The organism is Enterobacter sp. JS8-1 (genome assembly GCF_049187015.1).
In the GTDB taxonomy this organism is placed as follows: domain Bacteria; phylum Pseudomonadota; class Gammaproteobacteria; order Enterobacterales; family Enterobacteriaceae; genus Enterobacter; species Enterobacter mori.
Window position 1 is genome coordinate 513,805 of record NZ_CP185805.1, and the last position, 461,373, is coordinate 975,177.

393 protein-coding genes, 8 tRNA genes, 3 rRNA genes, 7 pseudogenes, 1 riboswitch and 1 other annotated feature (1 of these 413 only partly in view) are annotated in these 461,373 nt (G+C 55.3%); of the genes and pseudogenes, 228 read left to right on the forward strand and 183 right to left on the reverse strand.

Annotated elements, in window-relative coordinates; genetic code table 11:
* A protein-coding gene (locus ACOQH0_RS02485; protein ID WP_421511442.1) for a MurR/RpiR family transcriptional regulator crosses the window boundary here: on the forward strand, positions 1-201 show its end. 459 nt of this gene lie to the left of the window's left edge; the window shows 201 of its 660 coding nt (coding positions 460-660); its start codon lies beyond the left edge, outside the window; the stop codon is at positions 199-201.
* 8 nt (positions 202-209) lie between these two features.
* Here ACOQH0_RS02485 and ACOQH0_RS02490 read toward each other — a convergent pair whose 3' ends face one another.
* The 4 genes from ACOQH0_RS02490 to treR all read right to left on the reverse strand — a co-directional run bounded on the left by ACOQH0_RS02490 (position 210) and on the right by treR (position 5,455).
* Complete coding sequence (locus ACOQH0_RS02490; protein ID WP_421511443.1) at positions 210-956, reverse strand: oligogalacturonate-specific porin KdgM family protein; 747 nt, start codon at positions 954-956, stop codon at positions 210-212.
* A 297-nt stretch (positions 957-1,253) separates the two neighbouring features.
* Positions 1,254-2,909, reverse strand: coding sequence for an alpha,alpha-phosphotrehalase (treC, locus tag ACOQH0_RS02495; protein ID WP_421511444.1), 1,656 nt, complete (start codon positions 2,907-2,909; stop codon positions 1,254-1,256).
* Positions 2,910-2,960: 51 nt separating this feature from the next.
* Positions 2,961-4,379, reverse strand: coding sequence for a PTS trehalose transporter subunit IIBC (gene treB, locus ACOQH0_RS02500; RefSeq protein ID WP_010427357.1), 1,419 nt, complete (start codon positions 4,377-4,379; stop codon positions 2,961-2,963).
* Positions 4,380-4,507: 128 nt separating this feature from the next.
* On the reverse strand, positions 4,508-5,455 hold the full coding sequence (treR, locus tag ACOQH0_RS02505; RefSeq protein ID WP_421511445.1) for a trehalose operon repressor TreR: 948 nt from the start codon (positions 5,453-5,455) through the stop codon (positions 4,508-4,510).
* Positions 5,456-5,844: 389 nt separating this feature from the next.
* On the opposite strand from treR, the gene mgtA reads away from it, so the two are divergent.
* Both mgtA and ACOQH0_RS02515 read left to right on the forward strand, forming a co-directional pair.
* Positions 5,845-8,553: a magnesium-translocating P-type ATPase gene (mgtA, locus tag ACOQH0_RS02510; RefSeq protein ID WP_421511446.1), complete on the forward strand. Its 2,709-nt coding sequence runs from the start codon at positions 5,845-5,847 to the stop codon at positions 8,551-8,553.
* 327 nt (positions 8,554-8,880) lie between these two features.
* Entirely contained in the window at positions 8,881-11,265 is a 2,385-nt protein-coding gene (locus ACOQH0_RS02515) for a beta-N-acetylhexosaminidase (RefSeq protein ID WP_421511447.1), read from the forward strand.
* 90 nt (positions 11,266-11,355) lie between these two features.
* Here the strand turns inward: ACOQH0_RS02515 and gbpA are convergent, their stop codons facing one another.
* The 5 genes from gbpA to ACOQH0_RS02540 all read right to left on the reverse strand — a co-directional run bounded on the left by gbpA (position 11,356) and on the right by ACOQH0_RS02540 (position 14,945).
* Positions 11,356-12,807, reverse strand: coding sequence for an N-acetylglucosamine-binding protein GbpA (gbpA, locus tag ACOQH0_RS02520; protein ID WP_421511448.1), 1,452 nt, complete (start codon positions 12,805-12,807; stop codon positions 11,356-11,358).
* A gap of 131 nt (positions 12,808-12,938) precedes the next feature.
* A complete protein-coding gene (gene ridA / locus ACOQH0_RS02525; protein WP_014882305.1) occupies positions 12,939-13,325 on the reverse strand; it encodes a 2-iminobutanoate/2-iminopropanoate deaminase in 387 nt (128 codons plus the stop codon).
* A gap of 74 nt (positions 13,326-13,399) precedes the next feature.
* Positions 13,400-13,861, reverse strand: a complete 462-nt coding sequence (gene pyrI, locus ACOQH0_RS02530; RefSeq protein WP_276170234.1) for an aspartate carbamoyltransferase regulatory subunit — start codon at positions 13,859-13,861, stop codon at positions 13,400-13,402.
* Positions 13,862-13,873: 12 nt separating this feature from the next.
* Entirely contained in the window at positions 13,874-14,806 is a 933-nt protein-coding gene (gene pyrB, locus ACOQH0_RS02535; RefSeq protein ID WP_089599762.1) for an aspartate carbamoyltransferase, read from the reverse strand.
* Positions 14,807-14,840: 34 nt separating this feature from the next.
* Positions 14,841-14,945, reverse strand: coding sequence for a pyrBI operon leader peptide (locus tag ACOQH0_RS02540; protein WP_071524139.1), 105 nt, complete (start codon positions 14,943-14,945; stop codon positions 14,841-14,843).
* Here ACOQH0_RS02540 and ACOQH0_RS02545 point away from each other — a divergent pair.
* A pseudogene (locus ACOQH0_RS02545) lies at positions 14,925-15,042 on the forward strand (hypothetical protein). The gene ACOQH0_RS02540 and the pseudogene ACOQH0_RS02545 sit on opposite strands and share 21 nt — an antisense overlap.
* A gap of 3 nt (positions 15,043-15,045) precedes the next feature.
* On the opposite strand, the gene ACOQH0_RS02550 reads toward ACOQH0_RS02545, so the two are convergent.
* The 5 genes from ACOQH0_RS02550 to arcA (ACOQH0_RS02570) all read right to left on the reverse strand — a co-directional run bounded on the left by ACOQH0_RS02550 (position 15,046) and on the right by arcA (ACOQH0_RS02570) (position 20,326).
* The gene (locus ACOQH0_RS02550; RefSeq protein WP_003863366.1) at positions 15,046-15,525 is read right to left on the reverse strand and encodes an arginine repressor; all 480 of its coding nucleotides are present in this window, start codon (positions 15,523-15,525) and stop codon (positions 15,046-15,048) included.
* A gap of 80 nt (positions 15,526-15,605) precedes the next feature.
* Positions 15,606-17,009: a YfcC family protein gene (locus tag ACOQH0_RS02555; RefSeq protein WP_010427348.1), complete on the reverse strand. Its 1,404-nt coding sequence runs from the start codon at positions 17,007-17,009 to the stop codon at positions 15,606-15,608.
* Positions 17,010-17,055: 46 nt separating this feature from the next.
* The gene (gene argF, locus ACOQH0_RS02560; protein WP_126816361.1) at positions 17,056-18,060 is read right to left on the reverse strand and encodes an ornithine carbamoyltransferase; all 1,005 of its coding nucleotides are present in this window, start codon (positions 18,058-18,060) and stop codon (positions 17,056-17,058) included.
* Positions 18,061-18,183: 123 nt separating this feature from the next.
* Positions 18,184-19,095 carry a carbamate kinase gene (gene arcC, locus ACOQH0_RS02565; RefSeq protein ID WP_421511450.1) on the reverse strand — a complete coding sequence of 304 codons (912 nt, stop codon included), beginning with the start codon at positions 19,093-19,095 and terminating at the stop codon, positions 18,184-18,186.
* A 10-nt stretch (positions 19,096-19,105) separates the two neighbouring features.
* Entirely contained in the window at positions 19,106-20,326 is a 1,221-nt protein-coding gene (gene arcA / locus ACOQH0_RS02570; protein ID WP_029739276.1) for an arginine deiminase, read from the reverse strand.
* A gap of 675 nt (positions 20,327-21,001) precedes the next feature.
* Here arcA (ACOQH0_RS02570) and ACOQH0_RS02575 point away from each other — a divergent pair.
* The 5 genes from ACOQH0_RS02575 (at position 21,002) to ACOQH0_RS02595 (ending at position 27,818) form a co-directional block, all read left to right on the forward strand.
* The gene (locus ACOQH0_RS02575) at positions 21,002-21,454 is read left to right on the forward strand and encodes a YhcH/YjgK/YiaL family protein (RefSeq protein WP_421511451.1); all 453 of its coding nucleotides are present in this window, start codon (positions 21,002-21,004) and stop codon (positions 21,452-21,454) included.
* 242 nt (positions 21,455-21,696) lie between these two features.
* A complete protein-coding gene (yagE, locus tag ACOQH0_RS02580) occupies positions 21,697-22,605 on the forward strand; it encodes a 2-keto-3-deoxygluconate aldolase (protein WP_421511452.1) in 909 nt (302 codons plus the stop codon).
* A 14-nt stretch (positions 22,606-22,619) separates the two neighbouring features.
* Complete coding sequence (gene yagF, locus ACOQH0_RS02585; RefSeq protein ID WP_421511454.1) at positions 22,620-24,587, forward strand: xylonate dehydratase YagF; 1,968 nt, start codon at positions 22,620-22,622, stop codon at positions 24,585-24,587.
* Between the two features lie 226 nt (positions 24,588-24,813).
* Positions 24,814-26,196 carry an MFS transporter gene (locus ACOQH0_RS02590; protein ID WP_218308799.1) on the forward strand — a complete coding sequence of 461 codons (1,383 nt, stop codon included), beginning with the start codon at positions 24,814-24,816 and terminating at the stop codon, positions 26,194-26,196.
* Positions 26,197-26,207: 11 nt separating this feature from the next.
* The gene (locus ACOQH0_RS02595; RefSeq protein WP_421511455.1) at positions 26,208-27,818 is read left to right on the forward strand and encodes a glycoside hydrolase family 43 protein; all 1,611 of its coding nucleotides are present in this window, start codon (positions 26,208-26,210) and stop codon (positions 27,816-27,818) included.
* A 4-nt stretch (positions 27,819-27,822) separates the two neighbouring features.
* Here ACOQH0_RS02595 and xynR read toward each other — a convergent pair whose 3' ends face one another.
* The 4 genes from xynR to argL form a co-directional block, all read right to left on the reverse strand.
* Positions 27,823-28,581 (reverse strand): DNA-binding transcriptional repressor XynR, encoded by a 759-nt coding sequence (xynR, locus tag ACOQH0_RS02600; RefSeq protein ID WP_420986597.1) that lies wholly within the window; start codon positions 28,579-28,581, stop codon positions 27,823-27,825.
* 187 nt (positions 28,582-28,768) lie between these two features.
* Positions 28,769-29,203: a DUF3828 domain-containing protein gene (locus ACOQH0_RS02605; RefSeq protein ID WP_421511456.1), complete on the reverse strand. Its 435-nt coding sequence runs from the start codon at positions 29,201-29,203 to the stop codon at positions 28,769-28,771.
* Positions 29,204-29,760: 557 nt separating this feature from the next.
* Positions 29,761-30,765 carry an ornithine carbamoyltransferase gene (argF, locus tag ACOQH0_RS02610; protein WP_421511457.1) on the reverse strand — a complete coding sequence of 335 codons (1,005 nt, stop codon included), beginning with the start codon at positions 30,763-30,765 and terminating at the stop codon, positions 29,761-29,763.
* On the reverse strand, positions 30,735-30,830 hold the full coding sequence (argL, locus tag ACOQH0_RS02615) for a putative translational regulatory protein ArgL (RefSeq protein ID WP_213014347.1): 96 nt from the start codon (positions 30,828-30,830) through the stop codon (positions 30,735-30,737). Before argL ends, argF (ACOQH0_RS02610) begins: the two co-directional genes overlap by 31 nt.
* Positions 30,831-30,929: 99 nt before the next feature.
* Between argL and rraB the strand changes: the two genes are divergently transcribed.
* The 4 genes from rraB to ACOQH0_RS02635 all read left to right on the forward strand — a co-directional run bounded on the left by rraB (position 30,930) and on the right by ACOQH0_RS02635 (position 33,104).
* Positions 30,930-31,355 carry a ribonuclease E inhibitor RraB gene (gene rraB / locus ACOQH0_RS02620; RefSeq protein WP_029739283.1) on the forward strand — a complete coding sequence of 142 codons (426 nt, stop codon included), beginning with the start codon at positions 30,930-30,932 and terminating at the stop codon, positions 31,353-31,355.
* A 46-nt stretch (positions 31,356-31,401) separates the two neighbouring features.
* Complete coding sequence (gene miaE / locus ACOQH0_RS02625) at positions 31,402-32,160, forward strand: tRNA isopentenyl-2-thiomethyl-A-37 hydroxylase MiaE (protein ID WP_023324078.1); 759 nt, start codon at positions 31,402-31,404, stop codon at positions 32,158-32,160.
* A 30-nt stretch (positions 32,161-32,190) separates the two neighbouring features.
* Entirely contained in the window at positions 32,191-32,913 is a 723-nt protein-coding gene (locus ACOQH0_RS02630) for a topoisomerase II (RefSeq protein WP_421511458.1), read from the forward strand.
* A gap of 106 nt (positions 32,914-33,019) precedes the next feature.
* Positions 33,020-33,104: transfer RNA gene (locus ACOQH0_RS02635), tRNA-Leu, on the forward strand.
* A 147-nt stretch (positions 33,105-33,251) separates the two neighbouring features.
* On the opposite strand, the pseudogene ACOQH0_RS02640 reads toward ACOQH0_RS02635, so the two are convergent.
* From ACOQH0_RS02640 to ACOQH0_RS02650, 3 genes and pseudogenes are all read right to left on the reverse strand, one after another.
* Positions 33,252-33,751 (reverse strand): annotated as a pseudogene (locus tag ACOQH0_RS02640) (site-specific integrase); the annotation flags it as partial.
* A pseudogene (locus ACOQH0_RS02645) lies at positions 33,751-33,828 on the reverse strand (antirestriction protein); the annotation flags it as partial. The pseudogenes ACOQH0_RS02640 and ACOQH0_RS02645, both read right to left, overlap by 1 nt.
* Before the next feature lie 119 nt (positions 33,829-33,947).
* The gene (locus ACOQH0_RS02650) at positions 33,948-34,241 is read right to left on the reverse strand and encodes a hypothetical protein (protein WP_421511459.1); all 294 of its coding nucleotides are present in this window, start codon (positions 34,239-34,241) and stop codon (positions 33,948-33,950) included.
* 680 nt (positions 34,242-34,921) lie between these two features.
* On the opposite strand from ACOQH0_RS02650, the gene ACOQH0_RS02655 reads away from it, so the two are divergent.
* Genes ACOQH0_RS02655 through ACOQH0_RS02665 form a run of 3 tightly spaced genes read left to right on the forward strand, consistent with a single transcriptional unit; the run spans position 34,922 to position 36,271 of the window.
* Positions 34,922-35,620 (forward strand): HNH endonuclease, encoded by a 699-nt coding sequence (locus ACOQH0_RS02655; protein WP_421511460.1) that lies wholly within the window; start codon positions 34,922-34,924, stop codon positions 35,618-35,620.
* A 55-nt stretch (positions 35,621-35,675) separates the two neighbouring features.
* Positions 35,676-35,978, forward strand: a complete 303-nt coding sequence (locus tag ACOQH0_RS02660) for a hypothetical protein (protein WP_421511461.1) — start codon at positions 35,676-35,678, stop codon at positions 35,976-35,978.
* A gap of 14 nt (positions 35,979-35,992) precedes the next feature.
* On the forward strand, positions 35,993-36,271 hold the full coding sequence (locus ACOQH0_RS02665; protein WP_421511462.1) for a hypothetical protein: 279 nt from the start codon (positions 35,993-35,995) through the stop codon (positions 36,269-36,271).
* A gap of 146 nt (positions 36,272-36,417) precedes the next feature.
* On the opposite strand, the gene ACOQH0_RS02670 is transcribed toward ACOQH0_RS02665, so the two are convergent.
* Positions 36,418-39,126 carry a DEAD/DEAH box helicase gene (locus ACOQH0_RS02670; protein WP_421511464.1) on the reverse strand — a complete coding sequence of 903 codons (2,709 nt, stop codon included), beginning with the start codon at positions 39,124-39,126 and terminating at the stop codon, positions 36,418-36,420.
* Between the two features lie 11 nt (positions 39,127-39,137).
* Complete coding sequence (locus ACOQH0_RS02675) at positions 39,138-40,664, reverse strand: site-specific DNA-methyltransferase (protein ID WP_421511465.1); 1,527 nt, start codon at positions 40,662-40,664, stop codon at positions 39,138-39,140.
* A 180-nt stretch (positions 40,665-40,844) separates the two neighbouring features.
* Between ACOQH0_RS02675 and ACOQH0_RS02680 the strand changes: the two genes are divergently transcribed.
* Positions 40,845-41,852, forward strand: a complete 1,008-nt coding sequence (locus ACOQH0_RS02680) for a restriction endonuclease (protein WP_421511466.1) — start codon at positions 40,845-40,847, stop codon at positions 41,850-41,852.
* Positions 41,853-41,908: 56 nt separating this feature from the next.
* A complete protein-coding gene (locus ACOQH0_RS02685; RefSeq protein ID WP_421511467.1) occupies positions 41,909-42,817 on the forward strand; it encodes a hypothetical protein in 909 nt (302 codons plus the stop codon).
* A gap of 44 nt (positions 42,818-42,861) precedes the next feature.
* Here the strand turns inward: ACOQH0_RS02685 and ACOQH0_RS02690 are convergent.
* Both ACOQH0_RS02690 and ACOQH0_RS02695 read right to left on the reverse strand, forming a co-directional pair.
* Positions 42,862-44,341 (reverse strand): annotated as a pseudogene (locus ACOQH0_RS02690) (conjugal transfer protein TraG N-terminal domain-containing protein).
* Positions 44,338-44,582, reverse strand: a pseudogene (locus ACOQH0_RS02695) (hypothetical protein). Before ACOQH0_RS02695 ends, ACOQH0_RS02690 begins: the two co-directional pseudogenes overlap by 4 nt.
* An 800-nt stretch (positions 44,583-45,382) precedes the next feature.
* Here ACOQH0_RS02695 and ACOQH0_RS02700 point away from each other — a divergent pair.
* On the forward strand, positions 45,383-45,817 hold the full coding sequence (locus tag ACOQH0_RS02700) for a hypothetical protein (RefSeq protein ID WP_421511469.1): 435 nt from the start codon (positions 45,383-45,385) through the stop codon (positions 45,815-45,817).
* A gap of 133 nt (positions 45,818-45,950) precedes the next feature.
* Here the strand turns inward: ACOQH0_RS02700 and ACOQH0_RS02705 are convergent.
* Positions 45,951-46,613, reverse strand: a pseudogene (locus ACOQH0_RS02705) (phosphorothioated DNA-binding restriction endonuclease); the annotation flags it as partial.
* A gap of 300 nt (positions 46,614-46,913) precedes the next feature.
* Here ACOQH0_RS02705 and ACOQH0_RS02710 point away from each other — a divergent pair.
* Positions 46,914-47,369, forward strand: coding sequence for a SymE family type I addiction module toxin (locus ACOQH0_RS02710; RefSeq protein WP_421512320.1), 456 nt, complete (start codon positions 46,914-46,916; stop codon positions 47,367-47,369).
* Positions 47,370-47,411: 42 nt separating this feature from the next.
* On the opposite strand, the gene ACOQH0_RS02715 is transcribed toward ACOQH0_RS02710, so the two are convergent.
* The 7 genes from ACOQH0_RS02715 to trpS form a co-directional block, all read right to left on the reverse strand.
* On the reverse strand, positions 47,412-48,176 hold the full coding sequence (locus ACOQH0_RS02715; RefSeq protein ID WP_421511470.1) for a LecA/PA-IL family lectin: 765 nt from the start codon (positions 48,174-48,176) through the stop codon (positions 47,412-47,414).
* A 341-nt stretch (positions 48,177-48,517) separates the two neighbouring features.
* Positions 48,518-49,897 carry a guanine deaminase gene (gene guaD, locus ACOQH0_RS02720; protein ID WP_421511471.1) on the reverse strand — a complete coding sequence of 460 codons (1,380 nt, stop codon included), beginning with the start codon at positions 49,895-49,897 and terminating at the stop codon, positions 48,518-48,520.
* A 426-nt stretch (positions 49,898-50,323) separates the two neighbouring features.
* On the reverse strand, positions 50,324-50,695 hold the full coding sequence (locus tag ACOQH0_RS02725; protein ID WP_421511472.1) for a hypothetical protein: 372 nt from the start codon (positions 50,693-50,695) through the stop codon (positions 50,324-50,326).
* Between the two features lie 114 nt (positions 50,696-50,809).
* Positions 50,810-51,058, reverse strand: a complete 249-nt coding sequence (locus ACOQH0_RS02730; RefSeq protein ID WP_421511473.1) for a bacteriocin immunity protein — start codon at positions 51,056-51,058, stop codon at positions 50,810-50,812.
* The gene (locus tag ACOQH0_RS02735; RefSeq protein WP_421511474.1) at positions 51,055-52,719 is read right to left on the reverse strand and encodes an S-type pyocin domain-containing protein; all 1,665 of its coding nucleotides are present in this window, start codon (positions 52,717-52,719) and stop codon (positions 51,055-51,057) included. The genes ACOQH0_RS02730 and ACOQH0_RS02735 overlap by 4 nt, the downstream gene beginning before the upstream one ends.
* 3 nt (positions 52,720-52,722) lie before the next feature.
* Positions 52,723-53,205, reverse strand: coding sequence for a hypothetical protein (locus ACOQH0_RS02740; protein ID WP_421511475.1), 483 nt, complete (start codon positions 53,203-53,205; stop codon positions 52,723-52,725).
* A gap of 251 nt (positions 53,206-53,456) precedes the next feature.
* Entirely contained in the window at positions 53,457-54,458 is a 1,002-nt protein-coding gene (gene trpS / locus ACOQH0_RS02745) for a tryptophan--tRNA ligase (RefSeq protein ID WP_421511477.1), read from the reverse strand.
* Between the two features lie 199 nt (positions 54,459-54,657).
* Between trpS and fosA the strand changes: the two genes are divergently transcribed.
* Positions 54,658-55,083: a FosA/FosA2 family fosfomycin resistance glutathione transferase gene (gene fosA / locus ACOQH0_RS02750; RefSeq protein ID WP_421511478.1), complete on the forward strand. Its 426-nt coding sequence runs from the start codon at positions 54,658-54,660 to the stop codon at positions 55,081-55,083.
* Here the strand turns inward: fosA and ACOQH0_RS02755 are convergent.
* On the reverse strand, positions 55,069-56,076 hold the full coding sequence (locus ACOQH0_RS02755; RefSeq protein WP_421511479.1) for a LacI family DNA-binding transcriptional regulator: 1,008 nt from the start codon (positions 56,074-56,076) through the stop codon (positions 55,069-55,071). The two genes, fosA and ACOQH0_RS02755, sit on opposite strands and share 15 nt — an antisense overlap.
* 185 nt (positions 56,077-56,261) lie before the next feature.
* Here ACOQH0_RS02755 and ACOQH0_RS02760 point away from each other — a divergent pair, with 185 nt between their 5' ends.
* Positions 56,262-57,350 (forward strand): cellulase family glycosylhydrolase, encoded by a 1,089-nt coding sequence (locus ACOQH0_RS02760; RefSeq protein ID WP_421511480.1) that lies wholly within the window; start codon positions 56,262-56,264, stop codon positions 57,348-57,350.
* Between the two features lie 50 nt (positions 57,351-57,400).
* Positions 57,401-58,795, forward strand: a complete 1,395-nt coding sequence (locus tag ACOQH0_RS02765) for an MFS transporter (protein ID WP_421511481.1) — start codon at positions 57,401-57,403, stop codon at positions 58,793-58,795.
* A 41-nt stretch (positions 58,796-58,836) separates the two neighbouring features.
* Here the strand turns inward: ACOQH0_RS02765 and ACOQH0_RS02770 are convergent, their stop codons facing one another.
* Genes ACOQH0_RS02770 through ACOQH0_RS02785 form a run of 4 tightly spaced genes read right to left on the reverse strand, consistent with a single transcriptional unit; the run spans position 58,837 to position 63,583 of the window.
* Positions 58,837-59,658: an alpha/beta fold hydrolase gene (locus ACOQH0_RS02770; protein WP_023293378.1), complete on the reverse strand. Its 822-nt coding sequence runs from the start codon at positions 59,656-59,658 to the stop codon at positions 58,837-58,839.
* Between the two features lie 30 nt (positions 59,659-59,688).
* Complete coding sequence (locus tag ACOQH0_RS02775; RefSeq protein WP_421511482.1) at positions 59,689-61,308, reverse strand: MFS transporter; 1,620 nt, start codon at positions 61,306-61,308, stop codon at positions 59,689-59,691.
* Entirely contained in the window at positions 61,305-61,712 is a 408-nt protein-coding gene (locus tag ACOQH0_RS02780) for a DoxX family protein (RefSeq protein WP_296236169.1), read from the reverse strand. The genes ACOQH0_RS02775 and ACOQH0_RS02780 overlap by 4 nt, the downstream gene beginning before the upstream one ends.
* Positions 61,712-63,583 (reverse strand): amidohydrolase, encoded by a 1,872-nt coding sequence (locus ACOQH0_RS02785; RefSeq protein ID WP_421511483.1) that lies wholly within the window; start codon positions 63,581-63,583, stop codon positions 61,712-61,714. Before ACOQH0_RS02785 ends, ACOQH0_RS02780 begins: the two co-directional genes overlap by 1 nt.
* 217 nt (positions 63,584-63,800) lie before the next feature.
* Here ACOQH0_RS02785 and ACOQH0_RS02790 point away from each other — a divergent pair, with 217 nt between their 5' ends.
* The 5 genes from ACOQH0_RS02790 (at position 63,801) to ACOQH0_RS02810 (ending at position 71,023) form a co-directional block, all read left to right on the forward strand.
* Positions 63,801-64,487: a hydrolase gene (locus tag ACOQH0_RS02790; protein WP_008501349.1), complete on the forward strand. Its 687-nt coding sequence runs from the start codon at positions 63,801-63,803 to the stop codon at positions 64,485-64,487.
* A gap of 61 nt (positions 64,488-64,548) precedes the next feature.
* Entirely contained in the window at positions 64,549-64,770 is a 222-nt protein-coding gene (locus ACOQH0_RS02795) for a DUF1427 family protein (RefSeq protein ID WP_063428699.1), read from the forward strand.
* Complete coding sequence (locus ACOQH0_RS02800) at positions 64,767-65,027, forward strand: XapX domain-containing protein (RefSeq protein WP_010427264.1); 261 nt, start codon at positions 64,767-64,769, stop codon at positions 65,025-65,027. The genes ACOQH0_RS02795 and ACOQH0_RS02800 overlap by 4 nt, the downstream gene beginning before the upstream one ends.
* A gap of 23 nt (positions 65,028-65,050) precedes the next feature.
* Positions 65,051-65,431 (forward strand): response regulator transcription factor, encoded by a 381-nt coding sequence (locus ACOQH0_RS02805; protein ID WP_010427261.1) that lies wholly within the window; start codon positions 65,051-65,053, stop codon positions 65,429-65,431.
* 9 nt (positions 65,432-65,440) lie between these two features.
* Complete coding sequence (locus ACOQH0_RS02810) at positions 65,441-71,023, forward strand: trifunctional serine/threonine-protein kinase/ATP-binding protein/sensor histidine kinase (RefSeq protein ID WP_421511485.1); 5,583 nt, start codon at positions 65,441-65,443, stop codon at positions 71,021-71,023.
* Positions 71,024-71,026: 3 nt separating this feature from the next.
* Here the strand turns inward: ACOQH0_RS02810 and ACOQH0_RS02815 are convergent, their stop codons facing one another.
* On the reverse strand, positions 71,027-71,644 hold the full coding sequence (locus ACOQH0_RS02815) for a response regulator transcription factor (RefSeq protein ID WP_134349524.1): 618 nt from the start codon (positions 71,642-71,644) through the stop codon (positions 71,027-71,029).
* A gap of 185 nt (positions 71,645-71,829) precedes the next feature.
* The gene (locus ACOQH0_RS02820; protein WP_109081912.1) at positions 71,830-72,216 is read right to left on the reverse strand and encodes a VOC family protein; all 387 of its coding nucleotides are present in this window, start codon (positions 72,214-72,216) and stop codon (positions 71,830-71,832) included.
* Between the two features lie 88 nt (positions 72,217-72,304).
* Between ACOQH0_RS02820 and ACOQH0_RS02825 the strand changes: the two genes are divergently transcribed.
* Positions 72,305-72,907, forward strand: coding sequence for an ATP-dependent Clp protease proteolytic subunit (locus tag ACOQH0_RS02825; protein WP_008501342.1), 603 nt, complete (start codon positions 72,305-72,307; stop codon positions 72,905-72,907).
* 74 nt (positions 72,908-72,981) lie between these two features.
* On the opposite strand, the gene ACOQH0_RS02830 is transcribed toward ACOQH0_RS02825, so the two are convergent.
* From ACOQH0_RS02830 to ACOQH0_RS02845, 4 genes are read right to left on the reverse strand one after another with little or no spacing between them, the layout of a single operon-like run.
* On the reverse strand, positions 72,982-73,695 hold the full coding sequence (locus ACOQH0_RS02830; RefSeq protein WP_421511486.1) for an HAD family hydrolase: 714 nt from the start codon (positions 73,693-73,695) through the stop codon (positions 72,982-72,984).
* Complete coding sequence (gene hypF / locus ACOQH0_RS02835; protein WP_421511487.1) at positions 73,688-76,066, reverse strand: carbamoyltransferase HypF; 2,379 nt, start codon at positions 76,064-76,066, stop codon at positions 73,688-73,690. Before hypF ends, ACOQH0_RS02830 begins: the two co-directional genes overlap by 8 nt.
* The gene (gene hypE / locus ACOQH0_RS02840; RefSeq protein ID WP_421511488.1) at positions 76,038-77,075 is read right to left on the reverse strand and encodes a hydrogenase expression/formation protein HypE; all 1,038 of its coding nucleotides are present in this window, start codon (positions 77,073-77,075) and stop codon (positions 76,038-76,040) included. The genes hypF and hypE overlap by 29 nt, the downstream gene beginning before the upstream one ends.
* On the reverse strand, positions 77,072-77,728 hold the full coding sequence (locus ACOQH0_RS02845; protein ID WP_421511489.1) for a cysteine hydrolase: 657 nt from the start codon (positions 77,726-77,728) through the stop codon (positions 77,072-77,074). The genes hypE and ACOQH0_RS02845 overlap by 4 nt, the downstream gene beginning before the upstream one ends.
* Positions 77,729-77,808: 80 nt before the next feature.
* Here ACOQH0_RS02845 and ACOQH0_RS02850 point away from each other — a divergent pair, with 80 nt between their 5' ends.
* Complete coding sequence (locus tag ACOQH0_RS02850) at positions 77,809-78,699, forward strand: LysR family transcriptional regulator (protein ID WP_421511490.1); 891 nt, start codon at positions 77,809-77,811, stop codon at positions 78,697-78,699.
* A gap of 108 nt (positions 78,700-78,807) precedes the next feature.
* The gene (locus tag ACOQH0_RS02855; RefSeq protein ID WP_421511491.1) at positions 78,808-79,929 is read left to right on the forward strand and encodes a JmjC domain-containing protein; all 1,122 of its coding nucleotides are present in this window, start codon (positions 78,808-78,810) and stop codon (positions 79,927-79,929) included.
* Positions 79,930-80,029: 100 nt separating this feature from the next.
* Here ACOQH0_RS02855 and ACOQH0_RS02860 read toward each other — a convergent pair whose 3' ends face one another.
* Entirely contained in the window at positions 80,030-81,445 is a 1,416-nt protein-coding gene (locus tag ACOQH0_RS02860; RefSeq protein ID WP_348557121.1) for a PLP-dependent aminotransferase family protein, read from the reverse strand.
* A 176-nt stretch (positions 81,446-81,621) separates the two neighbouring features.
* Between ACOQH0_RS02860 and ACOQH0_RS02865 the strand changes: the two genes are divergently transcribed.
* Positions 81,622-81,783 carry a DUF1127 domain-containing protein gene (locus ACOQH0_RS02865; RefSeq protein ID WP_059312683.1) on the forward strand — a complete coding sequence of 54 codons (162 nt, stop codon included), beginning with the start codon at positions 81,622-81,624 and terminating at the stop codon, positions 81,781-81,783.
* A gap of 86 nt (positions 81,784-81,869) precedes the next feature.
* Here ACOQH0_RS02865 and ACOQH0_RS02870 read toward each other — a convergent pair whose 3' ends face one another.
* Positions 81,870-83,258 carry a PLP-dependent aminotransferase family protein gene (locus ACOQH0_RS02870; RefSeq protein WP_421511493.1) on the reverse strand — a complete coding sequence of 463 codons (1,389 nt, stop codon included), beginning with the start codon at positions 83,256-83,258 and terminating at the stop codon, positions 81,870-81,872.
* Between the two features lie 103 nt (positions 83,259-83,361).
* Between ACOQH0_RS02870 and ACOQH0_RS02875 the strand changes: the two genes are divergently transcribed.
* Positions 83,362-83,841: a carboxymuconolactone decarboxylase family protein gene (locus tag ACOQH0_RS02875; protein ID WP_421511494.1), complete on the forward strand. Its 480-nt coding sequence runs from the start codon at positions 83,362-83,364 to the stop codon at positions 83,839-83,841.
* Here the strand turns inward: ACOQH0_RS02875 and ACOQH0_RS02880 are convergent.
* Complete coding sequence (locus ACOQH0_RS02880; RefSeq protein ID WP_421511495.1) at positions 83,828-84,730, reverse strand: LysR family transcriptional regulator; 903 nt, start codon at positions 84,728-84,730, stop codon at positions 83,828-83,830. The genes ACOQH0_RS02875 and ACOQH0_RS02880 overlap by 14 nt on opposite strands.
* A 100-nt stretch (positions 84,731-84,830) precedes the next feature.
* Between ACOQH0_RS02880 and ACOQH0_RS02885 the strand changes: the two genes are divergently transcribed.
* On the forward strand, positions 84,831-86,246 hold the full coding sequence (locus tag ACOQH0_RS02885) for an aldehyde dehydrogenase family protein (RefSeq protein ID WP_421511496.1): 1,416 nt from the start codon (positions 84,831-84,833) through the stop codon (positions 86,244-86,246).
* 74 nt (positions 86,247-86,320) lie between these two features.
* On the opposite strand, the gene ACOQH0_RS02890 is transcribed toward ACOQH0_RS02885, so the two are convergent.
* Positions 86,321-87,478 (reverse strand): DDE-type integrase/transposase/recombinase, encoded by a 1,158-nt coding sequence (locus tag ACOQH0_RS02890; protein WP_421511020.1) that lies wholly within the window; start codon positions 87,476-87,478, stop codon positions 86,321-86,323.
* Between the two features lie 218 nt (positions 87,479-87,696).
* Between ACOQH0_RS02890 and ACOQH0_RS02895 the strand changes: the two genes are divergently transcribed.
* From ACOQH0_RS02895 to ACOQH0_RS02920, 6 genes are all read left to right on the forward strand, one after another.
* A complete protein-coding gene (locus tag ACOQH0_RS02895) occupies positions 87,697-88,020 on the forward strand; it encodes an antibiotic biosynthesis monooxygenase family protein (RefSeq protein ID WP_100165540.1) in 324 nt (107 codons plus the stop codon).
* Positions 88,013-88,408, forward strand: coding sequence for an amino acid-binding protein (locus tag ACOQH0_RS02900; protein ID WP_421511497.1), 396 nt, complete (start codon positions 88,013-88,015; stop codon positions 88,406-88,408). Before ACOQH0_RS02895 ends, ACOQH0_RS02900 begins: the two co-directional genes overlap by 8 nt.
* Positions 88,383-89,078 (forward strand): ArsR/SmtB family transcription factor, encoded by a 696-nt coding sequence (locus tag ACOQH0_RS02905; RefSeq protein WP_421511498.1) that lies wholly within the window; start codon positions 88,383-88,385, stop codon positions 89,076-89,078. Before ACOQH0_RS02900 ends, ACOQH0_RS02905 begins: the two co-directional genes overlap by 26 nt.
* Before the next feature lie 148 nt (positions 89,079-89,226).
* Positions 89,227-89,697, forward strand: a complete 471-nt coding sequence (locus ACOQH0_RS02910; protein ID WP_421511499.1) for a MarR family winged helix-turn-helix transcriptional regulator — start codon at positions 89,227-89,229, stop codon at positions 89,695-89,697.
* Complete coding sequence (locus ACOQH0_RS02915) at positions 89,694-90,761, forward strand: HlyD family secretion protein (RefSeq protein ID WP_421512321.1); 1,068 nt, start codon at positions 89,694-89,696, stop codon at positions 90,759-90,761. The genes ACOQH0_RS02910 and ACOQH0_RS02915 overlap by 4 nt, the downstream gene beginning before the upstream one ends.
* Entirely contained in the window at positions 90,751-91,827 is a 1,077-nt protein-coding gene (locus tag ACOQH0_RS02920) for a DUF2955 domain-containing protein (protein ID WP_042717330.1), read from the forward strand. The genes ACOQH0_RS02915 and ACOQH0_RS02920 overlap by 11 nt, the downstream gene beginning before the upstream one ends.
* On the opposite strand, the gene ACOQH0_RS02925 is transcribed toward ACOQH0_RS02920, so the two are convergent.
* The 3 genes from ACOQH0_RS02925 to ACOQH0_RS02935 are packed head-to-tail and all read right to left on the reverse strand — an operon-like array spanning position 91,824 to position 94,543.
* Positions 91,824-93,095: a DUF445 domain-containing protein gene (locus ACOQH0_RS02925; RefSeq protein ID WP_421511500.1), complete on the reverse strand. Its 1,272-nt coding sequence runs from the start codon at positions 93,093-93,095 to the stop codon at positions 91,824-91,826. The two genes, ACOQH0_RS02920 and ACOQH0_RS02925, sit on opposite strands and share 4 nt — an antisense overlap.
* Before the next feature lie 3 nt (positions 93,096-93,098).
* The gene (locus ACOQH0_RS02930; protein ID WP_421511501.1) at positions 93,099-93,752 is read right to left on the reverse strand and encodes a LysE family translocator; all 654 of its coding nucleotides are present in this window, start codon (positions 93,750-93,752) and stop codon (positions 93,099-93,101) included.
* Positions 93,753-93,799: 47 nt separating this feature from the next.
* Positions 93,800-94,543 (reverse strand): helix-turn-helix domain-containing protein, encoded by a 744-nt coding sequence (locus ACOQH0_RS02935; protein WP_421511503.1) that lies wholly within the window; start codon positions 94,541-94,543, stop codon positions 93,800-93,802.
* Positions 94,544-94,694: 151 nt separating this feature from the next.
* Between ACOQH0_RS02935 and ACOQH0_RS02940 the strand changes: the two genes are divergently transcribed.
* Positions 94,695-96,065, forward strand: coding sequence for an NAD-dependent succinate-semialdehyde dehydrogenase (locus ACOQH0_RS02940; RefSeq protein WP_420985783.1), 1,371 nt, complete (start codon positions 94,695-94,697; stop codon positions 96,063-96,065).
* Between the two features lie 168 nt (positions 96,066-96,233).
* Here ACOQH0_RS02940 and ACOQH0_RS02945 read toward each other — a convergent pair whose 3' ends face one another.
* A complete protein-coding gene (locus ACOQH0_RS02945) occupies positions 96,234-96,779 on the reverse strand; it encodes a YfaZ family outer membrane protein (protein WP_089598031.1) in 546 nt (181 codons plus the stop codon).
* 410 nt (positions 96,780-97,189) lie between these two features.
* Between ACOQH0_RS02945 and ACOQH0_RS02950 the strand changes: the two genes are divergently transcribed.
* Positions 97,190-98,548, forward strand: coding sequence for an esterase-like activity of phytase family protein (locus ACOQH0_RS02950; protein ID WP_421511504.1), 1,359 nt, complete (start codon positions 97,190-97,192; stop codon positions 98,546-98,548).
* Positions 98,549-98,635: 87 nt separating this feature from the next.
* Here the strand turns inward: ACOQH0_RS02950 and yjiA are convergent, their stop codons facing one another.
* From yjiA to hpaG, 14 genes are all read right to left on the reverse strand, one after another.
* A complete protein-coding gene (gene yjiA, locus ACOQH0_RS02955) occupies positions 98,636-99,589 on the reverse strand; it encodes a GTPase (protein WP_421511505.1) in 954 nt (317 codons plus the stop codon).
* Between the two features lie 10 nt (positions 99,590-99,599).
* Positions 99,600-99,803 carry a YbdD/YjiX family protein gene (locus ACOQH0_RS02960; protein WP_003856610.1) on the reverse strand — a complete coding sequence of 68 codons (204 nt, stop codon included), beginning with the start codon at positions 99,801-99,803 and terminating at the stop codon, positions 99,600-99,602.
* A 96-nt stretch (positions 99,804-99,899) separates the two neighbouring features.
* A complete protein-coding gene (locus ACOQH0_RS02965) occupies positions 99,900-102,053 on the reverse strand; it encodes a carbon starvation CstA family protein (protein ID WP_100165532.1) in 2,154 nt (717 codons plus the stop codon).
* 217 nt (positions 102,054-102,270) lie between these two features.
* Positions 102,271-103,161 carry a helix-turn-helix transcriptional regulator gene (locus tag ACOQH0_RS02970; RefSeq protein ID WP_421511507.1) on the reverse strand — a complete coding sequence of 297 codons (891 nt, stop codon included), beginning with the start codon at positions 103,159-103,161 and terminating at the stop codon, positions 102,271-102,273.
* Positions 103,162-103,340: 179 nt separating this feature from the next.
* Positions 103,341-103,853, reverse strand: coding sequence for a 4-hydroxyphenylacetate 3-monooxygenase reductase subunit (locus tag ACOQH0_RS02975; protein WP_108417169.1), 513 nt, complete (start codon positions 103,851-103,853; stop codon positions 103,341-103,343).
* 17 nt (positions 103,854-103,870) lie between these two features.
* Positions 103,871-105,433 carry a 4-hydroxyphenylacetate 3-monooxygenase, oxygenase component gene (gene hpaB / locus ACOQH0_RS02980; RefSeq protein WP_010427196.1) on the reverse strand — a complete coding sequence of 521 codons (1,563 nt, stop codon included), beginning with the start codon at positions 105,431-105,433 and terminating at the stop codon, positions 103,871-103,873.
* Between the two features lie 177 nt (positions 105,434-105,610).
* Positions 105,611-106,543: a 4-hydroxyphenylacetate catabolism regulatory protein HpaA gene (gene hpaA, locus ACOQH0_RS02985; RefSeq protein ID WP_421511508.1), complete on the reverse strand. Its 933-nt coding sequence runs from the start codon at positions 106,541-106,543 to the stop codon at positions 105,611-105,613.
* Positions 106,515-107,867: a 4-hydroxyphenylacetate permease gene (gene hpaX, locus ACOQH0_RS02990; RefSeq protein ID WP_421511509.1), complete on the reverse strand. Its 1,353-nt coding sequence runs from the start codon at positions 107,865-107,867 to the stop codon at positions 106,515-106,517. Before hpaX ends, hpaA begins: the two co-directional genes overlap by 29 nt.
* A gap of 21 nt (positions 107,868-107,888) precedes the next feature.
* The gene (gene hpaI, locus ACOQH0_RS02995; protein ID WP_421511510.1) at positions 107,889-108,686 is read right to left on the reverse strand and encodes a 4-hydroxy-2-oxoheptanedioate aldolase; all 798 of its coding nucleotides are present in this window, start codon (positions 108,684-108,686) and stop codon (positions 107,889-107,891) included.
* A gap of 9 nt (positions 108,687-108,695) precedes the next feature.
* Positions 108,696-109,499 (reverse strand): 2-oxo-hept-4-ene-1,7-dioate hydratase, encoded by an 804-nt coding sequence (gene hpaH / locus ACOQH0_RS03000; RefSeq protein ID WP_421511511.1) that lies wholly within the window; start codon positions 109,497-109,499, stop codon positions 108,696-108,698.
* A 120-nt stretch (positions 109,500-109,619) separates the two neighbouring features.
* The gene (locus ACOQH0_RS03005) at positions 109,620-110,000 is read right to left on the reverse strand and encodes a 5-carboxymethyl-2-hydroxymuconate Delta-isomerase (protein ID WP_421511512.1); all 381 of its coding nucleotides are present in this window, start codon (positions 109,998-110,000) and stop codon (positions 109,620-109,622) included.
* 9 nt (positions 110,001-110,009) lie between these two features.
* Positions 110,010-110,861 carry a 3,4-dihydroxyphenylacetate 2,3-dioxygenase gene (hpaD, locus tag ACOQH0_RS03010; RefSeq protein ID WP_042717302.1) on the reverse strand — a complete coding sequence of 284 codons (852 nt, stop codon included), beginning with the start codon at positions 110,859-110,861 and terminating at the stop codon, positions 110,010-110,012.
* A 2-nt stretch (positions 110,862-110,863) separates the two neighbouring features.
* Complete coding sequence (gene hpaE / locus ACOQH0_RS03015) at positions 110,864-112,330, reverse strand: 5-carboxymethyl-2-hydroxymuconate semialdehyde dehydrogenase (RefSeq protein WP_421511513.1); 1,467 nt, start codon at positions 112,328-112,330, stop codon at positions 110,864-110,866.
* The gene (gene hpaG, locus ACOQH0_RS03020) at positions 112,327-113,604 is read right to left on the reverse strand and encodes a 4-hydroxyphenylacetate degradation bifunctional isomerase/decarboxylase (protein ID WP_421511514.1); all 1,278 of its coding nucleotides are present in this window, start codon (positions 113,602-113,604) and stop codon (positions 112,327-112,329) included. The genes hpaE and hpaG overlap by 4 nt, the downstream gene beginning before the upstream one ends.
* Before the next feature lie 270 nt (positions 113,605-113,874).
* On the opposite strand from hpaG, the gene hpaR reads away from it, so the two are divergent.
* Together hpaR and tsr are read left to right on the forward strand one after the other, a co-directional pair.
* Positions 113,875-114,315, forward strand: coding sequence for a homoprotocatechuate degradation operon regulator HpaR (gene hpaR, locus ACOQH0_RS03025; RefSeq protein ID WP_089598019.1), 441 nt, complete (start codon positions 113,875-113,877; stop codon positions 114,313-114,315).
* 82 nt (positions 114,316-114,397) lie between these two features.
* Positions 114,398-116,062 (forward strand): methyl-accepting chemotaxis protein, encoded by a 1,665-nt coding sequence (gene tsr, locus ACOQH0_RS03030; protein ID WP_010427186.1) that lies wholly within the window; start codon positions 114,398-114,400, stop codon positions 116,060-116,062.
* Between the two features lie 92 nt (positions 116,063-116,154).
* On the opposite strand, the gene ACOQH0_RS03035 is transcribed toward tsr, so the two are convergent.
* The 13 genes from ACOQH0_RS03035 to ACOQH0_RS03095 all read right to left on the reverse strand — a co-directional run bounded on the left by ACOQH0_RS03035 (position 116,155) and on the right by ACOQH0_RS03095 (position 126,316).
* Positions 116,155-116,661 (reverse strand): GNAT family N-acetyltransferase, encoded by a 507-nt coding sequence (locus ACOQH0_RS03035; RefSeq protein WP_421511515.1) that lies wholly within the window; start codon positions 116,659-116,661, stop codon positions 116,155-116,157.
* Positions 116,662-116,685: 24 nt separating this feature from the next.
* Positions 116,686-117,159 (reverse strand): hypothetical protein, encoded by a 474-nt coding sequence (locus ACOQH0_RS03040; protein WP_421511516.1) that lies wholly within the window; start codon positions 117,157-117,159, stop codon positions 116,686-116,688.
* A 3-nt stretch (positions 117,160-117,162) separates the two neighbouring features.
* Positions 117,163-117,906, reverse strand: a complete 744-nt coding sequence (locus ACOQH0_RS03045) for a winged helix-turn-helix domain-containing protein (protein ID WP_421511517.1) — start codon at positions 117,904-117,906, stop codon at positions 117,163-117,165.
* Positions 117,907-118,051: 145 nt separating this feature from the next.
* Positions 118,052-118,603, reverse strand: a complete 552-nt coding sequence (locus tag ACOQH0_RS03050) for a helix-turn-helix transcriptional regulator (RefSeq protein ID WP_421511518.1) — start codon at positions 118,601-118,603, stop codon at positions 118,052-118,054.
* Positions 118,604-118,804: 201 nt separating this feature from the next.
* Entirely contained in the window at positions 118,805-121,096 is a 2,292-nt protein-coding gene (gene opgB / locus ACOQH0_RS03055; protein WP_421511519.1) for a phosphatidylglycerol--membrane-oligosaccharide glycerophosphotransferase, read from the reverse strand.
* A gap of 270 nt (positions 121,097-121,366) precedes the next feature.
* Complete coding sequence (locus ACOQH0_RS03060) at positions 121,367-121,849, reverse strand: DUF2501 domain-containing protein (protein ID WP_010427179.1); 483 nt, start codon at positions 121,847-121,849, stop codon at positions 121,367-121,369.
* An 84-nt stretch (positions 121,850-121,933) separates the two neighbouring features.
* Positions 121,934-122,671, reverse strand: coding sequence for a DNA replication protein DnaC (gene dnaC, locus ACOQH0_RS03065; RefSeq protein ID WP_010427177.1), 738 nt, complete (start codon positions 122,669-122,671; stop codon positions 121,934-121,936).
* Positions 122,668-123,213, reverse strand: a complete 546-nt coding sequence (dnaT, locus tag ACOQH0_RS03070; RefSeq protein ID WP_042713996.1) for a primosomal protein DnaT — start codon at positions 123,211-123,213, stop codon at positions 122,668-122,670. The genes dnaC and dnaT overlap by 4 nt, the downstream gene beginning before the upstream one ends.
* Positions 123,214-123,362: 149 nt before the next feature.
* Entirely contained in the window at positions 123,363-123,791 is a 429-nt protein-coding gene (locus ACOQH0_RS03075) for an organic hydroperoxide resistance protein (protein WP_010427173.1), read from the reverse strand.
* Positions 123,792-123,875: 84 nt separating this feature from the next.
* Positions 123,876-124,328, reverse strand: coding sequence for a MarR family winged helix-turn-helix transcriptional regulator (locus ACOQH0_RS03080; RefSeq protein ID WP_010427171.1), 453 nt, complete (start codon positions 124,326-124,328; stop codon positions 123,876-123,878).
* 41 nt (positions 124,329-124,369) lie between these two features.
* The gene (locus ACOQH0_RS03085) at positions 124,370-125,011 is read right to left on the reverse strand and encodes a TetR family transcriptional regulator (protein ID WP_042713992.1); all 642 of its coding nucleotides are present in this window, start codon (positions 125,009-125,011) and stop codon (positions 124,370-124,372) included.
* Positions 125,012-125,078: 67 nt separating this feature from the next.
* Entirely contained in the window at positions 125,079-125,552 is a 474-nt protein-coding gene (locus ACOQH0_RS03090; protein WP_421511521.1) for a threonine/serine exporter, read from the reverse strand.
* Positions 125,543-126,316 (reverse strand): threonine/serine ThrE exporter family protein, encoded by a 774-nt coding sequence (locus ACOQH0_RS03095; RefSeq protein ID WP_211448100.1) that lies wholly within the window; start codon positions 126,314-126,316, stop codon positions 125,543-125,545. Before ACOQH0_RS03095 ends, ACOQH0_RS03090 begins: the two co-directional genes overlap by 10 nt.
* 413 nt (positions 126,317-126,729) lie before the next feature.
* Between ACOQH0_RS03095 and ACOQH0_RS03100 the strand changes: the two genes are divergently transcribed.
* The gene (locus ACOQH0_RS03100; RefSeq protein WP_089601004.1) at positions 126,730-127,464 is read left to right on the forward strand and encodes a helix-turn-helix transcriptional regulator; all 735 of its coding nucleotides are present in this window, start codon (positions 126,730-126,732) and stop codon (positions 127,462-127,464) included.
* Positions 127,464-128,099, forward strand: coding sequence for a DNA-binding transcriptional activator BglJ (bglJ, locus tag ACOQH0_RS03105; RefSeq protein ID WP_218308586.1), 636 nt, complete (start codon positions 127,464-127,466; stop codon positions 128,097-128,099). The genes ACOQH0_RS03100 and bglJ overlap by 1 nt, the downstream gene beginning before the upstream one ends.
* 37 nt (positions 128,100-128,136) lie before the next feature.
* On the opposite strand, the gene ACOQH0_RS03110 is transcribed toward bglJ, so the two are convergent.
* Positions 128,137-128,595 carry a YbaK/EbsC family protein gene (locus tag ACOQH0_RS03110; RefSeq protein WP_042714997.1) on the reverse strand — a complete coding sequence of 153 codons (459 nt, stop codon included), beginning with the start codon at positions 128,593-128,595 and terminating at the stop codon, positions 128,137-128,139.
* A 328-nt stretch (positions 128,596-128,923) separates the two neighbouring features.
* Here ACOQH0_RS03110 and ACOQH0_RS03115 point away from each other — a divergent pair, with 328 nt between their 5' ends.
* Positions 128,924-130,270 (forward strand): PTS sugar transporter subunit IIC, encoded by a 1,347-nt coding sequence (locus tag ACOQH0_RS03115; RefSeq protein WP_126816022.1) that lies wholly within the window; start codon positions 128,924-128,926, stop codon positions 130,268-130,270.
* Between the two features lie 95 nt (positions 130,271-130,365).
* On the opposite strand, the gene fhuF is transcribed toward ACOQH0_RS03115, so the two are convergent.
* Positions 130,366-131,154 carry a siderophore-iron reductase FhuF gene (gene fhuF, locus ACOQH0_RS03120; protein ID WP_420984814.1) on the reverse strand — a complete coding sequence of 263 codons (789 nt, stop codon included), beginning with the start codon at positions 131,152-131,154 and terminating at the stop codon, positions 130,366-130,368.
* Between the two features lie 91 nt (positions 131,155-131,245).
* Positions 131,246-132,310: a GGDEF domain-containing protein gene (locus tag ACOQH0_RS03125; RefSeq protein WP_421511522.1), complete on the reverse strand. Its 1,065-nt coding sequence runs from the start codon at positions 132,308-132,310 to the stop codon at positions 131,246-131,248.
* A gap of 215 nt (positions 132,311-132,525) precedes the next feature.
* Here ACOQH0_RS03125 and ACOQH0_RS03130 point away from each other — a divergent pair, with 215 nt between their 5' ends.
* Complete coding sequence (locus tag ACOQH0_RS03130) at positions 132,526-132,795, forward strand: DUF1435 domain-containing protein (protein ID WP_421511523.1); 270 nt, start codon at positions 132,526-132,528, stop codon at positions 132,793-132,795.
* A gap of 40 nt (positions 132,796-132,835) precedes the next feature.
* On the opposite strand, the gene ACOQH0_RS03135 is transcribed toward ACOQH0_RS03130, so the two are convergent.
* The 4 genes from ACOQH0_RS03135 to rsmC form a co-directional block, all read right to left on the reverse strand.
* Positions 132,836-132,922 (reverse strand) — tRNA-Leu (locus ACOQH0_RS03135).
* Between the two features lie 33 nt (positions 132,923-132,955).
* Positions 132,956-133,042 (reverse strand) — tRNA-Leu (locus ACOQH0_RS03140).
* A 28-nt stretch (positions 133,043-133,070) separates the two neighbouring features.
* A tRNA-Leu gene (locus ACOQH0_RS03145) sits at positions 133,071-133,157 on the reverse strand.
* A gap of 174 nt (positions 133,158-133,331) precedes the next feature.
* Positions 133,332-134,360, reverse strand: a complete 1,029-nt coding sequence (gene rsmC / locus ACOQH0_RS03150) for a 16S rRNA (guanine(1207)-N(2))-methyltransferase RsmC (RefSeq protein WP_421511524.1) — start codon at positions 134,358-134,360, stop codon at positions 133,332-133,334.
* Positions 134,361-134,462: 102 nt separating this feature from the next.
* On the opposite strand from rsmC, the gene ACOQH0_RS03155 reads away from it, so the two are divergent.
* The 8 genes from ACOQH0_RS03155 (at position 134,463) to ACOQH0_RS03190 (ending at position 140,832) form a co-directional block, all read left to right on the forward strand.
* Positions 134,463-134,876, forward strand: a complete 414-nt coding sequence (locus ACOQH0_RS03155) for a DNA polymerase III subunit psi (protein WP_010427146.1) — start codon at positions 134,463-134,465, stop codon at positions 134,874-134,876.
* Complete coding sequence (rimI, locus tag ACOQH0_RS03160; protein WP_010427144.1) at positions 134,845-135,288, forward strand: ribosomal protein S18-alanine N-acetyltransferase; 444 nt, start codon at positions 134,845-134,847, stop codon at positions 135,286-135,288. The genes ACOQH0_RS03155 and rimI overlap by 32 nt, the downstream gene beginning before the upstream one ends.
* 20 nt (positions 135,289-135,308) lie before the next feature.
* Positions 135,309-135,986 (forward strand): pyrimidine 5'-nucleotidase, encoded by a 678-nt coding sequence (yjjG, locus tag ACOQH0_RS03165; RefSeq protein ID WP_421511525.1) that lies wholly within the window; start codon positions 135,309-135,311, stop codon positions 135,984-135,986.
* A gap of 91 nt (positions 135,987-136,077) precedes the next feature.
* Positions 136,078-137,667 carry a peptide chain release factor 3 gene (gene prfC, locus ACOQH0_RS03170; protein WP_421511526.1) on the forward strand — a complete coding sequence of 530 codons (1,590 nt, stop codon included), beginning with the start codon at positions 136,078-136,080 and terminating at the stop codon, positions 137,665-137,667.
* A gap of 304 nt (positions 137,668-137,971) precedes the next feature.
* Entirely contained in the window at positions 137,972-138,589 is a 618-nt protein-coding gene (osmY, locus tag ACOQH0_RS03175) for a molecular chaperone OsmY (RefSeq protein ID WP_108417146.1), read from the forward strand.
* Positions 138,590-138,716: 127 nt separating this feature from the next.
* Positions 138,717-138,878 (forward strand): DUF1328 domain-containing protein, encoded by a 162-nt coding sequence (locus tag ACOQH0_RS03180; protein ID WP_003856556.1) that lies wholly within the window; start codon positions 138,717-138,719, stop codon positions 138,876-138,878.
* A 122-nt stretch (positions 138,879-139,000) separates the two neighbouring features.
* On the forward strand, positions 139,001-140,053 hold the full coding sequence (locus tag ACOQH0_RS03185) for a patatin-like phospholipase family protein (RefSeq protein ID WP_089599239.1): 1,053 nt from the start codon (positions 139,001-139,003) through the stop codon (positions 140,051-140,053).
* The gene (locus tag ACOQH0_RS03190; RefSeq protein WP_421511527.1) at positions 140,050-140,832 is read left to right on the forward strand and encodes a TatD family hydrolase; all 783 of its coding nucleotides are present in this window, start codon (positions 140,050-140,052) and stop codon (positions 140,830-140,832) included. Before ACOQH0_RS03185 ends, ACOQH0_RS03190 begins: the two co-directional genes overlap by 4 nt.
* Here ACOQH0_RS03190 and ACOQH0_RS03195 read toward each other — a convergent pair.
* The gene (locus ACOQH0_RS03195; protein ID WP_421511528.1) at positions 140,827-141,687 is read right to left on the reverse strand and encodes a YjjW family glycine radical enzyme activase; all 861 of its coding nucleotides are present in this window, start codon (positions 141,685-141,687) and stop codon (positions 140,827-140,829) included. The genes ACOQH0_RS03190 and ACOQH0_RS03195 overlap by 6 nt on opposite strands.
* Positions 141,662-143,209 (reverse strand): YjjI family glycine radical enzyme, encoded by a 1,548-nt coding sequence (locus tag ACOQH0_RS03200; protein WP_421511530.1) that lies wholly within the window; start codon positions 143,207-143,209, stop codon positions 141,662-141,664. The genes ACOQH0_RS03195 and ACOQH0_RS03200 overlap by 26 nt, the downstream gene beginning before the upstream one ends.
* A 262-nt stretch (positions 143,210-143,471) precedes the next feature.
* On the opposite strand from ACOQH0_RS03200, the gene deoC reads away from it, so the two are divergent.
* From deoC to deoD, 4 genes are all read left to right on the forward strand, one after another.
* A complete protein-coding gene (gene deoC / locus ACOQH0_RS03205) occupies positions 143,472-144,251 on the forward strand; it encodes a deoxyribose-phosphate aldolase (protein ID WP_023310320.1) in 780 nt (259 codons plus the stop codon).
* A 109-nt stretch (positions 144,252-144,360) separates the two neighbouring features.
* A complete protein-coding gene (gene deoA, locus ACOQH0_RS03210) occupies positions 144,361-145,683 on the forward strand; it encodes a thymidine phosphorylase (protein WP_042716514.1) in 1,323 nt (440 codons plus the stop codon).
* Between the two features lie 53 nt (positions 145,684-145,736).
* On the forward strand, positions 145,737-146,960 hold the full coding sequence (gene deoB / locus ACOQH0_RS03215) for a phosphopentomutase (RefSeq protein WP_120159178.1): 1,224 nt from the start codon (positions 145,737-145,739) through the stop codon (positions 146,958-146,960).
* A gap of 89 nt (positions 146,961-147,049) precedes the next feature.
* The gene (gene deoD, locus ACOQH0_RS03220; RefSeq protein ID WP_010427122.1) at positions 147,050-147,772 is read left to right on the forward strand and encodes a purine-nucleoside phosphorylase; all 723 of its coding nucleotides are present in this window, start codon (positions 147,050-147,052) and stop codon (positions 147,770-147,772) included.
* 61 nt (positions 147,773-147,833) lie between these two features.
* Here the strand turns inward: deoD and lplA are convergent, their stop codons facing one another.
* Together lplA and ACOQH0_RS03230 are read right to left on the reverse strand one after the other, a co-directional pair.
* Entirely contained in the window at positions 147,834-148,850 is a 1,017-nt protein-coding gene (gene lplA / locus ACOQH0_RS03225) for a lipoate--protein ligase LplA (protein ID WP_010427120.1), read from the reverse strand.
* A 39-nt stretch (positions 148,851-148,889) separates the two neighbouring features.
* On the reverse strand, positions 148,890-149,534 hold the full coding sequence (locus tag ACOQH0_RS03230) for a YtjB family periplasmic protein (RefSeq protein ID WP_089599233.1): 645 nt from the start codon (positions 149,532-149,534) through the stop codon (positions 148,890-148,892).
* A gap of 117 nt (positions 149,535-149,651) precedes the next feature.
* Between ACOQH0_RS03230 and serB the strand changes: the two genes are divergently transcribed.
* Genes serB through nadR form a run of 3 tightly spaced genes read left to right on the forward strand, consistent with a single transcriptional unit; the run spans position 149,652 to position 153,285 of the window.
* The gene (gene serB, locus ACOQH0_RS03235) at positions 149,652-150,620 is read left to right on the forward strand and encodes a phosphoserine phosphatase (protein ID WP_025757501.1); all 969 of its coding nucleotides are present in this window, start codon (positions 149,652-149,654) and stop codon (positions 150,618-150,620) included.
* Positions 150,621-150,631: 11 nt separating this feature from the next.
* Positions 150,632-152,017 (forward strand): DNA repair protein RadA, encoded by a 1,386-nt coding sequence (gene radA / locus ACOQH0_RS03240; protein ID WP_014068810.1) that lies wholly within the window; start codon positions 150,632-150,634, stop codon positions 152,015-152,017.
* A 35-nt stretch (positions 152,018-152,052) separates the two neighbouring features.
* Positions 152,053-153,285: a multifunctional transcriptional regulator/nicotinamide-nucleotide adenylyltransferase/ribosylnicotinamide kinase NadR gene (gene nadR / locus ACOQH0_RS03245; protein ID WP_010427112.1), complete on the forward strand. Its 1,233-nt coding sequence runs from the start codon at positions 152,053-152,055 to the stop codon at positions 153,283-153,285.
* A gap of 54 nt (positions 153,286-153,339) precedes the next feature.
* On the opposite strand, the gene ACOQH0_RS03250 is transcribed toward nadR, so the two are convergent.
* On the reverse strand, positions 153,340-154,341 hold the full coding sequence (locus ACOQH0_RS03250) for a zinc-binding alcohol dehydrogenase family protein (protein WP_421511531.1): 1,002 nt from the start codon (positions 154,339-154,341) through the stop codon (positions 153,340-153,342).
* 108 nt (positions 154,342-154,449) lie between these two features.
* On the opposite strand from ACOQH0_RS03250, the gene ACOQH0_RS03255 reads away from it, so the two are divergent.
* Complete coding sequence (locus ACOQH0_RS03255) at positions 154,450-155,349, forward strand: LysR family transcriptional regulator (RefSeq protein WP_260662851.1); 900 nt, start codon at positions 154,450-154,452, stop codon at positions 155,347-155,349.
* A 94-nt stretch (positions 155,350-155,443) separates the two neighbouring features.
* Here ACOQH0_RS03255 and ettA read toward each other — a convergent pair whose 3' ends face one another.
* Complete coding sequence (ettA, locus tag ACOQH0_RS03260; RefSeq protein WP_063143296.1) at positions 155,444-157,111, reverse strand: energy-dependent translational throttle protein EttA; 1,668 nt, start codon at positions 157,109-157,111, stop codon at positions 155,444-155,446.
* A gap of 226 nt (positions 157,112-157,337) precedes the next feature.
* On the opposite strand from ettA, the gene sltY reads away from it, so the two are divergent.
* Positions 157,338-159,275, forward strand: a complete 1,938-nt coding sequence (gene sltY, locus ACOQH0_RS03265; RefSeq protein ID WP_421511532.1) for a murein transglycosylase — start codon at positions 157,338-157,340, stop codon at positions 159,273-159,275.
* Positions 159,276-159,330: 55 nt separating this feature from the next.
* Positions 159,331-159,660, forward strand: coding sequence for a trp operon repressor (gene trpR, locus ACOQH0_RS03270; RefSeq protein ID WP_010427104.1), 330 nt, complete (start codon positions 159,331-159,333; stop codon positions 159,658-159,660).
* Between the two features lie 27 nt (positions 159,661-159,687).
* On the opposite strand, the gene yjjX is transcribed toward trpR, so the two are convergent.
* Entirely contained in the window at positions 159,688-160,203 is a 516-nt protein-coding gene (yjjX, locus tag ACOQH0_RS03275; RefSeq protein WP_010427103.1) for an inosine/xanthosine triphosphatase, read from the reverse strand.
* A 49-nt stretch (positions 160,204-160,252) separates the two neighbouring features.
* On the opposite strand from yjjX, the gene gpmB reads away from it, so the two are divergent.
* Positions 160,253-160,900 (forward strand): 2,3-diphosphoglycerate-dependent phosphoglycerate mutase GpmB, encoded by a 648-nt coding sequence (gpmB, locus tag ACOQH0_RS03280; RefSeq protein ID WP_008502057.1) that lies wholly within the window; start codon positions 160,253-160,255, stop codon positions 160,898-160,900.
* Here the strand turns inward: gpmB and robA are convergent.
* Positions 160,897-161,766 (reverse strand): MDR efflux pump AcrAB transcriptional activator RobA, encoded by an 870-nt coding sequence (gene robA / locus ACOQH0_RS03285; protein ID WP_010427100.1) that lies wholly within the window; start codon positions 161,764-161,766, stop codon positions 160,897-160,899. The genes gpmB and robA overlap by 4 nt on opposite strands.
* Positions 161,767-161,977: 211 nt before the next feature.
* Between robA and creA the strand changes: the two genes are divergently transcribed.
* Genes creA through creD form a run of 4 tightly spaced genes read left to right on the forward strand, consistent with a single transcriptional unit; the run spans position 161,978 to position 165,985 of the window.
* Positions 161,978-162,448 (forward strand): protein CreA, encoded by a 471-nt coding sequence (creA, locus tag ACOQH0_RS03290; RefSeq protein ID WP_010427098.1) that lies wholly within the window; start codon positions 161,978-161,980, stop codon positions 162,446-162,448.
* A 14-nt stretch (positions 162,449-162,462) separates the two neighbouring features.
* A complete protein-coding gene (gene creB, locus ACOQH0_RS03295) occupies positions 162,463-163,152 on the forward strand; it encodes a two-component system response regulator CreB (protein WP_421511534.1) in 690 nt (229 codons plus the stop codon).
* Positions 163,152-164,576 carry a two-component system sensor histidine kinase CreC gene (gene creC, locus ACOQH0_RS03300; RefSeq protein ID WP_421511535.1) on the forward strand — a complete coding sequence of 475 codons (1,425 nt, stop codon included), beginning with the start codon at positions 163,152-163,154 and terminating at the stop codon, positions 164,574-164,576. The genes creB and creC overlap by 1 nt, the downstream gene beginning before the upstream one ends.
* A gap of 59 nt (positions 164,577-164,635) precedes the next feature.
* Positions 164,636-165,985, forward strand: coding sequence for a cell envelope integrity protein CreD (gene creD, locus ACOQH0_RS03305; RefSeq protein ID WP_010427093.1), 1,350 nt, complete (start codon positions 164,636-164,638; stop codon positions 165,983-165,985).
* A gap of 44 nt (positions 165,986-166,029) precedes the next feature.
* On the opposite strand, the gene arcA (ACOQH0_RS03310) is transcribed toward creD, so the two are convergent.
* Complete coding sequence (arcA, locus tag ACOQH0_RS03310) at positions 166,030-166,746, reverse strand: two-component system response regulator ArcA (protein WP_003856501.1); 717 nt, start codon at positions 166,744-166,746, stop codon at positions 166,030-166,032.
* A gap of 95 nt (positions 166,747-166,841) precedes the next feature.
* Between arcA (ACOQH0_RS03310) and yjjY the strand changes: the two genes are divergently transcribed.
* From yjjY to ACOQH0_RS03345, 7 genes are all read left to right on the forward strand, one after another.
* Positions 166,842-166,982, forward strand: coding sequence for a protein YjjY (gene yjjY, locus ACOQH0_RS03315; protein ID WP_085928893.1), 141 nt, complete (start codon positions 166,842-166,844; stop codon positions 166,980-166,982).
* Between the two features lie 399 nt (positions 166,983-167,381).
* Complete coding sequence (locus ACOQH0_RS03320) at positions 167,382-168,068, forward strand: tRNA/rRNA methyltransferase (RefSeq protein WP_421511536.1); 687 nt, start codon at positions 167,382-167,384, stop codon at positions 168,066-168,068.
* Between the two features lie 211 nt (positions 168,069-168,279).
* Positions 168,280-168,348 carry a thr operon leader peptide gene (gene thrL, locus ACOQH0_RS03325; RefSeq protein WP_015572623.1) on the forward strand — a complete coding sequence of 23 codons (69 nt, stop codon included), beginning with the start codon at positions 168,280-168,282 and terminating at the stop codon, positions 168,346-168,348.
* Positions 168,287-168,404, forward strand: a sequence feature (Thr leader region). (Overlaps the previous gene by 62 nt.)
* A gap of 24 nt (positions 168,405-168,428) precedes the next feature.
* The gene (gene thrA, locus ACOQH0_RS03330) at positions 168,429-170,891 is read left to right on the forward strand and encodes a bifunctional aspartate kinase/homoserine dehydrogenase I (protein ID WP_421511537.1); all 2,463 of its coding nucleotides are present in this window, start codon (positions 168,429-168,431) and stop codon (positions 170,889-170,891) included.
* Position 170,892: 1 nt separating this feature from the next.
* Positions 170,893-171,822, forward strand: coding sequence for a homoserine kinase (gene thrB, locus ACOQH0_RS03335; RefSeq protein WP_010427087.1), 930 nt, complete (start codon positions 170,893-170,895; stop codon positions 171,820-171,822).
* 3 nt (positions 171,823-171,825) lie between these two features.
* Positions 171,826-173,112: a threonine synthase gene (gene thrC, locus ACOQH0_RS03340; protein WP_420984822.1), complete on the forward strand. Its 1,287-nt coding sequence runs from the start codon at positions 171,826-171,828 to the stop codon at positions 173,110-173,112.
* 246 nt (positions 173,113-173,358) lie between these two features.
* The gene (locus tag ACOQH0_RS03345; RefSeq protein WP_089599221.1) at positions 173,359-173,661 is read left to right on the forward strand and encodes a DUF2502 domain-containing protein; all 303 of its coding nucleotides are present in this window, start codon (positions 173,359-173,361) and stop codon (positions 173,659-173,661) included.
* A gap of 32 nt (positions 173,662-173,693) precedes the next feature.
* Here ACOQH0_RS03345 and yaaA read toward each other — a convergent pair whose 3' ends face one another.
* Together yaaA and ACOQH0_RS03355 are read right to left on the reverse strand one after the other, a co-directional pair.
* The gene (yaaA, locus tag ACOQH0_RS03350; protein WP_420984823.1) at positions 173,694-174,467 is read right to left on the reverse strand and encodes a peroxide stress protein YaaA; all 774 of its coding nucleotides are present in this window, start codon (positions 174,465-174,467) and stop codon (positions 173,694-173,696) included.
* Between the two features lie 66 nt (positions 174,468-174,533).
* Positions 174,534-175,964 carry an alanine/glycine:cation symporter family protein gene (locus ACOQH0_RS03355; RefSeq protein ID WP_420984824.1) on the reverse strand — a complete coding sequence of 477 codons (1,431 nt, stop codon included), beginning with the start codon at positions 175,962-175,964 and terminating at the stop codon, positions 174,534-174,536.
* 262 nt (positions 175,965-176,226) lie between these two features.
* Between ACOQH0_RS03355 and tal the strand changes: the two genes are divergently transcribed.
* The 3 genes from tal (at position 176,227) to ACOQH0_RS03370 (ending at position 179,322) form a co-directional block, all read left to right on the forward strand.
* A complete protein-coding gene (tal, locus tag ACOQH0_RS03360; RefSeq protein WP_010427077.1) occupies positions 176,227-177,180 on the forward strand; it encodes a transaldolase in 954 nt (317 codons plus the stop codon).
* 109 nt (positions 177,181-177,289) lie between these two features.
* The gene (mog, locus tag ACOQH0_RS03365) at positions 177,290-177,877 is read left to right on the forward strand and encodes a molybdopterin adenylyltransferase (RefSeq protein WP_010427076.1); all 588 of its coding nucleotides are present in this window, start codon (positions 177,290-177,292) and stop codon (positions 177,875-177,877) included.
* Positions 177,878-177,999: 122 nt separating this feature from the next.
* Complete coding sequence (locus tag ACOQH0_RS03370) at positions 178,000-179,322, forward strand: MFS transporter (RefSeq protein ID WP_420984825.1); 1,323 nt, start codon at positions 178,000-178,002, stop codon at positions 179,320-179,322.
* Here ACOQH0_RS03370 and satP read toward each other — a convergent pair.
* Positions 179,299-179,865: an acetate uptake transporter gene (gene satP / locus ACOQH0_RS03375; protein ID WP_420984826.1), complete on the reverse strand. Its 567-nt coding sequence runs from the start codon at positions 179,863-179,865 to the stop codon at positions 179,299-179,301. The two genes, ACOQH0_RS03370 and satP, sit on opposite strands and share 24 nt — an antisense overlap.
* 296 nt (positions 179,866-180,161) lie before the next feature.
* On the opposite strand from satP, the gene dnaK reads away from it, so the two are divergent.
* The 4 genes from dnaK to nhaR all read left to right on the forward strand — a co-directional run bounded on the left by dnaK (position 180,162) and on the right by nhaR (position 185,612).
* Positions 180,162-182,075 (forward strand): molecular chaperone DnaK, encoded by a 1,914-nt coding sequence (gene dnaK, locus ACOQH0_RS03380; protein WP_010427070.1) that lies wholly within the window; start codon positions 180,162-180,164, stop codon positions 182,073-182,075.
* Positions 182,076-182,159: 84 nt separating this feature from the next.
* Complete coding sequence (dnaJ, locus tag ACOQH0_RS03385) at positions 182,160-183,305, forward strand: molecular chaperone DnaJ (RefSeq protein ID WP_010427068.1); 1,146 nt, start codon at positions 182,160-182,162, stop codon at positions 183,303-183,305.
* 173 nt (positions 183,306-183,478) lie between these two features.
* The gene (gene nhaA, locus ACOQH0_RS03390) at positions 183,479-184,654 is read left to right on the forward strand and encodes a Na+/H+ antiporter NhaA (protein WP_420984827.1); all 1,176 of its coding nucleotides are present in this window, start codon (positions 183,479-183,481) and stop codon (positions 184,652-184,654) included.
* Positions 184,655-184,712: 58 nt separating this feature from the next.
* On the forward strand, positions 184,713-185,612 hold the full coding sequence (gene nhaR, locus ACOQH0_RS03395) for a transcriptional activator NhaR (RefSeq protein WP_421511538.1): 900 nt from the start codon (positions 184,713-184,715) through the stop codon (positions 185,610-185,612).
* A gap of 57 nt (positions 185,613-185,669) precedes the next feature.
* Here nhaR and rpsT read toward each other — a convergent pair whose 3' ends face one another.
* Positions 185,670-185,933 carry a 30S ribosomal protein S20 gene (gene rpsT, locus ACOQH0_RS03400; protein ID WP_003856458.1) on the reverse strand — a complete coding sequence of 88 codons (264 nt, stop codon included), beginning with the start codon at positions 185,931-185,933 and terminating at the stop codon, positions 185,670-185,672.
* 118 nt (positions 185,934-186,051) lie between these two features.
* Here rpsT and ACOQH0_RS03405 point away from each other — a divergent pair.
* The 13 genes and pseudogenes from ACOQH0_RS03405 to folA all read left to right on the forward strand — a co-directional run.
* Positions 186,052-186,258, forward strand: a pseudogene (locus ACOQH0_RS03405) (DUF2575 domain-containing protein); the annotation flags it as partial.
* A gap of 7 nt (positions 186,259-186,265) precedes the next feature.
* Positions 186,266-187,192, forward strand: coding sequence for a bifunctional riboflavin kinase/FAD synthetase (gene ribF / locus ACOQH0_RS03410; RefSeq protein WP_010427064.1), 927 nt, complete (start codon positions 186,266-186,268; stop codon positions 187,190-187,192).
* Positions 187,193-187,237: 45 nt separating this feature from the next.
* The gene (gene ileS / locus ACOQH0_RS03415; RefSeq protein WP_421511540.1) at positions 187,238-190,054 is read left to right on the forward strand and encodes an isoleucine--tRNA ligase; all 2,817 of its coding nucleotides are present in this window, start codon (positions 187,238-187,240) and stop codon (positions 190,052-190,054) included.
* Positions 190,054-190,554 (forward strand): signal peptidase II, encoded by a 501-nt coding sequence (gene lspA, locus ACOQH0_RS03420; protein WP_010427058.1) that lies wholly within the window; start codon positions 190,054-190,056, stop codon positions 190,552-190,554. Before ileS ends, lspA begins: the two co-directional genes overlap by 1 nt.
* Before the next feature lie 118 nt (positions 190,555-190,672).
* A complete protein-coding gene (gene fkpB, locus ACOQH0_RS03425) occupies positions 190,673-191,122 on the forward strand; it encodes an FKBP-type peptidyl-prolyl cis-trans isomerase (RefSeq protein WP_015572634.1) in 450 nt (149 codons plus the stop codon).
* Between the two features lies 1 nt (position 191,123).
* Entirely contained in the window at positions 191,124-192,074 is a 951-nt protein-coding gene (gene ispH / locus ACOQH0_RS03430) for a 4-hydroxy-3-methylbut-2-enyl diphosphate reductase (protein ID WP_010427054.1), read from the forward strand.
* Between the two features lie 205 nt (positions 192,075-192,279).
* Complete coding sequence (dapB, locus tag ACOQH0_RS03435; RefSeq protein ID WP_421511541.1) at positions 192,280-193,101, forward strand: 4-hydroxy-tetrahydrodipicolinate reductase; 822 nt, start codon at positions 192,280-192,282, stop codon at positions 193,099-193,101.
* Positions 193,102-193,555: 454 nt separating this feature from the next.
* A complete protein-coding gene (carA, locus tag ACOQH0_RS03440; RefSeq protein WP_421511542.1) occupies positions 193,556-194,704 on the forward strand; it encodes a glutamine-hydrolyzing carbamoyl-phosphate synthase small subunit in 1,149 nt (382 codons plus the stop codon).
* Between the two features lie 18 nt (positions 194,705-194,722).
* Positions 194,723-197,947: a carbamoyl-phosphate synthase large subunit gene (gene carB, locus ACOQH0_RS03445; RefSeq protein ID WP_421511543.1), complete on the forward strand. Its 3,225-nt coding sequence runs from the start codon at positions 194,723-194,725 to the stop codon at positions 197,945-197,947.
* A 139-nt stretch (positions 197,948-198,086) separates the two neighbouring features.
* On the forward strand, positions 198,087-198,320 hold the full coding sequence (locus ACOQH0_RS03450; protein WP_010427047.1) for a YgdI/YgdR family lipoprotein: 234 nt from the start codon (positions 198,087-198,089) through the stop codon (positions 198,318-198,320).
* 103 nt (positions 198,321-198,423) lie between these two features.
* Positions 198,424-198,954: a glutathione-regulated potassium-efflux system oxidoreductase KefF gene (gene kefF, locus ACOQH0_RS03455; RefSeq protein ID WP_010427046.1), complete on the forward strand. Its 531-nt coding sequence runs from the start codon at positions 198,424-198,426 to the stop codon at positions 198,952-198,954.
* The gene (kefC, locus tag ACOQH0_RS03460; protein WP_421511545.1) at positions 198,947-200,812 is read left to right on the forward strand and encodes a glutathione-regulated potassium-efflux system protein KefC; all 1,866 of its coding nucleotides are present in this window, start codon (positions 198,947-198,949) and stop codon (positions 200,810-200,812) included. The genes kefF and kefC overlap by 8 nt, the downstream gene beginning before the upstream one ends.
* A 114-nt stretch (positions 200,813-200,926) precedes the next feature.
* Entirely contained in the window at positions 200,927-201,406 is a 480-nt protein-coding gene (gene folA / locus ACOQH0_RS03465; RefSeq protein WP_421511546.1) for a type 3 dihydrofolate reductase, read from the forward strand.
* Positions 201,407-201,490: 84 nt separating this feature from the next.
* Here the strand turns inward: folA and ACOQH0_RS03470 are convergent, their stop codons facing one another.
* The 7 genes from ACOQH0_RS03470 to lptD form a co-directional block, all read right to left on the reverse strand.
* Complete coding sequence (locus tag ACOQH0_RS03470) at positions 201,491-202,633, reverse strand: IS481 family transposase (protein ID WP_421511161.1); 1,143 nt, start codon at positions 202,631-202,633, stop codon at positions 201,491-201,493.
* A 159-nt stretch (positions 202,634-202,792) separates the two neighbouring features.
* Positions 202,793-203,641, reverse strand: a complete 849-nt coding sequence (apaH, locus tag ACOQH0_RS03475; protein ID WP_421511547.1) for a bis(5'-nucleosyl)-tetraphosphatase (symmetrical) ApaH — start codon at positions 203,639-203,641, stop codon at positions 202,793-202,795.
* 4 nt (positions 203,642-203,645) lie between these two features.
* On the reverse strand, positions 203,646-204,023 hold the full coding sequence (apaG, locus tag ACOQH0_RS03480; RefSeq protein ID WP_089599206.1) for a Co2+/Mg2+ efflux protein ApaG: 378 nt from the start codon (positions 204,021-204,023) through the stop codon (positions 203,646-203,648).
* Positions 204,024-204,026: 3 nt separating this feature from the next.
* Positions 204,027-204,848, reverse strand: a complete 822-nt coding sequence (gene rsmA / locus ACOQH0_RS03485; RefSeq protein WP_010427042.1) for a 16S rRNA (adenine(1518)-N(6)/adenine(1519)-N(6))-dimethyltransferase RsmA — start codon at positions 204,846-204,848, stop codon at positions 204,027-204,029.
* Positions 204,845-205,831: a 4-hydroxythreonine-4-phosphate dehydrogenase PdxA gene (gene pdxA, locus ACOQH0_RS03490; protein WP_421511549.1), complete on the reverse strand. Its 987-nt coding sequence runs from the start codon at positions 205,829-205,831 to the stop codon at positions 204,845-204,847. Before pdxA ends, rsmA begins: the two co-directional genes overlap by 4 nt.
* Complete coding sequence (gene surA / locus ACOQH0_RS03495) at positions 205,831-207,117, reverse strand: peptidylprolyl isomerase SurA (RefSeq protein WP_218308537.1); 1,287 nt, start codon at positions 207,115-207,117, stop codon at positions 205,831-205,833. The genes pdxA and surA overlap by 1 nt, the downstream gene beginning before the upstream one ends.
* 53 nt (positions 207,118-207,170) lie before the next feature.
* Positions 207,171-209,522, reverse strand: a complete 2,352-nt coding sequence (gene lptD, locus ACOQH0_RS03500) for an LPS assembly protein LptD (RefSeq protein WP_421511550.1) — start codon at positions 209,520-209,522, stop codon at positions 207,171-207,173.
* A gap of 240 nt (positions 209,523-209,762) precedes the next feature.
* Between lptD and djlA the strand changes: the two genes are divergently transcribed.
* Positions 209,763-210,578 carry a co-chaperone DjlA gene (gene djlA, locus ACOQH0_RS03505; protein ID WP_100165493.1) on the forward strand — a complete coding sequence of 272 codons (816 nt, stop codon included), beginning with the start codon at positions 209,763-209,765 and terminating at the stop codon, positions 210,576-210,578.
* Between the two features lie 33 nt (positions 210,579-210,611).
* Here djlA and rluA read toward each other — a convergent pair whose 3' ends face one another.
* From rluA to araB, 6 genes are all read right to left on the reverse strand, one after another.
* Positions 210,612-211,271 (reverse strand): bifunctional tRNA pseudouridine(32) synthase/23S rRNA pseudouridine(746) synthase RluA, encoded by a 660-nt coding sequence (rluA, locus tag ACOQH0_RS03510; RefSeq protein ID WP_220120389.1) that lies wholly within the window; start codon positions 211,269-211,271, stop codon positions 210,612-210,614.
* A gap of 12 nt (positions 211,272-211,283) precedes the next feature.
* Positions 211,284-214,190 carry an RNA polymerase-associated protein RapA gene (rapA, locus tag ACOQH0_RS03515; RefSeq protein WP_421511551.1) on the reverse strand — a complete coding sequence of 969 codons (2,907 nt, stop codon included), beginning with the start codon at positions 214,188-214,190 and terminating at the stop codon, positions 211,284-211,286.
* Between the two features lie 127 nt (positions 214,191-214,317).
* Positions 214,318-216,675, reverse strand: coding sequence for a DNA polymerase II (gene polB, locus ACOQH0_RS03520; RefSeq protein ID WP_421511553.1), 2,358 nt, complete (start codon positions 216,673-216,675; stop codon positions 214,318-214,320).
* Between the two features lie 116 nt (positions 216,676-216,791).
* A complete protein-coding gene (araD, locus tag ACOQH0_RS03525) occupies positions 216,792-217,487 on the reverse strand; it encodes an L-ribulose-5-phosphate 4-epimerase (RefSeq protein ID WP_100165490.1) in 696 nt (231 codons plus the stop codon).
* A gap of 86 nt (positions 217,488-217,573) precedes the next feature.
* The gene (gene araA, locus ACOQH0_RS03530; protein WP_421512322.1) at positions 217,574-219,076 is read right to left on the reverse strand and encodes an L-arabinose isomerase; all 1,503 of its coding nucleotides are present in this window, start codon (positions 219,074-219,076) and stop codon (positions 217,574-217,576) included.
* A 10-nt stretch (positions 219,077-219,086) separates the two neighbouring features.
* Positions 219,087-220,796 carry a ribulokinase gene (gene araB / locus ACOQH0_RS03535; protein WP_421511554.1) on the reverse strand — a complete coding sequence of 570 codons (1,710 nt, stop codon included), beginning with the start codon at positions 220,794-220,796 and terminating at the stop codon, positions 219,087-219,089.
* Between the two features lie 336 nt (positions 220,797-221,132).
* Between araB and araC the strand changes: the two genes are divergently transcribed.
* Complete coding sequence (gene araC, locus ACOQH0_RS03540) at positions 221,133-221,978, forward strand: arabinose operon transcriptional regulator AraC (RefSeq protein ID WP_089599198.1); 846 nt, start codon at positions 221,133-221,135, stop codon at positions 221,976-221,978.
* Between the two features lie 118 nt (positions 221,979-222,096).
* A complete protein-coding gene (locus tag ACOQH0_RS03545; protein ID WP_421511555.1) occupies positions 222,097-222,864 on the forward strand; it encodes a DedA family protein in 768 nt (255 codons plus the stop codon).
* Positions 222,865-222,986: 122 nt separating this feature from the next.
* Here the strand turns inward: ACOQH0_RS03545 and thiQ are convergent, their stop codons facing one another.
* From thiQ to sgrR, 4 genes are all read right to left on the reverse strand, one after another.
* On the reverse strand, positions 222,987-223,688 hold the full coding sequence (gene thiQ / locus ACOQH0_RS03550) for a thiamine ABC transporter ATP-binding protein ThiQ (RefSeq protein ID WP_421511556.1): 702 nt from the start codon (positions 223,686-223,688) through the stop codon (positions 222,987-222,989).
* Entirely contained in the window at positions 223,672-225,282 is a 1,611-nt protein-coding gene (thiP, locus tag ACOQH0_RS03555; protein ID WP_421511557.1) for a thiamine/thiamine pyrophosphate ABC transporter permease ThiP, read from the reverse strand. The genes thiQ and thiP overlap by 17 nt, the downstream gene beginning before the upstream one ends.
* Positions 225,258-226,241 (reverse strand): thiamine ABC transporter substrate binding subunit, encoded by a 984-nt coding sequence (thiB, locus tag ACOQH0_RS03560; protein ID WP_420984836.1) that lies wholly within the window; start codon positions 226,239-226,241, stop codon positions 225,258-225,260. Before thiB ends, thiP begins: the two co-directional genes overlap by 25 nt.
* Before the next feature lie 31 nt (positions 226,242-226,272).
* Positions 226,273-226,373, reverse strand: a riboswitch (TPP riboswitch).
* Positions 226,374-226,409: 36 nt separating this feature from the next.
* The gene (sgrR, locus tag ACOQH0_RS03565) at positions 226,410-228,065 is read right to left on the reverse strand and encodes an HTH-type transcriptional regulator SgrR (RefSeq protein WP_010427012.1); all 1,656 of its coding nucleotides are present in this window, start codon (positions 228,063-228,065) and stop codon (positions 226,410-226,412) included.
* Between the two features lie 88 nt (positions 228,066-228,153).
* Here sgrR and sgrT point away from each other — a divergent pair, with 88 nt between their 5' ends.
* Together sgrT and ACOQH0_RS03575 are read left to right on the forward strand one after the other, a co-directional pair.
* The gene (sgrT, locus tag ACOQH0_RS03570; protein WP_010427011.1) at positions 228,154-228,306 is read left to right on the forward strand and encodes a glucose uptake inhibitor SgrT; all 153 of its coding nucleotides are present in this window, start codon (positions 228,154-228,156) and stop codon (positions 228,304-228,306) included.
* A 120-nt stretch (positions 228,307-228,426) separates the two neighbouring features.
* Positions 228,427-229,605, forward strand: a complete 1,179-nt coding sequence (locus ACOQH0_RS03575) for a sugar efflux transporter (protein WP_421511558.1) — start codon at positions 228,427-228,429, stop codon at positions 229,603-229,605.
* A 266-nt stretch (positions 229,606-229,871) separates the two neighbouring features.
* On the opposite strand, the gene leuD is transcribed toward ACOQH0_RS03575, so the two are convergent.
* From leuD to leuL, 5 genes are all read right to left on the reverse strand, one after another.
* Positions 229,872-230,477, reverse strand: coding sequence for a 3-isopropylmalate dehydratase small subunit (gene leuD / locus ACOQH0_RS03580; RefSeq protein WP_003856384.1), 606 nt, complete (start codon positions 230,475-230,477; stop codon positions 229,872-229,874).
* Positions 230,478-230,487: 10 nt separating this feature from the next.
* The gene (gene leuC, locus ACOQH0_RS03585) at positions 230,488-231,888 is read right to left on the reverse strand and encodes a 3-isopropylmalate dehydratase large subunit (RefSeq protein WP_089599191.1); all 1,401 of its coding nucleotides are present in this window, start codon (positions 231,886-231,888) and stop codon (positions 230,488-230,490) included.
* 2 nt (positions 231,889-231,890) lie between these two features.
* Positions 231,891-232,982 (reverse strand): 3-isopropylmalate dehydrogenase, encoded by a 1,092-nt coding sequence (gene leuB / locus ACOQH0_RS03590; RefSeq protein ID WP_421511560.1) that lies wholly within the window; start codon positions 232,980-232,982, stop codon positions 231,891-231,893.
* Positions 232,982-234,553, reverse strand: coding sequence for a 2-isopropylmalate synthase (gene leuA / locus ACOQH0_RS03595; protein ID WP_089599189.1), 1,572 nt, complete (start codon positions 234,551-234,553; stop codon positions 232,982-232,984). Before leuA ends, leuB begins: the two co-directional genes overlap by 1 nt.
* A gap of 91 nt (positions 234,554-234,644) precedes the next feature.
* Positions 234,645-234,731: a leu operon leader peptide gene (gene leuL, locus ACOQH0_RS03600; RefSeq protein WP_071985395.1), complete on the reverse strand. Its 87-nt coding sequence runs from the start codon at positions 234,729-234,731 to the stop codon at positions 234,645-234,647.
* 636 nt (positions 234,732-235,367) lie between these two features.
* Here leuL and leuO point away from each other — a divergent pair.
* From leuO to mutT, 23 genes are all read left to right on the forward strand, one after another.
* The gene (gene leuO / locus ACOQH0_RS03605) at positions 235,368-236,312 is read left to right on the forward strand and encodes a transcriptional regulator LeuO (RefSeq protein ID WP_421511561.1); all 945 of its coding nucleotides are present in this window, start codon (positions 235,368-235,370) and stop codon (positions 236,310-236,312) included.
* 379 nt (positions 236,313-236,691) lie between these two features.
* Complete coding sequence (gene ilvI / locus ACOQH0_RS03610) at positions 236,692-238,416, forward strand: acetolactate synthase 3 large subunit (RefSeq protein ID WP_421511562.1); 1,725 nt, start codon at positions 236,692-236,694, stop codon at positions 238,414-238,416.
* 1 nt (position 238,417) lies between these two features.
* On the forward strand, positions 238,418-238,909 hold the full coding sequence (ilvN, locus tag ACOQH0_RS03615; RefSeq protein WP_003856371.1) for an acetolactate synthase small subunit: 492 nt from the start codon (positions 238,418-238,420) through the stop codon (positions 238,907-238,909).
* A gap of 179 nt (positions 238,910-239,088) precedes the next feature.
* Positions 239,089-240,093 carry a catabolite repressor/activator gene (gene cra / locus ACOQH0_RS03620; RefSeq protein WP_010426996.1) on the forward strand — a complete coding sequence of 335 codons (1,005 nt, stop codon included), beginning with the start codon at positions 239,089-239,091 and terminating at the stop codon, positions 240,091-240,093.
* A gap of 601 nt (positions 240,094-240,694) precedes the next feature.
* Entirely contained in the window at positions 240,695-241,153 is a 459-nt protein-coding gene (gene mraZ, locus ACOQH0_RS03625) for a division/cell wall cluster transcriptional repressor MraZ (RefSeq protein ID WP_010426995.1), read from the forward strand.
* A gap of 2 nt (positions 241,154-241,155) precedes the next feature.
* Positions 241,156-242,097, forward strand: a complete 942-nt coding sequence (rsmH, locus tag ACOQH0_RS03630) for a 16S rRNA (cytosine(1402)-N(4))-methyltransferase RsmH (protein WP_010426994.1) — start codon at positions 241,156-241,158, stop codon at positions 242,095-242,097.
* A complete protein-coding gene (gene ftsL / locus ACOQH0_RS03635; RefSeq protein ID WP_006173860.1) occupies positions 242,094-242,459 on the forward strand; it encodes a cell division protein FtsL in 366 nt (121 codons plus the stop codon). Before rsmH ends, ftsL begins: the two co-directional genes overlap by 4 nt.
* 15 nt (positions 242,460-242,474) lie before the next feature.
* Positions 242,475-244,241 (forward strand): peptidoglycan glycosyltransferase FtsI, encoded by a 1,767-nt coding sequence (locus ACOQH0_RS03640; protein ID WP_010426990.1) that lies wholly within the window; start codon positions 242,475-242,477, stop codon positions 244,239-244,241.
* The gene (murE, locus tag ACOQH0_RS03645) at positions 244,228-245,715 is read left to right on the forward strand and encodes a UDP-N-acetylmuramoyl-L-alanyl-D-glutamate--2,6-diaminopimelate ligase (RefSeq protein ID WP_100165479.1); all 1,488 of its coding nucleotides are present in this window, start codon (positions 244,228-244,230) and stop codon (positions 245,713-245,715) included. The genes ACOQH0_RS03640 and murE overlap by 14 nt, the downstream gene beginning before the upstream one ends.
* A complete protein-coding gene (gene murF, locus ACOQH0_RS03650; protein ID WP_100165478.1) occupies positions 245,712-247,070 on the forward strand; it encodes a UDP-N-acetylmuramoyl-tripeptide--D-alanyl-D-alanine ligase in 1,359 nt (452 codons plus the stop codon). The genes murE and murF overlap by 4 nt, the downstream gene beginning before the upstream one ends.
* Positions 247,064-248,146, forward strand: a complete 1,083-nt coding sequence (gene mraY, locus ACOQH0_RS03655; protein WP_003856353.1) for a phospho-N-acetylmuramoyl-pentapeptide-transferase — start codon at positions 247,064-247,066, stop codon at positions 248,144-248,146. Before murF ends, mraY begins: the two co-directional genes overlap by 7 nt.
* Before the next feature lie 2 nt (positions 248,147-248,148).
* Positions 248,149-249,465: a UDP-N-acetylmuramoyl-L-alanine--D-glutamate ligase gene (gene murD / locus ACOQH0_RS03660; RefSeq protein ID WP_042718665.1), complete on the forward strand. Its 1,317-nt coding sequence runs from the start codon at positions 248,149-248,151 to the stop codon at positions 249,463-249,465.
* Entirely contained in the window at positions 249,465-250,709 is a 1,245-nt protein-coding gene (ftsW, locus tag ACOQH0_RS03665; protein ID WP_042718662.1) for a cell division protein FtsW, read from the forward strand. Before murD ends, ftsW begins: the two co-directional genes overlap by 1 nt.
* On the forward strand, positions 250,706-251,770 hold the full coding sequence (gene murG / locus ACOQH0_RS03670) for an undecaprenyldiphospho-muramoylpentapeptide beta-N-acetylglucosaminyltransferase (protein WP_042718660.1): 1,065 nt from the start codon (positions 250,706-250,708) through the stop codon (positions 251,768-251,770). The genes ftsW and murG overlap by 4 nt, the downstream gene beginning before the upstream one ends.
* 57 nt (positions 251,771-251,827) lie before the next feature.
* Positions 251,828-253,303 (forward strand): UDP-N-acetylmuramate--L-alanine ligase, encoded by a 1,476-nt coding sequence (gene murC, locus ACOQH0_RS03675; protein ID WP_089599182.1) that lies wholly within the window; start codon positions 251,828-251,830, stop codon positions 253,301-253,303.
* Positions 253,296-254,216 (forward strand): D-alanine--D-alanine ligase, encoded by a 921-nt coding sequence (locus ACOQH0_RS03680; RefSeq protein WP_420984841.1) that lies wholly within the window; start codon positions 253,296-253,298, stop codon positions 254,214-254,216. The genes murC and ACOQH0_RS03680 overlap by 8 nt, the downstream gene beginning before the upstream one ends.
* 1 nt (position 254,217) lies before the next feature.
* Positions 254,218-255,060: a cell division protein FtsQ gene (gene ftsQ / locus ACOQH0_RS03685; RefSeq protein ID WP_421511563.1), complete on the forward strand. Its 843-nt coding sequence runs from the start codon at positions 254,218-254,220 to the stop codon at positions 255,058-255,060.
* Positions 255,057-256,313, forward strand: coding sequence for a cell division protein FtsA (ftsA, locus tag ACOQH0_RS03690; protein WP_010426970.1), 1,257 nt, complete (start codon positions 255,057-255,059; stop codon positions 256,311-256,313). Before ftsQ ends, ftsA begins: the two co-directional genes overlap by 4 nt.
* 63 nt (positions 256,314-256,376) lie before the next feature.
* Positions 256,377-257,528, forward strand: coding sequence for a cell division protein FtsZ (gene ftsZ, locus ACOQH0_RS03695; RefSeq protein ID WP_008501978.1), 1,152 nt, complete (start codon positions 256,377-256,379; stop codon positions 257,526-257,528).
* A 101-nt stretch (positions 257,529-257,629) separates the two neighbouring features.
* Complete coding sequence (lpxC, locus tag ACOQH0_RS03700) at positions 257,630-258,547, forward strand: UDP-3-O-acyl-N-acetylglucosamine deacetylase (RefSeq protein WP_010426966.1); 918 nt, start codon at positions 257,630-257,632, stop codon at positions 258,545-258,547.
* Between the two features lie 277 nt (positions 258,548-258,824).
* Positions 258,825-259,328, forward strand: a complete 504-nt coding sequence (gene secM / locus ACOQH0_RS03705) for a secA translation cis-regulator SecM (RefSeq protein ID WP_029484933.1) — start codon at positions 258,825-258,827, stop codon at positions 259,326-259,328.
* A gap of 59 nt (positions 259,329-259,387) precedes the next feature.
* Positions 259,388-262,093, forward strand: coding sequence for a preprotein translocase subunit SecA (gene secA / locus ACOQH0_RS03710; protein ID WP_421511565.1), 2,706 nt, complete (start codon positions 259,388-259,390; stop codon positions 262,091-262,093).
* A gap of 57 nt (positions 262,094-262,150) precedes the next feature.
* Entirely contained in the window at positions 262,151-262,543 is a 393-nt protein-coding gene (gene mutT, locus ACOQH0_RS03715) for an 8-oxo-dGTP diphosphatase MutT (RefSeq protein ID WP_421511566.1), read from the forward strand.
* Between the two features lie 34 nt (positions 262,544-262,577).
* Here the strand turns inward: mutT and yacG are convergent, their stop codons facing one another.
* The 3 genes from yacG to coaE are packed head-to-tail and all read right to left on the reverse strand — an operon-like array spanning position 262,578 to position 264,145.
* Positions 262,578-262,772 carry a DNA gyrase inhibitor YacG gene (yacG, locus tag ACOQH0_RS03720; RefSeq protein WP_421511568.1) on the reverse strand — a complete coding sequence of 65 codons (195 nt, stop codon included), beginning with the start codon at positions 262,770-262,772 and terminating at the stop codon, positions 262,578-262,580.
* A gap of 9 nt (positions 262,773-262,781) precedes the next feature.
* Positions 262,782-263,525, reverse strand: a complete 744-nt coding sequence (gene zapD, locus ACOQH0_RS03725) for a cell division protein ZapD (RefSeq protein ID WP_010426958.1) — start codon at positions 263,523-263,525, stop codon at positions 262,782-262,784.
* Positions 263,525-264,145 (reverse strand): dephospho-CoA kinase, encoded by a 621-nt coding sequence (gene coaE, locus ACOQH0_RS03730; protein WP_089599178.1) that lies wholly within the window; start codon positions 264,143-264,145, stop codon positions 263,525-263,527. The genes zapD and coaE overlap by 1 nt, the downstream gene beginning before the upstream one ends.
* 228 nt (positions 264,146-264,373) lie before the next feature.
* On the opposite strand from coaE, the gene ACOQH0_RS03735 reads away from it, so the two are divergent.
* The gene (locus tag ACOQH0_RS03735; protein ID WP_089599177.1) at positions 264,374-265,417 is read left to right on the forward strand and encodes a GMP reductase; all 1,044 of its coding nucleotides are present in this window, start codon (positions 264,374-264,376) and stop codon (positions 265,415-265,417) included.
* 43 nt (positions 265,418-265,460) lie between these two features.
* Here ACOQH0_RS03735 and hofC read toward each other — a convergent pair whose 3' ends face one another.
* The 4 genes from hofC to nadC all read right to left on the reverse strand — a co-directional run bounded on the left by hofC (position 265,461) and on the right by nadC (position 269,534).
* Entirely contained in the window at positions 265,461-266,645 is a 1,185-nt protein-coding gene (gene hofC / locus ACOQH0_RS03740; RefSeq protein ID WP_421511569.1) for a protein transport protein HofC, read from the reverse strand.
* The gene (gspE, locus tag ACOQH0_RS03745) at positions 266,635-268,017 is read right to left on the reverse strand and encodes a type II secretion system protein GspE (RefSeq protein WP_421512323.1); all 1,383 of its coding nucleotides are present in this window, start codon (positions 268,015-268,017) and stop codon (positions 266,635-266,637) included. Before gspE ends, hofC begins: the two co-directional genes overlap by 11 nt.
* 12 nt (positions 268,018-268,029) lie before the next feature.
* Positions 268,030-268,467: a prepilin peptidase-dependent pilin gene (gene ppdD / locus ACOQH0_RS03750; protein ID WP_010426947.1), complete on the reverse strand. Its 438-nt coding sequence runs from the start codon at positions 268,465-268,467 to the stop codon at positions 268,030-268,032.
* A gap of 173 nt (positions 268,468-268,640) precedes the next feature.
* Complete coding sequence (nadC, locus tag ACOQH0_RS03755) at positions 268,641-269,534, reverse strand: carboxylating nicotinate-nucleotide diphosphorylase (protein ID WP_010426944.1); 894 nt, start codon at positions 269,532-269,534, stop codon at positions 268,641-268,643.
* 87 nt (positions 269,535-269,621) lie between these two features.
* Here nadC and ampD point away from each other — a divergent pair, with 87 nt between their 5' ends.
* Together ampD and ampE are read left to right on the forward strand one after the other, a co-directional pair.
* A complete protein-coding gene (gene ampD, locus ACOQH0_RS03760; protein WP_010426943.1) occupies positions 269,622-270,173 on the forward strand; it encodes a 1,6-anhydro-N-acetylmuramyl-L-alanine amidase AmpD in 552 nt (183 codons plus the stop codon).
* A gap of 9 nt (positions 270,174-270,182) precedes the next feature.
* Positions 270,183-271,037 carry a beta-lactamase regulator AmpE gene (gene ampE, locus ACOQH0_RS03765; protein ID WP_042718216.1) on the forward strand — a complete coding sequence of 285 codons (855 nt, stop codon included), beginning with the start codon at positions 270,183-270,185 and terminating at the stop codon, positions 271,035-271,037.
* Positions 271,038-271,055: 18 nt separating this feature from the next.
* Here ampE and ACOQH0_RS03770 read toward each other — a convergent pair whose 3' ends face one another.
* The 3 genes from ACOQH0_RS03770 to aroP form a co-directional block, all read right to left on the reverse strand.
* The gene (locus ACOQH0_RS03770; protein ID WP_421511571.1) at positions 271,056-272,006 is read right to left on the reverse strand and encodes a family 43 glycosylhydrolase; all 951 of its coding nucleotides are present in this window, start codon (positions 272,004-272,006) and stop codon (positions 271,056-271,058) included.
* Positions 272,007-272,016: 10 nt separating this feature from the next.
* Positions 272,017-273,414, reverse strand: coding sequence for a glycoside-pentoside-hexuronide (GPH):cation symporter (locus ACOQH0_RS03775; protein ID WP_010426938.1), 1,398 nt, complete (start codon positions 273,412-273,414; stop codon positions 272,017-272,019).
* Between the two features lie 165 nt (positions 273,415-273,579).
* Complete coding sequence (gene aroP / locus ACOQH0_RS03780) at positions 273,580-274,950, reverse strand: aromatic amino acid transporter AroP (RefSeq protein ID WP_421511572.1); 1,371 nt, start codon at positions 274,948-274,950, stop codon at positions 273,580-273,582.
* Positions 274,951-275,487: 537 nt separating this feature from the next.
* Between aroP and pdhR the strand changes: the two genes are divergently transcribed.
* From pdhR to traT, 5 genes are all read left to right on the forward strand, one after another.
* Positions 275,488-276,252 (forward strand): pyruvate dehydrogenase complex transcriptional repressor PdhR, encoded by a 765-nt coding sequence (pdhR, locus tag ACOQH0_RS03785; protein WP_006173806.1) that lies wholly within the window; start codon positions 275,488-275,490, stop codon positions 276,250-276,252.
* A gap of 123 nt (positions 276,253-276,375) precedes the next feature.
* Entirely contained in the window at positions 276,376-279,039 is a 2,664-nt protein-coding gene (aceE, locus tag ACOQH0_RS03790) for a pyruvate dehydrogenase (acetyl-transferring), homodimeric type (protein ID WP_059310644.1), read from the forward strand.
* A 14-nt stretch (positions 279,040-279,053) separates the two neighbouring features.
* Positions 279,054-280,955, forward strand: a complete 1,902-nt coding sequence (gene aceF, locus ACOQH0_RS03795; protein WP_421511573.1) for a pyruvate dehydrogenase complex dihydrolipoyllysine-residue acetyltransferase — start codon at positions 279,054-279,056, stop codon at positions 280,953-280,955.
* 175 nt (positions 280,956-281,130) lie between these two features.
* Complete coding sequence (lpdA, locus tag ACOQH0_RS03800; protein WP_042718239.1) at positions 281,131-282,555, forward strand: dihydrolipoyl dehydrogenase; 1,425 nt, start codon at positions 281,131-281,133, stop codon at positions 282,553-282,555.
* A 196-nt stretch (positions 282,556-282,751) separates the two neighbouring features.
* Positions 282,752-283,483 carry a conjugal transfer complement resistance protein TraT gene (traT, locus tag ACOQH0_RS03805; RefSeq protein WP_089599168.1) on the forward strand — a complete coding sequence of 244 codons (732 nt, stop codon included), beginning with the start codon at positions 282,752-282,754 and terminating at the stop codon, positions 283,481-283,483.
* Between the two features lie 44 nt (positions 283,484-283,527).
* Here the strand turns inward: traT and ACOQH0_RS03810 are convergent, their stop codons facing one another.
* Together ACOQH0_RS03810 and ACOQH0_RS03815 are read right to left on the reverse strand one after the other, a co-directional pair.
* Entirely contained in the window at positions 283,528-284,319 is a 792-nt protein-coding gene (locus ACOQH0_RS03810; RefSeq protein WP_421511574.1) for a DUF2950 family protein, read from the reverse strand.
* Positions 284,320-284,329: 10 nt separating this feature from the next.
* Complete coding sequence (locus ACOQH0_RS03815) at positions 284,330-285,877, reverse strand: DUF3300 domain-containing protein (RefSeq protein ID WP_421511575.1); 1,548 nt, start codon at positions 285,875-285,877, stop codon at positions 284,330-284,332.
* A gap of 891 nt (positions 285,878-286,768) precedes the next feature.
* Here ACOQH0_RS03815 and acnB point away from each other — a divergent pair.
* Both acnB and yacL read left to right on the forward strand, forming a co-directional pair.
* Entirely contained in the window at positions 286,769-289,366 is a 2,598-nt protein-coding gene (acnB, locus tag ACOQH0_RS03820) for a bifunctional aconitate hydratase 2/2-methylisocitrate dehydratase (protein ID WP_218308565.1), read from the forward strand.
* A gap of 207 nt (positions 289,367-289,573) precedes the next feature.
* Entirely contained in the window at positions 289,574-289,936 is a 363-nt protein-coding gene (gene yacL / locus ACOQH0_RS03825; RefSeq protein WP_010426919.1) for a protein YacL, read from the forward strand.
* A gap of 31 nt (positions 289,937-289,967) precedes the next feature.
* Here yacL and speD read toward each other — a convergent pair whose 3' ends face one another.
* The 3 genes from speD to ACOQH0_RS03840 all read right to left on the reverse strand — a co-directional run bounded on the left by speD (position 289,968) and on the right by ACOQH0_RS03840 (position 292,082).
* Complete coding sequence (gene speD, locus ACOQH0_RS03830) at positions 289,968-290,762, reverse strand: adenosylmethionine decarboxylase (protein ID WP_042718234.1); 795 nt, start codon at positions 290,760-290,762, stop codon at positions 289,968-289,970.
* On the reverse strand, positions 290,763-291,632 hold the full coding sequence (gene speE / locus ACOQH0_RS03835; protein WP_010426914.1) for a polyamine aminopropyltransferase: 870 nt from the start codon (positions 291,630-291,632) through the stop codon (positions 290,763-290,765).
* Positions 291,633-291,734: 102 nt separating this feature from the next.
* Positions 291,735-292,082: a YacC family pilotin-like protein gene (locus ACOQH0_RS03840; RefSeq protein ID WP_010426912.1), complete on the reverse strand. Its 348-nt coding sequence runs from the start codon at positions 292,080-292,082 to the stop codon at positions 291,735-291,737.
* A gap of 145 nt (positions 292,083-292,227) precedes the next feature.
* Here ACOQH0_RS03840 and cueO point away from each other — a divergent pair, with 145 nt between their 5' ends.
* Positions 292,228-293,796 (forward strand): multicopper oxidase CueO, encoded by a 1,569-nt coding sequence (gene cueO, locus ACOQH0_RS03845; RefSeq protein WP_421511576.1) that lies wholly within the window; start codon positions 292,228-292,230, stop codon positions 293,794-293,796.
* 135 nt (positions 293,797-293,931) lie between these two features.
* On the opposite strand, the gene ACOQH0_RS03850 is transcribed toward cueO, so the two are convergent.
* Positions 293,932-296,322 (reverse strand): glucose/quinate/shikimate family membrane-bound PQQ-dependent dehydrogenase, encoded by a 2,391-nt coding sequence (locus tag ACOQH0_RS03850; RefSeq protein ID WP_421511577.1) that lies wholly within the window; start codon positions 296,320-296,322, stop codon positions 293,932-293,934.
* A 208-nt stretch (positions 296,323-296,530) separates the two neighbouring features.
* On the opposite strand from ACOQH0_RS03850, the gene hpt reads away from it, so the two are divergent.
* Positions 296,531-297,067 (forward strand): hypoxanthine phosphoribosyltransferase, encoded by a 537-nt coding sequence (hpt, locus tag ACOQH0_RS03855; protein WP_421511578.1) that lies wholly within the window; start codon positions 296,531-296,533, stop codon positions 297,065-297,067.
* Positions 297,068-297,167: 100 nt separating this feature from the next.
* Here hpt and can read toward each other — a convergent pair whose 3' ends face one another.
* Positions 297,168-297,830 carry a carbonate dehydratase gene (gene can, locus ACOQH0_RS03860; RefSeq protein WP_010426907.1) on the reverse strand — a complete coding sequence of 221 codons (663 nt, stop codon included), beginning with the start codon at positions 297,828-297,830 and terminating at the stop codon, positions 297,168-297,170.
* Between the two features lie 107 nt (positions 297,831-297,937).
* Here can and ACOQH0_RS03865 point away from each other — a divergent pair, with 107 nt between their 5' ends.
* From ACOQH0_RS03865 to ACOQH0_RS03880, 4 genes are all read left to right on the forward strand, one after another.
* Complete coding sequence (locus ACOQH0_RS03865) at positions 297,938-298,864, forward strand: ABC transporter ATP-binding protein (protein WP_042717872.1); 927 nt, start codon at positions 297,938-297,940, stop codon at positions 298,862-298,864.
* Positions 298,861-299,631, forward strand: a complete 771-nt coding sequence (locus ACOQH0_RS03870; RefSeq protein ID WP_023324161.1) for an ABC transporter permease — start codon at positions 298,861-298,863, stop codon at positions 299,629-299,631. Before ACOQH0_RS03865 ends, ACOQH0_RS03870 begins: the two co-directional genes overlap by 4 nt.
* A gap of 105 nt (positions 299,632-299,736) precedes the next feature.
* Positions 299,737-300,177, forward strand: a complete 441-nt coding sequence (locus ACOQH0_RS03875) for a PTS sugar transporter subunit IIA (protein ID WP_421511579.1) — start codon at positions 299,737-299,739, stop codon at positions 300,175-300,177.
* Between the two features lie 63 nt (positions 300,178-300,240).
* Positions 300,241-301,488: a polysaccharide deacetylase family protein gene (locus tag ACOQH0_RS03880; RefSeq protein ID WP_421512324.1), complete on the forward strand. Its 1,248-nt coding sequence runs from the start codon at positions 300,241-300,243 to the stop codon at positions 301,486-301,488.
* A gap of 1 nt (position 301,489) precedes the next feature.
* On the opposite strand, the gene ACOQH0_RS03885 is transcribed toward ACOQH0_RS03880, so the two are convergent.
* The 16 genes from ACOQH0_RS03885 to thpR all read right to left on the reverse strand — a co-directional run bounded on the left by ACOQH0_RS03885 (position 301,490) and on the right by thpR (position 315,752).
* Entirely contained in the window at positions 301,490-302,569 is a 1,080-nt protein-coding gene (locus ACOQH0_RS03885) for a fimbrial protein StkG (RefSeq protein WP_421511580.1), read from the reverse strand.
* 9 nt (positions 302,570-302,578) lie between these two features.
* A complete protein-coding gene (locus ACOQH0_RS03890) occupies positions 302,579-303,196 on the reverse strand; it encodes a fimbrial-like protein (RefSeq protein ID WP_421511581.1) in 618 nt (205 codons plus the stop codon).
* 29 nt (positions 303,197-303,225) lie between these two features.
* Entirely contained in the window at positions 303,226-303,783 is a 558-nt protein-coding gene (locus ACOQH0_RS03895) for a fimbrial protein (RefSeq protein ID WP_421511582.1), read from the reverse strand.
* A gap of 24 nt (positions 303,784-303,807) precedes the next feature.
* The gene (locus ACOQH0_RS03900) at positions 303,808-304,383 is read right to left on the reverse strand and encodes a fimbrial protein (protein ID WP_421511583.1); all 576 of its coding nucleotides are present in this window, start codon (positions 304,381-304,383) and stop codon (positions 303,808-303,810) included.
* A 14-nt stretch (positions 304,384-304,397) separates the two neighbouring features.
* The gene (locus ACOQH0_RS03905; RefSeq protein WP_421511584.1) at positions 304,398-306,968 is read right to left on the reverse strand and encodes an outer membrane usher protein; all 2,571 of its coding nucleotides are present in this window, start codon (positions 306,966-306,968) and stop codon (positions 304,398-304,400) included.
* 65 nt (positions 306,969-307,033) lie between these two features.
* Positions 307,034-307,771: a fimbrial chaperone gene (locus tag ACOQH0_RS03910; RefSeq protein WP_420985753.1), complete on the reverse strand. Its 738-nt coding sequence runs from the start codon at positions 307,769-307,771 to the stop codon at positions 307,034-307,036.
* Between the two features lie 61 nt (positions 307,772-307,832).
* Positions 307,833-308,420 (reverse strand): fimbrial protein, encoded by a 588-nt coding sequence (locus ACOQH0_RS03915; protein ID WP_420985754.1) that lies wholly within the window; start codon positions 308,418-308,420, stop codon positions 307,833-307,835.
* Positions 308,421-308,817: 397 nt separating this feature from the next.
* Positions 308,818-309,198, reverse strand: coding sequence for an aspartate 1-decarboxylase (panD, locus tag ACOQH0_RS03920; RefSeq protein WP_003856284.1), 381 nt, complete (start codon positions 309,196-309,198; stop codon positions 308,818-308,820).
* Between the two features lie 31 nt (positions 309,199-309,229).
* Complete coding sequence (panC, locus tag ACOQH0_RS03925) at positions 309,230-310,081, reverse strand: pantoate--beta-alanine ligase (protein ID WP_420985755.1); 852 nt, start codon at positions 310,079-310,081, stop codon at positions 309,230-309,232.
* Positions 310,082-310,092: 11 nt separating this feature from the next.
* Positions 310,093-310,884: a 3-methyl-2-oxobutanoate hydroxymethyltransferase gene (gene panB / locus ACOQH0_RS03930; RefSeq protein ID WP_089599155.1), complete on the reverse strand. Its 792-nt coding sequence runs from the start codon at positions 310,882-310,884 to the stop codon at positions 310,093-310,095.
* Between the two features lie 123 nt (positions 310,885-311,007).
* On the reverse strand, positions 311,008-311,487 hold the full coding sequence (gene folK, locus ACOQH0_RS03935) for a 2-amino-4-hydroxy-6-hydroxymethyldihydropteridine diphosphokinase (protein WP_421511586.1): 480 nt from the start codon (positions 311,485-311,487) through the stop codon (positions 311,008-311,010).
* Complete coding sequence (gene pcnB, locus ACOQH0_RS03940) at positions 311,484-312,881, reverse strand: polynucleotide adenylyltransferase PcnB (RefSeq protein ID WP_071985394.1); 1,398 nt, start codon at positions 312,879-312,881, stop codon at positions 311,484-311,486. The genes folK and pcnB overlap by 4 nt, the downstream gene beginning before the upstream one ends.
* 42 nt (positions 312,882-312,923) lie before the next feature.
* Positions 312,924-313,814, reverse strand: a complete 891-nt coding sequence (gene gluQRS / locus ACOQH0_RS03945; RefSeq protein WP_421511587.1) for a tRNA glutamyl-Q(34) synthetase GluQRS — start codon at positions 313,812-313,814, stop codon at positions 312,924-312,926.
* 57 nt (positions 313,815-313,871) lie between these two features.
* Positions 313,872-314,327: an RNA polymerase-binding protein DksA gene (gene dksA / locus ACOQH0_RS03950; protein WP_003829221.1), complete on the reverse strand. Its 456-nt coding sequence runs from the start codon at positions 314,325-314,327 to the stop codon at positions 313,872-313,874.
* A gap of 176 nt (positions 314,328-314,503) precedes the next feature.
* Positions 314,504-315,208: a DNA/RNA nuclease SfsA gene (gene sfsA / locus ACOQH0_RS03955; RefSeq protein WP_100165452.1), complete on the reverse strand. Its 705-nt coding sequence runs from the start codon at positions 315,206-315,208 to the stop codon at positions 314,504-314,506.
* Entirely contained in the window at positions 315,198-315,752 is a 555-nt protein-coding gene (gene thpR / locus ACOQH0_RS03960) for an RNA 2',3'-cyclic phosphodiesterase (protein ID WP_421511588.1), read from the reverse strand. Before thpR ends, sfsA begins: the two co-directional genes overlap by 11 nt.
* 73 nt (positions 315,753-315,825) lie before the next feature.
* Between thpR and hrpB the strand changes: the two genes are divergently transcribed.
* From hrpB to fhuB, 6 genes are all read left to right on the forward strand, one after another.
* The gene (gene hrpB, locus ACOQH0_RS03965; RefSeq protein ID WP_421511589.1) at positions 315,826-318,255 is read left to right on the forward strand and encodes an ATP-dependent helicase HrpB; all 2,430 of its coding nucleotides are present in this window, start codon (positions 315,826-315,828) and stop codon (positions 318,253-318,255) included.
* A gap of 178 nt (positions 318,256-318,433) precedes the next feature.
* Positions 318,434-320,959 carry a bifunctional glycosyl transferase/transpeptidase gene (mrcB, locus tag ACOQH0_RS03970; RefSeq protein ID WP_089599149.1) on the forward strand — a complete coding sequence of 842 codons (2,526 nt, stop codon included), beginning with the start codon at positions 318,434-318,436 and terminating at the stop codon, positions 320,957-320,959.
* Between the two features lie 231 nt (positions 320,960-321,190).
* Positions 321,191-323,401, forward strand: coding sequence for a ferrichrome porin FhuA (gene fhuA, locus ACOQH0_RS03975; protein ID WP_421511590.1), 2,211 nt, complete (start codon positions 321,191-321,193; stop codon positions 323,399-323,401).
* Positions 323,402-323,451: 50 nt separating this feature from the next.
* Complete coding sequence (gene fhuC, locus ACOQH0_RS03980) at positions 323,452-324,249, forward strand: Fe3+-hydroxamate ABC transporter ATP-binding protein FhuC (protein ID WP_421511591.1); 798 nt, start codon at positions 323,452-323,454, stop codon at positions 324,247-324,249.
* Positions 324,249-325,139 carry a Fe(3+)-hydroxamate ABC transporter substrate-binding protein FhuD gene (gene fhuD / locus ACOQH0_RS03985; protein ID WP_421511592.1) on the forward strand — a complete coding sequence of 297 codons (891 nt, stop codon included), beginning with the start codon at positions 324,249-324,251 and terminating at the stop codon, positions 325,137-325,139. Before fhuC ends, fhuD begins: the two co-directional genes overlap by 1 nt.
* Positions 325,136-327,118, forward strand: coding sequence for a Fe(3+)-hydroxamate ABC transporter permease FhuB (gene fhuB / locus ACOQH0_RS03990; RefSeq protein WP_421511593.1), 1,983 nt, complete (start codon positions 325,136-325,138; stop codon positions 327,116-327,118). The genes fhuD and fhuB overlap by 4 nt, the downstream gene beginning before the upstream one ends.
* 96 nt (positions 327,119-327,214) lie before the next feature.
* Here the strand turns inward: fhuB and hemL are convergent, their stop codons facing one another.
* Complete coding sequence (gene hemL / locus ACOQH0_RS03995; protein WP_421511594.1) at positions 327,215-328,495, reverse strand: glutamate-1-semialdehyde 2,1-aminomutase; 1,281 nt, start codon at positions 328,493-328,495, stop codon at positions 327,215-327,217.
* A 176-nt stretch (positions 328,496-328,671) separates the two neighbouring features.
* Here hemL and clcA point away from each other — a divergent pair, with 176 nt between their 5' ends.
* On the forward strand, positions 328,672-330,072 hold the full coding sequence (gene clcA / locus ACOQH0_RS04000; RefSeq protein ID WP_421511595.1) for a H(+)/Cl(-) exchange transporter ClcA: 1,401 nt from the start codon (positions 328,672-328,674) through the stop codon (positions 330,070-330,072).
* An 86-nt stretch (positions 330,073-330,158) separates the two neighbouring features.
* Positions 330,159-330,506 carry an iron-sulfur cluster insertion protein ErpA gene (gene erpA, locus ACOQH0_RS04005; protein WP_010426752.1) on the forward strand — a complete coding sequence of 116 codons (348 nt, stop codon included), beginning with the start codon at positions 330,159-330,161 and terminating at the stop codon, positions 330,504-330,506.
* A gap of 92 nt (positions 330,507-330,598) precedes the next feature.
* Here erpA and ACOQH0_RS04010 read toward each other — a convergent pair whose 3' ends face one another.
* From ACOQH0_RS04010 to mtnN, 3 genes are read right to left on the reverse strand one after another with little or no spacing between them, the layout of a single operon-like run.
* Positions 330,599-331,216: a TRIC cation channel family protein gene (locus ACOQH0_RS04010; protein ID WP_089599142.1), complete on the reverse strand. Its 618-nt coding sequence runs from the start codon at positions 331,214-331,216 to the stop codon at positions 330,599-330,601.
* Positions 331,217-331,246: 30 nt separating this feature from the next.
* Entirely contained in the window at positions 331,247-332,047 is an 801-nt protein-coding gene (gene btuF, locus ACOQH0_RS04015) for a vitamin B12 ABC transporter substrate-binding protein BtuF (RefSeq protein WP_421511596.1), read from the reverse strand.
* On the reverse strand, positions 332,040-332,738 hold the full coding sequence (gene mtnN, locus ACOQH0_RS04020) for a 5'-methylthioadenosine/S-adenosylhomocysteine nucleosidase (RefSeq protein ID WP_010426746.1): 699 nt from the start codon (positions 332,736-332,738) through the stop codon (positions 332,040-332,042). The genes btuF and mtnN overlap by 8 nt, the downstream gene beginning before the upstream one ends.
* Positions 332,739-332,820: 82 nt before the next feature.
* Here mtnN and dgt point away from each other — a divergent pair, with 82 nt between their 5' ends.
* The 3 genes from dgt to ACOQH0_RS04035 all read left to right on the forward strand — a co-directional run bounded on the left by dgt (position 332,821) and on the right by ACOQH0_RS04035 (position 337,208).
* Positions 332,821-334,335, forward strand: a complete 1,515-nt coding sequence (dgt, locus tag ACOQH0_RS04025; RefSeq protein ID WP_421511597.1) for a dGTPase — start codon at positions 332,821-332,823, stop codon at positions 334,333-334,335.
* 132 nt (positions 334,336-334,467) lie between these two features.
* A complete protein-coding gene (gene degP, locus ACOQH0_RS04030; RefSeq protein ID WP_010426743.1) occupies positions 334,468-335,904 on the forward strand; it encodes a serine endoprotease DegP in 1,437 nt (478 codons plus the stop codon).
* A 146-nt stretch (positions 335,905-336,050) separates the two neighbouring features.
* Positions 336,051-337,208 (forward strand): CdaR family transcriptional regulator, encoded by a 1,158-nt coding sequence (locus tag ACOQH0_RS04035; protein WP_010426741.1) that lies wholly within the window; start codon positions 336,051-336,053, stop codon positions 337,206-337,208.
* Between the two features lie 104 nt (positions 337,209-337,312).
* On the opposite strand, the gene ACOQH0_RS04040 is transcribed toward ACOQH0_RS04035, so the two are convergent.
* The 4 genes from ACOQH0_RS04040 to map form a co-directional block, all read right to left on the reverse strand.
* Positions 337,313-337,702 (reverse strand): DUF3461 family protein, encoded by a 390-nt coding sequence (locus ACOQH0_RS04040; protein ID WP_010426739.1) that lies wholly within the window; start codon positions 337,700-337,702, stop codon positions 337,313-337,315.
* Positions 337,703-337,813: 111 nt separating this feature from the next.
* Positions 337,814-338,638 carry a 2,3,4,5-tetrahydropyridine-2,6-dicarboxylate N-succinyltransferase gene (dapD, locus tag ACOQH0_RS04045; RefSeq protein ID WP_010426737.1) on the reverse strand — a complete coding sequence of 275 codons (825 nt, stop codon included), beginning with the start codon at positions 338,636-338,638 and terminating at the stop codon, positions 337,814-337,816.
* Positions 338,639-338,670: 32 nt separating this feature from the next.
* Complete coding sequence (gene glnD, locus ACOQH0_RS04050; protein WP_010426735.1) at positions 338,671-341,346, reverse strand: bifunctional uridylyltransferase/uridylyl-removing protein GlnD; 2,676 nt, start codon at positions 341,344-341,346, stop codon at positions 338,671-338,673.
* Between the two features lie 63 nt (positions 341,347-341,409).
* A complete protein-coding gene (gene map / locus ACOQH0_RS04055) occupies positions 341,410-342,204 on the reverse strand; it encodes a type I methionyl aminopeptidase (RefSeq protein ID WP_010426734.1) in 795 nt (264 codons plus the stop codon).
* Between the two features lie 321 nt (positions 342,205-342,525).
* Here map and rpsB point away from each other — a divergent pair, with 321 nt between their 5' ends.
* The 20 genes from rpsB to tilS all read left to right on the forward strand — a co-directional run bounded on the left by rpsB (position 342,526) and on the right by tilS (position 366,007).
* Positions 342,526-343,251 (forward strand): 30S ribosomal protein S2, encoded by a 726-nt coding sequence (gene rpsB / locus ACOQH0_RS04060; RefSeq protein WP_003856207.1) that lies wholly within the window; start codon positions 342,526-342,528, stop codon positions 343,249-343,251.
* A gap of 117 nt (positions 343,252-343,368) precedes the next feature.
* Positions 343,369-344,220 carry a translation elongation factor Ts gene (gene tsf / locus ACOQH0_RS04065; RefSeq protein WP_006173611.1) on the forward strand — a complete coding sequence of 284 codons (852 nt, stop codon included), beginning with the start codon at positions 343,369-343,371 and terminating at the stop codon, positions 344,218-344,220.
* Between the two features lie 149 nt (positions 344,221-344,369).
* On the forward strand, positions 344,370-345,095 hold the full coding sequence (gene pyrH, locus ACOQH0_RS04070) for a UMP kinase (protein ID WP_006173609.1): 726 nt from the start codon (positions 344,370-344,372) through the stop codon (positions 345,093-345,095).
* Between the two features lie 167 nt (positions 345,096-345,262).
* Positions 345,263-345,820, forward strand: a complete 558-nt coding sequence (gene frr, locus ACOQH0_RS04075) for a ribosome recycling factor (protein WP_006173607.1) — start codon at positions 345,263-345,265, stop codon at positions 345,818-345,820.
* Between the two features lie 95 nt (positions 345,821-345,915).
* Positions 345,916-347,115 (forward strand): 1-deoxy-D-xylulose-5-phosphate reductoisomerase, encoded by a 1,200-nt coding sequence (gene ispC, locus ACOQH0_RS04080; RefSeq protein WP_421511599.1) that lies wholly within the window; start codon positions 345,916-345,918, stop codon positions 347,113-347,115.
* A gap of 186 nt (positions 347,116-347,301) precedes the next feature.
* Entirely contained in the window at positions 347,302-348,060 is a 759-nt protein-coding gene (ispU, locus tag ACOQH0_RS04085) for a (2E,6E)-farnesyl-diphosphate-specific ditrans,polycis-undecaprenyl-diphosphate synthase (protein ID WP_089599138.1), read from the forward strand.
* A 12-nt stretch (positions 348,061-348,072) separates the two neighbouring features.
* On the forward strand, positions 348,073-348,930 hold the full coding sequence (cdsA, locus tag ACOQH0_RS04090) for a phosphatidate cytidylyltransferase (RefSeq protein ID WP_109081837.1): 858 nt from the start codon (positions 348,073-348,075) through the stop codon (positions 348,928-348,930).
* Positions 348,931-348,941: 11 nt separating this feature from the next.
* Positions 348,942-350,294, forward strand: a complete 1,353-nt coding sequence (gene rseP / locus ACOQH0_RS04095) for a sigma E protease regulator RseP (protein ID WP_042719072.1) — start codon at positions 348,942-348,944, stop codon at positions 350,292-350,294.
* Between the two features lie 31 nt (positions 350,295-350,325).
* Entirely contained in the window at positions 350,326-352,743 is a 2,418-nt protein-coding gene (gene bamA / locus ACOQH0_RS04100; RefSeq protein ID WP_421511600.1) for an outer membrane protein assembly factor BamA, read from the forward strand.
* Between the two features lie 122 nt (positions 352,744-352,865).
* The gene (gene skp, locus ACOQH0_RS04105) at positions 352,866-353,360 is read left to right on the forward strand and encodes a molecular chaperone Skp (protein ID WP_010426710.1); all 495 of its coding nucleotides are present in this window, start codon (positions 352,866-352,868) and stop codon (positions 353,358-353,360) included.
* Positions 353,361-353,363: 3 nt separating this feature from the next.
* A complete protein-coding gene (gene lpxD, locus ACOQH0_RS04110; protein ID WP_421511601.1) occupies positions 353,364-354,389 on the forward strand; it encodes a UDP-3-O-(3-hydroxymyristoyl)glucosamine N-acyltransferase in 1,026 nt (341 codons plus the stop codon).
* Between the two features lie 103 nt (positions 354,390-354,492).
* A complete protein-coding gene (gene fabZ / locus ACOQH0_RS04115) occupies positions 354,493-354,948 on the forward strand; it encodes a 3-hydroxyacyl-ACP dehydratase FabZ (RefSeq protein ID WP_010426706.1) in 456 nt (151 codons plus the stop codon).
* 3 nt (positions 354,949-354,951) lie between these two features.
* Entirely contained in the window at positions 354,952-355,740 is a 789-nt protein-coding gene (gene lpxA, locus ACOQH0_RS04120; protein ID WP_010426704.1) for an acyl-ACP--UDP-N-acetylglucosamine O-acyltransferase, read from the forward strand.
* Entirely contained in the window at positions 355,740-356,888 is a 1,149-nt protein-coding gene (gene lpxB, locus ACOQH0_RS04125) for a lipid-A-disaccharide synthase (RefSeq protein ID WP_421511603.1), read from the forward strand. The genes lpxA and lpxB overlap by 1 nt, the downstream gene beginning before the upstream one ends.
* Positions 356,885-357,481 carry a ribonuclease HII gene (gene rnhB / locus ACOQH0_RS04130; RefSeq protein ID WP_010426699.1) on the forward strand — a complete coding sequence of 199 codons (597 nt, stop codon included), beginning with the start codon at positions 356,885-356,887 and terminating at the stop codon, positions 357,479-357,481. The genes lpxB and rnhB overlap by 4 nt, the downstream gene beginning before the upstream one ends.
* A 38-nt stretch (positions 357,482-357,519) precedes the next feature.
* On the forward strand, positions 357,520-361,002 hold the full coding sequence (gene dnaE, locus ACOQH0_RS04135; RefSeq protein WP_421511604.1) for a DNA polymerase III subunit alpha: 3,483 nt from the start codon (positions 357,520-357,522) through the stop codon (positions 361,000-361,002).
* 12 nt (positions 361,003-361,014) lie between these two features.
* Positions 361,015-361,974, forward strand: coding sequence for an acetyl-CoA carboxylase carboxyl transferase subunit alpha (gene accA / locus ACOQH0_RS04140; protein WP_023310466.1), 960 nt, complete (start codon positions 361,015-361,017; stop codon positions 361,972-361,974).
* 100 nt (positions 361,975-362,074) lie between these two features.
* A complete protein-coding gene (locus tag ACOQH0_RS04145; RefSeq protein ID WP_421511605.1) occupies positions 362,075-364,207 on the forward strand; it encodes a lysine decarboxylase LdcC in 2,133 nt (710 codons plus the stop codon).
* A gap of 65 nt (positions 364,208-364,272) precedes the next feature.
* Positions 364,273-364,662: a VOC family protein gene (locus ACOQH0_RS04150; RefSeq protein WP_010426691.1), complete on the forward strand. Its 390-nt coding sequence runs from the start codon at positions 364,273-364,275 to the stop codon at positions 364,660-364,662.
* A gap of 58 nt (positions 364,663-364,720) precedes the next feature.
* Positions 364,721-366,007, forward strand: coding sequence for a tRNA lysidine(34) synthetase TilS (tilS, locus tag ACOQH0_RS04155; protein WP_421511606.1), 1,287 nt, complete (start codon positions 364,721-364,723; stop codon positions 366,005-366,007).
* Between the two features lie 28 nt (positions 366,008-366,035).
* On the opposite strand, the gene rof is transcribed toward tilS, so the two are convergent.
* Together rof and ACOQH0_RS04165 are read right to left on the reverse strand one after the other, a co-directional pair.
* Positions 366,036-366,296 carry a Rho-binding antiterminator gene (gene rof, locus ACOQH0_RS04160; protein WP_010426685.1) on the reverse strand — a complete coding sequence of 87 codons (261 nt, stop codon included), beginning with the start codon at positions 366,294-366,296 and terminating at the stop codon, positions 366,036-366,038.
* Positions 366,283-366,483 carry a YaeP family protein gene (locus tag ACOQH0_RS04165; RefSeq protein WP_008501889.1) on the reverse strand — a complete coding sequence of 67 codons (201 nt, stop codon included), beginning with the start codon at positions 366,481-366,483 and terminating at the stop codon, positions 366,283-366,285. The genes rof and ACOQH0_RS04165 overlap by 14 nt, the downstream gene beginning before the upstream one ends.
* A gap of 196 nt (positions 366,484-366,679) precedes the next feature.
* Between ACOQH0_RS04165 and ACOQH0_RS04170 the strand changes: the two genes are divergently transcribed.
* From ACOQH0_RS04170 to nlpE, 3 genes are read left to right on the forward strand one after another with little or no spacing between them, the layout of a single operon-like run.
* Positions 366,680-367,225 (forward strand): YaeQ family protein, encoded by a 546-nt coding sequence (locus ACOQH0_RS04170; RefSeq protein ID WP_010426674.1) that lies wholly within the window; start codon positions 366,680-366,682, stop codon positions 367,223-367,225.
* A complete protein-coding gene (gene arfB / locus ACOQH0_RS04175; RefSeq protein WP_421511607.1) occupies positions 367,222-367,644 on the forward strand; it encodes an alternative ribosome rescue aminoacyl-tRNA hydrolase ArfB in 423 nt (140 codons plus the stop codon). The genes ACOQH0_RS04170 and arfB overlap by 4 nt, the downstream gene beginning before the upstream one ends.
* 34 nt (positions 367,645-367,678) lie before the next feature.
* Positions 367,679-368,377, forward strand: coding sequence for an envelope stress response activation lipoprotein NlpE (gene nlpE / locus ACOQH0_RS04180; protein WP_421511608.1), 699 nt, complete (start codon positions 367,679-367,681; stop codon positions 368,375-368,377).
* 50 nt (positions 368,378-368,427) lie between these two features.
* Here the strand turns inward: nlpE and proS are convergent, their stop codons facing one another.
* The 6 genes from proS to metN form a co-directional block, all read right to left on the reverse strand.
* Complete coding sequence (proS, locus tag ACOQH0_RS04185; RefSeq protein WP_010426668.1) at positions 368,428-370,146, reverse strand: proline--tRNA ligase; 1,719 nt, start codon at positions 370,144-370,146, stop codon at positions 368,428-368,430.
* Positions 370,147-370,258: 112 nt separating this feature from the next.
* Positions 370,259-370,966: a tRNA (N6-threonylcarbamoyladenosine(37)-N6)-methyltransferase TrmO gene (gene tsaA, locus ACOQH0_RS04190; protein ID WP_421511609.1), complete on the reverse strand. Its 708-nt coding sequence runs from the start codon at positions 370,964-370,966 to the stop codon at positions 370,259-370,261.
* Positions 370,963-371,367: an Rcs stress response system protein RcsF gene (gene rcsF / locus ACOQH0_RS04195; RefSeq protein ID WP_010426664.1), complete on the reverse strand. Its 405-nt coding sequence runs from the start codon at positions 371,365-371,367 to the stop codon at positions 370,963-370,965. Before rcsF ends, tsaA begins: the two co-directional genes overlap by 4 nt.
* 106 nt (positions 371,368-371,473) lie before the next feature.
* On the reverse strand, positions 371,474-372,289 hold the full coding sequence (gene metQ, locus ACOQH0_RS04200; protein WP_010426661.1) for a methionine ABC transporter substrate-binding lipoprotein MetQ: 816 nt from the start codon (positions 372,287-372,289) through the stop codon (positions 371,474-371,476).
* 40 nt (positions 372,290-372,329) lie between these two features.
* The gene (locus ACOQH0_RS04205) at positions 372,330-372,983 is read right to left on the reverse strand and encodes a methionine ABC transporter permease MetI (RefSeq protein WP_003856130.1); all 654 of its coding nucleotides are present in this window, start codon (positions 372,981-372,983) and stop codon (positions 372,330-372,332) included.
* Positions 372,976-374,007: a methionine ABC transporter ATP-binding protein MetN gene (gene metN, locus ACOQH0_RS04210; RefSeq protein ID WP_028015600.1), complete on the reverse strand. Its 1,032-nt coding sequence runs from the start codon at positions 374,005-374,007 to the stop codon at positions 372,976-372,978. The genes ACOQH0_RS04205 and metN overlap by 8 nt, the downstream gene beginning before the upstream one ends.
* Before the next feature lie 188 nt (positions 374,008-374,195).
* On the opposite strand from metN, the gene gmhB reads away from it, so the two are divergent.
* The 8 genes from gmhB (at position 374,196) to dkgB (ending at position 381,377) form a co-directional block, all read left to right on the forward strand.
* Positions 374,196-374,762, forward strand: a complete 567-nt coding sequence (gene gmhB / locus ACOQH0_RS04215) for a D-glycero-beta-D-manno-heptose 1,7-bisphosphate 7-phosphatase (RefSeq protein ID WP_218308585.1) — start codon at positions 374,196-374,198, stop codon at positions 374,760-374,762.
* A 367-nt stretch (positions 374,763-375,129) separates the two neighbouring features.
* Positions 375,130-376,671: ribosomal RNA gene (locus ACOQH0_RS04220) — 16S ribosomal RNA — on the forward strand.
* 68 nt (positions 376,672-376,739) lie between these two features.
* Positions 376,740-376,816 (forward strand) — tRNA-Ile (locus ACOQH0_RS04225).
* 109 nt (positions 376,817-376,925) lie between these two features.
* Positions 376,926-377,001: transfer RNA gene (locus tag ACOQH0_RS04230), tRNA-Ala, on the forward strand.
* A gap of 181 nt (positions 377,002-377,182) precedes the next feature.
* Positions 377,183-380,089 (forward strand): 23S ribosomal RNA (locus tag ACOQH0_RS04235).
* Positions 380,090-380,161: 72 nt separating this feature from the next.
* A 5S ribosomal RNA gene (gene rrf, locus ACOQH0_RS04240) occupies positions 380,162-380,277 on the forward strand.
* The 16S, 23S and 5S rRNA genes sit together here with 3 tRNA genes alongside, the layout of an rRNA operon.
* Positions 380,278-380,333: 56 nt before the next feature.
* Positions 380,334-380,410 (forward strand) — tRNA-Asp (locus ACOQH0_RS04245).
* A 163-nt stretch (positions 380,411-380,573) separates the two neighbouring features.
* Positions 380,574-381,377: a 2,5-didehydrogluconate reductase DkgB gene (gene dkgB, locus ACOQH0_RS04250; protein WP_421511611.1), complete on the forward strand. Its 804-nt coding sequence runs from the start codon at positions 380,574-380,576 to the stop codon at positions 381,375-381,377.
* A 22-nt stretch (positions 381,378-381,399) separates the two neighbouring features.
* Here dkgB and yafC read toward each other — a convergent pair whose 3' ends face one another.
* Positions 381,400-382,314 (reverse strand): DNA-binding transcriptional regulator YafC, encoded by a 915-nt coding sequence (yafC, locus tag ACOQH0_RS04255; protein ID WP_089600674.1) that lies wholly within the window; start codon positions 382,312-382,314, stop codon positions 381,400-381,402.
* Positions 382,315-382,418: 104 nt separating this feature from the next.
* Here yafC and ACOQH0_RS04260 point away from each other — a divergent pair, with 104 nt between their 5' ends.
* The 3 genes from ACOQH0_RS04260 to ACOQH0_RS04270 all read left to right on the forward strand — a co-directional run bounded on the left by ACOQH0_RS04260 (position 382,419) and on the right by ACOQH0_RS04270 (position 385,387).
* Positions 382,419-383,594 carry an MFS transporter gene (locus tag ACOQH0_RS04260; protein ID WP_089600675.1) on the forward strand — a complete coding sequence of 392 codons (1,176 nt, stop codon included), beginning with the start codon at positions 382,419-382,421 and terminating at the stop codon, positions 383,592-383,594.
* Positions 383,595-383,732: 138 nt separating this feature from the next.
* Complete coding sequence (locus ACOQH0_RS04265) at positions 383,733-384,533, forward strand: endonuclease/exonuclease/phosphatase family protein (protein ID WP_042717509.1); 801 nt, start codon at positions 383,733-383,735, stop codon at positions 384,531-384,533.
* A 77-nt stretch (positions 384,534-384,610) separates the two neighbouring features.
* Complete coding sequence (locus ACOQH0_RS04270; protein ID WP_421511612.1) at positions 384,611-385,387, forward strand: class I SAM-dependent methyltransferase; 777 nt, start codon at positions 384,611-384,613, stop codon at positions 385,385-385,387.
* 53 nt (positions 385,388-385,440) lie between these two features.
* On the opposite strand, the gene mltD is transcribed toward ACOQH0_RS04270, so the two are convergent.
* Together mltD and gloB are read right to left on the reverse strand one after the other, a co-directional pair.
* Positions 385,441-386,805 carry a murein transglycosylase D gene (gene mltD, locus ACOQH0_RS04275; protein WP_089600679.1) on the reverse strand — a complete coding sequence of 455 codons (1,365 nt, stop codon included), beginning with the start codon at positions 386,803-386,805 and terminating at the stop codon, positions 385,441-385,443.
* Between the two features lie 68 nt (positions 386,806-386,873).
* Positions 386,874-387,632: a hydroxyacylglutathione hydrolase gene (gene gloB / locus ACOQH0_RS04280; protein ID WP_421511613.1), complete on the reverse strand. Its 759-nt coding sequence runs from the start codon at positions 387,630-387,632 to the stop codon at positions 386,874-386,876.
* A 32-nt stretch (positions 387,633-387,664) separates the two neighbouring features.
* On the opposite strand from gloB, the gene ACOQH0_RS04285 reads away from it, so the two are divergent.
* Entirely contained in the window at positions 387,665-388,381 is a 717-nt protein-coding gene (locus tag ACOQH0_RS04285) for a class I SAM-dependent methyltransferase (RefSeq protein ID WP_421511614.1), read from the forward strand.
* Here the strand turns inward: ACOQH0_RS04285 and rnhA are convergent, their stop codons facing one another.
* Positions 388,382-388,849 (reverse strand): ribonuclease HI, encoded by a 468-nt coding sequence (gene rnhA / locus ACOQH0_RS04290; protein WP_010426635.1) that lies wholly within the window; start codon positions 388,847-388,849, stop codon positions 388,382-388,384.
* A 64-nt stretch (positions 388,850-388,913) separates the two neighbouring features.
* Between rnhA and dnaQ the strand changes: the two genes are divergently transcribed.
* The 4 genes from dnaQ (at position 388,914) to ACOQH0_RS04310 (ending at position 407,566) form a co-directional block, all read left to right on the forward strand.
* Positions 388,914-389,645 (forward strand): DNA polymerase III subunit epsilon, encoded by a 732-nt coding sequence (gene dnaQ, locus ACOQH0_RS04295; protein ID WP_172411142.1) that lies wholly within the window; start codon positions 388,914-388,916, stop codon positions 389,643-389,645.
* Positions 389,646-389,777: 132 nt separating this feature from the next.
* Positions 389,778-389,854: transfer RNA gene (locus ACOQH0_RS04300), tRNA-Asp, on the forward strand.
* 468 nt (positions 389,855-390,322) lie between these two features.
* Positions 390,323-406,534, forward strand: a complete 16,212-nt coding sequence (locus ACOQH0_RS04305) for an Ig-like domain-containing protein (RefSeq protein WP_421511615.1) — start codon at positions 390,323-390,325, stop codon at positions 406,532-406,534.
* A gap of 192 nt (positions 406,535-406,726) precedes the next feature.
* Entirely contained in the window at positions 406,727-407,566 is an 840-nt protein-coding gene (locus tag ACOQH0_RS04310; protein ID WP_421511616.1) for an OmpA family protein, read from the forward strand.
* 91 nt (positions 407,567-407,657) lie between these two features.
* Here ACOQH0_RS04310 and ACOQH0_RS04315 read toward each other — a convergent pair whose 3' ends face one another.
* The gene (locus ACOQH0_RS04315; protein ID WP_256460066.1) at positions 407,658-408,353 is read right to left on the reverse strand and encodes a helix-turn-helix transcriptional regulator; all 696 of its coding nucleotides are present in this window, start codon (positions 408,351-408,353) and stop codon (positions 407,658-407,660) included.
* 488 nt (positions 408,354-408,841) lie between these two features.
* On the opposite strand from ACOQH0_RS04315, the gene ACOQH0_RS04320 reads away from it, so the two are divergent.
* The 20 genes from ACOQH0_RS04320 to ACOQH0_RS04415 all read left to right on the forward strand — a co-directional run bounded on the left by ACOQH0_RS04320 (position 408,842) and on the right by ACOQH0_RS04415 (position 433,318).
* Positions 408,842-409,981, forward strand: a complete 1,140-nt coding sequence (locus ACOQH0_RS04320; RefSeq protein ID WP_100167202.1) for a polysaccharide export protein — start codon at positions 408,842-408,844, stop codon at positions 409,979-409,981.
* A gap of 2 nt (positions 409,982-409,983) precedes the next feature.
* On the forward strand, positions 409,984-410,433 hold the full coding sequence (locus ACOQH0_RS04325; RefSeq protein ID WP_089598152.1) for a protein tyrosine phosphatase: 450 nt from the start codon (positions 409,984-409,986) through the stop codon (positions 410,431-410,433).
* Positions 410,434-410,450: 17 nt separating this feature from the next.
* A complete protein-coding gene (locus ACOQH0_RS04330; RefSeq protein WP_421511617.1) occupies positions 410,451-412,598 on the forward strand; it encodes a polysaccharide biosynthesis tyrosine autokinase in 2,148 nt (715 codons plus the stop codon).
* A gap of 283 nt (positions 412,599-412,881) precedes the next feature.
* The gene (locus tag ACOQH0_RS04335) at positions 412,882-416,754 is read left to right on the forward strand and encodes a filamentous hemagglutinin N-terminal domain-containing protein (RefSeq protein WP_421511618.1); all 3,873 of its coding nucleotides are present in this window, start codon (positions 412,882-412,884) and stop codon (positions 416,752-416,754) included.
* An 89-nt stretch (positions 416,755-416,843) separates the two neighbouring features.
* Positions 416,844-418,463: a ShlB/FhaC/HecB family hemolysin secretion/activation protein gene (locus ACOQH0_RS04340; protein WP_325826471.1), complete on the forward strand. Its 1,620-nt coding sequence runs from the start codon at positions 416,844-416,846 to the stop codon at positions 418,461-418,463.
* Between the two features lie 17 nt (positions 418,464-418,480).
* Positions 418,481-418,849 (forward strand): holo-ACP synthase, encoded by a 369-nt coding sequence (gene acpS / locus ACOQH0_RS04345; RefSeq protein ID WP_010427837.1) that lies wholly within the window; start codon positions 418,481-418,483, stop codon positions 418,847-418,849.
* Between the two features lie 20 nt (positions 418,850-418,869).
* Positions 418,870-419,625: an SDR family oxidoreductase gene (locus tag ACOQH0_RS04350; RefSeq protein WP_411814245.1), complete on the forward strand. Its 756-nt coding sequence runs from the start codon at positions 418,870-418,872 to the stop codon at positions 419,623-419,625.
* 3 nt (positions 419,626-419,628) lie between these two features.
* Positions 419,629-420,177: a 3-hydroxyacyl-ACP dehydratase FabZ family protein gene (locus tag ACOQH0_RS04355; RefSeq protein WP_010427841.1), complete on the forward strand. Its 549-nt coding sequence runs from the start codon at positions 419,629-419,631 to the stop codon at positions 420,175-420,177.
* 21 nt (positions 420,178-420,198) lie between these two features.
* Positions 420,199-420,480 (forward strand): acyl carrier protein, encoded by a 282-nt coding sequence (locus ACOQH0_RS04360; RefSeq protein ID WP_029484982.1) that lies wholly within the window; start codon positions 420,199-420,201, stop codon positions 420,478-420,480.
* A gap of 29 nt (positions 420,481-420,509) precedes the next feature.
* Positions 420,510-421,670, forward strand: coding sequence for an aminomethyltransferase family protein (locus tag ACOQH0_RS04365; RefSeq protein ID WP_100167186.1), 1,161 nt, complete (start codon positions 420,510-420,512; stop codon positions 421,668-421,670).
* Positions 421,671-421,770: 100 nt separating this feature from the next.
* On the forward strand, positions 421,771-424,329 hold the full coding sequence (locus tag ACOQH0_RS04370) for a beta-ketoacyl-[acyl-carrier-protein] synthase family protein (protein ID WP_089598148.1): 2,559 nt from the start codon (positions 421,771-421,773) through the stop codon (positions 424,327-424,329).
* Between the two features lie 4 nt (positions 424,330-424,333).
* Entirely contained in the window at positions 424,334-425,551 is a 1,218-nt protein-coding gene (locus ACOQH0_RS04375; protein WP_108415639.1) for a beta-ketoacyl synthase, read from the forward strand.
* An 18-nt stretch (positions 425,552-425,569) separates the two neighbouring features.
* Positions 425,570-426,520: an ATP-binding protein gene (locus tag ACOQH0_RS04380; protein ID WP_421511619.1), complete on the forward strand. Its 951-nt coding sequence runs from the start codon at positions 425,570-425,572 to the stop codon at positions 426,518-426,520.
* A gap of 10 nt (positions 426,521-426,530) precedes the next feature.
* Entirely contained in the window at positions 426,531-427,238 is a 708-nt protein-coding gene (locus ACOQH0_RS04385) for an ABC transporter ATP-binding protein (RefSeq protein ID WP_089598145.1), read from the forward strand.
* The gene (locus ACOQH0_RS04390) at positions 427,222-427,869 is read left to right on the forward strand and encodes a hypothetical protein (protein WP_010427855.1); all 648 of its coding nucleotides are present in this window, start codon (positions 427,222-427,224) and stop codon (positions 427,867-427,869) included. The genes ACOQH0_RS04385 and ACOQH0_RS04390 overlap by 17 nt, the downstream gene beginning before the upstream one ends.
* Complete coding sequence (locus tag ACOQH0_RS04395; protein WP_010427857.1) at positions 427,870-429,180, forward strand: ABC transporter permease; 1,311 nt, start codon at positions 427,870-427,872, stop codon at positions 429,178-429,180.
* A gap of 9 nt (positions 429,181-429,189) precedes the next feature.
* A complete protein-coding gene (locus ACOQH0_RS04400; protein ID WP_421511620.1) occupies positions 429,190-429,978 on the forward strand; it encodes an outer membrane lipoprotein-sorting protein in 789 nt (262 codons plus the stop codon).
* A complete protein-coding gene (locus ACOQH0_RS04405) occupies positions 429,975-431,363 on the forward strand; it encodes a hypothetical protein (protein ID WP_421511622.1) in 1,389 nt (462 codons plus the stop codon). The genes ACOQH0_RS04400 and ACOQH0_RS04405 overlap by 4 nt, the downstream gene beginning before the upstream one ends.
* A 10-nt stretch (positions 431,364-431,373) precedes the next feature.
* A complete protein-coding gene (locus ACOQH0_RS04410; RefSeq protein WP_010427862.1) occupies positions 431,374-432,306 on the forward strand; it encodes an ACP S-malonyltransferase in 933 nt (310 codons plus the stop codon).
* Positions 432,307-432,316: 10 nt separating this feature from the next.
* Positions 432,317-433,318, forward strand: a complete 1,002-nt coding sequence (locus ACOQH0_RS04415; protein WP_420985737.1) for a hypothetical protein — start codon at positions 432,317-432,319, stop codon at positions 433,316-433,318.
* A gap of 72 nt (positions 433,319-433,390) precedes the next feature.
* On the opposite strand, the gene ACOQH0_RS04420 is transcribed toward ACOQH0_RS04415, so the two are convergent.
* The 5 genes from ACOQH0_RS04420 to ACOQH0_RS04440 all read right to left on the reverse strand — a co-directional run bounded on the left by ACOQH0_RS04420 (position 433,391) and on the right by ACOQH0_RS04440 (position 440,473).
* Entirely contained in the window at positions 433,391-435,139 is a 1,749-nt protein-coding gene (locus ACOQH0_RS04420; protein ID WP_421511623.1) for a TolC family protein, read from the reverse strand.
* Between the two features lie 4 nt (positions 435,140-435,143).
* Complete coding sequence (locus tag ACOQH0_RS04425) at positions 435,144-436,493, reverse strand: HlyD family type I secretion periplasmic adaptor subunit (RefSeq protein ID WP_421511624.1); 1,350 nt, start codon at positions 436,491-436,493, stop codon at positions 435,144-435,146.
* The gene (locus ACOQH0_RS04430; protein WP_089598139.1) at positions 436,490-438,739 is read right to left on the reverse strand and encodes a type I secretion system permease/ATPase; all 2,250 of its coding nucleotides are present in this window, start codon (positions 438,737-438,739) and stop codon (positions 436,490-436,492) included. The genes ACOQH0_RS04425 and ACOQH0_RS04430 overlap by 4 nt, the downstream gene beginning before the upstream one ends.
* Before the next feature lie 251 nt (positions 438,740-438,990).
* Positions 438,991-439,617: a hypothetical protein gene (locus tag ACOQH0_RS04435; RefSeq protein ID WP_172701319.1), complete on the reverse strand. Its 627-nt coding sequence runs from the start codon at positions 439,615-439,617 to the stop codon at positions 438,991-438,993.
* A 193-nt stretch (positions 439,618-439,810) separates the two neighbouring features.
* Complete coding sequence (locus ACOQH0_RS04440; protein ID WP_108415648.1) at positions 439,811-440,473, reverse strand: helix-turn-helix transcriptional regulator; 663 nt, start codon at positions 440,471-440,473, stop codon at positions 439,811-439,813.
* A 966-nt stretch (positions 440,474-441,439) separates the two neighbouring features.
* Here ACOQH0_RS04440 and ACOQH0_RS04445 point away from each other — a divergent pair.
* Genes ACOQH0_RS04445 through ACOQH0_RS04475 form a run of 7 tightly spaced genes read left to right on the forward strand, consistent with a single transcriptional unit; the run spans position 441,440 to position 449,214 of the window.
* Entirely contained in the window at positions 441,440-442,159 is a 720-nt protein-coding gene (locus ACOQH0_RS04445) for a FadR/GntR family transcriptional regulator (protein WP_010427872.1), read from the forward strand.
* On the forward strand, positions 442,156-443,169 hold the full coding sequence (locus ACOQH0_RS04450; protein WP_010427874.1) for an ABC transporter ATP-binding protein: 1,014 nt from the start codon (positions 442,156-442,158) through the stop codon (positions 443,167-443,169). The genes ACOQH0_RS04445 and ACOQH0_RS04450 overlap by 4 nt, the downstream gene beginning before the upstream one ends.
* On the forward strand, positions 443,166-444,248 hold the full coding sequence (locus tag ACOQH0_RS04455; RefSeq protein WP_421511626.1) for an ABC transporter ATP-binding protein: 1,083 nt from the start codon (positions 443,166-443,168) through the stop codon (positions 444,246-444,248). The genes ACOQH0_RS04450 and ACOQH0_RS04455 overlap by 4 nt, the downstream gene beginning before the upstream one ends.
* Positions 444,249-444,250: 2 nt before the next feature.
* Positions 444,251-445,765: an ABC transporter substrate-binding protein gene (locus tag ACOQH0_RS04460; RefSeq protein ID WP_212474067.1), complete on the forward strand. Its 1,515-nt coding sequence runs from the start codon at positions 444,251-444,253 to the stop codon at positions 445,763-445,765.
* A gap of 18 nt (positions 445,766-445,783) precedes the next feature.
* Positions 445,784-446,725, forward strand: coding sequence for an ABC transporter permease (locus ACOQH0_RS04465; protein ID WP_008500268.1), 942 nt, complete (start codon positions 445,784-445,786; stop codon positions 446,723-446,725).
* Between the two features lie 2 nt (positions 446,726-446,727).
* The gene (locus ACOQH0_RS04470; RefSeq protein ID WP_421511627.1) at positions 446,728-447,603 is read left to right on the forward strand and encodes an ABC transporter permease; all 876 of its coding nucleotides are present in this window, start codon (positions 446,728-446,730) and stop codon (positions 447,601-447,603) included.
* Positions 447,604-447,612: 9 nt separating this feature from the next.
* Positions 447,613-449,214: a gamma-glutamyltransferase family protein gene (locus ACOQH0_RS04475; protein ID WP_421512325.1), complete on the forward strand. Its 1,602-nt coding sequence runs from the start codon at positions 447,613-447,615 to the stop codon at positions 449,212-449,214.
* Between the two features lie 84 nt (positions 449,215-449,298).
* Here ACOQH0_RS04475 and ACOQH0_RS04480 read toward each other — a convergent pair whose 3' ends face one another.
* On the reverse strand, positions 449,299-450,069 hold the full coding sequence (locus ACOQH0_RS04480) for an amidohydrolase (RefSeq protein ID WP_010427882.1): 771 nt from the start codon (positions 450,067-450,069) through the stop codon (positions 449,299-449,301).
* Between the two features lie 108 nt (positions 450,070-450,177).
* The gene (fadE, locus tag ACOQH0_RS04485) at positions 450,178-452,622 is read right to left on the reverse strand and encodes an acyl-CoA dehydrogenase FadE (RefSeq protein ID WP_100167170.1); all 2,445 of its coding nucleotides are present in this window, start codon (positions 452,620-452,622) and stop codon (positions 450,178-450,180) included.
* A gap of 239 nt (positions 452,623-452,861) precedes the next feature.
* On the opposite strand from fadE, the gene lpcA reads away from it, so the two are divergent.
* Positions 452,862-453,440 carry a D-sedoheptulose 7-phosphate isomerase gene (lpcA, locus tag ACOQH0_RS04490; RefSeq protein WP_010427884.1) on the forward strand — a complete coding sequence of 193 codons (579 nt, stop codon included), beginning with the start codon at positions 452,862-452,864 and terminating at the stop codon, positions 453,438-453,440.
* 46 nt (positions 453,441-453,486) lie between these two features.
* Complete coding sequence (locus ACOQH0_RS04495) at positions 453,487-454,254, forward strand: class II glutamine amidotransferase (protein ID WP_421511628.1); 768 nt, start codon at positions 453,487-453,489, stop codon at positions 454,252-454,254.
* Here ACOQH0_RS04495 and dpaA read toward each other — a convergent pair.
* Positions 454,225-454,965 carry a peptidoglycan meso-diaminopimelic acid protein amidase gene (gene dpaA, locus ACOQH0_RS04500; protein ID WP_010427887.1) on the reverse strand — a complete coding sequence of 247 codons (741 nt, stop codon included), beginning with the start codon at positions 454,963-454,965 and terminating at the stop codon, positions 454,225-454,227. The genes ACOQH0_RS04495 and dpaA overlap by 30 nt on opposite strands.
* Positions 454,966-455,264: 299 nt before the next feature.
* On the opposite strand from dpaA, the gene ACOQH0_RS04505 reads away from it, so the two are divergent.
* Genes ACOQH0_RS04505 through nqrM form a run of 7 tightly spaced genes read left to right on the forward strand, consistent with a single transcriptional unit; the run spans position 455,265 to position 461,304 of the window.
* Positions 455,265-456,608, forward strand: coding sequence for a Na(+)-translocating NADH-quinone reductase subunit A (locus tag ACOQH0_RS04505; RefSeq protein WP_421511629.1), 1,344 nt, complete (start codon positions 455,265-455,267; stop codon positions 456,606-456,608).
* A 2-nt stretch (positions 456,609-456,610) separates the two neighbouring features.
* Complete coding sequence (locus tag ACOQH0_RS04510; RefSeq protein ID WP_212474071.1) at positions 456,611-457,846, forward strand: NADH:ubiquinone reductase (Na(+)-transporting) subunit B; 1,236 nt, start codon at positions 456,611-456,613, stop codon at positions 457,844-457,846.
* Entirely contained in the window at positions 457,839-458,633 is a 795-nt protein-coding gene (locus ACOQH0_RS04515) for a Na(+)-translocating NADH-quinone reductase subunit C (protein WP_010427893.1), read from the forward strand. Before ACOQH0_RS04510 ends, ACOQH0_RS04515 begins: the two co-directional genes overlap by 8 nt.
* Complete coding sequence (locus ACOQH0_RS04520; RefSeq protein ID WP_014882676.1) at positions 458,626-459,264, forward strand: NADH:ubiquinone reductase (Na(+)-transporting) subunit D; 639 nt, start codon at positions 458,626-458,628, stop codon at positions 459,262-459,264. Before ACOQH0_RS04515 ends, ACOQH0_RS04520 begins: the two co-directional genes overlap by 8 nt.
* Before the next feature lie 6 nt (positions 459,265-459,270).
* Complete coding sequence (gene nqrE / locus ACOQH0_RS04525) at positions 459,271-459,867, forward strand: NADH:ubiquinone reductase (Na(+)-transporting) subunit E (protein ID WP_003863217.1); 597 nt, start codon at positions 459,271-459,273, stop codon at positions 459,865-459,867.
* Between the two features lie 10 nt (positions 459,868-459,877).
* Positions 459,878-461,101 (forward strand): NADH:ubiquinone reductase (Na(+)-transporting) subunit F, encoded by a 1,224-nt coding sequence (gene nqrF, locus ACOQH0_RS04530; RefSeq protein WP_172701323.1) that lies wholly within the window; start codon positions 459,878-459,880, stop codon positions 461,099-461,101.
* A gap of 2 nt (positions 461,102-461,103) precedes the next feature.
* A complete protein-coding gene (gene nqrM / locus ACOQH0_RS04535; protein WP_172701397.1) occupies positions 461,104-461,304 on the forward strand; it encodes a (Na+)-NQR maturation NqrM in 201 nt (66 codons plus the stop codon).
* Positions 461,305-461,373 lie beyond the last annotated feature (69 nt).

The following is a 461,373-nucleotide window of genomic DNA, read 5'->3' on the forward strand; positions in this document are numbered from 1 at the left end:
GCGCGTAACGCGCTGCGTAAAGGATTGAAGATTATTGCGATTACCCGTGAGGGGTCGACGCTGGCTTCGATCTCAACGCTATGCTGGCCGTTACCAATCGACATCAACGCGGTGTCGCTGTATCAGCGGGAAGGGCAGCTTGAACTGTTAAGTGCCGTGGACCGTATCGGCTGCAGGCTGCTGCAGCACGATACGGTGTAATTAGGCCGTCAGAGCTGCTTCACTATCCCCAGACGTACGGCATAATCATTTTCATGGTTGCCGTCATCGTTGATATAGGTTTTATCCAGCGAAACCAGTTCGACGTAAGGCGTCCAGCCATCGTCGAGCTTGTAGTTGAACGCGACGGTATGTTCCCAGTAAGTGTCATCCCCGGTTCCCTGATCGACATCATCCTGCCAGCGGAAGCGTGGGTTATAGGACATACCGAATTTGCCAATGTTATACGCGAACCAGATGTCGAACTGGTGTGATTGACGGCGGGTGTAGCCGCTGCCGTCTAGTTCTTTGTCGCTGTGTGCGTCATTAACGGTGTTATAGCGATAGCGGGCTGAGAGGTTCAGACCGTTATCGAACGCTTTCCAGCCCTGAATGAAGGGGCGGTAATGGGTATTGCTGGCGGTGAAAACCGTCACCATGCCAGGCGCAACGGCGAAGCCATTACCCAGATCGAAGCGCCAGCGCGTTTCGATCTCCTGTGCGGCCTCCGTTAATCCTTTTTCGTCTGGATTATATCGATCGGTATCACCAAAAAAGGTATCGTTGTGGTTTTGTGCGGCTTCAACGGAGAAGTAAAAACCATTATTCGCCTGATGCATGACTTTAATACGTGAATCATTTACGTCTGAGCGCGTATTATGACCAAAACGAAGGTCGACGGACGTATTTCCGCACCATCCCTGCGTACTCAATAATAATGCGCTAATACACGTTGCTTTAATAATTGTCTTTTTCATAATATCCTGCCGAGGTTATTTAATTGGCAGGCTATTTTTATTTTGCGTACGGCACGATGTAAAAGTTATCGTCGTACATTTAGCGTATCGCTAAACGTAAAAAAGCGATACAGCATGCTGTATCTCACAGACTGCTTACAACGTGCATTTTGTGAGTTTCGCCCGGCGGCGCTACGCTTGCACGGGCCTACAATAGAGTGTGCAATTTATTGATATCGATGCGCAATGTAGGCCGGGTAAGCGCAGCGCCACCCGGCAAAAAAGCTCAAAGATATAGCATGCTGTATCTCCGGAAGTTTACTCCTGCACCCACCAGATGGCTTCAAACGGGCGCAACAGCAGCGTATCGGGGCGGGAGGGAACGTCCTCATAGTTGCTGAGTGCGACCCGCCATGCGCCCTGCACCGGGTCCGGCTGCCACTGCTGGCGTTCGCGGCTCAGGTTCGCCACCACCATCAGGGTCTGGCCCTGCCACTGACGGCGGTAACCCCAAAGAGAAGGATGTTCAGGCAGGAGATCTTCATAATCCCCCCACGTCAGCACTGGCAGAGTTTTGCGCAGGCTAATCAGCGACTGGTAGGTGTAAAACACCGAATCCGGGTCATCGAGCACCGCGCGGGCGTTCACGGTTTCGTAGTTGTCGCAGACGCCAATCCACGGCTCGCCCTCGCTAAAACCCGCATTGTGCGACGCGTCCCACTGCATCGGCGTGCGTCCATTATCGCGGGACTTACTCGCCAGAATCGCCAGCAGTTCATCCGGTTCGCGGCCGTTGGCCCGCAGTTCTGCGAACATGTTCAGGCTTTCCACGTCGCGGTAATCGGTGATGCGGCTGAAGTGCGGGTTGGTCATCCCCAGCTCTTCGCCCTGATAGATATACGGCGTACCCTGCATGCCGTGCAGCACCATGCCGAGCATCTTCGCGGCAGCCACGCGGTGTTCCCCTTCATCACCAAAGCGCGACACGATGCGCGGCTGGTCGTGGTTACACCAGAACAGCGCGTTCCAGGCTTTGTTGTGCATCCCCTGCTGCCAGTGGCGGAAGAGGGTTTTCAGCGCGACGAAGTCCGGCTTCGCCTTCGTCCACTTTTCGCCGCCGGGGTAGTCCACCTTCAGATGATGAAAGTTGAAGGTCATCGACAGCTCGCTGCCGTCGAGCGACGCGTACTGCTGGCAGTTCTCCAGCGAGGTCGAGGACATTTCGCCTACCGTCATCAGGTTGCGCGGGGTGAAGACGTCGCGGCTCATCTCCTGCAGATATTCGTGGATGCGCGGCCCGTCGGTATAGAAGCGGCGGCCGTCTCCGATGTTGTCGTCCGGGAAATCCTGGTCTTTTGAAATCAGGTTAATCACGTCCAGACGCAAGCCGTCCACGCCGCGATCGGCCCAGAACTCGCACACTTTTTTCAGCTCGGCGCGCACCTCCGGGTTCTCCCAGTTGAGGTCCGCCTGCTCCGGCGCAAACAGGTGCAAATAGTACTGCTCGCTCTCGGCGTGCCAGCGCCAGGCGTTGCCGCCAAACTTGGAGCGCCAGTTGTTGGGAAGCTGCTCCGGCGTGCCGTCGCGCCAGATGTAGAACTGGCGGTACGGGCTCGCTTTGTTCAGCGACTCGCGGAACCAGGCGTGCTGTGTTGAGGTGTGGTTAAACACCATATCCAGCACGATGCGAATGCCGCGCGCGTGCGCCCCGGCAACCAGCTCGTCGAAGTCATCCAGGGTGCCGTAGGCCGGGTCAATGGCGATGTAATTCGCCACGTCGTAGCCGTTATCCACCTGCGGAGAGATATAAAACGGCGTCAGCCAGATGGCGTCGATGCCGAGGGTTGTCAGGTAGTCCAGACGCTGCGTCACGCCGCGCAGATCGCCGGTGCCACTGCCGGTAGTGTCCTGGAAACTTTTTGGGTAAATCTGATAGATGACGCCGTTCTGCCACCAGTGAGGAAGAGTATTCATAGTGCGTTCCTGCAAATGCGAAGGGGCGCAACTGCGCCCCGAAAGAAGACGTTAAACAATCTGCAGCGTACCCTGACGGAACTTACGCTGATAAACCACAGTGGTGAGCGCCATTGGAACGATAATCGCTACCGCCATCGCCAGCGCAAACACCTGCCAGAACGCGGGCTGGATGGAGAGGATGCCCGGCAGGCCGCCGACGCCAATCCCGTTTGCCATCACGCCGTTCAGGCCGCACAGCAGGCCCGCCAGACCGGAACCGATCATCGCGCAGAGCATCGGGAAGCGGTATTTCAGGTTGATGCCGTACATCGCCGGTTCGGTGACGCCGAGGTAGGCGGAGATAGCTGCCGGAACGGAGATTTCACGTTCGTTATGCTTGCGGCTGACGATGATGATGCCGGTCACCGCAGAGGCCTGCGCAATGTTAGACAGCGCGATAATCGGCCAGACCGGCGTGCCGCCGAGGCTCTGGATCATCTGCATATCTATCGCCAGCGTGGTCTGATGTACGCCGGTGATCACCAGCGGGGCGTACAGGAAGCCAAACAGCGCGGCACCAATCGGCGCGAAGCTGCCGGTCATCAGGTGACGGACCGCGAAGGCCACGCCGTCGCCAATCATGCGGCCAAACGGACCGATAAAGGCGTGCGCCAGGAACACAGCAATAATCAGCGAGCAGACCGGCACCACCACCAGATAGAGGTAATCCGGCACGATGCGCTTCAGGCGCGTTTCAATAAAGCCCAGCGCCAGACCGGCCAGCAGTGCCGGGATCACCTGCGCCTGGTAGCCCACCTTAGCGATGGTAAACAGCCCGAAGTTCCACACCTCCGGCACCTGCTGCCCAAGTAAGTAAGCGTTCATTAACTGTGGAGAGACCAGCGTGACGCCCAGCACGATACCGAGAATCGGTGTGCCGCCCATTTTGCGTACCGCCGACCAGCAGATCCCCACCGGCAGGTAGAAGAAGATCGCTTCGCCAATCAGCCACAGGAAGTCATAGATGCTCTGCAGCGCGGGGTACATCTGCGCCAGGGTTTTGCCGTCGCTCATCGGCACATCGCCGATGACGTTACGGAAGCCTAAGATTAAGCCCCCGCTGATCAGCGCCGGCAGCAGCGGGAAGAAGATCTCCGCGAAGTGGGAGATCAGCTGCTCGTGCCACTTCATATTCTGGCGCGCGGCCTTCTTCGCCTGCTCTTTATCAGCAGAAGAATGCCCGGTTGTCGCCAGCAGAGCCTGATAGTAATCGCCCACTTCGGTACCAATAACGACCTGGAACTGACCGGCGTTGGTGAAGCAGCCTTTGACCATGGAAAGTTCTTCAATGGCCTTCGGGTTGGCTTTGGCCGGATCGTTCAGCACGAAGCGCAGGCGGGTAATGCAATGACTGACGGTGGCGATGTTTTCGCGTCCGCCGACCAGGACGATCAGCCGATCGATATCTGCTTGTTTGACTTTACTCATCATGAAACCTCATGACAGATGGTGAGGGGGGTAATGACCTGAGCGCAAGCCTACTCCTTCAGCGTGACGGCGAAAATGGGAACGTTCCCGAAATCGGGTGAAGATCACAATAATCCGTTGAGCGGGGGTTAAGAGAGGTGGGCGGGAATAACGATCTGACGCGGCTCAGCGCGCCCGTTGATCTGCTCTATCAGCTGTGCGGCGGCCTGCCTGCCGGACTCGGCGTAGCCCGGATCGACGGTGATAATTTCCGGGTGCAGGAACTTCATCAGCGGCGTGCTGCCGACGCTCGCCACCTGCAGGTTATCGATGCGCTGCTCCTGCAGATATTTGCTGGCACCCAGCGCCAGGGTATCCGTGGCGCACACCAGCGCGGTGGTCTGCGGCGTCAGAACGCTGGCGACCTGCTCGTAGCCCTGCTTCATGCCCAGCCCCGGCAGGGAGGCCACGGCGGAGAGATTGTGCTGTTTGCAAAAGGCCAGATACGCCTCGTGGCGGCGCTTGCCGGTGGTGACGTCCGCGTGCGGCACGCCCAGAAAGCTGATGTGGCGATGGCCTTGCTCGTACAGACGCTGCATCAGGGTCACGATTGCCCCTTCATCGTCATAGCAGACAGACGCGAAACCGTGGGCATCGCGCGCCAGCAGCACCAGCGAGGGCTGCCAGGGTTTGAGCATCTCTTCTTTGATGCCGGTAAAGCCAAACAGCACCACGCCATCAATATTGCGCCGCTGAAGCATACCCAGATGCTCTTCAACCAGTTGCACAGAGAACTGGCTCTCCATCATGATCGGGTCATAGCCCTGCTCGTAGAAGGCGGGCAGCATGGTCTGCACGGCGAGGTTTTCTGACAGGGAATCCAGACGCGAAACAATAATGGCGACCACCTTGTCACTCTGCCCGCGCATGGCGCGCGCGGAGCGGGAAGGGGAAAAACCGTGCTGATTCATGACCGCCTCTACACGTTCGCGGGTGCGTTCGCTGACGCCGCTTTCGTTGTTCAGCACGCGCGACACGGTGGATTTCCCCACGCCGCTTAAACGCGCGATGTCTTTAATCGTAAGGCGGTTCTGCATGCTGTATTCCCTGTAACAACGACAAAATGGTCAATTGAGCCTAATGCTATAGCGCGATTTCGCTATGGGCAAAGTCTGGTTTACGTTCGGTTTATTTGCGTGGGGTTATAATACCGTCCGATGCGCCACGAACGGTATGGATAAATCCTTATACTGCGTGGCGAAACCTGACTTTTTACTTACCGGAGGCCACATGGATCCCGATCCCACACCTCTCCTGAACGGGAGAATGCGTTCTTTCCGGTAAGCCAGCCTTGTTGCTGTCTCACCGGCGTGAGGCAGTAGCGTCTTAAACGTTCCTGCTTGAAAAATTAAGTGCCTCTCAGGTACGGCTTTGCCACGCCTGAAGGAAATGCTGCGTCCGCGCTTGCGGATGCGGAGGAATGCCTATGTTTAAAAATATCACCCGGCAGCTGCAGGCCTTGCTGAGCCGCCACCTGCCACACCGTCTTGTTCAGCGCGACCCGCTGCCAGACGCCAAAAATATGGCGGGGGCGGCGATCCCCGCGTCCCTGACCGAACGCTGCCTGAACGTGGCGGCGATGGATGAAAACGAAGTCTGGCGCGCCTTTGGCGGTCACCCGGAAGGGCTGAATGCCGCAGAAGTAGAAAAAATCCGCGCCGTACATGGCGATAACCAGATCCCGGCGCAAAAGCCCTCCCCATGGTGGATACACCTGTGGCTCTGCTACCGCAACCCGTTCAACCTGCTGCTGACCGTGCTGGGCATTATCTCTTACGCCACGGAAGATCTGTTTGCCGCAGGCGTCATTGCCCTGATGGTGGGCATCTCTACGCTGCTGAACTTTATCCAGGAAGCCCGCTCCACCAAAGCGGCGGACGCCCTGAAGGCGATGGTCAGCAACACCGCGACCGTCTCGCGCGTGATTAACGATCTCGGCGAAAACGCCTGGGTGGAACTGCCTATCGACCAACTGGTGCCGGGCGATCTGGTGAAGCTGGCGGCGGGGGACATGATCCCGGCGGATTTACGCATCATCCAGGCGCGCGATCTGTTTGTGGCGCAGGCCTCGCTGACCGGGGAATCCCTGCCCGTTGAAAAGGTGGCGCGCAGCCGCGATCCGCAGCAGATGAACCCGCTCGAGTGCGACACCCTGTGCTTTATGGGCACCACGGTGGTCAGCGGCACGGCGCAGGCGATTGTCACCGCCACCGGGGGCAACACCTGGTTTGGACAGCTTGCCGGACGCGTCAGCGAGCAGGAGAGCGAGCCGAACGCCTTCCAGAAAGGGATTGGCCGCGTCAGCATGCTGCTGATCCGCTTTATGATGGTAATGACGCCGATCGTCCTGCTGATCAACGGCTACACCAAAGGCGACTGGTGGGAAGCGGCCCTGTTTGCGCTCTCCGTGGCCGTCGGCCTGACGCCGGAAATGCTGCCGATGATCGTCACCTCCACGCTGGCGCGCGGGGCGGTGAAGCTCTCTAAACAGAAAGTGATCGTCAAACACCTCGACGCCATCCAGAACTTTGGCGCGATGGATATCCTCTGCACCGATAAAACCGGCACGCTGACGCAGGACAAAATCGTGCTGGAGAACCACACGGATATCGCCGGTAAAACCAGCGAGCGCGTGCTGCACAGCGCGTGGCTCAACAGCCACTACCAGACCGGGCTGAAAAACCTGCTCGACGTCGCGGTGCTGGAAGGGGTAGACGAAGAGTCTGCCCGCACGCTCTCCGGCCGCTGGCAGAAGGTGGATGAGATCCCGTTCGACTTCGAGCGCCGCCGCATGTCGGTGGTGGTGAGCGAGCAGCAGGACGTCCACCAGTTGATCTGCAAAGGCGCGCTGCAGGAGATCCTCAACGTGTCGACGCAGGTTCGCCATAACGGCGAGATCGTGCCGCTGGACGACACCATGCTGCGCCGCATCAAACGCGTCACCGATAACCTGAACCGTCAGGGGCTGCGCGTGGTAGCCGTCGCCAGCAAGTTCCTGCCCGCGCGTGAAGGGGACTATCAGCGTATCGACGAATCCGATTTGATCCTCGAGGGGTACATCGCCTTCCTCGATCCGCCGAAAGAGACCACCGCGCCGGCGCTGAAGGCGCTGAAGGCGAGCGGTATTACCGTCAAAATTCTTACCGGCGACAGCGAGCTGGTGGCGGCTAAAGTGTGCCATGAGGTGGGGCTGGACGCGGGTGACGTGGTGGTGGGAAGCGATATTGAACATCTCTACGACGACGAGCTGGCGCAGCTTGCCCAGCGCACCACGCTGTTTGCCCGCCTGACCCCGATGCACAAAGAGCGCATCGTCACGCTGCTGCGTCGCGAAGGGCACGTGGTGGGCTTTATGGGCGACGGCATCAACGACGCGCCCGCGCTGCGTGCGGCGGACATTGGTATCTCCGTCGACGGCGCGGTGGACATCGCCCGCGAGGCGGCGGATATCATCCTGCTGGAAAAGAGCCTGATGGTGCTTGAGGAGGGCGTGATCGAAGGCCGCCGCACCTTCGCCAACATGCTCAAGTACATCAAAATGACCGCCAGCTCCAACTTCGGTAACGTCTTCAGCGTGCTGGTGGCGAGCGCGTTTCTGCCGTTCCTGCCGATGCTGCCGCTGCACCTGCTGATCCAGAACCTGATGTACGATGTCTCTCAGGTGGCGATCCCGTTTGATAACGTGGACGACGAGCAAATCCAGAAGCCGCAGCGCTGGAATCCGTCAGATCTTGGTCGTTTCATGCTGTTCTTCGGGCCGATCAGCTCCATCTTCGACATCCTGACCTTCTGCCTGATGTGGTTTGTGTTCCACGCTAACACCCCGGAACATCAGACGCTGTTCCAGTCCGGCTGGTTCGTGGTAGGTCTGCTTTCGCAGACGCTGATTGTGCATATGATCCGCACGCGTCGTATCCCGTTCATTCAGAGCCGCGCGGCGTGGCCGCTGATTGTGATGACGGGCATTGTGATGGCGCTGGGTATTGCGTTGCCGTTCTCACCGCTGGCGAGCTACCTGCAGCTGCAGGCGCTGCCGCTGAGCTACTTCCCGTGGCTGGTGGCGATCCTCGCCGGCTATATGGTGCTGACCCAGATGGTGAAAGGGTTCTATGCGCGCCGGTATGGGTGGCAGTGAGTTATGTTTGCCGGGTGGCGGCTTCGCCTTACCCGGCCTACTCCCGAAACGTAGGCCCGGTAAGCGCAGCGCCACCGGGCAATAGCTTTTCTCTCAAATTCAACAACCTGTGATCTCCGTCGGCGCAATCGCTTGACGACAAATTGAGCGCATGTTAACAGAATGTTTTGCCTTTATACCCTAAATAATTCGAGTTGCATGAAGGCGGCAAGGGAGTGAATCCCCGGGAGCTTACATAAGTAAGTGACCGGGGTGAACGAGTGCAGCCAACGCACAGGCAACTTGAAGTATGACGGGTATATTTGGCCCGTCAGATAAGGAACATTCATGTTACGGTACAGTCTCTTAACCGCCGGGCTGATGCTCGGCGCCTCAGCCTTTGCCGCTCCGGCAGGCGATCTCCCTTTAATGCCCTGGCCTGCTAAGGTCGAACGCCCGACGACGCAGGGCGCGCTGGTGCTTAACGATAAAATTTCCGTTAGCGTCAGCGGCGACGATCTGGGCGACGCGGTCAACCGCCTGCGCCAGCGCATCGCCCTGCAAACGGGCTGGACGCTCCAGCCGCAGACTGAAAAGCCAGAGAAACCGACCATCCGCATTGCCATCGCCAAAAAGGTCAAGCCGCAGCCGCTGCCTGACAGCGACGAAAGCTATAAGCTGACGGTGGACGCCAACGGGGTGAATATCTCCGCCAACACCCGTTTCGGTGCATTGCGCGCTATGGAAACCCTGCTCCAGCTGGTGCAGAACGGTGCGGAAAACACCTCGCTTCCGTGGGTATCTATTGAGGATTCCCCACGCTTCCCGTGGCGCGGGCTGCTGCTGGATTCGGCGCGCCACTTCATCCCGCTGCCGGACATCAAGCGCCAGATCGACGGCATGGCCGCGGCGAAGCTCAACGTCCTGCACTGGCATCTGACCGACGATCAGGGCTGGCGCTTCAGCTCGACGCGCTATCCAAAGCTGACCCAGCTTGCCAGCGACGGGCTGTTCTACACGCCGGAACAGATGCGCGAGGTCGTGCGTTACGCCACCGAGCGCGGCATCCGCGTGGTGCCGGAGATCGACATGCCGGGCCACGCCTCGGCAATTGCCGTGGCCTACCCGGAACTGATGAGCGCGCCGGGGCCGTACGCAATGGAGCGACACTGGGGCGTGCTGAAGCCGGTGCTGGATCCAACGAAAGAGGCAACCTACGCCTTCGCCGACGCTATGGTTAGCGAACTGGCGGCGATCTTCCCCGATCCATATCTGCATATCGGCGGCGATGAGGTTGACGACAGCCAGTGGAAAGATAATGCGGCGATCCAAAAATTCATGCGCGATAACAAGCTCTCGGACAGCCACGCGCTGCAGGCGTATTTCAACCGCAAGCTCGAGACGATCCTCGAGAAACACCACCGGCAGATGGTCGGCTGGGACGAGATCTACCATCCCGACCTGCCGAAAAGCATTCTGATCCAGTCCTGGCAGGGGCAGGATGCGCTGGGGCAGGTGGCGCAGAACGGCTACAAGGGCATTCTGTCGACGGGCTTCTATCTCGACCAACCGCAATCTACCGCTTACCACTACCGGAATGAAATCGTGCCGCAGGGCTTAAACGGCGTGGATGTGATTGCAGACACCGACAGCGTCCAGAGCTGGGCCTTCACCATGCCGCGCCTGAAGGGCAAGCCGGTTGAGGGGAGCCTCACGCTGGTGAAAGGGGAGTCCGGCTGGCGTGGATTTATTGATTTTGCCGGGAAATCCCGCCGCGCGGTGGAAAACATTGCGTGGCGCGACGACAACCAGGTGACCTTCACCGTCGATACCTGGATGGGCGAAACGCGCCCGGTGCTCTCCGTCGATAACGACACGCTCACCGGCTATTTCCTGGTGGGCAACACCCGCTACCCGATTAGCGGCACGCGTCTGGACGACGTGCCGAAAGGCATTCCGCCGGTCGTGCCGGACGTGGCGAATCAGGCCAACCTGCTCGGCGGAGAAGCCGCGCTGTGGGCGGAAAACGTGGTGGCACCGGTGCTGGATATCCGCCTGTGGCCGCGCGCCTTTGCGGTGGCAGAGCGGCTGTGGTCAGCGAAGGACGTCAACGACGTCGACAACATGTACACCCGCCTGCAGGCGATGGACAGCTGGTCGACGGTGTCGGTCGGGCTGCAGCAGCATACCCAGCAGCAGGTGCAGTTCACGCGGTTGGCGAACAATGCCGATACCCTGCCGCTGCAGATCCTCGCGCAGGCGGTAGAGCCCGCGCAGTATTACACCCGTCAGCACCTGAAGTTCCAGGCGGGAAATTATCATCAGTTTGAACCGCTCAACCGCTTCGCGGATGCGCTGAACGCCGAAAGCGCCACGGTGCGGCAGATGAACAAATGGGCCGATCGTCTGGTGAGCGATGCGGAAGACACGGAAAGCGCCGACGCGCTGCGCCACGTCTTTAACCGCTGGCAGAGCAACACCAGCGACGCGCTGGCGCTAAGCGAAAACAGCTATCAGCTGAAGGCGATGAAGCCGGTGATCCAGGAAGTGGATAAGCTGGCCTCGATTGGCCTACGGCTCACTGACCTGGTGGCGCGTCAGGGCACGCTGGATGATAAAGAGATCGCGTCGATTCAGAGCGAGCTGGATAACGCGGCGAAGGTGCAGGACGAAGTGGTCATTGCGGCGGTGTATCCGCTGGAGACGCTGCTTAGGGCGACGCGGAATCAGTAGACCCCCTCACCCTAACCCTCTCCCAAAGGGAGAGGGAATTTATACACCCTCTCCCTTTGGGAGAGGGCCGGGGTGAGGGAATCAGACCACTCAGTTCTTCAACACCCACGCCTCTTTCCAGGCTGAACCCACGCCTGGCTCAAACTGGGTCGCGTATTGGCTCCACTGCACGCAGTAGCCGCTGTACGGGAAAGGCTTACACTGGTAGGTCTTACCGTCTTTCGGCTGCAGCACCACGGTGCCGGCTTTGTACGACGCGATATTGTCCGGGAAGATATAGTCATGCTGACCGGAGTTATCCGCCGCCGCGTCGCCTTCCAGCATCAGGTTCAGGACATCCTGCGCAAACAGCGTGCCGTCTTTGTTGGTGGCATAGTACTTGAGCATATGATGACCCGCTTCAACGCCGGTCAGCGCCATAGTGACGTCCTGATTCGCGTTGTTCATCTCCTGCTTGAGATACCCTTTTTCCGCGCCGTGATGGTTCATGACGTGGGCTTCGAAATCGACGTTACCGTGGGTATTCACGTGGAAGGTCACGGTGGCGTTGCCCTGTTCGATTTTGCTGTACTGCAGGCCGGAGACGGCAATCGTCTCGTTAACCTCCGCTTTCTGCTCCTCATAGGAGATCGCAACGGATTTCAGCGTACTGCCGTCTTTCACGTAGACGCTGTTCGCGCCGTGAACCGGGCTAATCTCACCGCCTTCATCCTTCACGCCGACGCGGACGTCCTGGTGCGCGGCGTTAATTTTCTGCGCCAGATCGTAAGCCCACTGGTTGGCATCACCTTGGGCAGCGGTGGCGATCGTCATGTCGGTGCGCATGGCCGTGACTTCACCGTGAGCGTCGAAGAAGCGGGCAATGACCTTATCGCCCGCGTTCAGGTTATTACCGGCAATCTGCCCGCTCAGGGTTTTGCTCCATTCGGAAACAACGCCCGGGGTTTCATCCGGCGTAACGTTGTCGCCGCTCCCAAAATCAACGTCAATGGCCTGGTAGAAACTGTTCGAGGTATCTGCAATTTCCCAGACGCCATAAATCACCTGGTAGCCCGTACGTGTCGGCACATTACAGGTCATGGCTTTACGCATCTCAGGCGCCTGGCCATTTCCATTCACGGTACAGAACGGGGTTAATTCAAACTGGTCGCGGGTCAGGGGCTTATTCGGATCCCAGTTTTGTTTTGTGATGTAGTAACGCCAGTTGGTGGTTTTGTGTGGGGCGGTGTGGTACCAGACGAATTCATGCGCGCCTGCGGTCATCGGCGTTTTCGTCCAGGCATTCATACTCTGTTTATCCAGCTGAGAGTAGTTAGCGATCCCCGCGCTGGCGAGCTGGCCGTCCGGCGGTAGCGCCCCCGTCGGGAAGCCGGAGGTTTTCTCCACGCTTTGCGGTTCATACTGTACGGAACCGCAATCAATATTTTGACCGAGCTTACACATATAAGCGCGGCTGGCAGGTGATTCAATATAACCGTGTGCCAAAGCGGAAGACGCAACGGCCATCGTCGCCACCGCCAGCGCTATTTTTGAAAGTTTCATTGTTAGTCCATTAATAATAAATATGCAGCGCAATGTTATTAATGGCGGGTAGGGGACGTCATGCTGTGGTGAGAGGAAAAATAGCCAAAAAAAATGGACGGCCGAAGCCGCCCATCATTTATTGAAATAAATTAGCGACGTACGGCAATCGCTTCGATTTCAATTTTCACGTCTTTTGGCAGACGGGCCACTTCCACGCAGGAGCGCGCCGGGAAGGTGGCGTTGTGCTCGGTGAAGAAAGCTTCATACGTGGCGTTAACGGTGGCGAAGTCGTTCAGATCTTTCACGAAAACGGTGGTTTTCACGATATCGCCTACTTTCAGACCGGCAGATTCAACGATCGCCTGCACGTTTTCCAGCGACTGACGCGCCTGAGCCGCCACGTCTGCCGGTACTTCACCGGTTTTTGGGTTCACCGGGATCTGACCCGAAGTGATGATCATGCTGCCCAGATCAACGCCCTGAACGTATGGGCCGATAGCCGCTGGTGCATTTTCCGTCGCGAGTACTTTGGTCATGATTTCTCCAGAATAACAGCTGATTTAAGAGTCCCGGCCATTATAGGGAGGCCGGGATCCTTTACCAACCTCAATTAGTTGGCCAGCACCACATAATGAGAAAACTCTTTTTCGCAGTATTTGCATTTGAGCGCGATGTCATTGGCGCGCTTTTTCACTGCAAAACTGGAGGAAACCGGCTCAGCGTGGCTGATGCAGTTGCTGTTCGGGCAGACCAGCACGCTCTCAATACGATCCGGCAGGCTCGGGCGGGATTTGCCCACCACGTTGTAATCGTCGATGCGGTTAACGGTGGCGTCCGGCGCGTACAGCGACAGCTGGTTGACCTGCTCGTCGGTCAGGAAGGTGTTCTCGATTTTGATCAGGTCCTTGCGGCCCATCTCGCCGGACGGCAGGTTCAGGCCGATGGTGATGCGCTGGTCGGTTTCGGTCAGTTTGAACAGCGTCAGCAGCTTAAAGCCCACCTGCGCAGGGATGTGGTCAATCACGGTGCCACGCTTGATGGCTTCAACCTGGAGTTTATTATCGTGTGTCATGGTCATTTCCCCTTACAGAGCCAATTCGCGATTCAGAACCAGTGCCAGTAACGCCTGGCGGGCGAAGATGCCGTTCCCGGCCTGCTGGAAGTACCAGGCGTGCGGCGTTTTATCCACGTCTGTGGTGATCTCATCGATGCGCGGCAGCGGGTGCAGGACCTTCATGTTGTCGCGCGCGCCCTCAAGGTCGCTGGCGCGCAGCACGAACTGCGCCTTCACGTTGGCGTATTCGGACGGATCCAGACGCTCTTTCTGCACGCGGGTCATGTAGAGAATATCCACGTTGCCCATCACTTCTTCTATGCTGGCGTGCAGGCTCCACTGAATGCCTTTCTCGTCCAGCATGTCGAGAATGTACTGCGGCATCGCCAGCGCGTCAGGCGCGATGAAGAAGAAGCGGTTGCCGTTAAATTTCGCCAGCGCCTGGGTCAGGGAGTGGACGGTGCGGCCATATTTCAGGTCGCCGACCATGGCGATGTTCAGGTTCTCGAGCGTGCCCTGCGTCTCCTGAATGGTGAACAGATCCAGCAGGGTCTGCGTCGGGTGCTGGTTGGCACCGTCACCGGCGTTCAGTACCGGAATGCCGCCGGAAAATTCGGTCGCCAGACGCGCCGCGCCCTCCTGCGGGTGGCGCATCACAATCGCGTCGACGTAGGTGCTGATGACTGAAATGGTATCCGCCAGGGTCTCGCCTTTTTTACCCAGCGACGTGTTGCTGCTGTCTGAGAAGCCCACCACGCTCGCGCCCAGGCGGTGCATGGAGGTTTCAAAGGAGAGGCGCGTGCGGGTCGAGGCTTCGAAGAAGCAGCTCGCAATCACCTTGTGCTTCAGCAGCTCCGGTTGCGGATTGGCCTTCAGTTTTGCCGCGGTTTCCAGAACCAGTTCCAGCTCTTCGCGGCTGAGGTCGTTTATGGAAATGATGTGTTTTTGATAAAGCGGATTCATGTTTATCTCCTGACGCCGGGCAAAAAAAAGCCCCTCAAATGAGGGGCTCTGGGAATAGGTTTAGCAACGGGAAGAAAAACGGCAGGCCAGCGTCTGATTTCAGACGCGGTAAGACGATATGTCGTACACGCTTGACCATGCTTCCTCCCGGCAAATTGTCGGGCATTATACGCAGCTCGTTTTGCGGATCAAGCGATTTAATGCACGCTTTACTCAATGCAAACGGTTCTTTATGAATATTAATGCGTTCTGAGTAAATAATTAATTTGCTTATGCACCAGCGCGGTGCGCTTCACGACGCGAGGGGCGACCCAGACGATACTGCTTCCGGCCACCACGCCTAAAATTTCCGGTAACTGGTGATAATCCAGAATACGCGCCACCGCGCGGCCATATCCGGCAACGGTATGGATAAGGATAAATTCGCTATTGTGCTCCACGCTCACCACCATTTCGGAGACGGTGCGCGCGGCGTCGGGGGCAGGGCGCAGCTGGGGATTCAGCGAATAAATTTTTAGACCTTTGGCATTTCGAATTTTTATGACACCAAGCAACTTTAGCAGACGTGAAACGGTGGACTGGCTGATGGTCTCAAAACCACGCTCCTGCAAATCTCGGCGGATCTCCTCCTGGGAGAGGTAGCTCTTTTCCGCGATCAGACGCTGGCAGACCGTTAGCTGTAGTTGCTCTTTGGGAGAGTACTCTTCGTAATCCATCATAGTTCCCATATCAGTTCCCGAAATAACCGGTGGCACCGCACCGATCCGTAGGCCGGATAAGCGCAGCGCCATCCGGCAAATCACAACATGGCACCCAGGCTTAACGCCACCATAATCACCACCGTTAATATCCCCAGCAGCGGCGCCACCCATTTCAGATAACGCACGTAAGGCACGCGGGCGATAGCCAGACCGCCCATCACGACGGCTGAGGTGGGAGTGACCAGGTTAACGATGCCGGACGCCGACTGGTAAGCCGTGACCACCAGGTCGCGGTTGACGTTAGCGAAATCGGCAAGGGGTGCCATGATCGGCATCGTCAGAACGGCAAGGCCGGACGAAGAAGGCACAAGAAACGACAGCACCACTTCCAGCCAGTACATCACGTTGATGAACGCCACCGTCGACAACCCGGTAACCATCCCCTCGGCGCTGTGCAAAATGGTGTGGGTAATCATGCCCTTATCCATGATGACTACGATACCGCGCGCGATGCCGATAATCAGCGCGACGCCCAGCAAATCTCGCGCGCCGTTGATAAACGTCGACGTCAGCTCTTCTTCGCTCATGCGGGCAATCAGGCCGACGATAATCGCGCTGGCGAGAAACACCGCCGAGATCTCCGCCATCCACCAGCCCAGCACCGCCACGCCGTAGATCATCACCGCGAAGGCGAGGGCAAAAATCACCAGAATGATTTTGCGCACCGGGGTAAATTCCAGCGTCTGCTCGCCCCTGTCGCCGAGGAAATGGGCGCGGTTCTCTTCCTGCTTATCCGCCACGATCGACAGCGACGGATCCTGGCGAACTTTGCGGGCATAACGCATCACCCACGCCACGCAGATGATCCAGCCGATGACCAGCAGCGCCACGCGCAGGGCGATACCGTTGGTGAAGGGGATCCCGGCTGCGTTGGCGGCGATCACCGTGGCAAACGGGTTGATGGTGGAGCCGAGGGTGCCGATCCCCGCGCCAAGCAGCACGGTGGAGGCGGCGACAACCGGATCGAAACGCGCGGCCAGCATTACCGGCACCAGCAGGGTGTAGAACGGCAGAGACTCTTCGGCCATACCGTAAATCGTGCCGCCTGCGGCAAACAGCGCCATCAGGATCGGGATCATCCACTCTTCGCGGCCGCGAAGCCGGGTGGTGACGCGCTCGATCCCGGCGTCAATCGCCCCGGTTTTGGTGACGATCCCGAGAAATCCCCCGATGATTAGAATAAACAGCGCTACGTCGATCGCCCCGGCCTGGCCGGATTCCGGATCGTACAGCCCGGCAATCGGCGCCATCAGGACGGAAACCAGCCCCTGCGGGTGCGCCGCCACGTGCGCGTAGGTTCCGGCAACCGGCACTTCTTTGCCGAGCGCCTCGTTCATTGCCATATGGTACTGCCCGGCCGGTACAACCCACGTCAGCACGGCTACAACGGCAATCAGAAAAAAGAGGATGGTGTAAGCGGAGGGAAACTTGAACTTGCCCATGATGTTCTCCTGAACCCGGCGCACCCCGCGGCGCGCCGGGCGGTGATTAGTCGCCGAGTGTCGCCACCATGACCGCTTTAATGGTGTGCATGCGGTTTTCTGCTTCGTCGAAGACGATAGAGTTCGGTGATTCGAAGACCTCTTCCGTTACCTCCAGCCCCTTCAGGCCGTAGGCCATCTCGATCTCGCGGCCCACTTTGGTGTGCTCGTTGTGGAACGCCGGCAGGCAGTGCATAAACTTGACGTTCGGGTTGCCGGTGGCTTTCATCACGTCCGCGTTGATTTGATATGGCTTCATCAGGCTGACGCGCTCGGCCCAGGCGTCTTTCGGCTCGCCCATGGAGACCCACACGTCGGTGTAGAGGAAATCGGTGCCCTGCACGCCTTCTTCCACGTCGTCGGTCAGCGTGATGCGCGCGCCCGTCTCTTTGGCGATGGCGCGGCACTGCTCAACCAGACCCGCTTCCGGCCAGAAGGATTTCGGCGCGACGAGGCGGATGTCCATTCCCATCTTCGCCGCGCCGACCATCAGCGAGTTGCCCATGTTGTTACGCGCATCCCCGAGGTAGGCAAAGCTCAGCTCCGGCAGGGTTTTGCCCGGTGCGTGCTCCAGCATGGTCATCAGGTCGGCGAGGATTTGGGTTGGGTGGAACTCGTCGGTCAGGCCGTTCCACACCGGCACGCCCGCGTATTCACCCAGCTCTTCGACGATGGCCTGCCCGTAGCCGCGGTATTCGATGCCGTCATACATGCGGCCCAGCACGCGGGCGGTGTCTTTCATCGACTCTTTATGGCCAATCTGCGAGCCGCTTGGGCCGAGGTAGGTGACCTGCGCGCCCTGGTCAAACGCACCCACTTCGAAGGCGCAGCGGGTGCGGGTGGAGGTTTTTTCAAAGATCAGGGCGATGTTTTTCCCGACCAGGGTTTGCTTCTCACGTCCGGCTTTTTTGGCGGCCTTCAGCTCGATGGCGAGGTCGATCAGGTACTGGATCTCTGCCGGGGTGTAGTCCAGCAGTTTGAGGAAGTTGCGGTTTTTCAGGTTGATGGTCATGGGTAAATCCTTTTTAAATTGTTAGCTGTCTGATGCCCTCACCCCGGCCCTCTCCCACGGGGAGAGGGGGGCTTACATTCCCTCTCCCTCCGGGAGAGGGTTAGGGTGAGGGGAAACGGGTGCTCAATTACGAATCAACGTGCCTTTCTCGCCCGCCAGGATCTCCGCGCCGTCGGCCAGCGCGCCGATCCCGGCTATCCCATTGCAGGCTTCAACGAACTCGCGGCAGGCGGCCACTTTCGGCCCCATCGATCCGGCGTCGAACTGCATGCCTCTGAGCAGCTCCGGCGTGACCTGCGCCAGCGGGCGCTGGGTCGGTTTGCCCCAGTCGAGGTACACCGCGTCGGCATCGGTGAGGATCAGCAGGGCATCGGCTTCGATCTGGCGCGCCAGCAGGGCGGCGGAGAGGTCTTTGTCGATCACCGCCTCAATGCCGCGATAGCCGTTGGCGTTTTCCACCACCGGCACGCCGCCGCCGCCGTTGCAGATAACCAGATGGTCGCGCTGGATCAGCGCCGTGATGGCGTCGCTCTCAACGATGCGTTTCGGCTGCGGAGAGGGCACCACGCGGCGGAAGTAGCTCCCGTCGGCCTTGAACACCCAGCCTTTCTCCGCGGCCAGCGTTTTCGCCTGGGCTTCGCTGTACACCGGGCCGATGTACTTGGTCGGGTTGCGGAAGGCCGGGTCGGCGGCGTCCACTTCCACCTGCGTGAGCAGGACGCTCACCTCGCGCTGGGGCAGATTGTTTTTCAGCGCCTGCTGGAGCATGTAGCCGATCATCCCCTGGCTTTCGGCGCCGAGAACGTCCAGCGGGTAGGGCGTCACTTTGTCGTAGGCGCTGTTCTGCAGCGCCAGCAGCCCGACCTGCGGCCCGTTGCCGTGCACCAGCACCACGCGCCACTGTTCCGTCAGCCCGGCGATGGTGCGGGCGGCCTGCTCGATGTTCTGGCGCTGGATCTCTGCTTCCAGCGGCTCGCCGCGCTTGAGCAGCGCGTTGCCGCCAAGTGCCACAACCAGAGTGGGTTTTCGTTCCATGATGGCTCCTTTAAATTCCGTCGCGTTCCAGCGGGCAGCTCATGCAGCGTGCGCCGCCGCGCCCGCGTCCCAGCTCGTCACCCGGGATGGGCAGCACGGTGATACCCGCCTTGTCGTACTTCTCGTTGGTCCAGACGTTGCGCTCGTAGCCGATCACTACGCCCGGTCGGATGGTCAGCACGTTGTTGGCGTCGTTCCACTGCTCGCGCTCGGCCTCAAAGGCGTCGCCGCCGGTGGTGATCAGGCGCACCTGGTTAATGCCGAGCGCTTTCTCGATGGCGTGCAGCAGGTCGGTTTCCTGGGTGCGCAGCAGGCCGCCGCGTCCGTCCGGGGTGAGCGTCCAGCACTGGGCGTCTTTGCGCACCACTTCCGGGTAAACGGAGAAGGTGTCCACGTCGATGTGGGTCATGACGGTGTCGAGGTGCATGCAGGAGCGGTGTTTTGGCAGCTCAACGGCGATCACGCGCTCGGCCTGGCGGTGTTTGAACAGGCTGTTGGCGAGAAACTCCACGCCCTGCGGCGTCGTGCGTTCGGACATGCCGATCAGCACCGCGCCGCGGCCAATCACTAATACGTCGCCGCCTTCTAAGGTGGCGTGGTCGTAATTAATATTCTCGTCGCCGAAATACTTAATAAAATCGCCGTCGGCAAACGCCGGGTGCCAGCGATATATTGCCCGCAGGTTATTCGTTTCGCGCTGACGGGCCGGTTTGGCCATCGGGTTAATAGATACGCCGTTATAAATCCAGCAGGAGGTATCGCGGGTAAATAAATGGTTCGGCAGCGGCTTCATAATAAAATCATTTGCCGTGTGGGTATCAACCACCATATTTTTAATGGCTGCCGGAATTTCACCGTAGGTTAATCCGCCGCTTAATCTGCGCGCCAGTTCGCGGTGCGGCATATCCGCCAGCCAGCCGCGGACATCGCCGGCAAAGGTGGGGCCGAGGCGGTAGTCGGAGATTTGCGTATCCAGCAGCCAGGCCTTCGCCTCTGCAATATCAAGGGTTTGTGTCAGAAGGTCGGTCAACAGCAGGACTTCCACACCCTGCTCGCGCAGCGTGTTTGCGAAAATATCATGCTCCTCACCCGCCCGTTCAACCGAGAGCACGTCATCGAAAAGCAGCTCCTGACAGTTTGACGGCGTTAAACGTTTCAGACTTAAATTCGGACGGTGCAGCATAACGCTACGCAATTGACCAATTTCAGAACCGACGTAATGCTTTTCCATAATTATTCCTTTAACTGTTTTTCAGAATAAAAAGGGCATGCGCCATGCGATGTATTTAATTTCATGGCGGCTAAGCTCAATTGATTTCGTGATTCATACTAGGCACTTAAATAATCCGTATTGTGATGCTGCTCACGCGAAAACGGATATTAAGGGGTTTGTTTTCATTTGCATGATTCGCATCAGATAATGATTAATTTCATATTATTGAGGGGTGAATAGCTAAGCAGGATCCGGTGGCATTATTTGAGGTTGTTATTATTTTGTAGATTTTAATCTTTTGAAATATGTTGTTATGTAGCTGATTTTAAATGATAAATATTATGCATAAGAATGGCTATGCAATTAACGTAATTAACTATTTTTGACTTAAGAAAAATCAATAAATAATTATGGTTTTTTAAAGCAAATTATCAAAACAGTAAAGTGTGAGGCGGCAACGGGTTTTGTTAATTAGAGAGCATGATCAAGAGGTTAGAACAGCCGTGCGATAAGCACGGATCGAGGTTATGCATAACCCCTGCATAAATGCCTGGGCAGGGTTAACAGCAATTTAACACCATTCCCGATAAACATGCGCTCGCGCAAACCTCTTCCAAAAAGGGCTGGTATGGCAGCCGGGATTCTCGTATAAAAGATAAAAATGAAACAATGTTTTATATTGAGGGTTAAAACATGATTGTTGGCAACATCCACCATCTGCAGTCCTGGCTGCCTGACGATCTGCGTCAGGCCATTGAGCACGTTAAGGCCCACGTCACCGACGCCACGCCGCTCGGGAAACACGACATCAACGGCAACAGCCTGTTTTATCTGGTCTCGGAAGACATGACCCAGCCGTTCGCCGAGCGCCGCGCCGAGTACCACGCGCGCTATCTGGATATCCAGATAATTATGAAAGGCCAGGAAGGAATGACCTTCAGCACCCTGCCGCACGGTACGCCCGACACCGACTGGCTGGCGGACAAAGACATCGCGTTCCTGCCGGAAGGCGAGCAGGAGAAAACCGTGGTGCTGAGCGAAGGGGATTTCGTGGTGTTCTGGCCGGGCGAAGTGCATAAGCCGCTGTGCGCGGTGGGAGCGCCAGCTAAGGTCAGGAAAGTTGTGGTGAAGATGCTGGTAGAGTAACCCTTACCCCTCACCCTAACCCTCTCCCCACAGGGGAGAGGGGACTGCACCGAGCCATCTTTTCCCCCTCGCCCCTGTGGGGAGAGGGTCGGGGTGAGGGGCAATATGTGATCCAGCTTAAATTTCCCGCACTCCCTCATCCCTTCCCATTTACCTGTGCTTTTTCTGCGTCATAGTATGATCGTTAAATTAATGAACGCTGTTCTATAATGTAGAACAAAATGATTCAGCAAGGAGATCTTATGCCGCAGTCCGCGTTGTTCACGGGAATCATTCCCCCTGTCTCCACCATTTTTACCGCCGACGGCCAGCTCGATAAGTCGGGCACCGCCGCGCTGATCGACGATCTCATCAAGGCAGGCGTTGACGGCCTGTTCTTCCTGGGCAGCGGCGGCGAGTTCTCCCAGCTCAGCGGCGAAGAGCGTAAAACCATTGCCCGCTTTGCTATCGATCACGTCGATCGTCGCGTGCCCGTGCTGATCGGCACCGGCGGCACCAACGCCCGGGAAACCATTGAGCTGAGTCAGCACGCGCAGCAGGCGGGCGCGGACGGCATCGTGGTGATCAACCCCTACTACTGGAAAGTGTCGGAAGCGAACCTGATCCGCTATTTCGAGCAGGTGGCCGACAGCGTCACGCTGCCGGTGATGCTCTATAACTTCCCGGCGCTGACCGGGCAGGATCTTACCCCGGCGCTGGTGAAAACCCTGGCCGACTCGCGCAGCAACATTATCGGCATCAAAGACACCATCGACTCCGTCGCCCACCTGCGCAGCATGATCCACACCGTGAAAGCCGCCCATCCGCACTTCACCGTGCTGTGCGGCTACGACGATCATCTGTTTAATACCCTGCTGCTCGGCGGCGACGGGGCGATTTCGGCGAGCGGCAACTTTGCCCCACAGGTGTCGGTGAATCTTCTGAAAGCCTGGCGGGATAAAGACGTGGCGAAAGCGGCTGAGTATCATCAGACCTTATTGCAAATACCGCAGATGTATCAGCTGGATACGCCGTTTGTGAACGTCATTAAAGAGGCGATAGTGCTCTGCGGCCGCCCAATTTCCACGCACGTGCTGCCGCCCGCCTCTGCGCTGGACGAGCCGCGCAAGGCGCAGCTGAAAACCCTGCTGCAACAGCTTAAGCTCTGCTGAGCCGGACGATAACCATGACCATCGAGACAATTTTCACCCCACAGGACGATGCGTTTTATGCGGTGATCACCCACGCAGCGGGGCCGCAGGGCGCGCTGCCGCTGACCCCGCAGATGCTGATGGAATCTCCCAGCGGCAACCTGTTCGGCATGACGCAGAACGCCGGGATGGGCTGGGATGCCAACAAGCTCACCGGCAAAGAGGTGCTGATTATCGGCACCCAGGGCGGGATCCGCGCCGGAGACGGACGCCCGGTTGCGCTGGGCTACCACACCGGGCACTGGGAGATCGGCATGCAGATGCAGGCGGCGGCGAAGGAGATCACGCGCAACGGCGGGATCCCGTTTGCGGCCTTCGTCAGCGATCCGTGCGACGGACGTTCGCAGGGCACTCACGGCATGTTTGATTCCCTGCCGTACCGCAACGACGCGGCGATCGTGTTTCGCCGCCTGATCCGCTCCCTGCCGACGCGCCGGGCGGTGATCGGCGTGGCAACCTGCGATAAAGGGCTGCCCGCCACCATGATTGCCCTGGCCGCAATGCACGACCTGCCGACCATTCTGGTGCCGGGCGGGGCGACGCTGCCGCCGACCGTGGGCGAAGACGCGGGCAAGGTCCAGACCATCGGCGCGCGCTTCGCCAACCACGAACTCTCCTTGCAGGAGGCCGCCGAGCTTGGCTGTCGCGCCTGCGCGTCACCGGGCGGCGGATGTCAGTTCCTCGGCACGGCAGGTACCTCGCAGGTGGTCGCGGAGGCGCTGGGTCTCGCGCTGCCGCACTCCGCGCTGGCGCCGTCCGGGCAGGCGGTGTGGCTGGAGATCGCCCGCCAGTCGGCGCGTGCGGTGAGCGAGCTGGACAACCGCGGCATCACCACACGCGATATCCTCACCGACAAAGCCATCGAAAACGCGATGGTGATCCACGCGGCGTTCGGCGGCTCCACCAATTTACTGCTGCACATTCCGGCCATCGCCCACGCGGCGGGCTGCACGATCCCAGACGTTGAGCACTGGACGCGCGTCAACCGCAGGGTGCCTCGCCTGGTAAGCGTGCTGCCCAACGGCCCGGACTATCATCCGACCGTGCGCGCGTTCCTCGCGGGCGGCGTGCCGGAGGTGATGCTCCACCTGCGCGATCTCGGCCTGCTGCATCTTGATGCGATGACCGTGACCGGCCAGACGGTGGGCGAGAACCTCGACTGGTGGCAGGCCTCCGAGCGCCGGGCGCGCTTCCGCCAGTGCCTGCGCGAGCAGGACGGCGTGGATCCGGATGACGTGATCCTCCCGCCGGAGAAGGCAAAAGCGAAAGGGCTGACCTCGACGGTCTGCTTCCCGACGGGCAACATCGCGCCGGAAGGGGCGGTGATCAAGGCCACGGCGATCGACCCGTCGGTGGTGGGCGAAGATGGCGTGTACCGCCACACCGGCCGGGTGCGGGTATTTGTCTCGGAAGCGCAGGCAATCAAGGCCATCAAGCGTGAAGAGATAAAGCAGGGCGATATCATGGTGGTGATCGGCGGCGGGCCGTCCGGCACCGGTATGGAAGAGACCTACCAGCTCACCTCCGCGCTGAAGCATATCTCATGGGGCAAGACGGTATCGCTCATCACCGATGCGCGCTTCTCGGGCGTGTCGACGGGCGCCTGCTTCGGCCACGTGTCGCCGGAGGCGCTGGCGGGCGGGCCGATTGGCAAGCTGCGCGATAACGACATCATCGAGATTGCCGTGGATCGTCTGACGTTAACTGGCAGCGTCAACTTTATCGGTACCGCAGAAAACCCGCTGACGCCGGAAGAGGGGGCACGCGAGCTGGCAGTCAGGCAGACGCACCCGGACCTGCACGCCCACGACTTTTTGCCGGACGATACCCGGCTGTGGGCGGCATTGCAGTCGGTGAGCGGCGGCACCTGGAAAGGCTGTATTTATGACACCGATAAAATTATCGAGGTAATTAACGCCGGTAAAAAAGCGCTCGGCATTTAATTATTTTCAGAGATAAAACCGTCTGCGGGAAATATTCCGCGGACGGCTTTCTTGTTTTTGTTATTTAATAATATAAACAATAAGTTGCAATATATCGTTGACGTCACAAAAGCAAAATAACGTAATTCAGAAATAAGATATGACCATTGCTGGTTAATTGAACAGCTCATTACACTCCATTAACACGATGTTGTAATTCAGCACACTACATAAGGGTGTAATTCTGATGACGCAATTAACCATGAAAGACAAAATTGGCTACGGGTTGGGTGACACCGCCTGCGGCTTCGTCTGGCAGGCCACGATGTTCCTGCTGGCCTACTTCTACACCGACGTCTTCGGCCTGTCGGCGGGGATTATGGGCACGCTGTTTTTGGTCTCCCGCGTGCTCGACGCCGTGACCGACCCGCTGATGGGGCTGCTGGTGGACCGCACGCGCACGCGGCACGGCCAGTTCCGCCCATTCCTGCTGTGGGGCGCCATCCCGTTCGGCATCGTCTGCGTGCTGACCTTCTACACGCCGGACTTCTCCGCGCAGGGCAAAATCATCTACGCCTGCGTGACCTACATTCTCCTTACCCTGGTCTACACCTTCGTTAACGTGCCGTACTGCGCCATGCCGGGCGTCATTACCGCCGACCCGAAAGAGCGTCACGCCCTGCAGTCCTGGCGCTTCTTCCTGGCGGCGGCGGGCTCGCTCGCCATCAGCGGCATCGCGCTGCCGCTGGTGAGCATCATCGGCAAAGGGAACGAGCAGGTGGGCTATTTCGGCGCCATGTGCGTGCTTGGGTTGAGCGGCGTGGTGCTGCTCTACGTCTGCTTCTTCACCACCAAAGAGCGCTACACCTTTGAGGTGCAGCCGGGCTCGTCGGTGGCGAAAGACCTTAAGCTGCTGCTGGGCAACAGCCAGTGGCGCATCATGTGCGCGTTCAAGATGATGGCGACCTGCTCCAACGTGGTGCGCGGCGGGGCGACGCTCTACTTCGTGAAATACGTGATGGATCATCCGGAGATGGCGACCCAGTTCTTACTCTACGGCAGCCTCGCCACCATGTTCGGCTCGCTCTGCTCCTCCCGCCTGCTGGGCCGCTTCGACCGCGTTACCGCCTTCAAGTGGATCATCGTCGCTTACTCGCTGATCAGCCTGCTGATTTTCGTCACCCCGGCGGAGCACATTGCCCTGATTTTTGCCCTCAACATCCTGTTCCTGTTCGTCTTTAACACCACCACGCCGCTGCAGTGGCTGATGGCCTCTGACGTGGTGGATTACGAGGAGAGCCGCAGCGGACGCCGCCTCGACGGGCTGGTGTTCTCCACCTACCTGTTCAGCCTGAAGATTGGCCTGGCAATTGGCGGGGCGGTGGTAGGCTGGATCCTTGCGTACGTGAACTACTCCGCCAGCAGCAGCGTGCAGCCGGTCGAGGTGCTTACCACCATCAAAATTCTGTTCTGCGTGGTGCCCGTGGTGCTCTACGCGGGCATGTTCATCATGCTGTCGTTTTATAAGCTCACCGACGCCCGCGTGGAGGCCATCAGCCAGCAGCTGATCAAGCACCGCGCGTCGCAGGGCGAGGCCGTTCCCGACGCTGCGACAGCCGCATCCCATTAACCGGAGGCAACATGGAAATCACTAACCCGATACTCACCGGCTTCAACCCGGACCCGTCCCTGTGCTGTCAGGGCGAGGACTACTACATCGCCACTTCGACCTTCGAGTGGTTCCCGGGCGTGCGCATCTACCACTCCCGTGACCTGAAAAACTGGTCGCTGGTCAGCACGCCGCTGGACCGCGTGTCGATGCTGGACATGAAGGGCAACCCGGACTCCGGCGGCATCTGGGCGCCGTGCCTGAGCTACGCCGACGGTAAATTCTGGCTGCTCTATACCGACGTGAAGATTGTCGACTCGCCGTGGAAAAACGGCCGCAACTTCCTGGTCACCGCGCCCTCCATCGAGGGCCCGTGGAGCGAGCCGATCCCGATGGGCAACGGCGGGTTTGACCCGTCCCTGTTCCACGACGACGACGGCCGCAAGTACTACCTCTACCGCCCGTGGGGGCCACGCCACCACAGCAACCCGCACAACACCATCGTGATGCAGGAGTTTGACCCGCAGACCGGCACCCTCTCGCCCGAGCGCAAAACCCTGTTTACCGGCACGCCGCTCTGCTACACCGAGGGCGCGCACCTGTATCGCCACGCGGGATGGTACTACCTGATGGTCGCCGAGGGCGGCACCAGCTACGAGCACGCCGTCGTGGTGCTGCGTTCAAAAAACATCGACGGGCCGTACGAGCTGCACCCGGAGGTGACGATGATGACCAGCTGGCACCTGCCGGAGAACCCGCTGCAGAAGAGCGGCCACGGCTCGCTGCTGCAGACCCACACCGGGGAATGGTACATGGCCTACCTCACCAGCCGCCCGCTGCGCCTGCCCGGCGTACCGCTGCTGGCCTCCGGCGGACGCGGCTACTGCCCGCTGGGGCGCGAGACCGGCATCGCCCGCATTGAGTGGCGCGACGGCTGGCCGTACGTTGAAGGCGGCAAGCACGCACAGCTGACCGTGAAAGGCCCGCAGGTGGCGGAGCAGCCCGCTGCCGTTCAGGGTAACTGGCGGGACGATTTCGACGCCAGTTCGCTCGCCCCGGAGCTACAGACCCTGCGCGTTCCGTTCGACGATACCCTCGGCTCGCTCACCGCGCGGCCGGGCTATTTACGGCTCTACGGCAACGACTCGCTCAACTCAACCTTCACCCAGTCGACCGTGGCGCGCCGCTGGCAGCACTTCGCTTTCCGCTCAGAAACGCGGATGCAGTTCTCGCCGGTCCACTTCCAGCAGAGCGCGGGGCTGACCTGCTACTACAACAGCAAAAACTGGAGCTACTGCTTTGTGGACTACGAGGAGGGGCAGGGGAGAACGATTAAGGTTATCCAGCTCGACCACAACGTGCCGTCGTGGCCGCTGCACGAGCAGCCGATTCCGGTGCCGGAGAGTGTAGAGAGCGTCTGGCTGCGCGTGGACGTGGATACACTGGTCTACCGCTACAGCTACTCGTTCGACGGCGAGACGTGGCACACCGTGCCGGTAACGTATGAGGCGTGGAAACTGTCGGACGACTACATCGGCGGGCGCGGCTTCTTCACCGGCGCGTTTGTGGGTTTGCACTGCGAGGACATCAGCGGCGACGGCTGCCACGCGGACTTCGACTACTTCACCTACGAGCCGGCCTAACGGCTCAGGCCGGGTAGCCCAGCGCGCGTGAGAGCTGGAGCCCGGCCTGCTGAAGCTGCTCGCGGAAATTAGCCAGCTCTGCGTCGTCCACGCGGGAGGTCAGCGTCGACAGGCTCAGGGCGGCAATGACGCGGGACTCGTGGTTCCACACCGGCACCGCCACGCAGCGCACGCCCTGCTCGTTCTCTTCGCTGTCCAGGGCATAGCCCTGCTCGCGGGTCTGCGTCAGGGCGGCCATTAGCTCTTCACGAGAGGCGAGGGTGGAAGGCGTAAAGGTAGTGTACTGATAGCCCTCAAGCAGGGCGTTCAGCTCGGGCTCGCCCAGCCAGGCAATCAACACCTTGCCGATGGCGGTGGCGTGAACCGGCAGGCGGCGGCCGATGCGCGAATAGGCGATGGCGGCCAGCTTGCCTTCAATCTTCTCGATATAGACCCCTTCACGCCCGTCCAGGATCCCCAGATGGGTAGTCTGCCCGGTCCGCTGGGACAGCTCCGTCAGCCAGCCTTTAGCCTTCTGGCGAATATCGATGGAGCCCACGACGAAATGACCGCGCTCGACCAGCTTCATGCCGAGGCGATACTTACCGTTCTCCGGGTTCTGATCGATATAGCCGTGAAGCTGCAGGGTTTTCAGCAGCGAGTGGAGGGTACTCTTGCTCAGCCCCATCAGTTTGCTGATGTCGGTGATCTTAAGCTCGGTGGCCTGCTCGTTGAACAGGTCGAGGATCTGCAACGCACGTTCAACAGACTGAATAATCGGCATAATGCTGGCATGTCCACGCTGGAATTAAGGCGAAAACGTACCTTTTTCGGGGTGAAAAATCAATGAAATGGAGCTGGCCTGATCCGCCCGGCGGCGCTTCGCTTGCACGGGCCTACGGGTTTTGTAGGCCGGGTAAGCGCAGCGCCACCCGGCAACAAAGGCGGCTACATTATTGTTAGCGGGGGCATCAATTATTATCCCGAGCGGCGACAGACTGGATTTTCCAGATCCCATCTTCTTTCACCATGCAATCAATAACTGTGTGCTGGGTCTTTTTGCCAAACGTGATATTCACGTTTAGACAGACCGGGTCTGAATCATACGAATCAATAGCCATATTCTCAGCCCAGTCCTCGCCGATATACTGCGATTTCATAAAAAAATCAGCCTCGTAAAATTCAGCGTCGGCATAACGGGGATCGTCTGCATGACGTAATTTTTTCATGGTGCTGGCCGTAACGAACTTATCGATTTCATTTCCATGTTGGATGGGATAACGATCGTTGTTCACTTGTTTGACGTACCAGCGATTGAATTCAAGGGCGCGCTGCATCGGTATCTGAAAATCTTCGGCCCCCAATGCGGCTGTGCTGAATAACACAATTAAGATGAGCTTATTCATATTAATAATGCCTGTATAAGGTTATTGCTGGCTGGAGTTGGCGATAGGTTGGCCCCTTCGATTTTAAGCCCTCCGGCTCGAATGGCGGCGGCGATTGCGCGAGCGCAATAGTGTCCAGTATGGGTTAGTGCGTGGCTACGGGCGTATGACACAGCTTCATGCTTATTCCATGACATAAATAATCCTTATTAACGACATGCAGCAATAAGGAAATATTACGCCGATAATATACGGTGTTTTGTAATTGATAATGACCTGATATTAACCATTATCTACTCAATAAATAATGGTTAATAAAAACATAAATTCTTATTATGGTTAATGTCTATCTGAGAAAGCGTCAGTAAAATGAATTTTTCTGCCCGACGATAGCGCTATTGTCGTTTTTAGGGTTTTCTCCCTCTCCCCATGGGAGAGAGCCGGGGTGAGGGCACCAGGCCGCATCACCGCCTCAATCGCCCGGCGGCGCTTCGCTTGCACGGGCCTACAGGCTGGGTTTTCTCCCTCTCCCTGTGGGAGAGGGCCGGGGTGAGGGCACCAGCGCGCAGAGGAGTCAATCACTCCCCAAGCGTCGCCACCATCACCGCCTTAATCGTATGCATCCGGTTTTCCGCCTGGTCGAACACGATGCTCGCCGCCGACTCAAACACCTCGTCCGTCACTTCCATCCCGCCGTGCAGATCGAACTCCTTCGCCATTTGCTTGCCGAGTGTGGTCTGGTCGTCATGGAAGGCCGGCAGACAGTGCAGAAACTTCACGTTCGGGTTGCCGGTGAGCGCCATCATCTGCGCGTTCACCTGATACCCGCGCAGCAGCGCAATCCGCTCCGCCCACTTCTCTTTGGCTTCACCCATCGACACCCACACGTCGGTATAGATAAAGTCCGCGCCCTTCACGCCCGCAGCCACGTCTTCCGTCAAGGTGATCTTCCCGCCGTGCTTCTCCGCCAGCGCAGCGCACTCCGCCACCAGGCTCTCTTCCGGCCAGCAGGCTTTCGGGGCCACCAGGCGCAGATCCAGTCCGGTCAGCGCCGCCGCTTCCAGCATTGAGTTGCCCATGTTGTTGCGCGCGTCGCCCGCGTAGACCAGCGTCATCTCGTTAAACGCCTTGCCCGGCAGGTGCTCCTGCATGGTCAGCAGGTCCGCCAGCAGTTGCGTTGGGTGGAACTCGTTGGTCAGCCCGTTCCACACCGGCACGCCCGCGTACTGCGCCAGCGTCTCGACCACTTCCTGACCGTGGCCGCGATATTGAATGCCGTCGTACATCCGCCCGAGCACCCGTGCGGTATCCTTAATTGACTCTTTATGCCCAATCTGGCTGCCGCTCGGCCCTAAATAGGTAACGCGCGCGCCCTGGTCAAATGCGGCAACTTCGAAAGAGCATCGTGTACGGGTTGAGTCTTTTTCGAAGATGAGCGCGATGTTTTTACCGGTAAGCTTTTGTACTTCCTTGCCATTTTTTTTATCGGCTTTGAGCTGTGCGGCAAGGGTCAGCAGAGAAGTGAACTGTGCAGGGGTAAAGTCGAGCAATTTCAGAAAGTGTTTCTTGTACAGATCAGACATTTTATCCTCACATGGCGAACGCCACTTATTGAATTAAAATTCACTTTATATGTGTAATTATTCATTTGCAACCCCGTTTCACAAATCTTTCCAACAAAGGTGGAGGCAAACCCGTCCGTGTGTGAAAATAGAAGTATCTGCCGCACTTTAAAGAGGATTGAGCCATGGCAAACCCGGAACACCTGGAAGAGCAACGCGAAGAGACGCGTCTGATTATTGAAGAACTGCTGGAAGACGGTAGCGATCCGGACGCGCTGTACACCATCGAGCACCATTTCTCTGCGGATGATTTCGACGCGCTGGAAAAACTGGCGGTAGAAGCCTTCAAGCTGGGTTACGAAGTGACCGAGCCGGAAGAGCTGGAAGTGGAAGAGGGCGACACCGTCATCTGCTGCGACATCCTGAGCGAAGGCGCGCTGAAGGCGGAGCTGATCGACGCGCAGGTAGAACAGCTGATGAACCTGGCCGAGAAGTTTGAAGTGGAATACGACGGCTGGGGAACCTACTTCGAAGATCCGAACGGTGAAGACGGCGAAGAAGGCGACGACGAAGATTACGTCGACGAAGACGACGACGGCGTGCGTCACTAAGCGTTTCAGGCGGTGGCGCGCGCCACCGCTTTTTCAAGGCAGAACCATGGATTACCCGCAGATACTCGCCCCCGTACTCAACTTCCTCCAGTGCCCGACCCCGCAAGCATGGATTGATAAAGCCCGCGACCCGGCGAACCTGCCGCTGCTGCTCACCGACCACATGGTGTGCGAGCTCAAGGCCGCCCAGACCGCGCTGCTGCTGGTGCGTAAATACGTCGCCGACGAAAGCGGTGCCGACGCGCTGCTCGACTGGCTCAAGCCCTACGAACAGTTCACCTTTCGCGACGGCCCGGAGCCGGACTTCATCGCCCTGCACAGGCAGATTGGTAAAAGCGTGATGCCCAAAACCGACGACCCGTGGGGCCAGGCGCTCATCGACAGCATGGTGCTGCTGATTAAAGAGGAGCTGCACCACTTCTGGCAGGTGCGCGAGGCGATGCTGGCCCGCGACATTCCGTACGTCAAAATCACCGCCAGTCGCTACGCCAAAGGGATGCTAAAGGAAGTGCGCACCCACGAACCGCTGACGCTGATCGACAAGCTCATCTGCGGTGCCTACATCGAAGCCCGCTCCTGCGAACGCTTCGCCGCGCTGGCCCCGTTCCTCGACGACGACCTGCAGAAGTTCTATCTCTCGCTGCTGCGCTCGGAAGCGCGCCATTATCAGGACTACCTGACGCTCGCCCAGCAGGTGAGCGACGACGATATCTCACCGCGCATACAGCTTTTTGGCGAAATTGAAGCCACACTTATCTCGACACCGGACAACGAGTTTCGCTTCCACAGCGGCGTGCCGGTGTAAACCGGCACAACTCAAGGATAAGGATGCGAGATGAATAAAACGTGGACCCGTATTGTGATTGTCGTCTTTGCGGCTGCCGCCGTGGCGTTCTGGGTGTTTTTCGACAGGCAGCGCGCCCCGGAACGGCAGATGGATAACGCCCTCAACGCGATGCCCGCCTGGCAGGTGATTAAGGAGCAGGAGCCCGCGCTGCATCAGCGTATCCTCGACCAGATGGCCGCCCTGCAAAAAGCGGGCGAGCCGGAGCAGCAGATTATCGACACCATCCAGCCGCAGATCCTGCATCTGCAGATGACGCGCCTGCAAAACGCCCCGGACGCCAACGTGGTGAACTACATGACCATCAACATGGAGCAGACCGCCGCCATCCAGAAGGTGAGCGACGACGCCTGCTTCCGCTTCCTCTACCCGATGGTGAAGGGCGGCATCAACCCGATGCGCATGCTGGATAAAGACCTGATGGCGCGGCGCATGCAGGCCGATGCCGACATGATGCGCGCGGCCTACGGCAAAAACCGCCACACCGTGACCCCCGCCGAGCGCGAGGCGGCTGTCGAAGATGTGCGACCGGTGATGAAGCAACTTGCCGATAAGTACGGTGAGGACATCCAGCTGCTGCAGATACCCGAGAAGGCGGCGGGCAAAGAGAAGCTCTCCTGCGATATGGTGCAGGAGATGTGGGCGAAGGTGCTGGCGCTGCCGGAACAGAAGGCGGCGAGGGTGATTCGCCTGGCGGTGTCTGAGCTGGAGTGACGAAGGGCGCTGGTTTTTTGGGCACTTAGCGCGGGTTTCGCGCGTCGTCGCTTGCATGGCGGCGCGCGACAGGTATAATCCACAACGTTTCCGCATCCCCTTCAGTGCCGAAGTGGCGAAATCGGTAGACGCAGTTGATTCAAAATCAACCGTAGAAATACGTGCCGGTTCGAGTCCGGCCTTCGGCACCAAAAACGATTGTGATAATCGGAACACCTACAACAATCAGTACGTTGTACAATGAAGCTGGACGTTAACGGCAACTACAAATGGCCGCATCTGCGGTTTTTTTGTTTATAAAGCCTCGGGCCGGATCTTTTCACTCACTCCCTGCTTTGTCAATCTCTCTCCACGCAACTTCTGAGCATCTCGACAATGTGTTCAATATAGCTGAGCGTCACCTTAATATCGCGGTGGCCGAGCAGTTTCTGCGTGACATACAGATTTTGCTCCGGTTTTTGCATTAATTCTGTGGCCACGGTATGACGGTAGCGATGTGATGAAAACGGCTGTGGCAGGCATCGCTCAATTTGGCAAAGAAATAACTCACCTGATTTTCTGTCATCGGTTTACCCTGGCGCAGCGTCCGCCGACTGAAACGATTGATGTTGAACAACTGATCGTCAGACCGTATTCCTTTTGTTTTAGCTTCTTCAAGCAGATGCTCCAGATAGGGCCGCAGCCGGGAGGCGATGGGAACAATATGTTCATCATGACTTTTGCTGCCTTCGCTCTGGATAAACAGCGTGTCATGGACCAGATCGATATCCCTGACCCGCAGGTGAATAAGCTGATTCAGCCGGATAGCGGTGTAGTTGAAGGTTTCAACCACGGTTATCCCTGTCGCTCAGCGCTGTTCCAAAGCAGAGGAATATTGATACCGTGATACAACCGCCCGGATAAGGCATTCATCGGTGACTTTCTGGTAAAGATCGTTGCTTCTGTTCATAAGCGTAACCTCATGATAAAGAAGCCGGGTACAGCGCTCCCGGTCGGGAGTCGCCCGGCACGGGGAGTGAAGGATGCAGAGGCAATCAGCAGGTATGAAGGGCAGTAACCAACAGGTGATTATCTTCAAGCGTTAAGCGCAGCGGCGTCATCAGAGATACATTGCTGCTGCCGTCGGCGGGCAAACAGTACAGACCGAAATTAATGCTCTTACGGTCCGGGCCTGCGCTTTTGAATGTCAGCATGGTCGCGACAATCAGGTTTTCGAGACGGTCGTCTTCCTGAGAGGGATCGGGTGGAAAACTGACTACCTTTTCCCTGGCCTCAGTTGAGACAGACAGCGATAAGGATTTTGCTTCAGGGCAAGATGAAGTAAGCATAGTATTTCTCCAGTGATGAAAGCAGAGAAACACCGCCCGGCAGGGAGGGATTCCCTGCATGATGGGGTAGAGGATGTATCAGGCGCTAAGAGCTGTCCGCGAGGATGATACGGAGCGGACGAAAAGGCGAGCCTCACCGGGAAGGTGGCAACCTGAAGGCTCTGGTTGCGGGTCGTACTTCGTACAGATTAAAACGGTATCAATAATAATCAAGAGTCAGGCTCTTCAGTGAGAGAGTTCGGGGCTCGTTATCCTGGAAGTCAGTCTGGTGCGCAGGATTTATCCTCTATAGGGGGTAAAGGCAATTTATCCCCCGGAGGGGATAAAGCATATTGGGTGATCAATGATACCTGCGAAGCTCATGGTCTCAGGCTTTGAAGAGCTGCTTACGATGCCAGATGCCAGCCGACGTATTGTTCAGTGGGCCACAGCGATTTGTCGTGAAGATACTGTTCGAATCTGAGAGGTTTAGGGTGGGATGAGATTCTCGATTTTTGCTTTGACTAACAATTTCATATTGTCCATGACTATTAAGGGGGGGCTTTCTGAACATATTCGGGGCTGAATCAATAAACCGACAATTACTAACTGGTAGCTGTATCTAATGTTGTGTACAGAACAATGGGATAAGTGCATTTTGTGAGATACAATATTAGTACGATGTACAAAGGGTTATTAAAATGGCAAGTGAAGAAACAAACATTCAAGTTTCAAGATTTGTTGAAGCGAATGGTGTTTGTACGAAAAAACAAATTGTTGATTATGTATCAAAAATTGTTACCAATGTTAAAAATGAGACTATCAGCAAAACTATTGATAAACTGACAGTAAACCATGACAGAAGGGTTAATTACTCTTTAAACTGGAATGAACGATTAACTAATGAAAATAATAAAGCCGATAAACTCTATAAAATAAATAATGAGTATTATGTGTCGTATAATCAAAAGGAACATGGAATATGGCAAATATATTCAGAAATAATAAATGGGAAAATAAAGTGGCTTACACGGGAAATAATACAAGATGAAGCGCAACGACTTCAGGGCGAATTTGATGAAGCTATTAGAGAGTCGTTTAATCTAGCTCCAGAAGAACGCAAAAAACGTCTAAAAGAAATTAACAGTACTATACCAGTAACTAGACGAGTCTTGGCTATTGTATTTGTTAGAAGCCCTGATGTGGTGGCTGAAGTACTTCATCGGGCAATGGGAAATTGCGAGAAGTGCCACAAACCGGCACCATTTCATAGATCTAAAGATAATACACCTTACCTTGAAGTTCATCACATAATTCCTTTGTCTAAAGGTGGAGAAGATACAATTGAAAATGCTATTGCTGTTTGCCCTAATTGCCATAGGCAAGCGCACTTTGGTTAAAAATAATAAAGGCATTTGTAAACTATAATGTTAGTGTTAAATATGGATAATGAATATGAAAGATACGTCAAATAAATTATTAATAATGCAGAATAAAAATTCTGATATCGAAGAGTTAGTTATCAGAGAAATGGGAAATCCGAAATGGCTATATAGAAGTGCTAAAGGTATAGCGAAACAAACAAAACTATCTGAATCTGATGTAAATGAAGTCTTAGTGCATTCGCCTAAAGTAAGAAAGTCAGTTATTCCAGCACCTGATGGCTCTGATCTTTATGTGCTAAAGAAAAGGAAATCATTTCTTGGCGACATATGGGTTGCTTTCAAAGCACTAAATCACGATAAAAATAATGCTTAATTAGGAATTATAATATGTCGCTACTTATATATGGCCTTATTGGTGGTCTTATCCCTGAGATGGTAGGAATATATAATTTAAGATGTGTCGAAAAAAACAGCAGACCTGCTTGGCTAACATCTCGATTCTATTGGATAAGTACACTGGTTATGATACTTATTGGTGTTGCATTAGTATATTTTTATGAAAGTATATTAAATCTTAAACTGAACGAAATTATCGCAATCCATATTGGTGCTTCAGCACCAATAATTTTACGAAATTTTTCTAATGGTAAAACTGATCTCAATTAAATAATCCACATCAAACAGTGTGGTCTTTTTAACATGTAGTTGTGGGACATATTGAAAGGTAATTTACTGTTGTTATAATAATTTACAAAAATACATAATACAGAGCATGCCCCGTCAAGTAAATATATTGACGGGGCGGTAAGTCATTATTGTTTTATTTTTCGATCTATCTGAGCTGAAACATCAGCACCTTTGTCATCAAGTGTTGCCATCAGGAACAGGCACCTGCCTTGGCTTGTTAATTCCCATTGTGCCCCGACGGCAGCTTTCTCTCTGGTATCTGTACTATCCTGCAAATGTTGTCCTTTATATTCCACAACGAGTAACCGGTTATCTTCTAGTTCGCAAACAAAGTCAGGGTAGAAATAGCCCCCTGCGATGGGTAATTTAAACGACAAACGAGGTTCTTTCTCGACGTTGCGCACCCAATGTTTAATTTTTGGATGAATATCAATGGCCTGAGCACAAAGAAATTCTTCGGTTGGTTTACCAGCAGCTGTTTTCTCGCGGAGGTCATGGATTTGAGCACTACCATAATAGTGCTTTTGAAAGCGATAAGTACCCTGATAGAACGGCGGTCGACCAGCATAATAGTTTGGTTTGAAAGTGAAAAAATAATCCATCCCATCCTGATGTTCTGCTGTAACCATATCAGGTAAAAGTTGTTGAAAACCCTTTTCTCCAGCACGTTTTTTACGTGCGACAATATCATTATACAAAGCATCAACAAGCTGATATTTACCACGGATTAAAGCTGTAAGTGATATTTTTGACGTATTAATTAAATAGTCCAACATTTTAGATAAATATGCTTGCATATCTCTCTGAAAAATATTGGGTTGGCGTAACTGAGAATCTAACCACCCAGTCAGATCGGCTTCTGTTATTTTTGAATTAACACCATCAAGAGCCATTTGTGAAACAGATACAAACGCCGATGCCAGCTTTCCTTTTTCCATATCAAGTAGCCATGATCTTGCTTGTTCATTAATCGAGAAGTAAGGAAGCTCGATTGCATCAGTTAGCAAGCTGAATTGGCTGATCTCTTCAAGCAAAGCAGCATCGACAATACAAGTATCGTCATGATCTCGCCAGCATAACAGGGGTAATTGGCCAAAAGGGATACCTCTTGCACTTGGGCTGGTTTCAGCATCAAAGCGTGCTTTTTCTTGTTCAATTTTTTGTTTGACCAATGCTTGGTGCTTTTTGGGCACACCTGTCAATATGAAATCTTCAATTTCTTGGGTTATCTCGCCATCTACTAATATTGTTGCCCCAGCCTGAGTCGGACGAATTTCAATTTTTTGCTGGAGCGAAACGGGTACTGGCGTGTCTGGCAGAACAGGAACCGGAACGCTGCTTGTTGGTTTAAGTGCTGGAACCCTACCACTTCCTGTTTGATCCTGATTAAAGAGCTCTGGTACAGCAGGTGTTCTTGATTGCAGTACCATTGCTGCTTCTAGGGGATCAAAGCCCATATTGTTGACCAGATTGTCCTGGATACGGTGTAATGCTTCACCAAAGCTATGAGCCGTAATATGAGCGTATGCTTGATTGAGTTCTGGATTCTGGCGGGATTTAGCGTAAGGCATTCGTAAAACCCGCCCCAGTAGTTGCTCCACATCTTTGGCGCTGCGGGACTCCTGCATACTGCACAATACATATGCAAACGAACAATCCCATCCTTCCTTAAGTGCTTCAACGGTGACAACATAGCGCACTGGGCATGCAGGATCGAACAAATTGACTCCATCCAGTTCTTTCTGCGAGCCAGTGGCAATTGCAATCTGCTCTTTAGGTATTTTTTCTACTTCTTCCAGGTGTGCAGCTAACACTTCAACAGTGATTGGCTTACCTTTAGGTTCAGCTTGGAACAACACAATGGGTCGCAGGTAATCTGGTTCTTTCTGAGCGAGTAATTCCAATTTTCTCTGTGTGAGAATGGCATCACGTACCGCGTCTTGCCACCCGGTAACATGCTCCATGAGCATGATAGGTAGCTTGATCATCTCTTCATTTTTCAGCTCTTGCGCACTGACGTGGTAGAGCACATTGGAACCTTTAACTGGGGTTGCCGTTAGTTCAACAATAGCTGAAGGATTGAAACGCTTGAGAGTTTCGAAACTGTTTTGTGTCCGACTATTATGTGCTTCATCAACGATGATTATTGGATTATGCAGATGTAGCCAGTTTGCCAGAGATGCTTTAATTTTCCCGAGATCTGCCTGGGTCAAAAAAGGTTGTGCTGACAGATCTGATTCTTTCACTATGTCTAATGCAGGGAGCTTAGCCGTGGTGACGTCATCAAAATGATGGACGAGTGATTCATCGAAAGAATAAACATTACGTTGAGTGGTATCTGCAACACGAAATGCCTGTATTGTTGCAACGATGATAATTGCATGAGTTCCAACTTCATGTGGACCAACTGTAACCAGACTTTCCAGATCACAGACTCTGACTTTATCGTTAAAACGTTGATCTAATGATTGACGATAAGGATGCTGTTTATTCATTAACGCTTTTAGCGTTTGTTCCCGGATGGCGTCAGAAGGGACTAACCATAAAGCGACAGGGGCATCGGTAAAGGTATAATGTTGAGCAATTTCACCAATCACATGAGCGGCAAGTAGCGTTTTCCCGCCACCAGTAGGAAGCCGTAAACATACACAGGGTACTTCACCGAATGCAGTATCTTGATAGGGGAGTAGGGGTTCACCACGAACCTGGTACTGCTCCTGAAGGGGTTGTTCACGCCATACTTTATGCAAATCTGCGTGTGTGCTTAACTGGCTGAAAAATTGAGCCAAAGCTTCGAGCGCACGAGCCTGATAATGTTTGAGATTAAAACTCATTGTTCACTCCGTTAGCGCAAGATAATGTCATAAGGAATTTGTTTAAAAGTAACGTTGGCTTGTGCCAGACGTTCAGGACCTATCCGGCTAGTTTCGCCGTAGATTATCTTAGGACCATCATGAGGGAATGTTTCGAGTAACCATGTCAGCAATGCACGTGTTAATACATTTCCACCGTTCGGGCGACGATCGCCAAGTATGCCGTTATAAAGTAAGTAATAGGCTGTATCATTATGAGATCCAAGGTATGGTTTATCCATGGCCTGGAGAGCGCCAACACCCGTTTCGTGATGCCAAATATATGCAGCCAAAGGTGCAAATTTGATATCGGGCCGAATTTGGCCATTTGGTTGGAATACAGGTTCTGGGTTTAATGTATAAAAACTAAAACCGCCCCCACCTTGCCATTCCACGCTTTGGGATATTCCCCCCTGATCTCCTTCAACTACTTTTTGCAAACGTGGGAGACAGTGTGTTTTGGCATGATCTCCCATTTCAATACCGATGTAGTGGCGGTTCATTTTGTGAGCGACAGCTGCGGTGGTTCCAGAGCCTAAGAAAGAATCTAAAACTAAATCTCCAGTGTTGGAAGCAATATGCAAAATCCGTTGAATTAGGCGTTCTGGTTTTGGTGTTCCAAAACTAATATCGCCACCAAAAAGAATATTTGCTTCTTTCTTAGATTCATCAGTATGACCCACTTCGTCAGATGGCCACCATGTCCAAGGTGCAACACCAGGGACTTCAGATAAATAGCGAATTATATTTGGTTGAGAATCGCCATTTTTACCAAAATAAATACGCCCTTCAGCAAGATATTTTTTATAGGTAGCCTCTGCAATCCCCCAACACCTACCTGGAGGGGGAGTATGAATTTTACCTGATGGTGTAATTACATCATAAAATTGTTCCGCTGTTGCATGACCTGCTTGAGCCGTCATTGGAATAGGGCGCCAACGTCCACGAGGATCATTATTGGGGTTTCGATACACTTTAGCTTGGGCCTCTGTCATCGGAACAAGATTTCTTTGAGCCTTAAATATGGACGGATTTTTTGCATATACAAGAATGTAATCATGAACATCGCCGATAGCTTCTCTGTTTTCCCGAGAATAACGTTTTTGCCATACACAACTTGCAACAAAGCAATTTCTGCCAAAAATTTCATCCATCAGTACTTTTATGTAATGAGCTTCACGATCGTCTATCGTGATCCAAATACTCCCTTCTTTTGCCAGTAGATCACGAAGCAACACCAATCGAGGATACATCATCGATAGCCACTGACTATGTTCCAGCTTATCGTCATAGTGCTCAAAAGCGGATTGGGTATTGTATGGAGGGTCAATAAAAATGCACTTCACCTGACCCGCATAAAGAGGCATTAAGGCGCGTAGTGCCAGTAGATTATCCCCTTGTATGATCATATTGTCTTTCGACGGCGTACCGAATTCTGCTTCTTTTTGCAGCAAATGGTAAGGCACAGAAGTACTTACGGCTTTGGCTTGATTTTTATTGACCCAGTCCAGAAATGGCATAATGGTACCTTGTCCTTCGATTAAACTTGGGTGTTATGATACCTTAAAACCTGATTTTGTTCAGGTTGTTGTCTGCGGATATGTTTATAATTAGCTCACTATGTGGACTTAGGTTTGCTTGAGTGGGTTGTTAAGTAACGCAATGATTTATAACTATTAATTAAAGTTGGTAGATTCATCATGCAAGATAAAATGTGGATGATCCGTGGTGATGGCGGCAAACTTTACGACGATTTTCGTGATAAACAAGTTGTCGCGATCGGATGGTCACAGTTTGCACCGCACGTAAAACCAGGGCTATCCCGCTCTCAGTTGCTGGCCATGTATCAGGAGCTGGAACCCCAGATTAAATTAGGTTCAGCGCGCTCCGGTACCTCTCAGATCTGGCGATTTGTGAACGAAATCCAAAAAGGTGATTGGGTCATTACCTATTCGCCAGCCAATCGTACTTATCTTTTAGGCAAAGTGGTCTCAGATTTTGAGTACCACCAAGAGTGGCTTGACGATGGCATGGGTATTGCCCGACAAGTAAAATGGAATGAACAGGAGATTGAACGCGACAATTTGGGCACAGCCACGAAAAATACATTGGGTTCTACACTGACCGTTTTTCAGCTTCCTGATTATGCTGTCACTGAGCTGTTACAGGGGAAAAAAACAACAGTTGCTGTTGTGACACAACCTACAGAATCTCTTGATGAAGAAGAGGTCGTTTCCAATCCCCTGCGTGATATGGAAATGATTGCTTTCGAAGGTATCAAAGACCGGATTAACCGCCTTGACTGGGATGAGATGCAGAATCTGGTCGCAGGCGTATTGCGTAGCATGGGTTATAAAACTCAGGTTTCGACAGCTGGTGCAGATCGGGGTAAAGATATTATTGCTTCCCCGGATGGGTTTGGTTTTGAAAATCCCCGTATTATTGTTGAAGTGAAGCATCGCCGCGAGCAGATGGGAAGCCAGCAGATTCGAAGCTTTATTGGGGGCCGACATAAAGACGATCGCGGGCTGTATGTCAGCACTGGCGGTTTTAGCAAAGATGCACGCTATGAGGCTGATCGATCAACGATCCCATTAACTCTCTGGACACTTGACGATTTGGTTCGCGCTCTTGTAGAAAACTACGAGCAGATAGATATTGAGACCAAGCTGTTGGTTCCATTAAGAAGAACCTATTTGCCCGTCTGATGTTGTTGTTAAAAATTAATGGTTAGTTTTCGAAAAGTGAGATTAAAGTGGGATTGATGTTTACTTACCGAAAAAACGATAGTCACACTCATCAGGTGCGCTTATTATCTCCTCTGGGTGTCTACCCAAACAAAATCTTTGCTACGGAAAATTCTGCACTTTTTGTTAGCGAGGAGCTGTGTTTTTCGATCTCTCCTTTAGCTTCCGAAATTTCTTTTGAAGATGATGGTTATTATTCTGAGATGGAGTGGGCTTCTGCTAATGAGATAAAGCTATATTCCTCTGTTATGTTATGTGTGAATAGATTAGATAGTCATTCAGTCATTTATCCTTTTTCAACTTGCCATTATGTGAGTATTAATGGATGTGTGTCTAACCATTTGTTTGATATCGCAAAGGAGTTAATTAAAGCCATAAATGCATCTACAGGAATAAATGGTTGGCATCCATTCAATCATCAAAGTGATAGAGGTGTCCCGCTTCCGCCAGTGGCAAATAATGGTAAGAAATATGATCTCAGAGAGAAAGGGTTCGATGTTGAAATTCAGAAAAAAGTGATGGAGTCTCTTGATGAGAATAACTTTGTTTTGATAAGGGGCTTATCAACTTTACTGCGAAGTAGAATGCTAGCAGCTCATGCTTATTTTATGGAGGAGGCTATTTACTCTTTGTTTATATCGTTAGATGCTTCTTTTAATCTGATATTAGAAAAACTGAAAGAGGAGGGGGTATCTAACCCATCATCAAAAGATGCGGCTATATTCATCTCGGAAAAATTCAATTCCCCAGAAACTGAAAGGTTTTTCGGTGAATATTATGATGATAGGATAAAAACATTTCATCCTAAATCAAGGTTCGGAGCATATCCTCATGCCCCTTTGATGATAGATGATTATTATTTTCTTTCTGACGATCTTATCTCAATATATTTATATCTTTCATGTGGATGCTTATTATTAGAATGAGGATTATAGTTGCCCAATAAAATTGTTCAGTGATTGTTTTACTATCATTTCCCAATCATCCCCCCAGCCTTCCCCCCGCTATCCTGCGCCCTCTTAACTCCACCCGCCAGCGCCCCATTCACCGCCACGCCAACCCTCACTCCCGCCCACGTCATCGCACCCAGCCAGAATGTTGGAAGCACCAGAAACATTGACCCCATCACCAAGTTAATAATTACATCATCCTGCGTATTCTGGATCCCGGCCAGATTCCAGCTACTGTGGGTATCGCTGCTGTAGAGCACATCCAGCAGCCAGCTATCGAGCCACCGTGCCAGTTCACACCAGAAGGTGAGGAAGAACAGCGCGAACTGTACAAACGTCAGCGTCATTACCACCTTTACATCCCACGCCGAGCAGAGCGTGACCAGAGGAATACAGATCACCAGCGCCATTTGCAACAGCGCCTGCATCATGGGCAGCGCCTGGCGCACGCTGTCGAATGCCGGGAACGCCGCTATGCTACCGAGGATATTCCCAGCGCTGGATACCAGCCGGGTGGCGGCATTGGCGACGGTGCCATCGCATTGCCACCATAACCGGGATAAACACGTCCGTTTTGTGATACCTGCATATTGCGTTCACTGACCAGCGAGCGCAGTACGGCCTCTTCATATAGTGCCTGTGACGGCCGATCTTTTTAAACGCCGTCCAGATATCCGGGACCGGGAGTAGTAGTAGACGGGCTTTCAGCCCAACGGTGTCGTCGGCCCACCACTGTTTGCAGGTAGGGTAGCCGCCCGCGCCCGTATCGGCCAGCCCGGCATCGCGTGATGTGCTATACGGCCAGTTACTGTGTGGTGAAAGTGCATGGTCGGTATCGTAGTAACCAGCCGTGTTGAGAAAGTACGATGATCCCAGCCAGGCCGTATCGTCACTGGTTTCATCGTCCAGTTCTCCGGCTCGAAATTTCAGACGGGCGCGGGAAGGGGCATAACACTCCTCAACGAAATCCCGCAGTTCCTGTGCCAGCGCTGGATCCTTAATCCGGGTGTGCTGCACCTCAAAGCGGATCTGACGTAGATCGGGCTGGCAGGGCAGGGTGGCAACTGTTGCGCTGGTGATGCTTTTGCTGATCACATGAATAAAATACCACCAGACCGGGACGGCGGCGGTTTTACCGCCCAGCGAGTTAATAATTGGCTGATAGCCGGTATCGGCGGGCTGTGGCACCGACATGCCACACTGTTTTGAGCGAGTGGTGTCATATTTGATGGTATCGAGGTCGATGTTCAACATAGGCATGCAGGTGAACATAATGACCAGCAACGAGGTGTACATCAGGTGCTCGGTCCATATCAGGGACAGCGCGGCTTTGTCGCCTTCATCCGCCCCCTGACTTCTGGCCTGTAACCACAGCGCCAGCAGCTTAATCAGCAGCGGCAGGGCGAATAATCCGGTCGCGCTGATCGCATTCCACAGCCCGTTATTGACCACCCAGCCGAGCAGCGTCAGAAAGTATTCCAGATAGCTGTTGGTCGTCACCGGAACACCTCCGGCATGATTTCGTTGAGTACAATCAGTACGATAAATATCAGCGCGATACGGCGGATTGCCGGACGATGTGGCGGCAAGCGGTCATACAGATGCCAGCCCACACCACAAATCACACCGTACAGCATTATGCGCCTGGGCAGCAGGTCGCTGCGGTATTGTCAGCAGCCAGATAAAACATCATTGCCATGCAGACCAGCAGCAGGGAGCCGGACAGTATCAGCCGTTTCATTGCGTATCCCCGCCCGTGGATTTGCTGAGATCGTCCACCCGTTTATCGGTGTCGTCCTCTACGCCGACAGCCTGGCCTTTGGTCTTCGCTCGCGCAAAGCCAGTATTACTGAACTGAAGCGATTATGGCCCAGTGGGCTGAAAACAAACGTATGGAATAGTTTTCCGTGAAGCTGAGCTGGATGTGGCAATGTTGGATGGGCAAAAGAAGGCACTGGTAATGGAGCGTTTGCAACTGGCCCGCCATCACTTATCAGTGGATACGGCAGTTGAGCGGTTGCTGAAATGGGAAACGCCGCAGGAACGGAATAGTCAGGGATAGACTCAATGCTTCCAGAAACATATTTTATTCTTTTCTTCGAAGTAATATATAATCTGTTGTGAATGTCTCTCTGAGTAAATATCACTCCACATGAACCTCTCAACTGTTACAGGATAGGATGAAAAGAGAGTTTTAATATGTACTGAACTGGAGTAATGTTTTTGTGAAATGGACTGAGTCAGGATTCATTATAGGGTGTTTTGGCTTTGTCTAGTTGAATTGTCTTTCAATATTTAAAGTGAAATTAAATGAAATATAAACTGCAAGATTTTTTGTTTTAAATGTTGTTACTGGGACTCATGTATATACAGCATGAGTACATTGCTATAGGATTATTCTACGTCTATTCTTTGTGTCATGTTTATCCTGATAGAGAGAAATTCATTATCATTATTAAAAATTCATGAGTTATTAATTTTTACAGGGTTATTATTCTTTTTATATCTTACATTCTATCGCTTAAATATTTAAGCGTACATATGGGGATCGAAGAGGAGTACTTAAAATTTTCACCAACAATACTTGCGATCCCAATCTCATTGTTTATTGTTGTTGTATTGATTTTCCTTTTTTCAATGGCTTATAGTACACTGAAGATATTTGCAGGACAATTTTTGATGCTTGTACCGGGTGGTGTGGAAAAACTAAATAATACGTGCTTTATAAAGTGGGGGGATTTTTCTATTCATATTGTGACTGTGTTAATATTTCCCTATTTTTTAATGGCATATTCCATTGATTATGTTGAGCGAATGTCTTTGCTGGCTGATGCAGCATTTATTTCTGATTGTGGTGAAATATTAAATGGCAAAATGTATTTAAGGAAGAATAATGAAGAGTGCTATGTGTTTACTCTAAGTAAAGACTTTTTAACTGAGTCTCCTAATATCATTAAAAGCCACTCGGGCGAATAATCAGCCCGGCTCATAACAAGATGATTTTAAAAAATATGATATGAGCCGTGGTTTTTTTAGTTTATTCTTTCTTACTGTTCGTAACAACCTTAGCATTGATTATTGTTTTCTCCACTTTACAGGTAATGATGTAAGCACACAGCGCCAGCCCGCTCGAGATCTCACACGGTCCGCCAAACTGCTTCCACTTGATATGCGCGGCTTCAAGTCCAACAGAGGCGTTATCATGTCGCATGTTAAACCCGCAGATTGCACACTCATAGTTATAAGCTCGCAGCACCTGCTGGCGGAACAGCGGATCGCGAACCTTACGGATCTGTTGAATATCAAAACCCATCTCATCCGCGATCTCTTCCTGAATGCTTTCAGGAAAGTGCGCTTCAAGAATCTGCTGCGCCAGCGAGCCGATCAGATTTTTGTTCTTATTCAGCAGCGCAAAGTGTTCTTCATCAAACCCGCCTGCGACGTTATGTTCCACAAGTTCTTTAACAGGCGGTTGCTTACTGCCAGTGGTCGAACAGAACTCAGTATTCTTCAGATCCCAAAAACCGTCCCCTTTGAGCCGCCAGAAGGGCATATTTGGGTAATGCGCCTTCCTCTGTGGGCCAAAGCGTTCTAACAGGCTAAGCAGCTGCTCGTGGACCTCGGTTCCATAATCAAAAAGCCTCGCATGCCCCTGCTGATAGTTCGCCAGCACGTACAGAAGCAATAAAGGCTTATGCGGCGCACGCTGTTCGCCTTTGCGCCAGATAGTGATGTCGGCAATTGCCTGTTCGAGAGTTTTGCTGAAAGCCATCGCGTTACGGAAGAAGGTAAATAATTGCGATGATGCTCGCAAAATCCAGACCAATCAACCCGCAATCAACAAAAACATGACCTTACCGCACAGAACTCTATTTTCTGAATCCCCCTCGCAAATTCCAAATTTACCCCACGCCAAACCGCTGTATTTATATTCAGCTCTGTATAATGAGCACCAGAAATTACGCCGAACGGCAAAGGAAGTATCGAAGAATATTTAATGAGGAATTCGCGATATGAAGGTGCTGCAACACCCCCATACCGCTAACCACAACCAACTATAGAGGAGTTGAAAATGGCTGCGACGAATTTTAAGCCAGAGTTTACTGTTTGCAAAACAGAATCAGACGCTTTCACCGGCATGATTGAAAACCGCGAGCTGGTACGCAAAAACAGCGCCCGCCGCCTGCACGGCAACCAGACCAACACGGCACCCGTCCATCCCCGTGCGGAGACGCCGCAAGACAGTGCCGCCTGTTGCGAACTGTATGCGCGCATTGATATGAAATATCTTCTTTTGGGCGGCGAATGGTTAACCCGTGCGGGCTTTATCAACGGCATGCCCGTAAAAATCCGCGCCATGAAAGACTGCATCGTGATTACGCCACAGCATACAAGAGAATTATGGGGATGTCTGGAAGGTATGAGTGTGGTGAATATAAATAAACAGAAAATAGCACAGTGGTTAAAAACGTTTCCTGGGGCGTTGAATGATACCGGTGATATACCGGTCATTAAGCGTAACGCCTGAACATAGACCGCAGGGTGAAAATGAATTTCACCCTGCATCTCTTTAGCGCGTGACGATCAGATTCACGTCATAACCGCCCGTGTTATTGGCATATTCCGATGCCTTGTTGGTATCGTTAAAAATGAAGGCGATTTCACCTTCTGCTGGGGCTTTCCACGGCTTGCCGCCGGAACCGATTGAATGGATTTGATCGCCAATTTTAATCAACAGCGCGCCTGCAATGGCACCCGGCAGAACAAAGGTCGGGTCAGGTGCCTTAGCGGAAGGATGCTGGCTGTCGCCATCCGGTCCAAAGGTGCGCCCGCGGCTGTCATACTGGGCCTGACCCGCAGCAACCAGCAGAATACTATCGCCCTGGCGGACGGTGATCCCGGTCTTCACCCATTCACTGCTGGTTGCAGGAATGTGGCCTTTCCACTGAACGGGGTCTTGTGTTGCGAGCTCTTCATCACTCCCAAGATAAACATCCGCCTGGAATGAACCGGTATTATCACTGTGGGATGAATCGCTAATGAATAATCTCAGCTCGCCGCTTTCCGGTGCAGCCAGTTGATATACGCCGGTACCGATATCATAGTTTTTGCCAGATTCGCTAAAACGCGCCTTGAGGATGGCAATATCCTTTTTTTGTCCGCCTTTACCGATATTGCCGCCCGGATAAGCCCATGCGTGCTCTTCCTTACCATATTTGATCAGACCCGTAGCGATAATGGTGATCTTATCGCCTTTGTTGACCTTCAGACCGGTATTGATACCTTGTTCTTTTGTTGAATCAATGGCGCCAGACCATGCGCTTTTTGTAGACATGTTCTATCTCCCTTCGGATGTCAGTGTTTCGTATTTCAGCGGGGCTTAATTATTCCCGGCGTGATAATAGTTATCTGAAATCAACGGTACGAGACCGTGTGACGTAGACAGCGTAGAATTGGTTGTCATTGACGGCAAATATAAAAATCACGAATTGATGGGTGTTATTTTGCTAAAAACAGGTCATGCCTGGGTTTGAGTATTTGCCTTTTAAGATAAATCTGAGTTAATTTGCTTTGGCAAAAAACGGTTCTGAATGAAAAGAGAGGGTTATATAAAGTAATTTAATTCCCCTGAGAAAATACAGGTGTTTTCTCAGGGGGAATTATTGTGCAGGTGCGCTACTGAATATTGACGGATTTGCCATCCACCCAGACGCGGCTGATATTATTGCGTCTGGCGTTATAGATAATTTTCTGCAACCTGTCTTCCGGCGCGTCTTCAGCCGTATCGATATAAATATCGCTTCCGGCGGCCCGGGTATCGATCACAATGGCATCGAACTGGTAGCCGACCGCCAGCTTGCCCACACGCAGGTCAAGCACCTCTCCTGCGCCGCCGGTCGCCAGCCAGAACGCTTCCCGGAAGCTGATTGCCGAGCCGGGTCTGCCGCGCTGTTCCGCGGCGATACGGGCATCGACGCCATCATTCAGGGCTTTACTGGCGGTCATGGCGTGGCGGCAGGCATCAAATACCGAAGGGCTATGCCCGCCCGCAATATCGGTCCCTAAGCCGACGTTAAGCCCGCGGTCCAGCATAGCGCGCAGGGGGAAGACCGCATTGGCAAAGTAGAAGTTGGACAGAGGACAGTGCGCGACGCCAGCCTGAGTTTGCTTGATCAGGTTGGCATCGTCATCTTCGATGTGGTTTGAATGCGCGAGTACGGTCTTTCTGGTCAGCAGGCCAAAATCCCGCAGCGCCGTGGTATCCGTTTTACCCAAACGCTGCTTAACGTAAGCATGTTCCCAGTCGCTTTCCGAGCAGTGGGTCTGCACGTGGCAGCCTGTTTCAGTGGCAAGCTTGCCCAGGCCTTCCAGAAGCGCATCCGTACAGGACGGAATAAACCGTGGGGTGATAACCGGCAGCACGCGTTTTGCCGTATTGCCGGGGAGCTGTGCAACCGCGTGAATAAATGCGCGGGTCCCGGCGATGGCTGTCTCCGCGCTTTCATCCCGGTAGTAGTCAGGGCACTGGGAGGGGTCATCCATCGCCACCCGGCCAACCAGCGCCCGCTGACCCTGCGCCAGACAAATACGGGCCAGCTCCATGCTGCTTTCGGTGTGTAGAGTGGCGAAGTAGACGGCGGTGGTGGTGCCGTTCGCCAACAGCGCATTGACCAGTTCCGTGTAGTTGCGGCGGGCAAAGGCGATGTCGGCGTATTTTGCCTCCAGCGGAAACGTATAGTCATTCAGCCACTCTGCAAGCGGCTTATCCAGAGCCTTGCCCATCTGCGGCCACTGAGGGGCATGAACATGGAGATCGATCAGGCCCGGCAGCAGGTACTGGTCTGAAGAGAGTTCGGTCAGCTTGCCTGCCTTGCGGGCCGCGTCTCGCACGGGCCTGAACGCGCCATCGTCACCCTGTATAATATCGACAATGGTGCCGCTGCCGTCGATACAGAACAGCGTGTCGCTAAAGTGGGTTACACGGTCTTTTGATTCCGCCGTGTAGCCCTGAGCGCTGACAACCTGCTGCCAGGGGAATGCGTGTAGGGTGTTCATATCATCGTCCTTATTCATCATCACGCTGAAAGGGAAATTGCCCCAGAGTCAGGCATTATTATTCGCTCAAAAAGCCTGGCATAAAACCAAAATACATCAACTTATTGATGGGTTAATAAGGTGGCATTTATTGCGATATTTGCGGGGATAATAAAGGGGGGCTGTAATGATAAGCGGAAGTTGCTGGAGCTTATTTGGCAAAGTAGTTAAATAACCGACGTGTTATCCACTCTTTGAACCTCTTTTTTCTTGCGCTCTTTTTCTTATACTTTTTATTGTGGTGAATCTCCCTGTGCGGTGGGGCATAATTTATGGGTTAACGTCATTATGCGGGCTTTGCTCACCGGGAGGCACCCGGCACCACACTCGTTAATTCTGAGGCGCCAGGATAAAATTATTCTACATCGCTTCGATTTATATCATTCCTTAATCGTGTTGCACTCGTTCTTTCACCGCGTTAACCAGCACAGCGTGAAGTTCGCCAACGGTTAAATCGCGTATCACAGGTTCGGGTATGCCACGTACCCAGCGTATAAACCGACAGATACCAAAGAAATCTATGCCTTCACCCGTAAACAGATACTCGTTCTCAGCAAGAGAGAACGTTTTCATATAGCCATCTTCTTCCGTGGCTAGCTGAACGCCAAAAGCTTCTTCGCAGTCTTCCAGTAGGTCTTCGCCATCCATACCGCAAATATGCAAATCGGCCTCAATCCAGGTGTTACTATCAATAGGTTTACGATGTATCCCAGAGGATTCACGTACGACCTCAATAACTTGTGCGAGAGTAGGTTCCATTTACAAAATATTCCGTATTCGTTAGTTTCAATTGGCTTTCCGGAACTTAACAGTCACCCGCTATTCGATAAGGTGTGAAGTAGAGTACTGGTCCAGAAAGCGTGATTATCTTTGCTATGGTTTGAAACCGGGTTTACCATTTTCCCGACGCCACTCCTTTACTTCCTGGACAACGCCTTCGGGACTGTCTTCTCTATCTTCTCGTGGATAGTAAATAAGATCGGAACCATCAGGGTGCTCAGTCAATCGTTTGAACTCGAGGATATTCTTTATATCTTCAGCTTCGTTGGTGGCAGTGACATCAAACAATTTTCTTACAAAATTTAGGAACTCGTATTCTGTATAATCACTTATCGTTTTCAATTTATGCCCCCTCGATGAATTTCAATATGACGTTTAGGGGTCACTATCCCCATATTATCAATGTCATATACTTCACCACCCTCAACTATAGGTTTTATGTGGTGAATCTCATATTTCACTTTACCGCCTACCTGCTCATTTTCTCGTGGTGACGGTGCTTTCCCTACCTTGATGTTACCAATATTCCCTCGGTTGAATTGTTCAAGCAATCCCGGATCCCTCGATACCTCCAGCCAGAATGCCTTACGAAACTGGTCAAAGTCCGTAAATGTCTGCCCACGTAATCGATCCGCTATCTGGCTTGGAATAGGAGACCCATTCCCCGTATTCGCATCAGATAACCAAATGCCGCTAATCTTCTGTCCCTTGCCTGTGACCTGTCCGGGATTGTGGCGGATAAAGACATAAATCGGCGGCACCCCGCCCACCGGCAAAATCAGAATATAATCCGCAAACGTCTTCTCTTCCGGTGTCGGGCTGGTCGTCACACCAATCCCTGTATCCTCCGGCAGCGGATCAACCACAACCGGGTTCGGTATCCGTACCGGGTTCTGATTGCCCGTATCCCACGGCTTACTGTCTCCGGTGCGGTCCGGTGTCCAGATGAGGGTGATACCGGGGTCTTCTTCGGTAGTAAAGGTGTACGCCTGGCGTCGGCTATCCCGCTCCATCCTGCGAACGCGCACGCTGTCCTTGCCCGGCGGCGTATGCCAGCCTCGCGGTGTCGGGTTACCGCTGGCATCGTTCTCCCAGGTGAAGCGAACGCGGGTAGGGGCTTCCCGCATCTGTTCGGCGCGCATCCTGTCGATAAAATCCTGCTCTCCGTCGTTCAGCTTGCCGGGATACATCCCTATCAGCAGCCCTGCGACAGGTGCACCAAGGCCTCCCGTGACTATCTCGCCAAGTGCAGCGCCGCGCACGGCCCATGTGCCGGAAATGACAGTACGCCCGCTAACCAGTGCGAGTTCGCTGGCATCGGCTATCGCGTTCCGCGCGGTCCAGGCTCTTTCTTCGGCTGCAACGGCAGCCTGATAGTCCATCTCCTCGTGATGCCCATTCCACCAGAGATAAAGCGCGCTGCGTTGCTTTTGTTTTGGGAGCGCCTTACGCTTTGCCGCCTGGGCGTGTTGCGGGGCATTGTTGGGCATGGCCTGGTAAAATGCCATCTCGGCGAAGTTGGTGTGCGGCTCACTTCCAGTGCCTGCATCGTTACAGCCTTCACCGCGCAGGCAGGATTTCGCAAAGACCCGGTTGCGATCGCGTTCTTCTGCTTGTCGCTGCGCTTCGGCCTCTTGCTCTTTTCGGCGTGCTGCGAGCATGGCCTGATGCTTTTCCTGTGCGATCTGTTCAGGAGAGGGACCGGATCCGAGCCACTCTCCCGATGGGGCGATCACGCGGTTGGTTCCGTGCGGGCAGCCACAAATGACGACAGAACCATCGACGGCTGAGGTTTGTCCCATCCAGTTAACGCGAGGTTCGCCGTCTGCAACAACGCCCTGCTTGCCACATTTAGGGCATGCCGTGGTTTTATCGCCAACGCGGATAACGCCGCGACCGTGCTCGGTGCAGTTGGGCAGGGTGGTGCAGCATATTGCGCCGGTGGTCGTTCTGTCGCCGTGCAGCGCCTGACCGCGGCCATAGTTCGTGGAACGGTAGCCCATGGCCTATTCTCCGGGCCAGGTTAAGAAGTCCTCATGAGGTGAAATACCTTCGCGGGTGACCAGATAAGTACTGCCGAGCGGTGTGCTGATAATCTCGTCATCGTTATCAAGCAGGCTACCTACCAGGGCAACGCCGTGTCCTTTCCAGGTAAACGCGGTTCCTGATGAGGTCATAATCGTGGCGAGCGTTCCATCCGGATAGGCCACACAGTCTCCTTCGACAATCACGCTGGTGTAACTCCCATCGTCCATGAGCATTGTGGCTTCACGTTCGACGGGAAGAACAACGCCGCCCAGTCGGGTCTGGCTGCCAGCCGTGGCAATCCGCCAGATGGCGGTGACGGGATGTTGTCGATGAAAGGCTTCCTGTTCGGCAATGATGGCGCGCGCGTCCTCAGGCATGGAGGCCAGTTCTTCATCGGAAAAAGGCGAACGATCTATTTCCGCTTTTAACTCAGCGGTGAATTCATTGGTATAAAGCTGCATGACAATTCCTTGTAGGGGCAGAAGAGTAAATGCAGCAATGCTAGGTTTTAGACTGTATGGCGAATATACATAAAGTGGTTAATAAACCGGGCTAAAATCCGAAATAAATATCCAGATTGATATTGGTCATCTTTTAAAGAAGGGATAGTAATGGTTCCTGTTAATTATAACTGTAATATTCGCTGAATTGCCGATAAATAATATTATGCAGCGCATGTATTATTTGAATACATACGCTGCATGACGTTATTTTAAAACACCGGCACCCCCAGCCCAACCTTCACCTCCCTCAACGACTCCTGCGTCACCCCCTGCGCCCGTTCCGTCCCGCGCTTCAGCATCGCCATCAGCTCCCCCTTGTCCCGCATATACATCGCCCTCAGCTCCCGCATCGGCGCAATCAGCTCCTGCAGGCACGCCTCCAGTTCGTTCTTGCAAACCCGGTCACCCAGCCCGCCCGCCTGGTAATGCGCCTTCATCGCCGCCACCTTGTCCTTGTCCGGATGAAACGCGTCGAGGTACGTAAACACCACGTTCCCCTCAATCTGCCCCGGGTCGCTCACCTTCAGGTGGTTCGGGTCGGTGTACATGGCGCTCACCGCGCGATGAATGGTCTCTTCGCTGGCCGAAAGGTGCAGCGTGTTGCCCAGTGATTTCGACATCTTGGCGCTGCCGTCGATGCCGGGCAGGCGGCTGGTGTCGCTCAGCATCGCCTTGCAGTGGCGCAGCACCGGAGCAGGCAGCAGGCTGTTCATCTTGTGCACAATCTCGTTGGTCTGCTCAATCATCGGCAGTTGGTCGTCGCCGACGGGCACGCACTCGGCCTTAAACGCGGTGATGTCCGCCGCCTGGCTGATGGGGTAGGCCATAAACCCGACCGGCAGCGAGCGAGCAAAGCCCTTCTGCGCAATCTCGTTTTTCACCGTCGGGTTACGCTCCACGCGGGCGACGGTGACGATGTTCATATACAGCATCGTCAGCTCGGCGAGGGCGGGCAGGGCGGACTGCAGGCAGATGGTGGTCAGGTTCGGGTCGATGCCGGCGGCGAAGTAGTCGGCCAGCACTTCGGGGATGTTGTCGCGAATTTTCTGCGGGTTGCTGCCGTTGTCGGTCAGCCCCTGCAGGTCGGCAATCAGCACAAACTGGTTGTGGGTGTGCTGGAGCGCCACGCGCTGGCGCAGCGATCCGACGAAGTGGCCGAGGTGCAGCGGGCCGGTTGGGCGATCGCCGGTGAGGATGGTTTGCGTGTTCATAAAGACTCCTTAACGTTGTAATGCCGAAAGGGGTCTTAGAAAAGTGAAAGCCGCCTTTCGGCGGCTATCTGAAAATGGGGAAAACAACTCCGTGCCGCCTTTAAGAAGGCAGCCACCAGCGGTTTACGGTGAGCACGGCGTGGTTTATGTTCATGCTTTTACCGTATCACGTCCGGCGCGAAAAACAAAAGGGCACGTCATGCTGCAATCTCTCAACCATCTGACCCTCGCGGTCAGCGACCTTCAAAAAAGCGTCACCTTCTGGCACGAACTGCTGGGGCTGACGCTGCACGCCCGCTGGAATACCGGGGCCTATCTCTCCTGTGGCGATCTGTGGGTCTGCCTGTCGTACGACGAGGCGCGCCAGTACGTGCCGCCGCAGGAGAGCGACTACACCCACTACGCGTTTACCGTGGCGGAAGAGGATTTTGAACCGTTCTCGCAAAGGCTTAAGCAGGCGGGTGTCACCATCTGGAAGCAGAATAAAAGCGAGGGGGCGTCGTTTTACTTTCTCGACCCGGACGGGCACAAGCTGGAGCTGCACGTGGGCAGCCTCGCCGCGCGGCTGGCGGCGTGTCGCGAGAAGCCCTATGCGGGCATGGTGTTTACCTCAGACGAGGCTTGAGGCGCGCACCTTCAGCCTGCCCGCCAGCGTCACGTGCGTGGCGGCATCTTCCTGATTGCACAGGTACTCCACCGCCAGCCGTCCCAGCTCGCTGTAGGGCAGCTGGATACTGGTCAGCGGCGGGGTGAGCTGTTCGGAAATTTTCTGGTCGTCGTAGCCCGCCAGCAGCATGTCCTGCGGAACGCGCACGCCGTTCACCGCCAGCGCCTGATAGCAGCCAATCGCCAGCCAGTCGCTGGCGCAGAAGATGGCGTCCGGGCGCTCGGCCAGTTCCAGCAGAGAGGTCGTCGCGGTAAAGGACTCGCTGAACTGCCAGTTGGTCTGGCGCACCAGGCCGTCGTTGCACGCTAATCCGGCCTGCTGTAATGCCGCCTGGTAGCCCGCCAGGCGCTGGCGGGAGGCTTCCATCCAGCTCTCGCCGGTAATGTGGGCGATGCGCGTGGCTCCGCAGGCGATGAGGTGTTTAGTCACCTGGAAGGCGTTGGCGTAGTCGTCCGGGATAAACGACGGCAGCAGCGGCGAGCCGGGGTCGCGCTGGTTGAGCAGCACCAGCGGGATGCGGGTGCAGTCCTGGAAGGCCGTCATGTCGACCAGCGTGGTGACCGGAGACGCGAGAATAATCCCGATGCAGTTGCGCTTCTCCAGCTGGCGGATGATGTTCAGCGCCAGCTCGATGTCGTCGCCGTAATCGTAGACGGTGAGCAAGGTTTCGTTGCGCCACGCCGCTTCCCGCGCCTGGCTGATGGCGTCGATAAACGGGTCGAAGCTCTGCATGGAGCTCACCAGCAGGGCGATCTCTTCCTGGTTGCGCGGGGCGTGAACGGCGGGGAGGCGGTCGTAGCCGAGCTCGGTGGCGACGCCAATCACCCGCTGTCGGGTGTCGTCGCTGAGCTTGATGTTGCGGGACTGGTTAAGCACCAGCGATACCGTCGCCTGCGACACGCCCGCCGCCCGCGCAATATCGTTCATCGTCACTTTCGTTTTTCGCTTCATCCGTCCTCTCCCTTTCGCGACTTCGCATCATACCCTAACCGCATGCTTTAGAGCCGTCGATCACGTTTCTCATTCATCGAAGCGTGAACTTTGTGAGGGGCATCGCTTTTCTAAACGCCGTGATTTGCGCATTTATCCCGCAACTAATATTTATTAGCTAAATATTATCAGTAAGAGGACGCGTAATGAAAGAGCAGTGGAGCAGGGAGCAGGCACAGGCGTGGTATGAGCAAAAAGGCTGGCTGTGCGGGTTTAACTATCTGCCGTCGACGGCGGTGAACTGGACCGATATCTGGCAGGAAGAGACCTTCGATGCCGAGACGATTGACCGCGAGCTGGGCTGGGCGGCGGAGGCAGGCTACAACACCCTGCGCATCAACCTGCCGTTTATCGTCTGGGAGCATGACCGCGACGGGCTGATGGCGCGCATCGACCGCTTTTTGACGATTGCCGACGGTCGCGGCTTCAGCACCATGCTGACCCTGATGGACGACTGCGGCTTCTCCGGCGACGAGCCGTACCTCGGCCCGCAAAAGCCGCCGGTGCCGGGCAAGCACAACAGCCAGGCGGCGGCGAGCCCGGGGCGCGACAAGGTGTGCGATCCCGACTGCTGGCCGCAGATTGAGCGCTATATCCGCGACGTTGTCCGCCAGTTCCGCGACGATAGGCGCGTGCTGCTGTGGGATCTCTACAACGAGCCGGGCAACCGCGGCATTTTCGCGACCGGCACGCAGGAGGTGCAGTACGACGCGAAGCTGGAGACCTGCGCCCATAAGCTTATGAAGCTCGCGTTCCAGTGGGTGCGTGAAGAAGATCCGACCCAGCCGCTCACCGTCTGCGCGTGGCGTCTGCCGCTGGAAGAGGAGGGCGAGACGTTCTTCCAGCATCCGCTGGACCAGACCGCGCTGGCGCTCTCGGACGTGGTGAGCTTCCACGCCTACACCCACACCGGGCGCATGACGGCGATTATCCAGCAGCTGCAACAGCTCGGTCGCCCGCTGTTCTGCACCGAATGGCTGGCGCGCCACGTGGGCAGCACCATCGAAGAGCAGCTTCCGCTGATGTACATGGCGAAGGTCGCGCCGTACCAGTGGGGGCTGGTGCGCGGCAAAACCCAGACGTGGCTGCCGTGGCCGGTGGTGATGAAGGAGTCCACGGACTACTGCCGCCTCTGGTTCCACGACGTGTTCGAGGAGAACGGCATTCCGTTCTCGCGCCGTGAAATCGCCCTGATGCAGCAGCTGCGCAAGATCGCCCCGAAGGCACAAGGCTAATAATATCGACCCGGCGGCCGACCGCCGGGCAACCAGGCAGGCATATATCAATGGCAACGACAATGAAAATACCGTCTCGCGAGCTGTGGTCCTATTTTGGTTATGGATTAGGTCAGTGTTTTAGCTTTGGTTTAGTGGGTTCGTTTATTAACTATTTTTACACCGACGTGCTGGGGATCTCTGCGCTGGCGGCGAGCACCATCTTCCTGATTGCCCGCGCGTGGGACGCGGTTCACGATCCGCTGTTTGCCAGCATTATGGATACCATTAACAGCCGGTTCGGCAAGTTTCGCCACTTTTTGCTGATCGCGCCGCTGCTGATCACCGGCGTCACGCTGCTGTCGTTCTATAAAATCGAAGCGGACATGACCACCAAAATCCTCTACGCCGGGGTGACGTATATCCTCTGGGGGACGCTGTACGCCATCTCCGATATCCCGTTCTGGTCGATGTCGTCGGTGATGACCAACGACTCCGCCCAGCGCACCCGCGCGGTGACGGCGGCGATGCTCGGGGTGAACGCCGGGATTGCCTGCGCCAACATCTTCTTCCCGAAGCTGGCGGCCTACTTCGCCCAGTACAGCAATGACAAAGGCTACTTTATGGCGGCGCTGGTGATGATGCTGGTGGGCCTGCCGCTGATGCTCAACGGCTTTATGCAGATCAAAGAGCGCGTGCCGCCGAGCCCGGAGAAGGTGACCATCCGCGACACCTTCCACAACCTGCGCCAGAACAAGCCGCTGTTTATCGTCCTGCTGTCGTTCTTCTTCTGCGTGTTCCACAACGTGGCGGGCGGGCTGTATATCTACTTCTTTATCAACAACCTGGGCGACGGTAGCCTGCAAATGGCGATTGGTGTGATGGGAATTGTGGCGGCGGTGCTGTGCCTGGTCGCGCCGATGCTGACGCGCCGAATGCAGAAGCGGAAGCTGTTTATGATCCTCTGCGGGCTGGACGTGGCGGTGCGCGTGGTGATGTGGTTTGTCGGGTATCAGCAGGTGACGATGCTGTTTATTCTGCTCGGCCTGAGCACGCTGTTCGTGATGATGACTAACATCCTCACCTCGTCGATGATTGCCGACACCATCGAGTACGCGGAGTACCACACGAACAAGCGCTGCGCGGCGATCACCTTCTCCGGGCAGACCTTTACCGGCAAGATGTCGGTGGCTGTGGGCGGCGGGTTAATCGGCGTGTTCCTGACGATGATCGGCTACGTGCCGCAGGCGCAAATCCAGAGTGAAGGCGTGCTGTCGGGGCTGTTCTTCGGGATTTGCCTGCTGCCGGCGATTGGGTCGCTGATCCGCATCGTGTTTATGTCGCGCTTTACCTTCACCGAGGAGAAGCACGCGGAGATTTGTCGGCTGCTGGCGGAGCGCAACGCGTCTGCGAAAGTGCCGGATGGCGGCTGTGCCTTACCCGGCCTACAGGACCAGCCCTTGTAGGCCTGATAAGCGAAGCGCCATCAGGCTTCGCATTTAAAGAGTTACAGCGACTTCACAAACGCCAGCAGATCTTCGTTGAGCTGGTCCTGGTGGGTCAGCGCGAAGCCGTGCGGCGCGTTGTCGTACACCTTCAGCGTGGCGTTTTTGATCATCTCCGCCGCCAGCTTGCCGGTGCTTTCAAACGGCACGATCTGGTCGTTGCTGCCGTGGATCACCAGCGTCGGCACGTCGATTTTCGCCATATCCGGGCGGAAGTCGGTTTCGCCGAACGCGGTCACGCAGTCGATGGTGCCCTTCAAAGACGCCAGCAGGGCGATGTTCAGCGTCTGGGTCAGGGCACCGGCAGAGACGGTCTGCCCGGCGTTGATGCCGTAGAACGGAGTGGCGAAGTCGCTGATGAACTGGGCGCGATCTTTACGCAGCCCGTCGCGAATGCCGTCGAACACGCTCTGATCCACACCCTGCGGGAAGGAGTCGGATTTGCCGAAGATCGGCGTGACCGCGCCCAGCAGCGCCAGACCGGCGACGCGCGCGCTGCCATAGTTGTTGATATAGCGGGTCACGTCGCCGCCGCCCATGGAGAAGCCCACCAGCGTCACGTCCTGCAGGTCCAGGGTGGTAATCAGGTCGTTAATGTCGGACGCAAAGGTGTCGTAGTCGTAACCATTCCACGGCTGATCCGAGCGGCCAAAGCCGCGACGGTCGAAGGCGATGGCGCGGAAGCCGCGCTCGGCCAGATAGTTCAGCTGGCTGTCCCACATGTCGCCGTCCAGCGGCCAGCCGTGGCTGAAGAGAACCGGTTTGCCCGCGCCGCAATCTTTGTAGTAAATCTGCGTGCCGTCTTTTGCCTTAAACGTTGCCATAGTGTGTTCCTGTGCAGGTGATGATTATGGTTATACCGGCGCGACCAGGTAGCGAATTGCCGGTGATGTTGTGCCCTGATGAAAAGCCAGAACGCGGCTCTGCAGCAGGAGGTCATTCATGGTGTGGCGCTCCTGCTGGCGCAGATGCTCAATCCACGAGCCCATCAGGAAGGTCTCGATAAACAGACCGGGGCGCTCAATATCTTCGTATACCGCCCAGCTCATCGCCCCGGCGCGGCGGCGCACCCGGCGCAGCTCGTGGACCGCCTCCAGGAAGGCCTTCGCGTTCTGCGGGTCGATGATGTACTCGTGCGACACCAGCACCGGGCCGCGCTCGTTCGGCAGGTCAATCTCCACGCCGTCCAGCGGCTGACCGCTCAGGTCGAGGTTCAGGTCCGGATCTTTCCCCAGCTTCCAGCGGAACACGGTGGCGCTTGCCAGCACCATCCCCAGCGTGGCGACCACCAGCGAGGTCGGGGTGCCGAACTGCGACGCGATCTGCCCCCAGATGGCGCTGCCCGTGGTCATCGAGCCAAAGAATACCGTCAGGTAGACCGCCAGCGCGCGGGCCTTCACCCAGCGGGCGGCGCTGCGCTGCGCGCCGAGGTTGAGGGTGGAGAGCACCGCAATCCACGCGAAGCCGGTGAAGAACTCAAACAGATTCAGTAGCCAGACGTGACGCACAAACGCCAGAGCCAGCATGGTGAGGGCAAAGGTCAGGCTGGCGGCCACCATCAGGCGGTCGGCGTTCAGCCGTTGGCGCAGGCGCGGCAGCAGGATGGCCCCGGCAATTGCCCCCAGGCCAATGCAGGCCAGCATCACGCCGTAGCCCGCCGGGCCTAAGCCCAGCTCGCGGCGCGCTACCAGCGGCAGCAGGGCCCAGCCCGCGCTGCCGAAAACGAAGAAGGCCACGGTGCGCACCAGCACGTTGCGCAGCACCGGCGCGGCGTGCACGTAGCGAATCCCGGAGCGCACCGCCGAGAAGAAGTGCTCCGGCGGTAGACGCTGTATGGACGGGGCCGGACGCCAGCGCCACAGCACCCACGCCACGCCGACCACGGACAGCGCGTTCAGGGCAAACACCATCCACGGCCCGGCGAGCGAGAGCAGAAAACCGCCCAGCGCGGGGCCAATCGCCCGGCTGATGTTCACCCCGAGCGAGTTGAGCGCCACGGCGGCGCCCAGCTCGGGCTTGCTCACCAGATCGGGCACCACGGCCTGGAACGGCGGCGAGCTCATCGCCGCGCCCACGCTCAGCAGAAACGTCGCCACCAGCAGAACGGTGGGGGTTACGTGTCCGGTGAAGGAGAGCACCGTCAGCCCGGCGGCGGCGATGAACACCCACAGCTGGGAGAAGAGCAGGTATTTACGTCGGTCGACGATGTCCGCCATCACCCCGGACGGCAGGGCGAAGAGGAACATCGGCAGGCTGCTGGCCGCCTGCACCAGCGCGATATCCAGCGGATCGGCGCTCAGGGTCAGCATGCTCCAGTTGATGCCGACGTCGCTCATCCATGAGCCGACGTTAGAGACCACCGTGGCGATCCACAGCATGCGGAACACCGGCTGGCTCAGCGGCTGCCAGGGCGAAACCGTTGGTGCGGGCGTCGTCTCGACGTGGGCGTCGCGAACGTCGTTAACCTGGGTCATGCGAACCTCTCCGTTGCCTTACGCTGCAGCCGCCACTGGCCCGGCCCGGTGAGGGCAAGGGTGGTGAAGATAATCAGCAGCAGCCAGCCAAACTGCCCTTCGGCAATCGACCAGTTCGGGTGGACCGCCAGCATCGCCACCAGCAGCACGGCGATAATCGGCAGGCACGCCAGGCGGGTGTAAACCCCCGCAATGATAAACAGCGGGCAGATCACCTCGGCGACAATTGCCGGTATCAGGCTGGCGTAAGGCCCGAGGCCGAACGGATCTTCAATGCGCGTCAGCTCTTCGCTGAAGTGCAGCACCTTCGGCAAGCCGTGCACGTAGAGCAGCAACAGGCTGCCGGTCAGGCGCAGGAAAAACAGCCCCAGGTCGACCCGGGGCGGAGCAAAGGTGTTTTTCATCAGAATGCAAAGCAGCTGCAGCCCAGCGCCCCCCAGAAAGCGTTATCGTCGGACACCGGCATCTCCGACGTGCGGGCGAAATCATGCTGGTGGCTGTGAACCCCGCACGGGCCGCTGCAGTGGTGGATAGGGCTCATGCCGACGCGTGCGGCCTGCGGCGGTGCGCTGCGGTAGTGGCCCGGCACCTTGACCACCGGTGACCACTCGGGCAGGACCGGAATGGCCGGCGGGGAAAGCGGGCCAAAGCTGCCTGCGGCGTAGACGATATCGCCGTTCACCACCGTCAGGACGGACTCGATGCCCTTGATCTCCTCTTCCGGCACGCGGAAGTAGTCTTTGCTCAGCACCGCCAGGTCGGCAAGCTGGCCGACCTTGATCTGCCCCTTCTGGTTCTGCTCGCTGGAGAACCACGCGCTGCCCTGGGTCCAGAGCATCAGGGCGGTATCGCGATCCAGACGGGCGCTGTGATCGTACATCTGCATCCCGCCGACGGTACGGCCGGAGACCAGCCAGTAGAGCGCGGTCCACGGGTTGTAGCTCGCCACGCGGGTGGCGTCCGTCCCTAAGCCCACCGGCACGCCGGTCTCGAGCATTTTCGCCACCGGCGGCGTATGGCGGGTGGCTTCGATGCCGTAACGCTCGGCGAAGTATTCGCCCTGGAAGGCCATGCGGTGCTGGACGGCAATGCCGCCGCCCAGTTCTTTGATGCGGTCGATGTTGGCCTGGGTAACGGTTTCCGCATGGTCGAAGAACCAGTGCAGGCCGTTGAACGGAATGTCGCGGTTCACCTTCTCGAAGACATCCAGCATGCGGCTGATGGATTCGTTATAGGTGGCGTGCAGGCGGAACGGCCAGCGGTGCTCCACCAGATGGCGCACCACGCGCTCCAGCTCGTCCTCCATGCCCGGCGCGAGGTCCGGGCGCGGCTCGAGGAAGTCTTCAAAATCGGCGGCGGAGAAGACCAGCATCTCGCCCGCGCCGTTGTGGCGGAAGAAGTCGCTGCCCTGGCCCGGCGTGAGCATGTCGGTCCATTTTTCAAAGTCTTCCAGCTCGTGGCCCGGGCGCTGGGTAAACAGGTTATAGGCGATGCGGATGGTCATCTGCTTTTTCTCATGCAGCTCGGCAATCACCTCGTAATCTTCCGGGTAGTTCTGGAAGCCGCCGCCCGCGTCGATGGCGCTGGTCAGCCCCAGGCGGTTCAGCTCGCGCATGAACTGGCGGGTAGAGTTGACCTGCTGCTCCAGCGGCAGCTTCGGCCCTTTGGCCAGCGTGGAGTACAAAATCATGGCGTTAGGGCGGGCAATCAGCATCCCGGTCGGGTTGCCGTTGGCGTCGCGCTGGATCTCCCCGCCCGGCGGGTTTGGCGTGTCCTTGGTGTAGCCGACCACCTTCAGCGCGGCGCGGTTGAGCAGGGCGCGGTCGTACAGGTGCAGGATAAAGACCGGGGTGTCCGGCGCGGCGTCGTTGATTTCGTCGAGGGTCGGCATGCGGCGCTCGGCAAACTGGAACTCGGTCCAGCCGCCCACCACGCGCACCCACTGAGGCGACGGCGTGCGCAGTGCCTGCTCTTTCAGCATCCGCAGGGCGTCGGCCAGGGACGGCACGCCTTCCCAGCGCAGCTCGAGGTTGTAGTTCAGCCCGCCGCGGATCAGGTGCAGGTGCGAGTCGTTCAGGCCGGGGATGGCGGTGTGGCCTTTTAAGTCGACCACTTTAGTGCCGTCGCAGTGGTGTTGCATCACCTCGGCGACGGTACCCACTTCCAGAAATTTTCCGTCGCGCACGGCAACGGCTTCCGCGACGGGGTTTTCGCGATCGACGGTGTGAAACTGGCCGTTAACCAGAATGAGATCGGCTTTACCGAGGGTAACCATAACTGCTCCTGACTGAGAGGGGAATGGTCAGGATTATGGGAACCGGTTTCGGCAAAGATCCAGTTATACAATAGGATAGGTATACCAAAGTATAACTATACCTAAGGTTAACTATACGAAGAGATAATTACGCGCAGGGACGGAAAACCGCAGGATGAAGGTGATTTTATCGTCGCGGCGCTCGCGGCGATTTCACCCTTAACCACTGGAAAATGCTATGACCTCTTCAAAGCTCGAAGTGTTAACCCCTGCGAACTGTCAGATTATTTTCATCGACCACCAGCCACAGATGGCGTTTGGCGTGCAGTCGATTGACCGCCAGGTGCTGAAAAACAACACCGTGGCACTGGCGAAAGCGGCCAAAGTGTTCAACATCCCGACCATCATCACCACCGTAGAGACCGAAAGCTTCTCCGGTAACACCTACCCGGAGCTGCTGGACGTGTTCCCGGGCCAGGACATTCTGGAGCGTACCTCCATGAACTCCTGGGACGACCAGAAAGTGCGCGACGCGCTGAAGGCCAACGGCAAGAAGAAGGTGGTGGTTGCCGGCCTGTGGACCGAAGTGTGCAACAACAGCTTCGCCCTGTGCGCGATGCTGGAAGGCGACTACGAAATTTATATGGTGGCGGACGCGTCCGGCGGCACCTCCAAAGAAGCCCACGACTACGCGATGCAGCGCATGATCCAGGCGGGCGTGATCCCGGTGACCTGGCAGCAGGTGATGCTGGAGTGGCAGCGCGACTGGGCGCGTAAAGAGACCTACACCGCGGTAATGGATATCGTGCGCGAGCACTCCGGCGCGTACGGCATGGGCGTGGATTACGCCTACACCATGGTGCACAAAGCGCCGTCTCGCCAGAAGAGCGAGCACCGCACCTTAGCGCCGGTCCCGGCTCGCTAAGCCCCGCTGGCGGGCTGGTCCCTCATCCGGCTCGCCGCTGCCTCTTTCTCTGGAGTTCACAATGAGTACTGGGCTGATATCCCTTGCCGCAGGCGTGTTGATTGGCCTGATGTATGCCGTGCTGAAGGTGCGCTCCCCCGCGCCGCCCGCGCTGGCGCTGATTGGCCTGCTGGGGATGCTGGCGGGTGAACAGGCGACGCGCCATCTGTTATCCCGCGACGGCGTGCCCCCTCCTCAGGTAACCGTTCCGCAGGCCAACTCGCAGACGGGAGCGTCCTCATGAAAGCATGGATAATTTCGCTGGTGTGCGGCGTGGTTGCTGGGGTAATTTACGCTCTGCTCGACGTCCATTCCCCGGCGCCGCCGGTTGTCGCCCTGCTTGGCCTGTTTGGCATGCTGGTGGGCGAACAGCTCATCCCGGTGGGACGGCGTTTACTGAGTCGCGAACCGCTTACCCTCGCCTGGTTTCGTCACGAATGCGTACCGAAAATCAGCGGCACGGCGCCTCCTGCGCCCGCGAAGGACGATCGCGACGTTTAATGATTTACCAGAGGAAAGACAGCATGACGCTGCCGTGGCGCATTGCCATCATTGATGACGAACGTTCCGTCCGCAGCGGGCTGAGTAATCTCCTGGAGTCGGAAGGCTATTCGACCGATACGTTTGATTCGGCAGAGGTGTTTCTCAGCCATCCTCTCGCCCTGTCCGGCGCGGCGCTGGTGATCGCCGATATCAAGCTGCGGGGCATGAGTGGCCTGGAGCTGTTTGACAAGCTGCGGCTGCTGGCCGTACCGCCTCCGCCCGTGATCTTTATCTCCGGTCATGCTGATGAAAATATGCAGCGGTACGCTCTTAATCTGGGCGCCGCTGCATTTTTGCGTAAGCCCATTAACATCGATATTCTGCTGGATCATCTTCAGCGGGAGCTGGCCCGCCGACAATAAGGATCGCGGATGAACGAACACGAGCAGCCTGCATTCTGGCCCGCCCAGGGGAATCTTCACCAGGGGCGGGTTTTTGTCCTTAAAGAGGATGTGATTTTTACCGTGCTGGCGCAGGAGGGCGGTATCGCCTGGATGCACGCGCGACATCCCCATTCCGGCGGCTCGTTCATTATCGCCACCGCGGTGAGCGACGAAGAGGAAGAGCGGGCCACCCGGCTGCTCAAAAACGAGTTTGCGCTGCGCGATATGCTGCAGGACAGTTGGGCCATCCGCGCCGTTGCCTCCACCCAGTACCGCGGGCGCTTCGCGCTGGTGTATGCCCCGTTTGCGCTTGAGCTGCTGGCGCGGCGCGCGGGCAGGGCGATCTCGGGCATCACGCGCTTTATCGAGATGGCGATCCAGATCTGCGTTCCCCTGCGCCAGATGCATCTGCAAAACCTTATCCACGGCGATATCAAACCCGGCAGTATTTTTGTTCAGCACGATGCCACCTGCCGTCTGGGCAGCTTTGGCCTTTCCAGCAGCCTCTCCGATGCCATCACCCAAACCCGGCTTGCCGTTTCAGGCGGTACGCCCGCGTATATGTCGCCGGAGCACACCACCCGCACCCAGCGCCCCGTCGACGGCCGCAGCGATCTCTACAGCCTCGGTATGGTGCTGTATGAACTCCTGACCGGACGCCTGCCGTTTGAACTGGGAGAGGACGATCGGGCCAACTGGGCGCACTACCATATTGCCTCGGCGCCGCTGGCCCCGGACGCGATCCGCCCGGACGTGCCGGAAATGCTGTCGACCATCATCCTGAAGCTGCTGGAAAAGCACCCCGATAACCGCTACCAGACGGTCGACGGGCTGATTGCCGACCTTCGCCGCTGCCAGGCGACGCTGACCTGCGAGGGCGAGATCGTCGCCTTTACCCCCGGCCAGCAGGATCGCACCCCGGCGATCCATCTGGCGGACTCCCTGTTCGCGACCCATCCGCAGGCGAACGACGTCATTGCCGCGTTTGAGCGGGTGGGGCAGAACCTGGTGCCGGAGCTGGTAACGATCGGCGGGCCGTCGGGGATCGGCAAATCGTCGATCATCGCGACGGCGCTCAAAACGCTGCAGCAGCGCACGGTGCTGCTGGCGGTGGGCAAAGTCGACCAGTTTTCACCGTCGCTGCCCTACGGCGTATTAAGCTCCGCGTTCCGTACCCTGACGCTGCACCTGCTGGGGCTGCCCGCAGAGGACGTGGCGAAGTGGAAAATCCGCCTGTCTCGCGCCCTGGAGGGGCACGAGGCGCTGGCCGTTAGCCTGGTGCCCGAGCTGGGCCTGCTGCTGGAGAGCAAGCCGCGCTTCTCGGCGGATACGTTTTCCATTGATGCCCGGGCGCGTTTTAGCCATATGGTGCTGGCGCTGGTAAAAACCTTTGCCTCGCAGGGCTGTCCGCTGGTGCTGGTGCTCGACGATCTCCAGTGGAGCGACGCCGCCAGCCTGCATACGCTCAAATATCTGCTGATGAACTGCGGCGCTGTTCCGCTGCTGGTGGTTGCGGCCCACCGGGATATCAGTTCCGTGTCCGACGCCGCCCTGCAGGCGCTGCTGGCAGGCCTGCCGGAGGCGGCGCAAAACGCGAGCGAGATTGTCCCGCAGGCGCTTTCCGTGAAAGCGGTGGCGCGCTGGCTGGCGACGGTATTTCGCACCCGCAGCGCGGCGACGACCGACCTCGCCACGCTGATCCACGAGAAGACGGGCGGCAACCCGCTCTTTGTGCACGAGTTTTTCCGCCGCATCGTCGATGACGGCCTGGTGGTGCACAACAAATATCAGGACAAGTGGCACTACGATCTGCAGGCGATCCGCGCCAGGCATTACACCGAAAACGTCGTCACTCTGGTGCTGGAGCAGCTCGAAGAGCTGCCCGACGAGACGCGCCGCCTGCTGGGCAGCATCGCCTGCCTCGGTGGCACGGGCGAGATGGAGATGATCTGCCGTGTGGTCGGCCTGTCGATGGCAGAAATGCGCTACGCGCTGCACCCGGCGGTGATGGCCCAGCTCATCGTGCTGACGGAAAAAAAGTATGCCTTCACCCACGACCGGGTGCAGGAGGCCGCCTTTGCGCTGCTGGATCGGCATGAGAAAAGCCATATTCACCTGACGACCGCCAGCCTGCTGGCCGACGCCGCGCGTCAGGCGGCGGGGAACGAGCTGCTGTTCCGCGCCGTTCACCACGTCACGGCCGCGCTGGACAGCATCCAGCCCGCGCCGCAGCGCCAGATGTTCCGCGAGCTGAGCCTGCTGGCCGCGCGACGCGCGAAGCGTTCGGGAGATTACCTTTCGGCGCTCGGCTATATCCAGACCGCCAGAGCGCTGGGCAACGCCGGGACGGTGTCAGACTTTATGCTCGATATCGAAGAGGCGGGCTGCGAGTTTGCGCTGGGGCATCTGGAGCGCACCCGCGAGCTGTGTGATGCCATTCTCGGCTGCCCCGGCGGGCTGACCGAAAAGGCGCTGGCGGCCAACCTGCTGGTGGAAGTCTACATTCGCCAGTCGGATAGCCGTCTGGCGCTGGAGGCGGCGCTCTGCTGGCTGGGGATTTTCGGGATCCAGATTAGCCGCCATCCGGAAGATGCCGACTGCGACGAGGCATGGGCGCTGTTTTGCAACCGCACGGCCGACGCGCCGCAAAACCTGTTTGCCCAGCTGTCGCGGATGGATAACCCGGAAACCGAAGCGGTGATGAACCTGCTCTACAGCGCCAGCATCTGCGCCAGCTTCATCTGCCCGCGCCTGCACTTTTTGCTGCTCTGCCGCATGATGCACCTGACCCTCGATCACGGCATTACAGGCGCATCCACCACGGCGATGGCCTGGTTTGGCGTGCTGATGGGCCACCGCTACGCCGAGTACCGCCTCGGGTTCCAGTACGGCACCCTGGCCCGCGAGCTGGTCAATCGCCACGGCTACGATGCCTTCGAAGCCAAAACCCTGCTGCCGCTCGACCAGCTCAGCGTCTGGACCCAGCCTTTATCGTTTACCATCGAGTGCGCGAAGGCCTGCTTCACCTCGGCGGTGACCCACGGGGATATGACGATGGCCTGCTTTGCGGCCTGCCACCAGGTGATTAACTTCCTCTCGCGGGGCGACCACCTGGACGGGGTGCTGACCAGCATCGATCGCGGCCTGGCGTTCGTGCGTAAAACCCACTTCCAGGACGTGGAAACCATTTTGATGGTTCAGCGCGGATACGTTGAGTTCCTGCGCACGCCGGTCATCGGCACCTGGACCGCGTCGCAGGTGCTGCCCGAGGCGCTGCTTCCCGCGTCGCCGGAGCAGGCGCCGGAGAAGAACGCCACCATGCTGTTCTGGTACTGGCTCTACCGGGGCATGGCGCACTTTACCTGCGGGGAGTATGCCGACGCGCAGGCGGATCTCGAGATGGCGGGCTGGTACGCGTGGTCTGCGCCGGGGCACATCCATCTGCTGGACTACCATCTTTACAGCGCTCTGGCGCTCTCCCGTCAGCTGACGCCGGAGACCTTCTCGGCGAATCACCGCCGCAGCATTCACGCCCACTACGACAAAATTGCCCTCTGGGCGCGCATTAATCCCGGCACGTTCGCGGATAAAGAGGCGCTGATCTACGCCGAAATCGTGCGTCTGGACGGGATGAACAGCATTGCGCTCGAGCAGTATGAGAAGGCGGTCCGGCTCTCACGCGAGGGCGGGTTTAACCCGATTAACGCCCTGGCCCACGAGCTGGCGGGGCGCTTTGCGCTGGCCTGCGGCTACCCGACCGCCTCGGACGCGCACTTCCGCGGCTCGATTGCCGCCTGGGGACGCGCGGGCGCGCAGGCCAAGGTACGCCAGCTGGAGCAGGATTTCCCGCACCTGCTGGCCTCCGGGCAGGCCAGCGCCTACGACACGGTGGCCTTCGCCCAGAACGAGACCATCCGCGATCTGCAAAGCGTCATCAAAGCCTCCCGCGCGCTGTCGGAAGAGATTAACCTTGAGCGCTTAATCGAAAACCTGATGACCATCCTGCTCGAACGCGCCGGGGCGCAGCGCGGCCTGCTGCTGCGCGTGAGCGAGAGCCTCATCCCGGAGATCGAGGCCAGCGCCTGGACCAGCACCGAGGGCGTGCGGGTGCGGATCCTGAAAGATGTGCCGACGGCGACCGACCTGCCGCTGTCGGTGCTGGCGGCGGTGATCCGCACCGGGCAGGAGATCCGCACCGGCAGGCCGGAGGAGTTCCATCCCTTCAGTCAGGACCCCTATCTGGTGACCTCGGGGGCGGCGGTCATGTGCGTCCCGATGTTCAAACAGGCACGGCTGGTGGGTGTGCTGTACCTGGAAAACCGCCTGATGCCGGAGGTCTTCACCGCCGAGCACTCGCGCGTGGTGAGCCTGCTGGGCGCGCAGGCCGCGGTATCCCTGGAGACGGCGCGGCTGTACGCCGAGCTGCTGGCGGAGAACATCCAGCGCCGACGGGTGGAGAAAGAGCTGCGATCCAGCCAGACCTCGCTGATGCTCGGCGAGCAGATCAGCCACACCGGCAGCTGGCGCTGGGAGCTGGAGCAGGATCTGATGTTTGTCTCGGAAGAGTACGCCCGCATTCTCGGCCTGCCCGAGCAGCAAAAGATGATCTCCATGGCGGAGTTTTTGACTTTCGTTCATGAGGACGATTACGCCCGCATCAGCGCCATCGTCACCCGGAGCGTGCGCGACGGACTCTCCATGCGCGCGGAGTTTCGCGTTAAGCGTACCGACGGCTCAACCCGCTACATCCTCGGGATTGGCGATCCGGTGGGCGTGGGCAGCGAGGTGAATGAGTATTACGGCATCATCACCGACATCACCAGCCAGCGCGCCGCGGAAGATGCCATGCGGGTGGCGCAGGCGGATCTGGCGCGGGTGTCCCGCGCTACCACCGTCGGACAGCTGACCTCCTCCATCGCCCACGAGATCAACCAGCCGCTGATGTCGATCGTCTCTAACGCCGGGGCAAGCCTGCGCTGGCTTAACCGTGAGCCGGCCCGTCTGGATAAAGTGCGGGAAGGGCTTGAGGAGATTGCCGAGGAAGGCGCGCGGGCGGGGGAGATCATTCGCAGCATCCAGTCCCTGACGCGCAAGCAGGATCCCACCTTCTCGCGCATCGATCTGCACTACCTGATCCACCATATCATCACGCTTTCGCGCAGCGAGCTGGAGCTGCGACATATTAGCGTTGATTATCTGTTGAAAGCGCAGGAGAGCTTTGTCACCGGCGATAGCGTGCAGATCCAGCAGGTGCTGCTTAACCTGGTGATGAACGCGGTAGAGGCGATGGCCGAGGTGACGGATCGCCCCTGCACCATCACCCTCAGCACCGACAACGCGGACGGGAAAGTTATCGTCGAGATCGCCGATACCGGCAGCGGCATTGAGCCCGAGCGGCTGGAGCAGATTTTTGACTCGTTCTATTCCACCAAAGCGCAGGGAATGGGGATGGGGCTGACCATCAGCGCCAGCATCATTGAGCGCCACTGCGGGAAGCTGAGCGCGCGCCGCCGCGAGCCGCACGGCACCGTGTTTGCCTTTGCGCTGCCGCTGGCCGAACAGGGCGCGTAAACGTTACTCCGCAGGCTGGCTTTTGGTCAGGCGCTCAACGGCCCTGACCAGCTCTGCCACGGAGCGCACCTGCATTTTCTCCATCACGCGGCGGCGATGCACTTTCACCGTGATCTCGCTGACGCCCAGCTCGGCGGCAATCTGCTTGTTCAGCATGCCGCTAATCGCCAGCGTCAGCACTTCGTGTTCGCGCGGCGTGAGGGACATATGCCGCTGCTTCAGGGCGTAGTGCTCTTTATTGCGCACGGCGTTGTGTTCCGCCAGCCGAAGCGCGGATTCAATGGCGTCGATAAGCGCGGCGGATTCAACGGGCTTGGTGAGGAATTCGTAAGCGCCGCCCTTAATGGCGCGCACCGACATCGGGATGGTGCCGTGGCCGGTGAGGAAAATAATCGGGATCTCGCGCCCGCTGTCTTTGAGCGCGTCAGCCACCTCAAAGCCCGAGATGGCGGGCATTTGCATGTCGAGGATCACGCACGACGGCAGCTCCTCAAACCGGTGTTGAAGAAATGCTTCTGCCGATGAAAAGCCGATGGCGTTTAAGTCTGCCGATTCCAGCAGCCCGATTACGGACTGCCTGACTGCGTCATCGTCATCAACCACATACACAATGTGTTCCATTCACCGCCCCGGTGCTGATTTACATGTCGAGGATGCAAACAGTCCCGACGCTTACGTAAGAGACTGTTTATGCTGACTTTCATCTTAACACATTAACTATCATTATCATTTAACAATATGATAACCGTATGAAGATGAAGTATAGCGAGCCGTAGCAGGGGCGGTTAAGGAACGAAACGCTGATTTTATGCACCGACAAGCTCAATGCGGTTGCCGTCCGGATCCGCGATCACTGCTTCATAGAAGCCGTCCCCGGTCATGCGCGGGGCGCTGAGCAGCGTGCCGTTTGCCTGTGCCCGCTCGGCCATGCCGTCGACCTGCGCTTTGCTGCCGACGTTGATGGCGATATGCGCCCAGCCGATAAACTCCGGGTGGGCAGGGGCGTCGGGCAGATCCGGCAGCGTCATCAGCTCGATGGTCGGCCCGTTATCCAGCGTAATAAAGTGAGATTCGAAACCGGGACGATTTTTACTGACGTAGCGTTCGTTACTGCGGCCATTAAAAACCGTTTCCCAGAACTGAACCTGTGCGTTCAGGCTGCGGGTCCAGAGTGCGACATGTGCAATATTCATATGCTCCCTCGTTATTTGTCTGTGAGGACTTTGATCGGTAAAACAGGCTACACTCTGGTTTTGAGCGCTACAAGCTGAGGAAATAACAATGCACTACACACTGAAAGAAAGCGACAAGGATAAAGCGGAAGGGTCAAACGGCGCGGGCGCTCTGCAGCAAAAACTGCTGGAGTCCCGTTCGATTGTGATCTCCGGTGAGATCAACCAGGAGCTGGCGCAGAAAGTCATCACCCAGATGATCCTGCTGCAAAGCGTTAGCAACGATCCGATCAAGCTGTACATCAACAGCCAGGGCGGCCACGTGGAAGCGGGCGATACCATCCACGACTTCATCAAATTCATCCGCCCGGAAGTGCACGTCATCGGCACCGGCTGGGTGGCGAGCGCCGGGATCACCATCTTCCTGGCGGCGAAGAAAGAGCACCGCTACTCGCTGCCAAATACCCGCTTTATGATCCACCAGCCGCTGGGCGGCGTGCGCGGTCAGGCGACGGATATTGAGATCGAAGCGCGCGAGATCATCCGCATGCTGGATCGCGTGAACAAGCTGATCGCTGATGCCACCGGCCAGCCGCTGGAAAAAGTGAAAAAAGACACCGACCGCAACTTCTGGATGTCTCCGGCAGAAGCGTTGGACTACGGCATCGTGGGTAAACTGATTACCCATTATGACGAGCTGAAGCTGGATTAAGGTTTTATCCATCTGTAAGCCTAAAAGTTCTTGCTCCCTGTTCAAGGGGAGCAAGAATAATCCAAAGCATGTCGCTACTCGCCAGACTCAATAAATCTTTCTGCAACTAATACGTGCCCCGGGCACAATGAAATTGCGGCGTTACTATCCATACGAGTTAATACCTCGACTCCTGTGAAATCAGGGATAACGCACCTGGCTCCATTAGCAACCAGTTCAATCCCACCTATTCCAACGCAACAGGTGCCAGCACTCACTGCAGAAGTCACTCCACTCCTTGAATCTTCAAAAACAATGATTTTCTCAGGTGGCGTTGAGAGCCGTTCTGCTGCAAGTAGGTAGGGATCAGGTGAGGGTTTACCTTTTTTAACATCATCACGCTCAACAATAACCGAAATACAGCGTTGTACCCCTAGCATGGCAGTTACACGATCAATTTTCTCTCTCCACCCGCTAGTCACTATACCAATGCGGATTCCAACTGAATCAAGTGAAGTAATTAGCTCTGCAACGCCCGGAATAGGATTATATTCGGCTGTATTCTCAACATGAATAATGTGTGCCTGAATTTGTCTCTGCGATTCAAGAGGCAGGTCACGAAAAAGCGCCTGGATAGTATGAGGTCCCGGCTGTCCGTGTATGTGCTTGATAATATCGTCTTGAGAAATTGTCTTGCCAAATATTTCCGCAGCCTCTCGCCAGCCTCTTTCAATGACTGAGTTGGAATCAATAAGCACGCCATCCATGTCAAATAATACGGCCGAAAAAGTATTTACGTATTCACACATGCTCGATCTCCCTGACATCAATATCTTTTGTCTGTAATTGCCGCATCGCCACAACAATTTGTCCTAGTGATATACCCCCATCGTTGGTGGGAACAGACTGGTGGAAATAAGGTATCAGGCCAGCGGCATGTAAACCTTCCACAGTATTAAGCAAGATGAATTCATTTAAAAATACACCTCCGCTTAATACGACCTGTCTTGTTGCGGCTACTTTTGATAAGTGCATACATACGGAGATGATCATGTCCACAATCGTGGAATGAAAACGCCTGCTCAGTAGGGGGAGATTAGGCACCGTTGTAGTAAGCTCAGAAACTAATTCCCTTATCATTGGACGATAATCTACTTCCATATGACCATTTCTTTCATGAATGCAATATGAAAACGGTTGTGACATGTAGAGATCGCGATTCAGTAAGGCTTCAAGCTCAATAGCAGCTTGTGCTTCATATTCGACATACGAGCAAATACCTATTAACGCTGATATGCCGTCAAATAACCTGCCCATACTACTGGTTTTGGGGGAGTTGAAATGTCTGGCAGCCATTTTTGCGTACACGCTAAGCTGCTGAACCGACAATGCGTCAAGCGCAGGAAGGTTAACGCCCTCGATATGTTCTCCGTACAATGTTGTTAACAAAGATACAGCAACCCTTATAGGCTCCTTAACAGCCTTGTCTCCGCCCGGAAGAGCGAATGTACGAAGGTGTGCTGCCCTTAAGAAGCTTTTTTCATCACCGGTAAGAAATTCTCCACCCCAGATGGTGCCGTCTGTTCCATATCCCGTACCGTCGAAAATTACGCCGATAGTTTTACCAGAAAGCCCATTTTCTGCCATGCATGACACCATGTGTGCGTGGTGATGCTGTACCTGAATAACTTGTAGCTTTGATTGCTTTAGTGCATTACGTGTAGATCGAAAAGAAGGATGCAGATCGCAGGCTATTGCATCAGCGCTTGTGCCAAGCAATTTTTGCAGATGGTTTACACATTCGATATGAGAATTGAAAGTTTGGTCATTTTTTAAGTCGCCAATGTGTTGACTGATGAAAACCTCTTTACCCTTCGCGATACTCACCGTGGTCTTTAATTCAGCACCTAGTGCAATAGTCTTACCTACGTCAAACGGCAAATGAACAGGATAAGGAGCATACCCGCGCGAGCGTCGAATGAAAGAAAGGTGGCTATGTCTTCCCTCTGCTAACGACATAACACGAACGACAGAGTCATCAACACGTGTATGTATGTCGCGATCGTTGAGAATAAAATAATCAGCAATGTCACCTAATTGTTCTATTGCACTAGCATTATCACAAACAATAGGATGGCCAGAGCGATTCCCGCTCGTCATCACCAGTGCTGGCATTCTCGGGTCGCTAAGTAAAAGATATTGAAGCGGGGTTGAGGGTAGCATTACTCCAATACTGGGATTATGAGGCGCAACAGAGTTTGCGAGCATATTGTGTCGCTTTCGTAGCAGTACGATTGGTCGCTGTGAGCTTTCAAGAACTTCTTGCTCCTGCACATTTACATAAGCAATACGTGATGCACTCTCACTGTTTAAGAGCATCACCGCGAAAGGTTTAGAGTCTCTGCGTTTACGTTTTCTTAATTCCTGAACAGCAGTATCGTTACTTGCATCGGTGACGAGATGGAATCCACCTAAGCTTTTCACGGCAATAATAGCGCCTTCTTGTAACCGTGCGAGGGAGTAATCGATAATATTATCGGTAACAATTGTTGAGCCGTCACGTTGAGTTAATTGCAATTGTGGTCCACATTCGGGACAAGCATTTGGTTGAGCATGATAGCGACGATCTTCAATATCATTATATTCATGCTGACATGCGCTACACATAGAAAAGGCACGCATTGTGGTTTTTTCCCGATCGTAAGGCATCCCTTTAATGATGCTATACCGTGGTCCACAGTTCGTACAATTTGTGAACGCGTATTTATATCGCCTATTATTTAGTGTGTTCATTTCTTCCAGACAGTCACTGCAAACATTTGAATCTGGAGGAATAATAGTATTCATGTTGCTGAGGAGATGACTTTCACGAATGTTGAACTCGTTATACCGCTGCTCGCTATTTTCTCGTTGTACCTCCTGAACACTGATAATTTTGGCCATAGGAGGAGGACTTAATATCAGTTCGTCAAGGAAACGGGTTATATTATCTTGTGTTGCTTGTATTTCAATCAATACGCCTTCCGAATCATTAAGGACCCAGCCTGTAGCATCAAATAACTGTGCCAGGCGATGAACAAAGGGCCTGAATCCGACCCCCTGGACGATGCCACATACGCGATAACGCCGTATTAAAAGGTCATCGAATTTATTAACAGAGTCGTGGGAGTTCAGCACCATAAAGTTCCTCAATTGTTGACAGTGTTCCATCTGGCTCAAGCATGGTGACTTTTTGCTCAATGGTTGGAAGAACTTCGCCGACAATAGCCGCATTTTGGCCGAGCGGGTGGGCCCATAAAAGCGCAAGCGCCTCATCTGCGCTATCTGGCTCAACGAACAAGCAAAGACAACCTTCGTTAGCAAGGTTTATTACATCCACTCCTAGCATATTGGCAGCCATTGCTGCTTCAGGCTGTATCGGCAAGGATTGCTTCTCACAACGTATCTCACTTCCGGAAGCTCGGGCATGCTCATGGAGAACGGCAGATAATCCGCCACGCGTAACATCCCTCATGGACGCTATTTTTCCAGCGGGAAGATTATTGAGCAGGGATCGAATCATATGGTTGAGAGGTGCGCAATCGCTCAGAATATTTCTTTCAAATCCCAGACCTTCTCTGATAGATAAAAGGTGAATAGAGTGGTTTCCAATGTACCCGCTAAGAATGATTTTCTGTCCTGGACGTACATTTTTGATTGAGACCGACGGATTTTCGAATACACCAATGCCTGCGGTATTGATAAACAACTGATCGGCTTCACCTTTACCTACGACTTTAGTATCCCCTGCTACAATTTTAATATCGGCCGCTTTAGCTGTTTCACGCACTGATTCAATAATCTTGATCAGGTCTGACATGAACATGCCAGCTTCAATGATCAGACTGAGCGTCAGATAAAGCGGTTTTGCTCCGCTTACAGCGAGATCGTTGACGGTACCACATACCGCAATTTTTCCTATGTCGCCATTGCCGTAGATGATCGGCGTTACGACAAAAGAGTCTGTAGTGAATGCGAGCTTTCGGGAAGGTAATTCCAGCAGTGCACTGTCTTCCATTGTTCCAAGGTAGGTGTCTCCCAGAATATGCGCTATCAACTCAACCAATTCACGACTTAATCGAGCACCAGTACCATGATCCAGCACGACAGTCTCTGTTGTGTTACCTTCAATTTCTAATAAGTTGCTCATGATCCTCTCCTTTCACTACGTTCCGGAAGATCGTCATGTTTTTCCAACAAAGAAAGGATCTCAGAGGAGGATGCGACAGTAGCGCAATAACTTGAAAGCCATTCCAGAGCACGGGCTGTATCTTCTGAGGAAGGTGCGAATACACAGTCTTCCGGGACCCAAACGTTGTATCCGCGAAAAAATGCATCTGCTGCAGTTGTTTGTACGCAAACATGGGTTTGCAAACCCGTCACGATGACCGTTTTGATTCCGAGTTCCTGTAGCGTCTCATCAAGGCTATTGTTGAAGAAACCACTATCTCGACCTTTTACAACGATAAGATCTGATGAATGGCATATGCTACTAATAATTTGATTTTCAGGTCTTCCGGCTAAAGCGGGAATGCCCGCAGCGCGGTTTTTATAGCGACGTTGAACCGCTGGATCGCTGGGGTCATTTATGAGTTGCAGATGAATTACTGTTTGATTTTGTTTTCTCACACCTTCTAAAAAGTCATTGAAAGCTGTCAACTTTTGCACGAGTTCTTCTTCAGAATGTGTAATCTTATAAGTGAACTCATACTGCAGATCGTCAGTCAGTACAGCAACATTAGGCATTTTTATATATTCCTTTATATTCATATTATGAATTGAAAAACTCTTACTGCCAGACACTGTTTCCTCTTTGGCAGGTATTTTTTATAATGTGTTTATGACGTGTTCTTGTAAAATTCCATTTTTTCAGGGTTTGATAAATGAAAGGAATCGATATCAAGTTGTTACGGGCGTTTGTAACACTTGCAGAGCAGGGGAGTTATCATCGCGCTTCGCGGTTGTTGTTTTTGACGCAACCTGCGTTATCAAAGCAGATAAAAATGTTAGAGATGCTTATTGGCGGTCCTCTTTTCACCCGCGGTCGCCATGGCGCAATGTTAACTGAGCCCGGCCATCAGCTTTTTTTAAAGGCAAATGAGTTACTGAAGATTCACGCTGATTTTTTGAATTATGCCAAAAAGTTATTTAAAGATAGCCATGGAAAACTTATGCTTGGTTTTGGGATTTCAACTTTTCATACAGTACCATTATGGATAAATACCTTCCGGAATAAATTTTCGGAGTGTGAGGTAAATATAAGCAATCTCCCGTCAGGTGTGCAGCGTAAGATGCTACTTGAAGGAACGCTTGATATCGGCTTCTTCCGGATGCCAGCTGGCAATGAGTTAACCTCAAGAGTGCTGTACAAAGAAAAGTTGATTCTGGCTATACCAACATCTTATAAAAACGACATTAAACATATCCGTGATGTGCTATCTCAGTATCCTTTATTACAATTGACGCCAGCTGTTGGCCCATGTCTTGCAGAACAAACTACTCAGTTTCTCCTTACCAACCAATTAATTGCTGACCCTGTCTCGGTAACAGATGATATGCCAACTCTGCTGGCATTGATCGCGGGGGGAAATGGAGTCGCTTTTTTACCTGAAAGCGTGAGGCATTTTTCACCAGAAGGAGTAAGACTTATTGTACCTGACCTGGAATCACTGTACTGGGAAATTTGTGTGGCGTGGGATCCTAAAATAATCAGTCCATACCGGGATGAGTTTTTACGCATCGTTGAAGCGCATACGGGAAAAGATTTGATGTGATCTCCAAATTCCGTCCGTTGAAGAGTCTTCGACATTGACCCATGACAAGGCAGTTTTATGCGCTCTCTTCCATAATCGCGCCTGTTTCCCCTCTCACTGGTGCTACCCATGGCGTATCAACTGAACCTGAACTGGCCGGAATTTCTCCAAAAATACTGGCAAAAACAACCCGTAGTGCTGAAAAATGCCTTCCCGAATTTTGTCGATCCGATTACCCCGGACGAGCTGGCAGGGCTGGCGATGGAGCCGGAAGTCGATAGCCGTCTGGTGAGCCATTTCAACGGCAAATGGCAGGCCAGCAATGGTCCGTTTGAGCACTTTGACGATTTGGGCGAAACCGGCTGGTCGCTGCTGGCGCAGGCGGTAAACCACTGGCATATGCCCGCGGCGGAGCTAGTGCGTCCGTTCCGCGTCCTGCCGGACTGGCGTCTGGATGACCTGATGATCTCCTTCTCCGTGCCGGGCGGCGGCGTGGGCCCGCATATCGATCAGTACGACGTGTTTATCATTCAGGGGATGGGCAGCCGCCGCTGGCGCGTGGGCGACAAGCTGCCAATGCGTCAGTTCTGCCCGCATCCGGCGCTGCTGCATGTCGATCCGTTTGAGCCGATCATCGACGAAGATCTGGCCCCGGGGGATATCCTCTACATCCCGCCAGGATTCCCGCACGACGGCTTTACCCATGAGACTGCGCTTAACTACTCCGTTGGCTTCCGCGGGCCGAACGGTCGCGATCTGATCAGCAGCTTCGCCGATTACGCGCTGGAAAACGATCTGGGCGGCGAGCACTACAGCGATCCGGATCTGACCTGTCGCGAGCACCCCGGCCGCGTGGAGCAGTACGAGCTCGATCGCATTCGTCAGATGATGATCGACATGATCAGCAAACCAGATGATTTCACGAAGTGGTTCGGGAGCTTTGTTTCGACGCCACGCCACGAGCTGGATATCGCCGCCGCCGAGCCGCCGTACGCGCCGGAAGAGGTGCTGGACGCGCTGCAGGGCGGCGAAACGCTGTCTCGCCTGAGCGGCCTGCGCGTGCTGAACATCAACGGCAGCTTCTTCATTAACAGCGAACAGCTGGAGACGGTAGACGCGAAGGCGGCGGATGCGCTGTGCCGCTACACCGAACTCGGCCAGGCTGAGCTGGGCGATGCGCTGAATAACCCGGCGTTTGTTGAAGAGCTCACCGGGCTGATTAACCAGGGGTACTGGTACTTCGACGAGTAGTGGAGCCTGTTGCCCGGTGGCGCTGCGCTTACCGGGCCTACAACGGCGGTTTTCTCCCTCTCCCTGTGGGAGAGGGTCGGGGTGAGGGCATCGGGCCGCACTACTCCTCCATCGCAATCACAATCGCTTCCCCCATCTTCTTCAACGCCTCGCGATTTTTGTCCGTCGGCGGCAGTGCCACGTTGATCCGCAGACAGTTGCGGTACTTCCCGGAGGCGGAAAACAGCGACCCGGCCGCGGCCTGAATCTTTAGCCGACACAGCTGCTTGCTGACGCACACCATGTCGACCTTCTCCGGCAGCTCAATCCACAGCAGGAAGCTTCCCTGCGGGCGCGTGACGCAAATCTCTGCCGGAAAATACTGCCGCACCCAGCAGGTGTAGGTTTCCATATTCTGCTGATAAATCTGGCGCATGCGGCGCACGTGGCGATGGTAATGGCCGTCGCGGATAAACGCCGCCACCGCCATCTGCGTGCCCGGCACGTTAAACCCGCCCGCAGCGTATTTCATGTGCATCACCCGGTCGTAATAGCGCCCCGGCACAATCCAGCCGACGCGCAGGCCCGGCGCCACTGTTTTGGTAAACGAGCTGCAGAGGATCACGCGGCCGTCGATATCCATCGAATGAATGGTGCGCGGGCGCGGGTACTCCGCCGCCAGCTCGCCGTAAATATCATCCTCAACAATTACGATATCGTGCCGCTGGGCGAGGGATAAGACCTGCTTTTTCCGCGCTTCCGGCATGATAAACCCGAGCGGGTTATTGCAGTTGGGCACCAGGATCACCGCCTTGATAGGCCACTGCTCCAGCGCCAGCTCGAGCGCCTCGATGCTGATCCCGGTCTCGGGATCGGTGGGAATTTCAATCGCCTTGATATCGAAGCCGCGCAGCATCTGCATGGTGCCGTGAAACGACGGCGATTCTACCGCCACGATATCTCCCGGTTTGCACACCGACAGCAGGGCAATCGACAGCGCGCCGTGGCAGCCGTTGGTGATCACAATCTCGTTTGCCGCGACGGTGGAGCCGCCGTCCAGCATCAGGCGGGCGATCTGCTCGCGCAGCTCCAGCCGCCCGTCAAGCACGTCATAGCTTAGCATCTCGCCCGGGTTATGCTGCGCAATGCGGCTCATCTCGCGCCACAGCGGCTTCAGGCTCGGCTGGTTAATGTCCGGCGAGCCGCCGCCGAAGGAGATCATCTCTTTGTCGGCGCGGGCGTCCAGCAGCATCATCACCTCATCCCACTGGGTCACGTCCACGGGGCGCTGCACCGGGCGCGTCATGGCCGGAACAGGCGGCTGGGCTTTACGCTGCGAAACAAAATAGCCGGAGCGCGGCTGAGGGGTGATCAGCTGGAGATTTTCGAGGATCTGGTAGGCCTGCTGTATGGTGCTGATACTCACGCCGTGCTCCTGGCTCAGCGTGCGTACCGACGGCAGACGTTCGCCGCTGCGATACAGCCCTTGTTCGATACGTTCCGCCAGAAGGTTGGCCAGATGTTGGTAGCGCGTCATGCTGTATCCTTTGTTTTCACCATACAGATTATTAAACCAGTACAGATTGATGGGTAAACCGCCATGCAGATACCGTTTTAGCGGATCTGTATGGTAAACAAAAGCAGTTTTTGAATCTGTATTGTACGGGCCGTTTTCCGTGATGATAACCCCACTGGTACAGCGAGGAGAGCATCATGGAATTCTACGAGAATCGTTCAAAACGTCCGTTTATCGTGTTTATCTGGATCGGCAAAACGATCTGCAACTGGTATCGCATCAACCGTACCCGCCGCATTCTGAGCCAGATGAGCGACGAGCAGCTCAAGGACGTTGGGTTGTCGCGGCATGATGTATGAGCCGCGTCATCGCCCGGTGGCGCTACGCTTACCGGGCCTACGGGATCGAGTAGGCCCGGTAAGGCGAAGCCGCCACCCGGCGATGTTCAGCTCAACAGCTCAAACGTCTGCCGCTTCGGCCTTTCCAGCAAATCCAGCGCCTCCTGATACGACCGCACGTTGTTATAGCCCATCACCAGCCCGTAGCGCTTCCCGGACCCGCGATACCACTCCGAAAGCGCATTGACCTGCAGCTGCTGTTCCTGCCAGCAGCGCGCCACGTCCCGGTCGCCGCTTCCTCTGGTGAGAAACGCCACGATATGCATCCCGCCGTCGTTTTGCTCGGTGAAAAACAGATCGCCATACACCTCCTGCAGGGCGGCAATCATCCAGTCGCGGCGGGTCTGATACAGGGCGCGCATCTTCTTCAGGTGACGAAAGAAATGCCCTTCGTTGAGAAACGCGGTGAGGATCTTTTGCGTCAGCACCGGCTGGCCGCTGGTGGTTATATCCGCGCAGTCGGTAAAGGCCCCGACGGTGCTGGCGGGCATCACCACGTAGCCCATGCGCAGCGACGGCATAATGGTTTTACTGAAGGTGCCCATAAAAATCACCCGGTCGTGCAGGTCGAGGCTTTTTAGCGACGGCAGTACCTTGCGGGTGTAGTGAAACTCGCCGTCGTAATCGTCTTCGATAATCCACGCCGCGTTCTGGCTTGCCCAGTCGAGCAACTGCTGCTTGCGCGGCAGGGAGAGCGTGACCGCCAGCGGGCTCTGGTGTGACGGGGTGACGATGGCAAAACGGGCGTCGCGATGGTGACGGAGCAGGTATTCCGTGTCGATGCCGCTGCGATCGACCGGCACGGTGTGCAGGCGTGGCACGATCCGCTTGAGCAGCTGCTGGCCCATAAAATAGCCCGGATCTTCAAACACCACCTTGTCGCTGCGGCTGGCTAGCGTGTCGAGGATCAGCCGCAGGCTGCCGCTGTACCCGCTGGTGATCAGTACCTGCTCGGCGGTGCAGGAGAGCCCGCGGGAGATGTTGAGATAGCTGGCGATGGCCTGGCGCAGCGGATACCAGCCCAGCACCGGCGGGTTGAGCATCTCCTCCTGACGCATGGCGCGCGTCGCCTGGCCTGCCAGCAGCAGCCATTTTTTATACGGAAAACTGTCGAGGGCAGGGATGCCGGGACGCAGAAATCCAGCCCGTTCCCGCTGGCTGATGAGCGATGCCGGGAGCGTGCCGGTGGGCTGTTCCGCAGGGGCGTTCTGCGCGGGCAGCAGAAGATCCGGATTCACCCGCGTGCCGCGCGCGCCCTGGCTCACCAGATACCCTTCGCCCGTCAGAATGGCATACGCCATTTCGACGGTTTTACGCGCCACCTTCAGCTCTTCCGCCAGCACGCGGATGGCGGGCACCTTATCGCCCGGCTTCAGCACGCCGCGCGTGATGTTGTCGCGATAGCGGGAATAAATCTCGTGATAGCCCGGCTTCATGTCCTACCTCGTTTCACGCTTTTTGTATCTTTTTACTATGTCATGAACGGCGTAGATTTGCCTCATCGCATGACACATGCCGCACATAAAAAGAGGAAAGACAATGAGCACTCGCGTCAACCACCATAAAGCTACACCTGCCCTCGCCAACGCCCTGTCCGCCCTGAGCATGGAGGTGGCAAAAACCTCCATCGACCCGGCGCTGAAGCACCTGATCGACATTCGCGTATCGCAGCTCAACGGCTGCACCTTCTGCCTGGATATGCACTCGAAAGAGGCCAAAATCGCCGGCGAGCGCGAGCTGCGTCTGTACCATCTGGCGGCCTGGCGCGAGTCTCCGCTGTTCAGCGCCCGCGAGAAAGCCGCGCTGGCGTTCACCGAAGCGCTGACCCAAATCGGCGTTCACGGCGTGAGCGATGCGCTCTACCGCAGCGTGGCGGAACATTTCTCCGACGTGGAAATTTCAGAGCTGAACTTCGCCATCGTGGCGATCAACGCCTGGAACCGTCTGGGGGTCACCTCCCGCATGGAACCCGGCTCGCTGGATGCGGCTTACGGGCTGAATAAGGCTAACCTGGAATAATCCCGCGCTCGCGGATCGTCGCCACCAGCGCCCGTAGCCCCGGCGGGACGTGGCGATGGCCTGGGTAGTACAGGCGCAGCCCGGCAAACGGCTGCGCCCAGTCGTTTAACACGCTCACCAACTCTCCCTTTTCAAGCTCTTCACGAATATAGAGTTCCGGCAAAAATCCCACCCCTAATCCCGCTTTCACGGCGCGGATCGAGGCGAAAAGATCCGATGTCGCAAAGCGCGGCGGCACGGCAAGGGCATACGTTTCACCCCGACGCGCCAGCTCCCAGCGGTAGATCCCGCCGTGGGCCATGCGCATGCCGATCCCCTGATGTGAAAGCAGATCGTCCGGCGTCTGCGGAATGCCGTGACGTGCAAAATAGTCCGGCGTGGCGGTGACCAACTGGCGGATTTCTCCGGTCAGCGGCACGGCGATCATGTCCTGCGGCACGGACTCCTCCAGGCGGATCCCCGCGTCATAGCCTTCCGCGACGATGTCGATCATTCGCGCTTCGCTGGCGGTCTCTACGCGCATCTTCGGGTAGCGGATCATAAAGTCGATCAGCAGCTGGTCCAGAAACAGGGTGCCGATATGGTTCGGCACGTTCAGACGCAGCGTGCCAGTAAGTTCCCCGGCGTCACTGTGGATCTCCTCCCCGGCGAGACGGATCTCCTGCAGAGCCGGGCCGATACGCGCCACGTATCGCTGTCCGGCGTCGGTGAGTGCCACGCTGCGGGTGGTACGATTAAAGAGGCGGGTATCAAGGCGACTCTCCAGCCCGGCGATGGCGTTGCTTACCGCCGTGGCGGACATGCCCAGCTCCTGCGCCGCGGCGCGAAAGCTGCCGCGTCGCACGACGGCCATCACGACTTCCAGCTCTGTCAGACCTGAACGATGCATAGATTATCCTGAAAATCGAAACAACCCTTGCAGCATAGCGTGGATTATCGCAACGGAGAAGCCGTGCCAGACTGTGCTCACACAGCCTGAGGAGGTTTATATGCACACCATCGAACAGATCTTTATTAACGGCAAATTTGTTACCCCGCACGGCACCGAGTGGTTTGATTTGTACAACCCGGCGACGGCGCGGGTCATCGGCCAGGTTCGTCTGGCGGATGAGGTCGACGCAGAGCGCGCCATTGCGGCGGCAAAAGCGGCGTTTCCGGCGTGGTCGCAGACCACAAAGCAGGAACGCATCGCCGCGCTGAAGCGCATGCACGCCGCCGTAGTCGCCCGACACGACGATCTGCTGGAAGCGGTCATTGAAGAGTACGGTGCCCCCGCCTCGCGCTCGGCGTGGATGGCCAGCTATCCGGCGGAGGTGATTGCTCAGGCCATTGAGGCGCTGGAGGCGTTTGCATTCGTCACCCCCGCAGGCGCAGCCACGGTGCAGATGACGCCGCTTGGCGTGGCCGGGCTGATTACGCCGTGGAACAGCGACGCGGGGTTTATCTGCGGCAAGCTGGCGGCCGCGCTGGCGGCGGGCTGCACGGCGGTGATCAAGCCGAGCGAAATGAGCGCTCTGCAAACGCAGATCGTCACCGAAGCGCTGCGCGATGCCGCGCTGCCGCCGGGCGTGTTTAACATCGTCACCGGACGCGGCGAGACGGTAGGTGAGACCATCAGCCGCCATCCGGACGTGGCAAAAATCTCGTTTACCGGCTCCACGAATACCGGTAAGGCGATCCTGCGCAACGCGGCGGAGAGCTTTAAGCGCGTGACGCTGGAGTTAGGCGGTAAATCGCCGACGATCCTGCTGGATGATGTGGATCTGACTCAGGCGATCCAGCTGGCGATCCAGGCCGGGTTTATGAACAGCGGGCAGGCGTGCGTAGCCGGGACGCGTATTCTGGTGCCCCGGTCGCGTCAGACTGAAATTGAAGCCGCGCTGGCGCAGGCCGTGGCGGCGGTGAAATCCGGCGACCCGCGCGATAGCGCGACAGAGGTTGGCCCGATGGTCAGCGAGAAGCAGTGGCAGCGGGTGCAGGGGTATATCCGCAAAGGGATCGAAGAAGGGGCGCGCCTGCTGGCGGGCGGCGAAGGGCGACCGGACGGGACGCGAGACGGCTGGTTTGTGCGTCCGACGCTGTTTACCGACGTGAACAACCAGATGACCATTGCCCGTGACGAGATCTTCGGCCCGGTGCTGTGCGTGATTCCGTATCAGGACGAGGCGGAGGCTGTCGCCATTGCCAATGACACAGAATACGGACTGAGCGCGATGGTGCTGGGCGGCGATGCGGACCGCGCGCGACGTGTGGCGCAGCAGATTGTTTCCGGTCGCGTGCTGGTGAACACGCTTGCCCATGAACCGAAAGCACCGTTCGGCGGGTTCAAGCACTCCGGCGTGGGGCGCGAGATGGGTGAGTGGGGAATTCGGGCATTTATGGAGCCGAGGTCGGTTCTGGGTTAAACCCTGCCCGGTGGCGCTACTGTATGACCGGATACATAGGTGACAGATCAGACCGGGAACATAGGTAACACTTTTCAGTCTATCCGGAGCACACTCTCGGTTTTTCGGTCGTAGTACGCAAGCGTTATTCCGTTAAAGATGATGGCCTCAAGGCCATCATCCTGTTCTTCCAGCATGATGTACTCATCAGTCAGCGCTTCACTCAGGAACACCGTCCCCTTTTTCCCCATATAGAGTGTCCCCCGCGATTTCACCCTGTAGACCGTACCGCCTTCCGGATACGCGTATTCAGGAACACGGCCATCCCAGTGTCGGTTCGAGGGGTGCCATACCGTTCCGGGCGTTGCACCCGCCAGAGCTTCGTGCGGCCTTTCGTAGTTAAATTCTTCCCGGTAGTCACTGAACCACCGCTGTTGTTCTTCCATCGTCATGAAGGTGTTGCCCTGTTTCACCGCACTTTTCAGGGAGCGGTGCATTCGCTCATGACGGCCATTTTCTTCCGGATGCCCCTTCCTGATACGCTCAGGCCTGATGCCCAGTTTGATTAGCCAGACGGCAAGACGACTTAGTCCGGCTATCCCTGTTCCCGCGAAGGGCTGACCGTTATCGGTTCTGAGCACTTCCGGCAGACCGTATTCCAGGAACGCATCCGTCAGGCACTGTCTGACGAAGGGCTCACTCTCCCGGTCCGTTCCCCGGCAGCTCAGAAGATACCGGCTGTGATTGTCGGTCAGGGTGAAAGGATGACAGTATTCCCGGCTCAGCAGCCTGAACTTGCCTTTAAAATCAGCACTCCAGACCTGATTGTTCTCACTGATGGTGGTCAGGGGCTGGCGATTGCCCGGGGTCCTGCGTTTTCGCTTTTTATCCGGAACCAGGCCTTCACGCTTGAGGATATCGCCGATAGTGCTGGCAGCAGGTACGGTAAAATCGACATGATGATTGAGCAGCCACATCCGCAGTTTTTTGGGGCCCCAGTCAGGGTGTTTTTGCCTCAGGGCCGTAAGCTGTCCGGCGATATCATCAGGAACCGTCCGGGAGTGGGAGTGTGGTGCGCGCGACCGGTCAGAGAGAGATGACAGGTCAGAGGGGTCAAAACGCCGAAGCCATTTATAGCCGGTTTTACGGCTGATGCCAAAAAGACGGCAAAGCGCGGAGAAGGAGTCCGTACCTGCATGGCAGGCACGGATAAAATCAAGGCGTTGCATAGGTCGGGTCTCAGTCCAGGGCATAGCGAGTCTCCTCTTCTATGCCAGTTATAACTGTTACCCATGTATCCGGTCTAAAGTGTTACCCATGTTTCCGGTTCATACCCTACGCTTACCGGGCCTACATGAGCCCGTAGGCCGGATAAGCGCAGCGCCATCTGTCTTAACACTTCGCTCCTTACCGAAGTATTGTGCTTTTTCCTCCTGCATTCTCTCCTCTCCCTCACAACGGAGACACACACATGATTGCAGTCCTTTTTGAAGCCAAAGCGGAGCCTCATCATCAGGCGCGCTACTTGCAGCTTGCCGCAGAACTCAAGCCTTTGCTGGCGGACATCGACGGCTTTATTGATATCGAACGGTTTCAGAGCCTGACCACCGACGGCAAAATTCTCTCGCTCTCCTGGTGGCGTGACGAAGAGGCTATCCTTCGCTGGAAGCAGAACGCGTTTCACCAGGCGGCGCAGGCCGAAGGGCGCGAGTCGATTTTCGCGTACTACCGCATTCGCGTGGCGCAGGTGGTGCGGGAATATACTTCTGAAACCGGGGGGCATAGCGATGTATGACGTTCATGTGATTTTTAGCGATATCCCCGGTGAACTGGCGCGCTTTGGACAGCTGCTGGGCCGCAGCGGTGTGGGGCTGGAAGGCGGTGGTGTATTTGGAACGCATGCCCATTTCCTGGTGGAAGAGGGGGAAAAAGCCCGTCGTGTGCTGACCGATGGCGGGTTCAACGTGCAGGCCGTACGCAAGCCGGTCATCAGAAAACTCAAGCAGGAGCGTCCCGGCGAGCTCGGTGAAATTGCAATGGCGCTGGCGGCGGGCGGCGTGTCTATCCTTACCCAATACAGCGACCATGCGAATCACCTTATTCTGCTGACGGATGATGATAAGCTGGCCGCAGAGATCACCGAACCCTGGGCGACGAATGTTAAAGACGAGCTTACCCCCTGATAACAGCGCGGCGCTGGAGCAGGCCGTTGCGGCGGTGGCGGCGGCAATGGCCGATCCGTCGCGCGTGAAGATGCTCTGTGCTCTGATGGACGGGCGGGCGTGGACGGCTACAGAGCTGAGCGCGGCGGCAGACGTTGCGCCGTCGACAGCCAGCGGGCATCTCGCGCGGCTGGTGGAGGGAAAGCTGATTACCTGCCTGTCTCAGGGGCGGCATCGCTACTATCGCCTGGCGGGGCACGACGTGGCGGCGCTGGTCGAGCAGATGATGGGGCTCTCCTGGAGCCGCATCACGCCGCCGGAAACCTCCGCGCCGAAAGCCCTGCGCGAAGCGCGAACCTGCTACGACCATCTTGCGGGCGCGGTGGCCGTGCAGATCTATGAATTCATGCAGGCGGAAGGCTGGCTTGAGGCTGATGGTTCCGCGTTGACCCTGTATGGCCGGGAGCAGTTCTTGGCGCTCGGTATTCAGTTAAGCGCTCATCCGCGTCGCAAGGCCTGCTGCGCCTGCCTGGACTGGAGCGAGCGGCGGTTTCATCTTGGCGGTGAGGCGGGCGCGGCGCTGTTGATTTATCTGGAAAGCAAAGGTTGGATCCAGCGGGTGGCGGGGTACCGGGAGGTGGTGGTGACGGCGTCGGGGAAAAGTGCCGTCAGGAAGCATTTTAGCCGCTAAACTTTGCTGCGGGCTGGTGCCCTCACCCAGGCCCTCTCCCTGTGGGAGAGGGAGACATCCTTTCGCAATTCCTGCGCTTTAACTTCTCGTTTCTTGATACTTATCATGATAACTATTATCGTGACCGCGTGTGACGAGAGGTTTCCCCATGAGTGAAGAAGAACTGTTCTGCCGCAGGCCGATGGGTATGCGGATGGCGATGATCGTGCGCCAGTGGCGTGCCGTCATCGACGATGCCATTCTCAATACCGGGTTAACCCAGTCGAGCTGGACGGTGATGATGCAGCTTCATCAGCTCGGGGATAACGTCTCCATGACTGAGCTGGCGGAGGTGCAGGGCATTGAACTGCCGCCGCTGATGCGCACCCTGACACAGCTGGAAAAGCAGGGTTACCTGCTGCGCGCCGTATCGCCTTATGACAAGCGCATCCGGCTTCTGACGTTGACGCCTGAAGGAAAAGCCATATTAAAAAGGCTCACTCAGGTGATTGAGACATATCAGGCGCGCGTATCGCAAAACATCGCGCCGGAACATATCGAGATTTTCAGCGCCACGTTAAATCAAATCGCCTGCAATTTGCGGACAATCCGCGAAGAAGATAACAAGACCGAAAAATAATGACTCCTGAACAAAAGTTTGCCCGCTGGGTAAGGGTGAGTATTGCCTCTTTCCTGCTGATGTTTGTCTACTTTATCGTCGCGGATATCTGGATCCCGCTGACGCCGGACTCCACCGTGATGCGCGTGGTAACGCCGGTTTCTCCGCGCGTCTCCGGCTATGTGGCGGCGGTACATGTCCACAACAACAGCCAGGTGAGGAAAGGCGATCTGCTGTTTGAACTCGACAACACGCCGTTTCGCAACAAAGTGGAAGCTGCGCAAATCGCGCTTGAGCAGGCACGTCTGTCTAACGAACAGCTGGATGCGCAGATCGCCTCCGCGCAGGCCAGCCTGAAAACCGCCGTGCTGACCGCACGTAACGACAAAGTGACTTTCGACCGCTACCAGAAGCTGAGCACCCTGCAGAGCGTCTCGCAGGCGGATCTGGATAAGGTCCGTACCACCTGGCAGAGCAGCGAGCAGTCCGTCAGTTCCATTCAGGCCAACATCCATAACCTGCGTATTCAGCGCGGCGAGCGAGACGAGCACCGCAACGTGACGCTGCAAAAATACCGCAACGCGCTGGATGACGCGGAGCTGAATCTCGGCTGGACGAAAGTTTACGCAGAAGCGGACGGCACGGTGAGTAACTTACAGTTAAGCCCTGGCTTTTACGCTTCGTCCGGCTCAGCCGCGCTGGCGCTGGTGAACAACCAGACCGATATCGTCGCCGATTTCCGCGAGAAGAGCCTGCGCCACACCCATCAGGGCACCGACGCCGCTGTGGTGTTTGACGCCTTCCCGGGACAGGTGTTCCGCGCCCACGTGACCAGCAGCGACGCGGGGATCCTCGCCGGACAAGAAGCGGTTAACGGTGAACTCTCCGAACCGGAGACCTCCAACCGCTGGGTGCGCGATGCCCAACGCATGCGCATTCACGTCGCGCTGGACGAGGCGCTGCCGAAGCATCTGCCGACCGGCGCACGCGCCACCGTGCAGCTCTATAACAGCGAGGGGCCGTTTGCGCGCTTCTTCTCCGGGATGCAGATCCACCTGGTGAGCCTGCTTCATTATGTCTATTAGCACCCTGGCGCGGGTGTTTACCCCGCACGGCAATATCGTCTACACGGCAAACGACTTTCGCCAGACCCTGCGCATCGTCTTTGCCGGGATGATTGCGCTCAGCATCTCCAGCTTCTACAACACCAGCTACGGCGTGTTTTTTGTGGTCTACCCGATCATGCTGCTGTCGCTGGTGCCGGTGTTTAACCGCCACGTGGCGAAGCAGTTTATCTTCAGCGCCGCGCTTAACTGCGTCGAAATGATCTTCATCATCGGCTATCTGTCGCAATGGCCGGTCATCATGACGCTGGTGGTGTTTGCCCTGTACGTGATGCGTTTTCGCTTTATGAGCAAGGGGCCGCTGTTTCTGTTTGGCTCAATGGGCGTGGTATGCCAGAGCGTGATGCTCAATTTTATGAGCTACCCCACTACCAACTGGCACACGCTGCTGTTTTCCAACATCGAAGCGAGCATCATGGCGGTGTGCCTGAGCGCGCTGATGAACTATCTGCTGCCGGACGTGGAGCCCCGCAAGCCGCCGCCGCTGATTGAGAAAGACGATGCTCGCGTGCGCCACGAATCGCTGCTCTCCGGCACCGTCGCGACGCTGATATTCGTGGTGTTCCAGATTAGCGACTTAAGCGATTCGCTCTCCGCGCTGATGGCGGGGATTTTGATTCTGTTCCCCATGCACTACCGCGGTTCGGTGATGAGCTCTATCTGGCGCGTGGTCGGCGTGGTGCTGGGCTGCCTCTATATTCTGGTGGTGCAGCTGATCCTCTACGATCACAGCAGCCATATGCTATTGATGATGCCCCTGATTGGCCTCGGGCTGGCGTTTGGCGCGCGCCTGCACGTGATGGAGAAGGTGGGCGCGGGCGTGGGGTTTTCCAGTATTACCACCATCGGCATTATGTTCGGGCAGAACATGCATCCGGACACTGACCTGGTGTTCAGCGATCTCTATCGCATCACGTCCGTCACCTTTTCGCTGGTAGCAACGCTGACGATGGTATTTCTGGTGCACCTGATCCTTAACCGCTTTGAGGCGACGCGTTACCTCATCGCGCCGCCTAAAGCAGACTAATGCCCCAGCACGGCAGGCAGCTGCGAGAGTAAAAACAGGATCAGGCCAATCGTCCCGCCCACCAGCGTGCCGTTGACGCGGATGAACTGCAGATCTTTACCGATATTCAGCTCTATCTGGTGGGACATATCTTTGGCGTCCCAGCTTTTGACCGTGTCGCTGATGTGGCGGGTCAGGAACGCGGCAAAATCCGGTGCGACGCGATGGGCGGCCTGCTCCAGATGTTCATTCAGCGAAGCCTGCAGGTTAACGTCGTTTGTCAGCGTTTCACCGAACCACTGACCGGCATTAGCAACGCGCTGCTTCATGCGGGAATCCTCGCTCTGCATATCCGTTTTCAGCCACTGGCGCAGGTCAGCCCACATCTCGCCCAGATAGCGGTTAAACGCCTCATCGTTTTTCAGGTAGTGCTTGATGTTGTCGGCTTTCGCCGCCATCTCCGGATCGGTTTTCAGGTTGTCGATAAGCTTCAGCGTAGCGCGGTCAAATGCCTGGCGGATCTGGTGCGTGCGGTCGTGGCTGATATCGTCCAGCAGCGTATTCACCGCGTTCGACACCATCTCCGCGCTTTGATCGCCCAGCCACTCGGTAGGCAGTACCATCGCTTTGCGCGGATGCTCGGTCTTCAGCCAGTGAACAATTTGGTCAGAGATAAATTCCCGCGTGCTCTCCCGTTGAATCAAGGTAATCAGGCGGTTGATGATCGCATCCAGCAGCACCTGGTGGCGGTTGTTTTTGGTCATGCTCTCCAGCATGACGGCGCTGGTTTCGGTGAGATCGACCTTATCGATGGCCTTATGCACCGCCCGTTTGAGCAATCGCTGAATACGCCCGTCGTCGGTGAGTTCCAGAAAACCGCTCATCACCTGAATCAAATGCTGCCCGACGCGCTGCGCGTTATCCGGCTGGCTGAACCAGGTGCCGATCATTTTTGCCGGTTCATAGCGGCGGATCAACGCCACCAGCGATTGCGTATCGAGAAATTTCTCCTGCACGAACTGGCCAAGATTGTCGCCGATTCGGTCCTTATTACGCGGAATAATCGCCGTATGACGCGAAATAAACGGAATGGGCACCCGGCGAAACAGCGCAACCACGGCAAACCAGTCTGCCAGCGCGCCGACCATCGCCGCCTCGGCAATGGCCTTCACGCCGCGCACCCAGAAGGTCTGCGGCAGGAACAGGGTAGTGATAAACGCTGCGGCAGCAATCAGCAGCAGCGACAGCGCGAGAAGCTTGGCGCGTTTGAGTTCAGCTATTTTTTCCATGGGTTAAGAATAGAGGGAGACGGGGGGAATGTGCAAAAACCGCCACAACACCCACCCACCAAACCCCATCAGCACCACCCCTGCCGTGCGCTCAATCCACCACAGCGAACGGCTGAGCCTCTGCTGGACCGCGGGCAGCCCCATCAGCGACACCAGCGCCAGATCCCACACCAGCACCACCAGCACCATCCATAGACCGCAGGTCGACTGCTGAAGCAGCGTGACGTCCGGCCCCAGCAGCGCCGTCATCAGCGCCAGATAGAACAGCGCATTCTTCGGATTAAGGAGCGCCGAGCCGAGCCCCAGCAGGATCTGCTTGCGCAGTGAGGGAAAGCGCTGCTGGGTCTCATTCAGCGCCAGCGCTTGCGGGCGGCTGCGCACCAGATGCGAGCCGATCCACAGCAGGTACAGCGCCCCGCAAAGCTCGATAAGCGTAAACAGCCAGGTAAACTGGCGCAGCGCGCTCCAGCCGATAATCACCAGAAGAATATAAAGCGCGTTACCCGCGGCGATGCCGAAGCACAATCCCGCGCTGCCGCGCACCCGATAGCGCGCGGCGTAGCCTACCAGCAGGAAGAAATCCGGGCCCGGGCTTAGCAGGGCAACAAAGTGCGCCAGCGCCAGGGCGAGAAAAGCGGAAGGGAATAACAGTTCCATAGCGACCTCAGTTAACAATCTGAGGTCAGAGTACGGCGCGGCAGAACCTATTTATTGTCTGATATTGATCGGCCCGTGGCGTACTGGCGCGGCGTGGCGGCGGTATAGCTCACGAAGGTCTTATGAAAATGGCTCTGGTCGGCAAAACCGCTCTGGTAGCCAACGTCGACAATATCATCCCCGGCGCGCAGCCGCGCTTTGGCGTATTCCACGCGGGAGATGTTGAGGAAGCTGCCCGGCGTCAGGCCGGTGTCCTGCTTGAAGGTGCGAATCAGCGTCTCCTTGCGCAGCGAAAAGCGTTGAGCAAGCTCGTCAAGCGAAGGTGGTGCAGCAAGGTCGGAAAGAAATGCCTCCTGAACCTGCTGGCTGGTTGAACGAAGCGCATCTGCGTTATCTGTGCCGCGGGGAAGGGCAGAAAGCAGCATGTCCAGGGCTGCTGAAGACAGCGTCTCGACAACGTCCAGGTACTGGGCAAACAGGTCAGGGCTACGAATCACCTGTAGCGCCAAAGGAAGCTCAGTGTCGATATAGAGCATATGGTAGCTGCGCGGTTGCCCGGCGACGGGGTTGCAGCTGTGCGGCGCACAGGACGGGATCACAATGAGATCCCCGGGATGAAGGATGTACTCTCTGTCGTGACAAACGCAGCAGGTCTGGCCCTCCACAATCGCGCCGATGGAAAGCTGAGGGTGACTATGGCGTTTGTACGCCTGGGTGCTCTGCCAGGTGCTGCGCAGCTCAAGGCCTGAGGCGCGGTGAAAAGTCTGACGGACGTGTCGGGTATCGGTCATGGGCGCTCCTTCTGAAGGTTTTTTATACCACGTCAGCGAACCCTCTGGCAGCGCTTCATTAAGAACCTTCCGGATATACCCAACTTTACGCCCACAGCCAGTCATGTTGACTACCCTTAATACCCTAAGCGGTAAAACAAGGAGATTCGACATGGCTTATCAGACAGTAAATCCTGCCACTAACCAACTCATCAAAGAATACCCCTCACATACCGATGCGGATATCGAAGCGGCGCTCAAGGCGGCCGATGCGCTGTACCATTCGGACTGGGCGAAAGGCGACATCAGCCAGCGCCTGCCGGTGCTGCATAAGCTTGCCGACCTGATCGACGCGCGCGTGGAGGATCTGGCGAAAATCGCCAGCCAGGAGATGGGTAAGCTCATCGAACAGAGTCGCGGCGAGGTGAAGCTGTGCGCGCAGATCGCTCGCTACTACGCCGACAACGCGAAGCAGTTCCTGGCGCCGGTGAAATATGATTCAGAACTCGGTGAAGCCTGGGTGGAGCACCACCCCATCGGCGTGCTGATGGCCGTTGAGCCGTGGAACTTCCCGTACTACCAGCTGATGCGAGTGCTGGCTCCAAACCTGGCGGCGGGCAACCCGGTGATCGCCAAGCATGCCAGCATCGTGCCGCACTGCGCCGAAACCTTTGCCCACCTGGTGCGCGAGGCGGGAGCGCCGGAAGGGGCATGGACCAACCTGTTTATCTCTTCGGATCAGGTGGCAAATATTATTGCCGACGATCGCGTGCAGGGGGCAGCGCTGACCGGTTCCGAAAAAGCGGGCAGCGTTGTAGCGGCGCAGGCGGCGAAGCACATCAAGAAATCTACGCTTGAACTGGGCGGTAACGATGTGTTCGTGGTGCTGGACGATGCCGACCTTGATAAAGCCGTGAAGATCGGCGTTAACGCGCGGCTCAACAATGCCGGACAGGTTTGTACGGCGGCGAAGCGCTTTATCCTGCACGAGAAGATTGCTGATACGTTCCTGAGCAAATTTACCGAGGCGTTTAAGCAGGTGAAGATAGGCGATCCGCTGGACGAAAGCACCACGCTGGGGCCCCTGTCGTCTAAAGACGCGCTCGAAACGCTGACCAAACAGGTTAACGAGGCGGTGAAAAACGGCGCGACGCTGCACCATGGTGGCAAGCCCGTACAGCGTGACGGGAGCTTCTTCGAACCGACGATCCTGACGAATATCTCCCGCGACAACCCGGCGTACTTCGAGGAGTTCTTCGGCCCGGTAGCGCAGATGTACGTCGTGAAAAGCGACGACGAGGCGGTTGCGCTGGCGAACGACTCTCACTACGGTCTGGGCGGCGCGGTGTTCAGCCAGGATATTGAGCGTGCGAAGAAAATGGCGTCGCGGATTGAGACCGGGATGGTGTACATCAACTGGCTCACCGATACCGCGGCAGAACTGCCGTTTGGCGGCGTGAAGCGGTCCGGTTACGGGCGCGAGCTGTCGGATCTGGGGATCAAAGAGTTTGTGAACCAGAAGCTGGTGGTGGTGCGTAAGTAAGAGGTAATAAAAAACCTGCCAACCGGCAGGTTTTCCATGAAGAGTACTATACCCTTTCTTGCCGGGTGGCGCTGCGCTTACCCGGCCTACAATGTGCAACAGTATCAATAGATTGCACAGTTCATTGTAGGCCCGTGCAAGCGTAGCGCCGCCGGGCGTAATACAGCCTTAGAAGCTCACGCCGCCGCCCACGTACGCACCGTCAATCAGGGTGTGGTTTGGACGACCATCTTTGCCGTCAACGCTCACGTGGCGGTAACCCACTTTCAGCGTAACCGGTTTGATTGGGGTCCAGCTTACGCCGCCGTTAGCTTCAACATAGTTTTTCACGCTGTTGTTCAGCCCGTCTGGCGCAACGTAACCTTCGCCGAAGACCTTGATGCTGTCGGTCAGAGCAACGTTCACGCCGCCGCCGATTGGGAACGCCACGCCGTTATCGCCTTTTTTCGGGCCAACGTAGAGAGCCTTAGCGCCTGCGTTCAACATCACCGGGCCGACTTCAACGTTGTAGCCTGCACCTACGCCACCGGTCGTGGTGCCGTCATCGGTATTTTTCAGCCAGTTGCCTTCGGTATACAGGCCGGAGGTAGATTTACCCATTTCCACATTCAGGTTGGTAAAGTTTTTACCCTGCTCAATGCTGCCGCCCATTGCCAGTGCGGAGCCAGATACCGCGGTCAGAGCGGAAAGGATAAGTACGTTAAGCTTTTTCATGAGTGTTCCTCGTTATCAAATTAATCTGAGGGCACCTTAACAACGGATGTTTATGACTGCAAATGTGATATCTATCGCAGTTTTATGCTGTTTTTGTTGGGGGTTTAATCTTTATCTGTTGCCAAATTGTTTGTTTAGAAGGTCGTCAATGACAAATAAATTCGCGTTTAGGAACAGTTTAGATTTTTGGCTAAACGACAACTGAACGAGGCAAAGAAAGCCATTTGAGATGAATTAATTGAGTTTCTAATAATTTCCAAAAGTGTTTCAGTTGTCACAGATAAAGACAGAGGTTTACATTTCTGGTGGTTGCTATACGTAATTTTGTGCAGATCCGTCGTCCTTTCATGTCATTTTTCTGACACGTTTCTTCATTACGGTGTTGGCTTCACTAACTGGATGCTAACAACATGAAAAGAAAAATCATTCCTGTACTCGTGGGCTGTGCGCTCTCATTCTCTGCCGTGGCGGCACAACCTACCGCAGAGCGCTATATCGTCAGCTTCCCTGAAGGCTCGCATGTGAAATACAGCGGCGCGTTTGCCAGCGCGTTTCCGAACGGACTCCCGGTAGGGATTGGCTCTGGCCTGCTGTTTACCGGCAAACAGGGGGACGCCCTGACCTTTGCGACCGTGACCGATCGCGGTCCCAACGCCGATGCGCCAAAAAGAGGTAAAAACGAAGCCAAAATATTTGTCACGCCAGATTTCGCGCCGCTGCTGATGACCATTCGCGTCCAGAACGGCAAGGCAGAGGCAACCGATGCCCGTCCGCTGCATGACGATAAAGGCGAGATTAACGGTCTGCCGCTGCAAAGCGGCGTGATTGGCTCCACCAATGAAGTGGCATTCAGCGACACGCTAAACATTCTGAAGGGCGATAACCGCGGCCTGGACACGGAAGGCATCACGCCGGACGGTAAAGGCGGCTACTGGCTGTGCGACGAGTATGGCCCGTTCCTGATTAACGTCGACAGCAAAGGGAAGATCCTGGCGATCCACGGGCCGCAGGCGGCGGAAGGGGAGAAATCCATCGCGGGCGGTCTGCCAAACATTATCAAATGGCGTCAGGCGAATCGGGGCTTTGAAGGCCTGACCCGCATGCCGGACGGGCGGATTATCGCCGCCGTGCAAAGTACGCTGGATATCGACGGTAAGAGCAAAAAGCAGGCGCTGTTTACGCGTCTGGTGAGCTTCGACCCGGCGACCGGGAAAACCGCGATGTACGGTTACCCTATCGACAGCGCGGCCTACAGCAAAAACAGCGACGCCAAAATCGGCGACATCGTGGCGCTCGATGACCAGCACATTCTGCTGATTGAGCAGGGAAGCGATAAAAACGACGGGATGCGTAACCTGATTTATAAGGTGGATCTCAGTAAGGCGAGCGATCTGAGCGCCTTTGACAAGCCGGGCGAGTACCCGGAGTTTGATGATGAGAAAACCCTGGCGCAGCGCGGCATAACGCTTGCTGCAAAAACGCAGGTCGTCGATCTCCGCGCGCTCGGCTGGCAGCAGGAGAAGGCCGAAGGGCTGGCGCTGATCGACAGCAAACGGCTTGCGGTGGCGAACGATAACGACTTTGGCGTGAAGGTGGCGATGCAACATCCGGTCGAGGGCAAAAAGCTCAAGGATTATCGGGTGAATGCGGAAGGCAAGCTGACGCTGGATGATAAACCGGTGGAAACCACGCTCAGCGTGAAGCCGCTGAAGAAGCCGGAGTCTGACAGCGAGCTGTGGATTGTGACGCTGCCGGAGGCGGTGAAATAAGTATCCCCCTCACCCCAGCCCTCTCCCTCAAGGGAGAGGGGGCGTCTGTGCAGGCAATATTTTATGGGCAGAGGGGATACATAGCGGTTATTTCTTCAGCCCTGCAAACGCCGCCCGAATTTCCTCTTCCGGCAGCTGGATGCCAATAAACACCATCACGCTGTGCGGCGGTTCATCGCCCCACGGCCTGTCCCAGTCGGCGCTGTACAGGCGCTGTACGCCCTGAAACAGCAGGCGGTTCGGCTCGCCGTCAATCCACAGCATCCCTTTGTAGCGCAGTAGCTTGTCGGCAAACGACAGCAGCAGGTTCTCCATCACGCGCGAAACCTCACCGATGTCCACCGGATAGTCCAGCTCCACCACAATCGACGCCACGTCGTTTTGCTTGTCTCCCATAAAGTGGAAGCGCGGTTTTGCGGTGACGTTCTCTTCCAGCATAAAGCCGTTGGTGTTGAACAGCTGAGACAGATCGATGTCGCCACGCGTCACCGTGTAAATCGGCGCGCGGGAGTTAATGCGGGTCAGACGCTCGCGCAGCTTAACGCTTTCGCCCGCCACGTCGGTTTTGGTCAGCAGGATGCGGTCGGCGTAGCCCACCTGAGACTGGGCGATGGTGAACTGGTTCATCTGCTCGTCGGCGTGGACCGCATCGACCAGGGCAATGACACCGTCCAGCAGATAGCGCTGGCAGAGGATCTCGTGCGAGAAAAAGGTCTGAATAATCGGGCCGGGGTCGGCCATGCCGGTGCACTCGATCACCAGACGGTCAAAGTCGATTTCACCGCGATCGCGGCTGTCGAGCAGGTCAAGCAGGGCGTCTTCCAGCTCGTTAGAGCGGGTACAGCAGATGCAGCCGTTGGTGAGGGTTTTGATCTGGGTGGCGCGATCGCCAATCAGCTGGTCGTCAACGGAGACTTCGCCGAACTCGTTTTCGATAACGGCGATTTTGAAGCCATGCTGTTCATTCAGGATGTGGCGCAGCAGGGTGGTTTTACCGGCGCCGAGGAAACCGGTCAGCAGGGTAACGGCAATCGGGGTCATGGTCTCTCCTTTAGCAGCAGCGGACGCCGCCTTCTCCACTTCCGCCGTAGCGCGCTTCCTGCCGCTCGCGGAAGAATTCGGTGTAGGTCATGTACGGCTTATCCGGATGGTTGGTCTTCATATGCTCAACGTAGTTGTCATAGTCCGGAATGCCAATCAGCATTTTTGCCGCCTGACCGAGGTATTTTTTTGCTTCGCCTAAATTACCAAACATTGTGGGTTCCAGACAGAAAAAGCCCGGTGGCGCTACGCTTACCGGGCCTACAGTTTCTGTGTAGGGCGGGTCAGCGTAGCGCCACCCGCCATTTTTTTAATGGTGTGAAGAGGTCTTCACGCCGCCTTCCGGCACCGGCACGTACGGGGTTTCTTTATCCGTACGACCGTCGGCGTTGCGCACGTTCATCCAGGTTTTGATGCCGTAGAAGATGATGCTGTACACCACCACCAGGAACAGAATGCTCAGACCCGCGTTGGTGTAGTTGTTCACCACGATATGGTTCATGTTGGCAATCTGCTGCGCGGTCAGATCCGCGCCGCCTGCGGCAATCTTCTCTTTGTACTGGTTAGCCATGAAGAAGAAGCCTTCCAGCTGCGGGTTGGCGCTGAACAGCTTCAGGCCAAGCGCCCAGGTGGTGCAGAGCAGCAGCCACAGCGCAGGTACCACGGTGACCCAGATGTATTTGGTGCGTTTCATCTTCACGAGGACCACGGTACCGAGCACCAGAGCAACGGCTGCGAGCATCTGGTTAGAGATACCGAACAGCGGCCACAGGCTCTTCACGCCGCCGAGCGGGTCGACAACGCCCTGATACAGCAGGTAGCCCCACAGGCCTACGCAGCCCGCGGTACCCAGAATGCCCGCCACCAGAGAGTCGGTTTTCTTCAGGAACGGCACGAAGTTACCGAGCAGGTCCTGCAGCATGAAGCGGCCCGCACGGGTACCCGCATCCAGCGCGGTCAGGATGAACAGCGCTTCGAACAGAATACCGAAGTGGTACCAGAAGCCCATGTCCGCCCACGGCAGCACTTTGTGGAACACGTGCGCGATACCGACGGCCAGCGTCGGTGCGCCACCGGCGCGGTTCAGCACGGACGGTTCGCCGATGTCTTTCGCGGTCTGCATGATCTGCTCAGGCGAAATCACGAAGCCCCAGGAGCTGACGGTCGCCGCCGCGTGTGCGCTTGCGTCTTTCAGCTGCGCCATAATCAGCGCCGCGTTGTCACCGCCCATCTCGTGCAGGTTTGGCATGGTAATGCCGAGGCCAGCAGGCGGGGTGTTCATCGCGAAGTACAGACCCGGTTCGATAATGGAGGCTGCAACCAGCGCCATGATCGCCACGAAGGACTCCATCAGCATTGCGCCGTAGCCGATCAGACGCGCATCTTTCTCGTTCGCCAGCAGCTTAGGCGTGGTGCCGGAGGCAATCAGGGCGTGGAAGCCAGAGACCGCACCGCAGGCGATGGTGATGAACAGGAACGGGAACAGGGCGCCTTTCCACAGCGGGCCGGTGCCGTCGATGTACTGCGTTACCGCAGGCATTTTCAGATCCGGGTTAATCACCAGGATGCCGATCGCCAGACCGACGATAACGCCGATTTTCAGGAAAGTCGCCAGGTAGTCACGCGGGGCCAGAATCAGCCAGACCGGCAGCAGCGCGGAGATAAACGCATAGCCAATCAGCGCGAAGGTAATGGTGGTGTCCTTGAAGGTCAGCGCTGGGCCCCAGTACGGGTCGTGCGCAATCACGCCGCCGAAGTAGATGGAGGCCACCAGCAGCACGATACCAATCACCGACACTTCACCCACGCGTCCCGGTCTCAGGAAGCGCATGTAAATACCCATGAACAGCGCAATCGGCACGGTTGAGCAGACGGTGAAGACGCCCCACGGGCTTTCGGCCAGCGCTTTCACTACGATCAGGGCCAGCACCGCGAGGATGATGATCATAATCAGGAAGCAGCCGAACAGGGCGATAGTCCCCGGCACACGGCCCATCTCTTCTTTGACCATCTCACCCAGAGAAGCACCGTTACGGCGAGAAGAGATAAACAGCACCATAAAGTCCTGCACCGCACCTGCCAGCACTACGCCAGCGAGCAGCCACAGGGTACCCGGCAGGTAGCCCATCTGCGCGGCCAGCACCGGGCCGACCAGCGGGCCTGCACCAGCGATAGCGGCAAAGTGGTGACCAAACAGCACGTAGCGGTTGGTTGGCACGTAGTTCAGGCCGTCATTGTTAATGACCGCCGGCGTGGCGCGCGTCGGGTCGAGCTTCATGACCTTCTGCGCGATGTACAAGCTGTAGTAGCGATAAGCCACAAGATAGACGGAAACGGACGCGACCACGATCCACAGGGCGCTTACGTGTTCGCCCCGGCGTAATGCGACAACCGCCAGACAAAAAGCGCCGAGGATCCCGAGTAAGGCCCAGGGCACGTGCTTCAGTAGTTTTTTAGTATCCATAGTAAGACCTGGTTTTTTATGTAAAGAAAAAAGGGTCAGGGTTCGTTGTGAGGAGGTATTGATTAATGCTGGAGCGATCGTGCCAGATCCTCGCGCGTGTAAAGGACGGTAAATGAGTGAGTGGTTGAAAGTGATGGGTGAGCGGTCAAAGGTGAGGGCGAGTGGTTCAGGCTCGCCGCCGGTGGGAGAAAATTTGTGATTGCGATCACGCAGTTAGCTATACCGTGCACTCAGCCAGATAGGTTGTCAGGGTCGTCACCAGCTTTTCCCTCAGCCAGGCAGGTTCTAAAATGTGAATATTTGGCAGCCAGTACAAAAGCAGCGGCAAAATTTGGTTCTCATGTGCTGCCTGACAGCGGAGCGTGACGCCATCGTGATGGTCTTCCAGCAGCTCTTGTTCCGGCAGGAGATCGCGTCGCATAAAGTAATGGGAAATATTATCGTTGATAAATATTTTCACTTCGAAAGTATCTTCAGAGACCCAGGGATCGAGACTTTTTTCCAGTAGTTCAATCACGCTCTCTTCAGGAATAAATGTCGTGCCCTGAATATCCATCCAGCGAATCTGGCTCAGCGAAAAGGATTTTAACCTGCTATTTTCGGTGGCTTGTAAATACCATATATTTTTTTTGTTAATGAGTTTGTAAGGATTAATCAGACGGGTTTTACCTTTATAAACGATCTGACAAACATTATGGTTTTTAATCGATTTCTCAATTTTCGGTAAATAACGACCAATATCACGGTGTACGGTGTGCTCAGCGTCGTTGCCAAGAATAAGAATATTATTTTCATCAACGCGGTTTTCGAGTTTCTGCCAAAATTCGGTATTACGATCGGGGAAAAAGTTATCAGCATTCAGGAAGTTAGCAAGGGTGTGGTGCAGTCCTTGCGAGCCGGGAGATTGCGCTGAATGAATGAGCCGATATAGCCCATTTCCGGTATGTTCAACAATCGGGGAGAGCGCATTTAAATCGCGGTAGACAGTGCGCTCGGTAATTTTAAATTTATCCATGAGCGCACTGCGGTTTACCACACCGTGTAAATGTAGCTCAACCAGAATATCGACCAGACGTTCAGCCGAGCGGCTCCGCGTCGATTTAGCCATAAGGTCTTCCTGTATATTGGGGGCGGCGCTGAATGATGCGGGTAGCACTGACACGGGGTGTCAGTATTCAGGCACAGAAAATTTCTCTTATGGTTATATAACGGCGTGCTTTAGCGGAAACCTTAGGGGTTTTTTGTAGAAAGCCGCGCTGACCGAAGAAAGGTCAGCGCGGGAAGGGATTAAACGGCTGCTTCAAGCTCCATCATCACGGGGTGGAAGCGGCGTTTGAAATAGATCAGGCCGTGGCCCTCTTCACTGAGGATGATGTTTTTAATTTCAACGAGATAAACAAGATGCGTGCCGATGGTTTGCACCTGGCTTATCTCCCCTTCCAGGCTGGCGAGCGCGCCTTTTAGCACCGGCTGCGCCAGCGGGCCTTTCTGCCAGCAGGAGAGGGCAAAGCGCTCCTCCATGGCCATGCCGGTCATTCCGGCGAAATGGCGAGCCATGATCTCCTGCTCGTGGTTCAGCACGTTGACGCACAGCCTGCCGTTACCCTGAAAGACCGGGTTCATGGCGCTGTTGGCGTTGATGCACACCATGATCGAGGGCGGCGTGTCCGTCACCGAACAGACGGCGGTGGCGGTGATACCGCAGCGGCCCGCCTCGCCCTCGGTGGTGACCACATTAACCGCAGCCGACAGGCTGCTCATCGCGTCGCGAAAACGCAGGCGTTGTTCATCTGAATGCATTGCAACCTCCCGCTGCGCTATTTCAGCAGCTTGTCGAGCATGTTGATATCGGTGTTGTTGTGCAGGTGCGGCACCGTCCAGCCGTGCTGATCGTATTCGGACATGCAGCGGTCGACCATTGCCATCATTTTGTCCATGTTGCCGGAGCTCTGCGCCTGGCGCAGACACTGCAGGCGGATCTCATCCTGACTGCCGGAGTAGTTGATTTCGTACAGCTCGTGACGACCGCCAAACTCGCTGCCGATGGCATCCCACATCAGTTTCAAAATCTTGATGCGTTCAACGTGATCCATACCGTTGGAGCCGCGTACGTATTTCGCCAGATACTGGTCGATCTGCGGGTTGTTCAGGTCGCGGGCGCTGGAGGGCAGGTAGATCAGCCCGGAGGTGACGTTACGTTCGATGATGTTCTTGATCTTGGCGTAGGCCATCGGCGCCATGACGCGGTAGGTTTGCAGCGCGGCGTGATCCGGCAGATACGCGCCGTTGACCCACGGGGTGGCTTCGGAACACATGGAGTCGCTCAGCGCCCAGAACATGTTGCGCCAGGCCACCACTTCGCCGAGATCCGCCTGCACGCCGCGGAACTCCAGGGTACCGGTGCACTCGAGCGATTTCTTCAGCAGGGCGGTGATGAAGTCGAGCTTCACCGCCAGACGCACGCAGGCCTGCAGCGGGTACATGCGGGCGAAGCCGCCCTCCATCGTCCAGCGACGGCAGCGGTCGAAATCGCGGTAGATGAGCACGTTTTCCCACGGGATCAGCACGTGATCCATCACCAGGATCGCATCGTTCTCGTCAAAGCGGCTGGAGAGCGGGTAGTCGTACGGGGATCCGGTTGCGCCTGCCACCATCTCGTAAGAGGCGCGGGAGATTAGCTTCACGCCTTCGGCATCCATCGGCGCGACGAACATCAGCGCGAAGTCCGGGTTTTCGCCCATCACCTGCGCGGAGCCGAAGCCGATCATGTTGTAGTGGGTCAGCGCCGAGTTGGTTGCCACCACTTTCGCGCCGCTGACGATGATCCCGGCGTCGGTCTCTTTCTCCAGCTTGATGTAGACGTCTTTTACTTCGTCCGCCGGTTTGTGACGGTCGATTGGCGGGTTAACGATAGCGTGGTTGAAGTACAGGCCGGTTTCCTGAATGCGGGTGTACCAGTTACGGGCGTTCTGCTCGAACTGGCCGTAGAAGGCCGGGTTGGCACCGAGTGCGCAGCCGAACGCGGCTTTGTAGTCCGGCGTGCGGCCCATCCAGCCGTAGCTCAGGCGTGACCACTCGGCGATGGCGTCGCGCTGCTGGCGCAGGTCGTCGGCGCTTTTCGCCACGCGGAAGAACTTGTGGGTATAGCCGCCGCTGCCGGTATCGGTGCCCCAGCAGAGGGTATCCTGCATGTCCGGCTTGTGCAGCGCGTCGTACATCTGTGCGATAGAGGCCGCCGCGTTGCGAAACGCCGGATGGGTGGTGACGTCTTTGACGCGCTCGCCGTAGATGTAAATCTCACGACCGTCCTGCAGGCTTTTTAAATACTCTTCGCCGGTTAACGGACGTTTGGCATCAGCGCGGAAATCTTCAGGCTTCATAGGGACCTCGTATCGGAATAGGATTGTTAAATTTATGTTTTGTTTTTGTTGTTTAATTGAAGCCTGAGAGGGGCGTAACGTGAAGGGACGATTGGGACAACGGCGGGTACTTTTCGCGAGAGATCGCAGAGTGTGATTTCCCTCACCCTAACCCTCTCCCAAAGGGAGAGGGGACGGTTACTCCCTCTCCCTTTGGGAGAGGGCCGGGGTGAGGGGAACAGGCGACACCGGTACTTTCTGCGCCCGATACGCGCTCGGCGAGCACCCCACTAAACGGTTAAAAAACCGCGCAAAATAGGCCGGATCCTTAAACCCCAGCTGCCAGGCAATCTCGCTCACCGCGCTGTCGGAAAAGAGCAGCAGACGTCTGGCTTCACGCAGCTGCCGGTCGAAGATCAGCCGCTTTGGCGGACGGTTGGCGAAGCGGCGGCAGATATCGGTCAGGCGTGATTCGGTCAGGTGCAGCTCGCTGGCGTATTCCGGCACCGTCCAGTGCTGGTGGTAGTGCGCGTCAATCAGCTGGGTAAAGCGCTGGAACAGCTTCAGCTCGCCGCGCATTCCGCCTGAAGCGTGGTCGTCGAGCTTTGCGTTGCGCAGCAGCAGAGTAAAGACCGCCTGCGCCAGCAGAACCAGGGTATGCTCGCGCCCCGGCAGTTGTTCCGTGGATTCCCGGGCAATCAGCTGCCAGTAGTGCTTCAGGGCCGCCAGCTCGTTCGGCTTATCCGCCAGCGAGAGGCAGATCCCCGGCAGGCCAAACGCTTCCCGCGTGCCGGGGTAGAGCACCTCCAGTAGCGGCCAGATCAGATCCTCGCGCACCGTCAGCACGTGCCCGTCGCTGTCGGATTCGGTGATAAACGCGTGCGGCACCGACGGCGGCGTCAGGACGAACAGCGGGGCCTGCACCGAGTAGCGGTGATCGTCGAGCTGGAGTTCAATCTGCCCGGTATCGAGAAAGTGCATCTGAAAATACTGGTCGTGACGATGCGCCTGCATGTCGCGGCCAAAAAAGGCCGCCATGCGGGCGAACGACTGGTAGTGCACATCGTCGGTGCCCAGACTTTCGTCGTACTCCTTGCTGATATCAATGTTGGCGATGGGGCTCTGGCACATGATCGTTCCTCTGTTGATCCCGCTGCGTCATCGGAATGCGCGTCAGCACCAGCGCGCCGACCACCAGCAGCCCGGCCACGAACCACAGCCCGGAGCTGAAGCTGCCGGTCGCGTCGCGCAGGATCCCAATCAGCAATGGGCTGACGGCAGAACCCACGTTGCCAATGGCGTTGATCACCGCCAGCGCCACGGCGCGGGACTGCAGGCTAATCACCCGATCCGGCGTGGTCCAGAATATGGCCATGGCGGTAAAGGATCCGGTTGAGGCCATAATGATGCCAAGCAGCTGGATCAGGCTGTGATCCGTCGCGGAGGCCAGCATCCATCCCGCCGCGGCGAACAGGTACGGCAGGATGGTGTGCTTTTTTCGCTCTTTCAGCCTGTCGGAGCGGCGGCTCCACCAGATCATCCCGAGAATGGTACAAAACTGCGGGATCGCCGCCAGCAGGCCGATGACGATATTGCTGCTTCCCGTGTTAAAGCTTTGCAGGATCTGCGGCGTCCAGATGTTGATTGCGCTGAGCGTGTTGGTCAGGCAGAAGTAGGCCAGCGTGTAGAGCAGCACCGCCGGGGTCAGCACTTCGCGCAGCGTCGAGCGCGGCGTGACGGATTGGGCAATCGCGACCTCCTGCTCACGGGCGATCATGGTTTTCAGCGCCTGCTTTTCGTCGTCGTCCAGCCAGGTGGCCTGATCCGGCGTGTCGTTGAGGTAGAACCAGGTCACCACGCCGAGCACCACCGACGGTAGCCCCTCCAGCAGGAACAGCCACTGCCAGCCCTTCAGGTTCCACAGCCCGTCCATCGCCAGAATGTAGCCGGAGAGGATCGAGCCGAGCATCATGGTCACCGGCATGGCGATCATAAACAGCGCGTTGGCACGGGCGCGGTGATAGGCCGGGAACCACCAGGTGAGATAGACCAGGATCCCCGGCAGGAAGCCCGCTTCGGCAATGCCTACCAGCATGCGCAGGACGTAGAGCGTTTCAGGGCTGGTGGCGAACATGGTGCAGGTGGAGGCGATGCCCCACACCACCATGATCCCGGCGATCCAGCGCCGCGCGCCGATTTTCGCCAGCATGATGTTGCTCGGGATGCCGCACAGCACGTAGGTGACGTAAAACAGCGTCGCGGCCAGGCCAAACATGGTCGACGTAAGGCCCAGATCTTTACCCATCGTCAGCCCGGCAAAGCCGATATTGATGCGATCGAGAAACGAAAAGACAAACAGGATAAAGAGAAAGACGATCAGGCGACGGAACAGCTTGCTAATGGCGCGATGTTCAACAGCTTTATTATCATGGGCTTGCAGGGTAGAGGTCGTCATGGTGCGCTCCAGATCTTACGTTTAGTAGACGGATTTATTGTTATTAACTGACGTAACCGGTTGTTCGATAAAGCGTGCCGCCAGCGCTTCCGCGCCGCGGGCGAGCAGGGTGGTGTCGACGCCGACGGCGACAAACAGCGCGCCGAGGCCGAGATAGCGTTTTGCCAGCTGCTCGTTCGCCATCAGGATGCCGGGCGCTTTACCGGCGGCGCGTATCTGCGCGATCGCCTGCTCGATGGCGGCCTGGATTTCCGGGTGCTGCGGATTGCCGGCAAAGCCCATGTCGGCGCTCAGATCCGCCGGGCCGATAAACACGCCGTCGACGCCGTCCACGTCCAGGATCTGCGGCAGATTTTTCAGCGCCTCGCGGGTTTCGATCTGCACCAGCACGCACATGGCATCGTTAGCCTGCTGTAGATAATCCGGAATGCGGTTCCAGCGCGAGGCGCGCGCCAGGGCGCTGCCGACGCCGCGGATGCCCGCGGGCGGGTAGCGGGTGGAACGTACCGCCAGACGGGCTTCTTCGGCGTTTTGCACCATCGGCACCAGCAGGGTTTGTGCCCCCACGTCCAGCAGCTGTTTGATCTGCACCGGGTCGTTCCACGACGGGCGCACCACCGGCTGGCTGGGATAGGGCGCGATGGCCTGCAACTGGGTTAAGACGGTTTGCACGCTGTTGGGCGCGTGTTCGCCGTCGATCAGCAGCCAGTCGAAGCCTGCTCCGGCCAGTAGCTCCGCGCTGTAGCTGCTGGTCAGCCCCAGCCATAAACCGATTTGCGGACGGCCTGACTGCAGCGCCGCTTTAAATGCGTTTTGCATGGTCCTCTCCTAAACAAAGCGGCAGCTGATGGAGCCCATATTGCCGTAGTCCACGTGGAAGGTGTCGCCTCTGCTGGCGGGCACCGGGCGGGTAAAGGAGCCGCCGAGGATGATTTGCCCCGGCTCAAGCTGCACGTCGTAAGGGGCCAGCTTGTTCGCCAGCCACGCCACGCCGTTCGCCGGGTGGTTGAGCACCCCTGCGGCTACGCCGGTCTCTTCGATCACGCCGTTGCGGTAGAGCAGGGCGGAGATCCAGCGCAGATCCAGCGCGTCGGGCTTAATCGGACGGCCGCCGAGGATCACCCCCGCGTTAGCGGCGTTATCGGAGATGGTGTCGAAGACCTTGCGCGGGCGCTGGGTCTCCGGGTCGACGTTGTGGCAGCGGGCGTCGATCAGCTCCAGCGCGGGTATCACGTAATCCGTGGCGTTGTAGACGTCGAAGATCGTGCAGTTCGGGCCGCGTAGCGGCTTCGCCAGCACGAAGGCCAGCTCCACTTCGATGCGCGGGACGATAAAGCGATCCACGGGGATGTCGCTGCCGTCGTGGAAGAACATGTCGTCCAGCAGCACGCCGTAGTCCGGCTCGCTGATCTGCGAGCTGGCCTGCATCGCCTTAGAAGTGAGGCCGATCTTGTGGCCCTTCAGCACGCGGCCTTCGGCGATCTTCAGGCTGACCCATTCGCGCTGGACGGCGTAGGCGTCTTCAATCGTGATCTCCGGGTATTCCAGCGAGATCGCGCGGATCTGCTCCCGGGATTGTTCCGCCTGATGCAGGCGGTGGGCGATCAGGGTATGGGTATGTTTGTCGAGCATGGCGATATCCTGTTTTATGTTTTTTCTCCCTCTCCCCGTGGGAGAGGGACGGGGTGAGGGCATCGGGCCGCAGAGGTATCCCCTCACCCTAACCCTCTCCCAAAGGGAGAGGGGACGGTATTACTTAAACAACGCGTGCACGTTGTTTTGTTTGTAATTGAGCGTCGGGTGCAGCTCGTCGAGTTCGAACGACAGCGCCAGATAGCGGGCGGCCATCAGCTCCGCGAAGTGCATTTTGATCAGCGCAAACAGCATTTCACCGACCTCTTCCCGGCTCTTCAGGCTGCGCCCGGCACCAATCTTCAGCGTCATATGCACAAAGGCGTAATCGTGCCTGCCGTCGGCCATCTGCCAGGTGTCCAGCCAGTGGGCGCGGCTGCGGATACCGCCGAGCGGGAAGATGCCCGTGGCGGCGAGCGCCTCGTTCACTTTGGCGAACAGCCCCGGCAGGTCGGCCTCTTCGCGGATGTTGTCGGTACATTCAGCAATGAAGTGAGGCATGGTGACTCCTTACGCGGGCAGCGGGAAAACGGCGTTAACCTGGCCGGTACCGGAGCTGGCGAACAGCTCGGTGAGGAACTCCACCTTGCCGTCGTAGTTGTCCCAGCCGAGCATCCCCAGCAGCATCACCGTGTCGTGCATGTTGCCCTCGCCGTAGCAGTAGTCGGCGTACTCCGGCAGCATGCTGCAAAACTCCTTAAACTGGCCTTCGCGCCACAGCTTCACCACGCGCTCGTCCATCTGACGGTCAAACTCACGGGTGTAGCTGTTCATCCCTTCCTCGGCGCGCTGGTCGTCTATAAAGCGGTGCGACAACGAGCCGCTGGCGAGCACCGCCACGGTGCCGTCGTATTTTTCAATGGCGCTGACGATAGCCTCGCCCAGCCGGCGGCTGTCGGCGAAGTCGTGAACCGTGCAGAACGCCGAGATGGAGATCACTTTGAAGTGCTTATCCGCATTCATGTAGCGCATCGGCACCAGCGTGCCGTACTCCAGCTTCAGGCTCGGGATGTTGTGCGCTTTGGCGCGCACGCCGAGCTTCACCGCTTCGTCGGCGATCAGCTGGCCGAGCGCCGGGTTGCCGTCGTAGTCGTAGGTCATGTCGCGGATAAAGTGCGGTAGCTCGTTGCTGGTGTAGACGCCCGCAAAATGGTCCGCACAGTTGATGTGGTAGGCGCTGTTCACCAGCCAGTGGGTGTCGAACACGATGATGGTGTCCACGCCCAGCTCGCGGCAGCGCTTGCTGATTTCTTTATGTCCGTCGATGGCCGACTGGCGGCAGCCGTGGTTTTTCCCCGGCAGTTCGGAGAGGTACATCGACGGTACGTGGGTGATTTTTGCCGCTAATGCTAATTTACCCATGGTCAGATCCCCCATTTTGGAATCGGATGGTCGCCCATGGAGATGCAGACGTTCTTCATCTCCGCGAACACCTCGAAGCTGTACTCGCCGCCCTCGCGCCCGGTGCCGGAGGCCTTCACGCCGCCAAACGGCTGGCGCAGGTCGCGCACGTTCTGGGTGTTGACGAACACCATGCCGGCTTCGATGCTGCGCGCCAGGCGCAGCACCTTGCTGACGTCCTGGGTCCAGATGTATGACGCCAGGCCGTACTCCACGTCGTTGGCCAGGCGCAGGCCTTCCGCTTCGTCCTTAAACGGCAGCAGGCAGGCCACCGGCCCGAAGATCTCCTCCTGCGCCACGCGCATGCGGTTATTGACGTCCGCCAGCACGGTTGGGCGCAGGAAGTTGCCGCCCTTCAGGTGCGCAGGCAGATCGGTCGGTTTGTCCGGGCCGCCCGCCAGCAGGGTCGCGCCTTCCTCAATGCCGAGGCGGATGTAGCCGGAGACCTTCTCCCAGTGTGGCTTGCTGATGAGCGCGCCAATCTGGGTATTCGGATCGTTTGGATCCCCGACGCGCAGGCGGTTGGCGCGCTCGGCAAAGCGCTTGACGAATTCCGGGTAGATGCTCTGCTGGATAAAGATGCGCGAGCCCGCGGTGCAGCGCTCACCGTTGATCGAGAAGATGGTGAACAGGGCGGCGTCCAGCGCGCGCTCGATGTCGGCATCTTCAAAAATCAGCACCGGGGATTTGCCGCCCAGCTCCATGGAGTATTTCTTCAGCCCGGCATTTTTCATGATGTTGCGCCCGGTGGCGGTGCCGCCGGTGAAGGAGACGGCGCGCACGTCGTGATGGCGCACCAGCGCGTCGCCTGCCGTCGCACCGTAGCCCTGCACCACGTTGAGCACGCCCGCCGGAATGCCCGCCTCCAGCGCCAGCTCGCCCAGACGGTCGGCGGTCAGCGGAGAGAGTTCAGACATCTTCAGCACCGCGGTGTTGCCGAGTGCCAGGCAGGGCGCGACCTTCCAGGTGGCGGTCATAAACGGCACGTTCCATGGCGACACCAGCGCGCAGACGCCCACCGGCTGCACCAGGGTGTAGTTGAGCATCTTGTCGTCGACCGGGTAGGTTTTGCCGTTCATCTGCTGGCACACCTCGGCGAAGAATTCGAAGTTGTGCGAGGCGCGCGGAATGAGCACGTTTTTGGTCTGGTGGATCGGCAGGCCGGTGTCGGCGGTTTCCATGGCGGCGATCTCGGGCACGTTCTGGTCGATCAGGTCGCCCAGACGGCGCATCAGGCGCGCGCGCTCCTTCATCGGCAGGTTGGCCCACTTCGGGAATGCCTCTTTGGCGGCGGCGACGGCCTGGTGAATTTCAGCTTCACCGCCGGAGGCGACTTCTGCCAGCACCTCGCCGGAGGCCGGGTTGGTGGTATGGAAGTACTCGCTTCCCGCGACGTTTTTACCGTTTATCCAGTGGTTAATCTTTTTCATTTTGCAGTCTCCTCGCTGACAATTCGGTTCACCAGGCGCCCCACGCCCTCCACTTCCACCACCACTTCATCGCCCGGCACCACGTCGGACAGCCCCTTCGGCGTGCCGGTGGCGATCATGTCGCCCGGCTGCAGGGTCATAAAATCGCTCAGGTACGCAATCAGGAACGGAATGCTGAAAATGAGATCGGCGGTGGTCCCTTCCTGGCGCAGCTCGCCATTGACGAAGGTGCGCAGGGCTAAGCTGTGCGGGTCTGGAATGGTCGCTTTCGGCACGATGTTCGGGGAAATGGGCGTCAGCCCGTCGCGGCTTTTTACCCGCAGGTTCGGACGGTAGTAGTTTTCCAGGTAGTCGCGGATGGCGTAGTCGTTGCAGACCGTATAGCCCGCAACATAGTCCATCGCGTCGGCTTCACTAACCTTGCGCGCGGTTTTACCGATGACCACCACCAGCTCCGCTTCGTAATGCATGTATTCGATATTGTTCGGGCGCACCGACGTCTGGTTGTCGCCGTTGAAGGTGTTTGGCGCTTTGATAAATACCAGCGGCTCGGTGGGCGGTTTGAAGTCCAGCTCGCTGGCGTGATCGGCATAGTTCAGACCGAGGGCAAACAGCGTGGCGTGCGGCGGCGTGCTGTGCGCAATAGTGACGTCGCGCTCGTCCACCACCGGGTTTTCCAGCGGCGGAAAGCCTTCAGCCAGAATGCGCACGCGATCGCCCGGGCGGATCTCAACGCGGTTTTGCGGGGTACCGAGCAATATCGCATCGCCGGGATTGAGGGTGGCGAACTCGCTCAGGGCGCTCAGCAGTTCGGCAGCGTTACGCTGAAGCTCGACCGTGTTCCAGTGGTCCGCTTCGCGGCCGTTGATCTCGGTGATGATGGTCAGGTTAGCCACGTTATCAACGGCGACAAGTTCGCCGAGCGGACAAAATCCGTCCCGGCATTTGGCCTTGATGGCCGGGCGGTAGAAGCTCTCTTCCGGCAGGCTCACCTCGTTGGCCAGCGCGTATCCCGCGATGTACGCCGCGGCGTCCTCCACGCGCACCTTGCTGGCGGTTTTGCCTACGACCAGCGCCACCGTCGCGCCGCTTAGCACCGTTTCCCCCTGCGGGAAGGGGATCGGCTCGCCCGCGCGGATCACCGTGTTATGCGGTTTGATAAACCACACGGCTGTTTTCGGCGGCGTGCTGTAAGGGGCTTTTTCAAACGCTTCACGCCAGGCATCACGTTGGCTTTGATGGTTGAGGGCGACGGCAAAAACGGTACCTTTCATTCACATACTCCTCACCCCGGAGGTCCGGGTTATGATTTCATTAATATGTTAATGATCTGGTTTTATGCTTTTGCTGTTTATTTCGCAATCAGAAGTGAAAAATTTGTGATATGAATAACAATAAATTTACATATGAATTTTTATTTATATATAAATCAGGTTGTTAATAAAACTGAATGGTTTCTGTTAGACTTTTTGACGGAAAACGTGTTGTTTATAAAAGCATCTTTTAGTGATTGTTTACTTGTTAATGATGTGAAGGGAGAGGCTATGCATGACTCATTAACCATCGCGCTGCTGCAGGCGCGGGAAGCGGCGATGTCCTACTTCCGCCCGATCGTAAAGCGCCATAACCTGACCGAGCAGCAGTGGCGCATAGTGCGCGTTTTGGCTGAACATCCGTCGATGGATTTTCACGATCTGGCGTTTCGCACCTGCATTTTGCGCCCGAGTCTGACCGGCATTCTGACGCGCATGGAGCGCGACGGCCTGGTGCTGCGCTTAAAGCCGGTGAACGACCAGCGCAAGCTGTACGTGTCGCTGACCAAAGAGGGGAATGCGCTGTATGAACACGCCCAGGCGCAGGTCGAAGAGGCGTATCGGCAGATTGAGGCGGAATACACGCCGGAGAAGATGAAGCAGCTGACGGCGCTGCTGGAAGAGTTTATTGAACTCGGAAACCGGGATAACGCAGCGCGGGAAGAAGAGTAAAAACCACAAATTCCAGGATGATTTTCGTAAAGTTTTCCCTTTCCAGGCCGAAAATTCTGTATCTGTCTGAGGAAGAGAAAACATGTTAAACCGTATCAAGATTGTCACCAGCTTACTGCTGGTTTTAGCGATATTTGGCCTTTTACAACTCACATCCGGTGGTCTTTTCTTTAATGCCCTGAAGAATGACAAAGAGAATTTCACCGTCCTGCAAACCATTCGTCAGCAACAATCTACGCTCAACGGGAGCTGGGTTGCCCTGCTGCAAACCCGTAACACCCTGAACCGCGCGGGTATCCGCTACATGATGGATCAGAGCAACATCGGCAGCGGCGCGACCGTTTCCGATCTGATGCAGATTGCGTCTGCCTCGCTGAAGCAGGCGGAAAAAAACTGGGCGGATTACGAAGCCCTGCCGCGCGATCCGCGTCAGAGCGACGCCGCTGCGCTGGAAATCAAACGTAATTACGAGATCTACCACGGCGCGCTGGCTGAGCTGATTCAGCTGCTGGGTGCGGGGAAAATCAACGCCTTCTTCGACCAGCCGACCCAGAGCTATCAGGACGGTTTTGAGAAGCAGTACGTGAGCTACCTGCAGCAGAACGACAAGCTGTATGAGACGGCGGTGAAAGACAGCAACAGCTCTTACAGCCAGGCTATCTGGGTGCTGATTAGCGTGCTGATTGCCGTGGTGGTGGTGATTGTCGCCGTCTGGCTGGGCATCAAGCAGGCGCTGATTTCCCCGCTGAATCGCCTGATCGACAGCATTCGCCATATCGCCAGCGGCGACCTGGTGAAGCGCATCGATGTTGAAGGCTCCAATGAGATGGGTGAACTGGCCGACTCGCTGCGCCACATGCAGGGCGAGCTGGTGCGTACCGTTGGCGACGTGCGTAACGGTGCCAATGCCATCTACAGCGGCGCGAGCGAAATCTCGATGGGTAACAATGATCTCTCTTCCCGTACCGAGCAGCAGGCCGCCTCCCTGGAAGAGACCGCGGCCAGCATGGAAGAGCTGACCGCCACCGTGAAGCAGAACGCCGAAAACGCCCGCCAGGCGAGTAACCTGGCGCTGAGCGCGTCTGAGACCGCGCAGAAAGGCGGTAAAGTGGTGGATAACGTGGTGCAAACCATGCGCGACATCGCGGGCAGTTCGCAGAAAATTGCCGATATTATCAGCGTGATCGACGGCATTGCCTTCCAGACCAACATTCTGGCGCTGAACGCGGCGGTAGAGGCGGCGCGTGCTGGTGAACAGGGACGTGGCTTTGCCGTTGTTGCAGGCGAAGTCCGTAACCTGGCGCAGCGCAGCGCCCAGGCTGCCCGTGAAATCAAGAGCCTGATTGAAGACTCCGTCAGCCGCGTGGAAGTGGGCTCTACTCTGGTAGAGAGCGCGGGGGAAACCATGGGTGAGATCGTGAATGCGGTAACCCGCGTGACGGACATCATGGGTGAAATTGCGTCTGCGTCTGACGAGCAGAGCCGCGGTATCGACCAGGTCGGCCTGGCGGTCGCGGAGATGGATCGCGTGACCCAGCAGAACGCCTCGCTGGTTGAGGAATCTGCCGCAGCGGCTGCCGCACTGGAAGAACAGGCGAGCCGTCTGACCCAGGCCGTGGCGGTGTTCCGCATTCAGCAGGAGCAGATGAAAGCGCGCGAGTTCGCGTCAGCGAAAAACGTTGTCACCCCGGTGATGTCGCGTAAAGCCGCGACGGCCGACGCGGGTGATAACTGGGAAACGTTCTAATCCAGCGCGTTGTGCCGGGTGGCGGCTACGCCTTACCCGGCCTACGGTTCAGGGATTTGTTGGCCCGGTAAGCGAAGCGCCACCGGGCGATATCAAAGCGGCAGACGCATAGCGCAGCGGGAGTTATACGCTAAGCCTTGCGCTGCTTCTTCTTCACGTTTTTCACCCAGTTCAGGCGTGAGTTCAGTGACATATTCAAACCCCAGCTTTTCATAGAATGGCGCATTCCACGGCACGTCCCGGAACGTCGTTAACGTCAGTGACGTCAGCCCCTTTTTACGGGCATGCTCAGCCGCACAGGCGATGAGCTGCCGACCTATACCTTTTCCCTGCCAGTCCAGATCAACCGAAAGCTCCACGATAAACAACGACAAAGGATGGGCTTCTGCGAGGAGAAAACCCACAGGACGATCCGCTGCCAGCGCCAGCCAGCTCAGGCCCTGTTCGACATAGTCGCGATGGTGTTCAATGGAAATGACGTCGCCATCAGCGAGCCAGGCCAGTTCAGGCCAGGCTCGAAAACGCTGGCCTGCCGCGCGCTCAATGGCGGGCAGACTGGCAACGTCATGCGCAGTGGTGGGGCGGAAGATGATTTTCATGGCGGCAAGTATAGCCTGATCTGTTTATTCCGAGCAGATCAGCAGTGGCGAGTAGAAATTGCCGATCACCATCGCCTCTTCCGGCGTGCGTTCGATGGTCAGTAGCCTTTTCTGTCCTTGCGTTAAGCCAGCAACGTATTTCTCAAAGACCCCATCGGGTAATTCATCGTGGCTAAATCGCTCGACCTTGATAATGGCGATTTCAAAAAGCGTGTCGTGCATGTGTCGCCAGTTAAACGTTTCCTGACGGGAGACTTCCCAGCCCTGCCGGATATTCTGCACATTCCCGTTGAGCGTGAAGTAACCCGTGCCGTCGGGGTGAAATCGCATCAGGATCTCGCCGTCGAATGTGAAGTTGTTGTCGTCACGCTGCTGCGTGAAGGTCAGGTTACCTTCGCAAATGACGGGCAGGGGCGGTGTATGTCGGTACCATGCCACGGCCATGATGATCAGCAGCAGGTTGAAGGCGATAACCAGCCCTATGTTTTTACGCGTCATGATTCACCATTCGTAGGCATAAAGCGTGCGGCAGGCGCTGGCGGTGTTCTCTTTCGACAGGGAGCATTGCGAAAGCACCATCCTTCCTTCATGGCCGTAGAAGAGCGTGTTCTGAATGTGCAGATAAAAGAGGGAGTTTTTCAGGCACGGCAGGTTGCCGTCGCGCTGTATCGCTTGTGCCAGCGCGATTGCCTTGTTACGAAACACATCTGCCAGCGGTGAGAAGGTGTAGACCGGACATTCACCAAAATGTGTCAGAAGATGCATCTCTGCATGCTGCTGGTTTTGCTTGATCGCGACTATCCAGATGCACAGCGCCAGCACCACAAGCGTCAGCCCGCTACTGAACAGCCATTGAGGCTGAAAATGATACGGCCTACTGGCTGAGGCTGGGCAATCAGATTTTTCAGCCAGGGAATGGACCGTGATGTCCGCGCTCAGCATAAAGCCCATTTTGGGCACGGTGACAATAAACAACATCTCGGGCACGAGGCTTGCCAGCAGTTTCCGCAGGATACTGATGTACTGATTAAGTGAATTGTTGGAGCCCTGCAGGCCGCGCTCATCCCACACGTCATGCAGGAACGCCTCGCGTTCGATGACGTTACCGTGATGGAGCACCAGCATTTTCATAATGCTGTTGGCGGTTGCCGTCATCACCTGAGGTTCGACATCTGGCGTATCAACAAGTGAAACGGAACCGTCTTCGTCGTTATAGACGAGGGTATCAGCGAGCAGGTATTTCATAGAGTATTGTCAAAGGAGCAGTTGGAAAAATACAAACGGTGAATAGTACGCGTGCTATTCATCTAAGAAGCTCGGTATTCTAACTGCTTTGTTACCGATAACATTGATCCAGTCGGGCATTCTCGCTGTTTAATAAATGAGCGCATCAGAGGTAAAGCGAGTGCTGTTCCAGCAGGCAGATTTTTCGGTGAAACTCCGCCAGGTTCTGGCAGCGGAATTTGGTCATCGCGTTACGCTTGTGGGTATAGATGGTTTTGGGGGATTTATTCAGCAGTTGCGCAATGCGAACCAGGCTGATCCCTTTACTGAGCAGGGTACATACCCGCAGTTCAGAGCGGGTGAGGTTAGCATCAGGACGGTAGCGCTGGGTGAAATCGGCGTTTCTCAAATGCTGGCTGAGCTGGATAATCGAGATGTTTCCAGCCAGCACCCTGACGCGCCCGGCAGGCAGATAGACGTTGATGTCGTTCACGCGGCATTCGTCCGTAAATATAAGCCAGCCGTTATCGGTGGTCTCTTTCATGATTTGCTCGCGCATGCGCAAGATAGTTTCCGGGCTGACGCTGTTGATCCAGAAAATATCAGGACGCGGCGTCATCATCATCGAAATAAGCGTTTTCAGGCCAAGCCACAGGAAATAGTTATCGCTCAGAACGATGACGTGAAAGTCGACGTGGGTGCAGCGTGAGAGAGTCATGTCAGGTGTCGCCCGTTAACGTGAGGGAGCCAGAGGGTCCTCATGGAAATCAAAGTAGGGCAATACTCTACATCCTGAGTCTAAACTAATATATATATAGATTAGATTGCGTTAAATATAGTGATTTTCTCTGTTTTTTAATAAGCATAAAGCTTTTTATAATTTTGAAATTGCCCGGCGGAACGCCGGGCAGAGAGGATATTAACTGTCGCGACTGATAATTTTAATTTCCACCATCCCGATCCCAAGCTGTCTCGGGGAATGGCCGAGGATATTGCCTTCGTTAGTGGACTGCGGGTCTGGCGGAACGATGACGAGCGTGCTGCTGCGCGACGGATTGTCGAAATGCAGCGTGGTGGTGCTTACGTCATTGCCAAGCGTCAGGATCTGTTCTTTATCCCCCACGCGCACCGGAATAGGGCGGTTAGCATTGGGCCCGAACGCTCTGGCCGTGATCACCAGATCGAATTTTTCCGGCAGCGGATGGGCATACTCAATTTTCACTTCGTCACCCAGCTGGGCGTTGGACCAGCGTCCCCAGGCTTCCGGACGGGAGATGCCGCTGAACTGTTTGACCTCTTCCGGCGCGCCGGCCACGTTAAAGATAAAACTGTCCGCTTTATAGCGAATGTCGTTATCGACAATCTTCAGCATGTCGACGTTACGCTGATAGCGCGCGGTATCGATAACCGTATCGTTAAACGCCGTTTTGCCTGTCCACTGTTTTTTATCAACATGCTGGACGGACTGCTCTCCGCCGAGCTGTCCCTGAGCGACACACCAGTCGGTCGACAGGGCCAGCGGCTGCGACCAGAGCTGGCCCATCTTGTAGCACGCGTCGATCCAGACAAAATTGTCGCGGGGGGCGAAGTCAGCCAGCTGATAACGCAGCGGTGCGGAGTATTCACTTTCCGGCAGCGGTTCGACGCGGTTGTCCGATACGCGCAGCAGCAGCGGCAGGCGGAAGTGACTGCCGGAGAAGGCAATCATTTTTTTATCCTGGTCGATGGTGAAGTCTTTCATCTCTTTCGGGAAGTTCCACAGGCGGATGATATCCGGCTTCCACGCCAGGATTTTCTCCTTCATGTTGAGGAACACTTCTGACAGCGATTGCCCGGACAGCGTACTGCGGCCAAGGCCAATGAAGTTATCGCCGCCCAGAATGTCCAGCACCGTGGCGCCGTTATCCATCGAGTTACGCTTGGTGGCGATCACCTCCTGCTGAGGCTGGTCGCCGCGAAGGATGAAGAACAGGTTGCTGCGGTCCTGCTTGTTAAGCTCATCCCAGGCGCTGTTTTTCATCGCCAGATGGTCAGACGACACCACAATCACCGTGTTTTTGAAATACGGCGAGGCTTTAATTTTGTCGATCAGCGCGGCGATATGTTCCTGGCTGCAGGTAACGGCGCTAAATGACGTATTACTCTTGCCATTGATGTCATAATTTTTGCGTTTACAGGTACGCGAGACAAATCCATCCGGATGATGGGTATCCACGGTCAGGGCAAAGAGCGAGAAGCGTTTGCCCGCGCGGGAGAGTTCCTCGAATTTTTGCCAGGTCTCGTCCAGCACCGTATCGTCGTAGAAGCCCCAGTCGTTACGGTAGCTCGGGTCCGCGACGAGGGTTTTTAACTCTTCAGAGCCGTAGAGGTGGTCAAAGCCGTGTGATTTCAGGAACACATCTTTGCCAGCGAAACGCAGGTTTGCGCCCTGCATAAAGTAGTTTTCGTAGCCGGAATTTTTCAGGATATCGCCAAGACAGACATTTTGCGGGAAGAAGCTCGACATGGACGCCGAGGCGTTGCCCTCAAAAGGCGCGAACAGCGGGATACCGCACTGCGACGCGACCATACCGGCGATGGTGTAATCGGTGCCGGGTAACTGCATGGTGTGGCTGAAATCGAGACCTTCGTTTTTCAGGGGCCCCAGATCAGGGGTCAGGTTCGGGAAGGCATCGTTATCAAAATAGGTGCGCTCCAGGCTCTCGCCGTAGATATAGACGAGGTTGAGCTTCGGATTGTCGATCTTCTTCGCGGGTTCTTTGTAATACGCCACAAAATCGGGGTCACCCTCGCGCGACTGGGATTTCACCAGTTCGGTGATTTGGTGGAATGCCGGGCTGGCGTCAACAGAGGCCAACGCCAGGCACAGCGCCAGCAGACTGTAGCCATGATGGTGCGGGTGATGGCGACGACGACGCAGCACCCAGGCAAGGGAACCAAAAATAGCAACCAGAGCAAATACCACGCCCAGACCGGGAAGTATGTACTTACCAACCCCTGCGCCCGTCAGGCTATTCGTCAGGGTGTAGAGTACCGCATCATTAATACCGTCACCGGTAAAGTAATCGCTGGCGTATAACGTAATGTTCAAAACAATAAAAATGCCGAGCACCACCAGCGTGGCAATAAACCACCAGGTATTTCGGCCCGCTTTCCAGGCGTAAACGCCAACGGAAGCCAGGAAAAGGATAAGGGACATTAACTCTGACAACAGCATATCCTCATGACGCCAGACGCTTTGCTGGCTAACTGATTATTTTTTGGGTAATACAATGTAATGGCGATGTCGTTTAGCTGCAATTTTAGTGTCACGAAAGTGTGCTGTTGTTAGGATTTGGTTTAGAAAATCGTTTTTTTGAAGGCGGTCGCATCCTGGCATGCGGACGCTGAGACGGTGGTAAGGCAGGAAAACAGTCGTTTAACGCCGCGCCGTAAGACTAACGTAACAAACGCGGCATGTTTTGGCAGAAAAAGGGGGCAATCAGGAGATGAAATTAACACCTTGTTTCAGCACCAGATCGCAGGCTTTGGTTTTCACCTGTTTTGCCAGAGAGGAGTTACCGATGGTGCTCAGGTTCAGCTGCTGACCGTTTTGCGCATTCAACAGGCCCTGAATACCGTCCATATAGTTGGTGTCCGCTTTCTGCTCCTGCGTGTCCAGACCCAGCTTACCCAGCACCTGGTTTTTCACGTTTTGCGCATCGGTGACGGAAGCCAGCTTCTGCTTCGCACAATATTCCAGGATCCCCGCCGCGTTGTTCATCGTACCCGCGCTCAGGCTCTGGGAGCTGTTACCCAGCAGGCTGGTGAGGGAAGAGGCAGACAGCCCACCCTGCGTGCTGCCGCTCTCTTTGGTCAGTTCGTTGGCTGCGCTGGAAAGAGACTCCTGCCATGACGCTGCCTGCACCGCGCTGGTTGCCAGCAGTGCACCGAAAAGTGTGCTGATAAGTAACTGTTTTTTCATAATGGCTTTCTCAAAAAGGTCCGTTTAGGGCCGGAAGTGGTTCCAGTATATACCTCCGCGCCGCGCGCGATTCCTGGAACTGTCTTAATACTCTTTGCCGGTGACACGGCTGCGATAACTTTCCCAGTCAAAGATGACGTACAGACTGTTGCCGAGTTTCATGCGATCCATTACGCGTTCTCCCAGCAGACGGGTCATTTCGTCGATATTGTGGTTTGTCAGCATTCCGGTTGGTCGCTTGGAGGAAGAGCGGCGGTCAACAATCTGGTTGATGATGACTTTTTCATAGCGGGATTCCGTCTGAACGCCAATCTCGTCGATGACCAGCAGGTCAACGTTGCTCAGGTCATTAAGCAGCTGTTCTTCGCTGGTTTCGCGGTTGCTGAACGTCTCTTTCATGGCAGACATGATATCGGCCACGGTGATGATCAATACGGATTTACCCCGCAGCAGCAGCTCGTTGCAGATGGCCGCTGCAAGGTGGTTTTTTCCGGTGCCGGGTTTGCCGCTGAAAATGAAGCTGGCGATGTTGCCATCAAACTCGTCCACGTACTGACGTGCCTGACTCAGCGCATTCATTTGTCCCTGAGACTCGACGTTGTAGTTATCAAACGAGCAGTTCTGATGAAGCGGGCGGATACCCGAGCGGTTAAAGGTGCGCTGCATTTTCATCGCACGGTTCTCACGGGCGAGCGCCGCCGCACGTATTTCACCTTGCTCTTTTTGCCACGCCAGCAGCTCTTCACCCGTTGTGAAGGCTGGCTTCACGTTGGCTGGCATCATTTTTTGCAGACGTTTCATCAGGTCGCCGACGTTCTTCATTTCGCACCTCGGAATCCATTAGGGATCTGTTTGTCCGGTTCAGAAAACGCGTTGATATCGCGCTTGGGCTGGCCATTATTGCTGGCGCGGTTGATTTGAATACTGCGCGCGAGCTTTTGCTGCCACTGCACATGGTGAAACACTTTTCCTTCCGCCTGCCAGTAAGCGGTAAACGCGGCCAGCTCTTCGGGCGTGACCGGCTGCGAGAGCGCAATCCCCCACAGTGCCGCCTGGCGCTGAAAATCGGCATCCGGTTGCCAGCCCGCGTACATGGGGAATTTCCCCATCGGTATGGCAACGGGCGCATTTCCCGGTTCGTCGAAGAACTGGTTATCCAGGGTGACATCACTGGCCGGGCGCGACAGCCGCGCTTCGATATCCAACAGCTGCGCCAGACGTTCCGGCGTGATTGCGTAAAACGCCGGGGCGTTGTCGGCAAACACGGCGAGGGTACCGCCTTCGGCATTGGTCAGCACGCCGCGGGGATCGCGCATAAAGGCATCAATGCCAGCAATGCTGGTGGTCAGGATTCTGGAGGACATAACGCTATCTCTACTGGGTTACTACGGGCGTGATATGGGCTTATGGTAGCACAGAGAGGGGAAAGGAAAGGAGGGGATTTCCCCGGTGGCGCTGCGCTTACCGGGGCTACAGCCGTAGGCCTGATAAGCGCAGCGCCATCAGGCAGTTATCACGCGATGATGTTCAGCGTGACGTCGATATTGCCGCGCGTGGCGTTAGAGTATGGGCAAACGATGTGCGCCGCATCCACCAGTTTTTTCGCTTCCGCAGGATCCATACCTTCAACGTGAATGTTCAGCTTCGCTTCGATACCAAAACCGGTTGGCAGTGGGCCAATGCCGACTTCACCTTCGATAAACGCCTCTTTCGGCAGCGCGAATTTGTCACGAGCGGCCACAAACTTCATCGCGCCCAGGAAGCAGGCGGAGTAGCCCGCAGCGAACAGCTGTTCCGGGTTGGTCACTTCGCCGCCCATGCCGCCCATCTCTTTTGGCACACCCAGTTTAACGTCCAGGACGCCGTCGGAAGAGGTAGCGCGGCCGTCACGGCCTCCGGTGGCTTTGGCTTTGGCAGTGTAGACAACTTTTTCTAAAGACATGGCAGGTTCCTCATCTTACGTTTGTGTGTGCTATTAAATAGCGTGCGATATACATGGGTAAAGAAAGACGCGTAAAGTATAGCCTTACGCGTGGTGTAACTGTTGTCGCAAAAGCTCAAGCTGCTGCTTAAGCGCCAGCATCGTGTCGGTATCGCATTGCGCTGCGCATCCAACCGCGTGAGGGATCCCCACGGCCTGTTGCTGGAGTGCACGCCCGGCATCGCTCAGGGTGACTGCAACCTGGCGTTCGTCTTTACGGGAACGGTGGCGGTTGATCAGCCCGGCGCTTTCCAGACGCTTTAGCAGCGGCGTCAGAGTGGCTGAGTCAAGAAACAGCCGTTCGCCAATGTCCGACACCGTCACGTCATCCTGCTCCCACAGAACCAGCATGACCAGGTACTGCGGATAGGTCAGGTTCAGCGGTGCCAGCAGTTGCCGGTACAGCTTATTAAGCGCCAGGTTTGCTGAGTAGAGGGCAAAACAGAGCTGGTTATCCAGCAGCAGCGCCGCATTGGTGTCGTTCGTTTTTGCGTTCATGAGATGAATATAGATAGTGTGCGATATAATTGCAAGCTATTTTATGGGCACGTATAGCGAAGTGCCACCTGGACCGCCATTTTCCGGTAGTGCTGACGCTGCGCGGCTTCGTCTGCTCCCTCTTCGAACAACAGCGTAAAGGTATAGCTGTTGGCGACATAGTGGAAGCTGAAGCTGCTGATCAGGCGGTGAAGGTCGCGCGCGTCTACCGTCTGATTGAACAGCTGCTTCTCTTTTCCACGCTGCAGAATGGCTTCCAGCAGTTCCAGCGCGCTGCGGTTAACCTGGCGCAGGTAGCTGGACTGCTGCATGAAGCGGCCGCGCTGCATGTTCTCCATACAGATGATGCGAATGTAGTCCGGGTGGTCGGCGTGGTAGTCAAAGGTCGCTTCAACAAGATGAACCAGCGCTTCTACCGGCGGCATACCGGCAAGGCTGAGCCGTTTCTCACTGGCGCGGATCTGGGTGTAAACGTACTCCAGAGCCAGAAGATACAGGTTTTCTTTATTCTTAAAATGATACACCACCATCCGTTTGGTCGTGCCGGCTTTCTCGGCGATTTGCTCCATGCGGGCACCGTTTAGCCCATATTCGGCAAACAGCGCAATGGCGCTCTGGAAAATGTTTTCCTTCAGGCTGGATCCTTCATTGTGTTCCGGGTTTTCGCTGCCAGGGTTAGCCACATCCTTTCCTTATCGTCACCAAACAGAATGCAGGGATTATTACCATGGCAGCGTGATAACACAAATCTCAAACGCGCGGGCGCTTGCGGTAAAGCCACAAGCCGGGAATCGACAGGCCGATGGAGAGCGCCCCGACAATGGAAGACGCCTTCAGGAAGTTGCTCAGCAGGAGGATCATTTGCGGCTCGGTGTAACCAAAATGGCTGATCTTTACCGCTGAAATCATCGCGGTATAGGCGGAGATGCCCGGAAACATCGGAATAACGGCCGCCACGGTAAAGACCTTTGGATGCGCCAGATACCAGCGCGACCACTGAATGCCAATGCTGCCGACCAGCATCGAGGCCATAAACGTTGACCATTCAATGTTGAAACCAGCCGTCATCATGACCATGCGTGAACCGTGACCAATGGCACCCAGCAGTGCACACCAGGGCAATGCCCGCTGCGGCACGTTGAACACCATTGCAAAGCCGACGGCGGGAATGGCGGCCAGAAGCATGTCCTGCGCCAGCGCAAAGAGAAATTCCATTATGCCCATCCGCGTAACCCCCACAGCGTCATCGCCATGACCACGCCGATGCAGGTGGCGAGCGTCAGAAGACTGGCAATCGCCCAGCGCGCGAGGCCGGTATTGATGTGCCCTTTAAACATGTCGGCCACGGCGTTAATCAGCGGAAAGCCCGGGACCAACAGAAGCACGCTGGCGGCCATGGCAATCGTCGGGGTGTTCGCAAATTGCGGCAAGCGCAACAGCAGGCCAGAAACCGTGGTGGCAACAAAAGCGGTAATGCAGAAGTTAATTTGCGGGTGCAGTTGCCGGTGGGTCAACAGCTGGCGGACATACATGGCGATGCTGCTGGCGAAAAAGGTGATGATGGCACCGTCCCATCCGCCCTGGTTGAGTTTGCAAAAACAGGCGCACGACAGCCCAACCATGACCACTACCAGCCAGCGCGGATAGCGTAACGGTTTAATTTGCGCGAACCGTTTCTCAATTTCTCTCAGATCCAGCAGCTTATGCTCAGCAAGAATGACGATGTGCTGCACTTCCGTCACAACGTGCATATTGATGCCGCGATCGTGATTTTTACGGGTGGACGTCAGGCACTGCCCGTCTTTTATGGTGGTCAGTACAATGGCATTCGACGAGATGGAACTTTCGACGCTGTCCATGCCGAGCGCCACGCCAAGACGCGTTGAGAGTTCCTCGACGAGAGCGCTTTCTGCCCCGTGCTGTAAGAGAAAAAGCCCGCATTGAATACATATCCGCGTCGTTGCGCGTTGCGTTGACTGATCTTGCATGTATTGCCCTGAAGAGAGGATGGATAGCTTGCCTGTTGGCCCGGAATGCTTATTTTTAGCACAAAGTGCGGTGTCACTTGTTCTGGGTCAGATCAAGAATTGTGCAAACAGCCACATGAGCGAAAGTGAAGGAAATCGATTAATAATATTTATTTTATGAATATTTAGGGGTTAAAAATATATCTCGCATATATTAAGTATTTCTAATTTTATATTTTCGTTCTTTTCAGGTGACTGTAATTAAATTCGGTTGTTATTTGTGAGATATTAACCCTGTTTTGGGCATTTCTTAATTTTGTAAAGATTATCTTAAAATTAGTATTATTTATGCTGTGTGCACTCAGGGATGAAATGTTTTTATCTCAATGCGTTTTATCGCTATTTAGAAAATGAAGAATGGACTCGGAGGTGCTATGTTGCCATTGAAAGGTAAACACGGAGTTGTGATTAGTAAGATACCGGTTATGCAATCCGGGCTTGGTGGGGTGATGGCACGCCATTTCCCCGAGTATGAACTGACTTTTTGCCGCTCGATTCAGGAGCTAACACTGCTGCAACTCCGCCGCGCCAGTGTGGTTGTTGCTGATATTTCTGGTGATTATCGAAATCCTCGCGGTACGCTCGAGCAATATTACGGGTTGCTGAATCAGTATCGGGATATCCATTGGATCTTTTTAGTTTCCCGCCCCCTTTACCCTCTGGCGGTAGAATTACTCATGCGTCCTGAAAGCACCTTGCTGTCAGATATGGAACCGATCGACGGGGTCATTAATGCTATTCGTGCCGGAAGTGAACGCGCAGAACGCATTAGCCAGACGTTGTTAATGCCAGACACGCCAGAGCCTGAAGACGAGTCCGAGAGCTTTATCGCGCTCACTCACTCTGAGCGCAAAGTATTGCGACTGCTGGGGAAAGGCTGGTGTATTAACCAAATCGCGACGTTATTGAAGAAGAGTAACAAAACGATCAGTGCACAGAAGAACAGTGCGATGCGCAGGTTGTCCCTGCGAAGCAATGCCGATATGTATGCCTGGATCAGCAGTACACAGGGGATGCGAGAACTGAGTTTAATGTCGGCCTATGGAGAGTTTGAGGAATGGAAGAGACCGCAGCAACAAGACATATCGCCGTCATCGAAAATTGCGTAATGAGTGCCGTTGGGCTGCAGCATATTTTTGCTTTGCCGGCATTCAGCAGCTATCAGGTCCACCTGTTTAGTCGATTCGACAGTTTTAAAGAGGCACTTTCCCAGACCGCGTTTTATTCGGTTATTTACTCATTATCCGATGCGCGCGAGGAGCGTCGTAACTGCCTTGCAAGTTTGCGTGACCTGATGTTCTCACACGGCAATATCCAGCGTATTGTCCTGGCGTCAGATGATGTAGAAGCGAGGCTGATTTGCCATCTTTCTCCGGCACGCCTGCACGGGATTATCAGTAAATCGGTGTCGCTTGAGCAGTTGATCCAAGGAATGGTGACCTTTCTTAACGAAACGCATCGTGTAAACGACAACATGTACAATCACTGGTATGTGAATCAGAACCGCATGTTGAGCCCCACCGAACGGGCAATTTTGCGTTATATGTCGTCGGGCTATTCCATCCCTGAAATCGCGACACAGCTTGAGCGCAATATTAAGACTATCAGGGCGCACAAGTTCAATGCGATGGTAAAGCTCGGGGTCAATTCTGATGTGGGATTACTGGATGCAGCAGATATCCTCGCTCATCTTCCCGCCCGGGAGCCTCGTCTCTCGGCATTAAGTGTCCCTTCATTCTCTTAGCCGTTTGTCATGCGCCAGAACGCTTCTGGCGCAACAATCAAATGCAGACATCCACCCATTTTGCTGCAGTCAGTTCTGCCATTCTATCGGGAGAAATACGTACGGCGCTGTGAATTGCACCGGCAGCAGGCAGCACTTCAGCGTACTGTTTCAGTGAAACGTCGCAGAAAACGGAAAGGGGATTCTCCAGCCCGAAAGGGCAGACGCCACCCACGGGATGACCCGTAACGGTGACCACTTCGTCACTGCTCAGCATGCGCGCTTTTGCGCCGAATGCATCTTTCAGTTTTTTGTTATCCAGCCGCGCGTCACCTTTGGCCACCACGAGAATAACTTCGTTTTTAACCTTTAACGATAGCGTCTTGGCGATTTGACCCGGTTCAACGTTATGCGCTGCAGCAGCCAGGGCCACGGTCGCGGTGCTTTGGCTAAGCTCGATGATTTCGACATCGGGTGCGTTGTCGGCAAAAAACTGCTGTACAGACTGCAAACTCATTGTTTCCTCCTGACAAATATCCTGCGTAATCTGTCATAAGCCTTTAGGTTCTGTAAATATCTCTTCAGTAACAATTATCCTGTTGGGCCGATTTATGGATCGCCTTCACATTCACAGAAACCGGTTACAGTAACCGGTTGCAGAGCGTGAATCAGAGATTAATACTGAGAATGTAACGTCCCCTGTATCCAATAATAAGAGCTAATTATGAAACCATTTCTTCTGAGCAGTACCGCTGGTACGCAAGCCGGCAAGGTTGTGAAGCTGATTTATGGAACAACGTGTGGCGCGAATTCGCCCGTAACGAACGTCTGACAGGAGAGCTGCTATGTCTGCCAACCATGCTGCGTTTAATCTGATATTCCGTTTCGTTGAAAATTACGTCAGCCCGATTGCCGGGCGAATCTCTTCCCAGCGTCATGTTATGGCTATTCGTGATGGATTTATCTCTGCGATGCCGTTCATGATTGTGGGGTCATTCTTGCTGGTGTTTGCTTACCCACCGTTCTCACCTGATACGACCTGGGGTTTTGCTCGCGCCTGGCTGGATATGGCGAAGCAATTTGAAGGGCAAATTCTCACCCCGTTTGATATGACGATGGGCATTATGTCCATTTATATCTGTGCGGCCATCGCCTACAACCTGGGCAAGCATTATGTGAAATCTCATCAGCTTGACCCGTTCATGTGCGCCATGCTGTCGCTGATGGCGTTTCTGCTGGTTGCTGCGCCGAAAACCAAAGGCACTCTGCCTGTCGACAGCCTCGGCGGAACGGGGATCTTTACCGCCATTCTGGTGGCGGTTTACTGCGTTGAAATGATGCGTTTCCTGAAATCGCACAACATCGGTATTCGCCTGCCAGACCAGGTGCCACCGATGATCAAAAACTCTTTTGATCTGCTGATCCCGGTGCTGGTGGTTGTGCTGACGCTGTACCCGCTGAGTCTGCTGATTCAGTCTCAGTTTGGTATGCTGATCCCACAGGCTATTATGTCGATCTTCAAACCGCTGGTTTCCGCTGCTGACTCGCTGCCTGCTATCCTGCTGGCGGTATTGATCGGTCACTTGCTGTGGTTTGCCGGTATCCACGGGGCTGCCATTGTCTCCGGGATGCTGCAGATGTTCTGGCTGACCAACCTGGGCGCTAACCAGACCGCGCTGGCGGCAAGCCAACCTCTGCCACACATTTTTATGGAAGCATTCTGGACGTTCTTTATCGTGATTGGTGGCTCTGGCGCAACGATGGGGCTGGTGATCTGCTATCTGCGTAGCCGCTCTGCACACCTGCGTTCAATTGGACGTTTGAGCGTGGTGCCCAGCTTCTTTAACATCAACGAACCCGTCATTTTTGGTACGCCGATTGTAATGAACCCGGTGTTCTTTATTCCGTTCCTGCTGGCACCGATGGTAAACGCCGTGCTGGCCTGGGCGGCGATGACGTTTGATCTGATTGGCCGCGTTATCTCAGTGGTTCCCTGGACAGCACCAGCTCCGATAGGCGCGGCATGGGCGCTGGGCTGGGACTTCCGCGCGGCTATTCTCGTCGTTGTGCTGGCCTGCGTATCGGCCATTATCTACTACCCGTTCTTTAAAGTGTACGAGAAGCAGTTGCTGGAACAGGAAGCGGAAGAAGCGCAGCGTAACGCGGAAGAGGAAAATCAGCAGGTAGCCTGAGTGGTTTGTGCCGGGTGGCCGCTGCGCCTTACCCGGCCTACGTTTTGAGGATCTGTAGGCCCGGTAAGCGAAGCGCCACCGGGCAATAAACGGCACTACTTCAGCGTACAATCCCCGCACTGCTGAACGTCAGGCAGGCGATTGCGTTGACAGCAGGTCCGACGCACCAGAAGGCCGTCACGCGGGACGACAGTACGGAATAAAGGGTTATCCCGCCCATCAGAAAGTTGTTTTGCAAAGAAGCAGGACTGGCGCAGGGCATCCACTTTCTCATCGCCCAGCAAGGGTTTCATCTCTGTCAAATACCAGTGGATCAGATAACCGGTATTACTCCAGATAAGCTTTCCATTAATTTCTCCCGTCTGCTCAAGCACGTCAATTACCGGCATCAATGCCTGAGTGATGAGCTGTTCCATGCGCTCCTGAGCTGAGCGTTGCCCGGCATGCATATCTTCGTGAACGTCAATCCAAAAGCAGGCCGCACGCCCGGTTTCGTGGAACTCAACGTGGAAATGTTCCGGGGAGAGATCCATCATCGTGTCCTGGGTCAACAAGGCCACCATGATCGGCGGGACCATCAACCCGATGTACCATTGCGCCCAAAGAGAGAGCAGGGGTTTATTTTCCCGCGCAAGGGTCGGTTGATTGCGATAGATATGGTCGGAATACGCCGCCAGCAATGACTGGCGTTCTGCCGGACGCTGCCATTCGGCAAGCGTCATGGTGTTATGCGGGTGAGGCTCATCCAGCTTGATAAAATCCAGCAGATGGGCGCGGGTATCGGCAATCCTGTCACGAATAGCATCCGCAAGCGTAGCGCTCCCTGTGGAGAGAGGGGCTCGCCAGAGAAGTGAGTCAACGGCTTGTGCGGTACGTGTCGCCATAAGGATAGGAATCTAAATGATAATGATTGCCAATCCTAACTATAGATAAAAACGATCGCAAGCCTTTTGTCCTGAATGTGGGATGTCGGGCTTAAGCTGTCTGCAACTCGTCGCTGAGCAGGATGTTATTACGCCCCATGTGCTTCGCTTCGTAGAGGGCTTTATCCGCTTTCTCCAGCGCGCCTTCCGGGTCATCGTCATCATAGATGGCAATACCGATACTGATGGTGACGTTTGTTGCCACGCTTTCGTTGAACATATGCGGGATTTTTAAATCGTAGACCTTCTGGCGGATGCGCTCAGCCGTCTGGCGGGCATGATCGAGCGAGATGCTCGTCAGCAATACCATAAACTCCTCACCGCCAAAGCGCGCGACGATATCACGCGAGCGTACGGCATCACGGATCGCCGCTGAGACGCGGATCAGCGCCTGGTCGCCCATCATGTGGCCGTAATGGTCGTTGTATGCTTTAAAATGGTCGATATCCAGCAGCAGAACGAAGTGTTCACCGTTATCGACTCTCGGCAGGTTTTCCAGTCGGCTTTGCAGGCCGCGACGGTTATACAGGCCGGTGAGCGGATCCATCATGCTGAGATCGGAAAGCGTCTCGCGTTCTTCCAGGAGTTGGGAAAGAAGCGTCTGAGCAAAGCGATCGTTACGTTTTTGCAGGATGTTATGTATGCCAATCGCCGCCACCGGGAGAGCAAAGGAGTAGATCATTCTCAGCCAGCTTTCATGACTGCCTAACCACAGGCAGGCAATAAAGGCGGGTAATGAATGAAGGGTAAATGCCTTGATATTACTGGCAAATGCCAGGGAGCCAATAAAAAGCACCGTTAACAGTGCCATGACTAAATAGGTCGCCCGATCGTGCGTAATTAACGAAAATTTCGAGACAATTTGCCAGGCCCACAAAATACCGAAGATCGCTGAAACGACGGGAATATTGATTTTCCGGGCTCTCTCTTTCCAGTGCCAGGCGAACAATCCCGTGCTGAGAATAAAAATAGCCACCAGGGGGAATGAGAACAGGCGTACAGAATAGAGCGGGTTTGTTACCGAGAACACCGCTGAGGCTGCATTCAGAAAGAGAAATAAACGTAAAGATAATTGATATTTGCTGTTGACCAAAGACCGCCAGGATTGTGATGTCATAGTAATGCTTTTTTATTAATATTTAATTAAAACAAATGAATAGGTGTTGTTAGAAAATAGTAAAAGCAAAAAAAGATGAATAGTAATTATCAGAAAATCTTTATAGGGAGTTAACAGGTGAGCAATTTATCACCTTAGACATTTCCTGTCATTATGGGAAAGGTAAAGTCGATGGATTTTGATGATGAAAGCTGACAAATGATAATTGTTATCATATGATATTGGTTATCATTATTGGTGCGAAAGGGCAAACCATGTTGAGCAAAGCGCTGGGAAGTGGTTGGGGGGTGTTGCTGCCTGGGGCAATTATTGGCGGTCTGCTGTTTGCCGACCTCTCCATCGATATCTGGAAAGCCATTATTGCTTCAGGGCTGTTAGTCACGTCAGGGATGATCTGGCATAAGCAATTACGGCACTTTGTGCTGCTGCCTTCATGCGTTGCGCTGGTCAGTGGAATACTGGTAATTCTGATGAGTTTGAAATAACAGGAAAAACAAGAGGTACTTCAGAGGAACGTAAGATAATTGGTGCGAGGGGGGGGACTCGAACCCCCACATCCGTAAGGACACTAACACCTGAAGCTAGCGCGTCTACCAATTCCGCCACCTTCGCACAGTCATCTTACTCTTTTTGATATCGCCTCGTTGGTGCGAGGGGGGGGACTCGAACCCCCACATCCGTAAGGACACTAACACCTGAAGCTAGCGCGTCTACCAATTCCGCCACCTTCGCCCAGTGCGAGCAATATCAACGTGATTTATGGTGCGAGGGGGGGGACTCGAACCCCCACATCCGTAAGGACACTAACACCTGAAGCTAGCGCGTCTACCAATTCCGCCACCTTCGCATACCATCGATACTGTAAAAGTATCGTAACCACGGAGGCGCATTCTAGATGTTTTCAGCTTTACGTCAACTGAAAAGTGCGCACCTTTTATTGATTGCTGCAAAAATGGCCGGAACTGAGACGCCTGCTTGCCGGATGGCGCTTGCGCTCATCCGGCCTGCATTGCATGGCGAATTATTTCTTCGCCTGACGCGTCATGACGGTGCGGTAGACTTTGAAGCGACCAGTCTGGGCGATCACTTCATGGAAGCCAAAGGTTTCGTCCAGCACTTTCGGGTACGCCAGGAAGGCGTTCGCAACGATACGCAGCTCGCCGCCGCTGTTAAGGTGACGGGTTGCACCACGGATCAGCGTTTGTGCCGCTTCAAGGCTGGTTTCCATACCGTCGTGGAACGGCGGGTTGGAGATAATCATGTCGAAACGACCGGTAATGTCAGAGAAGACGTTGCTGGCAACCACTTCCCCTTCAATGCCGTTTGCGGCAAGCGTTGCGCGGCTGGCTTCTACCGCCGGGGCGCTGACATCACACAGAGTTAAACGCACTTTTGGCGAATGGCTGGCAAGCACTGTTGACAGTACGCCCGCGCCGCAGCCCACGTCCAGCACTTTGCCTTTGGTGTGCGGCGTCAGGGTAGACAGCAGCAGTTTGCTACCCACATCCAGATAGTCGCGGCTGAACACGCCCGGCAGGGTTTTGATGGTTAAGTCGTCTAACTGATACTCGTCCCAGAATGCATCGGCATCAAATGTTGCCTGTTTTTCCAGACGGCCATGGTACAGACCACAGCGACGCGCGCTATCGACTTTATTCAGTGGTGCGAACGCTTCCAGCATCTGTTCAGCGCTACGCACGCCGCTGCGGTTTTCACCGACCACGAAAATATCGCAGCCAACGGGCAGCAGGGAGAGCAGGTTCATCAGCTGGAACTGGGCTTCCGGTTTGTTCTTCGGCCAGTAGTAGATCAGCGCGTCGCAGTCGGCAACGTCGCTCTGTTCTGCCACCAGGCTAAAGCGCGCGCGCTCGCCCATCTGGCGGCTCAGCACCTGCCAGTGGTGGTAGTATTGCGTATGGGCACGGCTTTCAGCACAGTCGAAACGCGCAGGCAGGTCATCCTGCATATCTCCGGCAAACAGAATACGGCTTTGTTCGAAATCATCACTGTGGCGCAGCAAGACTTCACTTGCCGGGGTAAATGCAGACATGAATTGTTCCTCAATAAACTCAGGCGGGGATTATAGTAGGTAGATGGCGCACTTTCGACACATTTGCTATATTTGCGCGCCTGAGAGACAGGAGTTTTCCCTATGACATCCCGACGAGACTGGCAGTTGCAGCAACTGGGCATCACCCAGTGGGCCTTGCGTCGCCCGACGGCGTTGCAGGGCGAAATCGCCATTTCCATCCCTGCGCACGTTCGCCTGGTGATGGTGGCGGAAGAACTGCCTGCCCTGAATGAACCCCTTATCGGTGATGTCCTTCGCAGCCTGAAGCTGACGGCCGACGAGGTTTTACAGCTGACGCCAGAGCGTGTCACGATGCTTCCTCCCGAAAGCCGCTGTAACAGCTGGCGCATCGGGGAGATAAACGACATGCCTCTCCAGGGGAGCCAGATCTGCTCGCCAGCGCTGGACGAACTGAAAGCCAACCCAAAAGCGCGAAGCGCGCTATGGCAACAAATCTGCGAATATGAACACGATTTCTTCCCTCACGACGTCTGACCTGACCACCGCGTTTGCGATTGAAACACGCGCCCACGCCTTTCCGTGGAGCGAAAAGACCTTCGCCAGCAACCAGGGCGAACGGTACCTCAACTTCCGCCTGGACGTTGACGGCACCCTGGCCGCCTTCGCGATTACGCAGGTTGTTCTTGATGAAGCGACGCTGTTTAACATCGCCGTTGATCCCGCGTTTCAGCGCCGTGGGCTGGGAAGAGAACTGCTCGAGCACCTCATCCGTGAGCTCGAAACCCGTGACGTTTTCACCCTGTGGCTGGAGGTGCGCGCGTCGAATGTCGCCGCCATCGCGCTCTATGAAAGCTTAGGCTTTAACGAGGCGACAATCCGCCGTAACTACTACCCCACCGCAGAGGGACGTGAAGACGCCATCATAATGGCCCTGCCGATTGGATAACGAAAAATAAGGTTGTAACGATGAAATGGGACTGGATTTTCTTTGATGCCGACGAAACGCTGTTTACGTTCGATTCGTTCGGTGGCCTACAGCGGATGTTTCTCGACTATAGCGTGACCTTCACCGCTGAAGATTTTCAGGACTATCAGGCGGTGAACAAGCCGCTGTGGGTGGATTACCAGAACGGTGCCATCACTGCGTTACAACTTCAGCACCAGCGCTTTGACGTCTGGGCGGAACGTTTAAAGGTCAGTCCGGGGACGCTGAACGAGGCGTTTCTGAACGCGATGGCGGATATCTGTGCGCCACTGCCGGGCGCGGTTTCTCTGCTTAATGCGTTAAAAGGCAAGGTAAAACTGGGGATCATCACCAACGGTTTTACCGCCCTGCAGCAGATCCGCCTCGAGCGCACCGGCCTGCGCGATTATTTCGACGCGCTGGTGATCTCCGAAGAGGTGGGCGTACCGAAGCCGGACCCGCGTATTTTTGACTACGCGCTGACGCAGGCTGGCAATCCTGACCGCGATCGCGTCCTGATGGTGGGGGATACCGCAGAGTCTGATATTCTTGGCGGCATCAACTCCGGCCTGTCGACGGTCTGGTTGAATGCGCATGGTCGCATGCAGCCGGAAGGCATCGAGCCGACCTGGACCGTCACGTCATTGAACGAACTGGAGCAGCTCCTGTGTAAACAATGATTGCCTGCCCCCTATTGATGGGTAAAATAGCCGCAATTTTGTATTCCATGATGCGTGGCGTGATGCCGCGCTTATAAAAGAAGATTTAATTATGACGTTGTCTCCTTATCTGCAAGAGGTGGCCAAGCGCCGCACTTTTGCCATTATCTCGCACCCGGATGCCGGTAAAACGACCATCACCGAGAAGGTGTTGCTGTTCGGACAGGCGATCCAGACTGCGGGTACCGTTAAAGGTCGTGGCTCCAGCCAGCACGCAAAATCTGACTGGATGGAGATGGAAAAGCAGCGTGGTATTTCGATTACCACCTCCGTGATGCAGTTCCCGTATCACGATTGCCTGGTGAACCTGCTGGACACCCCGGGCCACGAAGACTTCTCTGAAGATACTTACCGTACCCTGACGGCGGTTGACTGCTGTTTAATGGTGATCGACGCCGCGAAAGGGGTAGAAGATCGTACCCGTAAGCTGATGGAAGTCACCCGTCTGCGCGATACGCCGATCCTCACCTTCATGAACAAACTCGACCGTGACATCCGTGACCCGATGGAAGTGATGGACGAAGTCGAAAGCGAACTGAAGATCGCCTGTGCGCCAATCACCTGGCCCATCGGCTGCGGTAAGCTGTTTAAAGGGGTTTACCACCTCTATAAAGACGAAACCTACCTGTATCAGACCGGTAAAGGTCACACCATTCAGGACGTCCGCATCGTCAAAGGCCTGGATAACCCTGAACTGGATACTGCCGTCGGCGAAGAGCTGGCCGCTCAGCTGCGCGACGAGCTGGAACTGGTGAAAGGCGCATCTCACGAGTTCGATAAAGAGCTGTTCCTGGCGGGTGAAATCACCCCGGTCTTCTTCGGTACCGCGCTGGGTAACTTCGGCGTTGACCATATGCTCGACGGTCTGGTGGAGTGGGCTCCACGCCCGATGCCGCGTAAAACCGACACGCGTGAAGTGGAAGCGCAGGAAGAGAAGTTCACCGGTTTCGTCTTTAAAATTCAGGCCAACATGGATCCGAAACACCGCGACCGCGTGGCCTTTATGCGCGTGGTGTCCGGCAAGTATGAGAAGGGCATGAAGCTGCGCCAGGTGCGTACCGGGAAAGATGTGGTGATCTCCGACGCGCTGACCTTTATGGCGGGCGACCGTTCGCACGTTGAAGAAGCCTATCCGGGCGATATCATTGGTCTGCATAACCATGGCACCATCCAGATCGGTGATACCTTCACCCAGGGCGAAATGATGAAGTTCACCGGTATTCCGAACTTCGCACCGGAACTGTTCCGTCGTATTCGCCTGCGCGACCCGCTAAAGCAAAAACAGTTGCTGAAAGGCCTGGTTCAGCTCTCCGAAGAGGGCGCCGTGCAGGTGTTCCGCCCAATTTCGAACAACGACCTGATCGTTGGCGCGGTCGGTGTGCTGCAGTTCGACGTGGTGGTTGCGCGTCTGAAGAGCGAGTACAACGTGGAAGCGATCTACGAATCCGTAAACGTGGCGACGGCGCGCTGGGTTGAGTGTTCTGACGTGAAGAAATTCGAAGAATTTAAGCGTAAGAATGAGATTCAGCTGGCGCTGGATGGCGGCGATAACCTGACCTATATCGCCCCAACCATGGTAAACCTGAACCTGACGCAGGAACGTTATCCTGACGTTCAGTTCCGCAAAACCCGCGAGCACTAATTCCCTCTCAGAGCACGGCTACCGCCGTGCTCTTCTTTAATTCCTGTCTTATTAATCCCTTGCGGAATGTTCTTAATTCACGGCAATTTCATGCCTTTTGCTCATTTTCTATCCGATTCTGAAAGCGACACTGTGAGAGTGATCTATATTTAACTCAGTGTTTAGCACCGGGCGTGGATGAATAAACTGTTCAATGCATGACTTTAGGTTCTCCATTTCACCCGTGTGCTTATTCGCGAAATATAAAACTAGTAATAAAGGACGTTTGTCGCTCGAATGACGAGCAAAACACAGGAATACATCGATGAATATGACAAGACTTAAGATTTCTAAAACTCTGCTGGCTGTGACTCTGGGTAGCGTTCTGGTTAGCGGTTCTGCCCTGGCGGAAAGCAGCACCATGGATAAAGCACAGTCCACTGCCAACACCGCAGGGGAAAAAATCGATAGCTCTATGAATAAAGTCGGTAATTTCATGGATGACAGCTCCATCACAGCAAAAGTGAAAGCCGCACTGGTGGATGATGAAGCCATCAAGAGCACCGATATTTCCGTTAAGACCGACAAGAAAGTCGTTACCCTGAGCGGCTTCGTGGAAAGCCAGGCCCAGGCCGAAAAGGCTGTTAACGTGGCCAAGGGTGTCGAAGGTGTCGCATCGGTTAGCGATAAGCTGCACGTTCGCGACGCTAAAGACACCTCCGTGAAGGGTTATGCCGGGGATGCGGCAACCACCAGCGAAATCAAAGCTAAACTGTTAGCAGATGACATCGTGCCTTCCCGCAAGGTGAAAGTGGAAACCACAGATGGTGTGGTGCAGCTTTCCGGCACGGTTGATTCCCAGGCACAAATTGAACGTGCCGAGTCTATTGCGAAAGCGATTGATGGTGTGAAAAGCGTTAAAAACGATCTGAAAGCGAAGTAAATCTTCACCATTCGCCCGTCTGGCTGAGGCCTGCGGGCGAAATAAGAACGACTCTGGAAAAACGCCGGTGAGTGACCTGAGCGCTCACGTTTAGCGGCCGACATTAACTATGGTAAAGGAGAGGCTTATGTTTCGTTGGGGCATTATATTTCTGGTTATCGCGTTAATTGCCGCCGCTTTGGGCTTTGGTGGATTGGCGGGTACAGCGGCATGGGCAGCAAAAATTGTCTTCGTCGTTGGTATTATTCTGTTCCTGGTCAGCCTGTTTACAGGTCGACGCCGTCCTTAGCAAAACGCAATATTTCATAAACAAAGTAAAGCCAGTCCTCGTGACTGGCTTTTTCTCGTTTGAGAACCTGATGGGATGGCGTTACTGTGTCTGAACACAATAATGAAAACAGGAAGGCAGAGGTGGGGCAACGAATTCCCGTTACGCTCGGCAATATTGCGCCGCTGACGTTAAAACCGTTCCGCGCGGGTCAACTTGCACTGGTTTGTGAAGGTGGCGGTCAGCGCGGCATTTTCACCGCGGGCGTGCTGGATGAATTTATGCGCGCGCAGTTCAACCCGTTTGACCTCTACTTCGGTACCTCTGCCGGGGCACAGAACCTCTCCGCTTATGTCTGCAACCAGCCCGGCTATGCGCGCAAAGTGATTATGCGCTACACCACGGCAAAAGAATTTTTTAACCCGGTGCGCTTCGTACGCGGCGGGAACCTGATCGATCTCGACTGGCTACTGGATTCCACGTCCAGTCAAATGCCGCTGGCGATGGACACCGCCGCCCGTCTGTTTGATGCCGGAAAAGAGTTCTGGATGTGCGCCAGCCGGGGTGATGATTATTCGCCGGGTTACTTTTCGCCGCAGAAAGAGAACTGGCTGGATATTATCCGCGCCTCCAGCGCGATTCCCGGTTTTTATCGAACCGGTGCGTTGCTGGATGGCATCAGCTATCTGGACGGTGGGATCAGTGACGCGGTGCCGGTACAGGAAGCCGCCCGACGCGGGGCGAAAACCATCGTGGTGATCCGAACCGTACCGTCGCAAATGTATTACACGCCGCAGTGGTTCAAACGCATGGAGCGCTGGCTGGGCGACAGCAGCCTGCAGCCGCTGGTGAACATCGCGAAGCAGCATGAAACCACCTACGGCGCGATGCAGCGTTTCATTGAAAAACCGCCTGGAAAACTGCGTATCTTCGAAATTTATCCCCCGAAACCGCTGCTGAGCATGGCGCTTGGCAGCCGTATTCCTGCGCTGCGCATGGATTACAAGACGGGGCGGCTGTGCGGACGTTACTTCCTGGCGACGGTGGGAAAAATGCTGGCGGAGCAACCGCCGCTTCATCGGCATAAACGCATTATCACCCCGCCAGCGATTGTCGCCAACGACCCGCTGACCATGCCGCTGGTGGATATTCCCCAGGCGAACGATGTTCCACTGGATAACGAGGATCTGGCGTGACGCACCGCTTTGTCGATACCCATTGTCACTTTGATTTTCCCCCCTTCACCGGCGACGAGGTGCCGAGCATTGATCGCGCCGTACGGGCGGGCGTCGACGCGATCATTGTGCCCGCAATTGAAGCGGCGTATTTCGAACGCGTGCTCGATCTCGCCCGCCATCACGACGCGTTGTATGCCGCACTTGGGTTGCATCCTATTGTCATCGAACATCATCTGGACGAACATCTCGACAGGCTGGACGCTGTTTTGCAGACGGCGGAGAAGAAACTGGTTGCCATCGGTGAGATCGGCCTCGATCTTTATCGTGAGAATCCGCATTTTCAACGTCAACAGACGATCCTCGACGCGCAGCTCAGGTTGGCGAAGCGTCACGATCTGCCGGTGATCCTCCACTCGAGACGCACGCACGATAAGCTCGCGATGCACCTGAAACGCATCGATCTGCCGCGCAGGGGCGTCGTACACGGTTTCTCCGGCAGCCTGCAGCAGGCGCAGCGTTTTATTGAACTGGGCTATAAAATCGGCGTTGGTGGAACTATCACTTACCCGCGAGCCAGTAAAACCCGGGACGTAATGGCACAGCTACCGCTGTCGGCGCTGCTACTGGAAACCGACGCGCCGGATATGCCGCTGAATGGTTTTCAGGGGCAGCCTAATCGTCCTGAACAGGCTGCACGTGTGTTTACTACGCTGTGTGAACTGCGTCCGGAGCCGGCGGCGGTGATTGCCGATGCGCTGCTTGAGAACACGCGTACGCTATTTGGCATCACGCTATAGATAGAGCGACGGGCGGATCACGGCGATCCGCTGTTCTTCCAGCGCCACAGCCAGCGGTTCCACGTCGTCCGGCGTCGCGCTACGCCATGACGCCGCCTCACCATAAACGCCGTGCGCATGAAATGCGTTGATTCGCAAGGGAATATTTCCAAGCCCGTGAATAAATGTCGTCAGCGGTTTGAGATGTTCCAGATAATCACATTGCTCTGGGATGACCAATAAGCGGAGTTCCGTCAAACGGTGGCGATCTGCCAGCCAGCGGATGCTCTGCTTAATCTGCGGGTTTTCGCGCCCGGTCAGGAAGCGGTGATGCTCGTTCCCCCACGCCTTGAGATCCAGCATCGCGCCATCCAGTACCGGCAGCAGCTTTTGCCAGCCGGTTTCGCTTAACAGACCGTTGCTGTCGACCAGGCAGGTCAGGTGGCACAAGGCGGGATCGGCTTTGATCGCGGTGAACAGGGCAATCAAAAACGGCAGTTGCGTTGTGGCTTCACCGCCGCTCACGGTGATCCCTTCGATAAAGGGGGCGGATTTGCGGATCCGGGTGAGGATCTCTTCTACGCTGAAGCGGTGCGCCATGGGCGTTGCCTGCTGCTGGCACAGGTGAAGGCAGGTATCACACTGGTGGCAGTCACTCTCCTGCCACCAGACGCGCCCGGCCTGGATGGTCAGCGCATCGTGCGGACAGTGGAGTACGCAGTCGCCGCAGTCGTTGCAGCGACCGATCGTCCACGGGTTATGGCAGGTTTTGCAGCGCAGGTTACAGCCCTGCAGGAACAGCGCCAGGCGGCTGCCCGGCCCGTCCACGCAGGAAAAAGGAATGACCTGACTAACTAAAGCGCATCTGCTGTTCATGGCTTATCACGCGCGGCTGACGTTCCAGAATACGGGTATTGCGTGCGGCTTCTTCCCCCAGCCACGTGGTGTTGGTTCTCGAACCCGCTTCCCGGTATTTCTCCAGATCCGATAATCGCACCATATAGCCAGTGACGCGCACCAGATCGTTACCCGCCACGTTAGCGGTGAATTCACGCATACCGGCCCTGAACGCGCCCAAACAAAGTTGAACCACCGCTTGAGGATTGCGTTTGACCGTCTCCTCCAGAGTGAGAATATCGCTGATCCCGGCGTGATAGTGTTTGTGATGCGGCGCAACAGCCAGCAGATGGCTGATAGGATCCGGCTCGTCGCCGTAAGGCAGACGCGCGCCCGGCGTGGTGCCCGAGTCCGAACTGATCCCCGACTGCGCATGCAGCATCGCGCGATGCTTCCAGCCGTGCTTCACCGGCGTGTTTTCAACGAATGCCGCGAGCTGCTCGCTGATGCGATACCCCAGCGCGTTAGCCTGTTCGTCTTTACCGTAACGCCCCTCGATGCCTTCCTTCTCGCAGAGCACGTTCACCGCTTCCGCCAGACCGTACATGCCAAACATCGGCACAAACCGATCGGTGTTAATCAGCCCCTCTTTCACCAGGAAGCTATTCTCAAAGAAGCCAGATTGCGTATACAGGAAATCGCAGCGCGCATCGATGATGGCGATTTGCTGCTGGCAGTAGTGCGGGAGCGTGCGGGTAAAGAAGTCTTCGGCAGAAGCGCTGTGTTCGGCAATGGCCTTAAGGTTAAGGCGTACAAGGGTGCTGCCACCGCCTGTAAGCGGCAGAGAGTTGTAACAACTCACCACGCCATAGCGACCTTTTGTGAAAATTTTATCATTCACCGGACCATTGGAAACATGCGGTTTACTGCATTCACATATGTTTTTCGCCACCTCAAGCAGCAAATCGTCCGGGGTGATATCTGGATCGTAGATAAAGGTCAGATTCGGCGAAACCTGCTTCAGCTCTGCATCGGCGCGTAGAATGGCGCGTGTGACGGGCGTATCCGCCGGGCCGATATTGGCGTGCATAAAGGCATCCGGCAGGGTTCTGTCTAGATAGCGCCAGAAACGTTTTATTCGGCTATCGATCTCTTCTTGTGTTAGAATTCTAACATAAGGGTTCAGTATTGCATCCAGCTGGCCCAGATAGACGGGCATCGATGTTACGGACGGAACATGGTGATAAAGGATGGTTAACAGCGAGAGGGCGTCATCAAAGTCTTTCGCCCCTTCCAGCTCCAGCCATTCTGAACCGTTAGCCAGGAATTTTTCATAATCCGGCAGAACGTAGCGCGGTTTATAAGGCGCATGGCCTTCGAACATGTCGCAGATAAAACCCTCGTCCAGCGCGGCGCGTGCTGCCTGCGGCAGGGCGGGATAGGGCAGATCGTTTTCCGCTTCCAGCGCCAGAAAATGACGTTTTTGCTCAGGCGTTAACACCGGGCTTGTCACAATGTGCTGGCAACGTTGTTGCAGGGCGTCGAGGCTGGAGTGGGGCATGTGCGCTTCCTTTAGTATTCTGCGGATGATGAACAGATTGTAGAAAGCCAGCCTGTTGGGGCTTTTGATCCGACAGGGGGTATCGCTGCTTTAGTCAGCAGTTAGCGCGATAAAATTTGAAGAAGATCTCATTACAGTAATGCAAATTTGTATGTAGTTTTCATTAACTGTGATGAATGTCGAAGTGTGGATGCGGGTGAATGTTAGAATACTCACAGACCCGCAAGGTAAAATTTATACGGCACTGCCGTTGGAGAATGTTATGACCGATTTAACTGCAAGCAGCCTGCGCGCGTTGAAACTGATGGACCTGACCACCCTGAACGATGACGACACCAATGAAAAAGTCATCGCCCTGTGCCATCAGGCGAAAACGCCGGTGGGTAACACCGCAGCCATCTGTATCTACCCGCGCTTTATCCCGATTGCCCGTAAGACGCTGAAAGAGCAGGGCACGCCGGATGTGCGCATTGCAACCGTAACTAACTTCCCGCATGGCAACGATGATATCGAGATTGCGCTGGCAGAAACCCGCGCGGCGATTGCTTACGGTGCAGACGAAGTGGACGTGGTGTTCCCGTACCGCGCGCTGATCGCGGGCAACGAGCAGGTCGGTTTTGACCTGGTGAAAGCCTGTAAAGACGCGTGTGCGGCGGCAAACGTGCTGCTCAAAGTGATCATCGAAACCGGCGAGCTGAAAGAAGAGGCGCTTATTCGTAAGGCGTCTGAAATCTCCATCAAAGCTGGTGCGGATTTCATTAAAACCTCTACCGGTAAAGTGCCGGTGAATGCGACCCCGGAAAGCGCGCGCATCATGATGGAAGTCATTCGTGATATGGGCGTGTCCAAAACGGTTGGTTTCAAACCTGCGGGTGGTGTGCGTACCGCTGAAGACGCGCAGCAGTTCCTGGCGATTGCCGACGAACTGTTTGGTGCCGACTGGGCGGATTCCCGTCACTACCGCTTCGGCGCGTCCAGCCTGCTGGCAAGCCTGCTGAAAGCGCTGGGTCACGGCGACGGTAAGAGTGCAAGCAGCTACTGATTGCCAGACAATGCCGGATGACGCTTCGCTTATCCGGCCTACAGGATCGTAGGGCGGGTAAGCGTAGCGCCACCCGCCACAACTCCCCCGATTCCGCATGGAGGTTACCGTGTTTCTCGCACAAGAAATTATTCGTAAAAAACGTGATGGTCATGCATTAAGCGACGAAGAGATCCGCTTCTTTATCAACGGCATTCGTGATAACACCGTCTCTGAAGGGCAGATTGCGGCTCTGGCGATGACCATTTTCTTCCACGATATGTCGATGCCTGAGCGCGTGTCGCTGACCATGGCGATGCGAGATTCAGGAACCGTTCTGGACTGGAAAAGCCTCAACCTCAACGGCCCTATTGTGGATAAACACTCCACTGGCGGCGTGGGCGACGTAACCTCCCTGATGCTCGGCCCAATGGTGGCAGCCTGCGGCGGTTACATCCCGATGATCTCCGGGCGTGGCCTGGGTCATACCGGCGGTACGCTCGACAAACTGGAAGCCATTCCGGGCTTCGATATCTTCCCGGATGACGGCCGCTTCCGCGACATTATTAAAGACGTTGGTGTGGCGATTATCGGCCAGACCAGCTCTCTTGCTCCGGCAGACAAGCGTTTCTACGCGACGCGTGATATTACCGCGACCGTTGACTCCATCCCGCTGATCACTGCCTCTATCCTGGCGAAGAAACTGGCTGAAGGGCTTGACGCGCTGGTGATGGACGTAAAAGTGGGCAGCGGCGCGTTTATGCCAACCTATGAGCTTTCTGCTGCGCTTGCCGAAGCGATCGTTGGCGTCTCCAACGGCGCAGGCGTGCGCACCACCGCGCTGCTGACCGACATGAACCAGGTGCTGGCCTCCAGCGCCGGTAACGCGGTCGAAGTGCGTGAAGCCGTGCAGTTCCTGACGGGTGAATACCGTAACCCGCGCCTGTTCGACGTCACCATGGCGCTGTGCGTGGAGATGCTGATTTCCGGCAAGCTCGCCAAAGACGATGCGGAAGCGCGCGCGAAGCTGCAGGCGGTGCTGGACAACGGCAAAGCGGCGGAGATCTTTGGCCGCATGGTTGCGGCGCAGAAAGGCCCGACCGATTTCGTCGAAAACTACGCGAAATACCTGCCAACCGCGATGCTCAGCAAGGCCGTTTACGCAGATACCGAAGGTTTCGTTTCCGCAATGGACACCCGCGCGCTCGGCATGGCGGTGGTCTCGATGGGCGGCGGACGCCGTCAGGCATCGGACACCATTGATTACAGCGTCGGCTTTACCGATATGGCGCGTCTGGGCGACAGCGTTGACGGTCAACGTCCGCTGGCGGTGATCCACGCGAAAGACGAAGCCAGCTGGCAGGATGCGGCAAAAGCGGTGAAAGCGGCAATTACGCTTGACGATAAAGCACCGGAAACCACACCGACTGTCTATCGCCGCATCACTGAATAACTGTATACTGATCTGATCGCTATTTTTTGAAGCACTACGTACGGAGAACAATTATGAAACGTGCATTTATTATGGTGCTGGACTCATTCGGCATCGGCGCAACCGAAGATGCAGATCGTTTTGGTGACGTGGGTTCCGATACCATGGGTCACATCGCGGAAGCCTGTGCCAAAGGCGAAGCGGACAACGGTCGTAAAGGTCCTCTGACCCTGCCAAACCTGACCCGTCTCGGGCTGGTGAAAGCGCACGAAGGCTCTACCGGTAAAATCGCAGCCGGTATGGACGGCAACGCGGAAGTCGTGGGTGCCTACGCCTGGGCGCACGAACTCTCCTCCGGTAAAGATACTCCGTCTGGTCACTGGGAAATCGCCGGTGTGCCGGTTCTGTTTGACTGGGGCTACTTCTCCGATCACGAGAACAGCTTCCCGCAGGAGCTGCTGGATAAGCTGGTTAAGCGTGCCAATCTGCCTGGCTACCTCGGCAACTGCCACTCTTCCGGTACCGTGATTCTGGACGAGCTGGGCGAAGAGCACATGAAAACCGGCAAGCCGATTTTCTACACCTCTGCCGACTCCGTGTTCCAGATTGCCTGCCACGAAGAGACCTATGGTCTGGATAAACTCTACGAACTGTGCGAAATCGCCCGTGAAGAGCTGACCGAAGGTGGCTACAACATCGGCCGCGTGATCGCGCGTCCGTTTATCGGCGACAAAGCGGGTAACTTCCAGCGTACCGGTAACCGTCACGACTTGGCCGTTGAGCCACCGGCACCGACCGTGCTGCAGAAGCTGGTTGAAGAGAAAGACGGCCACGTGGTTTCCGTGGGTAAAATTGCGGATATCTACGCCAACTGCGGTATCACCAAAAAAGTGAAAGCCACCGGTCTGGATGCGCTGTTCGATGCCACTATCAAAGAGATGAAAGAAGCGGGTGATAAGACCATTGTTTTCACCAACTTCGTGGACTTCGACTCCTCCTGGGGTCACCGTCGTGATATCGCGGGCTATGCCGCGGGTCTGGAACTGTTTGACCGCCGTTTGCCGGAGCTGATGGAGCTGGTGGGGGAAGATGACATTCTGATCCTGACCGCGGACCACGGCTGCGATCCAAGCTGGACCGGTACCGACCACACCCGTGAGCACATTCCGGTGCTGGTGTACGGCCCGAAAGTGAAGCCGGGCTCGCTGGGGCACCGTGAAACCTTCGCGGACATCGGCCAGACTATCGCGAAATACTTTGGTACGTCTGACATGGAATATGGCAAGGCCATGTTCTGAATCATGTTGGGTGCGGTCTGATGCCCTCACCCCGGCCCTCTCCCACAGGGAGAGGGTGAAAAGAATAAACAATGTAAAAGGAACTGAAGATGGCAACTCCTCACATTAATGCAGAAATGGGTGATTTCGCTGACGTCGTATTGATGCCGGGCGACCCGCTGCGCGCGAAGCACATTGCAGAAACCTTCCTGGAAGACGTGCGTGAAGTGAACAACGTTCGCGGCATGCTGGGCTTCACCGGTACCTATAAAGGCCGCAAAATCTCCGTCATGGGCCACGGTATGGGTATCCCATCCTGCTCTATCTACACCAAAGAGCTGATCACCGATTTCGGCGTGAAGAAAATCATCCGCGTGGGCTCCTGCGGCGCGGTGCGCATGGACGTTAAGCTGCGCGACATCGTTATCGGTATGGGTGCCTGCACCGATTCCAAAGTTAACCGTATGCGTTTCAAAGATCATGACTTCGCGGCAATTGCTGACTTCGGCATGGTGCGTGACGCGGTTGACGCGGCGAAAGCGCTGGGCGTTGAAGCACGCGTGGGTAACATCTTCTCTGCCGATCTGTTCTATGCACCGGACGGCGGCGAGATGTTCGACGTGATGGAAAAATACGGCATCCTGGGCGTGGAAATGGAAGCGGCCGGTATCTACGGTGTGGCGGCTGAGTTTGGCGCGAAAGCGCTGACCATCTGCACCGTGTCTGACCACATCCGTACCCACGAGCAGACCACCGCTGCCGAGCGTCAGACTACCTTCAACGACATGATCAAAATCGCGCTGGAATCTGTTCTGCTGGGCGATAAAGAGTAATTCTGTCTCTTCCCTCCCTCTCCCACAGGGAGAGGGCCGGGGTGAGGGCACCAAACCGCACTTAGCGTACCGCCTGTGCAATCCACGCCGACAGCTCCCGCAGCTCATTTTCCTGCTCCGGAAAATCCCCAATCAACGCGTCGCATTCCTGCTGCAGCATATCCGCCCGGTACAAACAGCCCTGTAAACGAGCCGCGAGTGCTTCCAGCGGTGCCGGGTTCAGGCTATCCGTAAACACCTGCGTGCGGGTGATATGGCCTTTCTCGACGTCAAAATGCAGCTCCACGCCGCCCCAGGTAAAACGCTCGTCCAGCAGATGGGAAAACGCAGGCGCCTGGCCGAAGTTCCACTCCCAGCTGCTCTGGCGTGCGAAGGTTTCAGCAAAGTTGGGCAGGTCCGGGGTTTTATCTGGAGAGATTACCTCCGCTTCCACGCGCTCGCCGTAGTGCGCAAAGAACGCCTCGCGGATCGCATCGCATATCTGCTCGTGCGTAATCCCCGGCAACAGTTCTACCAGATTCGCTACGCGCCCACGCACGGAGGTAATCCCTTTAGCCTGGAGCTTTTTCTTATCAGGATTCAGGTAGTTCGCCAGACGGCTCAGGTCAGCGTTCAGCAACAGAGTGCCGTGGTGGAAGCCGCGATCCATCGTTTCGCGGTAGGCGGAGCCGGAGACCTTCCGGTCGCCCTCGGGGGTTTTCACCACCAGATCGTTACGCCCGGACGCTTCCGCCGTCACGCCGAGTGAATTCAGCGCGTTGAGCACAATCGAGGTAGAGATGGTTTTGTCGTACTCCGGTTTACCCGCCATAAAGGTAAAGCAGGTATTGCCAAGATCGTGAAACACCGCGCCGCCGCCGCTGCTGCGGCGCGCCAGGCGGACGTTGTCCTCTTCCATACGCCGCGTATTGCACTCTTTCCACGGGTTTTGCGCGCGGCCAATAACTACCGTATCGGCATTGCGCCAGAGAAACAGCACGCGCTGGGTGGCGGGCATCTGGCGGAAGATGCACTCTTCCACCGCGAGATTAAACCAGGGATCGTAAGAGTCAGAGATAAGCAGGCGTAACGTCGTCATGGCAAAGTTCCTTTTCTGAGTCATTCGCCTACTTTATCATTATTCTTTCTTCTCGCTCTCTTCGTCTTCGGGAACCGACTTGCTGGCGGTCAGCAGGAACGGTGACTGCTGCCAGCGGGTACGCTTGCCCTGAAGCAGGGTACGCGCCAGCACAACGCCAATAGCCAGCGAGAGCAGCAGCATCAGACGCAAAATGTTGGTGGTGTTATCGACCTGTTTGGCTTCGGTCGGCAGGGTATGCGTATCGAGCGTCAGGCGCAGGTAGCCCAGCGGGCCATTCTTGCCCTGAATGGGTTCGACGATCTGCTGGTTAAAATAGCCCCCGGCTTTTTTGCCGTCCAGCGCCAGCCTGTCGCGCACATTAACGTGCTCGCCCGCGCGGGCAATCAGGTTGCCTTGCTCATCATAGACGCCGGCATCCAGAATACGACTGTTTTCAGTGAGCTGACGTAAAACCTGGCCTATCCGCTTATCGTCCGGCGTTTCAGTACGCATTGAGGGGGCAACGTTGAGCGTGACCTGACGCGCCAGCGTGCGGGCCAGCTCTTCAAACTGCGGGTTACGTTGCCGTTGATGGTTCTGGCTAAACCACGATGCCCCTTGCATCAGCGCCACCAGAAGTGCGAGACAGATCAGGACAATCACGGCGCGATGAAGCCGGAATTTCAGTTTTGCGCGAGCCATATTCCACCTGCTGAAAATTTACGGCTTAATGTTGCCAGAAGTGATGGTTACAGGGTAGCCTCATGCGTTATTTTCCCTCTGGAACCTTCCGGCGCGAACGAAATTACAGGAGCTTTAATGCCGAACATTACCTGGTGCGACCTGCCAACGGATGTCTCTTTATGGCCAGGATTGCCGCTCTCTTTAAGTGGCGATGAGGTGATGCCTCTGGATTACCACGCCGGTCGTAGCGGCTGGCTGCTGTACGGACGCGGTCTGGACAAGCAACGCCTGACCCAGTACCAAAGCAAACTGGGGGCTGCGATGGTGATTGTCGCCGCCTGGTGTGTGGAAGATTACCAGGTCATCCGCCTGGCGGGCTCCCTGACGCAGCGCGCAACGCGTCTGGCGCATGACGCCGGGCTGGACGTCGCGCCGCTCGGTAAAATTCCGCACCTGAAAACCCCAGGTCTGCTGGTCATGGACATGGACTCTACGGCGATCCAGATCGAATGTATCGATGAGATTGCGAAGCTGGCGGGCAGCGGCGAGCTGGTGGCGGAAGTCACCGAACGTGCGATGCGCGGCGAGCTGGATTTCACCGCCAGCCTGCGCCAGCGCGTGGCGACCCTGAAAGGGGCCGACGCCAACATCCTGCGCCAGGTGCGCGACGTGCTGCCGCTGATGCCCGGATTAACGCAGTTGGTGCTGAAGCTGCAGTCTCTCGGCTGGAAAGTGGCGATCGCCTCTGGTGGCTTCACCTTCTTCGCGGATTATCTGCGGGAAAAACTGCACCTGACCACCGTGGTGGCCAATGAGCTGGAGATCATGGACGGCAAGCTGACCGGCCAGGTGATCGGCGATATCGTGGATGCCCAGTACAAAGCCAATACGCTGACGCGTCTGGCGGAAAAATATGAAATTCCGGTCGTCCAGACCGTCGCCATCGGGGACGGCGCGAACGACCTGCCGATGATCAAAGCGGCCGGGCTTGGCATTGCCTACCACGCCAAGCCAAAAGTGAATGAAAAGACGGAAGTGACTATCCGTCACGCTGACCTGATGGGGGTGTTCTGCATTCTCTCCGGCAGCCTTAATCAGAAATAACGAGGTAAACCGTGGCGAAAGCTCCAAAACGCGCATTTGTCTGTAATGAATGTGGTGCGGATTATCCGCGCTGGCAGGGGCAATGCAGCGCCTGTCATGCCTGGAACACCATCACCGAAGTGCGTGGTGTGGCGGCTTCGCCGAGCGTGGCCCGTAACGAGCGCCTGAGCGGCTATGCCGGTAACGCGGGCGTGGCGAAGGTGCAAAAACTCTCGGACATCAGCCTCGAAGAGCTGCCGCGCTTCTCCACCGGGTTCAAAGAGTTTGACCGCGTGCTCGGCGGCGGCGTGGTGCCGGGCAGCGCCATCCTGATTGGCGGTAATCCGGGCGCGGGTAAATCGACCTTGCTGCTGCAAACGCTCTGCAAGCTCGCCGAACAGATGAAAACCCTGTACGTCACGGGCGAAGAGTCACTTCAGCAGGTGGCGATGCGCGCGCACCGCCTGGGTCTGCCGACCGGCAACCTGAACATGCTCTCCGAAACCAGCATCGAGCAGATCTGCATGATCGCCGAAGAAGAGCAGCCGAAGCTGATGGTGATCGACTCCATCCAGGTGATGCACATGGCGGACATTCAGTCCTCGCCGGGCAGCGTCGCGCAGGTGCGTGAAACCGCGGCATACCTGACGCGCTTTGCCAAAACGCGCGGCGTGGCGATTGTGATGGTTGGCCACGTGACCAAAGACGGCTCGCTGGCCGGGCCGAAGGTGCTTGAGCACTGTATCGACTGCTCTGTGATGCTCGACGGCGACGCGGATTCCCGCTTCCGTACCCTGCGCAGCCATAAAAACCGCTTTGGGGCGGTGAACGAACTGGGCGTGTTTGCCATGACCGAACAGGGGCTGCGCGAAGTCAGCAACCCGTCGGCCATCTTCCTGAGCCGTGGCGATGAGATCACCTCCGGCAGCTCGGTGATGGTGCTGTGGGAAGGCACGCGTCCTCTGCTTGTCGAAATTCAGGCGCTGGTGGACGTGTCGATGATGGGCAACCCGCGGCGCGTGGCGGTCGGTCTGGAACAAAACCGTCTGGCGATCCTGCTGGCGGTACTGCACCGTCACGGCGGGCTGCAGATGGCGGATCAGGACGTTTTCGTGAACGTGGTCGGCGGTGTCAAAGTTACTGAGACCAGCGCAGACCTGGCGCTGCTGCTGGCAATGGTCTCCAGCCTGCGCGACAGACCGCTGCCGCAGGATCTGGTCGTCTTCGGCGAAGTGGGCCTCGCCGGGGAAATCCGTCCGGTGCCCAGCGGTCAGGAGCGTATCTCCGAGGCGGCAAAACACGGCTTCCGCCGGGCGATCGTTCCCGCCGCCAACGTGCCGAAAAAAATCCCGGAAGGGATGCAGGTATTTGGCGTGAAAAAACTCGCAGATGCGTTAAATGTCTTTGACGACTTATAATTACGTATTCGATTTTGCAGGAGGCACCGTAATTTATGTCATCATTTGACTACATCAAGACCGCGATCCGCCAGAAGGGCTGCACTCTGCAGCAGGTGGCGGACGCCAGCGGCATGACCAAAGGCTACCTGAGCCAGCTGCTGAACGCCAAAATCAAAAGCCCCAGCGCGCAGAAGCTCGAAGCGCTGCACCGCTTTCTGGGGCTGGAATTCCCGCGTATGCAAAAGAACATCGGCGTGGTGTTCGGCAAGTTTTACCCGCTGCATACCGGGCATATCTATCTGATCCAGCGCGCCTGTAGCCAGGTGGACGAGCTGCACATCATCATGGGCTACGATGAAACCCGTGACCGTCAGCTGTTCGAAGACAGCGCCATGTCGCAGCAGCCCACTGTGTCAGACCGCCTGCGCTGGCTGCTTCAGACCTTTAAGTATCAGAAAAACATTCGTATTCATGCCTTTAACGAAGAGGGCATGGAGCCGTATCCGCACGGCTGGGACGTGTGGAGCAACGGTGTAAAAACCTTTATGGAAGACAAGGGGATTGCGCCGAACTGGATCTACACCTCTGAAGAGTCCGATGCGCCGCAGTTCCGCGAGCATCTGGGCATCGAGACGGTGCTGATCGATCCGAAACGCACCTTTATGAACATCAGCGGGGCGCAGATCCGCGAAAATCCGTTCCGCTACTGGGATTACATTCCAACCGAAGTTAAGCCGTTCTTTGTGCGTACGGTGGCGATTCTGGGCGGCGAGTCGAGCGGCAAATCAACGCTGGTCAATAAGCTGGCGAACATCTTCAACACCACCAGCGCGTGGGAGTACGGCCGCGATTATGTCTTCTCGCACCTCGGTGGTGACGAGATGGCACTGCAGTATTCCGACTACGACAAAATTGCGCTCGGACATGCCCAGTACATTGATTTTGCCGTGAAATATGCCAACAAAGTGGCGTTTATCGATACCGATTTCGTGACCACGCAGGCGTTCTGTAAAAAGTACGAAGGGCGTGAGCACCCGTTCGTGCAGGCGCTGATTGACGAATACCGCTTTGACCTGGTGATCCTGCTGGAAAACAACACCCCGTGGGTGGCCGACGGCATGCGCAGCCTCGGCAGCTCCGTGGACAGGCGGGAATTCCAGTCCATGCTGGTGGAGATGCTCAACGAAAACAACGTTGAGTTTGTGCATGTGGAAGAGTCGGACTACGACTCCCGTTTCCTGCGCTGCGTCGAGCTGGTGAAGGAGATGATGGGGGAGCAGGGGTAAGCGTTAACCTCCCTCTCCCCGTGGGGAGAGGGCAGGGTGAGGGCATCAAACCACTCAGAACTCAACCACCACTTTCCCACGCATATGCCCCTCCAGCACTTTGCGGTGCGCCTCGGTAATGCTTTCCACGCTCAGCCCGTGCAGCGTTTCACTCAGCGAGCTTTCCACCACGCCGTTATCCACCAGCTTCGCGACCTCGTCTAAGATCTCTCCCTGACGCGCCATATCCGCCGTCTGATACATGCTGCGGGTATACATAAATTCCCAGTGCAGGGCGGCGGATTTGGACTTTAGCTTGTCCTGGTTCAGCGGATGCGCGTTCTCGACGATGGAACAAATATGCCCCTGCGGCGCAATCAGGTCGCTGACCGCATCCCAGTGCCCGTCGGTGTCGTTGAGGATGAAAATGTAATCCACAAAGGTCAGCCCCTGTTTCGCCAGCTCTCCTTTCAGGTCGCGGTAGTTGACGACAACGTCAGCCCCGCGATCGCGACACCACTTGGCGGAATCTTCTCGCGAAGCGGTTGCGATGATTTTCACCTTGCTGTTGTGTTTCGCAAAGGGGATCGCCAGCGATCCCACCCCGCCCGCGCCGCCAATGATCAGCAGTGTTTTGTCCGCTCCTGCATCCTGAATGTTCAGCCGTTCAAACAGGCCTTCCCACGCGGTGAGCGCGGTTAAGGGCAGTGCAGCGGCAGCCGCCCAGCCGAGGCTGGTAGGCTTGTGCCCGACAATCCGCGCATCGATCAGCTGATGCGTGGTGTTGCTGCCCGGGCGGGTGATATCCCCCGCGTACCACACCTCGTCACCCGGTTTGAATCCGGTCACGCCAGCCCCCACGGCTTTGACGATCCCGCTGGCATCCCAGCCGAGCACGCGCGGCTCGTTCAGCCCATTTTTGGCAATGCCTGCATGCACCTTGGTGTCTACAGGGTTTATGGAGACGGCTTTCACCTCCACCAGCAGATCGTGCTCGCTGGGTTGCGGCATCGGCGGGGTGATTTCAATAAAAACAGCAGGGTTCGCTGGATTAACGGCAATGGCTTTAACAGACATGGTGTGCTCCTCAATGGAATGCGTTTTGTTGAGGCTAGTCTATAAAGTGCACAGCTGCGTGATAAGATGGACAATCAAGAACTCAGCGTTCGTACAGGGTGAACAATCATGTTTAAACAGCTGCAGGATATGGCGCTGTTCGCGCTGGTGGCGGAGATGGGCAGCTTTACGGCAGCCGCTCAGAAAGCGGAACTGCCAAAATCCAGCGTGAGCCAGCGCATCAGCCAGCTTGAACAGCAGGTGGGCATTCGACTGCTCAACCGCACTACGCGCAGGATCAGCCTCACGTTTGCGGGCGAGCACTATCTGGTGCACTGCCGTGAGATGCTGGCGGCCAGCGAGCGGGCGGAGTACGCCATTCAGCGGCTGCGCGAAAACCCGAGCGGGCGGCTGCGGATCACCTGTCCGGCGGGGATTGGCGCGACGCTGCTGGCGCATATGAATGCCGAGTTCCAGCTTCGCTATCCTGACGTGTCGCTGGACGTGTCGATCTCTGACGACGTTGTGGATCTGGTCGAATCCGGTTTTGACGTGGCGCTGCGTACCGGCAAACCGCAGGACTCCTCCCTGATTGGCCGAATGATCGGGCACTGCCCGCGTTATATGCTGGCTTCGCCGGACTATCTGGCGCGTCGGGAGCCGTTAATTCATCCCCGTCAGCTGGTGGAGCACCGCTGCATTACGCACCGGGCGTGGTCAGAGTGGCTTCTGCGAAGCGAGAGCGAAGATTACCGCTACCTGCCTGATAACGCGCACATGACCGATAATCTGGTGTATGCCCGCGAATGTGCGATTGCCGGCGCGGGGATCACGCTGTTACCCGCATTTCTGCTGGAGGATAAGATCGATAAGGGTGCGCTGGTGAAGGTGCTGCCGGAGTGGAATGTTGAAGGTAACGATCTGTGGCTGGCGTATCCAAGCCGCAAGCTGAATTCACCTGCGCTGATGAGCTATATCGAGTTTGCGATGCAGTTTGATGAGGTGAAGCGGTATTACGTGGGCAAATAAAAAAAAGCCGGGTGGCGGCTTCGCCTTACCCGGCCTACAAACTGCACAGAATCGTAGGCCGGGTAAGCGCTAGCGCCACCCGGCTTGTTGGCACTTACTTAGCAATACGCTTGTACTTAATACGCTTCGGCTCCAGCGCATCGGCGCCCAGCGTGCGTTTCTTGTACTCTTCGTATTCGGTGAAGTTACCTTCGAAGAACTCGACTTTACCTTCATCCTGGTAGTCCAGAATGTGGGTCGCGATACGGTCCAGGAACCAGCGGTCGTGCGAGATAACCATCGCGCAGCCCGGGAACTCCAGCAGGGCGTTTTCCAGCGCACGCAGGGTTTCGATGTCCAGGTCGTTGGTTGGTTCATCGAGCAGCAGCACGTTACCGCCCACCTGCAGCAGCTTCGCCAGGTGCAGACGACCGCGCTCACCACCGGACAGCTCGCCTACGCGTTTGCCCTGGTCGGTGCCTTTGAAGTTAAAGCGGCCAACGTAGGCGCGGCTTGGCATCTCGGTGTTGCCGATACGCATGATATCCAGACCGCCGGAGACTTCTTCCCACACGGTTTTGCTGTTGTCCATCGCGTCACGGAACTGATCAACGGACGCCAGCTTCACGGTTTCACCCAGAGTGATAGAGCCGCTGTCAGGCTGTTCCTGACCGGACATCATGCGGAACAGGGTTGATTTACCCGCGCCGTTCGGACCGATGATCCCGACGATAGCGCCTTTCGGCACGGAGAAGGTCAGGTCGTCGATAAGCAGACGGTCGCCGTAGGACTTACGCAGGTTGGTCACTTCAACCACTTTATCCCCCAGACGTGCTCCAGGTGGAATAAACAGTTCGTTGGTTTCGTTACGTTTCTGGTATTCGGTGTTGTTCAGCTCTTCGAAGCGTGCCAGACGGGCTTTGCCCTTAGACTGACGGCCTTTCGCGCCCTGACGCACCCACTCCAGCTCTTTCTCGATAGACTTACGACGGGCCGCTTCCTGAGAAGCTTCCTGCGCCAGACGCTGATCTTTCTGCTCAAGCCATGAGGAGTAGTTGCCTTCCCACGGAATACCTTCACCGCGGTCCAGCTCCAGGATCCAGCCAGCGACGTTGTCGAGGAAGTAACGGTCGTGGGTAATCGCCACAACGGTGCCTTCGAAGTCGTGCAGGAAGCGTTCCAGCCAGGCGACAGATTCTGCATCCAGGTGGTTCGTTGGTTCGTCGAGCAGCAGCATGTCTGGTTTTTCCAGCAGCAGGCGGCACAGCGCGACGCGGCGACGTTCACCACCGGAGAGCTTCTCAACTTTTGCATCCCAGTCCGGCAGACGCAGGGCATCAGCCGCGCGCTCCAGCTGCACGTTCAGGTTGTGACCGTCGTGCGCCTGGATAATCTCTTCATACTTGCCCTGCTGAGCGGCCAGCTTGTCGAAGTCCGCATCCGGCTCGGCGTATTTGGCATACACTTCATCCAGACCTTTCAGCGCGTTAACCACTTCGGACACCGCTTCTTCAACGGATTCGCGAACGGTGTGTTCCGGGTTCAACTGAGGTTCCTGCGGCAGGTAACCAATCTTGATGCCAGGCTGCGGACGGGCTTCACCTTCGATGTCTGTATCGATGCCCGCCATGATGCGCAGCAGGGTGGACTTACCGGCACCGTTGAGACCCAGAACACCGATTTTTGCGCCCGGGAAGAAGCTCAGCGAGATATTTTTAAGAATATGACGTTTCGGCGGGACAACTTTGCCGACACGATGCATGGTATAAACGAATTGAGCCACGTTGGACTTCGCCTCTTTTATCGTAATGAGAAGGAATTTCAGCCTCGAAGTGTAGCCTTTTTCATGCCCTAATCCCAGTCAGGAACGCCGGGAGTGTTAAAACGCGCAGGAAAGGTAAAAAAGTGTCCATAACGTGGCGCGTTGCAGGATGCCTGGTTAGCATAAGTGAATGCAACATTGACGTGGCAAGACGCTGCAACTAACGAAAAACAATGAGGAAGAGCTTGTGGAAAAAGCCAAACGGGTGGTCTGGCGTCTGCTGGCTGCCAGCGTATGCGTAATGGCGGTAAGCCAGGCGGTGCATGCCGATTCACTGGATGAACAACGTAACCGCTACGCCCAGATTAAACAGGCGTGGGACAACAAGCAGATGGATACCGTGCAGGCCCTGATGCCGACGCTAAAGGATTATCCGCTGTATCCGTATCTGGAGTACCGCCAGATAACCGACGATCTCATGAACCAACCCACCGTCACCGTGAACAACTTCATTAAGGCGAACCCGACCCTGCCGCCTGCCCGTAATCTCCAGTCTCGTTTTGTGAATGAGCTGGCGCGTCGTGAAGACTGGCGCGGGCTGCTGGCGTTTAGCCCGGAAAAACCGGGCACGACGGAAGCACAGTGTAATTACTACTACGCCAAATGGGCCACAGGGCAGCAGGAAGAGGCCTGGGTCGGTGCCAAAGATCTCTGGCTGACGGGCAAAAGCCAGCCTAACGCCTGTGATTCGCTCTTCGGAGCATGGCGCGCATCGGGCAAACAGGATCCGCTGGCTTATCTTGAACGCATTCGCCTGGCGATGAAGGCCGGGAACACGCGCCTGGTTACTGCGCTGGCGGGGCAGATGCCGTCCGACTATCAAACCATTTCGTCTGCCGTCATTGGGCTGGCAAACGATCCGAACAGCGTGCTGACCTTTGCCCGCAGTACGGGCGCGACAGATTTCACGCGACAAATGGCGGCGGTCGCCTTTACCAGCGTGGCGCGTGACGATGTGGAAAACGCGCGGCTGATGATCCCGCAGCTGGTGCAGGCGCAGCAGCTTAATGAAGAACAAACGCAGGAATTGCGCGACATCGTGGCGTGGCGACTGATGGGCACCGATGTGACCGACGAACAAGCGCGCTGGCGTGACGACGCGATCATGCGTTCAAACTCCACCTCGCTTGTCGAGCGCCGCGTGCGAATGGCGCTGGGCACGGGCGATCGTCGTGGGCTGAATACCTGGCTTGCGCGTCTGCCGATGGATGCCAAAGAGAAAGATGAATGGCGCTACTGGCAGGCCGACCTGCTGCTGGAGCGTGGCCGTGACGATGAGGCCAAAGCAATCCTCCACGCTCTGATGCAACAGCGCGGATTCTACCCGATGGCGGCGGCGCAGCGGCTGGGCGAGGAGTACACGCTTAAGATCGACAAAGCGCCCGCCAACGCGAACCCGGCGCTGACGCAGGGGCCGGAGATGGCGCGCGTGCGCGAGCTGATGTACTGGAATATGGACAACACCGCGCGCAGCGAGTGGGCGAATCTGGTCACCAGCCGCACCACCGACGAGAAAGCCCAGCTTGCCCGCTACGCGTTCGATAATCGCTGGTGGGATCTGAGCGTGCAGGCCACGATCGCCGGCAAGCTGTGGGATCATCTCGAAGAGCGTTTCCCGCTGGCGTACAAAGATCTGTTCGATCGTTATACCAGCGGCAAAGATATCCCTCAGAGCTATGCGATGGCGATTGCCCGTCAGGAGAGTGCCTGGAACCCGAAAGTGCGCTCCCCGGTGGGCGCCAGCGGCCTGATGCAGATCATGCCCGGCACCGCGACGCACACGGTGAAGATGTTCAACATCCCCGGTTACAGCAGCCCGTCGCAGCTGTTGGATCCGGATACCAACATCAACATCGGTACCAGCTATTTGCAGTACGTCTACCAGCAGTTCGGCAATAACCGCATCTTCTCTTCGGCGGCGTATAACGCGGGGCCGGGACGCGTGCGCACCTGGCTTGGGAACAGCGCCGGACGTATCGACGCGGTGGCGTTTGTCGAGAGCATCCCGTTCTCGGAAACGCGCGGCTACGTGAAGAATGTGCTGGCCTATGACGCCTACTATCGCTACTTCATGGGGCAGAAAGATACCCTGATGAGCGATGCCGAGTGGCAGAGGCGTTACTGATCGGCGCGGGTTGTGTTATGCTGTACTCGCTAATGAGTACAAGAGGCAGCATAACATGACCCAGCATTCCCCGTATTCCTCGGCAATGGCCGAACAACGTCATCAGGAGTGGCTTCGTTTTGTGGAGCTGCTTCGCCAGTCTTACGAGCAGGATTTGCACTTACCTCTCATGCAGCTGATGCTCACGCCGGACGAGCGTGAGGCGCTGGGCACGCGCGTGCGGATCATTGAGGAGCTGCTGCGCGGTGAGATGAGCCAGCGCGAGCTGAAAAATGAGCTCGGCGCGGGCATTGCAACGATCACCCGTGGCTCGAACAGCCTGAAGTCTGCGCCGGTTGAGCTGCGCCAGTGGCTGGAAGCGGTATTGCTGAAAAACGCCGGATGACGGCTACGCCTTATCCGGCCTGGAAACTTACCGATAAATCGCGTTATGGAACGGGCTTAACGCCAGAATTACCGCCTGGTGGTAAACGCCAGAACGCGTCAGCGCGCCTGCGGTAAAGACGCCAATCGCTCCTTCTTTACGGCCAATCTCATCGATGCCGGTGTACTGCGACATCACCGGCCCGAGCGCTTCACCCGCACGCACTTTTTCCAGAATGACTTCCGGCAGCGGCAGGGTGGCCGAGCGCGCTTCACCGCGCTGCTCGCGGCTTTCGATGACCACCCAGCTAAAGGTTGCGCCTTCGTCGATACCTGCTTCAATCGCCACCCAAAAGTCAGCATCCGGTGCTGCGGCCCTGGCGTTTGCCACGCGATTTCGTGCGCCAGCGCGCGTTTCCTCGCTGCCAAACGGCTGTTCAGGAACGCCACTCTCGACGCCGATGGCCTCAATATGGCAGGATCCTGCGCCGAAGATCTCGTCAAATGCCCTTAGAATTGCCTGAATTTTGGCAGGATTAGTGGTAGCAGAGACAACATGGTGCATAATTAAGCTCGATTCAAAAAAAACTCATCGCAGTATAACGGAAAAAAACATGTTACAGGTTTACCTTGTTCGCCACGGTGAAACGCAGTGGAACGCCGAGCGACGTATTCAAGGCCAGTCGGACAGTCCTCTCACCGAAAAGGGTGTGCAGCAAGCGTGGCAGGTGGCGGAACGCGCCAGAACGCTGGGCATTACTCACGTGATTACCAGCGATTTAGGTCGCACACAGCAGACGGCGCGCATCATCGCAGATGCCTGCGGCTGTGATGTCATGCTGGAGCCGCGCCTGCGCGAGCTGGATATGGGCGTGCTGGAAAAACGCCATATCGATACGCTGACGGAAACGGAAGAGGGCTGGCGTCGCACGCTGGTGAACGGTACCGAAGATGGCCGTATTCCGGAAGGGGAATCCATGCAGGAGCTGAGCGTGCGTATGCATGCCGCACTGGCGGAATGCCTGAAGCTCCCGGCGGGAAGCCGTCCGCTGCTGGTGAGTCACGGGATTGCGTTGGGCTGCCTGGTAAGCACCATTCTGGGGTTACCGGCTTACGCTGAGCGCCGTTTGCGTCTGCGCAACTGCTCCATTTCCCGAATTGATTATCAGGAAAGCGCATGGCTGGCGTCGGGCTGGGTAGTGGAGATGGCAGGGGACATTTCGCATCTCGATGCCCCTGCGCTTGACGAACTGCAGCGTTAACGGCGGATAGGAATCAAAAATTCCATACGCAGATTGATTGGGCCTTCTTCCGGTTTGGCATCCTGCGCCGGGTAGTAGCGCTCAATGTCCTGACCTTTACGGCGATTAAGATTCAGCATTGGCATGCAGGTCCCGTAAACGGTCAGGATAAACTCCTGAACGCCCGTTCCCAGCCCTTCATACGAGAACATCACGTACTCGCCGCCTTCCAGCACGACCGGTTTCGAACCCTGAATATAACCATTCGCCATCTCTGGCGTCAGCGCGGTGGTGTAGAACACCTCCTGCTCGTCGTCTTTTTCCTGGCTTGGGCGCGTTTCGTTGAGACCATACAGAATCGGCGGGATTGCCGGTGCATGGCTCAGGAAGTCGCGCCAGAACTGGACGCGCATTTGATGACGGAACTCAGAAATCTGCTCCAGAGAACAGGAGTAGCTCTGGGTTGTGCCGATCAGATGGGTTTCCGGCAGCGCGACAATTTCATATTTCGGCATCGCGAACTCGCCCAGACGCAGCGGCGGACGCATGCCAAACGAGCTCCAGTCAGGCGAACGACGATAAAGCGCTGGCGTCAACGAGAACTGTTTTTTAAAAGCGCGGGTGAACGTTTGCTGCGAATCAAAACGATACTGCAGGGCAATATCCAGAATCGGCCGCGCGGTCAGGCGCAATGCCACAGCAGATTTAGATAAACGACGTGCGCGAATATAGGCACCGATAGCATGACCGGTGACATCCTTGAACATCCTTTGCAGATGCCACTTGGAATAGCCTGCTTTAGCCGCCACATTATCCAGTGACAAAGGCTGGTCGAGATGACCTTCCAGCCAGGTTAGCAGGTCGCGAATAATTCCAGCCTGATCCATATACTATCCTCATCCTTAAAACAGCAGGTGCCTGATAACAGGTTAGCGGATAATAGCATTTTTTGATGTTTTAGCATTCAGTGTTTTTTTTGCGCATTAATGCCTTTTACGGCTCGTTTTGGGCGAATATATTCTAATCCTGTGATCTTGCTACATTTTTGTCTAAAGTATTGAATAATCGCCCAGTGCAATTTTAAAGAATGGTAACAATATGAAATACAAGACTTTGATCTTCACCGCGTTGCTGCTGATGGTTGGCCGCGCCGCGCAGGCGGAACAGATTGGTTCCGTCGATACCGTGTTCAAAATGTTTGGTCCGGACCACAAAATCGTGGTGGAGGCGTTTGACGATCCGGATGTGAAAAACGTCACCTGCTACGTGAGCCGCGCGAAAACGGGCGGTATCAAAGGCGGGCTGGGGCTGGCGGAAGATACTTCCGATGCGGCGATCTCCTGCCAGCAGGTGGGGCCGGTTGAGCTGAGCGATAAAATTAAAAACGGCAAAGCGCAGGGCGACGTGGTTTTCCAGAAACGGACCTCGCTGGTGTTTAAAAAGCTGCAGGTAGTGCGCTTCTATGATGCCAAACGCAACACCCTGGCATACCTGGCCTATTCCGACAAAGTGGTGGAAGGCTCGCCGAAAAACGCGATCAGCGCGGTGCCGATTATGCCGTGGCATTAATTCAGGGATGAACCATGCAACAACCTGTGGTCTGGCTGGTTGAAGATGAAACCAGTATCGCCGATACGCTGATCTACATGCTTCAGCAGGAAGGATTTGCGGTAACGGCGTTTGAGCGCGGTTTACCGGTGCTGGAGGCAGCGCGGCGGCAGGCTCCGGCGCTCGCCATTCTGGACGTCGGGCTGCCGGACATCAGCGGCTTTGAGCTGTGCCGCCAGCTGCTGGCCCAGCATCCGTCACTGCCGGTGCTGTTTCTGACGGCGCGCAGCGATGAAGTGGATAAACTCCTCGGCCTGGAAATGGGCGCTGACGACTACGTTGCCAAGCCTTTCTCCCCATGGGAAGTATGCGCCCGGGTAAGGACAATTTTACGGCGGATGCAAAAATCGGCTGCACCTGCTGACATCGTCCGAATCGGGCAGTTTGAGCTGAATGAGCCAGCCGCGCGGATTAGCTGGTGCGGTGAAGCACTGCCCCTGACCCGCTATGAATTCTTGCTGCTCAAAACCTTGTTACAGGACCCCGGACGGGTCTTTTCTCGTCAGCAGCTCATGGACAAGGTATGGGGTGAAGACGGCGACAGTTTCGACCGCACCGTGGACACCCACATCAAAACCCTGCGCGCCAAGCTGCGGGCGGTAAACGAGGAACTTTCACCCATCAGCACCCATCGCGGTATGGGCTACAGTCTGGGCCTTTACTGATGCGCATTGGGATGCGGTTATTGCTGGGGTACTTCCTGATCGTGGCCATCGCCGCGTGGTTTGTGCTGTCGATCTTTGTTCAGGAAGTAAAGCCCGGCGTGCGCAGGGCAACCGAGGGCACGTTAATCGATACTGCGACCTTACTCGCCGAAGTCGGGCGTGAGGATCTCCTTTCGGGCAATGCGCAGCAGGGCAAACTGGCACAGGCCTTTTCTCAGCTTCATCAGCGCCCTTTCCGCGCCAATATCGGCGGCATTCATAAAGTGCGTAACGAGTATCACGTCTACATGACCGATGCGCAGGGCAGAGTGGTGTTTGATTCCGCCGGTCTGGCCGTGGGGAAAGATTACTCGCGCTGGAACGATGTCTGGCTGACGCTTCGCGGTGAATACGGCGCGCGCAGCACCCAGAGCCATCCCGACGATCCGGAGAGCACGGTGATGTATGTTGCCGCGCCAGTTGTGGAGCAGGGCAAGATGATCGGCGTGCTGTCGGTCGGGAAACCTAACAGCGCGATGGCACCGGTTATCCATCGCAGCGAGCGAAGGATCCTGTGGGCAGGCGGAGCGCTGCTCGGCATTGCCCTGCTGATCGGTCTTCTTGTCGCCTGGTGGATCAATCGTTCTATCAGTACGTTATCGCGCTATGCCGACTCGGTGACCACGGATATGCCTCTCCCGCTGCCTAATCCAGGCAGCAGCGAACTGCACAAGCTGGCCCAGGCGCTGGAGAATATGCGCATTCGCCTGGAAGGGAAAAACTACATTGAACACTATGTTCATGCGCTGACCCACGAGCTGAAAAGCCCCATCGCCGCGATACGCGGCGCGGCGGAAATTCTCGCCGAGCAGCCGCCGCCGCAGGTGGCTGCGCGGTTTATCGATAATATTCTGGTGCAAAACGCGCGCATGCAGTCGCTGGTCGAAAAGCTGCTTACCCAGGCGCGGCTTGAAAATCGGGTCGAGATCGTGCCGGTCAGCGTCGACGTCGACACGCTATTTACCCGTCTGGCCGACGCGCGTTCGGCGGTTCTGACAGCGAAAAATATCACGCTGACGATCCAAAGCACCTCTCTGTGTGTTGCGGGCGATCCCGAACTGCTCGAACAGGCTCTGGGTAATTTGCTGGATAACGCTATCGACTTCACGCCGCCCGGCGGGGCTATTGCACTGGCCGCGTATGAAGCGCAAACGCAGGTCCTGCTCACGGTGACCGATAGCGGAAGCGGTATCCCGGATTATGCGCTGGAGCGTATTTTTGAGCGCTTTTATTCCCTGCCGCGCGAGAACGGGTTGAAGAGCAGCGGACTCGGGCTGGCGTTTGTCCAGGAGGTGGCGCGTCTGCATCAGGGAGCGATTACATTGCGTAATCTCGATGAAGGTGGCGTGATGGCCACGCTGGCACTTCACCGTCCCTTCACATAGCTTCAAACTGACCCCACACAGCCTGGTTACGCTCTCCTCATCACAAAGGAGACGTAACGATGAAATCCCCCCTGTTCTGGAAAGTAAGCACCCTGCTGGGGTGCATCCTGCTGCTGTTAGTCCCGCTGTTTATGGTCAGTAACCTCATTTCAGAGCGTGAAAGCTATCGTAACGATGTCGAAAATACGCTTCGGCAGAGCACCAGCGGACCGCAAAAACTGGTCGGCCCGCTGATTGCCATTCCGGTGACGGAGATTTTTTACAAGCTGGAGGACGAGAAGAAGGTCGAATACAAGAAAAGCTATATGCATTTCATTCTGCCGGACTCTCTGGTTGTGGAAGGGAACCAGCGCGTGGAGTCCCGAAATATTGGCATCTACGATGGGCAAATCTGGAACACTGACCTGAAGATAAAAGCGCAGTTTAATACCGAAGAGCTGAAGCAGTTGAAAGGGGAAACGATCGCGACAGGGCAGCCGTTTATCGTGACGGGCGTTGGCGACGCGCGGGGTATTGGCACGGTCAGTATCTCTAAAATCAATGGTGAGACGCTAAGCGTGGAACCCGGTTCAGGTGTCTACGGGGCGCTTGCAGGGATCCACATCCCGCTGACCGACAACGCGCTGGAAGCCAAAACGTTTGCACTTGAGATGTCACTCAATCTGGCGGGAACCGGCAGTTTTGCGGTGGTACCGGTAGGGCGTAATAGCGAAATGACGCTCAACAGCAACTGGCCGCATCCGGGCTTTATGGGCAACTATCTGCCGGTTAAGCACAAAATTGGCGAGTCTGGTTTCCAGGCGAACTGGAAGAGCAGCTGGTTTGCGAACAACCTTGAGAGCTGGTTCAGCGGGAGCGAATCGCCATCATGGGAGTCGATCCCCGCCTTTAGCGTCACGGTAGCCACGCCCGCCGATCAGTATCAGCTGACTGACCGGGCGATCAAGTACGCCATTTTGCTGATTGCGCTGACGTTTATGGCCTTCTTTGTCTTCGAAACCTTAACCGGGCTGCGCCTGCACCCAATGCAGTACCTGCTGGTGGGGTTGTCGCTGGTGCTGTTCTATCTGGTGTTGCTGGCGCTGTCTGAACACGTTGGGTTTACGCCAGCCTGGGTTGTTGCAAGTCTGGTGGGCGCAGCGATGAACGGAATGTACCTGCAGGCCGTGCTGAAAAGCTGGAAGCGCAGCGGGCTATTTGTGCTGGCCTTGCTGGGGCTGGACGTGGTGATGTGGTTCCTGCTGCGCTCGGAGGACAGCGCGCTGCTGTTGGGGTCAGCGGTTCTCGCGCTGGCGCTGTTCGCCGTCATGTACCTGACCCGTCATTTCGACTGGTACTCGCTCTCTCAGCCGAAGCAACCTGAGCCACCCGCAGCACCGGATGACGATACGATGCGGATCTGGAAATAAAAAAAACGGCGCAAATGCGCCGTTTTAATGCGTTAACTGCGGGATTACTCCTGCAGATCGCCGCAGAAACGGTACCCTTCGCCGTGGATCGTAGCGATGATTTCCGGTGTATCTGGCGTAGATTCGAAATGCTTACGAATACGACGGATGGTCACGTCTACGGTACGGTCATGCGGCTTCAGCTCGCGACCGGTCATTTTCTTCAGCAGTTCTGCACGGGACTGAATTTTGCCCGGGTTTTCGCAGAAGTGCAGCATCGCGCGGAATTCACTGCGCGGCAGTTTATACTGCTCACCGTTCGGGCTGATCAGTGAACGGCTATTGATATCAAGTTCCCAGCCGTTGAATTTGTAGCTGTCTACGCTACGACGCTCTTCGCTGACCGTTCCCAGGTTCATGGTGCGGGACAGCAGGTTGCGTGCACGAATGGTTAACTCGCGTGGATTAAACGGTTTGGTGATGTAGTCATCCGCACCGATTTCCAGGCCAAGAATTTTATCAACTTCGTTGTCACGGCCTGTCAGGAACATTAACGCGACGTTCGCCTGTTCACGCAGTTCGCGTGCCAGAAGAAGGCCGTTTTTGCCTGGCAGGTTAATGTCCATAATGACCAGGTTGATATCATTTTCAGAAAGGATCTGATGCATCTCTGCGCCATCGGTCGCTTCAAAGACATCGTAGCCTTCTGCTTCGAAAATGCTCTTTAACGTGTTGCGTGTTACCAACTCGTCTTCAACGATAAGAATGTGCGGGGTCTGCATGTTTGCTACCTAAATTGCCAACTAAATCGAAACAGGAAGTACAAAAGTCCCTGACCTGCCTGATGCATGTCGCAAATTAACATGATCGGCTTAACGTGACTAAAGTACGTAATTGCGTTCTTGATGCACTTTCCATCAACGTCAACAACATCATTAGCTTGGTCTTGGGTACTTTCCCTTTGGACCCGACAGTGTCAAAAACGGCTGTCATCCTAACCATTTTAACAGCAACATAACAGGCTAAGTGACACCGGACACCCAATAAAACTACGCTTCGTTGACATATATCAAGTTCAATTGTAGCACGTTAACAGTTTGATGAAATCATCGTATCCGAATGCTAGCCTTTGTCACAAATTTTCAATAAACCAACTAGTTGCGGACATTGATTGATAAACAATACGAATCCAATTAAGAATAGGCATTCACACAGTCATTATCATTATAAAACATAGGGATAATATCTGTCTGTTAACATTCTAACTGATTGTTCAGCCACAAAATAGTTTAGCGTTTTTAATTTGTTATGAAACGCTATTTCGGTGATTTGTGTTGCAATTTTGTAAATTCGTGCTGCGTAATATGTTGAGGCGCATCACATTTTTACCCGCTAACTGCTTAAAAAGAGAGCATAAATGCATCTGTCGATTGTGCTGGTGGCCCCAGCAAGACCCGAAAACATAGGCGCTGCGGCGCGTGCCATGAAGACCATGGGTTTTACCGATTTACGTATTGTGGACAGCGCCGCGCACCTGGAGCCTGCGGCACGTTGGGTCGCGCACGGCTCGGGAGATATTCTCGATAATATAACCACTTACGCTACGCTTGCTGATGCGCTGCACGACATTTCCTTTACCGTTGCGACTACGGCGCGCAGCCGGGCGAAGTTTCATTACTACGCCACGCCCGCTGAGCTGGTGCCGATGCTGAAAGAGAAAAGCCAATGGCTGGAGAAAGCCGCGCTGGTGTTTGGGCGTGAAGATTCCGGGCTGACCAATGAAGAGCTGGAACTCGCGGATGTGCTGACAGGCGCGCCGATGGTTGCAGATTATCCTTCACTCAATTTAGGCCAGGCGGTGATGGTCTATTGCTATCAATTAGCATCCTTAATACAAATTTCGCAGCCGCCTGTTACAGGCACCGATGAAAACCAGCTGTCTGCACTTCGCGCGCGCGTGGAAAACATGCTCATGCAGCTGGGTGTGGCTGACGATCAAAAAATGGTCGACTGGCTACAGCAGCGTTTGGGCCGTCTTGAGCAACGCGACACGGCAATGCTGCACCGTTTGCTGCACGATATTGAAAAAAAATTGGCCGAGTAAAGTGCTGCCATACATTTTTATTATGGTGTAATCATCTGATGCTAAGGGTTGCTTTTGGGGTAATCGGATGAAAATAAATCCGACGGCAGCGGGACGTGAGAGTCCTCCGAATTGTGATCAAATTAAAAATTCGTTGACTTAAGGTGCCCGATCCTTTAACCCTAAAAGAATACAGCACAGACAGATAATAATGACAGAGTACACAACATCCATGAAACGCATCAGCATCACCACCATTACCACAACCATCATCATTACCACGGGTAACGATGCGGGCTGACGCGTACAGGAAAAACAAAAAAAAGCCCGCACCTAGACAGTGCGGGCTTTTTTTTCGGCTAAAGGAAACGAGGTAGAACCATGCGAGTGTTGAAGTTCGGCGGTACATCAGTGGCAAATGCAGAACGTTTTCTGCGTGTTGCCGATATCCTGGAAAGCAACGCCAGGCAGGGGCAGGTTGCTACCGTGCTCTCTGCCCCGGCAAAAATCACGAACCATCTGGTGGCGATGATTGAAAAAACCATCGGTGGCCAGGATGCACTCCCGAACATCAGCGACGCCGAGCGTATCTTCGCCGACCTTCTGCAAGGGCTTGCAGAGGCGCTGCCCGGCTTCCCGCACGCTCAGCTGAAGTCCTTCGTTGAGCAGGAATTTGCGCAAATCAAACACGTCCTGCACGGCATCAGCCTCCTCGGCCAGTGCCCGGACAGCATCAACGCGGCGCTGATCTGCCGGGGCGAAAAACTCTCAATCGCCATCATGGCGGGCGTGCTGGAAGCGCGCGGCCATAACGTGACCGTGATCGACCCGGTTGAAAAACTGCTGGCGGTGGGCCACTACCTCGAATCCACCGTTGATATTGCCGAATCAACCCGCCGTATCGCCGCGAGCAAAATCCCGTCTGACCACATGATCCTGATGGCAGGTTTCACCGCCGGTAACGAGAAGGGCGAGCTGGTGGTGCTGGGCCGTAACGGCTCCGACTACTCCGCCGCCGTGCTGGCCGCCTGTTTACGCGCAGACTGTTGTGAGATCTGGACTGATGTTGACGGCGTCTATACCTGCGACCCGCGCCAGGTTCCGGACGCCAGGCTGCTCAAGTCGATGTCGTACCAGGAAGCGATGGAACTTTCCTACTTCGGCGCTAAAGTGCTTCACCCGCGTACCATCTCTCCGATTGCTCAGTTCCAGATCCCTTGCCTGATTAAAAACACCGGTAACCCGCAGGCGCCGGGTACGCTGATTGGCGCGAGTACCGATGAAGACGGTCTGCCGGTGAAAGGTATCTCCAACCTCAACAACATGGCGATGTTCAGCGTCTCCGGCCCGGGGATGAAAGGGATGGTCGGCATGGCGGCGCGCGTCTTTGCAGCCATGTCCCGCAACGGTATCTCAGTGGTGCTGATCACCCAGTCCTCTTCCGAATACAGCATCAGCTTCTGCGTGCCGCAGGCGGATTGCCTGCGCGCCCGTCGCGCGCTGGAGGAAGAGTTCTATCTGGAGCTGAAAGAGGAACTGCTGGAGCCGCTGTTCATTCAGGAGCGCCTGGCGGTTATCTCAGTCGTCGGTGACGGCATGCGCACGTTGCGCGGCATCTCCGCTAAATTCTTTGCCGCGCTGGCGCGCGCCAATATCAACATCGTGGCGATTGCGCAGGGCTCGTCTGAGCGTTCGATTTCCGTTGTCGTGGACAACGATGACGCCACCACCGGCGTGCGCGTCGTTCACCAGATGCTGTTCAACACCGACCAGGTGATCGAGCTTTTCCTGATTGGCGTGGGTGGCGTAGGCGGCGCGCTGCTGAAGCAGGTGAAGCGTCAGCAGGAGTGGCTGAAGAAGAAACATATCGATTTGCGCGTCTGCGGGATTGCCAACTCCAGAGCGTTGCTGACCAACGTTCACGGTCTGAACCTGGAAAACTGGCAGGCCGAGATGAACGAGGCGAAAGAGCCGTTCAACCTGGGCCGCCTGATCCGTCTGGTGAAAGAGTATCACCTGCTTAACCCGGTGATTGTTGACTGTACCTCCAACCAGGCGGTGGCCGATCAGTACGCCGACTTCCTGCGCGAAGGTTTCCACGTGGTGACGCCAAACAAAAAGGCCAACACCTCGTCGATGGATTACTATCACCAGCTGCGTCTGGCGGCGAGCAAGTCGCGCCGCAAGTTCCTGTACGACACCAACGTGGGCGCGGGGCTGCCGGTTATCGAAAACCTGCAAAACCTGCTCAACGCGGGCGATGAACTGCAGCGTTTCTCCGGCATTCTCTCCGGCTCGCTGTCCTTTATCTTCGGCAAGCTGGATGAGGGGATGAGCCTGTCGGAAGCCACTCGCGCAGCGCGCGAGCTGGGCTATACCGAGCCGGATCCGCGTGACGACCTTTCCGGGATGGACGTGGCGCGCAAGCTGCTGATCCTCGTGCGTGAAACGGGCCGCGAGCTTGAGCTTTCGGATATCGTGATTGAGCCGGTGCTGCCAGCAGAGTTTGATGACGGCGGTGACGTCAGCGCCTTTATGGCGAATTTGCCGCAGCTTGACGATGCTTTTGCCGCCCGTGTGGCGAAAGCCCGTGATGAAGGTAAGGTATTGCGCTATGTTGGCAACATTGAAGAAGATGGCGTGTGCCGGGTGAAGATTGCCGAAGTGGATGGCAACGATCCGCTGTACAAAGTCAAAAACGGCGAGAATGCGTTGGCGTTCTACAGCCACTATTATCAGCCATTGCCGCTGGTGCTTCGCGGCTATGGCGCAGGGAACGATGTTACGGCGGCGGGTGTGTTTGCCGATCTGCTGCGTACCCTGTCATGGAAGTTAGGAGTTTAACATGGTCAAAGTTTATGCCCCGGCTTCCAGCGCCAATATGAGCGTCGGATTTGACGTGCTGGGCGCGGCGGTCACGCCGGTGGATGGTTCGCTGCTGGGCGATACGGTTACGGTGGAAGCGGCAGACAGCTTCAGCCTGAATAACGTGGGCCGCTTCGCCAGCAAGCTGCCGTCTGAGCCGCGCGAAAATATCGTTTATCAGTGCTGGGAACGCTTCTGTCAGGAGATCGGCAAAAACGTGCCGGTCGCCATGACGCTGGAAAAAAGTATGCCGATTGGCTCAGGCCTGGGCTCCAGCGCGTGTTCCGTGGTCGCCGCGCTGGTGGCGATGAACGAGCACTGCGGCAAGCCGCTGAACAACAGTCGTCTGCTGGGGCTGATGGGCGAGCTGGAAGGGCGTATCTCTGGCAGCATTCATTATGACAACGTGGCGCCGTGCTTCCTCGGCGGCATGCAGCTGATGATCGAAGAAAATGGCATCATCAGCCAGCAGGTGCCAGGGTTTGATGAGTGGCTGTGGGTGCTGGCCTATCCGGGTATTAAGGTCTCTACCGCGGAAGCGCGTGCGATCCTGCCTGCGCAGTATCGTCGTCAGGACTGTATCGCCCACGGGCGTCACCTGGCGGGCTTTATCCACGCCTGCTACACCCGTCAGCCGCAGCTGGCGGCGAAGCTGATGAAAGACGTCATTGCCGAGCCGTACCGTACGAAGCTGCTGCCCGGCTTTAACGAGGCGCGACAGGCCTCGATGGATATCGGCGCGCAGGCGTGCGGCATCTCCGGCTCCGGCCCGACGCTGTTCGCCCTGTGCGACAAGCCAGACACCGCGCAGCGCGTGGCGGACTGGCTCTCTAAACACTACCTGCAAAATCAGGAAGGCTTTGTTCATATTTGCCGTCTGGACACGGCTGGCGCACGAGTACTGGGATAATTAATGAAACTCTACAACCTTAAAGATCATAACGAGCAGGTCAGCTTCGCGCAGGCGGTAACGCAGGGGCTGGGCAAAAATCAGGGGCTGTTTTTCCCCCATGACCTGCCGGAATTTCAGCTGACCGACATCGACGAACTGCTGAAGCAGGACTTTGTCACCCGCAGCACTAAAATTCTGTCGGCGTTTATCGGCGACGAAATCCCGCAGGAGTTGCTGGAAGAGCGCGTGCGTGCGGCGTTTGCTTTCCCGGCACCGGTGAAGCAGGTTGAGCCTGACGTTGGCTGCCTGGAGCTGTTCCACGGCCCGACGCTGGCGTTCAAAGACTTCGGTGGCCGCTTCATGGCGCAGATGCTGACCCACATCAGCGGCGACAAACCGGTGACCATCCTGACCGCAACATCCGGCGATACCGGTGCGGCGGTGGCTCACGCGTTCTACGGACTGAAAAACGTCCGCGTAGTGATCCTCTACCCGAAAGGCAAAATCAGCCCGCTGCAGGAAAAACTGTTCTGTACGCTCGGCGGCAACATTGAAACCGTGGCGATTGACGGCGATTTCGATGCCTGCCAGGCGCTGGTCAAACAGGCCTTCGACGACGAAGAGCTGAAGGTCGCCCTGGGGCTGAACTCAGCTAACTCCATCAACATCAGCCGTCTGCTGGCGCAGATTTGCTACTACTTCGAAGCGGTGGCGCAGCTGCCGCAGGAAGCACGCAACCAGCTGGTGGTTTCCGTACCAAGCGGTAACTTCGGCGACCTGACGGCGGGCCTGCTGGCGAAATCTCTGGGTCTGCCGGTGAAACGCTTTATCGCCGCCACCAACGCCAACGACACCGTGCCGCGCTTCCTGAAAGACGGGAAGTGGGCGCCGAACGCCACGCAGGCGACACTCTCTAACGCAATGGATGTATCGCAGCCAAACAACTGGCCGCGCGTGGAAGAGCTGTTCCGCCGTAAGATCTGGCGTCTGGGTGACCTGGGCTACGCCGCGGTGACGGATGAAACCACCAAAGCGACCATGCGCGAGCTGAAAGCTGTGGGTTATACCTCTGAACCGCACGCGGCGATTGCTTACCGCGCGCTGCGCGATCAGCTCAATCCAGGTGAATATGGCCTGTTCCTGGGCACTGCGCATCCGGCGAAGTTCAAAGAGAGCGTGGAAGAGATCCTGGGCGAAACGCTGTCGCTGCCGAAAGAGCTGGCCGAGCGTGCCGACCTGCCGCTGCTGTCTCATGAATTGCCGGCAGATTTTGCCGCGCTGCGTAAGTTGATGATGGTTCGAGCGTGATTTTTGTCGGGTGGCGGCTACGCCTTACCCGACCTACAACGGCTCAGAACGTAGGCCGGGTAAGGCGTAGCCGATACCCGGCTTTTTTATGGAGAAATTAAGGAGAAAAAAAGCAGGAAAAAAGTAGAAATTCCCAATAAATGCGGTCACTTAGCGTTTAGGATTGCAGAGAATAACATCCCCCGTTCCCCTCGCGTAATCTCCTTACATCGGCCCACGTTGGGCAAGTATAAGAAGGAGTCACCTATGTCTACCCTGAAACCCGCACTCATCGCGCTTTCACTGATGCTGGTCGCTCCCATGGCGGTACAGGCATCCGAAATCACCCTCGTCCCTGCGGTAAAACTGCAGATTGGCGACCAGGATAACAACGGACATTACTGGGACGGCGGCCGCTGGCGCGACCACGACTGGTGGAAGGCGCACTATGACTGGCGCGATAACCACTGGCGTCCGCATGATGAAAAGCGTAAGCATGACAATCGCCATGATGACCATCACCACGATGACCGCCGCGACGACCGCGGCCCGGACTGGAAACACCATTAATGCAAAACCCCGCCAGCTGGCGGGGTTTGTTTTTACTGCTCGTGGCGCTTAAACACCAGCTCGCCTTTCCCTGACGCGTCTTCGTCAAAGAAATAACCTTCGCTGTTAAATCCGGTCAGCTGCTCCGGCTTCGTCAGGCGGTTCTGGATAATGTAGCGGCTCATCAGCCCGCGTGCTTTCTTGGCGTAGAAGCTGATCACTTTGAACTTACCGTTCTTCTCGTCGAGGAACACCGGTTTGATGATCTCTGCATCCAGCTTTTTCGGTTTCACTGACTTGTAGTATTCATCGGAGGCCAGATTAATTACCACGTTATCGCCCTGGGCGCGCAGCGCCGCGTTCAGCTTGTCGGTAATGATATCGCCCCAGAAATGGTACAGATCTTTGCCTTTGGTGTTTTCCAGGCGGATACCCATCTCCAGACGATACGGCTGCATCAGGTCCAGCGGGCGCAGTACGCCGTACAGGCCTGACAGCATACGCAGATGCTGCTGGGCAAAATCGAAATCGGCTTCGCTAAAATCTTCCGCCTGCAGGCCGGTATAGACATCACCTTTAAAGGCCAGAATCGCCTGGCGAGCGTTAGCCGGGGTGAAATCCGGGTGCCATTCGTGAAAGCGGGTCGCGTTCAGATCGGCCAGCTTGTCGCTGATGCTCATCAGCGAGGCGATTTGCGGCGCAGAGAGTTTACGCGCTTCGTGGATCAACTGTTGCGAGTAGTCCAGCAGTTCAGGCTGGGTATAGCGCTCGGTGGCGAGCGGGCTCTGGTAATCGAGCGTTTTTGCAGGTGAAATCAGAATCAGCATATCCAGTCCTTGCAGGAAATTTAGAGCGACTTTAGCAAAAAATCGCCCTGAATTGATCGATAGCTGTTATTGCCGCGGCAAATCATCCCAGGCTCCGGGGGCAATTTGCGCCTCAATTTCGGGGTAGCGGGTGGGATCAAACACGGGTTTAAGGCCCAGCTTGCGCTGACGCAGATAGTCCTGAGCAATGAGCGTCACCACCGGAGAAAGCAGCAAAATTGCCGTCAGGTTGGTGATCGCCATCAGCGCCATAATCACGTCCGCCAGTTGCCAGACCACCGGCATGCTGAGCAGGGCGCCCGTCATTATCATGGCGATGACACCTACGCGAAGCACGTTGCGCGAATGTCGCGAGTCAAGCTTCAGGAAGATCAGGTTGTTCTCCGCGTAGAGATAGTTCACTGTGATCGAACTAAACGCAAAAAGACCCACGATCAATGAGACAAAACCGGCTCCCCAGCCACCCACAAGATTGACCAGCGCCTGCTGAACCAGCTGTATCCCGACGGTGCCAGAGGGATGGGGAAGGGGCCCCGACAGCAGAATGATCATCGCGCTGGCGGAGCAGATAATAATGGTGTCCGTGAACACACCAATCATCTGCACAATGCCCTGCGCCGCAGGATGGGGAGGCCAGGACGCCGCCGCCGCCGCCGCGTTGGGCGTTGAACCCATACCGGCTTCGTTCGAGAACATGCCCCGCTGAAACCCTGCCGTGAGTGCCTGACTGACGGTATAACCCAGCGCGCCCGAGGCCGCTTCGCGCCAGCCGAACGCGCTCTTAAAAATAGCGGCGATGACGTCCGGAAACTGATCGATGTGCAGTACGGTCACGAACAGACTAGCGGCTACCCACAGGAGGGCCATAACCGGAACCAGCCACTGCATCAGGCGGGCCACGCCTTTGAGACCGGCATATATCGTCAGCAGGGTGAGAAGCGCTAAAACGGCACCGGTTATCCATTCCGGGCAGGCAAAGGCATAGCGCATGGCATGCGCCACGGAGTTTGCCTGGACGGTGTTAAAAATCAGGCCATAGGCGATGAGTAAGAAGAGCGAAAACAGGACGCCCATCCAGCGCATCCCCAGTCCACGGGCCATATACCAGGCCGGACCGCCGCGAAACTGACCGTTTTTGTCTTTCTCTTTATAGAGTTGAGCGAGCGAGCATTCAGCGAACGAGGTCGCCATGCCGATAATCGCCGTGGCCCACATCCAGAATACGGCGCCAGGCCCCCCCGCACTGATGGCCAGCGCAACGCCCGCCAGATTACCGCTGCCGACCCGCGCGGCGAGACTGGTGCAGAGCGCCTGAAATGAGGTTAATCCGCCCGGCTGTGGGGTGAGGCTATTTTTCAGACTTCTGCCAAATTTGCGGATATAACGAAACTGGATAAAACCACTGCGCAGCGTGAACCAAATACCTGCTCCCAGGAGCAGATATATCATTATCGAACCCCAGAGAATTTCGTTAATAAAGTATAGGAAATCAGGCATTAACGTCCCTCTTGTTGATGCCAAAGTGAATATGTAAGCGCTACCACTGATTGGACATGCTGTTGATTAGCAGCCTGTTAATATTCTCAGTTTATCATACTCTGCCTAAGCGCACTGTCTGCGGTTGCGCTGCCTCTCACTCGTGTTATCATCAGGGCAGACCGGTTACATCCCCCTAACAAGTAAACCTGTCATTTTTCCGCTGCAGGCATGCTGTCGGTAGCGTGAATTATCCAGGGCACGTTAAAAGAGAAACACTATCATGACGGATAAATTGACCTCCCTTCGTCAGTTCACCACTGTCGTAGCTGACACCGGAGATATCGCGGCAATGAAGCTGTACCAGCCGCAGGATGCCACAACCAACCCTTCTCTGATCCTTAACGCCGCACAGATCCCTGAGTATCGCAAACTGATTGACGACGCAGTGACCTGGGCGAAAGCACAGAGCAACGACCGCGCGCAGCAGGTTGTGGACGCTACCGACAAGCTGGCAGTGAACATCGGTCTGGAAATCCTGAAACTGGTTCCTGGCCGTATCTCTACCGAAGTGGATGCACGTCTCTCCTACGACACCGAAGCGTCTATCGCGAAAGCAAAACGTCTGATCAAAATGTACAACGATGCTGGCATCAGCAACGACCGTATCCTGATCAAACTGGCTTCTACCTGGCAGGGCATCCGCGCTGCAGAGCAGCTGGAAAAAGACGGTATCAACTGTAACCTGACCCTGCTGTTCTCCTTCGCGCAGGCGCGCGCATGTGCAGAAGCGGGCGTATACCTGATTTCTCCGTTCGTGGGCCGTATTCTGGACTGGTACAAAGCCAACACCGACAAGAAAGAGTACGCACCGGCTGAAGATCCAGGCGTGGTTTCTGTTACTGAAATCTACGAATACTACAAACAGCACGGCTATGAGACCGTAGTTATGGGCGCAAGCTTCCGTAACGTCGGTGAAATCATCGAGCTGGCTGGCTGTGACCGCCTGACCATCGCCCCTGCGCTGCTGAAAGAGCTGGCAGAGAGCGAAGGCGCGCTTGAGCGTAAACTGTCCTACACCGGTGAAGTGAAAGCACGCCCAGAGCGCATCACGGAATCCGAGTTCCTGTGGCAGCACAACCAGGATCCAATGGCAGTAGACAAACTGGCGGACGGTATCCGTAAGTTTGCTGTTGACCAGGGCAAACTGGAAAAAATGATCGGCGACCTGCTGTAATCATTCCGCGTGACCGGGCTCCCGGTCACGCCTCTTACCCCGCCTCTGTCTGAATTTCCTCTCTGCGTGTATCATTCCCTTTAATCAGTATTTTTTGAATGGAATGGATATGAATACCTTACGCATCGGCCTGGTGTCGATTTCTGACCGCGCCTCCAGCGGTGTTTATCAGGATAAAGGCATCCCCGCTCTTGAAGAGTGGCTGGGCAGCGCGCTGACCACCCCGTTTGAGATCCAGACTCGCCTGATCCCGGACGAGCAGCCGATTATCGAGCAGACCCTGTGTGAGCTGGTGGATGAGATGAGCTGTCATCTTGTTCTGACGACGGGTGGAACCGGCCCCGCGCGCCGCGACGTGACGCCGGACGCGACGCTGGCGGTTGCCGATCGCGAAATGCCGGGCTTCGGTGAACAGATGCGGCAGATCAGTCTACACTTTGTTCCGACGGCCATTCTTTCCCGCCAGGTGGGGGTGATCCGCAAGCAGGCGTTGATCCTGAACCTGCCGGGCCAGCCGAAGTCGATCAAAGAGACGCTGGAAGGGCTGAAAGCAGAAGATGGCAGCGTCATTGTGCACGGTATCTTTGCAAGTGTACCATATTGTATACAGCTGCTTGACGGCCCCTATGTGGAAACTGATGAAAAAGTGGTAGCAGCTTTTCGTCCTAAAAGCGCTCGCCGCGAAACAATCTCCTGAAAATAACGAAAGTGTGACATTAGCGTCAGCCGCAGTAGCGTGTAAACGGATTTACGATATAGTAATTTTTTCTTTACGATCGCTGTAAAAATAAATCCACAACACACGAATAATGGTTCGCTATGTCACATAACACCCGACCTCTGAATCGACAGGACTACAAAACCCTCACGCTTGCGGCCTTAGGTGGCGCGCTGGAATTTTACGATTTCATCATCTTTGTCTTCTTCGCCGCCGTGGTGGGGGAACTCTTCTTCCCGGCGGATATCCCGGAATGGCTGCGTCAGGTGCAAACCTTCGGCATTTTTGCCGCCGGGTATCTGGCGCGTCCGCTGGGTGGCATTGTGATGGCGCACTTTGGCGATCTGGTCGGGCGTAAGAAGATGTTTACCCTCAGTATCCTGCTGATGGCCGTGCCCACGCTGGCTATTGGTCTGCTGCCCACCTATGCCTCGATGGGTATCCTTGCGCCGTTGCTGCTATTGCTGATGCGTATTCTCCAGGGGGCGGCCATCGGTGGTGAAGTTCCAGGCGCGTGGGTATTTGTGTCCGAGCATGTGCCTGCCCGTCGCATTGGGATCGCCTGTGGAACCTTAACCGCGGGGCTCACCGTCGGGATCTTACTGGGGTCGGTGGTGGCGACGATTGTGAATACCAGCATGACGCAACAGGCCGTTCATGAGTGGGGCTGGCGTCTTCCGTTCCTGCTGGGCGGGGCGTTTGGCCTGGTGGCGATGTACCTGCGCCGCTGGCTGCAGGAGACGCCCATTTTCCTCGAGATGCAGCAGCGCAAAGCGCTGGCGCAGGAGCTGCCGGTGAAAGCCGTCGTGGTACGCCATAAAAAAGCGGTAGTGGTGTCGATGCTTCTTACCTGGTTGCTTTCGGCGGGTATTGTCGTGGTGATATTAATGTCGCCGGTTTGGCTGCAGAAACAGTATGGATTCGCCCCGGCGGTAACGCTGCAGGCAAACAGTATCGCGACCATTATGCTCTGCTTTGGCTGTCTTGCCGCCGGGCTGGCGGCGGATCGGTTTGGGGCCAGCGTTACCTTTATCGTCGGCAGCCTGTTGCTGGCCGCGTCGAGCTGGGCATTCTACCATCTGGCGGGCAGCCATCCTGAACAGCTGTTCCTGCTGTACGGCGTGGTAGGGCTGTGCGTGGGCGTCGTGGGTGCAGTGCCTTACGTGATGGTGCGAGCCTTCCCGCCGGAAGTCCGTTTCAGCGGTATCTCTTTCTCTTACAACGTGTCGTATGCCATTTTCGGTGGACTGACGCCGATTGCGGTGACGGTATTGATGGGCGTGTCTCCCATGGCTCCGGCCTGGTACGTGCTGGCGCTCTCGCTGATGGGGCTGGGATTAGGGATTTGGCTGAGGCAGACGCAGGGATGTCGTGCCCGCGAGGCGGGCACGACAGAGGGATCAGTGTTTTTCACCAATCGGTAGAATGGTGCGGCCGAACTGTTCGTTCAGCACTTCGCCCATTGCCAGGTAGATAGCGCTTGCGCCGCACACCAGGCCAATCCAGCCCGCAACGTGTACGATGCCTTCGTTATCCACCAGGTGGCCGATGGCCAGCAGGGCGAACAGCACGGTCAGGCTCAGGAAGACGAACTGCAGCGCGCGGTTACCTTTCAGGGTGCCGAAGAACATGAACAGGGTGAATATGCCCCACAGACCCAGGTAAACGCCCAGGAAATGCGCGTTTGCCGCGTCTGCCAGGCCCATTTTAGGCAGCAGCAGAATGGCAACCAGCGTCAGCCAGAAAGAGCCGTAAGAGGTAAAGGCGGTTAAGCCGAAGGTGTTGCCTTTCTTATATTCCAGCAGGCCCGCGAAGATTTGCGCGATACCGCCGTAAAAAATGCCCATCGCCAGAATAATGCCATCCATCGGGAACATCCCGATGTTGTGCAGGTTCAGCAGGATAGTGGTCATGCCAAAACCCATCAGGCCCAGCGGAGCCGGATTAGCCAACTTAGTGTTGCCCATAAGTCCTCAAAAAAATCATCATTTATATGGTGAAATGGTTAAACCCGCGTCAATACTCCCTGACGGGGCGCGGCATAATAAGGGGCGCAATCGATGCCGTCTATGATCTCATCAGGGGGAAATTAAAATTTTTTTTATACGTCCCCCTTGATGGATGCCGTTGCGACCCCATCTTGTAAGCAACCGCAGTGTGTGGACCTGAAAAAAATCAAATCTGGGCAGTTGAAAAAGCACGTTCTGCCCTTATTACAGGTACACAACCACATGTTGACTGAATTTTTAGTGGAGACGTTTAGATGGGTAAAATTATTGGTATCGACCTGGGTACTACCAACTCTTGTGTAGCGATTATGGATGGCACTACTGCACGTGTGCTGGAGAACGCCGAGGGCGATCGCACCACGCCTTCTATCATTGCTTATACCCAGGATGGTGAAACTCTGGTTGGTCAGCCGGCTAAACGTCAGGCAGTGACAAACCCGCAAAACACCCTGTTTGCGATCAAACGCCTGATTGGCCGCCGCTTCCAGGACGAAGAAGTTCAGCGTGACGTTTCCATCATGCCTTACAAAATCATCGCGGCAGATAACGGCGATGCATGGCTTGATGTGAAAGGCACCAAAACTGCACCACCGCAGATTTCTGCTGAAGTGCTGAAGAAAATGAAGAAAACCGCTGAAGATTACCTGGGTGAGCCGGTAACTGAAGCTGTTATCACCGTACCTGCCTACTTCAACGATGCTCAGCGTCAGGCAACCAAAGATGCTGGCCGTATCGCAGGTCTGGAAGTAAAACGTATCATCAACGAACCAACCGCGGCTGCACTGGCTTACGGTCTGGATAAAGAAGTTGGCAACCGCACTATCGCGGTTTACGACCTGGGTGGTGGTACCTTCGATATCTCTATTATCGAAATCGACGAAGTTGACGGCGAAAAAACCTTCGAAGTTCTGGCAACCAACGGTGATACCCACCTGGGTGGTGAAGACTTCGATACCCGTCTGATCAACTACCTCGTTGACGAGTTCAAGAAAGATCAGGGCATTGACCTGCGTAACGACCCGCTGGCCATGCAGCGCCTGAAAGAAGCCGCTGAGAAAGCGAAGATCGAGCTGTCTTCCGCTCAGCAGACCGACGTGAACCTGCCGTACATCACTGCAGACGCGACCGGTCCTAAACACATGAACATCAAAGTGACCCGTGCGAAACTGGAAAGCCTGGTAGAAGACCTGGTGAACCGTTCCATCGAGCCGCTGAAAGTTGCACTGCAGGACGCTGGCCTGTCCGTGTCTGACATCCAGGACGTTATCCTGGTGGGTGGTCAGACCCGTATGCCAATGGTTCAGAAGAAAGTGGCTGAGTTCTTTGGTAAAGAGCCACGTAAAGACGTTAACCCGGACGAAGCGGTCGCAATCGGTGCTGCGGTTCAGGGTGGCGTACTGACCGGTGAAGTGAAAGACGTACTGCTGCTGGACGTTACCCCGCTGTCTCTGGGTATCGAAACCATGGGCGGTGTGATGACTGCGCTCATCAACAAAAACACCACCATCCCGACGAAACACAGCCAGGTGTTCTCTACCGCTGAAGACAACCAGTCTGCGGTAACCATCCATGTGATTCAGGGTGAGCGTAAGCGTGCGGCGGATAACAAATCTCTGGGTCAGTTCAACCTGGACGGTATCAACCCGGCACCGCGCGGCATGCCGCAAATCGAAGTCACCTTCGATATCGATGCTGACGGTATCCTGCACGTGTCTGCGAAAGACAAAAACAGCGGTAAAGAGCAGAAGATCACCATCAAGGCATCTTCTGGCCTGAACGAAGCGGAAATCGAAAAAATGGTTCGTGATGCCGAAGCTAACGCGGAATCAGACCGTAAATTCGAAGAGCTGGTTCAGACCCGCAACCAGGGTGACCATCTGCTGCACAGCACCCGTAAGCAGGTTGAAGAAGCAGGCGATAAACTGCCAGCGGAAGACAAGACTGCTATCGAAGCTGCACTGACTGCGCTGGAAACCTCACTGAAAGGTGAAGATAAAGCGGATATCGAAGCGAAGATGCAGGAGCTGGCGCAGGCTTCCCAGAAGCTGATGGAAATCGCTCAGCAGCAGCACGCTCAACAGCAGGCGGGCGCTGATGCATCTGCGAACAACGCGAAAGACGACGACGTTGTCGACGCTGAGTTCGAAGAAGTGAAAGACAAAAAATAATCGCCCTTTGAACGGGTAATTACTGGCACGGGCGAAGAGGTTTCCTCTCCGCCCGTGCACGCATGTTAGGGGCAGATAAAAAAGATGGCTAAGCAAGACTATTACGAGATTTTAGGCGTTTCCAAAACAGCGGAAGAGCGTGAAATCAAAAAGGCGTATAAGCGCCTGGCCATGAAATTCCACCCGGACCGTAACCAGGGTGACAAAGAGGCTGAAGCCAAATTTAAAGAGATCAAAGAAGCCTACGAAGTCCTGACCGATGCACAAAAACGTGCGGCCTATGACCAGTATGGTCACGCAGCCTTTGAACAGGGCGGCATGGGTGGCGGTGGATTCGGTGGCGGCGGCTTTGGCGGTGGCGCTGATTTCAGCGATATCTTTGGCGATGTGTTCGGCGACATCTTCGGCGGTGGGCGTGGTCGTCAGCGCGCAGCGCGCGGCGCGGACCTGCGTTATAACATGGATCTGACGTTGGAAGAGGCCGTTCGCGGCGTCACCAAAGAGATCCGCATCCCGACGCTGGAAGAGTGTGACGTTTGCCATGGCAGCGGCGCGAAAGCGGGTACGCAGCCACAGACCTGTCCAACCTGTCACGGCTCTGGTCAGGTACAGATGCGTCAGGGCTTCTTCGCGGTACAGCAGGCCTGTCCGCACTGTCACGGTCGCGGTACGCTGATTAAAGATCCGTGCACCAAATGCCACGGCCACGGTCGCGTTGAGAAAACGAAAACCCTGTCCGTTAAAATCCCGGCTGGCGTTGATACGGGCGACCGCATCCGTCTGGCAGGTGAAGGCGAAGCGGGCGAGCATGGCGCACCGGCAGGCGATCTGTACGTTCAGGTTCAGGTGAAGCAGCACGCCATTTTTGAGCGTGAAGGCAACAACCTGTACTGCGAAGTGCCGATCAACTTCGCGATGGCGGCGCTGGGCGGTGAAATCGAAGTGCCGACGCTGGATGGTCGCGTAAATCTGAAGGTACCAGGCGAAACTCAGACCGGCAAACTGTTCCGCATGCGCGGGAAAGGCGTTAAATCCGTTCGCGGTGGTGCGCAGGGTGACCTGCTGTGCCGCGTCGTCGTGGAAACGCCGGTTGGCCTGAACGACAAGCAGAAACAGTTGCTGAAGGAGCTGCAGGAAAGCTTTGGCGGCCCGACGGGTGAGAAAAACAGCCCGCGCTCCAAAAGCTTCTTCGATGGCGTCAAAAAATTCTTCGATGATTTAACGCGCTAATCCGTTAGCTGTTAAGTGTCCTTAAAAAGCCCGGAAGCGATTCCGGGCTTTTTCTATTTGAAGGTATAGTTCGGTAAAACTGAATCTATACTCAATATTAATCTGTTTTTGCCGAGTTGTTTGGCTTGGTATTATGGTTTTATCGAGGTATTGTTGTAAAAGAGAGAACTTAAATGAAATTACTACACCGTTTCTTTAGCAGTGAAGCGTCCGGTGGCGTGATCCTGATTATTGCTGCAGCTGCCGCGATGGTGTTGGCGAACTTAGGATTAACGCGCGATCTCTACCATGCATTTCTGGAAACGCCCGTTGAGCTGAAGGTCGGGGCGCTGGAAATCAACAAGAACATGCTGCTGTGGATCAACGATGCGCTGATGGCGGTGTTTTTCCTGCTGGTGGGGCTTGAGGTCAAGCGTGAACTGGTGTTGGGCTCGCTTGCCAGCCGCCAGCGTGCCGCATTCCCGGTGATTGCCGCGCTCGGTGGGATGGTCGTTCCGGCGCTGCTCTTCCTTGCCTTCACCTGGCAGGATCCGATGGCGCGCCACGGCTGGGCTATTCCGGCTGCGACGGATATCGCCTTTGCCCTCGGTGTATTAGCCCTGCTGGGTAGCCGCGTGCCGGTGGCGCTAAAAATCTTCCTGATGGCGCTGGCGATCATCGATGACCTAGGCGCTATCGTCATTATCGCGCTCTTCTATACCAGCGATCTGTCAATCCTGTCGCTGAGCGTGGCCGCTGGGGCAATTGCGGTGCTGGCACTGCTGAACATCTTTAACGTCCGCCGCATTGGTATCTACATCCTGGTGGGGATGGTGCTCTGGACGGCGGTGCTGAAATCGGGCGTGCATGCCACGCTGGCGGGTGTAATTGTGGGCTTCCTTGTGCCGCTTAAGCCGCAGGAGGGCAAATCTCCGGCAAAACAGCTGGAGCATGTGCTGCATCCGTGGGTCGCCTTTATGATCCTGCCGCTGTTTGCGTTTGCCAACGCGGGCGTTTCCCTCGGCGGCGTGACGCTGGACGGTCTGACATCCGTGCTGCCGCTGGGCATCATTGCTGGCTTGTTTATCGGTAAGCCATTGGGGATCAGCCTCTTTTGCTGGCTGGCGATTAAACTGAAGCTGGCGTCTTTACCGAATGGCACTACGTTTAAGCAGATTATGGCCGTGGGTGTGCTCTGCGGAATCGGGTTTACGATGTCGATCTTTATCTCGACGCTGGCGTTTGGGGCGCATGCGCCTGAGCTTATCGTCTGGGCAAAACTCGGCATTCTCATCGGGTCATTACTGGCTGCGGTCATCGGTTATACCTTGTTGAAGGCGAAATTGCCCGGACAGGCTGTTCAGGCATAACAGGAAACCGGGAGGAGGGGCTCCTTCTCCCGATACACACTCAGGGAGAGAACACGCGATGTCTCATTTAAATTACAACCATCTGTACTACTTCTGGCACGTCTATAAACAGGGCTCGGTGGTGGGGGCGGCAGAGGCGCTCTACCTGACGCCGCAAACCATCACCGGACAAATCAAGGCGCTTGAAGAGCGTCTGCAGGGCAAGCTGTTCAAGCGTAAAGGTCGCGGCATTGAACCCAGCGAACTGGGCGAGCTGGTGTTTCGTTATGCTGACAAGATGTTCACCCTGAGCCAGGAGATGCTGGACATCGTCAACTATCGCAAAGAGTCGAACCTGCTCTTTGACGTGGGTGTGGCGGATGCGCTGTCGAAACGGCTGGTGAGCGGCGTGCTGGATGCAGCGGTGGTTGAAGACGAACAGATCCACCTGCGCTGCTTTGAATCCACTCACGAGATGCTGTTGGAACAGCTGAGCCAGCATAAGCTGGACATGATTATCTCGGACTGCCCGATCGACTCCACCCAGCAGGAAGGGCTGTTCTCAGTAAAAATTGGCGAATGCGGCGTCAGCTTCTGGTGCATTAACCCGCCACCGGAAAAACCGTTCCCCGCGTGCCTTGAAGAGCGTCGCCTGCTGGTGCCGGGAAGGCGCTCCATGCTCGGACGCAAGCTGTTGAACTGGTTTAACTCGCAGGGGCTGAACTTGGAAATACTCGGTGAGTTCGACGACGCTGCGTTAATGAAAGCCTTTGGCGAAGCGCATAACGCGATCTTCGTTGCGCCAACGCTGTACGCGCACGATCTCTATTCAGACGACAAGATTACGGAGATTGGCAGAGTAGATAACGTGATGGAGGAGTACCACGCGATATTCGCCGAAAGAATGATTCAGCACCCGGCGGTGCAGCGTATCTGCAACCGTGATTACTCGGCACTGTTTACGCCACCGGCAATCTGAAGGCATAAAAAAACCCGCGTTAAGCGGGTTCTTTAAACAAGCAACAACAAGTAGCGATTAAGCCAGTTTGTTGATCTGCGCGGTCAGGTTTGCTTTATGACGCGCTGCTTTGTTTTTGTGGATCAGACCTTTAGCAGCCTGACGATCCACGATTGGTTGCATTTCGTTAAATGCGTTCTGCGCTGCAGCTTTGTCGCCAGCTTCGATTGCTGCGTATACTTTCTTGATGAAAGTACGCATCATAGAGCGACGGCTTGCGTTGTGCTTACGAGCCTTTTCAGACTGAACGGCACGTTTCTTAGCTGATTTGATATTAGCCAAGTCCAACTCCCAAATATGTTCTATGTGGACAATTCAAAGGCCGAGGAATATGCCCTCTTTGCCTTCTTTTGTCAATGGATTTGTGCAAATAAGCGCCGTTAATTAGCGACGCTACGTTACGTTACGTAGTGATGGCGCAGGATTCTACCAGCTTGTCTTCCGTGAATACAGCCTTTCGGCATAAAAATCGCAGTTCCCGGACAGATTTTTTCGCTGTGAAAGGTCAGCCTGATGAAATCATTACGGCTTTCTGTTTTGCGTGAACAATCGCCGGTTAACCTTAACCGCTGTACAAGGTATACTTTGGCGATTTTCACTGTTTTGAGCCAGACATGAAGCTGATACGCGGCATACATAATCTCAGCAAAGCCCCGCATGGGTGCGTGCTGACCATTGGTAATTTCGACGGCGTGCATCGTGGTCATCAGGCGCTGTTGCAGGGATTGCGTAAAGAAGGGGAGGCCCGTGGCCTGCCCGTTGTGGTGATGATTTTTGAGCCGCAGCCGCTTGAGCTGTTTGCGGGCGAAAAGTCTCCCGCCCGTCTGACTCGCCTGCGCGAGAAATTGCGCTATCTGGCAGAGTCCGGCGTGGACTACGTATTGTGCGTGCGTTTCGATCGCCGCTTTGCCGCACTGACAGCACAAACGTTTGTCAGCGACCTGCTGGTGAAGCGTCTTGGCGTGCAGTTTCTTGCCGTGGGTGATGATTTCCGCTTTGGCGCTGGTCGTCAGGGCGATTTCTTGCTATTACAGAAGGCTGGTCTGGAGTACGGATTTGACGTCACCAGCGCAATGACTTTCTGTGAAGGCGGCGTGCGCGTCAGCAGCACGGCGGTACGCCAGGCGCTGGCCAATGATGAACTGGACACCGCAGAAAACTTGCTGGGTCATCCGTTTACCATCTCTGGCCGCGTGGTGCATGGCGATGCGCTGGGCCGCACGATAGGTTTCCCGACGGCGAACATACCGCTGCGTCGTCAGGTCTCCCCGGTTAAAGGGGTGTATGCGGTAGAAGTGGCTGGACTGGGCGATAAACCGTTTTACGGTGTCGCCAATATCGGCACGCGTCCTACCGTTGCCGGTGTGCGTCAACAGTTAGAAGTGCACCTGCTGGACGTTGTAATGGACCTTTATGGTCGCCATATAGATGTAATACTGCGTAAAAAGATACGCAACGAGCAGCGATTTGGTTCGCTGGATGAACTCAAAGCGCAAATTGCGCGAGATGAATTGACGGCCCGCGAGTTTTTTGGGCTTTAGAACCGGCTTAACTGCCTACGTGATAAATACGGAACCGAGAATCTGATGAGTGACTATAAATCAACCCTGAATTTGCCGGAAACAGGGTTCCCGATGCGCGGCGATCTCGCCAAGCGTGAACCGGGAATGCTGGCGCGTTGGACCGATGATGACCTGTACGGCATCATTCGTGCAGCCAAAAAAGGCAAAAAAACCTTCATTCTGCATGATGGCCCTCCATATGCGAATGGCAGCATTCATATTGGTCACTCGGTTAACAAGATTCTGAAAGACATTATCGTGAAGTCCAAAGGCCTCACGGGATATGACTCGCCTTACGTTCCGGGCTGGGACTGCCACGGTCTGCCAATCGAGCTGAAAGTGGAGCAAGAGTTTGGCAAGCCGGGTGAGAAGTTCACCGCCGCCGAGTTCCGTGCGAAGTGCCGCGAATACGCCGCTACGCAGGTTGACGGTCAGCGCGCTGACTTCATCCGTCTGGGCGTGCTGGGCGACTGGTCGCACCCGTACCTGACCATGGACTTCAAAACCGAAGCCAACATTATTCGTGCGCTGGGTAAAATCATCGGTAACGGACACCTGCACAAAGGCGCGAAGCCGGTGCACTGGTGCGTGGACTGCCGCTCTGCGCTGGCAGAAGCGGAAGTGGAGTATTACGACAAAACCTCTCCATCTATCGACGTGGCGTTCCATGCCGTCGATCAGGATGCGGTGAAGGCTAAATTTGGCGTCTCCGCCGTTAACGGCCCGATCTCTCTGGTGATCTGGACCACCACCCCGTGGACACTCCCTGCGAACCGCGCGATCTCCCTGTCCGGTGAGTTCGAATACGCGCTGGTGCAGATTGACGGTCAGGCGGTTATCCTGGCGAAAGATCTGGTTGAAAGCGTGTTGAAACGCGCGCACATCGCCGACTACACCGTGCTGGGCACCGTGAAAGGCGACGCGCTGGAGTTGATGCGCTTCAAGCACCCGTTCCTGGACTTCGACGTTCCGGCGATCCTGGGCGACCACGTGACGCTGGAAGCGGGTACCGGTGCGGTACATACCGCCGGTGGCCACGGTCCTGACGACTACAACATCAGCCTTAAATACGGTCTGGAAATCGCTAACCCGGTTGGCCCGGACGGCTCTTACCTGCCAGGCACCTACCCGGCGCTGGACGGTATCAACGTCTTCAAAGCGAACGACATCATCGTTGACATGCTGCGCACCAGCGGCGCGCTTCTACACGTTGAAAAAATGCAGCACAGCTATCCGTGCTGCTGGCGCCACAAGTCGCCGATCATCTTCCGTGCGACCCCGCAGTGGTTCGTCAGCATGGATCAGAAAGGCCTGCGCGAGCAGTCTCTGAAAGAGATCAAAGGCGTGCAGTGGATCCCTGACTGGGGCCAGGCGCGTATCGAATCCATGGTGGCTAACCGTCCTGACTGGTGTATCTCCCGTCAGCGTACCTGGGGCGTGCCGATGTCTCTGTTCGTGCATAAAGAGACGCAGGAGCTGCACCCGAACACACTGGAACTGATGGAAGAAGTGGCGAAGCGCGTCGAAGTTGACGGCATTCAGGCGTGGTGGGATCTCGACTCGCGCGATATCCTGGGCGCTGACGCAGACAGCTACGAGAAAGTGCCGGATACCCTGGACGTGTGGTTCGACTCCGGGTCTACCCACTCCTCCGTGGTTGATGTGCGTCCTGAGTTTGCCGGTCACGCTGCCGACATGTATCTGGAAGGCTCTGACCAACACCGCGGCTGGTTCATGTCATCCCTGATGATCTCCACCGCCATGAAGGGTAAAGCACCTTACCGCCAGGTACTGACTCACGGCTTCACCGTGGATGGTCAGGGACGTAAAATGTCCAAGTCCATCGGTAACACCGTTTCTCCGCAGGATGTGATGAACAAACTGGGCGCAGACATTCTGCGTCTGTGGGTGGCATCCACCGATTACACCGGCGAAATGGCGGTGTCTGACGAGATCCTGAAACGTGCTGCCGACAGCTATCGTCGTATCCGTAACACCGCGCGCTTCCTGCTGGCGAACCTGAACGGGTTTGATCCGGCAAAAGATATGGTGAAACCGGAAGAGATGGTCGTACTGGACCGCTGGGCGGTGGGCTGCGCGAAAGCGGCGCAGGACGATATCCTGAAAGCCTATGAGTCTTACGACTTCCACGAAGTGGTGCAGCGCCTGATGCGCTTCTGCTCCATTGAGATGGGCTCGTTCTACCTCGACATCATCAAAGACCGCCAGTACACCGCGAAAGCGGACAGCGTGGCGCGTCGTAGCTGCCAGACCGCGCTGTTCCACATTGCAGAAGCGCTGGTGCGCTGGATGGCACCGATCATGTCCTTCACCGCGGATGAAATCTGGGGCTACCTGCCGGGCGATCGTGAGAAGTATGTCTTCACGGGCGAGTGGTACGAAGGTCTGTTCGATCTCTCCAGCACTGAAGCAATGAACGACGCCTTCTGGGACGAGCTGCTGAAAGTGCGCGGCGAAGTGAACAAGGTTATCGAGCAGGCGCGTGCTGACAAGAAAGTCGGTGGCTCTCTGGAAGCGGCAGTGACCCTGTACGCGGAACCGGAGCTGGCGGCAAAACTGACCGCGCTGGGCGATGAATTACGATTTGTCCTGTTGACCTCCGGTGCGAAAGTTGCGGATTATGCCGACGCTACTGCTGATGCTCAGCAGAGTGAATTGCTCAAAGGCCTGAAAGTCGCACTGAGCAAAGCCGACGGTGAGAAATGCCCGCGTTGCTGGCATTACACCACCGATGTTGGCCAGGTGGCGGAACACGCAGACATCTGCGGACGCTGTGTAAGCAACGTCGCCGGTGACGGCGAAAAACGTAAGTTTGCCTGATGAGTAAAACTCTCTGTTCAACAGGACTGCGCTGGCTGTGGCTGGTTGTGGTGGTGCTGATTATCGATCTGGGCAGCAAGTTCCTGATCCTCCAGAATTTTGCTCTGGGGGATACGGTTCCGCTGTTCCCGTCGCTTAACCTGCACTACGCCCGCAACTACGGCGCGGCGTTCAGTTTCCTTGCCGACAGCGGTGGCTGGCAGCGCTGGTTCTTCGCGGGTATCGCTCTCGGTATCTGCGTGATCCTGGCGGTGCTGATGTACCGCTCGAAGGCCACGCAAAAGCTGAATAACATCGCCTACGCGCTGATCATTGGCGGCGCGCTGGGTAACCTGTTTGACCGCCTGTGGCACGGCTTTGTGGTCGATATGATCGACTTCTACGTCGGCGACTGGCACTTCGCGACCTTTAACCTGGCCGATACGGCAATTTGTATCGGTGCGGCGTTAATCGTGCTGGAAGGCTTCCTGCCGAAACCGGCGGCGAAAGAGCAGGTGTAACAAAACCAGCCGGGTGACGCGTAGCGATCCCGGCTTACCGAATATGCCGACACTTGTAGGCCGGGATCGCTACGCGTCACCCGGCACACAGGCGAGACACCATTAAAGAGCAATGTGTATGTCTAAATCCGTACAGAGCAACAGCGCGGTTCTCGTTCACTTCACGCTGAAGCTGGATGACGGCTCCACGGCTGAATCCACCCGCAATAACGGCAAACCGGCCCTGTTTCGTCTTGGCGATACCTCACTTTCTGAAGGTCTTGAGCAACAGCTTCTGGGTCTGAAAGAGGGCGAGAAAAAAGCGTTTTCGCTGGAGCCGGATGCGGCATTTGGCGTGCCAAGCCCGGACCTGATCCAGTATTTCTCGCGTCGTGAGTTCATGGACGCGGGTGAACCAGAAATCGGGGCGATTATGCTCTTTACTGCTATGGACGGCAGCGAAATGCCTGGCGTGATCCGCGAAATCAACGGCGATTCTATCACCGTCGATTTCAACCATCCGCTTGCCGGGCGTACCGTTCATTTTGATGTCGAAGTGCTGGAGATCGATCCGGCACTGGAGGAGTAAAATGCAGATCCTGTTGGCTAACCCGCGCGGCTTCTGCGCCGGTGTAGACCGCGCTATCAGCATTGTTGAAAACGCGCTGGAGATTTACGGCGCGCCGATTTATGTGCGTCACGAAGTGGTGCATAACCGCTACGTGGTCGACAGCCTGCGCGAGCGCGGCGCAATCTTTATTGAGCAGATCAGCGAAGTGCCGGACGGTGCGATCCTGATCTTCTCCGCGCACGGCGTCTCTCAGGCGGTACGCAACGAGGCGAAAAGCCGCGATCTGACCGTATTCGATGCCACCTGTCCGCTGGTGACAAAAGTGCATATGGAAGTGGCGCGCGCCAGCCGTCGTGGTGAAGAGTCGATTCTGATTGGCCATGCAGGTCATCCGGAAGTCGAAGGCACCATGGGACAGTACAGCAACCCGGAAGGGGGGATGTATCTGGTCGAGTCGCCTGAAGATGTCTTTACGCTGAACGTGAAAAACGAAGCGCGACTGTCGTTTATGACCCAGACCACGCTCTCCGTAGACGATACCTCTGACGTGATTGACGCCCTGCGCCAGCGCTTCCCGAAAATCGTCGGGCCGCGTAAGGATGACATCTGCTACGCCACCACTAACCGTCAGGAAGCAGTGCGTGCGCTGGCTGAACAGGCGGACGTGGTGCTGGTCGTCGGCTCCAAAAACTCCTCTAACTCTAACCGTCTGGCCGAACTGGCGCAGCGGATGGGGAAAGCGGCGTTTCTGATTGACGATGCGACGGACATTCAGGAAGCGTGGGTCAAAAATGCGGCCTGCGTTGGCGTTACCGCAGGCGCTTCCGCGCCGGATATCCTGGTGCAGAACGTGATTACCCGTCTGCAGGAGCTGGGCGGTGGCGACGCGGTTCCGCTGGAAGGGCGCGAAGAGAACATCGTGTTTGAAGTTCCGAAAGAACTGCGAATTGATGCCCGCGAAGTGGAATAATCCCTCTTCTGATGAAAGGCCAGCACCTCCTGTGCTGGCCTTTTTTTTACCCGTTACTTTATCGTGACCACAAAATCATGTCTTTTACTGATATTTAAGTCGGTTTCACGTTAAATTCTAATTATCGGTGTTTTCAGTTGGCAGCCTCAGCGAAGGCTGGTTAATCTGAAAACGGTTTACATCATTTTAACGTAAGAGAATAACTATGCATGATGCACAGATCCGTGTCGCTATTGCGGGCGCGGGTGGACGTATGGGCCGTCAGCTGATTCAGGCGGCGCTACAGATGGATGGTGTGGCACTTGGCGCGGCGCTGGAACGTGCAGGTTCGTCACTACTTGGCACCGATGCGGGTGAGTTGGCGGGCGCAGGCCACACGGGCGTAACCGTGCAGAGCAGCCTGGAGGCGGTAAAAGATGACTTTGACGTGTTCATCGATTTCACGCGCCCTGAAGGCACATTGAATCACCTGGCGTTTTGCCGTCAGAACGGTAAAGGGATGGTGATTGGTACTACCGGTTTTGACGACGCGGGTAAACAAGCCATTCAGGAGGCATCAAACGAGATTGCGATCGTCTTCGCTGCCAACTTTAGCGTAGGCGTTAACGTGATGCTGAAGCTGCTGGAAAAGGCGGCGAAAGTGATGGGCGACTATACCGACATTGAGATTGTTGAAGCGCATCACCGCTATAAAGTCGACGCGCCATCAGGTACGGCGCTGGCAATGGGCGAAGCGATTGCTTATGCAATGGATAAAGACTTAAAAGACATCGCGGTCTATTCTCGCGAAGGTCATACGGGCGAACGCGTTCCGGGAACCATTGGTTTCGCAACTGTGCGAGCAGGCGATATCGTCGGCGAACATACCGCGATGTTCGCCGATATCGGCGAACGCGTAGAGATCACGCATAAGGCATCTAGCCGAATGACATTTGCAAATGGCGCAGTTCGCTCCGCGTTGTGGTTGAAAGGCAAGCGTAATGGTCTTTTTGATATGCGAGATGTACTCGATCTCAACAATTTGTAAGCATTATTACCCATCGTGATGTGGTTATTGCAGTCGTAATGTATTGATTGCATAGGGCAATAATTTATTGCCCTTTTATTTTAACTTCTTTGTTAGTGTTATTCTGTTAAAGCCTTAAAACAATATCTCTTCTCTCTGTTTTACGTTGCGCAATTGTAAATTTTGACCATATGGTCCACTTTTTATTACCCCGCGCACGAAATTCCCATTAAACTTACCGCGCAAGCGTTTTCCAGAATGATTTGCCTGATCTTTTTGCCCGTTAAATCGCATTCCAGCCGCCAGGCTCGCAAAAGAATAAACAAAATATCCGTTTTGAGTTGACTTTTACCCACCAAATCCCCAGAATGCCGCCGTTTGCCAAAAATCCGCTGGCAACACATTTGCATTGATTTATGACGTGGTTGTGAATTAATATGCAAATAAAGTGAGTGAATATTCTCTGGAGGGTGTTTTGATTAAGTCAGCGCTATTGGTTCTGGAAGACGGAACCCAGTTTATCGGTCGGGCCATAGGGGCAACAGGTTCGGCGGTTGGGGAAGTCGTTTTCAATACTTCAATGACCGGTTATCAAGAAATCCTCACTGATCCTTCCTATTCTCGCCAAATCGTTACTCTTACTTATCCTCATATCGGCAATGTCGGCACCAATGCTGCTGACGAAGAATCTTCTCAGGTACATGCGCAAGGCCTGGTCATCCGCGACCTGCCGCTGATTGCCGGCAACTTCCGCAATACCGAAGACCTCTCTTCTTACCTGAAGCGCCATAACATTGTGGCGATTGCCGATATCGATACCCGTAAGTTAACGCGTCTGCTGCGCGAGAAGGGTGCACAGAACGGTTGTATCATCGCGGGTGACAACCTCGATGCGACGCTGGCGCTGGAAAAAGCGAAAGCCTTCCCGGGCCTGAACGGCATGGACCTGGCGAAAGAAGTGACTACCGCTGAGGCCTACAGCTGGACGCAGGGTAGCTGGACGCTTGAAGGCGACCTGCCGGAAGCGAAAAAAGAGAGCGAGCTGCCGTTCCACGTGGTGGCCTACGATTTCGGTGCCAAGCGCAACATCCTGCGCATGTTGGTTGACCGCGGCTGCCGCCTGACGGTGGTGCCGGCACAAACGTCTGCCGAAGACGTGCTGAAGATGAATCCGGACGGTATTTTCCTGTCCAACGGTCCTGGTGACCCGGCGCCGTGCGATTACGCCATCGCCGCCATCAAGTCCTTCCTGGAAACCGACATCCCGGTATTCGGCATCTGCCTTGGCCATCAGCTGCTGGCGCTGGCGAGCGGTGCGAACACCGTTAAGATGAAGTTCGGCCACCACGGTGGTAACCACCCGGTGAAGGACATCGATAACAACACGGTGATGATCACCGCGCAGAACCACGGCTTTGCCGTCGATGAAGCCTCTATGCCGGCTAACCTGCGCGTGACCCATAAGTCGCTGTTCGATGGCACCCTTCAGGGCATTCATCGTACCGATAAGCCAGCGTTCAGCTTCCAGGGCCACCCTGAAGCCAGCCCGGGCCCACACGACGCCGCGCCGCTGTTCGATCACTTCATCGAACTTATCGAGCAATACCGTAAGACCGCTAAATAATCAGGAGCCGAGAAGACAATGCCAAAACGTACAGACATAAAAAGCATCCTGATCCTTGGCGCTGGCCCGATCGTCATCGGCCAGGCCTGCGAATTCGATTACTCCGGCGCGCAGGCGTGTAAAGCCCTGCGTGAAGAGGGTTACCGCGTTATCCTGGTGAACTCTAACCCGGCGACCATCATGACCGACCCGGAAATGGCTGATGCAACTTACATCGAGCCGATTAACTGGGAAGTGGTGCGTAAAATCATCGAGAAAGAGCGTCCGGACGCGGTGCTGCCAACCATGGGCGGCCAGACGGCGCTGAACTGCGCGCTGGAGCTGGAGCGTCAGGGCGTGCTGGCCGAGTTCGGCGTGACCATGATTGGCGCGACAGCCGACGCGATTGATAAAGCAGAAGACCGTCGCCGCTTCGACGTGGCAATGAAGAAAATCGGCCTCGACACCGCGCGTTCCGGTATCGCACACAACATGGAAGAAGCGCTGGCCGTCGCGGCTGACGTGGGCTATCCGTGCATCATTCGTCCATCCTTCACCATGGGCGGCACCGGCGGCGGTATCGCCTACAACCGCGAAGAGTTCGAAGAGATTTGCGAACGCGGTCTGGATCTCTCCCCAACCAAAGAGCTGCTGATTGATGAATCGCTGATTGGCTGGAAAGAGTACGAGATGGAAGTGGTGCGTGATAAAAACGACAACTGCATCATCGTCTGCTCCATCGAAAACTTCGATGCGATGGGTATCCACACCGGTGACTCCATCACCGTTGCGCCAGCCCAGACCCTGACCGACAAAGAGTATCAAATCATGCGTAACGCCTCGATGGCGGTACTGCGTGAAATCGGCGTGGAAACCGGCGGTTCTAACGTACAGTTCTCCGTGAACCCGAAAACCGGCCGTCTGATTGTTATCGAAATGAACCCGCGCGTGTCCCGTTCCTCCGCGCTGGCCTCTAAAGCGACCGGCTTCCCGATTGCGAAAGTGGCGGCGAAACTGGCGGTGGGTTATACCCTCGACGAGCTGATGAACGACATCACCGGTGGCCGCACGCCTGCCTCCTTTGAACCGTCCATCGACTACGTTGTGACCAAAATTCCTCGCTTTAACTTCGAGAAATTTGCGGGCGCGAACGACCGTCTGACCACCCAAATGAAATCTGTCGGTGAAGTGATGGCGATTGGCCGCACGCAGCAGGAATCCCTGCAGAAAGCGCTGCGCGGCCTCGAAGTGGGCGCGACCGGCTTCGACCCGAAAGTGAGCCTGGACGACCCGGAAGCGCTGACCAAAATCCGCCGCGAGCTGAAAGACGCAGGCGCAGAACGTATCTGGTACATCGCCGATGCCTTCCGTGCGGGCCTGTCCGTCGACGGCGTGTTCAACCTGACCAACATCGACCGCTGGTTCCTGGTGCAGATTGAAGAGCTGGTGCGTCTGGAAGAACAGGTCGCTGAGCTGGGCATCACCGGTCTGGACGCTGACTTCCTGCGCGTGCTGAAGCGTAAAGGCTTCGCCGATGCGCGTCTGGCTAAGCTGGCGGGCGTACGTGAAGCGGAAATCCGCAAGCTGCGCGACCAGTACGACCTGCACCCGGTCTACAAGCGCGTGGACACCTGTGCGGCAGAGTTCTCAACTGACACCGCCTACATGTACTCCACCTATGAAGACGAGTGCGAAGCGAATCCGTCCGTCGACCGCGACAAGATTATGGTGCTGGGTGGCGGTCCAAACCGTATCGGCCAGGGCATTGAGTTCGACTACTGCTGCGTGCACGCCTCCCTGGCGCTGCGTGAAGACGGTTACGAGACCATCATGGTCAACTGTAACCCGGAAACCGTATCGACCGACTACGACACCTCTGACCGCCTCTACTTCGAGCCGGTGACGCTGGAAGACGTGCTGGAAATCGTGCGTATCGAGAAGCCAAAAGGCGTTATCGTGCAATACGGCGGCCAGACCCCGCTGAAACTGGCGCGCGCGCTGGAAGCAGCAGGCGTGCCGGTTATCGGCACCAGCCCGGACGCGATTGACCGTGCGGAAGACCGCGAGCGTTTCCAGCAGGCGGTTGACCGTCTGAAGCTGAAGCAGCCTGCGAACGCCACCGTGACCGCCATTGAAATGGCCGTTGAGAAGGCGAAAGACATAGGCTACCCGCTGGTGGTGCGTCCTTCCTACGTGCTGGGCGGCCGCGCGATGGAAATCGTCTACGACGAAGCCGACCTGCGCCGTTACTTCCAGACTGCAGTGAGCGTGTCGAACGATGCGCCAGTGCTGCTCGACCGCTTCCTCGACGACGCGGTAGAAGTGGACGTTGACGCCATCTGCGACGGCGAAATGGTGCTGATTGGCGGCATCATGGAGCACATCGAGCAGGCGGGCGTGCACTCCGGTGACTCCGCTTGTTCTCTGCCAGCGTACACCCTGAGCCAGGAGATTCAGGACGTGATGCGCCAGCAGGTGCAGAAGCTGGCCTTCGAGCTGCAGGTTCGCGGCCTGATGAACGTCCAGTTCGCGGTGAAAGACAACGAAGTCTACCTGATTGAAGTGAACCCGCGTGCGGCACGTACCGTACCGTTCGTCTCCAAAGCCACCGGCGTCCCGCTGGCGAAAGTGGCGGCGCGCGTGATGGCGGGCCAGACGCTGGCGCAGCAGGGTGTGACCAAAGAGATTATCCCACCGTACTACTCGGTGAAAGAAGTGGTGCTGCCGTTCAACAAATTCCCTGGCGTTGACCCGCTGTTAGGGCCAGAAATGCGCTCTACCGGGGAAGTGATGGGCGTGGGCCGCACCTTCGCAGAAGCGTTCGCGAAGGCGCAGCTGGGCAGTAGCTCCACCATGAGAAAATCAGGCCGTGCGCTGCTCTCCGTTCGCGAAGGCGACAAAGAGCGCGTGGTTGACCTGGCTGCCAAGCTGCTGAAACAGGGCTTCGAGCTGGATGCCACCCACGGTACGGCGATTGTGCTGGGTGAAGCCGGTATCAACCCGCGTCTGGTGAACAAGGTGCATGAAGGTCGTCCGCACATTCAGGACCGTATCAAGAATGGCGAATACACCTACATCATCAACACCACCGCAGGCCGCCAGGCGATTGAAGATTCCAAGCTGATTCGCCGCAGCGCGCTGCAGTACAAAGTGCACTACGACACCACCCTGAACGGCGGTTTCGCGACGGCCATGGCGCTGAACGCGGATGCCACCGAGAAGGTGATTTCAGTGCAGGAAATGCACGCGCAGATTAGCAAGTAAGTTCACATGCCCGGTGCCGTTCGGTTGCCGGGCATTCTCCCCATCTTCAGAACCTTCTGGTTTTTCATCCGCTTTCAGTCAGTTAGCCTAAAATGGTTAGGTCGATAACGAAATTCAACTGAGAGCAGGGGAAAACACCATGCAAAATAAATTACTGATCGCTTCCGTTCTGGCTGCCACTGCAATGTTTACCGTTGCGGGCTGTTCGTCTAATCAGGCAGTTAAAACCACCGACGGCCGCACCATCGTCACCGACGGCAAACCTCAGGTGGATGATGATACCGGTCTGGTGTCATATAAAAACGCCGAAACCGGTCAAACCGAGCAGATTAACCGCGACCAGGTGAAATCCATGGGTGAGCTGGATAACTAATTCAGAATTCTGACCTAAGCCCGTCAATAATATTCACTATTAGCCTGTTGAATTACTGACTACACTCTTTTGTTAAAAGAAAGCAGTAACAACAGGCTAATCAATGATACTCATAATTTACGCCCATCCGTATCCGCAGCACTCGCATGCGAATAAGCGGATGCTTGAGCAGGTAAGGACGCTTGATAACGTAGAGATACGTTCCCTCTATCAACTCTATCCCGATTTTAATATCGATATCGCCGCCGAACAGGAGGCGCTTTCTCGTGCCGATCTGATTATCTGGCAGCATCCAATGCAGTGGTACAGCACGCCTCCGCTGTTGAAGCTGTGGATCGATAAAGTCTTCTCTCACGGTTGGGCATATGGTCATAACGGTCATGCGCTGAAGGGGAAAAGCCTGATGTGGGCCGTGACGACCGGCGGCGGTGAAAGCCACTTTGATATCGGCTCCTTCCCCGGCTTTGAGGTGCTGGCGCAGCCGCTACAGGCGACCGCGCTCTATTGTGGCTTGAACTGGCTGCCTCCTTTTGCGATGCACTGTACCTTTATTTGCGACGATGAAACCTTGCAGGCACAGGCTCGCCACTACAAACAACGCTTACTTGAGTGGCAGGAGACGCACAATGGATAGCCATACGCTGATACAGGCACTGATTTATCTCGGCGCGGCGGCACTGATTGTCCCTGTGGCGGTTCGACTGGGGCTGGGGTCAGTGCTCGGCTATCTGATTGCCGGGTGCGTGATTGGACCGTGGGGCCTTCGTCTGGTCACCGATGCTGAAGCGATACTGCATTTCGCTGAAATTGGCGTGGTGCTGATGCTGTTTGTGATTGGTCTGGAACTGGATCCGCAGCGCTTGTGGAAGCTTCGCGCCTCGGTATTTGGCGGTGGTGCGTTGCAAATGGTGGCCTGCGGCCTGCTGCTGGGCGGGTTCTGCATCCTGCTGGGGATGGACTGGAAAGTGGCAGAGCTCATCGGCATGACGCTGGCGCTCTCCTCAACGGCCATTGCCATGCAGGCGATGAATGAGCGTAACCTTACGGTCTCCCGGATGGGCCGCAGCGCGTTCTCGGTGCTGCTGTTCCAGGACATTGCCGCCATTCCGCTGGTGGCGATGATCCCGCTGCTGGCCGCCAGCGGAGCATCAACGACGCTTGGCGCATTTGCACTTTCGGCGCTGAAAGTCGTCGGTGCTCTGATGCTGGTGGTCCTGCTTGGCCGATACGTCACCCGTCCACTGCTGCGCTTTGTTGCGCGCTCGGGCCTGCGCGAAGTGTTCAGTGCCGTTGCGTTATTCCTGGTGTTTGGCTTCGGTCTGCTGCTGGAAGAAGCCGGGCTGTCGATGGCAATGGGCGCCTTCCTGGCAGGCGTTCTGCTGGCAAGCTCCGAATACCGCCACGCGCTGGAAAGCGATATCGAGCCGTTTAAAGGCTTGCTGCTGGGGCTGTTTTTCATCGGCGTCGGGATGTCCGTCGACTTCGGCACGCTGGCCACCCATCCGCTGCGGATTGTTATCCTGCTGGTGGGTTTCCTGGCCATTAAAATGGCGGTACTGTGGCTGGTTGCCCGTCCGCTGAAGGTGCCAGGTAAACAACGTCGCTGGTTTGCCGCGCTGCTGGGACAGGGGAGTGAATTCGCATTTGTGGTGTTTGGTGCAGCGCAGATGGCGAAGGTGCTCGATCCCGAGTGGGCCAAAGCGTTAACGCTGGCCGTGGCATTATCGATGGCCGCCACGCCTATCCTGCTGGTGCTGCTGACGCGTCTGGAAAAATCGGACAGCGAACAGGGGCGTGAAGCCGATGAGATCGACGAAGAACAGCCGCGGGTGATCGTCGCCGGGTTCGGGCGCTTCGGGCAGATCACCGGCCGTTTGCTGCTCTCCAGCGGCGTTAAAATGGTCATTCTCGATCACGATCCTGACCACGTAGAAACCCTGCGTAAATTCGATATGAAAGTATTCTATGGTGATGCTACCCGCGTCGATTTGCTGGAGTCGGCCGGGGCTGCGAAAGCCGAGGTGCTGATCAACGCCATTGACGATCCGCAAACCAGTCTGCAGCTGGTTGAGTTGGTCAAAGAGCATTTCCCTGACCTGACGATTATCTCCCGCGCGCGCGATGTGGATCACTATATCCAGCTGCGACAGGCTGGCGTCGTAGCGCCGGAGCGTGAAACCTTCGAAGGTGCGCTTAAATCTGGTCGAATGGCGCTGGAAAGCCTGGGGCTGGGGGCGTATGAGGCGCGTGAGCGTGCCGATCTGTTCCGCCGCTTTAACACCGGAATGGTCGAGGAGATGGTGGAGATGGCGAGCAGCACGGCTTCAGACCGGGCAGCCGTGTTTAAACGTACCAGCGCGATGCTGACTGAAATTATTAACGAGGACCGCAATCACCTGTCGCTTACCCAGCGTCACGGCTGGCAGGGAACGGAAGAGGGCAAGCACACCGGGGATCCTCAGGATGAACCGGAAAGTAAACCGTCCGCGTGAAGTGGAGTTGCCAGCAATATTAAAAAATTTCTGTTTCTTTACCCTGCCGCCAGTCGACGAAAGATTAAGCTTTCCGTATAGTGGCGGCAATTTTTTGCATCCGGGAAATTTTCAATGATCAGTCTGATTGCAGCGCTGGCGGTAGACCGCGTTATCGGCATGGAAAATGCCATGCCGTGGAACCTGCCTGCCGATCTCGCATGGTTTAAACGTACGACGTTAAACAAGCCGGTAGTGATGGGCCGCCTGACCTGGGAGTCGATTGGTCGTCCATTACCGGGCCGTAAGAATATTGTGATCAGTAGCCGGCCAGGCACTGACGATCGCGTGCAATGGGTGAAATCCGTTGATGAAGCGATTGCCGCCTGTGGTGATGCTGAAGAGATCATGGTGATCGGCGGCGGACGCGTGTATGAGCAGTTCCTGCCTAAAGCGCAGAAATTGTATCTGACCCACATTGATGCGGAAGTGGAAGGGGATACCCATTTCCCGGATTACGATCCGGACGAGTGGGAATCGGTATTCAGCGAATTCCACGACGCGGATGCACAGAACTCACATAGCTACTGCTTCGAAATTCTGGAACGTCGTTAAGTGATGTCCCCCTCACCCTAACCCTCTCCCCTGTACGGTCCGGGGACATGGTAGACAGGTGTTCGGGGACATGGTGAACACTTTTTAACATCCTTTACCCATGGTGATCGACTTTTTCTTCAGGTCGAGCACCCCCACTTTCGTGCTGTACCACCACACCTCGTAGCTGCCGTCTTCCTGCGTCTCCTTCAGCCCGACCCGTTCTCCCCTGAACGCCTTGCCTGCGCTCAGACTTACCCCTTTCACGCTCAGCTTTCCGCTGATATCCACTTTCCTGACCATCACGCCCTCGTCGTATTCCGGGGGCGTGGTGTTGCCGCTGTATTGTCGTGCAGACGGCTTATACCGCGAGCCCGGTACCGCCATATCCAGCGCCTCATGCGGGCGTTCAAGGTTGTACACCGTCCGCCAGTGGTCGAAGGCGCGCTGCAGTTCACCCTCGCTCGCGAACCACTTGCCCTGCAGCACTTCCGCCTTCAGGCTGCGGTGAAAACGCTCCAGCTTGCCCTGCGTCTGCGGATGATAAGGCCGGGAATGCCCCACCCGGATACCGTGGCGCATCAGCCACAGCTCCAGCGCCGTCCAGGTGCCGGTGGTGTCTCCCCACGGTGAGCCGTTGTCCATCGTCATCCGGTCCGGCAGGCCGTAACGTTCAAACACGCTGACCAGTTGCTGCTGCACGGTCTCGCGCCGTTCATCGGTACAGTGCGCCAGGCACAGGGAAAAACGGGAATGGTCGTCCAGGAGGGTGAGCGGATGGCAGCGGCCACCGCCAAAGGGAAAGTGGCCCTTAAAGTCCATCTGCCAGAGGCGGTTCGGCGCGTCGTGTTCGAAGCGTCCCGTGGCGGGAATGCCCGGTGAAGTGCCCGGCAGCAGGCCGTGACGGGCCATCAGGTTATGGACGGTGCTGAAGGCGGGCATGGTGTGCCCCTGGTCTTCGAGCCAGCGCTTTATCTTGCGTGCGCCCCAGCGTTGATGGCGGTCATGGGCCATACGCAGCAGGGCAGTGATGTCGTCAGATGAGCGGTTAGGGGAATGGTGCGGTATGCGCGGGCGGTCCTGAAGGCCGGCAGCCCCTTCCTCCGCCCAGCGGCGAAGCCACTTGTAGCCGGTGGCCGGTGAAATGCCGAAGCGACGGCAGAGGGAACGGATGTTCGCCCCGTCCTGCGAGGCGAACAAAACAAACTCGGTACGTAATGACATGGTATCTCTCGCATCCCAGGGCATAAGCGACTCCATAAACGGGTTCTTATGCCTTAGTTGTAAGTGTCTACCATGTCCCCGAACAAGTGTTCACTATGTCCCCGGACCGTACACCCCAAAGGGGAGAGGGGACTGTTCGGTGCGGTCTTTTCCCCCTCGCCCCCTTGGGGTGAGGGGCAATTATCAGGAGGCGACAGCCTCACCTTCTCCTAAGTCCAGCTGTCGGTTGGACGGCTGTACGAAGTACGTTTTATCTTCCCACCGTAAGCAGGTTAACTCCCCACCCCAGCAGCATCCGGTATCAAGACCGTAGATCCCTTCCGGCGTCCCTTTACCTTCCAGCGCCGCCCAGTGACCAAACACGACGCTGTACTCGCTTGTCACCGGTCCCGGAATGGCAAACCACGGTTTCAGCGGTGCAGGCGCGCTTTCCGGCGTCTCTTTGGAATACATGTCCAGCTGTCCGTTCGGGAAGCAGAAACGCATGCGGGTGAAGGCGTTGGTGATAAAACGCAGACGGGCCAGACCGCTGAGATCCTCGCTCCAGTGGTTGGGCATATCGCCGTACATGGCATCGAGGAAGAAAGGATACGAGTCGCTTGCCAGTACCGCCTCAACATCGCGCGCGCAGGCTTTTGCCGTCTCGAGATCCCATTGTGGCGTGATCCCGGCATGGGCCATGACCAGCTTTTTCTCTTCATCGATCTGCAGCAGCGGCTGACGACGCAGCCAGTTGATCAGATCGTCCGCGTCCGGTGCTTCAAGCAGGGAGGTAATACGATCTTTCGGTTTATTGCGGCTGATCCCGGCGAATACCGCCAGCAGATGCAGATCGTGATTGCCCAGAACCATGCGCACGCTGTCGCCCAGTGATTTAACAAAACGTAAAACCTCAAGGGAGCCCGGGCCACGCGCCACTAAATCGCCCGTCAGCCACAGCATGTCCTGTCCTGGCGTAAAGTCGACCTGCTTTAATAATGCGATCAGTTCATCGTAGCAACCGTGAACGTCGCCAATCAGATATGTAGACATTGGATTAATGAATGAATGTTGTAACGGCGAGACGGAATACGGGAATGGCAACGCGGAAGCCATTGCCATCGACGTCGACCATTTCATAATGGCCTTGCATGGTACCCATTGGCGTTTCGATTACCGCGCCGCTGGTGTACTGATACTCTTCGCCAGGAGCGATATGCGGTTGTTCACCCACCACGCCTTCGCCCTGGACTTCAATTTCACGACCATTGCCGTTCGTGATAAGCCAATAGCGCCCGCGCAGCTGCACGGGCATCCGCCCCAGATTGCGGATGGTCACGGTGTAAGCAAAGACAAAACGTTCTTCATCCGGTGAGGACTGCGATTCAACATAGACGCTTTGTACATGGACACATACGCGGGGCGAATCAATCATGGCTTAACTCTCCTTCGGCGGCGCATTTTCGCTGATGTAATTAGCCAGCTTGCAGTACTGCTCTACGGAAATGTTCTCCGCTCGCATTGCCGGGTCGATCCCCAGCTCGGCTAACACCTCAACGGTAAATGAGTTGCTCAGGCTGTTACGGATCGTTTTACGACGCTGGTTAAAGGCCTCGGTGGTGACGCGGCTCAGTACACGCAGATCTTTTACCGGGTACGGCTTCGTTTTGTGCGGCACAAGGCGCACAACCGCAGAGTCTACTTTCGGTGGCGGTGTGAACGCTGACGGCGGTACTTCGAGTACCGGGATCACGTTGCAGTAATATTGTGCCATCACGCTTAAACGACCATACGCTTTACTGTTCGGGCCTGCAACCAGACGGTTAACAACCTCTTTTTGCAACATGAAGTGCATGTCGGCAATGGCATCAGTATAGCTAAACAGGTGGAACATCAGCGGGGTGGAAATGTTGTACGGCAGGTTACCGAACACGCGCAGCGGCTGGCCCATTTTCTCTGACAGTTCGCCAAAGTTCATGGTCATGGCATCCTGCTGATAAATGGTCAACTTCGGCCCGAGGAACGGATGTGTTTGCAGGCGTGCGGCCAGATCGCGGTCCAGCTCGATAACCGTGAGTTCGTCAAGGCGTTCGCCTACTGGCTCGGTCAGTGCGGCAAGGCCCGGGCCGATTTCGACCATCGCCTGACCTTTTTGCGGATTAATAGCCGAGACAATGCTTTCGATCACGAACTGATCGTTAAGGAAGTTTTGCCCGAAACGTTTACGGGCTAAGTGGCCCTGATGGACTCGATTAGTCATTGAGTATTAACAATCATTTTGATGGCGAGATTAAGCGCCGTAATAAAACTGCCGACATCCGCTTTCCCCTGGCCTGCCAGATCCAGCGCAGTACCGTGGTCAACGGACGTTCGAATAAAGGGTAAACCGAGGGTGATATTCACGCCGCGGCCAAAGCCCTGGTATTTTAGCACGGGGAGGCCCTGATCGTGGTACATCGCGAGCACGGCGTCGGCATTATCCAGGTATTTGGGCTGGAAAAGGGTGTCTGCAGGCAGTGGCCCGCTGAGGTTCATCCCTTTTTCCCGCATTTCGTTGAGCACCGGAATGATGGTGTCGATCTCTTCGGTGCCCATGTGTCCGCCTTCGCCAGCATGCGGATTCAGGCCACAAACCAGCACGTGCGGCTGCGGGATGCCAAATTTCGTCTGCAGATCGTGATGCAAAATCCCGATGATCTCGCGCAGGAGTTCAGGGGTGATGGCATCAGGAATGGCTTTGATGGGCAGATGGGTTGTCACCAGCGCGACACGCATCTCTTCCGTCGCCAGCATCATCACCACTTTCGGACTGTGCGAACGTTCTTCAAAGAACTCGGTGTGTCCGGTAAAGGGGATCCCCGCGTCGTTGATAACGCCTTTATGCACCGGACCGGTGATCAGCGCCGCGAACTCGCCGTTCAGGCAGCCGTCGCAGGCGCGCGCCAGCGTCTCGACAACGTAGCGCCCGTTTTCAGTGCTGAGTTGACCGGGGACGACAGGGGTGCGAAGAGGAACCGACAGAAGCGTGAGGGTGCCCGCTTGCTGCGGAACGGGTTGCTGGCCTTCAACATAAGGGAGGAGCGTTAAAGGCAGACCGAGCAATGTTGCCCGGTCTTGTAACAGTGTTGCATCTGCGCAGACAACCAGTTCCACCGGCCAATTGCGCTGGGCGAGCTGGACGACGAGGTCAGGCCCAATCCCGGCGGGCTCGCCGGGCGTGATCACAACACGATGCTGTTTCATCAGTTGCTCAGCACTTTCACGTAAGCGCTGGCGCGTTGTTCCTGCATCCAGGTTGCCGCTTCTTCAGAGAATTTGCGGTTGAACAGCATACGGTAGGCTCTGTCTTTCTGGGCTGCATCGGTTTTATCGACGTTGCGGGTATCCATCAGTTCAATCAGATGCCAGCCGAAGGAAGAGTGCACAGGTGCGCTCAGCTGACCTTTGCTCATTCTCGTCAACGCGTCGCGGAAAGCCGGATCGTAGATATCGGCCGCAGCCCAGCCCAGATCGCCACCCTGGTTAGCAGAGCCTGGATCCTGAGAGAACTCTTTTGCCGCATTCGCAAAGGAGGTTTTGCCGCTCTTGATGTCAGCTGCAATCTGTTCCAGCTTCGCACGCGCCTGATCGTCAGTCATGATCGGAGACGGTTTCAGCAGAATATGGCGAGCGTGAACTTCCGTGACGGAAATGCTCTGGCTCTGACCGCGCAGATCGTTCACTTTCAGAATGTGGAAGCCAACACCTGAACGGATTGGACCGACGATGTCCCCTTTCTTCGCCGTGCTCAGCGCCTGGGCAAAGAGGGATGGCAGTTCCTGAATACGGCCCCAGCCCATCTGGCCGCCTTTCAGCGCCTGCTGGTCAGCGGAATAGGTGATGGCCAGCTTGCCAAAGTCACCGCCGTTACGCGCCTGCTCAACAATAGAACGCGCCTGGCTTTCCGCTTCAGCCGCCTGATCGGAGGTTGGGTTTTCCGGAAGCGGGATCAAAATGTGGCTCAGGTTCAGTTCGGTGCTGGCATCGTTCTGGTTACCCACCTGCTTAGCCAGCGCGTCCACTTCCTGAGGCAGGATGGTGACGCGGCGACGCACTTCGTTGTTACGTACTTCTGAAATCAGCATCTCTTTACGGATCTGATTACGGTAAGTGGCGTAGCTGATGCCATCATAGGCCAGACGGCTGCGCATCTGGTCCAGGGACATGTTGTTCTGTTTCGCAATGTTCGTGATCGCCTGATCGAGCTGCTCGTCAGAAACCTTCACACCCATTTTTTGACCCATCTGCAGGACGATCTGATCCATGATCAGACGTTCCAGGATCTGGTGGCGCAGCGTTGCGTCATCCGGAAGCTGCTGACCTGCCTGGCCCGAATTGAGCTTTACAGACTGCATTAAACCGTCAATGTCACTTTCAAGCACGACGCCGTTGTTAACCACAGCGGCGACTTTATCAACAACCTGGGGTGCCGCGAAGCTAGTATTCGCAACCATGGCGACACCGAGCAGCAGCGTTTTCCAGTTCTTCATACTTTTTCCATTTCAATTAACCGCAAAGCGGATTATGTTGCAAATCAAGCACATTACAAGGAACTGCGGTAAGGCAGAATGTTCGAGCGCAGCATCTGCTGCGTGCCCAGACCGTAGTTGGAACTCAGGCCGCGCAGCTCGACATTAAAGCCAATCACGTTATCGTATTTGCCCTGACTGTTTTGAGTATCCCAGCCGTTAAGTTTGCGTTCGTAGCCGACACGCAGCGCGTAACAGCAGGAGTTATATTGCAGACCTAGCATCTGGTCAGCGGGTTTTTGGGCATTCGTGTCATAGTAGTAGGCTCCGACGATTGACCAACGATCGGCGATTGGCCAGCTCGCGGCGCCACCCACCTGCGAAATACCATCTTTGTACTGGTCAGCATTGGCGTAGTTCGGCAATGTCGCCTGAATATATTCCGGGCTGGCATAACGGTACGTCAACTGCACCATACGGTCTTCATCACGACGGTATTCAATGGCAGCACTGCCCGTCGCGATGTTATCCAGTCGAGTGTCGTACTGAACACCACCGCGCAGACCCCAACGATCGGTCATGCGCCAGTAGGTATCACCTGCCCACACCAGTGAACCCGTTTTGTTGTCTTTCTCCCAGTTAATGTCGTCATCACCGGTACGAGACTCGGTGAAATAGTAGATTTGACCAACAGAAACGTTAAAACGTTCAACGGCAGATTCATCATAAACGCGCGTTGTGACGCCGGTCGTCAACTGGTTAGCAGACGCAATACGGTCAAGCCCGCCGTAGGTACGGTCGCGGAACAGGCCGCTGTAGTCAGACTGGAGGAAGGACGAGTCGTAGTTTTGAATTTTGCTCTGATCGCGATAAGGCACGTACAGGTACTGCATACGCGGCTCAAGCGTCTGGGTATACCCATCAGACAGCAGGCCCATATCACGTTCGAAAATCAGCTTCCCGTCCATCTTGAACTGAGGAAGCGTACGGTTTACCGATTCGTCAAGATCGGTGCCATAGCGATTGTTGTACCAGTCGACATTTTTCTGCTGGTAATGCGTCGCCATCAGTTTGGCTTCGGTGTTCAGGCTTGCCCAGTCGTTCGACAAAGGTAAGTTAATGGTTGGTTCGAGGTGAAGACGCGTAGCCTCTGGCATATCCGAGTTGGTGTTGACGAAGTGCACGGCCTGGGCGTAGACGCGGGTGTCGAAAGGACCGACATCGTTCTGATACCAGTTGACGTCCAGCTGCGGTTCAGCACCATAGGTACTGGCCGTTTGGGTGTTAAAGACCTGGAACTGCTTGGTCGACACCGTGGCGTTAAAGTTCTCAATGGCGTAGCCCACGCTGAATTTCTGCGTGGCGTAGCCGTCCGTACTGGAACCGTATTTAGAGTCAAAGTCGTTGAAATAATACGGATCGCTAACTTTGGTATAGTCGACGTTGAAGCGCCAGACCTGATCCATCACCCCGGCATGCTGCCAGTAATACATCCAGCGGTGTTTATCACCTTCGCTTGGGTGCTCGTCCTGGAAGACTTTGTCCGATGGCAGATAATCAAAATCCATCAAACCGGCACCCGCTTTGGTCAGATAGCGGAACTCGTTTTCCCACATGATGTTACCGCGCTTATGGATATAGTGCGGCGTGATCGTCGCATCCATGTTTGGCGCGATGTTCCAGTAATACGGCAGGTAGAACTCAAAGTAGTTCGAGGTGCTGTATTTGGCATTCGGGATCAGGAAACCGGAACGTCGTTTGTCGCCCACGGGAAGCTGCAGGTAAGGGCTGTAGAAAACAGGGACCGGGCCGAGCTTAAAGCGGGCGTTCCAGATCTCCGCGACCTGTTCTTCACGATCGTGAATAACTTCACTGCCCACCACGCTCCAGGTATTCGAGCCCGGCAGACAGGAGGTGAAGGAACCGTTTTCCAGAATCGTATAGCGGTTTTCACCGCGCTGTTTCATCAGGTCAGCTTTACCGCGCCCCTGACGACCCACCATCTGGTAATCACCTTCCCAGACGTTGGTATCTTTTGTATTCAGATTTGACCAGGCTTTCGGACCTTTCAGGATGACCTGGTTGTCGTCATAGTGCACATTACCCAGCGCATCCACCGTACGTACTGGCGCAGCCGCACCTTCTGGTTGCTTCTGATGCAATTGCACTTCATCTGCCTGCAGACGGCTGTTGCCCTGGTTAATATCGACATTGCCCGTAAAGGTGGCATTGTCAGGATAATTACCTTTCGCACTGTCGGCATTGATGGTAACCGGCAAGTCATTCGTATCGCCCTCAACCAGTGGACGATCGTAACTTGGGACGCCAAGCATACATTGCGAGGCGAGATCGGCTGCCAGCCCCTGTTGGCTGTACAGAGCGGCGCCAATCATTGTGGCCAGGAGGGTGGGGATACGTTTTTTCATACGTTGTATTTTATTGTTCCGTCATCAGTGGCTACGGCTTACAAACGCTCAGAGACTATCTTACTCATCAGCGCAGTACCAGCGTTAATCCTGCCCGTTTGCGTGCCAGAGTGTTAGGCTCGCTATCGAATGACGAGTATGATAATGCAAATTATAGGCGATGTCCCTCAATTGACCGTGGCGCGACCACTGTAATGATGGCGTTGCGTCGAACCAGGAACATGACTATTCGGGGAGTATATGCAGTATTGGGGTAAAATCATCGGCGTTGCGTTCGCATTAATCATGGGCGCTGGCTTTTGGGGCGTGGTACTGGGCCTTATTATCGGCCATATGTTTGATAAGGCACGCAGCCGCAAAATGGCCTGGTTCGCCAACCAGCGCGAGCGTCAGTCGCTCTTTTTCTCCACCACCTTTGAGGTGATGGGGCATTTAACCAAATCAAAAGGGCGCGTCACCGAAGCCGATATTCAGATTGCCAGCGTATTCATGGATCGCATGAATCTGCACGGTGAATCTCGCGTGGCAGCGCAAAATGCGTTTCGTATCGGTAAAGCGGATAACTATCCGCTGCGTGAAAAAATGCGTCAGTTCCGCAGCATCTGCTTCGGACGTTTTGATTTAATTCGGATGTTTCTGGAGATTCAAATTCAGGCGGCCTTCGCCGATGGCTCCCTTCATCCCAATGAGCGGGACGTTTTATATGTCATTGCTGAAGAGCTGGGGATCTCCCGCATGCAGTTCGACCAGTTCCTGCGCATGATGCAGGGTGGCGCGCAGTTTGGCGGGGGTTACCAGCAGCAATCCTCCGGCGGCGGCTGGCAGCAGACGCAGCGTGGCCCGACGCTGGAAGATGCCTGCAACGTGCTTGGCGTAAAGCCTTCTGACGATCAGACCACGATCAAGCGTGCCTATCGTAAGCTTATGAGCGAGCATCATCCGGACAAGCTGGTCGCGAAAGGTTTACCGCCAGAGATGATGGAGATGGCGAAGCAGAAAGCGCAGGAAATTCAGAAAGCCTACGAGCTGATAAAAGAGCAAAAAGGTTTTAAATAAAAAAGTGGCCCGATGATATCGGGCCATTTTTTTTTAGAAGTCCACGGGTGCCTTAAAGGTCATCGCATTGCCAAAAACCGGATGGGTAATGGTGAGGGTCTGCGCATGCAGCTGCAGGCGCGGAGCCAGCGCAAGCGCTTCTGGCGGCGCGTAAAACCGGTCTCCCAGAATCGGGTGGCCCAGGGCGAGCATATGCACGCGCAGCTGGTGAGAGCGCCCGGTAATCGGCTTAAGCAGGACGCGCGCGGTGTTATCCGGCGCGTACTCCAGCACTTCATACTCGGTTTGCGCCGCCTTGCCGGTTTCATAGCACACCTTCTGCTTTGGCCGGTTCGGCCAGTCGCAGATCAGCGGTAAATCGACCAGACCCTCTTCGCTTGCCGGATGGCCCCAGACGCGCGCGACGTACTGCTTTTTCGGTTCGCGCTCGCGGAACTGGCGTTTCAGCTCGCGTTCCGCTTCTTTATGCAGAGCCACCACAATCACGCCGCTGGTGGCCATGTCGAGGCGATGGACGGACTCCGCCTGCGGATAATCGCGCTGAATACGCGTCATCACGCTGTCTTTGTGCTCGTCCAGACGCCCCGGCACGGACAACAGGCCGCTTGGCTTGTTGACCACCATAATGTGCTCATCCTGATAAAGGATGACCAGCCAGGGATCCTGAGGGGGATTGTAGGGCTCCATCACCATCTTGCGCTCCGTTTACTGATGCGTCACAACGATGAGACGCAGGGCGTCCAGACGCCAGCTTGCCTGATCCAGGCTCTCAAGCACCTGCTGACGATTGCTTTCAATCGCCGCCAGTTCATCGTCACGAATGTTCGGGTTAACCGCTTTTAACGCTTCCAGACGCGAAAGCTCTGCTGAGAGCTTCTCGTCGGCTTCGCTGCGTGCCGCATCAATCAATTCACGAGCTGCTTTTTCGACCTGGGTTTCACCCAGTTGCAGAATAGCATGCACGTCTTGCTGAACGGCGTTGACCAGCTTGCTGCCGGTGTGACGGTTAACCGCGCTCAACTGACGGTTGAAGCTCTCGAACTCGACCTGCGCGGCCAGGTTAGTACCGTTTTTATCCAGCAGCAGACGCACCGGCGTCGGCGGCAGGAATCGGGTGAGCTGCAGCTGTTTTGGCGCCTGCGCTTCCACAACGTAGATCAGTTCGACCAGCAGGGTGCCTACTGGCAGCGCCTTGTTTTTCAACAGGGAGATGGTGCTGCTGCCGGTATCGCCGGAGAGGATCAGATCCAGACCGTTGCGGATCAGCGGATGCTCCCAGGTAATGAACTGGGCGTCTTCGCGAGACAGTGCCACATCACGTTCGAAGGTGATCGTGCAGCCATCTTCCGGCAGGCCCGGGAAATCCGGAACCAGCATATGATCCGACGGCGTGAGGACGATCATGTTCTCGCCGCGATCGTCCTGGTTGATCCCGACGATGTCGAACAGGTTCATGGAGAAGCTGATTAAACTGGTATCGTCATCCTGCTCTTCGATGCTTTCCGCCAGCGCCTGCGCTTTTTCGCCGCCGTTGGAATGGATCTCCAGCAGGCGGTCGCGGCCCTGCTCCAGCTGTGCTTTCAGCGCATCGTGCTTCTCACGGCAGGCCTTGATCAGCTCATCAAACCCTTCCGCGTTTTCCGGCGCGGCCAGGTAGCCGATCAGATCGCCATGCACCTGATCGTAAATCGTGCGGCCCGTCGGGCAGGTATGTTCAAACGCATCCAGACCTTCGTGGAACCAGCGCACCAGCACGGACTGGGCGGTTTTTTCCAGGTAAGGAACGTGGATCTGAATATCATGTGCCTGACCGATTCGATCCAGACGACCGATACGCTGCTCCAGCAGATCCGGGTTAAACGGCAGATCGAACATCACCAGGTTGCTGGCGAACTGGAAGTTACGGCCTTCAGAGCCGATCTCCGAGCACAGCAGCACCTGCGCACCGCTGTCCTCTTCCCCGAACCACGCTGCCGCACGGTCGCGCTCGACGATGGACATGCCTTCGTGGAACACGGCAGCGCGAATACCTTCACGCTCGCGGAGGACCTGCTCCAGCTGCAGCGCGGTGGCCGCTTTGGCGCAGATCACCAGCACCTTCTGGGAGCGGTGGGCGGTCAGATAGCCCATCAGCCACTCCACGCGCGGGTCAAAGTTCCACCAGGTGCCGGTATCACCTTCAAATTCCTGGTAGATTTGTTCCGGATAAAGCATGTCGCGGGCGCGCTCTTCCTGGGTTTTGCGGGCGCCCATTATGCCGGAGACTTTAATTGCCGTCTGATACTGCGTCGGCAGCGGCAGTTTAATCGTATGCAGTTCGCGTTTCGGGAAACCTTTGACGCCGTTACGGGTGTTGCGGAACAGCACGCGGCTGGTGCCGTGGCGATCCATCAGCATGTCGATCAGCTCTTTGCGCGCGGATTCCGCGTTGTCGCTGTCGCTGTTGGCAGCCTGCAGAAGCGGCTCGATATCCTGCTCGCCAATCAGATCGCTCAGGGTGTTCAGCTCATCGTTAGAGAGGCGATTGCCCGCCAGCAGCAGGGCGACGGCATCGGCAACCGGGCGGTAGTTCTTCTGCTCTTCGACAAACTGCTCGAAATCGTGAAAACGGTTTGGATCGAGCAGGCGCAGACGGGCGAAGTGACTCTCAAGACCCAGCTGCTCCGGCGTTGCGGTCAGCAGCAGAACGCCAGGCACGCGCTCGGCAAGCTGCTCGATAGCCATATATTCGCGGCTTGGCGCATCTTCGCTCCAGACGAGGTGGTGCGCTTCGTCGACCACCATAATGTCCCACTCGGCATCGCACAGGTGCTCCAGGCGCTGCTTGCTGCGGCGCACGAAGTCCAGCGAACAGATGACCAGCTGTTCGGTTTCAAACGGGTTGTCGGCGTCGTGCTGCGCTTCGGCATAACGTTCGTCGTCGAACAGGGAGAAGCGCAGGTTGAAGCGGCGCAGCATCTCAACCAGCCACTGGTGCTGCAGGGTTTCCGGAACCACGATCAGCACGCGCTCGGCAGCGCCAGAAAGCAGCTGTTGGTGCAGGATCATGCCCGCTTCGATGGTTTTACCCAGGCCCACTTCGTCGGCCAGCAGCACGCGAGGCGCGTGGCGACGGCCCACGTCATGGGCGATGTTCAGCTGGTGAGGGATCAGGCTGGTGCGCTGGCCGCGCAGGCCGCTCCACGGCATGCGGTACTGTTCGCTCTGGAACTTACGCGCGCGATAGCGCAGAGAGAAGCGATCCATACGGTCAATTTGCCCGGCAAACAGGCGGTCCTGCGGCTTACTGAACACCAGTTTGCTGTCGAGCAGCACTTCACGCAGGATGACATTGGCCTCATCCGTATCAAGACGAGTACCAATGTAGGCGAGCAGTCCATTCTCTTCTTTTACGTCTTCAATCTTGAGCTGCCAGCCGTCATGGCTGGTCACGGTGTCGCCCGGATTGAACATCACGCGGGTAACAGGGGAGTCATTGCGAGCGTACAGACGGTTTTCACCGGTGGCAGGGAAGAGGAGGGTAACCATGCGCGCATCGACGGCAACGACGGTTCCCAATCCAAGTTCGCTTTCTGTATCGCTGATCCAGCGTTGACCAAGTGTAAAAGGCATAGTTGTTCGGCTCTAATCTTTAATTGCAGGCAATAGTTCAACCACCGTCAAAAAGACGGTCATCGAAAAATGGGTCCGGGAATGGAAAGGGCGCTATGGTACTGGATGGCAGCCATTTCGTCACGCGTCAAAATAGGCCAAGTTGCCCTGTCACTAGTGTAGCAAAATCGTCGTTGATGAAGGGCAAAATTCCCTCCGCGACCGGCTGAAGCTGGCGCGTCAGATAATGATCGTAATCGAGCGGCGATTGCTGGTAATCAACCGGTTCCGGGCCGCTGGTGGTCCAGACATATTTGATTGTGCCACGGTTTTGATACTGCGGCGCGCGGCCCCGCCGCACGTTCTCTTCATCCGCCAGTCGCGCGGCGCGCACATGGGGCGGCACATTACGCTGGTACTCCGCCAGCGGGCGGCGCAGGCGCTTGCGATACACCAGCTGTGCGTCAAGTTCGCCCGCCATCAGGCTGGCGATGGTTTCGCGGATGTAGTCCTGATACGGCTCATTGCGGAACACCCGCAGGTAGAGGGTTTGCTGGAACTGCTGCGCCAGCGGCGTCCAGTCGGTGCGCACCGTCTCCAGCCCTTTAAAGACCATCCGCTGCGCGTCGCCCTCCTGAATCAGCCCGGCGTAGCGCTTCTTGCTGCCCTGATCGGTGCCGCGAATGGTGGGCATTAAAAAGCGGGCAAAATGGGTTTCAAACTCCAGCTCCAGCGCGCTGGTTAACCGCTCTTTTTGCAAATGTTTGCCCCACCAGTCGTTCACAAAGGCCACAAGCTCTTTGCCGATGCGGGCGGCGTCGCCTTCTGAGTGCGCGCCTTTCAGCCATACAAAGATGGAGTCCGTGTCGCCGTAAATAACATCATAGCCCCGGGATTCAATCAGCGCTTTGGTCTGGCGCATAATCTCGTGTCCGCGCATTGTGATGGAGGAGGCCAGCCGCGGGTCGAAGAAGCGGCAGGCGCTGGTGCCCAGCACGCCGTAAAAGGCGTTCATGATGATTTTCAGCGCCTGAGAAAGAGGCTTATTGCCGTGGCGCTTGGCCTCATCGCGGCCGTGCCAGATGTTGCCCACGATTTCAGGCAGACAGTGTTTTTCCCGCGAGAAGCGTGCGCCGAGGAAGCCTTCGGTGCTGCGTTCATCGTCCGGCTGCGCCATGCCCTCAACCAGCCCGACGGGATCGATCAGGAAGGTGCGGATAATCGACGGGTAGAGGCTTTTGTAATCCAGCACCAGTACCGAGTCATACAATCCTGGCCGGGAGTCCATCACGTACCCGCCGGGACTGGCCTGCGGCGGCACGTCCCCGAGGTTGGGGGCAACGTACCCTGCCCGGTGCATTCGCGGAAAATAGAGGTGGCTAAAGGCCGCCACGGAGCCGCCGTGTCTGTCAGCCGCGAGTCCGTTCACCGTCGCGCGCTCCAGCAGGAACGGCATGATCTCGGTTTTGTGGAAAATCTGCGTCACCAGCTCGCAGTCTTTCAGGTTATAGGTGGCGAGCGCCGGTTTGTCTTCGTTAAAGCGCCGGTCGATCTCGTCCATTCGGTCCCAGGGGTTGTCGATGGATTTGCCTTCGCCAAGCAGCTCCTGCGCGACCGCTTCAAGGGAGAATGAAGAGAAGTTCCAGAAGGCGGACTTAAGCGCCTCGATGCCGTCAATAATCAGGCGACCGTTAGCCTGTGCAAAGAAAACACCGTTCTTAAAACCGTGCTCGCGCCATTCCAGCTCGCTGTTTCCGCGCCCCAGCATCAGCGGGATGCGGTAGCGCTCGGCGTGTTTTTGCAGCACGCGCAGGTCAAACTGCACCACGTTCCAGCCAATCAGCACATCGGGATCGTAGTCAGCAAACCACTGGTTAAGCTTCTCCAGCAGCTGCGGGCGGCTGTTGACGTACTCAAGCCGGAAATCCAGCGCGGAGGCATCACCATTCGGCGGCCCAAGCATATAGACAACCCGATCGCCGCACCCTTCCAGGCCAATACAGTACAGTTCACCGTGGCGGGTGGTTTCGATATCCAGCGACACCCATTTCAGCGGCGGACGATAGTGCGGATTCGGCTTCAGGCGCGCGTTGATAATTTTGCCGTTTTGCGGGGAGCCATCGATCCAGACGGGAGCGGTAATAAACCGCTCCATCAGAAAGCGTTCAGGTGGGCGGATATCCGCTTCGTAGAGCGTCACGCCTGCTTCTCGGAGCAATTTTTCATAGCGCATAAGCTGGCGATGGGCGCGGCAGTAAAGGCCGCAAACCGGCTGACGATGAAAATCTTTCAGTTCAAGCGGGGTGAGACGCCAGCCGTTTTCGCCGCGCAGCAGCTGCTTTACCTTCTCGACGTGGGCTTCAGGAATAAAAGCCACGGATTCCTGCGGCGGCAGCACAACCTGCAGCGGGCCGTTGTCCGTCGCCAGCCAGAACGCAACCTCGGTGCCCTGAGGGGTATCCCGCCAGTGTCGGGTCAGTAAAAAGCCTTCTTGCGCCTGCGCCACGCCGTTATCCCAGAAAACAAAACCAGGCCTGATTATAGCCTGGTTGAGGTGGGTTTGCTGGGGTTTTATACAGTGCCTGTTTTGCCGGATGACGCTGCGCTTATCTGGCCTACAAGCTACTGCCCGTAATACGCTTTCGCGCCGTGCTTGCGCAGATAATGCTTATCGAGCAGGGTCTGCTGCATGTCCGGCAACTGCGGTGCCAGCTGTCGACAGAAGATCCCCATATAGGCGACCTCTTCGAGCACGATGGCGTTATGCACCGCGTCTTCCGCGTTTTTACCCCAGGCAAACGGGCCGTGGGAGTGCACCAGCACGCCGGGCATTTGCGCCGCGTCGATACCCTGTTTTTCGAAGGTTTCAACAATCACGTTACCCGTTTCCCACTCGTACTCACCGTTAATCTCCGCATCGGTCATCAGGCGCGTGCAGGGAATGGTGCCGTAGAAGTAGTCCGCGTGGGTGGTGCCGGTCGCCGGGATGGACTGGCCCGCCTGCGCCCAGATGGTGGCATGGCGCGAATGGGTATGCACAATGCCGCCGATGGTCGGGAATGCCTGATACAGCAGGCGGTGGGTGGGCGTGTCGGAGGAGGGCTTTTTGCTGCCTTCCACCACTTCACCTGTTTCGATGCTGACCACCACCATGTCTTCTGCGGTCATTACCGCATAATCCACGCCGGAAGGCTTGATCACGAACACGCCTTTTTCCCGATCAACGGCGCTGACGTTGCCCCAGGTCAGGGTCACCAGGTTATGTTTCGGCAGCGCCAGGTTGGCTTCGAGCACCTGACGTTTGAGATCGTCTAACATTATTGTCTCCTGCCGGATGGCGCTTCGCTTATCCGGCCTACGGTTCCGTAGGCCCGGTAAACGCAGTGCCACCGGGCATTCAGGGCTTAGCGTTTTGAACCGTAATAGACTTCGTTCCAGCGCAGCGCGTCCTTGAAGGCGGGCAGGCGGGTATCGTTATCAATGACGGTCAGTTCGATATCGTGCAGTTCCGCAAACTGACGCATATCGTTCAGATCTAGCGCGTGGCTGAACACCGTATGGTGCGCGCCGCCGGCCAGGATCCAGGCCTCTGAGGCGGTTGGCAGGTCAGGCTGTGCTTTCCACAGGGCGTTGGCGACCGGCAGTTTCGGCAGAGAATGTGGGGTTTCAACCGCATCGACGCAGTTCACCAGCAGGCGGAAACGATCGCCGAGGTCGATCAGGCTGGCGTTGATGGCCGGGCCGGTGCGGGTGTTGAAGATCAGACGCGCTGGATCGGCTTTACCACCGATGCCGAGATACTGCACGTCGAGGATCGGTTTCTCTTCGACGGCGATTGTTGGACACACTTCCAGCATGTGGGAGCCGAGCACCAGGTCGTTGCCGTTTTCGAAGTGGTAGGTGTAGTCCTCCATAAAGGAGGTGCCGCCCTGCAGACCGGTCGACATCACCTTCATGATGCGAAGCAGAGCGGCAGTTTTCCAGTCGCCTTCGCCCGCAAAGCCGTAGCCCTGCTGCATCAGACGTTGTACCGCCAGACCCGGCAGCTGTTTCAGACCGTGGAGGTCTTCAAAGGTGGTGGTAAAAGCGTGGAAGCCGCCCTGTTCCAGGAAGCGCTTCATGCCCAACTCGATGCGCGCCGCGTCCAGCACGTTCTGGCGCTTGTCGCCGTTGATTTGTGCCGCAGGCGTCAGGCGGTAGCTGCTTTCGTACTCGTCCACCAGCGTGCTCACGTCGCCATCGCTGATTTCATTCACCACCTGCACCAGGTCGCCCACGGCCCAGGTATTCACGGAGAAGCCAAACTTGATCTGCGCGGCGACTTTATCGCCGTCGGTGACCGCAACTTCACGCATGTTGTCGCCGAAACGCACCACTTTCAGGTGGCGGGTGTCCTGCTTAGAGACCGCCTGACGCATCCAGGAGCCGATACGTTGTTGCGCCTTGCCATCCTGCCAGTGGCCGGTGACCACCGCGTGCTGCTGACGCATACGCGCGCCGATGAAGCCGAACTCGCGGCCGCCGTGCGCGGTCTGGTTCAGGTTCATAAAGTCCATGTCGATGCTGTCCCATGGCAGGGAGGCGTTGAACTGGGTATGGAACTGCAGCAGCGGTTTGTTGAGGATAGACAGACCGTTGATCCACATTTTTGCTGGCGAGAAGGTGTGCAGCCACACCACCAGACCGGCGCATTTGTCGTCATAGTTGGCGTCGCGGCAGATGTGGGTGATTTCGTCCGGCGTGGTGCCCAGCGGTTTCAGCACCAGTTTGCACGGCAGTTTAGCTTCCGCGTTCAGCGCGTTAACCACATGCTCCGCGTGTTTCGTCACCTGCTGCAGCGCTTCCGGTCCGTACAGATGCTGGCTGCCAATCACAAACCACACTTCATAGTTATTAAAAATGGTCATCATCGTGTCCTTAATGGGTCAGGGTTGCCGTAGTGTCCGCGGTGCTTTTAGCCGGGGCGGCGACAGGGAGATAGTGAAGTTCGGCGCTTTTTGCCCATTGCTGGTAGCGCTGATAAAGCTGTTCGAAGCGTTGCGCCTGCTGGGCACGCGGCTGAAGAGTGTTTTCGACGGCACTCGCCATATGCTGCTGCGCGGTCGGGATGTCGGCATGGACGCCAGCGGCCACGGCGGCAAAAATCGCCGCGCCCAGGGCACAGCACTGATCGGAGGCCACAATCTGCAGCGGACGGTTCAGCACGTCGCAGCAGGCCTGCATGATCACCGGGTTTTTACGGGCGATGCCGCCCAGCGCCATCACGTTGTTCACGTCGATGCCCTGTTCGGTAAAGCACTCCATAATGGCGCGGGCGCCGAAGGCCGTTGCGGCAATCAGGCCGCCGAACAGCGAAGGCGCGTCGGTTGCCAGGTTGAGATCCGCGATCACCCCTTTCAGACGCTGGTTGGCGAACGGCGTGCGACGACCGTTAAACCAGTCCAGCACCACCGGGAGGTGATCGAGCGAGGGATTTTTCGCCCAGGCTTCGGTGAGCTGCGGCAGAAGCTGCTTTTTGCTGTCGGCTATCTGGGTTTTCAGTTCAGGATGCGCCGCCGCCAGCTGGTCCAGCGGCCAGCCCAGCACGCGGCCAAACCAGGCGTAGATATCGCCAAACGCGGACTGACCGGCTTCGAGGCCGATAAAGTCCGGCACCACGCTGCCGTCCACCTGGCCGCAGATGCCTTTTACCGCACGGTCGCCGACGGTGGCTTTATCCGCCGTCAGAATGTCGCAGGTGGAGGTGCCGATAACTTTCACCAGCGTGTTTGGCTGCGCGCCTGCGCCCACGGCGCCCATATGGCAGTCAAAGGCGCCGCCGGAGATCGCCACGTTCTGCGGCAGGCCGAGGCGTTTCGCCCACTCTTTGCAGAGCGTGCCGACCGGAATATCGGCGGTAAAGGTGTCGGTAAACAGCGGATATGTCAGGTTCTTGTTGATAATCGGGTCGAGTTCATCGAAGAACGCGGCTGGAGGCAGACCGCCCCAGCTTTCATGCCATAACGATTTATGCCCGGCGCTGCAGCGGCCGCGGCGGATATCCTGTGGACGCGTGGTGCCGGAGAGCAGGGCAGGCACCCAGTCGCACAGCTCAATCCACGATGCGGCTGCTTGCGCAACGGAGGCGTCGGCGCGGGTAACGTGGAGGATCTTGGCCCAGAACCATTCACTGGAATAAATCCCGCCGATGTAGCGCGAGTAGTCGGTTTTGCCCGGCTGATGGCACAGGCGCGTGATGGCTTCAGCCTCTTCCACGGCGGTGTGGTCTTTCCACAGCACGAACATGGCGTTCGGGTTGTCGGCGAACTCCGGGCGCAGCGCCAGCACGCGGCCTTCGGCATCCACCGGGGCAGGCGTTGAGCCGGTGCTGTCGACGCCAATCCCGACAATCTCCGCCCGCTGGGCGTCCGTCAGTTCAGCCAGGACGGTTTTGATCGCCGCTTCCATCGACTCGATATAGTCACGCGGGTGGTGGCGGAACTGGTTGTTTGGCGCATCGCAGTAGCGCCCCTCTTGCCAGCGCGGGTACCACTCAACGCTGGTTGCTATCTCCTGGCCGGACGTACAGTCCACTGCCAGCGCGCGAACCGAATCGCTGCCAAAATCGAGGCCAATCGCAATTGCCATGGTGTTGCTCCATCAAAAAACAGGTATGGAAGAACATTAGAGACTGGGGGCGAAAATCGTCAGGCAGGATCCGCTAATCTTATGGACTAAATTGCTGTTACGATTGAAAGTGTGACGCCGTGCAAATATTCAATGTGGACATTTCTGCCGCGCTTATAGACACTTTTGTTACTGCTTATCTGCTCATACTGGCGGAGAAATCAGAGAGAAAGGCTGAAACATGGCGGACGTAAAAGAGACAGAATGCTTTTTGGATCTTTTTGCGGGCCATTTTTATACTGCTTTTAACGATATGGACAATTGGTTTCCTTCAGGACCGTTGGGAGTATTGAAATTATGGCTGAACCGCAAAATGATCCCCTGCTGCCGGGCTACTCGTTTAATGCTCACCTGGTGGCAGGGTTGACGCCCATTGAGGCTGAGGGCTATCTCGATTTCTATGTCGACCGACCGCTCGGAATGAAAGGGTATATTTTGAACCTCACCGTGCGCGGTGAAGGGGTCATCAAAAACGGCGATCAGCAGTTTATCTGCCGCCCCGGCGATATGCTGCTGTTCCCGCCTGGGGAGATCCACCACTACGGCCGCCACCCGGATGCCAAAGAGTGGTATCACCAGTGGGTCTACTTCCGCCCGCGCGCCTATTGGCAGGAGTGGCTTTCGTGGCCCGCCATTTTTGCGCATACCGGCTTTTATCGCCCGGATGAGGCGCATCTGTCGCAGTTTCGCGAGCTGTTTGCCCAGATTATTGAGGCGGGACAGGCGGGCGGACGCTACGCCGAACTGCTGGCGATTAACCTGCTTGAACAGGTGCTGCTGCGCCGGATGGAAGCGATCAATGAATCGCTTAACCCGCCGCTGGATAACCGCGTCCGCGACGCCTGCCAGTACATCAGCGATCATCTGGCCGACAGCCAGTTTGATATTGCCAGCGTCGCCCAGCACGTTTGCCTGTCGCCTTCGCGCCTGTCGCATCTGTTCCGCCAGCAGCTTGGCGTGAGCGTGCTGAGCTGGCGCGAAGATCAGCGCATCAGCCAGGCGAAGCTGCTGCTCAGCACCACCCGAATGCCTATTGCCACCGTGGGGCGCAACGTGGGCTTCGAAGATCAGCTCTATTTCTCTCGCGTATTTAAAAAATGCACCGGGGCCAGCCCGAGCGAATTCCGTGCGGGATGTGAATAAACGGTAAACATTCAGGTGAACTTCAGGAGCATCTTGTAAACTATTCAGACAATTGATGCCTTGACGCGGTGCGGGGCGCTAAGCAGAATCGCTGATTCGTTTTCTGACCGGAATAGTTATGCAGGCATTGCTGGAACACTTTATTACCCAGTCCGTTATGTACTCGCTCATCGCCGTGGCGCTGGTGGCGTTTCTGGAATCGCTGGCGCTGGTTGGGCTGATCCTGCCCGGCACCGTGATGATGGCGGGGCTTGGCGCACTTATCGGCAGCGGTGAGGTTAATTTCTGGCAGGCATGGATGGCCGGTATCGTCGGCTGTTTGCTGGGCGACTGGATCTCCTTCTGGCTGGGCTGGCGCTTTAAAAAGCCGCTGCACCGTTGGTCATTTATGAAAAAGAACAAGGCGCTGCTGGACAAAACCGAGCACGCGCTGCATCAGCACAGCATGTTCACCATCCTCGTCGGCCGCTTTGTCGGACCAACGCGTCCGCTGGTGCCAATGGTGGCGGGGATGCTGGATCTGCCCGTTGCGAAATTCGTGGTGCCGAACATTATCGGCTGTATCTTCTGGCCGCCGTTTTACTTCCTGCCAGGCATTCTGGCCGGAGCGGCAATTGATATTCCTGACGGAATGCAAAGCGGCGAGTTTAAGTGGCTGCTGCTGGGCACGGCGGTACTGCTGTGGCTGGCGGTCTGGCTCTGCTGGCGGCTTTGGCGCAGCGCGAAAGCCAACGTCGATCGCCTGACGCGTTATCTCCCGCGCACTCGCCTGCTCTGGCTGGCCCCGCTGACGCTGGGTGTGGCTGTCGTGGCGCTGGTGGCGCTGATCCGCCACCCGCTGATGCCGGTGTACGGCGAGATTTTATTAAAAGTGGTGAGCCGTTAAGGTGTTTTCCCTCTCCTGTGGGAGAGGGCATCAGACCGCATAAGGTAGAAGTAAAACGGCAACGGGTTGCCGTTTTTGATGTTTGTACCCTCTCCCTGTGGGAGAGGGCCAGGGTGAGGGCATCAGACCTCACGAATACCTAAAAGCGAAGACGCCCCCGCTTTACCACTCAGCAGTTCTTCTGTTTTCCCATCCCACAAAATACGCCCTTCGGCAATGACCACCGATCGCGGCGCAATCCGCGCGGCATCCTCAATACTGTGCGACACCATCAGCATCGTCAGCTGCTGGCGCTGGCAGACGTCCTGCACCAGGGCGAGCATCTCCTGACGCAGCGCAGGATCGAGCGCAGAGAAGGGTTCATCCAGCAGCAGCACCGGCTGCGCGCGCACCAGACAGCGTGCCAGGGCCACGCGCTGACGCTGGCCGCCGGAAAGCTCACCCGGCAGCCTGTCGATGAACCCGGCGATCCCCATTTGCGCGGCAATACTCTCCAGCTTTTGGCGCTGGGCGTCGTTCAGCTTGAGTCCCGGATGCATCCCCAGCGCGATGTTTTGTCGCACTGTCAGATGGTTAAAGAGGTTGTTTTCCTGAAACAGCATCGAGACCGGACGCTTTGCCGGCGGAGTTCGGGTATGGTCCCGGTTTTCAATCACTATCGATCCGCTCGCCGGTTGCAGAAAACCGGTAATCAAATTAAGCAGCGTACTTTTCCCCGCGCCGCTTGGGCCAAGTACGGCGATCATCTCCCCCTGACGCACGGAGAGCGTGAAGCGCATCGGCAGATGCTGATAAAGCCAGGTTACATCAGTCAGTTCTAACATCACGCCCCGGAAGTTTTTCGATAACGGTGAATAACGCAAAGCACAGCAGCAGCAGTAAGAGTGCCGTGACGGCCCCATCCTGGCTGCGGTAGGAGCCAATTTGCTGGTAAAGCCAGAACGGCAGGGTGCGGAAGTCTTCATTACCGAAGAGCGCCACCACGCCAAAATCCCCAATCGACAGCACGCAGGCAAAGGCCAGCGCCTGGGCGAGCGGACGTTTCAGGGCGCGGAGTTCCACCACTTTCAGCCGCTGCCAGCCCTGCATGCCCAGCGACTGACACAGCAAACCGTAGCGGCTGTTCACGTCGCGCATCGGGTTTTCCAGCACTTTGAGCGCGTAAGGAATAGCCATCAGTGCGTTGGTGAAAATCACAATGCCGTCGGCGCTTTCCGGCAGGCCGATGGTGCTGTTGAACAGCAGGAAGAAGCCCGTCGCGAGCACGATGCCCGGCATCGCCAGGATCAACATGCCTGTCAGCTCCAGCATTTGCCCGGCCTTACGGGCCTGACGCGCGTAGAGTTCGCGGCTGCTCCACAGCAGCATCATGGTCAGCATGACGCACAGCAGCCCGGCAGCCAGCGCTATGCGTACCGAGGTCCAGGTTGCCTGCCAGAGCACGGGCTGTTGCAACACGGACACAAGATTGAGGTTCAGTCCGTCAATGATAACGGCCAGAAGCGGCGGCAGCAGTAGCAGGAGCGCCAACGCAATCAGGATAAAATCGATGACGCGGCTGTGCAGGCTATCCTGCGGATCGCGCCAGCCTGCTATCTGATTACTGCCGGGAGAAAGGGATTTACTCAGCCGCTGGCTGAGTAGCACCAGTGCGAGACAGCAAATCATCTGCACCATCGCCAGCAGCGCGGCGCGGCCCGGATCGTAGTCGTAACTCAGCGCCTGGTAGATCGCCAGCTCGATGGTGGTGGCCTGCGGCCCGCCGCCGAGAGACAGCACGGTGGCAAAGCTGGCAAAGCAGAGCATGAAGATTAATGCCGCCACGGGCGGGATCTGGCGGCGCAGCCACGGCCATTCCACGAAGCGGAAGAAAGACACGCCGCGCATGCCAAGCTGGGCGGCAATCTGGCGCTGTTCGCCGGGTATGTTTTCCAGCGCCTGCAAAAAGAGGCGCGTCGCCATCGGCATATTGAAAAAGACGTGCGCGAGCAGAATGCCCTTCAGCCCGTAGGGGGAGAAGGTCCACTCTAGCCCTGAAAACGCAAAGAGCGAGGCCAGCCAGCCCTGACGGCCATACACGCTCAGGATGCCAAATACGGCTACCAGCACCGGCAGGATCAGCGTCATGGCGCACAGGCGCAGCAGCGCCTGCCTGCCGGGAAAACGCCGCCGATACAGTGCTCGCGCAAGAAAAATGGCCGGGATCACCGAGAGCAGGGCAGAAAGAAACGCCTGCCAGAAGGAGAACCGGATCACGTGCCAGAGGTAGCTATCGTGCCAGAGGGCGAGCAGGTCACTCTCCGGCGCGTTAAACCACAGTGCAAGGAATGCCCCCAGGCTGACCGCCACCATCAGCAGGGCGGCGAGCAGACCGGGGATTAACCAGCCGGGAATCAACGGCTGACGGCGCGTTGCCATTCACTTACCCATGCGGCACGCTGCGCGGCGACCTGCTGCGGCGTAAACTCCAGCGAGGTTGTTGGTTTGGTCAACCGATCGAAACCTGCTGGCAGCGCAACGTTAGTGACCGGATACATCCAGTTGCCCGCGGGAATGGCGTTCTGGAACGCGGGTGAAACCATAAATTTCAGGAACTTTTCGGCCAGTTCCGGCTGTTTGCTGGCAGCGGTACGCGCTGCCACTTCCACCTGCAGGTAGTGACCTTCAGCAAAATTCGCCGCGGCGTAGTTGTCTTTCTTCTCGGCGATGATGTGGTAGGCCGGAGAGGTGGTATAGCTCAGCACCAAATCGCTTTCACCTTTCAGGAACAGGCCATAGGCTTCGCTCCAGCCTTTGGTCACGGTGACGGTTTTGGCGGCCAGTTTTTGCCACGCTTCCGGCGCTTTATCGCCATAGACCTTTTGCATCCACAGCAGCAGGCCCAGCCCCGGCGTACTGGTACGCGGATCTTCATAAATCACGCGCCACTTCTGCTCGCTCTCGACCAGCTCTTTCAGGCTTTTCGGCGGGTTTTTCAGCTTATTTTTGTCATAAACAAAAGCAAAGTAGCCGTAATCGAACGGCACGAAGGTGTCGTTTTTCCAGCCGCCAGGCACGTTAACGGCATTTGCCGCGACGCCGCTTTTGGCAAACAGTTTGGTTTGCGAGGCGGCGTCCAGCAGGTTGTTATCCAGCCCGAGCACTACGTCAGCCTTGCTGTTTTTCCCTTCCATACGCAGGCGGTTGAGCAGCGACACGCCATCTTCCAGCGCGACGAACTTCAGCTCGCAGTTGCAGTCGGCTTCAAAGGCTTTTTTGACTACCGGGCCAGGGCCCCAGTCGGCAGAGAAGGAGTCATAGGTGTAGACCGTCAGGACGGGCTTCGCAAAAGCAGGCAGCGCAAACAGCGCCAGCAGGGGGAGCACTTTTTTTAACACTTTGCACCTCAAAGTTGAGTGGCAAAGGATTTTGAGCGACAGCCTCAAATCCCTTCGCCGGCGTTATCCGGATCAGGTTCGACGGGTATTATCTCAGCGCACATCAGTGATGCAGCACCCCGTTGAGAACGGCGCTATTGTAATGATTTGGTGAATATTACGAAAGCGTTATGGCTCCGGTGGTGCAAACCAGGCGGATTTAAAATCAAACCAGCCCAGGGTATTCATCCGCAGGCCGCGCATGCTGCGCTGTCCCTGGATCATCAGCCAGTGGTGGATCAGCGGCACGATCGCCTGTTCGGCAAGTAACGCCTGGCACCACGTGGCTAAATTCATCTCGCCCGCGCGCCACAAGGCGGCGTCCTGCTGCCAGTCTCGATCGATGCAGTGCTGGATCAGCGGGACTTCATACAGGTGCGAGAAGAGCGAAAAATCGAGCGGCAGGGTGAAGTTGGCGCTGTTCAGCCAGATATCACTGGTGATATCTCCCTGGTGCCATTCGTCATAGTCAACTTCTTTGACCTCCAGCGTTACCCCTTCGGCCGCCAGCAGTCGGGTCATGATTCTGGCGATAAAACGATGCTCCACATGCTCGCGGTAGTAGGTCAGGGTGATGGACTCCAGCCCTGCGGGCTTTTCGCTACGCGCTGGACGAGCGTGGTGCCAGCGTGGAAGCAGGCCGTAGGCCGGGAACCACCAGGCCTGATACTGAACGTCGGCATGATAAATCAGATTCGCGGGGGCCAGAATGTGGCTGATCCACTCACGCACCTGAGGATTTGCGCCGCGATGGGTGCGGCGGTCAAACAGCAGATAATAACAGCCCTCTTCAAGGCGGCTCTCGACGGCCTTTTCCCCTGTCGTCGGCCCTTCCAGCGTCAGCCCTGCGCTCAGCTCTTCATTGAGATCCGGTAATACCCACACGTTCACTTCGTCGATCAGCGCCCGATAGCCAAAATAGTCATCAAAGGCGCGGATCTTCAGCTGGTTGCTGTTGTTTCGGGAGACGGCATAAGGGCCGGTACCAATTGGCTGGCTGGCGAAATTATTCAGCGATTCCCACTCGCCGGGCAAAATCATCGACGGCACATAGCCCAGCAGCCAGGGGAGCCACTTATCCTGCTGCGACAGTTCAATATCCAGCGTCCACGCCGTAGGGGAGTGGACGCGCGAAATATGTGAGTAAAGGGGGAGCTTGCGGGCGCGTTCCAGAGAAGAGATGACGTCGCTCATTTCCAGCTCGCGGCCATGATGAAAATGGATGCCGGGGCGTAAAAAAAAGCGCCAGTGGAGTGAAGAGAGTTGCTGCCAGTGGTGCGCGATATCGGCTTCCAGTTCCCCGTTTTCCTCATTTATCCGCGTCAGCCCGCTGAAGATTTGCCGGGCCATATGGGTTTCAGATCGCCGTAACGCCGTGCCGGGCAACAGATTTTTCATCGGACGGTAGTAAAGTACCCGCAGAATATGGCGGCCCTGACGAAAGCTGCGCCCCAGATGGGAAACCAGCATCTGGCGCACGGCGGCTTTGTCGCCCACCAGCTGTACCAGCTGCTCGATGCGGTCCTGCTCCAGCAGGTCTTCCGCCCGCTGCTGCTGCAGCGCCAGTCCGGTGTAGAGGAACGTCAGGCGCGAGCGCTTGCCGCGTCCCGCTTCGGCTTCCCAGTTTAGCCAGCCCTGCTGCTGCATGGTGTTGAGCAGCGTGCGCATGTGTCGGCGCGAACAGTTGAGCAGGTCAGCCAGCTCGTTCAGCGTGGTCTCCTGCGATTGCCCCTCACAGCACTGCCAGAGGCGGATAAATTGTTGTTGCAGACGACCAGAAGGCATAAAAGGGGAACTCCTGACAAAAAACCAGCAATTTATTAATCCCTATATTAGGACAATAATTCTTCCCGATGAAGTGAGGAGGTAAATTATGAAGAGGTCTACCGCACGTCAGTTTTATCAGCAGTACTTTTCAGCGACAAAAGGACTGTCCTGGCTGGCCCGCCAGTGTGCAGAGCAACGGCTGAAAACGTTAGAAGAATTGATGCAGTGGGACGTTACGAAACCGACCTCTTCTCGCTAACTCGCCTCGATCATGTGTGACTGAGTATTGGTGCTAATCACCCGCCAGCAAAATGTTTTTGCTGGCTTTTTTCGTTTACTATTTCACCCAATTTCGATTCGCTTTCACAAGGATTTGCGCATGCTGTGGTTGATGACGATGGGGCGACGCCTGAACGGCGTGTATGCCGCTTTTATGCTGGTCGCCTTTATGATGGGCGTGGCGGGGGCGCTTCAGGCACCGACGCTGAGCCTGTTTCTCAGCCGCGAGGTGGGGGCTCAGCCGTTTTGGGTGGGGCTGTTTTATACCGTCAACGCCATTGCCGGGATCCTGGTCAGCCTGTGGCTGGCAAAACGATCCGACAGTCAGGGTGACAGGCGCAAGCTGATCCTCTTTTGCTGTGTGATGGCCGTAGGCAACGCGCTGCTGTTTGCCTTTAACCGTCATTATTTGACCCTCATTACCTGCGGCGTGCTGCTGGCGTCACTGGCGAACACTGCCATGCCGCAGCTGTTCGCGCTGGCTCGCGAATACGCCGATAGCTCGGCGCGGGAAGTGGTGATGTTTAGCTCCGTGATGCGCGCGCAGCTCTCGCTGGCGTGGGTCATTGGACCGCCGCTGGCCTTCATGCTGGCATTGAACTACGGCTTCACCACCATGTTCTCCATTGCCGCCGGGATTTTTGTCATCAGTCTGGCATTGATTGCCTTCGCGCTGCCGTCTGTGGCGCGTGTCGAACAGACGATGGATACACCTGTCACCCAGGTGAGCGGCTGGCAGGACAAAAACGTCCGCATGCTGTTTATTGCCTCCACGCTGATGTGGACCTGCAACACCATGTATATCATTGATATGCCGCTGTGGATCAGCAGCGATCTGGGTTTACCGGACAAGCTCGCGGGGATCCTGATGGGGACCGCCGCCGGGCTGGAGATTCCGGCAATGATTCTGGCGGGATACTACGTTAAGCGATTCGGAAAGCGTCGGATGATGATTGTCGCCGTGGCGGCCGGGGTGCTGTTCTACGCGGGGCTGATTCTTTTCCATTCACGTGAAGCGTTGCTGGCGCTGCAGCTGTTTAACGCCGTGTTTATTGGGATTGTTGCCGGGATCGGCATGCTCTGGTTCCAGGATTTAATGCCGGGCCGCGCTGGCTCTGCAACCACGCTTTTCACCAACAGCATTTCAACGGGCGTTATTCTGGCAGGGGTGATTCAGGGGGCGCTGGCGCAAAGTTACGGGCATGGCTCAGTTTACTGGATGATTGCCGCGATTTCGGTGGTTACGCTTGGGCTGACTTGCCGGGTTAAGGATGTCTGATTCTGGAAGGCGGCTTCACGAAATGAAACGACTTTCTGACAGGTACCTGGAAGGAGAATAGAGTGCGTGGCGGGTGCTTGAGGCTGTTTGCCTCAGGCTTTCGCAAGAGGCAAACAGTGGAGAGTCCCACATCAAAAAATTGATGGGGAGACTAACTTCACGACCGACATTGCGAGGTTAGTCTCTTCATTGCCGAAAAGCAATAAGGAGGCTGGAATGCCAAAACGTAGTCAAATCAATGGCCCGCTTTTTACGGGCCATTGCCTTTAGCCCATAAACGCAGGCTGTTTTTTCTCGTACGCTGAGATAGCGTCTTCGTGCTGGAGAGTTAAACCAATGCTGTCGAGACCGTTCAGCATGCAGTGACGGCGGAACGCATCAATGCTGAAGCTGTAGGTCTTATCCCCGGCTTTCACCACTTCCGCTTCCAGATCAACTTCAAACGATATGCCCGGATTTGCCTGCACCAGCGCAAACAGCTCATCGACCTGTTCATCGCTCAGTGTGACCGGCAGCAACTGGTTGTTGAAGCTGTTGCCGTAGAAGATATCCGCGAAGCTCGGGGCAATGACCACTTTAAAGCCGTAGTCCGTGAGCGCCCACGGCGCATGTTCACGGGATGAACCGCAGCCAAAGTTTTCCCGCGCCAGCAAAATGGAGGCGCCTTTGTATTCCGGAAAATTCAGCACGAATTCCGGATTAGGTACTTCGCCCTTATCGTCCAGGAAACGCCAGTCGTTGAACAGGTGTGCACCAAAACCGGTACGCGTTACTTTCTGTAAAAATTGCTTAGGAATGATCGCATCAGTATCGACGTTAGCGGCGTCCAGCGGGACAACCCGGCCTGTATGTTGGGTAAATTTCTCTGCCATGATTGTCTCCTTATTTGAGGCTGCGAATATCGGCGAAATGACCGGTAACTGCTGCAGCGGCGGCCATTGCCGGGCTGACCAGATGGGTGCGCCCACCTCGGCCCTGACGGCCTTCAAAGTTACGGTTGCTGGTGGATGCGCAGCGCTCGCCCGGATTCAGGCGGTCGTTGTTCATCGCCAGACACATGGAGCAGCCAGGCAGACGCCATTCGAAGCCTGCTTCAATGAAGATCTTATCCAGACCTTCTGCTTCCGCCTGCGCCTTCACCGGACCGGAGCCTGGAACCACCAGCGCCTGCACGCCTGGTGCCACTTTGCGGCCTTTGGCAATCTCGGCGGCGGCACGCAAATCTTCGATACGGGAGTTGGTGCAGGAACCGATAAAGACTTTATCAATGGTTACATCGGTCAACGGAACGCCAGGTTTCAGTCCCATATAGGCCAGCGCTTTTTCCGCACTGGCACGTTCGACCGGATCGGCGAAAGACGCCGGATCGGGGATGCTGTCGTTGACGGAAATCACCTGACCCGGGTTGGTGCCCCAGGTAACCTGCGGCGCAATCTCTTCTGCCTGCAGGGTGACAACGGTATCAAAGCTCGCACCGTCGTCGGTTTTCAGGGTTTTCCAATATTCGACGGCATCGACATAATTCTGCTCTTTTGGCGCGTGCAGACGGCCCTTGACGTAGTTGAATGTGGTTTCGTCCGGCGCGACCAGACCGGCTTTGGCGCCCATTTCAATGGCCATATTGCACAGGGTCATACGCCCTTCCATGCTCAGCGCCTGAATGGCTTCTCCGCAGAACTCAACAACGTGGCCGGTACCGCCCGCGCTACCGGTTTTGCCGATGATCGCCAGCACGATGTCTTTCGCGGTGATGCCCGGCGCGGCTTTACCTTTTACCTCAATCTTCATGGTTTTGGCGCGACCCTGCTTCAGGGTCTGCGTTGCCAGAACATGTTCCACTTCGGAAGTGCCAATCCCGAACGCCAGCGCGCCAAACGCGCCGTGGGTCGCGGTATGGGAGTCACCGCACACAATGGTCATGCCCGGCAGGGTGATACCCTGTTCTGGCCCCATCACGTGGACGATGCCCTGATAGGGATGGTTCAGGTCGTACAGCTCAACGCCAAACTCGTTGCAGTTCTTAATCAGCTCCTGCATCTGAATGCGGGCCATCTCACCTGAGGCATTAATGTCTTTGGTCTGTGTGGAAACGTTGTGATCCATCGTCGCGAAGGTTTTACCCGGTTGACGTACCGGGCGCTTGTGCGCGCGCAGGCCGTCAAATGCCTGAGGTGAGGTCACTTCGTGCACCAGGTGGCGGTCAATGTACAGCAGCGGGGTTTCGTTTGGCGCCTCGTAGACCACGTGCGCATCAAACAACTTTTCATATAACGTCTTAGCCATGATTACACCCCTTCAGCGACATAGCGGGCAATAATGTCGCCCATTTCATCGGTACTGACTGCTGCCGTGCCGCGTGCCAAATCACCGGTACGGACGCCTTCTTCTAACGCCCGGTTAATGGCGTTTTCAATTGCGGTTGCTGCATCGCCTGCATCCAGACTGTAGCGCAGCAGCAGGGCCAGGGAGAGGATCTGCGCAATCGGGTTGGCAATATTTTTGCCTGCGATATCCGGTGCGGAGCCGCCCGCAGGCTCGTACAGGCCAAAGCCTTCTTCATTCAGGCTTGCGGATGGCAGCATCCCCATGGAGCCGGTGATCATCGCGCACTCGTCAGAGAGGATATCGCCGAACAGGTTGGAGCACAGCAGCACGTCAAACTGGGACGGATCCTTAATCAGCTGCATGGTCGCGTTGTCGATGTACATGTGCGACAGCGCGACGTCCGGGTACTGCTTAGCGACTTCGCTGACGATCTCGCGCCACAAAATGGAAGACTGCAGCACGTTCGCTTTGTCAATGGAGGTCACTTTATGGCGGCGTTTGCGCGCCGACTCAAACGCGATATGGGCGATACGTTCGATTTCGAAACGGTGATACACCTCGGTGTCGAACGCTTTCTCGTGTTGTCCGCTGCCTTCGCGTCCTTTAGGCTGACCGAAATAGATCCCGCCGGTCAGTTCACGCACGCACAGAATGTCGAAACCGTTGGCGGCAATATCAGCACGCAGCGGGCAGAATTCTTCCAGACCCTGATACAGCTTCGCCGGACGCAGGTTGCTGAAGAGCTTGAAATGTTTACGCAGCGGCAGCAGCGCGCCGCGCTCTGGCTGCTCTGCGGGCGGCAGGTGTTCCCATTTCGGGCCGCCGACGGAACCAAACAGCACGGCATCGGCATTTTCGCAGCCTTCCACGGTCGTTTTCGGCAGTGGCGTACCGTGGTTATCAATCGCAATACCGCCCACGTCGTAGTGGCTGGTGGTAATTTTCATCGCAAAACGCGCGCGAACGGCTTCCAGTACTTTCAGCGCCTGTGCCATCACTTCCGGACCAATACCGTCGCCCGGTAACACAGCAATATGGTAATTCTTCGACATTACACGGTTTCCTTGTTGTTCTCTTTATTCTGAGCTTTGCGTTGCAACTCTTTTTCGACTTCGGCGGCGCGCCAGATGTTGTTCAGAACATGCACCATCGCTTTCGCGGAGGATTCAACGATATCGGTCGCCAGGCCCACGCCGTGGAAGCGTCGGCCGTTGTAATTCACCACGATATCAACCTGACCCAGCGCGTCTTTACCGTGCCCTTTAGCCGTCAGGTCATATTTCACCAGCTCAACGTCGTACTCGGTGACGCGGTTAATCGCCTGGTAGATGGCATCGACGGGGCCGTTACCGTTAGCGGCCTCTGCTTTAATTTCATCACCGCAGGCCAGTTTGACCGAGGCGGTGGCGATGTCGCTGGAGCCGGACTGCACGTTGAAGTAATCCAGACGGAAGTGCTCAGGCTCTTCCTGCTGCTTGTTAATAAAGGCCAGCGCTTCCAGGTCATAGTCGAACACCTGACCTTTTTTGTCGGCCAGCTTCAGGAATGCGTCGTACAGCTGATCCATGTTGTAATCGCTGTCCTGATAACCCATCTCTTCCATGCGGTGCTTAACCGCTGCACGGCCAGAGCGAGAGGTCAGGTTCAGCTGCACCTGGTTCAGGCCGATGGATTCCGGGGTCATGATTTCGTAGTTTTCACGGTTCTTCAGCACGCCATCCTGGTGAATACCGGAGGAGTGCGCGAAGGCACCGGTACCGACAATCGCTTTGTTGGCCGGAATCGGCATGTTGCAGATCTGGCTGACGGTCTGGCTGGTGCGCCAGATTTCATTGTGATTAATGCGCGTATTCACATTCATAATGTCCTTGCGCACCTTGATCGCCATGATCACTTCTTCCAGCGAACAGTTACCTGCACGTTCACCGATACCGTTCATCGCGCCTTCTACCTGACGCGCACCGGCGTGAACGGCCGCGATGGCATTCCCCACAGCCAGGCCCAAATCATCATGGGTGTGAACTGAGATAATCGCTTTATCAATATTTGGTACGCGGTCATACAGGCCGGTGATGATGTTGGAGAACTCAAACGGCATGGTGTAGCCGACGGTGTCCGGGATGTTGATGGTTTTTGCGCCCGCATTGATCGCGGCTTCGACGACGCGCGCCAAATCCTCGATTGGCGTACGGCCCGCATCTTCACAGGAGAATTCAACGTCATCCGTATAGTTACGTGCGCGCTTGACCATATACACCGCACGTTCGATAACCTCATCCAGCGTGCTGCGCAATTTGGTTGCGATGTGCATAGGCGAGGTCGCAATAAAGGTGTGGATACGGAAGGCTTCAGCCACTTTCAGCGACTCGGCAGCAACGTCAATGTCTTTCTCTACGCAACGTGCCAGGCCACATACGCGGCTGTTTTTAATGGTGCGCGCAATGGTTTGTACAGATTCAAAATCACCTGGTGAAGAGACGGGGAAACCCACTTCCATCACGTCGACGCCCATGCGTTCGAGAGCCAGCGCAATCTGCAGTTTCTCTTTTACACTCAGGCTCGCCTGTAATGCCTGTTCACCGTCACGTAAAGTGGTATCGAAAATAATGACTTGCTGGCTCATGGGTTAGGTCCTTGTCAGTCTTAGGGCGCCTTGCTACGAGCATAAAAAAACCCGCGCAGTGGCGCGGGTTTTTAGTCTTACTGGTGACGATTCAACGCTGAATTTCGCCCGCCAGTCTACCGCGCACAGTGGATGCGTTTAGTAGTAGTAGACCGGTGAAACGAATGATGCGTGTCATGAATCGTGCTCCGTTAAATTCAATATGCTTTTAGTGGTACTGGATACGACTGTTCATGTCAACCCTTGGTGACAAATTTACACCTGCTGGCACGATCGCACTGATTATTGCATTTAGCTAATTGTGCTGGCTTTCTCGTTTACGACCTCTTTAATTGTCTATTTTTGGACTTGAAATTTATCGCCGGAATAATTTCAATATATTTAGTATCAATTGAACATACTTTGTTTGTCGTCGCTTCAGGGATTGAAATATGTGTTATTTCATTAATTTATGCGCGTGGTGAATGATTCGGACACGAATGTGTTGGGCGTATTGATAGAAGTTTGTTAACTAACTCAGCGGTGTTGGCGTTAATAGTTTAATGAAACTTAAGTTATTATTAACCTGAGGGGTGATTGTTTATTCATATGAACTATGGTTTCATGCCAATCCTAATGTAATTGATATCAATTCACAGTGATTTTATCCCTGCGTCAATGAGATGCATCTGCCCTCTATTGATGTGTTTGCCTTTATATTTTCCGAATTTTTAATAATTCTCTTTCGCTGGTCGTATATGCATGGTAAATCATATTTTTCGAACTTATTACAATGCTTTGGCAGAGGGAGTTTAGCGTGACAGTGGAGTCAGGAATGCCATTAAATAATATTAATCAACCTCAGGTTTATGACGGGGTTAAACCTCAGTTACGCACTGTGGATCTCAATCTGTTAACCGTTTTTGACGCGGTAATGCAGGAGCAGAATATCACACGAGCAGCTCAATCCCTTGGCATGTCTCAACCTGCGGTAAGTAATGCGGTGGCCAGACTTAAGTTGATGTTTAACGACGAATTGTTCGTGCGTTACGGGAGAGGGATCCAACCCACCGCCCGCGCATTTCAACTGTTTGGCTCTATTCGTCAGGCGCTGCAACTGGTACAAAATGAACTGCCTGGTTCAGGCTTTGAACCCTTAAGCAGCGAGCGAGTATTCCATTTATGCGTTTGCAGCCCGCTAGACAATTATTTGACCTCAATCATATACAATAAAGTTGAAACAATTGCGCCAAATATTCATCTGATTTTTAAGTCTTCATTAAATCAGAACACTGAGCACCAGCTCCGTTATCAGGAAACAGAGTTTGTCTTAGGATACGAAGAGTTCCGTCGCCCGGAGTTTTCCTGCGTACCGCTATTTAAAGATGAAATGGTCCTGGTCGCCAGTAAAAAACACCCGAGAATGAATTCTCCTCTGCGTGAAAACGATGTCTATAATGAACAACATGCCGTTGTCGCCCTCGACAGGTATGCTTCATTTAGCCTGCCGTGGTATGACACTGCGGATAAACAGGCGAGCGTTGCTTATCAGGGCATGGCAATGGTCAGCGTATTAAATGTCGTATCCCAGACGCACCTGGTCGCTATTGCCCCGCGTTGGCTGGCGGAAGAGTTCTCTGAACAGCTTAATCTGCAAATTTTGCCATTACCGCTCAAGCTTAATAGCCGTACTTGTTACCTTTCATGGCATGAAGCAGCTGACCGGGATAAAGGGCATCAGTGGATGGAAGAGTTGCTTATCAGCGTCTGCCGTCGATAAGCGCGTCAGGATAAATCGCATTAATGCATGCGGTTTATCCTGGTATTTTTAAAATTAATGATATTTTGTTCTAAATGATTTTTTTCTGGCCGTTGTCATACCGTCAAAAATAGATGATTTCCTGAATCATCTCACTTTTAAGCGATGATTCATTATCCCAACCTCTGATTACAGATGAATTCACCATAACCTTCCTGACTGGCTCTCTTTTCTGCTCCGGAAGGCCTTTCTCCCGCCTTGTTTGCCAATTGCCTGCCTTATAACGAGCGGTTAAGGTAACGATCACTCTGCATTATATAAGATAGGTTAATCCCTATCGTAAGACGGGGCGGAAATGAATTCTGCTTTCTGTCTTTAACAAAAAGCCTGGAGGCAAAGCATGGAGATGTTGTCTGGCGCGGAAATGGTCGTTCGATCGCTGATCGATCAGGGCGTGAAGCAAGTGTTTGGCTACCCGGGAGGCGCAGTCCTCGATATTTATGATGCGCTTCATACGGTAGGCGGCATTGACCATGTTCTGGTTCGTCACGAGCAGGCGGCAGTACATATGGCTGACGGGCTGGCCCGTGCGACGGGTGAAGTGGGCGTGGTATTAGTCACGTCTGGGCCTGGTGCGACCAACGCCATTACCGGTATCGCGACAGCGTATATGGACTCCATTCCGCTGGTCATTCTTTCCGGTCAGGTTGCGACCTCCTTGATTGGCTACGATGCTTTTCAGGAATGCGACATGGTGGGAATTTCACGCCCCGTGGTGAAGCACAGCTTCCTGGTTAAGCAAACCGAAGACATTCCCGGCGTGTTGAAAAAAGCCTTCTGGCTGGCAGCAAGCGGGCGTCCAGGCCCGGTCGTGGTCGATCTGCCAAAAGATATTCTGAACCCGGCGAATAAGCTGCCTTATGTCTGGCCGGAATCGGTGAGCATGCGCTCCTACAACCCAACGACGCAAGGGCACAAAGGCCAAATTAAGCGCGCGCTGCAGACGATTGTGGCAGCGAAAAAACCGGTGGTCTATGTGGGTGGAGGGGCCGTTAACTCCGCCTGTGAAACGCAGCTGCGTGAGCTGATTGAAAAGCTGAATCTTCCTGTCGCATCGTCGCTGATGGGGCTGGGAGCATTCCCGGCTACGCACCGTCAGGCGTTGGGGATGCTGGGTATGCATGGCACCTATGAAGCCAACATGACGATGCATAACTCCGATGTGATCTTTGCTGTTGGCGTTCGGTTTGACGATCGCACCACCAATAACCTGGCGAAATACTGTCCGAATGCGACCGTGTTGCACATTGATATCGATCCCACCTCTATTTCGAAAACGGTCCCGGCAGATGTGCCTATTGTCGGGGATGCGCGTCAGGTCCTCGAGCAAATGCTGGATCTGCTGGCGCAGGAAACGGTCTCTCAGCCGTTGGATGAGATCCGCGACTGGTGGCAGCAGATCGAACAATGGCGTGGGCGTCAGTGTCTGAAGTACGACACGCAAAGTGAGCAAATTAAGCCGCAGGCGGTGATCGAAACGATCTGGCGTCTGACCAAAGGTGAGGCATATGTGACGTCTGACGTCGGCCAGCATCAGATGTTTGCTGCACTCTATTATCCGTTTGATAAGCCGCGTCACTGGATCAACTCCGGGGGCTTAGGCACGATGGGCTTCGGTCTGCCAGCCGCGCTGGGAGTGAAGCTGGCGCTGCCAGATGAAACCGTGGTCTGTGTGACCGGTGATGGCAGTATTCAGATGAATATTCAGGAGCTGTCTACAGCGCTGCAATATGAGCTGCCGGTCCTGGTGCTGAACCTGAACAACGGCTATCTCGGCATGGTGAAGCAGTGGCAGGATATGATCTATTCCGGCCGCCACTCTCAATCCTATATGAAATCGCTTCCGGACTTTGTCCGTCTGGCGGAAGCCTATGGGCATATTGGCATGCGAGTGACCGATCCGGCAGAGCTGGAAACGAAACTCGGTGAAGCGCTTGAGCACGTGAAAAACAACCGCCTCGTGTTCATGGATGTCATTGTGGATGGCACCGAACACGTTTACCCGATGCATATTCGCGGTGGTGGTATGGACGAAATGTGGTTAAGTAAAACGGAGAGAACCTGATATGCGCCGGATATTATCTGTATTACTGGAAAACGAGTCTGGCGCACTGTCACGCGTCATCGGGCTATTCGCTCAGCGCGGTTACAACATCGAAAGTTTGACCGTTGCGCCGACGGACGATCCCACGCTATCGCGCATGACGATCCAGACCGTCGGCGACGCCAAGGTGCTTGAGCAGATTGAGAAACAGCTACATAAGCTGGTTGATGTGCTGCGCGTGAGTGAGCTGGGGCAGGGCGCTTATGTTGAGCGTGAGGTGATGCTGGTAAAAATTCAGGCCAGCGGCTACGGACGTGAAGAGGTCAAACGCAATACGGATATTTTCCGTGGGCAGATTATTGACGTCACGCCTTCTATTTATACGGTTCAGCTGGCGGGGACGAGTGATAAGCTGGATGCCTTCCTGGCCTCCGTGCGGGATGTGGCAAAAATTGTAGAAGTTGCGCGCTCTGGCGTGGTTGGCCTTTCGCGCGGCGATAAAATCATGCGTTAGTTGTCAAAAAGGTTCGCCTCTTTCTGCCCGGTTACCAAAGCCGGGCTTTTTTTTGTGTAATCAGCCGACAACGCAGATAAAAGCGGTTGCCGCGAAGGCTTTTCTGCGTTTAGATGTTAAAAGATTTAACCATAACCTTGACAGGGCCATGGACTCTTTTCTTTTTTTAAGGGGCAATTGTGAAACTGGATGAAATCGCCCGGTTAGCCGGCGTGTCACGAACTACGGCCAGCTATGTGATTAACGGTAAGGCAAAGCAGTATCGTGTCAGCGATAAGACCGTTGAAAAAGTCATGGCGGTGGTTCGTGAGCATAACTACCATCCGAATGCTGTCGCAGCCGGTCTCCGCGCTGGACGCACCCGCTCGATTGGTCTGGTGATCCCAGACCTGGAAAACACCAGCTACACCCGTATCGCCAACTATCTCGAACGTCAGGCACGCCAGCGTGGCTATCAATTACTGATTGCCTGTTCTGAAGACCAGCCCGACAACGAGATGCGCTGTATTGAGCATCTGCTCCAGCGCCAGGTGGATGCCATCATCGTTTCAACCTCATTACCGCCAGAGCATCCTTTTTACCAGCGTTGGGCAAACGATCCGTTCCCGATTGTCGCACTCGACCGTGCCCTTGACCGGGAGCATTTCACCAGCGTCGTCGGCGCCGATCAGGATGATGCGGAAATGCTGGCGGCCGAGCTGAGAACCTTCCCGGCCGAAACCGTGCTGTATCTTGGCGCGCTGCCAGAGCTTTCGGTGAGCTTCCTGCGTGAGCAAGGTTTCAGGACTGCCTGGAAAGAGGATCCGCGCGAGGTTCATTATCTCTATGCCAACAGCTATGAACGCGAAGCCGCCGCACAATTGTTCGAAAAATGGCTCGAAACGCATCCGATGCCTCAGGCGTTGTTCACGACCTCATTTGCGCTGCTGCAGGGGGTGATGGATGTGACGCTGCGTCGTGACGGGAAGTTGCCATCGGATCTGGCCATCGCAACGTTTGGTGATAACGAACTGCTCGATTTCCTGCAGTGCCCGGTACTGGCCGTGGCTCAGCGCCACCGCGACGTGGCTGAACGCGTGCTGGAGATTGTGCTGGCGAGCCTGGATGAGCCCCGCAAACCGAAGCCTGGCCTTACCCGCATCAAACGTAATCTTTATCGTCGTGGCATTTTAAGCCGTCATTAATCATTTCCTGGGGGGCGTTAAAACAGCCCCCTTTCACAGAATTAATGGTTACCTTAATTCCCGCATTAAAATTAGGATAATTCCTTAGGAATCATAGCCTGCTATTATTCTTAATTCGTTTGAGCGTTTAAATTGCCTTTAAAAGAATACTGATACGTTTTTAAAAGGCTAATTTTGTATTGTTTTGTTACAAACCTGCTTCGGGTGATGAATATTCAAACGTTTTTTCTCTCTCCCTTCTGGCTAGCCTGCCCGCCGTTGAACGCTCAGGATGCCGCGATGAATGTGGCGCTGTTATCCCCTGGCAATATGTCTTAAAATGCTGCCCGCGTCGCAAACTGACACTTTATATTTCCTTGCGATGATATTGAGTGAGCTTTAACGCTAGTGTGCATATTCGGTTTTTTTCTTACAAATATTCATAACGTTAATTTTGCCTCGCCAGTTGTGCAGTTATTAACCAGGTCTGTTTATCTCTGTAAATAGAGGGCTTTCGGGTCCGTATAGAGAGAGTCCTGGCTTGACAAGCTTTTCCATCGCTCCGTAAACTCCTTTAGGTGGGAATTTGTGGGTTAAAGTGGTGAGGAGGGGTGAGGCTGGCATGTTCCGTGGAGCTACGTTAGTCAATCTCGACAGCAAAGGGCGCTTATCGGTACCAACCCGATACCGCGACCAGCTGATTGAGAACGCTTCAGGTCAAATGGTTTGCACCATTGACATCAACTCCCCCTGCCTGCTGCTTTACCCTTTACCCGAATGGGAAATTATTGAGCAAAAGCTGTCGCGACTGTCGAGCATGAATCCGCAAGAGCGCCGCGTACAGCGGTTGTTATTGGGACATGCCAGTGAGTGTCAGATGGACAACGCAGGACGACTACTAATTGCGCCTGTGTTGCGGCAACATGCGGGTCTGACAAAAGAAGTGATGCTGGTCGGGCAGTTCAATAAGTTTGAACTGTGGGACGAAACGACCTGGTATCAACAGGTCAAGGAAGATATCGACGCTGAGCAGTCCGATTCCGCAACATTGTCGGAACGGCTGCAGGACTTGTCTCTATAAATATGATGGAAAATTATAAACATACAACGGTGTTGCTGGATGAGGCCGTTAACGGTCTGAATATTCGTCCAGACGGCATCTACATTGATGGCACTTTTGGTCGCGGTGGCCACTCGCGTCTGATCCTCTCCCAGCTAGGAGCGGAAGGACGTCTGCTGGCAATCGATCGCGATCCGCAGGCGATTGCCGTTGCGCAAACCATCGATGACCCACGCTTTTCCATCGTGCATGGACCTTTTTCTGCGCTGGCGGATTACGTAGCTGAGCGCGGCCTGACGGGCAAGATCGACGGAATTCTTCTCGATCTTGGCGTCTCTTCACCTCAGCTTGATGATGCAGAGCGCGGATTCTCCTTCATGCGCGATGGTCCACTGGACATGCGCATGGATCCGACGCGCGGCCAGTCTGCCGCAGAGTGGTTACAAACAGCTGACGAAGCGGATATCGCCTGGGTCATCAAAACCTTCGGCGAAGAGCGTTTTGGTAAACGTATCGCGCGCGCCATCGTTGAACGAAACCGCATTGAGCCGATGACGCGTACCAAGGAGTTGGCCGAGGTGATTGCAGCTGCGACACCGGTGAAGGATAAGCACAAACATCCCGCGACCCGTACCTTCCAGGCGGTTCGTATCTGGGTAAACAGTGAACTGGAGGAAATAGAGCTGGCGCTAAAAAACTCGCTCGACGTGCTGGCCCCGGGTGGGCGGTTATCCATCATCAGCTTCCATTCGCTGGAAGACCGCATTGTGAAGCGCTTTATGCGTGAACAGAGCCGCGGTCCTCAGGTGCCAGCGGGGCTGCCGATGACGGAAGAACAACTCAGGAAGCTGGGTGGCCGTCAGTTGCGAGCATTAGGCAAGTTGATGCCGGGCGAAGAAGAGGTGGCAGAGAATCCACGTGCCCGTAGTTCAGTGCTGCGAGTTGCAGAGAGGACGAACGCATGATCGGCAGAGTGACAGAGACCCTAAGCAAAGTTAAGGGATCGTTAGGAAGCAACGAGCGCCATGCCTTGCCTGGCGTGATCGGCGACGATCTTTTGCGGTTTGGGAAGCTGCCACTCTGCTTGTTCATTTGCATCATTGTGACGGCAGTAACGGTGGTGACAACAGCCCACCATACACGTTTATTGACTGCGCAACGCGAGCAGCTGGTGCTGGAACGCGATGCGCTGGATATTGAATGGCGAAATCTGATTCTTGAAGAAAACGCGCTCGGCGATCACAGCCGGGTTGAACGGATCGCAACGGAAAAGCTGCAGCTGCAGCATGTTGATCCATCGCAGGAAAATATCGTAGTACAAAAATAAGGGAAAACGCGACGCATGAAAGCAGCGGCAAAAACGCTAAAACCAAAACGTCAGGAAGAACAGGCCAACTTTGTCAGTTGGCGTTTTGCGTTGCTTTGCGGCTGCATTTTACTGGCGCTGGGTTTCCTGCTGGGACGCGTGGCGTGGTTGCAAATCATCGCCCCTGACATGCTGGTGCGTCAGGGTGATATGCGCTCTCTTCGCGTGCAGGAAGTGTCGACGTCTCGCGGGATGATCACCGACCGTTCTGGCCGCCCTCTGGCGGTGAGCGTCCCGGTGAAGGCAATCTGGGCCGATCCGAAAGAGCTGCATGATGCTGGTGGGATCACGCTTGATAACCGCTGGAAGGCCCTTGCGGACGCGCTGAAGATGCCGCTGGACCAGTTAGCTTCACGTGTGAATACCAACCCGAGAGGGCGCTTTATCTATCTGGCGCGTCAGGTGAACCCTGACATGGCGGATTACATCAAAAAATTGAAGCTGCCAGGGATCCATCTGCGTGAAGAATCCCGCCGGTACTATCCATCCGGCGAAGTGACTGCTCACCTCATTGGCTTCACTAACGTTGATAGCCAGGGGATTGAAGGTGTTGAAAAAAGCTTTGATAAATGGCTCACCGGTCAGCCCGGCGAGCGCATTGTGCGCAAAGACCGCTATGGTCGCGTGATCGAGGATATTTCCTCAACCGACAGCCAGGCCGCACACAACCTTGCACTGAGTATCGATGAGCGGCTACAGGCGCTGGTTTACCGCGAGCTGAACAATGCCGTGGCCTTTAACAAAGCGGAATCGGGCAGTGCCGTGTTAGTTGATGTCAGCACGGGTGAAGTGCTGGCGATGGCCAATAGCCCGTCCTACAACCCTAACAATCTTACCGGTACGCAGAAGGATGTTATGCGTAACCGTACCATCACCGACGTGTTCGAACCGGGTTCAACCGTTAAGCCGATGGTGGTCATGACGGCACTTCAGCGCGGTATCGTCAATGAAAACACCGTACTGAATACCATTCCTTACCGAATTAACGGCCACGAAATCAAAGACGTGGCGCGCTACAGCGAATTGACCCTGACCGGGGTGTTACAGAAGTCGAGTAACGTCGGTGTTTCAAAGCTGGCGTTAGCGATGCCGTCCTCAGCGTTAGTAGAGACTTACTCACGTTTTGGGCTTGGAAAGGCGACCAATTTGGGGTTGGTCGGAGAACGCAGTGGCTTATATCCTCAAAAACAACGGTGGTCTGACATAGAGAGGGCCACCTTCTCTTTCGGCTACGGGCTAATGGTGACACCGTTACAGTTAGCGCGAGTCTACGCAACGATCGGCAGCTATGGCGTTTATCGCCCGCTGTCGATTACCAAAGTTGATCCACCGGTTCCCGGTGAGCGTATTTTCCCGGAATCGACCGTCCGTACTGTTGTTCATATGATGGAAAGCGTGGCGCTGCCCGGCGGCGGCGGCGTGAAGGCGGCGATTAAAGGCTATCGCATCGCCATTAAAACCGGTACAGCGAAAAAAGTGGGGCCAGACGGCCGCTACATCAACAAATACATTGCCTATACCGCAGGCGTAGCGCCTGCAAGCAATCCGCGTTTTGCGCTGGTGGTCGTCATTAACGATCCACAGGCGGGTAAATACTACGGCGGCGCCGTCTCCGCGCCTGTGTTCGGGGCCATCATGGGCGGCGTATTGCGCACCATGAACATTGAACCGGATGCGCTGGCGACGGGCGACAAAAGTGAATTTGTAATTAATCAAGGCGAGGGTACAGGTGGCAGATCGTAATTTGCGCGACCTTCTCGCTCCGTGGGTGCCAAATGCACCGGAGCGAGCACTGCGAGAGATGGTACTGGACAGCCGTGTGGCTGCTTCCGGCGATCTTTTTGTGGCGGTGGTCGGTCATCAGGCGGACGGGCGTCGTTATATCCCGCAGGCGATTGCGCAAGGTGTTGCTGCCATTATTGCTGAGGCCAAAGATGAGGCAACCGACGGTGAAATCCGTGAAATGCACGGTGTGCCGGTTATCTATCTCAGCCAGTTAAATGAGCGTCTCTCTGCGCTGGCAGGGCGTTTCTATCACGAACCTTCCGACCAGTTACGTCTGGTTGGCGTGACGGGCACCAACGGTAAAACCACCACCACGCAGCTGATGGCGCAATGGGCGCAACTGCTGGGTGAAACCGGTGCCGTCATGGGGACCGTGGGTAATGGCCTGCTGGGTAAAGTGAGCCCGACGGAAAATACCACTGGTTCGGCAGTTGACGTACAGCATGTGCTTGCCGGGCTGGCAGAGCAGGGTGCGACCTTTGCTGCGATGGAAGTCTCTTCACACGGTCTGGTACAGCACCGCGTGGCCGCGCTGAAATTTGCGGCTTCGGTGTTTACCAACCTGAGCCGCGATCATCTTGATTACCACGGTGATATGGAGCACTACGAAGCCGCGAAATGGCTGCTCTATTCCACCCACCATCACGGTCAGGCCATCATCAATGCCGACGATGAAGTCGGTCGCCGCTGGCTGGCGAAGCTGCCGGATGCGGTTGCGGTGTCGATGGAAGACCATATTAATCCGAACTGCCACGGCCGCTGGCTGAAGGCCGTTGAGGTGAATTACCACGACAGCGGGGCGACAATCCGCTTTGCCTCTTCCTGGGGTGAAGGCGAAATTGAAAGCCGCCTGATGGGGGCGTTTAACGTCAGCAACCTGCTGCTGGCGCTGGCGACACTGCTGGCGCTGGGCTATCCAATGGCCGACCTGCTGAAAACCGCTGAGCGACTGCAGCCTGTTTGCGGCCGTATGGAAGTGTTCAGCGCGCCGGGTAAACCGACGGTTGTGGTCGACTACGCCCACACGCCGGATGCGCTGGAAAAAGCGCTGGAAGCGGCTCGCCTGCACTGTGCCGGTAAGCTCTGGTGCGTGTTTGGCTGCGGTGGCGATCGCGACAAGGGCAAACGCCCGCTGATGGGCGCTATTGCCGAGCAGTTTGCGGATATTCCGGTAGTGACCGATGACAACCCGCGTACCGAAGAGCCGCGCGCCATCATTAACGACATTCTGGCGGGCATGCTGGATGCAGGTCGTGCTCGCGTGGTGGAAGGCCGCGCGGAAGCGGTGACCAACGCCATCATGCAGGCTAAGGAAAACGACGTGGTTCTGCTGGCCGGGAAAGGCCATGAAGATTATCAGATTGTCGGCAATCGTCGTCTGGATTACTCGGACCGTGTAACGGCAGCTCGTCTGCTGGGAGTCGTGGCATGATTAGCCTCACGCTAAGCCAGGCCGCTGCGGTACTGCACGGCGAATTGCTGGGTCAGGATCTGACCATTGACGCCGTGACCACGGATACCCGCAAAGTGACCGCGGGTTGTCTGTTTGTGGCGCTGAAAGGCGAGCGTTTTGATGCGCATGATTTTGCACAGCAGGCCAAAGAGCAGGGCGCAGGTGCGCTGCTGGTCAGCCGCAGGCTGGATATCGATTTGCCGCAACTGGTGGTGAACGATACCCGTCTGGCATTCGGTGAACTGGCGGCATGGGTCCGTCAGCAGGTTCCGGCTCGCGTTGTCGCGCTAACGGGGTCGTCCGGAAAAACGTCCGTAAAAGAGATGACGGCGGCGATTCTCGGCCAGTGCGGAAACACACTTTATACTGCGGGCAACCTAAATAATGACATCGGCGTGCCGATGACATTACTCCGCCTGACCAAAGAACATGAATTTGCGGTGATCGAGTTAGGGGCAAACCACCAGGGCGAAATCGCCTGGACCGTGAGCCTGACTCGTCCGGAGGCGGCGCTGGTGAATAACCTGGCTGCCGCGCATCTGGAAGGTTTCGGGTCGCTGGAAGGCGTGGCGAAAGCCAAAGGCGAGATCTACACCGGCCTGCCGGTTGACGGTATTGCCATTATGAATGCCGACAACAATGACTGGCTGAACTGGCAAAGCATTATTGGTTCCCGTAAGACCTGGCGCTTCTCACCGAATGCCGCCAACAGTGACTTTACGGCGACCAATATCCATGTAACGTCCCATGGCACGGAGTTCACCCTCAACACCCCAACGGGTGGCGTGGATGTGCTGCTGCCTCTGCCGGGTCGTCATAACATCGCCAATGCGCTTGCGGCGGCGGCGCTGTCCATGGCGGTTGGCGCGTCGCATGATGCGATCAAAGCTGGGCTGGCGAATCTGAAAGCCGTGCCGGGGCGTCTGTTCCCGATTCAGCTTTCGGAAAACAAACTGCTGCTGGATGACTCCTACAACGCGAACGTTGGCTCGATGACGGCGGCGGTGCAGGTGTTGTCAGAAATGCCGGGCTACCGCGTGATGGTGGTTGGCGATATGGCCGAGCTGGGCGATGAAAGCGAGGCCTGTCATACCCAGGTCGGTGACGCGGCGAAAGCGGCGGGCATTGATTGCGTGCTGAGCGCAGGAAAACTGAGCCAGGCAATTAGCCATGCCAGCGGTGTCGGTGAACATTTTGCCGAAAAAGCGGCGTTGATTGAGCGCCTTAAAGCATTAATTACAGAAAAACAAATTGTGACAGTGTTAGTGAAAGGTTCACGTAGTGCCGCCATGGAAGAGGTTGTGCACGCATTACAGGAGAACGGGACATGTTAGTTTGGCTGGCCGAACATTTGGTCAAATATTACTCAGGCTTTAACGTCTTTTCCTATCTGACGTTTCGCGCCATTGTCAGCCTGCTGACTGCGCTGTTCATCTCGTTATGGATGGGCCCGCGCATGATTGCCCGTCTGCAAAAGCTCTCTTTCGGCCAGGTTGTGCGTAACGACGGTCCGGAATCTCACTTCAGCAAACGCGGCACCCCAACAATGGGCGGGATCATGATCCTGACCGCGATCGTTGTTTCCGTGCTGCTGTGGGCGTATCCGTCCAACCCGTATGTCTGGTGTGTACTGACGGTTCTGGTGGGTTACGGGATCATTGGCTTCGTCGATGACTATCGCAAAGTGGTACGCAAAGACACCAAGGGCCTGATCGCCCGCTGGAAGTATTTCTGGATGTCGGTCATCGCGCTGGGCGTCGCCTTTGCGCTGTATCTGGCAGGGAAAGACACGCCAGCTACCGAGCTGGTCGTGCCGTTCTTTAAAGACGTGATGCCGCAGTTGGGGCTGTTCTATATCCTGCTTGCGTACTTCGTGATTGTCGGCACCGGTAACGCGGTGAACCTGACTGATGGTCTGGATGGCCTGGCGATTATGCCGACCGTCTTCGTCGCGGGCGGTTTTGCGCTGGTGGCCTGGGCGACCGGTAACATGAACTTTGCCAACTATCTGCACATCCCTTACCTGCGCCACGCGGGTGAGCTGGTGATTGTCTGTACGGCGATTGTCGGCGCGGGGCTGGGCTTCCTGTGGTTCAACACCTATCCGGCGCAGGTCTTCATGGGTGACGTCGGTTCACTGGCGCTGGGTGGCGCGTTAGGCATTATTGCCGTGCTGCTGCGCCAGGAGTTCCTGCTGGTGATCATGGGTGGCGTGTTTGTGGTTGAAACCCTGTCGGTAATTTTGCAGGTCGGATCCTTCAAGCTGCGCGGCCAGCGCATCTTCCGTATGGCGCCGATTCACCACCACTATGAACTGAAAGGCTGGCCGGAACCGCGCGTGATTGTGCGCTTCTGGATTATTTCGCTGATGCTGGTGCTGATTGGCCTGGCAACGCTGAAGGTACGTTAATCATGGCAGATTACCAGGGTAAAAAAGTCGTTATCATCGGGTTGGGCCTCACGGGCCTTTCCTGCGTGGACTTTTTCCTTGCGCGCGGCGTCACGCCACGCGTGATGGATACGCGTGTCTCTCCGCCGGGTCTGGACAAACTGCCGGAACAGGTTGAACGCCACCTTGGTGGTCTGAATGATGACTGGCTGCTGGCCGCCGATCTGATTGTTGCCAGCCCGGGTATGGCGCTGGCGCACCCATCACTCAGCGCCGCATCCGATGCGGGCGTAGAGATTGTCGGGGACATCGAACTGTTCTGTCGCGAAGCGCAGGCTCCGATTATCGCCATTACCGGCTCAAATGGTAAAAGCACGGTCACTACGCTTGTCGGCGAGATGGCAAAAGCGGCGGGTAAGAACGTCGGTGTTGGCGGCAATATTGGCCTGCCAGCCCTGATGCTGCTGGATAAAGGCTGTGAGCTGTACGTACTGGAACTTTCCAGCTTCCAGCTTGAAACCACCTCCAGCCTGCACGCGGCTGCCGCGACGATCCTCAACGTGACTGAAGATCATATGGACCGGTATCCCTTTGGTCTGCAGCAGTACCGCGCGGCTAAGCTGCGCGTTTATGAAAATGCGAAAGTCTGCGTGGTTAATGCCGACGACGCGCTGACCATGCCGGTGCGCGGTGCAGATGACCGCTGCATCAGCTTTGGGATCACCATGGGTGATTACCACCTGAACCGTCAGCAGGGTGAAACCTGGCTGCGCGTGAAGGGTGAAAAAGTGCTGAACGTGAAAGAGATGACGCTTTGCGGTCAGCATAACTACACCAACGCGCTGGCAGCACTGGCGCTGGCGGATGCCGTTGGCCTGCCTCGCTCTTCCAGCCTGAAAGCGCTGACCACATTTACCGGTCTGGCGCACCGCTTCCAGTTAGCGCTGGAACATAACGGCGTGCGCTGGATTAACGACTCCAAAGCCACCAACGTGGGAAGCACGGAGGCCGCGCTGAACGGTCTTCACGTTGAGGGTACGCTGCATTTGCTGCTGGGTGGTGATGGAAAATCTGCAGATTTCTCCTCGCTGAAACAGTATCTCTCCGGAGATAACATCCGCCTGTACTGCTTTGGTCGTGACGGCAGCGAGCTGGCTGAACTGCGCCCGGAGATCGCCGAGCAAACTGAAACCATGGAACAGGCGCTGCGCCTGATCGCGCCGCGCGTGAAGCCAGGCGACATGGTGCTGCTCTCTCCGGCTTGCGCCAGCCTCGATCAATTCAAGAATTTCGAACAGCGTGGTGATGTCTTTACCCGCCTGGCGAAGGAGTTAGGCTGATGCGTTTATCTCTCCCTCGCCTGAAAATGCCGCGCCTGCCAGGATTTGGAATTCTGGTGTGGCTGTTTGCGGCACTGAAAGGCTGGGTGATGGCTTCCCGGGATAAGGATTCCGATAGCCTGATCATGTATGACCGCATGCTCTTCTGGCTTACGCTGGGGCTGGCGGCGATCGGCTTTATCATGGTGACCTCGGCCTCCATGCCGGTCGGGCAGCGCCTGGCTAACGATCCCTTCCTGTTTGCCAAGCGTGACGGGCTGTACATCATTCTGGCTTTCTGCCTGGCGCTGGTGACCTTACGTCTGCCGATGTCGTTCTGGCAGCGGCACAGTACAGCCATGTTGATTGCGTCCATTATCATGCTGCTGATCGTACTGGTTGTCGGGAGCTCCGTTAACGGGGCATCACGCTGGATCGCCTTTGGTCCACTGCGTATTCAGCCTGCGGAATTTACCAAGCTGTCCCTGTTCTGCTACCTGGCGAACTACCTGGTGCGTAAGGTTGATGAAGTTCGTAATAACCTTCGCGGCTTCCTAAAGCCGATGGGCGTGATTCTGGTGTTGGCGATCCTGCTGCTGGCACAGCCTGACCTTGGTACCGTGGTGGTACTGTTTGTCACCACGCTGGCGATGCTGTTCCTGGCGGGTGCAAAGCTGTGGCAGTTCATCGCCATTATCGGGATGGGGATTTCGGCGGTTGTGCTGCTGATCCTCGCTGAGCCTTACCGTATCCGCCGCGTGACCTCGTTCTGGAACCCGTGGGAAGACCCGTTCGGCAGCGGTTATCAGCTGACGCAGTCGCTGATGGCGTTTGGCCGCGGTGAAGTCTGGGGGCAAGGCCTGGGCAACTCGGTGCAAAAACTGGAGTATTTGCCGGAGGCACACACCGACTTCATCTTCTCCATTATTGGGGAAGAACTGGGTTATATCGGTGTGGTATTAGCGCTATTAATGGTATTCTTCGTCGCTTTCCGCGCCATGTCGATTGGCCGAAAAGCGCTGGAGATCGATCACCGCTTCTCAGGTTTCTTAGCCTGTTCAATTGGTATCTGGTTTAGCTTCCAGGCATTGGTTAACGTCGGGGCCGCAGCGGGTATGCTGCCGACTAAGGGCCTGACGTTGCCGCTGATCAGTTATGGTGGTTCGAGTCTGTTGATCATGTCGACGGCCATCATGTTTTTGTTGCGCATAGATTATGAGACGCGTCTGGAGAAAGCCCAGGCGTTTACACGAGGTTCACGATGAATCAACCGAAGCGGTTAATGGTGATGGCAGGCGGTACCGGCGGACACGTGTTCCCGGGGCTGGCGGTTGCGCACCATTTAATGGATCAGGGCTGGCAGGTACGCTGGCTGGGAACCGCAGACCGCATGGAAGCCGATCTGGTACCGAAGCACGGTATTGAGATCGACTTTATTCGTATTTCTGGCCTGCGAGGCAAAGGCCTCAAGGCAATGCTGCTGGCACCGGTGCGTATTTTTAACGCCTGGCGTCAGGCCCGCACCATCATGAAGCAGTTTAAGCCTGATGTGGTGCTGGGAATGGGCGGATACGTGTCCGGTCCTGGTGGGCTGGCGGCGTGGTCCCTGGGCATCCCTGTTGTGCTGCATGAGCAGAACGGTATCGCCGGGCTGACCAACAAGTGGCTGGCGAAAATTGCCACAAAAGTGATGCAGGCATTCCCCGGCGCGTTCCCGAAAGCAGACGTCGTCGGAAACCCGGTGCGCGTCGATGTGCTGGCGCTGCCGCTGCCTGACGCTCGCCTGAATGGTCGTGAAGGTCCGGTACGCGTGCTGGTCGTCGGTGGTTCTCAGGGGGCACGCATCCTGAACCAGACGATGCCGCAGGTGGCCGCAAAGCTGGGCGATGCCGTGACCATCTGGCATCAGAGCGGTAAAGGTGCTCAGCAGACCGTTGAGCAGGCTTACGCCGAAGCGGGGCAGCCGCAGCACAAGGTAACGGAATTTATTGACGATATGGCCGCAGCCTATGCCTGGGCCGATGTCGTGGTCTGTCGTTCTGGCGCATTAACGGTGAGCGAAATCGCTGCCGCAGGTCTGCCAGCGCTGTTTGTGCCGTTCCAGCACAAAGACCGACAGCAGTACTGGAATGCGCTGCCGCTAGAGAAAGCCGGTGCCGCGAAGATTTTTGAGCAGCCACAATTTACCGCCGATGCGGTCGCCACCACTCTGGCGGGCTGGAACAGAGAGGCATTGCTGGAAATGGCACAGCGCGCGCGCGCGGCGGCTATCCCGGATGCAACGGAACGAGTGGCAAAAGAAGTGAGCCTGGCAGCCCAGGCTTAACCCTCGCAGCGCGTGAAGCGCGGCACGAATTTTTAAGTAGTCGATGGCGTTTAGAGAATGAATACACAACAACTGGCAAAACTGCGTTCTATCGTGCCCGAGATGCGTCGCGTCCGGCACATTCACTTTGTTGGCATCGGTGGTGCTGGCATGGGCGGTATTGCCGAAGTGTTAGCTAACGAAGGTTATCAGATCAGCGGGTCTGACCTGGCGCCAAACCCTGTAACGCAGCAGCTGGCGTCGCTTGGGGCGACTATCTATTTCAACCATCGCCCGGAAAACGTGCGCGATGCGAGCGTGGTGGTGGTGTCGAGTGCCATCTCCTCAGACAACCCGGAAATCGTTGCCGCACATGAAGCACGTATTCCGGTGATCCGCCGCGCTGAGATGCTGGCGGAGCTGATGCGTTTTCGTCACGGTATCGCCGTTGCGGGCACGCACGGTAAAACCACAACCACGGCGATGGTATCCAGCATTTATGCAGAAGCGGGTCTGGACCCGACGTTCGTTAACGGTGGTCTGGTGAAAGCGGCAGGCGTCCATGCGCGTCTGGGCCACAGCCGTTACCTGATTGCGGAAGCGGATGAGAGCGATGCGTCGTTCCTGCATCTGCAGCCAATGGTGGCGATTGTCACCAATATCGAAGCTGACCATATGGATACTTACCAGGGCGACTTCGAAAACTTAAAGCAGACGTTTATTAACTTCCTGCACAACCTGCCGTTCTATGGCCGTGCGGTAATGTGCGTTGACGACCCGGTGATCCGCGAGCTGCTCCCGCGCGTCGGGCGTCAAATCACCACTTATGGCTTCAGCGAAGATGCTGATGTTCGTGTTGAAGAGTACAAACAGATTGGTGCGCAGGGGCATTTCACCCTTGCACGTCAGGACAAAGAGTTGCTGCACGTGACGTTGAATGCGCCAGGTCGCCATAACGCCCTGAATGCGGCGGCGGCGGTTGCGGTAGCGACGGAAGAAGGCATTGATGATGATGCGATCCTGCGCGCGCTGGAAAGCTTCCAGGGTACAGGCCGTCGCTTCGACTTCCTTGGTGAATTTCCGCTGGACGCAGTGAACGGTAAATCGGGTACCGCGATGCTGGTAGACGATTACGGTCACCACCCAACGGAAGTGGACGCCACGATCAAAGCGGCTCGTGCGGGTTGGCCGGACAAAAATCTGGTGATGATTTTCCAGCCCCACCGCTACACCCGTACCCGCGATCTGTACGACGATTTCGCCAACGTGCTGTCGCAGGTCGATACGCTGCTGATGCTGGATGTTTATTCTGCGGGTGAAACAGCGATTCCGGGCGCGGACAGCCGTTCGTTATGTCGAACCATTCGCGCACGCGGTAAAGTGGACCCTATTCTGGTTTCGGACCCGGCGCAGGCAGCAGAAATTCTCGCGCCGGTGCTGACGGGTAACGATTTGATTCTGATTCAGGGTGCGGGAAATATCGGCAAAATCGCCCGTACCTTAGCCGAAATCAAACTGAAGCCGCAAACTCCGGAGGACGAGCATCATGGCTGATAAGATTGCTGTCCTGTTTGGCGGCACCTCCGCTGAGCGCGAAGTGTCCCTGAATTCAGGCGCTGCCGTTCTGGCGGGCCTGCGTGAAGGTGGCGTTGATGCGCATCCGGTCGATCCGAAAGAGATTGATGTGACCCAGCTGAAAGCGATGGGCTTCGATAAAGTTTTCATTGCACTGCACGGCCGTGGCGGTGAAGACGGTACATTGCAAGGGCTGCTGGAGTTAATCGGCCTGCCGTACACCGGCAGCGGTGTGATGGCGTCTGCCATCTCCATGGATAAACTGCGCAGCAAACTGCTGTGGCAGGGCGCGGGGCTCCCCGTTGCGCCATGGGTTGCTCTGACGCGTACTGAATTTGAATTGGGCCTGTCGGACAGCGTTAATACACGCATTGCCGCGCTGGGCTTACCGGTTATTGTTAAGCCGAGCCGTGAAGGGTCGAGCGTGGGGATGTCTAAAGTCGATAAAGCTGAGGATTTATCTGCCGCGTTAACATTGGCATTTCAACATGATGAAGAAGTTCTGATTGAAAAATGGCTCAGCGGGCCGGAATTTACTGTCGCGATGCTTGGCGAAGAAATTTTACCGTCAATTCGTATCCAACCTGCCGGAGTCTTCTATGATTATGAGGCGAAGTATCTCTCTGATGAGACGCAATATTTCTGTCCAAGTGGTCTTGAAGCAGAACGTGAAGCCGATTTACAGTCTCTGGTGCTCAAAGCCTGGAATGTTTTAGGCTGCCGCGGCTGGGGACGCATTGATGTCATGCTCGACGGTGACGGGCAATTTTACCTGCTGGAAGCCAACACCTCTCCAGGTATGACGAGCCATAGCCTTGTGCCGATGGCAGCGCGTCAGGCGGGGATGAGCTTCTCGCAGTTAGTCGTACGTATTCTGGACCAGGCGGGCTGATATGTCTCAGGCTGCATTGAACACGCGCAACCGCGATGAAGAGGAAGAATATACGTCTTCACGCCGGAGTAATGGAACGCGTCTTGCAGGAATTATCTTCCTGCTCGGGGTGCTGTGCACCGTGTTTATCAGCGGCTGGATGGTGCTGGGCTGGATGGAAGATGCGCAGCGTTTACCGCTCTCTAAGCTGGTGGTGACCGGCGAGCGTCACTACACGCGTAACGATGATATTCGCCAGTCTATTCTGGCCCTGGGCTCACCTGGCACCTTTATGACCCAGGACGTCAATATTATCCAGAGCCAGATTGAACGTCTGCCGTGGATAAAACAGGCGAGTGTAAGAAAGCAATGGCCTGATGAATTGAAGATTCATCTGGTTGAATATGTGCCCATTGCGCGTTGGAATGATCAGCACATGGTAGACGTAGACGGAAATTCCTTCAGCGTCCCAGGCGATCGCGTCAACAAGCAAAATTTACCGATGTTGTATGGCCCTGAAGGCAGCGAAAACGAAGTGTTACAAGGTTTCCGCGAGATGGGGCAGGTGCTGGCTAAGGATCGCTTTACGTTAAAAGATGCCGCAATGACGGCGCGCCGCTCCTGGCAACTGACGTTAACGAACGGGATCAAGCTCAACCTTGGCCGCGGCGACACAATGAAACGTCTGGCGCGATTTGTAGAACTTTACCCGGTTTTACAGCAGCAGGCGCAGACGGACGGCAAACGGATAAGCTACGTTGATTTGCGCTATGACTCAGGCGCAGCAGTCGGTTGGGAGCCGGCTCCGGTCGAGGAACCTAATCAGCAACAGAATCAGGCACAGGTACAGGCAGAACAACAATGATCAAGGCGACGGACAGAAAACTGGTAGTTGGACTGGAGATTGGCACCGCGAAGGTTGCCGCTTTAGTAGGGGAAGTTCTGCCCGACGGTATGGTCAATATCATTGGCGTGGGGAGTTGCCCATCCCGTGGTATGGATAAAGGTGGGGTAAACGACCTTGAGTCGGTGGTGAAATGCGTTCAGCGCGCCATCGATCAGGCTGAATTAATGGCAGATTGCCAGATTTCTTCTGTCTATCTGGCCCTTTCTGGCAAGCACATCAGCTGCCAGAACGAAATCGGTATGGTGCCGATTTCAGAAGAAGAAGTGACGCAGGAAGATGTAGAGAATGTTGTGCATACGGCGAAGTCCGTGCGCGTCCGCGATGAGCATCGCGTACTGCACGTGATCCCGCAGGAATATGCGATCGACTACCAGGAAGGGATTAAGAACCCGGTGGGTCTTTCCGGCGTACGTATGCAGGCAAAAGTGCACCTGATCACATGTCACAACGATATGGCGAAGAACATCGTTAAAGCCGTTGAACGTTGTGGACTGAAAGTTGACCAACTTATTTTCGCCGGTCTGGCCGCGAGTTATTCCGTGCTGACCGAAGATGAACGTGAACTGGGCGTCTGTGTGGTCGATATTGGTGGTGGTACAATGGACATGGCTGTCTATACCGGCGGCGCGTTGCGCCACACCAAAGTGATCCCTTACGCAGGGAACGTTGTGACCAGCGATATTGCCTACGCTTTTGGTACGCCACCGAGCGATGCAGAGGCCATTAAAGTCCGCCACGGTTGCGCACTGGGTTCTATCGTGGGCAAAGATGAGAGCGTTGAAGTGCCGAGCGTAGGTGGTCGTCCACCGCGCAGCCTGCAGCGCCAGACGCTGGCAGAGGTAATTGAGCCGCGCTATACCGAGCTGCTCAACCTGGTCAACGAAGAGATTTTGCAGTTACAGGAACAGCTTCGTCAGCAGGGTGTTAAGCATCATCTTGCGGCGGGGATTGTATTAACCGGCGGGGCAGCGCAAATTGAAGGTCTTGCGGCCTGCGCTCAGCGCGTGTTCCATACGCAGGTGCGTATTGGTGCGCCGCTGAATATCACCGGTTTAACGGATTACGCTCAGGAGCCGTATTATTCAACGGCTGTGGGCCTGCTGCACTACGGGAAAGAATCCCATTTGAGTGGTGAAGCAGAAGTGGAAAAACGCGTCTCGGTGGGGTCGTGGGTCAAACGACTTAACACCTGGTTGCGAAAAGAGTTTTAATTTTTTTAAGAGACCGGAGAGAATTAGCGGTCTCGGGCGACAGGCACAACGGAGAGAGAAATTATGTTTGAACCTATGGAACTGACCAACGACGCGGTGATTAAAGTCATCGGCGTCGGTGGCGGCGGCGGTAACGCCGTAGAGCATATGGTGCGTGAACGCATTGAAGGTGTTGAATTCTTTGCAGTTAACACCGATGCGCAGGCACTGCGTAAGACGGCAGTTGGCCAGACTATCCAGATCGGCGGTGGCATCACCAAAGGGCTGGGCGCTGGGGCTAACCCGGAAGTCGGTCGCAACGCGGCTGAAGAAGATCGTGAAGCCCTGCGTGCTGCACTGGAAGGTGCGGATATGGTCTTCATCGCAGCGGGCATGGGCGGCGGTACCGGTACTGGTGCAGCACCTGTAGTGGCTGAAGTGGCAAAAGATTTAGGTATCCTGACCGTTGCTGTCGTGACCAAGCCTTTCAACTTCGAAGGCAAGAAGCGTATGGCTTTCGCGGAGCAGGGTATCACCGAGCTGTCCAAACATGTGGACTCTCTGATTACCATCCCGAACGACAAACTGCTGAAAGTTCTGGGTCGCGGTATTTCCCTGCTGGACGCCTTTGGCGCAGCAAACGACGTGCTGAAAGGTGCGGTTCAGGGTATCGCTGAACTGATTACCCGCCCTGGTCTGATGAACGTTGACTTTGCAGACGTTCGTACCGTGATGTCCGAAATGGGCTACGCGATGATGGGCTCTGGCGTGGCGAGCGGTGAAGACCGTGCAGAAGAAGCGGCTGAAATGGCTATCTCTTCTCCACTGCTGGAAGATATCGATCTGTCTGGTGCGCGCGGCGTGCTGGTCAACATTACCGCTGGCTTTGACCTGCGTCTGGATGAGTTCGAAACCGTGGGTAACACCATCCGTGCGTTCGCCTCTGACAACGCTACCGTGGTAATCGGTACCTCCCTTGACCCGGAAATGAACGACGAACTGCGCGTCACTGTTGTTGCCACCGGTATCGGTATGGACAAGCGTCCTGAGATCACGCTGGTCACCAACAAACAGACTCAGCAGCCGGTGATGGATCGTTACCAGCAGCACGGTATGTCTCCACTGACTCAGGAGCAGAAACCGGCCGCGAAAGTGGTAAACGACCCGACTCCACAAACGGCAAAAGAGCCAGATTATCTGGATATCCCGGCGTTCCTGCGTAAGCAAGCTGACTAGGAATTGGCTGGAATTTGGGGATTTTCGCTCTTTGTGCTAAACTGGCCCACCGTTAGTGATATACACTCTCGGTTGGATAGTTAATTTGGCGAGATTATACGATGATCAAACAAAGGACACTTAAACGTATCGTTCAGGCGACTGGTGTCGGTTTACATACCGGCAAGAAGGTCACCCTGACGCTGCGCCCTGCGCCGGCCAATACCGGGGTCATCTATCGTCGCACCGACTTGAATCCACCGGTAGATTTTCCGGCCGATGCCAAATCTGTGCGTGATACAATGCTCTGTACTTGCCTGGTGAACGAGCATGACGTGCGGATTTCTACCGTAGAGCACCTGAACGCCGCCCTGGCGGGTCTGGGTATCGACAACATTATTGTTGAAGTCGATGCACCAGAAATCCCGATCATGGATGGTAGTGCTGCACCGTTCGTCTATCTGTTGCTGGATGCCGGCATCGAAGAACTGAACTGCGCGAAGAAATTTGTTCGCATCAAAGAGACCGTTCGTGTCGAAGATGGCGACAAGTGGGCTGAATTCAAACCGTACAATGGTTTCTCGTTGGACTTTACCATCGACTTTAACCACCCGGCGATTGACTCCAGCACTCAGCGCTATGCGATGAACTTCTCTGCTGATGCGTTTATGCGTCAGATCAGCCGTGCTCGTACGTTTGGCTTTATGCGTGATATCGAATATCTGCAGTCCCGCGGCCTGTGCCTGGGCGGTAGCTTCGATTGTGCCATCGTTGTTGACGATTATCGCGTACTGAACGAAGACGGCCTGCGTTTTGAAGATGAATTCGTTCGTCACAAAATGCTGGATGCGATCGGCGACCTGTTTATGTGTGGTCACAACATCATTGGTGCATTTACCGCGTTTAAATCCGGTCATGCGCTGAACAACAAATTGTTGCAGGCCGTCCTGGCAAAACAGGAAGCCTGGGAATATGTGACCTTTGAAGACGAAGCTGAACTGCCGCTGGCCTTCAAAGCACCAAACATGGTTCTGGCGTAACGGTCTATACCGTTCGTAAAAAATCGACTGGTTAACCTGGTACTCTCTCCGACCAGGAAGGCCAGTCGTTTTTATTTTTACACTTCTTTGTTTTCCCCGGTTTATCCTCACGCCCGTCTGGCGTAGAAAATCTGTGCGTTAGCTGCATTCTTGACCGTTTTTCCCTGCTGCATTACGTCATTCCTGCTGCTGCGCATTGGCTTTAGTGGTAATATCTGGGCGCTAAAAAGAATAACTGAACTCAGCCTCTGCAAGGCTGGCTTATTGGGTGGAGCAGGTGAGCGGAATACTGACGCGCTGGCGACAATTTGGCAGACGTTACTTCTGGCCGCATCTCTTATTGGGGATGGTCGCGGCGAGCCTCGGCTTGCCTGCGCTCAGCAACAGTGCTGAAGCGGCAACACCAACAAAAACCTCCACCACCAAGCACGATCTCACCACGCGGGTTAATTTTACCAACCTCGCACTGCTTGAAGCGAATCGCCGCCCAAACTTCTCGGTTGATTACTGGCATCAGCACGCCATCCGCACGGTTATCCGCCATCTGTCCTTCGCGATGGCACCGCAGACCATGCCTGTTGCTGAAGAGACGCTGCCGGTTCAGGCTCAGCATCTTGCTCTGCTGGACACGCTCAACGCGCTGCTCACGCAGGACAGCCAGCCGCCGGTCATGGTTCGTCAGACGGCGCAATTCGCATTCATTCCGCCAGCCACATTTTCTGTCTCGACATGGATAAGCCAGGTTCATGGCATCCGTGCCGGACCGCAACGCCTCAGCTAAATTAACCTTATTTCAATACTTTAATTTATCTGCCCATCTGGGGCGTTTGAGAATTTATTATGTTAATCAAATTATTAACCAAAGTTTTTGGTAGTCGTAACGATCGTACCCTGCGCCGTATGCGTAAAGCTGTTGCCCTCATCAACGGTATGGAACCGGCGATGGAAAAGCTGTCAGATGACGAGCTGAAGGCGAAAACGGCGGAGTTCCGCGCGCGTCTGGAAAAAGGCGAAACCCTGGAAAGCCTGATCCCGGAAGCGTTCGCTGTCGTGCGTGAAGCGAGTAAACGTGTTTTCGGTATGCGTCACTTCGACGTGCAGCTGCTGGGTGGTATGGTGCTCAACGAGCGCTGCATCGCGGAAATGCGTACCGGTGAAGGTAAAACCCTGACCGCGACGCTGCCCGCTTACCTGAACGCACTGACCGGTAAAGGCGTTCACGTCGTTACCGTCAACGATTATCTGGCACAGCGTGACGCCGAAAACAACCGTCCGCTGTTTGAATTCTTAGGCTTGACCGTGGGCATCAACATGTCCGGTCTGCCTGCACCAGCCAAGCGTGAAGCGTATAACGCAGACATCACCTACGGCACCAACAACGAATACGGCTTCGACTACCTGCGCGACAACATGGCGTTCAGCCCTGAAGAGCGCGTACAGCGCAAGCTGCACTATGCGCTGGTGGATGAGGTGGATTCCATCCTGATCGATGAAGCGCGTACCCCGCTGATCATCTCCGGTCCGGCCGAAGACAGCTCTGAAATGTACCGTAAAGTCGACAAAATCATTCCGCACCTGCTGCGTCAGGAGAAAGAAGACTCCGATACCTTCCAGGGTGAAGGTCACTTCTCTGTTGATGAAAAAGCGCGCCAGGTTAACCTGACCGAACGTGGTCTGGTTAAGATTGAAGAACTGCTGGTGGCTCAGGGCATTATGGAAGAGGGTGAGTCTCTTTACTCTCCAACTAACATCATGTTGATGCACCACGTGACGGCCGCACTGCGCGCGCACGCGCTGTTCACTCGCGATGTTGATTACATCGTTAAAGACGGTGAAGTGATCATCGTTGATGAACATACCGGCCGTACTATGCAAGGGCGTCGCTGGTCTGACGGTCTGCACCAGGCGGTTGAAGCGAAAGAAGGCGTTGATATTCAAAACGAAAACCAGACGCTGGCGTCTATTACCTTCCAGAACTACTTCCGTCTGTACGAGAAGCTGGCAGGGATGACCGGTACTGCAGATACCGAAGCGTTTGAATTCAGCTCTATCTACAAGCTTGATACCGTGGTTGTTCCTACCAACCGTCCGATGATCCGTAAGGATATGCCGGATCTGGTGTACATGACTGAAGCGGAAAAAATTCAGGCGATCATTGAAGATATTCGCGATCGTACCGCGGCAGGCCAGCCGGTGCTGGTGGGGACCATCTCCATTGAGAAATCCGAAGTGGTTTCCAACGAGCTGACCAAAGCGGGCATTAAGCACAACGTTCTTAACGCCAAATTCCACGCCAAAGAAGCAGATATCGTTGCGCAGGCGGGTTATCCGGCGGCCGTGACCATCGCGACCAACATGGCGGGTCGTGGTACCGATATTATGCTGGGCGGTAGCTGGCAGGCCGAAGTGGCGGAGCTGGAAAACCCAACACCAGAACAAATTGCGCAGATCAAAGCCGACTGGCAGGTGCGTCACGATGCCGTGCTGGCATCGGGTGGTCTGCACATCATTGGTACCGAGCGTCACGAATCTCGTCGTATCGATAACCAGCTGCGTGGCCGTGCGGGCCGTCAGGGTGATGCCGGTTCTTCTCGCTTCTACCTGTCTATGGAAGATGCGCTGATGCGTATTTTTGCCTCCGACCGCGTGTCCGGCATGATGCGTAAACTGGGTATGAAGCCTGGCGAAGCGATTGAGCACCCATGGGTCACCAAAGCGATTGCTAACGCGCAGCGTAAAGTGGAAAGCCGCAACTTCGATATTCGTAAGCAGCTGCTGGAATATGATGATGTTGCCAACGATCAGCGTCGTGCGATCTATACCCAGCGTAACGAACTGCTGGACGTGTCCGACGTGAGCGAAACCATCAACAGTATCCGTGAAGACGTGTTCAAAGCGACTATCGATGCGCATATTCCTCCTCAGTCTCTGGAGGAAATGTGGGATATCGAAGGTCTGCAGGAACGTCTGAAAAATGATTTCGACCTTGAACTGCCAATCAAAGAGTGGCTGGACAAAGAGCCTGAGCTGCACGAAGAGACGCTGCGTGAACGTATCTTCGAAACTGCGCTGGACGTGTACAAGCGTAAGGAAGAAGTCGTTGGAGAAGAGATGATGCGTCACTTCGAAAAAGGCGTGATGCTGCAGACGCTCGACTCCCTGTGGAAAGAGCACCTGGCGGCGATGGACTACCTGCGCCAGGGTATCCACCTGCGCGGCTATGCGCAGAAAGATCCGAAGCAGGAGTACAAGCGTGAATCCTTCTCCATGTTTGCCGCTATGCTGGAATCGCTGAAGTATGAAGTCATCAGCACCCTGAGCAAAGTTCAGGTGCGTATGCCGGAAGAAGTAGAAGCGATGGAGCAGCAGCGTCGTGAAGAAGCTGAGCGTCTGGCACAGATGCAACAGCTGAGTCACCAGACTGACGAAAGCGAAGCCGCAGCGGCGATCGCAGCGCAGACTGGCGATCGTAAAGTGGGTCGTAACGATCCGTGCCCATGTGGTTCCGGTAAAAAGTACAAGGCGTGCCACGGCCGTCTGAGCTAAGACGTTAACAACTCGAAAAGGCGCAGATTACTGCGCCTTTTTTATGGAAGTCACAATATGAAAACACTGCAAATTGCCGTCGGGATTATTCGCAACCCGCAAAACCAAATTTTCATCACCCAGCGCGCTGCCGACGCCCATATGGCGAACAGGTGGGAGTTTCCTGGCGGGAAAATCGAGTCGGGTGAAACGCCGGAACAGGCGCTGGTTCGGGAGCTTCAGGAAGAGGTGGGGATCACCCCGTTTGGCGCAACGCTGTTTGATAAGCTCGAATACCAGTTCCCGGACAGGCACATCACGCTGTGGTTCTGGCTGGTGGAAAGCTGGGAAGGCGAGCCCTGGGGGAAAGAGGGACAGCCGGGTAACTGGGTTGAGCTAAAGGCAAGTGATGCCGACAAATTTCCTCCGGCAAATGCGCCCGTCATATCCCGCCTGACGGGCAACCTGTAGGCCTGCTAAGCGAAGCGCCAGCAGGCATTAAAGGCTATCGCTGCTCTTCGCTCCAGTCATCACTGTCAGAGAGATCGCCTTCGCTTGGAATGCGTTTCTCTTCCGCGGCCCATTCGCCCAGGTCAATGAGCTGGCAGCGCTTGCAGCAGAATGGGCGAAATGGGCTCACTTCGCCCCAGACAACGGTTTTGCCACAGGTGGGGCATTTTACGGTGGTTACGTCAGACATCGGCACTCCTTAACAACAGGCCAGTTCAAAATCGAGGCGTTCCGGCACGGTGCCATTTTCACTGTCCAGCGGCATAAAGCGAATCGCAAAACGACTCTTATGCCCCGAAATTTGCGGGTAAAGCTGCTCACCCAGCGATAAATTCAGGCGTAACAGATCGGCATCATCCCCGTTATCCTGGTAGAAACCGTTCAGGCTGGTTTGCTTGCGGAACGGGGCTGAGTTACGGATAAGATCGAGGATCAGCGAGAGCGTTTGATTCATTGGCTCCAGGCTTGCCAGCCAGCTGTTCACCTGCGCGTCACGCTGTGCCTGCGGCATATGAAGCCACATGTGCAGGGTCGGCAGGTCGAAGCTGCAGCAACCGCCAGGGATGCTGAGACGCTGGCGCACCAGAGCGATCAGGCGATCTTCACGCAAAAACTGCCCGACGCGCGGCGCGGCCATCAAAATGGCACTGCTGCTTTTCAACTGCTGGCGGAGCGCGTCGATACGGCTCTGGTCTACGCCTGGCACTTCTGTCCATGCCTGTAATTTACGCTGCTGGCGCTCCAGCTCTTTGAGCAATTCTGTGCGGACATCGCCGCGTTCAATCACATCCAGCAGATCGCCAACGTTGCGGAAGAAATGCAGGGCGGTGGCATGATCGTTAACAGGCAGATGATGCGAAAGCTGTTGAATGAGAAATTCGATGCGCAGCCAGGTACGCATTTTTTCGTTAAGCGGGTGCTCAAAAAGGATGTGGGTCGACATTATGGTTTTTCCTGTGCAACGGCCTGCGCGGCGAACGTCAGATACTGCGCGTGCAGACGGGCAACATCCGATGCAATGGCATCTGGTGCGCCGTTATTATCAATAACATCATCCGCAACGGCAAGGCGCTGAGCGCGCGTGGCCTGTGCGGCAAGAATGTGTTCAGCATGTTCACGTGAGACCCGATCCCGCGCCACGGTTCGTAGGATTTGCGTTTCGGGGGAGACATCTATCACCAATACCCGATCGGCTTTATGTTGCAGCTGATTTTCTACCAACAGTGGAACGACCCAGAGCACATAAGGCGAACGTGCTGCGGCAATCTGACGCTGGGTTTCCTGGTGGATAATGGGATGCAGCAGGGCATTAAGCCAGGCTTTTTCTGCAGAATCAGAAAAAATGCATTCACGAAGCTGGCGGCGATTGAGCGTGCCATCCGCATTGAGGATGACGGGACCAAAGTGTGCCTCGATGGCCTTGAGTGCGGGTGTATTTGGCTCTACCACCTGACGGGCAATGATATCGGCATCAATAATCGTGATACCCAGACGAGAAAACGCGTCCGCAACGGTACTTTTTCCACTACCGATGCCGCCGGTTAATGCGACGATATACCCCATTAAATCGAATCCTGGGAATTATTCATTATTAAAATCAATTGGTTGAAATTCAAACTTTCTACCGCGAGTGTTTAGCTCTCGTTACCTGCTTTTTATCAGGTAAATTTATAGGATTGTAGCGTAAAAAAAGAGAATTTCGCAGTCTTGCGGAGCAGGTATTAGTGCGTATGATAACGTCACTGGAGTTGTGCTTTTAACATATTTGCCTCTAACCCCAGGAATCCGCACATGCGTATTGAAGAAGATCTGAAGTTAGGTTTTAAAGACGTTCTTATCCGCCCTAAACGCTCTACACTGAAAAGTCGCTCAGACGTTGAACTCGAACGTCAATTCACCTTTAAACATTCCGGTCAGACCTGGTCTGGCGTGCCGATTATCGCTGCCAATATGGATACCGTCGGTACTTTTGAGATGGCAACGGCCCTGGCACAGTTCGATATTCTTACCGCGGTTCACAAACACTACAGTACCGAAGAGTGGAATGCGTTTGTCGCCTCTGCATCCGCGGATGTGGTGAAGCATGTGATGGTCTCTACCGGCACCTCAGACGCGGATTTCGAAAAAACCAAACAGATCCTGAACGCTAACCCGGCGCTTAACTTTGTTTGCATTGATGTAGCGAATGGTTATTCCGAACACTTTGTCCAGTTTGTCAGCAAAGCGCGTGAAGCCTGGCCGACTAAGACCATCATTGCGGGCAACGTGGTGACCGGTGAAATGTGTGAAGAACTGATCCTCTCCGGTGCAGATATTGTAAAAGTAGGCATTGGTCCGGGTTCCGTATGTACTACGCGCGTGAAAACCGGTGTCGGTTATCCGCAGCTGTCTGCCGTGATTGAATGCGCTGACGCCGCGCACGGCCTGGGCGGTCAGATCATCAGCGATGGTGGTTGCACCATGCCGGGTGATGTTGCGAAAGCCTTTGGCGGCGGTGCGGACTTCGTGATGCTCGGCGGTATGCTGGCAGGCCACGAAGAGAGTGGTGGTACCGTCGTTGAAGAAGATGGCGAGAAATTCATGCTGTTCTACGGTATGAGCTCTGAATCCGCGATGACCCGTCACGTCGGTGGCGTGGCAAAATACCGTGCGGCGGAAGGCAAAACCGTGAAGCTGCCATTGCGCGGCCCGGTTGAATATACCGCGCGCGATATCCTCGGCGGCCTGCGCTCGGCCTGCACCTACGTGGGAGCATCCCGCCTGAAAGAGCTGACGAAACGCACAACGTTTATTCGCGTTCAGGAACAGGAAAACCGCGTTTTCAATAGCCTGTAATACCGCTGGCTGGCGCATGTCCGTGCGCCAGCACTATTCTGTACTATCCCGCACTCATGGCATCCCCCAGATGGAATATCGGCAGATACATTGCGACCACCAGCGTGCCGATAATCAACCCTGTCACAATCAACAACAGCGGCTCCAGAAGCGCAGCCAGATTGTCTGCTTGTTGAAATGTCTGTTCCGTATGGTGGCGGGCAAGGTTCGCCAGCATCACATCAAGCGCACCCGCGATTTCACCGGTTCGAATCAGCTGTATGCACAGCGGTGTAAAGACAGATGCCTGCTGAAAGGCTGACCACACGGGCATTCCTTGCTCGATATGTTCGCGTACCTCCCGCATTTTGGTTTGCCAGTACCCGCTTTCAACCGTCTCTTCCACACTTTCCAGCCCCTGCAAAAAGGCGATCCCGGCTTGCTGGGTTAATGACAGTACGGTAAATATCTGCCCCAATTTTTGCCCGCGCGCCAGTACGCCCATCACGGGCAGATGCAGCAGCATGCGCTGCCAGCGCGGATGCCGTCGTAGTTTACAGGCGGCAACAACCAAAATAAGAAGCAGGGCAAAAAGCGTGACAATGTGCCCCTGAATAGCGGCGGCTAGCCCCATGACAACCTGCGTGAGCCAGGGCAGGGGAGTATTAAACGTGTTATAGATCGCGGCGAACTCGGGCAGCACCAGCGTCACCATCGCCAGCACTACCAGTGCTGCAAGGGTCAGAATGATCGTGGGATAGCGCAGCGCCTTTTTGACTTTTGCTCCGAGCTGCTCCTGGGCTTTTTGTTGCTGTGCGAGCTGGCGACAGCACTCCTCCAGCTTCCCCGTCAGCTCGCCTGTCTTTACCATGGAGACATAAAGCGGGCTAAACACCTCCGGCCATTTATTCATTGACGAAGAAAAGGAACAGCCTCCACAGAGATCGTCAGCAAGGCTGTGAAGCAGAGCCTGCCAATGCTTTAATGGATGCTGTTCCGCCAGCATTTGCAGGCTGTGAGACAACGTCAGGCCAGCCTGCAGCAGCGTCGCGAGCTGGCGAAAGATATCGTAGCAGTGATGACGCTGCCATCGAGGACGCTGCAATGACCGATTGAGCGCCAGCGGATGAAGATGCCGTTGTTCTAAGCTGCTGCAAGCGGATTCTCGACTGATAGCCCACAGCGTGCCCGTGCGGATTTCACCCTCCGCAGTAAGCGCCCGCCATCGCCAGAGTTGATTAACAGCCATCGGGCATTCCCATGACGCGGACTACCTCTTCGATCGTGGTGAGCCCTTCTTCTACAGCCATACAGCCATGCTCAAACAGCGATGTCATTCCCGCCTGACGGGCGCTGCCCTCTATCACTTCTATGGTTGCTCCGCCGGCAATTGCCTGCCGAAGCGTACTGTCGATGGACAGCACTTCAAAAATCGCCACACGGCCATAAAAACCGTGATAACAGCGATCGCAGCCTGTAGGTTGCCAGCGCGGAAGCGGCCTGGGCCAAAGGGCGCGAGGTAATTCTTCACGGCTGCTGGCTTCATGGCGACAGTGGGGACACAGGCGGCGAACCAGCCGCTGGGCAATCACCAGCGAAAGCGCTGAGGAGATCATCCACCGGGCGACTCCCATTTGTTGAAGACGAATAAGCGTCTCCGCTGTTGAATTGGTATGGAGCGTAGACAGCACCAGATGCCCGGTTTGCGCGGCCTTGATGGCGATCTCTGCGGTGTCGCCGTCACGGATTTCGCCCACCATGATGATGTCGGGATCCTGACGAAGCAGCGCCCGCAGCACACTCTGGAAGGTTAATCCTGCTCGGGGATTAATCTGCGTTTGGTTCAACCCGGCAAGCGGTATCTCAATCGGATCTTCCACGCTGCAGATGTTGACGTCCTGAGTGTTACGCGCCTGCAGCGCGCTGTAAAGCGATACGGTTTTCCCGCTGCCGGTGGGGCCCGTCACCAGGATCAAGCCTTGCGGGCGATGAAGGGCCTCGTTAAAGCAGGCTAGCTGTTCGGCATTCATTCCCAGCTTAGCGGGTTCCAGCGCCTGTTGAACCTGATGCAGCAGTCGCAGCACAATTTTCTCACCACCGCTACAGGGGAGCGTAGAGATACGGAAGGAGACCGGCTCGTTGGCTACCTCAACCGTAAACTGACCATCCTGAGGCAAACGGCGCTCCGCAATATCCAGATTGCCCAACACCTTTAAGCGCGCGATGAGCATGATCGCCAGCGCCGCAGAAAGCGGCGGCTGCGGGCAAAGCACGCCGTCGATGCGTAAACGGATCTGGCAGGCGTGCTCCATCGGTTCAATATGAATGTCGGATGCGCGCTGGCTTATCGCCTGCTGCAGCGTGTGGTTGAGGATATCTACCGCGGAGTGCGGTGCTGATACGACGGGGAGATGAGATTGAGATGCCATCTGCCGGTGCTTTTCCATGCGTTCAACGCTCCAGCATTCGATATCAATCCGTTTTTGCGTCGCGAAACGCAATGCTTCCATCAGTTCCTTGCCGGGATTTCCCGCTACGGCAATGCTGATCGTGTCGGTATCGTTGGTCAGTAGCACGGCGTGATGACGCAGGCAGAGTGCGACGAGTTGCTCGGTATTCATCATCCGCTCCCGTTAGTGAGTGTCGAAGCGGAAAACGTCTTCACAGGCCTGCTTGAGCGCGCTGTCAGAGTCGATCTTGCAGTCACGCGTCCAGCCCGTCATACCATTGCCGTCGCTCCAGAGCGGCGTCATGAGAACCTCCAGCCCGTTCAGGCTCTCCTGCCCCGTTAACGACACGACGCCTTTAGCCACGCTCATCGCTGAAACATAACGTGTCGTCGTCGGAGAGGGGATGCCGTTCGTCCCCGCATCACAACGCTCCACGCCACCGTGGTCCAGCGCGCAAAGCTCAATAGCAGTGCGATAAGGGACAAACGTTTGCAGCATATCGGTGAGTGCGGCTTTTCGCAGGTAGTTCTGGTACGCGGGTATGCCGATGGCGCTCAGGATGGCAATTATGCCAATCACCACCATTAGCTCAATGAGCGTGAATCCTTTTTGTCTGTTCATGTCTGCTCCTTAGGTTAAGTGCCGCTACTCTGGCAGTGAGAGGGAGCAGAAACGAGGGGCAAAAAAGGAAACGTGAAGGGGCTTTCAGGGATTTAACGTAGCGTTTCAGGGAAGGGCAAAAGTTTTGCGATGAAGTCTGTGATTCCCCCTTCGCGTGAAGGGGGAGAACGGGATTACTTAAAGCGCATGGAGAGATCGAGAGCCCGCACATGCTTGGTGAGGGCACCTACGGAGATAAAATCAACGCCGGTTTCCGCGAATTCACGGAGGGTATCAAACGTCACGTTGCCGGATACCTCAAGCTGCGCCTGTCCGTTCGTTAGTTTTACCGCCTCACGCATCTGCTCGGTTTCAAAGTTATCCAGCATGATGATGTCAGCCCCGGCCTTAATCGCCTGCTCAAGCTCTTCCAGATTTTCCACTTCCACTTCAACCGGCACGTCCGGGTGGAGCCAGAAGGCTTTTTCCACCGCCTGGCGCACGGAGCCAGAGGCAATAATGTGGTTCTCTTTAATCAGGAAGGCATCTGACAACCCCAGACGATGGTTTGCGCCGCCGCCGCACAGCACCGCGTATTTCAGCGCGGTACGCAGGCCCGGCAGGGTTTTGCGGGTATCCAGCAGCTGCGTGCGGGTACCGGCCAGCAGGTCAACGTAGCGACGTACTTCGCTTGCTACCCCGGACAAGGTCTGGACGAAGTTTAGCGCGGTGCGTTCGCCGGTGAGCAGCACGCGGGACGGGCCATCGAGCTCAAATAGCGGCTGGTTCGCCGTGACGGTGTCGCCGTCCTCCACGTGCCAGGTTACCTGCACATCATCGCCTGCCAGCTGGGTAAAGACCTCTTCAACCCACCGCTTGCCGCAAAAAACACCGTCTTCACGCGTGATGATGACCGCGTGGGAGCGTGTCTCTTTTGGCAACAACTGTGCGGTAATATCGTTGTCGGCGCTGACGTCACCGCCCAGGTCTTCTTTCAACGCATGGGCCACGCTTGCCGGGATATCCATGTTAATACGTTCCAGAAGGGCTTCACGTCGGTGGTCGGGGTTGTAGCGGCGAGGCGGCATGATAAAACTCCAAATTGGTAACGAATCATAATATTGAAACATGCTACTCTGAACCGAGTCATTGCACCATACAGAAGGAGTTCCAGCATGTTGTTAGAAGACGGATGGCTGGTGGATGCGCGGCACGTGCCCTCGCCGCACCACGATTGCCGCCCGGAGGATGAAAAGCCCACACTGCTGGTGGTTCATAATATTAGTCTCCCGCCGGGTGAGTTTGGCGGTCCGTGGATCGATGCGTTATTCACGGGAACGATTGATCCCGATGCTCATCCCTTTTTTGCTGAAATTGCTCATCTGCGCGTATCGGCACATTGTCTGATCCGTCGCGACGGAGAAGTGGTTCAATATGTTCCTTTTGATAAGCGCGCCTGGCATGCCGGAGTGTCGATGTATCACGGGCGCGAACGGTGCAATGATTTCTCCATTGGGATCGAACTGGAAGGCACGGATACCACGCCCTACACCGATTCACAGTATCAACAGTTAGCGGCCGTGACCCGAACGCTTATCGGGCTCTATCCGGCAATCGCTGAAAATATTACCGGACACAGTGATATCGCCCCGGTGAGAAAAACCGATCCCGGTCCGGCTTTTGACTGGTCCCGGTTTCGCACCATGCTCGCCGCGTCGTCAGAATAAGGAGATACCATGACGTTATTTACCATGCTGCTGGTAATGATTGCTGAACGCCTGTTTAAACTTGGCGAGCACTGGCATCTGGATCACCGGCTGGAGGTGATTTTCCGCCGCATTAAGCATTTTTCCATGCTGCGTACGCTGTTGATGATGGCGGGCGTCATGCTTATTACCTTCCTGCTCCTGCGCTCGCTGTACGGGCTGTTTTTCAACGTGCCGCTGCTGGTGGTGTGGATCCTGCTTGGGGTGCTGTGCATTGGTGCGGGCAAAGTGCGTATGCACTATCACGCTTATCTTAAAGCAGCCTCCCGTGACGATGCCCATGCGCGCGGAGCCATGGCGAGCGAGCTGACGATGATCCACGGCGTGCCGCCGGACTGCGACGAGCGCGAGTTTCTGCGCGAGCTGCAAAATGCGCTGCTGTGGATTAACTTCCGCTACTATCTGGCACCGCTGTTCTGGTTCGTGGTGGGCGGTCCGTGGGGGCCGGTACTGCTGATGGGGTATGCATTCCTGCGCGCCTGGCAGACCTGGCTGGCCCGTTACCTGACGCCGCATGAACGCTTGCTGTCAGGTATTGATGCCATCCTGCACGTGCTCGACTGGCTCCCGGTTCGTCTGGTGGGCGTGGTGTACGCGTTAATTGGTCACGGTGAAAAAGCGCTGCCTGCATGGTTCGCCTCGCTTGCCGACCGCCATACGTCGCAGTACCAGGTGTTAACGCGTCTGGCGCAGTTCTCGCTGGCGCGAGAGCCGCACACCGACAAGATTGAAACGCCGAAAGCCGCTGTCTCCATGGCGAAGAAAACGTCGTTCGTGGTGGTTGTGGTCGTGGCGTTGCTGACTATCTACGGCACGCTGGTGTAAGCCAGCGCGCCGCAAAGACTAAAGCGTATCCGCGGGCGGGATGCCGAAATCAGGCATCCCGTTTTCGTCCCAGCGGACAAGCTTCAGGCGGGTGTGGCGGTTCGGATCGTACAGCGGGTCGCCCTCAATTTCGGTGTAATTACGCGCGTGATACACCAGCACATCTTCCCCTTCCGGCGTTTGCGTAAAGCTGTTGTGTCCCGGACCGTACTGGCGGTTTTCGTAACTGGTGACGAACACCGGGCGCGAGGATTTTTGCCAGTTTGCCGGGTTTTGCGGATCGGCATTCAGGTCTATCCACAGTAGCCCCATGCAGTAGTTCTCGTCGGTGGCGCTGGCGGAATAGCTGATAAACAGCTTATCGTCGTGAACCAGCACCGCCGGACCTTCGTTGACCCAAAACCCCCGACACTCCCAGTCATACTCCGGTTTGCTGAGCATCACCGGCTCGCCTTTCAGCGTCCAGGGGTTTTCCATTTCACACAGATAAAGATTGGAGTTCCCGGAGATGTCCGGCGCTTTTTGCGCCCACAGATACCAGCGTTTTCCCTGATGAACAAAGGTGGTGGCATCCAGCGCGAAGGTGTCAAACTGCGTTTTTATCTGACCTTTTTCCGCCCACGTACCGGTGAGCGGATCGCTGTCGGTACACTCCAGCGCAAACATGCGGTGCTGGAACATCCCAAGTTCGTCGAGCGCCTGGGTGTGCGTCGCGGCAAAGTAGATGTACCACTTGCCGTCAATGTGGTGCAGTTCCGGCGCCCAGATCAGCTGGCTCATCGGGCCGGTCTCAGGTTTGCGCCAGACCATAACTTCTTCAGCATTACGTAAGCCTTCCAGCGACGCTGCGCGGCGGATCGCCAGCCTGTCGTACTGTGGCACGGAGGCGATAAAATAGTACTGCCCCTCATGGCGTAAAATATACGGGTCGGCACGTTGTTCGATAAACGGGTTTGGCCACTGATGCATTTGGCTCTCCTTATTTTGTCTCTGCGGCTTTCAGTTCCTGATAGTCGCTCAGTTCACGGTAATTGGTGCGACGTTTTTCCAGGTCTTCCTGAATGCGTTTCATCGTTTCACGGTCTACCTTCAGCAGGCGTACTACGCCCGCGGTAATTAAGTATCCAATGCCGGGAATAACGGTAAAGAGCAGCACGATCCCGTTAATGGCGTCCGCGCTCTGCGCTTTTGCGCCCGCGTCATAACCGTACCAGGAGAGCAGGAAGCCGACCATCGCTCCGGCAATCGCCAGCCCCAGCTTCAGGAAGAAGATGTTGCCGGAGAAGCTGATTCCGGTAATGCGTTTGCCGGTCTTCCACTCGCCGTAGTCGTCCACGTCGGCCATCAGCGACCAGTGCAGCGGTGACGGGATCTGGTGCAGGATGTTCAGCAGGAAGTAGAGCACCACGATGGTGACGGTGGCTTTCGGGTCGAAGAAGTAGAAGGCGCAGGAGAAAATCGCCAGCACGATGTTGGTCCAGAAGAAGACCTTCAGCTTACACCAGCGGTCGGTCAGCACTTTTGCCAGCACGCTACCGAGCATCATGCCCACGACGCCAAGGCTGATAAACAGCGTGGCGAAGTGGGTGCTCTGGCCCATCACCCAGGTGACGTAATACATGGTGGCCGCCATGCGGATAAAGCCCGGGCAGACGTTGCACAGGGTCAGGAGCAGAATGCGTACCCACTGGTCGTTCTTCCACACGTCTTTCAGATCGTTTTTCAGCTCATCGTTGGTTTGCACCGCCGGGCGCACGCGCTCGCGCACGGTAGAGAAGCTGAACAGGAACATACAGGTCCCAATCAGGGCCAGGACGGTCATTGCCATCTGGTAGCCTTTGGCTTTGTTGTCCCCACCAAACCAGTCGGCCATCGGCAGCAGCGTTAATGAGAGCAGCAGCGTGGCGATACCGACCATCACAAAACGATACGACTGACAGGCGACGCGCTCTTTCGGGTCGTTGGTGATCACGCCACCCAGCGAGCAGTAAGGAATATTGATCGCCGTGTAGGTCAGCGACAGCAGGAAATAGGTGACAAACGCATAGATAACTTTGCTGTTATAGCTCCAGTCTGGCGTGGTGAACATCAGGATGCTGAACAGCGCGTAGGGGAAGGCGATCCACAGCAGCCATGGACGAAATCGGCCATATTTACTGCGGGTACGGTCGGCAATCGCCCCCATGATCGGGTCCGTTACAGCATCAATCACGCGGACGGACAGCAGCAGTACGCCGACCAGCGCAGGCGCCAGGCCAAAAATATCCGTATAAAAATAGTTAACAAACAGCATGATGGCGCCGAAGATGATGTTGCATCCCGCGTCGCCCATCCCATAGCCGATCTTTTCTTTTACTGACAGTTTGTTGTTATCCATCGACAGCTCTCCGGTTTACGGTATGGAGAGAATTATTCGCTGGCTCATGAATATATGCGTTGCAGGATAAAGGCGGTGATATGGATGAAACGGCTGAAGGCCTGAATTTGTGAGGAAGGTAACAACACGCTGTACCCGCAAAAAACGGGTACAGCGCAGAGAGGTTTAATGTGCTTTCACGGCTTTCTGGTTCTTCTGTTTCACCATGTAGCCCACGCCGAGGATCGCAATCCAGACCGGGATCAGGTAAACGGAAATCGCCATGCCCGGGGTGATCAGCATGATCACCAGCACGGCCGCCATAAACACCAGGCACACCCAGTTACCCAGCGGGTAAAGCAGGGCAGGGAAGCGCGTGGTGACGCCTTGCTGCTGCTTGGCGCGGCGGAACTTGATGTGCGCCAGGCTGATCATCGCCCAGTTAATCACCAGAGCAGAGACCACCAGCGCCATCAGCAGGCCGAAGGCTGACTCCGGCGCCAGGTAGTTGATCAGCACGCACAGCGCCGTGACAACGGCAGACACAATAATGGTGTTCACCGGCACGCCGCGCTTATCAACGTTGAGCAGCGCTTTCGGGGCGTTGCCCTGCTGAGCCAGACCGAACAGCATGCGGCTGTTGCAGTAGACACAGCTGTTATAAACAGACAGCGCCGCGGTCAGAACCACCACGTTGAGAGCGTTTGCCACAAAGGTATCGCCCAGCTCGTGGAAGATCAGCACAAACGGGCTGGTGTCAGCGGTCACGCGGGTCCACGGCAGTAGGGAAAGCAGCACGGCCAGCGAGCCCACATAGAAGATCAGGATGCGGTAGATAACCTGGTTGGTGGCTTTTGGAATACTCTGCTCCGGGTTGTCGGCTTCCGCGGCGGTGATGCCCACCAGCTCAAGGCCGCCAAAGGAGAACATAATGATAGCCATCATCATTACCAGGCCGGTCATGCCGTGAGGCAGGAAGCCGCCCTGTTCCCAGAGGTTGCGCACTGTCGCCTGCGGGCCGCCATTGCCGCTGAACAGCAGCCAGCCGCCGAAGATGATCATCGCCACTACGGCAATCACCTTAATAATCGCAAACCAAAACTCCATTTCACCGAACACTTTTACGTTGGTCAGGTTAATGGCGTTAATAATGACGAAGAAAGCCGCAGCGGAAGCCCAGGTTGGGATCTCCGGATACCAGAACTGAATGTATTTCCCGACGGCGGTAAGCTCAGCCATGGCAACCAGGACGTACAGCACCCAATAGTTCCATCCAGAGGCGAAACCGGCAAAGCTGCCCCAGTATTTGTAGGCAAAGTGGCTGAACGAGCCTGCAACCGGCTCTTCAACGACCATCTCACCCAACTGACGCATAATCAGAAAGGCAATAAAGCCTGCGATTGCGTACCCCAAAATAATGCCCGGACCGGCTGACTGGATAACGGACGCGCTGCCGAGAAACAGGCCAGTACCGATAGCACCACCCAGTGCAATGAGCTGTATGTGGCGGTTCTTAAGCCCGCGCTTTAGCTGATCGCCGTGCTGTTGAGCTTCCATTTGAAACCTCGTGTGTGGTTGTTATGTTCACGCTGTGCGTGTGTAATTATGAAAATCCATATTCTGTATTTATTTCTTTACGGTTAACGAGACCGAAAAAAGCGGAGATGACTTCCGTAAGCGCAAGAATAGTGGTAAGCGCCTGTGAATGCACCTGCTTTATGAAGGGCTGATGACGACTTGAATAAAAAGAAAGCATTTGTAAATCGGCCCGCTCAGTCTTCCTAACCCAACCTATAGAATAGAAATGCGCTAGAAGTGGGCGAATTTTCGTTATTTGCCTTGTTGAATCGCTTCAGATTGCAAAAACCCTCGTTTCATTAAGGTTAAAACTCTCTCTTTGGGAGTAATCAACTCATTTGTGCAAAGTTACATTTCTGAAACGTTATTTCTGTAAGGTTGTTAAAATGTGCAGGGTTTACTGATTTCAATCAAAACCAATATGGACAGAAGGTGAATACTTTGTTACTTTAGCGATACGAACTTGAAATTGGTAAGACCAATTGACTCCGGGCAAAAAGGCGTAAGACAGGGAATATGGCCTACAGCAAAATTCGCCAACCAAAACTATCTGATGTGATTGAGCAGCAGCTGGAGTTTTTAATCCTCGAAGGGACTCTGCGCCCGGGTGAGAAACTTCCGCCAGAACGCGAGCTGGCAAAACAGTTCGACGTTTCACGTCCCTCTCTGCGTGAGGCGATTCAACGTCTCGAAGCAAAGGGCTTGCTGCTTCGTCGCCAGGGCGGCGGAACCTTTGTGCAAAACAGCCTGTGGCAGAGCTTCAGCGATCCGCTGGTAGAACTTCTCTCTGACCACCCAGAATCCCAGTTTGATCTGCTTGAGACCCGTCACGCGCTTGAAGGTATTGCGGCCTATTACGCCGCCCTTCGCAGCACTGATGAAGATCGCGTGCGTATCCGCGAACTGCATCAGGCCATTGAACGGGCACAGCAGTCCGGCGATTTAGACGCCGAGTCCAGCGCCGTTGTCCAATATCAAATCGCCGTCACCGAAGCGGCCCACAACGTGGTGCTCCTCCATCTGCTACGCTGCATGGAGCCGATGCTGGCCCAGAACGTTCGTCAGAATTTTGAATTGTTGTATGCCCGTCGGGAGATGCTCCCACTGGTAAGCAACCATCGCACCCGAGTATTCGAGGCGATAATGGCCGGGGAACCGGAGCAGGCGCGTGAAGCGTCGCACCGCCATCTGGCTTTCATTGAGGAAATCTTGCTGGACCGCAGCCGTGAACAATCGCGTCGCGAACGTTCATTACGCCGCATACAGCAACGAAAGGATTAAGCGCCAGGTACTTTTAGAGCGCGGCAACTAAACGCAGAACCTGTCTTATTGTGTTCTTGCCCAAGAGCACAATGGGACAGGTTCCAGACAAATCAACGTATTAGATAGATAAGGAATACCCCCATGTCAGAACGTCTCCAAAATGACGTGGATCCGATCGAAACTCGCGACTGGCTACAGGCGATCGAATCGGTCATCCGTGAAGAAGGTGTTGAGCGCGCTCAGTATCTGATTGATCAGCTGCTTTCTGAAGCCCGCAAAGGCGGTGTGAAGGTTGCTTCAGGTGCAGGGGCTAGCAACTACGTAAACACGATTGCCGTCGAAGACGAACCGGAATACCCGGGCAATCTGGATCTGGAACGTCGTATCCGTTCTGCAATCCGCTGGAACGCCATCATGACCGTTCTGCGCGCATCCAAGAAAGACCTGGAACTGGGTGGCCACATGGCGTCCTTCCAGTCTTCCGCGACCGTTTACGAAGTGTGCTTCAACCACTTCTTCCGTGCAGCGAACGAGAAAGACGGCGGCGATCTGGTGTACTTCCAGGGCCACATCTCTCCGGGCATCTATGCACGTGCATTCCTGGAAGGTCGTCTGACTGAAGAGCAGATGAACAACTTCCGTCAGGAAGTTCACGGTAAAGGTCTGTCTTCTTATCCGCACCCTAAACTGATGCCTGAATTCTGGCAGTTCCCGACCGTATCTATGGGTCTGGGCCCAATCGGTGCGATCTATCAGGCTAAATTCCTGAAATACCTGGAACACCGTGGTCTGAAAGACACCTCCGAGCAGACCGTTTACGCCTTCCTGGGCGACGGTGAAATGGATGAGCCAGAATCTAAAGGTGCGATCACCATCGCAACCCGTGAGAAGCTGGACAACCTGTGCTTCATCATCAACTGTAACCTGCAGCGTTTGGATGGTCCGGTAACCGGTAACGGCAAGATCATCAACGAACTGGAAGGCATCTTCGCAGGTGCTGGCTGGAACGTGATTAAAGTCATGTGGGGCGGTCGTTGGGATGAGCTGCTGCGTAAAGACACCAGCGGTAAACTGATCCAGCTGATGAACGAAACCGTTGACGGTGACTACCAGACCTTCAAATCCAAAGACGGTGCCTACGTTCGTGAGCACTTCTTCGGCAAATACCCTGAAACCGCAGCACTGGTTGCAGACTGGACTGATGAGCAGATCTGGGCCCTGAACCGCGGTGGTCACGATCCGAAGAAAGTCTACGCTGCACTGAAAAAAGCGCAGGAAACCAAAGGTAAAGCGACTGTAATCCTGGCCCACACCATCAAAGGTTACGGCATGGGTGATACCGCAGAAGGTAAAAACATCGCTCACCAGGTTAAGAAAATGAACATGGACGGCGTGCGTTACATTCGCGACCGTTTCAACGTTCCAGTGACCGATGAGCAGGTAGAAAACCTGTCTTACATCACCTTCCCGGAAGGGTCTGAAGAGCACAAGTACCTGCACGAACGTCGTCAGGCGCTGAAAGGCTACCTGCCAGCTCGTCAGCCTAACTTCACCGAGAAGCTGGAACTGCCAGCGCTGGAAGACTTCTCTCAGCTGCTGGAAGAGCAGAACAAAGAGATCTCTACCACTATCGCTTTCGTTCGTGCCCTGAACGTGATGCTGAAGAACAAGTCGATCAAAGATCGTCTGGTTCCAATCATCGCCGACGAAGCGCGTACTTTCGGTATGGAAGGTCTGTTCCGTCAGATCGGTATCTACAGCCCGAACGGCCAGCAGTACACCCCGCAGGACCGTGAGCAGGTTGCATACTACAAAGAAGACGAGAAAGGTCAGATCCTGCAGGAAGGTATCAACGAGCTGGGCGCAGGCGCATCCTGGCTGGCTGCTGCGACCTCTTACAGCACCAACAACCTGCCGATGATCCCGTTCTACATTTACTACTCCATGTTCGGGTTCCAGCGTATCGGTGACCTGTGCTGGCAGGCAGGCGACCAGCAGGCTCGCGGCTTCCTGGTAGGCGGTACCTCCGGTCGTACGACTCTGAACGGTGAAGGTCTGCAGCACGAAGATGGCCACAGCCACATTCAGTCTCTGACTATCCCTAACTGTATCTCTTACGACCCGTCTTACGCGTACGAAGTGGCAGTCATCATGCATGACGGTCTGCAGCGCATGTACGGTGAAGCGCAAGAGAACATTTACTACTACATCACCACCCTGAACGAAAACTACCACATGCCGGCAATGCCAGCAGGTGCCGAGGAAGGTATCCGTAAAGGTATCTACAAACTCGAAACCCTCGAAGGTAGCAAAGGTAAAGTTCAGCTGCTGGGCTCCGGTTCTATCCTGCGTCACGTACGTGAAGCCGCACAGATCCTGGCGAAAGACTACGGTGTGGGTTCCGACGTGTACTCTGTGACCTCCTTCACTGAGCTGGCGCGTGATGGCCAGGATTGTGAGCGCTGGAACATGCTGCACCCAATGGAAACCCCACGCGTTCCGTACATCGCTCAGGTGATGAACGATGCACCAGCGGTGGCGTCTACTGACTATATGAAACTGTTCGCAGAGCAGGTTCGTACTTACGTTCCAGCTGATGATTATCGCGTTCTGGGTACTGACGGCTTCGGTCGTTCTGACAGCCGCGAAAACCTGCGTCACCACTTCGAAGTTGATGCTTCTTACGTGGTTGTAGCAGCACTGGGCGAACTGGCTAAACGTGGCGAAATCGATAAGAAAGTGGTTGCGGACGCAATCACCAAATTCAACATCGATGCAGAAAAAGTTAACCCGCGTCTGGCGTAAGAGGTAAAAGAATAATGGCTATCGAAATCAATGTACCGGACATCGGGGCTGATGAAGTTGAAATCACCGAGATCCTGGTCAAAGTAGGCGACAAAGTTGAAGCTGAACAGTCGCTGATCACCGTAGAAGGCGACAAAGCCTCTATGGAAGTCCCGTCTCCTCAGGCTGGCATCGTTAAAGAGATCAAAGTCTCTGTTGGCGATAAAACCGAGACTGGCAAACTGATCATGATTTTCGATTCCGCCGACGGTGCAGCAGCAGCTGCACCTGCGCAGGAAGAGAAGAAAGAAGCCCCTCCGGCCGCCGCTGCTCCAGCCGCTGCCGCGAGCGCGAAAGAAGTGAACGTGCCTGACATCGGCGGTGACGAAGTTGAAGTCACTGAAATCCTGGTGAAAGTGGGCGACACCGTTGCAGCTGAGCAGTCACTGATCACCGTAGAAGGCGACAAAGCCTCTATGGAAGTGCCAGCTCCGTTCGCCGGTACCGTTAAAGAGATCAAGATCAACACCGGCGACAAAGTGTCTACCGGGTCGCTTATCATGATCTTCGAAGTTGCGGGTGCTGCACCTGCTGCCGCGCCAGCACAGGCCGCTGCTCCGGCTCCGGCCGCTGCACCAGCAGCTGCTGGCGGCGCGAAAGACGTTAACGTACCGGACATCGGCGGTGACGAAGTTGAAGTAACCGAAGTGATGGTGAAAGTGGGCGACAAAGTTGCCGCTGAACAGTCACTGATCACCGTTGAAGGCGACAAGGCTTCTATGGAAGTCCCTGCGCCGTTCGCGGGTACCGTTAAAGAGATCAAAATCAGCACCGGCGACAAAGTGTCTACCGGCTCTCTGATCATGGTCTTCGAAGTGGAAGGCGCTGCGCCTGCCGCAGCTCCGGCTGCCGCGGCTGCTCCGGCACCTGCTGCTGCACCGGCTCAGGCGTCTAAACCTGCTGCGGCTCCTGCTGCAAAAGCGGAAGGCAAATCTGAGTTCGCTGAAAACGACGCTTACGTCCACGCTACCCCGCTGATTCGTCGCCTGGCGCGCGAATTCGGTGTGAACCTGGCGAAAGTGAAAGGGACCGGCCGTAAGGGTCGTATCCTGCGCGAAGACGTTCAGACCTACGTGAAAGACGCGGTGAAACGCGCCGAAGCTGCACCTGCTGCAGCCGCCGGTGGCGGTATCCCGGGCATGCTGCCATGGCCAAAAGTGGACTTCAGCAAGTTCGGCGAAATCGAAGAAGTGGAGCTGGGCCGCATTCAGAAAATCTCTGGTGCTAACCTGAGCCGTAACTGGGTGATGATCCCGCACGTTACGCACTTCGATAAGACCGATATCACCGATCTGGAAGCGTTCCGTAAACAGCAGAACGCCGAAGCTGAAAAGCGCAAGCTGGACGTGAAATTCACCCCAGTGGTCTTCATCATGAAAGCCGTTGCCGCTGCTCTTGAGCAGATGCCACGCTTCAACAGCTCCCTGTCCGAAGACGGTCAGAAGCTGACGCTGAAGAAATACATCAATATCGGTGTTGCGGTTGATACGCCAAATGGTCTGGTTGTTCCGGTCTTCAAAGACGTGAACAAGAAGAGCATTACCGAGCTGTCCCGTGAACTGACCGTGATCTCCAAGAAAGCGCGTGATGGTAAGCTGACTGCCGGCGAAATGCAGGGCGGCTGCTTCACTATCTCCAGCATCGGCGGCCTGGGTACCACCCACTTCGCGCCGATTGTGAACGCGCCGGAAGTGGCTATCCTCGGTGTGTCCAAGTCCGCGATGGAGCCAGTGTGGAATGGCAAAGAGTTCGTGCCGCGTCTGATGATGCCAATCTCTCTGTCCTTCGACCACCGCGTGATCGACGGTGCTGATGGTGCGCGCTTCATCACCATCATCAACAACACCCTGAGCGACATTCGCCGCCTGGTGATGTAATCGAAAAGCCGGCCAGTCGGCCGGCTTTTTTCTGATAATCTCATGGTGTTTGTGAGGTTATTGGCGAAAGCGACAATTCGTGAGCCGTTTGTTGTTTCAAAATTGTTAACAATTTTGTAAACTGCGGGCGGATAGAACGACCCGGTGGACGACGGGTATAAATTAAGAGGTCATGATGAGCACAGAAATCAAAACTCAGGTCGTAGTACTTGGGGCAGGCCCGGCAGGTTACTCCGCAGCATTCCGCGCCGCGGATTTAGGTCTGGAAACCGTCATCGTAGAACGTTACAGCACCCTCGGCGGTGTTTGTCTGAACGTCGGCTGTATCCCTTCTAAAGCGCTGCTGCACGTAGCGAAAGTTATCGAAGAAGCCAAAGCGCTGGCTGAACACGGTATCGTCTTCGGCGAGCCGAAAACCGATATCGACAAAATTCGTACCTGGAAAGAGAAAGTTATCACTCAGCTGACCGGCGGTCTGGCGGGTATGGCCAAAGGCCGTAAAGTGAAAGTGGTAAACGGTCTGGGTAAATTCACCGGTGCGAACACCCTGGAAGTGGAAGGCGAAAACGGCAAAACCGTGATCAACTTCGACAACGCGATCATCGCGGCAGGCTCTCGCCCAATCGAACTGCCATTCATTCCGCATGAAGATCCACGCGTGTGGGATTCCACCGATGCCCTGGAGCTGAAAACCGTTCCTAAGCGTCTGCTTGTTATGGGCGGCGGTATCATCGGTCTGGAAATGGGTACCGTGTACCATGCGCTGGGTTCAGAGATCGACGTGGTTGAAATGTTCGACCAGGTTATCCCGGCAGCCGACAAAGACATCGTTAAAGTCTTCACCAAACGCATCAGCAAGAAATTCAACCTGATGCTGGAAACCAAAGTGACTGCCGTTGAAGCGAAAGAAGACGGTATTTACGTTTCCATGGAAGGCAAAAAAGCCCCTGCAGAAGCGCAGCGTTACGACGCCGTGCTGGTGGCGATTGGCCGCGTGCCGAACGGTAAAAACCTCAATGCTGGCGCAGCTGGCGTGGAAGTGGATGACCGTGGCTTTATCCGCGTTGATAAGCAGCTGCGCACCAACGTGCCGCACATCTTTGCTATCGGCGACATCGTCGGTCAGCCAATGCTGGCGCACAAAGGTGTTCACGAAGGTCACGTTGCCGCTGAAGTTATCGCTGGCATGAAACACTACTTCGATCCGAAAGTGATCCCATCTATCGCGTACACCGAGCCAGAAGTTGCCTGGGTGGGTCTGACCGAGAAAGAAGCGAAAGAGAAAGGCATCAGCTACGAAACCGCCACCTTCCCGTGGGCTGCTTCTGGCCGTGCTATCGCTTCCGATTGCGCAGATGGCGTGACCAAACTGATCTTCGACAAAGAGACTCACCGCGTGATCGGTGGTGCAATTGTCGGTACCAACGGCGGCGAGCTGCTGGGTGAAATCGGTCTGGCTATCGAAATGGGCTGCGACGCGGAAGACATCGCGCTGACCATCCACGCTCACCCGACTCTGCACGAGTCTGTGGGCCTGGCGGCAGAAGTGTTCGAAGGTAGCATCACCGACCTGCCAAACGCGAAAGCGAAGAAGAAATAAGTTTCTCTGCGCTTGATAAACGCCTCTCCGGAGGCGTTTTTTTTTGCCTGGCACTACCGGATTTAGTAGTCATCCTGTTGATATTTCCGCTAAAAATTTCCCTTCATCTGCCGATACTTTTTTCACCATTGTGTGGCTACTGGCCACGCGGTTTAGGGGTTCTGGACTCTTTTATTACACGAAAAAAGGAAAATACATGTCTTTGAAGAAAGTGGCGGTAATTGGCTTAGTGGCGGCAGCGCTGACGCTGACAGGGTGCGGTGCGGTAACGACGGCGGTGAAGAAACGCAACCTGGAAGTGAAAACCCAGATGAGTGAAACTGTCTGGCTTGAGCCATCCAACGAGAAAACGGTCTACATTCAGGTTAAAAACACCTCCGATAAAGACATGAGCAACCTGCAGACCCTGCTGGCGAACGACCTGATTGCCAAGGGCTATAAAGTGACCAGCTCCCCTGACGGCGCATATTACTGGGTGCAGGCAAACGTCCTGAAAGCCGACAAAATGGACCTGCGTGAAGCTCAGGGCTACCTGAAAACCGGGTATGAAGGTGCGGCTGTGGGCGCTGCACTGGGTGCCGGGATCACCGCTTATAACAGCAACTCTTCCGGCGCAGCGCTGGGCGTCGGTCTGGCGGCGGGTCTGATCGGCATGGCGGCAGACGCCATGGTGGAAGATGTAAACTACACCATGGTGACTGACCTGCAGATCTCTGAGCGGAGCAAAGCAAAAGTCACAACCGATAATATCGCAGCCCTGCGTCAGGGTACCTCTGGCGTGAAACTGCAGACCAGCACCGAGCAGGGCGATCGTGCGAAGTATCAGACCCGCGTGGTGTCTAACGCCAACAAGGTGAACCTGAAGTTCGAAGAGGCGAAGCCGGTTCTGGAAGCGCAGCTGGCGAAATCGGTCGCGAATATTCTGTAGGAAAACAGCCGGGTGGCGACGTCGCCTTACCTGGCCTGCCTGTATTACGGGGCGACGGGTTGCCAGGTCTTATCCAGAGGGTATGCGGTCAGGGCATTTGCTTTCTTCGCGGAATCACTGCCGAGATCGCTCTGGTACACCTTGTCGTCCTGATTGATGGTGAAGCTCATCACCCCCGTCTGACCGTAAGTGACTGGCCAGGCGATCATTGCGAAACCGTTATTATCCGGCAAAATGCGAAAACGATAGCCGTGATAGCCTGCTCCTGGCTCTTTAGGACTGAACGCCGGACCCAGCGGGCTTGGCGCTTCGCCTGGCGAGACGGGCCAGTACAGACCGTCCTTTTTCCCCTCAGAACTGACAATTTTCTGCGCATACTTCTGGTTCAACGCAAAATAGCTCTGCTGAGCATCGACATAGGCATGCAGCGCCTCGATGGCACCGAGTTCGTTACGCCCAATCTCGCGCGTGAGGATCGCTTCGGCGCCTGCTTTAATGTCAAATTGCCAGCCGGTAGCGGTTTTCATCACCGGGATCGGCAACTGCCAGTCGCTCTCTCCAACAACCAGATGCGCCACATCGCCCTCGATGGCGGTATCATGGCGAACTTTCCAGTCTCTCAGGAAACGATCAACGGCATCCGGGTCGACCCCTTCAGGCGGCAGGAAGTCGCGCCAGTTCTCCCCAAGAAGGTCGCTCATTGCACGTTCATCATGCTTACTGATGGCGCTCACCAGCGCGTCGGTTGCCTGGCCTGGCGTGCTGAACGATTGCTGTGCCATCGCGGTGGCCGAAAGCATGAATAACGCTATTCCACAGAGTAGTTTACTTTTCATGTCGGCTCCCTTAACGGTGACGGAAATCACGGTGTTCTGCGCGTCCGGCTGAGGCCTGACGGGGCTGATGATGGCGGGCAGCGACTTGTCTGCTCTGCTCGCCCCGACGCTGCTGGGCTTGCCAGTTGCCGGACCGGCTGTCGTTACCGCTCAGCGCATTAGCGCGATGCTGGCTGGTTCGCTGCTGAACATTTCTCTGCTGGGCCGTGCGCTGCTGTGAGGGTTGCGAAACCCGTTTTTCCTGTCGTTGTGTGGCCGCACGGTTATTCTCAGTTCGCTTCGCGATTTGCGGTTTGCTGTCGTAGCCGCGGTAGTTATTGCGCTGTGAAATCTGCTTCAGCTGTTGGCTGGAAGCCTGACGCTGTGCATCTCGGGTTGTCGGGCGCGTTGCCTGAGGGAAGGTTTTTCCTGTCGATTTTTCCATTTGACTCAATGCGGCCTGACGCTGGCTGTCCCGATTGACCGGTTTTTGCTGCGTCACACTGAGCCCTGTCGCCGCTTTCGTGGAGTGGAAACGGGTATTGAGCTGGTTGGTCGGGTACGGCACGCCATCACGATAGGCCGGGTTGTGCTGCCAGGTCCGGTTGGCATCCGTCAGTCGCTGTCCGCTGATTTTATTGAAGTTATCAACGTTGATATTGATGTTGTTATCGCCGTTGCGGTTATAGCCGCCATGATTATCCCAGTCATCATCGTGATGGTGGTGGTCCCAGTCATCGTCGTCATCCCAGTCGATATTGCTGAAGATGGCATAGGTTGTCGCCACCCCCAGACTGAAGCCGAGACCCTTGACCAGACTGTCGGTAAATTGCTCCCCGGGTGAGGGCGGTAAATAGGTGGGCGGGTAGGCCGCGTTTGGCCAGGTACCGTAAACCGTATTGGGGTTATAGGTCGGAACGTAAACCACCTGCGGATCGGCAGATTCAATTTTGATCACCGTCGGGCTTGTGGTGGTGTTTGTTGACTCGCTGGTGGTGGTTTTTGCAGGGGCAGGTTTCGTCACGGTCGTGACCGTTTGCTGTGGCGTTGATTGCAATGCACCGGTTTGTTGCGCCAGCAAGCGCAGGCGTTGAACGGAATCCATTACGTCTTTCGGTTGGGCGAGAAAGGCATCGCCCAGATTTTGGACCCAGGGCGGATTTTCACCCATCAGCGACATCAACTGAGGAAACGCCACCAGCGACTTTACGCTCGGATCCCACGGCTGACCAGCAACGGCCTGAATGGCGGCATCGCCCTGCATTTTGGGATTATCTTTTGACCACTGTGCCGCCTGGATAACGTTTGACGGGTAGGTCGAGGCCATTAAAATTTGCGACAGCAGGGCATCCGGGTAGAGCGCAACTGGGGCAACCCACTGATCGATTTGCGCGGCCGTGTACGTGGGTGCGACGACAGGGGCGGGCTGGGCTGCGGCAGGTGCTGCCGGTTGTTGCGTGACAGGAGCAGGGACGACCGACTCCGTTGCCCGACTTTTGACAAACATAACGCCTGAGGCGGCAAACAGCCCGGCACTGCAGAGAAGGACAAGCAGGTGTGGCTTAAAGGGCAACTTCATAAAATGACTCCAACGAGACAAGCGCTGTGCCGTGAGGCGTTCTTGTTGCCGCGAGTATTATTCACCCGTGTATGACAGTTTTGACTTTTCTTGGGAAACCACCGAAGCGTCCGGATAAAGAGTGTGTGCATTTATTACACAATTATATGCGATGCGGGAAAAGGCGCCGGGAATTCAGAAGGCCGCTCTTGCGAGCGGCCAGCAGCTAATTGCCGAGGTTGACGACAAACAGCACCGTGATGTCGGATATGTTCCAGCCACCGTGCAGCGCGGTTAGCAGTAAACCGATTGCAACGATCAGCGCAGTGATTCGCATCTCCATTGCGTGCGTTCCTGTACAGGCTACGCGGGTTCATACTCCACCGGGAAAGGCAGAACCAGGCAAGTTGGGATTGCCGCGTAGGTTACGGAACTGCTTCCGGGCCCGGTGACTGGTTGCTACACCAGCGAAGCAGGCCGAGAAGAAGAGTAATCGACTCAGTCGTCATTCTGAAGGCGAAAAATGAAGTGAAATGAATTTTCATTCGAAACAGGAAGGCGTTACGCAAAATTGACATAATGGCTTGCAAGCCCGCGGGGCGTGATGCAAAATTCATTTCGTTGGGGTTGCCGCAAATCTGCCAACACGGTGTGCTACCACCGCAAGGCAACAAATAAACCGCTACCTGGCGGTTTTTTTGTACCCAAAATTCGTCTCATCTCCCCGCTACACCATACTTAACGATTCAGCAAATTTTTTAATGTTGCTTTTTTGTAAACGGATTAACACTGTGCAGAAATCCTGCTATGCTGCCCGACGCGGTATCGGGCATTTACCCTACAAACTGCTGTCTCACAGGAGCGTGAAGAGAACGCCCGCCGCATATGACAATGAGAGCGAGGAGAACCGTCGTGCTAGAAGAATACCGTAAGCACGTAGCAGAACGTGCCGCCGAGGGAATTGTACCCAAACCTTTAGATGCAACCCAAATGGCCGCGCTCGTCGAGCTGCTGAAGAACCCGCCTAAGGGCGAAGAAGAATTCCTGTTAGATCTGTTGATCAACCGCGTACCGCCTGGCGTAGATGAAGCTGCCTACGTAAAAGCCGGATTCCTTGCTGCTATCGCCAAAGGCGAAGCCACCTCCCCACTGGTTACTCCTGAAAAAGCCATTGAACTGCTCGGCACCATGCAGGGTGGTTACAACATTCATCCGCTGATTGACGCGCTGGATAACGACAAGCTGGCACCGATTGCCGCTAAAGCGCTCTCTTCCACGCTGCTGATGTTCGATAACTTCTACGATGTAGAAGAAAAAGCCAAAGCGGGCAACGTCTATGCGAAGCAGGTGATGCAGTCCTGGGCGGATGCCGAATGGTTCCTGAACCGTCCAGCCCTGGCTGATAAAATCACCGTTACCGTCTTTAAAGTGACCGGTGAAACCAACACCGATGACCTCTCTCCGGCACCGGACGCGTGGTCTCGCCCGGATATCCCTCTGCACGCCCTGGCGATGCTGAAAAACGCTCGTGAAGGCATTGAGCCGGATCAGCCGGGCAGCGTCGGCCCGATCAAACAGATCGAAGCCCTGCAGGAGAAAGGTTTCCCGCTGGCTTACGTGGGTGACGTTGTGGGTACCGGCTCTTCTCGTAAATCCGCAACCAACTCCGTGCTGTGGTTCATGGGCGACGATATCCCTCACGTGCCTAACAAGCGCGGCGGTGGCCTGTGCCTCGGTGGCAAAATTGCGCCGATCTTCTTCAACACCATGGAAGATGCGGGCGCGCTGCCGATTGAAGTGGATGTGTCCAACCTGAACATGGGCGATGTGATTGACGTTTACCCGTTCAAGGGCGAAGTGCGTAACCACGAAACCAACGAACTGCTGGCAAGCTTCGAGCTGAAAACCGACGTGCTGATCGACGAAGTGCGTGCAGGTGGCCGTATCCCGCTGATTATCGGTCGTGGCCTGACCACCAAAGCGCGTGAAGCGCTGGGTCTGCCGCACAGTGACGTGTTCCGTCAGGCGAAAGATGTGGCGGAGAGCAGCCGTGGTTACTCTCTGGCGCAGAAAATGGTGGGCCGTGCGTGCGGCGTAGCGGGTGTTCGTCCGGGTGCGTACTGCGAGCCTAAGATGACCTCCGTGGGCTCTCAGGACACCACCGGTCCAATGACCCGTGACGAACTGAAAGACCTGGCGTGCCTGGGCTTCTCGTCCGACCTGGTGATGCAGTCCTTCTGCCACACCGCGGCGTATCCGAAGCCGGTCGACGTAACCACGCACCACACGCTGCCAGACTTCATCATGAACCGCGGCGGCGTCTCTCTGCGTCCGGGCGACGGCGTCATCCACTCCTGGCTGAACCGCATGCTGCTGCCGGATACCGTGGGTACTGGCGGTGACTCTCACACCCGTTTCCCAATCGGTATCTCTTTCCCGGCGGGCTCTGGTCTGGTGGCGTTTGCTGCGGCGACCGGCGTGATGCCGCTGGATATGCCGGAATCGGTGCTGGTGCGCTTCAAAGGTAAAATGCAGCCGGGTATCACCCTGCGCGACCTGGTTCACGCGATCCCGCTGTATGCGATTAAACAGGGCCTGCTGACCGTTGAGAAGAAAGGGAAGAAAAACATCTTCTCTGGCCGCATTCTGGAAATTGAAGGTCTGCCGGATCTGAAAGTGGAACAGGCGTTCGAGCTGACCGATGCCTCCGCCGAGCGTTCTGCTGCAGGCTGTACCATCAAGCTGAACCAGGCGCCAATCGAAGAGTACCTGACTTCCAACATTGTGCTGCTGAAGTGGATGATTGCCGAAGGCTACGGCGACCGTCGTACCCTGGAGCGTCGTATTCAGGGCATGGAAAAATGGCTGGCGGATCCGCAGCTGCTGGAAGCCGATGCTGACGCAGAGTACGCGGCGGTGATCGACATCGATCTGGCGGATATTAAAGAGCCGATCCTCTGTGCACCGAACGATCCGGACGATGCGCGTCCGCTCTCTGAAGTTCAGGGTGAGAAAATCGACGAAGTGTTCATTGGTTCCTGCATGACCAACATCGGTCACTTCCGCGCTGCCGGTAAGCTGCTGGATACTCATAAAGGCCAGCTGCCGACCCGTCTGTGGGTGGCACCGCCAACCCGTATGGACGCGGCGCAGCTGACCGAAGAGGGCTATTACAGCGTGTTTGGTAAGAGCGGTGCGCGAATTGAAATCCCTGGCTGTTCTCTCTGTATGGGTAACCAGGCGCGCGTGGCTGACGGTGCGACGGTGGTGTCCACCTCTACCCGTAACTTCCCGAACCGTTTAGGTACCGGTGCGAACGTCTTCCTGGCCTCTGCGGAGCTGGCGGCGGTTGCGGCGCTGATTGGCAAACTGCCAACGCCGGAAGAGTACCAGACCTTTGTGGCTCAGGTGGATAAGACAGCGGTGGATACCTATCGCTATCTGAACTTCGACCAGCTCTCTCAGTACACCGAGAAGGCCGACGGGGTTATCTTCCAGACGGCAGTATAAATGCTACCCTCTCCCGTGGGAGAGGAGCTGGGGGTGAGGGCACCAGACCGCACCTGACCCATTGCCCGGTGGCGCTACGCTAACCGGGCCTACAAAACCCATCGCAACGGCGGTGGGTTTTTTATTTTCATTCCTCCCACCTCTCCCGCTTTTTTTCTTCCTCGCTGCTGCGATAATTACCCTAATGGCTTTGCAGAGGAAAACACTATGGATTACGAATTTCTGCGCGACATCACCGGAGTGGTGAAAGTGCGTATGTCGATGGGCCACGAAGCCGTTGGACACTGGTTTAACGAAGAGGTGAAGGAGAATCTCGCACTTCTTGATGAAGTGGAAGAGGCGGCGAAGACGGTAAAAGGCAGTGAGCGCTCCTGGCAGCGCGCCGGGCATGAATACACCCTGTGGATGGATGGCGAAGAGGTGATGGTGCGCGCCAACCAGCTCGAGTTTTCAGGTGACGAGATGGAAGAGGGGATGAGCTACTACGACGAAGAGAGCCTGTCGATGTGCGGCGTAGAGGATTTCCTTCAGGTGGTAAATGCGTACCGCGACTTTATGAAACAGAAATAACAGACCGGAGCATCCCTGCTCCGGCTTGCTCTTACACGGCCGGAATATTGCGGCCGTAGTAGATCTCGCGCATCTCTTTCCAGAGCAGGTCAGTAATCGCCTTACGCTCTTCTTCGCTCAAATCTTCCGGTTTGGTATGGAACATGTAGTGCTTAAGGTCAAACTCCTTAAGTAACATCTTGGTATGGAAGATGTTCTCCTGATACACGTTCACGTCCATCATGTCGTACAGCGATTTCATGTCTTCAGACATAAAGTTCTGAATAGAGTTGATCTCATGGTCGATAAAGTGCTTCATACCGTTGATATCACGGGTAAAACCACGCACGCGATAATCAATCGTGACGATGTCCGATTCCAGCTGGTGGATTAAATAGTTCAGCGCGTTCAGCGGTGAGATCACGCCGCAGGTCGACACTTCTATGTCCGCGCGGAAGGTGCACAGCCCGCCTTCAGGGTGGCTTTCCGGGTAGGTATGTACGCAGATGTGGCTCTTATCGAGATGCGCGACGACCACTTCCGGCAGCGGGCCCGGATGCTCGGTTTTGTCGATAAGCTTCGGGTCTACCGGCTCTTCGCTCACCAGAATGGTGACGCTCGCGCCCTGAGGTTCATAATCCTGACGCGCGATGTTCAGGATGTTGGCGCCAATGATTGAGCAGGTTTCTGACAGGATCTCCGTCAGGCGGTTAGCGTTGTAGAGTTCATCGATATAGGCGATGTAGCCATCGCGTTCTTCTGCAGTTTTGACGTAGCAGATATCGTAAATACAAAAACTCAGGCTTTTGGTCAGGTTGTTAAAGCCATGCAGTTTCAGCTTTTTCAATTAGCTCACCCCCTTTGAGGACAGTGCGTCTTGCAGATATTGTGGCAAGGCAAACGCCGCGGTATGGACGGCCGGGTTGTAATAGCGACATTTAAGACCCGCTTGGTGGAAGCGCGCCTGAATGATTTCGGTAGAGAGATGACGCAGCACCTCGTTGTCGGTTGCCCACGCAAAGGTCATGATACCGCCGTAATAGGTCGGGATCGCGGCCTGGTAGAAGCTGACGTCGCTAAAGTAGGTGCTCAGCTTGCGGTGGCTGTCGAGGGCTTCATCCTGCTGCAGGAAGCAGACGCCGTTTTGCGCGACGAAGATCCCGCCGGGATTCAGGCAGCGCTTGCAGCCTTCGTAGAACGAGGAGGTAAACAGCGACGCGCCCGGACCGATCGGATCGGTGCAATCAGAGATAATCACATCAAACGTTTGCGTGGTCTGGTTAACAAAATTGACGCCGTCGTCGATAACCAGATTAAAGCGCGGATCGTCGTAGCTGCCGGCATTATGGTTGGGCAGGTACTGACGGCAGAACGAAACCACACCCGCATCGATTTCCACCATCGTGATGGTTTCGACGGACTGATGGCGGGAAACTTCACGCAGCATCGCGCCGTCGCCGCCGCCAATAATCAGAACGTGCTTTGCGTGGCCGTGGGCCAGCAGCGGAACGTGGGTCATCATCTCATGATAAATAAACTCATCGCGCTCGGTGGTTTGCACCACGCCGTCCAGCGCCATGACGCGGCCAAACGCGGCGTTCTCGAAGATGATCAGATCCTGATGATCGGTCTTCTCGTGATAAAGCACGTTATCAACGGCAAAGTACTGACCAAACTGATCGTGCAGCGTTTCTTGCCATACCGTTTTCTCGGTCATGGGCTGTCCTCTCCATCGTTTACATCCTGACAATCAGCAGAAGGGGCGCAACACATCACCGCCGTGAAGCGGTTAGCGAGTCAACAAGGGGCATCGGGAAGGTTACTTCACGTAGGCGAGCAGGCTGAGTGAATCACGAGCCAGCGCTTTGCATTTTTTAGCAGTGGGAATCCCGATACCGCTCAAATCGCGGTAGCTGTCTTCACCGAGCGCCTTCATGTCGAAGCTGTCGTAGTTGCTGAGATCCCATTGGTTCTGCTGGGCAAAAAAGACCAGTGCGCGACGAATCTGCCCGTTGGGTAAATTCTGGTAACCACAATCGTTTTTCAGAAACACAAACACCGCCGTGAGATCGGCCATATCTTCTGCTTCGTTTTCACTCAGCGCGTAACTGTTCGCACACATCGCCATCAGGCCACTGAACAAAATTGTTCTGAAAAACGTCTTCATTGCTTCTACCACTGCATCACGGAAAATTAACGTTAGCATACTTGATGCCAGGCCGACGACCTTTATTATTGCCGCTTTACTTGACCTTCCGGTAAGGGGAGGGTTTATGCTCAAAAGATCGCCGGCTGGAAATAAGGAAATGAACATGCAACGTCGTGATTTTTTAAAATATTCCGCTGCGCTGGGGGCTGCCAGCGCATTACCACTCTGGAGTCGCGCCGTTTTCGCGGCTGACAGACCCGCCTTACCCATTCCTGAATTGCTGACTGCTGATGCCCGCAGTCGTATCCAGCTTGTGGTGCAATCGGGCAAAACGACCTTTGGTGCGAATACCGCCACAACCTGGGGCTATAACGGAAATCTCCTCGGTCCGGCGCTCCAGTTACGCAAAGGAAAAACCGTCACCGTTGATATCCATAACACGCTGTCGGAAGAGACCACGCTGCACTGGCACGGGCTGGAAGTGCCGGGCGAAGTAGACGGGGGACCACAGGGCGTTATCAAGGCTGGTGGCAAACGCAGCGTGACCTTTACCCCTGACCAACGTGCGGCGACCTGCTGGTTCCACCCGCATCAGCACGGCAAAACGGGCCATCAGGTGGCGATGGGGCTGGCGGGGCTGGTGCTGATTGAAGACGACGAAAGCCGCCTGCTACGCCTGCCGAAACAGTGGGGCATCGACGACGTTCCGGTGATTGTGCAGGACAAGAAATTCAATGCTGACGGGCAAATTGACTACCAGCTGGACGTCATGAGTGCGGCGGTGGGCTGGTTTGGCGACACGTTGCTGACCAACGGCGCGATCTACCCTCAGCATGCCGCGCCGAAAGGCTGGCTGCGTTTACGTCTGCTTAACGGCTGTAACGCCCGTTCGCTGAACTTCGCCGCCAGCGATAAGCGCCCGCTGTACGTGGTGGCAAGCGACGGTGGACTCTTGCCGGAGCCGGTAAAAGTGAACGCGTTGCCGATGCTGATGGGCGAACGCTTCGAGGTGCTGGTGGACATCAGCGACGGCAAGGCGTTTGACCTCGTCACCCTGCCAGTCAGCCAGATGGGGATGGCGGTTGCGCCATTTGATAAGCCGCATCCGGTGCTGCGTATTCAGCCTTTACTGGTGACCGCTTCCGGCACGTTGCCGGATACGTTAACTATCCTGCCAGCGCTCCCGTCGCTTGACGGGCTTACGCAGCGCAAGCTACAGCTTTCCATGAACCCAATGCTCGACATGATGGGCATGCAGGCGCTGATGGCGAAATATGGCGATCAGGCGATGGCGGGGATGCACCACGGGCAGATGATGGGCCATATGAATATGGACCACGGCAAAATGGGCGGCATGGGGAACATGAATCACGGCGACCACGGCTTTGATTTCCACAACGCCAATATGATCAACGGCAAAGCGTTCGACATGAACACGCCGATGTTTGCTGCGACAAAGGGTCAGTTTGAGCGCTGGGTGATTTCGGGCGAAGGGGACATGATGCTGCATCCGTTCCATATCCACGGTACCCAGTTCCGCATTCTCTCAGAAAACGGCAAAGCGCCGGATGCGCACCGCGCGGGCTGGAAAGATACGGTGAGAGTGGAAGGTGGCGTCAGCGAGGTGCTGGTGAAGTTTGACCACGATGCGCCGAAGGCGTTTGCCTATATGGCGCACTGCCATCTGCTGGAGCATGAGGATACGGGGATGATGCTTGGGTTCACTGTTTAAAACAGTGCGGCCTGATGCCCTCACCCTGACCCTCTCCCACAGGGAGAGGGAACAGACACAAAAACGGCAACCGAAGTTGCCGTTTTGCATATTTCTGTAGGCCGGGTAAGGCGTAGCCGCCACCCGGCTTTTCAGTTACTTGTTTTCGTCCGGCAACGCATACGCGACAATATAGTCGCCCATCTTCGTGCCAAACGAACCGTGACCACCTGCAGAGATGACAACGTACTGCTTGCCGTTCACTTCATAGGTCATCGGCGTGGCCTGTCCACCGGCTGGCAGACGGCCTTGCCACAGTTTTTCACCGTTGGTCATGTTGTACGCGCGCAGGTAGTTATCTGCGGTTGCCGCGATGAACAGCACGTTACCGGCGGTGGAGATTGGGCCACCCAGCATTGGCATACCCATATTGAACGGCACCGGAACCGGCATTGGGAACGGCATGCTGTCCTGTGGCGTACCAATACGTTTTTTCCATACGATCTGGTTGGTTTTCAGATCCAGACCGGAGATATAACCCCAGGCAGGCTGTTTACACGGCAGACCAAACGGAGACAGGAACGGGTTCAGGGTTACGCCGAACGGTACGCCGTACTGCGGCTGGATACCGGCTTCGGTGCCGCTGCCTTTCGCGTCTTTCGGCTGCTCCAATGGGTTGCCCGGACCGCGCGGGATCAGACGGGAAACGAACGGCAGCGCCATTGGGTTGGCAATTGCCACCTGACGGTTCGGGTCGACGGAGATCCCGCCCCACTCGAACATCCCCAGGTTACCCGGGAAGACCAGCGTGCCCTGCTCAGACGGAGGCGTGAAGATGCCTTCGTAGCGCAGCTGATGGAACATCACGCGGCACACCAGCTGGTCAAACATGGTAGCACCCCACATGTCTGCACCGCTGAGGTCTTTCTTCGGACGGAAGCTCAGGTTAGAGAACGGCTGGGTTTTGCTGACGTAGTCGCCTTTTGCGGCACCCTGCGGAACCGGTTTTTCCGGTGCAGGCACAACCAGCTTACCGTTGCTGCGATCCAGGACGAAGATATTGCCCGTCTTGGCTGGGGCGTAAATCACCGGAACGGTTTTACCATCGACGGTAATGTCTGCCAGCGTCGGCTGGGACGGCATATCCATATCCCACAGATCGTGGTGAACGGTCTGATAGCTCCACGCCAGTTTACCGGTCGTTGCGTTCAGCGCCACGATAGCGCTCGCGTAACGTTCCTGCTCCGGCGTGCGGTTACCGCCCCAGATATCTGGCGTGGTGACGCCCATCGGCAGGTAGACCAGGTCCAGCTTCGCGTCATACGCCGCCGGGGCCCAGGAGTTTGGCGAGTTAAAAGTAAAGGTGTGCTCGTCCGACGGGATCGCGTTGGGATCTTTCGCGCCCGGGTCGAAGGCCCACAGCAGTTTACCGGTGTTTACGTCAAAACCGCGGATGACGCCGGAGGTTTCACGCGTAGAGAAGTTATCCGTTACCGAACCGGCAATCACGATGGTTTTATCGGTGATGATTGGCGGTGAAGTTGGCTCATACAGACCCGGGGTGGTGTCCGGCATGTTGGTCTGCAGGTTCAGGATGCCTTTGTTGGCGAAGGTTTCGCACAGCTTGCCCGTTTCGGCGTTAATCGCGAACAGACGGCCATCGTTCACCGGCAGCATAATGCGGCGAGGACAGTCGGCAATGACTTCCGGGCTGGCATTATCGGCACGCGCTTCGTGGTAAGAGACGCCACGACAGGTGATGTGCTGGAACGACGGGTTAGAGTTCAGCTGTGGATCGAAGTGCCATTTCTCTTTACCTGTGGCCGCGTCGAGCGCGAACAGACGCTGGTGCGCCGTACACAGGTAGAGCATGTTGCCCACTTTGATCGGGGTGACTTCGTTGGTCAGTTCACCCGGATCGTTCGGCATCTTCAGGTCACCGGTACGGAATACCCAGGCTTCCTTCAGGTTCTTCACGTTGTCCGCGTTGATCTGCTTCAGCGGAGAGTAGCGTTGACCTTCCTGGTTACGACCGTACGCAGGCCAGTCACCGTCAGCGACCTGCGAGATAGCAGCCGCAGGCGTGGATTCCGCGTTCAGCGTACCGTTGATCTCCTGTGGGTCATTAAAACCGGCCCAGGTCAGAATGCCGCCAGTAATCAGCAGGGCAACAACCAGGCCCGCTACAGCACCGCTTGAAGGCACAATCAGGCGACGCCAGACGAACGGCAGGATCAGCCAGATACCAAAGAAGACCAGGATGTCGCTGCGCGGCGTCAGTGCCCAGAAGTCGAACCCGACTTCCCAGACGCCCCAGATCATGGTGGCAAGGAGGAGTGCGGCATACAGCCACAGTGCGGATTGTTTTCTACGCAACAGCAGGATGGTTACGGCAACCATAACCAGACCCGCAATCGGGTAGTACCAGGAGCCGCCTAAAGCGACCAGCCAGACGCCACCGATTAACAGATACAGCGCGCAGAAGGCTGCGAACGCGGCTGTTAATGTCACCAGTAGACGCGGCTGTTTAGAGTGTGTTTCAGCCATAGAAAGTGTACTCGTCAGTTTTTGTTAATAATTTGCTAGCAACTAATTATAGGTATTAACAAGTGTGATCGGAATCACAATATTTGCTTTTTGTAACTCATACGCCAGGGTTATCCATTTGCTGGTATAATGGCGGGCTTGCGTATCGATGCCGGAAATACATTCACCTGCATTGAGAGATTTTCATTAAAATCATATGGTTAGTAATATGAAACATACTGTTGAAGTGATGATCCCGGAAGCCGAGATCAAAGCGCGTATCGCCGAACTGGGTCGTCAAATCACCGAACATTACAAGGACAGCGGCAGCGAAATGGTGCTGGTCGGTCTTTTACGTGGCTCTTTCATGTTCATGGCAGACCTGTGCCGTGAAGTGCAGGTGTCCCATGAGGTCGATTTTATGACCGCCTCCAGCTACGGCAGCGGCATGTCCACAACCCGTGATGTGAAAATCCTGAAAGATCTGGATGAAGATATTCGTGGCAAAGATGTGTTGATCGTTGAAGACATTATCGACTCTGGTAACACGCTCTCTAAAGTGCGCGAGATCCTGAGCCTGCGTCAGCCTAAATCGCTGGCGATTTGTACGCTGCTGGATAAGCCAGATCGTCGTGAAGTGCAGGTGCCGGTGGCGTTCGTAGGCTTCTCGATTCCGGACGAATTCGTCGTCGGTTATGGCATTGACTACGCGCAGCGTTATCGCCATCTGCCATATGTCGGAAAAGTCGTGATTCTGGACGAGTAGTTGCGGTTTGTTGCCCGGTGGCGCGCAGCGATCCGGGCCTACGAATGGGCACATGTAGGCCGGGTAAGGCGCAGCCGCCACCCGGCTTTTTAACGTGCACTTATTTATGGTTCACATGCTTAAGCTTGAGGTTGGCAATGCCCGAACGGTAACGCTGCTCCAGCGTTTCGCGGTTGGTGGCGGTCACTTCCAGATTGCGCAGCAGGCCGTCGTGAATGCCGTACGCCCAGCCGTGGATGGAAACCTTCTGCCCACGTTTCCACGCGGACTGCATAATCGTTGAGTGGCCCAGGTTATAGACCTGCTCCATCACGTTCAGCTCGCAAAGGGTATCAAGTCGACGCTCCTGCGGCATTTCACCCAACAGTGAGCTATGTTTGAACCAGATGTCGCGGATGTGCAGCAGCCAGTTATCGATTAACCCCAGCTCTGTATTTTCAACCGCCGCCTGTACGCCACCGCAGCCGTAGTGGCCGCAAATAATGATGTGCTCAACTTCCAGCACGTCAACGGCATACTGAACGACAGAAAGGCAGTTGAGATCGGTATGAATAACAAGGTTGGCTACGTTACGGTGAACAAAAAGTTCGCCAGGTTCGAGACCGGTCAGGCGTTCTGCCGGGACGCGGCTGTCGGAACATCCAATCCATAGAAAGCGTGGGTTTTGCGCTTGCGCCAGCTTCCCGAAAAATCCGGGGTCTTCTTCAACCAGCATCTTTGACCATAGTGCATTGTTGCTGATGAGTGTATCTATGTTATTCATGGACGTTAACGGCCTGTAACCTGGTAATTGCGTTGCGCTACTATAGGGTAACCCGACTTTTAATGAAACCACACAAGGTGTGTAAGAACTGAAGGTAAGTTTAATTCATGGCAATTGCACTGGAGCTTGAGCAGCTTAAAAAAACCTATCCGGGCGGCGTTCAGGCGCTGCGCGGGATAGATCTCAAAGTAGAGGCGGGGGATTTCTATGCGCTTCTTGGACCGAACGGGGCGGGGAAATCTACCACTATCGGCATTATCAGTTCGCTGGTGAACAAAACCTCAGGTCGCGTAAGCGTCTTTGGCTACGATCTGCAGAAAGATGTGGTCAACGCCAAGCGCCAGCTGGGGCTGGTGCCGCAGGAGTTCAACTTCAACCCGTTCGAGACGGTACAGCAGATTGTCGTTCAGCAGGCGGGTTATTACGGCGTTGAGTATAAAGAGGCGATTGAGCGTAGCGAAAAATACCTTAAACAGCTCGATTTGTGGGAAAAGCGTAACGAACGTGCGCGCATGTTGTCCGGTGGGATGAAGCGCCGCCTGATGATTGCTCGCGCGCTGATGCACGAGCCAAAGCTGCTTATCCTCGATGAACCGACTGCGGGTGTGGATATTGAACTGCGCCGTTCCATGTGGGGCTTCCTGAAGGATCTGAACGATAAAGGCACCACCATTATTCTGACCACCCACTATCTCGAAGAAGCTGAGATGCTGTGCCGCAACATCGGCATTATTCAGCATGGTGAGCTGGTGGAAAACACGTCGATGAAGGATCTGCTCTCTAAGCTGAAATCCGAAACCTTTATTCTCGATCTGGCGGCGAAAAGCGCGCTGCCGAAGCTCGAAGGGTATAACTACCGTCTGGTGGATACCTCGACGCTGGAAGTGGAAGTGCTGCGCGAGCAGGGCATCAACAGCGTCTTCTCACAGTTGAGCGCGCAGGGCATTCAGGTATTGAGTATGCGTAACAAAGCGAACCGACTGGAAGAGCTGTTTGTCTCTCTGGTGCATGAAAAACAAGGAGACAAGGCATGACGCATCTTTACTGGGTCGCGCTGAAAAGTATCTGGGCGAAAGAGATCAACCGCTTTATGCGCATCTGGGTGCAAACCCTGGTGCCGCCAGTCATCACCATGACGCTCTACTTCATCATCTTTGGTAACCTGATCGGTTCCCGGATTGGTGAGATGCACGGCTTTACCTATATGCAGTTTATCGTGCCGGGGCTGATCATGATGGCGGTGATCACCAACGCCTATGCCAACGTGGCATCCTCATTCTTTAGCGCTAAGTTCCAGCGCAACATTGAAGAGCTGCTGGTGGCACCAGTGCCAACACACGTCATTATTGCTGGTTACGTGGGCGGCGGCGTGGCGCGCGGTTTGTGCGTGGGGATCCTGGTGACGGCGATTTCGCTGTTCTTCGTGCCGTTCCAGGTGCACTCGTGGCTGTTTGTCGCGCTGACGCTTCTGCTGACCGCGATCCTGTTCTCGCTGGCGGGCCTGCTGAACGCGGTGTTTGCCAAAACGTTCGACGACATCAGCCTGATCCCGACCTTCGTGCTGACGCCGCTGACCTATCTGGGTGGGGTGTTTTACTCCCTGACGCTGCTGCCACCGTTCTGGCAGGCGCTGTCGCACCTGAACCCGATTGTCTACATGATCAGCGGCTTCCGCTTTGGCTTCCTCGGCATTACCGATGTGCCGCTGTTTACCACGGTGGTGGTGCTGGTAGTGTTCATCATCGCCTTCTACCTGCTGTGTTGGTATCTGATCCAGCGCGGACGCGGTCTGCGCAGCTAACTTTCTGCCCGGCGACATTCTGTTTGCCGGGCACTTTTCTTTGACAGTTATCACCGTAAGCAAACCTTCCCTACGCTAAACTACTCGCCTGCTAAGGAGAGACGTATGCTGGGATGGGTTATCACCTGCCACGATGAACACGCGCAGGATATGCTGGATAAGCTTGAAGCTAAATTTGGTCCGCTGGCACAGTGCCGTGCAGTCAATTACTGGCGTGGGTTAAGCACCAACATGCTCAGCCGCATGATGTGCGATGCGCTGCATGAAACCGACACGGGCGATGGCGTGATCTTTCTGACCGATAAATCCGGCGCGGCGCCTTATCGTTCCGCCGCGCTGTTAAGCCACAAGCACGAAAACTGCGAAGTTATTTCCGGCATCAACTATGCGCTGCTGGAAGCGATGCATCTTCAACGTGAAACCTTAACCAGCGCTGAGTTTCGCAATACCCTCGTGGGTATGCAGGTTCCGGGCGTAAGTAGCCTGTGGCATCAGCAGCAGAAAAACCCGCCTTTCGTTCTGCTTCACGATCTGTATAAGCATTAAACGTTGGTATTGATGTCGCATTTGTTACAATGGCGACTGATTTCCCGTATCGATTTATATCCCATGTTAATGCGCGTTATTTTCCTGCTGTTGCTGCTGGTTTCCGGCGGTACTTCTGCCAGTCTGATTAGCCAGCAAGGGCTTCCGGCCCGCTATATGCAAACCACCGAAGATGCGGCCATCTGGGCACAGGTGGGAAGTAATGTGATCAACGTGGGAAACGTCAGGGCCGGACAAATTCTTGCCGTGGTGCCGACCTCTGCTGACTATTACGAATTTCGTTTTGGTTTTGGCACGGGGTTTATTGATAAAGGGCATCTTGAAGAGGTGCAGGGCAAACAGCGCGTTGAGGACAGCCTTGGCGATTTGAATAAGCCGCTCAGCAATCAGAACCTGATCACCTGGAAAGACACGCCGGTGTATAACGCTCCCAATAGCGGGAGCGCGCCCTTCGGTACCATGAGCCCCAACCTCCGGTATCCCATCCTCAGTAAGTTGAAAGATCGCCTTAACCAGACCTGGTTCCAGATCCGCATCGGCAATCGTCTGGCGTGGATCAGCAGTCTGGATGCGCAGGAAGATAACGGCCTTCCGGTCCTGACTTACCATCACATTTTGCGTGATGAGGAGAACACGCGTTTTCGTCATACATCCACGACGACCAGCGTACGCGCGTTCAACAACCAGATGGCCTGGCTACGCGATCAAGGCTATGCCACGCTGACGATGTACCAGCTGGAAGGGTACGTGCGCAATAAGATGAACCTGCCCGCGAAGGCGGTGGTGATCACCTTTGATGATGGCCTGAAATCGGTCAGCCGCTATGCGTATCCCATTCTGAAAGAGTACGGCTTTAACGCGACGGCGTTTATCATATCGTCGCGAATTAAAGGCCATGCGCAGAAGTGGGACCCGAAATCGCTGCAATTTATGAGCGTTCATGAGATTAAGGGGATTCAGGATGTATTTGATATTCAGTCCCACACCCATTTCCTGCATCGCGTTGATGGGTATAAACACCCGATCTTGCTGAGCCGCAGCTACCACGTGACCCTGTTTGATTTTGAACGCTCACGACGTGCGCTGGCGCAGTTTAACCCGCGCGTGCTCTATCTTTCGTATCCGTTTGGCGGCTATGACAATAAAGCGATAAAGGCGGCGAATGACGCCGGTTTTCATCTGGCAGTGACGACGATGAAAGGGAAGGTAAAGCCGGGGGATAATCCGTTCTTACTGAAACGCCTGTATATCTTAAGAACGGATTCGCTGGAGACGATGTCGCGGCTGATCAGCAATCAGCCGCAGGGGTAAATTACTCGTAGGTGAACTGCAGAGTGCCGATGGCGCTGAATGTGCCGGAGGTGACTTTTTCTGTGTCAGATTTCACCAGGCGAGCGGTTAACGCTGCGCTGAATAAGGCAATTGTTGTGCCATCCTCAACGCTATAGCTGCTGGTTGAGTTTGGCTGGACTTGGTTATCGTTTGGCCACTTAATAATAACGCCAACGCCTTTTGCAGCATTAGATGGCGCAGCATTCGCAATCAATGAGCCGTCGCTTCCCGTTGTCTTACTGGTGGTTAGCTTCATGGTAATTTTGCGCGTATTACTGCAATTCCCGTTAATGACGAAATAAACGTTTTGCGTGTTATCGTTCTCCAGATCTGAAACATCATATTCCCCTAGGGAAACTGTTCTGGGGCCCGTCATAATACAGGTGGGTTGCTGTATGGGGGTGGAAAAGGCCATATCGGCAACTGTGATTGTGACTTTGGGATGATCGATGAATGAAGTACCTATCGGATCGCCAATCGCGATTTTCCCAATTGTTCCACCTTCGGGACTAACCGTTAAAACATTTTTGGGGATGCCGGTGAATGTGGGGAGTTGGTAAAATTCAATGGCGGCTTGCCATGACCTGTTGTCCAGGAGTTCATCATGGTTATTCATATGCAGCGTAAGAAACCATCCTCTTATATTGGAAGAGAAGAACGCTGTAGCGGAGTGGTCTACTGTTTGCAACGCCAGTGAATACGCAATACCTGGAATATTGGTCTTGAATAAACCCTTACCATCAATACTGCCAACCAATAAATCAGATTGAGTTAGCGTAAATATATTTTCACCATCATCCCCCGGATGACAGTCACTTTTTAGTTCTGGGCTAAGGTTGAGTGGGTAAAGCGTACTAATTTTTGTGGGGGCGTTTACCGAGCTAAGCACAGATAGTGTTGGTTTGCCGTTTATAAAATCACCGACAGAATGCGATGATAAACTTTCAAATCGACATTCAACGTTCGCACTGACTTTAAAGGTGCTGAACGCTAATATTGTGATTAACATTATGAATTTTGTAAAACTTAGGGATGCCATGGCCCCTGAATTCTGTTCCATAAATATCCCTTAATTATACGTCACACTCACCAGGGCATGCGTCGTGACTTTACCTGCGCTGACCTGACCGTAATTTTGATAGCGGGCGTAAAAGTTATACTCTTTAAGGTAGCTTTGGGAGTCAGAGGAGGAATCTATTTTGATTGCCACATCAGACTCCCCATTACTGTCCAGTACGTTCTGATTATTGGATTCCGAAAAAATGACAATCCCCACTTTTTCAGCCCCGCCAGCCTCGACTGGCGTCTCGTTCCTGAATATCTGTTTTGATATGTCCACGATTTGAACGCCCCGTGGTTTGAAGTTAAAGTGCAGGGCCTCGCCTGAGTTCAGTTCATCTCCATTACAATTCACTACCCGTATAGCAAAGCGTGTGCCCCCTGCGGGATCCGCAGGCTTTAGGCGATCGCTGCCATCTGATGAATAAAACCACGACTTTCCAACCGTGGGCAGCGTCACGTTCCCATTTTCCGAAAGGGTCACCTGACAGGTGTTATTGATGATGTTTGCCGTCATATCCATTTCCATATTCGACGCCAGTCCCGCTGCAGGAAAAATTCCGCAGAACATCACGCAAACAGGTAGAGCCGACTTGGCTTTTTTAACGAAAAAGCGTGATCGAGACATCCTGAATAATTCGCCTGAATGAGAAAACATTATTGATAGGTCACGATAAACGTAACCGGTGCATTCACTAAACCTGTCGTTACGTCAGAAATGGTTTTACCTTTAGCGATGACGATACGGGCATCCATGTCAAAATCAGCTGCCCCGTTAGTCAGGTTGAGCATGGGGGAGGGCGACGTGCTGCAGTTCATCAACGAACCAGATTCGACGGAACCTTTCCAGATTTCAAAGCCGACGTTGTGCCCAGCGGCAAAAGAACTGCCATTTCGGGCATCACCGCTACATGCACCGCCTGAACCTGGCGTTGCCTGAATGGTGGCATTTTTCACCCCCGCACAGTTGGTGAAGGCAATCTTAAAAGCCTCTTCACGACTTTGGTTGACCAGATCAGATTTGAATACGTCACCAAACGGTAAAATGCTAACTGGCGCGCCGCTGGCATTCTGAATCTCTGCGTTGCAGGTTCCCGCCTCAATAGTGGAGGTAAACGTGGCCTGAACGCTGGTCGTCCCCGTAATGGCGCTTAAAGAAACGGAAGGCAGGGTGGCAGTGATAGCAAGCACCAGTAATGTCATTTTCGTTTTCATATCAATGTTCCGTATTACTATCGATTATTCATAGGTGAAATTAAACGTTGCGATACCGCTAAAGTTTCCGGTTGTGCTTTGTCCGCTTGCGGTTTCAACCAGCGTCGCAAGAAGCGAAACTTCTCCAGCACTTATTTCACCGCTCGACCAGACGAGGCGCTGTGTATCGGTGGTTGAATTAATGACAAAGGGGATGTCCGGCGTGGAGGTACGAGAAATTGCCACGCCAATATTCTCTGCGCTACCCTCGCCAGAGAGTGAATTTTTAATTGCTGTAGTAACGGGGCTTGCACTCCCGCTAACGGTTGTTTTAAGGGATGTCAGACTCGACGGGCAAGAGGCCATTTTGAGTTTAAAGTTGGTCGTTGCTTTGGCACTTTTCAGGATAATGTAATCCAGACGCACCTTGCCGTTAGTACCGACAGGGATAACGTTGCTGGAGCCATCACCGCTACCACCTTCAATTTTCATATCGCAGGTGGTGTCACGGATATTGGCGGTAAAGGTAATATCGAGATTATCGGCGTGTGATGTTAGCGACATCATCATTCCGGAACTCAACATGAGTAATCCTGTTTTTATACCCGCTTTAAAAAGCATATTTTAAGCTCCTTTTAGAATGCTGTGATGTGACAGGTCTGCGCTGCCAGCATTGTTGTCGGTCCGATTTTTTTCGCGTCTGGTGGTATCTGATAAGGAACGGTACAGGATGTGCCTCGCTCGCTTCCCCAGACGATAGTTAATGTTCCTTTATCTTCGATCCCGCGGATCCAAGCCTGTCCAGCCTGGCCCACGCTACCCACGGATATCCCTGGTTCCGTTTGCACATCCGCGCCTAAGGGAATAAAGCCGCCATCATCGCGCGTCAGCTCCATTAGTACAGAGCGCCCCTGGTCGGTTTCAAAGTTGACCAGCACGACGGCGCCGCTACGTGGAACGGCAATGGAACGGGTATTTTTCACTTCAACATCAGAGCGCATATCACTGATATCCAGACCGACGCTGTTTTCGCGGTAAGCGGAAAGATAGGGCATAAGGGCATAGCCTGAAGATCCGATTTCACCGTTGCCGATGGAGACACGGGCGCCTTCTGCTCCCTCTGCTTTAATCAACGCAAGCGTATCGCTTTCGCTGATGCTGCCAGGCGCGAGTGTTACGCCACCAGAGTGCAGAACCATCCCGCCGCTGTAGCTGGCAGAATATTGTCGCGTATCGTCATCCGATGCTGAGACGGAAAGGCTCAGCGGTCCGTGTGGGCCGTTGTAACTGCCGTAACCACTTAGCTGGTTTAACGTGTCGTCGTTACGCGTGGTGCTCTCAGTAATGCTGTAACTGAAGCGGTTATCTTCGGTGTTGCCGTTGGCGCTGGCGTTAAAACTCCCGCCACCTTTTAAATCGCTGCCGATGCCCATGTTGAGCGATGAGAACCCACCTGCACGCTTACCGCTACCCATCAGTGTGTCGAATGGAATCGTGAGGTTCAGATAGACACTGTCATCTTTTTCCCCGAACTCGTCGTAGGTACGCTGCACGGAGAGGCTATAGCTTCCCCAGCTTAACGAATGACTGTGACCGACGGAGTATTGCGCTGACGAACTACTTTCATTCCAGTAGTCCTGCCAGGTTGAGTTGACATACAGCGATCCCAAATCAAGGTCGCCCATTTTCAACGGTTGGCTGATATTCACCTGGATCTGATTTTTCATGCGCTGGAAGGTTTGATACACATCGCTGTTATTGCGATTAGGGTTACGCTCCCTGTCACGGTATTTGATCTCATTGGTTAACGAGGCCGCATCGCTCAGGCTGAGATAGTCAGATGTTGAAAATCGATAGGCTGCGACGTTGAAAGAGGTATTCGTGGCTTCCATGAGTTTGCTGTAGGAAATACGATAACTTTCACCGGTGAGATGTCGTAAGCCGTCGATCCTGGCATCAGAATGCGTGACATCAAAGGCGAATGCACCCATTCCGGTGTTCATGGCAATACCCAACAATGCGGCGTAAAAATCGCTATCGGTGTATTCCAGGCCCGCATATCCGGTGAAGGTATTGGTTAAGCCATAATAGCCCGTGGCATATCCCACCTTTGGTGTGTCGCGCAGGCTGTCGTCACGCAGTTCACCCACGCCGACGTCCCATCGGGAGTAGCCAGGGCGGAGCATTTGTGCGACTGAGGAATACGCGACCGAGAAGGAACGTTTGCTACCATCTGTTTCTTCTACAGTGACGATGAGATCGCTTCCGTAACCCGTTGTACTGAGATCCGTGATTTCAAAAGGACCCGGCGGTACGGACGTCTCGTAAATCGTATTTCCACTTTGGGCGATCGTGACTTTGGCGTTGCTGTTGGCGACACCCCTGATCACTGGCGCATAGGTGGAGATACCGTTGGGAAGCATACGGTCATCGTTATATAAACGTGCTCCGCGCAGGCTGATGGAGTCGAAGGCATCACCGCGGGTGTAGGAGTCTCCGGCAATAAACTGCGCTTTCAGCGGCGCGATATCACGCTGAAGATAAATGTCCTGACTGGCGTAATGGGTACCGTCATCCCGATCCCAGTTCAGGTTGCCTCGTGCCCGGAGCCGCCACGGCCCCAGATTTGCCCCATAACGTAGACCTGCATAGGCCGTATCAGTGCTGGAATCAGGCGTGTCTGCGTGCCAGCCATTAAGATCCCAGGAGAGCATTGCCGCTGGGATCCCGTCTTCCCACAGTGAAGGATCAACATATCCCGCCGGACGCTGAATGACGAAAGCCTGAGGAATGGAGAGATCCAGTTCTTGTGTTGAAGGATCGTAAGCCACGCGTGAGTCTGGATAGGCGCTCGACAAAGAGACGCATGCGGCGTCGGGCTCGTCCTTAAGTTGCTCGGTTGTTACATTTGTCTGGGTGAGCAGTTTACGAGTGATACAGGGGGTGGCTCGCGGTGTGCCATTATCCTTAAAGAGAAGATCCGTTGTAACGGAAGGTTTTCCGTTAATAATCACTTTCACTTTATACGTTCCAGGAACTACGGGGTTGCCTTGTGAAAAGCGGCTAACGTCAATTTTTGTCCCAGTGTTATAAAGGAACTGATCGTTAAACTGTACGTCTTCTTCGTTATTATTTTCAGCAGCAAATGCACATAACGGCAATACCGCACTTATTGATAAACATAGTAGCGAACGTCTAAAGTGCATGATCAACTCTGTCCCAGAACAAGTCCAAATATAGTTCTTACGAATGATTGTGAGCTGATATAGAATCAGTTCTGTATAAACTCATACTTATCAATCCCACCGAAATCATTGATGGCTTGCCATGTTATTTTGCTGTTTCCAGATGCGGTGTAACTTTTCACGTTCATTGTCTGGCTAGAGAATGGTTCAATATAATGCGTTTCGATATCGTAACTTTTACCGCCTGAAATTAGCGTCGCGCTTGCCAGTGAAACATAATAAGGCGAGTCGTTTTTCGCACTTAAAATAATTTTTTGTCCTTGTCGGGTTTGAGACCATTTAAGATTTTTGGCCGCGTCGGTCGGTTCGCCTTTCAACCCTGTTGGCCGGAAAAACAGTTTAATGCGCGTACGGAAAGCAAGCTGAAGCATGCTTTGATTATCGCTATCCTTAGCCTTAGGTGGGACTTCCAGCACGTTGAACCAGAACAGTGATTCTTTATCTTTTGGCAAAGCCTGACCAAGCCAGGTGATTCTGACGGTTTGCCCTTTTTGTGGTTCAACGCGGGAAACGGGGGGCGTAACGATAAAAGGCAGTTTCAGCTCTTGAGGATTGGTGGTATCTCTTCCGTCGTCGAGCCAGGTTTGCAACAGTAATGGTCGGGTGCCACGGTTGTCCATCGACACCGTTACGTCTTTTGCTGATTCAGGATAAATGACGCGGGTACCGGATATCACAATATCTGCACTGGCGTTAAAAGAAAAAATGCTCACTGAAGCCAGTAGCAGGGTTTTTAATCCGCTCTTTATATTGAGTAAGTGCATGGATAGTCTCATATAATACGAAAATGTGCCCAACAGGGCACATTGACTGGACGGATAAAACTTATTCGTAGCTCATGGTGAAGTAAGCGTTGGCGCTGACTTTACCTGACTGTACTGGGCGGGTGTCTTTTACCCAGTTCGAACCCGGCACATAAGCAACACGGTAGAACAGTTTACCGGAGCCGGCATTCAGGTCTGCTTTCTGCGTATTATTGTCAGGTTGACCCACCATAATACGAGATGAGACGGTTGGGGCATTGTTATACAGGGCAAGTGCAACGTTCGTTGCAGAGCCTGCTACGCCAGCATCGGGTTCAATGGTACCGTTTGCAATAGCCCCCATATTTTTCGACATAAAGCTTGCAGAAGCATTCTTCAATGCCTCTGGGCAGTTGGTGAGCAGCAGTTCAAAATTCTTTGAGCCGACACCGGTATCGATGGTGGTGGATTCGACTTCAGATTTTTTAACAACCGGTAAGGTAATGGTAATATTATTTTGTGCTTCACCATTAGAGGTGGAAATATTACATGTTGTGTCTGTTACCGCACCATCAAAGGTGATTAAACCGAGATCCGTATCTGCGATTGCTGAAAAAGAACTTATTGCGAACAAAGCTACCGCTGAAGCTAATAACGTTTTTTTTAACATGATTAAAATTCCATTTAAACAACATTGTGTTGATTTAATTCAAGCAAAATGATGATAGGGATCTATGAATGGGTTGGATATTTAAAATTGCTAAAAATCATCGTTAGAAAAAATGAATGTTTGATAAGTTATTGAAAATGATCTTGAAATTTATTTTAAATTAACTCAGGCGTCTGTTTTTTATTATGACGATATTGTTTTGACAGGCTTAGATTATAAATGACAACGATCATTTTCTATTTTATATCATCCAGAGGAATGTTTTTTTTAGAAAAGAGACGCGGGAAGAGAGGCAAAAATAGGGCAAATGAATGAAGAGAGGCTATTTACACAATAAAGAATAATGTATTTTTATCATTCAAGGAGCGGAACCAGAGGGTCCCGCTCCTCACCGGAATCAGGCTACCTGGACTGGAATGGCCTTCGCGGTACGTTTCATCTCGTTGTCGCCTTCGAAATAGGCCACTTTTGGCTGCCAGCGACGCGCTTCTTCGTCAGACATCATGACAAAGCTCGCGATGATCACAATGTCACCCACGTCCGCGCAGTGTGCTGCTGCGCCGTTCACGGAGATGATTTTAGACCCGCGCTCGGCGGCAATCGCGTAGGTGGAGAAGCGTTTGCCGTTGTTCACGTTCCAGATATCAATGGCTTCGTTTTCAAGAATACCCGCCGCGTCGAGAAAATCCTGATCGATCGCGCAGGAGCCTTCATAGTGCAGGTCGGCCTGAGTGACTTTCACACGGTGAAGCTTACCTTGCAGCATTTTGCGAATCATTACGTTTACCTTTCATCTGCCGGGTAGAAAACTACGCCAGCTCAACCACTTTGTTGTCGATTAGGCGGGCCTGACCAAGCCATGCCGCCACCAGAATAACCGCACGTTTGCTGGTCTCTGTAAGCTCCAGAAGCGTGTCGGCATCGCGGATTTGAATATCATCAGCACGGAAACCTTTGTCGTTCAGCGCCTGTTCGGCGAGGGCGACGATCTCTTCGGCGGTCAGCTCTTTGGCCAGAAGCTGTTCTGCCATGGTATTCATGACCTTGCTCAAGCCCGGGGCGATTTTCCGCTGGTCCGCAGTCAGGTAGCCATTGCGTGAGCTGAGCGCCAGACCGTCTTTGGCTCGCACAATCGGTACGCCGACAATATCGATGTCGTAGCCCATATCGGCAACCATCTTGCGAATCAATGCCAGCTGCTGGAAATCTTTCTCACCAAAGCACGCGACGTCCGGCTGTACCAGGTTGAAGAGCTTGCTGACGATGGTGGATACGCCACGGAAGTGTCCCGGGCGGCTGGCGCCTTCGAGCATGGTGGAGATGCCCGGTACGTCAACGTAGGTTGCCTCTTCTGTACCCTGAGGGTACACGTCCGCCGGTGCCGGAGAGAAGACGATGTCCGCATGGCGTTTTTTCAGCTTCTCGCAATCTTCCTGCAGGGTGCGCGGATAGCGCGCCAGGTCATCGGCGCGGTCAAACTGCATGGGGTTAACGAAGATACTGACCACCACGATATCCGCACGGGCTTTCGCTTCGTCGACCAGCTTCATATGGCCATCATGCAGGTTGCCCATGGTCGGGACGAGTGCAATACGTTTACCTTCCTGACGCGCGCGACGGATATGCTGGCGAAGCAGCGGCAGGGTTTCAATGATTAGCACAACGAGACTCCTTAATGGAAACTGTGTTCTTCACCCGGGTAAACACCGGATTCAACGTCGGCAATATACTGCCTGACCGCGGCGCGCATGTCGCCCGCTTCAGTGAGGAAATTTTTGGCAAATTTCGGGATATGCCCGCCGGTAATGCCGAAGGCGTCGTGCATCACCAGAATTTGACCATCGGTTACGTTTCCTGCGCCAATTCCGATAACCGGAATCGACAGCGCGTCGGTGATGCGTTTTGCCAGTTCAACCGGAACGCACTCCAGCACCAGCAGCTGTGCGCCTGCGGCTTCCAGCGCGACGGCGTCATCAAACAGCGTTTGGGCGGCATCGCCGCGGCCCTGCACCTTGTAGCCACCGAAGATGTTCACCGACTGTGGCGTCAGGCCTAAGTGTCCGCATACCGGTACGGCACGTTCGGTGAGCATTTTTACCGTTTCAACAAGCCAGGCACCGCCCTCGATTTTGACCATGTTGGCGCCGGCACGCATGACGTTTGCCGCATTTTCAAAGGCTTGTTCTGGGGTGGCGTAGGCCATAAACGGCAGATCGGAAAGCAGCAGGCAGGCTGGCGCACCGCGGCGCACGGCGCGGGTATGGTAAGCGATATCCTCAACCGTGACCGGGAGGGTGGAATCATGTCCTTGTACCGTCATCCCTAACGAATCTCCGACCAGCATGACGTTGATACCCTCTTCGGCAAAGAGTTTGGCGAAGCTGTAGTCATACGCGGTGATGGTGGCGAAGCGTTTTTTTTCCTGTTTGCATTTCTGCAGTAAGGAGATGGTGGTTGGTTTCATACTGTTTCCTGATAGCCCAAAAGCGAATCTTTGCGCATTCTAACAGTAACATTCGAGGGAACAATGATTTTAGGTAACCGATTAACCATAATTATTTAATGGTTAATCGGCAATAAAACAGGTTTACCAGCGAGCGGGTTTTTCCGCGTGGAGTTTGTCCAGAATGTCCCTGAGCGGAATGCCGTCGGGGAAGATAAGATCGGGGGCAACTTCAAACAGCGGCCAGAGCATAAAACCGCGGTTTTTCATGTCGTAATGCGGAACAGTGAGGCGTTCGGTATTGATTATCTCGTTGCCAAACAGCATCAGGTCGAGGTCGAGTGTGCGCGGCCCCCAGCGTTCGGCTTTGCGTACGCGACCCTGTTGTAGCTCAATACGCTGGGTATTATCCAGCAGCGTTTCGGCATCCAGATTCGTGTCGAGCACGACGGCGGCGTTCAGGTAATCAGGCTGATCCTGCGGGCCCAGCGGCGGCGTGCGATAAAAAGAGGAGACCGCAACAATCCGGCTATGCGGGATCTCCCCGAGCGCCTGAACGGCAGCGTTAACCTGCTCCAGCGGAGAGGCAAGATTGCTGCCGATGGCGATGTAGGCGAGGGTCACGCTGAGCCTTCGCGACGCGGTGCGCGTTTGCGCGGGCGACGGTGGCGACGACGCGGTTCTGGCTCTTCATCCAGATTGGTCAGCATCCCTTTTTGCTCGGGTGGTGCAGAGACCTGGAATTCGCCCCACCACTGCGCCAGACGCTGCAGCTCCTGGTTCTTTTCAATTTCAGCACGCAGTGCCAGCAGGTCGAACGCGGCGCGGAACTTTGGATGCTCCATCAGCTTCCAGGCGCGTTTGCCCTGGCGACGGGACATGCGCAGCTGAAGCTGCCAGATGTCGCGCACCAGCGTGGTGATACGTTTTGGGATCGCGAGCGTACGACAGGCTTCATCCAGCACGTCGTTTGCCGCCAGCGCAAAGGCATCGTAATAGGCCAGACCGCTTTCCTGCGCAATTCTCTGTGCTGCTTCCAGCAGGGGATACCAGAACATTGCAGCAAACAGGAATGCCGGGTTCACACGCATGTCATTCTGGATGCGCGTGTCGGTATTCTTCAGCACCTGCGCAATGATGCGTTCCATCGGGCTGTCACCGTTTTCGGTAAAGCAGCGCGTGATGGTTGGGAACAGGGGCTGGAACAGGCTGTATTCGCGCAGCAGATTGTAGGTTTCAAACCCGTACCCCGCCTGCAACAGCTTCAGCGCCTCTTCAAACAGACGCGCTGGCGGCACGTCGTTAATCAGCGTTGCCAGACGCGGGATCGGTTCACCGGTCTCAGGGCTGATACGCATGTTTAATTTGGCCGCAAAACGCACGGCGCGCAGCATACGCACTGGGTCTTCGCGGTAACGGGTTTCCGGCGTGCCGATCAGGCGAATCAGGCCTTCTTTCAGGTCCTGCATACCGCCAACGTAATCCCGTACGGTGAAATCCGCCACGCTGTAGTAAAGGCTGTTGATGGTGAAATCGCGGCGCTGGGCATCTTCTTCAATGGATCCGAAGATGTTATCACGCAGCAGCATGCCGTTCTGGCCCTGCTGGGACGTCGTACGATCGGATACGCCCGCTTCGTGATGGCCACGGAACGTCGCCACTTCGATGATTTCCGGACCAAACATGACGTGCGCAAGGCGGAAACGGCGGCCAACAAGACGGCAGTTACGGAATAATTTGCGTACCTGTTCTGGCGTGGCGCTGGTCGTCACGTCGAAATCTTTTGGTTTTTTGCCCAGCAGTAAATCACGCACCCCACCGCCAACGAGATAGGCCTCGTAGCCTGCTTTATTCAGACGATAGAGCACCTTGAGGGCATTTTCACTGATATCTTTGCGGGAAATAGTGTGCTGCTCACGCGGAATAACCGACATGCGGTTTTGCGCAATAGCGTCGTTAGCCATGCTCTCTTCGCGGCTTAGCACTTTACGGCAAAAATTAGCGACTCGGGTAAAAATAGTACACCTCGTAGTGTGTTTTGTTATGAAAAAAGCGGCTAATCATAGCTCAGCGCAACGCATTTGAGAATGCTGGATTTTTGGCACGGCCTCGAGCGTCCAGTGGGCGACGGCCAGATCCAGCAGTTCGTCTATACGCAAATCCTGCCATTCGTGGGTTACATTTTGGTTGAGAAACCGCAGCGCGTCGATCAAAACAGGGCGTGGATCGCCGCCTGGCAGGGCGGGCGCGTGGTTCTGCTTGGAGAGCTTAACGCCCCGCGCATTGACCGCCAGCGGCAGGTGGATGTAATCCGGCGCTGTCCAGCCAAACTGATGATAAAGCGATATTTGCCGCACCGTCGGTTCAACCAGATCCGCCCCGCGCACAATTTCCGTCACGCCCTGGAAATGATCGTCCACCACCACCGCCAGGTTATAGGCGAACAGGCCGTCGCGGCGGTGGATGATGAAATCTTCGCAGGCAAGACGTTTGTTGGCATAGATTTCGCCGGAGAGTAAATCGGTAAAGTGCGTCACCGGGGAACGCTGCCGTATACGCACGGCGGCATTTTCAGGACCGTTGTTCAACGTGCGGCAGTGGCCGTCATAGACGCCACCCACGCTTTGAATACGCGCGCGGGTGCAGGTGCAGTAATAGGACAGCCCTTGTTCATAGAGCCACGCCAGACGTTCCCGATAGGCATCATGACGTTGTGACTGCCACAGTACATCGTCGTCCCAGTGAAGACCGTAATGTTCCAGCTGACGCAGAATCGTTTCTGCTGCACCGGGAACTTCACGCGGAGGATCAATATCTTCAATGCGGATGAGCCATTTGCCCTGGCGGGCACGAGCTTGCAGGTAGCTGCCGAGCGCGGCAATTAATGAGCCGAAGTGTAATTCGCCGGAAGGAGATGGCGCGAAGCGCCCAATATAGTGTGATTCAGACATATCAACAGTAACAAGGCGGGAGAGACTCCCGCCTTTGCAGTAGTTAGAGGGTTGGCATTAGCCAGCCATCTGTTTTTCGCGGATTTCGGCCAGCGTTTTACAGTCGATACACAGATCGGCGGTTGGACGCGCTTCCAGGCGACGAATGCCGATTTCAACACCGCAGGATTCGCAGTAGCCAAAATCTTCGTCTTCGACTTTTTTCAGCGTTTTCTCGATCTTTTTGATCAGTTTGCGTTCGCGGTCACGGTTACGCAGTTCGAGGCTGAACTCTTCTTCCTGAGCGGCACGGTCTACCGGATCCGGGAAGTTTGCAGCTTCATCCTGCATATGTGTAACGGTGCGATCGACTTCATCCCTGAGTTGATTACGCCATGCTTCAAGAATACGCCTGAAGTGCGACAGCTGGGCTTCGTTCATATACTCTTCGCCCGGTTTCTCTTGATACGGCTCCACCCCAGCGATGGCGAGAATACTCAGGGACGATGTTTTACGGTTTTGCCCTTCTTGCATGTTGCTTCTCCTTAACACGCACTATCGATCCCCGTGTTGGGGGAAAAATCAGGTCGCTATAAATAGCAGATGCTTTTCCGTATGGCAATTATCTAAACGTAACACTTGACAAGCCTGTGAGGAAAAGCGTATTTGCGCACGCGGCCAGAACACATAATAGTCAATCGTCAATTCCCTTATAAGACAATGGGAAGAGAGGATCTCAGAGTCATATTATCGGCAGAAAGTTCCGCTTTATAAGCGAAAACCTCCACCCCCTGCTTTTGTGCCTCATTCAACAATTGCGCGTATTTAGGATCGATATGGCGGGCGGGGGAGAATCGTTCAATGGCTGAATGCAAAACTGCAAACAGCAACACGGCGCGTTTGCCCGCCGCCGCTACACTCATTAGCTCTCGCAGATGCTTCTGGCCACGTAGCGTTACCGCATCCGGAAAGTAGCCATTTTCCTGTTCCGCTAACGTCACTGATTTTACTTCAATATAGCACTCAGGCCGTTCTTCCGCCTGGAGCATAAAGTCAATTCTGCTGCCTTCATCGCCATACTTCACTTCGCTTTTTTGCAGGCTATAGCCTGTCAGTTCAGGAAGAGCATTATTTGTCAGCGCTTCCTTCACTAATTGGTTTGCACGCAATGTATTGACACATATAAACGCCCCGTTTTGCGTCTCGGTCATTTCCCAGGTATGGGGATACTTGCGTTTAGTATTTTCTGATGTGGAATACCAGACCCTGTCACCCGGCGTCGCACAACCGGTCATCGCACCGGTGTTGGGGCAGTGCAGGGTGAGCTGTTCACCTTCGGGTGTGATCACATCGGCGAGAAAGCGTTTGTAGCGCTGGATCAGCGTGGCGTGCTGTAGAGCAGGACTAAACTTCATCGGATTTCCTTAGTGCGTCACCCAACGACCAGCGCTGTAGCGGCATGTAGCGGGTGCGTCCTTGTGCAAAGACAGATTCATAAAGCGCAAATTCGGTCACCGGAAAGGCCCAGTGAAAGCCCGGTGGCGGAATGGCAACGACCTGACCGGCATCGCGCAGCAACGTGATATGTGGATGAAACGGCTGCGGGCTTTGGTAACAGCCGCTGCGTGCCGCCTGGGCGCGCAGCATATTTGCCAGTTGTAACAACCCGCGCGGCGGCTGGCGCGTGCCCAGCCAGACCACGCGTGAGCGTAGCCACTGACCGGCATCGTCAAGGTGCAGCGTAAACCCCGGCTGGGAAATGCGTCCGGCCATCGCGGCTAACGCGCGCTGTTTATCCGCGCTTACCTCACCCAGAAAGGCCAGCGTCAGGTGCATATTCGCCGCCGCAACAGGACGACCCGCCTCCGAAGGGAAGTGTTCCGCGCGCCAGCGGACGATTTGCCGCTGAAGCGTGGCGGGAAGTTCAATGGCGAAAAACAGTCGTTTCGACTCAGGCATACGGAGGACTCGGTAATGATATGCGCCGATGCTACAATGTACGCCGACTAATGTTAACCCTCTGGAGCTGTTAGTGTCCTCATTGCCGGTCGCCGCCGTCCTTCCTGAGCTTCTCGCTGCCCTAAACGATGCCCCGCAGGTTTTGCTGAATGCCCCAACGGGGGCGGGTAAATCCACCTGGCTGCCGCTGCAAATCCTCAAAGAGGGGAATATTCGCGGGAAAATAATCCTGCTGGAGCCGCGCAGGCTGGCGGCGCGTAACGTGGCGCAGCGCCTGGCCGAACTGCTTAATGAAAAACCGGGCGAGACGGTAGGTTACCGGATGCGTGCAGAAACCTGTGTCGGCCCCGCAACGCGCCTTGAAGTGGTGACCGAGGGCATCCTCACCCGTATGCTGCAAAACGATCCTGAGCTGACGGGGATCGGGCTGGTGATCCTGGATGAATTCCACGAACGCAGCCTGCAGGCGGATTTAGCGCTGGCGCTGCTGCTGGACGTGCAGGAGGGGCTGCGCGACGATCTTCGGCTGCTGATTATGTCCGCAACGCTGGATAACGACCGGCTGCAGCAGGCATTGCCCGACGCCCCTGTCATCAGCTCAGAAGGACGCGCATTTCCGGTTGAACGCCGCTATCAGGCGCTTCCCGCCCATCAGCGTTTTGATGAGGCCGTCGCTATTGCGACGGCAGAACTGCTGCGCCAGGAACCCGGTTCTCTGCTGCTGTTTTTGCCGGGCGTCGGTGAAATCCAGCGCGTGCAGGAGCAGCTTTCCTCCCGCGTTGGCGGCGATGTGCTGCTTTGCCCGCTCTACGGCGCGTTGTCGCTACAGGATCAGCGTAAAGCCATTCTTCCGGCCCCGGCGGGGCAGCGCAAGGTGGTGCTGGCAACCAACATTGCTGAAACCAGTTTGACCATTGAAGGCATTCGTCTGGTGGTGGATAGCGCGCAGGAGAGGGTGGCAAGTTTTGACCCGCGCACCGGGCTCACCAAACTGCTTACGCAGCGCATCAGCCAGGCATCGATGGTGCAGCGTGCGGGCCGTGCGGGGCGTCTTGAGCCGGGCATCTGCCTGCATTTGACGGGCACAGAGCAGGCGGAACGCGCGGCGCAGCAAAGCACGCCGGAAATTTTACAAAGTGATTTGTCTGGCCTGGTCCTGGATCTGCTGCTGTGGGGCTGCCCGAACCCTGAACAGCTCACCTGGCTTAATCCTCCGCCTGTCGTGAACCTCACCGCTGCGCGCAACCTGCTGACGCAGCTTGGTGCGCTCGAAGGCGAGCGCCTGACGGCGCGCGGCCAGAAAATGGCGACACTAGGCAACGAGCCGCGTCTGGCCGCGATGCTGGTGTCAGCGCAGGGCGACGACGAAATTGCTACGGCGGCAAAACTGGCGGCTATTCTTGAGGAGCCGCCTCGCGGTGGCAGCAGCGATCTGGGGCAGGCGTTTTCGCGCAATCAGGGGAACTGGCAGCAGCGGGCGCAGCAGCTGTGCAAACGCCTGAACAGCCGCGGTGGTTCGCCTGGCAGCGCGAGTATTGGCTTCCTGCTGGCACAGGCCTTCCCGGACCGGATCGCCCGCCGTCGTGGGCTGGACGGACGTTATCAGCTGGCAAACGGCATGGGGGCGATGCTGGACAGCGATGACGCCCTGACGCGCCATGAATGGCTGATTGCACCGCTATTACTGCAGGGCAGCCATTCCCCGGACGCGCGTATTTTACAGGCAATTGCCGTTGATATTGACGCCCTGACGCGTAGCTGCCCGCAATTGCTCCAGCAATCCGATATCGTTGAGTGGGATGATAACCAGGGCACGCTTAAGGCGTTTCGTCGTAGCCAGATCGGTAAGCTGACGTTAGGTACAAAGCCGCTGGCGAAGCCGTCGGAAGAAGAACTCCACCAGGCCATGCTGAACGGCATTCGCGAAAAAGGGCTGAGCGTATTGAACTGGACGCCAGAGGCTGAGCAGTACCGTATTCGGCTGCACTGTGCCGCACGCTGGCTGCCGGAATATGGCTGGCCGACGGTTGATGATGAGACGCTGCTGGCTTCCCTGGAAGATTGGCTGCTGCCGCAAATGAGCGGCGTACATTCGCTCAGGGCGCTGAAAGCGCTCGATGTTAAGGCCGCGTTGCAGAATTTACTGGACTGGTCATTACGTCAACGTCTGGATAGTGAACTGCCTGGGCATTACACTGTGCCGACCGGAAGCCGGATTGCCATTCGTTATCACGAGGATAATCCTCCGGCGCTGGCGGTAAGGATGCAGGAGATGTTTGGGGAGGCCACCACGCCGTCCATCGCGGAAGGGCGCGTTTCTCTGGTGCTCGAACTGCTGTCCCCGGCGCATCGCCCGCTGCAGATCACTCGCGATCTGGGGGCGTTTTGGGCGGGGAGCTACCGTGAAGTGCAAAAAGAGATGAAGGGGCGGTATCCCAAACACGTCTGGCCGGACGACCCGGCAAATACGGCGCCGACGAGGCGGACGAAGAAGTATTCGTAAAAGGGGAGTGCGGCCTGATGCCCTCACCCCGGCCCTCTCCCACAGGGAGAGGGAGAAAACACTAAAGACTTTCCTGACAGGAAAGTCTTGCTGTTTATTTTGAGAGATTTCTTCTTTCATAGACCTGTGAAAGATAAGAAAATCTGGCCTTTGCGCCTGAATGTTGCGGAGAAAAAGCATGGCGGGGAATGACCGCGAGCCAATAGGACGTAAGGGAAAGCCAACGCGTCCGGCGAAAGAAAAGGTAAGCCGTCGTCGCCTCAGAGATGAGGAGTATGACGATGACTACGAAGACGATTATGAGGATGATGAGCCAATGCCGCGTAAAGGGAAAGGCAAAGGGCGGAAGCCTCGTGGTAAGCGCGGCTGGTTCTGGCTGCTGCTGAAGCTGTTTATTGTTTTTGTGGTGCTGATCGCGATCTACGGCGTGTATCTGGATCAGAAGATCCGCAGCCGTATTGACGGGAAAGTCTGGCAGTTACCTGCGGCAGTCTATGGCCGTATGGTGAACCTTGAGCCGGATATGTCCATCAGCAAGAACGAGATGGTCAAGCTGCTGCAGGCGACACAGTATCGTCAGGTCACGAAAATGACCCGCCCGGGTGAGTTTACCGTTCAGGCGAAAAGCATTGAGATGATCCGTCGTCCGTTCGACTTCCCGGACAGCAAAGAAGGGCAGGTGCGCGCGCGTCTGACCTTCGACGGCGATCGCCTGGAAACGATCGAGAACATGGATAACGACCGCCAGTTCGGTTTCTTCCGTCTCGATCCACGTTTGATCACCATGCTTTCGTCGGCCAACGGCGAGCAGCGTCTGTTCGTGGCGCGTAACGGCTTCCCGGACCTGCTGGTGGATACCCTGCTGGCAACCGAAGACCGTCACTTCTACGAGCACGACGGTATTAGCCTTTACTCGATTGGTCGTGCGGTGCTGGCGAACCTGACCGCCGGACGTACCGTGCAGGGGGCAAGTACCCTGACCCAGCAGCTGGTGAAGAACCTGTTCCTCTCCAGCGAACGCTCCTACTGGCGTAAAGCCAACGAAGCGTATATGGCGGTGCTGATGGATGCCCGTTACAGCAAGGATCGTATCCTTGAGCTGTACATGAACGAGGTGTACCTCGGTCAGAGCGGTGATAACGAAATCCGCGGCTTCCCGCTGGCGAGCCTGTACTACTTTGGCCGTCCGGTGGAAGAGCTGAGCCTTGACCAGCAGGCGCTGCTGGTGGGCATGGTAAAAGGGGCGTCCATCTATAACCCGTGGCGTAACCCGAAACTGGCGCTGGAGCGTCGTAACCTGGTGCTGCGTCTGCTGCAACAACAGCAGGTGATCGACCAGGAACTTTACGACATGCTGAGCGCGCGTCCACTCGGCGTTCAGCCGCGCGGCGGCGTAATCTCCCCGCAGCCTGCGTTTATGCAGATGGTGCGTCAGGAGCTGCAGTCTAAGCTCGGTGATAAGGTGAAAGATCTCTCCGGCGTGAAGATCTTTACCACCTTCGACTCCGTGGCGCAGGACGCGGCAGAAAAAGCGGCCGTTGAGGGCATTCCAGCGCTGAAGAAACAGCGCAAGCTGAGCGATCTGGAAACCGCGATGGTGGTGGTTGACCGTAACACCGGTGAAGTGCGCGCCATGGTGGGCGGCGCTGAGCCGCAGTTTGCGGGTTATAACCGTGCAATGCAGGCGCGTCGGTCAATTGGTTCTCTGGCAAAACCAGCGACCTACCTCACCGCGCTGAGCCAGCCGAACCAGTATCGTCTGAATACCTGGATCGCCGATGCACCGATCTCCCTGCGTCAGCCAAACGGTCAGGTCTGGTCTCCGCAGAACGATGATAAACAGTTCAGCGGTCAGGTAATGTTGGTGGATGCGTTAACGCGTTCCATGAACGTACCAACCGTTAACCTCGGTATGGCGTTGGGCCTGCCTGCTATCACCGATACCTGGCAGAAGCTGGGCGTGCCGAAAGATCAGCTGCATCCGGTCCCGGCGATGATTCTGGGTGCGCTTAACCTGACGCCAATCGAAGTGGCGCAGGCGTTCCAGACCATCGCCAGCGGCGGTAATCGTGCACAGCTTTCTGCGCTGCGCTCGGTCATTGCCGAAGACGGTTCCGTGCTCTATCAAAGCTTCCCACAGGCGGAGCGTGCTGTTCCGGCGCAGGCAGCGTACATGACGCTTTGGACCATGCAGCAGGTTGTGCAGCGCGGTACCGGGCGTCAGCTGGGGGCGAAATACCCGGGTCTGCATCTGGCGGGTAAAACAGGTACTACCAACAACAACGTCGATACCTGGTTTGCTGGTATTGATGGCCGTGAAGTGGTGATCACCTGGGTAGGCCGCGATAACAACCAGCCGACCAAACTGTACGGTGCGAGCGGGGCGATGTCGATTTACCAGCGTTATCTGGCAAATCAGTCTCCGGTGCCGCTGAACCTTGTAGCACCGGAAGATATCGTTGATATGGGCGTTGATGGATCCGGTAACTTTATCTGCGGTGGTGGAATGCGTACGCTGCCGGTCTGGACAACCAATCCAGACTCGCTGTGCCAGCAGAGCCAGCCAGAACAGCCGACGGGCAACCCGTTTGATCAATCTTCTCAACCGCAGCAGCCGCAGCAGCAACAGCCGCAGCAGCAGAATGAGAAGAAGGACAGCGACGGTGTCGCAGGCTGGATTAAAGATATGTTCGGCGGAAACTAACCACGTAAGATCCCCCCGCAAGGGGGGATTTTTTTACCTGCATATTCCATTTTCTTAACCCGCGCTTTCATTCTGTTTAACGCCACGTTTTCTCTTGCTGATTTCTTAAACCCTTAATATGCGTAGGGGCGCGTACTGCTTGCTATGCAGCCAGCGTTTCGCATATTATTCTGCGGTCATAATAATAATTCTCGTTTACGTTATCATTCACCTTTTTCATCAGAGATAAACATGGCGCTTTCCAATACTGCTCAGCCAATTAACACGTCGCTGCGTAAAATCGCAGTCGTCGTAGCCACAGCGGTTGCCGGCATGTCTACTTACGCACACGCTGCCGAAACACCGAAAAAAGAAGAAACCATCACCGTCACCGCCGCACCGGCTGCGCAGGAGAGCCCGTGGGGCCCCGCGCCGACGATTGCGGCAAAACGCACCGCAACGGCAACCAAAACCGATACGCCGATTGAGAAGACCCCGCAGTCTATTTCCGTGGTGACGCGTGAAGAGATGAACATGAAGCAGCCGGGCACGGTTAAACAAGCCCTTGCCTACACGCCAGGCGTTTTCGCGACACGGGGTGCGTCTACCACCTATGACGTGGTTTCTATTCGTGGTTTTACGACCTCCAGTACCGTGAACACCAACCAGTATCTGGACGGTATGAAGCTGCAGGGGGATAACTATTCTGAAGCGTCCATGGATCCGTATTTCCTTGAACGCGTTGAGCTGCTGCGTGGTCCTACTTCCGTCCTGTACGGCAAAAGCCACCCGGGCGGCGTCGTCAGCATGGTCAGCAAGCGCCCGACCACCGAGCCGCTGAAAGAAATTCAGTTCAAAATGGGCACCGATAACCTGTGGCAAACCGGGTTTGATTTCAGCGATGCGATTGACGATGACGGCGTGTGGGCATACCGTCTGACCGGTCTGGGGCGCAGTGAAAATGCGCAGCAGGAAATGGTGAAGTCTACCCGCTACGCAATTGCGCCTTCCTTCAGCTGGCGTCCTGATGATAAAACCGATTTTACTTTCCTGAGCAACTTCCAGAGCGATCCGGATGCGGGCTATTACGGCTGGCTGCCGCGGGAAGGCACCGTTGTGCCTTACTACGACGCCAACGGCAACGCGCATAAACTGCCGACTGATTTCAATGAAGGCGAGGAAGATAACAAGATCTCCCGTCGTCAGAAGATGGTGGGATATAGCTTCTCGCATCAATTCGACGACACGTTCACCGTGCGTCAAAATCTGCGCTACAGCAAAATCAATACCCTTTACCGCTCTGTCTACGGCAATGGCTATATCGCCCCGGCACAAATCAGCCGCGCCTATGTCCGTTCTGATGAAAATCTGAATTCTTTCACGGTTGATACCCAGCTTCAGTCCAAATTTGCGACCGGTGCAGTTGATCATACCCTGTTAACGGGTGTTGATTACCTCCGCATGCGTAATGACATTAACGCTGATTATGGCACCGCTGATCCTATCAGCATGACGAAGCCTGATTATGGTAATCCGAATGTCGATGTTTACTACCTGTATCAGATGCTTAACCGTCAGGAGCAAACGGGCCTGTACGCTCAGGATCAGGCAGAATGGGATAAGTGGGTGCTCACGATGGGTGGCCGCTATGACTTTGCAAAAACGTCAGCCCTGAATCGCGCTAGCGGAACCACCGCGGAAATTAACGACCAGGCATTCACCTGGCGCGGGGGAATCAACTACCTGTTCGACAACGGTATCACGCCGTACTTTAGCTATAGCGAATCTTTCGAACCGATTTCGGGGACGACCCAGGACGGTAAGCCGTTCGATCCGGCTCGCGGCAAGCAGTACGAAGCGGGCGTGAAGTATGTCCCGAAAGATCTGCCTGTTGTTGTCACTGCAGCGGTGTACCAGCTGACAAAGAATAACAACCTGACCGCCGATCCTGCGAACCCGACCAGCGGTTTTAGCGTGCAGGGAGGAGAAATCCGTTCCCGTGGCTTCGAACTGGAAGCGAAAGCGGCCGTGTCTGCCAACGTGAACGTGACGGCATCCTACAGCTACACCGATGCGGAATATACGCACGATACCTGGTATGAAGGACGTCGCCCGGCGGAAGTACCACGCAATATGGCCTCTCTGTGGGCGGATTATACCTTCCACGAAACGGCGCTGAGCGGTCTGACTGTCGGTGCGGGTACCCGTTATATCGGCAATACCGTGTCCTACTACTCCGCCGCCTCACCGAAAGCCTACGAGTCGTTTAACGTTGCGGGTTACGCGCTGGCGGATGCGACGGTGAAATACGATCTGGCGCGCTTTGGAATGCCGGGCTCTTCAGTCGGCGTCAACGTGAACAACATCTTTGACCGCGAGTATGTTTCCAGCTGCTACAGCGAATATGCATGCTACTGGGGAGCAGGACGTCAGGTTGTTGCCACCGCGACCTTCCGCTTCTAATCTCTCTTCGGGCACGGTTCGCCGTGCCCTTTTTATTTAAGTTGGCTGATATGCAGGATAATCAAACGCAATCCGACACCACCTTTTCGCTCAGTAATCTCTCTTTTCGCGTACCCGGGCGCACCCTGCTGCATCCGCTCTCACTGACCTTTCCCGCTGGTAAAGTCACTGGCCTGATTGGTCACAATGGCTCCGGTAAGTCCACGTTGCTTAAGATGCTTGGACGCCACCAGTCGCCGTCGGAAGGCGATATTCTGCTGGACGGTCAGCCGCTGGAGAGCTGGAACAGCAAGGCCTTTGCACGCAAGGTGGCGTATCTGCCGCAGCAGTTACCGCAGGCAGAAGGGATGACGGTACGTGAGCTGGTGGCGATTGGTCGTTATCCGTGGCACGGGGCGCTTGGTCGCTTCGGCGTGGCCGACAGAGAGAAAGTGGAAGAGGCGATTGCGCTGGTAGGATTAAAGCCGCTGGCGCACCGTCTGGTGGATAGCCTGTCCGGCGGTGAGCGTCAGCGCGCATGGATTGCGATGCTGGTGGCGCAGGACAGCCGTTGCCTGCTGCTCGACGAACCGACCTCTGCACTGGATATTGCCCACCAGGTCGACGTTCTGGCGCTGGTGCATCGTTTAAGCCAGCAGCGTGGGCTGACGGTGATTGCGGTACTGCATGATATCAACATGGCAGCGCGCTACTGCGATTACCTTGTGGCCTTACGCGGCGGAGAGATGATCGCTCAGGGAATGCCATCTGAGCTGATGCGTAGCGAAACGCTGGAAACCATTTATGGTATTCCGATGGGGATTTTGCCTCACCCAGCCGGGGCTGCACCGGTGAGCTTCGTCTACTGATGCTGGATTCAATCTCAATGAGCCGTCGTCGCCTGTTGATGGCGATGGCGCTGTCACCGCTGCTGTTAAAAATGAATACCGCCCGAGCCGCCGCGATAGATCCACATCGGATTGTGGCGCTGGAATGGCTGCCGGTCGAGCTGATGATGGCGCTCGGCGTCACGCCGTATGGTGTGGCGGACATTCCTAACTATAACCTCTGGGTGAACGAGCCAAAGCTGCCGGATTCCGTCATCGACATCGGACTGCGAACGGAGCCAAACCTCGAACTGCTTACCCAGATGAAACCGTCGTTTCTGTTCTGGTCAGCGGGCTACGGTCCGTCAGAAGAGACCATGGCGCGCATTGCGCCAGGACGCGGGTTCTCTTTCAGCGACGGTAAAAAACCGCTGACTATGGCAAAAAATTCCATTAACGAGATGGCGCATTTCCTCAATCGCGAGGCGGAGGCCAAAAAACACCTCGACGGATTTGATGCCCTGATTGACTCCCTGAAGCCGCGCTTTGCTCACCGGGGCGACCGTCCTCTACTGATGGTGACGCTGCTGGATGCCCGGCATATGCTGGTCTTCGGTAATAACTGCCTGTTCCAGGAAGTGCTCGACAGCTTCGGTATTCGCAACGCCTGGGAAGGGGAGATGACCTTCTGGGGGAGCACCGCCGTCGGCATTGATCGCCTTGCTGCATTTCGCGATGTGGACGTGCTGTGCTTCGATCACGGCAACGAGCGCGAAATGCAAACCCTGATGGCGACCCCGCTCTGGCAGGCGATGCCGTTCGTACGCCAGAAACGTTTCCTGCGCGCGCCAGCGGTGTGGTTCTACGGCGCGACGCTGTCGGCGATGCATTTTGCCCGCGTGCTGGACAACGCGATGGGAGGCAAGGCATGAATACGCGTATTGCCCGTTTCCCGGCGCTTCTTATGGCGCTGCTTTTCCTCGTCGCGATGGCGTTGACCTGGTTCAACCTCTCGACCGCGTTACCGCGCGAACAGTGGGACGCTGCCTTTACCGCGCCGGATATCGACAATATTCAGCAAATGCTGTTCCACTACAGCCTGCTGCCGCGTCTGGCGATCTCCCTTTTAGTCGGCGCTGGTTTAGGGCTGGTGGGCGTGCTATTCCAGCAGGTTTTACGTAACCCGCTGGCCGAACCGACCACGCTGGGGGTCGCAACCGGCGCACAGCTTGGGATCACCATTACCACGTTGTGGGCGCTACCGGGAGCATTAACCTCGCAGTTTGCAGCACTTGCGGGGGCATGCGTGGTGGGCGCGCTGGTCTTTGGCGTGGCGTGGGGTAAACGTCTTTCACCGGTCACGCTGATCCTCGCGGGTCTGGTGGTCAGCCTCTACTGCGGGGCGATCAACCAGCTGCTGGTGCTGTTCCATCACGACCAGTTGCAAAGCATGTTCATGTGGAGTACCGGGACGCTCACCCAGACCGACTGGAGCATCGTGCAGCGCCTGTGGCCACAGTTGATTGGCGGCGTGGTGCTGACGCTGCTGCTGCTACGTCCGCTGACCCTCATGGGGCTGGACGACGGCGTGGCGCGCAATCTGGGTCTTGCCCTGTCTCTGGCGCGTCTGGGCGCGCTGGCGCTGGCGATTGTGCTAAGTGCTTTGCTGGTAAACGCGGTCGGCATCATCGGGTTTATCGGCCTGTTTGCGCCGCTGCTGGCGAAAATGCTCGGGGCGCGTCGTTTGCTGACGCGTCTGATGCTGGCGCCACTGATTGGGGCGCTGATCCTCTGGCTTTCCGATCAAATGATTCTCTGGCTGGCGCGAGTCTGGATGGAAGTGTCTACCGGGTCGGTGACCGCACTCGTCGGTGCGCCGCTGCTGCTGTGGCTGCTGCCGCGCCTGCGCAGCATGAGCGCGCCCGCCATGGATGCGGGTGATAAAGTCCATGCTGAACGGCAGTCGGTCCTGTGGTTTAGCCTGGCGGGACTGGCGGTGCTGATCATTGCCTCGTTCGCGGCGCTCTCCTTCGGACGCGATGCCTCGGGCTGGCACTGGGCAACGGGTGATTTACTCAATGAACTGCTGCAGTGGCGCTGGCCACGTATCTTCGCTGCGCTGATCGCAGGCGTGATGCTGGCGGTAGCGGGGTGCATTATTCAACGTCTCACCGGCAACCCGATGGCAAGCCCGGAAGTCCTGGGTATCAGTTCTGGCGCGGCGTTTGGCGTGGTGCTGATGCTGTTCTTCGTGCCGGGCAATGCGTTTGGCTGGCTACTGCCAGCCGGAAGTATCGGTGCGGCGGTCACGCTGATGATTATCCTGATTGCTGCCGGTCGCGGCGGATTTTCACCTCACCGTATGCTGCTGGCCGGGATGGCGCTGAGCACCGCCTTCACGATGCTGCTGATGATGCTGCAGGCCAGCGGCGATCCGCGTATGGCGAAGATCCTGACATGGATTTCTGGCTCAACCTACAATGCCACCGGCAGTCAGGTTGTCTGGTCAGGGATCGTCATGATCGCGCTGCTGGCGGTAGTTCCGCTGTGCCGTCGCTGGATGACCATCCTGCCGCTTGGCGGTGAAACCGCGCGTGCGGTGGGGATGGCGCTGACGCCAGCGCGCGTGGCGCTGCTGCTGCTGGCTGCGTGCCTGACGGCGACGGCAACCATGACGATTGGACCGCTGAGTTTTGTGGGGTTAATGGCGCCACATATTGCCAGAATGATGGGCTTCCGCCGGACGATGCCGCATATCGTGATGTCGGCCCTGACGGGCGGAGTAATGCTGGTGTTCGCGGACTGGTGCGGAAGAATGGTGCTGTTCCCGTATCAGATCCCTGCGGGTCTGCTGTCGACCTTTATCGGTGCGCCGTACTTTATTTATCTGTTGAGAAAGCAGAGCCGGTAGTCAGGTGCGGCCTGATGCCCTCACCCCGGCCCTCTCCCACGGGGAGAGGGCGAACATCGTAGGCCGGGTAAGCGTGAGCGCCACCCGGCAATGCCCTTACAGCTTCGCAAACACCTTACGTGCCGCGTCGATGGTGTTGTTGATATCTTCTTCACTGTGCGCCACGGACATAAAGCCTGCTTCGAACGCTGACGGTGCCAGGTACACGCCCTCATCCAGCATCAGGTGGAAGAAGCGCTTGAAGCGTTCAACGTCGCACTTCACCACGTCCTGATAGCAGGTCACGGTTTTCGCCTCGGTGAAGAAAATCCCGAACATCCCGCCCACGTGGTTGACCACCAGAGGAATACCGGCCTCTTCTGCCGCTTCCAGCAGACCGTTTGCCAGCTGCGTGGTCAGGTCGGTCAGGGTTTCGTGAATACCCGGCTGAGCCACTTCGGTCAGGCAGGCGAAACCCGCTGCCATCGCGATGGGGTTGCCCGAGAGCGTTCCCGCCTGGTAAACCGGACCGGTTGGTGCCAGCGCTTCCATGACGTCTTTACGACCACCGAATGCCCCGACCGGCATGCCGCCGCCGATGATTTTGCCGAGGCAGGTGAGGTCTGGCTCAACGCCGTAGTAAGACTGGGCACCCGCCAGCGCCACGCGGAAGCCGGTCATCACTTCATCGATGATCAGCAGCGCGCCGAACTCGTCGCACAGGGCGCGCAGGCCTGGCAGGAAGTCAGGCTGCGGTGGGATGCAGTTCATGTTGCCCGCAACCGGCTCAACGATGATGCAGGCGATCTCCTGCGGATACTGCTCGAACGCCGCGCGAACGGTGTCCAGATCGTTGTAGGTACAGGTCAGGGTATGCTTAGCGAAATCGGCCGGTACGCCCGGCGAGTTTGGCTGGCCGAGCGTCAGCGCGCCAGAGCCCGCTTTCACCAGCAGACAGTCGGCGTGGCCGTGGTAGCAACCTTCGAATTTGATGATTTTATCGCGACCGGTAAAACCTCGCGCCAGACGAATGGCGCTCATGGTGGCTTCGGTACCGGAGTTCACCATACGTACCATGTCCATGGTGGGCACCAGTTCGGTCACCAGCTCCGCCATTTTGACTTCCATTTCGGTTGGTGCACCAAAGCTCAGGCCGCGCTGGGCGGCTTCCATCACCGCGTTACGGATAGCCGGGTGGTTGTGCCCCAGCACCATCGGGCCCCAGGAGCCGACATAATCGATATAGGCTTTGCCATCGACATCATACAGATACGCGCCGTCAGCACGTTCGATAAACAGCGGCGTGCCACCCACGCCGGTAAAGGCGCGCACAGGTGAGTTCACGCCACCCGGAATAAGCTCGCGGGCTGCACTGTAGAGGTTTTCAGACTTGCTCATGGCGTCGTTCCTGGTTCGTATAAAATGATTAAGCACACTATTCTAAGTGATTCGGGGATGGTTATGAAATTTTTACCCTGGCAATGCTTTAAGATTTGTTAAGTAATTTTCAGGAGACGGTGGGGCGGTCTCTGGTAAAATCCTGACGGCGATTTGTATGACGAAAAGAACAGGCAATGAAATCAGACTCACCCTCATTTGAAGAACAACAGTTTGCGCGCGCGCGACACCGTATCAGCATCCGACGACTGCTCAATCGCGACAAGACGCCGCTGGCGATTCTGCTGGGCGCTGCCGTGGTAGGAACGCTGGCGGGGCTGGTAGGCGTCGCGTTCGAAAAGGCCGTCAATGGCGTGCTTAACTGGCGTATTGGCACCGTTGCGGGTTACGCCGATCGCGAATGGCTGGTCTGGATCCTGGCGTTTGGTTTATCTGCACTGCTCGCCATGGTGGGCTATTTTCTGGTGCGGAAATTTGCCCCGGAAGCGGGCGGTTCAGGGATCCCGGAAATAGAAGGGGCACTCGAAGAGCTGCGTCCGGTCCGCTGGTGGCGCGTGCTTCCCGTGAAGTTTATCGGTGGGTTAGGCACGCTTGGTGCGGGAATGGTGCTCGGGCGCGAAGGGCCGACCGTACAACTGGGCGGTAATGTTGGCCGTATGGTCAGCGATCTGTTCAGGATGCGCAGCGCTGAAGCTCGCCATACGCTGCTGGCAACCGGTGCCGCCGCAGGGCTTTCCGCCGCGTTTAATGCTCCGCTGGCGGGGATCCTGTTTATTATCGAAGAGATGCGCGCTCAGTTTCGCTATAACCTGATCTCGATAAAAGCGGTGTTTACCGGGGTGATCATGTCGAGTATCGTCTTTCGCCTTTTCAATGGCGAAGGGGCGGTCATCGAGGTCGGGAAGCTCACCAATGCGCCGGTCAATACGCTGTGGCTGTATCTGATCCTCGGCATGATTTTTGGCATTGTTGGTCCGCTGTTTAACAGCCTTATTTTACGTGCTCAGGACATGTTTCAGCGGATCCACGGCGGTAACACGACCAAATGGGTGCTGGTGGGAGGGCTGCTTGGCGGCGCGTGCGGGGTTCTGGGCTTTATCGAACCCAACGCGGCAGGTGGCGGTTTTGGGCTTATCCCCATTGCGGCGGCGGGAAATTTCAGTATTGGTCTTTTGCTGTTTATGTTCATCTCGAGGGTGATCACTACCGTACTCTGCTTCTCCTCCGGCGCGCCTGGCGGCATTTTTGCCCCGATGCTGGCGCTGGGCACGCTGCTGGGAACCGCTTTTGGCATGGCGGCGGCTGTGGGTTTCCCGGCCTATCATCTTGAAGCCGGGACGTTTGCCGTCGCCGGAATGGGGGCGCTGCTCGCCGCGTCCCTGCGTGCACCCTTGACCGGGATCGTGCTGGTGCTTGAGATGACGGACAATTACCAGCTCATTTTGCCAATGATCATTACCTGTCTCGGCGCGACACTATTAGCCCAATTCCTGGGTGGAAAACCGCTATACTCCACCATTCTTGCACGGACCCTGGCGAAACAGGAGGCTGAACGGGCCTCAACGCAGAATACTTGAATGAATTACCAGGGTATTAGATAATGAAAAAAAGAATTGGGTGATTTTTACCCAATAGCAGTATGCAGTATTCATGGGAGCATAAGATGAGTGATGACGTAGTAGCTGTACCGCTCGAATTTACCGAAGCAGCAGCCAAAAAAGTGAAAGTCCTGATTGCCGATGAAGACAATCCGGAACTGAAACTCCGTGTTTATATTACCGGTGGTGGCTGCAGCGGCTTCCAGTATGGTTTTACCTTTGACGACCAGGTAAACGAGGGCGATATGACCATCGAGAAGCAGGGCGTCGCGCTGGTGGTTGACCCGATGAGCCTGCAATACCTGGTCGGTGGTTCGGTTGATTACACCGAAGGTCTGGAAGGTTCGCGCTTTGTGGTGACCAACCCGAACGCAACAAGCACCTGTGGGTGTGGTTCGTCGTTCAGTATTTAAGAGGGTGCGAGCTGGTGCCCTCACCCCGGCCCTCTCCCACAGAGAGAGGGAGAAAAGACTAAAACGGTAACCTTGCGGTTACCGTTTTGCGTTTACCTGTCATCCAGCGCAAACGTCGGCAGTTTCAGGTGCCAGCGTATCGCCGCTAAACGTATCACCAGCGTCACGACCATCCCCAGCATCGCGGCATTTTCCAGCGGGACCGCAAAGGTGTAATACGCGGTGGCGTGAACAATTCCACCTACAATACAGGCCGTCGCGTAAATTTCAGTACGCAGGATCATCGGCACTTCACGCGCCAGAATGTCACGAATGATCCCGCCGCCCACGCCGGTTAATACACCCATGCAGATCGCCACCATCGGACCGGTACCCGCATTAAACGCCTTATTAACGCCAATACCGACAAACACGGCGAGGCCGACGGCATCCAGCACCGGCAATATCCATTTGGGTAATCTGCGGGGTTGACGAACCAGTACAATGGTCAACATGCAGGTGACCATCGCCACCACCAGGTCGGTGGGATCTTTTACCCAAAATACCGGACCATTCGCCAGCGCCATATCGCGGATTGTTCCGCCGCCCACGGCGGTCACAACGCCCAGTACCAGCACGCCAAACGGATCCATGCGCAGTTTTCCGGCGAGTAAAACGCCGGAGATAGCAAAAACGGCTGTGCCAAGAATATCCAGCCAATACACGAGCATCGTTAAATCCTCGAACAGTATTTATCTATGTTAGTGACTCTCTGCCAGCGCGGCACAGAGTTGTTTTGCGGCGAGGATAATACGCGGGCTGGCGCGTTCAAACCAGTCACCGTTGAGCGGGATCACCGGAATTTTAAGCTGGCTTTGCCAGAAGTGTTCAACTTTAGGAATATCGCTCGCATTTCCGACCACGACGATGGCCTGCGGCTGGCGTGCAAGCACCTGTTCACGGCTGACCTGAGGCCACGGTACCCGGCTGGCTGCAAAGATATTTTCGCCGCCGCAGATTTCCAGCACCTGATTCTGAATCGAACCTTTTCCGGTGGTGAACAACGGCTGGCTACCAAATTGCAGGAAGATGCGTTTTTTGGCGGGGGTGTTGTACCGGGATTTTAGCGCCGCATAGTCGCTGAGCATCTGTTTCGCAGCGTCCTCGGCTTTTTTGGGCGTGGGGCTAAAAGGGGCCAGTTCGCGCAGCGTCTGGGCGATTTGCTCAATACTGACTGCGTCCACCCACATGACCTTAATACCCAGTGAGGTCAGTTGGTTGACCTGCCGCTCGGCATTGCCGCCACGCCAGGCCAGCACGAGGTCAGGCTTAAGCGCCACAATGCGCTCGAGATTCATTCCTTGCCAGGTCGCGACCTGCTCAATGCTGGCGGCCTGGGGGGGATAATTCGAAAAGCTACTCACGCCCACAGGGGTGATCCCGGCAGCAAAGGCCAGTTCGGTATTCGCGGGGGAGAGAGTAATCACACGCGGCAGGGCGAAAAGCCATGCCGGTGCGAGAAGAAGCAGGGCGGCCAGCGCCCTGACGGTATGTTTAGCCACGAGCCAGTTTCTGCACCAGACGCTCCACCATCACGGTGGACTGTTTTGCCGCCACAACAAGGAACTCGTCAAAGCTAATGTGGGACTGCTGGTCTGCCACGTCAGAGATCGCGCGAACCACCACAAACGGTACGCTAAAGTTATGGCAAACATGAGCAATCGCGGTTGCTTCCATCTCAACGGCAACCGCCTGCGGGAAGTTATGGCGGATTTTCGCCAGGCCCACGGAGCCGTTAATGAACGCATCACCGCTGACAATCAGGCCGCGTACCGCGTTGAGGTTCAGTTCTGCGATGCAGCTTTCTGCCGCGGCAATCAGGTTGTCGTCGGCTTTAAACCCGGCCGGGCAACCCGGAAGCTGACCATATTCGTAGCCGAAGGCGGTCACGTCGGCATCGTGGTAACGTGCTTCGTCGGAAACGACGATATCACCCACTTTCAGCGTCGGCGCCAGACCGCCCGCAGAGCCAGTGTTAACGATCACGTCCGGCTTGCAGCGTTCGAGCAGCAGGGTCGCACCCAGCGCAGCCGCAACTTTACCGATGCCAGATTTCAGCAGAGCCACGTCAACACCGTTCAGCTGGCCGGTGTAGATTTCACAACCACCCAGAGAGAGAGTCTGACGGTTCTCAATTTTGTCACGCAGCAGCGTAACTTCTTCTTCCATTGCACCAATAATGCCGATTTTCATAGATTTACTCGCGATGTGCCTTGTTAAGATGCATAGTCTATCATGCGGTTAAGGGGAAACGCATTCTCACGCGGGGGAGCACATGGCACCAATCGATTTTCGCACCAAAATTAACTGGCACCGACGTTTCCGTTCGCCGCAGGGCGAAAAGAGCGAACATGAGATCCTGCGTATCTTCGAGAGCGATCGCGGGAGGATCATTAACTCGCCCGCTATCCGGCGCTTGCAGCAAAAGACCCAGGTGTTCCCGCTGGAGCGTAACGCCGCGGTGCGCACGCGCTTAACCCACTCCATGGAAGTTCAGCAGGTTGGGCGGTACATTGCCAAAGAGATTTTGAGCCGCCTGAAAGAGCAGCGGCTGCTGGAAACTTATGGTCTGGATGAACTGACCGGGCCGTTTGAAAGCATCGTTGAGATGGCCTGCCTGATGCATGACATCGGCAACCCGCCCTTTGGGCATTTCGGCGAGGCGGCGATCAACGACTGGTTTAAGCAGCGGCTTTTCCCTTTGGACGCGAAAAGCCAGCCCCTGAGCGACGATCGCTGCGTGGTGAGGGATTTACGCCTGCGTGAGGGTGAAGAGAGTCTTAACGATCTGCGTCGCAAAGTCCGTCAGGATCTCTGCCATTTTGAAGGTAACGCGCAGGGGATCCGCCTGGTGCACTCCCTGATGCGCATGAACCTGACGTGGGCACAGGTGGGCTGCATACTCAAATACACGCGCCCGGCCTGGTGGATGGGAGAAACGCCTGCCACGCACAGCTACCTGATGAAAAAGCCGGGCTACTATCTCTCCGAAGAGGCCTATATTGAGCGGCTGCGTAAAGAACTTTCATTAACGCCAAAGGGGCGTTTCCCATTGACGTGGATTATGGAAGCCGCCGATGACATTTCCTATTGCGTGGCCGACCTGGAAGACGCCGTTGAGAAAAGAATATTCAGCGTCGAGGAGCTTTATCAGCATCTTTATGATGCCTGGGGTAAACATGAAAAAGGGTCGCTGTTTTCTCAGGTCGTCGAAAATGCCTGGGAAAAATCGCGCTCGAATTCCCTCAGCCGCAGTACCGAAGATCAATTCTTTATGTATTTGCGGGTCAATACATTAAATAAGCTGGTGCCTTACGCGGCGTCGCGCTTTATTGATAATTTGCCGCTGATTTTCAGCGGGGAATTCAATCACGCGCTGCTGGAAGATGACAGCAGTTTCAGTCAACTCCTTGAGCTTTATAAACATGTGGCGATGCGCCATGTGTTCAGCCATCCGGACGTGGAGCAATTAGAGCTGCAGGGATACCGGGTGATCAGTGGGTTACTGGAAATTTATTCCCCGTTGCTTCACTTATCGGTCGATGAATTCAGCGAGCTGGTGGAACACGAGCGCGTACGGCGAATACCTATCGAATCCCGGCTGTATCAGAAACTTTCTACCCGTCATCGTCTGGCGTATGTCGAAGCGATTGGTAAGCTGGCGCGCCACTCTCCTGAATGGCCGGTAATGGAATATTATTATCGCTGTCGCCTTATCCAGGACTATATCAGCGGCATGACAGATTTGTATGCCTGGGATGAATACCGCAAACTCATGGCCGTGGAATAAGCGCTGAGTTTTGTAAAGACGACCAATAAATTTTTACTTTTTCCATAAACTTAATCCCGGAACTAAGCGGTATAAAACGAATCTGAGTTACACAGCAATTTTGCGTTATCTGGTAAATCGAGATTGAGAAACATGAAAAAAACCACATTAGCAATGAGTGCACTGGCTCTGAGTTTAGGTTTAGCGCTGTCTCCTCTGACTGCTACTGCAGCCGAGACCGCGTCGTCAGCAGCAACCGCGCAGCAGATGCCAAGCCTGGCACCGATGCTCGAAAAAGTGATGCCATCGGTGGTAAGTATTAACGTTGAGGGCAGCACGACCGTCAATACGCCGCGCATGCCGCGTAACTTCCAGCAGTTCTTCGGCGACAACTCGCCGTTCTGCCAGGACGGTTCGCCATTCCAGAGTTCCCCGTTCTGTCAGGGCGGTGGGGCAGGAGATGACAGCCAGGGCGGCGGCCAGCAGCAGAAATTCATGGCGCTTGGCTCGGGTGTCATCATTGACGCCGCAAAAGGCTACGTGGTAACCAACAACCACGTTGTGGATAACGCCAGCACCATTAAAGTTCAGCTGAGCGACGGTCGTAAGTTCGATGCCAAAGTCGTGGGTAAAGATCCGCGCTCCGACATCGCGCTGATCCAGATTCAGGATCCGAAAAACCTGACGGCGATTAAGCTTGCCGATTCCGACGCGCTGCGCGTGGGTGACTACACCGTGGCAATCGGTAACCCGTTTGGTCTGGGCGAAACCGTGACTTCAGGTATCGTCTCTGCGCTGGGTCGTAGCGGCCTGAACGCAGAAAACTACGAAAACTTCATCCAGACGGATGCGGCGATCAACCGCGGTAACTCCGGCGGTGCGCTGGTGAACCTGAACGGTGAACTGATCGGTATCAACACCGCTATCCTGGCACCGGACGGCGGCAACATCGGGATCGGCTTTGCTATCCCAAGTAACATGGTGAAAAACCTTACCGCGCAGATGGTGCAGTATGGCCAGGTGAAACGCGGCGAGCTGGGTATCCTCGGAACTGAGCTGAACTCCGAACTGGCTAAGGCAATGAAAGTCGACGCTCAGCGCGGGGCATTCGTCAGCCAGGTGATGCCGAATTCCTCTGCGGCGAAGGCGGGCATTAAAGCGGGTGATGTAATCACCTCCCTGAACGGTAAACCGATCAGCAGCTTTGCCGCCCTGCGTGCCGAAGTGGGCTCGATGCCGATTGGCAGCAAAGTCACCCTCGGCCTGCTGCGCGACGGTAAGCCGGTTAACGTGAGCCTGGAGCTGCAGCAGAGCAGCCAGAATCAGGTGGATTCCAGCACCATCTTCAGCGGGATTGAAGGTGCCGAGATGAGCAATAAAGGCGCAGACAAAGGCGTGGTGGTGAACAACGTGAAAGCGAATTCACCGGCAGCCCGTATCGGCCTGAAAAAAGGGGATGTGATCATGGGCGCTAACCAGCAGCCGGTGAAAAACATCGCTGAACTGCGCAAAATTCTCGACAGCAAGCCTTCCGTGCTGGCGCTGAATATCCAGCGTGGGGATACCTCGCTTTATCTGCTGATGCAGTAATTCTCTCAAGCCCCTGTTCGCAGGGGCTTTCTCGTTTCTGTGACTGTTACCACAACTCCATACTTCTCCCTCTCTCTTTGTGCATTCGCACAATGCAGCCATCGCTGAACTTCCCTATGCTTGAGCTCTGCTCACAGGAGGGTTACATGGCTGGCTGGCATCTTGATACCAAAATGGCGCAGGATATCGTGGCGCGCACCATGCGCATCATTGATACCAATATCAACGTGATGGATGCTCGCGGGCGCATTATCGGCAGCGGCGATCGCGAGCGTATTGGGGAATTGCACGAAGGTGCATTGCTGGTGCTCTCCCAGGGCCGCGTGGTAGATATCGACGATGCGGTAGCAAAACATCTGCATGGCGTACGTCAGGGCATCAATTTGCCGCTGCGCCTCGAAGGTGAGATTGTGGGGGTAATCGGTCTGACCGGCGAGCCGGAGTCGCTGCGTAAATACGGCGAGCTGGTCTGTATGACGGCGGAGATGATGCTGGAGCAGTCGCGCCTGATGCACCTTCTCGCCCAGGACAGCCGCCTGCGCGAAGAGCTGGTCATGAACCTTATACAGGCGGATGAGCACACGCCTGCACTCAGCGAATGGGCGCAGCGGTTGGGGATCGATCTGAACCAGCCGCGCGTGGTGGCGGTGATTGAGGTCGATAGCGGCCAGCTTGGCGTGGACAGCGCCATGGCAGAGCTGCAGCAACTGCAAAACGCGCTGGCGACGCCGGAACGCAATAACCTGGTGGCGATTGTGTCTCTGACTGAAATGGTGGTGCTTAAACCCGCGCTCAATCAGTTTGGCCGCTGGGATGCAGAAGACCATCGCCGCCGCGTGGATCAGCTGATTGCACGCATGCAGGAGAACGGCCAGCTGCGTTTTCGCGTTGCGCTGGGCAATTACTTTACCGGGCCGGGCAGTATCGCCCGCTCCTGGCGGACCGCACGCACCACCATGATGGTGGGTAAACAGCGTATGCCGGAAAGCCGCAGTTATTTCTATCAGGATTTGATGTTGCCGGTGCTGCTCGACAGCCTGCGCGGCGGCTGGCAGGCCAATGAGCTGGCGCGGCCATTAGTGCGGCTGAAAGCCATGGACAACAACGGCCTGCTGCGCCGCACATTGCAGGCCTGGTTCCGTCACAACGTGCAGCCGCTGGCGACCTCGAAGGCGCTGTTTATTCACCGTAATACCCTGGAGTATCGGTTAAACCGGATTTCGGAGCTGACGGGGCTGGATCTGGGGAATTTTGACGACAGGCTGCTGCTGTATGTAGCGCTGCAGCTGGATGAGCAGCGATGATGTTGTTTGCCGGGTGGCGGCTTCGCCTTACCCGGCCTACATGATGGTTTTCGCCCTCTCCCTGTGGGAGAGGGCCGGGGTGAGGGCATCAGGCCGCACCCAACTTATTTGTTGCGAGTTAACTTCTCAAGATCTGCTTCAATCTCGCTGATCTTATTCGTCACAACGCTTTCAAGGTGACGCAGATCGTCAAGGATCTTACGCTTGAGATCGACTTCAGTACGGTCGCGCTGGCAGATCTGATCGAGTTCATCGATCACATAGCGCAGGTTAGGGCTGATTTCCTGTACTTCTTTGTAACCCTGACCGATGCCGTCAGCCACCACGGTTTTGCGCTGGCGTGGATATTTAAACTTCACGCTTTTGGCGAAAAACTCACCTTTGTCCTTGTGAAAATAGATTTTAAGAATATCGTTATTGGCTTCCTGACGGAGGCTGTAACGATCAATTTCATCAGGATTGGTAATGCCCAGACTTTTCAGATTATCGTACATAGCGGTACCCTTGATCTCAACATAACCTTTGAATAATTAACGAAAAAATCTATTTCCGCCACCCTCAGATACAAAAAAAGCGGGGTTGCCCCCGCTTTTTGTTATACCCGATTAATCGATGGTGCGCAGCAACTCGTTGATGCCCACTTTACCGCGGGTTTTCGCATCCACTTTCTTCACGATAACCGCGCAGTACAGGCTGTATTTACCGTCTTTGGACGGCAGGTTGCCGGAAACCACCACAGAACCCGCTGGAACGCGACCGTAGTGAACTTCACCGGTCTCGCGGTCATAAATACGGGTGCTCTGGCCGATGTAAACGCCCATGGAGATCACGGAGCCTTCTTCCACGATCACGCCTTCAACCACTTCGGAACGTGCGCCGATGAAGCAGTTGTCTTCGATGATGGTTGGGTTAGCCTGCAGTGGCTCCAGTACGCCACCGATGCCGACGCCGCCGGACAGGTGAACGTTTTTACCGATTTGCGCGCAAGAGCCGACTGTTGCCCAGGTATCCACCATGGAGCCTTCGTCAACGTAAGCACCGATGTTTACGTAAGATGGCATCAGCACGGTATTGCGTGCGATGAACGCGCCCTGACGCACTGCCGCAGGTGGTACCACGCGGAAGCCTTCTTTCTGGAAGCGCGCTTCGTCGTAGTCAGCGAATTTCATTGGCACTTTATCGAAGTAGCGGCTTTCTGCTCCGTCGATAACCTGGTTATCGTTGATACGGAAAGAGAGCAGCACGGCTTTCTTCAGCCATTGATGAGTGACCCACTGACCGTCGATTTTTTCTGCCACGCGTAATGCGCCGGAATCCAGCAGGGAAATAACCTGGTTTACCGCTTCACGGGTCACGGTATCCACATTTGCCGGAGTGATCTCGGCGCGACGCTCAAAAGCGGACTCAATAACGTTCTGTAACTGCTGCATTGTTTACTCTTTCCATTTCACTAAAAAACACGTCACCCTTTATCGTTTGGATTGAGGGCTGCTGTCAACCGTTGTTGCACTTCAAGCTGCAGGTCATTATTAAGGGCACGTCGGTCCGCTGTGGCGATTATAAATAAATCTTCTACTCGCTCACCAATGGTTGTAATTCGGGCGCCATGAAGCGAAATTCCCAGATCGGCAAAAACCTGGCCGACGCGGGCAAGTAGCCCTGGCTGATCGAGCGCAATCAGCTCCAGGAACGATTTACGGTCGGTGTGGGTCGGCAGGAAATTGACCTCGGTATCGACGGTAAAATGACGCAATTTTGCAGGCTGGCGACGCGGCTGCGGCGGTTGCCAACTGCGCTGGGTAATGGCCTGCTCCAGACCAAACCGAATCCCTTCATGCCTGTCCGACGACAGCGGGCTGCCGTCCGGCTCCAGCACAATAAAGGTGTCCATTGCCATGCCGTCGCGGGTGGTAAAAATCTGCGCGTCGTGAACGCTCAGATTACGCCTGTCCAGTTCGGCGCAGACGGCGGCAAACAGATAGGGTCGGTCCGGGCTCCAGATGAAGATCTCCGTGCCCCCGCGCGTGGCCTGCGGGCTGAGCAGGATCATCGGCTTCGACAAATCGTGCTTCAGCAGATGCCGCGCGTGCCAGGCAAGCTGGTTTGGGCTGTGACGCACAAAGTAGTTGGCGCGACAGCGCGCCCAGATCTGATGCAGTGCCTCTTCATCAATATTATCCATCCGCAGCAGCGCCAGCGCCTGCAGCTGATGGTGGCGCACGCGCTCGCGCATGTCCGGGGTGTTTTGCATACCCCGACGCAGCTGTTTTTCGGTAGCAAAGTACAGTTCGCGCAGCAGGCTCTGCTTCCAGCTGTTCCACAGGGTTTCGTTGGTGGCGCAAATATCCGCCACCGTCAGGCAGACCAGATAGCGCAGGCGGTTTTCCGTTTGCACCTCTTCGGCGAACTGCTTGATCACTTCAGGATCCTGAATATCACGACGCTGTGCGGTGACCGACATCAGCAGGTGATGACGGACCAGCCAGGCCACCAGCTGCGTTTCGCGTGAGTTCAGCCCGTGCAGCTCAGCAAATTTCAGCACGTCCTGCGCCCCCAGCACCGAGTGGTCGCCGCCGCGACCTTTGGCGATATCGTGGAACAGGGCGGCGATCAGGATCAGTTCAGGATGGGAGAGGCGTGGCCACAGTTCAACGCACAGCGGGTGGCGGGATCGCGTCTCTTCTTTCGCAAAGCTTTCCAGCTTGAGCATGACGCGGATGGTGTGTTCATCCACGGTGTAAGCGTGGAAAAGATCGAACTGCATCTGACCAACAATATGCGACCACTGGGGCATATACGCCCACAGCACGCTGTGGCGGTGCATCGGCAGCAGGCCGCGGCTGACGGCGCCCGGGTGGCGCAGCATGCTCAGGAACAGGGCGCGCGCTTCCGGGATATAGCACAAAGGCTGAGTCAGGTGGCGGCGCGCATGGCGCAGATGACGCAGGGTGGTGGAGTAGATCCCGGTGATCGTGCTGTTGCGAACCATGGTATAGAACATCCGCAGAATCGCTTCCGGCTCGCGGATAAACAGCGTTTCGTCGCGCAGATCGATAAGCGTCCCGCGCAGCTGGAACTCATCATCAATCGGGCGCGGCTTTTCGTCCGCCGTCAGGGCCAGAATGGCCTCGTCGAACAGCTGCAGCAGCATCTGGTTCAGCTCGGTCACCCGGCGGGTGACGCGGAAGAAATCCTTCATCATGTGCTCAACCGGCTCGTTGCCTTCGCCCTGGTAATTCAGGCGCTGAGCCACGCTGAGCTGGCGATCAAACAGCAGGCGGTTATCGTAGCGGGTGACTTCCAGATGCAGGGCAAACCGGATGCGCCACAGCAGGTGCAGGCACTCGTTTAGCTCGTTACGCTCGGCCTCGGTGAGGAAGCCGAAGCCGACCATCTCATCCATTGACGTCGCGCCAAAGTGGCGACGGGCGACCCACTGCAGGGTATGAATGTCGCGCAGGCCGCCGGGGCTGCTTTTAATATCGGGTTCAAGATTATAGCTGGTGCCGTGGTAACGCTGGTGGCGCTGGTTTTGCTCCTCGACCTTCGCGGCGAAGAACTTTTCTGACGGCCAGAAGCCGTCGCTGAAGATGTGTTTCTGTAGCTCCAGGAACAGCGCGACGTCGCCAATCAGCAGGCGGGTTTCAATCAGGTTGGTGGCGACGGTCAGGTCAGATAGCCCCTCCAGCAGACACTCTTCCAGGGTGCGCACGCTGTGGCCCACTTCCAGCTTCACGTCCCAGAGCAGGGTCAGCAGTTCGCCAATTTTTTGCGCCTGTTCGTCCGGCAGCTTTTTGCGGCTTAAGATCAGCAGGTCGATATCGGAAAGCGGATGCAGTTCACCGCGACCATAGCCCCCGACGGCAACCAGCGCTACGTCGCTAATCTGCCCGAAGCCGTAATCGATCCACAGGCGTTGCAGCAGTTGGTCGATAAACTCGGTGCGTGCTTCGATGAGTTGCTCTGCGGAAATGCCAGCGTCAAACGCGCTACTGAGCCAGCGCTGGAAGACATCCATATGTGCTTTAATATCGGCACACTTCAGCTCATGCGGCGGCCAGACGCCCGGGTTGTCGGGCTGGTCGGGAAGGGTGGGAAGGGCTGTGTTAGCATACTGTTCGGGTAAAAGATTACTCATCGTGCGCCACCCATAAGAAAAAGCTATCGCCATTAAAAAAGCCGGCATTCGCCGGCTCTTTTATCACTCAATGTTCGTCAGTATCGCCGGGATGGTGTCATCCTTGCGCAACGTCATAATTTCGCAGCCGTTGTCTGTTACCACAATAGTATGCTCGTACTGTGCAGACAAGCTTCTGTCTTTGGTTTTCACCGTCCAGCCGTCTTTCATGGTGCGGATGCGGTAATCGCCCGAGTTGACCATGGGCTCAATGGTGAAGGTCATGCCTTTCTGCAGCACCACGCCGCCGTCATCCGCATCGTAGTGCAGAACCTGCGGCTCTTCGTGGAAGACGCGACCAATGCCGTGCCCGCAGTATTCACGCACCACGGAGAAACCTTCTGCTTCCACGAACTTCTGGATAGCCGCACCGATAGTGCGCAGACGGATGCCTGGTTTCACCATCTTCAGTGCCAGGTAGAGGCTCTCTTGCGTCACTTTACACAGGCGCTCGCCGAGGATGGTCGGTTTGCCTACGATGAACATCTTAGAGGTGTCGCCGTGGTATTCGTCTTTAATGACGGTCACGTCGATGTTAACGATGTCGCCATCTTTCAGCAGTTTTGCGTCGTCCGGAATGCCGTGACAAACCACTTCATTTATAGAGATGCACACGGATTTTGGAAAACCGTGGTAGCCGAGGCAGGCGGAGACCGCGTGCTGCTCGTTGACGATGTAGTCATTACAGATGCGATCCAGCTCGCCGGTGCTGACGCCCGGCTTCACGAACGGCTCGATCATTTCCAGCACTTCAGCGGCCAGACGACCGGCGACGCGCATCTTTTCAATTTCTTCAGGAGTCTTAATAGAGATAGCCATGTAATCTGTCCATCGGTGTCGATTTTTTCGACAATACTAGTTCAAGTGTCGTCAATGGTAACAGTCTGGCGCACCCACTGCCAAATTGAGAATCATTAACAGCACACACCGTCAACAATTATTGGTTTCTGGCCGTGTTTTGTGGTATAAAGCGCGCCGGACTTCCGATCCATTTCAGATACACAGGCTGGACGGAAGCGACAAATCTCACTTTGTGTAACAACACACACGTATCGGCACATATTCCGGGGTGCCCTTTGGGGTCGGTAATATGGGATACGTGGAGGCATAACCCCAACTTTTACTATAGAGGTTTTAAACATGGCAACTGTTTCCATGCGCGACATGCTCAAGGCTGGTGTTCACTTTGGTCACCAGACCCGTTACTGGAACCCGAAAATGAAGCCTTTCATCTTCGGCGCACGTAACAAAGTTCACATCATCAACCTTGAGAAAACTGTACCAATGTTCAACGAAGCCCTGGCTGAGCTGAACAAGATCTCTTCCCGTAAAGGTAAGATTCTGTTCGTTGGTACTAAGCGCGCTGCAAGCGAAGCTGTGAAAGATGCTGCTAATAGCTGCGACCAGTTCTTCGTGAACCATCGCTGGTTGGGCGGCATGCTGACCAACTGGAAAACTGTTCGTCAGTCCATCAAACGCCTGAAAGATCTGGAAACCCAGTCTCAGGACGGTACTTTCGATAAGCTGACTAAGAAAGAAGCGCTGATGCGTACTCGTGAACTGGACAAGCTGGAAAACAGCCTGGGCGGTATCAAAGATATGGGCGGCCTGCCAGACGCGCTGTTCGTAATCGATGCAGACCACGAGCACATCGCAATCAAAGAAGCTAACAACCTGGGTATCCCGGTATTCGCTATCGTTGATACCAACTCCGATCCGGACGGTGTTGACTTCGTTATCCCGGGTAACGACGACGCAATCCGTGCTGTTAGCCTGTACCTGAGCGCTGTAGCTGCTACCGTTCGTGAAGGCCGTTCCCAGGATCTGGCTTCTCAGGCGGAAGAAAGCTTCGTAGAAGCTGAATAATAAGGTTTTACCCCTTATTAGTACCGTGTATGAATAGGGGCCAATTATCGGCCCCTTTTTTCAATTTATACTGTTTGGCTTATGGCCGGGCAGTTCACATCTCCCGAGGATTTAAGAATGGCTGAAATTACCGCATCCCTGGTAAAAGAGCTGCGCGAGCGTACTGGCGCAGGCATGATGGATTGCAAAAAAGCGCTGACTGAAGCGAACGGCGACATTGAGCTGGCAATCGAAAACATGCGTAAATCCGGTGCGATCAAAGCAGCTAAGAAAGCAGGCAACGTTGCTGCTGACGGCGTGATCATCACTAAAATCGACGGCACCTACGGTATCATTCTGGAAGTTAACTGCCAGACTGACTTCGTTGCTAAAGATGGCGGTTTCCAGGCATTTGCGAACAAAGTACTGGACGCAGCTGTAGCGGGCAAAATCACTGACGTTGAAGTTCTGAAAGCACAGTTCGAAGAAGAGCGTGTTGCGCTGGTTGCTAAAATCGGTGAGAACATCAACATCCGTCGCGTATCTTCCCTGGAAGGCGACGTTCTGGGTTCTTACCAGCACGGCGCTCGTATCGGTGTTCTGGTTGCGGCTAAAGGCGCTGATGAAGAGCTGGTTAAACAGCTGGCAATGCACATCGCTGCAAGCAAGCCAGAATTCGTTAAGCCAGAAGACGTGTCTGCTGAAGTGGTAGAGAAAGAGTACCAGGTTCAGCTGGACATCGCGATGCAGTCTGGTAAGCCTAAAGAAATCGCAGAGAAAATGGTTGAAGGCCGCATGAAGAAATTCACCGGCGAAGTTTCTCTGACTGGCCAGCCTTTCGTTATGGATCCAAGCAAGTCTGTTGCTCAGTTGCTGAAAGAGCACAACGCTGACGTAACTGGCTTCATCCGCTTCGAAGTGGGCGAAGGCATCGAGAAAGTTGAGACTGACTTCGCAGCAGAAGTTGCTGCAATGTCCAAGCAGTCTTAATGATTGAAAAGGAGCCGCCTGAGGGCGGCTTCTTTTTGTCACCCGTCATACAAAATCAGACAGGTTACTGTATCCCTGCGCTGGTTTGCGGCATAACATGTCGCCAGAATTAACCCCATCTTAATCGTTGACAGTCTCAGGAAAGAAACATGGCTACCAATGCAAAACCCGTGTACAAACGCATTCTGCTTAAGCTGAGTGGCGAAGCGCTGCAGGGAACGGAAGGCTTCGGTATTGACGCAAGCATCCTTGACCGCATGGCACAGGAAATCAAAGAACTGGTCGAACTGGGTATTCAGGTTGGCGTGGTCATTGGCGGTGGCAACCTTTTCCGTGGTGCTGGTCTGGCGAAAGCGGGGATGAACCGCGTTGTGGGCGACCACATGGGTATGCTGGCAACCGTGATGAATGGCCTGGCCATGCGTGATGCGCTCCATCGCGCCTATGTGAACGCCCGCCTGATGTCCGCTATTCCTCTGAACGGCGTGTGCGATAACTACAGCTGGGCAGAAGCCATCAGCCTGCTGCGCAATAACCGCGTGGTGATCCTCTCCGCCGGTACGGGTAACCCGTTCTTTACCACCGATTCCGCTGCCTGCCTGCGCGGTATCGAAATCGAAGCCGATGTGGTGCTGAAAGCGACTAAAGTGGATGGCGTGTTTACTGCCGATCCGGCAAAAGATCCTTCTGCGACCATGTACGATCAGCTGAGCTACAGCGAAGTGCTCGATAAAGAGCTGAAAGTAATGGATCTTGCCGCCTTCACGCTGGCTCGTGACCACAAACTGCCGATCCGTGTCTTCAACATGAACAAGCCGGGCGCACTGCGCCGCGTTGTAATGGGCGAAAAAGAAGGCACTTTGATCACGGAATAATTTCCGTCGGCGATAAATACAGGTAAGATTCCGCTTTACTTTGTAGTGGTATCTTACCCGGACGCGCCTTTGGCGTTGTCATGAATTAAACGCGACTATACTTAGCACACCTGTAGCGCTGTGCTGGCGGTTAGTCTGCCTGAGACAAGTTTTCAAGGATCCGTAACGTGATTAACGACATCAGAAAAGATGCTGAAGTACGCATGGATAAATGCGTAGAAGCGTTCAAAAACCAAATCAGCAAAATCCGTACTGGCCGTGCTTCTCCAAGCCTGCTGGATGGCATCATCGTAGAATACTACGGTACGCCAACTCCACTGCGTCAGCTGGCGAGCGTTACCGTAGAAGATACCCGTACGCTGAAAATCAACGTATTCGATCGTTCAATGAGCCCGGCTATTGAGAAAGCGATCATGGCGTCTGACCTCGGTTTGAACCCAAGCTCTGCGGGTGCTGACATTCGCGTTCCGCTGCCTGCACTGACCGAAGAACGTCGTAAAGACCTGATCAAAGTGGTGCGCGGTGAAGCTGAGCAAGGTCGTGTTTCCGTACGTAACGTACGCCGCGACGCGAACGATAAAGTGAAAGCGCTGCTGAAAGAAAAAGAGATCAGCGAAGATGATGACCGTCGTTCCCAGGATGACGTGCAGAAGATGACTGACGCGGCTATCAAGAAAATTGATGCGGCGCTGGCAGATAAAGAAGCGGAACTGATGCAGTTCTGATTTCTGTCGTACACTGATAAACGCCGTTCAGGGGACGTTGTGTCTTACTGGCGGCGTTTTGCTTTTATCTGGTCTAACTTTTTTCCGGGCATCTCATGAAGCATTTAACACTCCTTGGCTCAACTGGCTCTATCGGTTGCAGCACTCTTGACGTGGTTCGCCATAATCCTGAAAGCTACACCGTGACCGCCCTTGTGGCCGGTAAAAACGTGCAGCGCATGGTGGAGCAGTGTCTGGAGTTTACGCCCCGCTTTGCGGTGATGGATGACGAAGAGAGTGCTCGGCAGGTGAAAGCGCAGCTGCAGGAAAAGGGCAGCCGCACCGAGGTGCTCAGCGGTCAGCAGGCGGAATGCGAGATGGCGGCGCTGGATGAGGTCGATCAGGTGATGGCCGCCATCGTTGGGGCGGCTGGGCTCCTGCCGACGCTTGCTGCTATTGATGCCGGTAAAGATGTTCTGCTGGCGAATAAAGAGTCGCTGGTGACCTGCGGACGCCTGTTTATGGAGGCGGTCAAGCAGCGCGGAGCACGTCTTTTACCGGTTGATAGTGAACACAACGCCATTTTTCAGAGTTTGCCGCAACCTTTTCAACAGAACCTGGGGTACGCTGACCTGGAGCAGAATGGCGTTGTGTCGATTCTGCTCACCGGGTCTGGTGGCCCGTTCCGTGAAACGCCACTGTCAGAACTGAGCGCAATGACGCCGGATCAGGCGTGCCGTCATCCGAACTGGTCGATGGGTCGTAAGATCTCCGTTGATTCAGCCACCATGATGAATAAAGGTCTGGAATACATTGAAGCGCGCTGGCTGTTTAATGCGTCAGCGACACAGATGGAAGTGCTGATCCACCCGCAATCGGTGATTCACTCTATGGTGCGCTATCAGGATGGCAGCGTGCTTGCTCAGTTGGGCGAACCGGATATGCGCACGCCTATTGCTCACGCCATGGCGTGGCCAAACCGTGTGACATCCGGGGCAAAACCGCTCGATTTTTGCAAGCTGAGTTCACTGACCTTTAGCGAGCCTGATTACGACCGTTACCCTTGCCTTAAGCTCGCGATGACGGCCTTTGACCAAGGGCAGGCGGCGACGACGGCACTGAATGCAGCGAATGAAGAGACCGTTGAGGCATTTCTGAATCAGCAGATCCGCTTTACCGATATCGCAGCAATGAATCTTTCAGTGCTTGAATTGATGGATTTGCGCGAGCCACAAAGCGTGGAAGAGGTGCTGGCGGTCGATGCAGAGGCTCGCATTGTTGCGCGTAAACTGGTGACACGTCTCGCAAGCTGGTGATAAAGCAGCCACTAGTCGTCGTGCTATTTGTTAGCGTTGTGCTTCAGTGATATAGTCTGCGCCACCTGATCGCAGGTATTTGACTTTATGTGGTCAGGTAAGCCGTGGTTTGACACGGCTTTTTTATGTATAGGCTTCAGTATTCCTGTGTACCGTTAAATCCTTTTCAGGGACTAAAAACGCGTTATGTTGTCTGCGAATCAACCAATGAGCGAAAACTTGCCAGCGCATGGCTGTCGTCATGTAGCAATCATCATGGATGGCAACGGCCGCTGGGCGAAAAGACAAGGGAAGATACGAGCCTTTGGGCATAAAGCGGGGGCGAAGTCCGTTCGCCGCGCCGTTTCTTTTGCCGCCAATAACGGCATTGATGCGTTAACGCTCTATGCTTTTAGCAGTGAGAACTGGAATCGACCACCGCAGGAAGTGACTGCGTTGATGGAACTGTTTGTGTGGGCGCTCGATAGCGAAGTAAAAAGCCTGCACCGCCACAACGTCCGCCTGCGTATTATTGGCGAAACCAGTCGTTTTAACTCACGTTTGCAGGAACGGATTCGCAAAGCAGAAGCGCTGACGGAAAATAATACCGGCCTGACGCTCAATATCGCGGCGAATTACGGCGGACGCTGGGATATTATTCAGGGCGTTCGGCATCTTGCCGAGCAGGTTCAGGAAGGGCTGTTGAGACCCGACCAAATTGATGAAGAGGCGCTCAGTCGGCAAATCTGCATGAATGAACTGGCGCCTGTGGATTTGGTAATAAGGACAGGGGGAGAACACCGCATAAGTAACTTTTTGCTTTGGCAAATCGCCTACGCCGAACTTTACTTTACTGATGTTCTTTGGCCCGATTTTGATGAACAAGACTTTGAAGGTGCGCTGCATGCCTTTGCCAATCGAGAGCGTCGTTTCGGCGGCACCGAGCCTGGTGGCGACAAAGCCTGATGGGGGTAGCTTTTGCTGAAGTATCGCCTGATTTCCGCTTTTGTATTAATACCCATTGTCATTGCGGCGCTGTTTTTACTGCCCCCAGTGGGATTCGCGATTGTTACGCTGGTGGTGTGCATGCTTGCCGCCTGGGAATGGGGACAGTTTAGCGGCTTTACCTCGCGCACACAGCGGGTATGGCTGGCGGTGCTTTGTGGCTTTATCCTGGCCCTGATGCTGTTCACGTTGCCTGAATATCATCACGATATTCACCAACCGCTGGTTGCCGGATCCTTATGGGTATCGCTGGCATGGTGGGTTGCTGCGCTTGTGTTGGTGCTTTTTTATCCCGGCTCTGCGGCGCTGTGGCGAAATTCTAAAGTGTTGCGCCTTATTTTTGGTCTGCTCACAATTGTTCCATTTTTCTGGGGTATGGTCGCGCTGCGCGCCTGGCACTATGACGAAAACCACTATAGCGGTGCCCTCTGGCTGCTTTATGTGATGATTCTCGTCTGGGGGGCTGACTCTGGAGCCTATATGTTTGGTAAACTGTTCGGCAAACATAAACTGGCGCCGAAGGTTTCCCCGGGTAAAACCTGGCAAGGATTCATCGGCGGCCTGTTTACGGCGGCGATCATCTCCTGGGGTTATGGCCTCTGGGCGAATCTGGAGGTTGCACCGTCAACATTGCTGGTGTGCTCAATTTTCGCTGCGCTGGCCTCGGTGCTGGGTGATCTCACCGAAAGTATGTTCAAGCGTGAAGCAGGGATTAAAGACAGTGGTCACTTAATTCCAGGTCATGGCGGGATACTGGATCGCATTGACAGCCTGACGGCGGCTGTTCCAGTGTTTGCTTGCTTGCTTTTACTGGTATTCGGGACGATTTAACGGAAGGTTTTATGCTGAGCATTCTCTGGAATCTGGCGGCGTTCATTGTTGCACTGGGTGTACTGATTACCGTGCATGAATTTGGCCATTTCTGGGTTGCTCGACGCTGTGGCGTGCGGGTGGAGAGATTCTCCATCGGGTTTGGTAAATCGCTCTGGAAGCGTACCGATCGCCATGGCACCGAGTTTGTCATCGCCCTTATTCCGCTGGGCGGCTACGTCAAAATGCTCGACGAGCGCGTCGAGCCTGTTGCGCCAGAACTGAGACACAGCGCGTTTAACAACAAAACCGTTGGGCAACGTGCTGCCATCATTGCTGCCGGTCCGGTAGCCAATTTCATCTTTGCTATCTTCGCTTACTGGCTGGTGTTTATCATCGGTGTCCCTGGCGTGCGTCCGGTTGTCGGTGAAATTGCCCCTGGCTCTATTGCAGCGAGTGGGCAAATTGCACCTGGGATGGAACTTAAAGCGATTGATGGCATCGAAACCCCTGATTGGGATGCCGTGCGATTGCAGCTGGTTGCGAAAATTGGTGATGAGAAGACGACTGTCAGCGTGTCGCCTTTTGGATCAGACCAGCGGCAGGAAAAAGTGCTGGATTTACGCCACTGGAGTTTCGAACCCGACAAAGAAGATCCCGTTTCCGCTCTGGGGATTCGGCCGCGCAGCGCGCAAATCGAACCGGTATTAGCCGAAGTACAGGCTAACTCCGCAGCGAGTAAAGCGGGTTTGCAAGCGGGCGACAGGATCGTTAAAGTCGATGGTCAACCATTAACACAATGGATGACCTTTGTTACTCTGGTACGCGATAATCCGGGTACATCGCTCGCGCTGGAAGTGGAAAGACAGGGGAGTCCGCTCTCACTGACGCTGATTCCGGATACCAAATCGAGCAGCGGAAAGGCAGAAGGGTTTGCAGGCGTAGTGCCGAAAGTGATCCCACTGCCAGATGAGTACAAGACAATACGCCAGTATGGGCCGTTCAGCGCCATCCTTGAAGCCACGGATAAAACATGGCAACTGATGAAGCTGACGGTAAACATGTTGGGGAAATTGATAACCGGTGATGTGAAACTGAACAACCTCAGTGGGCCTATTTCGATTGCTCAGGGGGCTGGGATGTCAGCGGAGTTCGGGGTGATTTACTATCTCATGTTTCTCGCGCTCATTAGCGTGAACCTCGGGATAATCAACCTGTTCCCGCTTCCCGTATTAGACGGGGGCCATCTGCTGTTTTTAGCCATTGAAAAGCTAAAAGGCGGACCGGTATCCGAGCGAGTTCAAGACTTTAGTTATCGCATTGGCTCGATTTTGCTGGTGCTGTTAATGGGGCTTGCACTTTTCAATGATTTCTCTCGGTTGTAAGAGAGTTAGTTAGGAAGAACGCATAATAACGATGGCGATGAAAAAGTTGCTCATAGCGTCGCTGCTGTTTAGCAGCGCCACCGTATACGGTGCTGACGGGTTCGTAGTGAAAGATATTCATTTCGAAGGCCTTCAGCGTGTCGCCGTTGGTGCGGCCCTCCTCAGTATGCCTGTGCGCCCCGGCGATACGGTTAATGATGAAGACATCAGTAACACCATCCGCGCTCTGTTTGCCACTGGCAACTTTGAGGACGTCCGCGTCCTGCGCGATGGTGATACGCTGCTGGTTCAGGTAAAAGAACGTCCAACGATCGCCAGTATCACCTTCTCCGGCAACAAGTCGGTGAAAGATGACATGCTCAAGCAAAACCTTGAAGCATCCGGTGTTCGTGTGGGGGAGTCCCTGGACCGCACAACCCTTGCAGACATTGAAAAAGGTCTGGAAGACTTCTATTACAGTGTCGGTAAATACAGCGCCAGCGTGAAAGCGGTAGTGACGCCGCTGCCGCGTAACCGTGTTGACCTGAAACTGGTCTTCCAGGAAGGTGTTTCTGCGAAGATCCAACAGATCAACATTGTGGGTAACCACGCGTTCAGCACCGACGAGCTGATCTCAACGTTCCAGCTGCGTGACGAAGTGCCGTGGTGGAACGTGGTGGGCGATCGTAAATACCAGAAACAGAAACTGGCAGGCGACCTTGAAACCCTGCGCAGCTATTATCTGGATCGCGGTTATGCCCGTTTCAACATTGATTCAACTCAGGTCAGTCTGACTCCGGACAAGAAAGGGATCTACATTACGGTTAACATCACAGAAGGCGATCAATACAAGCTTTCTGGCGTTGAAGTAAGTGGAAACCTGGCGGGGCATTCTGCTGAGATTGAGTCGCTGACCAAAATTCAGCCAGGCGATCTGTATAGCGGTTCTAAAGTCACCAAAATGGAAGACAGTATTAAAAAGCTGCTCGGCCGCTATGGTTACGCCTATCCGCGCGTACAAACTCAGCCGGAAATCAACGACGCAGAGAAAACCGTTAAGCTGCACGTGAACGTTGATGCGGGTAACCGTTTCTACGTGCGTAAGATCCGCTTCGAAGGTAACGATACGTCTAAAGATTCCGTTCTGCGCCGCGAAATGCGCCAGATGGAAGGGGCGTGGTTGGGTAGCGACCTGGTTGACCAGGGTAAAGAGCGTCTGAATCGTCTGGGTTACTTCGAGACGGTTGATACTGATACCCAGCGTGTACCAGGCAGCCCGGATCAGGTTGATGTCGTTTATAAAGTAAAAGAGCGTAACACCGGTAGCTTCAACTTCGGTGTGGGCTACGGTACTGAAAGCGGTGTGAGCTTCCAGGTCGGTGTTCAGCAGGATAACTGGCTGGGTACGGGGTACTCTGTTGGTATCAACGGTACCAAAAACGACTACCAGACCTACTCTGAGTTTTCTGTCACAAACCCATACTTCACCGTTGACGGTGTGAGCCTGGGTGGTCGTATCTTCTATAACGACTTTAAAGCAGACGACGCGGATCTGTCCTCCTATACCAACAAGAGTTACCGTGTAGACGGTACGCTCGGCTTCCCGGTGAACGAATACAACACTCTGCGTGCGGGCTTAGGTTATGTGCATAACGACCTGTCCAACATGCAGCCTCAGGTGGCGATGTGGCGTTATCTGGATTCCATTGGCCAGTCGGCAAGTACATCCAGCGATGACAACGGTTTCGCGGCGGATGACTTCACCTTCAACTACGGCTGGACATATAACCGCCTTGACCGTGGCTACTTCCCTACGGAAGGTTCTCGCGTCAATCTGAACGGTAAAGTGACCATTCCTGGCTCTGATAACGAGTTCTACAAGTTGACGCTGGACACGGCGTCTTACTTCCCAATTGATGATGACCACAAGTGGGTTGTCCTGGGTCGTACTCGTTGGGGCTACGGTGACGGGATTGGCAGTAAAGAGTTGCCGTTCTATGAGAACTTCTATGCGGGTGGTTCCAGCACCGTTCGTGGCTTCCAGTCCAATAACATTGGTCCGAAAGCGGTCTACTACGGCGGTAATGACGAAGATAACTGCGCAAGCCGTGATCCAAAACAAGTGTGTAGCTCTGATGATGCAGTCGGCGGTAACGCTATGGCCGTGGCGAGCCTTGAGTTCATCACGCCTACGCCGTTTATCAGCGACAAGTACGCGAACTCTGTCCGTACCTCCTTCTTTATGGATGCGGGTACGGTGTGGGATACCAACTGGGAGAATACCGCTCAGATGCGTGCGGCAGGTGTTCCAGACTACAGCGATCCGGGCAACATTCGCATGTCCGCAGGTATCGCATTACAATGGATGTCACCGCTGGGGCCGTTGGTCTTCTCTTACGCCCAGCCGTTTAAGAAATACGATGGAGACAAAGCGGAGCAATTCCAGTTTAACATTGGTAAAACCTGGTAATAATTCGCTGCAAAGGAATGCGTTGGCAGTGTAGCGCTGACAACTGGCGATCGGTAACACGATCGCCTTGCCACGCAAAGAACGGTACCTTCAGGTGCCAATGGGATGGTAAGGAGTTAATTGTGAAAAAGTGGTTATTAGCTGCAGGTCTCGGTTTAGCGATGGCAACTTCTGCTCAGGCAGCGGACAAAATCGCAATCGTCAACATGGGTAATTTGTTCCAGCAAGTTGCACAGAAAACGGGCGTTTCTGCGACGCTGGAAAACGAATTCAAAGGCCGTGCTAGCGAACTGCAACGTATGGAAGGCGACCTCCAGACTAAAATGCAGCGTCTGCAGCGCGATGGTTCTACCATGAAAGCAAGCGATCGCAGCAAGCTGGAAAAAGACGTAATGGCTCAGCGCCAGACTTTCTCCCAGAAAGCGCAGGCTTTCGAGCAGGATCGTCAGCGTCGTTCTAACGAAGAGCGCGGTAAACTGGTTACTCGCATTCAGTCTGCAGTTAAAGCTGTTGCTGCCGATCAGAGCATCGATCTGGTTGTTGATGCGAATGCCGTTGCTTTCAACAGCAGCGATGTTAAAGACATCACCGCTGATGTTCTGAAACAGGTTAAATAAGTAATGCCTTCAATTCGACTGGCTGATTTAGCTCAGCAGTTGGATGCAGAATTACACGGTGATGGCGATATCGTCATCACCGCTGTTGCGTCCATGCAATCTGCTAAAGCTGGCAACATCACTTTCATGGTAAGTCCTAAGTACCGTGAACACCTGGCTCAATGCCAGGCGTCTGCCGTTGTTCTGACGCAGGACGATCTTCCGTTTGCCACAGGCGCTGCTCTGGTAGTGACAAATCCCTACCTGACGTATGCACGCATGGCCCAAATTCTTGATACCACGCCGCAGCCGGCGCAGAACATTGCGGCTAGTGCCTCAATTGATCCGACGGCTCAGCTGGGTAACAACGTTGCAGTTGGCCCAAACGCTGTCATTGAATCCGGCGTTGTGCTGGGTGACAACGTGGTGATTGGTCCAGGTTGCTTTGTTGGTAAAAATACGAAGATAGGTGCAGGGTCCCGCTTGTGGGCCAATGTATCTGTCTACCATGAGGTTGAGATTGGCGAAAATTGCCTCATTCAATCCAGCACGGTGATTGGCTCTGACGGTTTCGGTTACGCCAACGATCGGGGTAACTGGGTTAAGATCCCACAGTTGGGTCGCGTGATTATCGGCGATCGTGTTGAGATCGGTGCCTGTACCACTATTGACCGCGGTGCGCTTGACGACACCATTATTGGCAATGGTGTTATCATTGATAACCAGTGCCAGATTGCACATAACGTTGTGATTGGCGACAATACCGCAGTTGCGGGCGGCGTGATCATGGCAGGCAGCCTCAAAATTGGCCGTTACTGCATGATTGGCGGTGCCAGCGTGATCAACGGCCATATGGAAATATGCGACAAAGTGACGGTGACAGGTATGGGCATGGTGATGCGTCCTATCACTGAACCTGGCGTCTATTCCTCAGGCATTCCGCTGCAACCGAACAAGGTCTGGCGTAAAACAGCTGCTCTGGTGATGAATATTGATGATATGAGCAAGCGTCTCAAAGCGATTGAGCGCAAAATCGATCAACAAGACTAAGCGTTCATCCGTTTAACGCTAATTTTCCCGGCCTGTCGGCTTTTTTATAAACCGGCAGGCCGTGTTATTATTGCTACTTAGTACATTTGACAGGAAGAGTATTTTGACTACTGACACTCATACTCTGCATATTGAAGAGATTTTAGAACTTCTGCCGCACCGCTACCCGTTTTTGCTGGTAGACCGTGTGCTGGATTTTGAAGAAGGTCGTTTTCTGCGCGCAGTGAAAAATGTCTCCGTTAACGAGCCTTTCTTCCAGGGACACTTCCCTGGTAAGCCGATCTTCCCGGGTGTGTTGATCCTGGAAGCAATGGCACAGGCAACCGGTATTCTGGCGTTTAAAAGCGTAGGTAAACTGGAGCCGGGTGAACTCTATTACTTCGCAGGTATCGATGAGGCGCGCTTTAAGCGTCCAGTTGTGCCTGGTGATCAGATGATCATGGAAGTCACTTTTGAAAAAACGCGTCGCGGCCTGACTCGCTTCAAAGGCGTAGCTCTGGTTGACGGCAAAGTTGTTTGCGAAGCGACGATGATGTGTGCTCGTAGCCGGGAGTCCTGATACGTGATTGATAAATCTGCCTTTATTCATCCTACTGCCATCGTGGAAACTGGTGCCATCATTGGTGCTAACGTCCACGTTGGCCCGTTCTGTATTGTTGGACCCCATGTCGAAATTGGTGAGGGTACAGTACTGAAATCTCACGTTGTGGTGAATGGTCACACGACCATTGGCTGTAATAACGAGATTTATCAGTTCGCTTCCATCGGTGAAGTTAACCAGGATCTGAAATATGCTGGCGAAGCCACCCGTCTGGAAATTGGCGATCGTAACCGTATTCGTGAAAGCGTCACCATTCATCGTGGAACAGTACAGGGCGGTGGGTTGACGAAGGTAGGCAGCGACAACCTGTTTATGGTTAATGCGCATATCGCGCATGACTGTACCGTGGGTGACCGCTGTATCCTCGCCAACAACGCAACGCTGGCGGGGCACGTATCGGTAGATGATTTCGCAATTATCGGTGGCATGACCGCAGTTCATCAGTTCTGCATCATTGGTGCACACGTGATGGTCGGCGGCTGCTCAGGTGTGGCGCAAGACGTTCCACCTTACGTTATTGCGCAGGGTAACCATGCCACGCCATTTGGCGTGAACATCGAAGGCCTCAAGCGCCGTGGCTTTAGCCGCGAAGCGATTACAGCCATCCGCAACGCGTACAAACTGCTGTACCGTAGCGGGAAAACGCTGGAAGAGGCGAAGCCGGAAATTGCCGAGCTGGCGAACAAACACCCTGAAGTGAACGCGTTCATGGAGTTCTTTGACCGTTCAACAAGGGGTCTGATTCGTTAATGGTCGACAGTCGTCCGCTTACGATAGCCCTGGTCGCCGGAGAAACCTCCGGCGATATTCTTGGTGCTGGTCTCATCCGCGCGCTAAAAGCTCGCGTACCTAATGCTCGCTTTGTGGGTGTTGCTGGCCCGCTGATGCAGGCTGAAGGTTGCGAAGCCTGGTATGAGATGGAAGAGCTGGCCGTGATGGGCATCGTTGAGGTGCTGGGGCGTCTGCGTCGCTTACTTCATATTCGTGCCGATCTCACCCGCCGTTTTACCGACCTCAAACCTGATGTGTTTGTCGGTATCGATGCGCCTGATTTCAACATTACCCTCGAAGGGAATTTGAAAAAGCAGGGGATCAAAACCATTCATTACGTCAGTCCGTCCGTCTGGGCGTGGCGACAGAAACGCGTTTTCAAAATCGGGAGATCCACCGATCTGGTGCTGGCTTTCCTGCCTTTCGAAAAAGCGTTTTACGACAGATTTAATGTTCCGTGCCGTTTTATCGGTCATACCATGGCGGATGCGATGCCATTGGATCCGGATAAAAACGCGGCGCGCGACGCACTGGGTATTCCCCATGACGTTCACTGTCTGGCGCTGCTGCCGGGCAGCCGCGGTGCTGAAGTTGAAATGCTGAGCGCCGATTTCCTCAAAACAGCGCAAATTCTTCGCCAGACCTATCCCGACCTTGAAGTGGTCGTGCCGCTGGTGAATGCCAAACGCCGCGAGCAGTTTGAGCGTATCAAAGCGGAAGTCGCCCCGGATCTCCACGTCCGTCTGCTGGACGGGAAAGGGCGGGAAGCGATGTATGCGAGCGATGCCGCGCTGCTGGCCTCCGGCACGGCGGCGCTGGAGTGTATGCTGGCGAAATGCCCGATGGTGGTCGGTTATCGCATGAAGCCGTTCACCTTCTGGCTGGCAAAACGTCTGGTGAAAACGGATTATGTCTCCCTGCCAAACCTGCTTGCCGGGCGCGAGCTGGTGAAAGAGCTGTTGCAGGATGAGTGCCAGCCGCAGGCGCTCGCGGATGCACTGCTGCCGCTGCTGGCAAACGGCAAGACCAGCCACCAGATGCACGATACCTTCCGTGAACTGCATCAACTGATCCGCTGTAATGCTGATGAGCAAGCGGCTGATGCGGTGCTGGAGCTAGCAAAATGATGGAATTTGTTTATCCTCACACCCATCTTGTGGCGGGCGTGGACGAAGTAGGACGCGGCCCGTTGGTAGGCGCAGTGGTCACCGCGGCGGTGATCCTCGATCCGGCTCGTCCCATTATCGGGCTGAACGACTCTAAAAAATTGTCTGAAAAGCGCCGGCTGGCGTTGTTTAGTGAGATTCAGGAGAAGGCGCTGGCCTGGAGCCTGGGGCGCGCTGAACCGCACGAAATAGACGAGCTGAATATTTTGCATGCTACGATGCTGGCGATGCAGCGTGCGGTAGCGGGTTTGAAAATTTCTCCTGAATATGTCCTGATTGACGGCAACCGCTGTCCGGCATTGCCTATGCCTTCAATGGCGGTCGTCAAAGGCGATAGCCGGGTCGCAGAAATTAGCGCAGCTTCTATTATTGCCAAAGTGACGCGCGACGCCGAAATGGCCGCGCTGGACCTCACTTACCCTCAGTATGGTTTCGCCCAGCATAAGGGGTATCCCACACCTTTCCATCTGGAAAGGCTGGCTGAACATGGCGCAACCGAACACCACCGTCGCAGCTTTGGCCCGGTGAAGCGCGCGCTGGGACGGGTGTCCTGAATCAATACGCAAGTCATTAAGTAACGCGGAATCTGAAGATGGCTGAACCACGTTTCGTACACCTGCGGGTGCATAGCGACTACTCCATGATCGATGGGCTGGCAAAGACCGGACCGCTGGTAAAAAAGGCGGCCGCGCTTGGCATGCCTGCGCTGGCGATCACCGATTTTACCAACCTGTGTGGCCTGGTGAAGTTCTACGGAACCGCGCATGGTGCCGGGTTAAAGCCAATTGTCGGCGCGGATTTTCATGTCCAGAGCGAGGTGCTCGGCGATGAAATGACGCAGATCTCCGTGTTGGCGATGAACAACACCGGTTATCAGAACCTTACCCTGCTTATCTCTAAAGCCTATCAGCGTGGATATGGTGCGATGGGCCCGTGGATCGACCGCGACTGGCTGGCAGAGCTGAACGAAGGCCTGCTGCTGATTTCCGGCGGTCGCATGGGCGATGTCGGCAAGTGTCTGCTGCGTGGCAACAGTGCGCTGGTGGATCAGTGCGTCTCGTTCTACGAAGAGTATTTCCCGGATCGCTACTATCTTGAGCTGATCCGCACCGGGCGTGCGGACGAAGAGAGTTATCTGCATGCCGCCGTGGCACTCGCCGAAGAGCGCGGTCTGCCTGTGGTGGCCACCAACGATGTCCGTTTCCTCGAAGCGGGCGATTTTGACGCACATGAAATTCGTGTGGCGATCCATGACGGCTTCACCCTCGACGATCCTAAACGCCCGCGTAACTACTCCTCTCAGCAGTATATGCGCAACGAAGAGGAGATGTGTGAGCTCTTCTCGGACATCCCGGAAGCGCTGGAAAACAGTGTTGAAATAGCAAAACGCTGTAACGTCACCGTGCGTCTCGGCGAGTACTTCCTGCCGCAGTTCCCGACGGGTGACATGACCACGGAAGATTTCCTGGTCGTAAAATCGAAGGAAGGCCTGGAAGAGCGTCTGGAGTTCCTGTTCCCGGATGAAGCCGTTCGCAAAGAGAAACGCCCACCGTACGATGAGCGTCTGGATATTGAACTCCAGGTGATCAACCAGATGGGCTTCCCCGGCTACTTCCTGATCGTTATGGAGTTTATCCAGTGGTCGAAAGATAACGGCGTGCCGGTCGGACCGGGGCGTGGCTCCGGAGCAGGATCGCTTGTGGCCTATGCGCTTAAAATTACCGATCTCGACCCGCTGGAGTTTGACCTGCTGTTCGAACGTTTCCTTAACCCGGAACGTGTTTCCATGCCCGACTTTGACGTCGACTTCTGCATGGAGAAACGCGACCAGGTGATCGAGCACGTCGCCGATATGTACGGCCGTGATGCGGTATCTCAGATTATTACGTTCGGTACGATGGCGGCGAAAGCGGTCATCCGTGACGTCGGCCGCGTGCTGGGCCACCCGTACGGGTTTGTCGATCGTATTTCTAAGCTGGTGCCGCCCGATCCGGGCATGACGCTGGCAAAAGCGTTTGAAGCCGAACCTCAGCTGCCGGAAATCTACGAAGCCGACGAAGAAGTTAAAGCGTTGATCGACATGGCGCGCAAGCTGGAAGGCGTCACGCGTAACGCCGGTAAGCATGCGGGGGGCGTGGTTATCGCTCCGACCAAAATCACCGACTTCGCACCGCTATACTGCGATGAAGCGGGCCAGCACCCGGTTACCCAGTTCGATAAGAACGACGTAGAATACGCCGGGCTGGTGAAGTTCGACTTCCTTGGCCTACGTACGTTGACGATCATCGACTGGGCGCTGAAGATGATCAACCCGCGCCGGGAAAAGCAGGGCCTTGAGCCAATAGACATCGCTGCCATCCCGCTGGATGACAAAAAAAGTTTCGACATGCTGCAGCGCTCGGAGACTACCGCCGTCTTCCAGCTTGAATCCCGCGGCATGAAAGATCTGATTAAGCGTCTGCAGCCTGACTGCTTCGAAGATATGATCGCACTGGTGGCCCTGTTCCGTCCGGGCCCGCTGCAGTCGGGGATGGTAGATAACTTTATCGACCGTAAGCACGGGCGCGAAGAGATTTCCTATCCGGACGTTCAGTGGCAGCACGAAAGCCTGAAGCCGGTGCTTGAGCCAACCTACGGCATCATCCTGTATCAGGAACAGGTGATGCAGATTGCCCAGGTGCTTTCCGGCTATACCCTCGGCGGCGCGGACATGCTGCGTCGTGCAATGGGTAAGAAAAAGCCGGAAGAGATGGCCAAGCAGCGAGGCACTTTCGAAGAAGGCGCGAGAAAAAACGGCGTTGATGGTGAACTGGCGATTAAGATCTTTGACCTGGTGGAGAAATTCGCCGGGTACGGATTTAATAAATCCCACTCCGCCGCCTATGCTTTGGTGTCGTATCAAACGCTGTGGCTGAAAGCGCACTATCCTGCTGAATTTATGGCGGCGGTAATGACGGCCGATATGGACAACACCGAGAAGGTGGTTGGCCTGGTGGACGAGTGCTGGCGCATGGGGCTCAAGATCCTGCCGCCGGACATTAACTCGGGTCTCTATCACTTCCACGTCAACGACGACGGGGAGATCGTTTATGGGATCGGCGCGATCAAAGGCGTGGGTGAAGGGCCGATCGAGGCGATCATCGAAGCGCGTAACAACGGCGGGTATTTCCGCGAGCTGTTCGATCTTTGCGCCCGTACCGATACCAAAAAACTTAACCGCCGCGTGCTGGAAAAATTGATCATGTCTGGCGCGTTTGACAGGCTAGGGCCGCACCGCGCCGCGCTGATGAACTCGCTCGGCGACGCCCTGAAAGCGGCGGATCAGCATGCAAAAGCGGAAGCGATTGGTCAGGCGGATATGTTTGGCGTGCTGGCGGAAGAGCCAGAGCAGATTGAACAGTCATACTCCAACTGCCAGCCGTGGCCAGAACAGGTCGTACTGGATGGGGAGCGTGAAACGTTAGGCTTGTACCTGACGGGGCACCCGATCAACCAGTACATCAAAGAAATTGAGCGCTATGTCGGCGGCCACAGGCTAAAAGACATGCATCCGACAGATCGTGGTAAAATCACCACGGCTGCGGGGCTCGTGATTGCTGCAAGGGTTATGGTCACCAAGCGCGGCAATCGTATCGGCATCTGTACGTTGGATGACCGTTCCGGGCGTCTGGAGGTGATGTTGTTCACCGACGCGCTGGATAAATACCAGCACTTGCTGGAAAAAGACCGCATACTTATCGTCAGCGGACAGGTCAGCTTTGATGACTTCAGTGGGGGGCTTAAAATGACCGCCCGCGAAGTGATGGACATTGACGAAGCCCGGGAAAAATATGCTCGCGGGCTTGCTATCTCGCTGACGGACAGGCAAATTGATGACCAGCTTTTAAACCGACTCCGTCAGTCTCTGGAACCCCACCGCTCGGGGACCATTCCAGTACATCTCTACTATCAGAGGGCGGATGCACGTGCGCGGTTGCGCTTTGGTGCAACGTGGCGTGTCTCTCCGAGCGATCGTTTACTGAACGATCTCCGTGGCCTCATTGGTTCGGAGCAGGTGGAACTGGAGTTTGACTAATACAGGAATACTATGAGTCTGAATTTCCTTGATTTCGAACAGCCGATTGCTGAGCTGGAAGCGAAAATCGATTCTCTGACAGCGGTAAGCCGTCAGGATGAAAAACTGGATATTAACATCGACGAAGAAGTGCATCGTCTGCGCGAGAAAAGCGTAGAACTGACGCGCAAAATCTTTGCCGATCTCGGCGCATGGCAGGTGGCCCAGCTGGCACGCCATCCACAGCGTCCGTACACCCTGGATTATGTCCGCCTGGCGTTTGACGAATTTGACGAACTGGCAGGCGATCGCGCATACGCTGACGATAAAGCTATCGTTGGCGGTATCGCGCGTCTGGACGGACGCCCGGTGATGATCATTGGTCATCAGAAAGGTCGTGAAACCAAAGAGAAAATCCGTCGTAACTTCGGGATGCCAGCACCAGAAGGCTACCGTAAGGCCCTGCGTCTGATGGAGATGGCTGAACGGTTCAACATGCCTATCATCACTTTCATCGACACCCCGGGTGCTTACCCTGGCGTGGGCGCAGAAGAGCGCGGTCAGTCTGAAGCTATCGCGCGCAACCTGCGCGAGATGTCTCGTCTGAAGGTGCCGGTCATCTGTACCGTTATTGGTGAAGGCGGTTCCGGTGGTGCGCTGGCCATTGGCGTGGGCGATAAAGTGAATATGCTGCAGTACAGCACCTATTCCGTTATCTCCCCGGAAGGCTGTGCGTCCATTCTGTGGAAAAGCGCCGACAAAGCGCCGCTGGCTGCAGAAGCAATGGGCATCATTGCGCCGCGCCTGAAAGAGCTTAAGCTGATCGACTCCATCATCCCGGAACCGCTGGGTGGTGCGCATCGTAAGCCAGAAGTGATGGCCGCTTCCCTGAAAGCACAGCTGCTGGCTGACCTGGCGGATCTGGACGTGCTGAGCAAAGACGATCTGCTCAACCGTCGCTACCAGCGTCTGATGACCTACGGTTACGCGTAAGCTTCACAATTATCTGAAAAGCCGCACACTGTTGCGGCTTTTTTTATACCTGCGGTTTAGCCGGACTATGCTTAGCTAATGTTTTTTAAGGAGGAAGCCCATGAATATCATTGCCATTATGGGGCCACACGGCGTCTTTTATAAAGATGAGCCGATTAAGGAGCTGGAGCAAGCCCTGCAGTCGCGCGGGTATCAGCTGATCTGGCCGCACAACAGCGCCGACCTGCTGAAGTTCATCGAGCATAACCCGCGTATCTGCGGCGTGATCTTCGACTGGGATGAATATGACCTCGAACTGTGCAGCGATATCAACAAGCTGAATGAATATCTCCCGCTGTACGCGTTTATCAATACCCACTCAACCATGGACATCAGCGCCAATGATATGCGAATGGCGCTGTGGTTTTTCGAATATTCGCTCGGCGTGGCGGATGATATTGCGACCCGCATTCAGCAATATACCGGTGAATATCTCGATAACATCACGCCGCCGTTTACCCGCGCGCTTTTCACCTACGTGAAGGAAGGCAAATATACCTTCTGTACGCCAGGCCATATGGCGGGAACGGCCTATCAAAAAAGCCCGGTGGGCTGCCTGTTCTATGATTTCTTTGGCGGCAACACGCTAAAAGCAGACGTGTCGATTTCAGTCACCGAATTAGGCTCTCTGCTGGATCACACCGGCCCGCATCTGGAGGCCGAAGAGTATATCGCCCGCACCTTTGGTGCTGAACAGAGCTATATGGTGACCAACGGCACCTCGACCTCGAACAAAATCGTCGGGATGTACGCTGCCCCTGCAGGCAGTACCTTGCTGATTGACCGCAACTGTCATAAATCGCTGGCGCATCTGCTGATGATGAGCGACGTCGTGCCGCTCTGGCTGTCACCCACGCGCAACGCGCTCGGTATTCTTGGCGGCATCCCGCGTCGTGAGTTTACGCATGACGCCATAGAAGGTAAGGTTGCGGCGATCCCCGGCGCGAGCTGGCCTGTTCACGCGGTGATCACTAACTCCACCTACGACGGCCTGCTGTACAACACCAACTGGATCAAGCAGACGCTGGATGTGCCGTCGATCCACTTTGATTCAGCGTGGGTGCCGTACACCAATTTCCACCCGATTTACGCCGGTAAAAGCGGTATGAGCGGCGAGCGTGTGCCGGGCAAAGTGTTCTTCGAAACGCAGTCGACGCATAAAATGCTGGCTGCGTTTTCGCAGGCTTCGTTAATTCACATCAAAGGTGAGTACGACGAAGATACGTTTAACGAAGCCTTTATGATGCACACCACTACCTCGCCAAGCTATCCGCTGGTGGCCTCGATTGAAACGGCCGCGGCGATGTTGCGCGGCAATCCGGGCAAACGCCTGATCAACCGCTCGGTGGAGCGCGCGCTGCATTTCCGCAAAGAAGTTCAGCGGCTGAAAGATGAAGCCGACGGCTGGTTCTTTGATATCTGGCAGCCGGAAGAGATTGATGAAGCAGAATGCTGGCCCGTTTCGCCCGGCGAAGACTGGCATGGTTTCCGGGATGCCGATGCCGACCATATGTTCCTCGATCCGGTCAAAGTGACGATCCTGACGCCGGGCATGGACGAGCAGGGCATTATGGGTGATGAAGGGATCCCCGCCGCGCTGGTGGCGAAGTTCCTGGACGAGCGCGGCGTGGTGGTGGAGAAAACCGGGCCGTATAACCTACTGTTCCTGTTCAGCATTGGGATCGACAAAACCCGCGCGATGGGGTTGTTGCGCGGCCTGATGGAGTTTAAGCGCGCCTACGATCTCAACCTGCGGGTGAAGAACATGCTGCCGGATCTCTACGCGGAGGATCCTGACTTCTATCGTAATATGCGCATTCAGGATCTGGCTCAGGGGATCCACAAACTGATCCGCCAGCACGACCTGCCGCGTCTGATGCTGCAGGCGTTTGATGTCCTACCGGAAATGAAACTCACGCCACACAAAGCGTGGCAGCGGCAGGTGAAAGGCGAGGTGGAAACCATCGAGCTGGAAAATTTGGTCGGGCGGGTGTCGGCCAACATGATCCTGCCTTATCCGCCGGGTGTTCCGCTTTTAATGCCCGGTGAGATGATCACCGAAGAGAGTCGGGCGGTGCTCGATTTCTTGTTGATGCTCTGCTCTGTCGGACGCCATTATCCGGGCTTTGAGACCGATATCCACGGTGCGAAGCGCGATGAGCAGGGCGTGTACTGGGTGCGAGTCCTAAAATAATGGTGACCGCTTGCAAGGTGCGGGTTTTCGGTTGTAACGTTCAGGCATCATAAAAAGGAGAAGATATGCTGGGTTTAAAAGCTGTTCATCATATTGCGATTATTGCGACCGATTACGCGAAAAGTAAGTCCTTCTATTGCGATATCCTTGGCTTTACGCTGCTCAGTGAGGCTTATCGCGAGGAGCGCGACTCCTGGAAGGGCGATCTGGCGTTAAACGGGCAATATGTGATTGAGCTGTTCTCATTTCCTTTTCCGCCTGCGCGTCCTTCCCGTCCGGAAGCCTGCGGCCTGCGCCATCTGGCCTTTAGCGTTGATGACCTGAATAGCGCGGTCAAGCATCTGGAATCGCACGGCGTGATGTGCGAAGCGATACGCGTCGATCCGTTCACCGACAAGCGTTTTACCTTTTTCAGCGACCCCGATGGCCTGCCGCTGGAGCTTTACCAGCAGTAATCGCCGTCATGTGTGATAATGCCCGCTTAGTCCGGGCATTTTTTATGTGTAATTTCCTATGACCTCACCCGCTATCGCACAAGCCGTTTCACCGTACCGCCAGCTGCTGGTGGGGTTTAGCGGTGGGCTGGATTCCACCGTTTTGCTCCATCGCCTTAAGCTCTGGCGTGACCAGGTGTCTGACGTCCAGCTCCGGGCGATACATATCCATCACGGGTTAAGTCCTCATGCTGATGCATGGGGAGCGCACTGTGAAGCCCTCTGTGAGGCGTGGAGCATTCCGTTAAGGGTTGAACGCGTGATTCTCCACGAGGAAGGGCTGGGCATTGAGGCGCAGGCGCGCAAGGCCCGCTATGCCGCTTTTGCTCGCGCCTTACTGCCCGATGAAGCACTCGTTACGGCGCAGCATCTTGACGATCAGTGCGAAACTTTTTTACTTGCGCTTAAGCGGGGCAGTGGTCCGGCGGGGTTATCCGCCATGCCTGAGCGCGCGCGTTTTGCCGGAACCGAATTAATCCGCCCGCTGCTGGGTGAAACACGTGCTTCTCTTGAATCCTGGGCGCATGAATATCAGCTGAGCTGGATTGAGGACGAAAGCAATCAGGACGACAGCTACGATCGTAACTTCCTGCGTCTGCGCGTCTTACCGTTACTGACCGAACGCTGGGAGCACTTTGCTGCAGCGACGGCCAGGAGCGCCACGCTCTGTGCCGAGCAGGAGAGCCTGCTGGATGAGTTGCTGAGTGATGAGTTGGCCAAGCTGATTTCCTCTGAGGGTGCGCTGGCAATTGCGCCGCTGGAAGCGATGAGTGCGGTACGCCGTGCTGCAGTTTTACGCCGCTGGTTGGCCTCTCATCATGCCGTCATGCCGTCGCGAGCAATGCTCGGCAGAATTTGGGATGAAGTGGCGCAGGCGCGAGAAGATGCCACACCGAGCGTTTACCTGAACGGCTTCGAGGTCAGGCGCTATCAGGGCAAACTGTGGTGGGTAAAATCTCGCTCTTCTCTTTCTGATGTTGTTCTCGATTGGCCCTGCGTGGTGGAAGCGCTGACATTACCCGCTGGCGCGGGTAGCGTATGCCTGACGAATGCCGGTCACGTGCGTCTGCCTGAAGCGGATGAGCCCGTTACGGTGCGTTTTAAAGCCGGTGGTTTGCTGCATATCGTCGGGCGTAATGGCGGACGAAAGCTGAAGAAAATCTGGCAGGAGAACAATGTGCCGCCCTGGCTGCGAGATACCACGCCGCTGCTGTTTTATGGTGAGACGCTTATTGCCGCTGCGGGCGTGTTTATCACTGAAGAAGGGTGGACAGAAAAGGGCGTTTCGTTTGAGTGGAATGCGTAACGGGCAGCCGGGCTGCCCGTGAGTGTCATCAGGATTCGCTTACCACAACGGTACCGATTTCCGGGTGGCTGAAGCTGGCAATTTTGTCCAGACGAAGCTCGCGCGTCGCGCCGGCATCTTCCACTATCAGATATTCCACATTCTTACGCGAAACCAAATCGCTGGCTTTCGCCTTCAACACTTCGCCATCTTTTAGCTCCAGCGTCAGTATTAAATGATGCTGGCAGGCGAGTTCGAGGTTGTCATAGTCATCACAATTGATGGGTTGATAAGTATCATTCATCGACATAATCGCTCACCAGTAAATTCGCTGCAGCATACGCTGCTTTTTCCCTGACCGACTCTGAAAGGCTCTCATCAGAGGCCACTTCATTAAGCACCTTCAATACACAGCCCAACGCGTCCGGGACATACCCCAGATCGCCGCTGGCGATTTCCGCATACCGTTTGCGAATTAACTCACAATAATTATTCACATCCCCTCCCGCCAGCGCACTGACTTACTGTGAGATATCATTAAGCCTACGAAGATAAACTCGGTTTAGCAAGGTGACTATACCATACTCATTTAAGCAATATCAGCGCCTTGATAGCGCACTATTCATCACCTCGTAACAGCGTTTTGCTCCGGTTTTCGCTACAATGTCCGCCTGAATCGAAAGGAGTTCTCTGATGGCGCTGAAAGCGACAATTTATAAAGCTGTGGTCAATGTGGCGGATCTTGACCGCAACCAGTTCCTTGATGCGTCATTGACGCTGGCGCGTCACCCCTCTGAAACCCAGGAACGCATGATGCTGCGCCTGCTGGCGTGGATTAAATACGCCGACGAGCGTTTGCAATTTACGCGTGGTTTGAGTGCGGAAGATGAACCCGAAGCCTGGCTGCGCAACGATCATCTCGGTATCGATTTGTGGATTGAGCTTGGCCTGCCGGATGAGCGCAGGATTAAAAAGGCGTGCACCCAGTCCGCTGACGTGGCGTTATTCGCGTATAATCAACGCGCTGCGGAGATCTGGTGGCAGCAAAACAAGAGCAAGTGCGGACAGTTTAAAAATCTCACCGTCTGGTATCTGGATGATGAGCAGCTGGCGCAACTGAGCGAGTTTGCTGGCCGAACGATGGTCCTGCAGGCGACGATTCAGGACGGTGCGATCTGGCTTTCTGATTCTCAGAATAATCTGGAAATCCATTTGACGGCGTGGCAACCGGCGTCATGATTGTTTTGTCCCGAAACGTCAGCCTTCCGGATAACGAGCTGGAGATCACTGCCATCCGGGCGCAGGGCGCGGGCGGTCAGCACGTTAACAAGGCCTCAACGGCTATCCATTTGCGCTTTGACATTCGGGCCTCCAGCCTGCCAGAGTATTATAAAGAAAGTCTGCTTGCCGCCAGCCATCATCTGATCACCAGCGATGGCGTCATTGTGATTAAAGCGCAGGAGTACCGCAGCCAGGAGTTAAACCGGGAAGCGGCGATTGCGAGGCTGGTGGCGATGATTAAAGAATTAACGACAGTGCAGAAAAGCCGCCGGGCAACGCGGCCCACACGTGCATCGAAAGAGCGTCGGCTGTCGTCAAAGGCGCAGAAATCCACAGTGAAAGCACTACGCGGTAAAGTTCGTCGCCCTACAGAGTGACGAAAGGGAACACACTTTTCATAAGGAATTCATTGTGAAAAAAGTATTATGGTCAGCGCTGGCAGTGAGTACGCTGTTTGCGCTTTTTGGGTGTAACAACCGTTCGGAAACGCAGGTATTACAGCCTACGCAAACGGAAGAATTAAAGCCGATGCAGCAGAGCTGGCGTGGCGTATTGCCTTGTGCGGACTGCGAGGGCATCGAAACATCCCTGTTCCTGCAAAAAGACGGCACATGGGTAATGAACCAGCGCTATCAGGGTGCGAAAGAGCCTTCTTCGTTTGGGTCTTACGGCACCTGGGCACGTACGGCTGAGAAGCTGGTCCTGATGGATACGACCGGGGAGAAAACCTGGTTCCGCCCTAAAGGTGACAGCATGGAGATGCTTGACCGTGAAGGCAATCCTATTGAATCTCAGTTCAACTACACGCTCGCTCCGGTAAAAGCGGCACTGCCTGCCACGCCAATGGCGATGCGAGGAATGTATTTCTACATGGCAGATGCGGCAATCTTCACCGATTGCGTCACCGGTAAGAAAGTCAGCGTGGCAAACAATGCTCAGCTGGAGCGTGATTACGCCGTGGCGCGCGGCAACGACAGCAAGCCGGTTCTGCTGACGGTGGATGGTCACTTTACCCTGGAGCCGAACCCGGACAGCGGTGAGATGGTGAAAACACTGGTGGCCGATAAAGACGCGAAATTTGTTGCAGGTAAAAACTGCGACAGTAAATAAGCTGACGTAGCGCCATTAATAAACCCCGCCGGAGCGGGGTTTTTTGTTTCTTAACCTTTAATGGCTTTCACCAGGTAATCAAGAATGTCGCCAGTCTTGATCATCTGTTTCTCGCCGCTGCGACGGTATTTGTATTCAATCTCGTCGCTGTCGAGGTTACGGTCGCCGATGACAACGGTGTGCGGAATACCGATCAGTTCCATATCAGCAAACATCACGCCAGGACGCTCTTTACGGTCATCCATCAGCACGTCGATGCCCTTGGCGCGCAGCTCAGCGTAAAGTTTTTCCGCCAGTTCCTGCACGCGGTAAGACTTATGCATGTTCATTGGCAGAATCGCAACCTGGAACGGCGCGATGTTGTCAGGCCAGACGATGCCGCGCTCGTCGTAGTTTTGCTCGATAGCCGCAGCAACTACGCGCGTCACCCCGATACCGTAGCAGCCCATTGTCAGAACCTGGTTACGGCCATCTTCGCCCTGAACGGCAGCGTTCATCGCGCGGGAGTATTTATCGCCCAGCTGGAAGATATGACCCACTTCGATACCGCGCTTGATCATCAGCGTACCCTGGCCGTCCGGGCTTGGATCGCCTGCGACCACGTTACGGATGTCAGCCACTTCTGGCGTCGCCACGTCGCGATCCCAGTTGATGCCGAAGTAGTGCTTACCGTCGATGTTTGCACCCGCAGAGAAGTCGCTCATTGCGGCAACCGTGCGGTCAATAACAACCGGAACCGGCAGATTGACTGGACCCAGTGAACCTGGACCCGCATTCACAACGGCGCGGATTTCCGCTTCCGTGGCGAAGGTCAGCGGGCTGGCAACCTGCGGCAGCTTCTCGGCTTTCACTTCGTTCAGCTCGTGATCGCCACGGACCAGCAGGGCAACCAGCGGGTATGCGCTACCCTCGGTGGATTTCACCAGCAAGGTTTTTACCGTTTTCTCAATCGGCAGGTTGAACTGTTCAACCAGCTCAGCAATGGTTTTCGCGTTTGGCGTATCAACCAGCTTCATCTCTTCGGTGGCGGCAGCGCGTGGCGTTTTTGGTGCCAGTGCTTCAGCAAACTCGATGTTCGCCGCGTAATCAGAGGAGTCAGAGAAGATCACATCGTCTTCACCACTCTGTGCCAGTACCTGGAACTCATGGGATGCGCTACCGCCAATAGAACCCGTATCAGCCTGCACCGCACGGAAATCCAGACCCATGCGGGAGAAGATTTTGCTGTACGCAGCGTACATGGCGTCGTAAGTCTCTTGCAGCGATTCCTGAGAAGTATGGAAAGAGTAGGCGTCTTTCATCAGGAATTCGCGAGAGCGCATGACGCCAAAGCGTGGACGCACTTCGTCACGGAATTTGGTCTGGATCTGGAAGAAGTTCAGCGGCAACTGTTTGTATGAGCTCAGCTCATTACGGATCAGATCGGTAATGACTTCTTCATGCGTTGGGCCGAGGACAAACGGACGATCGCCGCGATCGGCAATACGCAGCAGTTCCGGACCGTATTGCTCCCAGCGACCGCTCTCCTGCCACAGTTCAGAGGGCTGAACGACCGGCATTAACACCTCGATAGCACCGGCGTTGTTCATCTCTTCACGCACGATGTTTTCGACTTTTTTCAGGACGCGCACGCCGGTCGGCAGCCAGGTGTATAACCCGGAGGCCAGCTTGCGGATCATCCCGGCGCGCAGCATCAGCTGATGGCTGATCACTTCGGCGTCGGCAGGTGTCTCCTTTAAAGTGGAGAGCAGATATTGGCTAGTACGCATGTTGTTACGGTTCCGTTTCGACGAGTAGGGCTGGCTTAAAGGCCAACCTGACACAAAAAAAGTGGTTTAGTTTACCAGTGTGGCAAAGATGCCAAAAGAGAGGAGGTTAAAATTACCTGGGTTCCAGGGCAAACACTTCAAAACCTGCCCCGGTAACGCGCCAGCGCACGTTAAAATCCAGTAGCCAGACGGCATAGGTTTTACCGGCTTCCTCTTCTTTTCGGTAGGCGGGACGAGGGTCCTGCGCCAGTACTTCAACGATAAAGTCCCGAAGATGGGGATAACGCTTTTCGAGCTGATGTATCTGGACGCTGAGCTCAGGCGTGAAGTGTACCGGCATATCGGCCTGTGGGGCGTCCTGAGCATAACTTGCCCGGGCGTCCGGTAGCGCTTCAGCGAAAGGCAAATACGGCTTGATGTCGATAACCGGCGTGCCATCCACCAGGTCAAGACTGCCTAACTCAAGGATCACCTGATCCTTCTGACAGCGTATACCTTTCAGTTCAACCAGCGACATGCCGATGGGGTTGGGGCGAAAGGTCGAACGGGTGGCGAAAACGCCCATTCTTGCATTTCCTCCCAGACGGGGAGGGCGCACCGTTGGGCGCCAGCCACCTTCCATGGTCTGGTGAAACACAAAGACAACCCACAGGTGGCTGAAGGCGTCGAGCCCGCGTACCGCATCGGCCTGATTGTAGGGCGCGATCAGATGAAGCTCGCCGCCGCCCCGTGTCACCAGACCGGGCTGGCGCGGTACGGCGAATTTCTCTTTATAAGGAGAGTGGATAACGCCTATTTGCTCAAACTCAAATGCACTCATTTCGCCGTAATGTTTAGTGCAGAACCGATACAAACAGCCTGACGATAACATCCTGGCGTACCGCTGGTCACTTCACAGCTGTGCAGCAGCACCGCGTTGGCTTTCATTTTGGACGCGTTAATCTGCATACGCTTGCGGGCCGTTGGAATGTTTGGAGGAGAGTCCTGATTAGTTGCCTGGCAGGATTCGCCGCTCACTTCACCCAGTTCACGGAATGGCTTGCCCACGAGATCGTCGGCTTTAGTGATAATGCGTACCGGTGCAGGGCGAGGCGCTTTCGGTTTTGCTGGCTCCGCTTTAGGCGGGGTTGCTGTGCTTTGAACAGGTTCAACAGGAGATCTGCTTAGCATAGAACAGCCGCTCAGCATGAGTGCTAAGAGACAGATCGGTAAAGCACGCATAATAGTTCCTCAATGGATAATCAAAACAACGGATATTGAATCAGTTGCCTGCATAAATGACAAGACGGGCATAAGCCCGTCCTGATGATATTACACTGAGAGGAGATTACCAGCCTTTAACAGCACCGCCGTTAAACACCTTGTTGGCTTCCTGGTAAACTTCGTCAGACTGATAAGCCTGAACAAATTTCTTCACGTTTTCCGCGTCTTTGTTGTCTTCGCGAGTCACGATCAGGTTGACGTATGGGGAGTCTTTATCTTCAACGAAGATGCCGTCTTTCGCAGGGGTCAGGCCGATCTGGCTGGCGTAAGTGGTGTTGATCACCGCCAGTGCGATCTGTGCATCGTCAAGTGAACGTGGCAACTGTGGTGCTTCCAGCTCAACCAGTTTCAGATTTTTCGGATTCTCGATAACGTCCAGTGCAGTCGGCAGCAAGCCCACGCCGTCTTTCAGTTTAATCAGGCCCACTTTCTGCAGCAGCAGCAGGGAGCGACCGAGGTTTGTTGGGTCGTTAGGGATCGCGACCTGGGAGCCAGGCTGCAGTTCATCAAGCGATTTGATTTTTTTCGAGTAACCGGCAATTGGGTAAACGAAGGTGTTACCGGCCGCAACGAGCTTGTAGCCGCGATCTTTGATCTGCTGATCCAGGTATGGTTTGTGCTGGAAGGCGTTGGCGTCAATATCGCCTTTGCTCAGCGCTTCGTTCGGCAGCACGTAATCGTTGAAGGTTACCAGCTCAACGTCCAGACCATATTTTTCTTTCGCCACTTTCTGCGCAACTTCAGCAACCTGCTGCTCAGCACCCACGATAACGCCCACTTTAATGTGGTTTGGATCTTTTTCATCCTGACCGCAACCCACCAGTGCCAGAGAGCCGATCAGCGCGCCTACCGCTGCAAGGGTCTTTAATTTGAACGCCATGTTTTATCCTTAACTCGTCGAGTTTGTGTTGTGTGTAACGTTATTTGTGAGTAACAGCCCGGACGATGCGATCGCCAGAGAATTGGATTAAGTAAACCAGCACAACCAGCAATACCAGAACGGTATTCATTACGGTAGCGTTATAACCAATATAGCCATATTGATAGCCGATCTGGCCTAAACCGCCAGCACCCACTGCGCCACCCATCGCGGAATAGCCGACCAGCGTAATAAGCGTAATGGTCGCTGCGTTCACCAGGCCAGGCAACGCTTCAGGCAGGAGCACTTTGCGTACGATCTGCATCGGTGTTGCGCCCATTGCGCGGGAGGCTTCAATCAGACCGGTTGGGATCTCCAGCAGGGCGTTTTCCACCATACGGGCGATAAACGGCGCTGCACCTACGGTTAGCGGAACGATGGCCGCCTGCAGACCGATAGATGTTCCGACGATCACGCGGGTAAACGGAATCATCCAGACCAGCAGAATAATGAACGGGATGGAACGGAAGATATTCACCAGCGCAGAGAGGGTGCGATACAGCTTCGCGTTCTCAATGATTTGACCCGGACGCGTCACGTACAGCAGGACGCCGACCGGCAGACCAATCACAAAACCAAAGAATCCCGATACGAAGGTCATTGCCAGCGTTTCCCAAACGCCGCGAACCAGCAGCCACATCATCGGCTCAGACATAACCCAGTACCTCTACTTTTACATGGTGTTCTTGCAGCCAGGCAATCGCCGCCTGGGTTTCTTCTTGTGTCCCGTGCATTTCCGTCAGCATGATGCCGAACTTCACGCCACCGGCGTAATCCATCTGCGCGCTAATGATGTTGTTGTTCACGTTAAAGCGACGTGCAGTTTCGGAAAGCAGTGGAGCGTCAACGGACTGACCGGTGAATTCCATACGCAGCATTGGGACGCTGTCTGCCGTTGCTTCTGTTTTCAGACGTTCCAGATAATCTTCCGGAATATCCAGATGCAGCGTGGACTGAATAAACTGCTGCGCCAGCGGAGTTTTCGGATGCGAGAACACTTCACTTACCGTGTCCTGCTCGATCAGTTCACCGTTACTGATGACCGCCACGCAGTCACAGATGCGTTTCACCACATCCATTTCGTGCGTAATAAGGAGGATCGTCAGGCCCAGGCGACGATTAATATCTTTCAGCAGTTCCAGAATCGAACGCGTGGTCGCCGGGTCCAGTGCGCTGGTCGCTTCATCGCACAGCAGCACCTTAGGATTACTTGCCAGCGCGCGGGCAATGGCCACTCGCTGTTTCTGCCCACCGGACAGGTTCGCCGGGTAGCTATCATGTTTATCGCCCAGACCCACGAGGTCGAGCAGTTCGGTGACGCGACGCTTCACTTCTTCTTTAGGCGTGTTGTCCAGCTCCAGCGGTAATGCGACGTTACCGAAAACGGTACGGGAAGCCAGCAGGTTGAAGTGCTGGAAGATCATGCCAATCTGGCGGCGTGCTTTAGTGAGTTCTTTCTCTGAGAGGGCGGTAAGCTCTTGCCCGCCAACTTCAACGCTGCCCTGGGTTGGACGCTCAAGCAGGTTAACACAACGGATCAGCGTACTTTTACCTGCACCCGATGCGCCAATGACGCCATAAATTTGACCAGCAGGAACATGCAGGCTGACATTGTTCAACGCCTGAATGGTTCGGTTCCCCTGCTGGAACACTTTGGTGATATTGGAAAGTTTAATCATTAGATTATTTTTATCATATGTAAGTTAGCCGTGGCATTTTGTTCTGCCAGATACGGGTGATGACCGTAAACAAAACGGATGTTAAGGCATCCAGACGTCTAAATCAATCCAACTCTGTGCGATGAGCACTTTATTGCGCTGCGATTCATGAGATACTAGCGGAACATGCCTTTTTCAGGAGCAAACCGGTGGCAAAATCAGTACCCGCAATTTTTCTCGATCGTGATGGCACTATTAATGTGGATCATGGTTACGTCCATGAGATTGATGAGTTCGAGTTTATCGAGGGCGCAATAGATGCCATGCGCCAGCTGAAAGAGATGGGTTATGCGCTGGTGGTTGTGACTAACCAGTCCGGTATTGCACGCGGTAAATTCACCGAAGCGCAGTTCGAGACGCTGACGGAATGGATGGACTGGTCGCTGGCCGATCGCGGTGTGGATCTCGACGGCATCTATTATTGTCCGCATCACCCGCAGGGAACGGTAGAAGAGTATCGCCAGACCTGTGATTGCCGTAAACCGCATCCGGGGATGTTCATCTCTGCGCAGGAATTTCTGCACATTGATATGGCTGCCTCTTATATGGTGGGCGATAAACTGGAAGATATGCAGGCAGCTGCTGCTGCGGGGGTTGGGACCAAAATATTAGTTCGCACCGGTAAGCCAGTGACGCCAGAAGCAGAGAATGCAGCAGATTGGGTAATTAATAGTCTGGCAGACCTGCCTGAAGAGATTAAAAAGCACCAAAAATAGCCTTTTTGGTGAAAAGGTGAGCGGTCGAAATAAAAATGCATATTTCCGCTTGTCATTCCTCGGCGGCTCCCTATAATGCGCCTCCATCGACACGGAACATGTGAATCACTTCACAAACAGCCGGGTCGGTTGAAGAGAAAAATCCTGAAATAACGGGTTGACTCTGAAAGAGGAAAGCGTAATATACGCCACCTCGCAACGGTGAGCGAAAGCCGCGTTGCACTGCTCTTTAACAATTTATCAGACAATCTGTGTGGGCACTCAAAGTGACATGGATTCTTAATGTCTCCGGACAATAAATGAATACCAAGTCTCTGAGTGAACATACGTAATTCATTACGAAGTTTAATTCACGAGCATCAAACTTAAATTGAAGAGTTTGATCATGGCTCAGATTGAACGCTGGCGGCAGGCCTAACACATGCAAGTCGAGCGGCAGCGGAAAGTAGCTTGCTACTTTGCCGGCGAGCGGCGGACGGGTGAGTAATGTCTGGGAAACTGCCTGATGGAGGGGGATAACTACTGGAAACGGTAGCTAATACCGCATAATGTCGCAAGACCAAAGAGGGGGACCTTCGGGCCTCTTGCCATCAGATGTGCCCAGATGGGATTAGCTAGTAGGTGGGGTAACGGCTCACCTAGGCGACGATCCCTAGCTGGTCTGAGAGGATGACCAGCCACACTGGAACTGAGACACGGTCCAGACTCCTACGGGAGGCAGCAGTGGGGAATATTGCACAATGGGCGCAAGCCTGATGCAGCCATGCCGCGTGTATGAAGAAGGCCTTCGGGTTGTAAAGTACTTTCAGCGGGGAGGAAGGTGTTGAGGTTAATAACCTCAGCAATTGACGTTACCCGCAGAAGAAGCACCGGCTAACTCCGTGCCAGCAGCCGCGGTAATACGGAGGGTGCAAGCGTTAATCGGAATTACTGGGCGTAAAGCGCACGCAGGCGGTCTGTCAAGTCGGATGTGAAATCCCCGGGCTCAACCTGGGAACTGCATTCGAAACTGGCAGGCTAGAGTCTTGTAGAGGGGGGTAGAATTCCAGGTGTAGCGGTGAAATGCGTAGAGATCTGGAGGAATACCGGTGGCGAAGGCGGCCCCCTGGACAAAGACTGACGCTCAGGTGCGAAAGCGTGGGGAGCAAACAGGATTAGATACCCTGGTAGTCCACGCCGTAAACGATGTCGACTTGGAGGTTGTGCCCTTGAGGCGTGGCTTCCGGAGCTAACGCGTTAAGTCGACCGCCTGGGGAGTACGGCCGCAAGGTTAAAACTCAAATGAATTGACGGGGGCCCGCACAAGCGGTGGAGCATGTGGTTTAATTCGATGCAACGCGAAGAACCTTACCTACTCTTGACATCCAGAGAACTTTCCAGAGATGGATTGGTGCCTTCGGGAACTCTGAGACAGGTGCTGCATGGCTGTCGTCAGCTCGTGTTGTGAAATGTTGGGTTAAGTCCCGCAACGAGCGCAACCCTTATCCTTTGTTGCCAGCGGTCCGGCCGGGAACTCAAAGGAGACTGCCAGTGATAAACTGGAGGAAGGTGGGGATGACGTCAAGTCATCATGGCCCTTACGAGTAGGGCTACACACGTGCTACAATGGCGCATACAAAGAGAAGCGACCTCGCGAGAGCAAGCGGACCTCATAAAGTGCGTCGTAGTCCGGATTGGAGTCTGCAACTCGACTCCATGAAGTCGGAATCGCTAGTAATCGTAGATCAGAATGCTACGGTGAATACGTTCCCGGGCCTTGTACACACCGCCCGTCACACCATGGGAGTGGGTTGCAAAAGAAGTAGGTAGCTTAACCTTCGGGAGGGCGCTTACCACTTTGTGATTCATGACTGGGGTGAAGTCGTAACAAGGTAACCGTAGGGGAACCTGCGGTTGGATCACCTCCTTACCTTAAAGAACCTGCCTTTGTAGTGTCCACACAGATTGTCTGATGAAAATAGCAGTAAAAATCTCTGCAGGCTTGTAGCTCAGGTGGTTAGAGCGCACCCCTGATAAGGGTGAGGTCGGTGGTTCAAGTCCACTCAGGCCTACCAAATGCTTCCTGATACCGCGTTGCGGAACAACTCGCATACTTCAGTATGCTTCGTTATTCCACGCCTTGTCTCAGAAAGCATTACCGGTACAGAGATTAGTGTATACGATGGGGTTATAGCTCAGCTGGGAGAGCGCCTGCCTTGCACGCAGGAGGTCTGCGGTTCGATCCCGCATAGCTCCACCATCCTTTTACTGCGAACACAAGAAAACTTCAGAGTGAACCTGAAAAGGTGCACTGCGAAGTTTTGCTCTTTAAAAATCTGGATCAAGCTGAAAATTGAAACGACACACATGTTATGTGTGTTCGAGTCTCTCAAATTTTCGCAATTTGATGATGAATCGAAAGAAACATCTTCGGGTTGTGAGGTTAAGCGACTAAGCGTACACGGTGGATGCCCTGGCAGTCAGAGGCGATGAAGGACGTGCTAATCTGCGAAAAGCGCCGGCGAGGTGATATGAACCTTTGACCCGGCGATGTCCGAATGGGGAAACCCAGTGTGTTCCGACACACTATCGTTAACTGAATACATAGGTTAACGAGGCGAACCGGGGGAACTGAAACATCTAAGTACCCCGAGGAAAAGAAATCAACCGAGATTCCCCCAGTAGCGGCGAGCGAACGGGGAGCAGCCCAGAGTCTGAATCAGCTTGTGTGTTAGTGGAAGCGTCTGGAAAGTCGCACGGTACAGGGTGATAGTCCCGTACACGAAAGCACACTTGCTGTGAACTCGAAGAGTAGGGCGGGACACGTGGTATCCTGTCTGAATATGGGGGGACCATCCTCCAAGGCTAAATACTCCTGACTGACCGATAGTGAACCAGTACCGTGAGGGAAAGGCGAAAAGAACCCCGGCGAGGGGAGTGAAAAAGAACCTGAAACCGTGTACGTACAAGCAGTGGGAGCCTCTTTTATGGGGTGACTGCGTACCTTTTGTATAATGGGTCAGCGACTTATATTCTGTAGCAAGGTTAACCGTATAGGGGAGCCGAAGGGAAACCGAGTCTTAACTGGGCGTTAAGTTGCAGGGTATAGACCCGAAACCCGGTGATCTAGCCATGGGCAGGTTGAAGGTTGGGTAACACTAACTGGAGGACCGAACCGACTAATGTTGAAAAATTAGCGGATGACTTGTGGCTGGGGGTGAAAGGCCAATCAAACCGGGAGATAGCTGGTTCTCCCCGAAAGCTATTTAGGTAGCGCCTCGTGAATTCATCTTCGGGGGTAGAGCACTGTTTCGGCTAGGGGGCCATCCCGGCTTACCAACCCGATGCAAACTACGAATACCGAAGAATGTTATCACGGGAGACACACGGCGGGTGCTAACGTCCGTCGTGAAGAGGGAAACAACCCAGACCGCCAGCTAAGGTCCCAAAGTCATGGTTAAGTGGGAAACGATGTGGGAAGGCACAGACAGCCAGGATGTTGGCTTAGAAGCAGCCATCATTTAAAGAAAGCGTAATAGCTCACTGGTCGAGTCGGCCTGCGCGGAAGATGTAACGGGGCTAAACCATGCACCGAAGCTGCGGCAGCGACACTTAGGTGTTGTTGGGTAGGGGAGCGTTCTGTAAGCCGTTGAAGGTGACCTGTGAGGGTTGCTGGAGGTATCAGAAGTGCGAATGCTGACATAAGTAACGATAATGCGGGTGAAAAGCCCGCACGCCGGAAGACCAAGGGTTCCTGTCCAACGTTAATCGGGGCAGGGTGAGTCGACCCCTAAGGCGAGGCCGAAAGGCGTAGTCGATGGGAAACAGGTTAATATTCCTGTACTTGGTGTTACTGCGAAGGGGGGACGGAGAAGGCTATGTTAGCCGGGCGACGGTTGTCCCGGTTTAAGCATGTAGGCGGGAAGTTTAGGTAAATCCGGACTTCTTTTAACGCTGAGGTGTGATGACGAGGCACTACGGTGCTGAAGTAACAAATGCCCTGCTTCCAGGAAAAGCCTCTAAGCATCAGGTAACATCAAATCGTACCCCAAACCGACACAGGTGGTCAGGTAGAGAATACCAAGGCGCTTGAGAGAACTCGGGTGAAGGAACTAGGCAAAATGGTGCCGTAACTTCGGGAGAAGGCACGCTGATGTGTAGGTGAAGCCCCTGCGGGTGGAGCTGAAATCAGTCGAAGATACCAGCTGGCTGCAACTGTTTATTAAAAACACAGCACTGTGCAAACACGAAAGTGGACGTATACGGTGTGACGCCTGCCCGGTGCCGGAAGGTTAATTGATGGGGTTAGCGGCAACGCGAAGCTCTTGATCGAAGCCCCGGTAAACGGCGGCCGTAACTATAACGGTCCTAAGGTAGCGAAATTCCTTGTCGGGTAAGTTCCGACCTGCACGAATGGCGTAATGATGGCCAGGCTGTCTCCACCCGAGACTCAGTGAAATTGAACTCGCTGTGAAGATGCAGTGTACCCGCGGCAAGACGGAAAGACCCCGTGAACCTTTACTATAGCTTGACACTGAACACTGGTCCTTGATGTGTAGGATAGGTGGGAGGCTTTGAAGCGTGGACGCCAGTCTGCGTGGAGCCGACCTTGAAATACCACCCTTTAATGGCTGGTGTTCTAACGTAGACCCGTTACCCGGGTTGCGGACAGTGTCTGGTGGGTAGTTTGACTGGGGCGGTCTCCTCCCAAAGAGTAACGGAGGAGCACGAAGGTTAGCTAATCCTGGTCGGACATCAGGAGGTTAGTGCAATGGCATAAGCTAGCTTGACTGCGAGAGTGACGGCTCGAGCAGGTGCGAAAGCAGGTCATAGTGATCCGGTGGTTCTGAATGGAAGGGCCATCGCTCAACGGATAAAAGGTACTCCGGGGATAACAGGCTGATACCGCCCAAGAGTTCATATCGACGGCGGTGTTTGGCACCTCGATGTCGGCTCATCACATCCTGGGGCTGAAGTAGGTCCCAAGGGTATGGCTGTTCGCCATTTAAAGTGGTACGCGAGCTGGGTTTAGAACGTCGTGAGACAGTTCGGTCCCTATCTGCCGTGGGCGCTGGAGAATTGAGGGGGGCTGCTCCTAGTACGAGAGGACCGGAGTGGACGCATCACTGGTGTTCGGGTTGTCATGCCAATGGCATTGCCCGGTAGCTAAATGCGGAAGAGATAAGTGCTGAAAGCATCTAAGCACGAAACTTGCCCCGAGATGAGTTCTCCCTGACCCTTTAAGGGTCCTGAAGGAACGTTGAAGACTACGACGTTGATAGGTCGGGTGTGTAAGCGCAGCGATGCGTTGAGCTAACCGATACTAATGAACCGTGAGGCTTAACCTTACAACGCCGAAGCTGTTTCGGCGGACGAGAGACAGAAGATTTTCAGCTTTGATACAGATTTAACAGAATTTGCCTGGCGGCTTTAGCGCGGTGGTCCCACCTGACCCCATGCCGAACTCAGAAGTGAAACGCCGTAGCGCCGATGGTAGTGTGGGGTCTCCCCATGTGAGAGTAGGGAACTGCCAGGCATCAAATTAAGTAGTAAGCCGGTGCATGAATCCGGTGGTTACAAGCAGTCTTCGGTGGAGCGGTAGTTCAGTCGGTTAGAATACCTGCCTGTCACGCAGGGGGTCGCGGGTTCGAGTCCCGTCCGTTCCGCCACTTATTAAAAGCCCTGAGCTAACGCTCAGGGCTTTTTTCTTATCTGCCGTTTAATTATTGCGAAATTAGCAAAAATCCTCTGCTTTCTGCGCTCTTTTTCTTCATAACACTACCCGCCATAATCTTCCTCAGTTTACGAACATAATGATTAACGAGGAATAACATGACTATCCCTGCATTTGGTCTGGGCACTTTCCGCCTGAAAGACGACGTTGTAATTGCATCTGTAAAAACTGCACTTGAACTTGGCTATCGCACCGTTGATACAGCGCAGATTTATGAAAACGAAGCGGCTGTAGGCCAGGCGCTCGAAGAGAGCGGCGTACCGCGCAGCGACCTTTTCATCACCACCAAGATCTGGATTGAGAATCTCAGTAAAGATAAGCTGATCCCAAGTCTGAAAGAGAGCCTGAAAAAACTGCGTACTGACTATGTGGACCTGACGCTGGTTCACTGGCCATCACCGAATGATGCCGTCTCGGTGGAAGAATTCATGCAGGCGCTGCTGGAAGCGAAAAAGCAGGGCTTAACGCGTGAAATTGGTATCTCCAACTTTACTATCCCGTTGATGGAAAAAGCGATTGCTGCTGTTGGCGCAGAAAATATTGCGACCAACCAAATTGAACTGTCCCCATACCTGCAAAACCGCAAAGTGGTGGGCTGGGCAAAACAGCACGGTATCCATATTACTTCTTACATGACGCTGGCCTACGGTAAAGCGCTGAAAGATGAGGTGATTACCCGTATCGCGGAGAAACACAACGCGACAGCGGCCCAGGTGATCCTGGCATGGGCAATGGGTGAAGGTTATGCCGTGATCCCATCCTCAACCAAGCGTGAAAACCTGGCAAGCAACCTGTTAGCACTGGATCTCCAGCTGGACGAAGATGATAAAAAAGCGATCGCGGCACTGGATTGCAACGATCGTCTGGTGAGCCCGGAAGGGTTAGCGCCGAACTGGGATTAATATTGACCCAACCCTCTGTATTCTAAAACCCTCGCACAGCTCCTTCGGGAGCTGTTTTTATATGTTCGCTCAGGAAGTCGATAAAGGCACGAATACGTGTACTGACGGCTCTGTCGCTGTAATAAACCGCGCTAAAAGGCATCTCTACCGGCAGACGTTTATCTGCCATCAGCTCCACAAGCTCTCCGCGTGCGATCTCTTTATCAATCATGTAATCAGACAAACAGGCGATACCATTTCCGGTAAGGCACAGCTGTTTTAGCGTCTCCCCACTGTTTGAGGATAATCCGCAGGTAATTTCATGAAGCTGACCATCATGACAGGCGACAGGCCAGGTATTTAGCGACACCGGTTCCGTAAAGCCCAGACACAGGTGTTGCGCCAGCTCTTCTACCGTTTCGGGCTTTCCATGCTCAGCAATATACTGCGGCGACGCGATGATTTTACGGTAGCTGGCAAAGAGGGGGCGAGCACGTAAGCTTGAATCAGTCAGGGTTCCCGCCCGGATCGCGACATCAACTTTGCGTTCAATAAGATTGATAAAGGTTTCGGAGGAGACCAGCGATAACGTCATCTCTGGATAACGTTCGCGGAAGGGCTTGATCAGCGGCATCAGAAAATGCAGAACCACAGGTGTTGCCGCATCGATACGCAGCAATCCACGCGGTGTGCTGCGCGATTCCATAATCTCTGTCTCCGCTGCGGCCATCTCCTGCAGGACAGACTGCACGCGGCGGAAATAACGCTCACCTTCTTCAGTGAGGCTCAGCTGTCGTGTTGTTCGGTTGAGCAAGCTCACCCCAAGCTTCATCTCCAGCTTTTTCACCGAGCGACTGATCGCGGAATTTGCCTGACCCAGCTGTTCCGCTGCGCGGCTAAAGCTACCGCTCTCGACGACGGCGACAAAGATTGTTAGCTCTTCCGAGGTTGCTTTCATTGTTGCACCACCTGCAAAATTCAATTGATATTCTGACCATTTTTGTTATTTAAGCACTGGCGCATACTTCCTGTCATCTTAATCCTGTAAAGACGGAGTATTTTATGCCACTGGCGCTACTTGCCCTCACGATCAGTGCCTTTGCGATAGGCACGACCGAGTTCGTTATTGTCGGACTGGTTCCTACCATCGCTAATCAACTTGCCATCTCGCTCCCTTCAGCGGGCTTGCTGGTGTCAATCTATGCGTTAGGTGTTGCTGTTGGTGCACCTGTACTGACCGCGCTGACAGGGCGTTTCCCGCGTAAACAGCTATTAGTTGCCCTGATGGTGCTCTTCACCGCTGGCAACCTGCTGGCCTGGCAGGCGCCGGACTACACCACGCTGGTGATTGCCCGCCTTCTGACCGGCCTCGCGCATGGCGTGTTCTTCTCCATCGGTTCAACCATTGCAACCAGCCTGGTGCCTAAAGAGAAAGCCGCATCCGCTATCGCCATCATGTTTGGTGGGTTAACCGTTGCGTTGGTCACTGGGGTGCCGTTAGGTACCTTTATTGGCCAACATTTTGGCTGGCGTGAAACTTTCCTGGCCGTATCACTGCTGGGCGTGATTGCCCTGGTCGCCAGTATGCTGTTGGTGCCATCCAATATCCCTGGCCGGGCGAGTGCAAGCCTGAGCGATCAGTTGAAGGTGCTCACGCATCCGCGTCTGCTGATCATTTACGCCGTTACGGCTCTTGGCTATGGTGGCGTGTTCACTGCTTTCACCTTCCTGGCACCCATGATGCAGGATCTGGCGGGCTTCTCCCCAACGGCGGTAAGCTGGATTTTGCTGGGCTACGGTATTTCTGTCGCGATTGGTAACATCTGGGGCGGCAAACTTGCGGATAAGCATGGTGCGGTACCAGCTCTTAAATTTATCTTCGCAGCGTTGGTTGTTCTGCTGATGATTTTCCAGTTCACCGCATCGATTCAGTACGCCGCGCTGATCACCGTGCTGGTTATGGGGATCTTCGCCTTTGGTAACGTGCCGGGCCTGCAGGTGTACGTGGTGCAAAAGGCCGAACTGTATACGCCAAATGCGGTAGATGTTGCATCGGGCCTGAACATTGCCGCATTCAATATTGGTATCGCTATCGGTTCCATCGTAGGCGGACAAACCGTAGAACACTTCGGGTTAACCCAAACGCCGTGGATTGGTGCGGTCATTGTACTTGTCGCTTTCCTGCTGATTGGCCTCAGTGGACGGCTTGATAAACCGGCTCGCGTGGCGCTTGGGTAAGTAGCAGTAAGTGCTTGCTTACAAAACTGGAAAGCGGTTTCTCAGTAATTGCGTTGAAAGTATGACCTAAAATCCCTATAACATTAGAACCAGTCCGTTTTTCCGGGCTGGTTCACGTTATAGAGGCCGTTTCCAAAAGTGCGAAAAAATACCTATGCCATGCGTTATGTTGCCGGAATGCCCGCGGAGAGGATCTTGCCTCCGGGGTCGTTTGCGAGCCTTAGCCAGGCATTGCCAGCCGGTACACCCTTAAGCAGTGACGAAAAAATCCGGGTACTGGTCTGGAACATCTTCAAGCAGCAGCGCGCGGAGTGGTTGTCCGTACTGAAGAATTTCGGTAAAGATGCGCATCTGGTTCTCTTGCAAGAGGCACAAACCACGCCGGAGCTGGTCAGGTTTGCAACGACTAACTATCTTGCCGCCGATCAGGTCCCTGCGTTCGTCTTACCCCAGCACCCCTCTGGGGTGATGACTCTGTCAGCCGCGCATCCGGTCTATTGCTGCCCGCTGCGTGAACGTGAGCCGATTTTGCGCCTGGCCAAGTCGGCGCTGGTGACGGTCTATCCGTTACCGGATACGCGCCTGTTGATGGTGGTAAACATCCATGCGGTGAATTTTAGCCTGGGGGTGGATGTGTATAGTAAGCAGTTACTCCCAATTGGCGATCAGATAGCCCATCACAGCGGGCCGATCATTATGGCCGGGGACTTTAATGCCTGGAGCCGCCCGCGCATGAATGCGTTGTACCGCTTTGCGCGCGAAATGTCGTTGCGTGAGGTCCGCTTTAGCGACGATCAGCGCAAGAAAGCGTTTGGTCGTCCTCTCGATTTTGTCTTCTATCGTGGTTTGAATGTGCATGATGCCTCCGTTCTGGTAACGCGCGCTTCCGATCACAATCCTCTACTCGTTGAATTCAGTCCCGGCAAACCTGATAAATAATGGTGCGTCAGGTCTGCCGTGGGGCAGGCCTCTGCGGGTGCTGCCCTTTACTTTTTAACCAACAAAAGGACAGTACGATGACAACAACAACACACACCCATCATGACAACGTAGAAAAACAGTTTGGTTCTCAGGCAAGTGCTTATCTGAGCAGCGCCGTGCATGCGTCTGGACGCGATCTGGTGCGTCTCGGGGAGCGTCTGGCAGCATTCCCACAGGCACACGTGCTGGATTTAGGGTGTGGAGCAGGGCATGCCAGCTTTACGGCCGCACAGCAGGTGGCACAGGTGACCGCGTATGATTTATCCAGCCAGATGCTCGAGGTGGTCGCAGAAGCTGCAAAAGCCAAAGGGCTGAGCAACGTGGCTACGCGCCAGGGCTACGCCGAATCTTTGCCTTTCGACGATGCGTCGTTTGATGTGGTCATTAGCCGCTACTCCGCCCACCACTGGCATGATGTCGGCCAGGCCTTACGGGAAGTGAAGCGCGTATTGAAGCCGGGAGGCGTCTTCATCATTATGGACGTCATGTCCCCGGGTCATCCGGTGCGGGATATCTGGCTGCAAACGGTTGAAGCGCTGCGCGATACTTCCCACGTGCAGAACTACTCCAGCGGTCAATGGTTATCGCTGATAACGGAGGCCGGGTTGATTTCCCGCTCACTGATAACAGACCGCTTGCCGCTGGAATATGACGCCTGGATCGCTCGTATGCGCACGCCGGAAGCGCTGAGCCGGGCGATTCGTATATATCAGGAGAGCGCATCTGCGGAAGTGAAGGCTTACTTTGAACTGCAGGAAGATGGCTCGTTCACCAGCGACACCATTATGGCTGAAGCGCAAAAGGCGGGTTAAAACAAAAAAGGCACCGAGGGGAATCGGTGCCTTTTTATATCAGGAATGTCTCATCAGGAATCTGGCGTCGCGCTGTTTTTCACAAACAGCGTTAGCTGGTCACCTGGTTGCAGATTGTCAGTATCATTATTCCAGCGCATCACATCTTTGATGTTCACGCCGTGACGTTTTGCGATACTGGACAGCGAATCACCCTTACGAACGCGATAGGTAATACTGTCGCTGTTCCTGGCAAGACGCTGTGCGCTGCTACCCGCACCCACCGTCAGAGTTTGACCCACTTTCAGACCGGAGCTGCGCAGGTTATTCCACTGCTGCAGATCTTTCGCATTCACGCCAAGACGTGATGCAATGCCCGAAAGCGTATCACCTGAACGCACCTTATAGCTACGGCTGGAAACGGGAGAGGTATCGGCGATCAGCGTAGACTGAACGGCGGCAATCTCACCAGAAGCCAGAGACTCACGTAATTGTTCAGCATGCTTCTGCGGAACCATCACATACCGTGGGCCATTTGCTCCCAGGGTTGAGCCTTTAACGCCTGCATTAAAGGTTTTCAGTTTACTGACCGACATACCCGTCATATCGGCAACCTGTTGAATATCAACCGGGCTGCTGAGGCGAACGCGCGCCAGTGCACGACTTTCGTCTGGTGTTGGCAGTTGCACACCGTAACGCTTGCTGTTCTTGAGAATATCGCTCAGGGCCAGCATCTTCGGTACGTAAACCTTGGTTTCCTGTGGCAGTGAGAGCGACCAGAAATCGGTAGATTTACCACGCGCTCTGTTCGCTTTCATTGCCTTCAGTACACGACCTTCGCCGCTGTTATACGCTGCGACCGTTAACAACCAGTCACCGTCAAACATCTTGTTCAGACGTTCCATCATGTCGAGAGCGGCTGTCGTTGAAGCGACAACATCACGACGCGCATCATAGCTGCGGGTCTGTTTCAAACCATAATTGCGCCCAGTGCTCGGAATGATCTGCCAAATGCCTGCGGCATTGGCGCCAGACGTTGCGTGTGGGTCAAAAGCGCTCTCCACTATGGGTAGGAGTACCAGCTCCATAGGCATGTTACGTTTCTTAACTTGCCCGGCTATCCAGTACATATACGGCTCTGCCCGTAACGTTACATCGTGGAGATAGCTCTTATTTCTTAAATACTTCTGCTTCTGTTCGCGAATCCGGCTGTTTTCCGGAATTCCCATCTTTAGCTCGTCGCCAATAGAGGCCCACAAGTCTTGTTCCTGCGCGAAAGTTGTCCCATCGTCCAACCAGCGCGCCTGACTTGTAAACTTCCCTGCTTCCCCTTGACCAGCTGCAGAAAGGCTCTGTGCGTGCTGTTGTACGTTGCTGCCATTTTGCGACTGGCAACCTACAAGCAGGACAGAGGCGAGTAATATCGCTTTTGCCTTCATGTGTGTGTCAATAGTTGCTTAAAAGACGAGCGATGATAACGGCGAAATTTTGAAAAGGCAACCCGCAATTATCTGAAGTTATCTTTCTTTGACCTTAACCATGCAAAACGCTGCTCTGGTTGTTGCAACTTTGTTTCTTGGTTAATTTTATTAATTAAATCAATATCATCAGTTCGTAAAAATAAATTTATTTCTCGTTCGTTTTTCAGAATAACGGGTAGTGTTTTTTGGTTTTTTGCACGTAACTCCTTCACTTTCTGGTAATAATCTAAAATCGCCAGATCGTCCGGCAAAACGCTCGCGGCAAACTTCATATTTCCTAATGTATACTCATGCGCACAACAAATAAGGGTATCGTCAGGCAATGCGTTAATCTTCTGTAATGACTGATACATCTGGGCTGGCGTCCCTTCGAACAGCCTTCCACAGCCGCCTGAAAAGAGTGTGTCACCGCAAAATAGATAAGGTTTGCTGTAGAAACACAGATGTCCAGAAGTGTGACCTGGCATAGCAAATACGGAAAATTCGTATCCCAGTATGAGGATATTTTCGCCTTCTTCGACTACTTGCGTCGTACCCTTATCTTGTGTTTCAGCCGGTCCATACACCACAAGATGCGGGAAGGCCGCCACCAGATCGGGAACGCCCCCCACGTGATCGTTATGGTGATGAGTAAGCAGGATGGCCTGGGGATGCCAGCCATTTTCTTCGATTGCCTGCAAAACCGGCGTGGATTCACCCGGATCGACAATGATACATCTGCGATCGTCATCGACTAATACCCAGATGTAATTGTCCTGAAAGGCTGGAATACTGATAAGATTCATACATTACCTCTAACTGCGTGGCGGATGTGTTGATGAAACCGGCAAGGATACCTCAGACTGTCGCAGCACCGGAACGTTGGGCTGACCTGCCCTGGGGTGAGTACTATCGCGAGGCGTTAGAACAGCAGCTTAAGCCGTGGCTCGCGAAAATGTATGGCTTTCACCTGCTTAAGATTGGCAATCTCAGCGCGGAAATCAATACCGAAAGCTGCGCTATCTCGCATCAGGTCAACGTTTCGCTCGCGGGATTGCCTGTTCAGGTGAAAGCAGACCCGCTGCATTTACCTTTTGCCGAAAAATCCGTTGATGCTTGTCTGCTGGCGCATACGTTGCCCTGGTGCAGCGATCCCCATCGCCTGCTGCGCGAAGCTGACCGTGTGCTGATTGATGATGGCTGGCTAATACTCAGCGGTTTCAATCCACTGAGCCTGATGGGTCTGCGCAAGCTCGTCCCGGTTTTACGCCGCACCCCGCCGTATAACAGCCGCATGTTCACGATGATGCGCCAGCTGGACTGGCTTTCACTGCTTAACTTTGAGGTGCTCGGCTACGGGGGATTTCAGGTACTGCCCTGGTCACGGCAGGGGGGCGTTGTGCTAAGCACCCATTTTCCCGCCCTGGGCTGTATGCAGTTTATCGTGGCGCGTAAGCGAACAATCCCTTTGACGCTGAATCCGATGAAGCAAAGCAAATCGAAAACGCAAATTCGTCAGACCGTCGGCGCCACGCGGCAGTATCGAAAGCCCTGATCAGGATTCAGGCTGGTAGCCCGCATCCTCATGCGCGGGATTGGACGCAGCCGCACGAGCCAGTTCGTCGCAGCGTTCGTTCTCAGGGTGACCTGCGTGGCCTTTTACCCATTCCCACTTGATTTGGTGCTGGCCTAAGGCCGCATCCAGACGCTTCCAGAGGTCGACATTCTTGACCGGTTTTTTATCTGCCGTTTTCCAGCCGCGCTTTTTCCAGTTATGGATCCACTGGGTGATGCCCTGGCGCACGTATTGGCTGTCGGTGCTCAGCACTACGTCGCAATGTTCCTTTAAGGCTTCCAGCGCCACAATGGCCGCCATCAACTCCATGCGGTTGTTGGTGGTGAGAAAATAGCCTTCACTAAAAGTTTTTTCGTGCTGGCGATAACGCATAATCGCGCCATAACCGCCCGGGCCCGGATTGCCGAGACAAGATCCATCGGTGAAAATTTCTACCTGTTTACGCATCTCTGGTAGACTTCCTGTATTCGAAACGTTCAGTTAAACGATAAGTCTGACATAAATGACCGCTATGAGCACTGCAATTACTCGCCAGATTGTTCTTGATACCGAAACCACCGGTATGAACCAGATCGGCGCACACTATGAAGGGCACAAGATCATCGAGATCGGTGCTGTTGAAGTGGTGAACCGTCGTCTAACGGGCAACAACTTTCACGTTTACCTCAAACCTGACCGGCTGGTGGATCCGGAAGCGTTCGGCGTTCACGGTATTGCGGATGAGTTCTTGCTGGATAAACCGACCTTTGCAGATGTCGCGGATGAATTCCTTGAGTACATCAAAGGTGCAGAGCTCGTCATCCATAACGCATCGTTCGATATCGGCTTTATGGATTATGAATTCAGCAAGCTTAATCGTGATATTCCGAAGACCAACACGTTCTGTAAAGTCACGGACAGTCTGGCGCTGGCGAGGAAGATGTTTCCCGGCAAGCGTAACAGCCTCGATGCACTCTGCTCGCGCTATGAAATAGACAACACTAAGCGAACGCTGCACGGCGCATTGCTCGATGCCCAGATCCTGGCGGATGTTTATCTGACGATGACCGGCGGTCAGACGTCGATGAAATTCAGTATGGAAAATGAGTCCCAGCAGACGCGGGACGCAGGGGGCATTCAGCGCGTTGTGCGTCAGGCGAGTCGTTTGCGGGTTGTTTTAGCCAGCGATGAAGAGCTGCTTAACCATGAATCCCGTCTCGATCTGGTGCAGAAGAAGGGCGGAAGCTGCATGTGGCGCGCCTGAAAAGGGGGCGAAGCGTATGTTAAATCACCGTTTGGGTGGTTTTTGCAGCAAACGATTCAAAACGTGAGAAAAAGCGTTGACGAGTCCAGAGGCAAACCGTAATATTCGCCTCGTTCCCCAAGCGGGAACAGTGGAGCGGTAGTTCAGTCGGTTAGAATACCTGCCTGTCACGCAGGGGGTCGCGGGTTCGAGTCCCGTCCGTTCCGCCACTATTCAGGCCCACGTTATTTATAACGTGGGCCTTTTTCATTTCTGCGTTCCGATGCATTTCCTCTTCAGTCTCCACCCTTGCCACTTCCGCAGTGGTTCGACATACCACGTCCTTTACTTTTTCTCTTATTTAATAAGATATCTTTATATTTTTAATATATTACTTTTATTTCTGTTTTATTTTGGTGTAAGTTAATTACGATTAATTCTCGCTCCTTTTATTATTTCATACCCTCTCATTAATTCCCTGTCCGGTGTTAACTATTCCTAGTGCTGCGTATATTTCTGTGTGGTTTTTTCCTAATCATATAAAGAAACCAGACATGATATTTTTAAGCATCATGTCAATGAACCCAATAGACATGAATTATGTATGGAAGACATAAGTGCAAAGCAGTAAAGGATGTAATCACAGAAGTGCTTATATGTCCTTAATTTAGCGAGTGAAATTCACCAAGGACTTTTATATGACGGAAAGTAAAGTCATTTTAGCAGTGAACAGCGGAGACGGAAAAACTCGGTTGTTGACAGCGGACGCAGGCCGGACGGTTAAGATAAAGCTGATCGCCGGCAATAAGTATCTGCTGAAGAACGTCAATGACGACTTCGCACCAGAAAATATTACCCTTCAACGTGTAGGTAAAGCATTACATATTATTCAGGAAGGGGACACACAGCCTAGCATCATCATTGAGGATTACTTCGATGGTGATAAAAATAACCCAACGCTGATGGGGATGGCAGAAGATGGACTTCTGTATGCCTATATTCCCGTGTCAGGCGAAAGCTACGATACTGGCTATCTCCTTGCGGATGGCAGCATGTCTCCGGTTGCTCTGGGCGGCGATCCGTTAGGTGCTGCTGGCCCAATTCTGACGGCCCCTGATGACGACAACGACATGCTGTTCGGCATGCTGGGATGGTTTGCGCTTGCGGCGGCGGGCGTAGGGGCGGCTTTTGCGCTGTCCGAACTCGATGACGAAGATGGCGACAAGCACGCGACACCTGAAAAGCCGAGCATTGGCCAGACAATTGATGATGAAGGCTCTATCAAAGGCCCTCTGAAATCAGGTGACGTGACCGATGACACCAAACCGTCTTTGACGGGGAAAGGAAATCCGGGCGATACCATCCATATCATCGATAATGATAAGGAAATCGGGTCTGTCATCGTCGATGATGAAGGCGAATGGAGCTATACGCCAGACAAACCGCTGAGCGACGGCGAACATGACCTCTCCGTTGTGGTTGAAGATCCTGACGGAAACAAAAGCCCACCTTCTGACCCGATCACCATCGTTGTAGATACCGTTGCGCCAGATGCGCCAACGATTGAACACATCATGGATAAGGTGGGTAAAGTCACCGGCGAAATTCTTGACGACACCTACACCGACGATCCAAAACCGGAAATGAGCGGCACCGGTGAAGCGGGCGCGACGATTACTATTTACGATAACGGTAAAAAGATCGGCGAAACCACGGTCAACGACGATGGACGTTGGTATTTCAAACCTTCCGAAAATCTGGCGGACGGCAACCACAGCATTACGGTCAGCCAGACGGATAAAGCGGGCAACGTCAGCAAGCCTTCAGATGAACGTGAATTCATTGTTCTGACCGAACCTCCAGGGAAAGCAGAAACGCCTGAAGTTAATGACAATACGGGTCCGGTAACGGGTCCACTTAAGCCAGGCGACGTGACTGATGACAGCAAGCCGTCCTTCAGTGGTGAAGGCACGCCGGGCAATACCATCGTTATCAAAGATAACGATAAAGAGATCGGCTCGGTTATCGTCGACGACGAAGGGAAATGGACTTACACGCCTGAGAAAGATCTCAGCGAGGGTGAGCACAATGTTGAGGTGATTGAGGAAGATCCGCTGGGTAATGTCGGCGAGCCTTCCGATCCTATCCAGATCATTGTTGACACTACGCCGCCAGCAAAACCGGATATGGTTGATGCTGAGGATAATACCGGTCCGATTACCGGTCAGCTGAAAGGCGGTGACGTCACTGACGAAACGCGTCCGGTATTCAGCGGTAAAGGTGAACCTGGCGATACCGTGACCATTTATGATGGTGACGAGGTTCTGGGCTCTACCGTCATTGACGATGAAGGCAACTGGACGCTGACACCAGAGAAACCGCTGGGCGAAGGCGACCACAGCATCACCGTTACGCAAACGGATAAGGCGGGCAACACCAGCGATCCCTCGGAAGCGCTGGAGTTTGAAGTTGACACTACCGCGCCTGATGCTTCAGCAAATGTTCTGAAAATTACTGCCGTAGCGGATGACGTGGGCGATCGTCAGGGCAACGTTGCCAGCGGTGAAATCACCGATGACAGCAAACCGCTCATTAGCGGTATCGGCGAAGCAGGCAACACCGTATTCGTCTACACCACCGACTCATCCGGTAAACACCTGATTGGTTCAGCGGTTGTGGGCAGCGATGGTACCTGGAGCCTGACGCCATCAACCCCGCTGACGGAAGGTCTGAACAAGCTGACCCTGGAGACGCAGGATCCGGCGGGTAACCGCGTTGCGGGCGATGCGCCGTCTTACGACATCAATCTGCTGATCCCAGTCAGCACCAATCCGTCCATCAACAGCGTGGTGGACAACTCAGAGCCGCACGTTGGACCGCTGCAGAAAGGCGAATCCACCAACGACACCACCCCGACCCTGAGCGGCAGCGCTGCGCCGGGCGACACCGTGGCTATTCTCGACAACGGTAAAGTGATTGGCTCCGTCACCGCGGACAGCAACGGCAAGTGGACGTTCACGCCGGACACCGCGCTGGCTGACGGCAAGCACACCTTTACCGTCACCGCGACCGACGCGGCAGGCAACGCGCGCACCAGCGGCAGCTTCCCGATTGTTATCGACACCACGGCACCGGCTCCGGCGGACAATATCATCCTTGATGATAACGTGGGCGACAAACAAGGCCCGGTAGGCGAGGGTGACACCACCGACGACCAGTCTCCAACCCTGAGCGGCGAAGCCGAGCCGGGCAGCGTTGTTGATATCTACGACAACGACGAGAAGATTGGCTCCGTTATTGTTGATGACGAAGGCAAATGGACCTATACGCCGGACAAACCGCTGGATAAAGGTGACCATGAGCTCACCACCACGGTCACCGATCCGTCAGGTAACACCAGTGAACCGTCTCCGGGCATCTCCTTCACCGTCGATCCGGATCCAAACCAGGTCACCGTAGGTGAAGTGGTGGACGATCAGGGCCCGATCGTGGGTAACCTGAAGCCAGGCAACGTGACGGATGATGTGCGTCCGGAACTGGGCGGTAAAGGCAAGCCAGGCAGCACCGTGACCATCAAAGATGGCGACGACGTTCTGGGCTCCACCGTTGTAGATCCGGATGGCAACTGGACGTTCACGCCAGATCAGGATCTGGCTGACGGCGATCACAGCCTGACCGTGGTGTCCAAAGATCCGGCGGGTAACGAGGTGACCTCACCGTCCTTCGATATCACCGTCGATGCGACCGCACCGGAAAAACCAGTGCTGGGATCTGCAACGGATGACGTGGGCACTATCCGCGGCGATCTGAGCAATGGCAGCACCACCGACGACGCGAACCCAACCTTCAACGGTTCCGCAGAGCCGGGCAGCCGTGTCGATATTTACGACAATGGTGAGCATATCGGTTCGACGGTTGCTGATGATAAAGGCGCATGGCAGTTTACGCCGACCACGCCGCTGCCAGAGGGTGAGCACCATATCACCACCACCGCAACGGATGAAGCGGGCAACACCAGCCCTGAGTCTGATGATTTTGTGCTGGTGACGGACTATACGCCACCTGCGGCAACCAGCGATGTACTGAACATTACCTCCGTGATGGATGACGTCGGCGGCCGTCAGGGTAATATCGCCAGCGGCGAGGTTACCGACGACAGCAAGCCGGTTATCAACGGTATCGGCGAAGCGGGCAGCACCGTATTCGTCTACAGCACGGATGCAAACGGCAAACACCTGCTGGGCTCAGCCGTGGTTGATAGCGAAGGCAACTGGACGCTGGCGCTGGATACTCCGCTGGTGGAAGGGCTGAATAAGCTGACGCTCGAAACTCAGGACGCAGTAGGCAACCGTGTTGCGGGTGAAGCACCGTCTTACGACATTACCGTTCTGATCCCGGTCAGCACCGAGCCGTCCATCAACAGCGTGGTGGACAACTCAGAGCCGCACGTTGGTCCGCTGCAGAAAGGCGAATCCACCAACGACACCACCCCGACCCTGAGCGGCAGCGCTGCGCCGGGCGACACCGTGTCTATTCTCGACAACGGTAAAGTGATTGGTTCCGTCACCGCGGACAGCAACGGCAAGTGGACGTTCACGCCGGACACCGCGCTGGCTGACGGCAAGCACACCTTCACCGTCACCGCGACCGACGCGGCAGGCAACGCGCGCACCAGCGGCAGCTTCCCGATTGTTATCGACACCACGGCACCGGCTCCGGCGGACAATATCATCCTTGATGATAACGTGGGCGACAAACAGGGACCGGTAGGTGAGGGTGACACCACCGACGACCAGTCTCCAACCCTGAGCGGCGAAGCCGAGCCGGGCAGCGTTGTTGATATCTACGACAACGACGAGAAGATTGGCTCCGTTATCGTTGATGACGAAGGCAAATGGACCTATACGCCGGACAAACCGCTGGATAAAGGTGACCATGAACTCACCACCACGGTCACCGATCCGTCAGGTAACACCAGTGAACCGTCTCCGGGCATCTCCTTCACCGTCGATCCGGATCCAAACCAGGTCACCGTAGGTGAAGTGGTGGACGATCAGGGCCCGATCGTGGGTAACCTGAAGCCAGGCAACGTGACCGATGATGCGCGTCCGGAACTGGGCGGTAAAGGCAAGCCAGGCAGCACCGTGACCATTAAAGATGGCGACGACGTTCTGGGCTCTACCGTTGTAGATCCGGATGGCAACTGGACGTTCACCCCAGATCAGGATCTTGCTGAGGGCGACCACAGCCTGACCGTAGTGTCCAAAGACCCGGCGGGTAACGACGTTACGTCTCCAGCCTTCGATATCACGGTAGATACCGTGGCACCGGAAAAACCGGTCGTGGGCCTTGCGACAGATGACGTGGGCTCCAGCCGTGGCGATCTCAGCAGCGGCAGCACCACCGATGACGCGAACCCAACCTTCAAAGGTTCCGCAGAGCCGGGCAGCCGTGTTGATATTTATGACAACGGCGAGCTGATTGGCTCTACTGTTGTGGATGAGAATGGTGGCTGGCAGTTCACGCCAACCACAGCGCTGCCGGAAGGCGAGCACCATATCACCACTACCGCAACCGATGAGGCGGGTAACACCAGTCCGGAATCAGATGACTTTGTGCTGATCACCGACTATACCGCGCCAGACGCCAGTAAAGTGGTTATCACCGAAGTCTACGACGACGTGAAAGCGTCAGGCGTGGTGGCTTCCGGCGGGGAAACCGACGATAACCGTCCGCTGATCAAGGGTACCGGCGCAGAGCCAGGCAACACCATCACCGTGTACAACGGCGACAAGGTGATTGGCACCGCGAAGGTACAGGCAGACGGCACCTGGTCCCTCGAACCGACCACCCCGCTGCCGGACGGCAAATACACCCTGACGGCGAAAGAGACCGACAGCGTGGGCAACGTCTCCGGCCCGTCCGCGGAATACGTCATCAACGTGGCCACCGTGCCGCCGCAGGCGCCGACGCTGGACACCGTGTATGACGACGTGGCACCGCACGCCGACTACCTGCAGAAGGGCGACGTCACCAACGACACCACCCCGACCCTGAGCGGCAGCAGCGGCGTGATCGGCGGCACCATCAGCATCTACGATAACGGTCGCCTGATTGGCACCGCCACCGTGGGCAGCAACGGCAGCTGGAGCTTCACGCCGGATACGGCGCTGGCTGACGGCAACCACAGCTTCACCGCCACCGTCACCGACGGCGTGGGACGCACCAGTGAGCCAACCGGCGGCTTCGGTATCGTGGTGGATACAAAAGCACCGGACGCGGCCTCTGACCTGCTGGTCACCGACAACGTCGGCGCCTACCAGGGCCCGGTCGTGAGCGGCGACACCACCGATGACAACACCCCGACCCTGAGCGGCAAGGCCGAGCCGGGCAGCACGGTGAACATCATCGACAACGGCCAGGTTATCGGCTCCACGAAGGTGAACCCGGACGGTACCTGGAGCTTCACCCCGGATCAGGCGCTCTCCAACGGCGAGCATGACCTGACCACCACCGTGACCGATCCGTCAGGCAACACCGGACCGGAAGGCTCGCACGTGGTCATCACCGTTGACGTGGTCCCGGGCAAGGTGGAAATCACCGGCGTGACCGACGACGTCGGCAGCGTGACCGGCAGCCTGTCCCAGAACGCGGTCACCGACGATACCCGTCCGCAGATCAGCGGCACGGCGAAGGCGGGCAGCACCGTGACCATCATGGACGGCAGCAACGTGCTGGGCACCACCACCGCGGGCGCGGACGGCACCTGGAGCTTCACGCCGAGCGTGGATCTGGGTCGCGGCGAGCACAGCTTCACCGCCACGGCGAAGGATCCGATGGGCAACGAGTCAAGCAGCAGCAGCTGGACCGTGACCATCGATACCGATGCGCCGGTGAAACCGACCATCGACGCGGCGCTGGACGACGTGGGCACCGTACAGGGCGCCCTGTCTAACGGCAGCAGCACCGACGACCCGACGCCGACCCTGAGCGGCAAGGCGGAAGCGGGCAGCACCGTGAAGATCTACGATCAGAACGGCCTGCTGGGCGAAGTGACGGCGAAAGCCGACGGCACCTGGAGCTTCTCACCGGTCGCGAAACTGCCGGAAGGCGAGCACCGCTTCCACGTGACGGCGACGGACAAGGCGGGCAACACCAGCCAGGATTCGGACGACTTCGTGCTGACCCTGGACTACACCGCCCCGGATGCCAGCAAGCTGGCTATTACCGAAGTCTACGACGACGTGAAAGCGTCAGGCGTGGTGGCTTCCGGCGGGGAAACTGACGATAACCGTCCGCTGATCAAGGGTACCGGCGCAGAGCCAGGCAACACCATCACCGTGTACAACGGCGACAAGGTGATTGGCACCGCGAAGGTACAGGCAGACGGCACCTGGTCCCTCGAACCGACCACCCCGCTGCCGGACGGCAAATACACCCTGACGGCGAAAGAGACCGACGGCGTGGGCAACGTCTCCGGCCCGTCCGCGGAATACGTCATCAACGTGGCCACCGTGCCGCCGCAGGCGCCGACGCTGGACACCGTGTATGACGACGTGGCACCGCACGCCGACTACCTGCAGAAGGGCGACGTCACCAACGACACCACCCCGACCCTGAGCGGCAGCAGCGGCGTGATCGGCGGCACCATCAGCATCTACGATAACGGTCGCCTGATTGGCACCGCCACCGTGGGCAGCAACGGCAGCTGGAGCTTCACGCCGGATACGGCGCTGGCTGACGGCAACCACAGCTTCACCGCCACCGTCACCGACGGCGTGGGACGCACCAGTGAGCCAACCGGCGGCTTCGGTATCGTGGTGGATACAAAAGCACCGGACGCGGCCTCTGACCTGCTGGTCACCGACAACGTCGGCGCCTACCAGGGCCCGGTCGTGAGCGGCGACACCACCGATGACAACACCCCGACCCTGAGCGGCAAGGCCGAGCCGGGCAGCACGGTGAACATCATCGACAACGGCCAGGTTATCGGCTCCACGAAGGTGAACCCGGACGGTACCTGGAGCTTCACCCCGGATCAGGCGCTCTCCAACGGCGAGCATGACCTGACCACCACCGTGACCGATCCGTCAGGCAACACCGGACCGGAAGGCTCGCACGTGGTCATCACCGTTGACGTGGTCCCGGGCAAGGTGGAAATCACCGGCGTGACCGACGACGTCGGCAGCGTGACCGGCAGCCTGTCCCAGAACGCGGTCACCGACGATACCCGTCCGCAGATCAGCGGCACGGCGAAGGCGGGCAGCACCGTGACCATCATGGACGGCAGCAACGTGCTGGGCACCACCACCGCGGGCGCGGACGGCACCTGGAGCTTCACGCCGAGCGTGGATCTGGGTCGCGGCGAGCACAGCTTCACCGCCACGGCGAAGGATCCGATGGGCAACGAGTCAAGCAGCAGCAGCTGGACCGTGACCATCGATACCGATGCGCCGGTGAAACCGACCATCGACGCGGCGCTGGACGACGTGGGCACCGTACAGGGCGCCCTGTCTAACGGCAGCAGCACCGACGACCCGACGCCGACCCTGAGCGGCAAGGCGGAAGCGGGCAGCACCGTGAAGATCTACGATCAGAACGGCCTGCTGGGCGAAGTGACGGCGAAAGCCGACGGCACCTGGAGCTTCTCACCGGTCGCGAAACTGCCGGAAGGCGAGCACCGCTTCCACGTGACGGCGACGGACAAGGCGGGCAACACCAGCCAGGATTCGGACGACTTCGTGCTGACCCTGGACTACACCGCCCCGGATGCCAGCAAGCTGGCTATTACCGAAGTCTACGACGACGTGAAAGCGTCAGGCGTGGTGGCTTCCGGCGGGGAAACTGACGATAACCGTCCGCTGATCAAGGGTACCGGCGCAGAGCCAGGCAACACCATCACCGTGTACAACGGCGACAAGGTGATTGGCACCGCGAAGGTACAGGCAGACGGCACCTGGTCCCTCGAACCGACCACCCCGCTGCCGGACGGCAAATACACCCTGACGGCGAAAGAGACCGACGGCGTGGGCAACGTCTCCGGCCCGTCCGCGGAATACGTCATCAACGTGGCCACCGTGCCGCCGCAGGCGCCGACGCTGGACACCGTGTATGACGACGTGGCACCGCACGCCGACTACCTGCAGAAGGGCGACGTCACCAACGACACCACCCCGACCCTGAGCGGCAGCAGCGGCGTGATCGGCGGCACCATCAGCATCTACGATAACGGTCGCCTGATTGGCACCGCCACCGTGGGCAGCAACGGCAGCTGGAGCTTCACGCCGGATACGGCGCTGGCTGACGGCAACCACAGCTTCACCGCCACCGTCACCGACGGCGTGGGACGCACCAGTGAGCCAACCGGCGGCTTCGGTATCGTGGTGGATACAAAAGCACCGGACGCGGCCTCTGACCTGCTGGTCACCGACAACGTCGGCGCCTACCAGGGCCCGGTCGTGAGCGGCGACACCACCGATGACAACACCCCGACCCTGAGCGGCAAGGCCGAGCCGGGCAGCACGGTGAACATCATCGACAACGGCCAGGTTATCGGCTCCACGAAGGTGAACCCGGACGGTACCTGGAGCTTCACCCCGGATCAGGCGCTCTCCAACGGCGAGCACGACCTGACCACCACCGTGACCGATCCGTCAGGCAACACCGGACCGGAAGGCTCACACGTGGTCATCACCGTTGACGTGGTCCCGGGCAAGGTGGAAATCACCGGCGTGACCGACGACGTCGGCAGCGTGACCGGCAGCCTGTCCCAGAACGCGGTCACCGACGATACCCGTCCGCAAATAAGCGGCACGGCGAAGGCGGGCAGCACCGTAACCATCATGGACGGCAGCAACGTGCTGGGCACCACCACCGCGGGCGCGGACGGTACCTGGAGCTTCACGCCGAGCGTGGATCTGGGTCGCGGCGAGCACAGCTTCACCGCCACGGCGAAGGATCCGATGGGCAACGAGTCAAGCAGCAGCAGCTGGACCGTGACCATCGATACCGATGCGCCGGTGAAACCGACCATCGACGCGGCGCTGGACGACGTGGGCACCGTACAGGGCACCCTGTCTAACGGCAGCAGCACCGACGACCCGACGCCAACCCTGAGTGGCAAGGCGGAAGCGGGCAGCACCGTGAAGATCTACGATCAGAACGGCCTGCTGGGCGAAGTGACGGCGAAAGCCGACGGCACCTGGAGCTTCTCACCGACGGCGAAACTGCCGGAAGGCGAGCACCGCTTCCACGTGACGGCGACGGACAAGGCGGGTAATACCAGCGCAGCGTCCGACGATTTCGTGCTGAACCTGGACTACACCGCACCGGATGCAAGCAAAGTGAGCATCACTGACGTGGTGGATGACTTTGGTTCTGTGACCGGCTCCGTGACGTCAGGCGGTAAGACTGACGATAACACGCCGCTGATCAAAGGCACCGGCGCGGAAGCGGGCAACACCATCACCGTGTACAACGGCGACAAGGTGATTGGCACCGCCAAAGTGCAGGCAGACGGCACCTGGGAACTGCAAGTCACCAAGGCGCTGCCTGACGGCACCTATAACCTGACGGTTAAAGAGACCGACAGCGTGGGTAACACCACGGCGGCTTCACCGGAATACATTATTCAGATCGATGCAGGCGGTCAGCCGCTGCCACCGACCCTGAGCAGTGTCGAAGATGACGTCGCGCCGCATACCGGTCCATTGCAGAAGGATGCGACAACCAACGACAACACCCTGCTTCTGACCGGTACTGCGGAAGCCAACGTGACGGTTCGCATTTACGGCGGCCCGAACGGCACCACCTTACTGGGTGAAACGCAGGCTGATGCCCAGGGCAAATGGAGCTTCAACACGCCGAAACTGGCGGACGGTGTTCATACGTTTGTGGCGGAAGCCATTAACGACATCGGACAGGTGAGCCCGCAAACCGGCGGATTCCCGGTCACGGTGGATACCAGCGCGCCGGGTGAAGTCACTGGCTTCATCGTTAGCGATAACGAAGGTCCGAAGACTGGCGTATTGTCCAATGGCGACACCACTGACGATGCGACGCCGACCATCAGCGGTAAAGCAGAGCCTGGCAGCGTTGTTCACGTCTACGTGAACGGTCAGGAAAACGGCACCGCGGTGGCAGATGCTAACGGTAACTGGACCTACACCACCGGTTCACTGGCGGATGGGGAATACACCTTCACCGCGCGCGCTGAGGATTCAGCGGGCAACCTGGGTGCAGAAAATGCTGGCGTCACCGTCACGCTTGATACCTCCAGCGTACCGGTCACTATCGTTCGCGTGATGGACGATAAAGGCACCGTAACTGGCGAACTGAAGGCCAATGACGTGACTGACGATGCCCGTCCGGACATTATCGGTAAGGCGAAAGCAGGCAGCATCGTGACCATCAAAGATGGCAGCGTGGTGCTGGGCACCGTGACGGCAGATGCCAGCGGTAACTGGACATTCACTCCAACCAGCGATCTGGGCGATGGCGTACATAACATTACGGCGACCGCTAAAGATCTGACCGGTAAAGAGGATACCTCCAGCACCTTCAGCTTCGAAATTGACAGTAAAGCACCGAATCGTCCGAGCATTGATTACGCGGAAGATCAGGTGGGTACCGTTAAGGACGACCTGAACAGCAACGACGTGACTGACGATCCACAGCCAATCCTGCACGGTACGGCCGAAGCGAACAGCACCGTCAACATCTACTCCGTTGATGGCACGCTGTTGGGTTCAGTCACCGCGAACAGCAGCGGCGCGTGGAACTTCAAGCCGGGCAGTAAGTTGCCAGAAGGGAAAAACACCTTCTATGTGACGGCGACGGATAAAGCCGGAAACGTCAGCGACAAGTCTGCGGACTTCGTGCTGACCACCGACTACACCGCGCCGGATGCGAGCAAAGTGACCATTGATTCCGTTACGGATAACGTGGGGAACGTTCAGGGGATTGTTGCGGATGGCGGCGTTCTGGATGATTCACGTCCGGTGATCCGCGGCTCTGGTGCTGAAGTGGGCAACGTCATTACGGTCTACACCACCGATAAAGACGGCAACACGAAGGTACTGGGTACCACCACGGTTGATCAGAACGGCAAATGGGAACTGACGCCATCTGAGTCTCTGTACGGTGACTCCATCAACAAACTGACCGTGACGGAAACCGATCGGGTTGGCAACGTGGCGAAACCGGCTGACAGCTATGACGTCATTATGTCCGATACCCCGGATGCACCAGCGATCGTTAACGTTCTGGACGATACCGGCACAACCGTTATCAACCTGGCCAACAATGCGTTGACCAAAGACGATACGCCGACCCTGAACGGGACTGCGGACGGTGCTGCGGGCGATACGATCACCATCTACAACGGCAGTCAGGTTGTAGGTAAAACAACGCTGAACAGCGATGGCACCTGGAGCTTCACGGCATCTCCGGCACTGGCTGACGGTAGCTACACCTTTACGGTGACCAATACCAACAGCGCGGGTCAGGAGAGCGATCGCAGCGGTTCGTTCACGGTAACCATTGATTCAACAGCACCGAATCCGGTTTCTGGCCTGCAGGTGTCTGACGATCAGGGTGCCTGGAAAGGTCAGTTGACCGAGGGCATGACCACGGACGACAACAAACCGACCTTCACCGGTAAAGCGGAGCAGGGCAGCACGGTCACTATCTATGATAATGGCCAGGCGATCGGTTCAGTCACCGTCACCAACCCTGACGGTAGCTGGCAGTTCACCCCGTCCACGCCGCTGGTTGATGGCGAACACCAGTTCGCGACTCAGGTAACGGATCCGGCGGGTAACAGCAGTGCGATCGTTGACGATATCACCGTTAACGTCTCCACGGGCGCAAGCTATCTGCAGCTGCTGCAGGTGGTGGATGATGTCCAGGAAGCGGGTGGTTCTCGCGTACTTCGCGATGGTGAAGTCACGAACGATAGCCAGGTACAGCTGGTCGGTAAGGCGACGGCAGGCAGCACCATTATCATCACCGATGTCGGTGGCGTTCAGCTGGGTACCGTGAAAGCGGATGCCAATGGTAACTGGGAATTCACGCCGATGAGTAGCCTGAGCGATGGCGCGCATACCCTGCGCATCACCGGGACCGATCCGTCGAATAACCCGCTCACGCCGATCGACTTCGATCTGGTTGTGGACACGGTTGCGCCTGTCGCACCGGTTATTACCAACGTGCTGGACGATGTGGATCCGGTTCAGGGTTCCGTTGCTCACGGCAAGCCGACCAACGACACCACGCCGGAAATTACCGGTACGGCAGAGAAGGGCAGCACGGTGAATGTGTACCATCAGGTGGATGCGACAACCCGCATTCTGCTGGGTACCGCCGTGGCCGATAGCACAACGGGTCAGTGGACGCTGCAAATCAGCGACGCGAACAAGCTGGCTGAAGGCACCTGGAATCTTGTTGCAACCTCCACGGATGCAGCAGGCAACGTCAGTACGCCAGGCAACACCTGGACGATTGTTGTCGATACCACCGTGTCTGACGCGGTTATCAACATCAGCTCGATCTCGGAAGACCGTGGTGCTTCAGACACTGACTTCATCACCAGCGATAACACGCTGTTGATTAACGGTGAGCTGAACAAAGCCCTGCAGGCGGACGAGTGGGTTGAGATTAGCCTCGACAACGGTGTGACCTGGACGCGTGCCTCAACGGTAACCGGCACATCCTGGACTGTGGATATGCAGAGCACGCCGCTGAACGATGGTGCGTACACCATTCAGGCTCGCGTGGTGGATAACGCCGGTAACGTCGGCAGCACCGATTCTCAGGCGCTGCAGGTGGCATCGGGCGGCAGTGACATGAACGGTCTGTCTACGACAACCAAAGTGACTACCGATACCAGCCATGGTCTGACGACCGGGGATCACTTCAGTCATGCCGCAACGGCGACGAACGGCGACATGGTCACCCGTGACCGTACCGTCACCCTTAGCGGTAACCTGAGCGCGGCGCTGCAGGCTGGCGAACATCTGCAGATCTCTCTGGATAACGGAAAGACCTGGAAAACGCTGGCACTCAACGGCCAGAGCTGGAGCTATGAACTGCCGGAAGCAACGGCAAGCACCACCCACAGCTTCAAGCTGCAGGTGATTGACGTTGCGGGCAACCCGGGTACGAACACGAAGTTTGCGGATAGCTACAACGTGGTCATCGATCTGGATTCGCCTGATGCCATCACGATGGCGCCGGATGTGCCTCAGCACACCAGCACGGGAGATTCGTTCACCTTCTCCAGCGGTCAGTATGGTCGCGTTGAAGCGGGTGCGATTGTTTCTCTGGTGAGCGACGTCAACAGCAACGGCACCTATCAGGAAGGCCTGGATCAGATCATTGGCTTCGCGAAAGCAAACGCCGACGGCTCCTGGACCCTGAATACGACCCTGCCTGCGGGCGCGCATAACCTGGCCTTTGTGGTCTGGGACGAGGCGGGCAACCGCTCAAGCATGAGCGCAAGCACCAGCACGGGCGTCACTGAAGGTGGCGGTAGTACGCTGATTGAACAGACCTGGGGCGGAACGACGGACTCTGACGGTCGTGGACTGAACGCCGCAGCGGTCACCATCAGCCAGGACGGTTTGTGGTCGTTCTTCCAGAGTGCCCGTGGCACGTCAGGAACGACAACCGCTAACGCCGGACGTGTGTATGATTCCGTGACGCGTGAAGACTACGATTCAACGTATCTTGCGCAGCCGTCAACCAGCAACGGATCTGATTACAACGTCGACGACCCGTCCTACAGCCGCTACATCAACTCGGCAACCTTTGCGGACATTAACCGCGATGGTTACACCGACGTGATGTCGCAGGTCAGTAGCTACGGAAACGCAGGTCGTACCGCTTACTGGCTGCAAAACGCGGACGGTAGCTACTCGGCGAAAGCGTTGGATCAGGGAAGCCTGAACCACCTGGGCGGCGTGATCGCCTATGACCGTGAAGGTGATGGCTATCTGGACTTCGTGCTGGCTGACTCCGAAGCGGACTCCATCTCCTTCGTTAAGAATGAGCAGGGCACGCTGAGTTACGAGGACAATTCCGGCTTCTCTGACGGTCACCCTGGCGGGGCTCTGCCATCGGCGATGAGCGTGCTGCACGAAGTGGGTGCTGTGGACATCGATAACAACGGTACCGTAGATATTACGGCGCATATCGACTACAACGGCGCGGGCTCCTATGCGGGTAACACCTCGCGTGGTCTGGGTATTATCTATAACCAGACGACCGGCACATCGGAGACAAACTTCGGCGAAGTTGGCTACTACGCGAACGTGTTCCGCAACGACGGTCACGAGGACTACGGCAACCGTTCAATCTCCATGACCTATGGCGATTACAACAACGATGGTTGGCTGGATCTGTTCCTGAGCCGTGGCTCGAAAGGCGGCGCGAACAGCGATGAGAGCCGCATTTACCTCAACGATGGTACCGGTAAGCTCAACGCAACCGACAGCCAGGCCCAGTGGTTTGGTGACAGCCTAGACGGTGGCACCTCGCTGGCGGTGGACTGGAACCACGACGGTAAGATGGACATTATCGAAGTCCCTCGCTCTGACGTGAACGGTGCGCCAATGTTGTATACCAATACGGGAAGCAACAACTGGGGTACCAACAAGGTCAGCCTGACGGGTAACACAATGTTCAACAACCTGACCGGTGCCGTGGCGCTTGACTACGACTGGGACGGTTCGATGGACCTGGTGCTGTACCGTTCGGGTGCAGATGCCAACGTGGTGGCAAGTGACGACGCGGGCCGCACGATGCTGGTGAAAAACACCAATATCGCGGCGGACGGTACCAGCCTGCAGATCCGTATTGTTGACGGTAACGGCATCAATACCTTCTACAGCAACACCGTGAAGCTCTATAACTCGGCGGGCGAGCTTGTCGCTACCCAGCTGATTAACCCGCAGTCCTCCGGCTCCAGCAACAGTATGGGTCTGGTGAGCTTCTTCGGACTGGATCCGAACGAAGTTTACTCCGTGCAGATGCTGCGTATTACCGACGGTAAAGCGGATCACATTGGCGCAACGGGCAGCATTGGCGGTTACACCAACGGTACGGTGAATGAGAACTGGGGCGGCCTGACAACAGGTAAAGCCCACGACTCCTACGTGCTGACGGCGGAAAGCGGCAGTGCCGCGAACAACACCTCAGGCAACAGCGGGATCATCGGTACGGGCTATAACGATACCTTCTTCGGTTCGGCGGGTAACGACACCTACAACGGTGGCGGCGGCTGGAACCAGATTGTGAGCGGCAAGCCAGTCTGGAGTGAAACTGCGGGTATGGACGTTGTTGACTACAGCCGTTCTACCAGTGCGGTTAACGCCAACCTGTGGACAGGTACTGCAACCGGTAACGGCACCGATAAGCTCCTCAGCATTGAGGGACTGGTCGGGTCAAACCAGCAGGATACCTTCACGGATAACTCCGCGAACAACCTGTTCGACGGTCGTGGTGGCAATGATGCCTTCTACCTGGTCAACGGCGGTAACGACACGCTGATGTACAAGGTGCTGGCAGGAATGTCTAACGACGGTACCGGCGGCAACGGCCACGACACGATCCACGGCTTCAAGGTGGGTAATCTGGTGAAAGACAGTGATGCAGATCTGCTCGATATGAGCGAGCTGCTTGACTACAAGGGCTCTGTCTCCTTCTTCGAGGACGATGGAAAACTGGAGCTGGATTACTCCTCTCGCGGCGTGCTTGATTACGTCAAGGTGGAGGTTGTCGGAAGCGATACCGTGATCAGTATCGACCGTGACGGTCAGGGCGGACAACATGGCTTCACGCAGGTTGTCACACTGGCTGACGTTCAAACCGATCTGGTTACGCTGCTGCAGAATAACCAAATAATGATGTAACCCAGTAAAACCCGCCATCTTCGGATGGCGGGCTTTCTGCGCATATCTGAAGTAATACGATTAATCACTGGGTGAATCAGGAATTTGAAAATGAAAATAACCCCTCGGAATTTTAAAAAAATAAACCTGGCGTTCTGTGTCGCTGCTGCATTAAGTGCATTTATGGCCAACCCCGCTTATTCAGCTGAAAATGTGGAAAAGGCCATTGATTTACCGGTAGTGATCAAACCGACGCCAAAAAATACGGCACCGCAACCTTATCGTCCGGTGGCGGGCGTGACGCCTGAACTGGCACAGGTTGTCGTCTATTACCCACAGGGCACAGTTCCTGCAGCGGTCTATGTTGACCGCGAGCTGCAGTCCGTGTTGTTACCAGGGCAGTTTACCGTCCTGTGTGCGGCACCGGGCGCGCACACGGTGGAGTCATTCTTCAACGATCACCCGACGTACCAGGGCAAGCAAAACCCTCAGCAACAGTTGAGCACCGAAAGCGCGCAGACCTATTTTATTCAGGTTAATCCGGGCACTGCGGGCAATACAGCGGCGCTGGAGGAACGTTCGCGTGCGGAAACGCTTCTGAAAAATATGCACAAGCAGACCAAAATTATTAACCGTGCATCTCAGGTCAAACCCTGTGATTACGTTAATAACACCGGCGTAGTGCTCATTCAGGAACAGGTGCTGTTCCGCTTTGCGGCGAGCAACTCGGCGGGAATTTTTGCGGAATCTCGTAAGAAGCTGGATGACGTGGTGAAGTTTATCCGTCAGGCGAATAACGTTCGTGAGATCCAGATCGTGGGCTATACCGATGCGATTGGTAGCCGTGAGGCCAACCAGCGTCTGTCTGAAGCACGTGCGAATACCGTTCGTTCGTTGCTGATCGAGAAAGGGATCAAGCCAGAGATGATCAACAACACCGTTGGTCAGGGCGTGGCGCAGAGCGCTGAAGGCTGCGGTACAAATGCCAGCCAGCAGGCGGCAGGCTGTAACGTTAACAGCCGTCGTGTGGAAATTTTAGTGAAAAGCCACTAAGCCGCGTGTATGACTAAAATACGGATCGCAGAGATGCTATCCGTATTTTTTTATTGGTATATCAAAGGGAAAGGTTCTGAAAAAAGAGGTGTCATGCAAACTGTGGTTCGTGGGTTTTGATCTTCGCATTGGTGTACTGCTTTTTCTTTTCTCTGATTATGTCATGCTCAATTGACGCTTTAATGATCTCGCCGCAGGAGTATATTTTCTTTAAAGAGTTAAAGCCCAGCTGTTTCATTATGTTGTTGGTGTACGTATAGGTGGTTTTGGGCTTAATGTTGTGCACGATACTGATATCATCAATGGAATAACCCGCAATCATCAGCTTTAACACACAGAACTCCATATGCGTCAGTTCGATGTATTTCTTGATAATCTTGTTTTTGCTTGGGTGGCGCTGCGTATGCATTTTTTTTATGATCTCATCGTTCGTGAGATTGTTGATATTCACAAGGCGATGCTTGTAATGAGAGCAAATGCAAGAAAATAGCTCCGGAAAAATATCCGAGTGATAAGCAATAATGATTTCTGAAATGGCTGCATTATTTGTTTTTCTACGTAGGGAAATCAACCAGTGGAAATAAACAATATTGCTGTATATGGAATCAGGTAAAACCAGGTACAACGTATAAAAAGACCCTCTCCTGATCTCCTTCGCCCAGGCAAACAAGTTTCTTTGGTCATCAAACGAGATAATTTTCTCTTTACTGAATGTACCGGATAGCAAGTGACTCAGGCCGATGTTACTGAAGTTACATCGGGATAAAATAACTCTGGAGGTATCCATGGGTATTCCTTTAGTGAACTATACCCGTCATACTTCAAGTTGCCTGTGCGTTGGCTTTTCTCGCTCACCTCAGTCACGTACTTATGTACGCTCCTGGGGATTCGCTGCGTCGCCGCCTTCATGCAACTCGAATTATTTAGGCTATAAAATGGCAAAAAGTCCATCTTCGTAATCTTTGCATACCGACAGACAGGTATTACGGTATGAATATATTTATATTCTACACGATATAAATAAACGCTTAATTGAGAAGACTCCCTCACTAAATGGGAATTGTTTACCTGTGTCGCACGGTTTTCCTTTTAGACATTAATGTAAGAATGCGAGGTTTTCAACCAGGAATATTCCACGTATGCAGGACAGATAAAACGGGGAGCGTTATAATTTCATCAGTTATGATTCACGTGTATTACTCCTCGTTAGCGACGTTTTGTGTGATGGAAAATTAAAAGGGAATGTCATTGTTCAGAGGTGACATTGAGAAAAGCATGAAGAAAATTTCAGTTCTGTTTATTTTAACCTCTATTATTTTGCTTGCAGGCTGCCAGATTGCACCGGGCAGCCATATTGATACGTCCGGGAAAAACATTGTTCAGGCACAGGATGATAAAACGCTCAACGACGTCGATATCAATGTTTATCCCGTTACGCCAGCCCTGATCGAGCGGCTGCGTGAAAACGTGATGGTTGCGCAGGGTAATGCCGAGCTGAACAAGCGTCTGGACGCGTATGAGTACCGTATTGGCGTGGGCGATATCATTATGGTGACGGTGTGGGAACACCCGGAGCTCACCACGCCGTCAGGCCAGTATCGCAGCGCCAGCGACACCGGCAACTGGGTACATTCGGACGGGACCATTTTTTATCCTTACATCGGCAAAATTGCCGTGAAGGACAAAACGGTGACCGAAGTGAGGGAGATGATCACCGAGCATCTGGCTAAATATATTGAATCCCCGCAGGTCGATGTGGGGATCGCCGCATTCCGCTCGCAAAAAGTGACGGTCTCAGGCGAGGTGAATCAATCCGGCCAGCAACCTATCACCAACGTGCCGCTGACCATTATTGATGCGGTAAACCAGGCGGGCGGGCTGACCGAGAATGCAGACTGGGGCAACGTGGTATTAACCCAGGGCGGTAAGAAGTCGAAGGTCTCCCTGCAGGCGCTCATGCAGTATGGGGATTTGCAGCAAAATAAACTGCTCTACCCTGGCGATATTCTCTATATCCCGCGTAATGACGACTTAAAAGTCTTTGTTATGGGGGATGTCGTCAAGCAAACCACCATGAAAATGGATCGTTCCGGCATGACGCTGACAGAAGCGCTGGGGAATGCTGAAGGAATCAATCAAATGACAAGCGATGCCAGCGGCATATTTGTCATTCGCTCTGAGGCGAAACCTGATGCAGAAGCGGGGAAACAAGCGGCTATTTATCAGCTCGACGCGCGTGATGCCACCGCGCTGGTATTAGGCACGGAATTTAAGCTTAAACCATACGATATTGTCTATGTCACGACGGCGCCGGTTGCACGCTGGAACAGGGTGATTAACCAGTTAATGCCAACCATTAATGGTATCTACAGCCTGACGGAAACCACGCGTTTTGTCAGAAACTGGGGTAACTAATCGTGTATGGGCGATATACCTCCATCCTGGTCGTCTGCACCGGCAATATCTGTCGTTCCCCGGCGGGGGAACGGATTTTGCGTTCGCGCTTACCCGGCATGAGGGTGGACTCTGCCGGTATTTCAGCGTTAACAGGGGAACCGGCGGATCCCGTCATGCGGCAGTCGGCCAGCAAACAGGGTTTTTCTTTAGAGGGCCATCTTGCCCGACAGCTTACGCCTGCTATGTGCCGCGAATACGATCTGATCCTGACCATGGATAAGCATCATATTGAAGCGGTTACACAACTGGCGATGGAAGCCCGGGGTAAGACCTTTTTATTCGGATATTGGCTCCAGCAACTGGAAATTTCAGATCCTTATCGCCGGGGAGCTGAAATATCCGACATCATTTTCAAACAACTTTTTTCCGCTGCCGAAGAATGGGTCAAGGTTTTCCAGCAGGTTAAATAATCAAGGCTGATTAGAGTATGTATAACAAACACGTTAGCAATGCCCCTCCCGATCCTGTTCAGCGGGAGGAGGACATTGATATTGTTCAAATCCTTAAGGTGCTGTTTTACAGCAAAGTCTGGATAGCGGCGACGACCATTCTGTTTATCATTATGGGGATTATTATTGCTAACATCTCGACGCCGATTTACAAGAGCGATGCGTTAATTCAGGTTGAGAAGAATTCCTCTTTAGGCATTTTAAACAAGCTGTCTACCATGCTCCCGGAAGGCTCCGGAGTCAGTTCTGAATCCGAAGTATCGTTACTCAAATCACGCTTAGTGATGGGTAAAACGGTACGTGATTTGAAGCTGGATATTGTCGTAAGAGAAAAAACCTATCCTGTTGCGAATGCCACTCTGCAGCGTCTGTTGGGTCATGAACCGGCGACGCTCGATATTGCCTATTTGTCCGTACCGGAAAAATGGATGAATACCCCCCTGAATCTGGACATCGCGGTTTCTGGAGACTTCGCCCTGCACGTGGGGGATGCCGTCGTGAAAGGTAAAGTGGGTGTACCTGTTCAGGCCAGCGGTATTGAGCTTCTGATCGAATCTGCCAAACTCACGGAAAACACCGCGTTCAGTGTGACAAAGCGCAATGAGCATTCGGTCATTGAAGAGCTTAAAGAGCGCGTCTCCATTGATACCAAGTCGGGGGGGAATGGCATGCTGCACCTGAGCATGATCGGCCCCGACCCGGTGACGATCAGCCAGATCCTGGACAGTATTGCGCAGAACTATCTGGCGCAGGACGTTGAGCGCAAATCGGCAGAGGCAAGCAAAAGCCTGGCGTTTTTAAATAAGCAGCTGTTGCAGATCAAAAGCAATCTGGTTAACGCCGAGAGTAAACTGAATGAATTCAGAAAGAATAATGAGTCCGTTGACCTGTCATTAGAGGCCAAATTCATTCTGGATAACGTCGTCTCTATTGATACGCAGCTTAATGAACTGACCTTTAAAGAGGCGGAAATTTCCAAGCTGTATAAGCGTACTCACCCGGCCTATAAAGCGTTGTCTGAGAAAAAAGCCATTCTGGTTGCGGAAAAAGAAAAGCTGAACCAGCGTATTAGCGCGATGCCCAGCACCCAGCAAGAAATTTTAAGCATGACCCGCGATGTCCAGATGGGTAATGATATTTATATGATTTTGCTGAATAAACAGCACGAGCTTAATATCAGTAAGGCCAGTACCCTGGGGAATGTGCGGATTATTGACCATGCGGTCACGCAGCAGAAACCGGTGAAACCGAAAAAAATATTGATTGTTCTCTTATCCGCCTTAATGGGGTTCCTCTTTTCCTCTGGGGTCATCCTTGTTCGCAACATGCTGATAAAAGGGATCCGGCAACCTGCTGAGCTGGAGAAACGTGGCATTCCTGTCCTGGCCGTTGTTCCCCTGGCGCCTGAGTTAACGAAGCGCAGACGGTGCCGCGCCATTCCGACTTACCAGTCTGACGAGCTGCTGGTGAAATCGACGCCAACGTCGCTGGCGGTCGAAGCGTTGAGGGGGCTGCGTACCAGCCTCCATTTTGCGATGCTGAAATCGGACAACAAAATATTAATGATCTCCGGGACGTCGCCCGGGGTCGGTAAATCTTTCGTGAGTTCTAACCTCGCCGTACTGATGGCGCAGGCGGGTACGCGGGTCTTGTTGATCGACTGCGATTTACGACGAGGGTATTTGCACCGTGTTTTCTCTGCGGCAGAAAATGGCGCAGGGCTTGCGGATTATTTATCTCAAGACGTTAATATTTCGACTGTTATTCAGCACACGGAATACCCGGAAGTGGATTTTATTGGTCGCGGACGAATGACCAATAATCCTGCTGAGCTTTTTATGTCTGAGAAATTCAAGACGCTGCTCACGTCGTGCTCAACGCAATATGACGTGATTATCATTGATACCCCGCCGATCCTGAGCGTGACGGATGCGGCCATTGTTGGCCGATATGCATCAACATCCCTGATGGTGGTGCGCTTTGAGCAGAACTCCCTGAAAGAGGTGGAGGCAGGGCTGCGCCGCTTCGATCAAAATGGCATCGCCATCCAGGGCACCATATTTAACGGCGTAGAGAAGCGCGCCGCTGAACCTTACACCTACGGCGACTATTCGTATCAGGAATAAAATCTGATTACGGAACAGGTCAACACTATCCGGGATGTATAAAATTCCGAATATTGGATGACTTGTTCCTAATCAAAAGTTCCATATATGTGGTGCAGTCTGAATGCCAATTCAGATCAAAAATGACAGAATTAGCCTCAATTCTATGCTCTTAAATTCTAATTAATGAAATGGTAGGAAACCACAGGAGGTCAATAATCATAGGATGTGAAGTAATTATTTAGAGTGGCGAAGTTATATTTCTAAAAGAATGTAATGATTCCGTAATAAAGAGTAGGTAATAATGAAAAGTAAAAAGAATAATGTCTTTCAATTAGAGCTTAAGTGGCACCCTGTGGCCGCTTCGGTTCTGCTCGCTCTGCCATTTGTTGCGCACACAGCAGAGATCAGCATGAAGAACGGTATCGTTGCTTCTGCTGGAAACGTGCCTGTCATTAACATTAACAAAGCCAACGATAAGGGGCTTTCGCATAATGTGTATGACAAGTTAAACGTGGACAAGAACGGTCTGATCTTCAATAACAGTGCTGCAGGATCGAATACCGTTCTGGCAGGCCAGATTCAGGGTAACAGCAACCTGACCTCCGGCTCAGCGAAAGTTATTCTGAACGAAGTGACCTCGAAAAATGCCTCTGCTATTAACGGCATGATGGAAGTCGCAGGTGATAAGGCCGATTTAATTATCGCCAACCCGAACGGTATTACCGTTAACGGTGGGGGTTCAATTAACACCAGTAAATTGACCCTGACGACCGGTACGCCGGATATTCAGAATGACCAGCTTGCGGGTTACTCCGTCAACGGTGGCACCATCACCCTGGGTCAACTGAATAACTCCAGCCCAACTGAAATTCTGTCTCGTAATGTCGTTGTGACGGATAAGGTCACCGCTAACGAGCTGAACGTTGTTGCGGGCAATAACTACGTTAACGCTGCAGGCCAGGTGACCGGGTCGGTAACCGCTGCCGGTACGCGTAATGCCAATAGCATTGACGTTGCTGCGCTGGGCGGCATGTATGCCAACAAGATCAACCTCGTCAGCACCGAAAGCGGTGTCGGCGTCCGTAACCAGGGCGTTATTGCGGGTGGTCCCAATGGGGTTAATATTGACGCCAACGGCCAGCTGCTGAACAACAATGCACGCATTGAGTCCTCTGGTCAGATCAATATTAAAACCAATGGCGCACTGAGCAACACCACCGGGGATATTACCTCCGTTGGGACTATCGCGCTGGACACCAACAAAAACAGCCTCAACAACAGCCGTTCGGGCAACATCTCGACGATGGCTGACCTCTATGTCAATAGCGGCGCTGTCGACAACACCAACGGCAAAATGGCGGCGGCGGGTATGCTGGCGGCCGACACCAACGGCAATACCTTAACCAACTACGGTAAAGGCAATGCGGTTGGGATTGAAGCCGGTATCGTGGCGTTAAAAACCGGTGCGCTGAACAACAGCAACGGTCAGATTAAGGGCGGATACGTTGGCCTTGAGTCTGCCGCGGTGAACAACAACAGCGGTTTGGTTGACTCCCTGGGCGATGTGAACGTTGTCAGCGGCGGCAACGTCGATAACAACAAAGGTATTATCCGTTCCGCGGGTGGCTTCACGAAAATCGCAGCCAAAGGTGCGGTTAACAACGGCTCGACCAAAACGGCGGATACGGCCAGCGATGACTCGTTAGGCATTATCGCCGAGAAGGGCGTGCAGATTGCGGCGAACAGCATCAATAACAACGGTGGACAGATGGCGTCGAATGGCGATATCTCCCTGGAAAGCGCCGGCGCTATTGATAACTACTCCGGCAAGCTGAACTCCTCCAGCAAAGTGATCGCCAAAGCGGCCTCTATGCGTAACGACAACGGCGGCGTGTCAGGTAAAACCGGTGTTAGCGTTGCGGTGGGTGGCAACATCACTAACTACATCGGCGTTTACAGCTCAGAAGAGGGTGATGTTGCCCTGGCGTCCAACGCCCTGAACAACCGCGGCGGCTTCATTATGGGACAAAACGTCTCCATTAATGCCAACGCAGGCGTGAACAACAACACGGCATTCATCGTTGCGAGCAAGGTACTGAGCGTCACTGCGGGCGATAACATCGAAAACCGCTACGGTACCGATTTTGGTTCTGCGTTCGGCACCTACTTCGGGATGCCGCAGCAGAACGGCGGTATGGTCGGTAAAGAAGGCGTTTCGCTCTCCGGGAACTACATCTACAACAACCAGAGCCGTATTGTTGCTGAAGATGGCCCGCTGACGCTGCTGGCAAAAGGCAACGTGGATAACTCCCGCGCACTGCTGGTGAGCGGCGGCGATGCCACCATCAAGGTTGGCGGTACGTTGAACAACAACTACTCCACCCTCTACAGCATGGGCAACATGGCTATCGAGGCCAACAGCCTGAGCAACTACAGCGACGGCGCGCTCGAAGACAACAATGCAACGGGCGTGATTGCGGCGGATAAGAACCTGACCATGAATCTGAAGGGCAGCCTGACCAACTATGGTTGGATCAGCAGCCTGGGTGATGCCATCGTCAACATTCTGAACGGCTCTTTCACTAACCGTAATACCGTTTCTGCTGAGAAATCACTGACGGTATCCGCGCTGACCGGTATCGAAAACCTGAAAGATATCGCCGCTGGCGAGAATCTGGTGGTCAACACCGAGCGTGGCGTGACCAACAACTCCAACAGCAACATGGTTGGCGATAAGGTTACGATCTCCGCGGGCTATGACATCAATAACCGTGGGAATATCGTTGCTGACAGCAGCCTGGCAATGAGCGCGAAAGGCAATATCTATAACGATCTGAATATGATCAGCTATGGCGATGCAACCTTAAGTGCTAATACCATTGATAACAACTCGCGCAAAATCAAAGCGGTCGGTGATTTAACGCTGACTGCCGCCGGGAATGTGAACAACAGCCGCGGTGAAATCAGCTCTGAGACTGGCGACGTGACTATCACTGCAGGTGGAACGGTTGATAACTACTACGGTCAGATCCTGTCCGGTAGCGACATTGCCCTGAAAGCGAACCGACTGAATAACGATTACGGTCGGGTTGCAGCCTACGGCAATATCGATCTGGCGCTGACAGGTTATTTCGACAGCAACCGTGGTTCAGTTCTTTCGCAGGCGGGTGACATCAAGCTGGCTGCCAGCACCGTTGATAACAACAACGGTCTGATCGCAGGTAAGAACGTTACCGTCGATGCACAAGGCACTGTGTACAACAACACCGCAATGATCGTGGCGGACAATAAGCTCTCCGTTAACGCGGCAGGGAATATTGAAAACCGTGACGGTAACAACTTTGTTCGTAATCATGGCGAAACCTTCGGCGTGACGGGCGATGTTGGCGGCATGATTGGTCGTGAAGGCGTGTCGCTTTCCGGTCAGAACGTCTACAACAACAACAGCAGCATCATCGCGGATGACGGCGCGCTGAGCGTGCTGTCCAAAGGGACGCTGGATAACACCCGTGCGATGCTGGTAAGCGGTGCAGATGCTGTTATCAAAGCAGCGGGTACGTTCTATAACAACTATGCGACCACCTACAGCGCGGGCAACCTTGACGTGACTGCAGGCACGCTGAGCAACTACAGCGATGGCAGCATGGAGAACAACACGGCGACCGGCGTTATCGCGTCAGATAAGAACGTTAATCTGACTGTCGATAACAACGTCACCAACTACGGTTGGATCAGCGGTAAAGGCGATCTGAACTTCAATGTCCTGAAAGGTGCACTGTATAACCGCAATGCCATCTCTTCAGGTAACGCACTGGCGATTAATGCCCTGAACGGTGTTGAGAACTTTAAAGACATCGTGGGTGTGACCAGCGTTAAGATTGATACTCAGCGTCATTTAACCAATAACGCCAACAGCAATATCCTTGCGCAGAATATCGCGATTAATGCCGGTGCCGACATTAATAACCGCGGTAATATCGTGAGCGATTATACCCTGCTGGTGAAAACTGCAGGCAATATTTATAACTACCTGAATATGGTGAGTTACGGTGTTGCCGGTATCACGACCAACAATTTGACGAACAGCGGCAGCGATGCTGTATTCGGCGGTCTGTCTGGTATGGAACTTAATGCGAATAAAGTGACCAATACCGGCGCTATTGTCGGTCTGTAATGTGTAAAGTGTAATACAAGGCAGCAGCTATCGCCTGATAGCGCAAAGTCAGAACGAGACCCTGCTGCCTTTTTTTTCTGAGAAAGTTAATGAAATCGCGATTTAAATTTTTACCCTTATTGTTGCTGTTAAGTTTTCATGCCTTCGCGGAGGAGGGCATTAATAACCTGATTAAGCAGCAGCAAAATGCCGATTTGAATACTTTCAAAGAACAAAAGGTGTACCGGCAGGACGTTTATTCCAGTACCGAACGTAAAGTATTCAGGCTGAATGATTTACCGCAAGAAGAGAACTGCTTCACGATTAGGTCTCTGGTTCTTGAAAATGATTTTCTTCAGCGTAAGACCGACAGGGCAATCAAAAAAGAGATCCTCGGCCGCTGTGTAGGCAGTATTGGCGTGGTGAAAATTGCCGCGGCGCTGCAAGATTTTTATATTGATGCGGGTTACATCACCACCCGTATTACGATCCCAACGCAAAACATTGCGTCCGGCACGCTGAAGCTTGCCGTGAGTGCAGGGAAAATTGAAAAGATTATTGTCGACAGTAACGACATTAATCCGCTGATGCTGCCTTTTGCGAAAGAAGACATCCTGAATATTCGCGATATTGAGCAGGGGCTGGAAAACCTCCAGCAGGAGCCGGGTGTTGACGTCAAAATCAACATCGAACCGGGCACAAAGCAGGGATATAGCACGATTCACATCAACACGAACCGTGAAAAAAACTGGAGCGTGCGGGCCAGCTATAACAACTGGGGTGTGAAAGAAACGGGGCAGTATCTGACCTCTGCAGTGGGTTACCTGTACAACACTGCCCGCTTCAGCGACCTGTTTTATCTCGCGGGAACAAAAAGCACCAATGGCCGCTATGAAAGTGTGAGTGGTTACTACGCGCTGCCGGTAGGCTACTGGAACTATTCTCTGTTCTACAGCACCAGCAAGTCGCGTCAGACCCTTCCGCTTTTCTACACCACCGTGGACTATGCGGGGAAAAGTGATTACGCAAACCTCAAAGCATCACGCGTGCTCTATCGGGATAAAACCCGCAAGGTGAGCGGCAGCGCCGAGCTGATACGCCGGAAATCAGGCTATACGGTGGAGGGGGAAGAGCTGGTCTTGCAGAAGCGCGATATGGATAACGTCAAGGTTGGCGTTAACTATAAGCAGCAGTTAGTGAATGCTCACTGGGATTCGTCGCTCTCCTGGCAGCGATTCCTGAGCTGGTTCGGGGCGGAACACACGCCCGATATGATCTATGGCAATGTCAGCCCTGTTAGCCAGCTTGTTAATGTTGAAAGTAACTATACCCGCCAGCTCGGCGGCAATGTGTATAACGCTTTTTTTTTGGCGCAATACGCGCCGCGCGAGCTGACGCTCCAGGACCAAATGACGATGGGCGACCGCTGGAGCGTGCGCGGGTTTGAAAACAGCGTGGGTCTCACCGGGAACAGCGGATACTACCTGCAAAATACCGTTTATCGTCCGGTGCGGGGCATAGACGCTAACTACTATTTGGGTGTCGACGCAGGCCATATAAGACGGGACAGCCTCTACGGCGAAGAGATTATCATCGGCAGCACAATAGGTATTCAGGGTAACGTCAAAAGCCTGGCGTACGATTCGTCAATCTCCATGCCGGTAAAATACCCGGGCAGCATGGACGTGAATAAATTTAATTTTAATCTGAATGTTTCTTATCAGCTCTGAACAGGGAAGTACGAAAAATGCGTATCGGCACGGACATCGTGGAAGTTTCGCGAATAGAGCGGGCGATAAAAAACTGGCAAACCGATTTTTTACATCGCGTCTTTACCCAACAGGAAAATATAAAAATTAACCGTGAAGACCCGAATTATGAACGCGCCTCGGGATTTTGGGCGGCAAAAGAGGCGGTCGTCAAAGCGCTCGGCTGTGGATATCGCGACGGGATCACCTTTAAGGATATCGAAATTGGCCATGACGAATTGGGTTGCCCCCATTTTATTTTTTCCGGGCGAGTAAAAGAGATGCTTGTTGAAAAGCAGCTCGAGAATGCCTCGCTCAGTATTTCGCATTGTCAGAATTATGCGACTGCCGTTGTCATACTTTATTAACCTAACTATTTGTGAATATTATGTATCAATATAACGATCTTAAGGAAAAGACGGTTCTGGTCACCGGAGCGAGCGGAGATATTGGTCTGGCGATCTGCGCGAAGTTTCTCGATCAGGACTGCGATGTTTACGCGCTGTATAAATCAAATGCTACGCAGTTAACAGAGCTGAAAGAGGCGCATCCGGCGGGCAGCAAGCTGTCTATTATTCAGTGCGATCTCGCCGATCCGCAGAGCGTTTCTGCGCTCTGTTCTCACCTGACGGAAGCCGTCGGCAAGCTGGATGTGCTGGTAAACAATGCCGGTATTGTGAAAGACAGCCTCTTTGCCTCAATGAGCTTTGATGATTTCAGCCAGGTGGTGGACACCAACCTGTTCAGTATTTTCCGCCTGACCAAAGAGGCGTTAATGCTGCTGCGTTCTTCAGAAAACCCGGCCATCATCAACGTCGCGTCCATTGCGGCCATTATCCCAAGCGTCGGGCAGGCGAACTACAGCGCGTCTAAAGGGGCGATTCTGGGCTTCACCCGCACGCTGGCTGCCGAGCTGGCACCGTACGGCGTGCGCGTCAACGCCATCGCGCCGGGGATGATTGAATCCAAAATGGTGAAAAAAGTCTCCCGCACGGTGGTGCGTGGCGTGACCGCCTCTATTCCGCTGCGTCGTCTGGGCAAATGTGACGAGGTGGCCAATACCGTCGTCTATTTGGGCTCGACTGCGTCCAGTTACATTGTGGGTCAAACCATCGTTATCGATGGCGGCCTGGTGATGCGGTGAGTCATGTCTAAATACGTTATCCCCTCGAAGATCTTTCTGGAAATGGGCGGCTGGCGTCAGCCGCTGCTGATGGTCGACAGAATTGATGACTTCAAATACGGCGAAAATGGCTTTGTGAAGGTGACGAAGCACATCACCTATAACGAGCCTTATCTGCTCGGGCACTTCCCGGACGATCCGATCATGCCCGGGGTGATTATTTCTGAAATTTTTGGTCAGGCCAGTGAGTACCTCTCGTTCCTCACCGATATCTGCGATATCTACAGCGAGACGTACGGCGGTGAACTCAAATCGTTACGCGATATCCATGCGCTCATTACGCGTGATGAGATGCGGGAGATCATCCGCACCCGCCGCGCGCAGGTGCGCGGCGTACTGGCTGCCCAGAATTTAAAATTTAAAGACATTGCCTACCCTGGCGACTCGATTGAAGTCACCAGCAAGCTGGCATTTTCTGATGCTCATGGCTTTAAGCACTATTCCGTGACGGCGAACGTCGGGAAGCGATTAATCAGCCACGGCACCATTATTAATTACCGCGAAAGTAAGTAAACCCCTGAGAGAGTTAATACCATGACAACAATGAAAAATGAAATTGACCAGCGCAAGGACGTGCTGATGACAATTAAAACCGAGATTATTCAGCGTTTAAATATTCAGCGCGATGAATCTCAAATTGATGATGATACAGCCCTGTTTGGCAATGGCTTAAAGCTGGATTCCGTTGATGCAACGGAAATCGTGGTCATGCTGGATAAAGTTTTCGATATTAAAGTTAACGAAAGCGACGATCCTTCTTATATGAGAAGTATCAATAATCTGGCGACATTTATCATCCAGAAGAAAAAAGCTTAATTTATCTTTGCGAATAACAGGATCCCGTTATGAAGTCTCTTTATGATTTCCATTTGAAAAACAATGCGAAAATGGGCATTTACAACAATGCCAACGTTCCTTCTGCCTATCATGATCCGATGGTGGAATACAAAGCCGTACGTGAAAATGCCCTGCTGGTGGACTATTCACACATGTCCATCGTCAGCGTGATGGGTGATGACGCCTGGGCCCTGGTGAATAACCTGGTCTCTGCCGATGTCTCTATTATTCGTGACGAGCAGGGGATCTACTCTCTGGTGCTGAATGAAGACGGTACCGTCCGCGGCGACGTGTACGTGCTCTGCTCATCCGATGGCTATTACATCCTGTCTGAAAACATCCCGTCATCGGAGCTGATCGCGGGTCTGAATGCCCTTCTGGAAAAAGCCGACGAGCTGGATATCCAGGAAACCCCTGAAATTGCCGACATGCGTGAGCAGAGCTGGGGCGCAATCATGGTTGAAGGGCCTTACTCCTGGGAACTGATGTCCGAAATCCACGGTTTCGACGTCATCGGCCTGCCTTACTACGAGTACATGAATACCGATAACGAACTGATGGTATTCCGCTGCGGCAAACACGGCGAGTTCGCCTACATGGTTGTGGGCCAGCAGGAACAGCTGCTGGATCAGTGGCAGCAACTGCTGGAGCACGGTAGCAAATACCAGCTGCAGACCGGCGGGCTGGACTACCAGAAAATTGTGCGTATCGAAAACCCAGGCTGGGATGACGCGCTGTGGGCTGGCTACAACCTTAACCCGGTAGAGCTACAGCTGCAGTGGGCCGTGCAGTACGACAAAGAAGGCTTTGTGGGTAAAGACGCCGTTGAAGAACTGTCTCACGGTGAAGGCGCGCGCAAGGTTATCGGCATGATCGTCGAAGGGGAATGCGCGGGCATTGCTTCAGGCGACAGCGTGCTGGTTGACGGTCAGGCTGTAGGTAACGTTGTGAAAGCGGTCTTCTCTCCGGCGCTGCAGTGCTTCATTGCGCTGGCACTGCTGGAAAATGAATACGCATGGTCTGATATCAGCGGTTTCGCTATTCAAACGAATACGGAAACCGTCGCGGCAAAAACCAAAGGTATGCCATTTATTTATAACCTGAGCATGCTGGTTAATCCGACTGAGCACAGCTTTATCGACGCGTCTAAAGCGAAAAGCGCGCTGTAATTCATTATTCATCTTTAACAGTGAGTGAGATATCCGTGGGCAATATCACGCCACGGATCCTTTCTCACTGTTTAGTGTCTGTACACGGTGGTACATAGTTATGAAGACAAACCGGAAACGCGTTGTTATTACCGGGATTGGGATCCTTTCCTCACTGGCAGAAAACCTTCAGGATTTTAGAGACGCATTATTAAATAAAAAAAATGGCGTCACCGACAGCGTGCGTTTTTCAAAATGGTTTGAAAACGCCCGCGCGGCTGAAGTGTTACATGATATTGATTATTCAGAATTACCGGATGACGTTATTGCGTCACTGGATAATGCTGCACTCTGGGCCTATAAGGTCGGTAAAGACGCGCTGAATCAGGCGGGGCTGGCCGAGAACAAGACGCACCTGAAAGAGACGGGCCTGATTGTGGGCGTCTCCTCCGCGGGCACCGAGGCGTTCTTACCGCTGTTTGAACAACGCATGGAAGATTTCTCCCTGCGTAAAGCGCTGTTCTCCGGCGGTTTCTCTTCCTGCTGTTCCAGCGTCTCTACGCTGCTCGGACTGCAGGGCGGGGTTGAACTGGTTGCGACCGCCTGTACGGCCAGCCCTAACGCGGTCGGCATGGCGTTTGACTATATCCAGAACGGCAAAAGCAAAACGATGCTGGCCGTCGGGACAGAGCCGATCTACCTGCCAACCTTCGCCGGTTTTTATGCCCTGAACGTCATGCATCCGGAAGCCTGTACGCCGTTTTCCGGCAACTCCGGCATGTCGATTGGTGAAGGCGCGGGCGCCGTGGTGCTGGAAGAGTACGAGCACGCCGTCGCGCGCGGCGCCACCATTTACGGTGAAATCCTCTCCTACGCCACCTCCTGCGATGCGTTCCACGAAACTGGACCGGATCCGCGCGCCAGCGGTGCCGTACAGGTGATGCATAAGGCGATGGAAAACGCGGGCGTCACCCCGGAGCAGATTGAGTACGTCAACGCCCACGGTACCGGCACTGAAGCGAACGACCGCATCGAAACGCTGGCGATGAAAAAGGTGTTCGCCAACAACGAGAAGCTGTTGGTCAGCTCCACCAAGTCTTACTTTGGCCATAACATCGGTGCGGCGGGTATCGTCGAACTGATCGCGTGTCTGGTGACGCTGCCGGATAACCGCGTTCTGCCGACGCTGAACTTCAACAACGCGCGTCCAAACTGCGATCTGGACTACGTGCCAAACGACTTCCGCGACCAGAAAATCAACCTCTTCATGAAGAACAATTATGCCTTCGGCGGTAATAACTGCAGCATGATTATCAGCATGGAGCCGTGTTCTGTTCCGGTCAGCACCTACGACGAAAAACGCGTGGCAATCTCCGGTCTGGGGGCCGTCTCCGCGATTGGTCACACCGTGAACGAGATCCTCGATAACGTCTGGAAGCAGAACCATACCGTTGAACTGGGTGGCGTCACCTTCCCGGAAGACACGCTGGAAGAGGCGAAAGAGCTGCTGGATGTGCTCGAATCAACCCGTCAGTTTGAGACGCTGTTTGGTGAAGAGTTCAGCGTGCTGACGGCCACCCGTCCGGAAGCGAACGAACACTTTAAAACCTTCCAGGTCACCGGCCTTGAGCCGCGTAAGCATCTGCGTCGCTTTGACCCGCGTAAAGCCACCCGTGGCGGTACCTTCGCGCTGATTGCGCTGTCCGAAGCGCTGGAACAGGCGAAGCGTAAAATTAAACGTGATGGCGATGCGCTAGGCATGGTGATGGGGATGTCCAGCGGCCCGCAGGAAACCACCTACAAATACCTGCAAAGCCTGAAGCCAGACCCGCGCAAGGTCAGAACCTCTGAGTTCCCGGGCTCGCTGATGAACTCAATCCCTACGTTCTGCGGTATTTCCGAAGGGATCAAGGGCTACACCACCACCCTGGCGACCGGGGAGAATGCGGCATTAGGCGCATTAACCTACGGCTACGAAATCGTGCGTCAGGATCTGCAGCCGCAGGTGCTGGTGGGCGGTGCGGACGAGTATTTCCCGTCGATGTCACTTTATATGGATGCCGTCACCCGCAAGCTCCATATGACCTCTGACGCTCGCGACTATCACATCTACGGTAACGATTCGAAGGGCTACATTCCCGGCGAAGGTGCCTGCATGTTGCTGCTGGAAGATCCGCAGCGCGCCGCAGAGCGTGGTGCTGAGGTGCTGGCAGAAGTGGTCGGTTACGGTAAAGCCTGTAGCAACAGCTATTTCGATGCTTCTCAGCAGGACGAGAAATCCGCCTCCATGGCGCTGGCGATTACCCGTGCGCTGAAGGATGCCGGCGTCACGGCGCAGGAGATCGATCTGGTCTGCGGCACCAGCAACGGTAGCGATGAAAGCTCACGCATTGAAATCGATGCCATCGTTGAAGCCTTCGCTCAGGCCAAACCGGATGTGCCGGTAGTGAACTATAACGCCTGCTTTGGCTTTGTTGCGTCTGCTGCCGGGCTGCTTAACCTGGCCGTCATCATTGACTGTATTAAGAAGCAGGCGGTTCCCGCCATTCCTCATACCGTTGAGTTCTTCGATAAGCGAATCAACTTCGTTCGTGAACCGTTGAAGCTCGCCCTGAAGCACGTGCTGCTGGTGGGCGCGACGGAAGGCGGCAACTACTACGCGTTTGTGATTAAAGGATAATATTGTGGATAATGCCGCTATCATTTCGGGGTTCAGTTCCTGTCTGCCGTTTGCCGAAGACAGTATTCAGCTTATTCAAAATCTGAAGCTGGGCAAACGTGTTGAAAGAAAGCCCTGGTTTAAATCCGACGACGAGGCAATTAAGTGTGGGTTCGATGGCAATAAGCATATTGCCACGCTGGATCATACGGATGATAGCGCATTAGATCTGCTTTATCGTCTGATCGACGATGCACTCGCCCAGGCCGGATTAGATGTTCAATGGCTGGCCGGGTGCAACGCCCGCGTTTATTTAACCGGCATCGGCCCTCGGGTCGATGGCATGGCCTTCAAGAGTTTCTATAACAAAAATGATATTGAAGATATTCATCTGACAAAATCATTAATGACCCTGCACGTCGATAATATGTCGCAGGATCGTATTGCCGGAAATCTTGCGCGTAAATATCACCTGCAGTATTTACCGCCCAATATGAACTGCACCAGTAATTCAGCGATGACGGCGGTGCATTTAGGTTGCCAGGCAATTGAGCATGGCGGCGTTGATATTGTGCTGGTGGTGAACTGCTCAAAAATTAAAACCCAGGATATCTGGTTCCTCGATACCCAGTCGATGCTGGATACGCACCTGGTCCAGCCGTTCGGTGAAAACAGTAAAGGCGTTCTTTTTGCTGAGGGATACAGCGCGATCCTGCTGGAAAATGCGCGCCACCGACGCGCCAGAAAAGCAGGGCATGGGATACGACTGCAAACCACCTACACGCAGATCAGTGCCGGAAGAAGCAATGACAGTTCCTGGCTCAGCACCAATGTATTAAAGGTGATGCAGGCCGCGATGAAAAAAGCGGACCTCAGCACGGAAGATCTGTGCGCGATTATGCCGCACGGCAACGGCTCATCCATCAGTGATAAAGCGGAAGCAAAAGCGATAGAGGTCTTTGCTGAGGGAAATACCCTTCCGGTTCTGGCCTATAAAGGCCAGATTGGCTATACCGCCACCGGCTCAGGTATCGTCGATTTAATTATTGGTCACCATACGTTATCGCAGAAAGAGCTGATTTCACCCGTGGGCAACGACGCCATTATTGATAGCGTTGCGCAGCATGTTGTTATTGACCGCGGCATCATTGGGCACCACAAAAACCATCTGCTTAAGGTAGGGGTTGGCGTGGATGGTTCAATTATCGGTGCCGTGATGTCTGATATTCATCGAGGCCTTTGAACGATTATGGAGAGCCCTATGTATTTATCCTCATTTTCGCTAATTGAGCCGGAAGATAAATTTTATTTCTATCAACCCAGCTGGTTAAACGCCTGGGAAGCACACTTATACAATAAGGCGATGAAATCCACCCATGCTCATGGCTGGGGATTAAAACGTTTTGGTACGCAGCCGGATCTCTATCCCGGTGAAATGATCCGTAACCCGCAATATCAAAAATACCTTGAGGCGATGGAGCAGGCGGCGGATGACGCGCTTATGGCGCTGCCCACTAAAGAGCGGATGCGGTTATTGAAGCAGCGCACGGCATTTATTTATGTCGACGCCTGGGGGGAATCCGGGCCGTTTGAGAATATTTCCAGCGCGCTGCATATCTCAGCGATCGACACGCTGCCCAAAAATCTGGTCAAGAAATTCTCGGTTAACGCTCCCACCTGCAAGCTCCGCGGTGAGAAGCAATCCTTCGTGCAGGCCGTCAGCATGGCGAACGACTACCTGAGCTGGGATGTGTTTGATTTTGTCGTGATCTGCACGGCGTACCGGGCGATCCCGATCCTGGTGTTTTCTGATGAAGACATTGCCCTCAAGTGGGGAGAGAAGCGCAAAGGCAAGGCTGAAGACGTCAATTTAACGGTTGAACGCGCCGGGTGTTTCATCTTCAGCCAGCAGGAAAGCGCTATCCGGGTGAAGGGTGGGCAGTACGTCATGGCCGATGCCATCGAGCACACCCAGGTTCCTGAACAGATTGCATTTTCGGGCCTGCGCAAAGACCTGCTGTCTCGCTCGACGCTGCCCGCGAAGAATACGCTGGATCTGGTTGATCTCTACGGTGCCAGCGGCTGCCTGACTCCAGCGTTAAGTTTCGCCTGGCTCAAACAACATGCTGATTTTTCGGGCCAATTAAGAACCATCGTTCCCGACAAACAGTTTGGTTACAGCTATTTCGACATTGAATATTGCAAGGAATAACGACATCTCCATGAGCGGAATAATTAAAGAACTCCCAACGATATCGCTGAACAATATCTATAAGAGTTATGGCTCGGGCGAAGGCAAAGTCGATGCCCTGAAAAATATCAATCTGGAAATAGAAAAAGGCGAATTTCTGGCGCTCTGCGGGCCTTCCGGCAGCGGCAAAAGTACGTTGTTAAATATCCTGTCGGGAATCGATAAACCCACCGTCGGTTCGGTGATGTTTCTGAAAAAATTACTGAATCATCTGCCGGAAGACCAATTATCGGCGATCCGCGGCAAGCATTTGGGTTTTATTTTTCAGTTTTTCAATCTGATACCGGTACTGAGTGTTTTCGATAACGTGTTTTTCCCGCTGGTGTTAAACGGCCACGTCGGGAAAAAAGAGGCCAAAGAGCGGGCGCTGCACTTCATCGACAGCGTCGGGCTTGCGGGATTCACCGAGCGTAAACCGGGCCAGCTTTCGGGCGGCCAGCAGCAGCGCGTGGCCATCGCCCGGGCGCTGGCGCACGACCCGCAGGTGGTCATTGCCGATGAGCCGACCGGAAACCTCGATCTGGTCACCGGGGAGGCCATTCTGGATCTTCTGCTGAAAATTAACCAGGAGACGCGCACCACTTTTATTATTTCCACGCATTCAAGCCAGCTTAAAGAGCGTGCGCGGCGCGTGGTTGAAATTAAGGACGGAGTTTTAGTTCATGATTCACAATCGTAATTTTTTCCTTCTTTGCTGGTTTTTGCTGTGCCTGGCCTATGTCGGGAACATTAAAGCCGCACCGGCGCCCGTCGCCGAGCATGTCATTAAGAGCGGTTTTCCGCAGGAAGCGGACATGCTTGCAGAGATGACGCAGTCGCTCTTTAAAGAATACAAAGCCAACGACAATCCTCTTTCGCTGGTTTTCTATGCCTACGGAACGTTGCGTCAGGCCGATCGCGCTCTCCAGACCAACGATTTTATTCGCGCATCTGAGTACGGGAAAACGGGCTTTTTCTATCTGGACGAGGCGGTTGATCTGTATGAAGACAACATGCTGGTGCGCTATATGCGTGCCCGGGTCGATGCCTGGCTGCCTGCGTCAATCGGGCGCTGCGTGGTGACGTTAAAAGATACGGAACAGATGCTGAATACGCCTGACGTATTCAATGCGGGTCTGGTGGAACACATCAACGAAATGCGTTATCGCGCGCTGTTGAGTTGCAAACACAAGCGGCAGGCAGACGCGTTACTGGCAGAGATTGAACTGCGTAATGCGAATACGGCATCGTCTCTGGCATCGGGCAGTGCGCCAGAGTGGGATATCAACGAAGTGACAGAAGTATTGTTGCCGCTGGCGAAAGGGAAATAAATGTCCGGGGAAATGGTGTTAGCGAATAGCGTTGTGTTGTTGATCCTGCTTTTTGTCCTCTGGTGTGTCGTATTCCGATCGCGGGACGTGAAGTTTGCTTTTTTAAACCTGTTTCGCCACAAAAGGCGATCGTTTTCGACCATGGCGGCCATCATGCTGGGCGGCGTGTCGATTTTCCTGTACGGCGGGTTTATTGATTACTCTTTCTGGATTTTGAAAGAGCAAACGATTCGAACCAATATTGGTCATGTGCAAATTTATAACAAAAATTATTTTGAGACCTCCAATAAAAACAAAAGCCTGATTGACGATTATCCGGCATTAAAGAAAGCGATTCTCAACGATCCGGCTCTGGCTGAGGATATCTCGACGCTCTCCGGTCAGCTGGAGTTCACCGGCGTTATTTCACAGTATGAGAGTGAAACCTCCAGCTATTTTTCCGCGCTGGGCGTTGAACCACTACCGGCACTGAAGCTGGGCTCGTTTGATAAATTAATCACCGGCAGCGATCTGTCCCGCATCCGCACGGACGAAATCACGCTGGGAAGCGGCCTGGCGAAAACGCTGAATGCGCATTACGACGACTGGCTGGACGTGCTGGTGGTCAATACGCAAGGCGGGCAGGGCGCGCTCTCCATGAAGCTACGCGGCATCTTTGAATCCGGGATCAAAGATTACGATGACGTGGCGATGAAAATTCCGCTGGGTACGGCTCAACGTATTATGGGCACCAACAGCGTGAGTAAAGTGCTGATCCTGCTGAAAGAGGACGATACAGCCGCGTTCACGGCGAAACTGCGTGGCTTTATTGCCGAGCATAACTTACCGCTGATCGTAAAAGACTGGAAAGACGCCTCGATATTTTATCAGCAGGTAGAAGGGCTGTTATCCGGGATCTATTTCTTTATTAAGCTCATTGTCGGTCTGATTGTCATCTTCATGATCGGTAATTCGATGACGATGAATATTATCGAACGCACCCGTGAAATTACGACGCTCAGAGCCATCGGCCTCAAACCGCTGCATGTGACCCGCCTGTTTTTACTGGAAGGGATTTTCATCGGCATTATCGGCGCGATTGGCAGTCTGGCGATAGGTTACGCCATTGCCAGCGTCATTAATCTGTACGGTATCGCGATGCCACCGTCGCCGGGGCAATCGCAGGGCTATACCGCATTTATTAAAACCGACAGCGTCGCGCTTAACTGGATAACCCTGGTATTGCCGATCCTGACCGCCACGGGGGCCTCGGTATTACCCGCATTACGTGCTTCACGGCTCAATATTTCGGACGCATTTAAATTCTCGTAAGGAAGCGATATGAAACGCAGTGTTTTGGCCTCACTCTTTTTGGGTGCCTGTCTGTTGTCGGCAGGGGCGTATTCCGCCTCTGCCGATGACAAAGCGGTGGATATTATTCGTCGTGCGGATGAAGTCCGTTCGCCAAATAAACCCTTTCGCTACACCCTCACCATCCATGAATTTAAAACGGGCGCCACGCAGCCCGACAATAAACAGGTGCTGGATATTTCCATGCGCTTTATGAAGCCAGAAGGTGAGATGAAAGCGGATGCCCGCTCCCTGGCGCGCTTTATTTATCCGCCGCGCGACAAGGGAAAGGTGCTGCTCTCTGACTGGTACGATTTATGGTTCTACACGCCAGAACTCCGCCGTCCTGTTCCCGTCTCTCGCCAGCAGCGACTGATTGGGCAAATTTCCAATGGCGACGTCATTGTCACCAACTTTGAATATGCCTACGACGCCACGCTGAAGGGTGAAGAGCCTTGCGGCGAAACGCAGTGCTATAAGCTGGAGCTGGTGCGTAAATCGGCTGAAGTGACCTGGCCGAAGGTGGACTATTACGTTGAAAAAGAGGGGGATAACCGTCCTTATAAAGCCGCCTATTTCTCTCTGGACAATAAGTTAATTAAAGAAGTGCTGTATCAGGATTTCCAGATGGTATTAGGCAAAATGCGCCCGATGAAAATCGTGGTGAAAGAGGCGCGCCACGGCAATAGCTATTCCGTCATGACCTACAGCGATGTGCGTTATGAATCGTTACCTGAATCGGCGTTCACCCGCGAGTCTCTTCAGCGAGGCGCGAAATGAAGCGTACATTAACAGGCTTAACCCTGATGCTCGCCGCGCTGCCCGTCAGCGTATTCGCGGATTGTCTGTCCGGCAGTGACGTTGCAAAGAATACGTCTGTCACGCTGTATGAGCAGGTGTCTGTCGTTAAAAAACAGATTTCGGAGTGGCGAATCAATGGCCGAAACCCGTACACCCGACACAATATCTACAACGATGCCGGGGTGAATGTCGCAAGCCGTTGTTCGCTGATTGAGGATACGCTGGACCTGGATTTATCCCTCTATGGGCTAACCTGGTATTCCCCGCGTAAGCTCGGTGCGTTTGAAGAAGATGACCGCCGTTCACGTCTGTTAATTGAGCGCCTTAAGCTGGTCTACACCCTGTCGGACAGCCTGCAGCTTGAGGTCGGGAAGCTTCCGTCCAGGCCGGGGCTCTTCTTCCTGCGCTCGCCTTCGGATCTCACGCCGCATTATTACGACGGTGCAAAACCGACGCGGCTTTACGATCCTCAGCTCCGCTCGGCTTATCAGTCTTCCTCCTGGGCTGCAACGCTGACGATGGATAACCGGGACGAGTCGCTTTCGCTGACGATGATCCCGAAGCTGGCGACGGTGGATGAATACTATCTGACCTCCGGGAACTGGTCTGCTAATCAGCGTGGCAACAGCAGTGAATCCTGGCTGCTGAGCTATACCTCCCATATCTTCCGTGACCATACGCCGGGGATGCGCGTCCTGATGGGCGACTCGCTGTCGGTCGCGCTTTCAGACAGTTACAACTACACCCCTCAGCTCACGCTCAATGCCGACGTGGCGTGGCATGCGGAGCAGCGCTGGCGTCATCTGTCTGAAGAGAAAAGCGCGGAGCTGGAGCGGTATCAGTTCCCCACCTCGCTGTATGAAACAAAAGATAAACAGGGCGTTGAGCTGGCCGTGGGCGGGCAATATACCTCTGATACCTTCAACGTTTTCGGCCTGGAATACTATTACCAGAGCGAAGGCTATTCGCGATCAGAATGGCGCAAACAGCGCGATCTGATGACCTTTTTGAACACCGGCACAGGCTATGCACCGCTCGACAGGGCATATGATTCCTATAAATACCTGATGGCCTCCGAGATAAGCAATACGGGGAACAAAGGCATGCTGCAGGGAAAACATTATCTCAACGCCTGGTCCAGCGTGCAGTTCACGCATCAGATTACCGCACAGCCCTATTTCATCCTCAACCTGATGGATAAAAGCTCCATGGCAGGGCTGCACCTCAGCGCACCGCTGACCTTTATTGATGACCAGCTGGAAGCGTATACCGGCGTCTATTCCGCACTGGGTAGCGCAAATTCTGAGTTTGCATTCTTCGGTGATGTCGCCGGTGGTTATGTTGGCTTTAAGTATTATTTATAAGGAAATGACTATGACGCTTGATAATGCATCGCAGCCTGTCGTGCTGCTGTTTTCCGGGCAAGGGAACCCGGTAATCGGGATGGGCAGCGATCTGTGGGATCTGAATTCGACGACGAAACAGATCTGGGATTGCGCCAGCGATATTTCTGGCCTCGATCTTCGCCGACTCTGCCTGAAGGGGCCGATGAACAGATTGATCCAGACCACGGTACAGCAGCTGGCCGTAACGGCGATCAACGTATCGCTCTATAGCCTTTGCCGTGAGCGTTTCCCCAACCTTCGGGTGACGGGGGCCTGCGGCCACAGCGTCGGGGAATACAGTGCGCTCTATGCGGCGGGGGCAGTCTCTCTGGAGACCTTATTCCGCACCCTGCATTTCCGTGCCAGCACCATGGATGCGGTGAGCAAAAAGCAGAAAGGGGCAATGATCGCGCTGAAAGGGGCGGATTTTGCCACCCTGAGCGACATCATCACCCGTTCCGGGATTGCGCTGGATATCAGCTGTGACAACACGCCGCGCCAGCAGGTTATCGGCGGGACACCGGCGGCACTGAGCGACTTCGCCCAGGTACTGGCGGATGAGGGCTATGAGCCGATCAAACTCGGTGTCAGCGGTGCCTGGCACACGCGTTTAATGGAAGAGGGCGTCCAGCTGATGCGGGATTTCCTTGCCGGACAACCTTTCACCTCACCCGCGTATGATGTGCTGATGAACGTGACGGGCAGAATGGAAATCGTGCCGGAAAACATCAAAGAAAATCTGTCGTTGCACCTGACCCACACGGTGAAATGGAACGATTCTGTCGCCAGATTTATCAACCATTCAGAGCGTCCGCTGTTCCTGGAGATGAGTAACAAACCTTATCTCGGTCAAATGCTGAATGATTTTGCCGGTTTTAATGCCGAACGCGTTCTGCACTGCAGAAAAGCATTAGAGATGTAATGGTCGAGATATGATTCCAGATTATTTAACGTTCATTCGCTTTCAGGATAAAAGGAACCTTCTTTTTATCTCTATCGTGACCTTGATCCTGATGGGTTTTTACTGGAAAAACGCCGGGTTTTCCTTTACCCGGCAGGATGCCTGGCTGGCGAGCGGTATTTTTGCGCTGATTCTGTATAGCTTCATTGCCGATCTCAAGGCGTTCTGGGCCTATAAGTGCGTGGTCAAAAATGTCGATTTATCTGTGTTTCTGCAGAAAGAGAATAAGCCGGTGAATGCGATGATTGTCGAACCTGTGATGGTGCTCGCGATCGCCACGCTGGTTTTCGCAGGCATTATTGCACTGATGCTCACCCTGGCTCAGCCTGGGATCGTGCTGCTGACGCTGGCCATCGTCGCGCCGTTCATCGTCTGGGGAATGTTCGCAGCGATGCGTTCGATCTACATCCGACAGGTCATCGCCTCGGCGCGGGACAAAGGGAAATATAAACGTCTGTCCCATTATGTCGCCATTGCTGTCGTCATGTCCGTCGTCATGAACCTGCTGACGATTAGCCCCTTACGGAACAGTGAACAGTTCGATCGCTATGGCCGTTACTTCACCCTCGAGTCCATCATTACCATGCTGGTGCTCTGCGCGGTGGTGATGGCCATTAATCTGCTGTTTTTACGGTTCACGAAGCGGTATATCTTCCTGGGGCATCTTTTCCTTAACGAGATCGACCTGTTTTTCTCCCCGACGATCCCCTGGCGCAGCCTGTCCGGAAAACCTTTGTGGCTGAGGCTGGTGATGCTGGTGGGTGTGGAGTTTGTCTGGTCGGCCGTGGTGGGATTGCTGCTCACGCTGCTGGGGTGGAAGGTGTGGTTTGAGGTGTACTTCCTGCTGAGCTACCTGCCTTGTCTGGCCTATTACACCCTCCACGCCTGGTGGAAATGGCATAACGATTTCATGATGTCGAGCGACATGTATTTGCGCTGGGCGGAGATCGATAAAGAAAACGCCCTTTGGTAAGACACGAAGGGCAATAAAAAAGCCAGACCCTCAGCAATGAGGGTCTGGCTTTTTTTATCAGGTCGATACGGCTCAGGCTATCCGCATCCAGGTGAGCATCATCGCGGCGCTGGCAATGACGTTCACGTTGGAAATGTACCCGTCATAACGATTATTAATGGCGGAAAGCTGGTTGTTAAAGTGGTCGTTTTCAGCGGTCAGCACATCAAGCAACGTGCGTTTTCCCAGGTGATACCACTGCTGGTAGAACATCTGGCGCACGCGGTCAGTTTCGCCTGAGAGACGCTCGTAATCATCTGCACGCAGGAATGATGAGTCGCGTACCTGCACCTGATAGTTAATCTGATACTCCAGATCGCGGTAGCTCACTTCATATTGCTGCTGCGCCACGTTGGCTTTTGCGCGGGCCGTCATCTGAGCGGCGCGCTGAGAGCCGCCGCTAAACGCCTCCCACTCCACGTTCAGGCCGGTATACCAGCCCGCTTCATTACCGTTACCGTCCTTGGCGGTGCTCTTGGAGACCACCCAGTTTACCTGCGGCAGCGCAGCCGATTTAATGCTTTCTGCTTCCGATTCCGCCGCGCGGACTTTGGACTGCAGGTTAAGCATCATCGGGTTCTTGTCCAGCGAGCCGATGGCGACGGATGCCGGGATAATCGTATCCTGCCAGCTCAAATTCTCTGGGAGCACAGGCTCTGCACCAAGCAGGCGCACAAGCTTGATTTTACTGGCGCTCAGCTGATGCTCGATGTTGTCGAGACTCGCCTGAGCGGACATCAGTTTCGCTTTCGCCTGCACCAGTTCGCTTTCTCTGCCGCGGTCCGCCTGGGTGATTTGCGACAGCATGTTGACCAGCTCTTTCATGCGGCCAACATAGTTCTTCGCCACCTGTTTACTTTGCTGGTACCGACTCATGTTCATCAGCTCGGACACGGTGTTATAGGCCAGCTGCTCGCGAGAATACTCTTTGGAATAGCGGGCCGCTTTTGCCGTTTCCAGCGAGTTATCGACCTGATGGCTGATTCGTCCCCAGTCGATCACGGGGGTGTTGACGGATACCGTCCCGCTGGAGTCGCTGATATGCGTATTGTTGGACGACTGGCGGTCTCCCCCCACGGTTGTCAGCGGCGACGTTACGCCCAGCCGCACCTGCGGCATACGCTGGCCTTTGACCTGATCCACCATGTAGTCCGAGGCCAGAACCTCAGAGGAGGCCGCACGCAGCTCAGGGCTGTACGCCAGCGCTCTTGCTACCATGCTGCGCAGAAATTCCCGCGAATCATTGGTGCTGGCACCGTTGAAATAGCCGTGCGACATGCCGCTGGTGGCGCGGGGGCTTGCCGATGCGCCCTGTTGGCGAACGTTCGCGTAGGCCGGTTCGGGCTTATAGTATTCTTTAACGGGCGGGAAGAAATCGTAATTCGTTTTCAGTGCCGCTTTGTTACTCGTACTGTTCTCGAGCGTCGGCTCAGGTGCCACAGTTTGCTGCGTCGCGGCGTAGCTTGCCGGTCGTGATGCGGGGTACGTTTGCGTAGGTACGGTTTTATGCGTACTAGCGTACTGCGACTGCGTGCGCATCGAGGGCAGCGAAGTCCGTTGAACCGTCCCCGGCGTGCTCGCGCGTACCGCAGGCTGCGCTGGCGTCTGCGCGGCGCGGGTTAACTGTGACTGTGTGCGCATCGGCGGCAGCGAGGACAGGTCTTTTTTAACATGCGCCACGTCAGCCGCGTGGAGCGGAATGACAAAAGAAGAGCAGGGCAAACAGAGTGCAACCGCAGTGGCTACCCTGGCCCAACGACGCTCTTTACGTGCCTTAACCATAAAATTATCTCTCTCTGAATGCTTCGCGCGCTTTCAGTATCGGTTTGAGGATGTAAGACAAAACGGTCTTCTCCCCGGTTCTGATTTCAACGTTCGCCACCATGCCTGGTATGATTGGGAACTCCTTGTCTTTAACCTGCAGTGCCGCCCGATTGGTGCGGACGAAGACCCGGTAATAGGTCGAATCGCCACGTCCCTGACGCGCTTTTTCCTCATCAATCAGGGTGTCGGAACTCAGGTGCTCGACGACGCCGGTTAACCCGCCGTAAATGGCGTAGTCGTAGGCGGTAATTTTTACCGTGGCGGGCAGCCCCGGATGGATAAAGGCCACATCGGACGGTTTGATTTTGGCTTCGACCAGCAGGTTATCTTCGAGCGGGATGATGGTCATGATTTCCGCCCCTTGCTGGATAACGCCGCCGCGCGTGGTCACGCGAATGTTGTTGACGGTGCCGCGTACCGGCGCAACCACCGTGGTTCGGTTCATCACATCCTGACGCCCGCGCAGGATCTCTTCCGCCTGCGCCAGTTCAGATTCCAGCCGGTTAAGCTCGCTGTTGGCGTCGGAGCGGAAGCGGTTGGTCCGCTCTGCGATCTGCAGGCTGAACTCGTTGGCCTGACGCTTCAGGCGCAGGATCTCCACATCTGACATCAGCCCTTTACGGGCCAGCGGCTCTGACAGGCTGACCTCGTTTTGCGCCAGGGACAGGCTGCGCTGTAAGGCCTGAACGCTCTCGTTCAGGGTTTTGAGGCGCGCGTTATAGGCCTGGGTTTCATCACGCACGATAGACTCAATTCCGGCGATATCGGGCGGGAAGGACAACGGCGTGTCGTAAGCTTCCGCGCGGAGACGGGCAATGCTGCCCTTAAGCCCCTGCACTTTAGAGAGGGATTCACCGTAGCTGGCCCCGGCGCGGGTCGGGTCAATTTTCAGCAGAATTTGCCCTTTCTCGACGATATCCCCCTCCTGAACGTTCAGCTCCTCAAGAATGCCCCCTTCCAGGCTCTGAATGAGCTGCTCGCGGCTGGCCGGGATCACTTTGCCATCGCCACGGGTGATCTCCTCAACCCGGGCGAAATGCGCCCACACCAGCGACACCACCACCACCAGGGCGATGGTGTAGAGCATGATCATGCTGAACGGGGTTTTCTGTGCGATCAGCGCGCCCTGCAGGTCATTCATGAATTTCAAATCGTCTGCTTTGACCTTTCCTGTGGCCTGCGGTTTTTGCACTGCCAGCTGCGTTTTCCCGCCGTTGCTGTCTACTTTTCTCAATGCCGTGGAGGATGCATCCGTCCCGGAGTCGGCCTCTCCCTTTGAGGCGTTATGATTCACTTCGTCCTCGTTCATCATCCATTTACACCTTGTTTCTGTTGCTTCTCTTCAACCGAATGCATCGCTTGTTTTTTCTTCATCACATTCTCATTCAGGCTGGCCATCACCTGATCTTTTGGCCCGTCTTTCACGACATGCCCGTCTTCCAGCACAATCAGACGCTCAACCAGGCTCAGTACCGACATGCGATGGGTCACAATGATCAGCGTTTGCCCTTGCGTCGCCTCTTTGAGCCGACGCAGGAACAGCGTTTCGGTCATGGCATCCATTGAGCTGGTGGGTTCATCCATCAGCAGGACCTTTGGGCGCAGCAGCAGGCAGCGGGCCAGGGCGACAAGCTGTTTTTGTCCACCGGAAAGGCAGTTGCCCATTTCGCCAATTGGCATGTCAAAACCCAGCGGGTGCCTGGCGGCCACGTGATCCAGCCCGGTCAGACGCACGACGCGCAGGAACTCCTCCGTGCTTACGCCGGGGTTGCCAATGATGATGTTGTAGCGCAGCGTGCCGAAAAAGAGACGGCAATCCTGGCCGACATAGCCCACCGCGGCTCGCCAGTCCGCCGGATCGATCTGGGTGGCATCTACGCCGTCAATGAACATCTGGCCGCTGCTTTGTTGATACAGGCGGGCCATCACACGCAACAGCGTCGATTTTCCGCTGCCGATTTTGCCCAGCACGGCGATTTGCTCACCGGCTTCAACATTGATGTTGATGTTGTCGAGGATGCGCGGCGCAACCATCATGCCCGGCACCGGATAGGTAAAGCCCACCTTGTGGAGGCGCATGCTGCCGGTGAAATTCGGCGTCGGCAGATAATTGAGCAAGGCATCGCGGTCGGTCGGTGTTTCCATCAGCTGGTTCAGCGATTTCAGCGCGGTTTTGGCATGCTGATAGCGCAGCGCTAACCCGACAACCGACGCCAGAGGTGCAAGCGAGCGGCTGGAAAGGATCACCACCCCAATCATCGCCCCCATCGACAGCTCGCCAGCGTGAATGAGATACACGCCAAGAACGACGATGCAGACCGTCGTGATTTGCTGCACGAAAGAGACAAAGTTGGTCGTCAGCATCGAGAGATAACGCGTTTTCATCGACGACGCGGCTGCCAGAGCGCTGAAATCATCCCAGCGTTTTTGCATCACCCCTTCGCCCTGTGCCGCTTTCAGCGCTTCCAGCCCTTCAATGCTCTCAATCAGCAGACCCTGCTTCAGTGAGATTTCGCGGACGTTCTCTTCCATGTAGCGGCCCAGCGGCCACTGGATGATGATGCTGACAATCAAAATCAGCGGCATCGCGACTAACGGCACGATCGCCAGCGGGCCGCCAATCAGGTAGATGACGAACATGAAGAGGGCGCAAAACGGCAGGTCGGACAACGTTGCCAGCGTTGCTGAGGTAATAAAATCGCGCACGGCCTCAAAATCACGCAGCTGGTTGGCAAAGGTGCCCGAGGACTGTGGCTTGTATTCCATTCGCATCGACATCACCTGACGGAACAGTTTTGCCCCGAGTATCAGGTCCGCTTTTTTCCCGGCGATGTCGATCAGGTAGGCTCGAATTTGTCGGCTACAAAATTCAAATACAATGGCAATTACCACGCCAATCGCCAGCGACCACAGCGTTACGTAGGCCTGCGTGGGAATGACGCGGTCATAGACGTTCATGGTAAAGAAGGTGCCTGCCAGCGTGAGAATGTTCGCCAGCAGTGCGGCCAGCGCCGCGCTGTAGAAGTAATGGCGGTAGCGCCATAGCGTCGAATAGAGCCAATGCCCTTCCGCCTGAGCCTGCGGCAACAGCTGGTCGTCTGCACGCTCGTCCAGCGTCGGCTTGCGCGTCGTGACGAGGGCATAACCGCCGTAGACGTCGTTTAACTCCGCCTCCGTCACGACAACGGTTCCTTCGTTTTCCGGTACCACAATCTTATAAGTATGTTCTCCGCGCTTTCCGTTACGCGCGGTAAGAATGCAATAGGTCCCGTCTTTACGTGCTATCAGTAAAGGAAATAGCCACGAGGAGAGGGTGCTCAGATCGCGCTTTACCCAACCGGCCGATATTCCCATCTGGTCAAGCATGCGCAATGCCATTTCTGGCTCAAGCTTGTCGCTTTTTGGCAGGCCAGCATAGAGGACTTCTTTGCTGGCAAACTTAGCATGATGTGTACAAAGCCATTCAACACCCCACAGAAGGGAATCTTTTCGGGGATCTTCAATATTATTGAAGTCGTGCTCTGAATTAATTTCAACGGTGGAAAGATGCGTGCTCATTATCGAATCCAGACCTGTAGTGACGTTCCTCACTTAGAATTAAAAAAGTAAAGAATGTGCGATTTAAAAAACGACCAGAAACATCCATGAATACGATGAGTGGTAGCGGATTGTTTATGCTGAAAATACAAGCGCTGGCAATATCTTAGTGTATGAGTTAAGCATCAGGCACACAATAAGGATAAGTAACCACTCGCTTAGGAATAATTTACATCCCGGCAGGTAAATGTCTGTTTCCTGCGTATTACTATTCAACTGGCAAGTCTTGAAATGGGAACGCCAAGTTTATTCTCTATACGTATTTTCATGGCATAGATATTTTTTACGTTAGTCGCATTTTTCATGGCAATTTTTTTCGGCAGTTGTCCCTTATACAATTCAGCAAAAAGTGCATATTCATTTGCACTTAACTTTGCCTTTTTCTCCGAGGGGCGTGTGATCTTGCCCATAAAAGATTGATTAATCTTGGTTTTGATATCTTCTGTCACATCATCATGAAAAATGACCGCGCTAATGACCGTTTCGCTCGTATCGTTGTAAAACCAGTAGTGCGCGACAGCGGCCATTTTTTTATCCGTGATTAAAATCAATCTGGAGTTTTTAAACTGACTTAACCAGTTGTTTGTTAAGAAGTAATTTATGTTTTTATAGTTAAAGTCAATAACCACAATAGGCTGTGAAATTACTTTTGAATTAATATTGCTAAAATACTGCAGCAGTCCCTCAATCAGGAATGAGTTATTCTCTGGCCAAATGTAAAATTCTACACCGGTACACTCTACATTCTTTTTTGTTTGTACAGATGTATAGACGCATTTATTCACGCATCCATAGCAGCGCATTGCGTTGTCGTGGTGTTCAATATTATTAATAATCACTCTATCCATTAAGTTAAACGCAGTGCGTCCATATTATAAATATTAAATTTGATATAATATATCAACATTCATCTTAAAATTGCATTACGGATGAAAACGGGTGGCAGTAAGATTACTCGCGGTCGTACCAGGAATTTTCGACAGCGAGTATTTTACTGCATGATGTCATGCCAGCCGTTTTTTTCAGTATACTTCAGCTTGCGAGTCGCGTAATTGACACACCCAGCTTGCGTTCGATTCTGTTTTTCATCGCATAGGTGTTCTTGACACTGGTTCCGTTTCGGTATGCGATTTTCTTGGGTGTCCATCCGTTGAAAAGAAACGCAAACAGACTGTATTCATTCTGGCTCAGTTTTGGCCTGCTGCCTGCGGGCTTAATCGTTTTCGCGAGGAAGGTTTTCTGCAGTTTTGTTGCCACCTCCTCGGCCGTGTCGTCATAAAAGATCACCGAGCTAATCGTCGTGTCGGACGTGTCGTTGTAAAACCAGTAATGGGCAATGGCGGTCATCTTCTTATCGGTGACAAGAATCAGTCTCATGTTCTTGAACTGATCCAGCCAGTTGTCTGACAGGAAGTAATTGATGTTTTTATGGCTAAAATCAATAATCACCACAGGCTGAGTAATGTATTTATCATTTACGTCAGTGAAATAATGACGAATGCCTTCAACAAGAAAACTATTATTGTCAGGCCAGATGTAATACTCAAGACCCGTGCACTCTTTAATTTCATGCAGTGCGGAATTGTCAAAATGACATTTTTTATCACAACCATAACAATGCATAGATGGCGTATGACAGACGGGCAGTCTATCAGTGGAAGATAAATAGATTGGGTTGTTAGTCGCACTGTACATATTTTACCTCACACGCACTGAATCGATACATTAATAATGAGAAGATGTTTAGCGAAATTGCTTTCGTTCTTTAGGAATAATCATACAGACCACCAGGTAAAATTCTTAATTAAATAATATGAATTGTCACACTGGCATTCTTATTAAGAATTAAATGATTAAAAAACAGTTACTTGTAGGGGTTCTTAAATGAAAATGTGACATGTGAAATGTTTATTTAGCGTTGTGGTTGTTGTCGTTTTGTTGATTTTTGATGATGCGCTCTTTACGTCGTGGAATGTATATTGAGATATCGGCAATATCGACCGTTACGTCCCTGGACTTTATTAACTAAAGTAATCAGAGTTAATCGTTTAAATATCTGAAATGGTCTGTTGGCAAAAATAAAAAAATAGAATAATGACAAGCGTATTTTAATGGTCGGGATCGGCGAAAGAAGATGGTGAAGATATCAATAATGAGAACGCTCGCCCCCAGGGTTGAGGGATCCCCACAAAATAATGCCGGCAAAGACGACTCCTCTCCCTTGTGGGAGAGGGCTGGGGTGAGGGGGAACATACGGCTGTGGGGGTTATTCTGTTCACTTTAAGTTCCTCGCTACTAAAAATTACTGGGGATCCCTCAACCCCCAGGGGGCACAGTTGCGCATATGACATAATCATTGGTTAACATATCAAAAACAATTTAGGTGCATAATATTAACAATTGATCGTTTTTGGTGCATGTATCGCACTATTATTGTGCATTTCCTGGCATGTACGTGTGTTGGCGTGTGTCTGTGCCCGACCGAGTCGATTAAAATAATATATTAAAAATCATCGCCTTAATTTTACCCCTGTCATTTATATTTGAACCAATGGCGAATTGGTTCGTTTATTGCTTAATCATTAGCACGATAAGTAGCACGTCATATCAATAACTTATCGTTAATAAAAATAAAGTCATGATGAAAGCGAGCGAACCAATATGGAAAAACCGTCACGGTTTCTGGCCAATTCCAGCACCGCGCTTGAGCAACTGCGCGGGCTAATCAACCAGCACGAGTCAACACCAGGCATTCCGCTGCCCACGGAACGTGAGCTGTCGGATACTCTCGGCGTAGGGCGACGTGAAGTCCGTCGTGCGCTGGACGTGCTGGAAGAAGAGGGGCGTATCTGGCGAAAGCAGGGGAAAGGGACCTTTATTGGCCCGGCAGCCCCTGTTGAACCGCTGGCCCTTCAGGGATTGGTTCAGCAGACTAACCTGCTGGAAGTGATGGAAGCTCGTCTACAGCTTGAACCCGGCTTAGCCCGGCTTGCGGCACTGCGTGCCACCAGGGAAAACCTCGCGCTCATGCAGCGCATGCTGGAACGCATTGATAAGGTCAGCCCGGATGACCGCGATCTCAACGAACTGTGGGATAGCGCCTTTCATCGCGCCATTGCCGAAGCCGCAGGCAACCGCCTGATGCTCGGGCTTTTTGATGCGATTGATGCCGTCCGCCGGGAACCCGGCTGGCAGCATCTGCGTGAACTTGCCCGTACGCCTGAACGTGTCGACAGCTACAACGACCACCATCACAAGATCATGTCCGCGATTATCCATCGTCAGCCTAATGAAGCAGCCGCCGCGATGCGCGAGCACCTGCTCAGCCTGCAGGCCGCGCTGATTCAGGCGATCCACCTTGAGGACGATTTCACGCTATGACGACCATACCCTTTAAGGACGCCACGCCCGTATTGCGGCTAAATAATCTCAACGTCAGGTTTTCCGGCTCGCCGGTGAGCGTGCTTGACGGCATTTCCCTGACGGTCAAAGCGGGCGAAACGCTGGCGCTGGTGGGGGAGTCCGGCTGCGGAAAAAGTATCACCTCATTAGCGCTGATGGGGTTACTGCCCGCCAGCGCGCAGATTGTCAGCGGTGAGATGCAGTTTCGCCGTCATGACCTGCGCAAGCTCTCGCCGCGGGAATATGCCGATCTGCGCGGCAGCGAGCTGGCGATGATTTTCCAGGAGCCCATGACCTCGCTCAATCCGGCGTTTACGCTGGGCGATCAGCTCAGCGAAGCGGTCATACGCCACCAGAACGTTTCGCGCGCCGAGGCGATGAAGGTCGCGCTGCAGATCCTCGAGAAGGTGCAGATCCCGGCGGCAGAGATGCGCCTCAGAGCCTATCCGCATCAGCTCTCCGGCGGCATGCGCCAGCGGGTGATGATTGCGATGGCGCTGATCAACCACCCTAAACTGCTGATTGCTGATGAGCCCACCACCGCGCTCGACGTCACCATTCAGGCGCAAATCCTCGCCTTGCTCAACACCCTGAAAGCGGAAACCGGCACGGCGGTGTTGATGATCACCCACGATTTGGGCGTGGTGGCGGAAGTCGCCCAGCAGGTCGCGGTGATGTATGCCGGGCAGGTGGTGGAGCAGGGCAGCGTCGAGGCGATATTCGCCGACCCGCAGCACCCGTACACCATCGGCCTGATGGGCTCGATTCCTTCTCTCGGGGCGCGTAAAGGGCAACTCTCGACGATTCCCGGCGCGGTACCGCTGCCGGAATCCATGCCTGAAGGCTGCCGTTTCGCAACGCGCTGCCCGTTTGCTCAGACGCGCTGCCACGCTGAAAAACCGCAGCTTACTACGCTCGGCGCGGGCCATCAGGTTGCCTGCTTCCGCGTGCCGCTCGAACAGCACATTGCCCTGGGAGAAATCGCATGACCATCCCCATTCTTGAAGCCCGCGACCTGAGTAAACGCTTCCCCGGTCCGAAAAAGCTCTTTACCCCGGCACGCTTTGTCACGGCGGTCGATCGCGTCTCACTTTCGGTGATGCCGGGCGAAACCCTGGCGATTGTCGGCGAGTCCGGCTCCGGGAAATCTACCCTCGGACGTCTGCTGCTGCGCCTGCTGGCTGCCAGCGAAGGGCGCGTGTTTTATCAGGGGGAGGAGATCTCCGACGCCTCCGGTGCCCGTCTTAACCAGCTCCGGCGCGAGCTGCAGATTATCTTTCAGGATCCCTTCGCCTCGCTGAACCCGCGCATGACGGTGGAGCAGATTGTCGGTGAGCCGCTGTGGCTGCATCAGAACATGAAAAAAGCGGACCGCCAGTACCGCGTCGCCGAACTGCTTAAAACCGTTGGTCTGCCTGCCGCCTGGGCCGGGCGTTACCCGCACGAGTTTTCCGGCGGGCAGCGCCAGCGTATCGGCATTGCGCGCGCGCTGGCCTCGGGACCGAAGCTGCTGCTGGGCGATGAGCCGGTATCCGCGCTGGACGTCTCCGTTCAGGCGCAGGTGGTCAACCTGCTGGAAAGCCTAAAGCACCAGCTGGGGCTGACGATGGTGATTGTCGCCCACGGTCTGGCGGTGATCCGCCATATGAGCGATCGCGTGGCGGTCATGTACCTTGGGCAAATCGTTGAGCTTGCCACCGTCGATGAGATTTTTGACGCACCGCTGCACCCCTATACCCAGGCGCTGATTGCGTCTGCACCGCAGATGCAGCCGGGCGTTGAGCGCGATGCGCCGCTGCTGCAGGGGGATCTGCCCAACCCGGCCAGTCCGCCGTCCGGCTGCCGTTTCCACACCCGCTGCCCGTACGTTACCGATGAATGCCGCCAGGTCGAGCCGATTAATCAGGTGCTCGACGGGGGGCGTCAGGTTGCCTGCCACCGCTGGCAGGAGATCAACCGCGATCGCAGCGTTATCCAGATTGCTCCGCCATCCGCCGCTTTCCTGCGCCGCCGCGCGCTGTTTGAACACGCGGCCACTCACTCGTCCCTTCCTTTAAGGAACTCATGATAATGACAATGCGTAATTCTCTTTTGACCGTACTGGGAAGTGTTATGTTGCTTGGCGCGGCGCTGCCCGCCCATTCTGAAAGCGTGCTGCGAATCGGTCTGGGCGCTGACCCGGACATGCTCGACCCGCATCTGGCGCGCACCTACTATGGCCGCTTCGTCTTTGCCTCTCTCTGCGACAGGCTGGTGGACGTGGATGAAAACCTGAAGGTTGTCCCCGGTCTGGCTAAAGACTGGGCGTGGAGCGAGGACGGTAAAACCCTGACGCTCAATCTGCGCGACGGCGTGACCTTCCACGACGGTGAGAAATTCGATGCCGCCGCCGCAAAATACAACCTCGACCGCGCCCTGACCCTGAAAGGCTCCCTGCGTAAAAGCGAGATCTCCTCCGTTGAATCGGTCGAGGTCACCGGCCCGATGCAGATTGCACTGCACCTGAAAACGCCGGATGCCGCGCTGCTGATGCAGCTCACCGACCGCGCCGGGGCAATGATGGCACCTGAAGCGGCGAAAAAGCCTGACTTTGCCGCCCACCCGGTCTGCTCCGGCCCGTATAAATTCGACAGCCGTGTGTCCCAGGACCGCATCGTTCTGACCCGCTTCGACAACTACTGGAACAAAGGCGCTTACCACTTCGACAAAATTATCTATCTGCCGATCCCGGATGCCTCCGTGCGCCTCGCGAACCTCCGCGCGGGCGATCTTGATCTGACCGAAGGCATCGCCGCCAGCGACGTTAAAACCGTCGAAGCCGACAGCAAGCTGGCGCTGGCGAAGGTGACCGGTCTGGGCTATCAGGGCATCACCTTCAATATCAACAACGGCAAGGTACCGGCGAACGACCCGTTCAAGGACGCTCGCGTGCGCGAGGCGTTTTCTCAGGCCATCGACCGCGATGCGTTAAACCAGGTGGTCTTTGAGGGGCTCTACACCCCGGCCAACCAGGCGTTTTCACCGGTCAGCCCGTATCACGTTAACCTGCCGGTCCCGCCGCGTGACGTCGACAAAGCCAAAGCGCTGCTGAAAGCGGCAGGCATCACCGCGCCGCTGACCGTCAACCTGCTGGTGCCGAACAACCCAACCTCGCAGCAGGTGGGTCAGGTATTGCAGGCGATGGTCGCCGAGGCCGGTTTCACCCTGAACCTGCAAATGACTGAATTTGCCACGCTGCTGGATCGCCAGCAGAGCGGTGACTATCAGCTGAGCTTCTCCGGCTGGTCGGGACGCCCGGATCCGGACGGCAGCATCTACGGCTTTATCAACAGCAAAGGCACGCTGAACGACGGCCGCTACAGCAACGCGCAGGTTGATGAATGGCTGACCCAGGCGCGCCAGAGCACCGACCAGACCGCACGCCAGCCGCTGTACGACAAGGTGGTTAAGCAGCTCCAGACCGATATGCCGATTGCCTACCTCTACTTCGAGCCGCGCATTTTTGGCCTGAACAAAAGCGTGCAGGGCTTTAAGCCGTACCCGGACGGCATCGTGCGTCTGGCCGGTTTGACGCTGGCGAAATAAACGTCCTGAGGAGAACCCATGCTGGAACTGATTTGCAAACGTCTGCTGCTGGCCGTCCCGACGCTATTGCTGGTGAGCATGATGGTGTTCGGGCTGCAAAAGCTGCTGCCCGGCGACCCGCTGATCGCCATGGCTGGGGAGGAGCGCGATCCGGCCGTCATCGCCCAGCTGCGCGCGGAGCTGAACCTCGATGCGCCGATCCCCGTGCAGTATTTCCACTGGCTGACGCGGGCGCTGCAGGGCGATCTGGGCGTCTCCTTACGCACGCACGAACCGGTGACGCAGCTGATCGCCAGCAAGCTGCCGGTTACGCTGGAGCTGTCGCTGCTGGCGATGATTATCGCGCTGGTGTTTGGCATCAGCATGGGGATCCTCGCGGCGGTGAACAAAAACAGCTGGGTCGATCACGGGGCGAACTTCGTGGCGATCTCGGGGATCTCGATCCCGCACTTCTGGCTGGGGATCCTGCTGATTCTGGTCTTTTCGGTGAACCTGCAGTGGCTGCCTGCCTCCGGCTACGTGCCGTTCAGTGAAGATCCGCTCCAGAACCTGCGCACGCTGCTGCTGCCCGCGTCCGTGCTCGGAACGGGGCTCGCGGCAACGCTGATGCGCCACACCCGTGCCTCGATGATTGCGGTACTGAAGGCGGACTACATCCGCACCGCGCGGGCGAAAGGGCTGCTGCCGAAGGCGGTGATCCTGAAGCACGCGTTCCGCAACGCGCTGGTGCCGGTGATCACCCTCACCACGCTGCTGTTCGGCGAGCTGCTGGGCGGCGCGGTGCTGACCGAGCAGGTCTTCACCATTCCGGGCTTCGGCAAGATGATCGTCGACTCGGTATTTAACCGTGACTACGCGGTGGTGCAGGGCGTGGTGCTGATCGTGGCGATTGGCTTCCTGATGCTCAACCTGCTGGCCGACGTGCTCTACGTCCTTATCAACCCGAAAATGCGAGGTTAACCATGGCGGAACTGACAACGCAAACCGTTGCCCCCGCGCTGCCGCGCGCGCAGAACCGGGTGCTGAAGAAATTCCTCGGCAATAAAAGCGCGGTGATTGGCGCGGTGGTAGTGGGGTTCTTTGTGCTGGTGGCGCTGCTGGCACCGTGGATTGCCCCGTTCGACCCGGTTAAAGCCAACTTTCTGGCGGTGCGCAAAGCGCCGTCGGCGATGTACTGGTTCGGCACCGACGAGCTGGGGCGCGACATTTTATCCCGCATTATCTGGGGGGCGCGCACCTCGCTGATGGCGGGCTGTATGTCCGTGGTGATTGCGGTGGTTATCGGCGTGCCGCTGGGGCTGGTGGCGGGCTACTTCCAGAAGATGTGGGACGGGGTGATCTCGCGCTTTATCGAGGCGCTGCTGGCCTGTCCGTTCCTGATCATGGCGATCGCGCTGGGGGCATTTTTGGGCCCGAGCCTGACCAACGCGATGATCGCCATCGGTCTTTCGGCGATGCCGATCTTCGCCCGCCTGACGCGCGGACAGGTGATCGCCATTCGCAACGAAGAGTACATCGACGGCGCGCGGGCGATTGGCCTGCCGGATCGCTGGATCATCATTAAATACGTCCTGCCAAACGTGATGTCACCGATCCTGGTGCAGGCCACGCTGGCGATTGCCTCGGCGATTATCGCCGAAGCCAGCCTGTCGTTTTTAGGGCTGGGACAGCAGCCGCCCAATCCGTCCTGGGGCTCCATGCTCAACACCGCGAAAGGGTTTCTTGAGCAGGCGCCGTGGATGTCCGTGTTCCCCGGCATGGCGATTTTCCTTGCCGTGCAGGGCTTTAATTTACTCGGCGACGGGCTGCGCGATGCGCTCGATCCGCGCCACGACTAAGGAGTCATGATGACCAAAGCGCTTGATTTTACGTCCGGTTACGCTTCACGACGCCCGCCGATGCTGGGCCATAACGCGGTTGCGACATCGCAGCCGCTGGCGGCACAGGCAGGTATGGAGATGCTGCAGCTGGGCGGGAATGCCGTCGATGCGGCCATTGCCACCGCGATGGCGCTGACGGTGGTTGAGCCGACCGGCAACGGGATCGGCAGCGACGCCTTTGCCATCGTCTGGGATGGTGAAAAGCTGCACGGCCTGAACGCGTCCGGTCGTTCGCCTGCGAGCTGGCATGCGGATCTGTTTGCCGGTAAAACCGCGGTGCCGGAAATCGGCTGGGACGCGGTGACCGTGCCGGGTGCGGTATCCGGCTGGGTCGCGCTGGCGGAACGCTTCGGCACGCTGCCGCTGACCACGCTGGCGCAGCCCGCCATTGACTATGCGCGCAACGGCTTCCCGGTCTCCCCGCTGATTGGCCATCTCTGGCAGCGCGGCTATAACAAGCTGAAAGATCAGCCGGGCTTCAGCGCCTGCTTCGCGCCGGAGGGCCGCGCCCCGCGCGTGGGGGAAATCTTCCGTAACCCGGCGCAGGCGAACTCGCTGGAGCTGATTGCGAAAACCAACGGCGACGCCTTTTACCGCGGCGAGCTGGCGCAGAAAATCGCCGCCTTTGCTAAAGAACACGGCGCGCATCTGACCGAAGAGGACCTGGCAAACCATCGCGTGGACTGGGTTGAGCTGCTGTCGCGCGACTTCGCGGGCGGTTCGGTGCAGGAGCTGCCGCCAAACGGCCAGGGGATCGCCACGCTGATTGCGCTTGGCATTCTTGAGCAGTGCGGCATTGAGAAGCATCATCCGGATTCCGTGCAGTCTCTGCATCTCTCCATCGAAGCGATGAAGCTGGCGCTGGCGGATCTCGACCGCTACGTGGCGGATGAAGAACACATGGCGTTCGCGGCGAAAGAGCTGCTGAGTGACCATTATCTGAAGTCGCGCGCGGCGCTTATCGACCACGATAAAGCCTCTGATTTTGTCTACGGCTCCCCGACGCAGAGCGGCACGGTCTACATCAGCACCGCCGACGCCAGCGGGATGATGGTCTCGTTTATTCAGTCCAACTATATGGGCTTTGGATCAGGTATTGTGGTGCCGGACACCGGGATCAGCCTGCAAAACCGGGGCTGCGGGTTTGTGCTGGATCCACATCACCCGAACGCGCTGGCGGGCAGCAAGCGCCCGTTCCACACCATCATTCCGGGCTTTGCGATGGACGGCAACGGCCAGCCGCTGATGTCCTTTGGCGTGATGGGCGGCCCGATGCAGGCGCAGGGGCACATGCAGATGGCGCTGCGCATTATGCTGCACGGACAAAACCCGCAGGCGGCGATTGACGCCCCGCGCTGGCGCGTGGTGCAGGGCAGGGAGGTGATCGTTGAATCAACGTTCGATCGCAATACGATTGCCGCGCTGCGCGAACGCGGGCATCAGATCGTGGTGGAAGATCCGCTGCAGGATTACAACTTTGGCGGGGCGCAGGTGATCTATCGCCTGCCGGAAGGGCACTACGTGGCCGCGACGGAAAGCCGTAAAGACGGGCAGGCGTTGGTGAGTTAATTAACGCCCGGTGGCGCTGCGCTGACCGGGCCTACACTGTGCTTTTTGTAGGCCGGGTAAGGCGTAGCCGCCACCCGGCTTTTTTCACCCAATACTAAACGGATCCGCATCCTGCCACGCCGGAAACTTCTCGCGATACTCCTTCAGCGCCGTCAACGACAGCTCCGCATCTATCCGCGTCGCCTGGTGCGGCTCGGCGGTAGCGATAATCTCGCCCTGCGGATTCACCACCCGGCTGTCGCCGCGGTAGTGATGCCCGTTGCCGTCGGTTCCCACGCGGTTACAGCCCACCACGTACGCCTGGTTCTCAATCGCGCGCGCCGCCAGCAGCGTCTGCCAGTGCAGAGAACGCGGCGCAGGCCAGTTGGCGACATACAGCGCCAGGTCGTAATCGTTACGGTTGCGCGACCACACCGGGAAGCGCAGGTCGTAGCAGACCAGCGGCAAAATACGCCAGCCGCGCCACTCGAACACCACGCGTTCGTTACCCGCTTCATAGTGATGGTGCTCATCCGCCATGCGGAACAGGTGGCGCTTATCGTAGAAGTGCACCTTTCCTTCCGGCTCAACCAGCAGGAAGCGGTTCACCGGTCCGCGTTCGGTTTGTAGCGCGGCGCTACCGGCAATGAGCGCGTTGGTCTCCTGCGCTTTGGTCTGCATCCAGGCGACCACCTCGTCCTGAGGCATCGACTGTTTCGCCGCTTCCATGGCAAAACCCGTAGTGAACATCTCCGGCAGGACAATCACATCACGCCCGGTAATCTCTTCCAGTTGACGATCAAAGTGGCGCAGGTTGGCGGGGCCATCCATCCACACTAAAGGTTGCTGCAAAATCGAAATCTTCAAACCAGGCACGATACAGACTCCTCAAAAGACCGCTTTTTGACACTGTAGCACGTCATTACGAGAAAATGTGGCAATAAAAAACCCCGCGCGAGGCGGGGTTTGTACAAGCGAAACGCGTTACGCTGCTTCAGGTTTGCGGTGCTTCTCCGGGAGCTTTACCGGCTGCGTCGCCAGCTCGTCCGGTTCGAAATCATCCACGTTAATACTGCGCAGACGGCTCTCTTCGGCTTTCACCAGCAGAGCGGCTTCATCTTTATTGATAATGCCACCGGCAAGCGCCTGTTTTGCCAGTTCGTCCAGACGGGTAAACGGCAGGTTTTTGCCCAGCTGTTTACAGATCTTCTGGTGAATCGGATCGGCGGCCATCACGTCCAGCAGCGCCTCTTCCAGCAGACCCACCGGGTTATGTGGCGTCGGCTCAAGATACTGACCACGACCGATACGGGAGCGGGTTGCGCTCGGTACCTGCAGGATCTTCGCTACCTTGTGGTCCAGCTTGTCGGACGGTGCCAGATGGTGACGACCGGTTGGGAAGATCACCGCGCGCAGGGCACCCGCCACGAAGCGGTTCGGGAAGTTCGCCAGCAGGTCGTCAATCGCCTGTTCGGCCTGATACATCGCATCCTGCACGCCCCAGTGCACCAGCGGCAGATCCGCTTCCTGACGGCCTTCGTCGTCGTAGCGCTTCAGGACCGCCGAGGCCAGGAAGATCTGGCTCAGCACATCACCCAGACGGGCGGAGATACGTTCGCGACGCTTCAGGCTTCCGCCCAGCACCGCCATGGAGACGTCAGACAGCAGAGCCAGGTTGGCGCTCAGTCGGTTCAGATGCTGGTAGTAACGTTTGGTCGCATCGCCGGTTGGCGTCGCGCTGGTGAGGCCGCGCGTCAGGCCCAGCCAGAAGCTGCGCACCTTGTTGCTGCCCACGTGACCGATATGTTTGAACAGCAGCTTATCGAAGGCATCCACATCGTTATTCTGCGCAGCGGCCATCTCTTCCAGCACGTACGGATGGCAGCGAATTGCGCCCTGACCGAAGATCATCATGCTGCGGGTCAGGATGTTTGCCCCTTCCACGGTGATGGCAATCGGTGCGCCCTGATAGCCGCGCGCCAGGAAGTTGCCTTCGCCGAGCATAATGCCTTTACCGCCTGCAATATCCATCGCGTCAATGATCGACTGCTGCGCGCGGTGGGTACAGTGGTACTTCACAATCGCGGACAGCACGGCCGGTTTTTCGCCCAGCATAATGCCGTAGGTAATCAGAGAAGCAGCGGCATCCATCACGTAGGCGTTGCCTGCGATACGCGCCAGCGGCTCTTCGATACCTTCCATCTTGCCGATGGAGATTTTGAACTGACGGCGGATGTGCGCGTACGCACCAATCCCCATCGCGACCGACTTCAGACCGCCGGTTGAGTTCGACGGCAGGGTAATGCCGCGACCCACAGACAGACATTCCACCAGCATACGCCAGCCCTGACCGGCCATTTTCGGACCGCCGATGATGTAGTCAATCGGCACGAAGATATCCTGGCCGCGGGTTGGACCGTTCTGGAACGGCACGTTCAGCGGGAAGTGACGACGACCAATTTCAACGCCTGGGGTAGAGGTTGGGATCAGCGCACAGGTAATGCCCAGATCTTCATCGCCGCCCAGCAGTTTTTCCGGGTCAGAGAGCTTAAAGGCCAGACCCAGTACGGTGGCGATAGGCGCCAGGGTGATATAACGCTTGTTCCAGGTCAGGCGCATGCCCAGCACCTGCTCGCCCTGCCACTCGCCCATGCAGACCACGCCGGTATCCGGGATCGCGCCTGCATCGGAGCCCGCTTCCGGGCTGGTCAGCGCGAAGCAAGGGATTTCCTGACCGCGTGCCAGACGCGGCAGGTAGTGATCTTTCTGCTCTTCAGTACCGTAATGCTGCAGCAGTTCGCCCGGGCCTAAGGAGTTAGGCACGCCAACGGTAATCGCCAGGATCCCGGAAACGCCCGCCAGCTTTTGCAGGACGCGAGCCTGAGCGTAAGCGGAGAACTCCAGACCGCCGTACTCTTTCTTGATGATCATTGCGAAGAAGCGGTGTTCTTTCAGATATGCCCACAGCTCTGGCGGCAGATCGGCCATTTCATGGGTGATGGCAAAGTCGTTTGCCATGCGGCACGCTTCTTCCACCGGGCCGTCAATAAAGGCCTGCTCTTCAGCGGTCAGACGCGGCTGCGGATAGTTGTGCAGCTTTTTCCAGTCAGGATTGCCCTGGAACAGATCGCCTTCCCACCAGGTGGTGCCCGCATCAATCGCTTCTTTCTCGGTGCGTGACATTGGCGGCATCACTTTGCGGAAGCCTTTGAACACCGGCGCGGAGATCATCGACTTACGCATCGGTGCCAGGTTAAACGGCAGAAGAATGATGGCAAGAGGGACTAAAAGCCAGATATTCCAGAGGCCTGCGACGCCAAGCGCAGCCGTCCAGGCCAGAAGAATCAGGCTGCTCAGGAATAAACTTACGCGGTGATAGAACAGCACACCGAGCAGTACAACGGTTGCGAGAATGCTCAAAATCATCATAAAGAAAAGCTCCCTTGCTTGTAGGAGGTCTGACCACTTGTGATGATATGGTTGTAGTTGATGTAAATTCCTTTAGCAATGTGTTTACAAAATAATTACAACCTGGTTCACATTGTTCGCGTTTTCGTCGGCACGAAAAAACAAAACGCCGGACGATTCGCATGGCTTTAGCTTCTCGCTTTTGAAGCTATCCGGTACACTCCACTGTGTTATTTCATCAATACTGAAGGATTATCCTCATGTACCAGGATCTTATTCGTAACGAACTGAACGAAGCGGCGGAAACGCTGGCGAACTTTCTGAAAGATGATGCCAATATTCACGCTATTCAGCGCGCAGCGGTCCTGCTGGCCGACAGTTTCAAAGCCGGTGGCAAAGTGCTCTCCTGTGGCAACGGTGGCTCCCACTGTGACGCCATGCACTTCGCCGAAGAGCTGACCGGACGCTATCGCGAAAACCGTCCGGGCTACCCGGCGATTGCGATCTCCGACGTGAGCCACATCTCCTGCGTAGGCAACGACTTCGGTTACGACCACATCTTCTCCCGCTACGTTGAAGCGGTAGGCCGTGAAGGCGACGTGCTGCTGGGGATTTCGACCTCTGGCAACTCCGGCAACGTGATCAAAGCGATCGCCGCCGCGCGTGAAAAAGGGATGAAAGTCATCACCCTGACGGGTAAAGATGGCGGTAAGATGGACGGTACAGCGGACGTTGAAATCCGCGTTCCGCACTTCGGTTATGCTGACCGTATTCAGGAAATTCACATCAAAGTGATCCATATCCTGATTCAACTGATCGAAAAAGAGATGGTTAAGTAAGACTTCGCTGGGGGCACCGGTGCCCCCGCTGTTGTGGAGGTGTTGTATGTGCGAACTGCTCGGGATGAGCGCCAATGTGCCAACCGATATCTGCTTTAGTTTCACCGGGCTGGTTCAGCGCGGTGGAGGAACCGGGCCGCATAAAGACGGCTGGGGCATCACCTTCTACGAAGGCAAAGGGTGTCGCACGTTCAAAGATCCACAGCCCAGCTTTAACTCACCGATTGCCAAACTGGTGCAGGACTACCCCATCAAGTCCCGCTCGGTGATCGCCCACATCCGTCAGGCAAACCGCGGCGAAGTGGCGCTGGAAAATACCCATCCGTTTACCCGTGAACTGTGGGGCCGTAACTGGACCTACGCGCACAACGGGCAGCTTACGGGCTATAAGTCGCTGGAGACGGGCAACTTCCGCCCGGTCGGCGAAACGGACAGCGAAAAAGCCTTCTGCTGGCTGCTGCACAAGCTGACGGAGCGCTATCCGCGCACGCCCGGCAACATGGCCGCCGTGTTCAAATATATCGCGACGCTGGCATCTGAACTGCGTGAAAAAGGCGTGTTCAACATGCTGCTCTCTGACGGCCGCTACGTGATGGCGTTCTGCTCAACGAATTTGTTCTGGATCACCCGCCGCGCGCCGTTTGGCGTTGCGACGCTGCTCGATCAGGATGTGGAGATAGACTTTCAGAAGGAGACCACACCGAACGATGTGGTCTCCGTCATTGCTACGCAGCCGCTAACGGGCAACGAAACCTGGCAAAAGATTATGCCAGGCGAGTGGGTACTATTTTGTCTCGGGGACCGTGTAATTTGACGCCAGCTGCGGGTGGACGACTTCGTGGCTCAGCGGCTTGCTGACCACGTAACGGCCATCGACGATAGAGACCACCGGTGGCTTGCGGGTCTGCTCAAAGTAGTCGTAACCTGGCTTCAGCTGTTTCCAGAAATCCGCGTAGTAGGAGTACTTGTGACGCGCCATGTTGGCGTCCGTCATGCGGAACGGATAGATGCTGACCTGTACGTTAGGCTGCCCAAAGACCAGCGCGCCCGTGACGAACTGGAAAATCTCATCAATGCCGGAGTCGGTCATCGCATAACAGCCGACAGACACGCAGGCACCGTGGATCATCAGGTATTTACCTTCATAACCGTGTGCACGGTCATAGGCATTCGGGAAGCCGATGTTAATGGCCTTATAGAAGCGGCTGTCAGGTTTTAGCTGATTACGCTGAACGTTGTAAAACCCTTCCGGACTTTTGAAATCGCCCTGACGCTGTTTTGGCCCCAGACCGCCGGAGTAGTTACAAATTTTGTAACTATCAAGCAGCTGATATGTCTCGCCCATTTTCACAAACAGATCGAGAGTGCGTTCTTCCTTGAAGATTTGAATATAAACCGGGGATCCCATCAGCTGTTGTTTATATTCTTTGCTAACCGGTGTCGTTGAGCTATTACTGCTGAGCAGTCCGGCAAACGACATGCACGGCATCAGAAGCATCGCAATGAACAATGCGATTTTACGCATACTACTAGTTCCTTGATAAAACCATGACCAAATTGCCAGGACGGCAAAAGAGACCCGAAATCAGATTAATCTGGACAGGAGCGCTCACATTAGCACCGATAAAGATTTTCGCAAGAGCCAACCTTTGTGTTTACAAATTAGTTTTACTTTATAACCCATTCAAATCGCCCTGACTCCAGGAACTTTGCGTAATAGCTCGCATTTTGGCGCGTCAGGAGGCGGATCCTCTGCCCCCTTTGGGACGAAAATGGTACACTTCACCCCCTCTGGATTGTTGTTCATGGATACCTGCTAACTACATGTTTAGAATAAGAAAAGGACTTGATCTGCCTATTTCCGGTGTGCCCGATCAGCACGTCGCGCAAGGGGCCAGCATTCGTCATGTCGCTATTTTGGGCGACGATTATGTGGGGATGCGCCCGGCGATGCTGGTGCAAGAGGGCGATCGCGTCATAAAAGGCCAGGCGCTCTTCGAGGATAAAAAAAATCCGGGCGTCTTGTTTACGGCCCCGGCCAGCGGCACCGTTGTGGCGATTCATCGAGGTGAACGCCGCGTGCTGCAATCCGTTGTGATCCGTCTTGAAGGCGATGAGCAGCGCGAGTTTGCGCGTTTTGATGTGGCCGACCTCGCGACACTCAGCCGCGAAGCCGTGCAGGCGCAGCTGCTGGCGTCGGGGTTGTGGACGTCACTTCGCACGCGCCCCTTTAGCAAGTCACCGGTTCCGGGAACCGTACCGGCGGCTATTTTCGTTACCGCCATCGACACCAATCCGCTCAGTGCGGATCCGCAGCCTATTATCCTGGCGCAGCGCAAGGCGTTTGATGCCGGGTTGACCCTTTTAACGCGTCTGACCCCCGGGAAGGTTCATGTCTGCCAGGCGAGCGGCGGCAAGCTTGGCGGCCATCCGCAGGGGCAGGTAACGTTTAATGAATTTGCTGGCCCGCATCCGGCGGGGCTGGTTGGCACACACATCCACTTCCTTGAACCGGTGAGTCTGGCAAAACAGGTCTGGCATCTGAATTATCAGGACGTGATTGCCATAGGTATGCTCTTTACCACGGGTGAGCTGTGTGCAGAACGCACGATCTCCATTGGTGGACCGCAGGCGACAAACCCACGTCTGGTGAAGACGCTACAAGGTGCAGATATCAATGAACTGCTGACCGATGAAACAAAAGCGGGTGAAAACCGCCTGATTTCCGGTTCGGTACTCAGTGGCCGTCATGCCGTTGGCGCGCAGGCTTATCTGGGGCGCTTCCATCTGCAGGTGAGCATCGTTCAGGAAGGGCGTGAGAAAGAGCTGTTCGGCTGGGTTCTGCCTGGTGCAGAAAAATACTCCGTAACCCGCACCACGCTGGGTCACTTCCTGCGCCATAAGCTTTTCAACTTCTCCACCAGCACCCACGGCGGTGAGCGTGCGATGGTACCCATTGGTAACTACGAGCGCGTGATGCCGCTGGATATTCTGCCTACCGTGCTGCTGCGCGATCTCCTTGCTGGCGATACCGACGGTGCGCAGGCGCTGGGCTGCCTGGAGCTGGACGAAGAAGATCTGGCGCTCTGTACCTATGTGTGTCCAGGCAAATACGAATACGGACCCGTATTGCGCGAGGTGTTAACCCGCATTGAGCAGGAAGGATAACGATGGGCTTAAAACACCTCTTTGAAAAAATTGAGCCGCACTTTACCGAAGGGAAGCTCAAAAAGTACTACCCGCTGTATGAAGCGACAACGACCATTTTCTACACGCCGGGGCTGGTGACGAAAGGGGCGGCGCACGTGCGCGACGCCATCGATCTCAAGCGAATGATGATCCTGGTGTGGTTTGCGGTCTTCCCGGCCATGTTCTGGGGCATGTACAACGTCGGCTTGCAGACCATTCCGGCACTGCACCACATGTATGATGCACAGCAGCTGGCGCAGGTGATCCAGTCCGACTGGCATTACCGCCTGGCGCAGTCGCTGGGGGTAAGCTTTGCGGCCGACGCGGGCTGGCTGAGTATGATGACGCTGGGCGCGGTCTTCTTCCTGCCAATCTATATCACAGTCTTTATCGTGGGCGGCTTCTGGGAAGTGCTGTTTGCCATTATTCGCAAACATGAGATCAACGAAGGCTTCTTTGTTACTTCCATTCTGTTTGCCCTGATTGTTCCACCAACGCTGCCGCTCTGGCAGGCGGCGATGGGGATCAGCTTTGGCGTGGTGATTGCCAAAGAGATCTTCGGCGGGACCGGACGCAACTTCCTCAACCCGGCGCTGGCGGGGCGTGCGTTCCTGTTCTTTGCTTACCCGGCGCAGATCTCCGGTGACCTGGTGTGGACGGCAGCCGACGGTTTCTCCGGCGCGACGCCGCTTTCCCAGTGGGCGGCAGGCGGTGGCGAAACGCTGGTTAACAATGCGACCGGCCAGCCGGTCACCTGGTTCGATGCCTTTATAGGCAACATTCCGGGTTCCATCGGGGAAGTCTCTACGCTGATGATTTTGCTTGGTGGCGCAATCATTCTCTTTGGTCGTGTGGCCTCCTGGCGCATCGTCGCTGGCGTCATGCTTGGCATGGTGCTTACCGCAACGCTGTTCAATCTCATTGGTTCAAGCACTAACCCGATGTTCTCCATGCCGTGGTACTGGCACCTTGTGCTGGGAGGCTTTGCGTTTGGCATGATGTTCATGGCGACCGATCCCGTCTCGGCGTCGTTTACCGATAAGGGTAAATGGAGCTACGGCGTGCTGATCGGCGTGATGTGTGTCCTGATTCGCGTGGTCAACCCGGCCTATCCGGAAGGGATGATGTTGGCCATTCTGTTTGCCAACCTGTTTGCACCGCTCTTCGACTATCTGGTCGTGCGTGCCAACATTAAGCGGAGGAAGGCGCGTGGCTGAGGTTAAAAATAACGACAGCATCAGCAAAACGCTGCTGGTGGTGCTGGTACTGTGTCTGGTCTGTTCCATTGTAGTTGCGGGGTCTGCCGTGGGGTTAAAACCGCTGCAGCAGGAGCAACGCGCGCTGGATAAACAGCGTAACATTCTCGCCGTGGCCGGGCTGATGCAGGAAGGCATGACGAAGGACGACGTCGCAGACGTGTTTGCCGAACGTATTACCGCGCGGCTGGTGGATCTAAAAACCGGTGAGCTGATGGATAAAGACCCGGCGAAGTATAACCAGGCGCTGGCGCTGAAAGATCCGCAGATGAGCACCGTGCTTGACGCATCGCAGGATCCGGCGGGTATAAAGCGCCGCAGCAACATCGCGGAGATCTACCTGGTGCGTGACGAGCAAAAACGCGTACAGGAAGTGGTTTTGCCGATTTACGGCAACGGGCTGTGGTCAATGATGTATGCCTTTGTGGCACTGGATACCGATGGCCGCACGGTCAAAGGCATAACCTATTACGATCAGGGCGAAACGCCGGGGTTGGGTGGCGAAGTGGAAAACCCTAACTGGCGCGCGCAGTTTGTTGGCAAGAAAGTGCTCGACGATAGCGGTCAGCCCGCGCTGAAGGTGATGAAAGGGGCGGCACGTCCGGGTGACGACTACGCCGTTGACGGCCTTTCAGGGGCGACGCTCACCTCAAACGGGGTGCAGCACAGTTTTGATTTCTGGATGGGCGAACTTGGCTTTGGTCCTTTCCTGAAAAACGTACGTGAAGGAGCGCTGAATAATGGCTGATACGGGTGAACTGAAAGAAGTCAAAAAGGTGCTCATTGGCCCGCTGCTCGCCAATAACCCGATCACGCTGCAGGTGCTGGGTGTCTGCTCAGCCCTGGCGGTGACGACCAAGCTGGAAACGGCGGTGGTGATGACGCTGGCGGTCACGCTGGTTACGGCGTTCTCCAGCATGTTTATCTCGATGATCCGCCACCACATCCCCAACAGCGTGAGGATCATCGTGCAGATGGCGATCATCGCCTCGCTGGTGATCGTGGTCGATCAGCTGCTGCGCGCTTTTGCCTACGAAACATCAAAACAGCTTTCGGTGTTTGTCGGGCTGATTATCACCAACTGTATCGTGATGGGCCGCGCAGAAGCTTACGCCATGAAGATGCCGCCGCTCGCGAGCTTTATGGACGGTATCGGCAACGGCCTCGGCTACGGCGTGATCCTGCTGACGGTAGGGTTCCTGCGCGAGTTGATTGGCAGCGGCAAGCTGTTTGGCATCACGGTGCTGGACACGGTGCAGAACGGCGGCTGGTATCTGCCGAACGGCCTGTTCCTGCTCGCGCCAAGCGCATTTTTCATTATCGGTTTGCTGATCTGGCTGATTCGTACGTTGAAGCCTGAGCAGCAGGAAAAGGAGTAACCGACAATGGCTCATTACCTGAGTTTATTTGTGCGCGCGGTGTTTGTTGAAAACATGGCGCTCGCGTTTTTCCTCGGCATGTGTACATTTCTTGCCGTGTCTAAAAAGGTCTCCACGGCATTTGGCCTGGGCGTGGCGGTCACCGTTGTGTTGGGGCTTTCGGTTCCGATTAACAACCTGGTGTTCAACTTCGTGCTGCGGGACGGCGCGCTGGTGGAAGGGGTCGATCTCAGCTTCCTCAACTTCATCACCTTTATCGGCGTGATCGCGGCGTTGGTGCAAATCCTTGAGATGATCCTCGATAAGTATTTCCCGTCGCTGTACAACGCGCTGGGGATCTTCCTGCCGCTGATCGCGGTGAACTGCGCCATCTTCGGCGGCGTCTCGTTTATGGTTCAGCGCGATTACAACTTCAGCGAATCCGTGGTCTATGGCTTCGGTTCCGGCATCGGCTGGATGCTGGCGATTGTGACCATGGCGGGGATCCGCGAAAAAATGAAATATGCCAACGTGCCTGCGGGTCTGCGCGGCTTAGGGATCACCTTTATCACCACCGGCCTGATGGCGTTGGGCTTTATGTCCTTCTCCGGTGTGCAGCTATAAGGGCTAACAGATGGAAATTATTCTTGGCGTGGTGATGTTCACGCTGATTGTTCTGGTGCTGTCAGGGCTGATTCTGGCGGCGCGTGCGAAGCTGGTGAACGCCGGTGATGTCATTATTGATATCAACGATGACCCGCAAAATCAGATCCGTACCCCGGCAGGGGACAAACTGCTCAATACGCTCTCGGGCAATGGGATCTTTGTCTCGTCAGCCTGCGGCGGCGGTGGCTCATGCGGGCAGTGCCGTGTGACGGTGAAAGAGGGCGGCGGTGATATCCTGCCCACTGAACTGTCCCATATCACGAAGCGTGAAGCGAAAGAAGGCTGCCGTCTCGCCTGCCAGGTCGCGGTGCGCCAGAACATGAAGATTGAGCTGCCGGAAGAGATCTTCGGCGTCAAAAAATGGGAGTGCGAAGTTATCTCTAACGATAACAAAGCCACGTTCATTAAAGAGCTTAAGCTGCGTGTTCCTGAAGGGGAGAGCGTTCCGTTCCGCGCGGGCGGGTATATCCAGATTGATTGTCCGGCGCACACCGTGGCGTATGCCGACTTCGACGTGCCCGAGGAGTATCGGGCCGACTGGGACAAATTCAATCTCTTCCGCTTTGTTTCCGAAGTAAAAGAGCCGACGTTGCGTGCTTACTCCATGGCTAACTATCCGGAAGAGAAGGGCATTATCATGCTCAACGTGCGTATCGCCACGCCGCCGCCGAATGTGCCGAATGCACCGCCGGGCGTTATGTCGTCGTATATCTGGTCCCTTAAGCCAGGCGACAAAGTGACGATCTCCGGTCCGTTCGGTGAGTTCTTTGCCAAAGATACCGACGCGGAAATGGTCTTTATCGGCGGCGGTGCCGGTATGGCCCCGATGCGCTCGCACATCTTTGACCAGCTCAAACGTCTAAGCAGCAAGCGTAAAATTAGCTTCTGGTACGGGGCACGCTCCCTGCGCGAGATGTTCTACGACGACGAGTTTGAACAGCTGTCGCGTGAGAACCCTAACTTTACCTTCCACGTGGCGCTTTCCGATCCGCAGCCGGAAGATAACTGGACGGGCTATACGGGCTTCATCCACAACGTGCTGTACGAAAACTACCTCAAACAGCACCCGGCACCGGAAGACTGTGAGTTCTATATGTGTGGTCCGCCGATGATGAACGCCGCCGTGATTAAGATGCTTAAAGATCTTGGCGTTGAAGATGAGAACATCATGCTTGATGATTTTGGAGGCTGATGATGCTGACGTTTCTGGCGACCTTTGGCGTCTTTGTGCTGGTGGTGCTCGGCATGTCGTTAGGCTGGATCATCAAGCGTAAAAGCATTCAGGGCAGCTGTGGCGGTATTTCATCTCTTGGGATGGAAAAGGTGTGCGACTGCCCGGAACCGTGCGATGCGCGGAAAAAAAGAATGGCCCGCGAGCAGCAGCGCATCATTTAAGTGTATGCAGGCCGGGTAAGGCAAAGCCGCCACCCGGCGTTTTCACATCTGCTTCTCAATCCTCATTTA

Excerpts from the sequence above, each read along its gene's own strand:
- ACOQH0_RS04405 (WP_421511622.1), top strand. The coding sequence starts at position 429,975 with ATGAAGCGTACATTAACAGGCTTAACCCTGATGCTCGCCGCGCTGCCC.
- tsf (WP_006173611.1), top strand. The coding sequence starts at position 343,369 with ATGGCTGAAATTACCGCATCCCTGGTAAAAGAGCTGCGCGAGCGTACT.
- araB (WP_421511554.1), bottom strand. The coding sequence starts at position 220,796 with ATGGCAATTGCGATTGGCCTCGATTTTGGCAGCGATTCGGTTCGCGCG.
- hpaA (WP_421511508.1), bottom strand. The coding sequence starts at position 106,543 with ATGTGCCAGAGCCCCATCGCCAACATTGATATCAGCAAGGAGTACGAC.
- ACOQH0_RS04445 (WP_010427872.1), top strand. The coding sequence starts at position 441,440 with ATGGAAAAACCGTCACGGTTTCTGGCCAATTCCAGCACCGCGCTTGAG.
- gspE (WP_421512323.1), bottom strand. The coding sequence starts at position 268,017 with ATGAATACCGAGCAACTCGTCGCACTCTGCCTGCGTCATCACGCCGTG.
- hpt (WP_421511578.1), top strand. The coding sequence starts at position 296,531 with ATGAAACATACTGTTGAAGTGATGATCCCGGAAGCCGAGATCAAAGCG.
- ACOQH0_RS04380 (WP_421511619.1), top strand. The coding sequence starts at position 425,570 with ATGTATTTATCCTCATTTTCGCTAATTGAGCCGGAAGATAAATTTTAT.
- ACOQH0_RS04395 (WP_010427857.1), top strand. The coding sequence starts at position 427,870 with ATGTCCGGGGAAATGGTGTTAGCGAATAGCGTTGTGTTGTTGATCCTG.
- ACOQH0_RS04390 (WP_010427855.1), top strand. The coding sequence starts at position 427,222 with ATGATTCACAATCGTAATTTTTTCCTTCTTTGCTGGTTTTTGCTGTGC.
- ACOQH0_RS04270 (WP_421511612.1), top strand. The coding sequence starts at position 384,611 with ATGACAACAACAACACACACCCATCATGACAACGTAGAAAAACAGTTT.
- ACOQH0_RS02675 (WP_421511465.1), bottom strand. The coding sequence starts at position 40,664 with ATGCCATTTCTGGACTGGGTCAATAAAAATCAAGCCAAAGCCGTAAGT.
- dnaE (WP_421511604.1), top strand. The coding sequence starts at position 357,520 with ATGGCTGAACCACGTTTCGTACACCTGCGGGTGCATAGCGACTACTCC.
- ACOQH0_RS03230 (WP_089599233.1), bottom strand. The coding sequence starts at position 149,534 with ATGGCTCGCGCAAAACTGAAATTCCGGCTTCATCGCGCCGTGATTGTC.
- ACOQH0_RS04205 (WP_003856130.1), bottom strand. The coding sequence starts at position 372,983 with ATGTCTGAGCCGATGATGTGGCTGCTGGTTCGCGGCGTTTGGGAAACG.
- ispH (WP_010427054.1), top strand. The coding sequence starts at position 191,124 with ATGCAGATCCTGTTGGCTAACCCGCGCGGCTTCTGCGCCGGTGTAGAC.
- ACOQH0_RS02865 (WP_059312683.1), top strand. The coding sequence starts at position 81,622 with ATGGAATTCTACGAGAATCGTTCAAAACGTCCGTTTATCGTGTTTATC.
- ACOQH0_RS03320 (WP_421511536.1), top strand. The coding sequence starts at position 167,382 with ATGCATCTGTCGATTGTGCTGGTGGCCCCAGCAAGACCCGAAAACATA.
- ftsQ (WP_421511563.1), top strand. The coding sequence starts at position 254,218 with ATGTCTCAGGCTGCATTGAACACGCGCAACCGCGATGAAGAGGAAGAA.
- ACOQH0_RS03040 (WP_421511516.1), bottom strand. The coding sequence starts at position 117,159 with ATGACGCGTAAAAACATAGGGCTGGTTATCGCCTTCAACCTGCTGCTG.
- dnaC (WP_010427177.1), bottom strand. The coding sequence starts at position 122,671 with ATGAAGAACGTCGGCGACCTGATGAAACGTCTGCAAAAAATGATGCCA.
- hofC (WP_421511569.1), bottom strand. The coding sequence starts at position 266,645 with ATGGCTGTTAATCAACTCTGGCGATGGCGGGCGCTTACTGCGGAGGGT.
- lpcA (WP_010427884.1), top strand. The coding sequence starts at position 452,862 with ATGTACCAGGATCTTATTCGTAACGAACTGAACGAAGCGGCGGAAACG.
- ACOQH0_RS02765 (WP_421511481.1), top strand. The coding sequence starts at position 57,401 with ATGGCAACGACAATGAAAATACCGTCTCGCGAGCTGTGGTCCTATTTT.
- ACOQH0_RS03545 (WP_421511555.1), top strand. The coding sequence starts at position 222,097 with ATGCAGGCATTGCTGGAACACTTTATTACCCAGTCCGTTATGTACTCG.
- ACOQH0_RS03735 (WP_089599177.1), top strand. The coding sequence starts at position 264,374 with ATGCGTATTGAAGAAGATCTGAAGTTAGGTTTTAAAGACGTTCTTATC.
- ACOQH0_RS03840 (WP_010426912.1), bottom strand. The coding sequence starts at position 292,082 with ATGAAGACGTTTTTCAGAACAATTTTGTTCAGTGGCCTGATGGCGATG.
- ACOQH0_RS03125 (WP_421511522.1), bottom strand. The coding sequence starts at position 132,310 with ATGACATCACAATCCTGGCGGTCTTTGGTCAACAGCAAATATCAATTA.
- hpaE (WP_421511513.1), bottom strand. The coding sequence starts at position 112,330 with ATGAAAAAGATTAACCACTGGATAAACGGTAAAAACGTCGCGGGAAGC.
- ACOQH0_RS03895 (WP_421511582.1), bottom strand. The coding sequence starts at position 303,783 with ATGAAAACGAAAATGACATTACTGGTGCTTGCTATCACTGCCACCCTG.
- ACOQH0_RS03050 (WP_421511518.1), bottom strand. The coding sequence starts at position 118,603 with ATGACTCTCTCACGCTGCACCCACGTCGACTTTCACGTCATCGTTCTG.
- ACOQH0_RS02890 (WP_421511020.1), bottom strand. The coding sequence starts at position 87,478 with ATGCCCTGGACTGAGACCCGACCTATGCAACGCCTTGATTTTATCCGT.
- ACOQH0_RS03865 (WP_042717872.1), top strand. The coding sequence starts at position 297,938 with ATGGCAATTGCACTGGAGCTTGAGCAGCTTAAAAAAACCTATCCGGGC.
- murC (WP_089599182.1), top strand. The coding sequence starts at position 251,828 with ATGAATACACAACAACTGGCAAAACTGCGTTCTATCGTGCCCGAGATG.
- ACOQH0_RS02760 (WP_421511480.1), top strand. The coding sequence starts at position 56,262 with ATGAAAGAGCAGTGGAGCAGGGAGCAGGCACAGGCGTGGTATGAGCAA.
- ACOQH0_RS04415 (WP_420985737.1), top strand. The coding sequence starts at position 432,317 with ATGATTCCAGATTATTTAACGTTCATTCGCTTTCAGGATAAAAGGAAC.
- acpS (WP_010427837.1), top strand. The coding sequence starts at position 418,481 with ATGCGTATCGGCACGGACATCGTGGAAGTTTCGCGAATAGAGCGGGCG.
- ACOQH0_RS02670 (WP_421511464.1), bottom strand. The coding sequence starts at position 39,126 with ATGAGTTTTAATCTCAAACATTATCAGGCTCGTGCGCTCGAAGCTTTG.
- gluQRS (WP_421511587.1), bottom strand. The coding sequence starts at position 313,814 with ATGTCTGAATCACACTATATTGGGCGCTTCGCGCCATCTCCTTCCGGC.
- hpaI (WP_421511510.1), bottom strand. The coding sequence starts at position 108,686 with ATGCAAAACGCATTTAAAGCGGCGCTGCAGTCAGGCCGTCCGCAAATC.
- ACOQH0_RS02860 (WP_348557121.1), bottom strand. The coding sequence starts at position 81,445 with ATGACGCGCTACCAACATCTGGCCAACCTTCTGGCGGAACGTATCGAA.
- ACOQH0_RS02895 (WP_100165540.1), top strand. The coding sequence starts at position 87,697 with ATGATTGCAGTCCTTTTTGAAGCCAAAGCGGAGCCTCATCATCAGGCG.
- fhuF (WP_420984814.1), bottom strand. The coding sequence starts at position 131,154 with ATGGCGACACGTACCGCACAAGCCGTTGACTCACTTCTCTGGCGAGCC.
- nadC (WP_010426944.1), bottom strand. The coding sequence starts at position 269,534 with ATGCCGCCTCGCCGCTACAACCCCGACCACCGACGTGAAGCCCTTCTG.
- tsaA (WP_421511609.1), bottom strand. The coding sequence starts at position 370,966 with ATGAGTGCATTTGAGTTTGAGCAAATAGGCGTTATCCACTCTCCTTAT.
- ACOQH0_RS04505 (WP_421511629.1), top strand. The coding sequence starts at position 455,265 with ATGTTTAGAATAAGAAAAGGACTTGATCTGCCTATTTCCGGTGTGCCC.
- ACOQH0_RS03450 (WP_010427047.1), top strand. The coding sequence starts at position 198,087 with ATGCAAAATAAATTACTGATCGCTTCCGTTCTGGCTGCCACTGCAATG.
- ACOQH0_RS04285 (WP_421511614.1), top strand. The coding sequence starts at position 387,665 with ATGAAACCGGCAAGGATACCTCAGACTGTCGCAGCACCGGAACGTTGG.
- djlA (WP_100165493.1), top strand. The coding sequence starts at position 209,763 with ATGCAGTATTGGGGTAAAATCATCGGCGTTGCGTTCGCATTAATCATG.
- hpaR (WP_089598019.1), top strand. The coding sequence starts at position 113,875 with ATGCATGACTCATTAACCATCGCGCTGCTGCAGGCGCGGGAAGCGGCG.
- ACOQH0_RS03575 (WP_421511558.1), top strand. The coding sequence starts at position 228,427 with ATGCTGTGGTTGATGACGATGGGGCGACGCCTGAACGGCGTGTATGCC.
- ACOQH0_RS02710 (WP_421512320.1), top strand. The coding sequence starts at position 46,914 with ATGGCTGCGACGAATTTTAAGCCAGAGTTTACTGTTTGCAAAACAGAA.
- ACOQH0_RS04495 (WP_421511628.1), top strand. The coding sequence starts at position 453,487 with ATGTGCGAACTGCTCGGGATGAGCGCCAATGTGCCAACCGATATCTGC.
- gbpA (WP_421511448.1), bottom strand. The coding sequence starts at position 12,807 with ATGAAACTTTCAAAAATAGCGCTGGCGGTGGCGACGATGGCCGTTGCG.
- ACOQH0_RS03850 (WP_421511577.1), bottom strand. The coding sequence starts at position 296,322 with ATGGCTGAAACACACTCTAAACAGCCGCGTCTACTGGTGACATTAACA.
- ACOQH0_RS02540 (WP_071524139.1), bottom strand. The coding sequence starts at position 14,945 with ATGGTCAAGCGTGTACGACATATCGTCTTACCGCGTCTGAAATCAGAC.
- panB (WP_089599155.1), bottom strand. The coding sequence starts at position 310,884 with ATGAAACCAACCACCATCTCCTTACTGCAGAAATGCAAACAGGAAAAA.
- araD (WP_100165490.1), bottom strand. The coding sequence starts at position 217,487 with ATGTTAGACGATCTCAAACGTCAGGTGCTCGAAGCCAACCTGGCGCTG.
- ACOQH0_RS03080 (WP_010427171.1), bottom strand. The coding sequence starts at position 124,328 with ATGAACGCAAAAACGAACGACACCAATGCGGCGCTGCTGCTGGATAAC.
- ACOQH0_RS02515 (WP_421511447.1), top strand. The coding sequence starts at position 8,881 with ATGTTACGGTACAGTCTCTTAACCGCCGGGCTGATGCTCGGCGCCTCA.
- mog (WP_010427076.1), top strand. The coding sequence starts at position 177,290 with ATGAATACCTTACGCATCGGCCTGGTGTCGATTTCTGACCGCGCCTCC.
- ACOQH0_RS03875 (WP_421511579.1), top strand. The coding sequence starts at position 299,737 with ATGCTGGGATGGGTTATCACCTGCCACGATGAACACGCGCAGGATATG.
- dapD (WP_010426737.1), bottom strand. The coding sequence starts at position 338,638 with ATGCAGCAGTTACAGAACGTTATTGAGTCCGCTTTTGAGCGTCGCGCC.
- argF (WP_421511457.1), bottom strand. The coding sequence starts at position 30,765 with ATGTCTGATCTGTACAAGAAACACTTTCTGAAATTGCTCGACTTTACC.
- ACOQH0_RS04170 (WP_010426674.1), top strand. The coding sequence starts at position 366,680 with ATGGCGCTGAAAGCGACAATTTATAAAGCTGTGGTCAATGTGGCGGAT.
- ACOQH0_RS02830 (WP_421511486.1), bottom strand. The coding sequence starts at position 73,695 with ATGTGTGAATACGTAAATACTTTTTCGGCCGTATTATTTGACATGGAT.
- ftsL (WP_006173860.1), top strand. The coding sequence starts at position 242,094 with ATGATCGGCAGAGTGACAGAGACCCTAAGCAAAGTTAAGGGATCGTTA.
- ACOQH0_RS03045 (WP_421511517.1), bottom strand. The coding sequence starts at position 117,906 with ATGAAATACCTGCTCGCTGATACCCTCGTCTATAACGACGAAGACGGT.
- folA (WP_421511546.1), top strand. The coding sequence starts at position 200,927 with ATGATCAGTCTGATTGCAGCGCTGGCGGTAGACCGCGTTATCGGCATG.
- ACOQH0_RS02800 (WP_010427264.1), top strand. The coding sequence starts at position 64,767 with ATGAAAGCATGGATAATTTCGCTGGTGTGCGGCGTGGTTGCTGGGGTA.
- ACOQH0_RS03075 (WP_010427173.1), bottom strand. The coding sequence starts at position 123,791 with ATGTCTTTAGAAAAAGTTGTCTACACTGCCAAAGCCAAAGCCACCGGA.
- tilS (WP_421511606.1), top strand. The coding sequence starts at position 364,721 with ATGACCTCACCCGCTATCGCACAAGCCGTTTCACCGTACCGCCAGCTG.
- yagF (WP_421511454.1), top strand. The coding sequence starts at position 22,620 with ATGACCATCGAGACAATTTTCACCCCACAGGACGATGCGTTTTATGCG.
- nqrM (WP_172701397.1), top strand. The coding sequence starts at position 461,104 with ATGCTGACGTTTCTGGCGACCTTTGGCGTCTTTGTGCTGGTGGTGCTC.
- ACOQH0_RS02975 (WP_108417169.1), bottom strand. The coding sequence starts at position 103,853 with ATGCATTCAGATGAACAACGCCTGCGTTTTCGCGACGCGATGAGCAGC.
- ACOQH0_RS02925 (WP_421511500.1), bottom strand. The coding sequence starts at position 93,095 with ATGGAAAAAATAGCTGAACTCAAACGCGCCAAGCTTCTCGCGCTGTCG.
- bglJ (WP_218308586.1), top strand. The coding sequence starts at position 127,464 with ATGAGTGCCGTTGGGCTGCAGCATATTTTTGCTTTGCCGGCATTCAGC.
- deoB (WP_120159178.1), top strand. The coding sequence starts at position 145,737 with ATGAAACGTGCATTTATTATGGTGCTGGACTCATTCGGCATCGGCGCA.
- ACOQH0_RS02935 (WP_421511503.1), bottom strand. The coding sequence starts at position 94,543 with ATGACCGATACCCGACACGTCCGTCAGACTTTTCACCGCGCCTCAGGC.
- fkpB (WP_015572634.1), top strand. The coding sequence starts at position 190,673 with ATGTCTAAATCCGTACAGAGCAACAGCGCGGTTCTCGTTCACTTCACG.
- ppdD (WP_010426947.1), bottom strand. The coding sequence starts at position 268,467 with ATGAACAGACAAAAAGGATTCACGCTCATTGAGCTAATGGTGGTGATT.
- accA (WP_023310466.1), top strand. The coding sequence starts at position 361,015 with ATGAGTCTGAATTTCCTTGATTTCGAACAGCCGATTGCTGAGCTGGAA.
- proS (WP_010426668.1), bottom strand. The coding sequence starts at position 370,146 with ATGCGTACTAGCCAATATCTGCTCTCCACTTTAAAGGAGACACCTGCC.
- ACOQH0_RS02790 (WP_008501349.1), top strand. The coding sequence starts at position 63,801 with ATGACCTCTTCAAAGCTCGAAGTGTTAACCCCTGCGAACTGTCAGATT.
- pyrB (WP_089599762.1), bottom strand. The coding sequence starts at position 14,806 with ATGAATCCGCTTTATCAAAAACACATCATTTCCATAAACGACCTCAGC.
- yjiA (WP_421511505.1), bottom strand. The coding sequence starts at position 99,589 with ATGACCCCGATTGCCGTTACCCTGCTGACCGGTTTCCTCGGCGCCGGT.
- gpmB (WP_008502057.1), top strand. The coding sequence starts at position 160,253 with ATGTTACAGGTTTACCTTGTTCGCCACGGTGAAACGCAGTGGAACGCC.
- creA (WP_010427098.1), top strand. The coding sequence starts at position 161,978 with ATGAAATACAAGACTTTGATCTTCACCGCGTTGCTGCTGATGGTTGGC.
- nqrF (WP_172701323.1), top strand. The coding sequence starts at position 459,878 with ATGGAAATTATTCTTGGCGTGGTGATGTTCACGCTGATTGTTCTGGTG.
- ACOQH0_RS03195 (WP_421511528.1), bottom strand. The coding sequence starts at position 141,687 with ATGAACAGCAGATGCGCTTTAGTTAGTCAGGTCATTCCTTTTTCCTGC.
- fhuB (WP_421511593.1), top strand. The coding sequence starts at position 325,136 with ATGAATACGCGTATTGCCCGTTTCCCGGCGCTTCTTATGGCGCTGCTT.
- ACOQH0_RS02870 (WP_421511493.1), bottom strand. The coding sequence starts at position 83,258 with ATGAAGCCGGGCTATCACGAGATTTATTCCCGCTATCGCGACAACATC.
- mgtA (WP_421511446.1), top strand. The coding sequence starts at position 5,845 with ATGTTTAAAAATATCACCCGGCAGCTGCAGGCCTTGCTGAGCCGCCAC.
- ribF (WP_010427064.1), top strand. The coding sequence starts at position 186,266 with ATGAAGCTGATACGCGGCATACATAATCTCAGCAAAGCCCCGCATGGG.
- ACOQH0_RS03345 (WP_089599221.1), top strand. The coding sequence starts at position 173,359 with ATGTCTACCCTGAAACCCGCACTCATCGCGCTTTCACTGATGCTGGTC.
- fosA (WP_421511478.1), top strand. The coding sequence starts at position 54,658 with ATGCTGCAATCTCTCAACCATCTGACCCTCGCGGTCAGCGACCTTCAA.
- ACOQH0_RS02715 (WP_421511470.1), bottom strand. The coding sequence starts at position 48,176 with ATGTCTACAAAAAGCGCATGGTCTGGCGCCATTGATTCAACAAAAGAA.
- rseP (WP_042719072.1), top strand. The coding sequence starts at position 348,942 with ATGCTGAGCATTCTCTGGAATCTGGCGGCGTTCATTGTTGCACTGGGT.
- leuB (WP_421511560.1), bottom strand. The coding sequence starts at position 232,982 with ATGTCGAAGAATTACCATATTGCTGTGTTACCGGGCGACGGTATTGGT.
- ACOQH0_RS03255 (WP_260662851.1), top strand. The coding sequence starts at position 154,450 with ATGTTTAAACAGCTGCAGGATATGGCGCTGTTCGCGCTGGTGGCGGAG.
- zapD (WP_010426958.1), bottom strand. The coding sequence starts at position 263,525 with ATGTCGACCCACATCCTTTTTGAGCACCCGCTTAACGAAAAAATGCGT.
- ACOQH0_RS03005 (WP_421511512.1), bottom strand. The coding sequence starts at position 110,000 with ATGCCTCACTTCATTGCTGAATGTACCGACAACATCCGCGAAGAGGCC.
- yacL (WP_010426919.1), top strand. The coding sequence starts at position 289,574 with ATGGATTACGAATTTCTGCGCGACATCACCGGAGTGGTGAAAGTGCGT.
- ACOQH0_RS04370 (WP_089598148.1), top strand. The coding sequence starts at position 421,771 with ATGAAGACAAACCGGAAACGCGTTGTTATTACCGGGATTGGGATCCTT.
- fadE (WP_100167170.1), bottom strand. The coding sequence starts at position 452,622 with ATGATGATTTTGAGCATTCTCGCAACCGTTGTACTGCTCGGTGTGCTG.
- ACOQH0_RS03770 (WP_421511571.1), bottom strand. The coding sequence starts at position 272,006 with ATGCATCAGTGGCCAAACCCGTTTATCGAACAACGTGCCGACCCGTAT.
- ACOQH0_RS04450 (WP_010427874.1), top strand. The coding sequence starts at position 442,156 with ATGACGACCATACCCTTTAAGGACGCCACGCCCGTATTGCGGCTAAAT.
- arcC (WP_421511450.1), bottom strand. The coding sequence starts at position 19,095 with ATGGAACGAAAACCCACTCTGGTTGTGGCACTTGGCGGCAACGCGCTG.
- ACOQH0_RS03110 (WP_042714997.1), bottom strand. The coding sequence starts at position 128,595 with ATGAGTTTGCAGTCTGTACAGCAGTTTTTTGCCGACAACGCACCCGAT.
- lpxC (WP_010426966.1), top strand. The coding sequence starts at position 257,630 with ATGATCAAACAAAGGACACTTAAACGTATCGTTCAGGCGACTGGTGTC.
- ftsA (WP_010426970.1), top strand. The coding sequence starts at position 255,057 with ATGATCAAGGCGACGGACAGAAAACTGGTAGTTGGACTGGAGATTGGC.
- ACOQH0_RS02770 (WP_023293378.1), bottom strand. The coding sequence starts at position 59,658 with ATGGCAACGTTTAAGGCAAAAGACGGCACGCAGATTTACTACAAAGAT.
- ACOQH0_RS04410 (WP_010427862.1), top strand. The coding sequence starts at position 431,374 with ATGACGCTTGATAATGCATCGCAGCCTGTCGTGCTGCTGTTTTCCGGG.
- ACOQH0_RS04320 (WP_100167202.1), top strand. The coding sequence starts at position 408,842 with ATGAAGAAAATTTCAGTTCTGTTTATTTTAACCTCTATTATTTTGCTT.
- ACOQH0_RS02970 (WP_421511507.1), bottom strand. The coding sequence starts at position 103,161 with ATGGCTAAATCGACGCGGAGCCGCTCGGCTGAACGTCTGGTCGATATT.
- ACOQH0_RS04400 (WP_421511620.1), top strand. The coding sequence starts at position 429,190 with ATGAAACGCAGTGTTTTGGCCTCACTCTTTTTGGGTGCCTGTCTGTTG.
- ACOQH0_RS04010 (WP_089599142.1), bottom strand. The coding sequence starts at position 331,216 with ATGCTCGTGTATTGGCTGGATATTCTTGGCACAGCCGTTTTTGCTATC.
- aceE (WP_059310644.1), top strand. The coding sequence starts at position 276,376 with ATGTCAGAACGTCTCCAAAATGACGTGGATCCGATCGAAACTCGCGAC.
- ACOQH0_RS02815 (WP_134349524.1), bottom strand. The coding sequence starts at position 71,644 with ATGGAACACATTGTGTATGTGGTTGATGACGATGACGCAGTCAGGCAG.
- ACOQH0_RS04460 (WP_212474067.1), top strand. The coding sequence starts at position 444,251 with ATGACAATGCGTAATTCTCTTTTGACCGTACTGGGAAGTGTTATGTTG.
- yaaA (WP_420984823.1), bottom strand. The coding sequence starts at position 174,467 with ATGCTGATTCTGATTTCACCTGCAAAAACGCTCGATTACCAGAGCCCG.
- rsmA (WP_010427042.1), bottom strand. The coding sequence starts at position 204,848 with ATGACTAATCGAGTCCATCAGGGCCACTTAGCCCGTAAACGTTTCGGG.
- ACOQH0_RS03200 (WP_421511530.1), bottom strand. The coding sequence starts at position 143,209 with ATGCCCCACTCCAGCCTCGACGCCCTGCAACAACGTTGCCAGCACATT.
- ACOQH0_RS03370 (WP_420984825.1), top strand. The coding sequence starts at position 178,000 with ATGTCACATAACACCCGACCTCTGAATCGACAGGACTACAAAACCCTC.
- hpaD (WP_042717302.1), bottom strand. The coding sequence starts at position 110,861 with ATGGGTAAATTAGCATTAGCGGCAAAAATCACCCACGTACCGTCGATG.
- ACOQH0_RS02780 (WP_296236169.1), bottom strand. The coding sequence starts at position 61,712 with ATGAAAAACACCTTTGCTCCGCCCCGGGTCGACCTGGGGCTGTTTTTC.
- ispU (WP_089599138.1), top strand. The coding sequence starts at position 347,302 with ATGTTGTCTGCGAATCAACCAATGAGCGAAAACTTGCCAGCGCATGGC.
- lpxB (WP_421511603.1), top strand. The coding sequence starts at position 355,740 with ATGGTCGACAGTCGTCCGCTTACGATAGCCCTGGTCGCCGGAGAAACC.
- trpR (WP_010427104.1), top strand. The coding sequence starts at position 159,331 with ATGACCCAGCATTCCCCGTATTCCTCGGCAATGGCCGAACAACGTCAT.
- ACOQH0_RS02810 (WP_421511485.1), top strand. The coding sequence starts at position 65,441 with ATGAACGAACACGAGCAGCCTGCATTCTGGCCCGCCCAGGGGAATCTT.
- yagE (WP_421511452.1), top strand. The coding sequence starts at position 21,697 with ATGCCGCAGTCCGCGTTGTTCACGGGAATCATTCCCCCTGTCTCCACC.
- tal (WP_010427077.1), top strand. The coding sequence starts at position 176,227 with ATGACGGATAAATTGACCTCCCTTCGTCAGTTCACCACTGTCGTAGCT.
- dnaT (WP_042713996.1), bottom strand. The coding sequence starts at position 123,213 with ATGTCCTCCAGAATCCTGACCACCAGCATTGCTGGCATTGATGCCTTT.
- rnhA (WP_010426635.1), bottom strand. The coding sequence starts at position 388,849 with ATGCGTAAACAGGTAGAAATTTTCACCGATGGATCTTGTCTCGGCAAT.
- murG (WP_042718660.1), top strand. The coding sequence starts at position 250,706 with ATGAATCAACCGAAGCGGTTAATGGTGATGGCAGGCGGTACCGGCGGA.
- ACOQH0_RS02685 (WP_421511467.1), top strand. The coding sequence starts at position 41,909 with ATGTTTACTTACCGAAAAAACGATAGTCACACTCATCAGGTGCGCTTA.
- ACOQH0_RS02605 (WP_421511456.1), bottom strand. The coding sequence starts at position 29,203 with ATGAATAAGCTCATCTTAATTGTGTTATTCAGCACAGCCGCATTGGGG.
- ACOQH0_RS02795 (WP_063428699.1), top strand. The coding sequence starts at position 64,549 with ATGAGTACTGGGCTGATATCCCTTGCCGCAGGCGTGTTGATTGGCCTG.
- ACOQH0_RS04355 (WP_010427841.1), top strand. The coding sequence starts at position 419,629 with ATGTCTAAATACGTTATCCCCTCGAAGATCTTTCTGGAAATGGGCGGC.
- map (WP_010426734.1), bottom strand. The coding sequence starts at position 342,204 with ATGGCTATCTCTATTAAGACTCCTGAAGAAATTGAAAAGATGCGCGTC.
- creC (WP_421511535.1), top strand. The coding sequence starts at position 163,152 with ATGCGCATTGGGATGCGGTTATTGCTGGGGTACTTCCTGATCGTGGCC.
- carB (WP_421511543.1), top strand. The coding sequence starts at position 194,723 with ATGCCAAAACGTACAGACATAAAAAGCATCCTGATCCTTGGCGCTGGC.
- ACOQH0_RS03060 (WP_010427179.1), bottom strand. The coding sequence starts at position 121,849 with ATGAAAAAACAGTTACTTATCAGCACACTTTTCGGTGCACTGCTGGCA.
- arcA (WP_003856501.1), bottom strand. The coding sequence starts at position 166,746 with ATGCAGACCCCGCACATTCTTATCGTTGAAGACGAGTTGGTAACACGC.
- ampD (WP_010426943.1), top strand. The coding sequence starts at position 269,622 with ATGTTGTTAGAAGACGGATGGCTGGTGGATGCGCGGCACGTGCCCTCG.
- surA (WP_218308537.1), bottom strand. The coding sequence starts at position 207,117 with ATGAAGAACTGGAAAACGCTGCTGCTCGGTGTCGCCATGGTTGCGAAT.
- ACOQH0_RS04430 (WP_089598139.1), bottom strand. The coding sequence starts at position 438,739 with ATGAGCACGCATCTTTCCACCGTTGAAATTAATTCAGAGCACGACTTC.
- ACOQH0_RS02965 (WP_100165532.1), bottom strand. The coding sequence starts at position 102,053 with ATGGATACTAAAAAACTACTGAAGCACGTGCCCTGGGCCTTACTCGGG.
- thrB (WP_010427087.1), top strand. The coding sequence starts at position 170,893 with ATGGTCAAAGTTTATGCCCCGGCTTCCAGCGCCAATATGAGCGTCGGA.
- arfB (WP_421511607.1), top strand. The coding sequence starts at position 367,222 with ATGATTGTTTTGTCCCGAAACGTCAGCCTTCCGGATAACGAGCTGGAG.
- sgrR (WP_010427012.1), bottom strand. The coding sequence starts at position 228,065 with ATGCCTTCTGGTCGTCTGCAACAACAATTTATCCGCCTCTGGCAGTGC.
- ftsW (WP_042718662.1), top strand. The coding sequence starts at position 249,465 with ATGCGTTTATCTCTCCCTCGCCTGAAAATGCCGCGCCTGCCAGGATTT.
- dapB (WP_421511541.1), top strand. The coding sequence starts at position 192,280 with ATGCATGATGCACAGATCCGTGTCGCTATTGCGGGCGCGGGTGGACGT.
- miaE (WP_023324078.1), top strand. The coding sequence starts at position 31,402 with ATGGATTACCCGCAGATACTCGCCCCCGTACTCAACTTCCTCCAGTGC.
- clcA (WP_421511595.1), top strand. The coding sequence starts at position 328,672 with ATGAAATCAGACTCACCCTCATTTGAAGAACAACAGTTTGCGCGCGCG.
- ACOQH0_RS03815 (WP_421511575.1), bottom strand. The coding sequence starts at position 285,877 with ATGAAGTTGCCCTTTAAGCCACACCTGCTTGTCCTTCTCTGCAGTGCC.
- ACOQH0_RS02490 (WP_421511443.1), bottom strand. The coding sequence starts at position 956 with ATGAAAAAGACAATTATTAAAGCAACGTGTATTAGCGCATTATTATTG.
- ilvN (WP_003856371.1), top strand. The coding sequence starts at position 238,418 with ATGCGCCGGATATTATCTGTATTACTGGAAAACGAGTCTGGCGCACTG.
- pdhR (WP_006173806.1), top strand. The coding sequence starts at position 275,488 with ATGGCCTACAGCAAAATTCGCCAACCAAAACTATCTGATGTGATTGAG.
- rsmH (WP_010426994.1), top strand. The coding sequence starts at position 241,156 with ATGATGGAAAATTATAAACATACAACGGTGTTGCTGGATGAGGCCGTT.
- araA (WP_421512322.1), bottom strand. The coding sequence starts at position 219,076 with ATGACCATTTTTAATAACTATGAAGTGTGGTTTGTGATTGGCAGCCAG.
- ACOQH0_RS04315 (WP_256460066.1), bottom strand. The coding sequence starts at position 408,353 with ATGGATACCTCCAGAGTTATTTTATCCCGATGTAACTTCAGTAACATC.
- ACOQH0_RS04305 (WP_421511615.1), top strand. The coding sequence starts at position 390,323 with ATGACGGAAAGTAAAGTCATTTTAGCAGTGAACAGCGGAGACGGAAAA.
- lpxD (WP_421511601.1), top strand. The coding sequence starts at position 353,364 with ATGCCTTCAATTCGACTGGCTGATTTAGCTCAGCAGTTGGATGCAGAA.
- thrC (WP_420984822.1), top strand. The coding sequence starts at position 171,826 with ATGAAACTCTACAACCTTAAAGATCATAACGAGCAGGTCAGCTTCGCG.
- argL (WP_213014347.1), bottom strand. The coding sequence starts at position 30,830 with ATGAATAATTACACATATAAAGTGAATTTTAATTCAATAAGTGGCGTT.
- ACOQH0_RS03680 (WP_420984841.1), top strand. The coding sequence starts at position 253,296 with ATGGCTGATAAGATTGCTGTCCTGTTTGGCGGCACCTCCGCTGAGCGC.
- nhaA (WP_420984827.1), top strand. The coding sequence starts at position 183,479 with ATGAAATTACTACACCGTTTCTTTAGCAGTGAAGCGTCCGGTGGCGTG.
- prfC (WP_421511526.1), top strand. The coding sequence starts at position 136,078 with ATGACGTTGTCTCCTTATCTGCAAGAGGTGGCCAAGCGCCGCACTTTT.
- ACOQH0_RS04040 (WP_010426739.1), bottom strand. The coding sequence starts at position 337,702 with ATGTACGATAATCTGAAAAGTCTGGGCATTACCAATCCTGATGAAATT.
- ACOQH0_RS02880 (WP_421511495.1), bottom strand. The coding sequence starts at position 84,730 with ATGCATCGTTCAGGTCTGACAGAGCTGGAAGTCGTGATGGCCGTCGTG.
- ACOQH0_RS04365 (WP_100167186.1), top strand. The coding sequence starts at position 420,510 with ATGAAGTCTCTTTATGATTTCCATTTGAAAAACAATGCGAAAATGGGC.
- ACOQH0_RS02960 (WP_003856610.1), bottom strand. The coding sequence starts at position 99,803 with ATGTTTGGTAATTTAGGCGAAGCAAAAAAATACCTCGGTCAGGCGGCA.
- ACOQH0_RS03900 (WP_421511583.1), bottom strand. The coding sequence starts at position 304,383 with ATGCTTTTTAAAGCGGGTATAAAAACAGGATTACTCATGTTGAGTTCC.
- metN (WP_028015600.1), bottom strand. The coding sequence starts at position 374,007 with ATGATTAAACTTTCCAATATCACCAAAGTGTTCCAGCAGGGGAACCGA.
- ACOQH0_RS03640 (WP_010426990.1), top strand. The coding sequence starts at position 242,475 with ATGAAAGCAGCGGCAAAAACGCTAAAACCAAAACGTCAGGAAGAACAG.
- ACOQH0_RS04260 (WP_089600675.1), top strand. The coding sequence starts at position 382,419 with ATGCCACTGGCGCTACTTGCCCTCACGATCAGTGCCTTTGCGATAGGC.
- dnaK (WP_010427070.1), top strand. The coding sequence starts at position 180,162 with ATGGGTAAAATTATTGGTATCGACCTGGGTACTACCAACTCTTGTGTA.
- ACOQH0_RS03035 (WP_421511515.1), bottom strand. The coding sequence starts at position 116,661 with ATGAAAATCATCTTCCGCCCCACCACTGCGCATGACGTTGCCAGTCTG.
- ACOQH0_RS02825 (WP_008501342.1), top strand. The coding sequence starts at position 72,305 with ATGCACTACACACTGAAAGAAAGCGACAAGGATAAAGCGGAAGGGTCA.
- serB (WP_025757501.1), top strand. The coding sequence starts at position 149,652 with ATGCCGAACATTACCTGGTGCGACCTGCCAACGGATGTCTCTTTATGG.
- fhuC (WP_421511591.1), top strand. The coding sequence starts at position 323,452 with ATGCAGGATAATCAAACGCAATCCGACACCACCTTTTCGCTCAGTAAT.
- nhaR (WP_421511538.1), top strand. The coding sequence starts at position 184,713 with ATGTCTCATTTAAATTACAACCATCTGTACTACTTCTGGCACGTCTAT.
- panD (WP_003856284.1), bottom strand. The coding sequence starts at position 309,198 with ATGATTCGCAAAATGCTGCAAGGTAAGCTTCACCGTGTGAAAGTCACT.
- ACOQH0_RS02575 (WP_421511451.1), top strand. The coding sequence starts at position 21,002 with ATGATTGTTGGCAACATCCACCATCTGCAGTCCTGGCTGCCTGACGAT.
- leuD (WP_003856384.1), bottom strand. The coding sequence starts at position 230,477 with ATGGCAGAGAAATTTACCCAACATACAGGCCGGGTTGTCCCGCTGGAC.
- rof (WP_010426685.1), bottom strand. The coding sequence starts at position 366,296 with ATGTCGATGAATGATACTTATCAACCCATCAATTGTGATGACTATGAC.
- araC (WP_089599198.1), top strand. The coding sequence starts at position 221,133 with ATGGCTGAACCGCAAAATGATCCCCTGCTGCCGGGCTACTCGTTTAAT.
- ampE (WP_042718216.1), top strand. The coding sequence starts at position 270,183 with ATGACGTTATTTACCATGCTGCTGGTAATGATTGCTGAACGCCTGTTT.
- ACOQH0_RS04385 (WP_089598145.1), top strand. The coding sequence starts at position 426,531 with ATGAGCGGAATAATTAAAGAACTCCCAACGATATCGCTGAACAATATC.
- ACOQH0_RS03470 (WP_421511161.1), bottom strand. The coding sequence starts at position 202,633 with ATGCCCTGGGATGCGAGAGATACCATGTCATTACGTACCGAGTTTGTT.
- nqrE (WP_003863217.1), top strand. The coding sequence starts at position 459,271 with ATGGCTCATTACCTGAGTTTATTTGTGCGCGCGGTGTTTGTTGAAAAC.
- ACOQH0_RS03180 (WP_003856556.1), top strand. The coding sequence starts at position 138,717 with ATGTTTCGTTGGGGCATTATATTTCTGGTTATCGCGTTAATTGCCGCC.
- ACOQH0_RS02550 (WP_003863366.1), bottom strand. The coding sequence starts at position 15,525 with ATGATGGATTACGAAGAGTACTCTCCCAAAGAGCAACTACAGCTAACG.
- pyrI (WP_276170234.1), bottom strand. The coding sequence starts at position 13,861 with ATGACACACGATAATAAACTCCAGGTTGAAGCCATCAAGCGTGGCACC.
- ACOQH0_RS02725 (WP_421511472.1), bottom strand. The coding sequence starts at position 50,695 with ATGGAACCTACTCTCGCACAAGTTATTGAGGTCGTACGTGAATCCTCT.
- ileS (WP_421511540.1), top strand. The coding sequence starts at position 187,238 with ATGAGTGACTATAAATCAACCCTGAATTTGCCGGAAACAGGGTTCCCG.
- satP (WP_420984826.1), bottom strand. The coding sequence starts at position 179,865 with ATGGGCAACACTAAGTTGGCTAATCCGGCTCCGCTGGGCCTGATGGGT.
- arcA (WP_029739276.1), bottom strand. The coding sequence starts at position 20,326 with ATGGAAAAGCATTACGTCGGTTCTGAAATTGGTCAATTGCGTAGCGTT.
- ACOQH0_RS04425 (WP_421511624.1), bottom strand. The coding sequence starts at position 436,493 with ATGATGAACGAGGACGAAGTGAATCATAACGCCTCAAAGGGAGAGGCC.
- treR (WP_421511445.1), bottom strand. The coding sequence starts at position 5,455 with ATGCAGAACCGCCTTACGATTAAAGACATCGCGCGTTTAAGCGGCGTG.
- ACOQH0_RS04360 (WP_029484982.1), top strand. The coding sequence starts at position 420,199 with ATGACAACAATGAAAAATGAAATTGACCAGCGCAAGGACGTGCTGATG.
- treC (WP_421511444.1), bottom strand. The coding sequence starts at position 2,909 with ATGAATACTCTTCCTCACTGGTGGCAGAACGGCGTCATCTATCAGATT.
- leuA (WP_089599189.1), bottom strand. The coding sequence starts at position 234,553 with ATGAGCCAGCAAGTCATTATTTTCGATACCACTTTACGTGACGGTGAA.
- ACOQH0_RS02940 (WP_420985783.1), top strand. The coding sequence starts at position 94,695 with ATGGCTTATCAGACAGTAAATCCTGCCACTAACCAACTCATCAAAGAA.
- thpR (WP_421511588.1), bottom strand. The coding sequence starts at position 315,752 with ATGCCTGAGTCGAAACGACTGTTTTTCGCCATTGAACTTCCCGCCACG.
- ACOQH0_RS02660 (WP_421511461.1), top strand. The coding sequence starts at position 35,676 with ATGAAAGATACGTCAAATAAATTATTAATAATGCAGAATAAAAATTCT.
- ilvI (WP_421511562.1), top strand. The coding sequence starts at position 236,692 with ATGGAGATGTTGTCTGGCGCGGAAATGGTCGTTCGATCGCTGATCGAT.
- osmY (WP_108417146.1), top strand. The coding sequence starts at position 137,972 with ATGAATATGACAAGACTTAAGATTTCTAAAACTCTGCTGGCTGTGACT.
- pyrH (WP_006173609.1), top strand. The coding sequence starts at position 344,370 with ATGGCTACCAATGCAAAACCCGTGTACAAACGCATTCTGCTTAAGCTG.
- ACOQH0_RS04470 (WP_421511627.1), top strand. The coding sequence starts at position 446,728 with ATGGCGGAACTGACAACGCAAACCGTTGCCCCCGCGCTGCCGCGCGCG.
- treB (WP_010427357.1), bottom strand. The coding sequence starts at position 4,379 with ATGAGTAAAGTCAAACAAGCAGATATCGATCGGCTGATCGTCCTGGTC.
- thiQ (WP_421511556.1), bottom strand. The coding sequence starts at position 223,688 with ATGTTAGAACTGACTGATGTAACCTGGCTTTATCAGCATCTGCCGATG.
- yjjX (WP_010427103.1), bottom strand. The coding sequence starts at position 160,203 with ATGCACCATGTTGTCTCTGCTACCACTAATCCTGCCAAAATTCAGGCA.
- ACOQH0_RS04520 (WP_014882676.1), top strand. The coding sequence starts at position 458,626 with ATGGCTGATACGGGTGAACTGAAAGAAGTCAAAAAGGTGCTCATTGGC.
- ACOQH0_RS04475 (WP_421512325.1), top strand. The coding sequence starts at position 447,613 with ATGACCAAAGCGCTTGATTTTACGTCCGGTTACGCTTCACGACGCCCG.
- ACOQH0_RS02680 (WP_421511466.1), top strand. The coding sequence starts at position 40,845 with ATGCAAGATAAAATGTGGATGATCCGTGGTGATGGCGGCAAACTTTAC.
- xynR (WP_420986597.1), bottom strand. The coding sequence starts at position 28,581 with ATGCCGATTATTCAGTCTGTTGAACGTGCGTTGCAGATCCTCGACCTG.
- apaH (WP_421511547.1), bottom strand. The coding sequence starts at position 203,641 with ATGTCTACATATCTGATTGGCGACGTTCACGGTTGCTACGATGAACTG.
- ACOQH0_RS03910 (WP_420985753.1), bottom strand. The coding sequence starts at position 307,771 with ATGCACTTACTCAATATAAAGAGCGGATTAAAAACCCTGCTACTGGCT.
- ACOQH0_RS03090 (WP_421511521.1), bottom strand. The coding sequence starts at position 125,552 with ATGGGCATAATGGAATTTCTCTTTGCGCTGGCGCAGGACATGCTTCTG.
- ACOQH0_RS04335 (WP_421511618.1), top strand. The coding sequence starts at position 412,882 with ATGAAAAGTAAAAAGAATAATGTCTTTCAATTAGAGCTTAAGTGGCAC.
- ACOQH0_RS02805 (WP_010427261.1), top strand. The coding sequence starts at position 65,051 with ATGACGCTGCCGTGGCGCATTGCCATCATTGATGACGAACGTTCCGTC.
- ACOQH0_RS04145 (WP_421511605.1), top strand. The coding sequence starts at position 362,075 with ATGAATATCATTGCCATTATGGGGCCACACGGCGTCTTTTATAAAGAT.
- can (WP_010426907.1), bottom strand. The coding sequence starts at position 297,830 with ATGAATAACATAGATACACTCATCAGCAACAATGCACTATGGTCAAAG.
- ACOQH0_RS02595 (WP_421511455.1), top strand. The coding sequence starts at position 26,208 with ATGGAAATCACTAACCCGATACTCACCGGCTTCAACCCGGACCCGTCC.
- rpsB (WP_003856207.1), top strand. The coding sequence starts at position 342,526 with ATGGCAACTGTTTCCATGCGCGACATGCTCAAGGCTGGTGTTCACTTT.
- ACOQH0_RS02855 (WP_421511491.1), top strand. The coding sequence starts at position 78,808 with ATGGCGTATCAACTGAACCTGAACTGGCCGGAATTTCTCCAAAAATAC.
- coaE (WP_089599178.1), bottom strand. The coding sequence starts at position 264,145 with ATGGGGTATATCGTCGCATTAACCGGCGGCATCGGTAGTGGAAAAAGT.
- lptD (WP_421511550.1), bottom strand. The coding sequence starts at position 209,522 with ATGAAAAAACGTATCCCCACCCTCCTGGCCACAATGATTGGCGCCGCT.
- murF (WP_100165478.1), top strand. The coding sequence starts at position 245,712 with ATGATTAGCCTCACGCTAAGCCAGGCCGCTGCGGTACTGCACGGCGAA.
- rnhB (WP_010426699.1), top strand. The coding sequence starts at position 356,885 with ATGATGGAATTTGTTTATCCTCACACCCATCTTGTGGCGGGCGTGGAC.
- ACOQH0_RS03775 (WP_010426938.1), bottom strand. The coding sequence starts at position 273,414 with ATGGATAACAACAAACTGTCAGTAAAAGAAAAGATCGGCTATGGGATG.
- creD (WP_010427093.1), top strand. The coding sequence starts at position 164,636 with ATGAAATCCCCCCTGTTCTGGAAAGTAAGCACCCTGCTGGGGTGCATC.
- ACOQH0_RS02740 (WP_421511475.1), bottom strand. The coding sequence starts at position 53,205 with ATGCAGCTTTATACCAATGAATTCACCGCTGAGTTAAAAGCGGAAATA.
- ACOQH0_RS02850 (WP_421511490.1), top strand. The coding sequence starts at position 77,809 with ATGAAAGGAATCGATATCAAGTTGTTACGGGCGTTTGTAACACTTGCA.
- ACOQH0_RS04510 (WP_212474071.1), top strand. The coding sequence starts at position 456,611 with ATGGGCTTAAAACACCTCTTTGAAAAAATTGAGCCGCACTTTACCGAA.
- mtnN (WP_010426746.1), bottom strand. The coding sequence starts at position 332,738 with ATGAAAATCGGCATTATTGGTGCAATGGAAGAAGAAGTTACGCTGCTG.
- traT (WP_089599168.1), top strand. The coding sequence starts at position 282,752 with ATGTCTTTGAAGAAAGTGGCGGTAATTGGCTTAGTGGCGGCAGCGCTG.
- hpaB (WP_010427196.1), bottom strand. The coding sequence starts at position 105,433 with ATGAAGCCTGAAGATTTCCGCGCTGATGCCAAACGTCCGTTAACCGGC.
- rcsF (WP_010426664.1), bottom strand. The coding sequence starts at position 371,367 with ATGCGTGCTTTACCGATCTGTCTCTTAGCACTCATGCTGAGCGGCTGT.
- gloB (WP_421511613.1), bottom strand. The coding sequence starts at position 387,632 with ATGAATCTTATCAGTATTCCAGCCTTTCAGGACAATTACATCTGGGTA.
- ACOQH0_RS02655 (WP_421511460.1), top strand. The coding sequence starts at position 34,922 with ATGGCAAGTGAAGAAACAAACATTCAAGTTTCAAGATTTGTTGAAGCG.
- ACOQH0_RS02820 (WP_109081912.1), bottom strand. The coding sequence starts at position 72,216 with ATGAATATTGCACATGTCGCACTCTGGACCCGCAGCCTGAACGCACAG.
- dnaJ (WP_010427068.1), top strand. The coding sequence starts at position 182,160 with ATGGCTAAGCAAGACTATTACGAGATTTTAGGCGTTTCCAAAACAGCG.
- ACOQH0_RS02755 (WP_421511479.1), bottom strand. The coding sequence starts at position 56,076 with ATGAAGCGAAAAACGAAAGTGACGATGAACGATATTGCGCGGGCGGCG.
- ACOQH0_RS04465 (WP_008500268.1), top strand. The coding sequence starts at position 445,784 with ATGCTGGAACTGATTTGCAAACGTCTGCTGCTGGCCGTCCCGACGCTA.
- ridA (WP_014882305.1), bottom strand. The coding sequence starts at position 13,325 with ATGACCAAAGTACTCGCGACGGAAAATGCACCAGCGGCTATCGGCCCA.
- ACOQH0_RS03880 (WP_421512324.1), top strand. The coding sequence starts at position 300,241 with ATGTTAATGCGCGTTATTTTCCTGCTGTTGCTGCTGGTTTCCGGCGGT.
- ACOQH0_RS04330 (WP_421511617.1), top strand. The coding sequence starts at position 410,451 with ATGTATAACAAACACGTTAGCAATGCCCCTCCCGATCCTGTTCAGCGG.
- rsmC (WP_421511524.1), bottom strand. The coding sequence starts at position 134,360 with ATGTCTGCATTTACCCCGGCAAGTGAAGTCTTGCTGCGCCACAGTGAT.
- mrcB (WP_089599149.1), top strand. The coding sequence starts at position 318,434 with ATGGCGGGGAATGACCGCGAGCCAATAGGACGTAAGGGAAAGCCAACG.
- ACOQH0_RS03890 (WP_421511581.1), bottom strand. The coding sequence starts at position 303,196 with ATGTCTCGATCACGCTTTTTCGTTAAAAAAGCCAAGTCGGCTCTACCT.
- ACOQH0_RS04150 (WP_010426691.1), top strand. The coding sequence starts at position 364,273 with ATGCTGGGTTTAAAAGCTGTTCATCATATTGCGATTATTGCGACCGAT.
- ACOQH0_RS02950 (WP_421511504.1), top strand. The coding sequence starts at position 97,190 with ATGAAAAGAAAAATCATTCCTGTACTCGTGGGCTGTGCGCTCTCATTC.
- ACOQH0_RS02930 (WP_421511501.1), bottom strand. The coding sequence starts at position 93,752 with ATGGAACTGTTATTCCCTTCCGCTTTTCTCGCCCTGGCGCTGGCGCAC.
- rimI (WP_010427144.1), top strand. The coding sequence starts at position 134,845 with ATGAACACGATTTCTTCCCTCACGACGTCTGACCTGACCACCGCGTTT.
- ACOQH0_RS02630 (WP_421511458.1), top strand. The coding sequence starts at position 32,191 with ATGAATAAAACGTGGACCCGTATTGTGATTGTCGTCTTTGCGGCTGCC.
- ACOQH0_RS02945 (WP_089598031.1), bottom strand. The coding sequence starts at position 96,779 with ATGAAAAAGCTTAACGTACTTATCCTTTCCGCTCTGACCGCGGTATCT.
- ACOQH0_RS02650 (WP_421511459.1), bottom strand. The coding sequence starts at position 34,241 with ATGCTTACTTCATCTTGCCCTGAAGCAAAATCCTTATCGCTGTCTGTC.
- ACOQH0_RS02775 (WP_421511482.1), bottom strand. The coding sequence starts at position 61,308 with ATGACCCAGGTTAACGACGTTCGCGACGCCCACGTCGAGACGACGCCC.
- deoD (WP_010427122.1), top strand. The coding sequence starts at position 147,050 with ATGGCAACTCCTCACATTAATGCAGAAATGGGTGATTTCGCTGACGTC.
- ACOQH0_RS04035 (WP_010426741.1), top strand. The coding sequence starts at position 336,051 with ATGGCTGGCTGGCATCTTGATACCAAAATGGCGCAGGATATCGTGGCG.
- hypE (WP_421511488.1), bottom strand. The coding sequence starts at position 77,075 with ATGAGCAACTTATTAGAAATTGAAGGTAACACAACAGAGACTGTCGTG.
- aroP (WP_421511572.1), bottom strand. The coding sequence starts at position 274,950 with ATGGAAGCTCAACAGCACGGCGATCAGCTAAAGCGCGGGCTTAAGAAC.
- robA (WP_010427100.1), bottom strand. The coding sequence starts at position 161,766 with ATGGATCAGGCTGGAATTATTCGCGACCTGCTAACCTGGCTGGAAGGT.
- degP (WP_010426743.1), top strand. The coding sequence starts at position 334,468 with ATGAAAAAAACCACATTAGCAATGAGTGCACTGGCTCTGAGTTTAGGT.
- ACOQH0_RS02785 (WP_421511483.1), bottom strand. The coding sequence starts at position 63,583 with ATGGTTACCCTCGGTAAAGCCGATCTCATTCTGGTTAACGGCCAGTTT.
- lplA (WP_010427120.1), bottom strand. The coding sequence starts at position 148,850 with ATGACGACGTTACGCCTGCTTATCTCTGACTCTTACGATCCCTGGTTT.
- mutT (WP_421511566.1), top strand. The coding sequence starts at position 262,151 with ATGAAAACACTGCAAATTGCCGTCGGGATTATTCGCAACCCGCAAAAC.
- metQ (WP_010426661.1), bottom strand. The coding sequence starts at position 372,289 with ATGGCGTTCAAATTAAAGACCCTTGCAGCGGTAGGCGCGCTGATCGGC.
- lspA (WP_010427058.1), top strand. The coding sequence starts at position 190,054 with ATGAGTAAAACTCTCTGTTCAACAGGACTGCGCTGGCTGTGGCTGGTT.
- dkgB (WP_421511611.1), top strand. The coding sequence starts at position 380,574 with ATGACTATCCCTGCATTTGGTCTGGGCACTTTCCGCCTGAAAGACGAC.
- argF (WP_126816361.1), bottom strand. The coding sequence starts at position 18,060 with ATGACCATCAACCTGAAAAACCGCAACTTCCTCAAACTGCTGGACTAC.
- thiP (WP_421511557.1), bottom strand. The coding sequence starts at position 225,282 with ATGGCAACGCGCCGTCAGCCGTTGATTCCCGGCTGGTTAATCCCCGGT.
- trpS (WP_421511477.1), bottom strand. The coding sequence starts at position 54,458 with ATGAACACGCAAACCATCCTCACCGGCGATCGCCCAACCGGCCCGCTG.
- ACOQH0_RS02910 (WP_421511499.1), top strand. The coding sequence starts at position 89,227 with ATGAGTGAAGAAGAACTGTTCTGCCGCAGGCCGATGGGTATGCGGATG.
- ACOQH0_RS03115 (WP_126816022.1), top strand. The coding sequence starts at position 128,924 with ATGTCTGCCAACCATGCTGCGTTTAATCTGATATTCCGTTTCGTTGAA.
- murD (WP_042718665.1), top strand. The coding sequence starts at position 248,149 with ATGGCAGATTACCAGGGTAAAAAAGTCGTTATCATCGGGTTGGGCCTC.
- ACOQH0_RS03095 (WP_211448100.1), bottom strand. The coding sequence starts at position 126,316 with ATGCAAGATCAGTCAACGCAACGCGCAACGACGCGGATATGTATTCAA.
- ACOQH0_RS03355 (WP_420984824.1), bottom strand. The coding sequence starts at position 175,964 with ATGCCTGATTTCCTATACTTTATTAACGAAATTCTCTGGGGTTCGATA.
- rluA (WP_220120389.1), bottom strand. The coding sequence starts at position 211,271 with ATGGTGATGGAGCCCTACAATCCCCCTCAGGATCCCTGGCTGGTCATC.
- ispC (WP_421511599.1), top strand. The coding sequence starts at position 345,916 with ATGAAGCATTTAACACTCCTTGGCTCAACTGGCTCTATCGGTTGCAGC.
- mltD (WP_089600679.1), bottom strand. The coding sequence starts at position 386,805 with ATGAAGGCAAAAGCGATATTACTCGCCTCTGTCCTGCTTGTAGGTTGC.
- glnD (WP_010426735.1), bottom strand. The coding sequence starts at position 341,346 with ATGAGTAATCTTTTACCCGAACAGTATGCTAACACAGCCCTTCCCACC.
- hpaG (WP_421511514.1), bottom strand. The coding sequence starts at position 113,604 with ATGAAAGGTACCGTTTTTGCCGTCGCCCTCAACCATCAAAGCCAACGT.
- dpaA (WP_010427887.1), bottom strand. The coding sequence starts at position 454,965 with ATGCGTAAAATCGCATTGTTCATTGCGATGCTTCTGATGCCGTGCATG.
- ftsZ (WP_008501978.1), top strand. The coding sequence starts at position 256,377 with ATGTTTGAACCTATGGAACTGACCAACGACGCGGTGATTAAAGTCATC.
- pdxA (WP_421511549.1), bottom strand. The coding sequence starts at position 205,831 with ATGAAACAGCATCGTGTTGTGATCACGCCCGGCGAGCCCGCCGGGATT.
- fhuD (WP_421511592.1), top strand. The coding sequence starts at position 324,249 with ATGCTGGATTCAATCTCAATGAGCCGTCGTCGCCTGTTGATGGCGATG.
- cueO (WP_421511576.1), top strand. The coding sequence starts at position 292,228 with ATGCAACGTCGTGATTTTTTAAAATATTCCGCTGCGCTGGGGGCTGCC.
- leuL (WP_071985395.1), bottom strand. The coding sequence starts at position 234,731 with ATGACACGCATCATTCGTTTCACCGGTCTACTACTACTAAACGCATCC.
- kefF (WP_010427046.1), top strand. The coding sequence starts at position 198,424 with ATGATACTCATAATTTACGCCCATCCGTATCCGCAGCACTCGCATGCG.
- ACOQH0_RS03870 (WP_023324161.1), top strand. The coding sequence starts at position 298,861 with ATGACGCATCTTTACTGGGTCGCGCTGAAAAGTATCTGGGCGAAAGAG.
- deoC (WP_023310320.1), top strand. The coding sequence starts at position 143,472 with ATGACCGATTTAACTGCAAGCAGCCTGCGCGCGTTGAAACTGATGGAC.
- ACOQH0_RS03250 (WP_421511531.1), bottom strand. The coding sequence starts at position 154,341 with ATGTCTGTTAAAGCCATTGCCGTTAATCCAGCGAACCCTGCTGTTTTT.
- kefC (WP_421511545.1), top strand. The coding sequence starts at position 198,947 with ATGGATAGCCATACGCTGATACAGGCACTGATTTATCTCGGCGCGGCG.
- ACOQH0_RS02875 (WP_421511494.1), top strand. The coding sequence starts at position 83,362 with ATGAGCACTCGCGTCAACCACCATAAAGCTACACCTGCCCTCGCCAAC.
- ACOQH0_RS03130 (WP_421511523.1), top strand. The coding sequence starts at position 132,526 with ATGATATTGGTTATCATTATTGGTGCGAAAGGGCAAACCATGTTGAGC.
- ACOQH0_RS04350 (WP_411814245.1), top strand. The coding sequence starts at position 418,870 with ATGTATCAATATAACGATCTTAAGGAAAAGACGGTTCTGGTCACCGGA.
- ACOQH0_RS02700 (WP_421511469.1), top strand. The coding sequence starts at position 45,383 with ATGGGGATCGAAGAGGAGTACTTAAAATTTTCACCAACAATACTTGCG.
- creB (WP_421511534.1), top strand. The coding sequence starts at position 162,463 with ATGCAACAACCTGTGGTCTGGCTGGTTGAAGATGAAACCAGTATCGCC.
- ACOQH0_RS02920 (WP_042717330.1), top strand. The coding sequence starts at position 90,751 with ATGTCTATTAGCACCCTGGCGCGGGTGTTTACCCCGCACGGCAATATC.
- yacG (WP_421511568.1), bottom strand. The coding sequence starts at position 262,772 with ATGTCTGACGTAACCACCGTAAAATGCCCCACCTGTGGCAAAACCGTT.
- hpaH (WP_421511511.1), bottom strand. The coding sequence starts at position 109,499 with ATGCTCGACAAACATACCCATACCCTGATCGCCCACCGCCTGCATCAG.
- sfsA (WP_100165452.1), bottom strand. The coding sequence starts at position 315,208 with ATGAAGTTTAGTCCTGCTCTACAGCACGCCACGCTGATCCAGCGCTAC.
- ACOQH0_RS02900 (WP_421511497.1), top strand. The coding sequence starts at position 88,013 with ATGTATGACGTTCATGTGATTTTTAGCGATATCCCCGGTGAACTGGCG.
- ACOQH0_RS02665 (WP_421511462.1), top strand. The coding sequence starts at position 35,993 with ATGTCGCTACTTATATATGGCCTTATTGGTGGTCTTATCCCTGAGATG.
- dgt (WP_421511597.1), top strand. The coding sequence starts at position 332,821 with ATGGCACCAATCGATTTTCGCACCAAAATTAACTGGCACCGACGTTTC.
- ACOQH0_RS04340 (WP_325826471.1), top strand. The coding sequence starts at position 416,844 with ATGAAATCGCGATTTAAATTTTTACCCTTATTGTTGCTGTTAAGTTTT.
- ACOQH0_RS04420 (WP_421511623.1), bottom strand. The coding sequence starts at position 435,139 with ATGGTTAAGGCACGTAAAGAGCGTCGTTGGGCCAGGGTAGCCACTGCG.
- ACOQH0_RS03915 (WP_420985754.1), bottom strand. The coding sequence starts at position 308,420 with ATGTTAAAAAAAACGTTATTAGCTTCAGCGGTAGCTTTGTTCGCAATA.
- thrA (WP_421511537.1), top strand. The coding sequence starts at position 168,429 with ATGCGAGTGTTGAAGTTCGGCGGTACATCAGTGGCAAATGCAGAACGT.
- ACOQH0_RS02590 (WP_218308799.1), top strand. The coding sequence starts at position 24,814 with ATGACGCAATTAACCATGAAAGACAAAATTGGCTACGGGTTGGGTGAC.
- ACOQH0_RS03155 (WP_010427146.1), top strand. The coding sequence starts at position 134,463 with ATGACATCCCGACGAGACTGGCAGTTGCAGCAACTGGGCATCACCCAG.
- leuC (WP_089599191.1), bottom strand. The coding sequence starts at position 231,888 with ATGGCTAAGACGTTATATGAAAAGTTGTTTGATGCGCACGTGGTCTAC.
- ACOQH0_RS02555 (WP_010427348.1), bottom strand. The coding sequence starts at position 17,009 with ATGGGCAAGTTCAAGTTTCCCTCCGCTTACACCATCCTCTTTTTTCTG.
- ACOQH0_RS03905 (WP_421511584.1), bottom strand. The coding sequence starts at position 306,968 with ATGCACTTTAGACGTTCGCTACTATGTTTATCAATAAGTGCGGTATTG.
- ACOQH0_RS04440 (WP_108415648.1), bottom strand. The coding sequence starts at position 440,473 with ATGTACAGTGCGACTAACAACCCAATCTATTTATCTTCCACTGATAGA.
- sgrT (WP_010427011.1), top strand. The coding sequence starts at position 228,154 with ATGAAGAGGTCTACCGCACGTCAGTTTTATCAGCAGTACTTTTCAGCG.
- dnaQ (WP_172411142.1), top strand. The coding sequence starts at position 388,914 with ATGAGCACTGCAATTACTCGCCAGATTGTTCTTGATACCGAAACCACC.
- rapA (WP_421511551.1), bottom strand. The coding sequence starts at position 214,190 with ATGCCTTTTACACTTGGTCAACGCTGGATCAGCGATACAGAAAGCGAA.
- erpA (WP_010426752.1), top strand. The coding sequence starts at position 330,159 with ATGAGTGATGACGTAGTAGCTGTACCGCTCGAATTTACCGAAGCAGCA.
- ACOQH0_RS02735 (WP_421511474.1), bottom strand. The coding sequence starts at position 52,719 with ATGGGCTACCGTTCCACGAACTATGGCCGCGGTCAGGCGCTGCACGGC.
- ACOQH0_RS03810 (WP_421511574.1), bottom strand. The coding sequence starts at position 284,319 with ATGAAAAGTAAACTACTCTGTGGAATAGCGTTATTCATGCTTTCGGCC.
- speE (WP_010426914.1), bottom strand. The coding sequence starts at position 291,632 with ATGACCGAGAAAACGGTATGGCAAGAAACGCTGCACGATCAGTTTGGT.
- yafC (WP_089600674.1), bottom strand. The coding sequence starts at position 382,314 with ATGAAAGCAACCTCGGAAGAGCTAACAATCTTTGTCGCCGTCGTCGAG.
- bamA (WP_421511600.1), top strand. The coding sequence starts at position 350,326 with ATGGCGATGAAAAAGTTGCTCATAGCGTCGCTGCTGTTTAGCAGCGCC.
- fhuA (WP_421511590.1), top strand. The coding sequence starts at position 321,191 with ATGGCGCTTTCCAATACTGCTCAGCCAATTAACACGTCGCTGCGTAAA.
- yjjG (WP_421511525.1), top strand. The coding sequence starts at position 135,309 with ATGAAATGGGACTGGATTTTCTTTGATGCCGACGAAACGCTGTTTACG.
- ACOQH0_RS02885 (WP_421511496.1), top strand. The coding sequence starts at position 84,831 with ATGCACACCATCGAACAGATCTTTATTAACGGCAAATTTGTTACCCCG.
- lpdA (WP_042718239.1), top strand. The coding sequence starts at position 281,131 with ATGAGCACAGAAATCAAAACTCAGGTCGTAGTACTTGGGGCAGGCCCG.
- nadR (WP_010427112.1), top strand. The coding sequence starts at position 152,053 with ATGTCATCATTTGACTACATCAAGACCGCGATCCGCCAGAAGGGCTGC.
- ACOQH0_RS04455 (WP_421511626.1), top strand. The coding sequence starts at position 443,166 with ATGACCATCCCCATTCTTGAAGCCCGCGACCTGAGTAAACGCTTCCCC.
- leuO (WP_421511561.1), top strand. The coding sequence starts at position 235,368 with ATGCCATTAAATAATATTAATCAACCTCAGGTTTATGACGGGGTTAAA.
- dksA (WP_003829221.1), bottom strand. The coding sequence starts at position 314,327 with ATGCAAGAAGGGCAAAACCGTAAAACATCGTCCCTGAGTATTCTCGCC.
- hpaX (WP_421511509.1), bottom strand. The coding sequence starts at position 107,867 with ATGACGACCTCTACCCTGCAAGCCCATGATAATAAAGCTGTTGAACAT.
- hemL (WP_421511594.1), bottom strand. The coding sequence starts at position 328,495 with ATGAGCAAGTCTGAAAACCTCTACAGTGCAGCCCGCGAGCTTATTCCG.
- hypF (WP_421511487.1), bottom strand. The coding sequence starts at position 76,066 with ATGGTGCTGAACTCCCACGACTCTGTTAATAAATTCGATGACCTTTTA.
- secA (WP_421511565.1), top strand. The coding sequence starts at position 259,388 with ATGTTAATCAAATTATTAACCAAAGTTTTTGGTAGTCGTAACGATCGT.
- mraY (WP_003856353.1), top strand. The coding sequence starts at position 247,064 with ATGTTAGTTTGGCTGGCCGAACATTTGGTCAAATATTACTCAGGCTTT.
- aceF (WP_421511573.1), top strand. The coding sequence starts at position 279,054 with ATGGCTATCGAAATCAATGTACCGGACATCGGGGCTGATGAAGTTGAA.
- mraZ (WP_010426995.1), top strand. The coding sequence starts at position 240,695 with ATGTTCCGTGGAGCTACGTTAGTCAATCTCGACAGCAAAGGGCGCTTA.
- ACOQH0_RS03885 (WP_421511580.1), bottom strand. The coding sequence starts at position 302,569 with ATGGAACAGAATTCAGGGGCCATGGCATCCCTAAGTTTTACAAAATTC.
- ACOQH0_RS03100 (WP_089601004.1), top strand. The coding sequence starts at position 126,730 with ATGTTGCCATTGAAAGGTAAACACGGAGTTGTGATTAGTAAGATACCG.
- rraB (WP_029739283.1), top strand. The coding sequence starts at position 30,930 with ATGGCAAACCCGGAACACCTGGAAGAGCAACGCGAAGAGACGCGTCTG.
- ACOQH0_RS02905 (WP_421511498.1), top strand. The coding sequence starts at position 88,383 with ATGTTAAAGACGAGCTTACCCCCTGATAACAGCGCGGCGCTGGAGCAG.
- guaD (WP_421511471.1), bottom strand. The coding sequence starts at position 49,897 with ATGAACACCCTACACGCATTCCCCTGGCAGCAGGTTGTCAGCGCTCAG.
- apaG (WP_089599206.1), bottom strand. The coding sequence starts at position 204,023 with ATGATTGATTCGCCCCGCGTATGTGTCCATGTACAAAGCGTCTATGTT.
- tsr (WP_010427186.1), top strand. The coding sequence starts at position 114,398 with ATGTTAAACCGTATCAAGATTGTCACCAGCTTACTGCTGGTTTTAGCG.